The following is a 461373-nucleotide window of genomic DNA, read 5'->3' on the forward strand; positions in this document are numbered from 1 at the left end:
TCCATAGGCATAGAAAGGCAGCGCCCAGCTTTCGGCCAGCCCACAGATCCACAGTAGAGATGAACCCTGTGTAGCCCGTATGCATTCAGCCATGCGCAGCGGGTCAGGGACTGCGTATTTGATGGCCACTACGTTGTCGATATCGGCCAGCGTCGCGAAGTCGTCAGGCGTCAACCCTGGATTGCGGGCATAGGCGATGATGGGCAGGTCGGTTTCATCAGCAATACCGCGGATGTAGGAAGTCAGCATGCGCGGTGATGCGAACGGATCCGGTGGCTGATGAACCATGATGGCATCGACCCCAGCCGCCTGAGCCGCGTGCGTGAGATGAATGGCATCGGCCTGGCTGCGGCCAACCCCGGCGGTGACGACGCTTCTTCCCTTGTTGCTGTCCACCGCCAGGCGATAGATGGTCTCGATCTCATCGAGGGTCAGGGCATAGAACTCTCCGGTGTTTCCACCGGTGACGATATTGTGAACGCCTGACTGCGCGATATCGTCAACGACCTTGCTCAGTAGTGGGTGATTGATCTGCCCGTTTTCCTGATACGGGGTTACATGCACGCCAGACACTCCTGCCAGGGCCTGTTCAACTCGCGAGCGTGATTCTTGCTTGGACATCGGAACCCTCCTTCGGGATAAGGGCTGAGCATTGTCAACCTCCAGAGGTTTCGAAGATTAGGTGTCAATATGATAACTTGTCAAACAAATTGGTATATGGGTGATTGTTATTTTATTTAGATAAAACAATGTATTGTGTGTTTTTTGGGTGTGGTTTCTACACCTAAAGTATTATTACAACATGACAAGTGATGTCATTTTAAGGAAGATCCACGCGTGTTGCATCGGCTGCCTGTGGCTGCTGACTGGATGGAAAGGCATGGAGAGGCATGGAGAGGCATGGAGAGGCATGGAGAGGGATGCACGGAAGAGAAAGGGAGCGGGCAGAAAAAAGCGACCCATGGCAGAGGCCGGAATGGAGAGTGTTCCGGCCATGGAAGAAGGGGGCCTGGCTTGTCTGTCCGAATTACGGGAGTGCGTTGGTCATGCTTGTCGCAATGGATGGGCGAGTGACGATCAAGGCCGTAATGCCTCCAGCGTCTGCTCCAGCCTTGTCAGTCCTTCCTTGAGCACTTCCGGTTCGATGGTGAGTGGTGGAAGCAGCCGCAGGATATTGCGCTTGCGACCGCTGGGCATCAGCAGTAGTCCGTGCTCGCGGGCGGTTTTCAGCAAGGCAGACAAGTGCTCGGCACCGGTGGCGTGGGTGGTATCTTCGAGGACGATGCCGCGCATGGCGCCAACGCCGGTGAGCTGGCCGAGCATCGGGTAGCGCTCCGAGGCATGCCATTGGCGGTGTGCGTTGATGATGGTGGATTCCAGATGTTCTCCCCACTGCCCCAGGTGCTCGTCTGTCATCAGGTCGATCACCGTCTTTGCTGCTGCGCAGGCGACTGCGTTGCCGGAGTAGGTGCCTCCCAGTCCTCCGGTCGGCACACTGTTCATGATTTCTGCCTTGCCAGCGACGGCGGCCAGCGGTAGCCCGGCGGCCATGCTCTTGCCCATCAGTAGCAGATCCGGCTCCACGTTCAGATGGGAAAAGGCGAAGCGACTACCGGTGCGTCCGAAACCTGACTGGATCTCATCGAAGATCAGTACGATGCCGAGTTGGTCGCAGAGTGTCCTCAGGTGGGCGGCGAAGTCGGCATCGAGCTGACGAAAGCCACCTTCGCCCTGGACGGGCTCGACGATGATAGCCGCGACTTCATCTGCGGAAATCTCTACTTCGAAGAGGCGTGACAGCGCCGCCATGGACTCTGCTGAACTGATGCCATTGTCCCGACTCGGGAAGGGTAGGTGATGCACTGGTCCGGGTAGGTTCCCCAGGCGGTTCTTGTACGGCTTTACCTTGCCGTTGAGATTGAGGGTGGCCAGAGTGCGGCCATGAAAGCCGTCATCGAAGGCAATCACTCCCTGCCGGCCGGTGTGGGCACGGGCCACCTTCATTGCGTTTTCTGCGGCCTCGGCACCGCTATTGGTCAGCATGCAGCTCAACGGGAAGGATACAGGGACGAAGGTGCTCAGTGCCTCAGCGACTTCCAGGTAGCCACGGTGGGGCACCGCATTGAAGGCACTGTGCATCAGCTTATCCACCTGCGCCTTGACCGCCTCGACCACGGTCGGGTGCCCGTGTCCGAGATTGAGAACGCCGATCCCGCCAATGAAGTCGATGTAACGGTTGCCACTCTCATCCCAGACCTCGGCATTGCGACCGCGCTCGATACAGATGGGATGGATGATACCCAGAGATTCGCTGATATGAGGGAAGGCCATGCAGAGGTCCTGTCGGTTCATCGGGAATGATGAAGCGATCAAAGCAGACCTGCGGGTGAGGCAACAAACGAAAAAAACTGGCTAACGTATTCCAAAAATGACTGACAAGTGGAGGTGGGTATCACGTGCTCCGGATTCAGGCTGGGTACATCAGACATCTTCCGTTGCTGGCACACAGGGGCGCTGGAGACCGGTGGCCTGCGTCGGACTCTCGAGGTGCTCGAGTATCCACTCGATGAATCCCTTGACCTTACTGACTTCTCCCTTGTGTTCGGGATAGGCCAGGTAATACGAACTGTTGCTGACCAGCGAGAACGACCAGGGAATCACCAATTGGCCGGTCTGCAACTCTTCCTCGGCAAGGAAGCGGGGAACCAGCGCTACACCACAGCCCGCTCGGGCCGCTTGCATCGCCATATAGAAGGTGTCGAAGCGGGGTCCATGATAGCTGTGCGGTGTGTAGCAACCCTGAGCCTCGAACCAGTCATGCCATGCTTCTGGTCGTGTTGCGTTCTGCAGCAACACCAGTCCTGTCATATCCAGTGGAGTTCTTACACCTTCGGGCGGTAGCGCGGATGGTGCGCATACTGCCACGACTTCTTCATCGAGCAGCTTGACGCATTCGGCTCTGGGCCAGACGCCATGTCCGAAGAAGAACGCCACATCGACACGCTCCTCCTCAAGGTCAAAAGGCTCCACTCGGTTGCTGATGTTCAGATAGACATTGGGATGGCGGAAGCGGAAACCGTTGAGTCGCGGAATCAGCCAACGGGCGCCAAAAGTGGGAAGGGTAGTGACATTGAGCACTTCACTCTGGCCACCGTAGGACTGCATGTACCGTGTCGACATCTCGACCTGGGCGAGAACCTTGCGTACTTCAGTGAGATAGAGAGAACCCTCGGGAGTGACCTGCAGTCGCTTGCGCACACGACGAAAGAGCGGGTGTTCGAGGATCGACTCGAGTTGGGCAACCTGTTTGCTGACCGCGCTCTGCGTCAGGCTCAACTCATCCGCTGCTCGGGTGAAACTCAGATGCCGGGCCGATGCTTCGAAGCATTGCATGGCGGCCAGAGTGGGGAGGTGTCGGCGGTTCATGGAGTGCTCTGAATAAGAAAAAAAGGAATGATGTTGGTATAAAACGTCGTTTGAGACGGGTCAAGCCTGAGGGCAATACTGCGGGTGTTGCGTATTCAAGCCGAGTCACCCTCAGGAGAAGATAATGATCGATACCATCATGCAGCGTCTGGGCGTTGCTGAGTCTCTGTACCGGGGCGGAAGCTATGCCGTCACCTCACCGACCGATGGCGGTGAGATCGGTCGTGTTCAGTTGGAGGGCCGTGAACAGGTTCAGGATCGTATCGACCGCGCCCAGGCGGCCTTCGAGAGCTGGCGCGAGATACCTGCGCCGCGGCGTGGTGAGTTGGTCCGGCTGTTCGGTGAACAACTGCGTCGTCACAAGGAAGATCTCGGAACTCTGGTGACACTGGAATGCGGCAAGATCTACCAGGAAGGTCTGGGCGAAGTGCAGGAGATGATCGATATCTGTGACCTCGCCGTGGGTCAGTCTCGGCAGCTCTATGGCTTGACGATTGCGTCCGAGCGCCCGGGGCATCATATGCGGGAGAGCTGGCATCCGCTGGGGCCGATCGGTTTGATTACCGCCTTCAACTTCCCGGTTGCTCCCTGGGCATGGAATGCTGCGCTGGCTCTGGTGTGTGGCAACAGTCTGCTGTGGAAACCTTCCGAGAAGACCCCGTTGTGTGCACTGGCTTGTCAGGCGCTGCTCGAACGCGCCATGCAGGAGTTTGGTGATGATGCGCCTCAGGCGCTCAGCCAGGTCATCATCGGTGATCACGAGGCCGGTGAGACTCTCACCGACGACCCTCGTGTTCCGCTGATCAGTGCCACTGGCAGTACACGAATGGGGCGAGAGGTCGCTCCCCGCGTTGCCGCCCGTTTCGGTCGCAGCATCCTCGAACTCGGTGGTAACAATGCCATGGTGCTGGCGCCGAGTGCGGATCTGGATATGGCGGTACGCGCCATCCTGTTCTCGGCGGTGGGCACTGCAGGGCAGCGTTGTACTACCTTGCGTCGTTTGATCGTACATGAGTCGGTGCGTGACGAAGTGGTCGAGCGTATCAAGAAGGCTTATGCCAACGTCAGCATCGGTGATCCGATGAAGGGCAATCTGGTCGGCCCGCTGATTGATGCGCAAGCGTTCGATCAGATGCAATCAGTGCTGCAAAGTGCTCGTCAGCAGGGGGCGAAAGTATTTGGCGGCGAGCGACAACTGGTGGATTCATGTCCTCAGGGATATTACGTGTCTCCGGCCATCGTTGAGCTCGAATCCCAGAACGATCTGGTCAGGAACGAGACCTTTGCCCCGATCCTGTACGTATTGAGTTATAGCGATTTCGAGCAAGCGCTGGCGCTCAACAATGATGTTCCCCAAGGCCTGTCTTCCTGCGTCTTCACCACGGATGTGCGTGAAGCAGAGGCCTTCATCTCCGATCTGGGCAGTGACTGCGGTATCGCCAACGTCAATATCGGACCCAGTGGCGCCGAAATTGGTGGCGCCTTCGGTGGTGAGAAGGAAACCGGTGGTGGTCGAGAGTCTGGCTCGGATGTCTGGAAGAGCTATATGCGGCGCCAGACCAACACCGTCAACTATTCTCGTGAGCTGCCTCTGGCTCAAGGAATCAAGTTCGACTGAGCGTAGCGTCTGCCCGGCGCTGTTGATGCGCTGGGCAGGCGTGAGAGTGCTCTCTGCAACCTGTCATGGAGCCATGCAATGACAACAACAATTGCTCGAGAACAGTGGGGTAGTCGTTTTGGCTACCTGATGGCCGTCATCGGCGCAATGGTCGGTGCTGGCAATATCTGGCGCATGCCTTATGTCACCGGAGAAAACGGCGGTGGCGCCTTTCTTATTGCTTACTTTGTATTGCTCTACCTGATTGCAGTGCCAGGACTGATGGGAGAAACCAGCCTTGGTCGCTATACCCGTCAGGGGCTGATCGGAACATTCCGACGGATCTATGGCAACAATCGTCTCGTTGGTTTGGGTCTGGTGATCCTGATCTTCAACATTGTGCTGATGTCGTACTACTCCTCGATCGTGGGGTGGTCGATCTACTACGCCTATCACGCCTTGATTGGCACCTTCACTCAGACGGCTTTTGACACTGCGGCCCTATGGCAGTCATTCAGTCAGAATACGGCGCTCAATGTTGGCATGCACAGCATCGCCATGCTGATGGTGACTGGCATCCTGCTCTTCGGTATCAAGGGCGGCATCGAGCGGTTGGCCAAGTGGATGATGCCGACTCTGACCGTAGCACTGATTGCGATTGCCATCCGAGGTCTGACCTTGCCGGGTGCCCTGGCAGGGCTTGAGTTCAGTTTTTCTCCCAACTGGGAATATCTCGCTCGTGGTGAAACCTGGTTGGCTGCCCTCGGCCAGGCGTTGTTTTCCACTGGCCTCGGCTGGGGGATCGCCCTGACTTATGGCAGCTATCTGGGCCGTAACGACGATATTCCCCTCGGTGGAGGTGTCTTTACCGCCATCGGTAATACCAGCTTCGGTCTGTTGGCCGTCTTTGCAGTCTTTCCCATCGTGTTTGCCTTTGGCATTTCTCCAACATCCGGCCCTGAGCTGGCCTTTGTCGCACTGGCCAGTGCTTTCGGCAGTATGACTGGTGGCTATGTCTGGGCGTTGCTGTTCTTTATGGGATTCTTCTTTGCCAATCTAACTACGGCGCTGGCCATCACTGAGGTAGGGGTAACGACCTATCGCGAGGAGCGCAAGACACCGCGTACGCGTGCGGTGCTGGCGATCTGTGGCCTCATCTGGTTGTTGGGGATCCCGAGTGCCATGAATGCCGATATCCTGGGCTACCTGGATTTCGTGTTGGGCAATTGGGGATTACCTCTGGCCACCTTCATCATCATGGTGACCATCGGCTGGAAGTTTGATGCCAACAGATTGCGCGTTCTGAGCCTCAACCGAGGTGCGGATCTCTATGTGCCGAGCATCTGGGAAGCGACAGTACGCTACCAGATTCCGCTCATCATGCTGGGCATCATGGCGTACTTTCTCTACAGCAATCTTGGCGATGCACCGCTCAAGACAGTCAGTGGGTTAGTGGTGCTTACCCTGATGATCCCATTGTGCATGGCAATCATGGGCCGCTATGAGGAGCGTCAGGCTACCGGCAAGGTTGTGGGAGGGCAGGTTTCATGAGTACTTCAGCTATCGTCGTCATGGTGGCATCCATCATCGCGCTGTGGGGCGTTGCCATACTGGCGCTGGTCTATTCGATGCGTCAGGAGGATCGCAAGTTGGTATTGCTGCAGGAGCAGGGGGATTTCGAGCCCTTCTCTCCCGCAGCACAACGTGACATCGAGGATTGGATAAGGCGGCACCCGGAGGGGCAGGATGCCGATGAGATGCGTGAGCTCCTTGATGCTCAACAGCGCTCCTTGCAGCGAAATTCCCGCCAGTTCTATCTCTGGCCGGACGCCTGAGTCAGGTATTGAAGTGAGCCGTGAATACCGTTCAACAGCTGCGGCTGTTGAACGGTAAATACAATAATGCAGTACCAATACTGGGCGGGAGGTTCCATGCAGGACCGTTGTCTGTGGTATGACACCTCTCCTGAGGCCGCGCTGACACTGGCAGCGCTGAGCGAGGAGTGTGCAGCTGAGGTTGTGGTGATCGGAGGCGGTATTACCGGGCTCAGCACAGCACTTCACCTTGCCGAGGCAGGAGTTGACGTGGCCTTGATCGAGGCTGGTGAGATTCCCTCCGGAGGTTCGGGGCGTAATGTCGGACTGGTCAATGCCGGTTTGTGGATTCCTCCCGACGATATCCTCGAAACGCTGGGGCAGGAGGACGGGGAGCGTGCCAACACGCTCCTTGGTGGCGCGCCGGCGGAGGTGTTCTCACTGATCGAGCGGCATGCCATTGACTGCCATGCGACGCATACCGGCACCCTGCATCTGGCCCACAACATCAAGGGCGAAGAGGAACTGGCGAGGCGGGCGGAGCAGTTTGTGCGCCGTGGTGCTCCCGTAGAGCTTGTCGAGGATGACGAGTGTCGTCAAAGAGTCGGAACACAACGCATCCGGCGGGCATTGCTGGATCGCAGAGCCGGAACGATCAACCCGGCAGCCTATACGCGTGGCCTTGCACGAGCCGCTGTGAAAGCGGGCGCACGTCTGTTCACGCATAGCCCGGCGCGAGGCGTTACGCGCCAGGCAGATGATTGGCTGGTTTCCTCAACGGTTGGCAGCATTCGAGCCCCGCGTGTCGTGTTTGCCACCAATGCCTACACCGAAGATCACTGGAATCAGGTGCGTGAGCACTTCTTCCCGGGCCACTTCTTTCAGGTCGCTTCACCACCTCTTCCGGACGAGCTCGCCGGCGATATTCTGCCCGAGGGGCAGGGGGCTTGGGATACCCGCATGGTATTGAGCAGCATGCGTCGCGATGCCGAGGGTAGGCTGATCCTGGGCAGTCTGGGACGTGGTGATGGGCGACCGAAGCCGTGGATTCGTTGTTGGGCGGATCGCATTCAGCAGCATTATTTTCCGCAGTTGGGCAAGGTCGACTGGGAATGTACCTGGACGGGAAGAATTGCCTTCACCCCGGAGCACACCCTGCGTCTTTTCGAGCCTGCACCGGGAATTCTGGGCGTGGCAGGTTACAACGGCCGCGGTGTCACCACAGGAACCGTCGTCGGTAAGGGCTTCGCTCACTACCTGGTCAGCGGAAACGATGACCTGTTGCCATTGCCGATTCGCTCCTACCGACCAGTACGCGCAAGACCGGCATGGAGTTGCGGCTATGAGAGCGGCTTCACGCTTTATCACACTGGGCAGTGCTTGCGTGTGGTGACGTGATGCCTCTGCTTTGTGATGGTTCCCCATGTGCCATGTCGGGGCATCTCGCCTATACCCGCGTCCAGTGCCCCTCTACATGGGAGGCCTCGATGGCATCGATCATGCGGTTGACCCGCCAGGCTGCGTGGAAATCCGGGTAGAGGGGCTTGCCGGAGACAATGCCCTCCACCAGATCACGGATCTCGATGATCTTCTGGTCGTTGTAGCCGAGTCCGTGACCAGCAGCAGGGCTGAATGCCGCATAGTCGGGGTGCTCGGGGCCGACCAGCAGGGTACGAAAGCCACGGCGTCCTTCGGGGCCTTCACTTGTATAAAGCTGTAGCTCGCTCATGCGCTCTTGATCGAAGACGAGGCTTCCGCGGGTCCCGGTCACCGTATAGGCCAGGCCCATCTTGCGTCCGGTAGCAATGCGTGAGGTTTCGATGTTGCCGATCAGGCCTCCATCGAAGCGCAGCAGTGCCTGGGCATGATCATCGTTCTCCACTTCACCGAAACCGCCACTATTGCCGGGCAGTGGGCGTCTCGCCGTCACCGTCTGCAACTGACCGAAGACTTCCACGATGTGCTGGCCGGTGAGGAATTCGGCCATGTTGAGTATGTGCGAGCCGAGATCCCCTAGAGCACCCGCCCCTGCGGTCGCGCGGCAGGTGTGCCAATCCAGAGGGCTGGTGGGATCAGACAGATAGTCTTCATTGTGGCGGCCACGAAAGTGAACCAGCTCACCGATCTCGCCGCTGGCGATGATCTCTCGGGCTAGTTGAGTGGCGGAATTGCGAATGTAGTTGAAGCCCACCAGAGTCTTGACCCCGGATGACTCGGCGGCCTCAACCATTGCGGCGGCATCGGCGGCGCTGAGTGCCAGTGGCTTCTCGGCATAAACGTGCTTGCCGGCCGCGATGGCGGCCAGTGCCATCTCCTTGTGCAGGAAGTTGGGTGCGCAGATATCGACCACATCGACCTTGGGGTCCTCCACCAATGCTCTCCAGTCGCCGGTCGAGCGAGTGAAGCCCAGTTCCGTGGCCTTGTGTGCAGCGAGTTCATCATTCACCTCGGCCAACAATTCGCAGACCGGGAATGCCGGCAGGGAAAAGACCGTGGGCGCGGCTTTCAGGGCGATGGCGTGGGCCTTGCCCATGAAGCCAGTACCGATCAAGCCGATATTCAGTGTCTTCATTCCAGCCTCGTTGTGTTCGATGTCAGTCCTGAGAGGTGTGTCACGTCATGCGCTCATTCGTTGATGGCGAAGCCAGCCTGCTCAGCGAGCGATCGCAGATTGTGGTGACCCAGGCGGGCATATGTCAGCGGATGCGCCACCTTGGGATCCTGCTCTGCTTCAACGATTAACCAGCCCTGATAGCCGCTCTCGCGGAGCTGTGTCAGGGTGGGCAGAAAGACGATGTCACCGTCACCGGGTACGGTGAACAAACCATCAAGCACGCCATCCAGAAAGCTCTTGTCGCGGTTGCGCAGTTCGTCTCGCACGGAAAAGCGCATATCCTTGCAGTGCACGTGCTGGATGCGAGGGGCGTAGCGCCTGGCGATTGCCAGCGGATCGCCACCGGCGCCCACCAGATGGCCGAAGTCTAGTAGTAGACCCACCGAGTCACGGGTGCTGTCCATCAGCCGCTCGATGTCTGCCTGGCTTTCCACCACGCTGCCCAGATGATGGTGATAGGCCATATGCACGCCTTGTTTCCTGAGATAGTCGCCGACCACCTCCAGTCCTTCACAGAGGCGCTGCCACTCGCTATCGCTGAGATGTGGTCGCCGGGACAGCGGGGTGCGTTGGTCAGTGTGGATGCAGCGGGAGACTTCGCAGAACACCATCACCGTGGCACCGCATTGCTTGAGCAACTGTAGATGTGCTTCGACCGCGGCAATCTCTTCCTCTGGGCTGCGTTCCAGCAGGCGACCGGAGTACCAGCCGGAAACCAGCGACAGATCATGATGATCCAACACCGCGGACAGCGCAGCGGGAGTACGGGGAAACTTGTGGCCCAGCTCGAAGCCAGAGAAACCGGCTTGGCGTCCCTCCTCAAGGCAGACTTCCAGTGGAGTATCGCCGCCGAGACTCGGTAGATCGTCGTTGGTCCAGGTCAGAGGATTGATTCCCAGGCGTACGCTGGTCATGGGTGTGCTCCGGGGTTGGGGAAACGATGGGGCCATCTGGCCCGCTCCAGGGAAATCAGCGATGCTGACGGCGCTTGGCCTCGTTATATCCTTGATAGGCCTTCTGTACCTGCTCTCGCTGCGACACCTCGGGTACAGCAACCTCCCACCAGGCACCGCCCTCAGCAGTGCTGGGCAGTGGGTCGGTGTCCAGTGCGATCACGTAGGTGGTTCTGGCTTGACGGGCACGCTGTAGCGCCTGCTCGAGCCCGGCGATGTCATGGACATGTTCGGCCTCACACCCCAGGGCGCGAGCGTGGGCAGCGAAGTCAACCTTGGGAGCGCCTTCGGGGCCGGTTTGGCAGTCCTCAAGCAGATTATTGAAGCCACTGCCACCGGTGGCCTGTTGCAGCCGGTTGATACAGCCGAAGCCTCGATTGTCGAGGACCACTACGATGAGTTTGTGACCCAGCATCACCGAAGTGGCGAGTTCCGAGTTGTGCATGAGGTAGGATCCGTCGCCCACCATGACGAATACCTCCCGTTGCGGGTGGGCCATCTTGACGCCCAGGCCACCTGCGATCTCGTAGCCCATGCAGGAATAGCCGTACTCCACGTGGTAGCTGCCGGGGCCGGAGCATTGCCATAGTTTGTGAAGTTCACCCGGCAGACCGCCAGCAGCGCACACCACCGTGCCATCTTCTCCGGCCTGACGGTTCACGGCACCGATCACCTGAGCATCGCTGGGCAGGGTGCCCCCCTCGTCCGCTGTGACCCTGGCGACTACATCGCACCAGCTGTGCTTGAGATGCTGGGCCTGTTCGTGCCATTGGGCAGAAGCTCGCCAGTTCCCGAGCCCTGCATCGAGTAACGCCAGGCCATCGAAGGCATCGCCGATCAACGCCTGGGCATGATGCTTCTGGCTATCGAAGCGCCCCACATTAAGGGCTACCAGCGTCAGGTCATCGCGTTCAAACAGTGTCCTGGATCCGGTAGTGAAGTCCTGAAGGCGGGAGCCGACGGCGAGAATCACATCGGCCTGCTCGGCGAGATGGTTGGCGGCTTCGCTGCCGGTAACGCCGATCGCACCAACCGCACAGGGATGAGAATCCGGGAGGGCACCTTTACCGGCCTGAGTTTCGGCAACCGGTACGTCATGGGTGACTGCGAAGTCAGCGAGGCGTTGGCAGGCGCCGGCGTAATGTACTCCGCCGCCAGCGATGATCAGCGGACGTTCGGCGCGGCTGAGCACAGCAATGGCTTCTTCGAGTTCGCGAGGGTCCGGCTGGGGACGGCGGATGTGGTGTACCCGGCGTTCAAAGAAGCTTCGAGGATAATCGTATGCGAACGTCTGTACATCCTGAGGCAGTGCCAGGGTCGCCGGGCCACAGTTCTCCGGATCGAGCAGCGTGGCCAGTGCCTGGGGAAGGCTGGTCAATAGCTGCTCCGGCCTCATGATACGGTCGAAGTAGCGCGATACGGGGCGGAAGCAATCATTGACCGTGGTTGAAGGGTCACCAAAGTGTTCCACTTGCTGCAGCACTGGGTCAGGGGCACGGGTCGCAAAGGTATCGCCTGGCAACAGCAGAATCGGCAGGCGATTGGCATGGGCGAGGCCCGCGGCAGTGACCATATTGGTGGCTCCGGGGCCAATCGAGCTGGTGGCTGCCATCATTCGGCGCCGACCGTTGGCTTTGGCAAAGGCGATGGCTGCATGGGCCATGGTCTGTTCGTTGTGAGCACGCCAGGTGGGTAACTTGTCCCGCTCGTGGTACAACGCCTCGCCGAGACCGGCGACGTTACCGTGACCGAAGATGGCGAAAACGCCTTCAAACAAGGCCACCTCGGCGCCATCATGTTCGATGTGCTGGGCCGCCAGGTATTTGACCAGCGCCTGAGCCATGGTGAGTCGGATGGTGTTCATGAGAGGGCCTCCTGGAGAATGCTCATGACAGGGTTTCCTCGATAGCGGACTGGGTGGCGCGCAGACGACGCCAGGACTCGATGAGCTCGGCGTAGTTGCTCGCCACCTGGTCGATCAGGCGAGTGTCATCGATGTCACCGGCGAGCCACTCACGGCAAGGGCCAGCGAAGAGGGTGCGGCCGACGGTGAAGCCCTTGCACCAGCCATGGCGGGCGGCGTCGGCGAAGCCGCGCTTCATGTCTTCCATCGGCGCGTCCAGGCCCAGCAGTACTACACCGCGGCAGTGTGGATCCTGTTCCTCGATGGTCTGGCTGACCTCTTGCCAGGCGGTGTCTGGCATCGCTGGAAGTTTCCACCAATCGGGACGGATGCCCAGGTTGTAGAGACGATGCAGTGATCGCGCCAGGGTATGGTCGTCGACTTTGCTGTTACTAGGCGGAATTATCTCAATCAGCAGCTCGAGTTCGTTGTCACAGGCCGCCTGGTAGAGCTGGCGCAGGTGGGCCTCCTGGTCGAGTCGCATGGCCACCGGGTCATCGGGGTGATAGAACACCAGACACTTGATGATGTGTTCACGTGGCCAGTGACGCAGGCGGCTGCCGAGATCATCGCCATGTTGGAAGCGCAGCGGACGCGAGCTCGGTAGCTCTACTGGGCGACCGATCCACCAGCCCTTGCCAGTGGCGTCGTTGAGGGCATCCTGGCCAAAGACGTCATCGACCAGGATGGCTGGTTTGGAGAGTCCTGTACGTCTGGCTCCCTCCTCGGCGGCCTGCACGAGCAGTTGTTTCAGGGCCGGAATATAAGCCGGATCGGTATGTACCTCGCGCGCCATATCGGTGAGCTGACGACGGTGGTCGAAGGCCAGCCCACAGACTTCGGGCCAGTTTGTTGGCATGCGGGTAGTGACCCGATGCAGATGGTTGAGGCGGGCGTCCTGGTCAGGACGTGGCACTTCGGTGCGCCGTGCCAGGTAGTCGAACAGTTCCTCCTCAGTGGGCATGGCCGGGGCGCAGCCATGGCGCGAGACCACCAGCGCGCCGCAGGCGTTGGCATAGGTGGCGCTGGTTCTCCAGTCTTCACCACGTAGCCATCCTCTCAGCAGCCCGCTCATGAAGGCATCGCCAGCGCCCAACACATTGAGTACCTCGACTTCGACACCCTCAACCAGAATACCGTCCTCGATGTGGTCGGGGATTTCGCCCTCGAAAATCACGCAGCCCAATGCACCGAGTTTGCACACCAGGGTAGCCTCGCTGATCCGGCGCACCTCACGCAGAGCCGTCAGCGTGTCGGTACTGCCTCCGGCAATATGAAACTCTTCCTCGGTGCCGACGATGAGGTCGAAGTCACCGAGCCAAACCTGTAGGTCTGCCGTTACCCTGGCATCGGCGATGAAGCGGGTCTCGCCGTCTCCGGGGGCGGTCAGGCCCCAGAGCACCGGGCGATAGTCGATATCCAGTACACGCTTGAGGCCATGCTCGGCGGCGGCATCCAGCGCCTTGCGGCATGCCTTGGCGGTGGTCTCGGTAGAGAGATGGGTGCCGGTAATGGCCAGAGCTCGGGCTCGGGCCATGAAGTCGGTATCGATGGCATCGGCGTCGATTGCCATGTCGGCGCAATCGTGGCGGTAGAACAATAGCGGAAAACTGCTACGGTCCTTGAGTGCCAGCAGCACCAGGCCGGTATGGCGGTGAGGATCGGTTTGCAGAGCACTGGTATCAACACCGACACGCTGCAGCTCTTCGCGCACGAAGTTGCCCATCTGTTCGTTGCCGACCCGCGATAACATGGCTGACTTTAGGCCCAGGCGGGCAGTGCCGTAGGCCATATTGCCCGAGCTACCCCCCAGGTACCTGGCGAAACTCGAAACATCTTCCAGACGGCTGCCGATCTGTTCGGCATAGAGGTCTACGGCGACGCGACCCAGACAGATCAGATCCAGCGTGCCGTTGTTCCTGGTGGTTTCTTGCATAGCGTCTCTCCGCGTCGCATGTCGCACCGCGCGTTGTTATGAGCAATAAGCTCCGAGCAATGAGTCCTGAGCAATAAGTTCTGAGCAATGAATTCTGAGAAACAGTTACAGGGTGAAGGCATCCTTGAACCGTTGCAGGGCCGGTTCAACTTCACCGGACGCCCAGCCCTCCATTCCCACGGTGCCCCGGTAGCCGATATCGTCAAGTGCGCGAGCTATGGCGGGGTAGTGAATCTCGCCACTGCCGGGCTCACAGCGTCCCGGTACGTCGGCGACCTGAACTTCACCGATCCAGGGCGCGCAGCGATGCACCAGGTCGATCAGATTGCCCTCGCCGATCTGGGCGTGATACAGATCCAGCATCATCCTTATCTGCGGGCGGTTGACGCTGGCCACCAGCTCCAACACCTCATCAGCGCGGGCGAAGGGCACGCCGGGATGGTCGACCTGGGTATTGAGGTTCTCCACCACGAAGGTGACGTCATGTTCCTGGGCCAGATCCGCCAGGCGATTGAGCGTGTCGTGGGCACGAATCCACATCGTTCCTGTCAACTGGCTGACGGGCTTGAACGGCATCCCCCTTTCATCAAGACCGGTACCATGCAGGTTGAGCCGTGGAATGTTCAGGCGCCGAGCGATGGTGATCGATTCCCGGGCCGTCTGGACCAGACGCTCGGCGCCGTCCCTGTCCGCCAGGCTGCCCTCGATATAGCCGGTCATCGAGGAAAAGGTTGCCCCTGTGTTTGCCAAGGCCTGGATGTCATGGCGACCCCAACTCCAGATTTCCACCAGGAATCCCAGACCATCGATCCGGCGTACCCGCTCGTCCATCGGCAAATCCAAAAAGACCATTTCGGCGCAGACGGCCAGGGTAAACGGAGAGGTTCTGCTGTTCTCGCTCATGAAGAATTCCCTCTGTATACGCTGTCATGATCGTCGATGAAGTCTGTTGTGATCATGCGTTCGATGTCTGGCTCATGGGTGGCGCGTTGTCACCGGATGGCGGCGGGTTCTGCTGGTCACTGTGCTGGAACTCGGCCAGCTCGGCATCCAGACTCTCCAGTTCGGCACCACCTGCCATCATATTCAGCACTTCCTCGCGGCTGATATCTTCCTTGCGGAAGGTGCCGAGGCTGCCACCGCGTTTCAGCAGGGTGAAGGCATCAGCGACGGGGTAGGCATGGTGCACGTTGTGGGTGATGAAGATTACCGCCAGGCCATCGGCGCGTGCCTTGGCGATGTAGCGCAGCACCACAGAGGCCTGCTTGACCCCCAGTGCTGAGGTCGGCTCATCGAGGATCAGCACCCTGGCACCGAAGTAGACTGCCCGGGCGATGGCTACACACTGACGCTCACCACCGGATAGTGTGCCCACCGGCTGACCGGGATCTCGGACGTCGATACCGATCCTGGACATTTCCTGCATGGCGATGCGATCGGCACGCTTCCAGTCGATGCGTTTCAAGGGGCCCCAGCCCACTGTCGGCTCGCGTCCCATGAAAAAGTTGCGGGTGATCGACATCAGGGGAATCATCGCCAGATCCTGGAAAACGGTGGCGATACCGGCATCCAGGGCATAGGCCGGGGACTTGAAGCGAACCGACTCACCATCCAGCAGCAGTTCACCCTCGGTGGGGCGATGTACTCCGGAGAGGGTCTTGATCAGCGTCGACTTACCGGCGCCGTTGTCACCCAACAGGCACATGACCTCGCCGCTGTGGACTTGCATTGATATGTCGCTCAAGGCGATGACACTGCCGAAATGCTTGCTGACGTTGCGCATTTCGATCATGGGGGTATGGTCGCTCATCTCACCTGGCCTCCATTGCCTTCTTGCGCATGAAATTGTTGAACAGCACAGCCACCAGCAGCATTGCGCCGAGGAACACCTGGAACCAGTCGGTGTTTACACCGGTGTAGAAGATGCCCATCTGCACCAGACCGAAGATCAGGGCTCCCAGTGCTGCACCGATAGCGGAGCCATAACCACCGGTCAGCAGGGCACCACCGATGACCACGGCTATGATCGCCTCCAGTTCCTTGAGAAGCCCGCGAATGGTGTCTGCAGAGCCGGTATCCATCACCTGAAGACAGGCGAAGACGGTGGCCGAGAGGGCCGTGAACATGAACAGGGATATCTTGACGCGATGTACGGGAACGCCGGAATTGCGGGCCGCATTGGCATCGCCGCCGCTGGCGAAGATCCAGTTCCCATAAGGGGTGCAGAGCAGTACCCAGGTGGCGACGGCGGTAAGCCCCAGCCACCAGACAATGGACACCGGAATTCCGGTGACCACTGGGTTGTTGGCGAAGTTGGTGGCGATCCATCCTTGTTCGGCCATCCAGGAGAAGAGCCCGGTGGCTACTTCTCCGGAGAACAGCGCGGCAAACCAGTCGCCGGGAATGTGGTTGTGAATACCGCCGATCTGGGTACGACCGGTCAGCAGACGGCTGATACCGATGGCCATGCCACGTAGGATGAACAGGAAACCGAGAGTCACGATGAAGGAGGGCAGCCCGGTTCGATTGACCAGATTGCCGTTGATCCAGCCCACCAGCGCGGCGCAGGCGAACGCCAGTAGCATTGCCGCCCACAGCGGCCAACCATATTCCACTGCGGGAATAGCGATCAGGATACCTGACAGTCCGATCATGGAGCCGATGGAAAGGTCGAATTCGCCCCCGATCATCAGCAGTGCGGCGGCGGTGGCTATGATCCCTAACTGGGCAGACACCTCGAGAAAATTGACGATGCCTGCCGGGGTGAACATGCCCGTTCCGCGGGCGGACACGATGAAGAAAGCCAGCACCAACACGGTGCCTGCGAGGGCGCCCAGTTCGGGACGGCTCAGAGCCTTCTTCCAGAACGGAACGCGCTGGATACGTTCATCCTGCTTCTCGATCACTGGAGGAGTGGTTTGGGGAGGTGGATTGGACGGCATGATGGTCGACTCCGGGGCCCGCGCATGAAGTATACGGGGCCCGATGGGAAGTGAATGACTAACGGATACCCTGTTTGCTCAGCTCGATGACCTGGGCAGCGTTCTCCTGCGTCACGAAGCCCGGGCCCGTCGGTACATCACCGGCAGGTAGCAGGCCGTTCCTGGCGTACTGGTCGAGGAACATCACTGGAAGGTAGCCCTGGAGGTACTGCTGCTGGTCGATGGCGAAATCCAGATCACCGGCATCCAGGGCTTCGAGGATGCTGGGGGAAAGGTCGAAAGTACCGAGAGTGAACATCTCGGTGGCACCTTGTTCGCGCATGGCCCGCAGCATGGGTTCAGAGGCCAGGGTGCCAAGAGTCAGAATCCCACGCACATCACTGTTCTGATTGAGGTACGCGACGATGGCGTTGCGGATCTCGACCGGGTCATGAGTGGTGGCCAGTTGTTCGGCGTTCCCGTCGAAGCCTTCGATGAAGCCATCACAGCGCTGGTCCAGACCCTGATTGCCCTGTTCGTGATTGACACAGAGTCCCTTCTCGACGCCCATCTCCTGCATCCGTTCTGCAGCCTGCTTGCCGGCTTCGTATTCGCTCTGGCCAATATGCAGTCGGGCACCATAGTTGTGGGCCACGTCTCCGCCGGAGTTGATGGTGATCACGGGAATGCCGTTGTTGGCAGCTTTCTGGACGATACCGCCAAGGGCGTCCTCGTCGGTAAAGGAAATGATCAGCCCATCGGGATCCGAGGCGACAGCTGCCTCGACCAGTTGCTGCATCCTGGCCATGTCGAAGGTTGAGGGGGCGCGATATTCCAGTTCGGCGCCAACCAGTTCGGCGGCATCCTCGGCCCCATTCTTGACGACCGACCAGAAGGGGTCGGAGGGAACGCCGTGGGTGACCATGACGAAGCGGTTGCTACTGTCCTGAGCTTGAACTGAACCGGCCATCAGGGCTGCGGCGGTAGACGCGAGCAACCAGTGGGTGAGACGTGCCATGAGTAGAATCCTCGTGATTATCGTTGTGATATCGAGTGCGCGAAGCGCGCTGGCAAATGAAATATAGATTCCATCTGATGAAAATAACAAATTAAATGTTCTATACTTTTGTATAAATGGAACATTTGTTCCAGCGTGTCTAGACTGCTCGTCAGCAGATGAGAGACGGCTGGTGTGGTAGTGGTCAGACATGGCAATGATGAGGAGCTTCCCATGAATCAGACGCCCCAGAGCTTTCAAGAGCTTGAAGCGCGTATCACAGCCGATTACCCATCAATGAGTCGTCGCTTGCAGCAGACGGCCCGCTTTCTGCTTGATCATCCTCAGGACGTTGCCTTTGCTACGGTGGCCCGGTTGGCGCAAGACGCTGAGGTAACACCGTCGACCCTGATCCGTTTCGCCAACAGCTGTGGCTTCAAGGGGTTCTCCGAGATGCAACAGCTGTTTCGCTCACGATTGGTGGATGAGCTGCCTAACTACACCGAGCGAATCCGTGCCGTGCGCTCGGCCACCGGAGAAACGCCGGATAGTACTCAGTTGCTCTGGGAGTTTGCGGACGCCAATCGCGATGCCCTGGAACAGTTGCCGGGGCGTATCGATCCGAAGGGGCTGGAGCAGGCGCTGGATATCCTCGATAAGGCAGCCGCCATTCATGTACTGGGCGCCAGGCGCAGTTTCGTTGTTGCGAATTACATGACCTATGTACTGCATCACATCGAAAAGCCGGCCTTTCTGGTCAACGGACTGGGCGGGATGTATGGCGAACAGATTCGGGCCATCGGGCCCCGGGATGCCTTGATCGCGGTGAGCTTCTCACCCTATGCCGAGGAAAGCCTTCACGCCGCCGAGCAGGCCAGAAGTCGTGGCGTGCCGACAGTAGTGATCACCGACTCGAGCCTCAGTCCGTTGGCACGACTCGCTGATGTTGTACTGGTCGTTCATGAGGCTGAGGTCAAGAGTTTTCGAGGGCTGGCCGCGTCACTTTGCCTATCTCAGACGCTGGCTATTGCCTTGGGGATGCGTAAGGACCGGGAAAAGGAACAAGCTTCCCGGCCCGGAGATGAAGAGCGCGCCTGATACCGGCTACCACATCAACAATGACCGCAATAACAACCCCAATCACAGCGGATGGAGACACAGCCATGAGACTCGCCCTGATCGGTGCTGGACGCATCGGTAAGGTTCATGCTCGAACCATTGACCTCAACCCTGAGGTGACCCTAGCCGCGGTTGCCGACGTCCATGTCGAGGCCGCCGAGGCGCTTGCCCAGCAGTACGGTGTGAGAGCCATCAGCGCCGAGGACATGTTCGAGGACGATCAGATTGATGGCGTGTTGATTGCCTCCAGCACGCCGACCCATGCCGACTATCTTGAACGGGCTGCACGGTCCGGCAAGGCGGTGTTGTGTGAGAAGCCGATCGCGCTTGATCTCGCGCGCACTCGTGAGGCGCTGAGGGTATTGGGAACGCATCCAGTAACCTGCGCGTTGGGCTTCAACCGCCGCCACGACCCTCAGTTTGCGGCGCTGAAACGGGCCATTGTTGATGGACGAATCGGTGACCTGGAGACGCTGACCATCATCAGCCGAGATCCGTCTCCGCCGCCTGCAGAGTATGTCGGGGCATCCGGGGGGCTGTTCCGCGACATGATGATTCATGACTTCGACATGGCTCGCTGGTTGCTCGACGAACCGATCGTTCAGGTGCAGGCACAGGGCAGTTGCCTGATTGATCCGGCGATTGGCGAGGCCGGTGACGTGGATACCGCCATGGTCATTCTTGTAACCGCCAGTGGTCGGCTTTGCCACATCAACAACTCGCGTCGTGCCTGTTATGGCTACGACCAACGCATAGAGGCCTTTGGTAGTGCCGGTATGCTCCAGGCGAGCAACGAAACCGAGACTCGATTGCGCTTCACCGGTGAGCCCGGCCAGGTGGAGGAGAAGCCGAAATGGTTCTTCCTCGAACGCTACGCCGAGGCCTACAGCGCCGAGATCCACGACTTCGTCGATGCCTGGCAGCAGCAGCGCGCTCCTCTGGCTGGTGCAGAAGATGGCCTGGAGGCTCTGCGTCTGGCTGAGGCAGCGCAGCAGTCGCTGCAGCATAGACGCTCGGTGAGTCTCGATGAGATTGACTGAGCGGCATCACAGCGTCGACTTGAGCAAAGGAGAACAGCAATGACGTCATTACTGGTTCGTCCCTCATCACCCGATATGCAAGGCAAGGTTCTTGAGGTAACCCCGGAAACTGCTGGTTGGGAGCATGTCGGTTTTCGCGTTCACACACTGGCCCGTGGTCAGCATCTTGAAGCCAGCACCGCCGGTCGCGAGCACTGTCTGGTGTTGCTTTCCGGCCGTGCCACGGTGAGCTGTGGTGAACATCGCTGGGAAGATATTGGCGAGCGCATGAATATCTTCGAGAGGATGCCACCCTATGCCATCTATCTGCCGGATGGGGTGAGCTATAGCGTGGAGGCTACCACCGACCTCGAGTTGGCGGTGTGCAGTGCGCCCGGCTACGGCAACCATGAACCGCGGCTGATTGCCCCCGAGCAGATCAAATGCAGTACCAGGGGCAGTGGCACCAACACGCGCCATATTCAGGATATTCTGCCGGAAACCGAACCTGCCGACAGTCTTCTGGTCGTCGAGGTCTACACCCCGGCCGGTAATTGGTCGAGCTACCCGCCACACAAGCATGATGTGGACAATCTGCCCGAGGAGTCGATTCTCGAAGAAACCTATTACCATCGCCTTGATCCGTCTCAGGGTTTCGCCTTCCAGAGGGTCTACACCGATGATCGCTCGTTGGACGAGACCATGGCAGTGGAAGATGGTTGCTGCGTGATGGTCCCACGAGGCTACCATCCCGTCGGCGCTCCTCACGGCTATGAACTCTACTACCTCAACGTGATGGCGGGCCCCAAGCGCCAATGGAAATTCCAGAACGACCCAGCTCACGAGTGGATCGTCAATAAATAGCCCGTTGTTTAACCCGTTGTGATAGATAGCCCGGTGCCCTGGTTGGTGCGACGCTACCGGCCAATGTGGTGGGCGGGTTTCAAGCTAGGGTTGTGTGCGTGGCTTCATGTGTCAGGAGGACGAATAGTCGATTATCAGCACGCCCCAAGACGGGGCGGGTCAAAAGCTGGATAATGGCGGGCCACGTCACCCCCGGCACACATGCCGGAGTGTCTCAGCGATGCTTTTCCTCTGACGTTCAGTTTCCCTGACGCTCAGCCAGGCCCAAATCTACAGATCCGGTGCACCCATGGAAATCAAGGTCAACTTTCTCGACAACCTCCGGCTTGAAGCGAGTTTTGATGACTTTACTGTCATCACGGATCAGCCTATCCGCTACAAGGGTGATGGCTCTGCGCCGAGTCCGTTCGACTACTTCCTGGCGTCTTCGGCGTTGTGCGCAGCCTATTTCGTCAAGGTCTACTGCGTGGCTCGCGATATTCCTACCGAGAATATTCGGCTGTCGCAGAACAACATTGTCGATCCGGAGAATCGCTACAACCAGATCTTCCGTATCCAGGTAGAGTTGCCTGAGGATCTGTCCGACAAGGATCGCCAGGGGATTCTGCGCTCCATCGAACGCTGCACGGTCAAAAAGGTAGTGCAGACGGGGCCGGAGTTTCAGATCGAGACCGTCGATAATCTCGATGAAGATGCCCAGGCGCTACTGATGGCGACGCCAGAGGAGAGTGCCAGCACCTGGATTGAGGGCAAGGATCTGCCGCTGGAGCAGACGATTTCCAACATGACCGGCATGCTTGAGAAGCTGGGCATGAAGGTCGAGATTGCTTCATGGCGCAACATCGTGCCGCATGTCTGGTCACTGCATATTCGTGATGCAGCATCGCCGATGTGCTTTACCAACGGCAAGGGCTCGACCAAGGAGAGTGCTCTGTGCTCGGCGTTGGGCGAGTTCATCGAACGCCTGAGCTGCAACTTCTTCTACAACGATCAGTTTTTTGGCGAAGAGATCGCCAACAGTGAGTTCGTTCATTATCCGAATGAGAAGTGGTTCAAGCCAGGGCCGGATGATGAACTGCCGGAAGGGCTGCTGGATGACTACTGTCTGGCGATCTACAACCCGGACGGTGAGCTGTGTGGCTCGAACCTGATTGATACCAACTCCGGCAATGTCGAGCGTGGCATCGTTTCCCTGCCGTTCGTGCGTCAGTCGGATGGTGAAGAAGTCTACTTCCCGTCCAACCTGATCGAGAACCTCTATCTCAGCAACGGAATGAGTGCCGGTAACACCCTGGTTGAAGCTCAGGTGCAGTGCCTGTCGGAAATCTTCGAACGCGCGGTGAAACGCGAGATCATCGAACAGGAAATTTCTCTGCCAGACGTGCCGCTGGAAGTGCTGAAACGCTATCCCGATATTCTGGAAGGGGTCGAGGCGCTTGAGGCGCAAGGCTTCCCGATCCTGGTCAAGGATGCGTCACTCGGTGGACGCTTCCCGGTGGCCTGCGTCACGCTGATGAACCCGAAGACCGGCGGTGTATTTGCTTCCTTCGGTGCGCATCCAAGTTTTCAGGTCGCGCTGGAGCGCAGCCTGACTGAGCTGATGCAAGGTCGTAGCTTCGAGGGCCTGAACGACTTTCTGCCACCAACCTTCAACTCGCTGGCGGTCACCGAGCCGAACAACTTCGTCGAGCACTTCATTGACTCGTCTGGTGTTGTCTCCTGGCGCTTCTTCAGCTCCAAAGCCGATATCGAGTTCTGCGAGTGGGACTTCTCGGGTACCAATGAACAGGAAGTGGCCAGCCTGATGGGGATTCTCGAAGAGCTGGACAAGGAGGTCTACATGGCCGTCCATACTGACCTGGGCGCGCCGGTGTGCCGTATTCTGGTGCCTGGCTACTCCGAGGTCTATCCGGTGGAGGATCTGATCTGGGACAACACCAACATGGCGCTCGATTATCGTGAGGATATCCTCAATATCCATGCCCTGAGTGACGAGCAGCTTGCTGATCTGCTGGAGCGTCTGGAAGAGAGCCAGATCGATGAGCACATGGATATCATCACGCTGATCGGCATCGAGTTCGACGAGAACACGGTGTGGGGCCAGCTGACGATTCTTGAACTGAAGCTACTGATCCAACTGGCGCTGCAGCAGCATGAAGAAGCGTTGGAACGGGTCGCGATGTTCCTGCAGTACAACGACAATACCATCGTGCGTGGTCTGTTCTATCAGGCGATGCAGGCGGCGCTCGAGATCGTGCTCGATGACGAGCTGGAACTGGGCGACTATCTCTACAACCTTGAGCGCATGTTCGGCAAGGAGACCATGCAAGCAGTGGTGGGCTCGGTGAACGGCGAAGTTCGTTTCCATGGTCTGACACCCACCAGCATGCAGTTGGAAGGGCTGGAGAAGCACCAGCGGCTGATCGAGAGTTACCGCAAGCTGCACGCCGCGCGTGCGGCTCTGGCTGGCATGTAGCTAGCCGTCTACTCTGGTTGACCTGAGGCCCCCGTATATCGGGGGCCTTTCTTTTCTGTGGTGGCCATCATTGCCTTCTTTCAGGCGGCAGCGATGGTGACGTGATCCTTTGAGTCAGGTAGCCACGCTCATGGAGCGGCGAGTTGCCAGACTCACGCCGATATAGCAGGCCGCCGAAGCGAGACAACCATAGAGCGGTCCCTGGACCCAGCCAAGGTCTGTACCCAGCAGTAGGTAGGCACTGACGCAGAATCCCGCCGCAATGGAAGCGAAAGCCCCGAGGCTATTGCCTTGCCACAGGGTTGAGCACAAGGTCACGCCAAACAACGACGCCATCAGCGTGCCGTTGCCCAGGATGCCCAGCCACAGGATCATTACCGGCGGTAGATAGGCCATACCGACAAAGCTGCAGATACCGACAATCATGACCATCAACCGGTTGAAGGTCATGGTGGTCGTGAATCCTTCATGGCGGCCCAGCGCTGAACGCAGGTCATAGGATAATGCCGTCGAGACGGTGTGCATCAGCGAGTTGGCGGTCGACTTCATGGCAAAGAGAATGAAGAGAGTGATCACGCTCGACATCAAGGGACCAACACCGTGTTCGAGGAAGGTCGGCATGGCGAGATCAGGACTGGCGAGCTCCGGGAAATAGGCTCTGGCATACAGCCCCGCCAGTGGTGTGAAGTTCAACAGCAACCCGAGAACGGCCACCCAGATACCGACTTTCGCCATGCTCACGTCCTTCTTGATCGCCAGAAAGCGTACCGACATGAATGGCAGAGCCGCTGCCCACAGGAATGCATAGGGCAACAACAGCAGTGCCGATGCCGGACTGTCACCGTAAGGGGCGCCAGTGGTGGGATTGGCGAGCTGTGGATCCTGACTATTGAGCTGGCCGATCAACTCGCCCAGCCCTATCTCGACGAACACCACGTAAGCGATGACACAGGAGCCGAGGACCATACCCAGCACCATGACGGCGTCGGTCCAGGCGACCGCTCGCAGGCCACCAAACATCGTGTAGCAGATGACCAGCAGGGTAATCAGCAGGGCGCCCTGGGTAGGGGCGATGCCGAGCCATCCCGATACCAGCAGGCCGATGGCCTTGATCTGGGACACAAGGAAGACACTCAACAACAGGATGATGATCAGCGCGACAATGCCCTGCAGCCAACGTCCCGCGAGGCCATCGGAATGGGTCTGGGCGATGTACTCGGGAATGGTACGGCTGCCCAATGTTGCAGCCTTGCGGCGTAGGTAGTTGGCGAAGAACAGCGTGGCGATCAGAAACGCCGGGGTATAGAAGGTGTTCGAGAACAGTTCTAGTGAACCATATTCGTAGGCCACGCCAGGCGAGCCGATGAATACGAAGCCACTATAGCCAGTGGCAACCAGCGTGGCGGCGGCGACGAAAGGACCGAGCGAGTTGTTGGCGACAAGGAAACCGGATTCATCCTTGTCGCCTGCGGCACGCATGGAGTGGAGCGACAGGCCGATCAGGATCAGAGCCGAGCAGCTTAACAGCAACCAATTCAACATCAGAGGAAACTCCTTGAGATCATTGTTCTAGTTCTGGCTGCGAAGGTGTCAGTGCTTGCGTGAGAGCAGCAGTGCTGCCACCGCTAACGCCAGAGTTGCAGCCGAGGCAATACCGAAGGCGAGAAAGGTCCAGGATTCCATGTCTTCTCCTGCTGGTTGTACGTTGTGGCTCTTGGTGTGAAGCAAGTTGGTGTGAAGCAAGTTGGTGTGAATCGAGCTGAGGTGAGTTGGAGACACACCGCCCCTGGGCCACGTGAAATCACGCAGCGGATCATGTCTCAACAGAGGTGGAGCGCCGTCTCAGTGGTGACTGTGTCAGTTTCGTGGCGACGACTTTTGATCAGTGCCGACGATGCCTGATTGATCCGTTGGGCAGCATCAAGAGGGGCAGGCTTCGCCAGCTGGAAAGGGGGTGTGTCGTCATGGGTAATGACTCCGTTGCCGGGTGTTATTGTAAGTGGGTCGTGCCGGCATCCATCACGACCTGAAAATGACGATAGCGTCGACACCCTGGTTAATTAAAATATTATTATGTGAACGGCAGCTTCAGCTTTTTCTATGCAAGTCATGCCAAAGCCCCTTTGCTGAGGAGAGCTGGTGTTTCAGAGGCTTCCAATGCGATCACGAGGCGCCTGAGAAAGGTCTCGCAGCGTGCCAACTGCTCGTGCGTCACGAATTCATCGGGTTGATGACCCTGATCCATGCTGCCGGGGCCGCAGATCAGAGTCGGGATTCCCAATTCCTGCTGAAAGAGTCCACCTTCGGTGCCGTAGCCGATGCGTTCTCGAGTGCAGTCGTCGAGCAGGGCAACAATGAACCCCACCAGCGCTTCATCGTCAGCCATCGACAATCCGGGATAAGCACTGAGGCGTTCCATCTGGATACCGGCTTCAGGGTGTATCCTGCGCATCTCGGCTTCCAGCAACGACGCTTCTGACATCAGCTCCGCAAGCAGCATGTCGACATCGTCTGCCGGAACGTTGCGGATCTCGAGGTCGATGCGACAATCCTGAGGCACGATGTTGAGTGCAGTCCCGCCCTGAACAACGCCTACCTGCAGCGTGGTATGGGGAATCGCGAAGCGCTCGTCGAAGGGACCGGTTTGAGCTTTCTCTATTGCCTTTCTCTCCACCCAGGTGATCAGTCGAGCAGCGGCATGGATGGCATTGACTCCCTCGGGGGCCATCCCGGAGTGACAGGCCTTGCCGCGTAGCTTCAGGCATACGGCGAGCTTGCCCTTGTGGGCGGTGGCCAGACGCATGGACGTCGGTTCACCGACCACACATGCCGCCGGGCGTTGTGGGTGGTGGGCAAGGTCGTTGATCAGGGTACGGACACCCAGGCAACCCACTTCTTCATCGTGAGAAAAAGCCAGATGGATGGGCACATTGAGATCCGCCTTGACCATGGCGGGCACCGCGGCCAACACGCAGGCGAGGAAGCCTTTCATATCGGCGGTGCCTCGTCCGTATAGCCGTTCGTTCTCGGCGGTCAATTGGAATGGTTCGACTCGCCAGGTCTGGCCGGTGACCGGCACGGTATCCGTGTGTCCTGAGAGCATGATTCCTGAACGATCATCGGGGCCAATGGTGGCATAGAGGTTGGCCTTTGCTCCGCTGTCGTCGAGGACACGTCGTGAGGCCACTCCGTAATCAGCCAGATATGCCTCGATGAATTCGATCAGCGGCAGGTTGGAGCGGTGGCTGGTGGTATCGAAGGCCACCAGCTCGGCGAGCAGGTCGGTGACAGACATCTGGGACATGGGAGCTTCCCGTAGGGACAGTAGTAAGTAACGGATCTACCGGGCAGGGAAGGGAGATAGCAACCCTTCCACTGCCTGGCCAGTGTGGCATGGAGCAGGCTCGGGCCTCAGCGCGAGTCTCCCGGTACGCCATAGGAAGGGGACTGGTCGGGACGACTTGCGCGACAGACGTAGGCATCGCGCTGCGGAAGATAGTTCGCCCACACCATGCGCAATTCGGTCAGCGGCGAAATATGCCAGTCCACTCGTAGATCAACCACTGGCCAACTGGCCTGATCGGTGACCTTGAGTCCCGCTGAATATACCGGTCCCATTTCGCCGCCTGCCGCCAGGCCAGCTTCCAGAGCTGACAGTAATCGCTCGGCAAGTTCACCCTCGTGGGTCTCGAAGGTCGCTATCATGGCCTGGATGACTGCGGTATCTGCCAGCATGTTGCCGCCCGCGACGCAATCGCGACCCTGATGTGTGGCGTGCAGTCCGAGCGTCTCCATACCGCTATGGACGGCGCTGTGGCCCTGCCCATCAAGCACCTGGAGCTGACGCCATTCCGGGTACTCCTCGTTTTCGATGATCCGCGCCAACACCTGTTCGGCGTTGAGCCCCTGCTGCAACAGTGACACGCCCAACTGGCCCAGTCCTGGGTTGGTGACGTTCTGGGTCAGTACCACCCCCTTGCCCGGGGCAACGAAGGGACAGCGGCTGGCGACACAGATGCTGGAAGAACTGATGGCGGTACCGAACTGCCCAGTCTCCCGGCAGAAACCGGCGATGGAAAAGGTCATTGGGTGTCCTCCTCTGGAATCACGGCGATGACGTCGATTTCCATCAGCCATTCGGGCTGGGCGAGTCCGGCGACCACCAGACCTGTGGAGATCGGAAAGACTCCCTTGAGCCATTTGCCGACTTCGCGATAAACCGGCTCACGAAAGCGGGGGTCGGTGATATAGGTAGTGGTCTTGACGATATGGCTGAGGTCGGAGCCGGCCTCCTCGAGTAGCTGCTTGACGTTCTTCATGGCTTGTTCGGCCTGAGAACCAGGGTCGCCCAGGCCGATGAGGTTGCCATTGAAGTCAGTACCGACCTGACCGCGCACATAAACCGTATTTCCCGCCCGAACTGCCTGGCAGAGATCATTGTCCAGACTCTGGTTGGGGTACGTCTGCTGGGTATTGAACATGCGGATTCGTGTATGAGTCGGCATCAATCTTCCCTCGCTATACGGACTTCCTGAGTCTGTGATTGGGCATATGCTGCATTGTTGCGACCGCTGTGATCAGCGCTCCCTGTTCGGTATTGCAAGGCATCCTGGTAAGCCAGGTATTTACGCTGTGTCGCGATATGGTCGGCAATATGTCTGGCATCGTGCCAGACGCCCCAGATGAAGCTGGAGCCGCGGCGTGACAGCCATGGCAAACCGAGGAAATAGATGCCGGGTTCGCTGGAAACACCACGTTGATGCTGCGGCTTGCCGTGCTCATCAAAGGCATTGACCTTCAGCCAGCGGTAATCGACGGCAAAGCCTGTGGCCCAGATGATCGAGCCAATGCCGGCTTCCGCCATATCGAGTTCCAGAAGCGGATCGGTGATGCATTCCGGACTGGGCGGAATGATCCGAGCTTCCGGCTCCTGGGGAAGATCGAGACCATTGCGTGCAATATAGGCATCGGCGGCATCGAGTAATGACAGATAGTTCTCGTCACCGCGTGCAATGTTCTCGGCCAAGTCTGTCTCGAAGGATACCTTGCCGTTGTCGAAAGCTTTTGTTCTGCCGACGAGAGTGACGCCTTGGCGTGCCAGGTGACGAAAATCAACGGTATGGCCGCCTCGTGCACCGCTGACGGCAATCGTGACGTGCTCCGTACCTGGTGCCATGGCTTCAGCATCCCACTCACCGAGAACACCCAACCACCAGCAGAAGTCTCGACCGCGATAGGCGCGTGGCGGGCGGTGGTGAGGGCCAACCGAAAGGTGAACATTGCGGCCGGAACGTTGTAGCTCATCGGCTATCTGGACCCCTGAGGAACCCGCCCCGACCACGAGTACCGCTCCTTCCGGTAGCTGCTCCGGGTTGCGGTACTCGGAGGAGTGTAGTTGCGTGAGATTGGCATCTTCGGGAGCGATCGGCGGGATGACCGGACGCTGAAAGGGACCTGTTGCCGCGACCACGCGGTTGGCCTTGATCACGCCTTCCGAAGTCTCGATCGTGAAGCCGGGCTGACCAATATTGCGCTCGACGCTCAGTACATCAACACCAGTGTGGACGGGGGCGTTGAACTTTCTGGCGTAGTCCTCGAAGTAGGCGGCAATTCGCTCCTTCGATGGGAAGCCATCGGAATCGACATCGTCGAATTCCAGCCCCGGGAATCGGTCATGCCACGCTGGGCCGTTGGCGACCAGGGAATCCCAGCGCTCGGTCCGCCAGCGTTCTGCAATGCGATGACGCTCCAGAACAAGGTGTGGGATATCAAGGTGACTCAGGTGTTCGCTCATTGCCACGCCGGCCTGGCCGGCGCCGACGATAAGGGTATCGATTTCCTTGTTTTCTATTGTCATGTTCATGTCCTTGCTGTCTAACCTGTTGAGCTGGCGCTCGAAAAATCACGGTGCGCAGGCGAGTGTCTTCCACCGTTATCGTGTTGTTGTGCGTGTGTTGCTGGGCCCGTGTGATGGTGTGCAGGTAGATTAGGAGCCAGGTTGGTATCAGTTAAAATATAGTTATTCGAGCTTTTGAATCGGTTTTACTGATGCAGGTAGGATGACCATACCGCCAGGCGGTTCTGACCCAAGGGCTGGTGCTGCTGATCAACAGGCAAGAAGCGTTATTTCACCGGCAGTGGAAAAGCTGGCGATCAGGAAACAGGAAACAGGCAAAACAGTTACGAAAGCGCCTTCCATCAGCGCTTCTGCTAGGCTGGCGAGACCTCGATGGCCGGTAACTACAACCGGCGGATCGACTCCTTGAGTCATGACAACGGTATCCATGTATGCGCCATTTCACCCTCAAGCAGTTGCGCTACTTCACGGTGGCTGGCGACCTATCCAGTGTTACCCTGGCGGCTAGACAGCTGCATGTTTCTCAGCCATCGATCTCCGCAGCCATTCAGCAGATCGAGGAAGTGACAGGGCTGCAGTTGTTCGTTCGTCACCATGCCCAGGGACTATCGCTGACGCCGGCTGGTAAGCAGCTCCTTGCACGTGCCAAGCAGCTGTTGCGTGACGCGGATGGCCTGGAGCAGTTTGCCGTATCATTGGGAGAGGATGTCGCGGGTGAGCTGCGTCTGGTGGCTTTTCCGACCTTTGCTCCGGTTTTTCTGCCGCAGTTGCTGCGGCGTTATGCCGATGCCTATCCGGCGGTTAGCCTGGCGTGTCACGAGGAAAATCAGGTCGACATCATCAGAGGGCTGAATCAGGGCGAGTATGAGCTGGCTTTCACCTATGACCTCCAGGTGCCCGCCAATATTGATTTCACTCCGCTACACCGTTTTCCACCCTATGCCGTAGTGGCCGAAGATCATCCCTTGAGCCAGCGAGAGCAGGTGAGTCTTGCAGAGTTGGTCGAATTCCCGATGGTGTTGCTGGATTGGCCACAGAGCCGTGAATACTTCCTGTCGATCTTCGACATTCATGGCTTGAAGCCCCAGGTCGCCTATCGTGCCAAGTCGCTGGATATGATTCGCGGTCTGGTGGCCAATGGTTTTGGCTTTTCGCTGTTCAACACTCCACTGACAACCGTCGAGGCATTCGATGGGCGTCGTTTGACGGCGCTGCGGATTGAGGATGAAGCTCGACCACTCTCCATGGGGCTGGCTTCTCTGAAGGGGTTGCGCCTGAGCCCCGCCGCGGAAGCCATGCGTGAGCTGGCAATGCGCACTGATGTCACCGCAATGGTGGTTGGTCGCAAAAGCGCCGTCTGAACTCACTTCATCCGGACAGGACGTGCTGTTTACCTGCTGACGCGCTGGCGCCAGCAGGTAGCGCTGCGTTCGAATCCTTGCATCATAAAAAACTATTCAATAGCTCACATAATTATATTTTAACGATTCAAAGGCTCTGCCTAGTGTGACAGCAACGGGACGGCTGGTTTTATGCTGAGCCGCGATCACAACGACATTCGACATCATCGTGGTATTTGAAATCACAACGGCATTTGAAATCACAACGGCATTCGACATCACAACAACATTGGATAATGGAGTCTCTCTGATGGCTATGCATGATCTTGCATACTGGCGCGACCTTCGCGCTGGCCTTTGTATTCCCACCTCCGCTTTCATCAACGGCCAGGCCACTGACGCCGCCGATCGCAGTACTCTGACAACCTGGAATCCCGCTACGGGGGAGGCATTGGGCGAAGTGTCGGCCTGTGGCACAGAAGATATTGAACGTGCCGTATTGGCGGCTCGTCGCAGCTTCGATGATGGAGAGTGGTCTCGGGCAGCACCGGCAACACGTAAATCCGTGTTGCAGCGGTTGGCAACGCTGATGATGGAGCATCGCGATGAGTTGGCGTTGCTCGAGACGCTGGATACCGGTAAACCGATCCGTGATGCCTACCAGCTCGATATCCCCGGTGCCGCTGGGTGTTTTGGTTGGTATGCCGAGGCTGTCGACAAGCTCTATGGAGAAGTGGCGCCTACGGATGGCGAGAACCTTGCGACCATTACCCGTGAGGCACTGGGAGTGGTAGCCGCAGTAATCCCGTGGAACTTTCCGCTGGACATCACCGCATGGAAAGTGGCCCCGGCATTGGCCGCGGGCAATAGTGTGATTCTCAAACCTGCGGAGCAGTCGCCCTTGACGGCATTGCGCCTGGCACAGCTGGCCAGTGAGGCAGGAATTCCGGATGGGGTCTTCAATGTCGTACCGGGCCTTGGGCATGTCGCTGGCCAGGCGTTGGGATTGCATCCGGATGTGGATTGCCTGGCATTTACTGGATCCACGGCAACTGGCAAGCGCTTTCTTGAGTACTCATCGCGTTCGAACATGAAGCAGGTATGGCTGGAGTGTGGCGGCAAGAGTCCCAATCTGGTTTTTGCCGACAGTGACCTTGATGCCGCGGCGAGTGCGGCGGTGCAGGGGATCTACTTCAACCAGGGAGAGGTCTGTTCGGCGAATTCGAGAATTCTGGTCCAGCGAGAGATCAAGGATGCCTTCGTTGAGCGCTTTGTCGCCATCGCGTCGCAACTGGTGGTGGGAGATCCGCTGGACCCAGCCACCGATGTGGGGTCGCTGATTGATGCAGATCATGCCAGCAAGGTGCGGGGCTATATCGCCCTGGGAGTGGAAGAGGGCGCGCATCTTGCGCTGGGGCAGTTGCCTGGTGATGACGTGCAGGGAGCATTTGTCGTGCCCACGTTATTCGACAGTGTGACTCCCCAGATGACCATCGCACGGGAAGAGATATTCGGCCCGGTGGCGGCATTGATCGAGTTTACGGATGAGAACGAGGCTGTGGCTATTGCCAATGACTCCATCTATGGGCTGGCTGCCTCGGTCTGGACGCGCGACCTGTCCCGCGCTCACCGAGTCTCGAGACGTTTGCGGGCCGGCACTGTGTCGGTGAATACCGTCGATGCCATTGATTTTACGACGCCGTTTGGCGGCTACAAGCAGTCCGGGTTCGGTCGTGACCTGTCGCTGCATGCGCTGGACAAGTTCACTCAGCTCAAGACGACCTGGATTCGCCTCTGACTCATATTTCCAATCCTCCCGCTGACGCGATGTCAGCGGGCAATAACCCCCTACAACAACAAGAGGGTCAAGACCATGCAAGATGTCGCATCCAAACCGGCGTCAGCTACGGCTGTCACTGGCAAGCGGGCCAGGCGTGGCCTGGGGCTCAAGTCTCTGATGGCCGTTGCCGTCGGTCTGGTGGTATCCCAGGGCGTGATGGTAGTGATGCTCCAGGGCGTTGGCATCGCGGGCGCAGCGTTCGTCGTACCTCTGGCCATCGCCTGGGTTCTGGCATTGTGCTACGCAGCGTCGTTCTCCGAGCTGGCACTGATGGTGCCAAGAGCAGGTAGCCTGAGTGCTTATACCGAAGTGGCTCTGGGGCACTTTCCGGCAATTCTGTCGGTGTTCTCCGGTTATGTCGTGGTGGCCATGTTTGCGCTTTCCGCTGAATTGATGCTGGTCAACTATCTGCTCGGTGTCCTGTACCCGGCTATTGAAGGCTCCCAGTACATCGCTTTCGGTATTCTCGCGGTCTTCACCATGCTCAACCTGTTGGGCATTGATGTGTTCGCCAGGCTGCAGAACGTCCTGGCGTTCGTCATGGTGGTTGCGCTGACGTTGCTCGGTGTCAGTGCACTGAGTGGTGGATTTGCGCCGCACAGCGTTGAATCCTCCGAGCTGATCGCAGGCTTCAGTCTAGGGGATGGAGCCTTGACGCTGATTGCGCTGGCCATCTGGGGCTATGTCGGAGCTGAGTTCGTCTGCCCGCTGGTAGGGGAGGCACGCGATCCCGAGCGCAATATCCCACGCTCGATGTATCTGGGACTGACGGTAATTCTTGCGGTCTTTACGCTCTATTGTCTGGGGGCGCTCTTTTATGTCCCGCGTGACGTGCTGGTTTCGGCTGAATTGCCACACCTGGAATATGCCAGAGCTGCTTTCGGTGGGTCGGGAACCTTCCTGCTGGCAGTAGCGGCAGTGACCGCAACCTGCAGCACCGTCAACACCTCATTGGCTGCGGTGCCTCGCATGCTGCAAGGGATGGCCGAGCAAGGCCAGGCCTTTCCCATGCTGGGATGGCTGACCCGTGCCACCCGCGTGCCTTGGGTTGCGGTGCTGTTTGTCGCCGGTGTGACGGGACTCCCCTTGCTGATCTGGGGCAACGATCCGAGCACAGTGGGCCTGTTGCTGATCTCAGCGGCCATTGCCTGGTTGATCGCCTATGTCATTGCGCACGTCAATGTCATTGCGCTGCGTTTCCGTTATCCCGACGCCAGGCGCCCCTATCGCGCTCCTTTCTATCCGCTGCCACAACTGATCGGCATCGCCGGCATGGTCTACGCCATCGTCTATGCCTCTCCAGCGCCGGAATTGACCCACAAGATATTCCTCAACGCTGGAGTGGTGCTGGGCCTGGTCAGTGTTGTTGCTGTGGTCTGGATCAAGCTGGTCATGCGTAAGCCACTGTTCCGGCCTGAACCTCTCAATGAAATCACCAACCCTTGATGTCGGCACCTCGAGGCCGGCCTCGCGGTGTGTCTCACAACCTGAAGGAGAATCACAATGACCAGTCAGAACGTTGGCACCAATCTCGAGAAGCAGGAAATCTGGCAGAAGGATCGGGATCATTTCGTGCACCCCTGGACCGACTTTTCCACGTTCAAGGAGAGTGGCTCCATGGTCTTGCGCCAGGCCGACGGTGTGTCCGTACAGGATGCTGATGGCAAACGCTATCTGGATGGCATTGGTGGACTGTGGTGCGTGAACATTGGCTATGGCCGTGAGGAGATTGCTGAGGCGGTAGCCGAGCAGATTCGTGATATTCCCTACTTCTCGACGTTTGGTCACCACACTACCGCACCCGCCGCTCGCCTGGCGGCTAAACTCGCGGATCTGGCGCCGGGGGATCTCAATCACGTCTTTTATGGTTGCGGCGGGTCCGTGGCCAACGATACGGCTGTGCGCTTGATTCATTTCTATTTCAATCAGCTTGGCAAGACCAGCAAGAAGCAGATCATCTCGCGCATCGATGGTTATCACGGCAGTACTTACATGGCGATGTCGATTACCGGGGTCGAGTTCGACCATATCGGCTTCGATATCGATCGCCAGTTGGTCCATCACATTTCCTGCCCCAACCCCTATCGTCGCCAGGAAGGACAGAGCCTGGAGGCATTCTGTGACGAGAAGGTGCAGGAGCTTGAGGAGAAGATTCTCGAGTTGGGTCCGGACAATGTCGCAGCATTCTTCGCTGAACCGATCATGGGTGCCGGCGGGGTCATCGTGCCGCCCGAGGGATATCACCGCAAGACGCTGGCAGTGTGCCGCAAGTATGACGTTCTCTACGTCTCCGATGAGGTGGTCACCGCCTTCGGACGGCTTGGGCACATGTTTGCGTCGCAGGATGAGTTCGGGATTGTTCCGGATATCATCACCTGTGCCAAGGGACTGACGTCCGGCTACCTGCCCCTGGGGGCAACGATCTTCTCCGATCGTATCTATGAGGTGATCAGCCGGCCCCAGGCGGAAGGCGCGCTCTTCACCCATGGATTTACCTACTCGGGGCATCCCGTCAGCTGTGCCGCAGGGCTCAAGAACATCGAGATCATGGAGCGAGAGGCTATCTGCGATCACGTCAAGGATGTGGGAGACTACTTTGAACGACGTCTCCATGAGCTGGAAGATCTGCAGATTGTCGGCGATGTGCGTGGTCGAAAATTCATGATGTGTCTGGAGAATGTGGCCGACAAGGCGACCCGGAAGTTGATCGATCCCGAGGCGAAGATCGGCAACCGGATCGCGGATGAGTGCCAGAAGCGTGGTTTGATCGTGCGTCCTCTGGCGCACATGAACATTCTCTCGCCGACGTTGATCCTCTCACGAGACGATGTCGACTTCGTGGTGCAGACATTGCGCGACAGCATCGAGGCAGCCACCGAGTCGCTCAAGGTGGACGGCTATCTGCCACGCTAAGGCCATGCCCCCGACTCGAGGAGTCGGGGGCATGCTTCTCGCCTCGGTAAATGGCGGCACTGGGGTTAATGAAACCGATCCATGAAATGGGTTTCTGAAACAATCATTGAATAGCCAAGGCAGCTTTAGGCAACGGTAGCGCGACGGCCTTGTGGTTTATCACCCCGGCATCCTTCTGAACGACTACTGACGTTCAACCCTCAGTATCTCCACGCCTTGATCTTCGATACCGCCTTGCTGACGGAGCGGTCGATGAGGTTTGGTTGCTTTCTATTCGATACAGCATCCTTTCTGCACAGGCACGTCTGCCTTGCCTGATCTTGTCCTCGCTGGCGTTCCTCCTGGACCTAGGTATAGGTAACGTCACTTGGCCTATGTATATATAGTGTCTATCTGTTGTATATAACAGGTGAGCAGAAGTATTCTCGTGCTTGAGGGGGCAGGGACGGCAGAAAGATGCCCCGGACAGGTTGCCGTTGCGATGACTCTGCGAGGTGTAACTCCATGAACATGAATATGAAGTTTCTTCAGGACCTGCTGTCGCGAGTATCCAGCAGGGCTCGAGATCACGATGTCGGGGGGAGGGGCCGTACCAGCAAGAGTGGCAGCTCACCATTATTCCAACTGAGTGCCGCCTGCCATGCCTTGATGAATAGTGGTGGCGAAGCGTCGCGTATTCTCGTCGCGCAACGGGCACTCGAGCATTATGCCCAGTTGGATGCGCAGGATCGGGTAGCGTTCTTCACCTTGTTGGCCGAGGAATATGCCGCGGACTCCGAGGCTGTACACCTCGCCTATGCCGCGTATCGGGATGAGGAAAGCAATGCCAACCTGGAACGGCTGTTCACGGCATGTGAGCCCGCTCGCCAGAATCTGTTGCGGCGTCTCAACCTATGCCCAGGTGGGACTTTTGAGCTGGTCAAGATGCGCGCCGATCTGTTGGGACTGCTCAAGGAACATCCCGAACTGGCGCCGTTGGATGCCGATTTCGCCCACTTGTTTTCCTCCTGGTTCAATCGTGGCTTTCTGGTGCTGGAGAGTATCGACTGGAATACCCCGGCTGCAGTGTTGGAGAAGGTTATTCAGTACGAGGCGGTACACGAGATTCATGACTGGGAAGACTTGCGTCGTCGCCTCGGGCCTCAGGACCGACGCTGCTATGCCTTCTTTCATCCCGCAACCGGCGATGAGCCGCTGATCTTTGTCGAAGTTGCCTTGTGCCGCGGGATTCCCGACAACATCCAGAGCATTCTGGCGTCGACGGAGGAGCTGGATGCCAATGATGCAGACACGGCGGTGTTCTACAGCATCAGCAATTGTCAGCGTGGTCTGAAAGGCGTCTCTTTCGGTAACTTCCTGATCAAGCAGGTGGTGCAGGAACTGAAACGTGAACTGCCCAACCTCCGGGAATTCGTCACTCTATCTCCGGTGCCGGGCTTCGCGGCCTGGCTTTCCAGTGCGCGCAGTGCAGGGCAGGTCAAGCTGTCCCCACATGCCGAGTCAGCACTCGAGGAGGGTGCCTGGCAGGAAAACGAGGAAAGCCGTAAGACCCTTGCTGGGGAGCTGATGCCATTGGCGGCCCATTACTTCCTCGAAGCGAAGCATCGCAGTGGTCAGCCACTCGACCCGGTGGCGCGCTTTCATCTTGGCAATGGTGCCAGTCTGCACCGCATGAACTGGCCTGGAGACACCTCCACCAAGGGGCTGAAGCAGGCGCATGGCCTGATGGTCAATTACCGCTACCAGATCGACCAGATCGAACAGAACCATGAAGCCTACAGCCGTGAAAGCAGCATCATCTGCTCCTCCGAAATTCGCCGTATGGCGGCAAAACAGAAACCACGTAGCCAGCAGAAGGCGGATGCCTGAGGGCGGCGTATTCCTTGTTCACTTCCACCAGAGAGAACGTCATGAATCATAATCTCTATCTGCAGTTTCTTCCGCATTTTGAGCGACAGCCGGACAAGGTACTGATCGACACTCCTGAAGGTGCTGAATATCGCTATGCGGATGTATTGACAACATCACAGCGGCTGGCGTCCGTGCTGTCCGAATTGGGAGTGCAGCCGGGTGACCGGGTGGCGGTACAGGTCGACAAGAGTCCGCAGGTGGTGATGCTGTATCTCGCCTGCCTGCAGGTAGGCGCGGTATATCTGCCGCTGAATACCGGTTACACCGACGCCGAAATCGACTATTTCCTTGGTGATGCCGAGCCGCAGCTTTATGTCTGCACGCCGGAAAACCTCGCCCATGCCCAGCGTTTCAGTCAGCAGGGCAGAGTCGTTCATGTGGAGAGCCTTGGTACTGCCAGTGATGGCACGCTGATGGATCAGGCTCAGTCGTTGGCGGCGACCTCTGATGTCGCACAGGTCGAGGCCAATGACCTGGCGGCGATTCTCTATACCTCCGGGACCACTGGACGTGCCAAGGGGGCGATGCTCAGCCACGCCAACCTGGCGTCGAACAGCCGCTCGCTGGTTGAGGCCTGGCATTACACTGCTGATGACCACCTGCTGCATGCCTTGCCGATCTTCCACACCCATGGGCTTTTCGTCGCTTGTAACGTCACGCTGACGGCTGGCGCCTCGATGACTTTCCTGTCGCGCCTGGATGTCGACAAGCTGCTGGATGGCATGCCGAGCGCCACAGTGTTGATGGGCGTGCCGACCTTCTATACCCGTCTATTGCAGTCGCCACAGCTGGATCGTGATGCGGTGCACAACATGCGTCTGTTTGTGTCCGGCTCTGCACCGCTGCTGGCCGAAACTCATGATGAGTTCCACCAGCGTACTGGTCACGCCATTCTTGAGCGTTACGGCATGACCGAAACCAACATGAACACTTCCAACCCCTACGAAGGCGCGCGTTGTCCGGGCACTGTCGGTATGCCGCTGCCTGGAGTGGAAGTGCGTATCTCGGATCGTGAGACCGGCGTGGCGTTGTCCCAGGGTGAAACGGGAATGGTCGAGGTGCGTGGCCCCAATGTCTTCCAGGGCTATTGGCGCATGCCGGAAAAGACCAAATCCGAGTTTCGTGATGATGGCTTCTTCATTACCGGAGACCTTGGACGCATTGATGAACAGGGTTACCTGCAGATTGTCGGGCGTGACAAGGACCTGGTGATTTCTGGTGGTTACAACGTCTACCCCAAGGAAATCGAGCAACTGATCGATGATCTGCCTCAGGTACTGGAATCTGCGGTCATCGGCGTGACTCATCCCGATCTGGGGGAGGGCGTCACGGCGGTGGTGGTACTGAAGAGCGGTGAGAGCCTCAGCGGTGACGAGATCATTGCCGGCCTTCAAGGCCATCTGGCGCGCTACAAGCAACCGCGCCGGGTGTTCTTCGTCGACAGCCTGCCGCGGAATGTGATGGGCAAGGTGCAGAAGAATCAACTGCGTGCCACCTACGCCGATATCTATCAACACAAGGAAGCCACCGACGCCTGATCTGGAACACCCGTAGAGGGCATATCCATAACAAGCACGCCAGCGCGCTTCTACAGCAGACATGTCTACAGAAAACATGTCTACAGCAAACATGGCCGCGCGCAATGTATCAACACGAAGCTTGATCACGATATTTCCAACACAATGATAATAGCGAGAAGTGACCATGGTGATTTACGGAGTAGCCCTGTTGGCAGGGTGCATGATGGTTGGCCTGATCATCGGCGACCTGCTCGGACAGGTTCTGGGTATCGATTCCAACCTCGGTGGCGTGGGTATTGCCATGCTGCTGTTGATCTTCACTACCAGTTGGCTGAAGGACCGCAATAAATTGCCGGAACCTACGGTTTCCGGGATCAATTTCTGGAATGCCATGTACATTCCAATTGTGGTGGCGATGGCGGCATCCCAGAATGTCGCCGCCGCCTTCAGTGGTGGTCTGGTTGCCCTGTTGGCGGGTGTTCTGGCCGTGGTACTTGGGCTGGCTCTGGTGCCTGTGATCGCTGGCAAGGCACCGGACAGAAGTACCGATCGTGGTGCTGATGGCCGCTTGTCCTCGACTACCCGGTCGGGCTACTGAAGGAGGAGTGAACGATGTTGGAATCATTGACTGAGCTGTTCGATAAGTATCACCTCATTGCTGCCTTCGCGGTCATCGGTCTTACCATGTACCTGGCCTATTGGGTCAGTGCCCGTTTTACCCGGGGCAAGTTACATGGCTCGGCAATCGCCATCATGATTGGTCTGGCGCTGGCCTGGTTTGGTGGGGTGGTCACCGGTGGTGAGGATGGACTCGCTGATATCAGCCTGTTTTCCGGTTTGGGCCTGATGGGTGGTGGCATGTTGCGCGATCTGGCGATCATTGCCACGGCCTATGGAGTGCAGTTCAGTGAAATCCGTCAGGCTGGAGTGCGCGGAGTGATAGCACTGTTCGCCGGAGTGATTGTGTCATTCGTCGCTGGTGGTGTGGTGGCGGTAGGCTTTGGCTATACCGATCCGGTAGATATCACCACCATCGGTGCGGGAGCCGTTACCTATATCGTCGGGCCTGTGACCGGGGCGACCCTGGGGGCAAGTTCCGAAGTAATCGCGCTGTCGATTGCCGCTGGTCTGGTCAAATCGATACTGACCATGGTCGCGACACCGATGACCGCGCGGCTGATCGGGTTGGACAACCCGCGTTCAGCGATGATCTTCGGCGGCATGATTGGTACTACCAGCGGTGTCGCAGCAGGCCTCGCTGCCACTGACGCGCGTCTGGTGCCCTATGGAGCCATGACCGCGACCTTCTATACCGGGTTGGGAATTCTGTTGGCGCCGACCTTGCTGTTCCTCGTGGTGCGAGCCATTGCCGGATAGCAGCAAGTCCCCCAGATGGTGTGTGCTGCCTATTTCGATCCAGCCAACAGTGGTCGCCTGATTCAGTAACGGCGCAAGGCTGCCTTGCCGGTAAAGCGAGTATCCTGACGCCGGCTTATCCATTACTCCGGTATAGCCACAGCCCCCGCTTCGGCGGGGGCTGTGGCGTTTCTGGCTACCCATCCGAATACACCCGCCTCTGGATTGTATGGATTGGTCAACAAATATTGCGTGTGACGAGTCTATGCTTCTTCCAGCCATCATGGCTTCAGTTTCATTGAATTAATTTGTTTAAAAACAATAGGTAATATCGATGTTAAAAAATAGACCAAAGTTGTATTTCTAATTGGTCGACCAATCTCTACTTTTGAATGGTCAACCAATTGTGAGGTCCATGATGGGAACACCAGCACAGAGTGTCGTCTCCGACGACATCGAAAACCTCAGGCACCATGCGTATCGCATTCGACGCAATGCGTTGCTGATGGGCGAAGTTCAGGGTCAGGGATACGTTGGCCAGGCACTGGGGATCGCTGATGTGCTGGCGGTTGCCTATTGCCGCCAATTGAACATGCGTGCCGATGATCCTGAGTGGGAAGGGCGCGACCGCTTTCTGCTCTCGATCGGCCACTACGCTATCGCACTGTATGCTGCGCTGATCGAGGCGGGAGTGATCAGCGCCGATGAAATCGATAACTATGGCAGTGATGACAGCATGCTGCCGATGTCCGGTATGGCGGCCTATACGCCGGGCATGGAGATCACCGGTGGGTCTCTGGGGCATGGCCTGGGCATCGGTGTCGGTATGGCACTGGGCCTCAAGCGCAAGAACAGTGGTTCGCGTATCTATAACCTGCTCTCCGACGGTGAGTTGAACGAAGGCTCGACCTGGGAAGCCGTCGCATCGGCTGCGCACTGGAAGCTCGACAATCTGATCGCCATCGTCGACGTCAATGACCAGCAGGCCGATGACCGTTCCTCCACCGTGCTCAACTACGAGCCAGTTGCCGACAAGTGGCAGGCCTTCGGCTGGGAAACCTGGCGCGTCGATGGCAATGATCTTACCGCGCTGGTCGAAGCCTTCGATCAGGCCGTCAACAGCACCTCCGACAAGCCGCGCGTACTGATCTGCGACACCTTGATGGGGCGTGGTGTGCCGTTTCTGGAAAGTCGCGACAAGACTCATTTCATTCGTGTCGATGAGAACGAGTGGAGTCTGGCGCTGCAGCAACTCGATGAGGTTTACGGTATCAGTGCGGAGGAACAGTCATGACAGCTCGGCCCAGGCTCAAGACATCGGCGATGATTGCATCGATCGCCGCGGAAGGTCAGGCGACCACCAGCGCGCCGTTCGGCCATGCTCTAGTTGAGGCGGCGAAGCGTGATGAACGCATCGTTGGCATGACCGCGGATCTCGGCAAGTACACGGATCTGCATATCTTCGGCCAGCAATTCCCCGAGCGTTACTACCAGATGGGCATGGCTGAGCAGTTGCTGATGAGCGCTGGTGCGGGTATGGCGCGAGAGGGATTCGTTCCCTTCCTGACCACTTACAGCGTCTTTGCCTCGCGCAGAGCCTACGACTTCATCTGCATGGCGATTGCCGAAGAGCGGCTCAACGTCAAGATCGTCAGCGCCTTGCCTGGCTTGACCACCGGCTATGGCCCCAGTCACCAGGCGACGGAAGATATCGCCATTTTCCGTGGTATGCCCAACCTGACCATCATCGATCCGTGCGATGCACTGGATATCGAACAGGCGGTTGACGCCATGGTCGAGTTCGATGGCCCCGTCTACATGCGTCTGCTGCGTGGCAAGGTGCCGCGTGTCCTCGATCGTTTCCCGGATTATCAGTTCAAGATCGGCAAGGCGCAGCGCCTGATGGCTGGTGAAGATGCGCTGATCATTGCCTCAGGGTTGATGACCATGCGTGCCGTTGAAGCGGCCGACGAGCTCGCAGAGCAGGGTATCAAGGTCAGTGTTCTGCACTGCCCGACCATCAAACCACTGGACACACAGACGATTGTCGATGAGGTCCGCCAGCACACCGGCAAACCGGTGTTTGTCGCCGAGAACCATACCGTGGTCGGTGGCCTTGGTGAGGCAGTCGGTGCGCTGTTGATGCGTGAAGGCGTCTGCGCGGAGTTCCACCAGATTGGCCTTCCCGACGAATTTCTCGATGCGGGGGCATTGCCCACGCTGCATGACCGTTATGGAATCTCCACCAGGGAAGTGGTGAGCAAGGTGGCCGGTATCGTGGCTCGCAAGAGCTGATTCGGTCGACAACGTCAGTTCACTAGACAGAACAAGAGAGCGTGAAACCATGAAAAATATAATCACAGGTTCAATCATCGCCGGTTCAATGCTGATGAGTGCTTCGGCATTTTCGGCGCAGACGCTGCAGCTCGCGCACAACGCCGCAGAAGGTAACCCCAAGTGGGATGCCTCGGAATTGTTTGCCGATCTGGTTGAAGAGAAGACCAACGGCGAGATCAACGTGGATGTCGGTGGCAATGCGCAATACGGCGATGATGTCGAAGCGTTGACGCTGATGCGTATCGGTAACCTGGCCTTCAGTGCCAACTCTCAGGGCACTACTTCTGGCGTTATTCCCGAGTTTGCCGTGCTCGGCTTGCCGTTCCTGTTCGATTCGCTGCCCTCTGCCTGGCGAGTGATGGATGGTGAAGTTGGAGATGAACTGAAGCGTCTAGCGGAGCAGCAGGGGCTGGTGTTGCTGGCGTTGTGGGACAACGGCATTCGTAACGTCAGCAACAATGTGCGTCCGATCGAGACACCAGAAGATCTGGAAGGTATCAAGATTCGCACACCGCCGGACCCGGTCACCGTGGAGATTTTCGAGGCACTGGGCGCCAACCCGACGCCGATGAACTTCTCCGAACTGTACATCGCCTTGCAGCAGGGGGTGGTCGATGGCCAGGAAAACCCGCTGATGAACATCTACTCGTCGAAACTGCACGAGGTTCAGAAGTACGTCTCGATGACAGGCCACAAGTACGAGTCAACGCCAGTGCTGATGAGCAAGGTGATCTGGGACACGATGTCGCCGGAAAACCAGCAGGCCGTTCAGGAAGCTGCGCTCGAGGCGGGAGAGTTCAATCGTCAGGCGTCGCTGGCGGCCGATGAGGACCTGCGTAAGCGCATGGAAGAGGCGGGTGTGGAGTTCAATGACGTCGACAAGGCTCCGTTCATCGAGGCGACTCAGTCTGTTTATGACAGCTGGCGTGAGCGTTATCCCGAGCTGGTCGAGATGGTCGTGACTGCCGCACAGGAAAGCCCCTGAACTGGAGGTGCTGTCATGAAGCACTCTGAGGAGAGCCAAATCAGTGAGGCAGGGCAGCCTGCCTCACTGATGCTGAGCTTGAAAGCCGCGATCTATCACACCTTCAGGTGGGCGGCGATCCTGTCGATTGTCACCATGTTTGTCGCCTTGATGTTCGGCGTCATTGTCCGCTACGTACTGTCATCCAGCCTCGGCTGGGTGGCAGAGGTACCTAACCTGTTCTTCCCGTGGCTGACCATGTGCGCGATTGTTGCGGCGGCGGCTCGCAATGAGCACATCGGTATCGAAGTGCTGGTGGCGAAAATGCCCAGTCCATTGCGCCGCCTGGTGTTGTTTGCGGTGAATCTGGCGGCAATGGTGGCGTTTGGCGTAATGGCCTGGTATGGCCTTGAAGTCATCAGTATTGCCGGTAGCCAGACATTGCCGATTACCGGAATTGCGATGTCCTGGGCCTACTGGTCGGTGGTGATCGGGTTTGCTGCGGTGGCATTGGTGTCGTTGATCAACATCGTTCTGGTGCTGGCCGGTAATGACTTGAGCGTAGATTCCGCGGCTCAGGAACACGTTGGGGAGGAAGTCGCATGACGGTCCATATGTTGCTTGGCTTCGTGATGCTGATGCTGTTGGCCATGCCGGTAGGATACTCGCTGGTGATCAGTGGTTGGGCAGCGCTTTCGGTATTCGGCTCGATGCCTTCGAGCATGGCGGTGCTGAAGATCTTTCAGCCGACCCAGAGCTTTCCGCTGTTGGCGATCCCGTTCTTTATCCTTTCCGGCAGCTTGATGATGTCGGGCAAGCTCGGCCAGAAGCTGGTAGGCATGGCATCGATGCTGGTCGGCAAGTATCCCGGCGGGCTGGGGCAGGTCAGTGTGGTGGGTTCCACGGTGTTCGGCGGTGTTTCCGGTTCATCCGTCGCTGAAGCCTCGGCGTTGGGCTCGATGCTGATTCCATGGCAGAAGAGAGAAGGGTACCCTGGTGCGTTCGGCGCAGCGGTTACCGCTTCCTCGTCAGTCATCGCCGGCCTGATGCCGCCTTCCATTGCCTTGATCCTGTTCGCCACGGTTTCCAACACGTCCATTGCCTCGCTATTCATTGCCGGAGTCGTTCCTGCACTGATGCTGGCTGGCGGCATGATGCTGGCCTGCTACATCACCGGTCGTCGGCGTGGCTTTCCGATAATCGAACTGAGCTACACCCGCAGAGAAGTTGTGCAGACGGTGCTCAATGCTCTGCCGGCGTTGTTGATGCCGGTGTTCATTCTGGTTCTCCTGCGGGCGGGAATTGCCACACCCACGGAAGTCAGCATCATCGCCGTTGCCTACGCGCTGGTGGTCAGTGGCGTGTTCTATCGTGACCTCAATGGCACGCGAATCATGGCGGCGCTGACCAATACCGTGATTACTACTGGCGTGGTGATGTTGATCATCGCGGCGGCCAATATCATCGGCTATATCCTGACGTCGGGAGGCGTTCCCCAGGCCGTGGCCCAATGGGCCGTGGAGCATCTCAAGGATCCCTTGCTGATCATCCTCGCCATCAACCTTCTTCTACTGTTCATCGGCATGTTCCTTGACCTGCCCGCCGCCATTCTACTGCTCGGACCGACGCTGGTGTCGATTGCCAATGCCATCGGTCTGGACCTGGTTCAGCTTGGCATCATGATGTGCGTCAACCTGAGCATTGGTCTGTTCACGCCACCGATCGGTACCACGTTGTTCGTTGCTGCGGCCATCGCCCGCGAGCCCATCGGCAGGGTGGTCAAGGAGCTGGTGCCATTCTACCTGGTTGCGTTGTTGGTGCTGCTGTTGGTGTCCTTCGTACCGGCACTGATCATCTACTGAGGAGGACTCGATGAAGCGTATTGTATTTGCTGGTCTGGGTTCCATGGGTATGCCCATGGCGGAGAATCTGCGCCACCATGGTATTGAGGTATTCGGTTTCGATGTCGATGCTGCTCGCGCCGATGCATTCAACCGCGAGGCCGTCCACCAGGACAGCCTCGAGGACGCTTTGGCCAATGCCGATGGATTGGTGATCATGGTCGTCAATGCCGATCAGGTGCGCGATCTGCTGGTGACGCGCCAATGGCTCGATCACCTCAAGCCGGGAGCCTGCATTCTACAGATGTCTACCGTGGCACCGGCAGACTCGGCGGACATCAGCCGCACCGTCGCAGCTCGTCGGGCGGACCTGCATTATGTTGATGCACCGGTATCGGGTGGTGTTGCAGGAGCGCAGGCGGGCAGCCTGACCATCATGACTGCTGCAAGCGATGAGGCGCTGGAAGCCTGCCAGCCGGCCTTTTCCGCCATGGGCAAGGCGATCTTCCGTGCCGGTGGTGAGGCCGGGCAAGGCTCGACCATGAAGGCCGTCAATCAATTGCTGTGTGGCGTGCACATCGCGGCGGCGGCGGAAGCCTTCGCGCTTGCCGAGAAGAACGGTCTGGACCTTGCGGTGATGCTGGAGATGTTGAGTGGCTCCTCAGCCTCCAGTTGGATGATCAAGGATCGTGGACCGCGCATGATCGCGGCTCCAGGGGACCTCACCAGCGCCGTGGATATCTTCTGCAAGGATCTTGGCATCGTCTGTGATTCGGCGAAGCAGTCGCGGGCTTACGCGCCGCTGGCGCAGGCCGCCTATCAGTTGTTTGTCGCGTCCTCGGAGCGCGGTGAGGGCCGCCTCGATGACAGTCAGGTGATTCGTACCTATCGTCTGCTCAATGGTGGGCTGCCGGAAGGGGAGCAGTGATGTCTCTGGTATCGGTCAGCACTGCTGCCTACGACGGGTATGGTTTCGATGTCATTCTGGCATCGCTGGCTCGCTGTGGTGTGAGAAATGTGGAAATCGCCTTCATCGAAGGCTACGTGGAAGCCTTCACCGATGAAGACCTGAGCAAGCGCTACGCTGCAGAGCTACGAGAGGAGATGCAGCGTCACGGCCAACAATGTCATTACTTCTCGGGACATATCGATCTCGGTCAGCAGGATGCACCGCAACGCCTCGAGGCTCGCTGTCGTTTCGCCGCAGAACTGGGGGCGAAGCATGTCATCACCAATGCCGCCAGCCTCACCGTCAGTGAGCAGTTTCTGGCACACGCTGGAGAGCTGGCCGCGATCGCTGGTCACCACGGTGTGAGGATATTGCTGGAGAACCCCGGCAACCGCGATCCCAATCTGCTGGATCGAGCGGCGCACATCGAACCATTGTTGGCGCAGTTGGATAGCGATGTATTCGGCATCAATTTCGATGTCGGCAATCTGCTCTCGCACTGCCCTGATCTCGACCCTTTGGCCGACGGGCTTCAGGCACTGTCGCAGGCGGATCACTTTCACATCAAGCCCTGCCGAGTAGTACCCGACGGCTATGATTTCACTCCTCTGGGTGAGGGCGATATCGATGATGCGTGCCTGGTGCGTCATCTTGACGCCCGGAACGTACCTTTCTCGCTGGAGCTTCCGTTTCGTCTTCACCGCGACCTTGATGCACAACCCTGGCGGGATAACTCCCCGCTGACCCTTGACCATATAGAGCGGCAACTCAAGCAATCGCTCGCGTGGATGTCTGACATCCTTTCCTGATCGGAGAATGAAAAATGCAAGTGGATAATCTGCTTTTGAAAGACAAGGTATGCATCGTGACCGGGGCGGCGGGGATCAATGGTATTGGCCTGAGAACGGCACGCATGTTCTATGAACAGGGTGCTACCATCGTCATCTCCGATGTCAATGCTGATGCCTGTAACCAGGTTCGCTCAATGTTTGATGCAGAGCGATCGATGGTGGAAGTCAGCAACGTTACCAATCGAGATGATTGTGTTGAATTGGCGAAAAAAGTCGTCGAACGTTTTGGGCGTATCGATGTTCTTGTCAATAACGCTGGTATCACACAGCCGGTCAAATTTGATGAAATAACTGGCGAAGATTACGACCGCATCATGGACGTTAACCTGCGTGGCATGCTGTATATGTCTCAAGCGGTATCGCCGCAAATGAAAGCGCAGAAAAGTGGCTCCATCATCAATACCTCATCGGTATCTGCCCAGCGTGGCGGTGGAATTTTCGGTGGCCCGCACTACAGTGCTGCAAAGGCAGGAATGCTGGGGCTTGGCAAGGCCATGGCTCGTGAGCTTGGCGCACATGGGATTCGTGTCAATGCCGTGACTCCGGGGCTGATCGCCACGGATATCACCGGTGGTAAACTGACTGAAGAAATGAAGGAAAGAATCCTTGAAGGCATCCCGTTGGCAAGATTGGGTAAGCCTGAAGATGTGGCAAAGGCATTTCTATTCCTCGCCAGCGATCTTTCCGACTATATTACGGGTGCTACGTTAGACGTTAATGGCGGTATGCACATTCACTGACTGGTGCTATCCTGCCCCTGTTCATGGTTGACAGGGGCAGTAATGGATATTCGTATGGGCGCAATTGATCCAGGCCTCCTGGATAGACTCAAGGAATTCGTCTCTGTATCGGAGCTTTCGAAGGATGGGCGTCTCAAGCTTCCTCCCGAACGCGCCCTTTGCGAGCATTTTGATATGCATCGCACTTCCGTACGAAACGTGCTTTCCGTTCTTCACAGCCTGGGCTTTATCGAGCGTATACAGGGGAGTGGTACTTTCCTCAAGATGCCCGAACCTGTCTTTATACAACTGTATTTCGAGTTGGCGCTGAAACTCAACTATATCTCTGTCGACCATCTGGAGCATGCTCGTGAGATGTTTGAGCGTGAAATCGTCCAGGCCGCCGCCATTAATCATAACGCTCAAGAGTTGAAAAGGCTGGAAGAGCTTTGTGATCTTATTATCAAATCAACTGATGTTAATGAAGGGCTTCAGGCAGATTACGATTTCCATGAACAGCTAGCCATCATGGCAAGAAATCCTGCCATTCTAGTGATATTTCAGGGGCTGTCTTCGGTGTTGAAGACCGTGCTCCATCAGCGTCGTGTTCTGGCCCGCCAGTCCAGTGTTTCATTGGAAAAAACCAATGAAACACACATTGCCATTGTTGCTGCCATCAAGACGCGTGATAGAGAGATGGCGCGACAGGCCATGGACGAACATTTCGAGACCTGGAATCGCCAGACCATGCGTTCCTATCCGGGGACTGCGCCATCTCTGGTGGATGATATCGAAGGTTCGACTTGAATGGGGTCAGGCTTTCATCTCGACTTCGATGAACGAGAAGCTCTCGCTGCCGGCGTTGATCACATTGTGCTCCACGCCAACCGGGCGTCGGTAGGATACGCCGGGGGTCAGGGTGGCTTGCTGTTCCCCATCCGGTGTCTCCAGCTGCATGGTGCCCGAAGTCAGCGGGATCACAACATAGTCATGACCATGGCGATGCCAGCCCGTTTCTGCGCCTGGCGGGAAGTCCCAACGCGTAACGATGCAGCGCTCATCATCGATCTGAACAGTGGGGGTGGCAGCAGGGCGAGTTGAGTTCATGGCTTGTCGTGTCCGTAGCAATGGATAATTGTGTTTATTGGCGGTGGATGATCGATACGATAAGTGAGCTTCGCCCTGTGGGCAAACAACAACTGTGACAAGGAATTCCCCCAATGCTCGAGTTTCTGCTGTGGTCGGTGGTGATCGGTGGCTGTGGTACCGCGGTGCTGGACCTATGGAACCTGTTGCTCAACCGCACCATAGGCCTGCCGTTGCCGCCGTGGCATCTGGTCGGTCGCTGGTTTGCTGGATTGCCGAGCGGGCGCTTCGTTCACTCACATGGAATCAACGACTCGAAACCGGTGGCCAATGAACTGGCTATCGGTTGGGTCATGCATTACGCGGTAGGGATCCTGTTCGCCATCATTCTGCTGGCGATCTGGGGGCTTGGTTGGGTACAGGCACCGACCTTCCTGCCGGCGTTGATCGTCGGATTGGTCACCGTAGGTGCAGGCTGGTTCATCCTGCAGCCAGGCATGGGCGTCGGCATCGCCTGCTCGGGAGCACCCAACCCCAACGCCGCTCGGCTCAACAATATCGTCGGCCATGTGGTATTTGCCATTGGCATGTATCTGGCGGCAGTGGTGGTTGGGTAGCGGTTTCAACAATATGGGTCACACGGACGCCCCTTTCTCCACGTCGCTCCAAAAAGGCCTCCGGTACGCTCTGCGTGGTGCCGGAACCTGTGGTCATGGTCGAGGAGGTTGACGGTTCGCCTCCGATGTCCGCATAACGGAAGTGCGGTGGTATTGTCGATTTTGACCAGTGACGAACGACTACTCTATGCCAAGCTGCGTTATTCCGGTGGTGTAACCCGGAGCAAGGCTGACGCTACTGAGGAGGTCCGTCATGAGCCAGAATGAATCACCGCGAGTCGTGTCCAGAGAGGAGTGGACCCAGGCACGTAAAGCCCATTTGAAGAACGAGAAGGCGCTTACCCGCATGCGCGACCTGGTCGCCCGCGAGCGGCGTGAGCTGCCATGGGTGAAGGTGGAGAAGGAATACGTCTTCGACACGCCGGAAGGGAATAAGACACTCGCCGAGCTGTTTGGAACCAACAGTCAGCTGATCGTTCATCACTTCATGTTTGGCCCGGACTGGGATGCGGGCTGCCCGAGCTGTTCGCTGGAGGCGGATCATGCCGAGGGTGCCATCGTCCATCTTGCCAATCACGATGTGAGTTACGTTCGAGTATCCCGCGCCCCGCTGGAAAAACTGCAAGCCTACCGAAAGCGTATGGGGTGGAGAGCCTGCTGGGTGTCCTCCGAGGGCAGCGATTTCAATTTCGACTTTCGAGTCTCTTTCGCCCGGGAGGACCTGGAGGCTGGCCGGCTCTACTACAATTACCAGCCTATCGAGGACCCGAAATACTTCAGCGAAGAGCTGCCAGGCCTCAGCGTTTTCTACAAGGACGAGCGTGGGGATCTGTTCCACACCTACTCCAGCTACGCCCGTGGTAATGAAGAGGTTATTGGGGCCTTTGTTTATCTCGACATCACGCCAAGGGGCCGCAACGAAAAGGAGATCATGGACTGGGTGAGGCGCCATGATGAGTACGATGCGAGCCCGGCAGGCTCCTCGTGTCACTCCAGCTGATTGCAGCTGTCGCGTGCACTCCACTTGGCAGCCGACCAAGGAAAAAATGCGCAACAATCCATTCCAGCGGGCGTTGCGCTGGCAGCACACCGCTGCTGCTCGCGACGTTATGCACTACGTTCGTTTTTATGCACGTGCTAAAAAGCGTACATCTGGTGAAAAGTTGCACGCACAAGAAGGGAGCCATGCTGACGATCTAGACCTTTATCGCGCTATGAGCCTCTTCGTTCCAGGATACTGCTGGCGACCGGGCTCCAGGTCCAGGAGGGTGCGCTCTTCCATGTTGGTTGGAATACAGCGGTAGCGGCGGTTCACGTACAGTTCATCGATGCCCAGACAACCGTGCGTCCTGGAGCGTTGCCATGCCGCCAGAGAACCAACCTTTTTCTTGAAGACAGTCGCGTATCGTGTCTCGCCCAAGCTGCTCTGTGCTGCCCAAGGTGTAGAGGTGTTTGAATGACTCCTTTTCCACGTATTCATACAGCTGCTGCAAGACGTCGACCATCTTTGGTAGTTGGAGAGGGGGCGGTCTTGCAGACGATGGGGGCGGGCGCGTTTTCTTTGAAGTACATTCCGTTATCGTTGTTTCTATAAACCAGTAATTTGTATGTCGCTAAGTTAAATATATTGGAAGAGCCAATAAAAGTTAGCCCTTTTTTCGTGTTGCATTGAGGAGAGTTTCTCGTATCATTCCTGTGTTTGGTAGGTTTATGTCAGACAATACTGCCATCCATAATCCATCGACAGTCAGTCTGGTTATAGCCAGGTGCTCGTCACCATCTGTCTGAAAATGTTTCTTTTGCATCTCATTGAACCAGGATGCCCAAATAGAACGAAGTTCAGAATCACTAATGGAAAGTACTGCTAAAGCCGTCCTTATGTCATACGTTCCATTCCATGCTGAGGCTAATGAAAACTCGATGTATGCGCGTGTGAATGACCCATACTTTTCAGGGTCTTTCTTCATGTGTTCATCCAGTTCACTTTCAATCGAAGAAATCAAGTCATTGAATATTGTTAGTATCAGGTCTCGCTTACAGGGGAAGTGATGTAAAAAACCTCCCTTTGTAACACCTGCTTCTTCAGACACGGCCTGGACTGTCACAGCGGCCAGACCACGACTGATTGCAATGGAAATGCCTGCTTCCAAAAGCTGCTTTCTCACTAACTCTGGCTGCTTTTTTCGGTGCTGTGGTTTCATTTGTTTATGACCCTTTGTTTTATGTAAATATTAGTTGATTATTTGGTTCGGTGCTAGGGTTAAAGATGGAAGTGACCGCTCTTCGACGAAGCTTGCAAGTCCCATGTCAGCTAGTATCGCAAATACTATCGAGAAAATTAATATAGAAGCCGAGAACCAGAAAACAATATCTCGTTTGTTGGAGCCTGAAGCTATAGCAAAAGCTGAAGCTGCGTGAACACCAATCAAGAAAGGCCCAAGAAAAGCCAGACCGGGTAGACCTAGTCGATCAAAAATCACTCGCTTGCGAGATTTCTCCATAGTGGAATTTTTTATACCTTCAGTTGGTGGTTTTTTATACCAGCGTTTAATCCATAAATTAATTTTATCTCCAGCATAAATTACTGGAAGTAAGGTAATAAAGTTGCCCAAAAATCCCACTAACGCAGTAGGCAACCAAGGTAAGCCAGCTAGTACACCTAGCGGGACAGCTAGCCATACCTCAAGCACAGGTGTCGCAGAACCTATGAATACGGCCGAGTACAACATTAACTGATTCATACCCAATCTCCCTCGTCAACAAAACGTATCATACCGTACGGTAGGTATCTTTCAAGAGGATGGCTTGCTACCCACCAGATCTTCCGATGTAGGGGCGAGATCGCTGCGATGTACAGGGTAGATCAACCAGAGATTCCGATTGCCCATCGGCTGATGACGACACAGCCGAGTCCCACCAGCCCATCGTTATCATGGGTAAGTGGAACAAGGCTGTGCTGCTGGCTGGAGAAGATTGTTCGGCAACCCTGGCAACGTTTTACCTACTAACGTTTTACCTACTCCGTGCTACGGGGTCTCCGATGGTCCTGCTCGACAATCTTCGGGATTCATGGAGGGGACGGGGTCCGATATCGATATATTCAGCCAGGGTTAGGCGCAGCGATACTCGGGCTCTGTCCTGATTGGTGCAAGGCCTCGTGAATCAGACCACTCTCACGGGCTTCACGCAGAAAGGTTTCCAGAGCTTCAAGGACATCGGCATGCTCTCTGGGCACCGCCATGGCCTGTTCAATCGTTGTGAAGCGTCCTTCCAGCACTCGGTATCCAGGGTTTTCCCGACAGTAGCGCTCCAGGGGCTGGCGGACGCCTGCTGCTGCATCCAGTTGCTGGTCAACCATCCAGGTCACTGCGTCGGCGGATGTCGGGGCGCGGACGACACTAGCGTGCTTGAGAGTGCGGGATAGAAAGAGGTCATAGGCTGCGCCCTTGCCGACGGCAATACTGACGCCCGGCGCATCAAGTTGCTGGACGCCCGAGAACCCTGAGTTCTGTGACACCAGGTAGGTGCCTTCGATGATCACATAGGGCGAGGTGAAGGCGATTGACTCCGCCCGTTTGGGATCACGGGCCAGAAATGCCAGATCCCAGCTATCCTCTTCTTCGCGGGCAGCGACGACTTTGCCTGCGGCGTCATATTCACTGATTGCCAGCGTTACCTGAAGCTGTTCGGCTAGAGTTCTGGCAAGAGCTACAGAGACTCCACCCAACTCTCCCTTGTCGCTGCGTTGGGCAAGTACCGGATTACCGAGGTTGATGGCAACACGTAATCGTCCATTTCGCGTTAAAGCGTCGCGTAGCTGCTCCAGATGGCCAGTCACTTTTACCTCCATGAATGTGAAAGAGAATGAGAAAAGCGCCCGGGGCCCGGGCGCATTTTCATGTCAGTCCGAACCAGCAGATTCGATATTGGCGGCTCGCATGCGTCGCCGCAACACCGGGCCAACAATATAGGGCAGGATCAAACCGACAGCAGCAAAGATCCACAGGCCTATCGCCAGACCACTGTTCCATAGAATAGTCCAGTCACCGTCGGATATATCCAGCGCATGGCGCAGGTTCTTTTCCATTTCCGGGCCCAGCAACAGACCGAGAATGATCGGTACCAGTGGAATTTCGAGTTTGCGAAGGATATAGCCAGCTACACCGAAGGCGGTCATGAAGTAGAGGTCGAAGGTGGTATTGCTGATCGAATAGATCCCGACGAAAGCGATCATGGTGACGATCGGCAGTAGATACATCGGTGGTACCGACAGCAGTTTGACGAAGATTCCCACCAGCGGAATGTTGAGGATCAGCAGCAGGAAGTTGCCGATCAACAGTGCCGCGATGACACCCCAGACAATATCGGCGTTCTGAGTGAACATCAGCGGCCCTGGAGTGACGTTCAAGGAGATCAGCAGCGCCAGTAGCACGGCGGTCGTGCCGCTGCCCGGTACGCCCAGTGTCAACATCGGTACCAGGGCGCCGCTGGAGGCACCGTTGTTACCGGCTTCTGGCGCCGCAACGCCGCGTGGATCTCCTTCGCCGAAGGAGCCCTTGCTACCGATCACCTTCTTTTCCATGGTGTAGCCGATAAAGCTACCGAGAGAGGCTCCAGCACCGGGCAGGACGCCAGCAATGAAGCCGAGGATGCCTCCTCTGATACTCGAAGGCAGGACGGCGCGAATATCCGACCATTTGAGGGAAAGCTTGTTGACCTTGATGGTTTCGTGGCCCTTGCCGGCACGGTTTTCGATGAAAGTCAGCAACTCGGATATTGCGAACAGCCCGACGATGGCGATGATGAAATCGACACCTTCATACAGCTCGAGAACGCCGAAGGTGTAGCGCTGAACTCCGGTGTTGTCGATGCCCATGGTAGCAATCATCAGGCCGAGACTAGCTGCAACCACAGTCTTGATCGGATTCTTGCCCGTAATACCGCCCAACGTGGCAAAGGCCAGCAGAAACAGAGCAAAGTACTCCGCCGGACCAAAGGTGAGGGCGAAGTCTGCGAGGATCGGGGCGAGAAGAATCAAGCCGATGGTGGCGATCAGACTGCCGACGAATGACGCAATCGCAGAGATCGCCAGGGCTTCGGCGGCCTTGCCGTTGCGCGCCATGGGGTAGCCGTCGAGACACGTCATCATCGCTGGCTCGTCGCCAGGAATATTGAGCAGGATCGACGAGATGCGGCCGCCATACATTGCCCCGGCGTACACTGCCGTCAGCATGATCAGTGCTGTTTCAGGCCGCAGCCCCAGGGTGAAGGCCAGTGGGATCAGTATCGCCACGCCGTTGGCCGGACCCAGACCAGGCAGTGCCCCGATCAGTGTGCCGAGGATCGCGCCAAGCAGGCCGAATATCAGATTCTCGGGTGCCAGTGCCACGGCAAAGCCGTCAATGAGAAATCCCAATGTTTCCATCAGCTTGTCTCCAGTAGCTCAAGGAGCCCCAGCGGCAACGCCAGGTCGAGAGCGTAGGTAAACAGGGTGAAGACCACCACGGCGGCGATGGCACCAGTCAGGAACGATCTGGTGACGGGAGCTCCCATACGCCAGCACAGCGTACCGACCGCCAGGGTCGTGCTGAGAATGAAACCGAGTGGCTCCAGCAGCCCGGCGTAGAGAATCAACACGACGATGGCGATAATCAGTTCAATACCGGTACGGCTCCAGGGCCAGGCATTGTCGGGGTCTGGACGCACGATCATGTATAGGCTCGATAGTCCAAGTGTCACGCTAAGGATATAGGGAAAGGTCTCAGGGCCAATGGCCTCTGAGCCCCCTCCAAAAGGTTCGGGGAACTGGCTGGCGCCCCAGCCGTATGCAACGGCCAGGACGATCAGTAGTACTCCCGCAAAGCGGTCGTTGTAAGTCATGGTGAGCGTGTTCCTGTTACTGTGCGGTCATGCCGAGCTCGGCGGACAGCTCAGCGATATCCTTGACTTGTTGGGCCATGAACTCCTTGAACTCTTCTCCGCTGTAGTGGAAGGGCATCAGTCCATTGTTGGCCATGACTTCCTTCCACTCTTCACTCTCGTAAAGAGTGTCAATAGCGTTCACCCAGTATTCGTAGGCCTCATCACTGATATCTGCTGGCATGTAGAAGCCGCGCCAGTTGGGGCCAATGGCATCAATGCCTTGTTCACGAGCGGTAGGAATGGTGTCGAATTCACCGGGAAGTCGCTCTGGAGCGAGCACGGCTAGGATGCGCAGGTCACCGGATTCCCAGAAGCCACGAGCCTCGGAGATATCGCCAGTGAAGGCATCGAGATGGCCGCCGACGACCTGGGTCAGGGCTTCACCGCCGTTGTTGTAGGACAGGTAAGGAATCTCGCGCAGAGTATCAACGCCTGCTGCTCGCGCCGCAATCAGCGCCTTGAGATGGTCCCAACCGCCTTTGGCGCTGGCACCTGCGAACTTGACGGCGCGCGGATCGTCCTTGATGGCATCCATCAGTTCCCCGAGGGTCTGATAGGACGAGTCTTCAGTGACCGCAATCACGCCATAGTCCGAGCCCACGGTTCCGATCCAGCGCACCATGTCCATATCCATGCCAGGAAACTGACCCTGAGCGAGGCGAGTGGGCACGGCTGTTGAGGCAGCGATGATCAGGTTGTCATCGCCGGACCGCTTGGCCACCACGTGAGCGTAGGCAACACCGCCACCGGCGCCAGCCATATTGACGGTTTGAACATTACCAGGCACTAGATCGAGTTTGGACAGTACTTGACCGCCGCTGCGGCAAGTAAAGTCCCAGCCACCGCCGGGGTCCGAGGGAGCAATACACTCCACGCCTGATCCGGGTTCAAACGCCTGGACGGCAAAAGGTACAGAGGCAAGGGCGGCCACCATGGCGGCCATCGAGATGGAATTGCGCATTGAGGAATTCCTCATTGTTGTGCTGGTGAGTGCGTATATTGCTATTGTTGTTGGCCTTCCCTGGCGCTTGAATGCTCCTGCTGGCATTAACCTATCCAGCAAGCTGCTGAGCTGCTGGATAGGCTAGATCGCTGTGGTCGTGGCGGGAATTGACTATCGGGCAAGGCAACCTTTCTCTATCGAGTAAGGTTCTATGTTGTTGAAAACAAAATAATATATTTTTATTTTCAAGGTGACGTATGACCTTTGTCCAAGGCCGTGGATAGAGGGGAGGCATCAGATACGAAAAAGGGCCACCTTGTGGTAGCCCTGAACGGTCTCTGGTTGGACAGTTACTGTGATTGACTTGTCGAACCATCATTGAGTCCGGCGAAGATCGGCCATGGTATTTTCCAGTGAGGCAATCTGTTCATGAAGGAATGTCTTGAACTCCTCTCCACTGAGCTGGAAGGGTGTCATACCATTGCGAGTCATGATTTCCTGCCATTGGGCACTTTCGTATACTTGATGAATAGCATCAGTCCAGAACGCCTTGTCGTCGTCACTCAATCCAGCAGGAGCGTAGAAGCCACGCCAGTTGGGCGCTACAACATCTACCCCTTGCTCCCGTGCCGTCGGGAACCCATCCAATGGCTCCGGTAGCCGCTCTTCCGATAGCACCGCCAGCACTCGGAGGTCTCCGCTATCGACGAAACTCTTGACCTCCGAGATGTCACCGACGACTACATCCAGATGATGGCCCAGCACTTGAGTGATGGCGCTGGCACCATTGTTGAAGTCGAGATAGGTCACCTTGTTCAGTGAAGTGATTCCTGCATTGGAAAGCACCCGTAGCATATTCAGTTGGTCCCACCCGAGTGGGCCACTGCCCCCGGAGAAGCTGACGGCTTTGATATCTTCGCGCAAGGCTTCAGTAAGGTCATCGAGCCCCTGATACGGAGAGTCACTGGATACCGCCAGTGCCGCATAGTCGGCGCCTAGCGTACCGAGCCAGGTAACATCATCGGCACCTAATCCCGGGTACTGTTGCTGCGCCAGGCGTGTGGCGTTGGAAGAGGAGGCGGCGACGATCAGGCCGTCATTGCCCTCACGCTTGCTGGCGACATGTGCATAGGCCACACCACCCGCAGCTCCGGCCATATTGATGGTCTGCATGCTGCCATTCGTAATGTTCAGCTGTTGCAGGGTGGCCGCAAACTGCCGACAGGTGAAATCCCAACCACCACCTGGGTCGGCAGGAGCAATACATTCCAGTCGCGAGGTTGGCGGTTCCGCGTTGACGTTGGCCGAGACGAGGGGGAGTGCGGTTAGCGAGAGGGCGAATAGAGTGAGTTGGCGCATGATGTTGACTCCATTTTGATTGTTTTGGGTAACTTTTGATTGTTGTGAGTGGATTTAGAATGTTGTGCGTGGCTATCGATTGTTGGAGATAGCGGCCAAAGCGCATCCATGCGCCCCATGCGGGGCACAGTCGTCCATGGGCCGCCGGGTTCGCCCGGCAGCATTGGATTCAACCTGGTGAGTGGCTCAGTCCTCGCGGAACGCCACACACACCGGACTGGGAGTTGAAATGCGTTGAGTCGGGTTGCTCAACGACTCAGGTGATGAAGTTGTATAAAGACAGAGAGTGTCATCATCTTCATTGGCGATATGCAGCCGGCCTAGTGGATCGAAGCCCATGAAACGCGGAGTCTTGCCTCCCGAGGGGAGTGTATGGCTGTACTGTAGGTGGTCGTTGCGAGGATCAATACGGTACACGCTGATGCTGTCCTCTCCGCGGTTTGTCACCAGCACATGGCTTCCCGAGGGTGACACTACGATTCCTGCTGCACGATTATCGCCGGTATGGAAGGGCGATACGCTGGGGCTCACCTGATACGGAGTCAGCTGCCCACTGTCTGGATCAAAGCGGTAGGCGGTAAGCGTTGAGTCCAACTCATTGACGACAAAAGCGAGGCGGCCTGAAGGATGGAAGTCAATGTGTCGAGGGCCTGCGCCTTCACGTGTCGCTACCGTCAGTTCGGGGCATGGGATCAGTCGACCATGCCGGCTGTCGAATTTCATGACAAACAGGCAATCCAGCCCCTTGTCAGGGATCACCACAAAGCGGCCATCCGCAGTGAACGGGTTGGCATGTGGCTTGGGAAAGGGCTGTTCGATGCGGTGTGGGCCAACCTTGCCGGATAGCTCGATCAGGTCCACGACACCCTTCAGGCTGCCGTCGTCCTCCACCGCGACTACCGCCAGTGAGCTGGAAATATGATTGGAGATCACGATGAAGCGCTCATCCGCGGAGAGCGCCATATGCACCGGATTGGCACCACCGGTGCTGACCTGGTTGAGCAAGCGTAGTTCGCCGCTTACCGGGTGTACGGCAAAGGCACTGATATCGCTGCGATCACCATGAATACAGTAGAGCCGGTCGCCACGCCGGTTGATGACCAGCCAGGAGGGATTGATCAGGCCTTCGTAGCACTGCAGCTGTTCCCAACTGCTGCCATCGTCGCTGACATGGTAGACGCTGATCCCCTTGCCACGCGCCTGTCTGCGCTGAGTTGTTCGGCAACCAATGAAAGCCAGCATGATCAAACTCCTGAAGTAGACGACGGTGGTGTGGAGGGTGGCGCCTGCACGGTGGCTAACTGCTTGCGCAATACGTAGGGCAGGATGCCACCGTTCCACAGATAACGGAGCTCCTGGTCTGAATCAATCGGCAATTCCAGAGCGATACTCTGGGTCGTCTCGCCACGGCGGATTGTCAGACTGACGGGGTTGGTGCCGAGCTGAAGGTGTTCGGGGAGGTGTATGTCGAACCGCTCATTGCCCGAGAGTTTCAGCGCCTCTGGAGTCTGGCCGCCAGTCAAACGCAGGGGCAGAATGCCCATCCCGATCAGGTTGCTGCGATGGATGCGTTCGAAACTGATGGCAATGACTGCACGTACTCCCAATAGCGCTTGCGCCTTGGCCGCCCAATCGCGACTTGAGCCAGCGCCATAGTTGTTTCCGGCGAACACCACCAGTGGGACATCGGCTTTGACGTAGCTCTGAGCCGCTTCATAGAGAGGTTGAGGGGCGGACTCGTCCAGCGGCCTCGCCCAGACCCCCTTGCCACCGCTGCTGGTACCCGGCAGGAGATTATCCACGCGGGAATTGGTGAAAGCACCTCGCAGCATGACTTCATGGTTGCTGCGCCTGGTGGAGTACTGGTTGAGGTCCTGGGCAGACTCGCCGTGTTCGATCAGGTAGCGACCTGCAAGACTCTCTGCCGGGATCGCGCCTGCTGGAGACATGTGATCGGTCGTCACATTGTCACCGAGTTGCATGATGACTCTGGCCTCTCGGATCGCCAGGCTATCGCGCGCAGTGCGTGGTACTGCCTCCAGGTAGCGGGGGCGACGAAGGTAGGTGGAGTCGGCAGCCCAATCGAAGCGCAGGCTGCCTTCGGCTTGTAGCTGCTGCCAATGCTCGGTTCCGTCCCACAGCGTAGCGTTGCGTCGCGAAAAGGCTTCCGGTACTACAACCTCATGGACGAGCGCATCTACCTCTTCGTCACTTGGCATCAATTCATGAAGGTAGACAGGATCGCCGTTGTCATCGTGACACAAGGGGTCGCGAGTGATGTCTCGAGTGACATCGCCTGCCAACGCATAGGCCACCACCAGCGCGGGAGACATCAGGTAGCCGGACGATAGCATGGGATTGACGCGTCCCTGGAAGTTGCGGTTGCCGGATAGGATGGCAACACCGTCCAGACCGTTGCGCACCAACTGGTGGACTTCCGGAATCAGGCCTCCGGAATTACCGATGCAGGTCATGCAGCCGAAGCCCGCGACCGCAAAGCCGAGCGCATCGAAGTCGTCCTGCAGGTTTGCCGCCTCAAGGTAGTCGCCGACAATCCGCGAGCCGGGTGACAGCGATGTTTTCACCCAGGGGCGGCGTTTTAGACCACGGGCTCTTGCACGGCGAGCCAGCAGGCCGGCCTGAATCATCTCGGCTGGGTTGGCAGTGTTGGTGCAACTGGTGATGGCCGCGATGGCGACTGTGCCATGATCCAGCTCCATCACCCAATCGGGAGTATCGTCCGGTAGTTCCGAGTGTCGGCTGGTAGCCAGCAACTCCACGGAAGGACGTCCTGTTTGACGGTAGGAATCCGCGAGTTGGGCCAATGGGTGGCGTTCATGGGGTTGGTGCGGTCCGGCAACGCTAGGTTCGATGGCACTCAGGTCCAGCGTCAAACGCTTGTGAAAGCGCGGTTCGGGAGCGTCGTCTCGGCGCCACAGTTGTTGCTGCTCCAGATAGGTACCGACTTGTTCACGCAATTCCACGGAGCGACCACTAAGCGTGAGGTAATCCATGGTCACGTCATCGAAGGGGAAGAACATCACGGTAGCGCCGTATTCCGGAGCCATATTGGCGACAGTGCCGCGCGCTGCCCAACCAAGAGTCGATAATCCGGGGCCACAGAATTCCACAAACTTGCCGACCACGCCCTCGGAACGCAACAGCTCGGCAATGTTCAGTGCCAGATCCATGGCCGTGACACCGGGCGACAGGCCTCCCGTCAGATGTATGCCAACCACTTCAGGTAGCGTCAGAGTGACGGGCTCGCCCAGCACGGCAGCCTGTCCCTCCAGTCCACCTACGCCCCAGGCCAGAATACCCAGGGCATTGATCATCGGCGTGTGGCTGTCAGTGGCGACCATGTTGTCCGGGTGAATCCATTGGCGTCCCTGATCATCCTCTTCAGTCCACACCACACGAGCCAGCGACTCCATGTTGACCTGGTGGATGATACCGGTACCCGGAGGCACGACACTGAAGTTATCGAGACTCCGCTCTGCCCATTTGATGAATCGATAGCGCTCGGCGTTGCGCCGGAAATCAATATCAAGGTTGCGTGCGAGGGCATCGGGATGGTCGAACTCCTCGACAATCACGGAGTGATCGATAGCCAGCACCGCGGGAATCGACGGATTGATCGCGCGGGCATCACCGCCCAGTTCGTGGACTGCGTCGCGCAGACCTGCAAAGTCGGCGAGAGCAGGCAGGCAGGTCGTGTCATGGAACATCAGACGATTGGGATAGTAATTGACTTCGCCGCCGCTGGAACTGCCGTCGAGAAATGCCAGCAGGTCGGGCAGATTATGTGGGGAACAGCGCGCGACATTTTCCAGCAGGATACGCAGTGAATAGGGCATTCGCTGCAATTGCTCCTGACTGACAAGGTCGCACAGGTCGATGTAGTGATAGTCCTGGTCGGCGATATGCAGCTTACGCGGTGATGGTTGTTGTGTTGTCACTGGCATTTGGCCCTCGAGCATCGTGATGGCGGCTTGATGGCACGATACCCCTAAGGGGGAACATCGAAAATTGAGGCTTGGGCAAGGACGAGTTCGTCGCTGGAGAACGCGAAGGTCCGAGAGGGCGAAAATAGGCGGTTGGGCTGAGGGAACTACAGAGCTCAGGACGCGCGAAGGTGCTCGACAAAGGCCCGTGCAGTGGGGGATAGCTGACGGAAGTCCCTTACTCCGATTCTCAGGTTACGAATCGCCCAGGGTTCATCCAGCGGAACGTCGGTAATACCGATGGAGTTGGCATAGATTCTGATTACGTGCCGAGGCAGCAGAGCAATTCCCAGTTCGCCAGCCACCAACTGGCACATGCAGTCAAAGCTGCTGACTCTTATCTTGATCGTAGGAGTCATACCGAGCTTTTCCGCCTCTTGAGTAATCTGCGCATAAAGAGCGCTTTCGGCATGAGAGGCGATCAACTCGTGTCGCAGCACTTCCGGGAAGCGCACCGTCTCGCGATCGCTCAAGGGGTGATTCACCGATACTGCCAGGCAAATCTCATCGCTACGGTAGGCAAAGGTCTCAAGATCCGGGGCCGGAGTGTGGCTGGCGAATACCCCCACATCAGCGCGGCCGTCACTGAGTGCTCTGACGATGGCGGCTCCTACGCGTTCCTCGATATCCAGCCGGACACCGGGAAACTGGGTGGTGAAGGTCTTTATCTCTGCGGGTAGAAACTGCGCCAATGCCGAAGTGGTGGCATGTAGCTGAACCTGCCCCTTGATACCATCGGAGTAGTCACCCAACTCGTCTTCCAGGCGATAGAGAGCCTCGAACACCTGGCGAGTGTGGGCAAGCATGGATTGCCCCGCAGGGGTCAACTCCACACCGCGCGGATAACGTGTAAACAGCGGGGAGCCAACACGATGCTCCAGCTCGGCTATACGCTTGCTGATCGCCGACAGTGCCAGGTGAGCGCGCTTCGACGCTCGAGTCAGGCTTTTTTCCTCAGCCACACACAGGAATATCTGCAGGGAAGTCAGGTCGAAGCGCATGAGGGGTGGCCCGGGTGGTCAATGACCTTGCAAGGGATAACACTTTGATATGGCTGAAGCAATGACCGTTGGTCCTTTATTGCCCGTATATACGTCTGGTCGTTACGGTACCCGCAGAGGGCTCAAGGCCGGTCAAGAATGCATAACGGCCCCTTTGGTAATCTTGTCGACTTGTTTTCTGTCGGCCCGTAATCCGATACCGACCACGTTGTTGCGTTCCAGGTCGCTTTCTGAGAACACTGCACGGTTGGCTTCATCGTGGCCGGTGGTGAACATTTCCTCGATGTAGGTGGCCGTTATTACCTCGCGCTCGCGGGCGCGCTGTCGGATGCGGCTCAGTGTTTCGGGGGAGGCACTGAGCACGATGACCGGCTGGCCGCAAAGGGGGAGGTGAGGGTAGCCATGGGCATCCTGGTAGCTGGCGCCAATGATGTCATCGTATCGTGCGGTGATCCCACTCATCAGAAACGCCGTTACGTTGAGCTTCTGCCATACGGCGAGATCTTCCCGGACCACGATGGCGATCTTGCTGGTAAACATTCATGAGCTCCTTTGCTGTCTGGGGGGGGATGGTTGTTGCCGGCGGGTCCAGAAGACTCAGCTCAGTACGCTCCACCAGGCCATTCCGACCAGCGCACTGGCCATCAGGCAATTGAATATCCTCGTGCGCCGTGGCGTGGTCAGCATATGTCGACTGCCGGTGCCCATCAGCGCCCAACTGGTGCTGCCGATCAGTGCGAGGATCAAAAACAGCACTGCCATACCGGTAATGGTGGTGGGAGTGGGTTCGGAACCGGCGAACACCGTTACCGCGGTCAGCGCCATCATCCATCCCTTGGGATTGATCAGTTGCAGGCCGACGGCCTTCGTGCCGCTCAGCATGACGGTCTGTCCATTGGTCTTCGTGTCAGTGGCGGGGCTGGAAGTGGCCAGTTGCCAGGCCATCCAGCTCAGCCAGATTACGCCGACCCATGACAGGACGATGGGGATCAAAGGCGCCTTCACCAGCAAGCTGGCCAGACCCAGGCCTGCCAGTACGATGGTCAGCGCAGCAGTGGTGCAGGCCGCGATGATCGCCGGCAGCGTCGCGCGCCAACCGGCCTGACCCGCCATGGCCATCACCAGCAGATTGATGGGTCCCGGGCTGAAGGTGATCGCCAGGGTGAAGAATGTGTAGGGAAGCCACTGTGGCATGCTGAGGTCCTCGTCATAGCTCGTGACATCGAGTGTCTGGATATAACGAGTGTCCCTGCTGGGAGTAGAGGAGTCTGGAAGGTTTGAGCAGCTCCGGCGGGAGAGAGTTCTCGGTTTGTGCAGGAGCCCTCAGCGTTTGCAGGAGCCTTCAGCGTTTGTAAAAAGCCTTCAGCGCGTGATCGGTCCAGGACGCAAGCATTGGCGTCGATATTGCGCTGGAGTCAGACCATAGGCGCGACGGAACCAGCGACCCAGGTGACTTTGATCGGCGAAGCCCAATTGATGCGAGACATCCACGGGCAGTCGACCAGCAGCCAACTGCTTGCGAGCCTGGTTGAGGCGTAGCTGCACCAGGTAGGCGTGAGGTGCCAGCCCGTAGGCGTCCTTGAAGGCTCGCGACAGTCTAAAGCGATCCACGTCGCAGGCAGTGGCGAGCTCATGCAGGCTGATGTCCTGCTCGATATGGGCATGAAGGTATTCGCGTGCACGAACGGCAATGGCTGGATGTTGAGGTTGCCCGAGGTGGCGAGGCTTCCAGCCGATGTGCGGCAGTAGCTTCTGCACCATGGTGTCCAGCGCTGTATCGCGCATGATGCGCCAGGGCTGGTGACGTAGGGCGTCGAAAGCCTGATGGATATGGCTCGCCAGTTCGGGATCATCAGCAAGAGTGCTGTTGAAGCCTGGGTAGAGTGTGTTCGGTGCAGAGTCGCTTTGATGGCGTAATTCGTTATCCAACCACTGAGGGGAGATATAGAACATCGAGTAGGTAAAGCCAGCATCTGTTGCCGCATGGCCATCGTGCACTTCCCCGGGCTCGACCAGTACAAGGCGCCCTGGTGTGCTGCTGTGCCGGGAATGGCGGCAATGGAATTGCTGCACCCCCTGTTCGGTGACCCCAACAAGATAGCTGTCGTGCCAATGCGGATCATAGGCATGACCATCGAAGTGCGCACGGATGGTCTCTATGCCCGTGTCACTGTCCTGGTGAAGGTCGACCCAATCGGATGTTGCCATGGCGGAAGTGAGCTCCTGTGGCGATGGCAGAAGCGGGATTGCATCAGGATAACGAAGCCGAGCCAGTGATGTTTGTACACTGGCTCGGTCAGCATGGCATTCAGGGACAGTACAAACTAGAAGATTTGTGACTGTCTCGCGTATCAACCTTCCGCGATATTTCAGTGGCCTCTTTGCAGGGGTGAAAATTCCTAACTCAGCATCCTCTTGACGATACTGGCCTTTTCTCTCCTTGCTTTGCCGAGATGGTCTTGCAGAAAATCTGCTGCTTCCAGGTATGCACCCTCTTCAAGCAGCATGATGATATGCAAGTGGTCTTCGCACTCGTGTTGCGGGGCAACTCGGGCAGAGTGAACGCTGTATTCGAGTAAACGGCGCAAGCGGTTGGCTTTCTGAAGGCCCTCCAGCAGGAAAGCGTTTCCAGAGAAGCCCACGATGGCTTCATGGAACTCCACACCAGTATTGAACATCCGACTCGCGGAACAGCTATCTGCGGATTCGAGCAACGCCTGCTGCTTCTGCTTCAGGGTGGTCAGTACCTGTTTGTCAGGGGAGTACGTTGGTTCACGTAATGCGGCGGGTTCAATCAAGGCTCGAAATCGATAGCACTGTTCGTACGAAAGTGAAGATGTGAGGAAGCTGCCGAATTCCCAGCCATAGCCGAGCAAGCGCTGAAGCCAGCCTTCCTTCTCCATCTCGATGAGAGCCTGCTGTACGGTTGCGCGACTTTCCTCGTACTGCCTGACGATATCGGACTCCGTGAAGTGGCCCGGCAGTTCGTGATGGAGATAATCCCGAGCCAGTTTGTAGCACAACGGATGAAGATCGACACCTTGGGAGGAGGGCGCATCCTGAAGCTGCTCACGTATGCTGTCCATGTCCCGCAGGAAAAAGCCACGATTTGGGCGGCGCTCCAGTACCCCCTGTTCTTCAAGCAGCTTGAATGCGGACCTGGTGAGTGTCCGAGACACTTTGAGCCTGTCGGAAAAGTGAATTTCCCTGAGATGATCTCCAGTGGTCAACCCTTCCTGAACTACCAGGGAGCAGATATTTTTCGCCAACACCTCGGAAGAGCTGGTTTTTTTATTATTCGGACTGCTGATTGTCGTTTCCATGTCCATAAAAGGGAGGGCTCGATACTTATCGTTTCTGGATTTTTTGATTTTATTGCCTGGCCCTCTAGAGGGCAAACACGGTGGGCTCTTGCCCACATCGTCATTCAGTGACTCCTGAGTCCACATGGAAGGCGGGCCTTCCAGGGCCCGCCCATAGATTCAGATCGCCTTGACTCGGTGTTGACTGAGACGTCGCCAGATCTTGACCACATAGGGGGACAATACAACGACGGCGACTGCACAGGCCAATATCAGCGAGATGGGACGTTCCACGAACACCATGAGACTGCCATCCGATGCAATCAGTGATTGCAATAGGGTATTTTCCGCCATGGAGCCCAGCACCAATGCGAGTACCGTGGCGGCAGGGGAGTATCCGTACAACTTCATACCAAAGCCGAGTAGTCCACCAGCCACGAGCATCCATGTCTCGATGATGCTGGAATGCAGGGCGTAGCTACCCACCACACACAATACGATGATGATGGGGATCACCAATCGATAGGGAATATCAAGAAACTTGACGAACAATGGAATCGCCGCGATACAGAGGAAAATCAGCACCATATTACCCAGATACATGCTGGCGATCAGGCCCCACACAAACTCAGGGTCGTTGACGATCATCATCGGCCCGGGGCGCAGGCCCCACATCATGAAGGCACCAAGGAGTACCGCCGTAGCTCCGGATCCGGGAATACCCAGTGACAGCAGTGGAACCATTGATCCAGCAGAAGCCGCATTATTGGCACACTCCGGGGCGACGAGCCCACGCATCTCGCCACGCCCGAACTTTTCGGGATCCCTGGCGATCTTCTTCTCGATCGAGTAGCCCATGATCGAGCCGAGGGTGCCCCCGGAGCCAGGTAGCAAGCCGGCCAGGAAGCCGATCACCGAACCTCGGAAGAAAGTGAACCTGGATTCGGAGAAATCCTTGCGCGTCGGCCAGAAGTTCTCACTGCGAAAGGACAGACGAAGTTTCTTGACTTCAATCCTGTGCTGGCCGGTATAGATGCAATACAGCAGTTCACCGATGCCGAAGAGGCCGATGGCCACAGGCACAAAGTAGATACCACCGATCAATTCGGAGGACCCGAAGGTGAAGCGCTGAGCACCGCTTATGACATCGACACCAACCATGGCGATCGCGAATCCGATCAAGGCTGATACGATGCCATTGATCTTGTTGTCTCCCATAACGGTAGCCAACAGCAGCAACCCGAATAGAATGATCAGGAAGTATTCGGAGGGGCCAAAAGAGGCGGCCAGGCTAGACAAGTAGGGAATCAGAGCGCAGATCAGGATGACACCAGAAGTCCCTCCCACGAAGGATGCGACAGCTTGCATCACCAGGGCTGGTCCGGCGCGCCCCTGCTGAGCCAGGGGGTAACCATCCAGCGTTGAGGCAACTGTGGCTGACTCCCCAGGAGTGTTGATGAGAATGGAGGTGATGGTACCGCCATACATTGCCCCATAATAGATTCCCGCCAACATGATGATAGCGGTGGTTGGGTCAAGACCAAACGTCAAGGGAAGCAATATGGCGATACCTGCGGCCGGTCCGAAGCCGGGGAACAATCCGACGATCATTCCCACGAAGGCGCCGACAAACAGGAAAAGAAGGTTGATGGGGCTGACCGCAACCGATAGGCCCAGGCCCAGGTTGCTGAATATATCTGCGATCATTGATGAACTCTCCTGTACAGGCCTAGTAACCGAGGATGCCGTCGGGTAACCCCGCGCGGAGCCACACTTCGAAAAGCAGATAAATACCCAATGGAAACAGGGCGCTATAGAGGATGTTGAACCTGGTTTGGTGAGGGTTGAACTTCCATAGCAGTATCAGCATGAAGAGCACCATGGATACGATGGCACCAAGAGGTTTCAGGAAGCCAATGAACAGTATCAGCAGAGCAACGGCCCACAGCACATCCCTGGGATATTTCTCATTCGGTACTTCATCCGCCGCCTCCAGGGATTTGCCTTGGGTCTCACTGCTGCCCTTTAGCTGGGAGGGTTCCACTCCCATAGCTGACTGATGCTGGCCAAGAGCTTTTTCTTTACGATCTCTATTATCCTTGTAAATGTTTATCGCCGTAAAAATAACCAACCCCGCACCCACGAAAACAGGAAAGAATCCTGGGCCAGGGCGGCCCGTAGGTGTGAGTATTGTCAATGTCTGTAGTCCATATATTAAATATAATAAGGACAGTAGGAATAGGGTCAGTGAAAACCAGATTCGCATAGGTGAGCCCCGGGTGTTATATAGGCAAGGGTTCTCCCCTTGCCTATATTGTTTACTTGATTGCCCCGATGTCTTTCAGGGTTTCTTCAAACTGAGAGTTGGTTCTTTCCAGATAAGCTTCGAAATCATCACCCCAGATAGTGTTTCCAGACATGCTGTTGGTCTTCAGGTAGTCTTCCCACTCGGGTGTTTCAACCACTTTCTGAAGAGTAGCGACCCACCAATCCTGAATCTCTGTGTTGACTCCGCCGGGCAGGACGACACCGCGGGGCAAGGAGAAGGAAAGGTCGTAACCTTGTTCCATGAAGGTCGGGATGTCCGGGTAGATATCACTACGCTCGGGTTCTGAATAGGCGAGGGCCTTGAAGTTGCCAGCATCAAGCTGCCCGGAAACCTCGGAAGGATTCGAAATGATGGCATCGACACTACCGGACGTCAGGGAGGTAACGACCTGGCCTCCATCCTGGGAGGGGACATATTCGAAGGTAATATCCGCGGCATCCATCAGCAGGCCTGCCACGACACGGTCGGGACCAGCGGCACCGATGCCACCCACCGTCAAGCGACGGGATTTCGCTGCATCGACGAAGTCATCCATTGACTCGAATTCGGAATCCTTCGGGACAACCAGGAACATGGCATCATTAGCCAACAATCCAATCGGCGTAAAGTCTGAGTAGTTCCAATCTGTATTGGAAATCAATGGAGTGGAAATGAAGTTTCCACTGGTTGATGTGGCAAAATAAGGGTTGCCTTCCTGGTTCTTGACGAAACTGAAGCCTACGGCACCGCTTCCGCCTTCGCGATTTTCCACGACGATATTTTCATCACCGTAAAGGTCGTACTTGTTGATGATCTCAACAACGGTGCGAGACATCAGGTCATTGCCACCACCGGGGCCAAAGGCGATGATGTAATTCAGTGTATCTTCTGGATAGGCGTTTGCGTCGCTATCTTGCTGGTTGGCAGTAGCATAGGTGGCAAAAGACAGCGCAGCGACGGCAGCAACTGGAGTGATCATGTTGAACTTTTTCATAATAGTTCTTCCTTTATGTTGTCTTTATGGTATTGCAGAGCTTGGAGAGTCGTGCTCTTTAAGTTCTCGATCTCGTACTACACACCTCCTGTATTACGCCTTTATTGGATATTTATCTCTGAGCTCTTTCACTTCATCTGAAGTCAGAGATTTGTATCGGTGGTGATATACCGACAAGAATAACTTCGCCGTGGCCTCAAGCTCTTCTGTCGCATCGACGGCGGCACTCAGTGAGCTACCGGCAACGACTGGCCCGTGGTGGGCCAACAACATCGCATGATGCTTGCCTGAAAATCGTCTTACCGTCTCCGCTAATGCCTTGTCCCCCGGAGCGAAATATGGGACGAGAGGCAGCTTGCCGACGCGCATGGCGTAATAGGCCGTCAGTGGTGGAATAAGGTCGTGTTCATCAAGATCTTCGATCAGAGAAAGGGCGACGGAACAGCTCGAGTGCAGATGCACTATTGCATTGCTGGAGGGCCTTTCTTCATAGACCGCAAGGTGCAGTGGTGCCTCCTTCGAGGGAGCATTGCCTGAGAGCAGGTTTCCTTCCCAGTCGAGCTTCGAGATCTGTTCGGGCTCCAGTGTGCCCATGGACGAGCCCGTGGGTGTCACGAGCCAGCCATCGCTGAGCTTGAGGCTGATATTTCCAGTACTGCCATGCGTCAGTCCTCGATCGAAAATCGATTTGGCGATGGTAGCGATCTCTTTTCTTGCCTGGCCCTCATTCATGACGGTACTCAATAGCCGTGGTGAAAAAGTCCTCGTCTCCGAAGTTTCCGGACTTCAAGGCAAGGGATAGCTGCGGACCGGTCGTCGATACTGTCCAGGGAACACCTGTGGCTATCTCGGGACCGATTCTCAGCGCTTCTACCCCTAGCGCCTGCAGGACGGCCCCAGAGGTTTCCCCGCCAGCGATCACGTATTTATCTATGCCGTGTGCCTTGACTGCTTCGGCGATTCGAGCCAGCGCTGACTCGACGATTTCACCGGCAACCTCCTTACCCAGAATGCGCTGAGCTTCTGTCACGGATTCGGGATCCGCACTGGCATAAACAAGAGCAGACTGTGTCGAGAGCTTGTCGATTGCCCAGGCAATGGCATCCTTGATCTGAGCATCACTTTTCGCCAGCGCTAGTGGGTCGAGCCGATAGCCAGGCTTGCTCCGAAGCCAGTGTGCGACTTGCTTGTTGGTCATGGCTGAGCAACTGCCTGCCAATACAAGGGCGTTACCTTGACTCAAGGAGATCCTGCTCGACTCTTCGGGCGTCTCGAGTTTTCCTCTCTTGACGAAGTTCAATGGCAAACCCTGAGCCACGCCGGATGCCCCGGTGATGAGCTTCAGGTCGGCCGCCGCATCGCCAATGATGTACAGCTGCTTGTCCGTAATCGCATCTACGACGGCGTAGCCATCGGCATCCTGAGACAATGATGAGAACAGGTCCTTCAAGCGACTGGCTCCCTTGTCCACCATCTCGTGACTGCAGAGATAGACGCCTCGATCTGTTTGCCTCTCCAGTACGCGCACGAGGTTGGCGTCCCTCATCGGAGTAAGGGGGTGATCTCGCATACTGGAATCGCTGAGCAGAGAATCGCCGACGAAAAGGTGTCCCTTGAACACCGTTCGCTGGTTTCCGGGAAATGCCGGGCAGACAATGGTGAACCTGGTATCGAGTTCATCCATCAGAGCATCTGCGACTGGACCGATATTGCCTGCGTCGGTGGAGTCGAAGGTCGAACAGTACTTGAAGAAGAATTGCTCGCAACCGGCGTCACGAAGGAATTCAAGTGCCTTCAATGATTCCTCTATTGCCAGGGCCTGACTGCAGGTCCTTGTCTTGAGGGCTACAACTATGGCATCCGCGTCGACCGGTGTAGAGGGGACCCCAAGACACTGTATGGTGCGCATCCCACCTTTAACCAAGGTGCTTGCGAGATCGGTTCCTCCAGTGAAGTCGTCTGCGATACAACCCAATAAAGGCTTCTTCATCGTATTCTCCGTTCCACTAGCGCTATCCCGTACATTCACGAGTCGCCGGGTTAGCGCTTGGCTTCCAGCTGCTTTGCAACCTCTTCGGCAAACTCCTTGCAGCCCATGGTTCCCCCAAGATCCGCTGTACGCGTCTCCGGGTTTTCCAACACCGAGTCGACAGCATTGGTCATGGCTTCAGCAGCTTCGAGAAGCTTGTCGTCATGATGCTTCTCACCCAGCCAATGGATCAGCATGGCAACGGACAGAATCATTGAGGTTGGGTTGGCCTTGTTCTGGCCCTGAAGGTCGGGAGCTGAACCATGTTGTGCCTGAGCACAGCAGGCAACATCACTTGCCATCATCGAGCCGGCCAGGCCGAGGCTACCGCTCAACTCACTGGCCAGATCGCTGATGATGTCTCCATAAAAGTTGGTGGCGACGATTACGTCGAACTGCTCGGGGTTCCTCACCAGGTGAGCAGTAGATGCATCGATCAGCAGGTCGTCGACCGCCACCTCGGGAAATTCCCTGGCGACATCATTCACGGCCTCCAGGAAAAGCCCGTCGGTCATATGGAAGCTATTGGCCTTATGGATTGCCGTGACTTTCTTGCGGCGCTGCATGGCGAGCTCGAACGCTCTACGGGCAATTCGTTCACTGCAATGGCGAGTAATCTTGCGTGTTGATAGCGCCATGTCTGGAGATGTCATTACCTCTCCCCAGCCTTTGGTCATGTTCCGGTCGGGATAGAACCCTTCAGTCGCCTCGCGCATTATTACCAAGTCCATGCTCTTGCCAGGTTTCATGTTTGACTCGAGGAAATAACGTGTGCGTGCAGGCCTTACATTGGCATACAGGTCCAGGCCGATGCGGAACCCAGCGGAGACATTTCGGCCTCCATTTTCAGGAGATGGATAATCGGCATGCGACTGAGTTCCCAGGATTATGCCATCGTATTTTCTAGCTTTTTCCAGGACATCTTCACGTAAAGTGGTGCCATACTTCTCCAAGCTTGAGAAGCCAACCTCATCATATTCGTACTCCAACCCCAGAGATAACAGGTTGTTTGCTTTTTCCAGAACGCTGATCGAGGCGGCGACGATTTCAGGACCAATCCCGTCGCAAGGTAGAACTAGAAGCTTCATGTAAATTGTCCTTTGCCAGATATTGATATGTGAAACCTGCCATCATCCGCGCTTTCCATCACGGTCGATGGTGATTACTCATAAATTGTATTTTTCGTTAAACAAGTACAAATTATGCTCACAATGGTGTGATGTCAATGCAAGGACTGCTCTGGAAACGCGTTATTTTGTTATTCTTTAGTCGTATCTCTGTTGCCGAAACGCGCTGATAGGACAGTCTCTGATTACGATTTCTAAAGATAAATCGGATAGATAAATGGGCTGACTACGGCTCTATCGAATGTATACGATGGGGGGGATGAGAGAGGGTGATGTGAGGACGGAGTGCCATTGGCACCAGAGGATCATGTCTGTGGCCTGGTTCTGGATCAGGGAAAGGAAAGTCCATTAACGTTGAGGATGTAAAGGACCCCTGAGTCAAGATAGGTTGTGATATTGGAAAAGGGGGGGGGATAGCATCCATGCTCATGGATGCTGTGAAAGAATCTCTGTTGGATGCTTTTTTACCTTTGATACCTTTGCGATACTTTAAGTTTCTTCGGCTAAAGGTATCGAAGGGGGAAGTGAGCTTCCTGCTGTTGGTTCATTCTTGAGAAAAATGTTTCTTCAAGAGTGATACGGCACCTTCAGGGCTGGAAAGCACCATCTTGTTGGTCTTTTTTTCGACGGTATCCTTGGCGCAGGAAGTTGAAAAGTGTGCCAGCATATAGGCATCGCATGCAGGCATATTGGCCACGGCTTCTGCCACAAGCTGATTATGTGCTTCGACATTTCCTTCCGCCAATGCCTGTCGGCCATCTTCCACCAGTACAGTCTCAAGTGTGGCCTCCGGGATTCCCAGTTCATGCTTCATCATCTCGAACTCATCAACCATGCCCTTCACGGCAGGCTTGAAGGTGGCCACCATACCGATCTTGCGACCCTGCTCTAGCGCTAGTCTGAACATACCCTCATTGGGTTTCAGTATCGGTATGTGCTGCGCATTGGCGACTTTATCGATGGCATCACCGAAGGCCGAGCAGGTGAAGAGGATGCCATCCGCTCGGCACTTCATGGCGTAATGTGCAAGTGCTGCAATTCTCTTTTCGAAGAAGATCTCGTCATCATGAATGCGGTTTCTGTCTTTGGACAGGGAGTCGTCCAGTAGATTCATCAGCTCCGCATCCGGCCAGCTTTCAGAAAAGGCATGATGAATAGGTTCGATGGCAAGGGGGGTTGCGTGAACCAGCGCGATCTTTTTCATCGGAACCTCATGGCATATTTTCTATGTATGGGGGTAGGAGCTCGCAAGCGAAAACCTTCTTGATCCGTGTATTGCCGCTGATGCAGTGTACTGCTCTGACGTGGTCGCTGGAGATTGTCATGCTCCGAATAGGCGACCTGCAGCATACAATTGGTGGCATGGGACATGCAGATCAAAAGTCGACAGTAGTGATGTTTATTGTATATTTAATGTCAAACATACATTTCGGAGCCTACCTTAGCGCCTGTGCATGTGCAAGAAGGTGCTGCACGTACTGGTTGAGCTTGAAACATCATGACGCAGGCCCAGTGGGCGTTTCACTTGGGGAAACGCCCACTGTAGTTCGATGGAGTTACGTTGCGTCGCGTGTGGTGTGTAGTGCTGAGACTACGGTTGGGTTTCCTGCTCACCAAACATGCCTTCGAACAAGGCTGTGCTCAGATAGCGTTCGGCGCTGTCCGGCAGAATGACCACGATGTTCTTCGAGCGGAATTCCGGTTGCTGGGAGAGGCGCACGGCAGCGACCACAGCGGCTCCGCAGGAGATACCGCCGAGGATGCCTTCTTCGCGCATCAGGCGGTGAGCCATCTCTATCGCATCTTCGTTTGATACCTGTTCGACACGATCGACCAGTGACAGATCAAGGTTGTCGGGAACGAAGCCTGCGCCGATGCCCTGGATCTTGTGCGGCGAGGGTTTCAGTTCTTCTCCGGCCATGGCCTGAGTGATGATCGGCGAGGCGGTGGGTTCCACGGCTACTGTGGTGATCGCCTTGCCCTGGGTGTGCTTGATGTAGCGCGAAACCCCTGTCAGCGTACCGCCAGTGCCGACACCCGAGACGAAGACTTCGACTTCACCGTCGGTGTCTTCCCAGATTTCCGGACCGGTGGTGGTTTCGTGGATCTTCGGGTTGGCCGGGTTGTTGAACTGCTGAGGAAGGAAATACTTGTCTGGGTCGGACTGGGCAAGAGCCTCGGCCTCGGCGATGGCACCGGGCATGCCCTTCGCGGGCTCGGTCAAGATCAACTGCGCTCCCAATGCCTTGAGCACCTTGCGCCGCTCCAGACTCATCGACGAGGGCATGGTCAACACCAACGGATAACCACGAGCTGCTGCCACATAGGCGAGGGCGATGCCGGTGTTGCCGCTGGTCGGTTCAATGATGGTCATGCCGGGCTTGAGTTTACCGCTCTGTTCGGCGTCCCAGATCATTGCCGCACCGATCCGACACTTCACCGAGTAGGCGGGGTTGCGCCCCTCTATCTTGGCCCAGATCGTGGCGCCGTTGTTGACACGGTTGAGGCGGACCAGCGGCGTGTTGCCGATGGAACGGGAGTTGTCATCGTGAATGCGCGCCATATCATGCTCCTTTCCGAAAACGGCTCGCCGCACATGCTCCAGGCAGAGGTGCGGGAGTACATAGGAATCCGGCGGTTATCATGCCTGAGTATGAGTGAGATATCCGCATTGAATCCTTGCCGGGTCGAAGGATAGAGAGTAACGGATATAGCCTGGCATACCACTCGAAAGTCGGCATGCCAGGCTTGGTGATTCAGGCTGGGATTTCGACCGGCCTGGTCGCGTGGCGACGCCGTTCCACCAGGCGCCGGACTCCGACGTAGAACAGTGGCGTCAGCAGCAGGCCAAACACAGTGACGCCGATCATGCCATAGAACACCGCAACCCCCATCGCCTGTCGCATCTCGCTGCCAGCGCCGGTAGCCAGCATCAGCGGTATTACCCCGGCGGAGAAGGCGACAGAGGTCATCAGGATCGGCCGCAGGCGCAACCGGCAAGCCGTGAGCACAGCCTGTACGCGGGACTCTCCTGCGTTCTGGCGCTCGCGAGCGAACTCGACCAGCAGGATGGCGTTCTTGCATGCCAGCGCCACCAGCACGATCAGGCCGATACGGGTGAAGATGTTGTTGTCGCCCTGGCTCAACCATACACCAGCCATCGCCGACAGCAGCGTCATGGGCACGATCAGGATGATCGAGAACGGCAGAGACCAACTTTCGTACTGTGCTGCCAACACCAGGAACACCAGCATTACCACCAGCGGGAAGATGTAGATCATGGTGTTGCCTGCCAACTCCTGCTGGTAGGTAACCTCTGTCCACTCATAGCCGATACCCTCGGGAAGCTGAGCGGCGAGAATTTCCTCGATGGCCTGTTTGGCCTGATCGCTGGAGACGCCCGGCGCCGGGGAGCCATTGATGTCGGCACTGACAAAGGTGTTGTAGTGCATGACTCGGTCAGGTCCCGTGGTTGGCATGATCGAGACAAAGCTGCCCAGCGGTATCATGCGCCCGTCACTACTGTTCACCTTGAGCTGGCGAATCGCTTCCGGATCGAGCCGCCAGTCCGCATCTGCCTGGGCGCGGACCTGGTAGGTGCGACCAAAACGGTTGATGTCATTGACATACAGCGAGCCAAGATAGATCTGCAGGGTATCGAACACGTTATCCAACGGTACACCCATCAACATCGCCTGTTCCCGGTCGACATCGATATCGAACTGGGGAACCTGGATGCGGAAGCTCGAATAGACACTCGCCAGACGCGGGTCCTGCTGGCCGGCATCCACCACCTTCTGCACGGCGCCGAACAAGCCCTCGAAGCCCAGGTTGGCACGGTCCTGAAGTTGCAGTTTGAAGCCACCGGTGGTGCCCAGCCCTAATATCGGCGGCGGTGGGAAGACCGCGACAAAGGCTTCGTCAATGGCGGAGAGGCGGCCATTGAGCTCCGCGGCAATGGCATCGGCGGAGAGCTCTGGAGATTGTCGGTCCTCGAAGTCATCCAGGGTAGTGAAGACGATACCGGAGTTCGAGGCATTGACGAAGCCATTCACCGATAGCCCGGGAAAGGCCACCGTGTGCTCCACGCCGGGCGTATCCAGAGCAATACGTTGCACTTCATCGATGACATCGCTGGTGCGATCGAGACTGGCAGCATCGGGAAGCTGTGCCATCGCTACCAGGTATTGCTTGTCCTGGGAAGGGATAAAGCCTCCCGGCACAGCATCGAAGACCTTGACGGTCAACAGCAGTAGCCCGAGATACACCACGCCGACGATCACGCCGAGGCGCAACAGGCGCTTGATCAGGCTGGTATAGCCGTGTGACATCGCGGAGAACATGCGGTTGAATGGTCTGAACAGCCATTTTCCAAACAGCGCGTTGATGATGCGAGTGAACCGATCAGGCGGCGCATCATGAGCCTTGAGCAACAGCGCTGACAATGCCGGCGACAGGGTCAGAGAGTTAAAGGCGGAGATCAGCGTCGAGATGGTGATGGTCAGCGCAAACTGCTGATAGAACTGGCCGCTCAACCCGCTGATGAAGGCAGTGGGAACGAATACCGCGGTCAGCACCAGTGCAATGGCAATGATCGGGCCGGTGACCTCGGACATTGCGATACGTGTCGCGTCGAACGGTGAGTGGCCGAGTTCGATATTGCGTTCGACGTTTTCCACCACCACGATCGCATCATCGACCACGATACCTATTGCCAGTACCAGACCGAATAGTGACAGGGTATTGATCGATACCCCCAATAACTGCATGACCGCGAAGGTGCCGATCAGCGACACCGGTACCGCGATCAGCGGAATCAGTGATGCACGCCAGGTCTGCAGGAAGATCACTACGACCACTACAACCAGCATGATGGCTTCCAGCAGGGTATGGACTACCGCTTCGATGGAGCCACGTACGAACACCGTGGGGTCATAGACGATGTCATAGCTGACGCCATCGGGGAACTGCTGTTGAGCCTCGGCCATATAGCTGCGCACAGCATCCGATAGCGCAATGGCGTTTGACCCCGGCCGCTGGAAGATCGGCATTGCCACGGCATCGAAGCCATCCAGTTGCGCACGCAGCGCGTACTGATCCGCGCCCAGTTCAACGCGTGCCACATCGCCCAGCCGAGTCACACGGCCGTTTGGGTCGACACGAATCACGATGTCACGGAACTCCTCCGGTGTCTCGAGGCGGCCCTTGACGTTCAACAGCTGCTGGAACTGGCTGTGGTCGGCACTCGGTTGCGCCCCGAGGCTACCCGCGGCCACCTGCTGGTTCTGGGAGCGGAGTGCACTGACGACATCCGCGGCACTCAAGCCACGAGCCGCTACGGCATCAGGGTCCAGCCATACACGCATCGCGTATTCGCCTGCACCAAACAACTGCACATCACCCACGCCGTCCAGACGAGCAATATCGTCCTGTAGGTTCAGGCGCGCGAAGTTGGACAACCACAACTGATCATAGCGCCCATCAGGTGAGGTCAGGTGGACGACCATGCTCAGATTGGGCGAGGATTTTTCCGTAGTGACCCCCAGCGCCTGAACCTCCTGTGGTAGACGCGGCGTGGCTCTGGCAACACGGTTCTGAACATTGACCTGAGCCTGGTCCAGGTCAGTACCAAGACCAAAGGTCACGGTCAGAGTCAGGTTGCCGTCTGCTGTGGCCTGGGAGTCGAGATACAGCATACCTTCGACCCCCGTAATCTCCTGCTCCAGCGGGGTTGCCACCGTCCGCGCGATGACATCGGGGTTGGCACCGGGGTAGGTGGCACGCACCACGACCGTGGGAGGCACCACTTCGGGGTACTCGGATACTGGCAGCTTGATCAGTGCAAGGCTGCCGGCAACCACGATCAGGATGGAAAGGACCGCGGCGAATACCGGTCTCCGTATGAAGAAGCCCGACAGATTCATGAACGTCCCCCATGGCTTGTCGCCGCAACCGCCTCATCCTGTGCCAGCGATGGAGCATCACGCAGTTGGGAAGCCAGGCGCTGGGTACGCTCTGCCAACTGGCTCAAGCTTTCACTGTCAGGTCCGGGCACTTCGCTGGCGTCAACGGTCATGCCGGGGCGTAGCTTGGCAGGCCCTGCCGCCACGACTTGCTCACCACCCTGAAGGCCGGAGGTGATTTCACGCCAGGCGCCAAAGCGGCTCCCCACGGTGACCGGGGAGTAGTTGACCAATCCATTGTCGTCGACAGTCAGCACGAAGCGGCTATCGAGATCGGTACCTACGGCGCGATCCGGCACCAACACACCGGGTTTCTGGCGTGCAGCGGCGATGCGAAGGCGCGCGAAAGCTCCGGGACGCAACGAAGCATGATCGGCCGAGAAGCGGGCGCGAACGCGCAGGGTTCCTGTGTCGGCATCAACGCGGTTGTCGATGAAGTCCAGGCGGCCATCGAAGGCAAAGTCATCCTGTCCGGCGAGTTGCAATTCCACTGGCCAACCGGTTGTCGCGCTGAGCTGTGCAAAATCACGGTTCCAGGTGCGTTCATCGATATCGAAATAGGCATCGACCGCTGAGGTGCTGACCAGAGTGGTCAAGATGCTCTCGCCGCTGGTCACCAGATTGCCTTCGGTCAACTGGGCATTGGAAATCTGTCCACTGATCGGCGCACGCAATCGAGAGTGGTCGAGGTCGAGTCTGGCGCTATCCAACTGTGCCTCAAGGGCCAAGAGTTGAGCGCCCAGCGCACGAGAATTGCTGTGCCGTGCCTCGGCTTCCTCCCGCGACATCAAATTACGACCGACCAGTTGCGAGGCGCGGTTGGCCTCGCCCTGAGCCTGAGCCAATTCGGCACGACCGCGTTCCAGTTGGGCCTCGAGCTCGCGGATATTGGCCTCGAAGGGAGCCGGATCAAGTACGACCAGCAGGTCTCCGGCGTCGACGCTGGCGCCCTCGGTGAACATGATCTCATCGATCTGGCCACTGACGCGGGGACGAACGGTAACGCGCTCGGGAGCCTCCAGGCGAGTGGTGTACTGATGCCAGGTGGCGATGGGCTGGCGCACGGCGTCGACCACTTCAATAACGGGAAGAGGGGCGTTGGAAGCCTGTGAGTCGTCCGCAGGGGCGCGCTGACACGCACTCAGCGCCATACCAAGCAGGGCGACGGTAGCGGCCAGTCCCCAGACTCGCCAGCGTTTGTGATGGGCTCGGCGTGATGGTGGCTGCGGTGATTGAGCTAATTGCGGTGATTGAGAAAAGGGCAATAACGATTCTGAGGGCTGCGAACTTGCCGCAGCCGCGATGATGTCTATGCTTGGCATGGCTGCAAAGGGTCCTGATGAAGGTTGCCTGCCAGTGTAAGAGTTAAAACAAGGTTGTATTAGACCAGTCGGTCGCACATTATTGTTGCTGAAATTGCACGCAAGCTGGCGGTCGTATTGGTAGCCAGTCAGTCGCTTGAATGATGAGGACTGGCTTGTTGCTCGGGAGTGCGGCTTGCTGGAAACCACACTGGAGCCGTATATGGATACTCCGAGCCGTATTCTGATGCTGGTGGAAGTCGCGGAGCTGGGGAGCTTTTCTGAAGTTGCCAAGCGCCGCGAGATGGACCGATCCGTTGTTTCGAAGCACATTGCTCGGCTGGAGCAGGATCTGGGTGTCAGGCTGATCAATCGTTCCACGCGCTCGCTATCGCTGACCGAGGCCGGACAGACCATGGTCGAGCAGGGGCGAGTATTGCGCGAGTGGATACACGACACGGAAACTCTGGCCGAAAGTCTCGGGCAGGGATTGAGCGGGCGCCTGAAAATCAGTGCTCCGGGGGTATTGGGGCGCTGCATAGGCTTCAATGCCATGCGCAGCTTTCATGCTCAGTACCCGGATGTAGAGTTTGACCTACAGCTTGAGGAGCGGCGCGTTGACTTGATCGCCGAGGGCTATGACCTGGCGTTGAGGGTAGGGGATCTGGAGGATTCCAATCTGATTGCCCAGCCGTTGGCGCTCAACCATCTGTTGATTGGTGCCAGTCCGGAATTCATTGACCGCTGTGGCGAGCCTCGAGACCTCAAGCAGTTGGCATCGCTGCCGGCGCTGACCTGGTCATCGCGTGACCTGCAGGTTGATTTCCTGCGTTATCGGGATGCCAATGGCGTCGCACAGCAACTGCGACTCAACAGTCTGGTACGCACCAGTGAAGTGGAAGTGATTCGTCGTGGCGTGCGCGCGGGCATGGGGATTGGGGTGCTGCCGGCTTTTGCCGTTGGCAACGACGTGCTCGATGGTTCGATCATACCCGTGATGACTGATCTGCCGCTGGAACCCTTTGGCGTCATCAATATGATCTATCCCCACCGTCAGGTACCGCTGCGCACGCGTCTGCTCATGGACATCATGCGCGAGATGGTGGGGTCTCCACCGATGTGGGAGCAGCGCATTCCGGGGTTCGACAGAATGTACGGCAAACACCGTGAAGCGTTTGCCGCAGCGGGCGGACCGGCCTCCGGCAGTGTGCTGGATCCGGTGCCATCAAGCCTGGTCGAAAACCTTGCGTAGATGATCACGATAGGCGGCGCAGTGAGCGTCGATGTCCGGGGCCTTGATCACATCGTTGGCGAGGAAGGTCGGCAGAGGGCTCATGCCCAGAAATTGATGGGCCTTGTGCATCGGGAAATAGACACCATCGACGCCTTGGCCCTCGAAGAAATTGCCGGGTTCATCGAAGGCCTCAAGGGGCGCATTCCATGTCAGTGACAGCATGTAGCTGCGGCCCTGCAGCAGGCCGCCACTGCCGTAGTGGCGTTGCGGATCGTGGCGTGACCGGCCATCGCTGGCATACAGGCGACCATGGCCTGTTGTCAGTACTTCGTCGAGATAGCGCTTGACCGTCCAGGGCGCACCCATCCACCAGCCGGGCATCTGGTGAATGATCACATCGGCCCACAGCCATTTCTCGACTTCGGTTTCCAGGTCATAGCCGTCATCGATACGGGTTTCCCGCACCTGGTGGCCCAGTTCTGCCAGTTCTCCCCGTGCAATGTCATGCAGGGTGTCGTTGTAGCGTCCGTTGGAGTGGGCATAGGCCTTGGCGCCATTCAGCAGCAATATGTTCATTCAGGTTCCTCGAGCATTCGAAAATGTGGCACGCAGTAGTGGCGCCCTGGCTTCAGGCCTGTGGGTCGAGCAGACGCACATCGCGCTCGACAATGACGCCCTCTACCTGACGATGGAATTCCTGCATGTGCGCTGTTTCCAGGTGACGGTGCAACGCGCCTTCGGAGGCCCAGGTTTCGAACACGGTAATGGTGTTCGGACGCGGAAGGACGTCAGCAGTGAGGCCCTGCGCGCTATCCACACAAGGGTGATAGGTAATGCAGCCGGGCTCGTCCTGTACGGTAGGTGTGACCTGTTGCAATGCCTTGAGTACCTGGTCGGTGTGTTCCGGATCAATCTTCAGCGTGGCAACGACGCACAGCATGATTAGGCTCCCTGCGAATGATGGATCATTCGCTAGCTGGCTAATGAATGCGGCGAGTGTGAGGGATGCAGGAGCGGCGAAAAACCCGCCAAAGTGAAAAACACTTTTACGCTGTTGGGGGGTAACTGCTGAGGGTAACTGCTGAAGGTGGCTGCTGCGGCACCGCAATACCCGTGACCGACCGGGGCGGCCGGTCACGGGAGAGAGGGTCAAGCAGTCTGCACGCTGCGATGACGGCGGTGGTGACGAATGGCGAGAACAATCGAGACAGCTGCCAGCACCAACAGAGCCAGCGATATGGGCCGAGTGAGGAACAGCATCCAGTTGTCGTCCGACATCAGCGCCCGGCGCAGGTTGGATTCGGCAATCGGACCAAGGATCACACCGAGTACCAAGGGTGCCAGTGGATAGCTGAGTTTGCTGAGGATGTAGCCGAAAATGCCGACGCCCAACAGTAGGTAGATGTCGGTAATGCGGTTGTTCAGCGCGAAGGCACCGATCACGCAGCACACCAGTACCACCGGCACGATGATCGACTTCGGAATGGCGGTCACGCGCAGGAACAGTCGCATGCTGAATAGACATACCACCAGCACCATTGCGGCGGCCACCAGCATGGCCATGAACATGCCATAGACCAGATCGCCATGATCGAGTATCAATCTTGGCCCCACGCCGATGCCATGCACCATCAGCGAGGCCATCAGTACTGCATCCACGGCACTGCCGGGAATGCCCAGCGCGATCATCGGTATCAGGCCGCCGCCTGAAGTCGCCGAGTTGCCTGATTCAGAAGCAATCACGCCTTCCGGGGTACCGGTACCGAATTTCTCGGGAGTTTTCGACGCGCGTTTGGCCTGATCATAGGCCAGCAGGTTGGCGATGCTGCCACCTGCGCCGGGTACCGCACCGATGAACACCCCGACAAACGATGAACGTACCAGGTTGACCGGGTAGCTGAGAGTCTCACGCATGCCGTCCAGCGGACGAAAGGAGACCTCTGTGGGCAGCAGGGGCTTGTTGTTTGCGACCTGGTCGGCGTCTTCGACTTCCGACAGCAACTGACTGACCGCAAAGATCCCGATCAGCACCACCAGAAAGGGGAAACCATTGGCCAGTAGGTCGCTGTCGAAGGTGAAGCGGGGCACCCCCATCATCGGGTCGGAGCCCACCGTGGCAATCAACAGCCCCAGTAATCCGCTCAACAGGCCCTTGAGCATTGATTTGCCGACCAGGCTGGCGACCACCGTCATGGCGAAGATGATCAGCGAGAAGTATTCCCAGGAGCCTAGTTTGACTGCCACCAGCGCTAGCGGGGGCGCAGCCACCATCAACACGATGGCACTGATCAAGGCGCCGAAGAATGACGCCCAGATGCCCAGTGCCAAGGCGCGTCCCGGTTGTCCTGCGCGAGCCATGGGAAAGGCATCAAAGGTGGTAGCGACCGAGGACGGCGTGCCAGGGATGCCCAGCAGCGCCGCCGAAATCAGGCCGCCGGAATAGCCGCCGACGTAAACCGCCAGCATGGTGGCGACACCTTGCAGCGGTGGCATGGAGAACGTCAGTGGCAGTGTCAGCACGATCGCCATGGTGATGGTAAAACCGGGAATCGCTGACGCGATCACACCGGCCACCACTCCCAACAGCATGGTAGCCATCGTGGAAAGGGTGAATAGCTGGTCCATGCCGGACAGCAGCGCATCCATCATGTTGGCATTCCTCTGTGATGATGGGTTCTGCAATGACTGGTTTTGTCGCTATTGGCCGTGTTGCTGGTGAGTATGTCGCGATTGAGCATGTCAGCCGAGCAGACCCCGCGGCAGGCTGATGACAAAGACCTCGCGGAACAGCAGGTCAATACCGAAGGAGAAACACAGCGCGATGACCAGCGCGATTGCCAGGCTGCGGGGAGTGCGCGCACCGAGCAGCCATTGCCCTGCGAGTACAAAACCCAGTGACGCCAGCGCAAATCCCAACCAGGGCACACAAAGGATGTAGACGGCCAATAGAGCCAGTACACCGAAGGCCAGACGATGGCGCTTGATCCACTCGCTGACCATTCCCGGTTTGCCCGCAGGTAGAGCGCGAAAGCGACGCAGCTCCTTGACCATGATGGCCAGGTTGATGACCACCAGGATGGCCAGTACCAGGCGCGGAAAACTGCCGGAACCCAGCGGTTCCCACATCGAGGAGGGCAGGTTACCCGCCTGCAGGAATAGCGCGGTGAACAGCAGCGCAAGGCAGCCATTCAAGATCAGATGAGCCAGTGGTTCACCGCGGTTCATCTCTCTGCGCTGTGGCGATGGAACGGGCCGCTCCTCCGAGGAGGAGCGGGATGAGGATGGAGCGTTCATCGTGCCAACTTCCCAGCGAGGCGCTCGATGGTGGCATTGGTCTGCTCGAGGTATTCAGCGAAGGCCTCGGGCCCTTCATAGACTACGCTGGCACCAGCATTGTGGACTTCCCTGGCGTACTGTTCGTCGCCACTCATGGCTTCGAAGGCGGCAGCCAGGGTGTCGACCTGTGCCTGAGGAGTCCCCTTGGGGGCAAGAATGCCGCGAACGATATTCAGCTTGAGTTCGGGGTGGCCCAACTCGGCGAAGGTCGGCACATCCGGCGTTTCCTGCTGGCGCTCTTCACTGCCAACCGCGAGGAAGCGCAGATCCCCATTCTTGACGAACTCACCACTGGATGAGATATCGCCGATGGCGGCATCGATATGGCCACCGACCAGCGCGCGAATGCGCTCACCGGTACCCTCGAAACCGACATAGCGGAACTGGAGATCCTCGGCCTCTTCCATCATCGCAGCATGAAGGTGGGGCACTCCGCCGAGGGTAACGCCGAAGCGGATCTCACCCGGGTGTTCGCTGGCGTACTCGACGAATTCCTCATAGGTGGTATAGGGCGCATCGCCCGGCACCGTCAGGTACTGAGGCGATTGAGTGACGGCAGCAACCGGCGTGAAGTCATCCCAGTTCTGCTGAGTCAGACCGGTGTGGTGCGCCACCATCAAGCCCTCGTGCACCTGACCGATGGTGTAGCCATCGGCATCGCGGCGCGCGAGGTCCTTGAGTCCGGTGGTGCCGCTGACACCAGGCATGTTGATGACCGGCAGCGCCTGGCCGAGATGCTCCTCGGCATGGTGCGACACCAGTCGCATCAGGGTGTCGCTACCGCCACCCGGCGACCAGGGGACGATGAATTCCACTGGCTTGTCGGGATAGCTATCATCCTGGGCCAGACTCACCGAGGCCGTGCCCATTGCCAGGCTGGCAGCCAATATCGCGGTGGTCATAGTAAAAGTTCGCTTGCCCATCGGAGGAGTCCTCTTGTTGTTGATATGAGAGATTGTTGATATGAGAGATTGTTGATATGAGCGATTGTTGAAATGAGCGGTTGTTAATATGAGCGGTTGTCGATATGAACTGCTCTTACTCTTACTCTTGCTCTTGCTCTGGTTCTGAATGGAAGCGTGAGCGGCGCCGAATCGATATCGGCGCGACTTGCCCATTCCAGTATCAGCCCAGCAACAGCGCGCCGTAGCCGAGGCCGAAGCACACCACCAGTGCCGGATGAATGCGTGTCTTCAGCAGCAGTGCCGCCGCGACGGCTGCGATGATCAGGGTGTGCAACCAGCCGGAGGCATCAACGCCTTCCTGTAGAAAGCTCCAGGTCAAGCCGGCCATCAACACCATGACCACCGGGCGTACCCACTGACTCATCGACTTGACCTTGATCGAGTCGCGGTAGCGGTACAGGGTGCCCAGCGCTACCAGCATCAACAGGAGCGAAGGGCCGACGGTGGCGAACAGTGCGACGAAGGCGCCGCCGATACCGGCAACGTCATAACCGATATAGCCGGCCATCTTGGTGGCGATGGGGCTGGGCAGAGCGTTGCCGAGGGCCAGGGTTTCGGCGAACTGCTGGTGCGTCATCCAGCCGTAGGTGCCGACTACCTCGTTCTCGACCAATGGAATGATCGCCGGGCCACCGCCGTAACCAACGATGTTGGGGATGAAGAAGGCGAGAAACAGCTCCCAGTAGATCATGGCGCAGACTCCTCATTCTTCTGGAGGTCTGACTTGCGGCGTTGAGGGTCCGGGCGCAGCAGAGCCGCGATCAGAATGCCGCCGATCACCAGCCCCGGGTGTACGCCGAGCACGAGAATCAGCACTCCCGCCACAACGCCCATCGCCAGGGTCGCAATCAAGCCCATTCCGGCGCGGGACTTGGCGAAGAAGTCCCAGGTCAGTTGCGCCATCATCACCATCACCACCGGCACCACACCAAGGCCCATGCCATGCACCCAGCGCTGGTCGCCGAACAGCGCATAGATACCCAGCAGGCCGATCATGGCGATGACCAATGGCACCGTCACCGCGACCACGGCATTGATCGCACCGAAGGCACCGCCAACGCGATAACCAATATAACCAGCCATCTTGGTGGCTATCGGGCCGGGCAGCGTATTACCGATGGCCAGCACGTCAGCGAAGGCTTCGTCATCCATCCATGCGTAGCGTTTGACGACTTCCTGGTGGACCAGCGGGATCATCGAAGGACCGCCGCCGAAGCCGAAGATGCCGATACGGAAGAAGGCCATGAACAAGTGGCCCTGTCCGCGGACAGAATGTGGCGTGTCGGGAGAGGAATCGACCATGGTCACAGCACCGCAATGGCGGCATCGGTGCGTGGCTCAGTGCCGCCACAGTAAATACCGGTGTCGGGGTCGCGCAGGATCACCTGGCCGCGGCCATAGCTGCGGCTGTCATGGGCGACCTGCATATCGTGCCCACGTGCCGACATGGCACGCACCAGCGCCGGGGTGTAACCGTGCTCGATGCCGATGGTGCGTTCGCCCAGCCACTGCCAACGTGGAGCGTCCAGCGCGGACTGCGGGTTGAGCCCGAAATCGACCAGGTTCATCACTACCTGAACATGACCCTGAGGCTGCATGAATCCCCCCATCACACCAAAGGGGCCCAGCGCTTTACCGCCACGGGTCAGGAAGCCGGGAATGATGGTGTGAAAGGTCTTCTTGCCGGGTTGCAGGCAGTTATCGTGGGTCTTGTCGAGGCTGAAATCATGACCACGGTTCTGCAGCGCGATGCCGGTATCCGGGACCACGATCCCCGAGCCGAAGCCGTGATAGTTGCTCTGGATGAACGACACCATGTTGCCGTCTGCATCGGCAGTGGCCAGGTAGACGGTACCACCGGCATTGGGCTTACCCGGTTGCGGGTCGATGGCCTGTTCGCCGATCAGTGAGCGGCGCTGTTCGGTATAGGCATCCGACAACAGTTGTTCGACCGACCAGCTCATATGGTCGGGCTGAGAGATGTGCGCCTTGCCGTCGGTGTAGGCCAGCTTCATGGCCTCGAGCTGGCGGTGCAGCAGTTGCGGATCATCGCGGTGAGAAGGGGGGAAACCATCCAGAATGCGCAATGCCATGAGCGCCACCAGGCCCTGGCCATTGGGCGGGATTTCCCAGACATCGACGTCGCGATAGCGTGCCGAAATCGGCTCGACCCATTCAGGGTGATAGCCCGCCAGGTCTTCCTTGCGCAGCAAGCCGCCGGTGTCGCGCGAGAAGGCATCGATCTGGTCCGCCAGTTCGCCGCGATAGAAGCTTTCCGCTTGAGTGCTGGCAATGCTCTCGAGGGTGCGGGCCTGGGCTTCGCAGCGCCACCAATCACCTGTCTGGGGCGCCTCGCCATCAACGGTAAAGGTCTCGAACCAGGGGCGGGTTGCGGCGCCTTTTTCCAGTTTGCGCTTGAAGTTGGCAGTATCACGCTGCCACAGGCTGGCAATGATCGGAGACACCGGAAAGCCATCGCGCGCCAGGCGAATCGCGGGCTCAAGCAAGCTGGCGAAGTCGAGCTTGCCGAAGCGGCGTGACAGTTCCGCCCAGGCAGAAGGCGTGCCGGGTACCGTGACCGGCGTCCAGCCGTAGAGCGGCATGCTGTCGTGTCCGGCCTCGCGTACGGCCTCTCGAGTCAGCGCCGCCGGCGCTGTGCCACTGGCATTCAGGCCGTGGAGCTGGCCATTGCCCTGCTGATCGCTGGCGATCCACACCAGCGCGAAGGCATCGCCGCCGATACCGCAGCCGGTAGGCTCGACCACCGTCAAGGCTGCCGCTGTGGCGATTGCCGCATCTACCGCATTGCCGCCCTGAGCCAGAATATCGCGACCGACCTGAGCGGCCTGTGGCTGTGATGCCGCCACCATGCCATTGCGCGAATAGGTCGGGCTGCGGCGAGAGGGATAGGGCGTCGCATCGGGATAGCCCTTGGCGTCAGTATCGTTCGGGACCAGCGTAGTCATGGCGGCTCCTGTCATGGCTATTGAAGGTGGTTGTTGAAAATGGCTAGCGAGTCGACTGAGAAGTACTCAGGCGCTGTGTCGCGTGCTGATGACCGAGACCAATACCGGTCAGTACGTAGAACAGCGAGAACAGAATCGTTGCGTAGCAGAGAATCGCGTAGATGAAGAAGTCCGCCGTCGAGACGCCCAGCGTGGCGGCAGTAAAGGCGCCTGTGACACCCCAGGGCACCAGCGGGGAAAGGGTGGTGCCGGTATCTTCCATGATGCGCGACAGATTCTTCGTCGGTGTGCCGCTGTTGGCCACCAATGGGCGCAGCAGCGGCCCCAGCAATGAAAAGGTCACGTAATAGCTGCCAGTCAGCAGGAAGGCCAGACTGTGTAGGCCCATGGATCCGCCGAGCACCTGACGGCGTCCGGCCTGGCGCTTGTTGAGCATGGTGATCGCGGCATCCAGGGTACCGGCACTCTTGAACGGTGTGCCCAGCACGGAGGCGGCGATCAGCACCGCGACGGTCGACATCATGCTTTGTAGGCCGCCACGCGAGAGCATGTCGTCAATCATTTCGATGCCAGTGTTGGCGGCGTAGCCACCATTCATTGCCTGGCCGATCTCGGAGAGGCTGGCGTGTTGCAATAGCAGCGCAATGCAGGCACCACTCGCGATACCGATGGCAAAGGACGGCAGTACCGGCTTCTTCAACAGGATGCAGCCGAATACCACCAGCGGTGGAATCAGGGTGATCAGGTTGGTGTTGAACAGCGTGTGAAGTGTCGAGATGATCTCGGAGGTCTGCTCGGCAGTGCCGATTTCCGCAACACTGATACTGCTGCCCAACCAGGCGTAGACGCCTAACGCGATCAGGTAAGCGGGGAGGGTGGAATACAGCATATGACGAATGTGGCTGACGATATTGACCTCGCACACCGCTGCGGCCATGACGGTGGTGTCCGACAGCGGCGAAAGCTTATCGCCGAAGAAGGTACCGGTGATGATCGCGCCGGCGGCCCAGGCGGGCGGGATATCGAGGCCGATCGCAACTCCCATCAGGGCCACACCAATGGTGCTCAGCGTACCCCAGGACGTGCCAGCCATGATCGACATCATCGAGCATGACAGGCAAGCCACCACCAGAAACAACGCAGGGGTCAGCAGCTCCAGACCGAGGGTTACCATCGCTGGAATGGTGCCAGACAGCATCCACACGCCAACCATCATGCCGACGCAGATCAGAATCAGGATAGGCACCAGCATGGCCTGAATGCCCTTGAGCAGATCGGCTTCCAGGCGTGCCCAGGGAATCCCCCACAACAGGCACAGGCCCATGGCCAGGCTACCGGCAACGATCAGCGACACCGCCGTGGGGATACCCAACAGCATGATGGAGACAAGCAGGGTGCCGATAGCAATGCACAGTAGCATCAGGTGACGAAAGCCGCTGAGTGATGGCGAGACGATAGTCTCAGCGGTAGTGCTGGAGTCGGACATGATCGTTTCTCTAAGCTGGGGTTTTATCGTTGTTGTGGTGCGTTCTGTACTGCTTGATCGCGTGCTTGTTGGTCGTGATGACCTGTGCCAATAATTCGATTGTTGTGTTAAAAATCGCTCTAAGTTGAAATAATCGATTTTTTTCGACTATGCCCTGGCGCTTGGCGAACGTCAATCCAGCACGTAACCTGCATTCTCATTGGCAAGCGCGCAGCGGGCGAAGTGGGCGACGAGGGTGGCCAGGATGACAGGAGTGACAAGAGTGACAGGAGTGGCGAGAGAGATGAGAATGACGGTATGACTACCCCCCATTCGCTGTATTCCAGTCCCGTCACCGGTGCAGCCGGCGAGACGGCCGCAAGCCAGGCCTTCGAGGCCATCAAGCGCGACCTGATTCGCGGCCGTTTCGCGGCGGGCGAGAAGCTCGCCATCAGCGCCTTGAAATCGGAATACCAGATAGGGTTGAGTCCTCTGCGCGAGGCCCTCAATCGTCTCTCGGCCTATGGCCTGTTGGAACAGCATAATCAGCGTGGTTTCCGCGTCCCGCCTCTGTCGGCGCAGGAACTGGAAGACATCGCCGGACTGCGCATTCAACTCGAGTGCATGGCGCTGACCCAAGCCATGCAACAGGGTGATGCCGAATGGGAATCACAACTGCTGGCGGCGCATCATCGCCTGATGCGCGCAGACCAGGCGCCTGCCGAGCTGGAACAATGGGAGCAGGCGCACCTGCGTTTTCATAGCACGTTGCTGGCACCCTGTGGCTCACATTGGCTGTTGCGCTTCATCAGTCAGTTACATGATCAATTCGATCGCTATCGGCGTCTGGCTCCCCCCAACCCGGCGATTCGCGCACAGCTTGACGCCCAACACAGCGAACTGGTGGAGATGGCTCTGGAACGACGTATCCAGGACGCACGCCATCTGCTGGAAAAGCATATCCAGTTGTCATGGCAGGTGGCGAAGGGCGCTACCGAGTCCTGATAGCGGGCTGGCGTCAGTTGAAGGCGCGCCTGTAGAGACTCAGATAACGCTCCTTCGAGGGCAGCAGATGTTCTCGGCAGAGTTGGCGTAACCGGGAGCGGTCCTGGTCGCGGATGGCATCCAGCATCGCTTGATGTTCACGACGCGCCTGGGAAAGGCTTTCCGTATCGGCTATCGCGATAAAGCGAATACCATGGGCGCGTTGCGCAAATTCATTGATGGTCTGGTACAGGTAGGGGTTGCCGGTTGCCGCAAACAGGGTGCGATGGAAGGCAATATTGAGGTGAAACACCTCACGCAGATCGTGCTTGTCGACCGCCGTGCTGTAGGCCTGGTGCACACTTTCCAATTGTTGCAGCCATTCGCTGGGGGCCGGCAGTGGTAGTGCATCGACGCCCGCTAGCTCGAGAATTTCGCGCATCGCGTAGAGGTTCTCGACTTCCTCCGGTGTCCACGCCTTGACGAAGGCGCCACGATTCTTGATGCGTTCAACCAGGCCGATACTTTCGAGTTGAAACAGCGCCTGACGCACCACATGACGTTTGCCGCTGAAGCGCTCGATAAGGTCTTCCTCGACCAGGCGCTCACGAGGGTGCAGCCGGCCCAGGACGATATCTTCCTCAACTGCGGCGACGATATCCTCGACCCCGGAGCTTGCATCCGCTGCTGGTGTGGAGCGGACAGTTGAAGACGGATTTCCCATACTCGCTTCCCCTGCGATGAGTGCTGTTTCGTATATGCGGCGCTTCAGAGCAGGCGATGCTGGTGGTGCATCGCCGTGCTGTCAGTCTACCAGGAATGGCCTCTCATGAGCGAGGCACACGGCAATGTGGCTCAGGACGGCAAGCGCGGAAATCGCAGCCTTCCTCGGCTTGCAGAATCTGCTCCATGAACAGGCGCCGGTAGCCAAGCAGCTTCGCATCCTCCTTGCGTGCCGGCTGTTGCTGGCGCCGGGCTTCAAGGGCCTCGTCCTCGACTTCCAGTTCCAGCACTCGAGCCTCGACATCGAGACGAATCATGTCGCCATTGCGAATCAAGCCCAACGGGCCTCCCTCTGCTGATTCCGGCGAGACATGCAGCACAATGGTGCCTGCCGCAGTACCGCTCATGCGGCCGTCGGAAATCCGCACCATGTCCTTCACTCCCTGGGCGGCGAGCTTCTTCGGGATCGGAATATAGCCGGCTTCCGGCATGCCCGGTGCGCCACGCGGGCCGATATTCTGCAGCACCAGTACGTCATCGGCGTGTACATCGAGGTCCGGATCATCGATGCGCTGAGCAAGATCCTCCAATGAGGTAAACACGACCGCACGGCCTAGATGACGCATCAACTCGGGGCTGGCGGCGGACTGTTTGATGATCGCACCGGATGGTGCGAGATTGCCGCGCAGCACCGCGATACCGCCACGCGCGTAGATGGGGTTGTTGAAGGGACGTACCACAGGTTGATCGATCAGTTGGGTAGCGGCATCGATATTCTCCCCCAGTGTGCGGCCATTGATGGTCATGGCGTCGAGGTGCAGCAACGGCTTGAGCTCGCGTAGCAGGGTGGGCAGGCCGCCAGCACGATGCAGGTCCTCCATGTAGTGTTCGCCGGAGGGTTTCAGGTCGACCAGCACTGGAGTCTCGTGACTCATGCGATCGAAGGCGTCGAGGTCGATATCGATACCCAGACGTCCGGCAATCGCGGTCAGATGGATCAGGCCATTGGTCGAGCCGCCCAGTGCCAGTAGTACGCGCAGGGCATTCTCGAAGGCGGCGGGGGTCAGGATCTGATCCGGCGTGATGCCGTCTCTTGCCATGGCGACAGCCAGACTCCCGGAATCTTCGGCCACGCGTAGCCGGTCAGCATATACCGCGGGAGCGGTGGCACTGCCCGGCAGCATGATGCCCAGCGTCTCGGCGATGCAGGCCATGGTACTGGCGGTACCCATCACCGAGCAGGTGCCCACGGTGGGTACCAACTTGTCATTGACCTCGGCGATTTCGTTGTCGTCGATATCCTGTCCGCGATACATGGCCCAGTAACGACGGCAGTCGGTACAGGCACCGACACGGGTACCGCGATGTGAGCCGGTCAACATCGGGCCTGTCACTACCTGCACGGTAGGAATTCCGGCGCTGGCCGCGGCCATCAATTGGGCGGGTACGGTCTTGTCACAGCCGCCGATCAATACCACCGCATCCATCGGCTGAGCGCGAATCATCTCCTCGGTGTCCAGCGCCATCAGGTTGCGCAGGTACATGCTGGTGGGGTGGGCGAAAGACTCATGCAGCGTGATGGTCGGGAAGTCCACGGGCAAACCGCCGGCCAGCATGACACCGCGTTTGATGCTCTCCACCAACCCTGGAACGTTGCCGTGACAGGCGTTGTAGCCGCTGTAGGTGTTGGCAATACCGATTACCGGGCGTGATAGCGCGTCATCGGTGTAGCCCATGCCCTTGATGAAGGCCTTGCGCAGAAACAGGGAGAAGTCTGCATCGCCATAGTTGGTCAAGCGGTTCGACATGCCGCGGGGCGCGCTGCCTTTATTGTCGTTGCGCTGATCATGGTCATCGGTCATCGCGACTTCCTCATTGTTGTTGATGCTTGTTGTTGATGCTTGTGGCTGGAGCTTTTCATTGAATGCTAGGCGCGGATATTATTGTTGGCAAGATTATTGACAATTTTATTGGCGATCTACTAGCTTGAATCTGGCAAGTGCGAACCACTGCCCACAACGCGTGTTGTGGCGCGGCACAATGACAACAGCACTGGAGGTACTTTCGCATGACCAAGCTCGCGAAGAACAAGCTCCCCATGAACAAGCTCCCCATGAACAAGCGTGGAGCACGCGTCGCCATTCTCATGCCTGGCCTACTGGCAGCGGGTCTGTTGAGCGCAGGTCTGGCGCAGGCCGAGTACTCAGCTGGAGACGAAATACAGGTCCTTCAAGGATTCAAGGCAGGGGGTGGGAGTGATGCTCTGGCCCAACTGACACAGCCATTCCTCAGCGAGGAGCTGGGTGTCGACTTCGTCAATCAGTATCTGCCTGGCGCCACGGGAGCCATCGCCTGGACGCGACTGGCCAAACAGTCTCAGGCCGATGGAACGGTGATCAGCATCACCAATACCCCGATGCTGATGACCAACTACATCATGAATGACTCCATCACCTACTCGGTTGACGAGCTGACACCGATCGCCAATGTGGTGACGGATCCCGGCATCATCGTGGTCCCTGCCGAGAGCCCCTACCAGACCGTGGAAGACTTCCTCGCCGCTGCCGAAGAGAGTCCCGGTGCCATCACCGTGGGCAATTCCGGTGTCGGTGGCGATGATTTCTTCTCCACCATTCTGATCGAGCAGGCCACCGGCCTGACTTTCCAGAAAGTGCCGTTCCAGGGCGACGGGCCTTCAGCGACGGCGGCCATGGGCGGTCAGATTGATGCCAGCTTCAACAACCTCGGTAATGTCTATGGCCACATCGAAGCAGGCAGCCTGCGTGCTCTGGCAGTGTTCTCGGCGGAGCGCCTGGAGATGCTGCCCGATGTTCCGACCATGAAGGAGAAGGGCGTTGACGTCGTCGCGGGGTCATCGCGTGGTTACAGCGCTCCTGCAGATATTCCGGAGGAAGCTCGTGAGCAGCTGATCGCCGCATTTGAATCACTGAAGGACAACGATGAGTTCAAGCAGACCGCGCAAGACCGGGCGCTCAACCTCGATATCCAGACGGGCGATGACTACACCCAGATGATCAAGGACATGGAAGCGCAGTACGAGAAGATCTGGGAGGAGGTAAAGGATCAGGTCAACGAATGAATACCAATGGTCTCGCGTAGCCTGGAAGGGGCACAGCAATGAACATCAGTCGTCTGACGCTGGCACTGTTCAGCATCGTGGTTGCCGGGGTGTTCTATATCGATGCGCTGGGCTACCCATCCCGCGCCGCAAGTATGCCTCTGATCTATTCGGTAGCAGTCGCGTTGCTTGGCTTTGCGATGCTGGCTCAGGAAGTGATTGGAGCACGGCGACAGGGGATGTCGCCGGTCACGTCGGGTGACGCTGATACACCCGATGACACCGCCTCCAGTGCCGCCGGGCAGCGCTGGAAGGCGATGCTGGTTCTCGTACTGGCAGCGGTCTACGTCTACAGCATCATGTGGTTGGGCTATGTGCTGGCCACAGTACTGTTCATGTTGGTGGCACTTGCCATCGTTCGTCATGTCAGCCTGCGTTTTCGCATGATTGGCATTGCGGTGCTGGTGGCAATGGTGTGCGTGGTGTTCATCGGCTTTCTCGGGTTGCCGGTGCCGTTACTGCCTGCTGTTCCCGGCGTATTCTGATATCTCCTGATACCGCGGTATGCCATGACGAGGTCGGCAGGCGGCGGTAGATGGAGAGGAGTCTCGAGTAATGGATAATTCTCTGATCATGACCGGACTGGTCAATGTTCTGAGCTTCACCAATGTTGCGCTGGTGGTTGGTGGCACCCTGTTGGGGCTGTTCGTTGGTGCCATGCCGGGTTTGTCGGCAACCATGGCGCTGGCGTTGTTGCTGCCACTGACCTTTTCGATGGATCCGGCCAGCGGCTTGAGCATGCTGGCGTCGCTGTATGTCGGCGCATCCTATGGCGGCTCGATTGCAGCCATTCTGCTGCGTACTCCGGGGACTCCCTCCGCCGCGGCAACGGTACTGGATGGCTTTCCGCTGTCACAACAGGGCAAGGCGGGGCAGGCGCTGGGTGTCTCACTGTTTGCATCGTTCTTTGGCGGGCTGCTCAGTGGGCTGGCGTTGCTGACAGCCGCCCCGCTATTGGGTGTGATGGTACTCAAGTTCGGCCCGGTAGAGTTGTTCGCCATCGCCGTGCTGGGGATCACCATCATCGGCTCGTTGTCGCAGGGTTCGGTAATCAGCGGCCTGCTATCCGGTGCACTGGGGTTGCTGCTGAGCACGGTAGGCATGGATCTGATTACCGGTACGCCACGCATGGCCTTCGGCAACATCAATCTGTTCTCCGGTATCGAGTTTACCGTGGCCCTGATCGGGCTGTTCTCGATTCCTCAGGCACTGCTGTTGATCGAGAAGGCGCATGGTTCCCAAAAGGTCGCCAGCCGCATTACCGATCGACTGATTCCGCGTATCTCAGAACTGCGCCGACTGATGCCCAATATCCTGCGCTCCAGTGGTATCGGCATTGTCACCGGCCTGATTCCAGGCACCGGCGGCGATACGGCCAGCTGGTTCGCCTATAACGAAGCCAAGCGCTTCTCCCGCGACAAGAGCCGTTTCGGCAAGGGAGAGCTTGCCGGCGTGGCCGCCCCCGAAGCCGCCAATAATGCGGTGGTTGGTGGTGCGCTGATTCCGACCATTGCGTTGGGGATTCCCGGCAGCTCCTCGACCGCCATTCTGCTCGGTGCGCTGATGGTGCAGGGCATTCTGCCCGGCCCGAATCTGCTGACTGACTACGGTGATGTCACCTACACCCTGATCTGGGCGGTGATCATGGCCAACATCGGTCTGCTGGTTGTCGGTCTGATGTTCACTCGTATGTGTGTCGCCGTGACCAGGGTGCCGGACAGCTTCGTGGCCTGCGCGATCATCACCCTCTGCGTTATCGGCTCCTTCGCCATCAACAACAGTTTGTTCGATGTCGGACTGATGCTCGGCTTCGGTCTGTTCGGCTATTGGATGCAGAAGGCGGGCGTGTCGCCCGCGCCGATGGTGATCGGCTTGATTCTGGGGCCGGTGATGGAGACCAGCTTCCAGCAATCGATGCTGATCGGCCAGGGACGCATGGGTATCTTCCTCGATAGCCCGATTGCCGTGGTGTTGTTGAGTATCGCTGCGCTGTCGATTCTGCAAGCCACTCCGCTGTTTGGCTGGTTGCGTACGGCGATCCGTGGTCGACATCAAGCTCAATAGCCATCACATCAAACCCAAGAGCCATCACATCAAACCCAAGAGCCATCACATCAAACTCAATAACCGCCTCAGTGAGGACTCCCCATGACAACCATAAAAGCCGTGCGTGCTCGAACCGTCAGCGTGCCGCTGGATCATCCGACCAGTTTCTCCAATCGCCAGGTGTTCAAGCGCGACTACGCGCTGGTGGAGGTTGAAGGTGAGGACGGCCACAAGGGCATTGGTTTCTGCTATGGCGGCAACAATGCCGGTTCGCTGGTGACGCATGCGGTACGCGAGCTGTTTGCACCGTTGCTGGTCGGAGCTGATTGCCACGCCACCGAGGCGTTGTGGCAGTCAATGTATCAGGAAGCCTTGCTGCATGGTCGCTGTGGGGCGGTGATGCGTGCGATCAGCATCATCGACACCGCCTTGTGGGACAGGAATGCACGAGCGGCGAATCTGCCGCTGTACAAGTATCTCGGCGCCAGTGACCTTGAGTCGGTTCCGGCCTACGCCAGTGGCGGCTATTACCTCGACGGCAAGACCCCGGATCATCTGGCGCAGGAAATGCTCAACCATGTCGAGCAGGGTTTTACCGCCGTCAAGATGAAGGTCGGGCGTGGAGATCTCGCTAGCGAGGAGGCTCGCCTCGCTGCGGTGAGGGAAGCCATTGGTCCGGACGTCCAATTGATGATGGATGCCAACAACGCCTGGCAGGACCTGCCCAGCGCGCTGGCATTCATGCGCATGGCCGAGCCCTATTCGCCGTTCTGGATCGAGGAACCGTTCAGTCCGGACGATATCGACAATCATCGACGTCTTGCCGAGCGCACGCCGATTCCGGTGGCAACCGGTGAGATCGAAGCGGGGCGCTGGCGCTTCCGTGAACTGCTCGACAAGGAAGCGGCGATGATTCTTCAGACCGACGCCGCAGTCTGTGGTGGCATCACCGAGTTCCGCCGCATCGCCGCCACGGCAGCCAGTTTCGGTGTCGAAGTCTACCCGCACTGGTTCCACGACTTGCATACCCACCTCGTGGCGTCGGCCCCCAATGTGCGCATGGTCGAATTCTTTGCCGATGATCAGGTGCTCAATTTCCGCCGCCTGGTCGATACCCAGCTCGAATGTCGCGATGGTCGCCTGTTGTTGCCGAAGAGGCCGGGGCTTGGCTTCGACTTCGACGCCGAGACCGTGGATCGCTATGCCAGTGATGCCTGGCAATAGGCCGCGTAACCACTGTTAAAGGGGGACATCATGTCTCAAGTAACAGGCAAGGTCTGGGCGCCGGTGATTACGCCCTTCGATAGTAATCTGGAACCACTGGTGTCACGGCTGGTGGCCCATGGTCACTGGCTGGTGTCGCATGGCGTCGGCCTGGCGGTGTTCGGCACCAACTCCGAAGCCAACTCGATGAGCGTCGCCGAAAAGCAGCGACTGTTGAGTGCGCTGGTGGAGGGTGGCATTGATGGTGACCGGCTGATGCCTGGCACAGGGCATTGTGCGATTCCCGATACCGTCACGTTGTCGCGCCACGCGCTCGATTGCGGTTGTGCGGGGGTGTTGATGCTACCGCCGTTCTATTACAAGGGCGTCAGCGATGAAGGCATCTTCCGCTATTACGCCGAAGTGATCGAGCGGATCGGTGATGATCGCTTGCGCCTGTATCTCTATCACATTCCTCAGGTAGCGCAGGTTCCTCTGTCGTTGTCGCTGATTGCACGCCTGCGTGCGGCCTTTCCGAACATCATCGCCGGAATCAAGGACAGCGGTGGTGACTGGGCCCATACCCAGGCGCTGATTGAGCGCTTCTCTGACGACGACTTTGCAGTCTACGCCGGTAGCGAACGCTTTCTGCTCGATACGCTGAGAGCGGGAGGCGCGGGCTGTATCAGCGCCACGGCCAACGTCAATCCACAGGCAATCGTCGCGCTGGCCGCCAGTTGGCAGGCCGATGATGCCGACGATCAGCAGCAGCGGTTGAACGCGGTTCGAGACTGTTTCGAAGGCTATCCGGTCATTCCGGCGATGAAGGTGGCCACGGCGCACTTCTCCGGGCAGCAAACATGGCGCTCGGTACGTCCACCGCTGATCGATCTTGATGATGACAAGAGCCAACAGTTGATCAAGCAGCTTGAGGCGCTGAGCTTTGTCATGCCGGGAATGGAGAGCAGCCATGCCTAGCCAGCAATACATGGGAGAGCGACGTATCGTTGCGCTACGTCGCCTCGACGAAGCGCAGCTCGAGAGACTGCGGCAGGTGGCTGTCGTTGATGCCTTTGATGACTTGACCGATGACAATCGCGGCGCCTTCATGGCGTCATTGTCCCGAGCTCACGGACTGGTCGGCGGTAAACTCGAACTCGATGAGGCAATGCTGGAACAGGCACCGTTGCTGGAAGCCGTCTCAACCATCTCGGTCGGCTACGACCATCTGCCATTGGCGGCGATGAATGAGCGCGGCATCCTGTTGTGCAATACGCCGGATGTGTTGACCGAGACCACCGCAGATACCGCGTTTGCCTTGATCATGGCGACCCAGCGTCGGCTGGTGGAGCTATCGGTGATGGTGCGCGAAGGGCGTTGGCAGGCACATATTGATCGGCCCCATTTCGGTACAGATGTGTATGGCAAGACGCTTGGCATTGTCGGTGCTGGAAGGATCGGTGCAGCCATCGCCAGGCGTGGCGCGTTGGGCTTCAATATGCCGATTCTTTATACCGCCAACTCGCCGAAGCCCGAGCTCGAGACGGAACTTGGAGCACAGTATTGTGACCTGGAGGAGTTGCTGGGGCGTGCGGATATCGTCTGCCTGGTGGTGCCGTGGAATGCCGATACCCACCATTTGATTGATGCCGAGGCGTTGGCGAGAATGCAGCCGCATGCAGCATTGATCAATGTGGCGCGTGGCAAGGTTGTCGATGAACCTGCGCTGATCGATGCCCTTGAGCGCGGAGTGATTCGTGCCGCCGGGCTCGATGTGTTCACCGAGGAACCCGTGTCGGCGTACTCACCATTGGTGACGATGGATAACGTTGTGGTATTACCGCATATTGGCTCAGCCACCCATGAGACTCGCGATGCCATGGCGCAACGCGCCGTGGACAATATCATTGGTGCACTGGCGGGTGATGGGCCGGTCAGTGCAGTCAATGAGTCGCAATGGCGACGATGTCATCGATCAATTGAAGGCAGTACAGAGGATAATGCATGACCGCAAGGCTGGAACGGATTCTGAACCTGGACGATTTCGAGCACGCTGCTCGTCGACACCTGCCACGGCCATTGATGGGCTATGTGTCGAGTGTCGCGGAAGATGGGATGACTGCCCGCGCCAGCCGCGACGCATTCGAGGATTATCAGTTCCTGCCACGAGCATTGGTCAACGTCTCGACGATAGATACCCGCACAGAACTGTTTGGGCGCCGCTATGCCTTGCCGTTCGGCATTGCCCCGATGGGCATCAGCGCGCTGAGCGCCTGGCGTGGAGACCAGGTGCTGGCGCAATCGGCGGCGAGTGCCGAGATTCCGATGATCGTCAGTGGCTCCTCGCTGATTGCGATGGAAGAGTTGGCGGGCGAGAACGGAACGGACTGGTTTCAGGCCTACCTGCCGGGCACACACGAGGATATCGAAGCGCTGCTGGCGAGGGTCGAGCGCGCCGGTTTCCGTAATCTGGTGATCACCGTGGATTTCGCCGTGCCACCCAACCCCGAAACCCATCGTCGTCACGGTTTCTCCAGCCCGTTGCGTCCCAGCCCGCGTCTGGCGTGGGATGGCCTGGTGCGCCCACGCTGGTTGTTCGGCACCTTTCTGCGCACCCTGATCCAACACGGCATGCCGCACTTCGAGAACAATGCGGCAACTCGTGGTGTGGCGGTGATGGCGCGTAACGTCAACCGTGACTTTTCCGGACGCCGCCACCTCGACTGGTCAACGCTGGCCCATGTGCGCAAGCACTGGCCGGGCAAGCTGGTGGTCAAGGGCATTCTGCATCCCGATGACGCGCGCAAGGCCGTGGCAACGGGGGCCGATGGTTTGATTGTTTCCAATCATGGGGGGCGCCAGTTGGACTCCACCGTGGCCCCGCTGCGCATGCTGCCCGAGGTATTGCAGGCGGTCGATGGCAGTGTGCCGGTGATGATCGATGGTGGCTTCCGGCGCGGCAGTCATGTGCTCAAGGCGTTGGCCCTGGGTGCCGACTTCGTGTTCCTCGGCCGGCCCTTCAACTATGCGGCCAGTGTTGGCGGGCATCAGGGCGTGGCCCGCGCGATTCATCTGCTGGCGGAGGAGCTGGAGCGTGATATGGCATTGCTCGGTGTCACCGACCTCGCTGAGTTGGGCATGCAGCAACTACGCCCGGCAAGGGCAGGGGATTGATGGCTAGGCTATGGCAAGATAAATGCTGAAACAGTGGAAATGGAGTGAAGTATGAATATTCGTCCGATTCGTACCGAGATGGACTACAGGTTCGCTCTGCGGGAAGTGTCTGCATACTTTGACGACGAGCCTGAGCTCGGCTCCGAGGATGGTGATCGCTTCGAGATTCTACTGACATTGATCGAGGCCTATGAAGCCAGGCACTTTCCTGTGGACCTGCCTGGTCCCATCGAGGCGATAAAATTCCGCATGGAGCAAGAGGGCCTGACCGCCAAGGATCTTGAGCCAGCCATTGGCAAGCGTAACCGGGTTTACGAAGTTCTCAATGGCAAGCGTAATCTGACTCTGGCGATGATCTGGAAACTCCACGAAATGTTCGGAATCCCGGCTGAGAGCCTGATCAAGCCACCGCGTCAGACCGATAAAGCTACCGTATCAGCCTGATATTCTGGCCCTGCTCGGCATCACCAACCTCGCGGAGTTGGGCATGCAGCAACTGCGCCCGGCAGCGGCGGGGTCTTGAAGCAGGGAGCCGATGTCTGCAGCCTGAAAGGTGTCAGGCGCCGTGGTAGCCGTCGTCCTCTGGGTCTTCATTCTCACCACGCGGTAACTCGGAGACCCAGGCGATGGCTGCGTTGCGCTCGGCGGTGGTGAAGGATTTGATCTCGATGGCCTTGAACAGTTTCTCCTCAAGGTGCGCCATGTGCTTGATCCACTCCTGGTCGGTGACCACCGCAGCGCGGTGGTAGCGCTTGAGTTCGCCGAACTGGGTCAGGCCATATCCGATATCCTTGAGGACCGCGGTCGCTGTCATCCAACGCAGGTTGTCGATCTCGGCAAGCATGCTGATTCTGCCGTGATCCTTCTTTGCTGCTTCCACGGCGTCAATGGCATGTTGCAGTTCCCTGGCGGTGACGGTACCGCCTACCTTGAGCGCTACGACATGGGGAGCGGGGGAAGGGAGTTTTTCCAGCATGAGCGTGCTCCTGAGAAGTCCATGGAAGAGGAGATACCCTAAGGACACTCTGAATAACTGCCTGCACAGTCGAATCACTGCGTCGTGTGGTGCTCACAATCCTCACATATCACCCATATGCTGCGGTTGATGCGCTCCAGACTTCTTGTGCTTCATCCTGTTCGGCGACTTCTTCAGAGCATCCTTCCAAGTCCAGCGGTACCTCCATGCTCCTTTTTACGGTTTGCCGATACGGCTTGCCGACTCATTCAGCATAGCTGTATTGCGCCATGGCGAAAGCGGCGCGATATGACGTTGCTGGTCAGACGGGTGGTGTCCAGACCAGCACCTTGTCGCGATTGAGCAGGCCGTGGGGGTCCAGGGCTTGCTTGAGTGTCGTCATCAAGGCCATTTCGGCCGGGCTGCGTGAGAGGTGTAGCCAATCGCGCTTTTCCAGCCCGATACCATGTTCGGCAGAAATCGAACCATTGAGTTCCGCGAGCGGTTGGTAGAGACACTGCTCGATCTGGTGTCTTGCGCCTTCGGTGTCGTCACCATCATTACCCATGCCGACCGAGAGATGCAGGTTGCCGTCGCCGAGGTGCCCAAAGACCACCAGTCGGGCTTGTGGGTAGTGCGTATGCAGTTCGTGTTCGACACGGGTGACGTAATCCTGCATATGCTCGATCGGCAAGCTGACATCGAAGGCGAGTAGTGGTGCCAGTGATTCCACAAGCCCTTCAATATCGTCACGGATGGCCCACAGCGCGTCACGTTGGTTGCTTGACTGGGCGATGACTGCATCCTCGATCAGCGCCTGTTCGAAGGCCTGCTCCAGGGCGTGATCGAAGCCCTGTTGGTGGCCCTCAGCATCGATTGCCAGTGATTCCACCAGTGCGTAGTAGGGCGCATCGGTGGCGAGCGGGGGATTGTGGCGACCACTGTGTTCGGCGATCAGTGCGAAGTGGCTTTGCCACATGACCTCAAAGGCCGACAGGCTGCCGCCGAGCGATTGACGAAGGTGGGGCAGCAGCGCCGTCAGAGCCTCGAAGTTCGGGCAGGCGAGCAGTGCTGTGCGTACATCCGGCATGGCGGGCTGCAAGCGCAGTACCGCACGGGTGACGATGCCCAGAGTGCCCTCGCTGCCGATGAACAACTGCTTGAGGTCGTAACCGGCATTGTTCTTGAGCATCGGACTCATCGAACTGACGATATCGCCATTGGCCAGTACCGCCTCCAGCCCCAGCACCTGCTGGCGCATCATGCCGAAGCGAATAACGCGATTCCCACCGGCGTTGGTGGCGATATTGCCGCCGATGGTACAGCTACCGCGAGCGCCAAGGTCGACAGGGAACTGCATATCGACTGCCGCGGCAGCTTCCTGCACCTGTTGTAGTGGGACCCCGGCCTGGACGTGAATGGTTCCGGCCACCGGGTCGATATGCTCAATGGCATTCATGCGTTCGAGCGATACCACCAACTCATCAGGGCCAGCTTCGGCACCATGTACCAATCCAGTCAGTCCGCCGTGAGTGACCACGGGCTGTCGAGCTTCATGGCACAACTGCATGATCTGCTGCACCTGCTGAGGAGTAGCAGGACGCAGGATGGCGGCGGCGCGGCAATGGCTCTTGCTCAGCCAATCGACTTCACGACGACTGGCGTCGCTACCGGTCAGAACAGCATTGTCACCCAACATCTGGCGCAGGCGCTCCAGCAGAATGCTCAGTTTCTCGTTCTGCTGGGAGGATGGAGCGGAACAGGAAATGCTCATGTGATCGTGGTCGCCTCGTCGTGATGGGCATGATGGCGTCCCGGAATGGCCTCCAGTAGCTGCCGGGTATAGGCGTCCTGCGGATTGAGGAACACATCGCGGGCCAGGCCCTGCTCAACGATGCGTCCCTTTTGCATCACGATGATGCGGTCGCAGATCTGAGCGGCAACGCGCAGGTCGTGGGTAATGAACAGCAGTGACAGTGAGAAGCGTTGCTTGAGGTCCTCCAGCAGTTCGAGCACCTGCGCCTGAATTGAGACATCGAGTGCCGAGACGGCCTCGTCGGCGACGATCAACTCCGGGTTCAGAGCCAGTGCTCGGGCAATACCGATGCGTTGGCGTTGGCCACCGGAGAACTCGTGAGGGAACCGGTCAGCGCTGCCTTCCAGTCCGACAGTGGCGAGTAATTCATCGGCCCTGGCCAGAGCTTCGGCACGCGCTACGCCGTTGGCAATGGGCCCCTGAGCAATGGCCATGCCGACGCGTGTGCGAGGATTCAGTGAGGCGTAGGGGTCCTGGAATACCATCTGCACCTGATGGCGTTGGCGACGTAGCTCCTGTCCACTGAGTGAGGACAGCGGTACACCGTTGAGTACGATCTGGCCGCTATCGGGGCGCTCCAGGCGCACGATACAGCGACCCAGAGTGGACTTTCCGGAACCGGATTCGCCGACGATGCCGATGGTTTCGCCGCGTGACAGCGTGAAGCTGACATCATCCAGTGCCTGGACGGAACGCGCTGGCTTGAACAGGCTGCGTCCAGAACGAAACACACGGTTGAGCTGCGACACTTCCAGTAGCGGGCTGGGGGCCAACGGCGAGCGTTGCGGTGGCGCAGCATCGCTGGGGATCGCTTCCAGCAGCGCACGTGTATAAGCATGACGAGGGTTATCGAGCACGTCGTCACGGCTACCCAGCTCCAGAATCCTGCCATGGCGCATCACGCAGACCCGTGTGGCGATTTCTGCGACCACACCGAAATCATGGGTGATGAACATCACTGCCATCTGACGATGGCGCTGAAGGTCGCGGATCAGCTCAAGAATCTGCGCCTGAGTAGTGACATCCAGTGCGGTGGTCGGCTCATCGGCGATCAGCAGTTTTGGCTCCAGGGCCAGCGCCATGGCGATCATGACGCGCTGACGCTGGCCACCGGACAGCTCGAAAGGGTAGGCGCGAATCGCACGCTCGGGCTGTGGGATGCCGACTTCCTTGAGCAATTCCAGCGCGCGGGCCTGGCGCTCGGAACTCGGCAGAGCGCGGTGCGCCTCGAACACCTCAGCGATCTGGTCCCCGACTCGCATCAGTGGGTTGAGTGCGGTCATCGGCTCCTGAAAGATCATACCGATTTCCTTGCCGCGCAGTGCACGATGCTTGCGCTCCTTGAGCTGCAGCAGGTCCTGACCGGCAAACATGACCTCACCGCTGACTGGCCGCACCCCTCGAGGCAACAAGCCCATTACCGCACTGGCGGTGATCGACTTTCCGGAACCGGATTCCCCCACCACACACAGGATCTCCCCGGGGAAGACCTCATAGCTGATGTCTTCCACCGCATACTCGCGATCGGCGCCGGGGGGCAGGGCTACCGTAAGATCGCTGATGCGCAATAGTGCATCGGTCATGGTATCTCTCCTGGCGTCAGCGACGTTCGCGGGCAAGTTTGGGGTTCAGGGCGTCATCGAGTCCTTCGCCAACCAGGTTCAAGGCCAGCACGGTCAACAGGATTGCCACCCCGGGAATGAACGACAGCCACCAGGCTTGACGAATCACCGTGCGCGCAGCGCCGATCATGTATCCCCAGGACATGGTGTTGGGATCGCCAAGGCCGAGGAACGATAGCGAGGATTCGAGCAGAATCGCCGTTGCGACCATCAATGATGCCAGCACGATGATTGGCGACAGCGTGTTGGGCAGAATCTGGCGCAGAATGATCTGAGTGTTGGTCTGGCCGACCAGCCTGGCGGCTTCGACATATTCGCGATGGCGCAACGTCATGAACTCGGCGCGCACCAGACGTGCCACCGGTGGCCAGCTGACGATGGCAATGGCCAGCACGATCGAGGTCACACTGGGTTGCATGATGGCGACCAGCACAATCGCCAGCGCAAAGTTGGGAATGGTCTGGAAGAACTCGGTGAAGCGCATCAGCGCATCGTCCAGCCAACCGCCATAGAAGCCTGCGATGGCACCCAGCGGAACGCCGATCAGCAGCGCGACCGAGGTCGAGATCAGACCGATCAGCAATGAGACCCAGGCACCATGCATCAGCCCAGCAGCTACGTTGCGTCCCATGGTGTCGGTGCCCAGCCAGAATCCGTCCACCTCAAAGGGTGGCAGGAAGGGGCGCTGCACCATACGCCATGGAGATTCGGGAAACACGATCGGCGCCAGAATCGCCATGCCGATGATGACCCACAGAATGACCAGACCGAACAGGGCTCCACGATTGCGGGCAAAACGAGCAGCGAATGTCATGCGCTGGCCTCCTTGATGCGTGGATCGGCGAGGCGATAGACCAGATCGGTAATGATGTTGAACACAATCACCAGAGCGGCGGAAAAGAAGAAAATGCCCAACAACAGGTTGTAGTCACGTTGCACCAGCGCCTCATGCATCAGGCGCCCGATACCCGGCCAGGCAAAGACCGTTTCGGTCAGAATCGCACCGCCAACCATCTGGCCTGCCTGTAGGCCGGCCAGGGTGATGATCGGCAGCAGCGCGTTGCGCAGAATGTGTCGTCGTTGTATTACCCCCGGCGACAGCCCCTTGGCACGCGCGGTCTTGACGTAATCCTGCTGGGCCGCCTCAAGCATCGAGGTGCGCGTCATGCGGGTATAGATCGCCATGAAGAACAAACCGAGGGTCGTGGCGGGCAGGATCAGATGCTTGGCCACGTCGACGGCCAGCGCCAGGCCTTCCAGGTTGGCACCGACGGTGAACATGCCGTAGGCGGGCAGCCAATCGAGATAGACCGAAAACAGCACCACCGCCATCAGCGCCACCCAGAACAGCGGGGTGGCGTAGAACAGCAGTGCCAGTGCCATGATCAGCGAGCCGGAAGGCTTGCGCGCTCTCATCGCCGCCATGGAACCGGCGATGATGCCGAGGACCAGCGACAGCACGAAGGCGGTGCCGGTCAGCAATAGCGTGGCGGGTAGACGTTCAAGAATCAGATCGAGTACTGGCATCTGTTGGCGGTAGGAGTAGCCAAAATCCAGAGTCAGGATGCCGGAGAGGTACTTCCACAGCTGGACGTACAAGGGTTGATCCAGCCCGAACTGTTCGCGTAGCTGGGCGATGAAGGCTTCATCGGCAGCACCTGCTTCACCCGCCATGATCGCGGCGGGGTCACCGGGAGCCAGTTGGATCAGCACGAAGTTGAAGATGATGATCATCATCAACACGATCGCAGCCTTGAAGAGGCGTAACAGGATCAAGCGCGCGTAGACCATGTTTACTCCTGGCGGTATGGGCCGTAGTCGTCCTGCGGCCTCAAGAAGGAAATCTACCGAGTGGGCTGTCGATTGGCAGCCCGCTCGGCAACGATCATTCGGCGATCCAGGCGTCGCGGAAGCCTTCGTTCACACCCACCGATGAGTTGACCAGGTTCTTGACGTTGCAGCGATAGATGGTGGGGAAGCCCAATTCCAGCAGCCAACCCAACGGCACGTCTTCCTGGAGGATTTCCTGTACCTCGTGGTAGCGCTTTTCGCGCTCGCTATCGGGATGCGCTGTCGCCGCAGCATTGAACAGTTCATCGACCTTGGGATTGGCGTAGCCTTCGACGTTGTTCCACGGCGAGCCCGCTTCAGCATTGGTCGACAGATAGGTGCGCGAGATACCCAGTGCTGGGTCGCCGTACTGATACAGATAGGTGAAGGCGAGATCGTAATCGCGCTCGGCCAGGCGCTGGTTCCAGCCACCGACATCAGTGGCTACGGTGCGCACGTTGATGCCGACTTCCTTGAGGTTCTGCTGCACTGCTTCTGTCCAGCGGGTCCAGGTTTCACCATAAGGTATCCCCAGAAGAGTCACTTCCTCGCCGTCGTAGCCCATCTCGTCGAGCAACTCCTCGGCTCGGCCCGGGTCGTATTCATAAGGTGTCAGATCCTCATTCTGGAAGCGGGCATTGGAGCCGAACGCCCCCAGCGGTACCTCGCCCATGCCGTTCCACAGCACATCACGGGCAAACTCACGATCCATGGCGTACATCACTGCCTGGCGGAAGCGTTTGTCCGCCATCGGCCCCTGACGGTTGTTCATCCACAGCATGGCGAAGGGGCTGAAGTACTCATGGCCCTTCTGCGTGGAGCAGGTGTTGTCGAGCTCCGTCAAGCGTGGCACATCGAAGTTCTCGACGGTGCCATAGGGCAGCACATCGACGGTGCCGTTTTCGTAGGCGATGGCACGCGAGGCGCCATCGGGAATGATGTGCCAGTTGACGCCATCCAGGTACGGCAGGCCTTCCTCGTAATAGTCGTCATTGCGGGTCAGCTTGATGACGGTACCGCGATCCCAGCTATCGAACTTGAAGGGGCCAGTGCCGATGGGATGGTTGTTGGCTTCGTTGTTGCGGAAGTCGGTACCTTCATAGATATGGCGCGGCACCATGGTGAAGGTCCCGGCCTCGAACGACAGCAGGAATGGCCCGAATGGCTGTTTCAGGGTGAACACCACCGTATGCTCGTCAGTGGCTTCGATACTTTCGACATGGTCCAGCACTGCTCGAGCGCTGGGGTTGAGCTCGCGGTGGAAGACATCTGCAGAGAACACCACGTCCGCGGCGGTGAAAGGCTCGCCGTCGTGCCACAGTACGCCTTCATGCAGATGGAAGGTGTAGACCTTGCCATCTTCACTGACATCCCAGCTTTCGGCCAATTGTGGAATGGGTTCCAGATCCGTTGTGTAGCGCAACAACCCTTCGTAGATATTGCCGGCAACTGTCCGCGTGGGCGCATTCTGGATCATGCCGAGAATCAAGCTGGGAGGCTCGGGCTGGATAATGGTATCGATGGTGCCACCACGTTGAGGCTCCTGCGGTGACTCCTCGGCATGAGCCGAGAGGGGAAGAGCAACCAGTAGCGCCAGGCCGAGACCACTGAACATATTGCGCAGACTGACTGTATTGCGAACGCAGCCGGCTGTCGGACGGAGGTTGGCGAGGCTACTGCACGACAGTCCGGACGGTGAAGTCGGGAGAGGTTTTTTCATGGGGCACCTTGTGTTGCCGGGGTTGCGTTACACAAGGTGTGTAGCGGTGTCTCGAGGCTCGGATTTCAAGTATCCGGGGCGAGTACTCGTGCCTTGTGTGCAACCTGGCAAATTGTTGTTGTAGAACAGGCGAACAATGTATCGGTCTCTTGAAGTTAGCAGCGACTTCACAAACTGTCGACAGTCGACTGTCGTCGCCAGTAAAAGTCTTCCATACTCAAATACACGAAACCGGATGGATAGCTGCTGGAGATGACAGGTAAAGCAGGTAGGTAGAGATAGCAGGTAGAGATGGAAGGTAGAGATGGAAGGTAGAGATGGAAGGCGGAAAGCGACATCCAGGGCGGAGCTGACAACTGGAATCGAGGTGGCTGACGCGCAATGCCCGGGCGTGAAGTTCTGGGGTGTGAAATGCAGTGCTGGGTTGTGAAATACAGTGCTGGTTTATGAAATACATCGACGCAAGGTGGGATGCCATGAAGTCAACAGGCTCTGCAACAGCGCCATTTTTCCCTCAGCGCAACCTGGTCGATCAGGTAGCCGACTATCTGACTGAGGCTATTCTGTCATCGCGATTTGCGCCGGGAGAGAGGCTGTCGGAAGTGGCGCTGGCCACCGAGCTTGGTATCAGCCGTGCCCCCGTACGCGAGGCTGCGCGGCTGCTCGAGAGTCGTGGTCTGGTTATTTCTCGGCCTCGGCGTGGTTTTTTCGTACGCTCGTTGGATGCAGAGGAGTTGGGCGATGTCTTCGACCTGCGTATTTGTCTCGAGCGTCACGCCTTCGAGCGGCTTCAACAGCGTTTCACGCCTGCCATCGACGCCCAATTGAGTCGCGTGATCGAAAATCTGTGTGATGTGACGCGAGGTAAGGATAAGGGCAGCAAGATCGAGGACGACCTGGCTTTCCATCGTCTGGTGTTCGAGCTGGCCGGTAATGCCCGTCTATTGCGGGCTTTCGATGATCTTTCCTTCGAGTTGCGGCTGTGTATTGCCTTGATCAGCAAGACCCACAAGGCGCCCGCCACCATCGCTGAGTCACACTGGATGCTGCTGGAAGGGCTGCGCAGTGGTGATGCCGAGCGATGCCGTGCCGAGGTGGATAACCATATCGGCGTGGCACGAGACTCGGTGCTGGCCCACCTCGCCGAGGTTGGTGTTTGATCCTGTTTGAGCTGGCCCTCCCGAGTAATATTGTGCCCAGCCCGACTGAGGCCTGTTCAATGTGCATCGCTATGCAAGGGTGGCTCGAGAATGAGCTCGACGTATCATCCTGAGTGCGCGTTTGGCATAGTAGTGCCATTCGTTTGACACAGCAGTAACATTCGTTTGGTACAGTAGTACCACTCGTTTGATACGACTTATGCTCCACGGCTGAGTACGCAAGGCCCATCAACCCGATTGCAGCGCGCTGCAATCGGGATAAGTTGATTGTGTACCAGACATGACCACACTGCGGGACCCACCTCATACGGAAATGAGGCCAGACTCATGGACCAGACTGACGCACTGCTTTCTTACCTTGGTACCGACCCCTTGTCGCAACACGAGCGCCTGCTTCAGTTGCAGCTTGGGTCCGTAGATCTCATTCCTCATCGATTGATCGGTAAGGAACGCATCTCGCGGCCTTTCGCCTATACCCTCGACTGTATTTCCCAGAACGGCGACATCGAACTCAAGACACTGATGGCTCAACCGGCCGAACTGTCGATACGGCAGGCCGACGGCAGCTACCGCCAGCTCTCCGGGTTGGTCGAGTCCGCTGCGTTGCTGGGAGAGGATGGCGGAGTCTTTTATTACCAGCTGACCCTGGTGCCGTGGCTGGCGATGCTCAAGCTGGGGCACGACAGCCGCATCTTTCAGGACCGCAGTGTGGTCGATATCCTCGAAGAGGTCTTCGAGCAGCACGCCATTTCCCAGGGGCGCTGGCGCTTTGATCTACGCCGCGAGTATCCGGCGCGTAGCTATTGCGTGCAGTACCGTGAGAGCGACTTCAACTTCGTCAACCGGCTCATGGAACAGGAAGGACTGTTCTACTACTTCGAACATGCCGGCAATGAGGATGATCAAAGCGAGAGTAGAGCGGAGAGTAGCGCAGGGAGTGTCGATGGTCATCGCCTGGTAATCACCGATGACGTCGAAACCTGTCTGGCGGTATCGCCGCAGACCATTCGTTTCCACCGCCAGGATGCCACCGAGACCGAGGATACCATCACTCAATGGAGTGGGGTACGGCAGCAGCAGGCAACCCGCGTCAGCCTCGGCACTTTCGACTACAAGCAGCCCAGCCTCGCAAAACGCACGGGCATGGATACCGTCCGTGATCAGGGCAACCTGCCGGACATGGAAGTCTATGATTACCCCGGTGAGTATTACTATCACGGCTATGAGCGTGGCGAGCGTTTGACCGTCAATCGCCTCGAGGCCCTGGAGTCTCAGGCCAAGCGCTTCCGCGGCGCTGGCGGTGCTCGTCAGCTACGGGTTGGCCAATGGTTCGAACTCAGCCAGCATGCCCGTCACGACTCGGGAGCCAACCGGCGGGGCGATGAGAGCGAGCGCCAGTTCCTGGTGTTGGGCCTCAATATCCATGCCGAGAACGCGTTGCCGGTCTCCGCGCATCTCAAGACCCTTCCCGGCAGCTTACAACCCCAACTGGAAGCGGCGCGTCAGGCACACGGCGTAGTTGATGACCAGCAAGATAACGATGCTCGCCATGGGGACTATCAGCAGGCAGGCACAGGTCACTATCTGGTCGACTTCGAGTCTCAGCGCCTCAGTCAGCCCTATCGTTCCTTCCTCGATCACCCGCGTCCGGTGATTGGTGGCCCGCAGACGGCTACCGTTGTCGGCCCCGAAGGCGAGGAAATTCACACCGATCGCCTCAACCGGGTCAAGGTTCAGTTCCACTGGGACCGCGATGGTCAGCGTGACGCCAATTCAAGCTGCTGGGTACGTGTCGGAGAACCCAATGCCAGTGGCCGCTGGGGTGGCGTATTCGTGCCGAGAATCGGTCAGGAAGTCATCGTCGACTTCCTCGAAGGCGATGCCGATCGCCCGCTGATTACCGGCCGTGTCTACAACGGCGACCAGACCCCTGAATGGCACAGCAATGGCCTGCTTTCTGGCTTCAAGACCAAAACCTACCGCGGTGGCAAGTTCAACGAACTGGTGTTTGATGACGCCACCGACCAGGAACGCGTCAAGCTCAACTCCGAGCACAGCAAGACCCAGCTCAACCTCGGTTATCTGATTCATCAGCAGGGCAACACCCGCGGCGGCTTCCGTGGCACCGGGTTCGAACTGCGCACGGATGCCCATGGCGCGCTGCGCGCCAACCAGGGGTTGTTGCTGAGCAGTTGGGGGCAGATTGGTGCCAACGGTGAGCAGCTCGACATGACGCAGGCTCAGCAGCAGCTCGATAGCGCATGGCAGCTCTCCGACAGCTTGAGCGAGAGCGCCACCAGCCACAACGCCGACCCCCTCGACGCCCGGCGCGATATCAAGCAGGCCAGCGAAGACGCTCAGGGGCGTTATGGTTTTTCGCAAAACGGTGGTTCTGCGAGCAGTACGGGCAAGGTCGATTTCAGTACCGCGGAAGGTGCCGTACAGGGCGGGCGTGGCGAAGCCGCTCGCCTGGAGGCCCCGTGGCTGCATGTGACGTCACCCGCCGGCATCGCCATGAGCACTCCGGAATCCACCCACCTCACGCAGAAGAAATCACTGAGCGTGACCAGTGGCAAGGATATCAACTTCGCCGCCGGCAGAAGCCTGGTCGCCGTTATGCGCGATAAGCTATCGATGTTCGTGCAGCGTGCCGGCATCAAGCTGTTTGCCGCCCAGGGCAAGGTTGAAGTCCAGGCGCAGAGCGACAACATGGAGTTGACCGCCGAGAAGGACATGAAGGTCTCCGCCACCGAAGGCAAGGTCCACCTCGATGCCGTCGATGGCATTCTGATGGCCAGTGGCGGCGGCTATATCCGCATCAAGGGCGGTGATATCGAACTCCACGGCCCCGGTAAAGTCGACCTCAAGGGCGCACAGCACCAGTTTGCCGGGCCGACGAGCCTGAATGCATCGCCAGTGGAATTGCCGGAGTTCAAGGATAGGCTCTGCGCCTTCAAACGAGGTGAAGCAGAGAGTAGTGGTGGTGGAATCGTGGAGAGCTGACATGGACCGTGCAGTATCCCCTGAGCCATTGCTGGCGTGGCTGGACCGCCGAGAGCGTGCGGACAGCCTCTATTGCCTGATCAACCCGGCGAATGGATCTGATCGAGCGCTGACTACTGCACAATTGGAACAGTGCGGTGTGATTGGTAATCCTTTTTTTGATGATCCGCTGGCAAAGCGTATGTACCTTAAGCCAGTGCCGATGACCGCCAGTGAGTTGCGTGCCTCGGTGTCTCGGGAGTTCAAGTCCCTGCCTGACAGCCGGATACAGCCTGTAGCCTTCTGTGGCTGGATTGCAACACGAGCGGACCTACGGAGTGTTGTCTCCTACATGCAGAGGCAGCTCACCGTGATGAGTCCACAGGGTAAGGCGTGCCTATTGCGGTTCCATGACCCACGGGTGCTGGAACGCCTCGAGTATATTCTCGACCCATTGCAACTCTCGCGTTTGCTGGGGCCAATCGATAGTTGGTGGTATTTCAACCATCGTCAGCAGTTGAAGGAACTGTCTCCGCATCAGGAGCAGCGGGGGCTCGGCAGGCTGAGATTAACAGAAGAGCAATGGTTTGCGATCAAGAGAATCGCTGATATCAATCACATCCTTGAGTTGTGGAACTCAATGGGCGTCGAGAATGGGTATTTCGCATCACCGGCAGATATTGATCAATTGATGGGTGCCGCTGAAGGCTATGGTCTTCATGAATATGATGATATTTCCCTCTTTGCCATCCATGGGCTGCTGACAGGTAAGGAGTTTCATCAGCACCCGAGGATTCAACGGCTGCTCAGGTCGATGAGTGGTGAGCGAGATTACTCGATGGTCACCGAATGTCTGGAAGATGAGGATTGGGAACTGATTGCCAGGGAATGCAGGGAGAACGTCCATGTCCGACACATATAAGAATGCACGCGAACAGATAAGATCTCAGAGCAACTCGAGGAGGGCTGGTTCGAAGTGTCCTCTCTGCGAGAGAAAAGGGTTACCAATACTTCCCGTTCGCCTCGCGATATGTGAGCGGACAGGAATAAACAAGGATATCCCGGAAGTTCCTGCCTCACGTGTGCGAGAATTCACCGACGTCATGCTCGACAAGTCGTTGGTCGATGGACAGGAAAGCTCCAGATCCCTACTCGGTGATGAAAGCGGTAGCAGGATAAAGCAATATTATCCCGACGCAACAGACTCCAGTGTCACTAAATATGTACTTCGTCAGCTTCGGCCGGGATATTTTTATATTCTCGATGATGCCGCCACTGCTCCCTTCAATTGGTTTGCCTATGTCGTGAAGGCAGATGGCATGTTCTATCAATTCAGCATCAATGATGTGCCCCCCACACCGGAGAATGCTGAATTTGATTGCGGTGGTGCCCCCGAGGAAGAGAAAAGCTTCAAGGCACTGAACGCCTCTCTGATTGCACTTCCTACTGTCGAGAATGAAGGAAAACTCTACTATGCGTTCACCGAGCACCCATGGTCTGAAGCGCACCTGAACAAGTTGCGTACCACGCCTGAGCTGCGTGATCGAGTGATGCAGGAAATCGATCTCAAAAGCTGGGTGGATGGTAATGATCTTCCCTACGCCTATGGCGTGGAAGACCTCTCGCTGGTTGCGGAATACAGTGATGGGGCGGCAGGCATGGAGTTGCAGTTCTGGCCGACACAGCCTGATCGGCGCCTGTTCAGCCGCGAGGATATGCAGCAGGCCATGGATACCCGGTTGTCACGTGCGAGTGACCGCTATCAGGGTCGAGGGCTGATTCTGGCAGTGAAGGATGAGCTGGGCATCATCGAGGAACTGAACGGCTATCGCCAGCAGCCGCTGGAAATCATGAAGGAGTTCCTTGGTGAAGACGGCTCGGATAACCGACGCCAGTTGACGGTCATGCATGCGGTCGACGCTTTCAAGGAAAATTTCAGAAATAGCTATCTGGACAGTACAGCCCCTAGTGAAGATACCGTGGAGTATCTGGAAAACCAGGATGCCGCGTATGAGTCGGGGCTGGCCAACATAGAAGAGAAGATCAACGAGGCGCGTGCCAGTGGCGATGAAAATGCGCTGGCTAGATATCAACGAGAGAAAGAGTGGTATCTCGAGCAGAACGCCTGGTTGAACAATAGGCTCGAGAGGCAAACCGAGGCCCGGACATCGCATGCGGATGTCAAGCTGGCCGACTTCGTCAGGGAGATGGGAGACCATTACGATCAAGAGAGGTTGGCGCTTTTCCGTAATGGAGGCCCCGATGATGACTGGGGAGGCTATAACGGAAGAGCGGACGTCATCCAGAAGTTGATAACGGCTCTGGATGAAGACTACGCCTTCTGGGTTCTGGAGCACCTTGCCAGTGCGGCGGAGCGCTATAGCCAGCAAGACGCGGATTACTATTATGGCCTCGGGCTCAGTGGCCTTGTTTCCAGCGCGTTGTCGGGAGGGATCTATTCTTCAGCGAGTGTCTATCTATGGTCAGAACTGGCCAAGGCTCTTGACACTGAGACATCGCCGCTGGGGCGCGCGCTTTTTGGCAATATGAGCAACTTGCATGCACACGCCTTGCAGGATCGTCAGTCTCTGTCGGACAAGGCATTTTTCGATGAAGCCAAGCTGAAGGAGTGGCAGAGCGAGTTCATTTCGCTGCGTTCCAGTGTGGAAAATGTCTCGGAAAATTCGCTGGAGGAGCGTTACCAGGAGTCGGTATCGTCGCTGATTGAGACATTGGCTGGGTCATTCTCGGCACTGGCGATGGGCGAGACGGCGTTGGAGGCCATGAAGGCTACCTCTGAAGGCGGTGAGGCGTCAGCAAGCTCTCGCAAAAACGGTGAGGTGGCGTTGCAGTCCCTCACCCGCTACCTGCAGCTGATGACAATGGGCCAGGCAGATATGTTCACTGATGGCGCTGAGCTGCCAATCATCGAACGGCTGACCTTGAAGAAGCAGGACTACTACACGTGGCTGGAGAGTCTGCCAAGGCAGATAGATGCGGTGCGTCGTGGCCATCCCCGGCCTGATGAAAGCGGGGCGATGCACTATTCCGACGGGTCCGGCGGAAACTTCTCCCTCAATACGCTCGATGGCGATGGCACCCTGGAGGTTATTGTTCCGGCGTCGATGTCTCTGGGCTTCCTGGACGTCAACAGGAGCAGTGACGACGACGCAGATAGCAATCAGAGTAACAAGTATCTGGGTATCACCAAGTCAGGGACGAAGCTCGCCAGTGATGTGCTGGATGCCATGAAGGTTCGCGCCGTCACGGCAAGCAGCCTGGCGCTTGTCAGCGCAGTTATTGCACTTGGTCAGGAGTGGAGCAAGACCGGCGATAACAACGATAACCTCAAGATATTTGGTGCGTTTATCGCTTTTTCGGGGGCTAGCATGGGGCTCACCAAAGCGATCGTCGAGCGGAGGAATCAGGCCGTTGCCGGCAGCGGAGCGGCGGCATGGGGCTTTACCAGTAGCCGACAATGGGTCGTCACTGCACAAGGCGCCAAGTACGCAGGGGTGTTCTTTTCCCTATATGAAGCCGGCAACAAGCTCTCCGCCGCAGAAACCGCCAGAAAGCGCGGTGTTCCCATCGAGGTAACCGGCAGCTATATACAAGCATCCTTCTCCCTCATTGGCATCGCCGTAGGCTTCCTCGCCACCTGGCCTGCGTTGTTGGGTGGGCTCGCTCTGGCACTGCTGGGGGGATACTTCGCCAATGCCTACAAGGCGTTGGTGCCGCTGGCGTGCAGTACCTGGTTGAACCGTTGCTTCCTGAGACTGGTGGTGGGCAACTCAGGAAGAGGTTTGGGGCAGATCGAGCCATTTGATGACTCCAACCACGAAGTGCGGTCACTGGATATGGTGTTTGCTGGACTCACCGTTAGCCTGTTGTGGGAAGACACCGTGATGGGAGAAGACAGCAATCTTATGCCGCACATGCGGCCCAATACGGGAACGGGCAGCATTGCGAGTGGTTACCCTGTAATAGCCATTCAAGAGCAGGGTGGAAATTTCAATGCCAAGAAAATCAAGATCGAAGTCACTGTGCCAGACTTGGAAAGTATGGAGTTGGATATAGCGCTAACTACTGGCGGCGGACTCGGTGGTGGTGAGCTGTTTAGTTACTCCTATAAGAAAGATGATGGTGAGCGCGAACTTGTGCCAGATAGGAATTCTACGTCTAATCGAAGTGAAATGGGACGTATATCAAGAAATAGTGAGGGGTATAAACTCTCTATGGAAAAGTCCTATGGCTATGGAGATATTATAGACTTTGCCAGTTTTGAGGTGAGGTTTAGAAGTGTTTTTTATGGCCATGAAGAAAAAAATGATGCTTTTATTTTGAGGCTTGAGAAATGAGAAGGTTCTGTTCTTTATTTGTTTTTTTTCTTTTCTTTTTATTGCTTCACGGTTGTGGGGAGCAGGAAGGAAACTCTGGGGTAAATGGTGGTGGGAAAGTTGTTGAAATGGATGTTGAGGGTTCTGTATATAATGTGAATCCTAATTCTTCAATATATGGGGATGTTTACGGGAACTCTTCAATAGATGCTGTTTTCAGTGACATGGAAAATGGTGATGCATATGCAACATATGTTATCGGGGTTCTATATTTTAATGACTACCCAGAGTATGATATTGATCAAGATTTTTCTAAAGGACTAGAGCTTTTGAAAAAATCTTGGGAGATGGGAGTTGTAGATGCAGGGTACGACCTCTTCGAAGTGTATAGTCAAGGAAATGGCGTAGAAAAGAATTCGGAAATAGCTCTCTATTATCTTCAGGAGTCAGCAGAGAAAGGATACCTGAAGTCACAACGTGAGTTGGCTAGGGATTATTTTGGTCGAGGTCTATTTCATTACTTGGACACCGACTATGAAAAAGCTAGAGAATGGTATGCTAAAGCAGCATCTCAAGGTGATCGAGAATCTGCTGTTGCTTTAGCAAAAATATATGATGAAGGGCTTGGTGTGGAAAAAAATGAAGAGACTGCATTTGAATGGGCATCAAGATCAGAGGATATGCCATATGGTGCGAATTCAATAGTTTTTAATGCGTTGGCTTATTGTTATGAAGAGGGGGTGGGGACAGATGTGGATCTCGTTAATGCATATAAATATTATGATCTTCTAGGAACGGCTGGGGGAAGTTATAAGAGTAAAATAGCGGAAAAAATGACCCCAGAGCAAATCGACCAAGCTGTACGCCTCTCTGGCGAATGGCAGAGAGAGCATAATATCTCCATGCCCAATTCCGAAGGCTATCGTTATAGGTAAAATAGACAGCCATGAACTGGCATCCATCATCGCTGGAATGTGTTGTTGTTCAGCGGTGATGGAACGGGCTTGACCATAACTACCTGATAAAAAGCTGTATTTTCGACTCAACTGATATATCTCTTCAATGGACTTGGCGCATAGATGCTGGATTATCAGTGCTATGCGCTGAGCTGGCGGTAGCGTTGCAGCCCAATACCTGATTCGATACTGCTCCCAGAGGGCATCACCTTCCTTTGATATAGCGCAGGGTAGACTGCTCTTCCGTGGGCAACTCAGGACGAGGGCTGGGACAGATCGAGCCATTTGATGACTCCAACCACGAAGTGCGGTCACTGGATATGGTGTTTGGCGGACTGACCGTCGATTTCACCTGGCAGCCGACTATGATGGAAGATACTCGTGCCCATGACGAAAACTCCAGTTCTGCAGATCCACAAGGGGCTGTGGTCGCTCATGGTGCCATGGATGTGATGTATTCCCTCGAGGGAAAAGTGCATGGCAAGAAAATCATGATTAATGTCACCGTACCGGATCTGGACCATATGGAACTGGGATTGACTTTAGCTACTGTAGGGAGTTTCGATAGTCGAGACTTGTTTGATTACACTTATAGAAAAGAGTCTGAAGGTGAGGGGCTAGTTCAAGATAATCACCGTGGAGGAAACGGGGACAGGCAAGGGGAGCGCGTTTCAAAGAGTGATGGGAAATACAAGATATCCATAGAAAAATATTTTTCAAATGATGTTGCTAATGAACTTGTCGTTCTCGAAGTTGTTCTTTCTCTTCTTCATGATGTGAAGAGTGATGAGTTTTCTATGAGCTTGGGTGGTTGAGGGTGGTTATATGCGTTATAAGTTAATTTTTTATATATTTCTTTTGTTCTTTGTCTATGGGTGTAATGAGAGCTCAAATGGGGATGAGCTTGATAAAGAAAATAACTCTATAGTAGAAATGTCTGTGGAAGGTAGGGTCTATGAAAATGACCCTAAGGCAAGGGTTTATGAAGATAAGTATGGGGATTCTCCGGTTGAAGTGGTAGTTGAAGATGCTGAGGGTGGAGATCCATATGCAACATACCTCCTCGGGTATCTCCACTATGCAAATTTTCCTCGCGATGGAATTGACGTAGATGCTTCTAAATCTCGAGAGCTTTTAGAGAAAGCGTGGGGAATGGGGGTTGTGGATGCTGGATATTCACTATATATATTGTATGGTGAAGGTAAAGGAGGGGATGAAGATATTAGTCTTTCCGTTGAGTATCTCACTGCATCAGCTGAGATGGGGTTTCTCCTTTCTCAGATTGAGTTAGCAGAAGATTACTTTGGCAGAAGTGATAGAGATTATTTGGCGACTGATTACGATCTAGCTAGAAAGTGGTTTTTAAAATCTGCTGAACAAGGGGGTAGAGGTTCAGCAATAGCGCTAGCAAAAATATATCACGAAGGACTTGGTGTTGATGTGGATGATGATGTTTCTTTTGAGTGGGTGAAGAAATCGGAAGAAATGCCTTATGGGAGCGATGCAATAGTTTTCCATGCGCTGGTTTCATGCTATGAGAATGGTATTGGAACAATGGTTGACTTGGTGCAAGCCTACAAATACTACGACCTAATGGGAACTGCTGGCATTTCCGACAAACAGCGTTTATCGGAACAGATGTCCCCAGAGAAAATCGACCAAGCCGTACGCCTATCCGGCGAATGGCAGAGAGAACACGGTATTTCCATGCCCAATTCCCAAGGCTATCGTTATAGGTAAAGTAGACAGCCTTGGACTAGAATCCATCATCGCTGGAATGTGCCGTTGCTCAGCGGTGATGGAGTGGACTCGATCATACCTACCTAGTGAAAAGCTGTATTTTCGAATCAATTGATATACCTCTTCAATAGGCCTGGCGCATAGATACTGCATTATCAGTGCTATGCGCTGAGCTGGCGGTAGCGTTGCCACCCAATATCTGATTCGATACTGCTGCCGGAGGGCATCGCCTTCCTTTGATATAGCGGAGAGTGGAAGGTTCAATGCCAAGAAAATCAAGATCGAAGTCACTGTGCCAGATTTGAATATTATGGAGTTGGGGCTTGAGTTGAGTGCATGAAGCGAGTTGAGGACAGTGTCTCTAATTGATGAACTCTATGAAAAATTCAATAAAAGTGGTGATTTTAAATCTTCAACGTCCGAGGAAGTTTCCGGCTCGGTGGGGTAGGTGTCGAAAGATGGTGGCGGATATAGAGTTAAAATCTATAAAATGTGTAAAATGAAAGCTTGGGTCGGTGTCGAGTTGACTGTTACTTTTGATTCGTTAGGAGTGCATGGTGGCCCCTTGATAGAGATATTTTCAATGAGGTTTAGGGATGAGTATTCTTGGGAAGGTAGTTTTGATTGTTTTTGTTTTCATGACTTTTCTAGGGTGTGAGAAGGATGGTGGAGATGCATTAAATGACAGTAGTAGCTTTGTTGAAATGGAGGTGCCGGGAAAGGTTTATAATAACGATCCAAGGGCGACAGTAGAAGATGTATATGGTGATTCTTTAGTTTCCAAAATAGAGAGTGATGCAGATAACGGCGATGCATATGCGGCCATGCTATTAGGGATGCTTTATTTTTCAGAGAATTCTCGATATGAAATTTCGCCTGATCATGAAAAAGGACTGTCACTTTTGAAAAAAGCGTGGCGCTTGGGAGTTGTTGATGCAGGCTATCCTCTATTTCAAGTGTATAGCAAATGGGGTGGGGAAGAAAACCGTGAAGTTGCGATAGAGTACTTGGAGTCATCAGCAGGAATGGGGTATATAAAATCCCAAAGTGCACTGGCTGAAGACTATTTTGGCCGAGGAAGTTGGGACTTCTTTCCGACGAACTATGGACTTGCCCGAGAGTGGTATGAAAGGTCTGCATCACTAGGTGATGTGGAGTCTGGAGTTGCACTAGCTCTGATATATCATGAAGGGTTAGGTGTACAAAAGAATGATGACGTTGCTTTTAGTTGGATATCTCGAGTGGAAAATATGAGATATGGGAACGTTAGCTTGGGATTGAGCGGGCTAGCCAAAATGCATGAAGAAGGCTTTGGTACTGACGTAGATCTCGTCCAAGCATATAAGTATTATGACCTTCGCGGTACTGCGGGAACTCCCGATAAGCAACGGTTATCTGATCAGATGTCCCCAGAGCAAATCGACCAAGCCGTACGCCTCTCTGGCGAATGGCAGAGAGAACACGGTATTTCCATGCCAAATTCCCAAGGCTATCGTTATAGGTAATGTAGATAGTCTTGAACTAGCATCCATTATCGCTGGAATGAGTTGTTGCTTCGCGGTAAAGGGGGGGCGAGGTTGTTCAAGACCCTGTGTCAGATGAGGCGGCTTGGATGGATATGGCCGTCCTGGCGGTTCGGGAAATGTATCGCTGTTGTCCTGTGTTTCTCTAATGGGGTATTTCCTCCATAATGTGGGTGGAAATCTTTTTATGATAAGGAATGTCATGTCATACCAAAGCAAACTGGAAGCTGCTCATCAGGAGCTTAAAGACAAAGGCGTATGGAAGTTTACGTATGACCCTCCGATTCTTCGGATATGCAGGGGGTTAGGGATTAAGGTAATTCCCTTTCATTATCAGGGATTTGTTAAGAATACGATTATTTACTTCTTTATTATGCTTGCCATAGTCACCTGCTTCGGAATTTCTGCTGGCTTTAATGTGAGTTGGGGAACGTCGTTTTTCATCAGGATGATGATTATCGAGGGTGCTGCTGGTGCCATCTTTATGGCGTCATTTTATTATATTCGTAAAAAGCAATTATCTCTTACGGATTGGGATGATCTTCCGTAGGCAATTCAACGGTTAGCGATGTTCTGAGAAAGCCGTCGAGTAGGGGAAGCGCCACGCATATTGCTCGCGGATCATCCTGCCGGGAGTTTCTCGGAGTATCTCCATGGCCAAAGGCAAAACTTGTTGCTGAACCCCGAGGGCGCCTTGGGCGCCCTTGGGGTGGGAGTTCAACTCTCACTGCGCGTCAGGTGAGGTCTCCAGTTTGCGGGTGACATCTCCTGGCGAGCCGAGCGGGTATATCTCGTCACTTACATTTTCGGCAGCAGTACCGTGTCAATCACGTGAATGACGCCGTTTGACTGGTCGACATCGGGGATCTGCACGGTGGCTACATTGCCGTTTTCGTCGGTGACGAGAAGCTCGCCGTTGTCACCCAGCGATGCGCTGAGCTTGCAGCCGCCGAGCGTTGTAATCGGGTGTTCGCCGCCATCGTCGTAGATCATCTGGCCAATGGCAGGCGAATGAGCGTCCACGCCCACAACGTGGCAGGTCAGAATATTGACCAACGTGTCCTTGTTTTCCGGTTTCAAGAGGTCATCAACCGTACCAGCCGGGAGCTTTTCGAACGCTTCGTTGGTCGGCGCAAACACGGTGAACGGCCCTTCTCCCATCAGGGTGTCTGCGAGGCCTGCAGCTTGCACGGCTGCTACAAGGGTGGTGTGGTCTGCTGAGTTCAAGGCATTCTCGACAATGTTCTTGTCCGGGAACATTTCTGCCCCCCCGACCATGGGGTTTTCGCTATTCGCGGCGAGTGCTGCAGTCGGCATTGTGGCCAGAAGGAAGCCAGCCCCTACTATGGTTGTCAGTTTCATGAGCTTTTCTCCACCTCGATAGGGGTTGTGGTAGTCGCAACCCGTACTTCCCAGCTACGTAGGTGGTTGGGGGAAAGTTGCAGAAGGTGGCAAAAAAACTTCATGCATCAGGTCTGGCCAATGCTTGTGGCGATATCGCCCCCAGCCAAATAAGGCTGGGGGCTCTGGCAATCAATGCGCGTCCGGTGAGTTCTCCAGTTCCCTTTCCAGTTTGCGAGCCACGTCGCCGGGCGATCCGGTGCGGCGGGCGAGGATTTCGTAGGCAACGGGGACCACGAACAGGGTAAAGAAGGTCGCGGCGGCAACGCCGGTGAAGATCACTGTGCCGATGACCATGCGGGTTTCGGCACCGGCACCGCTGGACAGGATCAGCGGGATGCTGCCGGCGATGGTGGTCACTGAGGTCATCACGATCGGACGCAGGCGGGTGAGGGAGGCGCGAATCAGGGCTTCGCGGAACTCGATACCTTCATCACGCAACTGATTGGCGAACTCCACGATCAGGATACCGTTCTTGGTCGCCAGTCCTACCAGCATCACCAGCCCCACCTGACTATAGATATTCAAGGTCTGCCCGGTGGCCCACAGGCCAAGCAGTGCGCCGCCGATCGCCAATGGAACGGTCAGCATGATCACCAGCGGGTGCACAAAGCTCTCGAACTGTGCGGCCAGTACCAGGAATACGACGACGGCGCCGAGCACCAACAGGAAGGTTGTTGCACCTGTGGATTCCCGGTAATCGCGAGCCGCGCCCTTGACGTCGGTCTGCACGCCGCTGGGCAGAATGTCGCTGACGGCCTGGTCGAGATAATCGAGCGCCTCGCCCATCGAGTAGCCATCGGCGAGGTCTGCCTGGAGCGTGATCGCACGCAGGCGGTTGTAGCGGTTGAGCGTACTGGGGCCGGCGTAGGACTCGATATCGACAAGACTCGACAGGGGCACCAACTCGCCGGTCCTGTTCGAGCGCACGCGAACACTGTCGAGGGCTGCCGGGGTGGGGTTGGCGCCACGCTCGGCTTCGAGGATCACATCGTACTCCTCGCCCTGATCGGTGAAGCGGGTCACGGTGCGTCCGCCCAGCAGTGTCTCCAGGGTGCGGCCAATCTCGGTGACCGTTACGCCGAGATCCGCGGCGCGAGTGTAGTCGATATTGACGCTCAACTGTGGCTGGCTCTCCTCGTAGTCGCTCTCGAGGTTGATCAGTTTAGGGTTGGTCTGGCGGATATAGTCCATCAGCGCATCGCGCCAGGTCACCAACTGCTCATAGCTACCACCGCCGAGCACGAATTGCAGCCCCTGTTCACTGCCGCCGCCGAAGCCCTGAGACATGATCGGGAAGGCGGAGATGCCGGGGAGTTGGCTCAGCGACTGACGGACTTCATTCATGATCGGCCAGGCAGGGCGACGCTCCTCCCAGTCGGAAAGCCCGACGATGGCGAAACCAGAATTGAAGGTTTCGACATTGCCACGCCCCATGGGGGAGATCACCAGCACTCGCTCGACCTCACCTTTCTCGGTCAGCGGCATGATCCTGGCTTCGACCTCATCCATGTAGTCTTCCATCCATGAGAAGGTCGCGCCGGGCGGGCCGTTGACGAGCACGAAGAAGGTGCCGCGATCCTCGCGTGGGGTGTATTCCGCTGGTAGCTGCGGATACAGCCAGGCGATGCCACCGAGCATGGCGCAGAACGCGACCACCACCAGCCAGCGTAGCTTGAGTACTCTTTCCAGCAGACCGCGATAGACGCCCTGGGCGTGCTTGAGGCCGGAGTCGACCCAATGGGCGAGGCGACCTTCATGCATGCTGGGGGTCAGGATGCGCGAGGCCATCATCGGCGTCAGGGTCAGAGCGAGCAGGGTGGAGATGGCCACCGCCGTCGACAGCGTCAGCGCGAACTCGGTGAACAGTTTGCCGACATCTCCCTGTACGAAGCTCAAGGGGACGAATACCGCGACCAACACCATGCTGGTGGCAAGCACCGCGAAGGCTAGCTGGCGGGCGCCACGGTAGGCCGCAACCAGCGGTGTCTCGCCATACAGCTGCATGCGTCGATGAATGTTCTCCAACATGATGATCGCATCATCGACCACCAGACCGATGGCCAGCACCAGCGCCAATAGCGTCAGCAGGTTGATGGAGAAGCCCAGTGCGGCGAGGCCGGCAAAGGTACCGACCAGAGTGATGGGCACGGTAATCGCGGGAATCAGCGTGGTGCGGATATTGCCGAGGAAGACGAAGATCGAGACCACCACCAGGCCGATGGCGATGATCAGCGTCGAGACCACCTCCTGGATCGACTTGGCAACGAAGGTTGAGGAGTCGTGGTTGAGCGTCAGCGTCATGCCTTCGGGAAGGCGTGGCGACACACGCTCCATCTCTGCACGCACGGCCTTGGAGAGCGCCATGACGTTGGCATTGGACTGCTTGATGATGCCCAGGCCGACCACAGTCTTGCCGTTACCGCGGAACAATGAGCGTTCCTCGACCGTGCCCAGCTCTACACGGGCGACATCGGCAAGGCGTACCAGATAGTCGTTCTCGCCGCGGTCGAGTACCAACTCGCGGAAGTCTTCCGGTGAGCTGAAGCTGCGCGGTAAGCGCACTACGAACTGCCGGTCCTGAGACTCTACCGAGCCGCCAGGTAGCTCAACGTTCTCGGCGCGCAGTACGTCCTCGACATCGCCAACCGTCAGCCCTCGCGCCGCTAACTCATCACTGTCCAGCCATACCCGCATCGCATACTCACGCGAGCCGCCCACGCGCACGCTGGAAACCCCTTCCTGTACCGAGAAGCTGTCGACCAGGTAGCGTTCGGCATAATCGGTCAGCTCGGCCGTGGTGTAGCCATCACCGGCAAGCATCAGCCACATCACCGTTTCGGAGTTGGCGTCTTCCTTGCGCACCTCGGGTGGGTCGGCTTCGTCGGGCAGGTTATCTGCGGCACCGGAAATCCGGTCGCGCACGTCATTGGCAGCAGCATCGATATCGGAGGACAGACTGAACTCGATATTGATGTTGGAACTGCCGTCCTGGCTGGTCGAGGAGATCACCTCGATACCGGCAATGCCGGCGATGCGCTCTTCCAGTACCTGGGTGATGCGAGTTTCGACGACATCAGCCGAGGCGCCGGGGTAGCTGGTACGAATACTGACCACCGGGGGTTCGATGGTGGGGTATTCCTGCAATGGCAGACGGGTAAGGGCCAGCAAGCCAAAGGCCACAATCAGTGACGCGATAACCATCGCCAGCACGGGGCGCTGAACGGAGACATCCGATAACCGCATCAGTTGCCTTCCCCGCTGCGTTGGCTCTGCAGGATATCGCTGACACTGGTGTCTTCGTCTTCCATGCCGAGCAGTTGAATGGTCGCGGCAGAATGCAGGCGATCAGCACCATGCGTCACTACCAATTCACCTGCTTCGAGACCGGCGGTGACTTCGACTTCACCTTCGCGACGTGAACCGACTTCGATATCGCGCTGTTCGATGGTGCCTTGCTCGGTGTCGGTAATCACCCAGACACGCTTGCGTTGGCCCTGGGGGACAACGGCAGACTCGGGAATCACCAATGCCTCACGCGGTGAGCGAGCGATGGTGACGCGCATCAGCATGCCCGGCTTGAGGACGCCAGCGGAGTTGTCCAGCACGGCGCGGACCTGAATGCTGCGGCTGACCGGGTCAACACGAGAGTCGATAGTGGCGATCTCGCCTTCGAAGACCTGATCGGGGTAGGCGGTAGTGGTGGCGTTCAGTGGCAAGCCTTGTGAGAGTACACCGAGCCTTACCTCCGGTACCTGAAAGTCGAGCTTCATGCTTGAGACATCGTCGAGAGTGGCCAGCTCGGTGCCAGGCGTGATCAAGGTGCCGACACTGACCCGACGTACCCCGACCACGCCATCGAACGGCGCTCGTATGGTGTAGTTGGCCAGAAGTGCTTCGAGCGATTGAATATCCGCTTCGACCTGCTGCAACTGAGCGCGGCTGTCTTCCACATCAGCGCGCGGTGCCAGGTTGCGTGACTGTAGTTGGGTGAGGCGATTGACGGCATTCTGACGCTCCTGACGCAATGCCTGAGCGGAACGCAGGTCGGCTTCTTCCTGGGTGTCATCCAGTCGGACCAGTACATCACCTTGTTTGACTTGCTCGCCACCCTCGAAATTGATCGTGCTGATGATCTCGGTCACGGTCGCCGAAAGGATCACGCTCTCGTTGGCCTTCAGGGTGCCAAGAGACTCCAGCGGGTCGGACCAGGGTTGGCGTACTACTTCGGCGCCGATCGCTGGTGTCGGGGGCAGGGTAGTCGGCATTTCCTGCGCCAGAGCAGGCAGTGTGGTAGACAGCGCAGAGGCGAACAGCAGCATCGCCGCGACACACCATCGGTGGTGACGCAGGAGGGACTTGCCGCTGCGAGGCAGGCGCGAAATGTAGACTACAGTCATGACATTTGACTTCCGAGCGTATGATATTGGGCTTTCTACGTGCCCAGTTCGTCGAGCTTGAACAGCGTAAAGGCATTGAGCGAGCGTAGCAGTATAGAAGTAGCATGCCTTAATAGAAGGTGGCTGCGGGTGATCTTTGCCGACTTGCACAGTTTTTTCGCAACATGTTCGAGCTCCCGCAACGCAGCGTTGTCGCGGTGGTGTAGGGGGATTCCTACATGCTGTGTTTGAAGCAGTAATTGTCTCCGAACGACCGGCCGCGGGCTGTCGCTGATGCGGTCTGCTACCATGGCGCCTTTCATTGGCGCGGGTGGTGGGTAGCAGCATGGCGATGCAGTACGACGTGGTAATCATTGGCGCGGGGGCCGCGGGCCTGATGTGTGCGCTGACGGCAGGCTATGCCGGGCGCTCGGTGCTGGTGATCGACCATGCCAACAAGCCGGGCAAGAAGATTCTGATGTCTGGCGGAGGACGTTGCAACTTCACCAATATGGCCACCACGCCAGCCAACTTCTTTTCCGCCAATCCGCATTTCTGTATCTCGGCGCTCAAGCGCTATCGGCCGGAGCACTTCGTCGAACTGGTCGAGCGTCATGGCCTGGAGTACGTCGAGAAGGCCCCGGGTCAGTTGTTCTGCGCCGATTCGGCGAAGGACTTGCTGAACGTGTTGCTGACAGAGTGCGACTGGGCGGGTGTTGATATTCGCCTCAAGACTTCGGTCGAGCGCCTCGTTGAGCACGGCGAGGGTATGCGTCTTGCCACCTCTCTAGGCACCATCGAGGCTGGCGCAGTGGTGGTCGCAACCGGCGGCTTGTCGATTCCGTCAATGGGTGCGACTGGCTTCGGCTATGACATTGCCCGTCAGTTCGGCCTCGAGGTGACGGATACCCGCGCAGCACTGGTGCCGTTTACTCTGACCTCGCACTGGAAGGATCGCTCCGAAGCGCTGGCGGGTGTCAGCACCGACATTCAGGTGCGTTGTCGTGATGGCCAGTACCGCGAGCCGATGCTGTTTACGCACCGAGGACTGTCGGGGCCTGCCATGTTGCAGATATCGAGCTACTGGCTGCCTGGTGACGAGTTGGACATCAATCTATTGCCCGATGAAGACGCTCTCGAAGCGTTGGTTCGCGCACGGACGGACAGCCCGAAACGGCGGGTATCGACCTGGCTGGGTGAGCGCTTTCCCAAGCGCCTGGCGCAGTCACTGGTCGAGTGGCAGGGCCACGATAGTGTGCTGGCGGAATGCTCCAACGCGGCCCTGACGGAATGGGCGGACACCCTTAACCATTGGCGGCTCAAGCCCGCCGGTACCGAAGGCTGGCGTACTGCCGAGGTCACCATGGGCGGAGTGAGTACCTCGGCGATTTCATCGAAGACCTTCGAGGTTCAGGGCCTGCCGCAACTACGTTTCATCGGCGAAGTACTCGATGTGACCGGAGAACTTGGCGGCTACAACTTTCAGTGGGCATGGGCGTCGGCAGTGGCTTGCGGTCAGTCGCTGTAAAAAGTCAGTCGCTGTAAAAGGAGTGACGTCCAACTATCTGCGACTGGATTGCCATGGCCTGGCGACTTCGGCGAATGATGACGGCAATGGGTCTATAGTCAGGGAAGATTCGCAATGCAATGGAGGACACATGGCTCGACCGCTGGCTGGACGCCGCCTTGGTGCGGCGCTGGAGTCGATAGTTGTCGACCTGCTTGACAATGCACGCCTCGCGTATCCGCGTATTCAGAATCCAGATGATCCCGAAGGTCTGCATGACTTTCGTGTCGCATTGCGTCGTCTGCGTTCCTGTCTAAAGGACTTCGACAGCTTTCCCGGTGCTTCCCTCGACAAGGCCCTGAAGCGAGAGTTGCGCGATCTCACTCGCTCCACCAATGCGGCCCGTGATGGGGAAGTCATGCAGGCCTGGTTGGAGGATCAGTATCAGTTGTTGTCGGGTAGCGAGCGCTCGGCGGTGGTCTGGTGGCATGAACGGTTGGTCCCGCAGGTGGCGGAGGAGTATCGCCTGGTTGAGTGCCGAGTGGCGGCGTTTCCGTTGCTGGATGCTCACCTACGTGGAGCCATGAAGGAGATTCGCAGCAAGAAGGCTCGCAAGGCACCACGTTTTGGCCCCGCGAGTGCCGAGGTGCTGGAGCGCCTGTTGGGGCAGTGGAGCGCGGAGCTGGATGAGCTGAATAAGCTGGATGCGCTCAAGGGACCTGAGGATGAGCAAGCCCTGCATCGGCCACGGATTACCGGCAAGCGCTTGCGCTACCTACTGAAAGCATGGGGCGGGGAAGGCGAGATATTCAGTGCCACTGAATCGGCCATGAAGTCGTTCCAGGATGCCTTTGGCCATCTGCATGATGACCTGGTGCGTGCCGAGGCACTACATGCCAGTGTTCACCAGCATGTGCTGGAGGAAACGGATGCGCGTCTGGCTGCTGTTGTGCGTGATCCGACGGCACGCGCTACGGCACCGCGCCACCTGCGTGGATTCATGGGGTTGGTGGCTCATCATGAGCAACGCATGCAAGCGAATCTTGCCGAGGTCATGCGGCTTGCACGCGGCAAGCCGCGGCGTGAGCTCGAGAAACAACTGTCGGAAGCCGCGACTGCCATGCGTGTTTGAGTTTGGATCCTGGGCCTGGGCCTGGACGTGAAACTTCAGCCTGGGCGGGAAGCTTCGGCTACGGTCGCAAGCGTTGCTCGACTTCCTGCCACAGCGCTGCATAGGCCTTGCTGGCGGGGGTGCTGGGAGCGAATTCACACAATGGCGCGCGCTCGAGTCCCATTCGCTCCACGACACTGGCCGCGGGAATCACCGTTGATAGCCGTAACGGCCAGTCGTTGCCAAGTTCCTCCATGACCTCAAGGTGCATGCTGCGGCGTCGATCGGCGAGGGTAACAAAGGGCCACAGCGGACAGGCAAGGTCCTGATCATCGAGAAACTGCTGCAGTTGCTCCAGGGTGCGTAACGACAGGGTGGTAGGTACCACTGGAACCAGCAGTGCATCGACGCTGGTGAACATGTTCTCGGATAGGTGTGACAGTGTCGGCGGGCAGTCCAGCACGACCAGATCGTATTCCTTGCGTACTTCCTTGAGCATCTGGCGCAGATGGCTGGTGCCACGTTTCTCCAGCAAGTGGTCCATCTCTCGGGAGGCGAGGGAGGCCGGAAGTAGGTCGAGATTGTCGAGCGCAGTGGTGCGGATCACTTTTTCCCAGGCAGACTTGCCCTTGACCAGCTTTTCGACTCCACCACGAATTCGTGGTTTGACCTGCAGATAGAACGTTGTGGCAGCCTGTGGATCAAGATCCCAAAGCAGTACCCTCAGCCCCATATTCGCCGCTTCTGCAGCAAGGTTGACGGCTGAAGCGGTCTTTCCAACGCCGCCCTTGATGCTGTAGAGGGATACCATACGCATCCGGTCATATCCTTTTTAATGTAGTCACCGGGTTATTCTAAATTACCATAGCCATGCAACAGGCGCGGGAGAGGCGCCCGGTCAGCTATCATGCACCTTCATGAATGTAATTATCTATCATGAATGCATAAAATCTGAGCGATGCGGACAGTTAGCGATGCGGACAGTTAGTGATACGGACAGTTAGCGATGAGCTACTGGCAGCTTGAAGCGCATGGCGCCCACGGGCGGGTTTTCCGCGGGCGCAGTGTGATGTCCAGGCTGGCTGGCGTGGTGACTCAGATATTGAACAGGCTGCGCAGGCGCTTTACGGCGATGGCAGTGGTCAGTGCCTTGCTGGCAAACCGGGTGACGGGACCGCGGTGGCGAAGAGCTGGCAGCAGGACAATGGTGCCAGCTGCCAGCAGAGCGAGGCGATAAGGCTTTAGAGCATGCCAGCGTCGGTCGAGCCGACGGCTGGCATTGGCCCATTCTGAAGTGGTCGTGATCAGTGAAAGGCGCTGATGGTCGATATTGGCTTCGAGCTCGGCTTTGCGCTGAGCCCGCAGAAGACGTTTGTTCATGCGTCCTCCCGAGCGCTGTCTTCGGCCAGTTGCCTATCCAGTGCCAGGTGCTTGAGAGTGCTGGCCAACAGTGTACGCCGCCGCGCAAGCCGCATGACCCACAGTGCCACACCGATACCCGAACCCAGCAGGACCAGAGCGCTGACGGCAATGGCAGTAATGCGCCATGTGTCCCAGAACAGCACGATGATCAGGGCGGTCAGGGTGGCGATGCCCAGCAACAGCAGTATCAGGCTAAGGCCGAGCAGCAATGCCAGTGTGGCCAGCCGAGCGCGCTCTTCCTCGAGTTCAAGCACTGCCAGCCGCAGGCGAGTTTCACCTGTGGCCAGCAGTGTTGTCAGTATGCGTTTGCCTGTGTTCAACAACCGTTGAACAGGTCCGAGGCTTTCCGCCATCAGCGCTTTCCAATCAGCAGACCTACGATCACGCCCACCGCGGCACCAATGCCGACACTCTTCCACGGGTTCTCATGAACGTAGCGATCGCAACACTCAACCTGGCTGTCCATGGTCTGGCGTGCCTGACGATACTTACGTTCGCCTTGTTCGCTGAGGTGGGCACGAGTTTCCTGCAGTCGGGCCTCTGCCTTTTCGCGCCACTGCTTGATGTTCTGGCGAGAATCATCGGCGGTGGCACTCAGCAGTTCCTCAAGGGTACCGGACAGGTGCTTGAGCTCGTCCTTCAACTGCTGGGCAGAAGCGCTGGTGTTGGGAGCTACCTGTTCGGCGGCTGATTCATCAGAAGTGGATTCATTGCGCTTGCTGGTGGTAGTGCTGCTGCGTGTAGCCATTGGATCTTCCTTGTTCAAATGAAAACGCAACATGGCTGTTCTGGATCTGTGCCCGTTGTCACGCTTTCTGGTGGACAATCAGCAGGGAGCGACGGTTGATACTGCCACTCCCTTTCACCAGCCAGGACCCGCATTACTCCCTTCAGTAACTACTGGTGATGCTGCTACTGTCGGTGCTGCCGCTTCCCGAGGGAAACAGCGGGTTCAGGCTGAAACCAATGCCGAGGCGGTTGGTCTTGGCGTTGTAGTCAATCAGACTCTCACCGTAGCCATTGTAGTACTGTACATGGCCACGAACCTTGCCGAAAAGGGGCCAGGAGTAATCGAGCTGACCACCATAGTGACCGTCATCGGGATTACCGCGCAGCAACAGCGAGGCTTCGTGATTCTTGAACAACTGATGGGCAATGGTGAAGTCTGCGTAACCGACGTATTCCTCGATGTCCGGATTGTCGTCGGAGTTGTCGTCTTCCGGTACGCGCCAGTGCGGTGTCGCCACGAAGGCCCAGTCGTCGTTGACCCAGGTCGAGGTCAGGATGACCCGGTTCCAACTACGGGACAGTTCCCCGGAGCGTCCGTTGGACTGATGGTTGAACGCTACGCGATTGCCGATATTGGTCCAGCCCCACAGTTCGTAGTCGTTCTGAAAGTCGACGAAGACTTCCGGCTCATAGTTGGTTTCACGGAAGGGCGCAGACTCCTCACCGTTATAGGCCTGCCACCAGCTGCGCTGAGTATAGGCGAAGAACACATCGCCATTATCGAACAACAGGTCTTCGGCAATGTTGAACTTGGCACTGAACTGGAACTTCACCTCAGTGTTGTCCATCTCCCTCCCTTCCTCGCCGACAAACGAGGCCTCGTTGGGCTTCTGATTGTAGCTGATCGGAAGAATATAGTTACGATGGTGCGTGGTGATGGCGAAGGGGTTGCTTTCCGACTCCTCCTCCAATTGGCGCCGTTCCTGAGCAAGTTCGTCAGCCCCGGACTCCGCGACCGCGGCGATGGTACCGTTGGTGACAAGTTCATTCGACACGGAAACGTCAGATGAACTTGAGGCAGAATTGCTGCTCAACGCCGTGCTGGTGGTTGCGGGGGACTCGCCCAACTGGGATTGTAGCTTCGCCAGTTCGCTCTGAAGTTCCTGGACACGAGCCTCCATGGCCTCGCGCTCGCTCGGGCTGAGAGTCGATTGGGCGTTGACCTGTCCAATAATGCCAAGAGCCAGCAAGGGGGTGGCCAGCAAACCGAGGGCTGCGGGGCGTTTCATCATGTGACTACCTGAAAGGGAATATAGGAAACGGTTTCTATCATGACTCGGCAATAAGTCAAACTTACGTCAACACACTTGCACCAGATTGCCATACTGACACAGTGTGTTGAAAATCTCGTCACCCACCTTCGTTGCGACAGGAATTTGTTGCTCATGGCTCGTTCTTCAATCATTGAACCCCGCCGCTGGATTACCTCATCAGTGCTGGTCCTGTTGCTTCTGTTATGCGGAGTCAGTTGGGCTCAGAGCGTTACCGAAGATGAGTCTCTACCCACGGTCGAGGAGTTGCAGCAGCGCCTCGAGGAGCGCACCGCCAGCGCCGGAGATCCTCCCAGTTCGACAGCCACTCAGGAGATCGATCACCTGAAGCAGGCAATCACTGCAGTGGAGAGTCTGGCTGATACCCGACGTCAGCTCGACGACCTGCAAACGCGTATCGAGCAGGCACCCCAGGAACTTGAGCAGCTTGAGCATGAGTTGCGTGAGAAGCAGGATAGCCAGGATTTCGATATCAGCGAGCTGGAAGGACTGTCTTCGCAGGAACTGGAGCGACGTCTACGTGACGCTACGACTTCTCTGCAACGTATTCAGAGCTCTCTGACACGCGTCCAGAGCCAGGTCCTGGGGGCGCAAACCTTACCGGAGCGTGCCCAGAAATCCATTGCCGATGCAATGCAGCGCATGGATACCGTTAGTCAGAACATCGAAGAACTTTCGCGACGTGATGTCCCTGAGGATTCTCCACAGCGCATAGCCGCGTTGGCGGAGCGGCAACTGGCTGAAGCAGAGCTCCATCTCTATCAGCAACAGTTGAACTCCAATACTCGGCTACGAGAGCTTCTGCAGCAACGTTCCGAGTTACTGCAGTTGGAAGCCGCTCGTGAGGAAGCCTGGGTATCGGCGCTACAGAGCCAGTTTGATCAGTTGCGACGCGAGCAGTCGGAACAGGCGATTGCCGACGCCGTTCAGAATGAGCCGCAAGCGATAGCCGAGCACCCGGTGATCAAGAAGGAGCAGGAGGCCAATCGTGAGATGTCGCAGCAACTGCTCAATGCGACCAGCCATGCCAACGAGCTCGTTCGTGAGGGCCTGCAGACGCGACGTCAGTTGGAGCGTGTGCGACAAATGCAGCAAGGCCTCAACGACAATATCGAATCGGTGCGCGGAAGTGTGTTGTTGTCACGGATCCTGCGTGAGCAACGGGAATCCCTGCCGAAGATCGAGGCGCGCAGTGGACTACCCGATGAGATAGCCGATGTCCGCCTGGCGCAATTCGAACTGGATAGTTATCACGAGCGGCTGCGCTTTCCAGAGCGTCTGGCACGACAGGCGCTCGAGGAAGCGGCTGCTGCAGATGAGGAATTCAATGAACAAACCGCCGAGGCGCTGGTTGAACCACTGATCCAGCTGTATCGCTCCAGGCGAGACTTGATTGACCAGTTGGACCCCATCTATGGCGAGATCCTCACGTCTGCCATTGACCTGCAGCTCAATCAGCAGCAACTGGTCAAGGTGGTGCGCGATCTACGCAGTACCATTGATGAGCAGCTGTTCTGGGTAGCCAACGCGCGGCCTCTCGACCTCAACTGGCTCAGCGACCTGCCGGAGAACCTGGCGACTGAATGGGCTGAAGGCAGTTGGCGCAAGGCTCTGCCCGCTAACTGGACGAAGCCGGACTCCGGAGCCTGGTTGGCGCTTCCGGTATTGCTGATGGCGGCTCTTCTGGTGCTGCTGCGTCGTCGGATAAAGGCGCGGCTATTGGGTATCCACGAGCAGATTGGACGCTTGCGTCACGACACTCAGTTGCATACTCCGCGTGCGATCCTGCTCAACCTACTGTTGGCGGCACCAGCACCGCTGATGGTGGCAACCTTCGGAATGGTGCTGTATTTCGGCGGGAGCGGGGTTGCGGAGGGAGTGGGTATTTCGCTACTGCAACTGGCGGCCGCCTGGTTGATGGTCGCCTGGGCCCGTCGATTGCTTGTCAGCGATGGAGTGGCGCGGCGCCATTTTCATTGGCCGGAAGGCTATGTGCGGACGCTGCGCGGCTGGATGCTGTGGTTGGGTATCAGTCTGGCACCGGTGTTGTTGATTGCTCCATTGGCGAGGGACGCCGCGCTCACGTTCAATCAGCGCCCGATTGGCCTTGGCATTCTTCTGGTTGGACTGATTGGCATGTCGATCAGCATGGCCAAGCTGATTCTGGCTCATGTACCGTTCTTCGGGGTCAAGCTGTTTCGTCTGATTCTTGGCCTGGCCATGGCCATGATTCCGATCGCATTGGCGGGGGCAGTGCTCTATGGCTACGTCTATTCGGCGCTGAGCCTGATCAGTCGTTTTGTCTTTACGCTGTATCTGTTTTCCTTCTGGATACTTGTCGAGGCTTCGGTGGTCCGCGGGCTGGCAGTGGCTGCCAGGCGCCTGGCATACCGCCGCGCACTTGCGCGACGTCGGGCGCTGAACAAGGACGACAACGACCGTGGCCTGGATATCGTCGAAGAGCCTCCGCTGGACATGGAGCAGGTCAATCAACAGTCGCTGCGGCTGTCCAAACTGATTCTGACCATTGGCTTTGTAGCCTTGATGTATCTGGTCTGGGCCGACTTCCTCGGGGTTCTCGGTTATCTGGATCATGTCGTGTTGGTGGAAGGCGCGATGGGAGAAGGTGGCGAGGCGCTGGACGGCAATCTCAGCATTGCCGACCTGGTGGTCGCGTTGTTCACGGTTGGCATGACGATGATGCTGGCACGTAACCTGCCGGGGTTGCTGGAAGTCATGGTGCTGTCACGGCTGGTGCTCAAGCAGGGCAGTGCCTATGCGATCAGCTCGCTACTGTCTTACGTGATCGTGGGGGTTGGTACGGTCATGGCCCTGTCGACCATGGGCGTCTCCTGGGACAAGTTGCAATGGCTGGTTGCAGCGCTCGGTGTGGGCCTGGGTTTCGGTCTGCAGGAGATCTTTGCCAACTTCATTTCCGGCTTGATCATCCTCTTCGAGCGTCCGGTGCGCATCGGCGACACCATCACGCTTGGTAACCTGACCGGCACCGTGAGCCGGATCCGCATTCGTGCCACGACGGTGACGGATTTCGATCGCAAGGAAATCATCATCCCCAACAAGACCTTTGTGACTGATCAACTGATCAACTGGTCGCTATCCGATAGTGTGACCCGGGTGACGCTCAAGTACGGTGTCAGTCATGATGCAGACCGTCGTGTGGTGCATCGCCTACTGGAACAGGCAGCAGCGGATAACAGTCGTGTGTTGTCCGACCCGCCTCCTGAAATCTTCTTCATGGCCTATACCTCCAGCACCATGGAGTACGAGCTGCGTATCTACGTCAACGCGCTGGGGGATCGTCTGCTGGCGACCGATGAGTTGAACGGGCAGGTTGGAGACCTGTTTGCCGAACATGGCATTCGCATCGCCTTTGAAAAGCTCGACGTGCACATTCAACGTGCCGGTCGCGAAAGCTGGGGGACTCCAGTGGGCGCCGCCCGAGAGCTGGACGGGAGCCATCCGCCGCCGGGGGCAGATGGTGACCCCGGCGATGTGGGTATCGGTGATGGCGGTGGTGATGGAGGAGGAGACGCAGGCGGCCGCTGAGCGGCGGCCTGCGTAGATACTGCGCAAGCCGTGAGTGTCAGCGACGCTGGGCGTGGAGCAGGAACTCGCGGTTGCCGTCTCCGCCGAGAATCGGACTGTCCTGCCAGTGCTGGATATCCAGTTGGAACTCCGCGCAGCACTGACGGATGCGTTGTTCCACCTCTGAGTAGCGGCGAGGGTCGGTGACCAGTCCACGGTCATCGACTCCTCCCGGCCCCACTTCGAACTGCGGCTTGACCAGTGAAATCAACGGAGCACCGCTCGGCAGCAGGGCGGCGATCTCCGGCAGGATCAAGGTCTGAGAAATGAACGAGACGTCCATGACTGCCGCGCCCAATGGGCCCTGTTCGGCGATGGCGGTAATCAACCGGGGATCTTCGCTCATGGCGCGGGCATTGAGACCTTCCAGACAGGTGATGCGTGGGTCGTCGACAAGTCCGGCATCCAACTGGCCGTGTCCGACTTCAATGCCGATCACATGGTTGGCGCCGAAGCTTAGCGCGCAGTCGCTGAAGCCGCCGGTGGACTGACCGACATCCAGTACAGTCAGATCCTTTAGATCGAGACTCAGGGTATGCAGCACGGCCTCGAGTTTGAGACCGGCGCGCGAGACATAACGCTCTTCTGGATCCTCTTCGACCAGCAGCTCCAGTTCTTCGGGACACTTCTCACCAGGGCGCGTCAGTACCTTGCCATCGATGGCGCGGCGCACACGGCCATGGCGAATCAGTCGTTGGGCGCGAGTACGCGAACGGGCGTGTCCCTGACTGACAAGTAATTGGTCGAGGCGCGGCATGACAACATCCTGGGCAGCTGATGGCGGCGCCAGTATGCCATAATGACCAGCCTGCTCGGGTAATCGAAAGGAAGGACATGGATCGTCAGCGCTGTTTGTCACTGATACGTTCTCTGGCGCTCGGTGCTGTGGGCGGCGCGTTGTTCTCGCTGACCGGCCTGCCTCTGGCATGGATGCTCGGGCCACTGGTCGCCAATCTGATCGCCGCCAATCGTGGTATTCCTGTTGAGATTCCTGAGCGAGTGCGCAGTGGGTTTCTCGGTGTCATGGGATTGGTGCTCGGCAGCCAGGTCACACCGGAACTGGCCGATCAGGTCACTGATTGGGGGCTATCGGCACTGATTCTGATACTCGGTGTGGCGGCCTCGACCTTCGCCGCTGCCTTCTGGTATCGCAAGCGGGGCTTCGATAGCACCAGTGCGCTGTTTGCTTCTGCTCCTGGTGCCATGACTGCGATGATCATCATGGGTGAGGAGAGTGGTGGCGATCCTGCTCGTATTGCCATCGCGCAGTCATTGCGTGTGGTGCTGGTGATTCTGCTGTTGCCACCATTATTCTGGGCTATGGAGGACCCGGTAACCGCTGTGGGGCAGACGGCGACACAGTTTGCCGGGCTATGGCTGTTGCTGGGGATTGCACCGGCGATCTGGCTGGGAACACTGGTGCGTTTGCCGACACCGGCACTGCTTGCACCGCTGCTGTTGGCTGCCGTGTTGTCGGGTTTCGATCTTGCTCACTTCGCCTTGACCGACCATGCCATGAACGTGGTGTTGTGGGTGTTGGGTAGCTCCATCGGCGCGCGCTTTCGCGGTTTGACCGGCGCAGTCTTTACGCGATACCTGGTCGACGCCAGTGTTGCCACCGTGATTGCGCTGGCAGTGTTGGCGGTATTCGCCGAGGCGATCCATCAACTGGTGGGAGTGCCACGGGATGTGGCGATGTTGGCGCTGGCGCCGGGGGGAATTGGCGAGATGGCCATTGTCGCGTTGGCATTGGACCTGGATCCGGTCTTTGTCGCCTTTCACCATCTGCTGCGCATGGTGCTGTTGATGTTCGCTGCGCCCTTTATGGCGCGCTGGATTCAGCGACGCAAGGCCGCTGAATAGCGCTCGGTTCTCAGCTTCTTGCTTCCAGCTTTCAGCCGCCGGTGGGGTTTTCGGCCTGAAGATCGGTCGGTGGAATCCGGCTGGCGCCCCAACTGTTGTGCAGTAGGTTGATCACCTCTTCCAGTTCCCGCTCGGTGACTTCGGCGAGTTCGCCATGCTCGAGAGGGTCGTGGTGGAAGATATACAGGCGTGAAGCGAACTGGGCGAAGGGCAGAGAAGCCTCTCCGAAGCGTTCGCCGTTGCCGGCCGTACTGACCTTGACCCCATCACCCCAATCCTGCCCGCTATCGTTGTTGGGGTTGAAGAAGTACACCCTCATTACGCCACTCGGGTCCAGAGCCGAACGCAGAATGGTGATGGCATGCCAGCCGATGAAGCGCGCGGCGCTATCGGTGATGGCGATCCCGGCGGGCTGCGGATGAATCAGGGGCTGATTGCCGTTGTAGACGGGATGGTAGCTGGCATAGAAGTGACGCAGAAAGGTGTCCAGATCGCTGAGCTGGCCAGTGGCGACATCCACGTTGATACGAAAGCCGCGCCCGGCCCACCAGCCATGAAATTCAGGATTGATCCAGCGATGTGGGTCACCTTCTCGGCCGATACAGCGGCGTCCCATCTCGGCGTAGATACGGTCGAGGTGCGGTACCACCAGCAACGATACCGGGTCGAGGTCGAGGGGGAGCGTCTTCGCGACGCCGCCGAGGCTTTCCTGTGAGGAGATCGGCTGACCCTCGAAGTGCATGATGAGCTCATCGTCCCGTGCCGCCCAGGTGACCATCTGCAGCAGATAGTCCGGGTCATTGAAGGACCACATCGATAGCGCGCGGGCCGACTGACAAGTCGGGTTATTGCCCTGGCCGATACCCAGCGGCAAGCCCAGCACGCAAAGCACTCCCTCCATCAGGCGAGCGCGATGCGAAACACTGTCGCCAAAGGCGGCGAACAACCGTGCTTCAGACCATTCGGAGAGGGGCAGGCCCAACTGCCGCCATAGACTGGGAGCAATGGGGGGTTGATAGAGGATGCCCCGTTCCAGAGTCAACGCGAGTCCGTAGGCGGCCTGTGCGGTCTGGGGATGAACCGAGGTACGAATGATGGTGTGGACCAGCTCGTGGTAGCAGAACAGGCAGTCGCGGCCGGTGGCCGACAGACCCAGGGCTTCGGCCAGCAACTGGTCGCCGTAGTCGAGTAGGTGACGCAGTAGCACCGGGTGATAGGGCGATACCAGCCCTGTGTCGTGCATAGCACGAGCGAAGCCAGTAGCCTCGTACTGCAGTGCTCCGGCGTCCATACCGGCCAGTCGTTCACGGTAGACGTCAACTCCCGGGTCTTCGCGGCAGGCCTGAGTAGGGCCGTACAGCGAACTGACCAGGCGGTCGGCACCCTGACCACTGGTGGCCAGGTCGATGTCGGGGTCGGCCTGACACAAGGCGATCTGAGTGATCATCTGCTTGACGGGTTCGACCTGAATCGGGCGTTGTTGCAGGATGCGCCAGATTTCCTGGATAAGCTTGTCGATGACGTGCTCATAACCGATGCGTGAGGCGATGTGTTGGACCAGAAGACGCGGTAACTGCGCAAGGCGCCCCTGTGTCTCTCGCTCTGCTTCGGAGGGAGCTGTAAATAGCAATGACAGATTGAGAGCCATCACCTGGGTAAGAAAGTGGTGGGCACTTTCATCACTGATCAAGGTATGGCGATACAGCCCCTTGGCGACGGCCAGCATGCGGAGCTGGCTGAGTGCTTCAATAACTACCAGGGTGGCGTCAGCACTCTGCAATGAGCTGTGGCTGAGAGATGGAACCAGAATCTGTGGCAGGGCCCAGTCCGATCCAGCGAAGATTTGCGCTGACTCGAGCCATTCGGCTCGCTCTTCGATAGCCGCGCATCCACCTTCCTGCATCATCGCGCGTCTGGCGAGGTCGAGTACCTGAGGCACTTTCGCCGGTTTGGCGAAGTCGGGCGACTCGCTGAGTTGTGTGATGCTGGCATCCAGCTTCTCCAGCAGGCTCTGCAGTCTGTCATTGCCCGCTGTATGCGGGGGATTGGGGGGAGTCACGCAGGCTCCTTGATCATCAGTTCAATGTCACGACTGTATACGAAGTGCGCAATGCCCGACACTTTCATCTGCTGTTGTCAGGTATTCAGCGAATCAAGTGCTCAGTACCAGGTATCAGTAACAAGTGCTCAGGAGCACAGGGGCTGAAGCCCCTGTGTGACCAGTTTTGAAACCTCAAATACGTATTTGGACCTCTATACGTATTTGAACCTCTATACGTAGTAGTCGAGCTCTTCCTGTTCTTTCAGCAGGTCACGCAGGGTAACCGCATCATCGCCACGGAAGTACACCAGTCCCCAGTGTGTACCGAAGGCCGTACGCTTGGTAACGGTCTCTTCAACCGGTGGGGTCAGCTCATGGGATTCAAAGTAGGGGTGGTCCTCCACCTGCTCGGGAATCTCCAGACGGCTGACGACGCGACGGCGTGGATACACCCCGAAGCAGCCAGCAAAGCCATTGGCATCCACGACTTCACGAGGGAAGAACTCTGCGACTTCTTCGGCCGTGGCCTTGGGGTCGAAGACCAGCATGCTGGCCTGATAGGCGCTGAACCCATAGACACGCTCCAGCAGTTCGAAGACCTTGAAGCCCGGTGGACGGTAGGCGACCTCGCCGAAGTACATTTCGCCGTCGCTGGTGACAAAATATTCCGGATGGATCAGGCCGAACTCGATATCAAACGCCTTGATCAGCTTTTCGATCTGTTCGCGTATCTTGTCGCGGTACCGCTCCAGTTCAGGAGAAGCCGGCACGAACACCGAGTAACCCAGCGACACATATTCGGAGATGTTGAGGAAGGCGATCTTGCCGTTATGAATCCATGCCTCAACGGCAAATTCCCAGCCATCAAGGTGAGACTCCATCAGTACCGGAAATTCCTCGTCCGGAATGGCGTCGATCTCGTCGGGGGTGCGAATGACCCGGTGTCCGAGGCAGCCTGCCTTGTCGAAAGCTTTCAGGTGGATGGGATCATTGGGGTCACCGTCCAGCTTGAGCAGTGTCTGGTTGACGCGCTTGAGGAAACGAATCACATCATCCTTGTCGTGTGCTTCCTCGAAGATACCCACGCGAATGCCGCCCAACTGGGCTCGGCGCTTCATCAACGCCTTGTCGCGCAGCAGCAGGGACTGGCCGTAAAGGCGAGGGTGATCCAGCAGCACCGAGTTGATGGCACCGGCCCATTCGACGGTTTCCTCGAACAGCGGAATCGACACGTCGACGCCCATGTCCTTGAGCGTTTCGGCAATTTCCATGGAGCGGTCATTGAGACGCTCGAAGTTCCAGGAAACAAAGGGAATATTGTGCTGAGTACAGTATTCCTCAGCCCAGTCGGGGGCTACCACTACATAGCGGCGGTCGAATTTCTCGGCGGCCTCTACGGCATTCAGGCTCCAGCCCAGTAGGGCGATGTAGCCCTTGTTGGGATCCTTTTTCATGGTGGTACCTCCGGTGGGTAAGGGATGTGGGTCGTGATCTCTCTTTATCGTCTGTACTTGATGTGAGGGGGACGGCAGCCCCGGTCTTGCTTGTTGCCGAGCCAGGAAGAAGAACGCCTGGCGAGTAATGAGCGACAGGCGAATGCTCTCTCTACCCTACACAACTGCTCAAGGAAACGCATGATTGACCCAGTGTATGCGTGATAGAGCAAAGTATGGAGGCCAAGGGTTGAGGTCGTGGTGCGACCTTGGTATAGTGCCCGCCGGCTTGGACAAATCTCTGATTTTCAAGCCGTTCAACAGGCTTCGTCAGCCAATAGCTGGCATGATGTGATAGCCTTGCTGTGGTGGCCCCGTCGGTCCTCCCGCAACGCGAAACTGCGAACCCCGCCAGGCCCGGAAGGGAGCAACGGTAGTGGTGGATGCGTGTGCCGGGATGTGGCTGTCGGGGCCGCCTCCTTTCTGTAGTATCTCTTTGATTTAGCTGGAAATTTCGCCCCTTTAGCCCGCAAGTGGTACAAGGTGGTGGTACGGTTGTGTCTATTTCCTCCCTCGTTTCACCGCCATGAGTGCCTTTCTCTCTGGCCTCTGCCGACAACATCACCTCTGCTGAGGAGAGGGAGACCAATAGTCAGGCTATTCTCTGAGCGACTACAGAGTAGATATGCCATTGCTTTTTCTTTCCCAGCAAGGTCATGCCCTCTGAATTCCTTTCCTGCATATCGATGAGTTTGAAGGCGTGGTTGAAAAGATTTTCTACCTCGTTGCGTGTGTGGATAGTCAGATCATCGCGTCTCATCCTGGCCCAGCAGTCATCTGGCCCCATGAAATGGCCGCAGAAACTGCATCGGTATCAGCCCCAGGCATTTCGTGATTGCCGAACTGGTCCACATCAGAATGGTTGGCGACAGCCGCTAATGGCAGTGCTATCGCAATGATTGCGATGGCACTTGTTTTCATGATGTTCTTTCGCCCTTGGCGAGGGGCGGACGCCTGTGGCGCCCGCCGGTGAGTCTTTACGTTTTATGGCTCGACCTTGACGAGGTCGTCCGGTTTCCAGGTCTGGTCGTAGAAGGCGTCCTCGGCGCCATAGAGCCGCAGAACGGCGACGAAGTTCCGTCCCGGTACTGTCTTGATGAAGGCGGCATCTTCCACCCCTTCGGGTTGTTCCGGTCCGAAATAGAGATCGATGGATCCGTCGTCGTTCTTCGGAATGTCGTAATACCCATTGGTCGAGGGCAGAAGCTGGTCGGTCTCGGGCATCGTACCGTCGGTGACATTGTAAGCGGTCACCGCCCAGAAGAGCGCCGCCGGAATGTCTGCTGGCAGGTGCAGCTTGTAGGTCTGGCCTCCTTCAAGCAGGTCGCCGTCGGCATCGCGGATCGTGAAGGGGTATTTCGAACCCGCGCCGGTCGTGCGCATCACCATCGCCGGGGCCGAGGAATAGGCATACTGGAAGAAGCGTGACCGTGCGCCGAGATCGAGGTAGCTTTCCTGCATCCATTCGGCCGTGCCTGCCGCCCAGGCGCGCTCCCACTGACGGTCCTCGTAATACTTGCTGCGTCCGTCCTCGCGGCCAAGCTGTGCCGAGGCGAGGATCATCTTCGGTGCGTCGACGACTGCCTTTCCCAGCGCCTCGCGCTGCCAGTCGTTTGGCTCGAAGGGCTGGCCCTTGATGATGCCGATCGAGGCCAGAACACCGCGCAATTCGGGAGTGATCGCTTCGACAGGTTCGTAATCGACGAACTCCTTGAGCTTGGTCCAGTATTCCATATCCGTCGGATACATCATGTCGAGGCGCTGGCCGCTGGCGTTCGGAAACTCCATCGCGGGGATGTTCTTTTCCTCGGCCCAGAGGGGGTAGATCCGCGTTTGTTCGGCGGTCTCGACGGCGGGTGCCGGATCTGGCTCACCATCGCCCTGGCCCATGATGGTGCGGAAGAACAGGAACACGTTGTAGGTCGAGGACTCGAACGCCATGTAGCTGGACGGTACGTGGCCTTCATAGCCCGGTGGCAGCAGCAGGTAGAGCCCGCCACGTGCCCGGTCTGGACCGATCGCGCCGACATCGGTGATCGTACGCTGGAAGAAGTCGGTGAACATGCCAATGACATTCGGCGGTGCCTTCACGACCAGCGGACCGGTCTCCTTCAGGTCGAGATAGGTCATCGAATAGATCACGTCGGCATTGGGCGTTGGCACCCAGGCGCGGCTGTCCATCCGGTCCTTCCAGATCGGAAGGACGTTGTAGCCTTCGCCAAAGGTTTCCTGGGATCCGTCGCGCATGCCGATCACGTTCAATGCGGGCAGCATCGTCATGTAGGCATAGACCGCGCGCTGGTAGTAGACCTCGGCCAACAGCGACTGCGCTTCGTCCTCAGCCAGCCAATTGCCGTCGTTGATCTGCCCTACAAGGGGAGACATGTCAGTTGAGCCAGTATCCTGTGCGAAGAGGGGAGATCCCATTATCGACAGTGAGGCGATCAAGCTGGCAGCAGAAATATTCCGAAGGTGAGAGCCAGGCATACGAGTCTCCTGAAATCATGGATGTCTCATTGCCAGGCTGGTGAGGGTCGCTCGCCAGCCTGGCAGGCTGCTGGGTGTGACGTTATTCAGCAACTTCAATGGCAGGCGGCTGCCATGATCCATCAAGAATGGCGTCCTTGCCCCAGTAAGCGCGGATGTAGAGCGAGAAATTCTCCTCGGGAGCAGGTAGCCAGTTGCTTTCGGGAGCATCTTCAGGCTTCGTCGCGCCAACATGAATGGTCAGTGACCCGTCGTCGTTCATCTGGAGGTCAGTGTTCTTGGTCCCCAGCGAATAGCGGCCCAGGTCGTTATCGGCAAAGAAATGCGCCTCGTCATACATGGTCATTGACCAGAAGCCGTTGACCGGCGGCAGAGCGTCTGCCGGGAAGGTGACTGTGTAGCTGTTCGAGCCCACGAGCTGTTCGCCCGAGGCGTCGTAATCGGTGTAGAAGTACTGCGTCTCGTTCGGACGGTTGTCGAACATGTTGGACCGCGCTGTGCCGGTGCGGTCGTAATAATCAACTCCCCATTCGGCGTTGTTCGTCGAGCGGTTCCAGCCGTTGCCGGCAGGTCTGCCGTTGTGTTCCCAGCGCAGGAAGGGCTTGATAACCTCCTCGTCGGTGGCGATGGCCTCGTCGACGAGCACCTGCTTGATGTCAGGATCGCGCTCCGCAAGGTCGAGCAGCCAGCGGAACTGGGCATACATCGCTTCTTCGCCAGGCAGTGGTGCCACGGCATCGAGGACTCCGCCCAACTGGTCGAAGTAGTTCTCGGGCACGACCCACTGGGTTTCGCCGCCACCGCCGCTGTCACTGGGGTTCGGGATCGCCGGTGCTTCGCTCCAGTCGATGGTCTTCATCTCACCGTCGAAGTCGGCCAGCGGATAGACGACGACCTGATCGATCAGGTCCTGTATGGCGGCTCGGTCCTCGTCGGTGTCGTTCATGAAGACGCGCGGGACGATGTTGGCCAGCGAGGTCGAGGATTGGATGACACCAGTGATGCCTTCAGGTGTTTCGCCATCCCAGTTCGGCCCAACCATCAGGTAGAAGCCAGGCTTGGTGTCATAGGGTTTGCCCAGTTCACCAAACTGGTCCGTACGCTGGTCATAAGCCGCATAGACCCAGAAGCGATCTCCGAAATCGGGTACTTGCACAACCACCGGTTCTTCGTCGAGGTCGAAGAAGCCGAGACCGTAGACGACGTCCTGGTTCGGGCAGGCGATAAACCGCTGGCTGGGCTCAATATAGTCTGCGAGCATGCCGATCTGACCGCGCGGTGCCACCGGAAGAACACCGCCCAGGCGGCCCGGCTCCGGCGCCTGAGTGATCTGGTCATGCCGGTTCTGCATGTTCACCATCGGCCAGCCCCAGAGATAGGCGGTGCGGGCCAGTGCCTTGATGTATTCGGGGTGCGGCGTGACCTCGGCCGACGGCATATTGAGGTCAGAGAAGCTTTGCGCGGGGGGCTGCTGGGCCAGTGCTGCTGATGTTCCCAATAGACACGTGCTGAGCAGCGCCACCTTGAAAAGTGAAGCTGTTGGTTTCATCGTCATTCTCCCTTTGAATCATCGCGAAATGCGTGGGACTTCCTTTTACTGGACACACCTGGCATCTAGCTTAGTACAACATAGTTAATATGCTGTTTTATTAAAAAAAATAGACAGCTGGTGCGAGCTGTCTACGTCGTTTGTGCCAAATCCTCGGTGTGCGTGACTTCAGGAATGGTCGCGTCAATCGCCTTGGCCTGCGTTTCGCAGAGCAGTTCGCCGAACAAACGCTGGCTGGCGCAGTAGCGGGTCGTCCAGATGTGTTGACCCAGACGACCATCGCGATTTAATGGGCAGGGCCTGACGTGATGAGTGTATCCCTACAGATGCCACTCCAGGTTGAAGGTCACGGCATCGGTATCGACGCCAGGCTTGTCGTGGTTACCGTACTTGTTGCGCCAGAATTCATATCCTGCACCGATCCAGACTTGATTGCTCTCTCCCCAGACCATTTCACCGACGTCCATCATCAGCGATGAACGGATCAGACGCTCGGGCTTGGTCTCGGTGCCGAAATAGTCTTCGCCCTTGGGGCCGTTGTAGTTGAAGAAACCCTGGAACTTCAGCGGCATGGGTCCAGCATTGAAAGGGACACCCCAGGCGACGTTGAATTGGTAGTAGGGATCGAACGAGACATCGTTTTCGTTGCCGGGCAAGCTGCAAGCTTCGAGCCCACAGTGATTCCACTCGCGAGCGTAGTACAGGCTGACATCAAGAAAGCCGACGGGAATGTCGAACTTCAAGGTTGGACCTACGGCAACGAAGCGTTTGCGTGGTGCAAAGGCGCTGTTCTTGGTGTTGAGATCAAAGCCGGCGGTCAGCGCGACATCCTTTATCGGGCCGAATGCCAGCGGTTCGCCGAAGACCTTGCCGTAATGCAATTGGTGACGGTAGGCCAGGTAGGCTTCGGTGGCTCCGCTGTCACTATTGTTCGCGGGATCTTCATCACCTGATTGCAGCACGTCCAGGTTGAAGTAGTTCTGGCCATAGGTGTAACCGCTGGCGTGGGAGACCTGAAGGATGTTCTTGGTGACGTCTTCAGAGTTGCCTGGTTCGCTGAACTGTGTGCCATAACGATAGCCGATGAAGGTATCGCTCCATGTCATGGCCTGAGCGCTGGAAGCACATACAAGGGTCAAGCTGCCAATGGCAGCAACTGCTGAGGCGGTCTTTTTCATTGTGATTATCCTGATGAATTATTATGTAGAGCCAGTTTGATTTAGCGGTTTCTTATGTAGTGCAGTGCACGGTTGATGGCGCAGACCATGGCTGGCCTGCGGTGTGGGGAATGGAGGATGCGTTGATCAGACTGATCAATAGAGCTTCTTCTGGGGAGGGCCAGAGAACTCGAGCGGCCCGACGTTATTCATGTCGACTTCGACGACAGCGGGACCGTCATATCCCACGGCTTCAGCGATTACCGACTGAAAGTCATCGCCATGACTGACTTTCCAATGGGGTAGGTCAAGGGCCGCCGCCATGGCCTGAAAGTCAGGTGTGTGCAGGTCGTTGTAATATTGACGACCATCGAAGTACTTTTTCTGTATGCCGCGCATCACGCCGTAACCACCGTCGTTCATGACCACCAGCGTCATGTCGAGGGATTCCTGGGCGAGTGTGGCGAGTTCGCCGACCATCAGCATCAGCCCGCCATCACCGACGATGGTCACGACCTTGCGTCCCTCTGCACCCACGGCACAGCCGATACCGGTGGCCAGGCCCTGGCCGATGGCGCCGGCCAGAGAATGGATGTTGGTCAGCGGGAGTTCGATCGGCAGCAGACGGCTTCCCCAGGTGCTGCCGGAAACGGTGATGTCGCGGACGAACACGCCATCTTCGGGCAGGGCATCACGAATGGCATCGCTCAGCCTGGCGTATTCACCGACCTGCTTGCGCAGTGCCTTCTCGGCATCCTGTACGGCTCGCGCAACAGCGTTGTCGAAGTCGGCATCAGGGGTGAACTTGCCTTCGAGCCGCTCGGCCAGGCGAGCCAGCACATCGCCACACTCGCCGCACAGGAAGGTGTCGGCAGTGTAGTTGCGCTGTGCTGCGGCAGGGTCGACATCGATCTGCACCAGCGGATGGGGGAGTTCCACGGAGTAAGTACGGGTTTCATTGCTGCGCAGGCGTGAGCCGGCCACCAGCATCAGATCGCTCTGCGCGTAAAGCTCCTCCACCGCCGGGGCACTGTGGAAGGCGCGCAGGCTGCGCGGATGGCTGTCAGCCAGTACGCCACGGGCATGAGTGCTGGACACCACCGGCAGGCCAATATCCGCCAGGCGGCGCACGGCATCGCCTGCCTCGAGGCAGCCACCGCCAATCCACAGCATGGGGCGCCTGGCGGCCAATACCTGCTCGGCCAGGCGCTCGATCTCGGCATCGGTCACCGGTGCTGGCGCAGCAGCTTGTACCGGCGTTGACTCTACCCAATCCACTTCACTGGCCTGGATATCGATGGGGATCTCGATGCTGACCGGACCACGCGGCAGGGTCATGGCTTCCTGAATGGCGCGATGCAGCAAGGGCACCACCTGCTCGGCGGTGTTGGCCCGGTAGGCACGTTTGGAGCAGGCCTGGAGGAAGCCCATCTGGTCGCGGGTCTCGTGAATGAAGCCGGCGTCGCGATCCAGGTAGGCCTGTTCGACCTGGCCGGTGATATGCAGTAGTGGAGTGCCGGCATTCAGGGCTTCGAGCATGGCGCCCACCGCATTACCGGCTCCGGCGCCGGTGCTGGTCAGGGCAACGCCGAGTCCGCCCATGCGGGTATGCCCGTCGGCCATGGTCACTGCGCCTGCCTCGCCACGCGAGGGAACGAAGCGCACGCGCTGGCGCTGGCCAATGGCATCGGCAATCGGCAGGTTATGGATGGAGATGACGCCGTAGACGGCCGAGACCGAATAGGCTTCCAGAGTACGAGCGACGGCTTCGCCCACGGTAATGGTTGTCATGGTGATTCCTCTATGGCGATGAGCGCTTAGTCGCACCAGTTCATGGGAGTGGCATCGAGGCCCAGATACAGGCTCTTCTGCTGCATGTAGGCGTGGATGCCCTGGCGTCCTTTTTCACGCCCGAGGCCGCTGTCCTTGTAGCCGCCGAAGGGTGTCGAGATGGAGAATTTCTTGTAGGTGTTGATCCACACCGTGCCGGCCTCGAGTTTGCTGGCCAGGCGCAAGGCACGTTGGTAGTCGCGGCTCCAGATGCCGGCGGCCAGACCATAGGCATTGTCGTTGGCCAGGCCGACCAGCTCGTCTTCGTCGTCATAGGGCAGGGCGACCAGCACCGGGCCGAAGATTTCCTCCTGGCAAACCGTGCTGTCGTGGGCCAGGCCGTCGATCAGGGTCGGCAGGTAGAAGCTGCCATTGCTCAGTTCGGGCGAGTCAGGAATCCTGCCACCGGCGCGAATATTGCCGCCTTCCTCGCGGGCTCGCTCGACGTAGGCTGCGACACTGTCACGATGCCTTTCACTGATAAGTGGGCCGAGGTGAATGCCTGGTGTCTCGGGGTGGCCAACGCGCAGGTTGCGGGTAATGGCGGTCAGGCGCTCGATAGCTTCGTCGTAGAGGCGACGCTGGATGAACAGCCGAGAACCGGCAATGCAGGCCTGTCCTGCGGAGCTGAAAATGCCGTAGGCCACGCCTTTGATGGCCTGCTCCAGATCGGCGTCCTCGCAGATGATCGTCGGTGACTTGCCACCCAGTTCCAGCGAAGTACCAATCAGCTTGTCAGCGGCAATATGCGCCAGGTGACGGCCGGTATTAGTGCCTCCGGTGAAGGAGATCTTGCGTACCTTGGGGTGACGCACGATGGCTTCGCCGATCACGCTGCCACGTCCAGGCAACACGCTGAGCAGGCCCTTGGGCAAGCCCGCTTCCTCGAAGAGTTCAGCGAGCTTGAGTGCCAGCAGCGGAGTGGCCTCGGCGGGCTTGAGCACCACAGCGTTGCCGCCGGCCAGCGCGGGGGCAATCTTCTGCATTTCGCTGGCAATCGGCGAATTCCATGGGGTGATCGCGGCAATGACACCCAGAGGCTCGTACTGGCTGAGGGTCATGAAGTCGCTGTTACGCTGGGTCGGCAGTTCACCTTCCAGGGTTTCACAGGCGGCGGCGAAGTAGCGGGCCGTGGCGGCGGCACTGGCCACCAGGCCACGCGCTTCGGCCAACGGCTTGCCATTGTCGCGGGTCTGCAGCGCTGCCAGGTCGTCCACGCGTGCCTTGATCAGGTCACTGACGCGGTACAGCACCTCGGCCCGCTCATGGGGCTGGCGGCCACGCCAGCAAGGCACACGCCAGGCGGCATCGGCGGCTTGCACCGCATCCTCGACATCCTCGAGGCTGGCGGCATTGAGTTCGGCATTGATCGAGCCATCGGCAGGGAAGCGCGACACCATGAGGTCGCCGCGGCCTTCACGCCATTCGCCGGCGACGAAAATCTTGTCGGTCATGTCAGAACCTCCGCTTAGAACGAGACCGGCTCAAGCACCTGACGGCAGGCGCGAACCACCGACAGGGCGGCGAGGGTCGAGGTCTTGGGATTGCTTTCCAGTGGGTGGCCGTTGAGCTCGATACTGAACTCACCAAAGCGCCCGCTGGCATGGATTCGATGGGTGTTGCGGCTAGTGGCCGGGTCAACTGCGAGCTGCACTCGGGTGTTGCGCATACCGAGTCCGGCCAGCGCGATAGTGGCGGCCACGTTGGAGTTGGCCGGGAACAGGCGCGCAGCTTCACCGGCGTCGCCCTCGAAGAACACCGTGCGCTCACTGACGGCATCCAGGTCGATCAGCGTTTCGGCATGGCTGCCTTGCCAACTGCGTGGGGCCTTGCAGGCTTCATAGACAACCTCGTCCAGCCCCCCTTCGCGAGCCGCCGCCAGGCCATCCATGCCGGCCACGGCGCCTGACAGTAACTGCATACGGCCACCGCCTTCCCGGGCGGCAGTAGCCAGGCGCTGATAGAGGGCTTCGTCAGCCAACGCTCCGGTAGCCACCACGGCCATGGTCAGGCCACGATGCAGCACGGCTTCGCCATGCTCGGCCAGGCCGGGCTGGCCGGCGCATTCGACCACCAGGTCCGGGGCTTCGCTGCACTGATCAATGCGGGTCAGTACGCTGACCTTGTCGGCCAGACGGTCGCGGACCTGGGTGGCAAAGGCTTCCGGTACCACTACCCAGGCCAGTTCCATGCCGTCGGGAAGCAGGCGGTGTACTTCGGCGCCCATTGCGCCATAGCCGATCATCAGGAGTCGCTTTGTCATTGAGGATTCTCCGGTGGGTCCCGCATCCAGGGTCATAGGTGACGGTTGAAGCCACCGGAGACATCCAGGGCGGCGCCGGTGGTGAAAGAGGCCATGGGGGAGGCGAGAAAGACCAGTGCGCGTGCCGGCTCCTGAGGATATCCAAGGCGGCCCATGGGAATGCCACGCTTGCTGGCGATGGCAGCGATCCACTCTTCCCAGCTCTGCGATGGGTCATCGCGTTGCTCGAAGCGACGTCGCCATTGGCCGGATTCGACCATGCCCAGCAGGATGGAGTTGACGCGAATTCCTTCCTTGATCAGCTCGTGAGACAGCGAATGCGTCATGTTGAGCAGGGCCGCGCGTGCAGCGGAGGTGGCAATCATGTGGGTCTCGGGCTGCAACGCCAGCAGTGAGTTGACGCAGGTCAGCGAACCGATATCGGAAGCTGCCAGTTGGCGGCGAAAGGCGTTCATTGGATTGAGCACGCCGAACAGCTTGAGGTTGGTCTCGGACAACCAGGCTTCTTTGGGGGTGTCGTCGAGATGGGCAACATAGCCCTGGCCAGCGTTGGCGATCAGCATGTCGGCAGCACCGAAGCGCTCGGATACTGCGGCAGCGAACGCCTCGCAGGAATCGGAATCGAGCACATCGCATGTCGCGGTCAGCAACTCGGCCTGGGGAAATTCCCGAGTCAGTTCGGTCCGCGCGGTTTCGAGGCGCTCGTGGTTGCGGCCACACATGGCCACTTTGGCACCATGGGCCAGCAGCAGGCGTACTGTTTCCAGGCCAATACCTGAGGAGCCCCCGGTGACGACGGCTACCCGCTCTTCGATCATGAAACTCATGGCTGGGTCCTCATTGCGTCTTGAGCAGTGGGCGAGAGAATGTGTCGACGACGTCGGCAAAGGCCTGCGGTGCATCGATATAGCTGGCGTGTCCAGCGCGAGGGATCGCGTGATAGGGCAGCCCGAGTCGTTCGGCCAGGGCCCGTGAAGCCTGCGGCGTGGTGATGCGATCCTCATCGCCACACAGCACGGTTGCGGGAACGTTCAGGCCGCCGCTCAGATAGCCCTCCAGAGCATCGTTGGCCAGCATCCAACTGGCCTGGGCGAAGCCTTCGACATGCAGGCGTTGCATGCCTTCGCGTACCCGGGCGATGTCCTCCGGGTTGGCGTCGTCACGCAGCAGTCGCGGAGCGCGGGCTGCTGCGTAGGCCTCGTGACCTTGCTCGGCGAGCATCGTCCAGCGACTGCGATAGACCTCATCACGCTTGTCGGCATCGGCATCGCGATATCCCAGAGCGGGATCGGCCAGGATTACCCCTGCCAGCCTCTCGGGTCTGAGGGCCATGTAGGCACTGGCCATCATGGCGCCGAGTGAGTGGCCGACCAGTACGCAGCGCTTGACGTCCAGCGCATCGAGCCAGGCATCGAGACGTGCGGCATAGTCGCCCGCAGTCGGTTGAGGGCTGCTGAGTGCCTGGCTATCGGCGTAGCCGGGAGCATCCCAGGCCAGCAACCGGTAACCGCCCAGGTGCTCTACCACTGGTGCCCAGGAAGCCGAGCCGGAGCTGATGCCATGCAGCAGCACGATGGCGGGGCCCTCGCCGCTATCCCGCCAGGACTGACGGCCATCAGCCAATGCCAGGCTGCTGGGTGTTGCGTACTGAGATGTCATGGTCTGGGATGTCATGGTCTGGGGTGTCATGGCCGCTTCACTTATCCGTTACGCTTGACGCTCGCCAGCGGGTGATCGTCCGGGTAGGTCGGGATCTGCGGCTTGGGCGTGCCCAGCATCACGCACATCAGGGCTTCCTCTTCGCTCTCGTTGAGCAGGCCGCGATAGATACCCGGTGGCACGGAGATCACATCGCGCTCTTCGAGCACGGTCTCGGTGTAGTTGTCGCCGTCCTTGATGAACAGGCGAATGCTGCCCTTGAGCACGAAGAAGACTTCTTCGACGTCATCGTGGACATGCAGCGGCCCTTCACACTTGGAAGGCAGCACCATGGTCGAGAAGGTGAAGTGTTCGGCCGGAATGGTGTTGGTGTCGTTGGCCACGCCGGTGGCTCCGGTGCCGATATAGCGCATCTGGGCGCGGCGGTATTTGGGGTCGAAGTCAGCCTGAAACTTCAGGGCATTCCAGTCATACTTGCGGCCCTTGAAGCGAGCGATACGTGACTCGATCCAGGTGTCGAAAGGCAGGTCGTCTGGCTTCTTCCAGGTAGCGAACTGTTCGGACATGATCTGTTTCCTCGAAATCGCGCTGATGATGATGAAAGAGGTGCCTTGTTGCGCGTAACCCGTTGGCCTCGGTAGTGATGGAATGGCCAGATTCGGGACAAGAGCTCCCCTTGCCAGCCCCATGTGAGGCTGGCCGATAGGCTTCTGTTGTGTTGCTCTGCTTAGGCCGCTGCTGGCTGCGTTCCCAGCCTTTCAGGCTGTGTTCCAGCGTTCAGACTTCGCTTCAGGCGCTGGCTTTCTTCTGGCGCCGGGTCTCGGCGTCGATGCCTCCCTCGATGGCCCATTCGGTGAAGGACTCCAACGAGTGCTGCATTTCACGCGGTACCCAGGCTTCGGTGAGGTAATCCTCGTTGGTGTAGTACTCGAAGGCGCCGCCCAGAGGGCTGTTGACGTACCAGAAGTAGGCGGAGGAAATCGGGTGACGTCCTGGGCCAAGGAAAGTACTCCACTGGCGCCGGTTCATCGCCAGGCCACCGCCGATCACTTCGTGGATGTCGCGCACGGTGAAGGCGACATGGTTGAGGCCCGCGCCACGATGCGGCAGCTTCAACAGGAACAGGTTGTGGTGGCCGCCACGTACCTGCATGCGCAGGAAAACGGCGCGGTCCGTGTAGCGATCGGAGACCGAGAAGCCCAGTAGCTCACGATAGAAGGTCTCGCTGGCTTCCAGGTCATCGACGAAGAACACCGCATGGCCAATACCCACAGGGGTCGCCTGGTCGTAGACCGGACTCGGCTGGTCGACGCGACGCATATCGCCATATTGGTTGATGGGTGTGACGTCCAGTTCCACTTCACGCAGTTGGGTGGGGCGAATGCACACCGTGAGCCCATTGGGGTCGCGGCACTCGAGGCTGTCGCCATGATCGATATAGCCGGGCTGGTCGCGCAGTCGTTCGCGTAGTTCGTCCAGATCGTCAGGTGATGCCACTCCCCAGGTCATGCGGCGCAGGGTGGAGCCCTCTTCGAAAGCCTCAGGCAGTTCCGGGGCGTTGATGGAGCGGACTGTCAAACGAGCTCCGTTGAGTGTTTCGAAGGTGGCGGTCTGATCGTCGTCCGCCACCTTGCGCAGGCCAAAGTCCTCGGCGAACTGCTTGCCGACGGTAATGTCTTCAGCACCGAACTCCAGTGCTTCGATGCCTACAATATTAGTGTTTTCATTTATCGTATTGGTGTTCATTGGACTCTCCCGCTGGCCAGTACCTGGTGGTTTGTCGGCTGTCGGTATAAACGGTTTCAGGCTTTTTCAGGGCACATCAGTCCCCGCGCGCTGCGTGTTGCAGCGCGATAACCTCGTTACGTATGTCGATTTTGAGCCGGGTGACGACAGGAGTTGTTCAGCCTCCCGGTCAATGGTCACGAATGTGTTGTCATCCCATCTGGCGCTTTCCTCCCCGGGTGCCTTGATGACCCAGCAGGTTGGAGATGGAACTGGCCGCTTCGGCCACGTCGTGGCGCAGGCGTTCCCGGTCGTTCTCCGGAATTTCGTGCACCGGCACCATGATGCTGACGACGCCTTCCACTTCGCCGTCATGATTGAACAACGGATAGACAATGGAAGAGATGCCGAACTGGAAGAACGACTCGCCAATCACGTAACCACGTTCACGGTCCTGCTGAACCATGGCCCATAGGGCTTCACGGTTCTCCGGGGAGCCCGGCTCGTTGTCAGGCAGCTGTTCGTCGGGGTAGAGGGATTCGAAAGTCTGCCGACTCACTCCGGTCAACAGCATTCTTCCCAGTGAGGTGCGGTGTACCGGCAAACGCGTGCCGACACTGACGCGGCGAATGGTGGCGTTGGCGGCACTGACGCGAGCGACGTAAATGACATCGCGTCCATCACGGATGGCGATATGGCTGGAGCAACCTGTTGTGTCGCGTAGAGACTCGATGACGGGCTGACCCACCTGAACAATATCCAGCGAGGCGACGTACTCGAAGCCAAGGCGTAGCACATTGACACCGAGTGAATAGAGTCCACTGGATGGGTGGCGCCGGACAAAACCCATGTACTCCAGAGTCTGGATGGCACGGTAGGCAGTAGCCTTGGGGATATCCACGAGCTTGAGGATCTCCGCGAAGCTCATCTCCCGGTTGTTGCGGCTCAACTCCATCAGAATGAGCAGGCCGCGCTCCAGTCCGGGGATCAGGTATTTTCGTGAATCCTTTTCCATGTCGCTCATCGCGTCATCGTCTCCTGATGTCGGTCGACTCTTGTGTCCGTTCTCAAGATACCGGATCACAATCGGGTAGCCGACACGGGCGTCGCTCAAGTATTTGATGGTTTATATATGAAACTTGATTTCTTATATGACACTCATTGAAGATTAGTCCTGGTCATCGTTTGCGTCAAGGTTTTTCAGTGATATTTTTTCTATTTAAGTCTATGAAAATAAAAGAAAAAACTGCGAATCATCATCCCTTCGGCACATGGTCGTAAGCCATGTGCCGGAGAGCATCATAGGGGGGCTAGAGTCCCCTGGAACCGGCGTGACAATTCAGTAGCGACGCACCAGCGGAAGCAAGACACCAGCGCCCAGGAAGGCCATGGCCATCATGAACATCAAGCCCGCGGTCATGTTCCCAGTGGCAACGATGAGGCTGCCGATCAACACAGGAACCAGTGCACCGGAAAAATTCCCCAGGCCATTGAAGATTCCGCCAGCAGTCGCGCTGACATCGGATGGTGTGGCCTTGGCCAATAGTGCGAAGACATTGGGTGCGCCGACTCCCCACATGGCGGCACTGAAGGACATGGCGGCAATCATTGCCCAGTTGGAACCTTCGATGGACAGCACCAGTGCGAGCCCTAGTCCTGCGCCGAGCATGGAAATCGAGCACATCAGAGCGCGTCGATCGAAACGGTCGGAAATGATCGCTCCCAGCACTTCTCCGACCAGCATGGCGAGGAAGGGCAGTGAGGAGAACATTCCAGCCTGATCGAGATCGATGCCCTTGTCCTGCACCAGGTAGGTCGGTAGCCAGCTGTTGAGGCCCCATAGGTAGGCCAGAAAGGCAACGTTGAACAGGCAGATCGACCAGAACGACCAGCGCTTCAGCAGCGTGGTGGTTGCAGAACGGTGGGTTGAGAGTGGGACATGGGATTGATCGCTATGCTGCAGCGCTGGAGAGCGGGTGGTAACGTCCAGGTTGCGGAACACCAGGTAGACAATCAGGACAACCGGTATCGTCAGCAGGGCGATGGCGAAGAAGCTGGCGCGCCAGCCGAACTGATCGACTACCCAGATGGTGAAGGGGAAGCCGAGCGTGGCACCGATCGGTGTGCCAAGCAGCCACAGCATGGTGGCACGGGCCTGTTCCTTTGGTGGGAACAGGCGTTTGACGATGGTATAGGCGACGGCGAACATCGGGCCTTCAGCGATACCCAGCAGCACTCGCAACCCCAGCAGTACGCCGAAATCGTCGACGAATCCCATGATCGCCATGATGGCAGCGGTGAGAAACATCATGGCGTACAGGCAGCTTCTGGGGCTGAAGATGTCGCCGAGAAAGCCGAGGAACATTGACGAGGCGCCATAGGACAGCAGGAAGCCCGTCATCAGCAAGCCAAGTTTGGTTGATTCGCCCGTCAGGCCCAGGTCCGCCTGGAAGGCCGGGCTGGAAATCAGCACCGCAATACTGATCTTGTCGAAGAAGGAAAGAATAACGCAAGCCAGGAGTGCCAGAGGCACCAGCCAGCGGCGTAGTCCCGGCATTTGCCCAGCATCTTGCCGGGCTCCGGTCGCATGGGACGGAGCAGCGGTATGAGACATTTCATCACCTTGTTGTTGTATCGGTGTCAGGTCTGTGTCGTCGGTCTGTGTTGTCAGGGAGCTAGTCGTTCGGTCGGATCTCGGGTATCAGCGCAGTTGCATCAAGTTGAAGCCAGGATCAGCCAGCGCTTCCGGGTCTAGTACCCGTGCGGCTGCCAGCCAGCGTTTACCGAGCTTGATGGCGCGTGGCTGATCAAAGGCCACCATCTGCACCAGACGGTTATCGCGATTCAGGTAGAAGTACACTGAGCCTTGAGGCTCCTGACGAATCACGCATCGGGTCTCACCGGTGGGAACTCCCAGAATCTGGATGTTGACGCCGTGCTGATCCGACCACAGCCAGGCGGGCTCGTCGTAGTGGGCTTGCTTGCCAAGCATGGCGTCAGCTACCACTCGTGCCTGGTTCTGGGCGTAGGCCCAGGATTGCAGGCACAGGCCCAACTGAGGGTGTTGAGCGACATCACCCGCGGCGAAAATATTCGGGTCGGAGGTGTGTCCGGCGGTGTCGATGACAATACCCCGGGCGGTTTCGAGGCCTGCCTCGCGTGCCAGTTCCAGATTGATCGCCACGCCAGTACCCACCACAACCAGGTCGTAGGGCTCATGAGTTCGGCCGTCGGCCTGGATGGTCACGCGACCGTCCTGTTCTGCATCAAGCTGGATATTCTGACGCTCGAGCTCCAGGCCTACGCGATGTTGCTGATGGAGTTCACGGATGGCCTCAGCGACTTCGGGACCTACGCTGCGGCCGCAGAGTGCCGGAGCGCGCTCGAAGACATCCACCTCGACGCCCAGTTTGCGCGCACTGGAAGCGACCTCGAGGCCGATCCAGCCACCGCCGATAATGCCGATGCGGCGACCGCTTGCCAGTTGTTTCCTGAGGCGGCAGGCGTCGTCCCAGGAGCGTAGCGTCATGACGTTGTCGATACTTGACCACTCTTCCACCGGTAGCTGAGGCCGACTGCCCGTGGCAATCAATAGTCGGTCATAGCTCAACCGGGTGCCGTCATCGAGCTCCACCTGGCGGGCGTCGCGGTCAATGCGAGTGGCACGATGAGGACGACGCCAGTCGATATCGAGCGCCGCCAGACTATCCTCGGGAAACAGTTTCGGCAGAGGTTCCTCGGCAGTGATAACTCCCTTGGACAACGGTGGGCGTTCGTAGAAGTCGTGAGGCTCGTCGGCCACTACTACCAATTGGCCCATGAAACCTTCACTGCGCAGTGCCTTGCAGGCATGGCCGCCAGCCTGGCCACCGCCAATCACGACGATGCGCTGAATGTCACTTGTCATGTCCGTCAGTCCTCAGTTGAAGACGAAGCCGCCATTGACCGGGATGAGCTGCCCGGTGACGAATTTCGACCAGTCCGACAAGAGGTAGAGAATGGTGCCGTCCACATCGTCGGGCTGCTGTTCGCGTTTCAGGGCACGTCCCTCGGCGTAGAAGTCGTAGCGCTCCTGGGGTACATACTCGGTGGCTTCACAATGCGTAAGTCCTGGGGCAACGGCGTTGACACAGATGCTGCGCTCTCCCAGTTCTCGCGCCATGGAGCGGGTCATGGAGACCACTGCGCCCTTGCTGGCCACATATGCCATCAGCTTCGGGGCGCCCCACAGAGCGGTATCCGACGCGAGGTTGACAATCCGGCCGCTGCCACTGGCCGCGAGTAGGGGCACGGCGGCACGTGTCATCAGCCACGAGCCACGCACATTGACGGTCATGACCCGGTCCCACAGATCGAGGTCGTAGTCCATGAGGGTCTCGCCGCCGACACCGGTGGCGATGGCGGCGTTATTGACCAGCCCGTGCAGGGGGCCATTTTCGGCGATCTGCACCATGCCCGCCTCGATGGAGGCGGGGTCGGCCTGATCGATGACCAGCGCTTCTACCTGGGTACCGTCCTGACGTAGTGCCTCTGCGGTGGCATTCAACTCTTCGTCAAGAATGTCGCTGATCACCAGTTGCGCTCCCTCAGCCGCAGCAGCTACGGCGATGCTACGGCCCAGACCACGGGCGGCTCCCGTCACCAGGATGCGCTTGTCTGCGAGCATCCGAGGCATGTCAGGCTGCCTGCTGGCGTTGCGCCAGCTGTTGTTTGGCCATTTTCAGCATCACCCGGCGCAGGCGGGCCAGGCCGACATCATGCTGATAGAGGTTCTCGTGGTTGCGGGCGTCAGGGGCCAGGTTCTCGAGAATGATGCGGTCCTGTTCCAGTACGTCCCAGTGCAACTGCTCGAGCCTGGTGCGGTAGAAGAAACGCCATACCTGGCGCTGCCAGCCACTGACCTTGCGGATCCGCCAGAAGAATACTCGAGTGTTGTCCTTGTCCTCCGGCACGGCCATGCCGACGATCCAGAAGGGGCCGCCCGGACCGAAGCGTTGCTGATAGGGGATCGACAGACGCAGCCACAGGGCACCGGTATTGCCGTATTCCACCCAGTCGAAGTTGACGCCGGACTGCCCGGTCTTCTTGAAGATAAAGCCGCTGTCGGTGGGTTCCAGCTCCATCTCGGCCTGACGATCACCTTCCGCCATGGAGTGCGAGTCGGAGTGCAGATAGGTGCCGTGCATGGGGTCCATGACGTTGTCGATGGCGTACTGGTAGTTGCACTTCCAGGTAGCAGTGCAGAGGAAATGTCCGTAGCTCTCTTCGTCGGTCAACTGCTCGGGGAGCACCAGCTCGCATGGCTGTTCGTCGGGTGTGGTGGCGAAATAGATAAAGATGGCGCCATGTGCCTCCTGGACTGGATAGCGGCGCACGCAGCCTTGTCCGACCAACGGGCTGTTGCTGATGGCTGGGACATCGCAGACTTCACCTTCACCGTTGACTTCGACGCCGTGGTACCAGCAGGCCAGGCGATTGCCCAGGTTCCAGCCCTTGGACAGTCGAGCACCGCGGTGCGGGCAACGATCTTCAATGGCATGCAGTGTGCCATCGTGATCACGCCATAGCGCCAGATTCTCACCCAGGCGGGTGATGCCTACGGGATTGCTGCCGACTTCCCAACTGGCAGCGACGGGATACCACATGGAACGCAGACCACTATCCAGATAATCCTGAACGGAAGTGTCAGTGGAAGATGCACTGGTCATGACTCGACCTCGTTATTGGATTGTGCGATTGGGGTGAGTGCAGGGAAATGTTGAAGACGATGGCTAACTAACCAAGAACCGCCATTTCCTGAAGGAAGCTCTCCTGAGTCCAGACCTGACCATGGCGATCATGGTGCTCCCGGGCATTGAGGCCTTCTACCAGCGAATCAAGCTCTGTCACACCATCGGAAAACACTTCCTGGAGAGCGTCGATGAGGGACATTTCGAATGCACCAGGCACACTGGAACGGGTCTGCCAGACAGGGTTGGCAAAGCCTCCGGGGGCTTCGATGTAGCCCTGGCCGGGTTCGCTGGAAGGGATGATGCGTTGCCAGTCTTTCAACTGAGGGTTGTAGTCTTGATGAGCCATGGTTCAGTTCTCCTCACTGGTCTGAAGTTGCACTTCATCGTCGATGATGCGCACCGGGTAGACATGAAGGTCGCGGTCCGCCGGCTCGCGTAGGCACTTACCGGTGCGGATATCGAAGGTGGCTTCATGAAGGGGGCATTCGACTTGACCATCCTCGACGAAGCCCTGCGACAACAGCGCATAGGCATGGGGGCAGACGTCTTCGAGGGCGTAGTACTCGCCATCGAGGACATAGACTCCGATTTCCTTGTCGTCGAGCTTGGCGGAGTAGGGGAAGTCCTCCTGAACCTGTCCGGTCTTGCAGACGGTTATCCAACTCATGATGCGGTCCTCATCGGTCGGGGATGGGGTGTTGTTGTATCAATTATGAAACTACGTTTTTTATATGATCCGATGAGGGCTCAGTATAGGGACGATAATGTATCTGTCAATACTATATAGTAATGCTTGTATAGGCACACCACTCCATCGCCTGATGGCATGTAGCCTCAGGCTGGGTAGAGGTAGAGGTAGAGGGAGAAACAGAGAAGCAGGAAGGGTGAGCTATCTAACGCAGTCCGGTACTCAGCGAGAGGCTGTAATCATTGGAAGGGATATGCATGACCTGCCAGGCGACAGTGGTGCCGTCCTCCAGGCGATAGAAGGTCTCCAGCCTCAGGCCGAAGAGGGTGGAGGTGTCCTGGCTCGAGAGCATCACTTTGGCTACTGCCTTGGGCAAACGCACCATGCGGAGATGGTTCTCGGCGTGGCTGAGCGTCACGCGACCCTGGGTTTCGAGCAACGGCAGTATGCTTTCATGCTCCAGAGCTTCGGTTTCTGCTTCGAGTAGAGCGGAGGCCATGTCGGTGCGCAGGTATATCTCGGTGTGGCAATCGAAAGCGCCGTCGATACGATCCTGGCGCACCAGGTGAACATAGCCGCTTGTACACTCCCCGAGAATCCGACTCCAGGCGCCGGGACGAAGCACTCGCTCCCGCTTCAACAGGTGGATGAAGACCATCCTCACGCGCGCGCCATCAGGGCGGATGAAGTGGAAGGCTGGAGTGGTAATTTCGCGACGATGATCGCCTCCCGCCACGAAGGTGCCGAGCCGTCGTCGGCGGTGAAGCTCACCGCTCTCCACCAACTCGCGCAGCGCTTTTTGAATGGTGCCAAGGCTCACCGGCAGAGTTTCCGCCAGAGCCTGCTCGGTGGGCAAGCGCGTCCCTTCGCCAAGATGGCCCTCCACGATCAGCTCGATGATCGCATCGCGCAGGCAAAGATATTTGGGGGACTTGGGAGAACGTTCGAGATGTCGCGAGGTGCGCTCGGCCAGCAGAGGTAGCACGGCACTGCCTTCAGTTGAGGTGGATGGGATGAGGAAAGTCTATCAGGGATAGGCTCCGCCCATAAGGTGGCTCCCGCCGGAAGCCGTTGTTTCTCAACCGTGCACAGTGGATGGCTGCAAAACCAGGTCGGCGCCTTTTTCGCCGATCATCATCGTCGCCGCGCAGATGTTGGCCGAAGGAATCTCGGGCATGATCGAGGAGTCGATGACTCTCAAGTTCTCGAGGCCATGGACGCGTAGCTGATCATCGACCACCGCCATCGAGTCACTGGCTGGTCCCATTCGTGCGGTGCCGTTGAGGTGGTAGGACGACACACCATAGCGGCGGGCATACGCCAGCAGATCCTCATCGCTCTGGTGATCGGCACCAGGCAGTGCCTCCGTATCCATATAGGGGGATAGAGCCTTGCTGGCGAGCAGACGGCGCGCCAGACGAATGCCTTTGACGAGAACTTCACGATCTTCTGACTCTTTCAGGTAGTTGGGTTGCACGATCGGGGCGGCTAGAGGATCTGCGCTGGTGATATGCACGTGACCGCTACTGCGCGGCCGGTGCTGCCAGAAGCCACAGGTCATGCCGGGATAGTCGTCGAGCATGCCGACGTAGCCCTGCCGATAGCTGGCCGGAGTGAAGACGCCCTGCAGGTCCGGGCGCTCAAGCTCCTCCGTGGATTTCCAGAAGATATGCACCAGTGATGGGCTGAGCGCGAGGATGCTGGGGCGACGGCATAGCCAGTTGGCAATCTGGCGTACCAGTCGTAGACCCCGAGCTTGCTCATTGAGCGTGGTGCTGTTGCGGACTCGTCCCACAATACGTACCGAGTAGTGGTCCTTGAGGTTGGCGCCCACGCCGGGCAGGTCATGGACGATAGGAATGTTGATTGAGTCGAGCAACTCGCGCGGCCCGACCCCGGATAGCTGCAGCAGCTTCGGGGTATTGACTGCCCCCGCGCTGACGATGATTTCGCGCCTGGCCGTCAGACGAGTGAGCGCGCGAGTCTTGAGATCAAGGTATTCCACGCCGGTTGCCCGCTTGCCGTCGAACAGCACACGAGTGGCCAGGGAGTTGCAGAGGAGAGTGAGGTTGGGGCGTCGCATTGCAGGCCGGAGGTAGGCGCGGGCAGTACTCATGCGTAGGCCGTGATGGATGGTGCGTTGGAAATAACCTACGCCTTGTTGATACGCGCCGTTGTAGTCCGGGTTGCGAGGGATTCCCTGTTGTTCAGCGCCCTCGATGAAGGCTTCACAAATCGGGTGGGTCCAGTCGATATCGCTGACGGGGAGAAGGCCGTCGCGACCGCGTAGCTGCTCATCTCCCTCCTTGCGATGCTCGATCTTTCTGAAGTAAGGCAGCACACTTTGATAGTCCCAGCCGCTGTTGCCGAGATTCGCCCAGTGATCGTAATCAGCCTGTTGGCCTCGGTTGAACACCAGTCCATTGATCGAGGTCGAGCCACCTAGCGTTCGTCCCTGGGGAATGGGAATTTCGCGTTCACAGGTTTGCGCATTGGGTGCGGTCTTGAACTGCCATGCGAAGCGTGGATTGAAGATCATCTTGATGAAGCCTGCTGGCACATGAAGGAACGGATGATGATCCTTTGGGCCAGCTTCCAGCAGGCAGACATTGAATCTACCATCGGCACTCAGGCGATGGGCGAGTATGGCGCCCGCTGCGCCGCTGCCGATAATGATGTAATCGAAGTCTGCCTGTCTGGTCATGGCGGCGGTGTTTCCCGGTTGTAATTGTTGTTTATCAACCAGGGAGCTGTGGTGGGCATCCCGGGCGGGCGCAGAGAGGTCGTACCCACGAGACGTTGTCCGTTGCGACGTCAAATGGGACCAATACCGAATTGCTGTAGGTGGGGCGCTGCGCCATCCTGCAACCATACATGACAACAGGACTGGAGACGCAAGATGTCGGATCAGGCAACAGGTGGTATGGCACTGGAGGGGCTTAAAGTACTGGAGCTTGGGCAACTGATCGCCGGGCCTTTTGCGACCAGGTTGCTGGGTGAATTTGGTGCCGATGTGATCAAGGTCGAGCCGCCGGGCGTAGGAGATCCGCTACGTCGCTGGCGCAAGCTGCAGGACGGCACCTCGCTGTGGTGGCATGTGCAGTCACGCAACAAGCGCTCGCTGACGCTCAACCTGCGTGACCCCGAGGGCCAGGATATCGTACGTCGCCTGGTGACCGAGTGTGATGTGGTGGTCGAGAACTTTCGGCCGGGCACGCTGGAGTCCTGGGGCCTGGGATGGGGCGAGCTTTCGGCGCTGAACCCGCGTTTGATCATGGTCCGTGTCTCGGGTTATGGGCAGACCGGCCCCTATCGTGACAAACCGGGTTTTGGGGTAGTCGGTGAGGCCATGGGCGGGTTGCGTTACCTGACTGGTCAGCCTGGAGAACCTTCGGTGAGAGTTGGCGTCAGCATCGGCGATTCCCTGTCGGCGCTGTATGCGGTAATCGGCACCTTGCTGGCACTGCAGGAGCGTCAACGTAGTGGCAAGGGGCAGTTTATCGATGTGGCACTGTATGAGTCGGTGTTCGGCATGATGGAGAGCCTGCTGCCCGAATACGATGCGACCGGGGAGATTCGCCAGCCTGGTGGTAGTGCACTGCCGGGCATCACCCCCTCCAATGCCTATGCCTGTCGTGGTGGTGATTACGTGCTGATTGCCGGCAATGGCGACAGCATCTTCAAGCGCCTGATGGTCGCCATTGGGCGTGATGATCTCGCCGAGGATTCGCGTCTGACGCACAACGACGGACGCACGGCGCATGCCGAGCGGATCGATGGTGCCATCGGCCAGTGGACCGCCGAGCATCCCCGCGAGCATGTTCTTGAGGTGCTGGAAGCGGCACGAGTACCGGTGGGCTTCCCCTATACCGCTGAGGACATTGTCAGTGACCCGCACTATCAGGCCCGCGAGATGATCCAGAGCATCCAACTGGCTTCCGGGTCGTCGCTGAAGGTGCCGGGTGTATTGCCCCGGCTCAGCCGCACACCGGGACGGATCAGTGGTGGAGGGCCGGAGCTCGGTCAGCATACGCGTGAGGTGTTGGACGAACTGGGCATTGATGAGCAGACCCAACACAAGCTGCGCGAGAGGGGCATTCTGTAATGCACGATGAGAGGAATGGTGCGGACGTGAAGAAACAGGCGGGCGTGAAGAATCAGGAGCGAAGCATGTCTCATCGTGGTGAGCGGGTTTATATCAATGATGTGGCGCCGCGAGATGGGCTGCAGATCGAGAAGCAGTGGGTCACTACCGAGGACAAGATTCGTCTGATCGATGGCCTGAGTACGACCGGGCTGGACAAGATCGAAGCCACGTCCTTCGTGTCTCCGAAGGCGATCCCCAACCTGGCCGATGCAGCGAAAGTGGTAGAAGGCATCCGCCGGGTCCCGGGCGTGGATATCGTGGTACTGGTGCCCAACGTCAAGGGCTGCGAGAGAGCGCTGGCGAGCGGCGTCGATGAGATCAATCTGGTGATGTCGGCTAGTGATTCCCACAGCCGGGCCAATCTACGCATGACTCCTGAGCAGTCGTTGCAGCAGTTTGCCGAGATCATCCGCCTCGCGCAGGGCAGTGGGGTGTTCATCAATGCCTCGCTGTCGACGACCTTCGGCTGCCCGTTTGACGGTGATGTGTCGGAGGCTCGCGTAGTGGGATTTGTCGAGCGGCTGCTGGAGCTCGGCGTACAGGGCGTGTCGTTGTGCGATACCACTGGCATGGCCAATCCGGCTCAGGTGGCACGGTTGTGTGAATCGGTGGTGACCCGCTGGTCCCGGACACCCTTTACCTTGCATGTGCACAATACTAGAGGCATGGGGCTGGCCAACTGTCTGGCGGCCTGGCAGTCGGGCATCCAGCATTTCGATGCGGCGCTGGGCGGCCTCGGCGGATGTCCGTTCGCGCCAGGTGCCACCGGCAATGTCTGTACCGAGGATCTGGTGCACATGTTCGAGCAGATGGGCGTCGACACCGGTGTTGATCTGGAAGCGCTAATCGCACTGTCGGCAACGCTTCCTGAACTGGTCGGTCATGATGTCCCGGGGCAAGTGGTCAAGGCCGGCACCTCTGATCGTCGCTATCCTTGTCCGGCGGGTTTGTGACGTAGCCATGTAGGACATTTCCTGAATATCGGAGGGTATGTTCCCGGTGTCGTGACGGTGGCTGTGATATCCCCTCGCCTGGCGTCATCATGGTCGATACCGTGCCATGTGCGCCGGGTTGGTATCGTTGTCGACGATCTTCCCTGGCTGGAATTATCGACGCTCAACCACGCGTAAGCGCAGCTTAATCTTCTGCTGATACCGTGACTCCATTGGGGCCATGGCCGGACAGCCGTGACCACTGTCACGCTTGATTCGTCAGGGGAGAGAGATGAAAGGCATTGACCATCTAGTAGAGTCCGAGGGTCTCTGCTGGCTGCTGAGCTGGCAGGAAACCTATGAGCACGAATACGACAACAGGGTACGTCGCCTGCTGCTCAGGGCGAGTGTTGTGATCGCGATACTGATGCTGCTTCATGGTTCCGGGGTGATTGCTGCGGGAGCGGGGTATGCGCTGATCATGGCCACTTTCCTGAGCTTTCATGCCACCGTGAATACCTTCTTCGACGACTTCTTTGCCAATGGGGCCTTCAGTGAAGACAACAAGCGTCTTGTGGATTTTTCGCAGGTGATCGTACTAGCCGTTGCGGCTCCGGGCATTCTCTGGTGGTGACCCTGCAGTGATCTGAAGCCTCTCCCTGTTGAACCGATTGATCCGATCTGGTGGTAGTGACGTGCTGCCAGGTTGCCTATGTTTGTCCAGTGTGTTGAATTGACCTGCCCAGTGTGTTGAATTGAAAAGGAAAGCCTGGAAGTCTTCGCTGACTGCTCCATGGCGTCAGGGCGGCGCAATGCTGCCGATTTCCGCTATCTGCCGTGGAGAGCATCAATGACTCGCTCGCATCACTCCTTTAGTGAGGACTTCAGTGAGGAAGAGCGCCGTGGGCTTTACCGAGCCATTTACGAGCGTCGTGATGTGCGTTCCCAATTCCTGCCCGATCCGATTCCCTCTGATGTGCTGGGGCGGCTGTTGGAGGCCGCTCACCATGCACCTTCAGTCGGCTTCATGCAGCCCTGGGACTTCCTGGTGATCGATAGCATCGAGGTGCGGCGCCGGGTGCTGGAGAATTTCGAGCACGAAAATACCCGAGCGGCCGACAACTACGATGGTGAACGACGTTCCTCCTATCTCGCCCTCAAGTTGCAGGGCATCCTCGATAGCCCGCTGAATATCTGCATCACCTGCGATCGCAGTCGGGGCGGTCCCACGGTGCTGGGTCGTAACACCATCGTCGAGACGGACCTGTTCAGTACCTGCCTGGCGGTACAGAACCTATGGCTGGCCGCACGCGCAGAGGGGATCGGCGTCGGTTGGGTCAGCATCCTCGATCAGCAACGCCTGGCCCAGGTACTGGAACTGCCGGAATCGGTATATCCGCTGGCCTATCTGTGTGTCGGTTATGTCAGTGAATTCCTCGAGCAGCCGGAGCTGGAAGCCAGGGGATGGCGCTCGCGGCTGCCTCTGCAACAGCTGGTGCATCACAACGGCTGGCAGCAGACATTGGACGCTGAACACCCGCTGGCCGAGTGGCTATCCGAGAGATCCAGCGGCATCTCTTCTCGGGATACTTGAGCATGCAGATTGCACCTGTCTGGAAAATTGCTTTACGATAATCGAATCGAGACAGGTGCCCCTGCCATTCAGGGGATAATCGAGAAGTATGGTACGGCCGTGTTTTGGCCAATCCCATCGCTGCCCCCGCAACGGTAATGAATGAGTAGCTTGCAGAGACCACTGGCCCCGGCCGGGAAGGTGCAGGCGACTGCGTTTCTCCACTGGAAACGCGCTCATCGAGCCCGGAGACCGGCCTGTCACACTGATCCATCCAATGGCGGTGCGGCGGGCACCCAGGGGTACAAGATGTCTTCCATTTCCACGCTTTCCTCCCAGCGTTCTGCGCGTTCCCATTCCCGATTGACGGCTCTCCAGCAGGGCGCCGTGGTGCTGTTTGGCGCGCTGATTCTCTATGCCGTCGGCTTCCTGCCGATGAATGTGGCCCATAACGCGGCCCACGATACCCGACACGTCTTCGTCTTTCCCTGCCACTGAGCGGGACTTGATGGTCATTGCCGCCGTGTAGTCGTCATGACTGCACCGGCGGCGTAGGTATTGAATGCATTCTGGAGGATTCGCGATGTTCCGTTCCCTGATACTGCGTGCCTGCCTGATCGGTATTGTCCTTGGGCTGGCGATGACGACCATGCAGGTGATAGGCGTGACGCCCATTCTGCTGGCGGCAGAGCAATTTGAAGGACAGTCTGACGTTCAGGTTGAAGAACAACTCAACGTCGGTGGTGCTGATATGGCCCTGGGCCATGATCATAGCCATAACCACGAGCAGGCGCATGGTGATCATGACCACCACCATGGGGGAGAGGCCTGGGCACCGGCCGATGGTGGCGAGCGGCTGTTCTACACCATGGTCTCCAATATCGGTGCCGGCATCGGCTTTGCCGCCATCCTGCTGGTATTGCTCAATCAACTCCATGATCGGGGACGCCTGACGCTGACGCCCCTCGCGGGTCTGACGGTCGGGGTGCTGGGTTATCTCGCCATCTTCGTCGCTCCGTCACTGGGATTGCCGCCGGAGATTCCCGGTGCCTCGGCGGCAGCGCTCGAAGCCCGCCAGACATGGTGGATCACCACTGTGGTGGCTGCTGCCGCTGGCTTGGCGCTGCTGATTCTGGCCACTGGCTGGAAGCGTCTGCTCGGGTTGCCGCTACTGCTGGTGCCCTATAGCTGGGTGCCGAGTCATGAAGGGCCGATGTTCAGCCACCCTGACCCTCAAGTGGTGCAGGCGTTGAACGAGTTGCATCGAGAGTTCATCTGGGCCACTGGCATCACCAATCTGCTGTTCTGGTTGTTGGCCGGTCTGCTGTGCACGCTTGTCCTCAGGCGCCTGACCCAGGCACCGCTGCTGGTGGCTCATGACACTTCCGCCTGAGTTTCCGTTTGTCGCCATCGTCGGTCAGCAGGCGCTCAAGACCGCATTGCTGATCAATGCCATCGATCCCCGAGTGGGGGGCGTGTTGATCAGTGGCCCAAGGGGCAGTGCCAAGTCGACTCTGGCTCGTGCCTTGGCCGACGTCCTGCCGCAGGATGCCGAGGGCAAGCGCCCGCCATTCGTCAATCTGCCGCTGGGAGCCAGTGAAGATCGCCTGATTGGCAGCCTCGACTTGCAACAGGTGCTGTCGGAGCGCGAGGCGAGGTTGCAGCCGGGATTATTGGCGCGAGCCGATGGTGGCGTGCTCTACGTCGATGAAGTCAATCTGCTGCCGGACAGCCTGGTGGATGTGATGCTCGACGTCGCCGCGCGAGGCATCAATACCGTCGAGCGTGACGGCATCAGCCACGCCCATTCGGCACGCTTCAGCCTGATCGGCACCATGAACCCGGACGAGGGCGAACTACGCCCGCAGCTGCTGGATCGCTTCGGCCTGTGTCTGCAACTGCAGGCGACGCCGAGCGTCGAGGAGCGGGTCGCCATCGTGCAGCAACGCGAGGCGTTCGAACGTGACCCCGAGGCTTGCCTGGCGGCCCATCGTGCCGAGCAACTGGCGCTGACAGAGCGCATCGAGGCCGCACGTGAAGCCCTGGCAGATATTGCCGTATCCGATGGCTGCTATGAGCAGATTGCCACTCGTTGTGATGCGGCGGGTGTTGAAGGGATGCGTGCCGATGTGAGCTGGCACCGCGCTGCGCGGGCCCATGCTGCCTGGCGTGGAAGCGATGTAGTGACGCGAGAGGACATCGACATCGTCGAACCCTGGGTACTGGCCCATCGCCGCACCCGCGACGCCGAAGCTAGCCAGTCTCCCGATTCTCCGCCTTCTGATTCAATGCCTCCCGGCTCTCCACCTGATGAGCCGTCAGGTGGCGGTGGCTCTGGTGCTGGAGAGCCGCCTGGTGAAGCACCTGCTTCCACGATGGGGGAGCGCTCGGCGGAGCATGCAAGTGAGTCAAGCACACCAGGCGAACAGGGGCAGTGGGGTGCCATGCCACCGGTGCAGCAGCAGGCCCGTGCGACATCATTACCCGAATTCCAGGAAATCAACACACCGCATATCAAGGCGGACATCTCCCATCAGCCACCCGGCATTCGCCGCAACCGCAAGGGGCGGCAGACCGGGCAGCGACGGACACGCGCCGATACGCAATCGCCGGACTGGTTCAACACCCTGCTGGCCAACCATGGCCAGTGGCCGCCACAGCGACTGCGTTATCGCAAAGCGCGGAGTGGACAGACGGTGCTGCACTTCGTGTTGCTGGATACCTCCGGCTCTACGCTGGGTCAGCAACTGCTGGGCCGTGCCAAGGGGCTGGTCGAGGCTCTGGCGCGCCAGGCCTATGCCGCCCGCGAGCAGATGGCGGTGCTGGGCTTCGGTAACGATGATGTCAGCACCTTGATGACGCGCCGCCGTGCTCCTGCGCAACTCGTCAAGCGACTCGATACCCTTCGGGCAGGTGGAGGAACACCTTTGCGCGCGGCTGTTCAGCGTGCCGTGAACATGATTCAGCAATGGCGGCGCCAGCAGCCCGGTCTGCATGTGCGCACCTACCTGATTACCGATGGCCGCACTCGAGAGTCTGTCGGTGACCTGCCGCCATTGGGCGACTGCATCGTGGTGGATACCGAACAGTCCAGCGTCAAGCGCGGCCAGGCGGAGAGGATTGCCAGGCAGCTGGATGCTTGCTATCGCCCCTTGTCTGGCGAGGTACTGGCATGACCACTGATACGATCAGCTCTCACATCGAACAGCGCGAGCATTTGCCGGTTACTACCGCAGCCTGTCCGGCGATGTTTATCGCTGCGCCATCATCGGGGCAGGGCAAGACCACGGTCACCGCAGCACTGGCGCGGATGCTGCGCAATCAGGGCAAGCGGGTGCGGGTGTTCAAGACCGGCCCGGATTATCTCGACCCTCAGGTGTTGGCTCAGGCATCCGGTCAGCCAGTCGAACAGTTGGATCTGTGGATGGCGGGTGAGGCCTGGTGTCGCCAGCGACTGTACGAAGCAGCGCTGGACGCGGACCTGATTCTGGTCGAAGGCGCCATGGGGTTGTATGACGGTGAGCCTTCCAGTGCCGACCTCGCCGCCAGCTTCGGCCTGCCGCTGGTGATCGTTATGGACGTCAAGGGCATGGCCCAGACGGTGGCAGCACTGGTTTCCGGTCTGGCTGGGTTTCGTGATGACATCCAGGTGGTCGGGCTGATCGCCAATGCCTGTGCCTCGCAACGCCACCGTGAATTGATTGAAGCGGCAATGCCGGACTCGATTCCACTACTGGCGGCGGTGCCGCGTGACGCCGGGCTGGCATTACCCGAGCGGCACCTGGGGCTGGTGCAGGCCGAGGAGATTCGCGACGACCTGGAAGCCCGCTTCGAGGCCGGAGCCAGTGCCTTGCTGACAGAGCCTTCAGCGCGTTCGCTGGGCGAGGCGCTGCTCGCCATGCCAGCGGTCGAATTTGCTCCTGCTCTTGACACCGTGACAGGCGATGCCCGTCCCGAGGCCAGCATCCCTCCCATGCTCGAGGGGCTCGTTGTCGCAGTGGCTCGTGATGCGGCCTTCAGCTTCATCTATCAGGCCAATCTCGATCTGCTGGAACAGATGGGAGCGGAGCTGCGTTTCTTCTCGCCGCTGAATGACGCGCGGTTGCCGGTCTGTGACGCGCTGTGGTTGCCGGGTGGCTATCCCGAGTTGCATGGCGCTCGACTGGCGGCCAACACTTCGCTGGCAGACGATATCCGGCATTTCTTCGCTGCGGATAAACCGATTCTCGCCGAATGCGGCGGCATGCTCTATTGCCTGGAGACGCTGACGGATCACGCTGAACAGACCCACGGCATGCTGGGGCTGATGGCTGGCCACGGCTGGATGCGTGGCCGCAATGGCTGCCAGGGCATGCAGACCGCCGAGCTGCCCGAGGGCGCGATTCGCGGCCATGCCCATCACCGTTCGGTCAGTGAAGGCACCCCAGAGCCTATCGCCCATGGCCGACGCCAGCGTCATCCCGCGCCTGGCGAGGCCATCTATCGCGTGCGCCGTCTCACGGCATCCTATCTGCACCTGTTCTTTCCCAACAATCCCATCGCCGTGGCGCGCCTGTTGCGCGGCGATACGCTGAACGACTGTTCTCCTGAGGAGTTTCCCGCATGCAACTGAACAAGATTCCCGCCACGGTAGTGACCGGATTTCTCGGCAGTGGCAAGACCACGCTGCTGGCGAGTCTGCTACGCGGTGTGACCGGCAAGCGTATCGCCGTCATCGTCAATGAGTTTGGCGAGCAGGATATCGACTCCGATCTGCTACGTAGCTGTGCGCTGGATTGCGACGATGAACGTCCGTCATCCGAGGCGGATGACGGCATCTATGAGCTGGCCAATGGCTGTATCTGCTGCACCGTGGAGGAGGAATTCCTGCCGGTGATGAAGAAGCTGGTGGCACGCCGTGACGACATTGACCATATCCTGATCGAGACCAGTGGTCTCGCACTGCCCAAGCCGTTGGTGCAGGCCTTCAACTGGCCGGAGGTCCGTCAGCATTGCACGGTCGATGCCATCATTACCCTGGTCGACGGGCCGGCGGTCGCCGCCGGACGCTATGCCGCTGATGTCGAGCGGGTCGAGGCGCAGCGCCGTGCCGATGAGAGTCTTGATCATGACCCCAGCCTGCGCGAGTTGCTGGACGACCAACTAAGCGCCGCAGACCTGGTGTTGGTCAGCAAGACCGATCTGCTGGAAGCCGGGGAGCGCGAGCGGGTCGAGGCGCTGATCCAAAAGCGTGTGCCGGACTCGGTCAAGACGCTGTTCATCGATCAGACGCTGGCAGGCGACAGCACGCGACTGGAGGCGTTGATGGGGATCGGTGCGGCGAGCGAGGAGCATATCGATCACATCGATAACCATCATGATCGCCATCATGCCGAAGGCGCCCATCACGACCATGCCCACGATCATTTCGACTCCTGCGTCATCCGGCTGGGAGACGTCGATGGCGAGGCGCTGGCTGGTGCCCTGCGGCAGTTGCTGAAGGACCAGGAGATCTATCGCGCCAAGGGCTTTGCCTCGATTCCCGGCAAGGCCATGCGTCAGGTGGTCCAGGCCGTGGGCGAGCGTCTGGAAAGCTATTTCGATCGCCTGTGGCGTCAGGACGAAGTGCGCCACACGCAACTGGTGATCATCGGCAGGTCACTGGATGAAGCGGCACTGCGCAAGGCGTTATCCGCCGCACAGATCGACGATGTTACCGAGATTGATGTGAGCGCCTGATGCATCTGTTTGCCGCCAGGCCCGGTGGGTTCGTCGACGATGAAGGTATCGTCGATCTGCAGCAGGAGCCTGCCGAGGTCGTCATCCTGTCCGCTGCCGACAGCAGCCTGTCGGCGCTGGCCCAGGCGGTCGAGCGGCTGGCCGATGACTATCCGACACTGCGGCTTGCCAACTGGATGCACCTGGTCAAGCCAGCGGCCTACGATCTCTATGAGGATCGCGTGCTGGAAAAGGCCCGCCTGGTGATCGTGTCGCTGCTTGGTGGTCGCGGCTATTGGCGCTATGGGTATGAGCGGTTGCTGGCATGGGCTGCAGATGACCCGCAGCGTCAGTTGATCGTGGTGCCGGGCTGCGATGCGCCGGATGAGGCACTGTTCAAGGATTCCAGCGTACCTCTGGAGCTGGCGCATCGGGTCTGGCGCTACCTGCGCGAAGGCGGCACCGACAACGCCGAGCAATTGCTGCGTTGTGTCGGTGAGCAGTGTCTGGGGCTGGAGCTGAACTGGCGCGAGCCCCGGCGCATGCCCGATGCCCTGCTGTACCTTCCGGCCACCGCTGATCGCGAGGGACGGGAAGCCACCCTGAGTGAGTGGCGAGAGCAGCGTATTGCCGGGCGTCCGGTGTGTCTACTGTTGTTCTATCGCAGCCATCTGCAAGGGGCCAATACTCAGGCGCTGGATGGCCTGAGTGAAGCGCTGCGCCGTCGTGGCCTGGAGCCATTGGCGGTGGCGGTGACCTCGCTGAAGGAAGAGCGTTGTCTGGCCTTCGTCAATCATCTGCTCGAACACAGTGGGGCGATGCTGGTCGTCAATACCACCGGGTTCTCCATCAACCGCAGCCCTGACGATGAGGGGGATACGGAGGATGGCGTGCTGCTGACGGGACGGCCGGTGGTGCTGCAGGCGGTGTTGTCGAGCAGCACACAGGAGGACTGGAGCGAAGGCAGCAATGGCCTGCGCAGTCGCGACATGGCGATGCAGGTGGTGCTGCCGGAAATGGACGGGCGAATCATCACCCGTGCCGTGGCTTTCAAGACACAAGCGCTGTACAGCGAGCGCTGCCAGTTGCCGATCATTCGCCATGCGCTGCACCCCGAGCGCGCGGCCTTTGTGGCCGAGCTGGCCCGGCGTTATTGCGTACTACGACAGCAGCCGAACGCACGCAAGCGGCTGGCCCTGATCCTCGCCAACTATCCCAACCGCGATGGTCGCATCGGTAACGGTGTCGGGCTGGATACGCCGGAGTCGACGCTGCGGATTCTGCAGGCGCTGGAGGCGGCAGGCTATCCAGTGAACGGCGTGCCAGCCAATGGTGATGCGCTGATCGAGCTGTTGCAGGGTGCGGTCACCAATCAGCACGCCGAACTGGACCTGCGACCCTGTTGGCAGAGCATCGCGCTGGAGGACTACCAGGCGTGGTTCGAGACCTTGCCGGAGGCATTGCGCCACACCGTGCTACAACGCTGGGGCGTGCCGGAGGACGATCCCAAGTGTCGCCAGCGACGGCTGATGATCGCCGGTATTCGCCTCGGCGACACCTTCGTCGGTATCCAGCCCGAACGCGACTTCATCGATGACCTGACCCAGTCCTATCACGATACCGAACTGGCACCTCCGCACAGCTATCTGGCGTTCTACCTCTGGCTGCGTGATCACTATCAGGTGGATGCGGTCATCCATGTCGGCAAGCATGGCAATCTTGAATGGCTGCCGGGCAAGAGCGTAGCGCTGTCCGCCGAATGCTGGCCGGATATCGCACTGGGGCCGCTGCCGCACTTCTATCCGTTTATCGTCAACGACCCCGGTGAGGGCGCCCAGGCCAAGCGTCGCAGCCAGGCGGTGATCATCGATCACCTGATGCCGCCGCTGGCGCGAGCCGAGCTATACGGTCCCATGGCGGAGCTGGAGTCATTGGCCGATGAGTATTACCAGGCACTGGGCATGGACCCACGGCGCGAGGCATTGCTGCGCGAGCGCATTGTCGAGCATCTGCGTGAGTCCGGCATCGACCAGGAGCTGGCCCATGGCATGGATCGTGACGACGATGACGCGCTGCTCAACGAACTGGACACCTGGCTGTGCGATATCAAGGAAGCCCAGATTCGCCATGGCCTGCATGTGCTCGGTAGCCTGCCGAAGCACGACAAGCTGGCGGCCACACTGGTCGCCATCCTGCGCCTGCCACGCGGCGAGTCGGTCACACAGCGCGGCCTGCTGCATAACCTGGCAGACGACCTTGATCTGGCCGACTTCGACCCGCTGAAGGCTGGAGCCGAGGCCTGGCAAGGCCCCAGGCCTAAAGTGCTGAAAGAGTTGGATACGTCGCTGTGGCGCACGGCGGCGGATACGCGTGAACGACTGGAGTTGCTGGCCCATCGGTTGGTAGCCGGCTATGTACTGGCTGAGAACGTACTGGCTGAGAACGTACTGGCCGAGAACGCTCCGGCCGAGGGCTCGCTCGACGAACTGGCGCGGGAGTATCCGACCACTGCAGAATTGCTGCGCTATGCCCGCAACACGGTATGGGCGGCGATGCAGCGCGGGGCCGAGATGGAAATCCAGTCGCTGCTGGATGGCTTGAGCGGTTACTTTGTTCCGCCGGGGCCAAGTGGCGCACCCAGTCGCGGGCGTCTGGATACGTTGCCCACCGGGCGTAACTTCTTCACCGTCGATAACCGCTCGATTCCATCGCCTGCCGCCTGGGCGCTGGGCGAGAAATCGGCCCAGGCCTTCGTCGAGCGCTACCTGCAGGACAACGGTGACTTCCCGCGTCGCCTGGGGCTGTCGATCTGGGGCACGGCAACCATGCGTACCGGCGGTGATGATATTGCCCAGGCACTGGCGCTGATGGGGGTGCGGCCAGTGTGGTCGCTGGGCTCGCAGCGCGTGGTCGATATCGAGGTGATTCCCGCCATGTTGCTGGGACGTCCGCGGGTGGATGTCACGCTGCGGGTGTCGGGTTTCTTCCGCGATGCCTTCCCCAATGTGATTCGCCTGTTCGATAGCGCCGTTCAGGCAGTAGCCGCCTATGCCGAGCCGGGGGACAGCAACAGCATTCGCAACAGTATCGTCGCGCGTCAGCAGCAGCTTGAGTCACAGGGACTGAGCGCCGATGCCGCCGCGCGTGAGGCAAGTTATCGCGTCTTCGGCAGTCGCCCCGGCGACTATGGCGTCGGTCTCGATCGACTGATCGACAACCGTGCCTGGCAGGGCGCGGATGATCTGGCCGAGGAATATCTACGCGCAAGCGCCTACGCCTATGGTCAGTTTCCCGAGTCCGGCACCGCCGCCCGAGCGGCCTTCGAGCAGCAGCTCGCGGGCCTGGATGCGGTCATGCACAACCAGGACAACCGCGAACACGACATCCTCGATTCGAGTACCTATTACGCCTTCCAGGGCGGCATGAGCAATGCCGCAAGAATGCTCGGTGGCACAACACCGGCGATCTACCACGCCGATCATGCCGACCCCGCACGGCCGCGAATCCGGACCCTCAAGGAAGAGCTGAACCGGGTGATCCGTTCGCGGGTACTCAATCCCAAATGGATTCATGCCATGCGCGAGCACGGCTACAAGGGCGCCTTCGAAATGGCAGACACGGTGGATTACCTGTTTGCCTACGATGCCACCACCGAACTGGTGGCCGACTATCAGTATGCCCAGGTCACCGAGGCGCTGGTGCTTGACCCGGCCAATCAGCGCTTTCTGCGCCAACACAATGCCGCCGCCCTGGAGGAAATGGCCGAACGCCTGCTGGAAGCCGCCCAGCGCGGGCTGTGGCAGGAACCCGGCGAGCATGGTGCGGCGCTGCAGGACCTGTTGTTGGAGCTCGATGAGGGCCGCGAAGTCGGCATGTCGAGCGCAGAAGGCACGTCGATATGAGTCGCGGCGCAAGCACGGCTCCGCTGGTCAAGGGCTGGTGCCCCGGTGCCTGGCAGCCGATGGCCTCCGGCGATGGCTTGCTGGTGCGCGTTCGTCCGTTCCATGGCCGTCTGACGCGACAGCAGATGCTGGCGCTGTGTCAGGCGGCGCAGACCTTCGGCAGCGGTCTGATCGAAGTCACCAATCGCGCCAATCTGCAGTTGCGTGGCGTTACCCGGCAGCACTGGCCCGAGCTGCTGGCCTGTCTCGCGGAACAGGGACTGCTTGACCCGGACCCCGAGGCCGAACGCCGCCGCAATCTGCTGGTGGCCCCGGACTGGCAGCCGGGGGATGACACGCAACGCCTGGCCGAGCAGTTGACGGCGCGTCTGGACGAACTGCCGGCGCTGCCGGGCAAGGTCGGCTTTGCCATCGATGCCGGAGTGGCGCCGATGTTGAGCGAGGTCTCGGCGGATTTTCGCATCGAGCGTGCGGCCAGCAGCAGCTTGCTGGTGCGTGCCGATGGCCGCGCACAGGGGCTGGCCGTGGCCTCACCCGATGAGGCGATCAGCGCTCTGCTGCGCCTTGCGCAATGGTTTATCGACAGCGGGGGTAATGCGGCGGGGCGCATGCGTCGCCACCGTGTGCCGTTGCCGGACTGGGCAGAGGGGCGCGTATCGCCAGCGCCCATTCGCAAGCCGCTGGCGTTGGGGCAGTATCCATTGGGCATGGTCGTCGGCATTCCCTTTGGGCGCGTGGCCGCCTCAACCCTCGCCGAGGCCCTGCAACCAACCACGATCAGTGCGGTGCGCGTGACGGCCTGGCGGCGTCTGCTGATCGAGGGTGTCGAAACTGATACGAGCCATGGGCTGCCGATGGATGAGCGCGACCCGCGGCTGGCTGTGGATGCCTGTCCCGGAGCGCCGTATTGCGCCCAGGCGAGTGTTGCGACTCAGGCGCTGGCGGAGCACCTGGGTGGGCGAGTGGCGGGGTCGGTTCATGTCTCCGGCTGTGCCAAGGGCTGTGCACGTCAGTGCCCTGCGACGCTGTGCCTTGTGGGCAACGACGGACGCTTCGATCTGGTTGTCGACGGTCGAGCGGATGACCGCCCGCTGGTGTCTGGCCTGAGTGCGCCCGAAGTACTCGATTACCTCGACAATTTCGACAACCCCATAAAGAGACGAAGCGCTGAGTAAATCGACGAACGTGCTCAAGTACGTCGTGCAATAAAACGATTGAGCTGTACAAGCATTCAAGGACGCTCTGAAGAATTCGCCTGTTTCAGGCTGTCCTCCATTTCATCAGGAGAGTAACGGTGCCCTTCATCTACGAGACCGATGGACCGGCCATCTATCGCGAGTCCTTCGCCACCATTCGCCGAGAGGCCGAGCTGGCTCGCTTTACAGTGGACGAAGAGCCGGTGGCGGTGCGCATGATTCATGCCGCCGGCCTGGTGGAGCTGGCCGAGCATATTCACTTTGCCGGTGACGTGGTTCGCCGGGCACGCACGGCCCTGGAGCAGGGTGCACCGATCCTGTGTGATGCGCGCATGGTGGCCGAGGGCATCACTCGCAAGCGGTTGCCGGCGGACAACCCGATCATCTGCACATTGCATGACGAGCGGGTGCCCGATCTGGCCCGTGAGCTGGCCAATACCCGCTCGGCGGCGGCGCTGGAGCTGTGGCGGCCTTATCTGGAGGGCGCGGTGGTGGCAATCGGTAACGCGCCAACGGCGCTGTTCCATCTGTTGAACATGCTTGAGGACGCGGATTGCCCACGACCGGCGGCGATCATCGGTTGCCCGGTAGGCTTCGTCGGTGCCGCAGAGTCCAAGCAGGCGCTGTGGGACACCGCTCCGGTGCCTTGCTGCATCGTGCGCGGGCGACTCGGTGGCAGCGCGGTCACGGTCGCCGCCCTCAATGCCATGGCGGATCGTAACGAATGACGACGGGAACCATTTATGGCGTCGGGCTGGGGCCTGGCTGCCAGGACCTGATGAGCGTACGCGCCGACCGCCTGATCCGTCAGGCCACACATATCGCTTATTTCCGCAAGCGAGGTCGCCGAGGGCATGCGCGCGGCATCGTCGAAGGCATGCTGAACAGACAGGTCATCGAGCTGGCCATGGAGTATCCGGTCACCACCGAGATTCCCTTCGAGGACCCGCGCTACAACCAGTGTCTGGCGAAGTTCTACGCCGATTGTGTCGCCCAGCTCAGCGAGATCAGCGCTGCCGGTGAGGATGTGGTGGTGCTGTGTGAAGGCGATCCGTTCTTCTACGGTTCCTTCATGCATCTCTACCAGCGTCTGAGGGACAAGGTGCCGGTGGCAGTGGTGCCCGGTATCACCGGCATGTCTGCCGCCTGGACCGCGACCCGGCAGCCGATGACCTGGGGCGATGATGTGATGACGGTATTGATGGGCACGCTGCCCGAGGAAGCCCTGGTGCAGCGTATCGCCGAGACCGATGCGCTGGTGGTGATGAAGATCGGTCGTAACCTCGCCAAGCTGCGTCGTGCGCTGCAACGCGCCGGACGTGAGGATCAGGCCTGGTTGGTCGAGTATGCGGCTATGGCCGAGGAGCGGGTAATGCCCTTCAGCGAGGCAGGTGACAGCGCGCCATACTTCTCGATCCTGTTGATTCATGGCAACGGGAGGCGCCCATGAGCGGTTGGCTGTCCATCGTCGGGCTGGGGCCTGGTGCCGAGAGCATGCTGACCCCGGAGGTTGCCGCGAGCCTGGCCGAGGCCACGGATATCGTCGGCTATCAGCCCTATGTCGAGCGAGTGCCCGCTCGGCCAGGCCTGGTGCGTCATGCCTCGGACAATCGTGAGGAATTGCAGCGCGCACAAGCGGCACTGCGCATGGCCGCCGAGGGGCGCCGGGTCGCGGTGGTGTCATCGGGTGATCCGGGCGTGTTTGCCATGGCATCGGCAATCTTCGAGGCGCTGGAAGCCGGTGATCCGGCGTGGCGAACGCTCGACATTCGTGTGTTGCCGGGCATCTCGGCAATGCTTGCCGCCAGTGCCCGAGTGGGCGCGCCGCTGGGCCACGACTTCTGCTGCATCAATCTGTCCGACAACCTCAAGCCCTGGGCATTGATCGAGCGCCGCTTGCGTCTGGCCGCCGAGGCCGATTTTGCCATGGCCTTCTACAACCCCCGCTCCCGAGCGCGCCCCGAAGGCTTTGCACGTGCTCTGGAGCTTTTGCGTGAGGCCTGTGGCGAGCAGCGGTTGATCGTCTTCGCTCGTGCTGTATCGACGCCACAGGAAGCCATCAAGGTGACCAGCCTGGGCGCGGCGACGCCGGAGATGGCCGATATGCGCACCCTGGTGATCGTCGGATCGAGCCTTACGCGGCTGATCGAGCGGAGCAGCGGTGAGCCGCTGGTCTACACGCCGAGGTCGGTGCCATGAGCCAGCCACGCCATCACCGCATCAACGCCATGCACTTCGCGGCGTGGCGGCGGTTCGGGGCGCTCGATCATCAGTACCGGCAATCCCAGTTGGCGGGCGGCGATGAGCTTGGAGCTGGCGCCGACGCCACCGGCGTTCTTGCACACCAGACGTTGGATGCGATGTTCACGCAGCAGCGCCAGGTCACCCTCAACACTGAATGGCCCTCGGTCAACGGTGACGGTGTGGTGAGGCAGTGGGGGAGGCGTCTGCGGAGTATCGACCAGCCGCAGCAGATAGTGGTGCTGCGGTTGAGCGGCAAACGCGGCCAGATGCATGCGTCCGATGGCCAGCAGCACGCGCTCGGCAGGCCCCGACAATGTATCCACTGCTGTCTCGATACTGGCGACACTCTGCCAGCAGTCACCGGCCTCCGGCTGCCAGCCAGCACGGGTCAGGGCGATGTGCTCGACGCCTGTGTCAGCCGCGGCCTGCACTGCATGTCGGCTCATCTGCACGGCAAAGGGGTGGGTGGCATCGACCAGATGGGTAAAGGCGTGCTCGCTCAGATAGGCGCTCAGACCCTCGATACCGCCGAAGCCACCGACGCGGGTCGGCAGCGGCTGGGCCTTGGGGGTGGTGACACGTCCGGCATAGCTGAACACGGCGGGAATCTGCTGGCGGGCGCAGGCGTTGGCCAGTGCACTGGCCTCGCTGGTGCCACCCAGAATCAGGACTTTGCTCATGGTTGATCTCGAAGGCACTTCAGGCTGGGGCGAAACGCCCTGGCTGACGCTACTGGGCTGGACGGAGAGTGGCACAGCGGCCCTGACTCCGGCAAGCCATGCGGCACTCGAAGCGGCGGAGCTGGTGTTTGGTGCACGGCGTCACCTGCGCCTGTTGCCACTGCTGGCAGCAGAGATTCGTGAGTGGCCGGTGCCCTTTGCCGAAGGCATTCCCCAACTGCTGGCCGAGCGTGGTCGGCGGGTGGTGATGCTGGTCTCCGGCGATCCCTTCTGGTTCGGTGCCGGTACCCGCTTGGCCCGCCATCTGCCACGCAGTGAATGGCAGGCCCTGCCATCACCATCGACGTTCAGCCTGGCCGCTTCACGGCTGGCATGGCCGCTGGAAGGCTGTGTTTGTCTCGGGCTACATGCCAGGCCGTTGACGCGTGTTCGTCCCCATCTGCAGCCTGGCCGACGACTGCTGGTGCTGTTGCGTGACGGTGGCGCAGTTGCCGAGTTGGTTGTGTTGCTCAGGCAGTGGGGTTTTGGCGAATCGCAGCTGTCTATCCTCGAAGCGCTGGGCGGCGATCAAGAGCGCCTGCGTAGCGTGGCGCTGACCGATGAGCTGCCGGAGGATATCCAGCATCCGGTGGCGGTGGGGCTGGAGGTCGCCGGAGAAGGGCCTTCGCTGCCGCTGACTCCCGGACTGGCGGATGGGTTTTTCGAGCATGACGGACAGATCACTCGGCAGAGTGTGCGGGCCATGACCCTGGCGGCACTGGCTCCAGCTGCGGGCGAGCGGCTCTGGGATATCGGCACCGGCTCCGGCTCGGTGGCCATCGAATGGCTGCTGGCTCACCCGGATAACCAGGCGCTGGCGTTCGAGCGTCACCCGCAGCGTGCCGCCCGAGCCAGGCACAATGCCGAGCAGTTGGGCGTTGATTGGCTGGAGGTCGTCGAAGGCGCCGTCCCCGACGTGTTGGAAGACCATGTGCTGGAAGGCCAGGCACAGCCCGATGCGGTCTTTATCGGCGGCGGACTCTCGGCGGAACTGCTGGAGCAACTCTGGCAACGGCTGCCGAGTGGCGTGCGGTTGGTCGCCAATGCGGTCACCCTGGAGTCTGAGGCATTGTTGATCGACTGGCAGCAGCGGGTCGGTGGGGAGTTGCTGCGCCTGGAAATGGCCACCGTGACCGCGATTGGCAGTCGGCGGGGCTGGAAGTCGGCCTATCCCATTGTGCAGTGGCGGGTGCGGCGATGAAGGTCGTCGGTTTCGGCTTTCGCTCCGGGGCGTCGCTGTCGGCACTTGACGCGTTGCTGGACCGTCTTGTGGAGCAATACGGCGCCATCGACCGACTCGCCGTGGCCGACAGCATGTGGCCGCTGGTCGCCAGGTTGGGCGAGGCACGAGGCGTGGCGGTAATTCCGGTGGCAGAAGCCGCACTGCCACAGGCGGCCACCATTACCCATTCTCGACATAGCCTCAAGGCACGCGGCACTGGCAGTGTCGCCGAAGCGGTGGCGTTGATCGCCGCTGGTGACGGAGCTGAGTTACTCGGCCCGCGCATGATCTCCGCAGACCGCAAGGCTACCGCAGCGCTGGCAAGAGGACGTATTGCATGACCGTACATTTCATCGGCGCCGGACCTGGTGCCCCCGATCTGCTCACCCTGCGCGGGCGCGACCTTATCGCCAGTTGCCCGGTGTGCCTGTATGCGGGCTCGCTGGTGCCCGAGCAGATACTTGAACACTGCCCGCCAGCGGCGAAGATCATCAATACCGCACCGCTGTCGCTGGACGAGATCATCGAACATATCGCTGCCGCTCATGCCGAGGGGCAGGATGTGGCAAGGCTGCATTCAGGGGACCTGTCGCTGTGGTCGGCGATGGGTGAGCAACTGCGCCGACTTCGTGAGCTGGATATTCCCTATGCGATTACGCCTGGCGTGCCATCCTTTGCTGCAGCGGCAGCCAGCCTGGGCCAGGAATTGACCCTACCGGGAGTGGCGCAATCTGTAGTGCTGACACGTACCTCAGGACGGGCCAGCTCCATGCCGGATGGCGAAACCCTCGCCAATTTCGCCCGCAGCGGCACGACCCTGGCACTGCATCTATCCATCCATGCACTGGGCCACGTTGTCGCCGAGCTGACACCGTTCTATGGCGCGGATTGCCCGGTGGCCATCGTCTGGCGAGCGAGCTGGCCGGATGAGCACATTATCCGCGCGCAATTGGCCACGGTAGAGGCCAAACTCGACCCCGAAATGAATCGCACCGCACTGATCATTGTCGGCCCGGTGCTGGCAGCAGAAGACTTCGACGAAAGCTGCCTGTACGCACTGGGTTATGACCGACGCTTCCGCCCTCAATCGGCGGATTCTCCCTTCGCGGAGACGAGGCTTTTGGCTGAACAGGGCGTATGCAGTGACGAAGATAAGGGCAAAGAGTCATGATTCAGTTATCGCTGATCGGCATCGGCACCGGCAATCCCGAGCATGTCACGCTTGCCGGAGTAAAGGCACTGCGCGAGGCCGACCTGATCCTGCTGCCGCGCAAGGGCGAAGGCAAGACGCAACTGGTGGACCTGCGCCGGCTGTTGTGTCGACAGATTCTCGGCACCGAAGGCGAGCAGCCAAAAGTGGTGGAGTTCGACCTGCCCACTCGTGATAGTGACGGCGATTACCTGGCGGCGGTGGAGAACTGGCATACAGCGATTGCTGCCATCTGGGGCGGGCTGATGGAAGTTCATCTGCCACAGGGTGGGCGTGTCGGCATGTTGATCTGGGGCGACCCATCGCTGTACGACAGCAGCCTGCGTATCGCCGAGCGATTGAGCGTCGCCGGAAGCAAGGTCGCCGTGAACGTGGTACCCGGCATAACCAGCCTGCAGGTGCTGACCGCCGAACACCGCATTCCCCTCAATGCCCTGGCCGAGCCGGTGCAGATCACCACCGGACGCCGCCTGCGCGAACGCGGCTGGCCCGCTGATGCAACAAGCGTTGCGGTAATGCTCGACAGCGGAGGAGCCTTCGAGACGCTGGACAGCGACGGCATCCATATCTGGTGGGGCGCCTACCTGGGCATGGACCAGCAATGTCTGATCGACGGCGCACTCAAGGACATCGGCGCAACCATCCTCAAGCGCCGAGCCGAACTCCGCGAGCAGCATGGTTGGATAATGGATACCTATCTATTGGCGAGGCAGAATTGAGCCTCGCTCCGTGGCGTGCGGTGACAACTATCGATAAAGCTGGCTATGATCCTCGCTGACATGCACAGATTGCATAGCTGCCAGGGGAAAGGAATCATGAGTCAGGCCATTCTTGTCGGAGGCTGCGAGAGCGGCAAGGTAAGTCTCGATCCGCGCTATGCCAATCGCCACGGCTTGATTGCCGGGGCCACCGGCACCGGCAAGACGGTGACCATGCAATGTCTGGCGGAAGGCTTCTCCGATCTCGGCGTTCCGGTATTCATGGCTGATGTAAAGGGCGATATCTCCGGAATCAGCCAGCCAGGCACCGCGCATCCCAAGGTCGAAGAGCGGGTGAGCAGCATCGGCATTGAGGACTATCGCTTCTGTGGCTATCCGGTCGCCTATTGGGACCTGTTTGGTGACAAGGGTACTCCGGTTCGCTCGACGATTTCCGAGATGGGGCCCCAACTGCTGTCGCGTCTGCTGGACCTCAACGAGACTCAACAGAGCGTCATGACCCTGGTCTTCGAGTTTGCCGATCAGGAGGGCATGTTGCTGGTCGACCTGGCGGACCTGCGCTCGACGCTGGAATACCTGGGCAACAACAGCAAGGAGCTGGGCAGCGGTTATGGCGTGTCCAGGGCATCGGTCAACGCCATTCTGCGGCGCCTACTGATGCTGGAGCGCGAGGGCGGCAAGGCGTTCTTCGGTGAGCCGGCATTGCAGCTGGAAGATCTGATGCAGACCACCCGTGAGGGTCGCGGTGTGATCAATCTGCTGGCCGCGGATACTCTGATTCGCAGCCCACGGGTCTATTCCACCTTCCTGTTGTGGCTGTTGTCGGAGCTGTTCGAGACCCTGCCCGAGCTTGGCGACCCGGAAAAGCCGGTGATGGTGTTCTTCTTCGACGAGGCCCATCTGCTGTTCAAGGAAGCCCCGAAAGCGCTGCTGGAGAAGATCGAACAGGTGGTACGGCTGATTCGCTCCAAGGGCGTGGGGGTGTATTTCGTCAGCCAGAGCCCGGCGGATATTCCCGATGCGGTGCTGGCCCAGCTCGGCAATCGAGTGCAGCATGCGCTGCGCGCCTACACCCCCAAGGAGCGCAAGGCAGTCAGGGTCGCTGCGCAATCGTTCCGCGAGACCCCCGGTCTCGATACCGAAACCGTGATCAGTGAACTGGGTGTCGGTGAAGCCCTGGTATCGACGCTGATGGACAAGGGCATCCCGGCTCCGGTGGAGCGGGTGATGATACGCCCACCCCAGTCACGTATCGGCCCGGCCAGCGAGGAGGAGCGCGCAGCCGTGCTCGCCCATGATCCCAATCAGCGGCGTTATCGTGATGCGGTAGACCCACGCTCGGCCCACGAGATACTCGCCGAGCGCACCGCCCGACAAGCGGCAGAGGAAGAGAGCGTCACTGCCGCAAAGGCTGCCGAGAAAAGGCAGACCAGCAGCAAGTCGCGTAGCGGCTCATCGAGTCGTCAGAGCAGCACCGAAGCCTTCCTCAAGAGCATGGCAAGAGCGGCGGGCAGCAGCCTGGGACGCCAGTTGTTACGTGGTGTGCTGGGGTCGTTGCTGAAGAGGTAGGGGCGACGCAAGAGGTTGCGGGATCAGGGCTTCAACGCATCCCGCAGCCTGCGGACCTGCTCGAGGTTGAGTCCAGACAGTTCAGAGATTAACTGGTCATCCATGGAGGTGCGTTCGATCATATTGCGGGCGACCAATTGTGCGTGGCTTTGTTCGCCTTCCTTGCGACCTTCCTCACGGCCTTCTTGACGCCCCTCTTCAAGCCCTTGCTGTTTCCACTGCTCCGGCCAGCGTTTTGCACGTTCAGCCATCATGTTATGCACCTCGTTCAAATCGTTCAGCGCCTGCCACTCGTTCTCGTCATTATCGGGCACCCAGCTCGGCAGCAGGACTCGCTTGATCCAGAGGACAAAGTGCCGACGCAACTGGGTCTGCTCCGGCGCTTGCAACCATTGTACCAGTAATCCGATCAGATCAACGGCATCCTGCTGGCTGTGGTGATGTTCCAGGCGGAAGATGGCCGATACCACATTGCGGGTTTCCTCGGGCCATTCCCCGTTGGCAACAATCTCTCCTTCATCCAGCAGCAGGTAGGGCAAGTCGGGTCGATAGTGTTCCAGATGACCCGGTACCGATTGGACCAGTTCCGAGACATTGAGTGCCGCATTCCAGCGCTTTTCGCTGTTATACAGCACGATCGGCAGCACGGGAGGCAACCTGTTGTCCTGGGTCAGTTTCTTCTGTTTGACAAGGTCCTGATACAACAGGCCGACGTAGGTCATGATGCGCAGTGCCATGAACGGGTCGATGGTGCTCTGGAACTCGATCAGCAGGTAGACATAGAGCCATTCGTCGCCAAAGCGCACTCGCCAGATCACATCGTCTTCGCGGTCGCGCAGGTCGTCGGTGACGAAGGTGCTACTGACCTTCTCCAGTGAATCGAGATCCAGCCGCTCGATCCAATCTTCCTTGACGAACCCCGTCAGCAAGTCGCGAACCACCCTTGGTTCACTGAACAGCAATTTGTAACTGTGGTCATGCGGGTGATTCATGACGCTCCCATTATCTCGACCTGGACAGCCCTAACCATGCTGAGGAGCGTCTATATCATCAAGAGAAGCGGCTGGGTGAGGGCGGGAAGAGCGAAATATCGTCGCTCCCTTGCTTGAGCAAGCACATGATCAGGTCGTGTCACTAGCCTCGGTGGTCATATCGACACCAGATGAAAGTAATTCGGGTCAGCGTGGTCTTCGAGGTTGGATTTTATAGAATGTTGCTGGATGGGAGAAAAATTTACTCTGCAATGTCTCCGGCTGTACCAGTTTTTGAAAACTTCTTCCCGAGCGCTGGGGCTAAACTGCTCGGGTACATAATCCATGTGGAGTCTCCCATGCGTGACTGGGTTCGTCAGGCCATCCATCGTATCGACAGTGATCGTCGTCGCTGGGCGGATACCCATCTCTACAAGCTGGATATTCCATCGCTGGAGCAGGTGGGGATCGATATCTATCTCAAGGATGAAAGCTCGCATCCCACCGGCAGTCTCAAGCATCGTCTGGCGCGTTCGCTGTTCCTGCATGCCATCTGTAGCGGCAGGATTCTCGAGGGCACGCCGGTCATCGAGGCGTCGTCCGGCAGCACGGCGGTATCCGAGGCCTATTTCGCGCGCCTGCTGGGATTACCGTTTCATGCGGTGATGCCGGCTTCCACCGCGCGCAGCAAGATTGCGCAGATTGAATATCTTGGCGGGCAATGCTGGTTCGTCGAACGCGGCTGCGAGATGTACGCCCGCGCTGAACGACTGGCCGAGGAGCTGAACGGTCATTACATGGACCAGTTTACCTTTGCCGAGTGCGCCACCGATTGGCGCGGCAACAACAATATTGCCGAGAGCATCTTCCAGCAGATGGCCATGGAGCGGCACAGCATTCCGCATACCATCGTCATGGGCGCCGGCACCGGTGGCACGTCGGCGACCATTGGGCGCTATATCCGTTACTCCGGTCATGACACCAGGTTGATGGTGGTCGACCCGGAAAACTCGGTATTCCATGACAGCTTCCAGCAGGGCGACCCCAGTCTGACCAGCGAGGTCGGCAGTCGTATCGAAGGCATCGGCAGGCCGAGGGTGGAAGCATCCTTTGTCGCGGAAGTCATCGACGAGATGCTCAAGGTGCCGGATGCGGCCTCGGTTGCTGCCATTCATTGGTTGGAGCAGCATCTGGGGCGCAAGGCCGGTGGCTCGACCGGCACCAATCTATGGGGCGTGCTGACAGTTGCCGAACGCATGCGCGAGGCCGGTGAGCAGGGCTCCATCGTGACCCTGATGTGCGATGGCGGTGAGCGCTATCTGGACAGTTACTATGATGCCGAGTGGGTTGCAGCGCAGCTCGGTTCGCTGACCCCCTCGAGAGAGTGGCTGGCGCGCTTCGATGGTTGCTCGGATCAATAGTCGATAGGCAGGGCGGTGGTGTTCTTGATCTGCTCCATGGCGAAGTTGGAGCTGATATCGCTGAGCCCGTCGACACTGGCGATCAGTCGCTTGTAGAAAGCATCGTAGGCGGCGATGTCCCGCACCACCACGCGTAGCATGTAGTCCCACTCACCGGACATACGATAGAACTCCACCACTTCCTCGAAACTCATCACCTTGCGGGCGAAGTCCTCCAGCCAGGCATTGTTGTGGCGCTGAGTCTTCACCTGCACGAACACCGACAGGCCCAGCCCCAGCTTCTCGGGATCGAGCAGAGCGACCCGCGCACGAATATAGCCTTCATCTGCCAGCCGCTTGAGGCGTTTCCAGCAGGGGGTGGTCGAGAGATTGACGGCCTCGGCCAATTGCTTGACCGACTGCGAGGCATCCTGCTGCAGCAGTCGCAGTAGCTGGCGGTCATAACGGTCCAGTGATGGCACGATTGTCAATCTCTCCATTCGCCGATGTGATGAGAATCAAATTCTACCTTTGAGCCTGCGAGTGAGTAAATTCTTCTCTATGTGGTCGGCCCGGGAGCGGTGATGGTTCGTGGCATTTGCGATAGGCTTGGATGCCTTGCATGTTTACTCCCTGTTCGAGGACAACTCCCATGGCGCCTGTTACCCATCTGTTGAATACCTCCAGCGATCCGACGATTGGCCTTGGGTGCATGAATCTCTGCCATGCCTATGGCACGCCTCTGACTGACGCCGAAGCACTGCACGCCCTGCGCGAGGCGTTCGAGATGGGCTATCGCCATTTCGACACGGCGACGTTATATGGCGCGACACTCAATGAAAAGCTGGTGGGTGAAGCGCTGGCGCCGTACCGCAATCAGCTATTCCTCGCCAGTAAATGCGGTATGGCACGTGACCCAGAGCTTCAGCGCAAGGTGATCGATGGCCGCCCGGAAGTGCTGAGACGCCAGTGTGAGGAAAGCCTGGTACGCCTGAAGACCGATCACCTCGATCTCTATTATCTACATCGTCTCGATTTTCAGATTCCCATCGAGGAGAGCGTCGGTGAACTCGGGCGGCTGGTCGAGGAGGGCAAGATTCGTGGTATCGGGTTGTCCGAGGTATCAGCGTCAACATTGCGCCGAGCTGCCTCTGAGCATCCGATCACCGCACTTCAGTCCGAGTATTCGTTGTGGACCCGTAATCCTGAGGTGGCCACCCTGGCGGCCTGTCGTGAGCTGGGCACGGCCTTTGTGGCGTTCAGCCCGGTGGGGCGCGGCTTTCTCGGCGGCAAGCTCAAGGATGTCTCGACGCTGGTCGAGGGCGATGTGCGGCTGGGCATGCCGCGCTTCAGTGCCGAGAACTATCCGCGCAATCTGGAGCGCCTGCAGGACGTGCTGGCACTGGCGGAGCAGCTTGACTGCACTCCCGCACAGTTGGCGCTGGCCTGGTTGCGCTCTCAGGGCGATGACATTCTGCCGATTCCCGGGACACGCAGCATTGCGCATATGCAGGAGAATCTCGCAGCGTCGGATATCCTGTTGGCGCCGGAGGTCGTTGCGCGCCTCGATGACATGCTGCGTGATGTCGATGGCGACCGCTACAGCGAAGCGCAGCTCAAGGAAATCGATACCGAGTCGGTGCCGGCAGCCGAGCGCTAGAGAGAGGCATTCCATCAGTAGAAGTTGCCGCCAGAGAGAATGTCGCCTTCTCGGCGTCAGGAACGAGTCTCAGCTGGTGTCGGGATGGGTGAGTCAGCGCCGAGGTCAGCCTCGGCGCTGGTGAGATATCGTGAGCTATCAGGAGTCGACTTGATCCGGGTAGCGCAACGCCATGTTGACGAACAGTTCCGTGCCCGTTTTCAGCGCGGCTTCATCGACGAAGAAGTGTGGTGAGTGGTTCGGTGCGGCATCGGCGACATTTTCATCGGGTGGGGTAACACCGAGGTTGATGAACATGCCGGGAACCTCCTGAGCGTAGTAGGAGAAGTCCTCTGCCGCAGTGGTCATCGGCACTTCAACCAGGTCTTCCTCACCCACCAATTCCCGCGCTACCGGCAGCATGGCATTCACCAACTCTGGATCGTTGACCGTCACCGGGTAGCCTTCATGCAGGTGAGCCTCGGCGTGTGCGCCATTGGCCTCAGCGGTGGAGGTCGCCATGCGATCAAGGCTGGCAAAGACCTGGTCGCGGATATCCATATCGAAATTGCGCAGGGTTCCCTTGAGAGTAACGTTCTCGGGAATGATGTTCTCGCGCACACCGCCTTCGAAGATGCCGAAGGTCAGCACCGAGGGCGTGCGGATATCGACCTGACGACTGACGATGGATTGGGCGTTGGTGACGATCTGAGAGGCTGTAACGATCGGGTCGACACCATTCCAGGGCGAGGCACCATGTGTCTGGCTGCCGGTCACATCGATCTCGAAGGTATCGCTGGAGGCCAGCATCGGCCCGGCGCGATAGCCCAGCTGTCCGGTATGCAGAGATGACACTACGTGGATGCCGAACACCGCTTCAGGCGGGTGTTCGTCGAAGGCGCCTTCGGCCAGCATCTGTTCGGCACCCCAGCTCTCGGCTTCATAGACGCCTTCCTCTGCTGGCTGGAACACGAACAGCACATTGCCACGCAATTGATCCTTCATTTCCGCGAGGGCATCTGCCGCGCCAAGCAGCATGGCGACGTGGGTATCGTGGCCGCAAGCATGCATGACCGGGACTTGTTTGCCGTTGTAGGTTGCTGTGGCCTGAGAGGCGAAGGGCAGATCATTCTTTTCTTCCACCGGCAGGGCATCCATATCGGCGCGCAGTGCGATGGTCGGCCCTGGCTTGCCGCCTTCCAGAAAAGCAACGACACCGGTTTCGGCAACGCCGGTGCGGACTTCCAGTCCCAGCGACTCGAGGTGTTCGGCGATCAGCGCTGCGGTGCGCGTTTCCTGATTCCCGAGTTCGGGATGCTGGTGAATATCGCGACGCCAGTCGATGACCTGCTGTTCCAGCGCATCGTCGATGGTAAAGGCCGGGGCGCTGGCCTGGGCGATGCTGCTGGCGATGGGAAGGGTGGTAAGCAGGGTCGCGGTGCTGATCGCGGTGGCAAGTGTTGAAACACTGGCTGAGAGTTTCATGATGGTTATTGTCCTTGAATGTCTTCCTGATCTGGAAACTTCCTGCTCCCCGGGCCTTGCCGGTGATAGTCCAGAGGCCTGACGAGAAGCCGCAGTCCGTATACGCTAGACTTGTATACAATGGCGACCACGCTCAAGACTCTGGCGCAATATCAGATAGATAACTGTGTTCTTTGGTTGCGGTACGGTGACATGACGTTTCCGGGGCCGCGGACAAGCCCGCTATCTCTGGTGTTGAGGGCATGTCTGGTGTTGCGGGCATGTCACCTATCAGTCCCGCTGGCCAGGGCGACCCGATGGACGGGACGGCCGCCAGGCTAGTGAACGTTCTGTCAGTTGGTCGTCACTCTCGAATCGGGCCGAACTCCACCGGCAGCCAGCGATAACCATCACCGTCCTCGATGACATGGCCGATGCCGGGGAAGGGCATGTGCGCGCCGGCGACCCACCAGGCTTCCTGGGCAGCGGCACCCATAGTGTTCCGACGCGCTTCGGTCGCCTGTTGCTGGTCACTGTCGAATTCTATTGCCACATCGGGATTGGCGAACTGCACACCGTGGCTATGTACGATATCGCCCCATACCAATAGCTCGTTGTCGCCGTTATGGAACTGGAAACTGGCGTGTCCCGGAGTGTGTCCAGCGGTGTCCAGCGCATCGATGCCCTCCATTAGCTCATCGCCCGGCTGGAAGGTAGCCATCTGCTCCGCCTGCTGATAGGGGGCTACCGCATCGCGGGCCATGGCGAAGAAGGGCTGCATGTCCTCGGGAGCTGCTGCTGCCTGCTCCTCGCTCAACCAGTAATCCGCGTCCGTCTGGCTGACACGTAGCTCGGCGTTGGGGTAGACGACGTTGCCGTCGCTGTCCGTCAGGCCACAGACATGATCCGGATGCAGGTGGGTCATCAGTACGGTATCGACATCCTCCGGTGTGTACCCGGAAGCCCGCAGGTTGTCGGCTACATGGCCGAGCGTGGGGCCGAAGCACGCCGCGGAACCTGCATCGACCAGTACCAGGTGGTCGCCGGTGTGCACCAGGAAAGCATTGACCGCGGTTTGTACTCCGTTCTCGCTATCGATAAACAGGCTGTCGAGGCGTTCGCGAATCTGCTCGGCATTCATTCCGGACAGCAGCTGGGTATCGAGGTCGACGTAACCATCGTAGAGCGCCGTGACTTCGTGCTGGCCGAGCAGCATACGAAACCAGCCGTCTACCTGGTTATGGCGCTGTTCGGGTGGGGCGGCGTGGGCCGTTGATGCCAGTAGGGTACCGATAGTAGCGCCGACCAGAGACCATGACAGTTTGTGTTGGGATACGATCATGACAAGGTTTTCCGTTTGCTGGAATCGAGAGTGTAGGAATTGAGAGCGCTGGAACCGAGTGCGCTGGAATCGAGAGTACTGATCGGTATCAGCGTGCGGTTTACGTGTTTGCCTGCGAAGGAATAGCACACCGCGGGCCGTCCTGCCTGGCAGACGGAAGCAGGGAAAGCTGCATATACCGTTCAAAGGGTATGTGTTCTGCAATATCCTCACTGGTATAACTGCTCGATACTTGAACGAGTCCGGCGTAATGTGCGGAGATGACAATAATCCCTTTCCCCCTTCAAGAGAGGCACGAATGATCAGCTATCAGGTGACCAATCCCGCTACCGGCGAAGTGGAAGCAAGGTATGACACGGCCAGCGATGCTGCGATCAGCGAGGCACTGGAAAGTGCTCATCAGGCATGGAGAAGCTGGCGGACTGTCGCTGCCGATGAGCGAGCGGCACTGTTGACTCGAGTGGCTGACCTGCACCATCAACGTCGCAACGAACTGGCGGATATCATTGTGCGCGAGATGGGCAAGCCCAAGGCCCAGGCACTGGGTGAGCTGTCGATCGTGGTCGATATCTATCGTTACTACGCCGACAATGGCCCGGGTTGGTTGGCTCCCGAGTCGATCACTACCGCTGGCGCGACTGCTCAGGTCCGCAAGCAGGGGCTGGGTGTTCTGCTTGGCATCATGCCTTGGAACTTCCCTTACTATCAGGTGGCGCGTTTTGCGGCTCCGAACCTGCTCAACGGCAACACCATTCTGCTCAAGCACGCGCCACAGTGTCCCGAGTCGGCGCTGGCCATCGAGCAGATCTTCCGTGATGCGGGAGCAGATGAAGGGCTCTATACCAACATCTTTGCCAGCAACGAACAGGTCAGCAGCCTGATCGAGGACCCGCGTGTGCTGGGTGTGTCGTTGACCGGGTCCGAGCGTGCTGGAGCTGCGGTGGCCGAGCAGGCCGGTCGTCATCTGAAGAAGGTGGTGCTGGAACTGGGCGGTTCCGATCCTTACCTGGTGCTCGCCGATGCCGATCTCGAGCAGGCGGTGACCCATGCCATCCTGGGGCGCTTTGGTAACTGCGGCCAGGCCTGTAACGCCGCCAAGCGCATCATTGTCGAAGACAGTGTCTACGACGCCTTCCTGGCGGCCTTCGAGCAAGGTATCGGAACGATCAAGGTTGGCGACCCCATGGCCGACGACACCGTGATGGGGCCTATGTCGTCCGAGCAGGCGCTAGTCAATCTCGATGCCCAGGTGCAGGATGCCATCTCCCAGGGAGCGCGTCTGGTCACCGGCGGTAAGCGACTCGAGCGTGCTGGTGCATGGTATGCGCCGACACTGCTGGTCGATGTGACGCCGGATATGCGTGTGTTCCATGAAGAGCTGTTCGGTCCCGTGGCAGTGGTGTACCGAGCTGCCGACCTTGAACAGGCCATCGCGCTGGCCAACGACAGTCAGTATGGCCTTGGAGCCGTGATTCAAACCACTGACCCAGTGCGTGCTCAGGCGCTTGCTGATCGGCTTGACGTGGGGATGGTACATATCAACGAGCCACCCGGAAGCGAAGCGGAATTGCCTTTTGGCGGCGTCAAACGTTCCGGTTTCGGCCGTGAGCTTGGCAAGGCCGGGATGGATGAGTTCGTCAACCGCCAGATGGTGAAGGTGGCTCAGAAGCGCTGATGCGCGGTTTCTCATAACCTGGTTTTACGGAGCTTGGTTTCTCGGAGCCAGGTTTCTCGGAGCCAGGTTTCCTGGACTTGGTTTTTCGGAACTCGGTTGCCTGGAACCCTGCATCGTACTGACAGCAGCCTCGGTGATTGTCTCGCCGGGGCTGTTTGTTTTTCAGAACCTGGCTTTTCTGAGTCCGCTTTGCGGAGTCTTCCGCTTCTCGGGCATGATTGGCGTTGATCGCGCTATGCTGGGTGAGCGGTCCCACTCTCAACAGGAGATATCGATGAACGCCAAACACCTGCTTGACCAGATCATGAAACAGGCTTCGGGCTCCAGCAGCAGCGGCAGTCGGAGTAGTGGTGGTGGTCTCGATGTAAAGGGCCTGATCAACAGTGTTTCGTCGCAGCTATCCGGTGGCAACCAGAGCGGACGCTCCTCATCGTCTTCGTCATCCGGTGGTTTCGACGTCAAGAGTCTGCTGGGTGGCGGTGCACTGGGAATGCTGATGGGTTCGAGCCGGGGACGCAGCATGGGCGGCAAGGCGGCCAAATACGCCGCTATCGCCGGTGTCGGCATGATGGCCTGGAAGGCCTGGCAGAAGCATCAGGGTGGTGCGTCTCCTGCGGACGCACCGGCGAGCGAGGGTCGTCCACTGGAGGAGCTTCAGGGGCAGGAACAGGAGCAACGTAGTCTGGAAGTGCTGCAGGCGGTGATCATGGCGGCGCGTGCCGATGGGCATATCGATGCTGATGAGCGTGCCCTGATCGTCGAGCAGATGCAGCAACTGGGGGCGGATGATGAGATGCACGCCTGGGTGCAACAGCAGCTCGAAGCACCGCTGGATGCCCAGGCGTTGGCGCGCCAGGCGGACTCTCCCCAGGCAGCACGCGAGATCTACCTCGCCAGCGCGGCAGTGATCGATGAGCAGAACGCCATGGAGCGTGCCTGGCTGGATGAGTTGGCGTCGGCGCTGGGTCTGGAGGAAGGTGTGTGTCGCGAGCTTGAACGACAACTGCCCTCTGCCTGATTCTACCAACTGTCTGGCGCTACCAACTGCCGGAGACTATTGGCTGCGAGGCCCGCCTCACGGAGAGCTGATTCCGTGGGGCGGTTGTGTCACCGATGTAGGTATATCGCCAGTAACCAATGCTCAGTGGCTCGGAGGTGGAAGTCGATCGGGTCGCTGAATGATCGGTGGGCGAATGCCATAGATTGCCCGGAACAGTTTCAGTCCCAACCACAGTAGTATCAGCGGCGCGACCAGAGTTCGCATCACGAATAGCGCCATTAGATTGAGGATGGCGCGAGTCCCCGATTCCACTCGTGCCTGAATGGCCTCGACACTGAAGCTCTCGGTCAGTCCCGCCAGGCGTCGGCTCAAGCTGTCGGCCAGGCTTTCCTCTTCACCGGCCAGGCGGCGCCGGATCTGCTCGCGACGTGCGTCGGTCCGGGAAAGCTCCTGCAGAAGTTGCTCGCGTTGTTCGACCTGCCCCTCAAGGCTGGCGCGCTGGTCGGCGAGGATGCCTTCGAGACGTTCCAGTTCGGGATTCTCGTGGAAAGGGTTGAGGATCTCGGCGAGGCTCATGCGTGCCTTGATAATGGCCGCGCGGCCGCGCGTCTGATCCATGCTGCTTTCAGCCTGAGCGACGTGACGATTGGCTTCCACCAGCCGTGTGTGTAGCTCGTTGCGGCGTGTCTGCAACTCGTCGCGCTCCGTTTCCAGGCTCTCGCGTTCTGCTGTATCAAGGTGATCGTTGCTGGTGCCGGCATTGGTCGCCTGCACATCGCTGGCGAGCACCCGGACTTCGGTCATGTTCTGTTCGGTCGGTTCATCGAGGAATGCCTGATCGATCATGATGTTGACCAGTAGTGCGAGCAGCACCAGGAAGCGTACCAGTGCTACCGAGGCAAATAGCTTCCATGCACGGGAGGCGGCATCGGGACGCCACCATAGACAAACCAGGAATATTGCTGCGCTCAGCGTCAATGCCAGTTTGAAGACCAGGCTGGAGGAGATTTCCAGCAGCAGTGTCTGGCCAATCAGTGACCCGATCGCCAGCTTCATGATGCTCGAGTAATCCTCAACCAGGTCGTTGAAGGGGTCGAGGGCCTCGAAGGGGTGGGTCGTGACACCAACACCCACCTCGGTCGATTGCAGCACCGAGATTCCCGCGTTCAAACCGCGCGCAGCGGCAAAGGCGACCAGGGCTTGAGTGGTCGCACTCTCCACCTGCCGTTGGGTGGCGCGATCGAGTACTGACAGCCAGCACAGGGTGACCAGGGCGGCAATCAGCAGGGTGAGCCACACCTGCATGCGGCGGTGTGGTGTCCTGCCCGACGGTGCGGGTGGCGAATATGGAGTAGGCTCTTGATTGGGGTCGTATTGCATTGGGGGTGTATCCAGATATGCCACTGATGAACGTCGGTTGCTCCGAAACAGATATATCGCGGAGGACCCTCGGGGGCTGTGGCCCCGGCACTCAGACGTTTACACGCCTGTATGGTTTTACGCTTATACGCTTATACGCTTATACGTTTATACGCTTTTATGGTTTTACGCTTTTACGCTTTTACGGCCAACCGGTAGAATGCCACGACTACGCAAAAGAATACTGCCCAGAAAAATACTGTCGAGTGAACGAGCAATGCTTTGCCGGAGCGTTCGCAGCCTGCATCTGCTTCAGGTCCAGCAGCAAGGAAACCACGCCTCATGAGCTATCAGGTCCTGGCCCGCAAATGGCGGCCACGTACCTTCCACGAACTGGTCGGACAGGAGCACGTCCAACGCGCGTTGGTCAATGCGCTGGATCAGGGTCGTCTGCATCACGCTTACCTGTTCACCGGTACGCGTGGCGTGGGCAAGACCACCCTGGCGCGAATTCTTGCCAAGTGCCTCAACTGCACCGAGAAGGGCGATGGTGATGAAGGTATCACCTCGACTCCCTGCGGGACCTGTGATGCCTGCCAGTCCATCGATCAAGGTCGCTTTGTGGACCTTATCGAGGTTGATGCAGCTTCTCGAACCAAGGTTGAAGACACGCGCGAGCTGCTCGACAACGTGCAGTATGCCCCCACTCAGGGCCGCTACAAGGTGTACCTCATCGATGAGGTACACATGCTTTCCACCAGCAGTTTCAATGCGCTGCTGAAGACGCTGGAAGAGCCGCCTCCCCACGTGAAGTTCCTGCTGGCGACCACTGATCCGCAGAAGCTACCTGCCACCGTGCTGTCGCGCTGCCTGCAGTTTACGCTCAAGCATATGCCGCCGGAACGCGTCGTCGGTCACCTATCGAAGGTGCTGGAGGCTGAGCAGGTTCCCTTCGAGGAGTCGGCATTGTGGCTGCTGGGCAAGGCGGCTGCAGGCTCGATGCGTGATGCAATGAGCCTCACCGATCAAGCGATTGCATTTGGTCAGGGTGAGGTGCGACATGCCGATGTCGCGGCGATGCTCGGTACTCTCGATCACCGTCATGTTCTGGAACTCGTCGAGGCGTTGGCCGACGTGGATGCCCAACGACTGTTGCAGGCCGTGGCAAACCTGGCCGAACAGGGGCCGGATTTTGCCGCCGTACTCGATGATATGAGTGCGGTATTGCACCGACTGGCCATCGGCCAGATGGTGCCTCAGGCATTGGATAATGGGCAGGGTGATCGTGAGGCGCTGATAGCGCTGGCGGGACGCTTTACCGCTGAGGATGTGCAGCTCTACTACCAGATTGGAATCCAGGGACGAGCCGATATGGCGCACGCCCCGGATTTACGTACCGCACTGGAAATGACGCTGCTGCGCATGCTGGCATTCCGCCCGCAGGGCGTTCCGAAGCCGGCGCGTACACCCTTGCCGATGCGTGGTGAAGAGGCTGGAAGTGCTGCCAATGCCTCGGCTCCTGGCAGTGGGCAGAGCATACCTGCCGAGGCCCCGGTGAGTCCTGCGGCAAGCGACACCGTGGCAGCGGCGCCTCAGTCCTCCGAACCACCACCGGCGACCAGCGAGGCGATACCTGCTGCGAGCGAAAGCGTAGAACCTCCTCCGCCCTGGGAGGGCGGCGAACCCGAGGACCCTTCGCAGGGCGCTGAGGCGCCCCTATCCGAACATGACTCGATGGCCGCCGGCCAGGGGCAGGCAGTTGCTGGGCCTTCCTCGATAGAGGCGGAGGCAGTACGTCAGAGCCCTCAGCAGATTGAGAGCCCTCAGCCAGTAGAGAGCCCTCAGCAGGCTGAGCATGCAGCCCCGGTGACGTCAGATGTGGGCGTTGAACGGCCTGCCGTTGCTCAACAGCAAGCCGCTGAGCTGTCGGTGCCCAGGCAACCGGATTCTGGCGATGAGCCACAGGAATCTCCAACTGATGCTGGTGACCAGGCCGAGCCTCTTCAGGTTCAGTCTCACCAGCTTCAGTCAGAGCCCATGCTTGCTGAACCCCAGCATGTCTCACAGGAACAGGAACAGGAACAGGAACAGGAACAGGAACAGGAACAGGAACAGGAACAGCAACCAGCCACTGTCGCGCCTGAGCCACCGCCACCAGCGCCGGAAGGAGTCCTGAACCATGCTGGGTGGTTGGCGTGCTTCGATCAGTTGGGGCTTTCCGGACTGACGCGAAACCTGGCAGCACACTGCATTGTCGCCGAAGATGATGGTCGGCGAGTGGTATTGCATCTTGATCCGTCACAGGCGGCAATGCATGCAGAAGTCCACGTCACGAGGATTCGAGATGGCCTCGAGGCGGCGGGTTTTCCTCGCAAGCTGGACATCGAAGTGACCGAGCCTGACAGTCGTGTAGAAACGCCACGACAGATGTTTGATCGTCTGGCAGCAGAACGTCACGCCAAAGCGGTTGAGGCTTTGAAGCGTGATCCCCATATACAGAAATTACAGCAGACATTCGGCGCCCGCTTGATTGAGTCAACAGTGACTCCGGTAGAGGCGGAAAGTGGCGCTTGAATGTACGGATTTCGAGAGGCGTCAGTGACGGCTCTCCATGCAAATGAGGACAGAACCATGATGAAGGGTGGAATGGGCAACCTGATGAAGCAAGCTCAGGAAATGCAGGAGAAGATGCAGCGTGTGCAGGAAGAAGTCGCGCGCGCTGAAGTCCTGGGTGAGTCTGGTGCCGGTATGGTCAAGGTCACCATGAACGGCCGTCATGACGTCAGCAAGGTCGAGATCGACCCGAGCGTCATGGAAGAGGACAAGGAACTGCTGGAAGATCTGTTGGCAGCGGCGGTCAACGATGCCGTGCGCAAGGTGGAAAGCAGCTCGAAAGAAAAGATGGAAGAAGCGACAGCTGGGCTCAATCTGCCGGCAGGCTTCAAGATGCCGTTCTAGGCGTCGTCTGGCTATCGCTCGCCAACTTTTGAGATAGGCCACGGGGCAACCTGCTCTTGCCAAAAGGCTCTTGCCGAAAGACTCTTGCCGAAAGACAGGGCATCCCGCATTGACGTGCTTTTCACGCATGACATCACGAAGTGCCATCCCTGTGATGGCACTTTTCTGCTGAGTCGAGACAACGATGAGTTTTTCCCCGCTGGTCGAGCAGTTGATGGAAGCCCTGAGAGTATTGCCAGGTGTCGGACCGCGGACGGCGCAGCGCATGGCGATGCATCTGCTGGAACGCAACCGCGAAGGCGGTGATCGCCTGGCAGGAGTGCTGCGGGAAGCGGTGGAACGTGTGGGATACTGCCAGCGCTGCCGTACGTTGACCGAAGAGCCGCTGTGCTCGCTATGCGAGAGTCCGAGGCGTGATGACCGGCTACTGTGCGTGGTGGAGTCTCCCGCCGACATGCTGGCCATGGAGGAAGCCGGTGGCTATCAGGGTCGATACTTCGTGCTGCATGGGCATCTCTCGCCGCTGGATGGTATCGGTCCCGAGGACATCGGGCTTGATCAGCTTGAGGCCATCATCGCGGAAGGCAAGGTCGAGGAAGTCATACTCGCTACCAACCCTACCGTCGAGGGTGAAGCGACCGCACATTATATCGCGACCCAGATCGAGGCACAGGGTGCGCGCCTGTCACGCCTCGCCTATGGTGTTCCCATGGGCGGTGAGCTCGAGTACGTCGATGGCGGCACGCTGAGTCGCGCCTTTTCCGGTCGCTTGCCCTTTGCCGGCGAGTGAGACCTTTCCCTGAGCTGGACGCTTGAATGCCTGTTTCCCCTGATATCCGTTGGATCGATAATGGCGACGCCCTTGATGAGGCCTGCGTCGCACTGCAAGATGCGCCGGTACTGGCGTTGGACACCGAGTTCTTTCGCGAGAAGACCTTTCACCCAGTGCCTGCTCTGATCCAGATCTGTGCGGGCGGCCCGGCATACCTGATTGATCCATTGGCGGTGGAATGCACGGATGCGTTACGTGCATTGCTGACCAATGATGCTCTCAAGCTGCTGCACGCCAGTAGTGAAGACCTGGAGGTCTTTGCCCATTGGGCTGGAGTACTGCCTTCTCCCTTGGTGGATACGCAAGTGGCCCAGAGCCTGCTTGGCGAGGATGCTGCCATGGGCTATCAGCGTCTGGTGGAGCACTGGGTGGGCGAGACGTTGCCCAAGGAAGAGACGCGCTCGAACTGGCTGGAGCGCCCGCTGTCCGATTCGCAGTTGAGCTATGCGGCGCTGGATGTGGTCTATTTGCTGGAGGTTTGGCAGCGCCAGGAACCCGCACTGGTTGACCTGCGGCGGATCGATTGGGTCATGCAGGACTGTGCCGAGATTCTGGAGCAGTCCGAGCGCAGTACCGCAAGCGATGGCCAGTGGTATCTGCGTCATCGCCAGCTATGGCGGCTCAATCCCCGTCAGGTCGATGCCTATCGACTGATGACCACCTGGCGTGAAGGGGAAGCCCGTCAGCGCAATCTTCCGCGTGGCTGGGTGATGCAGGACAAGCTTCTCTATGCCATTGCTGAGCGTATGCCGGAAAATCGCTATGAGTTGGCTGAGGTGGACGGTGTCAAACCGACCATGATCAAGCGAGATGGTGATTCGTTGCTCGCTATGGTCAAGCAGGCACAGCACCAGGATGCGGCCAACCTACTGCCTGCGCCACTCTCGCCGGCATTGCCGCCGTTCAAGAAGCGCCTCAAGGCGCTCAAGCAGGTCGTCAATGGTGAGGCACAACAACTCGGTATTGCTCCCGAAGTACTGATGCGCCGCCGTGACCTCGAAGCTCTGGTGACAGCTGATATGCGTAATGAACCGCTGTCACTGCCGGAGGGCTGGCGAGGTGAGTTACTGAATACCGGACTCGAAGATGCACTGAAGGCCTTTTCATGATGACGAGACAGCAATGACCCACACCACCATGCAAGGCAAGTTACTTTGCGAAATCTTCAAGAGCTCGCGCAAGGAGGAGATGTACCTCTATGTTGATAAGCTCAAGGGGCTCGAAGAGGTTCCCGAGGCACTGCTGGAACGCTTTGGTAAGCCAGTGTCAGCGATGACGATGATCCTCACCGCCGACAAGGCATTGGCACGCACTACTGGCGCCGACGTGATGAAGGCCATCGAGGAGAAGGGGTTCTACCTGCAGATGCCGCCAGCCAAGGATGAGTATCTTCTGGACCTCTATCGGACCCCGACTGAAGCTAGGTACTGAACGAGCTACGAGCTACGAGCTACGAGCTACGAGCTACGAGCTACGAGCTACGAGCTACGAGCTACGAGCTATCCCATGGGCCGCAGCAAGAACTGAGTTCAGACTAGAGCGACGTATGCTCGTCGGCTTGACAACAGAATGACCGTGAAAATGAGAGAACGATTCTGGGAGCGCTATACGCTCGAGGAACTGACTGACGAGGAGTGGGAAGCGCTCTGCGACGGTTGTGGGCAGTGCTGTCTACTCAAGTTCGAGGATGAGGATAGCGGGGATCTGGCCGTGCTGAATGTGGCCTGTGAACTGCTGGATATCCACGGCTGTCGCTGCAGTGACTATCCGCATCGTTTCGACAAGGTGCCGGACTGCACCCAACTGACTCCGGAGCTGGCTGGGCGCTTCAAGTGGCTGCCGCACTCCTGTGCCTATCGACGCCTCGCAGAGGGGCGCAAGCTGGCGGGTTGGCATCATCTGATCAGCGGTGATCCTGAGCGCGTGCATCGCAAGGGTATCAGCGTTCGCTCGTTCGCTGTCTCGCAGACCGAAGTTGCCGAAGAGCACTATGAAGACCATATCATCGCGGTCATTCCCGTTGATGATTGAAAGCCTTGCCACGGATAGTTCGTGTTGGATGGGGCGTACTTTCCCATTGCTCAATAACTGACTTCACGGTTGCCTGGTGATCATGACCAGAAAAGGGAGCTCTCCCGCTGGAGAGCCCTCTCCTGTTTCGAGATATTGCCCAGGTCAATATTGACCGGAAGACCGCTCGGCTTGGTGCTGTCGAGAATTCAGTTATTGTTCGAGTTTTCCTCGGAGGCTTCTCCAGCATCGTCGCCGGCTGCACCCTGATCAGTGGCGTTCTGCTCGGTACCTTCCTCAGGACTTTCCTGTTCGGCACCATCCTGTTCACTACCCTCTGTAGCCTCGTCACTCTGGTCCTGCGGTTCGGCAGCAGTTGCGGCTTCCTCTTCGTCCACCAGCGAGGCTCCTTCGTAGCTTCCGGATACTTCTCCATGGAACAGCGCTTCCGCGTCTTCCATGCTGTCGAAGGGCTCGATCAACGTCCTGGTAGCCTCGGCATCCGCAACACCTTCTTCGGCTTCGATATAGCTCTGGCCGTCAAAGCTCAGGCGTACGACTTCGTTGGGCTCGCCGGCATCCACATGACGTTGGACCAGAAGGTCCTGCCAGCCTTCATGAGAGCTGCTGGCAATTTGCACAGGCGGCTCAGTGGTCGGTTGTGCACTGATTACCTGCCAGGCATTGTCCTGGGCTTGCAGTATCAGGGTGTCACAGCCACCAGTGCCACATACCATGGGGCCAACGACGTGAACTACGGCTTCTTCCTGATCGTCGCCGTTGAGGTCAGCCCAACCTATGAGATAGCGCACTTCACCCAGTTGGGGGTCGAAGTTGGCACGTAGTGAGTCTTCCAGCTTAGCTTGACGATCAGATTCCGACATCGGCTCGCTGGTAGTGGATGGGGTTTCCTCTGTGTCTTCGGCAGCCACTTCGGTCGTGTCGTCGGAAGACTGGTTCTGTGTGGTGGTTTCACTCTGCTCCGTGCTCTCATCGTCACCGTCGGAGCAGCCCCCGAGGCCGATGCCAAGCCATAGTGCGGCGGTGAGGGCGAGCATGGGTTTTGCATTCATGAGAAACATCCTTTTCCTACCGGTATTGATTCCGGAGACTGCGCAGACCCGGCTTTGATGCGCGTCTCAGCATGACCAATTTCAGTTGCTGGTGCTGGTTGTGCTGGCCTCACCATCGTCTTCCGCGAGATCGTCATTCGCGAGACCGAGAGCCCAGAGAATGAAGGCATCCTGGCGGGCACCATCACGCCAGGCCTTGAAGCGACCAGAGGCACCACCGTGGCCTGCCTCCATATCGGTTCGCAGTAGTACAGGTCGATTGGACAATGCTGTGTCGGCTGCGTTCGCCAGTGCCAGGCGTGCATAGAGCTTGGCGGGTTCCCAGTAGGGCACACGAGTATCGTGCCAACTTCCCTGTAGAAACACCGCTGGCCAGTCGCTGGCGACCAGGTTGTCGATCGGTGAATAGCCTCGAATATACCGTGCATCGCGTGGGTTGTCTGGATTTCCCCATTCGGTGTATTCCGCGGTGGTCAACGGTAGGTCGGGGTTCTCCATGGTTCGAAGTACGTCGACGAACGGGACATCGAGAACGGCGGCGCAAAAGGCGTCCGGTTGCATGTTGAGGCTGGCTCCGACCAACAGCCCACCGGCGCTGGCACCATAGGCAACGATATGTTCGGGCTCGGCCAGGCCCTGGTCGACCAGCGTGTTCCGAGCGGCCAGAAAGTCGTGGAAACTGTTGGACTTGTGCTCCAGCTTGCCGGCCAGATACCAGGGCTCGCCACGATCACCACCACCACGAACATGAGCAACAGCGAAGGCGACGCCGCGTGCCATCAGTTCCAGGCGTGATGTCGAGAACCATGGATCAAGGGCCTCGCCATAGGCGCCATAACCGTAGAGCAGAGTAGGCAGCGGTTGACCGGCCAGGCGTGCCAGACGTACCACCGAGACCGGAATTCGCTCGCCATCATGAGACTCTGCCCAGAGGCGTTCACAGATCAGGTCGTCTGGGCCGATATCCCCATGCAGCGGCTGGCGCTTGAGCAATTCGCGTTGGCCAGTATCGAGATCGAGAGACCACCAACTGGCAGGTGTGGTAAATGATTCCTCACGCAGGCGCAGGATTCGCGCATCGAAGTGTGGTGTATCTCCCAGCCCTACGCTGACCGGTGGTGCCGAGGCGGGGAGGATTTCATCGCGCTGCAGTGCGTCGTCAGTGGTGAACTCCAGACAACGCAATTGGACTTGAGCGGTGTTGTGGTCCCGCTCGGTGATGATCAAGCCCCAGTGATAGGCATCGATGCCTTCGAGAGTAACGTGCTCACGATGAGCAATGACGGAGTGACGTTGAGCGGCCGACGCAGGTTCCCTGCTGCGGGGTCGGCGGGTAATGGTGTGTTCGGCAACTGCGTCGAGTTGAAAGTGTACGGCGTCCTGGTTGTGCAGCACATAGAAGCTGCCGGGGCGGTGATCCACAGCGTACTCAACACCACGCTGGCGAGGCTGAAAGCACTGCGGTGGTGTTGCGGGCGCATCGGCCGGGATCAGCCAGGTCTCACTGGTGTCCTTGGAGGCGCTGTCGATCATCAGCCAGCGACGTGAACGAGTCTTGCCGAGTCCAATCCAGAACTCCGGGTCTTCCTCGCGCAGAATCATCTCTGGCGCGTGGCTATGGCATTCGCCGTCGGCACCCAGCGCAAGCGGTAGACGCCATACGCTATCGGGGCGCTGTGTGGCGTCGTAGCGGGTGAAAAGCAGTGTCGAACCGTCCTCTGCCCAGCATAATTCGGCACCGATCTGCTCAAGTAATGTGATCGGATCACCATCGGGAAGGAACTTGAGGTGCAGAGTGTAGGTCTCGTCTCCCTGAGGATCTTCTGTCCAGGCCAACCATTGCTCGTCGGGTGACAGTGCCATATCGCCAAGTTCAAGAAAGGATTGTTGAGCTGCGCGTGCCTCCAGGTCGAGGAAGCACTCGCGCTGATCGGGCTTGTCGTTGGGATGTCGCCACCACAGAGGATACTCGGCATCGGCCGCGGTTTCGCTCCATACCGTGAAGTGGTCAAGGCGTGTGGCGAGCCCGGTGACACTGAGTTCCCGGCGTGCTAGATGGCCGTCATAGAGGCGCTCGGCGAGCCCTTCCAGAGGGGCGAACCAGCTATCTGATGCCTGGTTGGCAGCATCGAGAAACGCGATTACCTGGTCGTCGTCGCGGGATTCCAGCCAGTGCCAGTCAGGGTCACCCTGGCGCAGGAACTGCCTGGCAGGAAGAGAGGTAGCAGAGTTGTCATACGCATTTGGCGGCTGTGCTTTCATGTGGCGAGATGTACCATACTCAAGAAAATTTTTGTCATGCACCTGGCTGACCCAGGCGCACCTGCAAGTGAGGAACCCATGTTGATCTCGGATTCAATGTCATTGCTTTGGATGATTTACGCAGCATTGTCGCTGTTGGTACTACTGACTGGCTACCTCGGCCTGAGTTTTCTGCCGCGTTTGCCGCGTATCGTGTTGACCTGGACAATTGCTGGGGTGATGTGGATGCCGGCGACATTCGAGTTGCCGCTGGTCGAGGAGGGCAAGGTTTATGTCGGCAAGGCTCCGGGGATCATGGTCGCCGCCGTGTCCTTCTTCGAACATGGCAGCAACTTTGCCGGTGCGGCTGCATTGGTGGTAGTCGGAGCCGTTATCGGTGCACTCTTCGGGCTGGTGTTGTGGTGGTTCGGCCGCAAGCGTATTCAGCAGAGAGCGGCGGCGACGCGCCAACAAGCGCAGCGCGATCAGGATGATGAGGGTGGTCGTCCAGGGCCTGGTAACGATGGACAGCGCCGCGAACCGGTGTTGGGATAGAACGAGGCGACCACAATGGATTCTATCGACAACATGAGATTGTGATGCGAATACCTATGGTTGCCATGGTGCACGGGTTGGGGCGCACCTTCATCCTGCTGGTAATGAGCGTGGCATTGTTGTGTGTGAAAGGCCCCAGTACTGCTCATGCCCAGAGCGTCACCGACACCGCGGTGCAGGAGCGTCCGGATGTACGAGTGGTGGTGGACGTTTCCGGTAGCATGAAAGCCAACGATCCCAACCAGCTTTCCGGAAGTGCGCTGAATATGCTGGTGGCATTGTTGCCTGATGGGGTCTCAGCAGGTATCTGGACCTTTGGTGAGCGGGTCGATAATCCTCTACCGTTGGCTCCGGTGACAGACGACTGGCGTCAGAGTGCGTTGCGACTGCCGCCTGTGTTGGAGAACTATCAGCAATACACCGATATCGAAGCAGCGCTGCGTATGGCTTCGGCGGAGGAAGCCAATGGCTGGCGCCATGTGGTGTTGTTGACCGACGGCGTAGTTGACCTACCGCCACGACGAGGCACCAAGCCTGCTGCTGATGTTGAATCACGCAAGCGGGTATTGGATGCCCTGGCTCCGGACCTTGCCAGACAGGGCGTGGCAGTGCATGCCATCGCCTTTTCTGAAGGTGCTGATGTGGCGTTGGTCGAGAGGCTGGGACAGCAGACGGGTGGACTGGCCGCGGTCGTGGAAACCCCGGAGCAGCTGCTGGGAGCGTTTCTGGATATCGTCGAGCGTATCTTCCCGGCGGATCAGGTGCCGCTCGACAATGGGCGCTTTGTTATAGATGACAGTGTCAATGACTTCTCTGCGCTGGTTTTTCATCCTCCCGGGGGCGATGAAGTGACCTTGGTGGCGCCAGATGGCACCCGCTATTCTGCAGACAATGTGCCTCCCGAGGTGAGCTGGCAGCACCAGCCACGCTTCGATCTGATTCGTATACCCGATGCACAGCATGGTGAATGGCGTATTGAAGGAGCGGTCGGACCCCAGAGTCGGGTTACGGTCTCTGGCGATACACGGTTGGCGACCAGCTCCTTGCCATCGACGTTGTATGCGGGGTTTGATCTGCCGTTGGAAGCATGGCTGGAGTCAGGCGATGACGCTCCGGCTCCCGATGGTTTGACGGTTACCGCAAGTCTCAATGGTGAGGATTTCGAGACACCTGTCGAGACCCGCCTGGAGCGTCAGGGTGAGCACTTTGTCGGTGTGCTGCCGGCACCTACGGCTACCGGTAATGCGCGGCTGGTGATCGATGCAGTCGGTGATGGCTTTCATCGCCAACGGGTACAGGCGGTGAATATTCTCCCGGCTATCGGTGCGGTGGTGAGTAGTGATCGCCGTAGTATTGAGCTGGTGGCCGAGCACCCACGTCTCAATCGTGGCAATACGATACTCTCTGGTGACCTCCTCGGAACACCGTTGACAGCAGAAGCGATCGGTCGTCAACGCTGGGAAATAATGCTGCCGGAAACCAATGATCAGTTGCGCCAGCCGCTGGTGATCGACGCCCAGGCGACTCTCGATGGTCGTCAGTTGAACTGGAGGCTGCCGACCGTCTGGCTCAATACTGATGGCAGTGTTGGCATCGACCGGGCGGCAGCAGGGCCGACCCTGGTGGGTGAACGTTTCGCCGAGGAAGTGACGGATGCCGCCGATCAGCAGCGTTCGGCGGACGCATTGGCAGACCGCTTTGTTGAGTTGGTCAACAACCCTCAACTGATCATCGACTGGGGACGCAATGTGTGGCCGACAGTCGAGTCACAGCTCAAGGAACGCTCACGCGACCTTCGAGTCTGGATCGGACTGGCGGTGTTGGTGGTTTTGCTAGTGGTATGGCGTGTCTGGCGCAGGCGTCGGGCGACTGAGCCGGCGAGGGAGGAACCGCATGTGTGAGCTACAGGGGTTCCTCTTTTAACCATGTAAGTCAATTACACAGATGGCATCAGGTGTCTCACGCTTTCATCGCGGTAGCACTCATAAGTACTTGTTTTATAGAAGTCATGAGGGATAGCGTGAGACGCCATATCGGCACTGCCCAGGTGTTATGGCAGTTTATCTATCGCCAGAAGCCCTGGTGAGGTCTCCTGGCTTCAGAGCTCGATATCTGAGCGCCATAGGGTTCTAATGCGACTTATGATCGTAGTTGCAAGGAAGAGCTTCCTACCACTCAACAATCGATCAATTGTAATGACATAACATTGGGGTTGGTGTCTACGATTCAGATTCATGAGGCAAACATGGGAGAATCATCATGAATCAGGAGTCTCAGAAAACGTGTGGGTGCCCCAATTGCAAATGCACAGTGGACAGTCAATCCATCGAGAAGGATGGAGTCCTGTATTGCTGCGAAGCCTGTGCTACTGGTCATGCGGATGGTTCGAAGGATTGTGGTCATAACTGCGAATGCGGGTGATGATTTCCTGATAGGGGCCTCCAGGGCCCCTTTTCTTTGATGAATTCATCGTTCTTATCAATTTTGACCACCTCTGTATGGTGTATGTTTGGCTCTCTGCTCCGCACTTTCACCATGCAGATGGCACAGCGGTGCAACCTTGGTGGACTTGATATATCCGAATGTAAGGTTTTCTGCTCCAGAGATGTTCATTGTTGGTTAGTGTCTTTCTCGTGATTTCATTGACATCCAGGTCAAGGACATTTTGCGTGGATGTTATTTGGGTAACCGGGATGCCGTGCAGGATGACTGGATCTCGCCAGTGAAATGGAAACGCGTGAAGAGACCTGATGAGGAATGTTGCTCAGGTGGGGAGGGGCGACAAGCTGGTGACTGGGGCAGAATGTCCGGGGTATTGGCGAAAAAAATGCCCCGGGAAACGACCGGGGCATGGGCAATATTTACAACTACGAGAGATGTGTTACGGAGATTATCACTCCCATTTCATCCAGCAGTACTGACACCGACGTCTCTATGTCCTGCTGCGACTTGGGGCACAAGATGAAATTACCATGACGATGTGTTGGCGCCGAGTGGGGCGTGCAAGCCCAAGGCGCGACGCCCCTTCTTCCCAACCATTGAAGAAAACTATACGCCAACGACCAGAGCATGACTCAGTCATGGGATGGGCAATGGTAGGGCATGACGCAAGACACGCTGGACAAGACCAGTCTGGAGATGAGCTTCACACGTAACGGTCGAGGACCAAGGTGGGAAGTGAGGTAGAGAGCGAAGCGAGGGCTCTGGTGCTTCGGGATCACACAAGTGTTGCAGTGATCCGCCAGCGCTGGAGCCAAAGGCGGCAGGCGATAAGGTCGGTCAAGTAGTCAATTTTGTGAGACACTTAGGTTATCGTGAGACAGTTAGTGAAGAAATACCTTTTGCATCAACATCATATGCGAGGGCATCTGTTCCATGTGTGAATTGCTGGGCATGAGTGCCAATGTTCCCACTGACATCTGTTTCAGCTTCACTGGTTTTCTGAATCGGGGAGGCGGTACCGGGCCGCATCGCGATGGCTGGGGTATCGCTTTCTACGAGGAAGGCGGTTATCGTGACTTTCGTGATCCGCATCCTTCGGTTCGTTCGCCGATTGCCCGCCTGATCTGCGATTACCCGATCAAATCACACATCGTCATCAGTCATATTCGTCAGGCCAATGTCGGTAAGGTGACGCTGGCCAATACCCATCCCTTTACTCGCGAGATGTGGGGGCGCCCCTGGTGCTATGCACACAACGGCCAGTTGAGTGGGTGGGAGGCGCTGCCGCTGAGCTTCTACCGGCCCGTTGGTTCCACTGACAGTGAGCATGCCTTCTGCTGGCTGATGGGAGAGCTTCGTCAGCGTTTTCCCGACCCGGTCGATGACTGCCAGAGGTTATGGCAGACAGTGCATTCTCTCTGTGAGCGATTGCGCAGTTTGGGAGTGTTCAATCTGCTGCTTGCCGATGGTCAGTATCTCTATACCTATTGCTCGACGAAGCTGGCGCATATCACTCGCAAGGCTCCATTCGGAGAAGCCAACCTGTCCGATGCAGAGGTGCTGGTCAATTTTGCTGAGCATACGACACCGAATGATGTTGTCTCGGTGGTCGCCACGGAGCCCTTGACCGACAATGAGTCCTGGGTCCGGATGTTGCCGGGCGAGCTGCTGGTCTGGCATGACGGACACATCGTGGCGCGGTATCTGGCACCGGATGCAGAAGTTGTGTCGAGCTGACCGGCAGTAATTGGCGGTCTTCAGTGGAGTGGAAGTTGCCGGATCTGAAAGAATTTAAACAAAAGTTTTAATCGAGCGTATTACAGTCTTGTCATCAACAGGCTAAGGTAACCGGGGAGTACTCCGGGGTCATGTAGTGGTCGCCACTGGAGCGTCTGGATCTATAGAATCCTGAATTCATAGAATAACAAGGGGGCTCATGTGGCCTCCGATGATGGAGAACGCCGATGAATGAGCATGACAGCGAGACAATTGTCACGGGAGCCGCGCTGGAAGGGTTGGATGATTACCACTCAGTGATGGATATCTTCCATCGCTCGGTGGAACGTTATCCCGGCAATACTGCCTTTTCGTGCATGGGCAAGCTACTCAGCTACCGTGACCTCGACCGCTTGTCGGCTGACTTCGCGGCATGGCTGCAGCATGAGACTGACCTCAAGCCGGGGGACCGAATTGCCATTCAGCTGCCCAATCTGCTGCAGTTCCCGGTCGCTGTATTTGGTGCGATTCGCGCCGGCCTGGTGGTGGTCAATACCAATCCGCTCTATACCGAGCGCGAAATGGCGCACCAGTTCAAGGATTCCGGCGCCAGGGCGATTCTGATTCTGGCCAATATGGCCAGCAAGCTTGAGAAGATTCTCGACCAGACCGAGATCGAAAACGTACTGATAACCGAGATTGGTGATCTGCATGATTTTCCCAAGCGCCCGCTGATCAATCTTGCGGTCAAGTACATCAAGAAGATGGTGCCGCGTTATTCTCTGCCGAAGGCAGTGTCATTCCGTCAGGCGCTCAAGAAAGGAGCAGGGCTCCAGCATCAGGAGGTCACCCGCCAGCCGGATGATATCCTCGCGTTGCAGTACACCGGCGGTACCACAGGCCTTGCGAAGGGCACCATGCTGACCCATCGCAACCTGGTGGCGAATATGCTGCAGGCCAAAGCCGCCATCGGTTCCGGGCTCAAGAGTGGCTCAGAGGTCGTGGTGGCACCTTTGCCGGTCTACCATATCTACACCTTTACGGTGAATTGTCTGTTCATGCTGGAGGGCGGTAATCATTCGGTGTTGATTACCAATCCGCGAGACCTCGACAACTTCGTCAAGGAATTGCGTACGACACCCTTCACCGGGTTTGTGGGACTCAACACGCTGTTCAACGCATTGTGCAACCGAGACGATTTCAAGTCGTTGGATTTCTCGCGCCTGCATCTGACCATCTCTGGTGGTATGGCCTTGACCCGCGCGGTGGCCAAACGCTGGGAGGAGGTGACCGGCTGTCCGGTTGCCGAGGGTTACGGTCTCACCGAAACATCGCCGATTGTCAGCTTCAATCCAGTTGATGCCATTCAGCTCGGCACCATCGGGCGCCCAGTGGCGGGTACCGAGCTCAGGCTGTGTGACGCCGAAGGCAAGGCACCGCCCGTAGGTGAACCCGGAGAACTCTGTGTGCGAGGCCCGCAGGTGATGAAGGGTTACTGGAATCGTGATGATGAGACAGCCAGAGCCATTGATGAGGATGGTTTCTTCCACACCGGCGATATCGCGGTGATTCAGGATGATGGTTATGTGCGCATTGTCGACCGCAAGAAGGACATGATTCTGGTCTCCGGATTCAATGTATATCCAAATGAGATCGAGGATGTGGTGGCGACCCATCCGGGCGTCGTTGAATCCTGTGCGGTTGGGGTGCCGGACGATACCAACGGTGAAGTGATCAAGCTGTTTGTCGTGGTCAAGGATACTTCTCTGACTGCTGAGGACCTGCGCAGCTGGTGCAAGAAGGAGCTGACGGCCTACAAGGTGCCCAGGGTGGTGGAGTTCCGCGATGAACTGCCCAAGACCAATGTCGGCAAGGTATTGCGCCGCCAACTGCGTGATGAGTCGACCCAGACTGAGGGTGATAGCGCTGACTGAGGGCCGATTGGCTCCGGAGTGACGGTCGGCGTTACAATACCCGCTTTGTCTTGACGCTTCGCTTTCGCAAGAGAGCGAAGCGTCCTTTGCTGTGGAGCCAGCTTTTCCATCGTGAGTTTTCTATCTTGAGCACCGAGACTTCGACTCCGCCCCAACGCCTTGATGCTGAGACGCAACTGAAGCATTTCGAAGCGGCACTGGACGACCTGATGTTGCGTGATCGCCCCGGTCTGGCCAAACGCCTGGCCGGGCTGCGTCGTCGTGTCCGCGAGGGCAAGCCGATTGATCGCGCCCTTGCCGAAGTGGCCAGTCAGGTTCAACGCTCTCAGCAGTTACTGGCGGCACGTCGCGGGCGGTCAGTAACGCTGGAATATCCTGAGGCACTCCCGGTTGCAGCCAGGCGCGACGACATTCTCGCGGCACTGGCTGAGCATCAGGTAGTGGTGGTGGCTGGTGAAACAGGCTCGGGCAAGACTACGCAGCTGCCCAAGCTGTGTCTCGAACTGGGGTTGGGACGTCGTGGCTTGATTGGCCATACCCAACCAAGGCGCCTGGCAGCACGCTCGGTGGCGTCGCGTCTTGCAGAGGAAATGCAGGTCAGTCTCGGTGACCAGGTCGGTTATCAGGTGCGTTTTACCGACCAGACCAGTGATGACACCCTGGTCAAACTGATGACCGACGGCATTCTGCTGGCCGAGACCCGCAATGATCCCGATCTGCTGCGTTACGAAACATTGATCATCGATGAGGCGCACGAACGTAGCCTCAACATCGACTTTCTGCTCGGTTATCTCAAGCGGCTGCTGGAGCGGCGCCGCGATCTCAAGATCATTATCACCTCGGCGACCATCGACGTTGAGCGCTTCAGCCAGCATTTCAGCCTCCCGGGTGACGATGGAAAGCCAAAGCCCGCGCCGGTGGTGGAAGTTTCCGGGCGCACCTTTCCGGTGGACGTGCTCTATCGTCCGTTGGTGCGCGATGCCGAAGACGAGGAAGACCGCACGCTGAGCGAAGGTATTCTCCACGCCGTCGAGGAGATCGAGTCCATTGAGCGTGAACGGCGCTGGTCCGCAGGCCCTCGCGATATTCTGGTGTTCCTGCCCGGTGAACGCGAGATCCGAGAAACCGCCGACGTGCTGCGGCGTGCCGATTTGCGCCACACCGAGATTCTGCCGCTCTACGCGCGGCTGTCCAATGCCGAGCAGAACCGTGTCTTTGCATCGCACAGCGGCCGACGTATCGTGCTGGCAACCAATGTTGCCGAAACCTCGCTGACGGTACCTGGCATTCGCTACGTAATCGATCCGGGATTGGTGCGCATCAGTCGCTACAGTTACCGCGCCAAGATACAGCGTCTACCCGTGGAAGCGGTCAGTCAGGCCAGCGCCAATCAGCGTAAGGGACGTTGTGGCCGAGTGGCCGAAGGGGTCTGTATCCGGCTGTACGACGAGGAGGACTTTCTCGGTCGCCCGGAGTTTACCGATCCGGAAATCCGTCGTACCAATCTGGCCTCGGTGATTCTGTCGATGTTGTCGCTCAAGCTCGGCAGCATCGAAGCCTTTCCCTTTGTCGATCCGCCCGACTCGCGCTTTGTGACAGACGGCTTCCGCCTATTGCATGAGCTGGGCGCGGTGGATGACCAGCAACGACTGACTGCTGATGGCCGTCGCCTGGCGCGTTTTCCCATTGACCCTCGATTGGCACGTATGCTGTTGGCGGGTGATGAGCAGCAGTGTCTACGTGATGTGTTGGTGGTGGTTTCGGCGCTTGCCGTGCAGGACCCTCGTGACCGCCCGGCGGACAAGCGCGAGGCAGCCGACCAGGCGCACCGTCGTTGGCGAGACCCTGATTCGGACTTCGTCGCCATACTCAACCTGTGGCACGGCTTCGAGCAGGCACGCGAGGAGTTGTCCGGTAATCGCCTGCGGCGCTGGTGCCGTGAACACTATCTGAATTATCTGCGTCTACGCGAGTGGCACGATACGTTCCGTCAGTTGCGACAGTTGTTGCGCGACCAGGATATCCAGGTACCCGCTCCAGCAGTGATTGATGAGGAGCATGAGCAGGCCGGTGAGTTGCGTCGTCAGGCCAGCGCTTCGATGCATCGCGCGCTGTTGACCGGCTTGTTGTCGAATCTCGGTACGCTGACCGAGAACCGTGATTATCTGGGCGCGCGTAATCGCAAGTTCATGATCCACCCTTCATCCGGGTTGTCGAAGAAGACACCGAAGTGGGTCATGGCCATGGAATTGATCGAGACATCACGGCTGTTTGCACGCACCGTGGCGCGTATCGATCCACAGTGGATCGAGCCGCTGGCCGGGCATCTGGTCAAACGTAATTACAGTGAGCCGCACTGGGAGATGAAGCGCGCCCAGGTGGTGGCGTTCGAGCAGGTAACGCTGTTCGGCCTGCCGATCGTGGCTCGCCGCAAGGTGCATTACGGACCTGTTGCACCGCGTGAGTCATGGGAACTGTTCATCCGGCGTGCGCTGGTGGAAGGGGAGTTCCGTACCCGAGGTGAGTTTCTGGCGCATAACCGCGAGTTGATCGAAGAGGTCACGGATCTGGAGGATCGCGCGCGCCGACGTGACATCCTCGTTGACGAGGAGACGTTGTTCGACTTCTACGCCGAGCGGGTGCCGCAGGATATCGTCAATGGCAAGGGCTTTGAGGCTTGGCGGCGCAAGGCGGAACGCGATAATCCGAAATTGCTGATGTTTGATCGCGAGGCCTTGTTGGCCCGCGCTACCGATGATGTCACCGAACAGCAGTATCCGGATGAGCTGAGCCTTGATGGGGTGCGCTACCCGCTGGCCTACCATTTTGCGCCTGGCGCCGAGGATGATGGGGTGACCATGACGGTACCAGCGGCGATGTTGTCACAGTTGTCGGCGTCCAGGTTGGAGTGGTTGGTTCCCGGACTGCTGCGTGACAAGTGCATTGCGCTGCTGAAATCCCTGCCCAAGTCGATGCGCCGACAGGTAGTGCCGATTCCCGATTGGGTCGATGCAGCTCTGGCATCTCTGACGCCCGGTGAAGGTGGGCTGTGCGAGGCGCTGGGTGAGTTTCTGCGGATCAAGACCGGGGTGCGAATGCATCCTGATGACTGGCGAGTGGAGCAGCTGGATCCGCACTTGATCATGAATCTCAAGGTCGTTGATCACAACGGTAAGGTGCTGGGACAGGGACGTGATCTGCGTGAGTTGGTTCGACGCTTCGAGTCGGCCGCCGGAGAGGGTGCGCGTGCTCTGGCGCGCTCGGTGGAAGCCACCGAGCAGTTGGATGGCTTCCCTGAGCAACCATTACCGGAGTCTCGCGTAACCCATCAGGCCGGGATTCGCGTCGAGGCTTTCCCCGCTCTGGTGGCGGATGGCAATGGGCTCAAACTCGAACTTTATGACCATCCTGACAAGGCCCGTGAGGCGCATCGCAGTGGTGTGGTCAAGGCCGCCATGGCGCGCTTGCCGGATCAGGTACGCACCATTGAGCGATTATCAGGATTGGACAAGTGTGCACTGTTGTTCACCAAGGTGGGCAGCAAGCGTGCATTGAGCGACGATCTGGTGCGCGCGGTCTTCACGCAGGTGGTTGCCGTCGATCCGCTGCCACGTGATGCGGAGGCGCTTGAGGCACGCCTTGCAGAGGTTGGCGCAGATCTGGTGCCGCATGCCGAGAAACTCATGGCCACGCTCCAGCAGGCGTTGGAAGGGCACCTGCAGGTGACTCAGGCGTTGAAGGGGAATCTGAGCCTGGCGCTGGCGTTGGTATACAGTGATCTCAAGGCACAGATGAAGCGTCTGGTGCACCCGGGCTTCATAACCCAGGCAGGTCCTTGGCTGGAGGCGTATCCTCGTTATATGGAAGCGGCATTGATCCGTCTCGAAAAGGCTCCGCGTGAACGTATGCGTGACCAGATGCACATGCAGGAAGTCCAGGACTTTGAGGCACGCCTGGCGGCACGCCGCGAGGCGGAACGCAAGGGAGCGGTGGAAGACCCGGCGCTGGTTGAGTTCAGTTGGTGGATCGAAGAGTTGCGTGTATCACTTTTCGCGCAACAACTGGGGACGGCAATGCCGGTCTCGACCAAGCGTCTCGAAAAGCGCTGGGCAGAATTGACTGGGCGTGGTTAGTTGATGCTACGCCGATCGCAACACGGTGCGGTGCCACGACTGCAGGCTTGCAGTTGCGCCAACGCCGAGAGGAGAAGGGCATGACCCAAGTGGTGATCAGCGGTAGTGGGCTCTTTACCCCCGCAGAAGCAATCGACAATGATGCACTGGTGGCGTCGTTCAATGCCTGGGTAGATGCCGAGAATGCGCGCAACCATGCGGCGATCGATGCAGGGGAAGCAGCACCGCTGGAGCACTCGAGCAGTGAATTCATCGTCAAGGCGTCTGGTATTCACAGCCGCTATGTCATGGATGCCGAGGGTATTCTCGATATCGAGCGTATGCGGCCGCGCTTGAACGCTCGTAACAACGAACAACCCGGCGTGCAGTGTGAAATGGGCATGGTCGCAGCGAATGAAGCGCTGGACAATGCCGGTATCAAGGCCGAGGACATCGACCTGTTGATCGTTGCCTGCTCCAATCTTGAGCGTGCCTATCCTGCCGTGGCAGTAGAGCTTCAGGCGCGACTCGGAGCGGGTGGTTATGCCTTCGACATGAATGTGGCCTGCAGTTCGGCGACCTTCGCCATCGAGATGGCAGCTAATGCGATTCGGACAGGGGCCGCGCGTCGTGCGTTGGTCGTCAATCCGGAAATCTGCTCGGCGCATCTCAATTTCCGTGATCGAGATAGTCACTTCATCTTCGGTGATGCCTGTACCGCGCTGGTACTTGAAGATGCGGAGCTGGCGACCAGTGATACGTGTTTTGATGTCGTCGGCACCCAGCTGGTGACGCAGTTCTCCAATGCCATTCGCAATAACGCCGGATTCCTCAATCGTGTCACCGACTCGGATCCCATGGCGCTGGACAAGCTGTTCATTCAGGAAGGGCGTCGGGTCTTCAAGGAAGTCTGTCCGCTGGTTGCTCAATTGATTCTCGAGCAGCTTGAGACGCTGAAAATTGTGCCCCAGCAGCTATCACGTCTCTGGCTGCATCAGGCCAATCGGCATATGAATGACTTGATTGCGCGTCGTGTTCTTGGTGAGGCGCCAGGCGAAGCGCAGGCGCCGATTATCCTGGATCGATACGCCAACACCAGTTCAGCGGGCTCGATCATTGCCTTTCATCTGCATCACCGTGATCTTGAATCCGGTGACATCGGGGTGGTGTGTTCGTTCGGAGCGGGATACAGTGCCGGCAGCGTGGTCCTGCGGCGTAGATAACACGCGCAGTTAACAATAGTGTCGCGCCATGGGTAATGACCGCCTTTGATACAATCGGTAGTCGGCGCTAACCATGACGGTGACATGGATAGGCAAGGGAGGCAGTCGTAAGATGGAAACGACAAGAGGCGCAAGTCTGAGCAAACGGAACCGCCGTGGCATCATCGTGATGGCCACTGCCGCGGCAATCGGGATCAGTGGCTGTGCCTCCACCGGTGTGTCGAGTGAACCGAACCCGGCTGACCCTTGGGAAGGTTTCAACCGTAAGGTATTTGCCTTCAATGATGTGCTGGATCGATACGCGCTAAGGCCAGCGGCCCAAGGCTATCATTTCGTAACACCGGATCCTCTGGAGCGTGGTGTTACCAACTTCTTCAATAACCTTGGCGAGATTCGTACGGCGTTCAACAGCTTGCTGCAGGGCAAGCCGAGTAACGCTGGAGTGGCCTCAACCCGTTTCCTGATGAACTCGACCTTCGGGCTGGCCGGTTTGCTTGATCCGGCTACCCATGCTGGATTCGTCGCCAATGACGAGGATTTTGGTCAGACTCTGGGAGTGTGGGGCGTTCCAGAAGGGCCTTATGTGGTTCTGCCGTTCTATGGCCCGAGTACCGTACGTACTGCTACAGGCTTGCCGGTGGACTTCTACACCTACCCGTTGACCTATGTCGAGAATGATACCGTACGTTATTCGTTGCGTGCTCTGGAGCTGCTCGATGCGCGAGCGCAGTTGCTGAGTCAGGAAGACCTGTTGCGCGGTGATCGTTATAGCTTCATTCGTGATGCCTGGTTGCAGCGGATGCGCTTTGAGGTCAATGACGGTGAGATCGGGGATGACACTTTCATCGACGATGATTTCGACTACGACGAAGATGCCTTCGCCGAATAAAGGCATGCCCATGTGCGCGGCTAGATCTCTGATCGGTGTGATTGACCAGCCTGGTGAGCATCGCGATGCGTTGGTTGATGCGATTGCCCGGGATGGTCTTGCTGTCTTTGCAGTTGATGAGGCTGGCGAACTACCGGACAACATTGTGCTGGTGGTAGCCCACGCGCGAGCGGTTCCCAGTAGTGACTGGAAGGCGCTGGCTGATCGCTGGCCGACTCTGGTGGTTACGGGGGATCGCCGTGATGACGATCTGCTCAAGGCGGTGGATGCCGGATTGGTCGATTATGTTATCGATCCGTTGCGTCACGCGCATTTGCTGCGACGCATGATTCGCCGGGTGGTAGAGGTCAACCGTCTGGCCGATGAGCGTAAGCGGGATCATCAGCGCCTGGCCGAGCTGAACGAGAGTCTGGAGACCCACCTTGCCATGTTGCGTCTCGACCAGCAGGCCGGCGGGCAGATCCAGCGTCGGCTGCTGCCGCCTCGTCCACAGCGGCTCAACGGGATCGAGTGTGACTACTGGTTGGCGCCGTCGCTGTATTTGTCCGGCGATTTTCTGGATATTCAAGCCTTCGACGAGCGCTATACGCTTTTCTATTTCGCCGATGTCTCTGGTCATGGGGCTTCGTCGGCTTTTGTCACAGTATTGCTCAAGTACTTGTTCAATCGCTGGCAGAATGAGTGGGATGGTCAGGCACCTGAGCTGGTGGCGCCGCGCTGGCTCGATAACTTGAATCGCGAATTGCTGGATACCGGCATCGGCAAGCACGCCACGGTATTCGTCGGTGTCATTGACCAGCAGCGCAAGTACCTTCACTATTCGCTCGGCGCGCAGTTGCCGATGCCACTGCTGAAAACAGCGCAAGGCGCGACGCCATTGTCTGGCCAGGGAATGCCGGTAGGGTTGTTCCCGGAGGTGGAATATCCTCAACTTGGCTGTACACTACCCGACGACTTCACTCTATGGCTGTGTTCCGATGGCGTGCTTGAATGTCTTCCGGGCGCTGGCCTGGACGCGCGCCTGGCCGAACTGCAGGCTAGAGTGGAAAGCAGCAACTCATTGGATGAGATGCGCCAGAGCTTCGACCTGGGAACCCTGTCGAGCGATGAAGAGGCACTCGATGACCCGACAACGGGGCGTGAAGAGTTGCCTGATGACCTGACTATCATGATGGTTAGCGGATTTCGCCATGAAAGTGTATGAAGGCCGCCTGAAAGCGGCGGTCGACTCCGGTGTGTTCATCCTCAAGTTGTGTGGTGATGTACGCCTGACGTTGTGTGCCACTCTTGATCATCAGGCGCAATTGCTGGCCGAAACACCTGGCCTGCGTGCGGTGATGATTGACTTGCGTGATACCACCAATGTGGACTCTACGGCCCTGGGCTTCCTCGCCAAGGTGGCCATGGCGTTGCGTGGCCGTCTGGAACAGCCACCGACCATTGTCGCCGATAACCCGGACGTCAAGCGCATGCTTGAGGTCATGGGCTTTGCTTCCTTCTTCACGCTGGTGGAACAGCCGATTGCGGAGATCGAGGAGCTGGAGGAATTGCCTGAGTTGCAGGCTGATGAGGCAGGGCTGCGTGAGCGCATTCTCGAGGCCCACCGTATTCTGATGCGTATGAACGAGCACAATCGCGAGGAATTTCAGCCGCTGGTCGAGATGCTGGAGTCTCAGCAGGCGAACGGCCACGAAGTCTAACTCGTCTCTGGTACGTCTACGAGCTACGAGCGGCATATTGAGGTGGTGCCGCGCGTAGCTCGTAGCTTCTCTTACCGCCTTATACCGCCTTACTGATTGCGCAGCTCGCTCAGAAGCGTCTCCAACTTGCGCTGGTCGGCCATGAACTTGCGGATACCCTCGCTGAGTTTCTCTGTCGCCATGGCGTCTTCGTTGAACGCCCAACGGAATTCCTCTTCACTCTGCGGCTCGGGAGTCTGTGTCTCGGCATCGCAAGGTGATAGACGACGTTCCAGGGTCCCGGTTTGTTGTTCCAGCTCTTCAAGTAGTCCAGGCGAGATAGTCAGACGATCACAACCGGCAAGGGCGGTGACTTCACCAATGTTGCGGAAGCTGGCGCCCATCACGATGGTGCCATAGCCATGGCCCTTGTAGTGGTCGTAGATCTGTTTGACTGATTGCACGCCAGGATCACGATCACCAGAGAAATCGGCATCTGGATTCTGGGCCTTGTGCCAGTCGAGGATGCGGCCGACGAAGGGGGAGATCAGGGTAACACCGGCATCGGCACAGGCCTGTGCCTGGGCAAAGCTGAACAGCAGCGTCAGGTTGGTCCGAATGCCTTCACGCTCAAGTGTTCTGGCGGCACGAATTCCTTCCCAGGTCGAGGCGACCTTGATAAGAATGCGCTCGGCAGGCACGCCATGGCGGGCATAGCGCTCGAGTAACGAGTGAGCACGGGATAGGGTGGCTTCGGTATTGAACGACAGTCGGGCACTGACCTCGGTGGAAACATAACCGGGCACCAGCGCACTGATCTCCGTGCCGATCTCTACTGCAACGGCATCCAGTGCATCGTCGATATCGTTGGCTTCACGGGCGATAGCGGCAAGACGTGCACGACGCTCACCGTGCTGGGCTGCCTGCAGAATCAATGAGGGATTGGTGGTTGCGTCGGTTGGGGCAAAGCGGCGAATGGCATCCAGGTCACCGGTATCGGCAACCACTGTCGTCATGGCTTTCAGTTGGGAAAGTAGATCTGCTGCCATCGAGAGAGTCCTCCGTGGTTGGGCTTCCCATACTCTAACAAGGCACTGTGACCGGCGACAGTCGGCCAAAGGCTACTATCGCCAATTCTGGACGCTTGACGGTATCTGATCAGACTGGCGTCACATATACCTGTTGTCATGAGCTGACGCAGGTTTTTCCTGAAGATGAGGGGGAGCGTGGCGGTAGCGCTGTCCTGAGTTATCATTAGTTGCCTAAGTGTGGTGTTTCACAAGATTGTTGATGCTGGCGTTTCCTCAGGGAGAGCCTGGGCAGGAGCATTCTCTTGTGTGGATCACACTACCATTCGTTATCTGGAGGTTGCGTGTCTCTGAATGCTCGGCGTGTTTCGCTGCTGGTAGCAGCCAATACTGCTCTGGCGCCTTTTGCCATTGATGCTTATCTTCCCGCGATGAAGTCGCTGGCGGACTCGGTGGGCGCCAGTGTTCATCATACTGAACTATCGCTGAGCAGCTTCCTTGTCGGCTTTGCACTGGGACAACTGGTGTGCGGTCCATTGTCAGACCGTCTGGGTCGTAAGCCTGTACTGCTTGGCGGTCAGGTAGTGTTCATGTTGGCCAGTTTGGCGATTATCTTCGTCAATACCTTGCCGGAACTATTGGTGCTGCGTTTCATTCAAGCGTTGGGAGGAGGGGCCTGTGTGGTCAACTCGGCGGCTATTGTGCGCGATTGTTTCAGTGGTCGTGAGGCGGCGAAGGTGATGTCGACCATGGCGATGATTCTGATGCTGGCGCCTCTGGCTGCCCCAGCAGTCGGCAGCATGTTGCTGTATGTGGCCGACTGGTGGCTGATCTTCCTGTTCCTCGCTGTTTATGCGTTATTCCTGATGTGGTTGCTGAGTGTCCATTTGCCGGAAACGCGAGCTCCAGGTCTGCCAGTGGCGTCGCCACGTCAGGTGTTGCGTAACTATGTCAGCGTGTTGGTAGACCGGCGAGCCATGGGCTATATCCTCGCGACCTCGATGGCGTTCGCCGGGATCTTCGCCTTCGTCACCTCATCGCCGTTCCTTTACATGGAGTATTACGGACTGAGCCCAGCGGTGTATCCAGTGGTGTTCGGTGCCAACGTGCTGGTCATGGTGCTGTCCAATCGCGTCAATATTCATCTGCTGCGCAAGCGCAGTCCTCAGCAGAACCTGCGCCTGGGGTTGGCGATTCAATGGTGTGCCGGCGTGGCGCTGGTGGTGTTGGTGCTCAGTGGCAATGATTCGATCTATACCGTGGTGCCGCTGGTGATGATGTTCCTCGGTGTGATGGGCCTGATCTCGCCGAACGCCATTTCCTCACTTCTGGACCGGTTCAGCCATATGAGTGCTACTGCCACGGCATTGCAGGGCTGTATTCAGTTCAGTTGTGGCGCTTTGGTCGGAGTTCTTGTCACTGCCTTTGAAATCGACTCTGCCTGGCCGATGGTTGTGGCAATGCTCAGCGTAGCAACGATCGGTAACCTGAGTCTGAGGGTACTGGCGCGCAACGATGGCATCCCGGAGCGCAGTGCCAATGCTTGAGTGGCTATGTGATTTTTGGCAGGGCTGGTGGGTGTGGAGCGAATTAACGCCGCTGAACTGGCTGGGAGTGGGGCTGGCGTTGGCGTTGGGAGCCTTCGTTCAGCGCACCACCGGATTCGGCATGGCGGTGGTGGGAGCGCCGCTGATTCTGTTGGTCGCGCCACGCCTGGTGCCGGTGGTGCTGGTCTTCTACGGCTTGTTGGTGTCTTGCCTGGTGGTGAGGCGCTATTGGCAGCAGGTCGAGATGCGCGATATCTCCACGGCACTTATCGGCAAGGTTCCGGGAACGATACTCGGTGTCTGGTTGCTGGTGATCGCGCCCATGGCAATACTCGAGTTGCTGATTGCAGGCATCGTGCTCTTCGCCGTTGTCGTGACCCTGTTTCGCTGGCGTCTGCCGGTCAATCGCGTATCGATGTTCGGTGCTGGTTTCGTATCGGGTATCTTCGGCAGTGTGGCCGCGATTGGTGGGCCACCGATGGTATTGCTGATGCATGGCATGCCTATGGAGCGCTTGCGTGGTAACCTGGCGGCCTTCTTTCTGATCTCATCCATCATGACCCTCGCTGCGCTGGCCACCATGGCCGGTCAGGTCCACTTCTGGACGCTGGGCGTCAGTTTGAGCTTCTTGCCATTGGTGGTGGCAGGGCATGCGTTGGGGGCGGTGCTGGCCCCTTATATTCCGCGTGGGCTGTTGCAGGCAGGCTCGCTCGGGCTCTGCGCGTTGGCTGCGTTCAGTTTGCTGGTAAAGGCGTTGGGGTGAGGCTGCTGGCCAGCAGTGGCCAGCAGTGGCCAGCAGTGGCCAGCAGTGGCCAGCAGTGGCCAGCGACGAGCGACGAGCAACCCGAAGCTCTTTGCGGACGAAAAAATGCGGTTCCCGGGTAGTTGTCATGAGTCTGTCATCTTTCTGCGGCAATGTTGGCGTCGCGAAGGTTGACCACTTCTACCTTACAGGGAGCTACCTATAATGAATCGCATCCTCAAGACTACCGCCATTGCTGCTGCCGTGATCGGCGTGGTTGGTGTTGCTCAGGCTCGTGATCAGGTCCGTATCGTCGGTTCGAGCACGGTTTATCCGTTCGCCAGCTATGTTGCGGAAGAGTTCGGTGCCACTACCGAGTTCGCGACTCCTGTCATCGAATCCACCGGCTCCGGTGGCGGTATCAAACTGTTCTGCGCCGGTGTAGGTGAAGGGACTCCCGATATCACCAATGCTTCACGTCGCATGAAGCCGACAGAGTTCGAGACCTGTGAAGCTAACGGTGTGACCGATATCACCGAAGCCTTCATTGGTTATGACGGCATCGCTTTTGCACAGTCCGCGGACAACGAGCCGATGGATGTAACTCGTGAGCAGTTGTTCCTGGCGCTGGCTGCCAAGGTGCCGGTCGATGGTGAGCTGGTCGACAATCCCTACCAGAAGTGGAGCGATGTCGATTCTTCACTGCCGGATCGCAAGATCTCCGTCTATGGTCCGCCCACCACGTCCGGTACCCGTGATGCGTTCGGTGAGCTGGTCATGGAAGCCGCCTCTGAAGGCATGGAAGCCTATGCTGGTGAAGGCTATACCGATATCCGTGCCGATGGCGCCTTTATCGATGCCGGAGAGAATGACAACCTGATTGTTCAGCGTCTCGCTGAGAACCGTGATGCCTTCGGTATCTTCGGCTACTCCTTCCTCGAGGAAAATGCAGACACCCTGATCGGCTCCAATGTCGATGGTGTGGCACCGACGCCCGACGCCATTGGTTCCGGTGAGTATCCGGTGTCTCGTTCGCTGTTCTTCTACGTCAAGAACCAGCATGCAGAAGATGTGCCGGCCATGAGCGAGTACGCCAATCTGTTCATGAGCGAACAGATGATTGGTGATATCGGCTATCTGAAGGGAATTGGCCTGATTCCGGCGCCAGAAGATACGCGTGGCGAAGCGCGTGCCGCGGTAGAAGGGCATGACCAGCTTGAGCTGGCCGATCTGAGTGAGTAAGGCGTAAGCCTCAACCACACCGGCCGGCAGCCTCACAGGTTGTCGGCCGGAACACGTTCTGGCGAGCCGATGCTCGACAGGGCATAGAACACCGAGAGACACCAATGCAGACCAATCAACTGCTGGCCATGTTCTGTGGCGCACTCCTGGTGCTGGGTCTGGTCGCTTACCTGCTGGGACGTTCGAAGGCGACGCGAGTACGCGCCTCGGGCACCGCGATGTATGCCCAGCCTGATCAGTATGCCTGGTTTACCGTACTGTCGACTGCTGGTCCCGCACTCGCGATAGGCGCGATTGCCTCCTTTATCATGCTGCTGTTGGGTGCCGATATCCCGCCGATGCTGTTATTGGCGAGTTGCCTGGCCATTGCCTGTGTCGGTCTGGTAATCGGCATCAATATGGTGCGCCCCGATTTTCATGCGCGTCAGGCTATTGAAAGGGTGATTCGCTTTATCCTTGCTGGCGCAGCGATGATTTCCATCTTCACCACCCTGGGCATTCTGCTGTCGATCGTCTTCGAGGCGGTGCGCTTCTTCAACATGCAGAACTTCTGGGACTTCATCACCGGTACCGTCTGGAATCCCGGTGCCAGCTTCCTGGAAGCGGCTGGACGTGCGGAGGAGGGCGCTACAGCAGCCCAGTTCGGTTCTGTTCCGTTATTCGCCGGTACCTTCATGATCACCTTCATCGCCATGTTGGTGGCGATTCCGGTCGGTCTGTTGTCGGCCATTTACATGTCCGAGTTTGCACCTCAGCGAGTACGCACCGTATTCAAGCCGGTACTGGAAGTTCTGGCGGGTATCCCCACCGTTGTGTATGGCTTCTTTGCAGCGATTACCGTGGCTCCGATCATCGTCGCCGTCGCTGGTTTCTTTGGTCTGGAAGCATCCTTCAACAACGCGCTCGCGCCAGGCATCGTGATGGGGATCATGATCATCCCGTTCATCTCCTCGTTGTCCGATGACGTCATCAACTCGGTGCCGGACAGCATGCGTCAGGGCTCCCTGGCGTTGGGCCTGACCCGCGGAGAGATGATTCGTGACATCGTGATTCCGGCGGCCTTGCCCGGCATCATCTCTGCATCACTGCTGGCGGTATCCCGCGCGCTGGGTGAGACCATGATTGTGGTAATGGCGGCGGGTATGCGCCCAAACCTGAGCTTCAACCCGTTGGAAGACATGACCACAGTGACGGTGCGTATCGTAGCGGCGCTGACCGGTGACCAGGAGTTCGGTAGTGCAGAGACGCTGTCGGCCTTTGCCCTGGGGCTGGTGTTGTTTGCCGTGACTCTGACGCTCAACCTGGTGTCAGTGATCATGATTCGTCGCTTCCGCGAAAAGTATCGCGTCAACAACCTCTAAGGTCGTGGAGCCAAGCCAATGAGACAATCTTTCGACGATATAAGCGCCCAGCTCCGCGCTCGCCATCGCAGGTCCACGCGTTTGAAGTGGACTTCCATGGGTGCCCTTGGACTGGCGGTACTATTTCTGGTGCTGTTCTTTGCCGATATGACCGTCAAGGGCCTGCCGGCGTTTCAGCAGGCCCAGATTCAGGTTGAAATCGACTATTCGGAGCAGGCCAGCCAGTTGCCACTGGCGGCAGTCAATGAGGATGTACGGCGCCTTGTCAGCCGTGGATATCTGCGGCTGATTCCGGGACGTATGCGAGATAACCCTGAGCTGCTCGGTACCAGGCACATGGAGTGGGTACTGGCGGATGGCCAGGTTGATCAGTACCTCAAGGGACATCACACGCGCCTCTCCGCCAATGAGCAGGCGACTGTCGAAGCACTGAAGCAGGAAGGGCGTGCGGAACTGCGCTTCAACACCACCTTCTTCACCAATGGAGATTCGAAGATGCCCGAACTGGCCGGTATTGCGTCGGCCGCAATGGGCACGGTCTTCACGCTGCTGGTGACTATCGCGGTGGCCTTCCCGATTGGGGTAATGACGGCGGTCTATCTGGAAGAATTTGCCCCGGACAACCGCTTTACTCAGCTTATCGAGATCAACATCAACAATCTCGCGGCCATTCCGTCGATCCTGTTTGGTCTGTTGGGGCTGGCGGTCTTCATCAGCTTCTTTGGTGTGCCGCGTTCCTCGCCAGTTGTCGGTGGTCTGACATTGGCACTGATGACGCTGCCGGTGATCATCATCGCCACTCGCACCGCTCTGCGTAGCGTTCCAGACTCGATCCGTCATGCAGCGTTTGGCGTTGGCTGCTCTCGCTGGCAGGTGGTGCGCGATCATGTGCTGCCACTGGCGATGCCCGGGATCATGACCGGCTCGATCATTGGTCTGGCACAGGCGATGGGTGAGACTGCGCCGCTGATCATCGTCGGTATGGTGGCCTTCATCCCTGATGTCACCAACTCCTTTACCGAAGCAGCAACGGTGCTGCCGGCACAGATATTTACCTGGGCCGGGGAGCCGGATCGTGCCTTTATCGAGAAGACCTCGGGCGGCATTCTGGTGCTGTTGGCCGTACTGGTGACGCTGAACGCGACCGCTGTGGTGCTGCGCAAGAAATTTGAGCGTCGTTGGTAGCGGCGTCATCACACAGGATAAACTGCTATGAATATCAAGGTTGCCCAGCGCGGAGAGAACGTGATGAAGCAGGATCAACCGGGCCAGCCAGTCACGCGCAATGACGATGCCAACCACGAGCTGAGCATTCGCGTACGTGATCTGGACCTGTGGTACAGCGATTTTCACGCGCTCAAGTCCATCGATATGGATTTGTATCAGAAGAACGTTACCGCGCTGATTGGCCCTTCTGGGTGCGGTAAATCCACCTTCCTGCGTTGTCTCAATCGCATGAATGATCTGATACCGAGTGTCAGGATCAAGGGCTTGATCGAGATGGATGGCCGCGATGTCAATGAGGCCAGAATGGATGAGGTGGCACTGCGTCGCCGTGTGGGAATGGTATTCCAGAAGCCCAACCCCTTTCCCAAGTCGATCTATGACAATGTTGTCTATGCGCCACGCATGCATGATCTGGTCAGCCGCAAGGCCGATCAGGACGAGCTGGTCGAGCGGGCGCTGCGTGATGCTGGGCTTTGGGAAGAGGTCAAGGACAAGCTGCATCAGCCGGGCACCTCGCTGTCTGGTGGTCAGCAGCAGCGTCTATGCATAGCGCGGGCGATTGCGGTACAGCCGGATGTGATCTTGATGGACGAGCCGACTTCGGCACTGGATCCAATCTCCACCGCGACCATTGAAGACCTGATGGACAAGCTCAAGCAGCAGTTCACCATCATCACCGTGACGCATAACATGCAGCAAGCGGCACGCGTGGCGGATTACACCGCGTTCTTTCACCTCGGTGAAGTGGTGGAGTACAACGACACCAAGACCATGTTCTCCAACCCGAATACCAAGAAGGCCGAGGACTACATTACCGGCCGCTATGGTTGATGCGATTGGTGCTGTGGATGAAGTGAACAGGGGGAAGCTTCGGCTTCCCCCTGCTGCGTGTGAGCCCTGTTATTTGTAAGTTCTGTTATTTGTAAGTTCTGTTACTTGTGAGTCCTTTACTTATAAGTACTTTACTTACAAATACTAGGAACTCGCAGCATCATGGCCGGCACTTTGCCGACGGAGTCCTCGCATGGCCCACAGACCCAGTATCGGCCCAGGTAACAGCAGCCAGCTGACCGATAGTTCGATGCTGGTCCATAGCTGGCTACCCAGCCAGATGCCGGGCAGGGTGCAGGCAAAGCCGATGGCATTCATGACCGCCAGCGTAGCGCCGACACGCTCACGTGGCGCCGCTGCCGAGGCCAGCGCCGAGAACTGTGCGGAGTCAGCAACGACGCTGAAGCCCCATAGCCCGAGCAGGGCAAGCAAAAGCCATGGAGAAAGGTTGCCCAGCAATGGGTAGACAAGACACAGGCAGCCGGACGTTGCCAGTGCCAGACTGGCCATGCGCCGACTACCGTAGCGCCGACTGAAATACCCGGCAATGATGGAGCCGGGCATGCCGAGCGCGATCACCGTGAAGGACAGCCAGGCAATCCAGCCCGTCCCCAGTTCCAGACGGGTGATCTCTCGGGATACCAGCAACGGTACCAACAGCCAGAAGGCATACAGTTCCCAGCAGTGGCCGAAGTAACCACCGGCGGCACCACGAAAATTGCGATCTTTCCAGGCGGACAAGCCCTCGGCAAGACTAACTCTTGATGAGGATGATGGTAGGTGCGGACCATCACCCAACCAGCGCACCGCGACACCGCCGGCAACGGCCAATAGGGAAGTCAGCGCCAATGTCCATGCCCAGGGAAGTGCCAGCGTCAGGCCGCGAACCAGATGGGGCATGGCGGTGCCGAGCGTCAACATACCGACTAGCCAGGCGAGCGCAGCACCCGTATGGCGAGGTGTCCAGCCGATGACCAGTTTCATGCCCAGCGGATAGATACCTGCGAGGCAGAAGCCAGTAAGCCAACGGAAGATCAGGGCAAGGACGGGCTGCTCGATCACCGCCACCATTGCCAGATTACAGGCGGCGCCCAGCAGACTGGAAAACAGAAATACTCGACTGGCGCGGAAGCGATCGGAGAGCCCGGTGGTGGCAATGAACAGGGTGCCGAGGATAAATCCCAGCTGTACGGCGATGGTCAACTGACCGAGAGTGGCCTCGCTGAGCCCGACTTGCGTCGTGAGAGTATTGGCTACGCCATTGATGCTGAACCACAGTGACGTACCGCACCACTGAGCAACGACGATAACCGGTAACGCAAGGCGGTGGCGTGGCAGCATGGGACCTCGGCAGACAGACTTGGGAGCCGGCAGGGAAAACCCTGCCGGGAACTCATCATACCTGGAAGGCTATTGGATCGGGAGAAGAGATCAGTCGATCAGCTCGACCGCCACTGCGGTCGCTTCACCACCACCAATGCAAAGGCTTGCGATGCCACGTTTGCCGCCGCGTAGACGCAGTGCGTGGATCAGAGTCGCGATGATACGTGAGCCGGTCGAACCCACCGGATGTCCCTGAGCGCAGGCGCCGCCGAAGACGTTGACCTTGTCGTGGGGCAGGCCGAGGTCATCCATCGCCATCAGCGTGACCACTGCGAAGGCTTCGTTGATCTCGAACAGATCGACATCTTCCGCCTTCCAGTCGAGTTGCTTGAGCAGCTTGTCGATGGCTCCCACCGGAGCAATGGTGAATTCGCTGGGATGACGCGAATGGGTCGCATGACCCAACATGCGGGCCAACGGCTGGGCACCAAGGCGCTGAGCAGCCTCGCCGGAGGCGAGAATCAGCGCCGAGGCACCATCGGAGATGGAACTGGCGTTGGCCGCGGTGATGGTGCCATCACGCGAGAAGGCGGGGCGTAGGCTACGGATACGGTCGAGTTTGGCCTGGAAGGGTTGTTCGTCGTGTTCGACAATCGTCTCGCCCTGACGAGTACTGATCGTGACCGGAGCCATTTCGGCATTCAGATGTCCGGCCTCAGTGGCCTGCATGGCGCGCTCCAGAGAGGCAATGGCGAAATCGTCCATGCGTTCGCGACTGTACCGCCGATCATCGGCAACCTGCTGGGCAAAGCTACCCATCAGTTTGCCGGTTTCGGCATCTTCCAGCCCATCGTAGAACATGTGATCCTTCAACTCTCCATGTCCCAGTCGGTAGCCGCTGCGTGCTTTGGTCAGGATGTGCGGAGCGTTGGACATCGACTCCATGCCTCCCGCCAGCATGACCTCGCCGCTGCCGGCTCTGATCAGGTCGTGTGCGAACATGGCCGCCTTCATGCCCGAGCCGCACAGTTTGTTGATGGTCGTGGCACCTATGCTATCGGGAATGCCTGCCTGGCGCATGGCCTGACGCGCGGGGCCCTGCTTGATACCGGCGGGCAATACACAACCCATGATGCCTTCGTCGATGTTGTCTGCGGTAATACCGGCGTTCTCGACGGCGGCGCGAATCGCGGTGGCGGCCAGCTCTGGTGCCGTCAGTGAGGCGAGTGAACCCAGCATTCCTCCCATGGGGGTGCGGGTGGCGGATAGAAAGACAATGTCGCGTTGGCTCATGGCGGGATCTCCTCGCGGCTCTGGATTCTCCCGATGTTGCGTGGGGGAATGGCCGAATTGTGCTTGTGGTCTATGCCTGGCTGAGGCTGTGACAGAGCAATGGCAGGCAAGATCCAGATGTCTTTCAGTGTGGTTCAGTGCCGCTGAAAGTGCTCGTTGGCTGCTGCTTCATTGACCCTGGCGGTACGCTATGCTTTGCTCATCAAAACCAAGCAAGCGCTAGTGTAACTGCGGATGAATGTAATGAATGACTCGCCCCGCCGCAAGGAACTCACCCGTCTCGCCGCTCAGCTTTTCGTCCAGGAAGGTTTTGATCGCACCACTGTGCGGATGCTGGCGCAGGAAATGGGTATCAAGTCCGGCAGCCTTTTCCATCATTTCCGCGACAAGCAGGAAATTCTGGCCGTTGTGATCGAGGAGGGCACGCAGAACGCATTGCTGCTTGCTCGGCAGGCACTCGGACGTAGTGACTCCGATCCGTTGGCGCGGCTTCATGCGCTGGCCAGGGCCCACCTCGAAACACTACTGACCGATCGCAATGCTCACGTGGTGGCACTGTACGAATGGCGGCGCCTCGATGGCGAAGCCCGTGAGCACCTTACTCATCTGCGTGATGCTTATGAACAGCTGTGGAACGAGGTCATTGATGACGCGATCCAGGCTGGATTGGTCAAGGGAGATGGACCCCTGGTCGCACGGTTTGTTCTCGGAGCTCTCAATTGGACAGTGCGTTGGTATGACCCGGATGGGCCACGTCAGCCGGATCAACTGGCCGACGAACTGGTGTCCATGATCACTCAGGGCCACTGATTCGCTGTAACCTTCATACACTGGTCATGCCTGGTCTCCGACCATGGTCCAGGCGAGGCGTCCTTGTGTGCTGGTTCGGAAGGTTCTAGCTTGTAATCGGCGCTTGCAAAGTTAACGTTTACGTCAACGGAATATGCGGCGCGAGAGCGCTGAAGCTATCCGACAATTACAGCACCGGCCCAGCAATCGTAGAACCAGTCCAACAATTACTATTCATGAGGACATCACATGACCAGCCAAACCAGCCCGAGCGGCGCAGCCGACTATGCCGAATATCTGACCGATTTCCGTATCGAGGACGTGATTGCACGCCTCGATGACCATGCGGATGGATGCTTCAACGCTTATGAGTCCTGTTGTGGCAAGCATGTGCGCGCGGGAAGAGGGAATGTCGAGGCGCTTGTCCATGAAGCGATGGATGGGACCGTCACTCGGCTGACCTACGCTGAGCTCGATTCAAGCAGTGCTCGATTGGCAGGCTGGTTGGCGCAGCGGGGTATCGGGCGCGGTGATCGCGTGGCCTGCATGTTGCCGCGCTCACCACAGTTGCTGATCGCAGTTCTGGCCAGCTGGCGATTGGGGGCGGTGTATCAACCGTTGTTCACTGCGTTTGGATCGGATGCGGTGGAATTCCGTCTGGCGCGAGCCGATACGAAGTTGGTGATCACCGATACTGCCAACCGCAGCAAGTTTGATACGCTCTCCACTTGCCCTCCGGTGTTGTCTGTCGACGGCCCCGATAGCACTCATCAGGAGGATCTGGACTGGTCTGTGGCGATGGCGAGCCCTGCACTCGCGACGCCACCACCACGCTTACCGAGCGACGCTCCCTTTCTGCAGATGTTCACTTCCGGTACCGTCGGCAAGCCCAAGGGTGTCGCGGTTCCATTGTCGGCTCTGGTGGCGTTTCATCTCTACATGGAACTGGCCATTGACCTGCGTGAGGATGATTGCTTCTGGAACATGGCCGATCCCGGCTGGGCCTACGGGCTCTACTATGCGATTACCGGCCCCTTGCTGCTGGGCGTTACTACCCATTTCTGTGAAGCCGGCTTCTCCGCCGAAGGCGCTCTGGCCTTCATGCAGCGCCACGCGATCACCAACTTTGCCGCCGCTCCTACCGCCTACCGCCTGATGAAAGCCTCCGGAATCTTCGAGCAGGCCGAAGCCGGACTGTGTCTGCGGGTCGCCAGTTCTGCGGGGGAGTCCCTCAATCCCGAGGTCGTCAACTGGGTGGCGAAAGCACTGGGTTGTCCCGTCATGGACCATTATGGTCAGACCGAAACCGGCATGGTCTGCAACAACCATCACCGATTGGAGCATGTGCGCGAGCATGGTGGTATGGGAGTGCCGATGCCGGGATATCGGCTGGTGGTGCTGGATGCCGAGTATCGAGAGTTGCCTGCGGGTGAGCCGGGCGTACTGGCGGTGGATGTGGCGCGCTCACCGGTGATGTTCTTTTGCGGATATACCTGGCAGGAGAAGGATCCCTTCGTGGACGGCTATTATCTGACCGGTGATGTGGTGGTGGGTAACGAAGACGGTAGCTTCCAGTTTGCTGGACGCGATGACGATATCATCACCACGGCGGGGTATCGCGTGGGCCCCACCGATGTCGAGAACTCGGTGTTGACGCATCCTGCAGTCGCGGAGTCGGCTGCGGTGGGCCAGCCGGATGAGATTCGTGGCGAGATCATCAAGTCCTATGTTGTTCTGCGCGACGGTTTCGAGAGCAGCGATGCACTGGCGGAAGAGATTCGCCAGCAGGTACGAGAGCGGCTTTCGAGCCATGCCTATCCCCGCATTATCGAATTCGTCGATGCCCTACCCAAGACCCCGAGCGGCAAGATTCAGCGCTTCAAACTACGGGCAGATGCCGCCTCGGGAGCATGAATTGTGCTGTCTCGGCGAGAGTGGTCGTCGGGAAGCAGTTCCAAGGAGTGAATAACGATGTACATAGCGTCTAGAACCTTCCTGATTACCGGTGCTGCTTCAGGGCTCGGTGCAGCCTGTGCCGAGCGACTGGTTGAGGAAGGGGGGCGGGTAGTGCTCTGCGACCTCAGTGATGCCATCGAGGATCTTTCCGCGCGACTGGGAGCGGCGGCGATTGCCGTGCGTACCGATGTCACTTCGGCTGAAGACATGCAGGCGGCGGTTGACGCGGCAGTAGCTCATGGCGGTGAGAAGGGGCTGGCGGGTGTGATTCACTGCGCCGGAGTGGTCAGTGTCGCCAAACTGCTGGATCGGCAGGGACAACCGGCGGACCTCGAGGCATACGCGCGCACGGTACAGATCAATCTGGTCGGGACCTTCAATGTCATGCGACTGGCAGCGGCTGCCATGGCGGCCAACTCATCTGGAGAAGACGGTGAGCGCGGGGTAATCATCAATACCGCTTCGGTGGCTGCCTTCGATGGGCAGGTCGGACAGTGCGCCTATAGCGCCTCCAAGGCAGGAGTCGTCGGCATGAGCTTGCCGGCGGCACGTGAGTTGTCGCGCCATGGTATTCGGGTGATGGCAATTGCACCCGGGGTATTCGAGACGCCGATGATGGGCGATATCCCGGATGATGCGGTAGCCGCGCTGGAGCAGGCAGTGCCTTTCCCCAAGCGTCTTGGCAGACCCGAGGAATTTGCTCGTCTGGCGGAACAGATCATCACCAACCCGATGTTGAATGGTGAGGTGATTCGTCTGGATGGTGGAATCCGCATGCAGTAGTGGCGGATTATTGATGAATTTGAAACGAACGCTTGACCAGGGCTCGTTGGACCCGCTATTTTCAAACGAATGTTTGAATGGCGACATCGAGTGACGGCAATGCCCCAGCTCGCCGCCAGCTTTCGGCTACGTTGGTCGCTTTGACCGCACAGGAGTACAACAATGCCCGACTATCAGGCCCCGCTACGTGATTTGCGCTTCGTCATGGACGAGATGCTCGACTACCCTGGTCACTATGCTCGGTTGCCGGGGCTTGAGCAGGCCTCCCCGGACATTGTTGCGGCAATCCTCGAGGAAGGCGCGCGTTTCTGCCGCGAGGAGCTGCTGCCTCTGAACCAGGTGGGAGACCGTCAGGGATGTCGGCTGGAGAATGGCGAGGTCAAGGCGCCGGAGGGCTTCCGCGATGCCTATCAGCGCTATGTTGAAGGTGGCTGGCCGGGATTGGCCGGGGATCCTGAGTACGGTGGTCAGGGCCTGCCCCAGTCATTGGCGATGGTGCTCTCGGAAATGGTCTGTGCTACCAATCTGGCCTGGGGAATGTATCCCGGGCTCTCGCACGGTGCCGCTGATGCATTGCGGGCACACGGGACCGAAGAGCAGAAGACCACTTACCTGGCCCCGTTGGTCGAAGGAATCTGGACGGGCACCATGTGCCTGACGGAACCGCATTGTGGTACCGACCTCGGCTTGATCAAGACACGTGCTCAAGCCAATGCTGACGGCAGCTATGTAATCAGTGGCACCAAGATCTTCATTTCTGCTGGCGACCATGATCTAGCCGACAACATTGTGCACCTGGTGCTGGCCAGGTTGCCGGACGCTCCTCAAGGCTCGAAGGGCATCTCGCTGTTCATTGTTCCGAAATACCTGCCGAATGCCGAAGGCCAGCCGGGTGAACGTAATTCGGTCGCCTGTGGTTCGCTGGAACACAAGATGGGCATTCATGGTAATGCCACTTGCGTGATGAACTTCGATCAGGCCACTGGTTTCCTCGTCGGGCAGCCCAACAAGGGGCTGTCGTGTATGTTCACGATGATGAATGCAGCACGTATCGGCGTCGGTATTCAGGGGCTGGGTGTGGCCGAAATGAGTTTCCAGAATGCCCTGAGCTACGCACGTGACCGTTTGCAGATGCGGGCGCTGTCCGGGCCGAAGGCCGCCGATAAACCCGCGGACCCGATCATCGTGCATCCTGATGTTCGCCGTATGTTGTTGACCCAGAAGGCCTTTGCCGAGGGCGGTCGCATGTTGGTGCTGTACGCGGCGCAATTGGTGGATGTTACCGAGCATAGTGATGATGCGGCTGAACGTGAGCATGCAGAGACACTGTTGGGATTGCTGACGCCGATCGTCAAGGCCTTCCTCACCGAGGTGGGGTTCGAGGCCGCCAATGAAGGTGTGCAGATATTCGGTGGTCACGGCTTCATTCAGGAATGGGGAATGGAGCAACTGGTGCGCGATGCGCGTATCACGCGTCTCTACGAAGGTACCACCGGTATCCAGGCGCTGGACCTGCTGGGTCGCAAGGTGTTGATGAGCCAAGGAGAAAGCCTCAAGTTGTTCACCCGTGAGATTCACCGTTTCTGCAAGTCAGCGGCAGACGATGAGTCGCTGAAGGGCCTTGTCGAGCCGTTGTCGCGCCTCAATGCCGAGTGGGGAGAACTGACCCTCGATGTTGGCATGCGCGCCATGCAGGATCGCGAGGAAGTGGGGGCAGCCAGTGTGGATTACCTGATGTACTCCGGTTATGTGACCCTTGCGTATCTGTTTGCTCGCTCGGCACAGGTGGCGCAGCAGGCGTTGGCCTCCGAGCCCTCGGATGCCGCCTTCTATCGTGCGCGCCTCGATACCGCGCACTTCTACTTCCAGCGTCTGCTGCCACGCACTCGTGCTCATGCACAGATGATCAAGGCTGGCGCCGAGTCGCTGATGGCCATGGATGCCGATGATTTCGGTTTGGGGTTTGAGATATAAGTGCCTGGCTCACCTTGAAATAATTACTCTCTCGGCCGGGTCTGGCCAGTGGTTTGGCGGCAGGTTTCTCCTGCCGCCTTTTTTATGCTTCGCTCCCGGCTGTGACTCGGTACCGGGATGATGGCAGCCGGTTATCGTTTACAGCCTTCCTCCGGCGCAGGATCATGGTGGCTGGACTCCGAGTATTGCGAGGCAGGACGATGACATCTCCTTCTGCACTTTCCCTCAAGATTCGCCCCGAGCGTGCTGCTGATGCGGCCGATATCCGCCATCTTGTCGACCAGGCCTTTGCCGGTGCTGCTCATGCCAGTGGCCATGAGGCACGGATCGTCGAGAGCCTGCGTGATGTCGGAGTATTGACGTCCTGGGTGGCCGAGATCATCGAACAGCGAGGGAGCCGCCTTGTCGGCCAGCTATCGCTGTCGCCTGTGAGTATCGGGGCTGTCGATGCCGGATGGTTTGGCCTGGGGCCGATAGCGGTGGCGCCTGCGCATCAACGGCAGGGGATCGGCGCCCGCATGGTCGATACGGCGCTCGAGCACCTGCGCCATATCGGCGCATCAGGGTGTGTGCTGGTCGGAGATCCCGGCTGGTATCAACGCTTCGGGTTTCGTACCGCGACCGGGATGCTCTTCGCCGATGTGCCCGCCGAATATCTTCTGGTGTGGCCGCGGAGGGAGGAGTGGCCGCATGGACAGCTGAATTATCATCCCGCGTTCATGGCCGCTTTGGGTTGAGTTCTCGCTGATGCCACGGATATCTGTGACAAGGGCCATGGAGGGCTATGCATGATTCACCGGATTACCCCTGATCTACACATCGAAACCCTGGACCAGAAGCATGTCCGCACATTGTGGTTGGCGGTGGATGATAGCCGCAGTAGCTTGTGCACCTGGTTACCCTGGGTGGACAGCACGCTCAGTCGCGATGACACCGAAGTCTTTGTTACGGCAGCTCGAACGGAGCGACGACTGGGCACTGCCTGGCATTTTGCGATCATCGAGTCGCAGACGTTGATCGGTACCTGTTCCTTCAACCGTATTGTCAAGGAGCATCGTTGGGCATCGTTGGGTTACTGGCTACATCAGCAGCACGTCGGCAAGGGAGTGATGACGCGGTGTGTCGCTGCGCTGGTGGACATCGGCTTCAGCGAACTGAGCCTACATCGACTGGAAATTCGTTGTGCCGTGGGTAACCGGCGCAGTCGCGCTGTTGCTGAACGGCTCGGATTCGAGTTCGAGGGGTGTCTACGCGAGTGCGAGTGGGTCAACGGTCAGCCGCTGGATCATAGGGTCTATTCACGTTTACGCCAGTGATGCCCTGTGCTGGAAGAACGGGGGTGTGAAGAGCGGGGGTGTGAAGAGCGGGACGGCTGTCAGGCCCAGCGTTCCTCGGAAGTGAAGGCCACCGTGAACCAGCGCCGTTGAGGAGGAATCGATAGCCGTGAGGATATCTCCTCGCGGATCTCATCCATCTCGATCACGCCGCGTCCGGCGGAGAAATCCGGGCAAGTGACGATATGGATCTCGATGAAGTGCCCACGACCACTCTTGGCTACATGGCTGTAGTAGTACAGTACTCCATCGCGTTGCATTACGCCTTCCATGGCAGCCTGGACCTCACGGTCGACAGCGCTGGGGGCGATCAGGAAGACCTCTTTCATTGCACGGCGAATGATGCCGATCGGTACCGGGATGAAGCATAGTGTCAGTACTGCCAACAGCGCGGAGTCGACATAGGGTGTCCAGTGAGCGAGTTGTGTATCCTGGAGCAGCATGGCGATGATGAATGCCAGCAGAAGCGCTGCGGTGATCATCGCGGCCATCAACCAGTTCTTGTGATCAATGCGCAGAAACTCGGAGTCGGCGCGACGATTGATTCTCTTGAGATAGCCTGCCATGGCACTACAGATGATCACCACGACCAGTGCATAGAGCATGGCTGCGCCGATCTCCAATGGATGCCCGCCGGACAGTAGCCCACGAATGGCATTGAGAAACGCATAGAAGCACAGCAGTAACAGAATCGAGCCGTTGAGAGCAGCCACCATCGGTTCGAAGTGCCAATAACCATGCTGGAAGCGTCGTGAGGCCTCTTTTACCGCCAGCCGCGAGACGAGTAGCGCTAATCCCGACATGGCCGCATCAATGGTCGAGAAGACACCGTCGAACAGAATCGACTGCGAGCCCGCGTAAAGACCGACCGCAACACCTAGACCGGCGACCAATAAGGTCATGACAATAGAAATCAACAGGGCGCGCTGTTCCAGTTTGGCTTGCATGGCTGGTTCTCGAATTCCTCGTCAGGCAAGCTACTTACTATACATGAGAGTCTGCTTGAGAGAGGCCTGGTGTGGGAATGCCCGGGCGGAAAGATGCCCAGCATGTGTGCCTGGGTGAGGGCGCACCGGATAGATGAGGAGCATGGCATGAGCAATGGCCCCTACTACCGTGGTGAGTGCTGTTGTGGCGAAGTCGCACTGTTGGCAACAGGTACTGCTCTGGCTATCGATTCGCAGTCGGGGCAGGTGCGTTGGCGTCAGGAGGACCTGCAACTGGCCCAGGGGCTGCTCGATGAGCGAGATATGAATGGGCAAAAGCTTGCCTGGTGCACGGAGTGTGGTCAGCAGATATGGCGGATATTGCCCGAGAGGGGCGATGTCGAAACACCACTATCGCTTTGGCCATTCGACTGATGGCCGTTCACACCGAGTCGATCGGCGGATAATCGAGCGCCTCGCGTAGCTGGTGGGCATGATCGCCGACCCACTGTGGATCGATTGGTCCCCAGTTTTCGATGGCATAGTGGCCGATATTGTGACGTTGACCTGGTTCGGCAATGAATCGGCACTCAATATGTAATTCTTCCAGCGCTGTCAGCGTGTCCTGAGCAGTGCGCCGTGGCATGCCAGTGGCCTTCACCAACGCGGGAATGCTGGTGATGCCCTGGTCGATGAGATGAGCCACATATAGACGCCGATAGAAGCTGCTGCGTGTCTTGCTGAGGGCTGTCATGGTTACCTTCCGAGGGGTATTTCGGCGTTGCAGCCAGATTGACCGGGGACGGCTATATCAGGGGAGCACATATGGGAGCCGTTGCTGGCCGTCATCCGTCGTGATCCTTTCATCTCCATTGTATCAGCGCACTATGCGTACGGTCCGGGGGTAATACTGTCTCCAGGGCTAATACTGCGCATCGCCGTGCAGTTCGATCATCGCGGTGACGGCGTAGATACTGGAGGGGCAGTACCTACGCCAACATATGCCTTGTTACTGTGTGAAGGAGTTTATCCGGTAAAGGGCTCCTTCATGGCATGGATGATGCGCTGCATCTCTTCTTCATTGGTGATGTAAGCTGGCATGGTGTAGAGCCAGCGGCCGAACGGACGCAGCCAGACCCCTCTCCGACGAGCCTGTGCAGCAACCCCGGCGAGGCGTGATTCATCATGAACCTCGATCACTCCCGTGGCTCCTAGAGTCCGCACATCAGCGACATCAGGGTGATGGCGCAATTCGTCATCGCCGGCAAGGTGTTCACGCAGAATGCCGTTGAGTCGGGCAATGCGAGCGAGGTAATCGTCATCCTCGAAAACCTTCAGGCTCTCCAGCGCAACGCGGCAGGCCAGAGGATTGCCCATGAACGTTGGGCCGTGCATGAAAGCATGCAGTGGACTATCGCCTATGAAAGTATCGTGTACCGCATCTGTGGCCAGGGTCGCCGCGTGCCCCAGGTAGCCGCCGGTCAGTCCCTTGGACAAGACCATGATATCGGGACACACATCGGCGTGATCGGCGGCGAAAAGGCTGCCGGTGCGACCGAAACCCGTGGCGACTTCATCGAAGATCAGCAGGATATCGAACTCATCGCATAGCTTGCGGGCGCCACGCAAGTAATCCGGGGAGGTCATGTTGAGGCCGCCGGCAGCTTGCAACAGCGGCTCCATCAGTAACGCACCAATCTGCTCATGGTGTTGTTCCAACACGGCACGCAGTGCTGCCAGGTCGCGGGCGACAGCCTCACCTGGGGCGTTAAAGCCGGCTTCGGGAGCCGGCGCGAAGTGATGACGGGGCAGGTAGCCGGAGAACAGCGAGTGCATGCCTTCCTCGGGATCACACACTGCCATGCATCCCGCAGTGTCACCGTGATAGGCCTTCATCAACGAGAGCATGCGGTGCTTTTCCGGTCGACCCCGCAGATGGTGATACTGCACAGCCATCTTCATCGCCACTTCCATACCGACCGAGCCACTATCGGAAAAGAACACATGATTCAGGCCATCCGGAGTGATGCGCACCAGTTCACTGGCCAGTTGATCTGCCGGCTCGTGGGTTAGACCACCGAGCATCACGTGGCACAGAGTATCTGCCTGTTGCTGGATGGCACGCACCAGACGAGGGTGGCTGTAACCATGAATCATGCACCACCAGGAGCAGGTCGCGTCGAGTAACTCTTCCCCAGTGGACAGGTGGAAATGTGTGCCCTTGCCGCCAACGACGAAGGGGGCTGGAGACTGGGTGGCGAGATGGGCGTAGGGGTGCCAGACAGCAGAGGACATCACGGCTCCTGGGAGTATGGGGGGTGGTAAGCTTTCTTCTCTCTGGTGAGTTTACCATTCTCGCTGCCGGATGTACCTGCTGTGCTGGCGTTGCTGAATCAGGATTGTCAGCGATCCTGACTCCTGTCGAGGCGTTTGAGGAAGTTCTGGAACAGAAAGGCTTCCTTGCCCTTGAGCGAGCGGCTCAGGCAGTCGATGAATTCCTGGCGAGAGTAGTGGAAGAAACGCGGCGCCTTGTAGGCGTCCAGGTCGATGGCGATGATATCGCCTTCACTGACCAGAAAATTGTTGGTATGCAACCCTCGGCAGTGGATGCGGTGTTCGAAGAGAGTGACAAGTATCTCGACAAACTGCGTCTGCAGCTGCGGGTCATTGCAGATCTCGTCATGCAGGGGAGTGCCGTGAATATTCGCGGTAACCAGTCGATAGCGCTCTACAGAGAGGATTTCCGGTGTGGAGATGCCCAGCGCCTCGAGGCGTCTGGCGACATGACGGAAGTTGTAGCCTGGATAGCGGCGAATGCCCAGGCGATAGCGCCATCTGTCTCGGGTGTTGGGGGTAAAGGTCTTGATGAAAGCATCCTGGTCCGGGTCGTAGTCGACACGGGAGTACTTTCCGGTCTGGATCAATTGCAATGACATGGAAGTTCCTGATCTACGCCTGACCCATAGGGTGATCAGGCATCTTCATCAAAGCGTGCGTCAAACAGGGCTTCCAGCGCGTCGAGTACGGCTTCGGCATCGTCGCCTTCTGCTTCGATGGTGAGTTCGGTGCCACAGGGAGCGGCCAGCATCAATAAAGACATGATGTTGCTGGCATCACCGCAAAGTGTGCCGTGACGGACTGTGACACTGGATTGATAGGGTTGGCAACATTGTACCAGTCGAGTGGCGGCTCTGGCATGCAGGCCACGCTTGTTGGTCAGCGTGAGCTGGCGACTCGGCATGCATTAGTCTCCGGTTGAGTCGAGGAGGCGTTGTTGACCGAGTTCCCGGTGGCGCAGACGTACACGAGACTGTTGGGCAGCGAGTGCCCTGGCGATGCGTTCGGCGAGATACACCGAGCGATGCTGGCCTCCGGTGCAGCCAACGGCAACGGTCAGATAGCTGCGCTGGCTGGATTCATACTGCGGCAACCACTTCTGTACCCAGGCAAGTATATCCGTCTGCATTTCAGCGACGATTGGATAGTCTTCAAGAAAGTCGATGATGACCTGGTCGCATCCGGTGGAGTCCCTCAATGTAGGGTCCCAGTAAGGATTGGGCAGGCAGCGCGCATCGAAGACGATGTCGGCGTCCGGTGGTACACCACGCTTGAAGCCGAAGGATTCCACTGTCAGCGTCAGACGGCCTGCAGTATGTCCAGCAACCTGTTCGGCGATTCTGGCTCGGAGCTCATGCACCGATAGCCGTGTGGTGTCGATCACCAGGTCCGCGACGTCACGGATACCGGACAGTGCCTGCTCTTCACTATCGATGGCTTCGGCCAGCGTCATGTCGCTGTAGCGTGTCAGCGGATGGCGGCGTCGAGTGTGGGAGTAGCGTTCGAGCAGTATCCTTGCATCACTGGTCAGGTACACCACCTGGCAGTGCAGAGTTCCTTGCCTGAATTCCTCGAGCATCGCTGGGAAGCGCTGCAGAGCTTCCGGAAGATTGCGAGCATCAATGCTGACAGCGATGCGCTTCGAATGTCCGTTTTCGAGTTCGCCGACCAGCGAGCCCAGCAACATGGCCGGGAGATTGTCGATGGCATAGAAACCCAGATCCTCAAGCGCCTGCAATGCAACGGATTTGCCTGAACCAGATCGGCCACTGATGATCACGAGTTGCATTTACAGTCTCCCGCTCAAGGGTCGCCAGGGCGATGCCTGGCAATGAGTGACAAAATGACGGTGACGGAAGGGCGCAGCGGCAGCCGGTACTCAGCCGTCGCTATCCCGGGCGGAGGCACTGCGAAGAATAGCCTCCTGCAACCTTTCGTGCAGTTCGCGCTGTGAGCCAGCCTGGCGCAACCGCTGGCGAGTCTCCGCGTCGTTCATCACGCCGGCGACCTGGCCGAGTAGGGCGAGGTGAGCCTCGTCGGCTTCCTCGGGCACCAGCAACACGAAGATCAGATCAACGGGTTCTCCGTCGATCGCATCGAAATCAATGGGGTCCGCCAGCTTTAGAAACCCGGAGATCGGTGCCTTGCAATGCGGATTACGCGCATGCGGAATGGCAACTCCGTTACCGATCCCGGTACTGCCGAGGCGTTCTCGGCCAATCAGGCGGCTGAATACTTCCTGGCTATCCAGGCTAGGCGTGTTTTGGGCGATGAAGGTGCTGAAGAACTCCAGCACCCTCTTCTTGCTACCTCCCGGCACATCGAACAGCGTGCGCTCGGGAGGGAGAATGGCATCCAATGTCATGAGGAATCAGCGAAGTCCAGCGCCCTGGGCACGGGCTTGAGATTTTTCCTTGTGCTTGACCAATTGGCGGTCAAGCTTGTCGGCTAGTGCATCTATGGCAGCGTACATGTCGCCATCCTGGGCGTCGGCATGCAGGTCAGCACCGGCAGCATGGAGTGTACAGGCAGCAAGTTGGCGCTCCTTTTCTACAGATAACGTCACCTGAACATTGGTGATGTTGTCATAGTGACGCTCCACTCGAGCGAGCTTTTCTTGTACATAGTCACGCAGCGGGTCGGTCAGTTCGACGTGATGGCCGGTGATATTGACTTGCATGACAGGCTCCTTGCTCTAGCAATGGTAGATCGATTGTAACCCTTTTTGCCGCCTTGCAAACCCCCTGAGCACAAGTCCTTATCAAGCCTTGACAGATGAGGTTCTGGTGGTCATGGGGAATAGGTAGAGAACTGCTCGATCTGGGGCAGTGGGCGATGATCAGCGCAGACGTTTACGCTCACTGGATGATGGTATGTGCATGGCCTCACGGTACTTGGCAATGGTCCGTCGCGCGACATGAACACCATCTTCGGCCAGCAGCTCCACCAGTTTGCTGTCAGAGAGCGGCTTGCGTGGAGGTTCGTCCTGAACCAGCTTCTTGATTCTGGCTCGGATGGCAGTGCTTGAATGGGCATCGCCGTCGTTGCCGACCTGGCTGGAGAAGAAGTACTTGAGTTCGTACACGCCGCGCGGAGTATGTACGAACTTCTGGGTGGTTACGCGAGAGATGGTTGATTCATGCATCTCAACCTTCTCCGCTATGTCAGCGAGAATCAGAGGCTTCATGGCGGCTTCGCCCTGCTCAAGGAAGTCCAGTTGGCGCAGCATGATCTCACGGCCCACCTTGAGCAGTGTGTCATTACGGCTGGAGAGGCTCTTGAGCAACCAGCGTGCTTCCTGAAGATGATCCTTGAGGAACTGGTTGTCCTGGCTGCGGTCCGCACGACGAATCAGAGCTGCATAGTCGGGCTGAATGCGCAGGCGCGGCATGGCTTCTGGATTGAGCTCAACCTGCCAGCCTTCACTGCCATGGCGCACGATCAGGTCGGGTACCACATAGTCGACGTTGCTGTCGCCGAAGCTGCTGCCTGGTCGAGGATCAAGGCTGCGGATCAGTTCAATGACACTGTCCAGCCCGTCATCGTCGAGTCCCAGACGTCGCTTGAGCAGGCGCCGCTCGCCACTGGCCAATGCTTCGAGAAACTGACGTACCAGACGTCCGGCCTGGGGCAGTAGTGGAGTCTCTCGGGGCAGAGTGTCGAGTTGCAGCAACAGGCACTCACGCAAGTCGCGAGCGAAGACACCTGTTGGCTCAAACAGCTGGAGCCGCTTGAGAACGGCTTCAACTTCTTTCAGCGAAAGCTTGTCGAATCCTTGTTGCTGAAGGCCCTGGTGGATTTCTTCGAGCGGTTGGTTGAGATAGCCGTCGATGTTTACTGCATCGATCAGTGATTCGGCGATGCGCATGTCGTCAGCATCGATGTCGAGCATTGCCAATTGCCAGCTCAAGTGACCCTGCAATGACTGTGAGGATGCCTGACGTTCGAAGTCGGGGCCTTCGCCACTGCCGGCAGAGGAACTGCCGGAGTCCTGGTAGGTATCCGACCAGTCGCTATCGATCGAAAGTTCGCTCGGTATCTCGTCGGCCCAGTCATCTTCCGGTGTTTCGCTGGCGGTCTGCTCGCCGAAGTCGTCTTCCAGCTCCAGCATGGGGTTGGCCTCAAGGGCCTGTTGAATCTCCTGGCGAAGATCCAGCGTAGACAGCTGCAGCAGGGCGATTGCCTGCTGCAGTTGCGGGGTCATGGTGAGCTGCGTACCCAACCGCAGTTGCAGTGACGCCTTCAGGGCCATGCGAGAGGTCCGTTGCTGATGACAGAAGGCTTTACCCTACTCATCAGAAGTATGCCATGCAAGTCCCTTGCCAACATGGCGATAAAGCGTTGACTTTTTTGAGCAAGGCTGGTGGGGATGCCTGGTCCAAGCTAAAAGCCAGGAGCGGAGGGTAGCTATAAGCTGTAAGCCATAAGCGGTAAGTAACCTCGCAAGTGGTGAGCTTTCGACTACGCTCGATCTTGAATCCCGAAGGGCTTCTGTCTGTGCTCTATGCGGCGGTGTTGAATAGCTCGTTACTCGACGCTCACAGGCTCGGTGCTTATAGCCTGAAATTCTCGCCCAGATACACTTCGCGGACCCGTTTGTTGGCGAGAATGTCGTCGGCATTGCCTTCAGCAATGATCTGGCCATCACCGACAATATAGGCGTGATCACAGATATCGAGGGTTTCACGGACGTTGTGGTCGGTGATCAACACCCCGATATTGCGTTCCTTGAGCTGGCGGATGATTGACTTGATATCGCCGACCGAGATCGGATCGACCCCAGCAAAGGGCTCATCGAGCAGGATGAAGGCCGGTTCGGTGGCGAGGGCGCGGGCAATTTCGACGCGGCGTCGCTCACCACCAGACAGACTCATGCCGGGGTTGTCGCGAATGTGTGTGATGTGGAAGTCCTCGAGCAGGCCCTCAAGGTTCTTTTCACGGCCTTTACGGTCCAGATCCTTGCGTGTCTCAAGAATCGCCATGATGTTGTCGGCTACCGACAGCTTGCGGAAGATCGAGGCTTCCTGGGGTAGGTAGCCGATGCCCGCCAGGGCGCGCTCATGCATCGCCGAGCGGCTGAGGTCATGATCGTCGATGGCAATCTCGCCAGCATCGGCGCGCACAAGTCCGACAATCATGTAGAAGGATGTCGTCTTGCCGGCCCCATTGGGGCCGAGAAGACCAACAATCGATCCCTGGGAAATCGATAGGCTGATGTCGTGGACGACGCGACGACGCTTGTAGCTCTTGGCCAGATTGCGGGCGTGAAGAGTCTTCATTGGTTGCTCTGATTCTCCGGCTCGAGGGTCATGCGAATGCGCTGGGTGCCATCGACACCGTCAGCACTCGAACGTGCCTGAACCACACGGCGATCCAGAAAGTACTCGAGGTAGGCACCATCAAAGGTGTCGTTGGCCTTGTGCAGTTCAGCCTGATCAATCAGTTCGATACGGCGCTCGGCGACATGATAGACCACCTTGCGTCCCCAGCCCTTGACCACGGGTTCTTCCGGAGAAGGCTTCTGTTCCAGGTAGGCACGCTCACCGGTAGCTGTAGCCATCGATAATTCGCCCTGGTCATTGCGTTGGATCTCGACACGGTTGCCGGTCAATATCATGCTGCCTTGCTGGATGCGCACGTCACCGGTATAGACGGCGGTGCCGGCCCTGTCATCGAGATCCAGACGGTCGGCCTCGACCTGGATCGGGGCGTTACGGTCGCTGTCGAGCGCTGATACGGCAGAGCTGGTCAGGCCAGCGGCCAGTGCGAGACAGATGGCGAGCAGCGGGGCGGGGCTCGGACGCATCATTGAGCAGGCTCCTTGTTGGTTTCGGGCGGGTGGTGGCCGGTCACATTGTCGGTCAGTCGGGCCTGCCTGTCATTGATCCAGGCATCGAAGCGGTCGCCGCGCATTTCCTGCGGCGGTTGGCGCAGCACTGCCGGCGTCTCGCTCCAGGCGTGGCCGGTGGTGCTGTCGTAGTGCAGGATCTCGGTATCCATCTGCCATCTCTCGGCAGGGGCTTCAAGATGGGCATCACCTTTCAGGGTGATGGGGTTACCATCGGGGCCGAGAATGCCTCTGTCTGCGTGGCCTACCCAGTTACGACCGCTGTCATCAATCAGTGCAAGGTCGGGAGTCATCAGCCGTGTAACATCATCCAGCGGTGTATGCACCAGGCGTGGCGTCGTCACGCGCTGATGGAGCTGCCCCTGAGCATTGAAACGCGTAAGGGTAGCGTCAGTCAGATAATAGTCCGGCTCGCCTGCCTGGTCGTTGGGGATCTCGCTGGGGATCTGGTTGTCGCGCGGGTTGATCAGCGCCAGGCCGAAGCCCAGCAGCAGCAACAGCAGCAGCAGCCAGAAGCGAAAACCGGGGCGCAACGCACGCAGGTTCATGACTTATTGTCCCATGTGGAGATAAGTGTCCAGCACACTCTGCCAGTGCCCCTGACTCACCAGTAGCTGGTCGCAGATTTCGCGTACCGCGCCGTGGCCGCCCGCTGATTCGGTGACCCAATCCGCCTGTTCACGGATATATGCCGGGGCGCCAGGTACGCTGATGCCGACTCCTGCGTAGCGAATGCAGGGCAGGTCCGGCAGGTCGTCACCACAATAGGCGACCTGGTCGAGGTCAATACCCAGCTGCTCGCAGAGTTGCTTGAGTGCAGGCAGCTTGCGTTCGACGCCTTGCTGGACATGTTCGATGCCCAGAGCACTAGTGCGCATGCTGACCATGGGTGAGCTGCGGCCGGTGATCACTGCCACCGCGATGCCGGCGCGCTTGAGCAATTTCAGGCCATGACCATCCAGGGTATTGAAGACCTTGGTTTCCTGGCCATCCGCCTGGAAATACAGGCTGCCATCCGTCATGACACCATCCACGTCCAGCGCCAGAAGGCGCACACGACGCAGCTTGTCGGACAGAGCAGAGAGGTTATCTTGTGGCATTGACTGAATCCTTGTAGCAAACCGAGCCGGGGGTCAGATTACACCGGCAGCCAATAGGTCGTGCATATGCAGTGCACCGACCGGGCGACTATCGTTATCGACCACTGCCAGCGCAGTAATGCGGTTGTCTTCCATGATACGCACGGCCTCCGCGGCCAGAATGTCGGCCTGGATACGCAGGCCTGGACGTGTCATGACGTCATCGACGCTCAGGTTGGTGAAGTCCTGGTAACGATCCAGAGTCCGGCGTAGATCACCGTCGGTATAGACCCCAGCAAGAGTACCATCACTGGCAATGACGCAGGTGAAGCCGAGCCCCTGACGAGTGATCTCGAGTAGGGCGTCACGCAAGGGGCAGCCTTCCTGCACTCGAGGCAGTCGCTTGCCGGTATGCATCAGGTCGCCGACGGTGAGTAACAGGCGTTTGCCAAGACTGCCGCCGGGATGGGACCGGGCGAAGTCTTCCGCGGTAAATCCACGCGCTTCGAGTAGAGCGACAGCCAGAGCATCACCCAGCGCCAGGGCCGCAGTCGTGGAGGAGGTCGGCGCCAGGTCGAGGGGGCAGGCTTCGCGCTCGACGCCAGCATAGAGGTGGGCATCTGCATGGCGTGCCAGCATTGAAGCCGGACGTCCGGTCATGCTGATCAAGGGTGTGCCCATGCGCTTGAGCAGTGGTAGCAGGGCGGTGACCTCGGCGGTTTCACCGGAATTTGACAGTGCGAGAACGATATCACCGGGAGTGATCATGCCGAGATCACCGTGACTGGCTTCCCCCGGATGGACAAAAAATGCCGGAGTGCCGGTGCTGGCTAGCGTGGCGGCTATCTTGCTGCCGATATGGCCGGATTTGCCCATGCCGGTGACCACCACGCGTCCACGACAGTCGAGAATCAGCTCGCAGGCGCGAGCGAAGTCGGCATTGAGGTGTGCGATCAATGCGTCAATGGCATCGCGTTCCAGGCCGAGCGTACGTCGAGCGCTGTCGCGCAGTGCAGCAGCGTCGATGGCTGGTGTAGTGCTGGAGTGGTCATTCATGGACTTGATTGTTGCCGTTTGTGTTGAATCCCACAAGGGCTGAGGCACTATCCGTGCCAGAGCCTGAAAGGGTGTGTCTGGCCTCGAGAGGTCCGGAGTATCGTCATCTGTACAGTGGAAGTGAATGCGTGAGCATTTGCGATGCTGGACATGACGTGCGATTTTCCGAACTCGATCAAGGATGAGAAGGACCGCTAATTGAACCTGCAGAACGTCTGGGGCGCAAGCTGCGCGGTACGGCACTGGCATACCGCCAATGAGTTAAGATACGATGTTCGATAACCCGGTGTATCGAGTTTTGTTCCGATCTCCGGCTCATAATCCGATTTTCGGCCTATTCAAATAGCATCAGGCTGAACAACGATAGGGCTTGCGATGATGGCTCCCCCCTTGGTGGAGGTTGAGAATCTATGCTTCTCCCGCGGAGGTCGTGAGATCTTTCGTGGTGTTGACCTGTCCATCCCTCGTGGCGCCATTACCGCAATCATGGGGCCGAGTGGCACCGGCAAGACGACGTTGCTCAAGTTGATCGGCGGACAGCTTGCCCCCGATGCCGGGCGTGTGGTGATTGATGGCAAGGACGTGCATGCCTTGTCGCGTAAGTCGCTCTTCAAGTTGCGTCGGCGAATGGGGATGCTGTTTCAAAGTGGGGCATTGTTCTCTGATTTGAGCGTTTTCGAGAACGTCGCCTTTCCCTTGCGAGTACATACCGACCTGCCTGAGAGCATGGTTCGTGATGTGGTGCTGATGAAGCTTGAGGCGGTGGGCTTGCGTGGCGCCAGAGATCTGATGCCATCGGAGCTGTCCGGAGGCATGACTCGCCGAGTTGCTCTGGCGCGTGCGGTGGCGCTTGACCCTGAGTTGATTCTGTACGACGAGCCTTTTGTTGGCCAGGACCCGATTTCCATGGGCGTGCTGGTGCAGCTGATAAAGCGGCTCAACCAGGCGCTGGGGCTGACTTCTGTGGTGGTCTCCCACGATATCCGTGAAACCCTGACGATAGCCGATTATGTCTATGTCGTTGCCGATGGACGGGTGATGGCGCATGGCACTCCAGCGACTCTTGAAAGTGTTCAGGATCCGCGTGTCCGGCAGTTCATTCATGGTGAACCCGATGGTCCTGTGCCTTTCCACTATCAGGCGGGTGATTTCATCGACGACATCCTCAGTAGCGGAGAGGCGCAATGATCGAATGGATTACCTTGATCGGGCGTCGTGGGTGCGATCTGCTCGAGTCACTGGGGCGGGCGGGTATCTTCCTGATGCAATCGATGTTCGCACGTCCGTCCCGAGAGGGGGTGGGACTGTGGTTGGCACAGATGCACATGGTCGGAGTCATGTCACTGGCGATCGTGCTGGTATCAGGGCTGTTCATCGGCATGGTGCTGGCGCTGCAGGGCTATACCATTCTTGTGGGCTTCGGGGCAGAGCAGGCATTGGGCCAGATGGTCTCGCTGTCCTTGCTGCGTGAATTGGCCCCTGTGGTGGCGGCGCTGCTGTTTGCCGGGCGTGCCGGTTCGGCACTGACGGCAGAGATTGGGTTGATGAAGGCCACCGAGCAGTTGAGCAGTATGGAAATGATTGGTGTCGATCCGTTACGCCGCATTGTCGCGCCGCGGCTGTGGGCGGGTTTCGTCTCGCTGCCTCTGTTGACCATTGGCTTCAGCGTGGTCGGTGTTTGGGGTGGCCACCTGGTGGGTGTCGAATGGTTGGGTGTTTTCGAAGGCTCGTACTGGGGCAATATGCAGGAAAGTGTTGGTTTTATTGATGATATCGGTAATGGCCTCGTCAAGAGTCTGGTATTTGCCCTGGTGATCACCTGGATCGCGGTTTTCCAGGGCTATGACCTGATTCCCACCTCGGAAGGCATTTCCCGCGCCACCACGCGTACGGTGGTCTATTCGTCCCTGGCCGTGCTGGGCCTGGATTTTGTGCTTACCGCCGTGATGTTCGGTGGACTTTCCTGATTGTGCGGAGACTGTGATGAAGCGCAGCAAGACGATGGAGTTTGGTGTGGGCCTGTTCATGCTGGCTGGCATTCTGGGGCTGATTTTCCTGGGGCTGAAGGTCAGCGGTCTGGACCTTACCAGAGCTGATGATACGTTCCAGCTGAAGGCCAACTTCGCCAATATCGGTGGGCTGAAGCCTCGCGCTCGGGTGACCATGGCGGGTGTCACTGTGGGGCGGGTTGATAGTATTGATCTTGACACCGAGTGGTACGATGCCCAGGTCGTGATGTCGCTGGATAATGATCTGCTCGGTAAGCTGCCCGATGACAGCACGGCAGCCATTCTGACGTCGGGGCTGCTGGGAGAACAGTACATCGGCCTATCGGTGGGAGGCTCGCCAGAAACCCTCGAGGATGGCGCTACCGTCCGCGATACTCAGTCAGCGCTGGTGCTGGAAGAGCTGATTCAGCAGTTCGTATCCAATATGGTCAATGAGTAAGTCGCTCACGAAGCGAACAAGGAGAATCCCATGACAATCGCCAAGCCTGTTCATGTTCGGTTCGGTCAGTGGCTGGCCATGACTCTGCTGGTACTGATGAGCCTGCCAGTCATGGCTCAGCAGTCCCCGGAGGAAATGATCCGTAGCAGCATTACTGAGCTGATGGGCCAGATCGAGGGGCGTAAAAGCTATTTCAGCAGCAACCCCCAGGAGCTCAATCGGGTTGTCGACGAGAGCCTCAGTGATGTGGCGGACTTTCGTTATATTGGTGCCAGTGTGATGGGGCGTTATTTCAGTAATGCCACGCCGGAACAACGCACGCGCTTTGTGAATGTGTTCAAGCAAACCCTGCTTGATACCTACGCCAAGGGGCTGATTACCTTCGACTACCGCGAGATCAGAGTGCTCGATAACCAATCCGCTGGACGTTATGAGGATCAGTCCAGTGTGGCAATGGAAATCGTTGGTACCGATGGAACGGTCTATCCGGTCAGCTATACCCTGCGTCAGGATGGTGGGCAGTGGAAAGTGGTCAATGTCATCGTCAATGGTATCAACCTGGGGCTGACCTTCCGTAATCAGTTCGACCAGAGTATGCGTCAGCACAACCGGGATTATGACTCAGTGATCAATAACTGGTCGCCGGACGTGGGAGCAGAAGAACTGGAGCGCGGTGGTTCATGAAGGAACTGATGACCCTCGGTCATGCGCGTCTTTGTGCTGAAGGTAGCACCCTGCGCATCACAGGCAGGGTGGGGTTCGAAGGCGCTGCCACCATGGCCGAAGCTGGCTGTGACTGGTTGCGTTCCCGCTCAAGGGGCGAAGCGATAGTGCTCGATCTGGAGGGCGTCGAAGAAGTTTCCAGCGCTGCTCTGAGTATGATGCTCGAATGGCAGCGCGCGCTTCGCCACGCTGGCCTGGTGTTGAGTGAGGTTCGCCTGTCTTCTGTGCTGGCTCAGCTCACAAGCCTATCCGGACTGGAAGCACTGGTCGCGCCAACGCCTTCCTGATCCGCATTCGCCCTTGTCCTGTTATCTGCCAGGTGAGCGAGCGTGTCGATCTTGCTTGGCAATCGCTATCTTCCACGGTTTTCTTTACCATATGGCCCCAATGTCATTACTGCGCGCTGCTATTGGCGGCGCCCCATGAAAACCTTGAGGAGAGCGGTTGCATGCAACCCAGTGACGTCAAGGCGCTGCTCGAAAGCCGCGTCGATGGCTGTGAATTCCACATTCAGGGCGAAGGCTGTAATTTTCAGGTCGTCGCCGTAGGCGAGATGTTCGCCGACCTTGGCCCAGTCAAACGCCAGCAGGTCATCTACGCGGCGTTGTCCGAAGAAATCGCCTCTGGTGCTCTACACGCCATCAGCATCAAGACCTATACGCCTGCCCAATGGCAGGCTGCGGCCGAGAACTCGGAGGCCTGACGGTAAGTCGCATGGACAAGTTGATGATCACCGGTAACGGGCCGGCTGAGGGCGAAGTCTGGGCAAGTGGTGCCAAGAATGCGGCATTGCCGATTCTGTGTGCCACGCTGCTTTCTGAAGAGCCCGTTACCATCGGCAATCTGCCGCACCTGCAGGACATCACCACCACACTGGAGCTGCTCGGTCATATGGGCGTGCAGGCGGTGATGGGCGAGAAGATGTGTATCCAGCTCAATGGCGCTCAGGTCAATGACTGCCACGCGCCCTATGAACTGGTAAAGAAGATGCGTGCTTCGATTCTGGTGTTGGGGCCGCTGCTGGCGCACTTCGGCAAGGCAGATGTCTCATTGCCCGGCGGTTGTGCCATTGGCTCACGTCCTGTGGACCTGCATATTCGTGGACTCGAGGCGATGGGCGCCGATATTCGTGTCGAGGGTGGCTACATTCGTGCGCGCACCGATGGTCGTTTGAAAGGTGCCACGATTTTCCTCGATACGGTGACGGTCACGGGTACCGAAAACCTGTTGATGGCGGCAACTCTGGCCGACGGCGTTACGGTGCTTGAGAATGCCGCACGCGAACCAGAAGTTGTTGATCTCGCCGAGTGCCTGATCAAGATGGGTGCCGATATTCGTGGTCACGGTACTGACACCATCACCATTCATGGTGTCGAGCGCCTGCATGGTGCTGAGCATGATGTGATGCCGGACCGTATCGAGACGGGCACGTTCCTGATTGCCGGTGCCCTGAGTCGTGGTCGGGTGCGCGTGCGTCGTACGCGTGCCGATATTCTCGAGGCAGTGCTGGCCAAGCTCGAGGAGGCTGGAGCGAAGATCACCTCTGGTGATGACTGGATCGAGCTCGATATGGAAGGGCGTCGTCCCAGGGCGGTCAATATCCGCACTGCGCCATACCCAGCGTTTCCCACCGATATGCAGGCCCAGTTCGTGGCAATGAATGCGGTGGCAGAAGGTACGGGGCGGGTGGTGGAGACCATCTTCGAGAACCGCTTCATGCACGTTCAAGAGCTCAATCGTATGGGCGCCAACATTGCCCTGGAAGGCAATACGGCGGTCATTACCGGTGTCGAGTGCTTGTCTGGTGCACCGGTCATGGCGACCGACCTGCGAGCGTCTGCATCTCTAGTAGTGGCGGCGATGATGGCGGAAGGCGAAACTCTTGTTGATCGCATCTATCACATCGATCGTGGTTACGAGTGTATCGAGGAGAAACTGCAACTTCTCGGAGCGCGCATCAAGCGTATACCGGGCTAGATTCTGCTGGCCACCAGGTTCTCCACCGAAATAGACACCCCGCTCGGGCACCCCAGGCCCGGGCGGTGACTCGACAATCAGGCGAGACCATGAACAAGCAATTGATACTGGCGTTGTCGAAAGGGCGCATTCTTGACGAAACGCTGCCGCTACTGGCCGATGCTGGCATTCACCCCGCCGAAGATCTTGGCAGCAGCCGTAAGTTGTTGTTCGATACCAACCTTCCCAATGTCAAGCTGGTGGTGATCCGAGCGACTGACGTACCGACCTATGTTCAGCTGGGTGCCGCGGATCTCGGGGTGGCCGGTAAGGATGTGCTACTCGAGCATGGTGCAGAAGGGCTTTATGAACCTCTGGATCTGGAAATTGCCTACTGCAAGCTGATGACCGCTGGTATTACTGGCAGTCAGCCGGCACTGGCACGGCGCCGGGTGGCGACCAAGTTCGTTAATGTCGCGCGCCGCTATTACGCCGAACAAGGCATTCAAGCCGAAGTCATCAAGCTGTATGGCGCCATGGAATTGGCGCCATTGATGAATCTTGCTGACGAGATCGTCGATATTGTCGATACCGGCAACACTTTGCGGGCCAATGGTATGGAGCCGCGTGAGTTGATTGGCCATATCAGCACTCGATTGGTCGTCAACCAGGCTGCGATGACCATGAAGCATGACCAGCTCAAGCCGCTGCTCCAGCGTTTAAGTGATGCGGTTGCATCACGTCGCATGGCCGAGAGTTGAACCGTACGTCAGTGGAAAAACAACAGGGGTGATCCTGACATGAGCACAGAATTCGAGGTCGCTCGTCTGTCGAGCGCTGATGCTGATTTCGAGGAGCGTCTCGACGCTCTGCTGGCCTGGGAGAGTGTTTCGGATACGCGTGTTCAGCATAGTGTCGACGAGATCATTGCCGCTGTGCGTCAGCAGGGCGATGCGGCGTTGCTGGAATATACGCGACGCTTTGATCGCCTGGATGCTGGCTCCATGGCAGAGCTGTCGTTGGGCAGCCAGCGCCTTGCCGAAGCATTCGAACGAATCGACTCACAGCAACGTGAGGCGCTGGAAGTCGCCGCACAGCGCGTGCGTGAGTATCACCAGCGGCAGAAGCCGACCTCCTGGCAGTATGCCGAGGCAGATGGCACCGTGCTCGGCCAACAGGTCACACCGCTGGATCGCGCGGGTATCTATGTGCCGGGGGGCAAGGCTGCCTACCCGTCCTCGGTGCTGATGAATGCGTTGCCGGCTCATGTCGCAGGAGTAGGCGAGATCGTGATGACGGTGCCGACTCCGGGTGGTGTCATCAATGACCTGGTATTGGCTGCAGCCCATGTCGCAGGTGTCGAGCGTGTGTTCACCATCGGTGGTGCTCAAGCGGTGGCAGCCATGGCGTACGGTACTGAGAGCGTGCCACGCGTAGACAAGATCGTCGGGCCGGGCAATATCTTCGTGGCCACAGCCAAGCGGGCTGTATTTGGGCAGGTGGGTATCGATATGATTGCAGGTCCTTCGGAGATTCTTGTCGTCTCTGATGGCAGTACCGACCCGGACTGGTTGGCCATGGACCTGTTCTCCCAGGCAGAGCATGACGAAGATGCTCAAGCCATTCTGGTTAGTTGGGATGAGGCGCACCTCGACGCGGTGCAGGATGCCATGCAGCGATTGTTGCCGACGCTCGAGCGTGAACCCATCGCACGAGCCTCGATTGCAGCGCGGGGCGCGCTGATCGCCTGTCGTGATCAGGCTGAGGCTATCGAGCTGGTCAACCGCATTGCCCCCGAGCATCTTGAGCTGTCGGTGGGCAATCCCGAAGAATTATTGCCAATGGTTCGTCATGCCGGCGCCATCTTCATGGGTCGTTATACGTCCGAGGCGCTGGGAGACTACTGCGCGGGCCCCAACCACGTTCTGCCGACGTCAGGTACGGCACGTTTTTCCTCGCCGCTGGGGGTCTATGATTTCCAGAAGCGCTCGTCGATTATCCATTGTACGGCCGAGAGTGCATCGCAGTTGGGTAAGACCGCCTCGGTGCTGGCGCGTGGTGAGTCGCTTACTGCTCATGCGCGTTCTGCGGAGTATCGCATGCGCGACTGATACCACCGTCGGTAACTTCGTATGGTGGTCTCTCTGCAACGCAAGACCCCCGTTTACCGAAAGGTAAGCGGGGGTCTTTCATCAGTACCGGGTCATGAGTAGAAGAGGGGGTTATTCGGCCTCTGGTTGCTGCGTTTCCTGGCTGCTTGGAGTGGGGCGCTCGCCGACAACCAGTTCCACCCGTTGTGGTTTGCCGTTGCGAGCCACTGTGACATTCAGTGTGGTTCCGGGATCTACCGCAGCGATATCGCTCATGGTGCGGCGAGGGTCGATAACTGCGCTGCCATCGACCTCCAGCAGCACGTCGCCCGGTTCAAGTCCTGCCTGGTCTGCCGGGCCGCCGGAGATGACGCCAGCAATGATCACGCCAGCTGGTACCTTGAGACCAAAGGAGGTCGCCAGTTCCTGGTTGAGCTCCTGGGCCTCGATGCCTAGCCAGCCACGAATGACGCGACCGTGTGCCACCAGTTGTTCGAGAATGTTGCGCGCCAGGTTTGCAGGGATGGCGAAGCCAATGCCCTGAGAGCCACCGGAGCGCGAGAAGATGGCCGTGTTGATGCCGACCAGGGCGCCTTCCGGGTTGATCAGGGCACCACCGGAGTTGCCGGGGTTGATTGCGGCATCTGTCTGAATGAAGTCCTCATAGGCGTTGAGTCCAAGGTGGCTACGACCAGTGGCACTGATGATGCCCATGGTGACCGTCTGGCCAACGCCGAACGGGTTGCCGATGGCTAGCGATACATCGCCTACCGCCACCTGGCGAGAATCGGTCAATTCGATTACCGGCAGGTCTTCAAGATCAATCTTCAGTACGGCAAGGTCGCTTTCAGGGTCTGTGCCAATCACTTGAGCCAGGGTTTCACGGCCATCGCGTAGGGCGACCTGGATTTCATCGGCGCCGCTGATGACATGGTGATTGGTCAGCACATAACCGTCGTGGCTGATGATGACTCCCGAGCCGAGGCTGGACAGCATGCGTTGACGGGAAGGGGCATCATTGCCGAAGAACTGGCGGAAGAATGGGTCGGACATCAACGGATGAGTATCGCGTTCGATGACTCTTGAGGAATAGATATTGACCACGGCGGGAGCGGCGCGCTCCACGGCTTCAGAGTAACTCACCGGGCCCTCCTGGCGATCCAGGGGTTCCGCTTCCTTGATGTCTGGAGCTGGACGCTGGGGGGACTCTTCGGTCTGAGCATTGGCATTGGTCGCACCGGGTGGTTGCGGCTCGATGATCGCCGGGGGCGGCTGTGGTGATAGTCGACCAAGTCGTTCAGGAAATGCATTGATCAGAACGATGGCGAGCAGCACGCCAATAATGATCGGCCAGAGATATGGCAAGAGAGTGCGTCGCATGCGGCGAGGTCCTGTTCGCGAGGGCGGCTTGCGGTCGCGGCGTACCAGAGCGCCGCGTACAATGGCGAGCATTGTAGCATTGCTGGCCTTTTGCGGGTCGCGATGTTGGTACTCAAAAGAGGTGAAGACCATGGAGCGCAATGAACTGATTTTTGCCTGTGATGCATTGCTGGGCTCGCGTAGCTTCAAGGATTACACCGAAAATGGCCTGCAGGTGCAGGGCCGCCCCTCGGTGACCCGCGTGCTGAGCGGTGTGACCGCGAATCAGGCGCTGCTGAATGAGGCCGTGGCCTGGCAGGCGGACATGGTGTTGGTGCACCACGGCTACTTCTGGAAAAACGAGCCGGTCGCAATCACAGGCATGAAACGCCAGCGGATTGCCACGTTGCTGCAGCATGATATTAATCTGGTGGCTTACCATTTACCGTTGGATGCTCACCCGAGTATTGGCAACAATGCCTGCCTGGCGCAGCGTCTCGGACTGGAGGTGGTGGGGGCTTTGGATGCGCCGTTGGGGGAAGGATTGCTGTGGCATGGGCATCTTCCGGAGCCGATGGAGGCTTCGATGTTCAGTGATCATGTTGGTGAGAAACTGGCGCGTCAGCCATTGTTGATCGAGGCGCCGGGAGGTGGGCCGATATCACGCGTGGCCTGGTGTACCGGAGGGGCTCAGGACATGATTGGTGCCGCAGCGGATGCCGGGATGGATGCTTTCATTTCCGGGGAGATATCCGAGCGGACGACGCATATCGCGCGCGAGATGGGCATCCATTATCTTGCCGCAGGCCATCATGCTACCGAACGCTACGGCGTTCAGGCGCTTGGTGAGTGGCTCAAGGAGCAGTTTGGCGTCGAGCATCGCTTTGTCGATATCGATAATCCAGCTTGATCGCAGCAGAGAGATATCGGATATACCACCATGCCTGCTGCCACATATCCGTGACGAACTGTCGTTACGGGTATGTGGCGGCAGGGTTCAATAGCGCGGTGCGGCGAGTTGTTCCTGCTGCTCATCGCGTTGCTGACGCAGGCCAAAATCCTCGGACAGAGTGCCGCGGTTGCCGTCTGCGTAGTCACGGGGAGCGCTGACACCGTCTTCGGCCTCGGTATTTGGGGGGGCGGGTGTTGTAGGTGTCTGCATGCCGGTGGCGACAACGTTACTGCCGAGTTGGCGCACGGATTCCTCAAGTTGCTGCTGAAGACTCTGGCTGTCCTCGACCAGGCGCTCGACCTTGTCGCTCATCTGCTGTAGATGGTCATCGACACCGGATTTCCATTCGCTCAGCTGGCGTTCACGCTCGGTGAGTTTGAGGCGCAGGCGCTGTGCGCTGCGTGCGCCAGAGTTGAGCAGGTGATAGCCCAGTGCACCTATGCCTGTGCCGGCCACGAGGCAGGCCACGGCCAGCATCACGTTGATATTGCTTGCTTCCACTAGTATCTCCCTGAGCACATCGAGGCGGCTCGATAGAAATAGCGAGCCCCGGTGTCTATTAACCTGGCACTCAGCGCTGCGTTGAGCGGGCGCTGTAGCGAATGATGTAGGCAAATTACCACAACCCACAGCCGAGCGTTGGGGAAGTAGGTATGACCACCAACACTGTTCATTCACGTATTCAGTATCTGTCCAACGGCGCGCTCCATTATAGAGGCTATCGCCAATCAGGCGTCAAACTGGATAAGCAACGACTTGCGCGGTTTCCATGAAATGGGATGTGCCCCAGGCGCTTCTCGGCACAATATCTCGCGCTGTCGGGCGCGATGGATATGCGTATAATCGGCGCTTTCGTTAGTTGCTTCCCTATCAGGACGATTCATGTCTGCGACCTCACAAGCGCCGAGTCAGCCTCGCGCGGAGACGCCTCTGGAGCGTTATCGCCGCGATCTCCAGCGCGACAACTTCACCCCGGACTCTGCACAGGCCAATGCTGTTGAGCACCTGCAGCGGTTGTATGATCAGTTGTTGAAAACGCCGGATACGCGGCCGACGAGCACTGTGGCTGGTGGCTGGACATCCAGGGTCAAGGGCTGGTTGGGGCGTCGTGATGAAATGAAGGAGCCTGAGATTCCTGCCATTTCAGGACTGTATTTCTGGGGAGGTGTCGGTCGCGGAAAGACCTACCTGGTCGATACCTTTTATGAGAGCCTGCCGTTTCCACACAAGATGCGAACTCACTTTCACCGGTTCATGCAGCGTGTGCACAATGAGTTGACGCATTGCAAGGGCGAGAAAGACCCGCTGAAGCTGATTGCCGGCAAGTTCGCAGACGAGGCTCGGGTGATCTGTTTCGACGAGTTCTTCGTCAAGGACATCACCGATGCCATGATTCTTGCCAATCTGCTCGAAGCGTTGTTCGAGCGTGGTGTAGTGCTGGTAGCGACATCGAATATCGTGCCGGACGACCTGTATCGTGATGGGTTGCAGCGGGCGCGCTTTCTGCCGGCGATTGACCTGCTCAAACGTCACTGCGAGGTGGTCAATGTCGACTCCGGAGTGGATTATCGTCTACGGGCGCTGGAGAGAGCCGAGATATTCCATTCGCCGCTTGATGACGAGGCTGACCGGGAGCTGGAACGCAGCTTTCGGGAAGTGGCGGGTCATGAGGGCGAGCGCAATGTGCCGATCGAGGTCAATCATCGTGTCCTCAGTGCCGAGCGTCTGCATGAGGACGTGGTGTGGTTTGACTTCCTTGAACTCTGCGATGGGCCGCGTAGCCAGAACGACTATATTGAACTGGCTCGTGAATACCACACGGTGTTGGTTTCAGGCGTGAAGCGTATGAGCGGCGCCACCGATGATCAAGCACGTCGCTTCATCAATATGGTCGATGAATTCTATGATCGTGGTGTCAAGTTGCTGATGTCCGCGGAAGTTCCAGCGGAAGAACTGTATAGCGGTGGCAAACTGGAGTTTGAGTATCAGCGCACATTGTCGCGTCTGCAGGAGATGCAATCGAGGGAATACCTCTCGCTCCCGCATAAGCCATGATGGTGTGAGCTACGAGTACGAATGAAGCGTGCTTGAGGCTCGTAGCTGAATGGGTGGTATTGTTTTTTCACGTCATGTAGAATGCGCGCTCGCTCGACCGTTGCGTCCGAATGTCGGCTCCCGGGCTGATGGGGCGCAACCAAGAAAAATAGGGATGATCCCATGTCGGCAAGGCTTGTAGCTGCCGACGGCAGGATCCAATACATCGAATTGGTGATTTCATCCATGAAGACGTTCACTGCTAAGCCGCAGTCCGTCCAGCGCGACTGGTATATTGTCGATGCCGCGGACAAGACGCTCGGTCGTCTGGCCACTGAAATTGCTCGTCGCCTGCGCGGCAAGCACAAGCCTGAGTACACTCCTCACGTTGATACCGGCGATTACATCGTCGTCATCAATGCCGAGAAGGTAAAGGTCACTGGCAACAAGTCCAGCGACAAGATGTACTACCGTCACACCGGTTATCCGGGCGGCCTGCGTTCCATGAGCTTCAATCAGCTCATCGACCATGCTCCCGAGCGTGTTATCGAAGGCGCCGTCAAGGGCATGCTGCCGAAGGGCCCGCTGGGTCGTGCCATGCACTCCAAGCTGAAGGTCTATGCCGGCACCGAACATCCGCACACTGCGCAGCAGCCGCAAGAACTGAACATCTGAGGGAATCTTCGCCATGACACAGCAGTATTACGGTACCGGGCGCCGCAAGACCTCTACCGCGCGCGTCTTCCTCAAGCCGGGCACCGGCAAGATCACTGTCAACAGCCGTGAGCTGAACGAATACTTCGGCCGCGTGACTGGTCGTATGGTGGTTCGTCAGCCTCTCGAACTGACCGACACTCTTGAGCAGTTCGACGTTTATGTCACTGTCCAGGGTGGTGGTGGTAGTGCCCAGGCGGGTGCTATTCGTCACGGCATCACTCGTGCCCTGATGCAATACAATGAAGACTTCCGCCAGCCGCTGCGTGCCGCTGGTTACGTCACTCGTGATGCTCGTGAAGTCGAGCGTAAGAAGGTCGGTCTGCGCAAGGCGCGTCGTCGTCCGCAGTTCTCCAAGCGCTGATACTCTCACCGCTTGTCGATCTTCAATGCCCGGGCCAATGGCCCGGGCATTGTCGTTTCCGGGGAGCGCCCTGGTCGACATTGGTCTTGCTTCACTTGATGGAAGTTGTTCTGCTTCAACGCGCTGGCGATTGTGCGTAGCCTGCTGTCAGGCGCTATCCTTGTGCCAATGTTGGGTATTTCTTAACATTGAAACCACTTGTCTCCGTCTTTCAGCAATGTCGAGGGACCGTGCAACAACAACAACGGAAAGGCTTGATGGGAGAAATCAGATCATGGCAGATAGCGGCGTGAACAAGGGGCGGCGCCGTTTCCTCGTGGGCGCGACCTCCGTTCTGGGAGCGGTTGGTGCCGTCGGGGTGGCGATACCCTTCGTAGCTTCCTGGCAGCCGAGCGCCAGGGCCCGAGCAGCTGGGGCACCCGTCCAGGCGGACATTTCCAAGCTTGAGGCGGGGCAGCGGATGACCGTCGAGTGGCGTGGCCGTCCGGTGTGGTTGGTCAACCGAACTCCGGAGATGATCGAACGTACCGAGGACCTCACCGCAGATATCCTTGCGGACCCGGAATCCGAAAGGCCGCAGCAGCCGGAATATGTGACAGGGCCGTTGCGCTCCATTCGCCCTGAGATCGGAGTGCTGGTCGGAATCTGTACCCACCTGGGTTGCTCTCCTCTCTACAAACCTGAGCCCAATGCGCAGGATGTCGGTGCAGAAGACTGGCCAGGTGGCTTCTTCTGTCCTTGTCATGGCTCACGCTTTGACCTTGCTGGAAGGGTCTTCCGTAATGTGCCGGCGCCGACCAACCTGGAAGTGCCGCCGTACCATTTCATCAGTGACACGGTGATCGTGATCGGTGAAGACGGGGAGAGCGCATAATGGCTAATCCGAACAAGGCAAAGGCCGAGCGCGGTCTGATGCGGTGGGTCGATGATCGTTTTCCGGCGACACAGCTGTGGCGGGATCACCTGTCAGAGTATTACGCGCCGAAGAACTTCAATTTCTGGTACTTCTTCGGCTCTCTGGCATTGCTGGTACTGGTCAACCAGATTCTGACCGGTGTTTGGTTGACCATGAGCTTCAACCCCAGTGCCGAGGGTGCCTTCGCGTCCGTCGAGTACATCATGCGCGATGTCGAGTACGGCTGGTTGATTCGCTACATGCATTCCACCGGCGCCTCGGCGTTCTTCGTGGTCGTCTATCTGCATATGTTCCGCGGCTTGCTGTATGGCTCCTACAAGGCGCCGCGCGAGCTGGTGTGGATCTTCGGCATGGCCATTTACCTTGCGCTGATGGCTGAGGCTTTCATGGGCTATCTGTTGCCCTGGGGGCAGATGTCCTACTGGGGGGCGCAAGTCATCATTTCACTGTTCTCGGCAATTCCGGGGATCGGGCCGGGACTGGCCGAGTGGGTGCGGGGGGATTACCTGATATCGGGTATTACTCTCAACCGCTTCTTTGCGCTGCACGTTGTTGCCTTGCCGATCGTGATCCTGGCACTGGTGGTGCTGCATATCATTGCATTGCACGAGGTGGGCTCCAACAATCCCGACGGCATCGAGATCAAGGACCGCAAGGATGAGGCTGGGAAGCCGATTGATGGTATACCGTTCCATCCCTATTACACGGTGAAGGATATCGTCGGGGTGGCAGTCTTCCTGTTTGTATTCTGTGTGGTCATCTTCTATTTCCCTGAGGGGGGAGGTTACTTCCTCGAGACGCCCAATTTCGAGCCGGCCAATCAGCTCAAGACGCCGGATCATATTGCTCCTGTGTGGTACTTCACGCCGTTCTACGCGATTCTGCGGGCTATCACCTTCAGTGTCTTTGGGCTCGATGCGAAGTTTCTCGGCGTGGTCTTCATGGGAGCTGCCATCGGCTTGTTGTTCGTGCTGCCGTGGCTGGACCGTTCGCCGGTTCGTTCGATCCGCTATAAAGGCTGGATCTCCAAGGTAATGTTGGCGCTGCTTGCGATCAGTTTCGTGACGCTGGGTGTGTTGGGGGTGTTGCCTCCCACTGCTTCGCGCACGCTGGTCGCTCAGGTCTGTGCGGTGATCTATTTCGCCTACTTCCTGCTGATGCCGATATATACGCGTCTGGAGAAGACTAAACCCGTTCCGGAAAGGGTGACTGGCTCATGAAAAAGCAACTGTTCGCACTGCTCTTTGCGCTGGTACCCATAGGCTCTTTCGCTGCGGGTGGGGAGGAAGTACATCTCCAGCATATGTCACCGAACCTCTCCGACCAGCCATCTCTGCAGCGGGGCATGCAGCTCTATGTCAATTACTGCATGGGCTGTCATTCTCTGGAATACCAACGCTTTTCCCGTGCAGCTGAAGACCTGGCGATGCCTGAGGATCTGGTGGTCGACAACCTGATCTTTTCGCCGGAGTTGGGATTCAATGACCAGATGCACAAGGCGATGTCGGATGAAGACGCGGCAACCTGGTTTGGTCAGTCGCCACCCGATCTGACTCTCGAGTCACGTTTGCGTGGGACCGATTGGATCTATACGTATCTGCTGAGCTTTTATCGCGACGCGGAGCGCCCCACAGGCACCAATAATCTGGTGTTCCCGGCGGTGGGTATGCCCAATGTGCTGGAGTCGCTGCAGGGGGTGCAGGAGAAGGTTTGTACTGCCGAGAATGAAGGCAAGGGAAATGCACAGGTGGATTCCTTGAGTGGCAAGCACCAATCCTGCGACAGTCTGGAGCTTGTCTCGCCTGGCGAGATGGAGCCTGCCGAGTTCGAGGAGGCTGTCTACGACCTGACCAACTTCCTCGCTTACGTAGGTGAGCCATCCAGGCTTCAGGCTCAAGCACTAGCGCCCAAGGTGTTGATCTTTATCTTCATCTTTGGAGTCATTGCCTATCTTCTCAAGCGTGAGTATTGGCGCGACGTTCACTGACAGAGCCAAGGTAGGCCGGGCGCATGGTTGCGAAGCCATGCGCCTTTTGCTTTATGCGGGTATCATTCGGTTTCCGGTTGTGTGCCCGGAGGCTGGAGGGCATGCCGTCGGGAGGCCCCAAAGGTCGGTCTGTCGTGTTATCATCCCGGCTTGAACTGATGCGAGGATTGTTTCATGGGTGTAGTGGCCAAGCGGTCGTCGATGATCTTCTACTCCGGTGGCGATGATCATTACAGTCATCGTGTGCGGATTGTGTTGGCCGAGAAGGGAGTTGCCGTCGATATCGTTGAGGTTGGTGAGGATAGCCACCCCGAGGAGCTGGCGGATCTGAATCCTTACAACAGTGTTCCCACGCTGCTTGATCGTGATCTGGTGCTTTATGAATCCAAGGTCATGATGGAATATCTGGATGAGCGCTTCCCGCATCCTCCGTTGTTGCCGGTTTATCCTGTGGCGCGCGCCCAGAGCCGTCTGTGGATGCATCGCATCGAGCGGGAGTGGTGCCCGATGGTCGAGCGCATTCAGGCAGGCAGCAAGAAGGAAGCCGACAAGGCGCGCAAGGAACTGCGTGAGAGTCTGATTGGCATCTCGCCGATTTTCGAGGACATGCCGTTCTTCATGAGTGAGGAGTTTACGCTGGTCGATTGCTGTCTGGCACCGGTCCTCTGGCGCTTGCCAGCGCTGGGTATCGAGTTGCCGGAGAAGCAGGTGCGCCCGCTGCTCAACTACATGGAGCGTGTGTTTGCTCGCGAAGGTTTCAAGGCCGCTTTGTCAGAGGCTGAACGCGAGATGCGTATCTGACGGATAGCCCTCTGCATGCCGGTTGCTGGCACATGGCATCCGGCGTGATTTTCTTCCATGCCAATCGAGAGAGCCGATTCATGAAGTCTAGTCGCCCCTACCTGGCCAGGGCCCTCTACGAGTGGTTGCTGGACAACGAACTGACCCCTTATATCGTCGTCGACGCTGAGCAGGAGTTGGTGGAAGTACCGCGCCAATTCGTTCAGAACGGGCAGATTGTGCTTAACCTGGGTCCGACGGCGGTGCGTGACTTGCACATGGACAATGAGCAGATCCGCTTTTCTGCTCGTTTCAGTGGCAAGTCGGAAAACCTGTTCGTACCGATGTCGGCACTGATCGCGCTTTATGCGCGAGAGAATGGTGTCGGGATGGTGTTCGGCCACGAGCCGGTACTGCCTTCTGATGAGGCGGAAGGTGCCGAGAATGATGAGTCGGTGTCATTGGAAGTCGTGGATACCGAAAACGATGACGAACTGGTGACCTCTGAGGCGGATGAGAATGAGCATCCTCCACGCAAGAAAGGGCGTCCATCGTTGCGCGTCATCAAGTGAACCACTGCTGACGCGTTATTTCGATGATGTGGTTGGGTGGATAACGCAAGAAGGCAGGCCATTTTGGCCTGCCTTCTTGCGTTATTCTCGTTAGCCAGGAGTTTGGCTGGCGTGGTCTCAGTCGATGTAATCGAATACCTTGACGATGCGCTCCATGCCTCCTGCACTTGCTGCGATCTGGACGGCTTGCTCGCCTTCGGCGTGGCTGACCATGCCCATCAGGTAGACGGTGGCGTTCTCGGTAACCACTTTTATATGGCTGGAGTTGATTTCATTGCTGGTGGCCAGCACGGTGTTGACCTTGGTAGTCAGCCAGGCATCCTGCATGACGCGGCTGCCCGGTAGGTTGCCGGAGATCGTCAGCTCGTTATGGACGCGTCGCACATTGCGTACTTGAGAGGTGATATCCTCAGCACTCGTGCGCAATTCCTCGCTGGGGACCTGGCCGGTCAGCAGTACTACACCGTTGTAGCTGTCGACATTGATTCGGGAGTCATTGAGTCGAGCATCGACGCGGCCCATGTTGTGCTTGGCCTTGTTTTCGATGTTCCCGTCCTCGACTTCCATGCCGATGGTGCGCTCATGGTAATCTTCGTCGATCGTGCCTGGATTGGTTACAGACGTGACTGCCGAGCAGCCGCCAAGCAGCACAACAGACAGCGCCAGAATGGCGCCAAGTGAACGTTGATTCATAGGGTTACTCACTCGTCCCGAAAAGTTGTTCATCGATCAGGTCGCAGAGACAGTGGATCGCCAATAGGTGAACTTCCTGGATCCGGGCAGTGGAGGTCGCGGGGACGCGAATCTCACAATCATCCTGGCCCAGCAGTGAGGCCATATTGCCACCGTCGCGGCCGGTCAGGGCAACTACAGTCATGTCGCGATCATGTGCCGCTTGAATGGCCTGGATGACATTGCCTGAGTTACCGCTGGTGGAGATCGCCAGCAGGATATCGCCTGGTTGGCCGAGCGCACGAATCTGCTTCGAAAAGACTTCGTTGTAGCTGTAGTCATTGGCAATTGACGTCAATGTCGAGGTGTCGGTAGTCAATGCCAGGGCTGGTAGGCTCGGGCGTTCTCGCTCGAAGCGGTTAAGTAGCTCCGAGGAGAAGTGCTGGCTGTCACCGGCGCTGCCGCCATTGCCGCAAGCAAGAATCTTGCCCTCGTTGACAAGACACTGGACCATCATCTGGCTTGCCACCTCAATGAATGGGGGAAGCACTTCGCTGGCATAGGTCTTGGTGTCGATGCTGTCGTTGAAGTGTCCGAGAATTCGACTCTGGAAATCCATGCTGCCGTCCTGGTCCATGGGGAAACACATGCCTTTCAGAGGATTGGAGTGTTTCCGGTGTATTCAGTTCGCTTCGATGGCATTTTTCAGCCATTGGTATTCAAGGTCAGGCGGAGCGCCGGTGACCGCCAGTACGTCGAAGCGGCAAGGACATGATAGCCCGTTGCGATGAAGATAAAAACGCGCCGCTTTGATCAGGCGACGCTGCTTGGTTTGGGTGATGGTCTCTGCGGGGGAGCCAAAGCGTGAATCAGAACGGTGGCGCACCTCGACGAAGACCAGTATCTCACCGTCGCGCATCACCAGATCCAGCTCGCCGCCGCGGATCTGTACATTACGCTCGACAATCGCCAGTCCGCGCTGACAGAGCCACTCGCCAGCGGCGCGCTCAATCAGCGCGCCGCGGTGGCGAGAGAATATCGCGCGCGGATTGAGCATCAGGGTTGGGTATTTTCTTCGTTGTCGGAAGATCCTGCTTCGTCATCCGCGTCCGTCAAGGATTGGCCGATCAGGATTGGCGCTGGAACGCCGTTCGAGAACACTGCCCAGGGAAGCTCGCGATAGATGCGCCCGGCATCGTTGCCGAGCATCCCGGTGGCGCCCTGCATCTGGGTTTGGGGAAGAGCTTCGAACTGAGGGATGCGACGCGCCAGTTCGTAGGCGTCGACACCCATGGCCATCAGGCGGAACAGGGCGGGGTTGCCTTCCTCGCGGAGTTCCTGGTAGCTGGCGTGGAACGGCAGTGCGTCGGCACCGCCTACGGCTGCGTCCGGGATCTGCCATGGGATATCGAGGAACTGCACGCCGTTCAGATCAGCGTCGAGGCGTGGCTGGGGGCGGCCCTCATACAAGTGTGAAGTAGCATAGACCGGCAGGTCGCTGGCCGAATAGTACTCCAGAGTGGGTTTGACCTGGCGGGCATACTCCGGCAATGCCAGCAGGAACAGCATGTCCGGGCGTGGGTCGGCGATAGCCCGACGAGTGCTTTCCGTGGCTGGTGCGCCGGGGTTGTAGCGCACAGCATTGGCAGTGTTGCCGCCCAGTGAGCGCCACTCGTTCCAGAAGGCTTCGCCGACACGCTGTCCCCAACCATTGTTGGGGACCAGCATCGAGGCGGTGCGATGACCATCCTGCCAGGCGCGATCGGCAGCCTGACGCGCTTCATCTTCGGCGGAGAGACCATATTCGAATAGTCCCTCGGTGTTGTTGCTGGCGCCTTCGCCATAGTTCAGAGCCAGAGTTGGAATGGGTACGTTGGCGCGATTCTCCAGCTGAGTCACCACTGCCTTGTCGAGCGGGCCGACTACGACCTGAGCGCCGTTGCTCTGAGCTTGCTGATAGAGCATGTCGATATTGCCGCTAGAGGAGTCGATGAAGGTCAGTTGGGGGCCGCCAGTCTGATTGTCCTGATGAGTGCGAATGCCGCGCTCGATAGCATCAGCAACATCGGCCAGTGGGCCGGATTCCGGCAGCATGACGGCGATGTTCTCGACATGCTGACCTTCCAGATCTCGCAATCCGGTAATCTGGCTTGGCATGCGGCGGTTGGCAGGGTGGTCGGAGTAGTTGACCCGCCAGTCATCAAGCTGGTTGAACAAGCGCTGTATGTCGCCTCCGCTATCGCGAACGAGAGTGGCAAGTTCCAGCCAGCCGGTAACAATTGAATTGTCCGGTTGTGCCAGGGCATTGGCCTGGCGTGCATTCAGGACGGAAAGCTGTTCCCAGATGGCATCGTTGATATCTTCGCGACCGGTGTCACTCTGAACCTGCATCAATAACTGTGCCGCTTGCTGGGGCTTGCCGGTTTGACCCAATGCAAGTCCCTGACGCAGGCGCAGTAAGTTGGCCTCGTCGCTGGGGAACTGCATATCATCGAGTACTTCGGCTGCGCGCAGTACTGCTCGAGGATCACCTTCACTATCGCCCAGTTCCGACAGCAGCATCGCCCATTCGCGACGGTCATCGCCCTGCAACAGACTGTCATCGAGATTGTTGGCTACTTCCAGGGCCTGGGGGCGGCGTCCCGAGCGTGCCAGAATGTCTGCCGCATGCAGGCGTGTCTGTGCTGCCTCGGTGGGTTGCTGCTGTTCTGCCTGGGCCAGCAGTTGATCAGGGTCGCCGTCGAACGCCTGTTGTACAATGCTCGGGGTGAAACTACACCCCGCCAGTGAAATTGCGATCAGCGCGGCGGCCATCGGGCCGCGGGTCGAAATCATCATCAATTCTTCCTTGTCCTGGATACGGATAGCAGCCCTGGGAGCCAGAATGCCAGACACGAATGTAGGGTCATTGTACGTGGTCGCAACGCCGATTGGGAATCTGGACGATCTCAGTATCAGAGCTACAAAGGTGCTTGCAAAGGTGAAGCTGGTGGCAGCGGAAGACACACGTCACAGTGCACGTCTGATGCGTCATCTCGGTATAGCACCAAAAATGGTGTCCTTGCATGACCATAATGAGGGGGCTCGAGTTGCGCAGTTGGTCAGGCATCTGGAAGCAGGAGATGACATAGCGCTTATCAGTGACGCTGGAACCCCATTGATCAGTGACCCCGGGTATGTGTTGGTTCGAGAGTTGCGGGCTGCTGGCTTTCGTATCGTGCCCGTACCGGGTGCCTGTGCGCTGATCACGGCGCTCTGCGCTGCTGGACTGCCTACGGATCGTTTTACCTTTCATGGTTTCTTGCCGGCGAAGGGGAGCGCACGCCGTGGCGACCTGGAGCAGTGGATCAAGGTGCCGGAGACGTTGGTGTTCTATGAGTCTCCACACCGTATTCGCGATACGTTGACCGATATTGCCACATTGTTCGGGAAGCGTCGTGTGGTTCTGGGGCGTGAGTTGACCAAGACCTTCGAGACGTTTCTCGATGGCGATGCCAATACTCTTCTGGAACTGATGTCGGCGGACCCCGATCAGGCACGAGGTGAGTTTGTGATCATGGTCGAAGGGGCTCCGCAGGTCGCGGAATCGGCCTCCGAAATCGACGCAAACGCTCTGCTGGCGGCGCTGCTCGCCGAGGGTGCTGGGGTCAAGCAGAGTGCTGCGGTAGCGGCCCGTGTGCTGGGTGGCGGGAGAAAAACATGGTACGCCAGGGCTCAGGCGCTGAAGGACGGGGATTGAGGGGGCTGCGGGGCACTGGTATGCTTGCCGGCGGGAGTTGGCCAGACAGTCGCCGCTGCCAGGGTTCTTTCGGGAGCGCTGGTGGGGGAGGAAAGTCCGGGCTCCATAGGGCAGAGTGCCAGGTAACGCCTGGGCGGCGTGAGTCGACGGAAAGTGCAGCAGAGAGTAGACCGCCTAAGCATCCTTCGGGAGGCCGGTAAGGGTGAAAGGGTGCGGTAAGAGCGCACCGCGCGCCTGGCAACAGTGCGTGGCACGGTAAACCCCACTCGGAGCAAGACCAAATAGGAACCCCATGGCGTGGCCCGCGCTGGGTTCGGGTAGGTTGCTTGAAGCCAATGGTGACGTTGGCTCTAGAGGAATGACTGTCCACGACAGAACCCGGCTTATCGGCCGACTCCCCCTTTTTTCATACGGACGCGCGTTGCGCTGAGTCTGATGGCCGACAGGCCAGAGCAGACGGCGCAGAGGGCGTCCGATTGTCGTCCGTCGAATGAGATTGTTATGCCGTCACCTTCTTCAGAAAGCTCCGTGCGCGGCCATGCTCATACCAGTGTCTTGCTCGACGGTGCCGTGGATACTCTGATCCACGATGCCAGTGGCTGTTATCTGGATGGCACCTTCGGTCGCGGTGGCCATTCGCGCGCCATTCTGTCGCAACTTGCCCCGCAAGGGCGTCTGATTGCGCTGGACCGCGACCCTGAGGCGATTGCCGAAGCGCAACGCATTGATGACGCTCGCTTTTCCATTATCCGTGCTGAATTCGCTCGTCTGGCAGAGGTCGCTCGCGAGCAGGGCGTGCACGGTCAGTTGTCCGGTGTTCTGCTGGACATCGGTGTTTCTTCTCCCCAACTGGACGATGCAGAGCGTGGCTTCAGCTTTCTGCGCGACGGCCCACTGGATATGCGTATGGACCCCAGTCAAGGGGAAAGTGCCGCACAGTGGCTGGCCCGCGTCGGCGAAGCCGAGATGGCGTCGGTTTTCAAGCGTCATGGAGAGGAGCGTTATGCGCGCCGCCTCTCACGAGCCATCATCGAGCGTCGCGCCGAGCAACCTTTCACGCGTACTGCGGACCTTGCTGCTGTGGTCAAGGCCGCCCATCCCGCCTGGGAGAAGGGCAAGCATCCTGCAACCCGGGTATTTCAGGCGATTCGTATCGAGATCAACGGCGAACTTGATCAGCTTGACGCGGCGCTTGATGCAGCGCTGGAGGCGTTGGCTCCAGGCGGGCGCCTCGTGGTCATCAGCTTCCATTCGTTGGAAGACCGCCGGGTCAAGCGCTTCATTCGCGACCATGTACGTGGCGATACCAATGTGCCGAGAGGCATTCCGCTCCGGGATGATCAGTTGCAGCGTCGGCTCGAGCCGCTCGGTAAGGCGATGCGCGCCAGTGACGCGGAGGTCGCCGATAATCCGCGAGCACGCAGTGCGGTAATGCGCATGGCCCGCAAGCGTTATTGAGGAAATTCCATGGCTCAAGGACGGCTGGATATCAATGCCTTTGGATGGCCGCTCAAAAAGACCTTTGCTCCACGTCTGCTGCTGGTGCTGGCACTACTGAGTGCCTGCCTCGTGACGGCGCTGGCAGTGATCAGCGTTAGCCACCAGACTCGCGTTCAGTACGCCCAGCTTCAGCAACTGGAGCGTGAACAGCAGCAGTTGCAGACCGAGTGGGGGCAATTGCTGCTCGAGGAAAGCGCCTGGTCGGCGCCGTCGCGTATCGAACGCCTGGCAATCGAACGCCTGGAAATGCATCTGCCGGATATTCACGATATCGAGGTCATTGCGCCATGAGTCGTGAGCAGACACGTGGCGGCGTGACGCCGCGCCGCCCGCCACCCATGGATCCCATGGGCAAGGTACGTTATGTGGTGATGTTGTTGCTGGTGCTGATAGCCATGGGACTATTGGCTGGCCGTATCGTCGACCTGCATGTCATCGATCGCAACTTCCTGCAGGTGCAGGGCAATGCACGTATTCTGCGTACCGACCCGATTCCCGCGCATCGCGGCATGATTACCGATCGCCATGGTGACCCGTTGGCGGTATCGACTCCCGTAGTCACGGTATGGGCCAACCCCCAGGATTTGCCTGAGGATGATGTGCAACTGGTATTGCTGGCTCAGGCGCTTGGTCAGGATCTTGGTCAGCTCAAGAGCCGTATCGAGAAATACAGTGATCATGAATTCATGTACCTGCGTAGGCGGATGACGCCGGAAGCTGCTCAGGAGATTCTCGATCTGCGTGTACCTGGGGTGCATGCTCGAGAAGAGTACAAGCGTTATTACCCGGCGGGTGAAGTTGTGGCTCAGCTGCTTGGCGTGACCAACGTTGATGACCAGGGGCAGGAAGGCCTGGAACTGGCCTATCAGTCCTGGTTGGCAGGACAGCCGGGCAAGCGCCGCGTGATCAAGGATCGCCGTGGTCGTCTGGTGCGTGATCTGGAAGTGGTTCAGGAAGCGCAGCCTGGTGGCGACCTGGTACTGTCCATTGATCAGCGCCTGCAATACATCGCTTACCGTGAGCTCAAGGTGGCGGTGGACGAGAATGATGCTGACGGCGGCACGGTGGTAATGATGGACGCTCGCACCGGTGAGGTGTTGGCGATGGCTAACCAGCCGTCCTACAACCCCAATAACCGCGCCGGTCTCGATCCTGCGGGGCTGCGTAATCAGGCGATGGTCGATGTCTTCGAGCCGGGGTCGGTAATCAAACCGCTGGCGATGTCGGCGCTGCTCGAGACGGGGCGCTTTCCTCCCGGTACCGTCGTGGATACGTCTCCGGGTTGGATGCGTATCGACAGCTATACCATTCGCGATGTCTCCAACAACGGTCAATTGACGCTGGCCGGCATCCTGCGTAAATCGTCCAATATCGGCATGGCCAAGCTGACACTGCAGCTGGATGAGCCCCTCGTGCCGCAGCGCTATCGTGAGCTGGGCTTCGGTCAGGCACCGGGGACAGGTTTCCCCGGCGAGGCGGTTGGCGAGGTACCTTCCCCGCAGGTCTGGTCGAGCAGTCAGTGGGCCGCATTGTCCTATGGCTACGGCCTGTCGGTGTCAGCCTTGCAACTGGCCAGTGCCTACACTGCGATTGCCAATCACGGCGAGCGGATGCCGACTTCGTTGCTGCGCCTCAATCAACCGCCTCAAGGACAGCAGGTCATTCGCCCGGATGTGGCTGACCGCGTGTTGGCGATGATGGATGAGGTGGTTGAGCCGGGCACCGGTGCGCGTCGCGCTGAGGTGCCAGGCTATACCGTAGCGGGCAAGACCGGTACCGTGCGCAAGATCGGCGATGCCGGCTATGCGCAGAACGCCTATCGAGGATTGTTTGTCGGCATCACGCCGGTCTCCGATCCGCGTATCATCACGGTGGTAATGATTGATCATCCGCGTGGTGATGCCTATTACGGCGGTGCCATTGCTGCTCCGGTATTCTCGCGTATTGCCGGTAGCGCCCTGCGTATTCTGGATGTGCCGCCGGACCAGCCCGCTGGTGATGAGGGGCATTGATGCTTTCGCCAACTTTTTACTGCTGCTGGACACTGTGCTGATATGAGCGTATCTACGCTGCGGCTCACTGCCGCTTTGAATCGACTCTGGCCTGGCTGTGACGCGCCCGATGGGTTGCCGTCAAGCCTGCATGCGCTGACGACAGACAGCCGTGAAGTCATACCCGGCAGTGTGTTCGTGGCCATTCCGGGCGTCGGAGCCGATGGTCGTGATTACATTGACCAGGCACTCGCAGCTGGTGCGGTATTGGTCCTTGCTGAGCGTGGCGAGGCGCCGCTGACGCATGCCGGAGAGCCTGTAATGTGGCTTGAGCATCTGCGCGCACAGGTCGGTGAGTTGTCCCGCGAGGTGCACCAGGTGCCGGATGAACTCGAATTGATTGGAGTGACTGGCACCAACGGCAAAAGCTCCGTGACCCATTACATCGCTGAGCTGTCGCGTGAGATCGGTGTCGATACGGGTCTGATTGGTACTCTAGGCCACGGCCGTCCCGGCGCGCTGGTCCAGGGGATGTTGACCACTCCGGAACCACTGGCATTGCAGCGTCAGTTGGGAGAACTGGCCGGTCAGGGTATCAAGCGTATCGCCATGGAAGTTTCCTCTCATGCGCTGGATCAGCAGCGCGTTGCAGGTTGTCGTTTCTCGGCAGCGGTGTTTACCAACCTCAGCCGCGATCATCTCGATTACCACGGCAGCATGATCGCCTATGCCGCAGCCAAGGCGTTACTGTTCAAGCGCCCTGAGCTGAGGCTGGCGGTGGTCAACGGCGATGACTCTCTCTCACGGCTGATGCTGGCTGGAATAGGGCGAGACGTACGCGTCCTCGCCAGTGGTGAAGATGAAAGCGTTTCGTTGCGGGTGGTTGAGTGGCTGCCTGGTCCTGATGGTCAGCGTGCCTTGATTGGCACGCCTGAAGGCGAGCATGTGCTGGTTCTGCCGTTGATGGGGCGCTTCAATCTCGACAATGTTCTGCTGGCGATGGCAACGCTTTACGGCCTGGGCGCGTCGATGGATGAGTTGGTCGCCGCCGCAGAGCACCTGACGCCGGTGCCGGGGCGTATGCAGCCGCTGGTGCAGGAAGGTGCGCCGACGGTGGTAATTGATTATGCCCATACGCCCGATGCACTCGTCAATGCCTTGCAGGCACTCAAGGCACACCTGCCAGGTGAAGGGCAGCTCTGGTGCCTGGTGGGGTGTGGTGGAGACCGCGATGTCGGTAAGCGCCCGTTGATGGCGCAAGCAGCGGCACGTCATGCTGACCGAGTGGTGATCACCGACGACAATCCGCGCAGTGAAAACCCTGAGTCGATTCGCGACGCCATGCTCTCGGGTCTTGGGCCGGCGGATCGTCAGCATGGTTGTAATATCGCTGGGCGTGGCGAGGCGATTGCCCGCACGATCCGTGAAGCGGGTCCTGAGGATGTGATCCTGATTGCCGGCAAGGGCCATGAAACCTACCAGGAAGTCATGGGTGTGCGTCACGACTTTTCCGACCTCGATGAGGCTCAACGGGCGCTGCATGCTCGGTCTGTCGGAGGTAAGGTCTGATGAGTGCCTGTGGACTGACCAGCCTTGCTGAAGTGGCTACGGCGCTGGGGCTTGATGTGGTTGGTAACGGCGCGGCTGGTGTAGAGACAATCGTCACTGATACACGGAAGTTGGCGACGGGGGCATTGTTTATCGCCATTCGTGGTGACCGTTTTGATGGTCATGATTTTGTCGCCCAGGCGCGAGAGGCCGGGGCGGTCGCCGCAGTCGTGGAGCAGGCCCAGGATGATCCATTACCACAATTGGTGGTCGGTGATACACGCCTGGCTCTGGGGCTGCTGGCACGCGAACGACGTAGGGAGTGGGGTGGTTCACTGGTGGCCGTGACTGGCAATAGTGGCAAGACAACCGTCAAGCAGATGCTGGCGACCTTGTTGTCCCGCGCTGGTGAGACGCTCGCTACTCAGGGCAATCTCAACAACGATATCGGTGCTCCATTGACGCTGCTCTCGCTGCAACCCCAGCACCAGCGAGCAGTGGTCGAGTTGGGTGCCAATCACCTCGGCGAGATCGCCTGGACCACAGCGCTTGCTGAGCCTCAGGTTGCGGTGATCACCAATGTCACTGGCGCTCATATCGGTGAGTTCGGGGGCATGGGGCGCATCGCCCAGGCAAAGGGAGAGATCCTGGCCGGTCTTTCTGGCGATGGAATTGCGGTGCTCAACCGCGATGATAAATTCTTTCCGATCTGGGAGCGTTTGGCCTACCCGCGTGAAATCATCGATTTCTCTATCGAGTCGCCAGCGAGGATGATGGCATCTGATCTGGCCTGTGACGAGCTCGGGCGCTATGCTTTCACGCTGACTTTCGACGCTCGGCCACTCGGGCGCATCCGACTGCCGTTGATGGGGCGCCACAATGTGGCCAATGCGCTGGCAGCCGCGGGGGCAGGCATGGCGATGGGGCTGGCTGCGGAAGACATTGTCGCAGGGCTGGCCGAGGTGATGCCGGCGGCGGGACGCCTGACGGTAGAGCCAGGCGTACGCGGTGCGCGCTTGCTTGATGACACTTATAACGCCAACCCCGGGGCAATGAAGGCGGCCATTGATACACTGCTGTGCCTGCCGGGGCCTCGTTGGTGTCTGCTGGGGGCTATGGGCGAGCTCGGCGAGAAGACCGAGCAGTTACATGCAGAGATCGGGTTATATGCGCGACAGCGCGGCATCGACTTTCTCGGTACTCTTGGTGAAGCTGCGCGAGCAGCCTACCAGGCCTTCGGTGAAGGCGGGTACCATTTTTCAGATCGAGCGGCAATGACTGACTACGTGCTGCACCACCTGCCGGATAATGCGAGCGTGCTGGTAAAAGGCTCGCGAGCGGCAGGCATGGAGCGAATCGTGGCGGCTCTGCGGCCTGATGGTTCAAGGTGATACTGATACATGTTGCTTCTTCTGGCGGAATTTCTGGCGCGCTACCAGAGCGCTTTCAATGTTTTTGGTTACCTGACGTTACGCATGATCCTGGCGACGATTACCGCGCTGGTATTGTGCCTGTGGTGTGGTCCGATCGTTATCCGCCGTCTGGTAGAGGGGCAGATTGGCCAGGCTGTTCGCGACGATGGCCCTCAGTCGCACCTGTCCAAGGCTGGTACGCCGACCATGGGGGGCGCGATGATCCTGCTTGCCATGGCCATCAGTACCCTGCTGTGGGCCGACCTCAGTAACCATTACGTATGGGTGGTATTGCTGGTGACCCTCGGCTTTGGAGCCATTGGTTGGGTTGATGACTATCGCAAGGTGGTCGAGAAGAACCCGCGCGGTCTGCCGGCGCGCTGGAAGTATTTGTGGCAATCGGTGATCGGTCTGGCAGCGGCACTCGAACTTTATCTGACGGCGGCCACTCCGGTGGAAACCAGTCTGCTGCTACCGCTGTTCAAGGACTTCATGCTACCGCTCGGCGTGTTTTACGTCCTGCTGGCTTATCTGGTGATTGTCGGTAGCTCCAATGCCGTCAATCTTACCGATGGTCTCGATGGTCTAGCGATCATGCCGACGGTCATGGTTGCCATGGGCCTCGCGGTGTTCGCCTACGCCAGCGGCCACTCAGTGTTCTCCGAATATCTACAGATTCCGATGATTGCTGGTGCCGGTGAGCTGGCGGTGTTCTGTGCCACCATTGCCGGAGCTGGGTTGGGCTTTCTGTGGTTCAACACCTATCCGGCTCAGGTGTTCATGGGCGACGTTGGTGCGTTGGCGTTGGGGGCAGCACTGGGCGTTGTTGCAGTGATCGTACGCCAGGAAATAGTGCTGTTCATCATGGGAGGGGTCTTTGTCATGGAGACCGTATCGGTGATCCTGCAGGTTGGCTCATACAAGCTGACCGGGCGGCGTATCTTCCGCATGGCTCCGTTGCACCACCATTTCGAGCTCAAGGGCTGGCCTGAGCCAAGAGTCATCGTGCGCTTCTGGATCATCACCGTGGTGCTGGTGCTGATGGGGCTGGCCACACTCAAGATTCGCTGAGGACCGCATGACTGCCAGTCACGATGCCAGGGAGTACATGCTTCCCAAGCAGTATCAGGTGCCCCCCGGCACTACCGTTGCGGTGGGGCTGGGGGTTTCGGGGATGGCGATCTGTCGTCATCTCCAGCGACTGGGACGACGCTTTGTGGTTGTGGATACCCGTGAGGCGCCCGCTGGACTGGAGGTGTTTCGCGAGCAGTTTCCCACGTTGCCGCTGCGCCTCGGTCCACTGGATGGCCTCGACCTGAGTGCCGCCGAGGAGGTTGTGCTGAGTCCGGGTGTCGATCCGCACCAGATGCCATTTTCAGCGCTGTTCAATGAGCGTCATTCGCAGACCGGGGAACCGCGTCTGATCGGTGAAATCGCACTGTTCCGACGTGCTTGTCATGGACGTATTGCCGCCATTACTGGCGCCAATGCCAAGTCCACTGTCACCACTCTGGTCGGGGAAATGGCGCACGAGGCCGGAGTTCGGGTCGCCATTGGCGGTAACCTCGGGACCGCAGCGCTGGATCTATTGGCCGGTGATTCGCAGGCCGAGCTGTTCGTGCTCGAGCTGTCCAGCTTCCAGATCGAGACAACTCCCTGGCTGGCGGCAGATAGCGCCGCCTTTCTCAATCTCAGCGAAGATCATCTCGACCGTCACGGTGACATGTCCGGCTATCGCCGCGCCAAGCAGGGAATATTTCGTGGCGCCCGCCAGGTAGTGTTCAATGCCGATGACACCATGACCTGGCCTGAAACGCAGCCACCCGTCCAGGCGCGCTTCACGCTTGAGGCACCGCAGGCGGAGAGTGATGACTGGGGGGTTGTCGAGCATCAGGGGGAGGCGTGGTTTGCTCGCGGCAACCGCGTACTGTTCCCGGTCTCGGCGATGCGACTCAAGGGCCGTCATCATCAGGCCAACGCCCTGGCGGCCATGGCCATGGCCGATCAGTTGCGGCTGCCCGTTACGGCGATGCGCACCGTGCTGGAGCGCTTCGGCGGTCTGCCGCATCGCAGCGAGCTGGTGGCCGAGCTCGACGGTGTCGCGTGGATCAATGACTCCAAGGGCACCAACGTCGGCGCAACCCTGGCGGCGATTGAAGGATTGGGGCCGACGTTGGGCGGGCGTCTGGTGTTACTCGCCGGTGGCGTCGGCAAAGGCGCAGATTTTCGCCCGCTGGCCGAGCCGTTGGCGCGTTATGCTCGTGAAGCCATCCTGTTTGGCGCCGACGCCGATAAGCTCGAGGCGGCATGGACCGGAAAAGTGGACATCACTCGAGTGGCCGATCTCGATGCTGCGATGGCGCGCGCACGAGAAATCACCCGGAATGGGGATGCGGTCCTGTTGTCGCCCGCCTGCGCTAGTCTCGATCAGTTTGCCAACTATCTGGCGCGTGGCGAAGCCTTCCGGGCATGGGTTGAGCGTCATGCCGGCCGGCCCATCTCTGACAAGGAGTCGTCATGAGTCGAGCGACCAACACCGTTAACCGTCTGGTTACGCTTCGTCAGCGTTTGTCTACTCGTGACGAGGCCTTCGATGGCTGGTTGCTGGTGGCGACGTTTTCTCTGCTGTTGATTGGCTGGGTAATGGTGACCTCGGCTTCTACCGAAGTTGCCTCCAGTCTGACCGGTAACGCATGGTATTTCAGTATTCGTCACGGCATCTTCGTGCTGGGTGGCATTACTGTCGGGGCATTGGTCCTGCGCGTCCCACTGGCTTGGTGGAAGGCCAATGGTCCCTTACTGCTGCTGATTGGCCTTGCCTTGTTGGCATTGGTGCTGGTTGTGGGACGCGAAGTCAACGGTAGTCGTCGCTGGCTGTCGCTGCCGGGGGTGCCGTTCAACCTACAGGCCTCTGAAGTGGCCAAGCTATGCTTGATCACCTACATGGCAGGCTATCTGGAGCGTTTCCTACCCCAGGTTCGACGCCAGTGGGGTGCGTTTCTCCGCCCGCTGATGGTGGTTGGTGCGTTCGCGGTACTGCTGATCTTCGAGCCTGATTACGGTGGCGTGGTGGTCATGACGGGTTGCGTCATGGGCATGTTGCTGATGGCTGGTGCACCCTGGGGGCGTTTCCTGCTGCTGTTCCTGTTGGTCGGCCTTCTCGGCGCCATAGTGGCTGTCGCCGAACCTTATCGCATGGCACGCCTGACCAGCTTCATCGATCCCTGGGCGGATCAGTTTGCCAGTGGCTATCAGCTCACACAGGCCTTGATCGCTTTCGGCCGCGGTCATGTGTTTGGCATGGGGTTGGGCAATAGCGTACAGAAGCTGTTTTACCTTCCCGAAGCGCATACCGACTTCGTGTTCGCAGTGCTGGCAGAGGAACTCGGCATGATCGGCGCTATCGCAGTTGTCGGGCTGTTTGCGCTGCTGGTGTGGCGCGCGATGGCCATTGGCCGTCGCGCTGAGTTGGCACGACAGCCGTTCGCCGCCTATATGAGCTATGGTATCGCGCTGGTCATCGGTGCTCAGGCTTTCATCAATATTGCGGTCAGTACCGGTATGCTGCCGACCAAAGGGTTGACGTTGCCGCTGCTGTCCTATGGTGGTTCCAGCCTGGTGATAAGTTGTGTCATGGTCGCACTGTTGTTGAGAGCCGATATTGAAACACGTGAGCGCAAGCGCCAGTCGACGCCGACTGCGCGTCGTGAGACCGCACGCAAGCGAAGTAATGCACAAGGAGTCAAGCCGTGAGCAAGCATCAAGGACGGCGTGTGCTGGTCATGGCCGGTGGTACGGGGGGGCACGTCATCCCCGCCTTGTCTCTGGCTCGCGCGTTGGGCGAGCAAGGCGTGGACGTCGAGTGGCTGGGCAGTCCACGTGGCATAGAAAATCATCTGGTGCCGGAAGCCGGCCTGCCGCTCAATCAGGTGGCAATCAGTGGTCTGCGTGGCAACGGTCTGGCGGGGTGGCTAATGGCGCCGGTACGCCTTGCGCGCGCCGTATGCCAGGCACGTGCTGTGATCAAGCGCTTTGACCCTCAGTTGGTGGTAGGAATGGGTGGCTTCGCCAGCGGGCCGGGAGGCCTGGCCGCATGGTTGACTCGCCGTCCTCTGGTGATTCATGAGCAGAATGCCGTTGCGGGGCTGACCAACCGCGTACTGGCGCGTCTGGCCACGCGAACCTACGCGGCCTTCCCTCAAGCATTTGGCGATGCTGCCGAGGTAGTGGGAAATCCCGTACGAGAGGATATTGCTGCGCTGGGCGAGCAGCCGAGACAGCTCGAGGATATGCAAGGGCGGCGCCTGCGTATCCTGGTCGTGGGCGGCTCGCTTGGCGCGGTGGCGCTCAATCAACGTCTGCCTGAGGCTCTGGCTCTGTTGCCCGAGGAACAGCGCCCGGAAGTGCTCCATCAGGCGGGAAGAGACAAGGACACTGAGACACGAGCGTCTTATGTCGAGCATGACGTTGCCGCTGAGGTGACCGATTTCATCAGTGATATGGCAGCAGCCTACGCCTGGGCCGACCTGGTTGTGTGCCGTTCCGGCGCACTGACCGTGGCGGAACTGGCGGCTGCTGCAAAGGCTGCGCTATTTGTGCCGTTTCCGCATGCCGTGGATGATCATCAAACTGTCAACGCTCAGGCGTTGGTGGATGCCGGTGCGGCGGCACTGATTCAGCAGAAAGACATGACTGCAGCGTTGTTGGCCGAGCGCCTGACAACGCTGCTCAACCCTGCAACGCTGGCCGGCATGGCAAGCAAGGCTCGAGCCGAGGCTCATCTCGATGCTGTGGAGCGGCTGGTTGCAGGCTGTATGGAGACAGGTCTTGAGTAATCAATCCAACGGACCGGTTCCCGGTCAGATGGCGCCCGGTCGTGGGCTGGGCATGCGTCGTATTCGTCGCATTCATTTCGTCGGTGTCGGTGGGGCTGGTATGTGTGGCATTGCCGAGGTGCTTGCCAACCAGGGGTACCAGGTGTCCGGTAGCGATCTGAGGGCGTCTCCTGTGGTGGCGCGTCTGGAGAGTTGCGGCGTGCGGGTTTCCATCGGTCATTCTGCGGAGAATGCCGAGGGTACCGACGTGGTGGTGGTATCCACTGCGGTCAGCGAAGACAACCCCGAGCTGCTGTGGGCACATGAGCATCGGATACCCGTGGTGCGTCGTGCCGAGATGCTGGCTGAGTTGATGCGCTTCCGTCACGGCATAGCGGTGGCCGGTACTCATGGCAAGACAACCACTACCAGTCTTACAGCGACGCTGTTGGGCGAAGGCGGTCTGGACCCGACCTTTGTCATTGGTGGCAAGCTGACCAGTGCTGGTACCAACGCTCAGTTGGGGCAGGGTGACTATCTGGTCGCGGAAGCAGATGAGTCGGATGCATCCTTCCTGCATCTGCAGCCGATGGTCAGTATCGTCACCAATATTGATGCCGATCACATGAGCACCTATGGAGGCGACTTCGGGCGCCTCAAGACCACCTTCATCGAGTTTCTGCATAACCTGCCGTTTTATGGACTGGCAGTGATGTGCATCGATGACGACAACGTGCGTGAGTTGCTCGAGTCGATCAACCGCCAGTTTGTTACCTACGGCTTCTCCGAGGATGCCGATTATCGCATTGATGACTTTGTGCAGACGGCTGGTGACGTACGTTTTACCGCGGTACGCCCAGGGGGGCTGCAGCCTCTGGACGTGAAACTGGCGATGCCCGGCCGCCACAATGCGCTGAATGCGCTGGCGGCGATCGCGGTAGCCACCGATGCCGGAGTCGACGATGCTGCCATCTGCCGGGGGCTGGCCGGTTTTGCTGGTGTCGGTCGGCGGTTCCAGGTGCACGGCGAGTTCCCTGTGCCCCAGGGAGAAGGACAAGTCATGCTGGTGGATGACTACGGTCACCACCCGCGAGAAGTGGAAATGGTCATCAAGGCTGTGCGTGATGGTTGGCCGCAACGACGCCTGGTGATGGTCTATCAACCGCATCGTTATTCCCGTACTCGAGACCTCTACGAGGACTTTGTTCGCGTGCTGGCCGGTGTAGATACCCTCTTGCTGCTGGACGTATATAGCGCTGGTGAGTCGCCGCTGCCGGGTGCTGATGGTCGCAGTCTGGCGGGTTCCATTCGCCAACGTGGCGAAGTTGATCCGATTTTCGTGCAGGAAAAGTCGGAGTTGCCTGCGTTGCTGGCTAATGTACTGCGTGCTGACGATATATTGATTACCCAGGGAGCAGGGGATGTCGGGGGGATTTCCCAGCGCCTTGCTGACGCCGGTTTGAAGCTTGATGAGGTGGCAATGTGAGTGCGCAAGACAATAATTTCGGTCGAGTTGTGGTGGTGTTCGGCGGCGATAGTGCGGAGCGTGATGTGTCGCTCAATAGCGGCGCAGCAGTGCTGTCTGGTCTACAGCGTAGTGGCGTCGATGCTATCGGCTATGACCTCGCGGAAGCAGGCGTCGCCGGGCTCGAGGCACTCAAGCCGGATATGGTATTCATCGCAGTGCATGGCAGGGGAGGTGAGGACGGTTGTCTGCAGGGTGCCCTGGAGCTGGCCGGCATTCCCTATACCGGTAGCGGTGTGATGGCATCGGCGTTGGGCATGGACAAGCTGCGCACCAAGGCGCTGTGGCAATCGGCGGGTTTGCCAACGCCGGAAAGCATCCTGATGACCAGCGAAACCAGTCACGCCGAGTTGATTGAGCGACTGGGACTGCCGCTGATCATCAAGCCGGTTCATGAAGGGTCGACTATCGGTATCACCATCGTGCGCCACGCTGAGGAGTTGGAAAAGGCCTGGCAGGATGCCGCAGGATTTGACGCACGAGTCATGGCTGAGCGTTTTGTTGCTGGAGGCGAATTTACCTTGTCGGTTCTTGGAGACAGGGCGTTACCGGCTATTCGTGTCGAGGTTCCCAGTGGATTCTATGACTATGAAGCCAAGTATCTTTCCAATGACACGCTCTACCACATTCCCTGTGGACTCGAGCCTGAGGAGGAGGCTGAGCTGGCCGAACTCTGTCTCTCGGCCTTCGACGCCGTGGGCTGTTGCGGGTGGGGCCGTGTCGATGTAATGCGCGATGCCGAAGGGCGTTTCTGGTTGCTCGAAGTCAACACGGTTCCGGGGATGACGGACCACAGCCTCGTACCTCAAGCGGCTGCGCACGCTGGCATCGATTTTGATCAACTGGTTGTGCGGATTCTCGCCACTGCCCTGGAGCGTCGCTGATCATGGCACGTCGGAGCACCCTGTTCGGCATATTGTTGCTTGGCCTACTACTGGCGGCAGGAGGCAATGCTCTGTGGCTATGGCTGGATAAACCCATCCAGCGAGTGTCGATTCGTGGCGAGTTGCAATACGCTGATTCCAGCTATCTCAAGAACCAGTTGACTCCATTGGTGCGTGGCCAGACATGGTTGTCTGTCGACCTCGAGGAACTTCGTGAGCGGGCGATGAAGGTTGGCTGGCTCCACGAAGTGCGCATTCGTCGTGAGTGGCCCAATGCCCTTATGTTCGAGTTGACCGAGCAGGTTCCGGTGGCGTACTGGAATGATGACCAGTTGCTGAATAGCGACGGTACTCCTTTTGACTTTGGTCCGGTAACACCGCCCGATGATATGCCGGTTCTAGCGGGTCCCAAAGGCTCTGGTCAGGAAGTTCTGGATTATTATGCTGACCTATCCAGCCGCTTTGGCTCCATGGGTGTTGGCCTGGAGCAGTTGCGTCTAGAGGCTCGTGGAGCCTGGCGTTTTCAGCTCGATGATGGAGTTTGGGTAATGCTCGGTCGCAATGACAGGGTCGGTCGTCTTGGTCGTTTAGAGGCTGCCTGGCAGCGTGAGCTTGGCAGTGTTGCGTCGCATATTCGCTACATTGATCTGCGTTATCCAAATGGTGTCGCGGTGGCTTGGCATGGTGAGACCGAACCGGTCGCGGAAGATGGTTCCAGGCAAGGCTAAAAGTTAGCCGTTACCACTTGGGGATTTGTTATTGGCAAGATTCGGGTATTTCTTTTGAAAGAAACAACCCGTATCGTGAAATAAGTATAGGTTCTGGGGTGGTATAACAAGCGTACTTGTTTCTATAATCGTCTCAGGTTTTTTATTTCAGTGGCAGGTTCCCAATCAGGGGGATCGATTCGAGGAGAACTCCCGACTCATGGCAGGTGCATCCAACGTCTCCAATATGGTAGTCGGGCTGGATATCGGAACATCCAAGGTCGTTGCGATCGTGGGTCAACCCACCGACGATGGTGGTATCGAAATTGCCGGTATCGGCTCTCACCCTTCGCGCGGAATGAAGAAGGGTGTGGTGATCAATATCGAGTCTACCGTGCAATCGATACAACGCGCCGTGGAAGAGGCGGAGTTGATGGCTGGCTGTGATATTCACTCGGTGTATGTCGGCATCGCAGGAAGCCATATCAGTTCCATGAATTCTGACGGTGTAGTGGCCATCAAGGAGCGGGAAGTTGCGCCCTCTGATATCGACCGAGTGATTGACTCGGCTCGCGCGCGCGCAATTTCCGAGGGTCAGCGTGTACTGCATGTCTTGCCGCAGGAGTTCGCCATTGACACTCAGGGTGGTATCCGTGAACCACTGGGGATGTCTGGCGTGCGTCTGGAAGCGAGAGTGCACCTGGTGACAGCGGCCATGAACGCGGTTCAGAACATCGAGAAGTGTGTTCGGCGCTGTGGTCTTGAAGTGGATGCCATCATTCTTGAGCAACTGGCATCGAGCCATGCAGTTCTCACCGAGGACGAGCGTGAGCTTGGTGTTTGCATGGTTGATATAGGTGGTGGAACAACCGATATTGCAGTCTTTACCGAAGGTGCTATTCGTCATACTGCTGTGATTCCCATCGCCGGCGATCAGGTTACCAATGACATCGCCATGGCATTGCGGACACCGACTCAGTATGCCGAGGAGATCAAGGTCAAGTATGCCTGTGCGTTGACGCAGCTTGCGTCCAGCGATGAGATGATCAAGGTGCCCAGCGTAGGTGATCGGCCGGCTCGAGACCTTTCACGGCAGTCATTGGCCGAGGTTGTCGAGCCGCGTTACGAGGAACTGTTCACACTGGTTCGGGATGAACTGCGTCGCAGCGGCTATGAGGACCTGGTTGCCGCGGGCGTTGTGCTGACCGGCGGCACCTCGCGCATGGAAGGTGTTGTTGAATTGGCTGAAGAGATCTTCCATATGCCGGTTCGAATCGCCTGTCCCCAGAATGTGCGTGGATTGGCGGATGTAGTGAGAAACCCGATTTATTCGACGGGTGTCGGTTTATTACATTACGCTTTACATGAAGCTCGACAGGGCCATGGCCGCCAAGGGCAGGGTGGCATGATCTCGGCGCAACCGAGGCGCGAGGACGTCTCCCGGCGTGGACCAGAAGAAGGGATTCCTGCGCTGGAAAAGATCAAAGGCTGGTTCAAAGGAAATTTCTGAGAGGGCCGCAATAGCGGCTCAGGAGACGGGGCAAATGTTTGAACTCGTAGACAGCGCACCCTCAAGTAGTGCGGTCATAAAGGTCATCGGCGTAGGTGGTGGCGGTGGTAACGCAGTCAACCACATGGTCGAGAGCAACATCGAAGGCGTTGAATTCATCTGCGCCAATACCGATGCTCAGGCCCTCAAGCGTGTCTCCGCCAGGACAGTGCTGCAACTCGGCACGGAGATTACCAAGGGGCTCGGTGCCGGGGCTAACCCCGACGTCGGTCGTCAGGCGGCAATGGAAGATCGCGAGCGTATCGCGGAGTTGCTGGAAGGCGCCGACATGGTGTTCATCACCGCTGGTATGGGTGGTGGTACTGGTACCGGTGGTGCTCCTGTCGTCGCACAGGTCGCCAAGGAGCTGGGTATCCTGACGGTGGCGGTGGTGACACGTCCTTTCCCCTTCGAAGGCCCCAAGCGTATGCGTGCGGCCGAGGAGGGCATGAAGGAATTGTCCGAGCACGTCGACTCGCTGATCACCATTCCCAACGAGAAGCTGCTCTCGGTGCTCGGCAAGAGCGCTACACTGCTGACGGCTTTCAGTGCGGCAAACGACGTATTGCTGGGTGCGGTTCAAGGTATCGCCGAACTGATCACCAGCCCGGGTATCATCAACGTCGACTTTGCCGACGTGCGTACGGTCATGTCCGAGATGGGCATGGCAATGATGGGGACTGGTGGGGCAACTGGTGAGAACCGTGCCCGTGAGGCGGCCGAAAAGGCGATTCGCAGTCCGTTGTTGGAAGATATCGATCTGCACGGTGCACGCGGTATCCTGGTCAACATCACTGCTGGTCCTGACCTGTCGATTGGCGAGTTCAACGATGTTGGTGCAACCGTCCAGGAGTTTGCCTCCCAGGACGCCACTATTGTGGTCGGCACCTCCATCGATATGGACATGACCGACGAACTGCGGGTCACCGTGGTTGCTGCTGGTCTGGATAGTCAGGCGAACCAGCGCGCCAAGCAGGCAGCGGCTTCTCAGCAGCAGGCTCGGACGCGTCCAGAGATGCGTCAGCGTCCACAGCAGCCGGCCATGAACCGTGCGCCGCAACAGGCCGCGAGCAAGCCGGAAGCTCAGGAGAATCCGCGGCCTCAGAGCGAGTCGCGCAAGTCTCAGGATCTCGACGACTATCTCGATATCCCTGCGTTCCTGCGTCGTCAGGCCGACTGATCGCGATGCGCCTCTGTCTCTCGGGGGCGTTGTCGCGCAGAGGCGAGGTTTTTTTGTTGAAACGTTCGTTTGGTGTTATAGTGAACGGTGTTTGATAATCAACGACTGCCTGGCGACTGCAAAATGATCAGACAACGTACCCTGAAAAACGTGATCCGCGCCACTGGCGTAGGACTACATTCCGGCAAGAAGGTCTACCTGACCTTGCGGCCGGCCCCGGTAGATACCGGCATCGTGTTCGTCCGTACCGACCTTGAGCCGGAAGTACAGATTCCTGCTCAGGCGACCAACGTCACCGATACCACGCTGTGTACTGCCCTGTCGCGCAATGGTGAGAAGGTGGCGACCGTCGAACACCTGATGTCGGCTTTCGCTGGCCTCGGTATCGATAATGCCTATGTTGACCTCAGCGCTCCTGAAGTGCCGATCATGGATGGTAGTGCGGGACCTTTTGTGTTCCTGATCCAGTCGGCGGGTATTCTCGAGCAGAACGCGCCCAAGAAGTTCATTCGCATCAAGCGCGAGATCGCCGTGCGTGAAGATGACAAGGAAGCTCTGTTCCTGCCTCATCAGGGCTTCAAGGTCTCCTTCTCCATCGACTTCGATCATCCCGTGTTCGAGGACCAGAAGCAGACTGCGGTAGTGGACTTCTCGACGACGTCCTTCGTGCGTGAAGTTTCCCGTGCGCGTACCTTCGGCTTCATGCGTGATCTCGAATATCTGCGTTCCAACAATCTGGCGTTGGGTGGCAGCCTCGATAACGCGATCGTGGTTGACGACTACCGTATCGTCAACGATGGTGGTCTGCGTTACGACGATGAGTTCGTCAAGCACAAGGTATTGGATGCCATTGGCGACCTCTATCAGCTTGGCTACAGCTTGATTGGTGAGTTCCGCGGTGTGAAGTCCGGCCATGCTCTGAACAATCAGTTGTGTCGTGCACTGCTTGAACAGCCGGAATCATGGGAAATCGTCACTTTCGAGGATGACGAGGAGATGGCTCCGATCTCTTACGCGGCGCCGGCCATGGCCTGACGTCTCGCCCCCGTCAGGAAAAACCAGTCGTTGTGAGAACGCCGCCCATTGGGCGGCGTTCTTGTATTTGAGTTGTTCGCAGCTTACTGCTTCTTCTCGGCATGCGAGGCTAGTCGCTCAAGGGCTCGCTTGAGTTCCGGGTCATCGACGTCTGCGGCACAGCTTGATACCTCGTTGCCGGCGTTGGCGGACAGGTGTCGCGATTGACGTGGGGGGATCCGGGCCGGACGTACTGGGCGAACTTTGAGATGGAAGCCGGTTACTGCCTGAAACTCCGGCAACTGATGCAGCAGTTGCAGTAGGCGCGGTTGTTCGTAGCGCAGGCGTGTCAACCAGGCTGCGCCATCCGTGATCAATGTCAATCTTCCGCTCTCATAGCCACCAACGAACAGGTGTTCAGCGAGCTCAGCTGAAAGTTGCTCACGCAGGTGGTTCTGCGCCTTCTCGATCAGGTGTGCCATACGCATCAGATCACCGAGCTCACCACGGCCGTTCAGTAGGCGAGACATGGGCTGGGCGCGGAACCGCTTAACCTTTATACTCATACGCTTGTGTCCGGATAGTCGACCGGTCTCTATTTCCCCGACAGTCTGTCGCTTTATTTCGCGAGACGTCTGAGCCTAGCATGCCAGGGAGTTGCTCAACAGCATGTCTGCTGCCCATTCTGACAACCCGTATCACACCGATTGCCGCCCGCGTCGTGTCAACACGCGTTGGTGGCTTGCTGGTCTGTTGGTTGGTTGTCTGCTGCCGGCAGGCCTGATTCAGGCAGAATCCCCGCGTGCGACTCAACGCCTGGTGCAGATCTGTATCATGGCGCCGGCGATGATTCGCGCACGTACCGTGCTCAAGGCATGCCGCCGACAGCTGACCAGTCACCCGGCCATCACCGCCTTGCGACATCCCGCAACCGCTCCAGCGGTTCTTTCCCCCGTGCTGCGCGCCGTTGCAGCACTCGATGTCGTTTCGCGTCGGGGGCCCCCATCACCAGCGTAATCTCGATGCCAGCAACGGAGACACGTGGATACGTGCTTCCGCGGATCTTTACGTCAATGATGGACCCAATATGATCAACTCGTTGTTACGCAAGGTAGTCGGCTCCAAGAATGACCGTGAGGTCAAACGCATGACGCGTCAGGTGCGCGCCATCAATGTCCTGGAATCTCAACTGGAAGAGCTCGACGACGCAGCACTCAAGGCCCGCACGGCGGAGCTTCGTGAGCGTCTTGCCGCAGGTGAGAGTCTGGATGCGATCATGCCGGAAGCCTTTGCTACGGTGCGTGAAGCCAGCAGGCGTGTCATGGGGATGCGCCACTTCGATGTGCAGATGGTGGGCGGCATGACGCTTCACCGCGGCAGAATTGCCGAGATGAAGACAGGTGAGGGCAAGACGCTGGTCGGAACCCTGGCGGTCTATCTCAATGCTCTACCAGGTCGTGGCGTGCACGTTGTGACCGTCAACGACTATCTGGCGCGTCGTGATGCCAACTGGATGCGCCCGCTGTATGAATTTCTCGGTCTTACCGTCGGTATCATCTACTCCGGTCAGCCTCCGGCCGATAAGCGCGATGCCTATGCCTGTGATATTACCTACGGCACCAACAATGAGTATGGCTTCGACTATCTGCGCGACAACATGGTGTTCTCGCTGGAGGAGAAGGTACAGCGCGACCTGTACTTCGCCGTCATCGATGAAGTTGACTCCATTCTCATTGATGAAGCGCGTACGCCGCTGATCATTTCCGGCGCGGTGGACGAGAATACTGAGCTGTACAAGGTCATCGATCGTCTGGCACTGAAGCTCGACAAGTGCACCGACGAAGAAGATCCGGAAAGTGGACATTTCCTGCTCGACGAAAAGCAGAAGCAGGTCGAGCTGACCGAGAGTGGTCATCACCAGGTTGAGGAGTTGATGCGTGAAGAGGGTCTGCTTGGCGCAGAAGACTCTCTGTATGCAGCACAGAACCTCAATCTGCTACAACATATGCAGTCGGCACTACGCGCTCGTCACCTCTATCACGTCGACGTGGACTATATCATCAGCGATGATCAGGTGGTGATTGTTGATGAACACACTGGGCGTACCATGCCGGGGCGTCGTTGGTCCGAGGGGCTGCACCAGGCCGTCGAGGCCAAGGAAGGGGTGACCGTGCAGCGTGAGAGTCAGACGCTGGCTTCGACCACCTTCCAGAAGTACTTCCGCCTGTACGAGAAGCTGTCCGGCATGACCGGTACGGCGGATACCGAAGCCTTCGAATTCCGTCAGATCTATGGCCTCGATGTCATCGTCATTCCCACCAATCGCCCGTTGGTGCGCAAGGATATGAATGACCTCGTGTACCTCAGCGCCGAGGAGAAGTACGAGGCGATCATCGAGGACGTCAAGGCGCAGGTCGAAGCAGGGCGGCCTGTGCTGGTGGGTACTGCGTCGATCGAGACCTCCGAGTACATCGCCGCGCTGATGAAAACGTCAGGAATAAAGTTCGACGTGCTCAATGCCAAGCAGCACCAGCGTGAAGCGGACATTATCGCCCAGGCGGGGCGCCCAGGTTCAGTCACCATTGCCACCAACATGGCCGGTCGTGGTACCGATATCGTACTCGGCGGCAACTGGGAAGCGGAGGTGGCGAAGCTCGAGTCACCGAATGAGCAGCAGATCGCTGAGCTGAAGGCGGCATGGCAGCAGCGGCATGAGGCCGTGCTCGCGGCGGGTGGTCTGCATGTGGTTGGTTCCGAGCGCCATGAGTCTCGTCGTATCGATAACCAGCTGCGCGGCCGCGCTGGCCGTCAGGGGGATCCGGGCTCGACGCGTTTCTTCCTGTCCCTCGAGGACAGCCTCATGCGCCTGTTTGGCTCGGATCGTGTGCAGCGCCTGATGCAGGCGTTGGGTCTCGAGCGTGGTGAGGCAATTGAGCATAAGATGGTCTCCAACGCTGTCGAGCGTGCTCAGAAAAAGGTCGAGGGTCGCAACTTCGATATTCGCAAGCAGTTGCTCGAATATGACGATGTGGCAAATGATCAGCGCTCAGTCATCTATGAGCAGCGCAACGAGATTCTCGCCGCCTCGGATGTCTCCGAGAATGTCATGGGGATCCGTGAGGAGGTGCTCGATCAGGGCATCAGTGAGTTCGTGCCGCCGCAGAGTTTGCCTGAGCAGTGGGATCTCTCGGGGCTCGAGAGCCACCTCAAGAGCGAATTCAACCTCGAGGCGCCGGTGGTGCAGTGGTCCGAGGAAGATGACCATTTCCACGAGGAGCAGCTCCGTGAGCGCCTGCAGACCCAGCATCGACAGGCGTATGAGGCCAAGGTGGCAATTGCTGGCCAGGAGTTGATGCGCCGCTTCGAGAAGCAGGTCATGCTCCAGGTACTCGATACGCGTTGGAAGGAACACCTGCAGTCCATGGATCACCTGCGTCGCGGTATCCACCTGCGCGGCTACGCGCAGAAGAATCCCAAGCAGGAATACAAGCGCGAGTCGTTCGAGCTGTTCCAGAATCTGTTGACCAACATCAAGTCCGACGTGACGCGTATTCTCAGTCACGTTCAGGTGCGCGCACCTGAAGAGGTTGATGCTCTTGAGCGTCAGCGCCGCGAAGCACTGGAACGTGAATCCGCCCAGGCCGCCAGTCGTCATGATGAGCCGGAACTGGCCGAGGGCGAGGAGCGCCAGGCCAGTGAAGCTGTCGACACGAAGCCGGTACGCCGTGATGCGCCCAAGGTCGGGCGTAACGATCCGTGTCCATGTGGCTCGGGCAAGAAATACAAGCAGTGCTGCGGTCAGTTGAACTAATCGCATAACTTATCGCATAGCAAGGTGGCGTAACCTACCCCTGACAACTGTCAGACACCCTATCCACAACCCCGGGCCCAGACTCGGGGTTGTGCCCAGTGAAGGAGACAACAGATGGCTGTGGGTGAGAGTAACTTTCCGTTCATGCCGCGTATTGAAGGGGTGCGCCTGGGTACCGCGATGGCAGCGATCAAGAAGCCGGGCCGTCGCGACCTGGTGGTGATCGAGGTGGTCGAGGGCGCCAGTGTGGCCGGAACCTTCACTCGCAATGCATTCTGCGCCGCGCCCGTTCATGTGGCGAAGCGCCACCTGGGCGAAGGCAATGGTGTGCGTTACCTGGTCATCAACACCGGCAACGCCAATGCTGGTACCGGCGAGGTGGGGATGCGCGATGCGCATGATACCTGTGCTGAACTGGCGAAGCTGACAGATGTTACGACCGAGGCCGTGCTGCCTTTTTCCACCGGTGTCATTGGTGAGCCGTTGCCGATGGAGCGCCTGTTGGCTGGGCTGCCCGAGGCACTGGAGTCCATGGGGGATGATCAGCAGGCCTGGCAACTGGCCGCAGAGGGCATCCTCACTACCGACACTCGCGCCAAGGGTGTGAGCCGCCAACTGGAGTTGGCGGGAGGTACGGTGACGATCAATGGCATCGCCAAGGGCTCGGGCATGATCTGCCCCAATATGGCAACCATGCTGGGTTTCGTTGCAACGGACGCGGGTATCACGCAGAGCGCCCTGGAGAAGATGCTCCAGCAAGGGGTGCGTAAGTCGTTCAATAGCATCACTGTCGATAGTGATACTTCCACCAACGATGCCTGCATGCTGATGGCAACCGGTAGCGGCGTGTCATTGACGGCTGCTGATGATCTCGCTGCTTTCCGCGAAGCGCTGGATGAGGTGCTGGTGGAGTTGGCTCAGTCGATCATTCGTGATGGCGAAGGTGCTACCAAGTTCGTCACTCTCGATGTTCAGGGGGCCAATAGCGAGGACGAAGCCCGTGAGGTCGCCTTTACCGTGGCGCATTCGCCACTGGTCAAGACCGCACTCTATGCCAGTGATGCCAATTGGGGGCGGATTCTTGCCGCAGTCGGCCGTGCAAGGGTCGAAGACTTCGATGTGGATCGCGTGGTCATTGATCTGGGTGAGGTGCGTCTGGTCGAGAACGGCGGGCGCGCGGCCGGCTATACCGAGGAAGCCGGTAGCGCGGTTATGGCCCGTGAAGAGATCGTTATCCGTATTGATCTCGGAAGAGGTGATGCAGGGGCGATGATATGGACGTCGGACCTGTCGCATGACTATGTATCGATCAATGCTGATTATCGTAGCTGATTGACGTGTCAGACTCTGTTCATATTATCTCCAGAAGCCCTTTGGCTGGCTCGAAGGCTTTTGGCTCGGCTTCAGAGATTACGAGCTTCAGAGATTACGAGCTTCAGAGATTATAGTGGGATGAAACCTGGCGCCGGTGTCGGTATCCTGTGTCGATTCCGAACAGGCCGATTCCGAAAAGGCTCCCTTGACAGAGAACTACGCGGGATAGCTCCGCGACTCCAGGCTGGTATTGTTGAATGAACACTATGGTGAAAAGAAGGGTGCATGTGGCGGCGGCCGCCATCATCAGCGCCGATGGTAAGGATGTCCTGTTGGCGCGGCGTCCGTCGAATGTCGATCAGGGCGGTCTATGGGAGTTTCCGGGCGGCAAGTTGGCGCCTTACGAGACTGGCCTCGAAGCACTCAAGCGCGAGTTGCACGAGGAGCTGGGCATCGAGATTCGGCGCGCTCAACCACTGATCCGCATTCATCACGAATATCCGGACAAGCACATCCTGTTGGATGTGTGGCAGGTCAAGGACTTCCTTGGCGAGCCCTTCGGACGTGAAGGTCAGGCGGTGCGTTGGGTGCCTATGGATGAGCTGTTCAGCTATCCGTTCCCGGCGGCAAACCTGCCGATCCTGCGTGCAGTGAAGCTGCCCTCGGAGTATCTGATTACTGATGAGGAAAGCGACGAAGCGCTCTTCGACAGTCGGCTCGAGCGCGCGTTGAAGGAAGACGGTATTCGTCTTGTTCAATTGCGTGCCAAACAGCTTGATGATGATGCGTATGTTGCACGCGCCAGGCGTGCGTTGGAGCTTTGCCGTAAGTATGGTGCTCGCCTGGTTCTCAATTCCGAGCCGGAGCTGCTCGAGCGGGTCGAGGCTGATGGAGTGCACCTTACCAGTGCGCGCCTGATGACTCTCGAGCGTCGTCCGATCAGTGAAGACAAGTGGCTTTCCGCTTCAACTCACGACAAGGCGCAGCTCGATCAGGCCGCACGTATCGGCTGTGATTTCGTGACGCTGTCACCACTGCGCACCACGCCCTCCCATCCGGAAGTACCGCCGATCGGTTGGCACGACTTCCAGCAGTTGGTTGAGCGTGCAGGAATGCCGGTCTACGCTCTCGGCGGCATGACCCGTCACGATGCCAGCCATGCACGTGCAGTCGGTGCCCAGGGAATTGCCTCGATTCGCGATTTCTGGCAGTAAACCGTCGCGGGAGATATTCTGGCAAGGCTGTTCAGCAGGGCGACGAGTCGATGACTCGTCGCCCTGCTGGCTTTCGCCTCGTACAGAGCTTCAAGCCGATTCTTCAGCGCCGTCTGAAGGCGCGCAGCCACTTTTCAGACAAGGCTTAATCGCGGAAGCGACGCGTCAGCTCGCCATAGGCGTCAATCCGGCGGTCGCGCAGATAAGGCCAGATGCGCCGCACATCCTCACCATGATCCAGGTCCAGTGTCACCAATAGTCGCTCGGCTTCGGTGCCGGCCTGCGCCAGTATTTCTCCCTGTGGACCGCAGACGAAGCTGCCGCCCCAGAAGTCGATACCGGGGCTGATGTTGGAGAGGTCAGCCTCGTGCCCAACACGGTTGGCGACCATCACCGGTATGCCATTGGCTACGCCATGGCTGCGCTGGATAATCGTCCAGGCATCCTTCTGGCGTTGCTTTTCGCTGTCGTCATCCGGCGGGCACCAGCCGATGGCCGTCGGATAGAGCAGGATCTCGGCTCCGGCCAGTGCCATCAGGCGGGCGGCCTCTGGGTACCACTGGTCCCAGCATACCAGCACGCCGAGTCGGCCTACCGAGGTCTCTATAGGGGTAAAGCCCTGTCGACGCTCGGCATCATGGTCGCCAGGCGTGAAGTAGAACTTCTCGTAGAAGCCAGGATCATCCGGAATGTGCATCTTGCGATAGTGGCCGACGAGGCCACGCTTGCCGTCATAGACAACCGCGGTGTTGTGGTAGATTCCTGCGGTACGGCGTTCAAACAGCGAGCCCATCAGCACGATATCGAGCTCGGCGGCCAATTCGCTGAGCCTGGTTCCGGTCGGGCCGTCGAGTGGCTCGGCAAGATCGAACAGCTCGGTATCTTCGTACTGGCAGAAGTAGTGCGTAGCGTGCAGCTCCTGGAGCATGACGAGCCTGGCTCCATTGCCCGCAAGCTCGCGGATACCCGCTTCGCTTTCGGCGAGGCTGCGTTGCTTGTCCGGCCAGGCAGGTTGTTGCACCAGGCCAACCTTGAGCTGTCGGGTCATGAGAGTGCTCCTTGATGCGTTGAGATCGATGGCGTCAGGCTGCCGCGAGGCCATTGCATGGTGAGGCAGTGCAGGCTGCCATGCTGGCGAATGGCGGCGCTGGCATCCACCGCCAGGATGTCGTGTCGGGGGAAGGCTTCAGCTAATGCGTTCAGAGCGTCACGGTCCTTGCGGTCACCGTAGATCGGGACCAGTACTGCGCCATTGATGATCAGGAAATTGGCGTAGGTCGCTGGCAAGCGGTGTCCATCGTCGGCATCCGTACAGGCTCCGGGCCAGGGAAGGGCGATCAGGCGATAGGGTGAGCCGTCGGCCTGGGTCAGTGCTTCAAGCTCCCGCTCCATGGCTTGCAGTTCCGCGTAATGGGCATCAGTGGGGTCGTCACAGCGCACGTAGGCGATGGTATCCGGGCTGCAGAAGCGTGCGAGGGTATCGATGTGGCTATCGGTGTCGTCGCCTTCCAGGTGGCCATGACGCAGCCACAGCACCCGCTCGATCCCCAGACGGTCGTGAAGTTGTTGCTCGACCTCGGCGCGACTCAATTGCGCATTGCGGTTGGGGTTGAGCAGGCAGGCCTCGGTGGTCAACAGTGTGCCCAGTCCATCGGTTTCCAGCGCGCCGCCTTCAAGAATCAGGTCGTGACCTTCGAGTGGGCAGGCCATGATACCGATATCTTCGAGTTGGCGGCTGATGGTGTTGTCTCGCTCAGCAGGAAACTTGCTACCCCAGCCGGTGAATACGAAGTCATGCAGGCGGAGCTGGTCACCTTGCTGGGTCGCCAGCGGCCCGTGGTCGCGCGCCCAGGTATCGTCACTGCTGATGACTGTGCCATGCAGCCGCTCGGAGGGCATGCCGCGCATGTACAGCCGTCTGGTGACGCGCTCCAGAGTATCAGCGTCCGGAAAGCCAATGATCACGGCCTGATAGCGGCCGGTGATCAGCGCGATCTGCTCAAGCATCTGCTCGATGGCATCGAGCATGTGGGCCCAATCCCCATCGGGGCGTGGCCAGGTCAGTTGAATGGCGTCCTGAGGGTGCCACTCGGGAAGTAATCGGTGCATGACGATCTCGATGGACAAGGGATACGAACCAGGTGAACCATTTTCGCACGGCCAGGCGCAGATGTGATCCTCTTGGATAGCCCTGTGATGGGGATTGCGTTTGGCCAGAGAGAGGGTCGGGAACGGGAAAGGTGCAACGATCTCGCAAATACTGCTTCCCGGCGATGAAGTCAGCGCAAAAAAACTTTACCATGACCGCCCGCCGACAAGGAAAGAGTCCATGCTTGATCGACTGCCATTTCTGATCGGGCTGCGCTATGTGCGCGCCAAACGACGTAATCATTTTATCTCCTTCATCTCGCTGACCTCGATGCTGGGCCTGACCCTGGGCGTTGCGGTGCTGATACTCGTGCTATCGGTGATGAACGGCTTTGACCGGGAACTGCGCGAACGTGTGCTGGGCATGGTGCCCCACGTACAGATCGAGCAGGCTGGTGGCATGAGTGACTGGGAGTCACTGGCAGAGGAAGTCGAGCAGCATCCGCATGTCATCGGCGCCGCGCCCTATATCCAGCAGCAAGGCATGTTCTCGGTGGCCGGGCGCAACCATGGGGCGATGGTCAACGGCATCAATCCCGAGTGGGAAAGCAAGGTGTCGATTGTCGATGAGCATATGCAGCAAGGTACGCTCGAGGAGCTTACTGCGGGCTCCTGGCATATCGTGCTGGGGTCCATTCTTGCCCAGAACCTCGGTGTGGGTGTGGGGGATAGCGTTACGCTGCTGGTGCCTGAAGCCTCGATTACGCCAGCGGGTGTCTTCCCGCGTCTCAAGCGCTTCACAGTCAGTGGCATCTTCAGTGTAGGTGCGGATCTCGATGCCAATCTCGCCTATGCCAACATCGGCGACATGCAGACCCTTGCGCGCCTGGGCGATGATATTGGCGGCTTGCGTCTTGAACTTGATGACCTCTTTCTGTCCGGTAGTGTGACTCGCGAGATCGTCGATTCGCTGGGGCAGGGCTATCGGGGTTATGACTGGACCTATACCCGCGGCAACCTCTTCCAGGCAATCCAGATGGAGAAGCGCATGATCGCGCTGTTGCTCACGGTGATTGTCGCAGTCGCCGCGTTCAATATCGTCTCGACTCTGGTCATGGTGGTGACCGACAAGCGTGCGGATATCGCCATACTACGGACCATCGGCGCCACGCCGCGCTCGATCATGGGTATCTTCATCGTGCAGGGTCTGGCGATTGGCGTGATCGGGATCCTGATCGGCGTGGTGCTCGGTATTCTGCTGGCACTGACGGTGTCCGACATCATCATGTTTGTCGAGAATGTCTTCGGCATCCATTTCCTTGATGCCGGTGTCTACTTCGTGAGCGAACTGCCATCGCAACTGATCTGGAGCGATGTGACCCAGATCGTTTCAGCCGCTTTCGTGCTGACCTTCCTGTCTACTCTTTATCCGGCCTGGCGTGCAGCCCGGGTTCAGCCTGCCGAGGTGTTGCGTTATGAGTGATTTCGTCAAGCATGAGCCGGTGGCCGGGGAAGTGATGCTGGAATGCCGTGGGTTGTCGCGTGTCTACAGCGAAGGCCCTCAGGATCTGGTGGTTCTTGACCAGTTGGAGCTGAGCGTCAGAGCGGGTGAGCGGGTGGCTGTGGTTGGTAGCTCCGGCTCCGGCAAGACCACCTTGTTGAACCTGTTGGGCGGCCTTGATCTGCCCAGCTCAGGTGAGGTGCGAGTGGCGAACACCGCGCTGCATGAGTTGGGAGATGCCGATATCGGCCGCTTCCGTAACCGTCACATCGGTTTCGTCTACCAGTTCCATCATCTGCTTGCCGAGTTCTCGGCAGTGGAGAATGTGGCTCTGCCGTTGATCGTTCGTGGCCAGCGCAAGAAGGACGCGGAACAGCAGGCACTCCAATTGCTGGCGCGAGTCGGTATGGAACCGCGGGCCGAACACAAGCCGGGCGAGCTGTCCGGTGGTGAACGTCAGCGCGTTGCCATTGCCAGGGCGTTGGTCACTGATCCCAGCTTGATGCTGATGGACGAGCCGACTGGCAACCTCGATCAGCACACGGCAGCCAGTATCCTCGAGTTGATGGACGAACTGGCGGCGAGTGCTCGCTGCGCGTTTGTCATCGTTACCCATGACTCGGGACTGGCCGCTCATCAGGATCGCGTCATGCGCCTGACAGATGGGCGCTTGAACGCCGAGTGAGATGAGTCGCTGTAGATAAGACACTTTGCGTTCCGATGCCTTTGCGTTCCGATGCCTTTGCGTTCCGATGCATTGCAGAATGGCCACCTAAGGGTGGCCATTCTGCTTTCTGTGCTCGCTTGCATGAACTCGGTGTGAGGAGTCGGGCATCGAGATGCTGCGATATTGCTGTCGATGAGCAGAGCGTTGGAGTCGAAGAAGGGGGCGTACTGGAGCAAACCGCTAGTTGGCGCACTCATTTCTTGCGCGGCGCCGGCGCGCTCGAGCTCGCCAGCTGCGTGACACCTGCCAGCGCCACAGTAGGCGAATGACCAGATAGCCACACAATGCCAGGGCGATTGCTGACACCAGCGAGCCGAGTATCAGGCTGGGTAGAATCTCCATGATCTGGGCCCGCAACCACTCGATAGTAATCTGATCTGGCGCATGTAGCGCATGTGTCTGCAGCAGCCAGGCGCCAACGCAGTAGTTGGCGTAGTAGATGATCGGCATCGTCAGGGGGTTGGTGATCCACACCAGGGCAACGGACAACGGTAGATTGCAGCGCACGGCGCGCGCGGCGAAAGCGGCAATGACCATCTGGAAGGGAATCGGCAGTAGAGCGCTGAAAAGGCCAATGGCAAAGGCATTGGCGACGCTGCGCCTCGATAGCACCCACAACGCTGGGTCGGCTATCAGATGTGCCATGAAACGCAGCGAACGATGCTGTTTCAGGGTATCTGGCCTGGGCAAGTAGCGCTGCAGTAATCGACGCGGCATGGTCAGGTGGCTCGCGGCTGCGGATGCGAGGCTATTATCCATACATGCTTGGGTGGTTACCAATGACATTGACCAACGTTCTATCGAGAGGTGTTCTGAATATCGCGTGAACTCGTGCGGTATCTCTCGGGGTTGGTGAATTTCGTCACCTGCAGGCACGTTGATTCACTGCGCCAGGGAGAGGTGCATGAAATTGCCACTGACCTTTGCCATAGCGCTGGGAGCGTTGGGCGGGGGGATTGCATTTCGCGCTGCTGAGCTTGGTCTGCCCGCTCTTGGCATACTGTTGCTGGCATCGTTGGCCTTACGCCGGATGGAGCTTGTGGCCGGCTGCATGGCCGGATTGTGGTTGCTCATCAGCCTGCTTGAGGTGGCTGCTGGTCGCCTACCCGAGGGGCTGGTGAGCGAGCCGTTACTGGTCGAGGGGCGAGTCGAGGAGGTCCTTGGCTCCTCACAACGTGGCTCCTCACAACGTGGCCTCCCGGACCTGCAGCGCATGACGCTTGACGTTGAAGATTGTCGTCCGTTGCAGGAAGGGCTGCGGGACTGTCGTCGTTTGTCTCGCCTGCGTGTCTCCTGGTATTCAGCGAAAGACGTTGCGGAAGTCCGTGAGGGCGAGCGCTGGCAATTTGTCGTGAGGGTGCGTCCCGTCAGCGGGATGGCCAACGTTCCGGGGTTCGACTATGAGCGCTGGTTGTGGCGACGAGGTATTCAGGCCACGGGGTCGGTAGTTGCCAGTGAGAACGCGGTGCGCCTTGCACGCGCTCCGGTCGATGTTCGTGGTGCGCTGCTGGACTATCTCCTGCAGCTATCTCTCGACGATCAAGCGAGGCGCTGGTTGGCTGCGCTTACCCTGGGAGCGGGAGAGCAGCTAAGCGATGACGACTGGGCACTGTTGCGTGCCACCGGGACTGCTCACCTGGCAGTGGTGTCGGGGCTGCACGTCGGTATGGTCGCGGTGTTGATGCTGGGCGCCGCACGTCTACTGGCACGTCTGCTTTATCCACGCAGTTGGCGCTTGCAGGTCTGGCCATGGTGGCTTGCCGCTTTGATGATCAGCAGCTATGTATGGCTGGTGGGGGCCGAGCCACCAGCGTTGCGTGCGTTGATCATGTGTCTGGTGGGATTATGGGTTGCCAGTGGTTGGCATTCTCCATCGCCGTGGCAAGGGCTGGCACTGGCCTTCGATGTGGTAGTGATTCTTGACCCATTGGCACTGTGGCAACCCGGTCTGTGGTTATCGTTCGCGGCAGTTATGTTGTTGGTAGTGATCTGGCATGGTCGTCAGCCAGGCATGGGGGTTGTGGGAGCTATCCTGGGGCTGGTGCGCACTCAGTGGCTGTTGACGCCACTGGTGGCAGGGCTGGTCCTGATGGCCTTTGGTCAGGTTGCCTGGTTGGCACCATTGGTCAATCTGCTGGCAGTTCCCTGGTTGACATTAGTGATAGTCCCTCTGGGAATGCTCGGTTGGCTGGCGAGCGTGGTGATCCCTTCGGTGGGGCTGGTGGTATGGCAGATCACCGGCTACGCCATTGAAGCCTTGCTGTGGTTGCTGACCGTGTTTGCCGATATGGCAAGTGTCTGGTATCCACAATTCCCGCTCGACCAATGGTTGGCATTACTGCTGTTGTCCATGGCGGTGGTGCTGGCGATGCCGGGCCTGATGTGGCGTTTGAGGTTGATGCTCCTACTGGTGTTACTGGTGGCCGGGTTGCTGATCAGGAGCTCGATGCCTGCAGATGATGAGGTCGAACTGATCGTCTGGGATGTGGGTCAGGGCCTGATGGTGGAGGTGCGTACGTCGCGACATCGCCTACTGTTCGATAGCGGGCCACGCTTCCGTTCTGGATTCGTGCCGTTGTCAACTTTCTGGCCTTCCGCTCAACACTTTGATGCGGTGGTGATCAGTCATGCCGACCTCGATCACGCCGGGGGCGTCTCAAGGCTGGTTGATGATCACCGTGTGGACCGCTGGTACCGGCCAGGAACCGAGCCTCTCGAGCTTCCACCGTGGGTGTTGGTCAGTGATTGTCATCGAGGTCTTGAATGGCAATGGGATGGCATCGACTTCCGTTTTCTGTGGCCTCCGACGGACGCCGACCAGTGGAAACTCTCCTCCAATGATGGTTCCTGTGTGCTGGAGGTGAAGGTTGCCGGACGTCGTATCGTGATTCCCGGAGATGCCGGCAAGCGTACCGAGCGCTTCTGGATGGGCGAGATTGATGGTGCGCTGGATGTGCTGGTGGCCGGGCACCATGGCAGCGCCACCAGCACTGGTGCGGCGATGATTGAGGCTAAACCACCGGCATTGACGATTATATCGGCAGGACGCTACAACGTTGTGGGGCACCCGGCGGACGCAGTGATTCGTCGCTTGCGTCAGGCCGGTAGCTGCCTACTGAGCACGGCATTGGATGGGCAGGTCCGGCTGCGCGTCGATGCTTCCGGGGCTATCAAGTGGCATACCCGGCGTAACCAGCCCACCGGAGGCGCTGTCGAAGGGTCTTGCCATGGGGTAGAATCAGGCCACTGACGTCGGTGGTCGAAAGGCCCATCCGCACAAGAGACTGCGTCACCATCGTTTTCCGGCGGCAAGGCCAGAGGAACAACCATGTGGCACCCGTGGTCAACCGACATCCCTCGCAAGTGGAGCCAACGTGACTGAATATTCCGGCTGGGCGCTCTACAAGCGTCTCCTAGGCTATGTGAAACCTTTCTGGAAATCCTTTCTCGTAGCAGTCATCGGGTACGGCATCTACGCCGCTTCAAGCACCGCGTTGGCGGAAATGATGAAGCGTCTGATTGATGGTATCCAGAACCCCGATGCCGATTTCCGATTCTTTCTGCCACTGTTTGTGGTTGGAATGTTTGGTGCGCGTGGCGTTGGGACCTTCCTGGGCAGTTACTTCATGAGTAATGTGGCGCGGAATCTTGTGCATGCGCTGCGCTGTGACGTTTTCAACCATATGTTGCACCTGCCCGGACGTTACTTCGACAACCACTCCTCCGGTCATCTGGTGTCCCGAGTGACCTACCAGGTCGAGCAGGTAACCGGAGCTGGCACCAAGGCAGTTACCGTGGTGCTTCAGGAAGGTCTGTTCGTGATTGGTCTGCTCGGCTATCTGATGTGGACCAACTGGGCGCTGACCCTGCTGTTTCTGGCCGTGACCCCTTTGATTGGTGGCGTTGTCGCTTATGCCAGCAGGCGCTTCCGTCTCATCTCCCAGCGTATTCAGCGCTCCATGGGCGATGTCACCCACGTCGCTTCAGAAGCCTTGATCGGCTACCGAGTGGTGCGTACCCATGGCGCCGAGCGCTTCGAGAAGGAGCGCTTTCGCAAGGCCAGTGAGGTCAACCGTCAGCAGAGCATGAAGGAGGCTCTCACCAAGGCGACCAGTACGCCAGTCATCCAGTTGCTGGTGGCGATTTCGTTGGCGATTCTGGTCTGGCTGGCGATGGCGCCGGCGTTGATGGACAACATGACTCCGGGGGAGTTCGTGGCATTCATTACCGCTGCCTCGTTACTGGCCAAGCCGATCCGCTCGCTGAGTGAAATCAACAGTATTATCCAGAAAGGGATCGCGGCCTCTTCTGAGTTATTCGGACTACTGGACGAGCCTCTGGAGACTGACAATGGCACAGTGGTGCCGGAGCGTCTCGAAGGCCGAGTACAGCTCGAGGACGTGCATTTTGCCTATGCTCCGGACAAGCCGGAGGTGCTCAAGGGCATCGACCTGGATATCCGCGCTGGCGAGATGGTGGCCATCGTCGGGCGTTCCGGCAGCGGCAAGTCGACTCTGGCCAGCCTGTTGCCGCGTTTCTATCATCCCACCTCCGGTCGCATTCTGATCGATGGCGTGCCGATAGATGATTATGCGCTGACGCCGTTGCGTCAGCAGATTGCGTTGGTGACCCAACAGGTGACGCTATTCAATGCCACCATTGCCCAGAACATCGCCTACGGTGAGGACGACACCGATCTCGAGGCAATTGAGGCGGCGGCCAAAGCGGCCTATGCCGATGAGTTCATTCAGAGCATGCCGGGCGGTTATGATGCCCTGGTGGGTGACAACGGCGTCATGCTTTCAGGCGGCCAGCGTCAGCGTATGGCCATCGCCAGGGCGATCTTCAAGGATGCGCCGATTCTGATTCTCGATGAGGCGACCTCGGCGCTGGATACCGAGTCGGAGCGTTATATTCAGAAGGCTCTCGAGGAAGTCTGCAAGGGCCGTACCACCCTGGTTATCGCCCACCGTCTGTCGACCATCGAACGTGCAGACCGAATTCTGGTCATGGAGCAGGGGCGGGTCGTCGAGCAGGGAACCCACCAGCAACTGCTGGAGCGTGAAGGCGCCTACGCTGCGCTGTATCAGATGCAGTTTCAGGAGGCGTAATGAGCGTTGCCGAGCGTTGGTTGCGGGCTGCTTATCAGGGAGCTTCATGGCTCAAGTTGATGCGGCCGCTCGAGGCGCTCTATGTCCGTGAAGTGGAACGCCGGGCGCAGGCTTATGTCAGCGGTCGGCGCTCACGTTGGCGCGCCCCGGTGCCGGTGATAGTGGTGGGCAATCTAACACTCGGTGGTACCGGCAAGTCCCCTCTGGTGGCCTGGCTGGGTCGATACCTTGCAGAGCAGGGCTTTCGACCGGGCCTGCTGTCTCGTGGTTATGGCGGCAATGCCGAGTACCCGTTGTGGGTGACCTCCGATACCCGCGTCGAGGAGTGTGGTGATGAACCTCGTATGCTCAAGGATCAGACTGGGCTGTCGGTCGTGGTTGATCCCGAGCGATCCCGTGGTGCTCAGCGCCTTATCGAGGCCGGCTGTACGGTGATCATCACTGATGATGGTCTACAGCATCATCGTCTGGCGCGGGATCTGGAGATCGTGGTGGTGGATGGTGGCCGCGGTTTTGGTAATGGCCGCTGCCTGCCGGCAGGGCCTTTACGCGAGCCACTGTCGAGGCTGGATAGCGTGGATGCAGTGGTGATCAATGGTGAGCCGCGTCACGAATTCTCTTCTGGTGCCTTCCGCATGGTGCTGGAGCCTTCCCGGTGGCGGAGAGTAGTGGGCGATGACGGTCCGCATCCACTTGCACCGCTGCCGTTTACCCCGCCGGTCAAGGCGGTCGCGGGAATCGGCAACCCTCAGCGATTCTTTGCCACTCTGAATGAGATGGGCATCGAGCATCAAGCCGCGCCCTTTGCCGACCATCATCGCTTTGTTGCCGAGGACCTGGCAGCCGAAGAGGGCATGGCAGTGATCATGACTGCCAAGGATGCGGTCAAATGTCGAGATATCGCGCCCCCTGACAGTTGGGCTCTGGACGTCGAGGCCGCACCCTGTGCGGAGTTTGTGTCCTGGTTGGAGCGTCAGGTGGCGAACTGGCCCGTCGAGGCGACGATCAAACCCGATTGTGTGGAGACGAACGATGGATAAGGAACTGTTGGCGATGCTGGTTTGCCCCGAATGTCAGGGCAAGCTCAAGTATGATCGCGAAAGTGCAGAATTGCGTTGCCTGTTTGATGGCCTGGCCTACCCGATTCGTGACGATATTCCGGTAATGCTGGTTGAAGAGGCCCGGCGGATGGATGTTGAGGAGACGCTCAAGCGTTCTCCCGGAGCGACGGGTGATCAGGCGGGCACATGAAACAGGAGTTTATTGTCGTTATTCCGGCGCGTTATGCGTCGACACGCCTACCTGGCAAGCCGCTGGCGGATATTGCCGGCAAGCCGATGGTTGCTCGGGTCTGGGAGCAGGCTCGCCGTTCCAGTGCCTCGAGAGTGGTGGTCGCGACGGATGATCCACGCATCGAGGCGGCGCTGCAGCCGCTGGGGGCCGAAGTCATCCTGACTCGTGATGATCATCCCACCGGCACTGACCGACTCGCCGAAGTCGTTGAGCAACTGGCGCTTGCCGATGACGCAGTGCTGGTCAACGTGCAGGGCGATGAGCCGCTGTTGCCACCGGAACTGATTGACCAGGTTGCCGCGCGGCTGATGCAGGATGACGGCGCTTCAGTGGCGACATTGGCCGAGCCGATCAACGATGTCGAGACCCTGTTCAACGCCAATGTGGTCAAGGTGACTCGGGCGATGTCCGGTCGGGCGCTGACCTTCTCGCGGGCACCGATGCCCTGGGATCGTGACGGCTTTCGCGAGCCCCCGCAGCTATTGTCCACCGACGCCTGGTTGCGCCATATCGGGCTGTATGCCTACCGTGCCGGGTTCCTGCGTGATTTCAGTCAGTGGATGCCGGCGCCGATTGAACAGCTTGAGCAATTGGAGCAGTTGCGTGCGCTCTATCATGGGCATGTGATCCAGGTGGCGCTGGCAGAGACTACACCTCCCGGTGGAGTGGATACCGAAGAAGACCTTGCGCGAGTCAGGGCCTGGTTTGCTGCTCAGGAAGGTAATAGGGAGTAACCAATGCGGGTACTGTTTGTGTGCCTCGGCAATATCTGTCGCTCGCCTACTGCGGAAGGCATTGTGCGTGCCAGGTTGTTGGCTGCTGGCCTGGATGGACTGGTTGAAGTCGATTCCTGCGGCACAGGGGCCTGGCATATCGGTGAGGCGCCGGATACCCGTGCCCAGCAGGCGGCTGCACAGCGCGGTATCGATCTGTCGGCATTACGCGGTCGACAACTGCAGGACGATGACTTTCTGCGTTTCGACTATCTGCTGGCCATGGATCACCACAACCTGGCGGTGCTCGAGTCGCGGCGGCCGGTTGGGGGTGAGGCGCATGTTGGCCTGTTGATGGCCTTTGCCGAGGACGCCGGAGCTGAAGTACCGGATCCTTACTATGAGGGTGGCTTTGATCGTGTCTATGCCATGATCGAACGTGCAGCCGATGGCCTCGTGGCAGAGTTGCGCCAACAGCTGGAGGCGCGTGAGTGAAGTTCGAGATGCACGCTGACGTCGACCTGGGGGCGGCGAATACCCTTGGACTCCCGTGCCGCGCCGAGCACGTGGTGGAGGCCCGCCATCGAGACCAGGTTCGTGCCCTTGCGCGCTCCGGTATCTGGCGCGATGGGCTGACACTACTGTCCGGTGGTAGCAACCTGATTCTTCCGCCGCGCCTTGGTGGCATCACGCTACGGCCACGCTTGACGCACTGGTGGCTGGAAACGCGTGGAGAGGATGCATTGGTACACGTCGGCGCCGGCGTCAATTGGCACCAGTTGGTGATGGCTATGGCCGAGCAGGGCTGGTGGGGAATCGAAAACCTGGCGCTTATCCCCGGCCAATGTGGCGCGGCGCCTGTGCAGAATATCGGCGCCTACGGTGTCGAGCTGGCCGATGTTCTGGAGTGGGTGACGCTGGTTGATCTCGACAGCGGTGAGCTGGAGCGCCTGTCGGTTGGCGAGTGCGGCTTCGGTTATCGTGAAAGCTGTTTCAAGTCTGAGTTGGATGGGCGAGTGGTGATCACCGAGCTGACCCTGCGAGTAACGCGTCGGCCTCGTCCCAGGCTCGATTATGGGGATCTTGCCCAACGAGTGCCGGTCAATCCCTCGCCGCTGGATGTCGCCAGCGCCGTAGTTGCCGTGCGCCAGGAAAAACTGCCTGATCCGGCGGAGTTGGGCAATGCCGGCAGTTTCTTCAAGAATCCGGTCGTGGACGCGAGTCTTGCCCGCTCCCTCATCGAGGCTCACCCCAATATGCCGCACTTCCCGCTGACTGATGGTGCTGTCAAACTGGCCGCCGGTTGGTTGATCGATCAGTGTGGTCTCAAGGGCTGGCGCCAGGGGCATTTCGCCGTGCACGATCGTCAGGCGTTGGTACTGGTGCACCTGGGAGGGGGGAGCGCAGAGGAGCTACTCGACTTTGCGGCGTGGGTAGCTGATCGAGTCGATCAGCATTTCGGCGTTGTATTGGAGCGAGAGCCTCGAGTCGCTGGTAGCCTGGTGAACTGACCGGGGTGAGCTGACAGGGGCGAACTGCTGGACCCAGTGGAAAAGATACACCTGTCGGAAACAAGAACGCCCGCAGCCATAAGGCTGCGGGCGTTCTCGTTCAGGGAGGGGCGTGTTACTGGCTTTCGCCGGTACGCGCTTCCTGTGGTTCACGCTTACCCTGCTCACGCGGATCGTTGTGAGCGCGGCGACGGCGACGACGAGGCGAGGCTGTGCTGGCAGCGGTTTGCCCCGGGTCACTGGCTTCCTCTGTCTTCGACTGCTCGGCTTTTGCCGCGGATTTCTCTTCTACCTTCGGCTGCTCCACCTGGGTATCGGCCTTGGCTTGCGGCTTGTCGGCCTGTTGCAGAGCCTTGGGCTGCTCGGCTTTTGCCGCGGATGTTTCCTCTACCTTCGGCTGTTCCGTCTGGGTATCGGCCTTGGCTTGCGGCTTGTCGGCCTGTTGCGGAGCCTTGGGCTGCTCGGCTTTTGCCGCGGATGTTTCCTCTACCTTCGGCTGTTCCGCCTGGGTGTCGGCCTTGGCTTGCGGCTTGTCGGCCTGTTGCGGAGCCCCGGGCTGCTCGGCCTTTGCCGCGGATGTTTCCGCTACCTTCGGCTGCTCCGCCTGGCTATCGGCCTTGGCTTGCGGCTTGTCGGCTTGTTGCGGAGCCTTGGGCTGTTCGGCTTTTGCCGCGGATGTTTCCGCTACCTTCGGCTGTTCCGCCTGGGTATCGGCCTTGGCTTGCGGCTTATCGGCTTGTTGCGGAGCCTTGGGCTGCTCGGCTTTTGCCGCGGATGTTTCCGCTACCTTCGGCTGTTCCGCCTGGCTATCGGCCTTGGCTTGCGGCTTATCGGCTTGTTGCGGAGCCTTGGGCTGCTCGGCCTTTGCCGCGGATGTTTCCGCTACCTTCGGCTGTTCCGCCTGGGTGTCGGCCTTGGCTTGCGGCTTATCGGCCTGTTGCGGAGCCTTGGGCTGCTCGGCCTTTGCCTCGGATTTCTCCTCTACCTTCGGCTGCTCCGCTTTGACGTCGCTTTCCTTGCGCTCTGCTTCAGCCTGCAGACGTTGCTGCTCGGCGATAGCATCCGGCTTCACCGCATGAGTGCGGGTGCGGTTACGCGGGTTGTTGCGCGTACGCTTTGGCTTGCCATTATCTGCAGTTTCGCTGGCCGGGCTGTCGGTGCGACGGTTGTCGTTCCGGCTCTCAGCGCTCTTGCGGCTGTCCTGGTTGCGACTATCCTGACTGCGTGAATCCTTGTCCTGGCCGCGGTTGTCCTGACTACGTGAATCCTTGTCCTGACCGCGGCTGTCTTGATGGCGAGTGTCTTGACTACGAGAGTCCTTATCCTGCTGGTTACCGCCACGGCGCGAGCGATTGCCGCGATTATCGTTGGCGTCCTGTGCAGAAGACGCGCCAGTGTCCTGGCTCGACTTGCCACGATTGTCCTGTTGGCGACGATCCTGAGACGGGCGACGATCCTGTTGACGGTCTTCCTGGCGAGCCTCGCTGGACTGGGTGTTGCTGCGGTTATCCTGTTGACGGGACCGGTCATTACGCTGATTGTTGCGACGATTGCGCTGACGGCCATCGCTGGACTGATTGCTGCTACGTTCGCTGGGACGCTCCGTGGATGTGGAACGGTCTTTGGTCGAGCGCTGTGAGGGCTGCTGCTGGCTGGTGTTGTCGTTGGCCTGTTCCTGTTCCTCGCCACCGAGGAAGCGAGCAAAGCCTTTTACCAGACGACCAAACAGGCCGGCATTCTGCAGCTCGGGCGTAGTCTGGGGGGAGGCGGAGGCAGCGGAGGCAGTGGCTCGGGGCGCAGAAGAGGCTCGAGCCGCCACGGGAGCCGGCTCTTTCTGCAGTGAGGCAGGCGCCGGTTCATTGTGAACCACGCTTTTGACAGCGGCTTCTGCGCGCTGGATGGGCTTGCCGAATGAGGCCTCGGGCTCCTTGCCGACTTCGGTGTCCATGGACAGCTCGAAGCTGGAGGTGTGTGCGGTGCCTTCGTCGTCGACATGGTCGTCACGCAGACGCTGAACGTCGTAGTGCGGCGTATCCATTTCGGGATTGGGCAGTACCACTACGCGCACACCCTGACGGCGCTCCACGTCGGCGAGGATAGTGCGCTTCTCATTGAGCAGGTAGGTGGCTACCGGCACTGGAAGGATGGCGCGAATCTGAGCGCTACGCTCCTTCATCGCTTCTTCCTCGATCAGGCGCAGTACCGACAGTGACAGTGAACGCACGTCACGAATGGTACCTTGTCCGTCACAGCGAGGGCAGACGGCACCACTGGTTTCGCCGAGAGAAGGGCGCAGACGTTGGCGCGACATTTCCATCAGGCCGAAGCGTGAGATGCGTCCGATCTGGACACGGGCGCGGTCGAGCTTGAGGGCGTCGCGTGCACGGTTTTCAACTTCGCGCTGGTTGCGTGCCGGGCCCATGTCGATGAAGTCGATCACCACCAGGCCACCGATATCACGCAGGCGCAATTGGCGGGCAATCTCGTCGGCCGCCTCGAGGTTTGTCTGCAGCGCAGTCTCTTCGATGTCACTGCCACGCGTGGCGCGGGCTGAGTTGATATCGATGGAGACCAGGGCTTCCGTATGATCGATGACAATGGAGCCGCCCGAAGGCAGTTTGACTTCACGCTCGTAAGCCGTCTCGATCTGGGACTCGATCTGGTAGCGCGAGAACAGCGGCACCTCGTCAGAATACAGTTTGATCTTCTGCTGATAGGACGGCATCACCTGGCGAATGAAGGCCAGTGCTTCCTGGTGGACCTCCGGGCTATCAATCAAGACTTCGCCGATGTCCTGGCGAAGGTAATCGCGCATTGCGCGAATGATGACATTGGATTCGCGATAGATCAGGAAAGGGGCAGGGTGCTTGGCCGCCTCCTCAGTGATCGATTCCCAGACCTGTACCAGGTAGTCGAGATCCCACTGCAGCTCTTCAGGGCTGCGACCGATGCCGGCAGTGCGGACGATCAGGCCCATCTTGTCCGGCACGGTCAGTTGGCCCATGGCTTCCTTGAGCTGACTGCGTTCTTCGCCTTCAATACGACGAGAGATGCCACCGGCACGAGCATTGTTGGGCATCAGGACGAGAAAGCGGCCTGCCAGACTGATGAAGGTCGTCAGTGCGGCGCCTTTGTTGCCACGCTCTTCCTTGTCGACCTGGACAATGACTTCCTGGCCTTCCTTGAGGACTTCCTTGATGCTGGGGCGGCCTGAAGTTTCCTTGAGAAAATATTCGCGGGCCACTTCCTTGAGCGGCAGGAAACCGTGACGTTCGGCGCCGAAATCGACGAAGGCAGCTTCGAGGGAGGGCTCTACGCGAGTAATCTTGCCGCGATAGATATTGGCTTTCTTCTGTTCCCGGGCACCGGATTCGATGTCCAGATCGTAAAGGCGTTGTCCATCTACCAGTGCGACGCGCAGCTCTTCCGGCTGGGTCGCGTTGATGAGCATCCGTTTCATGTTGTCTCGCAATATGGACGCGCCGGAGAGCGCCCACAGGCATCGACGAAGGCGAACCGCTGGGTGCTGCGTGCTTGTGCTCAGCGCATGTCGCGGAAGCTGCGCCCGGCCGAGTCGCGATATCGTTCATTACGCGGCTCGACATGATCATGTTGAGTACGGGGCGGAGGGAGGACATGTCTCGGTGGGAACTGCGCCCATCCGGTCCTGCCATCACCGCCAACACCTGGCATTCATCGATTCACCGACGCCGGCTTCCGGCACGGTGTTGTACGTATCCCGTCGCTAGACTCGCCAGAAACAGCAGAGGGAAGCGGCGGGCGTGTTGTCGTGGAATCATCGCGCAGTCATGTAGAGGTCGGGCGGTGGTTCCGTTTCGGCGTTGTCGGTGAAGAGCGCATCTCGAACTTCGAGGGAATATCTGCGATAGCCACGGCAAACGCCATATCAATCAAGGTCTTCGCTCAGGCCTGCGTGTCTGTCGTGCAGGCGCCTCTGGTGGGCCAGACGGACCCTTGGAGCGAATAGGCAATATAACAGTAATACTAGAACGCGGCAATTGAGCGGCTGCATTGCATATTTATGGTGCAGGGGTGTGTACTGGATTGGTGCCCGGTGATCTGGTCAGTCGTCGAAGCCCGCCAGGTTGGATGCTATCCGGACAGTCGTTGCTCGACGGCATCCGGCGTAGGCCATAGAATATCGCCTTGCCCGCGGGATTGTCAGTGGAGTGTTGTTGTGGCCGAAGGTCAGGAAGTGCAGTGGATTGAAGTAACGGAAGGCCAGGTCGGACAACGCGTCGACAACTTTCTGATGACGCGCCTCAAGGGCGTGCCGCGTTCGCTGGTCTATCGCATCGTGCGCAAGGGTGAAGTACGCGTCAACAAGAAACGGGTCAAGGCAGAACATCGCCTTGAACTGGGCGATATGGTGCGTATTCCGCCACTCAGAGTGGCGCCTCGGGAGGCGGTTCGGGAAGTCAGCGACAATCTGCGCAACCTGCTGGCAGGGAGCGTGCTGCTCGAAGGGCCTGATTGGATGGTGCTGAACAAGCCGTCGGGGCTGGCGGTGCACGGAGGTAGTGGGGTCAAGATAGGACTGATTGAGGCGTTGCGTCAGGTGCGTGAGGACCTCGATTTTCTGGAGTTGGTGCATCGTCTCGATCGAGATACCTCGGGCTGCCTGTTGCTGGCCAAGTCACGTCCAGCGCTGCTGGCGCTTAATACTTCCCTCAAGCAGCATCAGATGAACAAGCAATATCTGGCACTGGTTGCCGGTCGTTGGCCTGCGCGGCGTGACTTCGTCAGTGCACGGCTGGATCGATACGACGCCGGTAACGGCGAGCGGCGTGTGCGTGTCGATCCGGCAGGAAAGGTATCGCGAACGCGTTTTGCCGTGCGAGAGACCTTCGCGGGTGCCACGTTGGTTGAGGCGGAACCCATCACTGGGCGTACACACCAGATTCGGGTGCATGCTGCGCATGCCGGTCATGCGCTGTTGGGTGATGACAAGTATGGCACCCGTGAGGGTCTTCAGCTCGGGCGTCGGCTAGGGCTCAGTCGCCTGTTTCTTCACGCGGCGTCCTTGTCGTTCCCGGAGCCTTCGAATGGCCGAACTGTGCAAATTCGAGCTCCTCTTGGTCCCGATCTGGAAGCGGTGCTGACAAGGGCGCGCCGCTGAGCTTGCAACCGTAGCCGCCTTTCTTCCCTCTTGCGCTCCTGTGCTGGATTGAACAAGTATTCGTGATCGTTGCATGGCGTGAATACTGACGAATCGCGCCAAGGCGAATTCGCAAGGGATAGGGAGGGCGTGTATATGATCAGCGAACGGCAGGAATTTGCTGGGCACGATGGACAATGGCTTGCCGCTCGGTTCGACAGGCCCGAGGGGGATGATCCCCAGGCTATTGCCATCTTTGCTCACTGTTTTACCTGTTCAAAGGATCTGCTGGCCGTCAGGCGCATTGCCCAACGCCTGGTGGCTCGAGGCATTGCGGTATTGCGCTTCGACTTTACTGGTCTGGGGCATTCCGATGGCGAGTTCGCCAATACGCATTTCACTTCGAATATCGAGGACCTGGTGGCGGCGGCGCGCTTTCTCGAGCAGCGGGGGCAGCCTGCAACGCTGCTGATCGGGCATTCATTGGGTGGCGCTGCGGTGCTGGCCGCTGCCGAAAGCCTTCCTGAAGTGAAGGCAATCGCGACCATCGGTGCGCCTTTTGAGCCGGCGCATGTGCTGCACAACCTCGGTTCAAGTCTGGCCGCCATCGAGCGTGATGGTGAAGCTCAAGTCACCCTTTCGGGGCGCGAGTTCCTGATTCGTCAATCCTTTGTCGATGACCTGCAACAGCAGCGACAGCAGCAGCGTGTTGCCGCCTTGAGGCGGCCGTTGCTGGTGATGCATGCGCCAGGCGATGAAGTGGTGAGCGTAGATAACGCCGCGCAGATTTTCATGGCTGCCCGTCATCCACGTAGTTTCGTATCTCTGGATGATGCGGATCACCTGCTTTCCCGGCCGCAGGATGCGGAATATGCGGCGGAGGTGATTGCCGGCTGGGCATCGCGTTATCTGCAGCTGGCGCCACCCGTTGTTCATGCCTCGGCACCTGAAGGCGTAACGCGGACCCTCGAGGCTGATCCGGCAGGGTTCCGTCAGGATGTCGTCGCGGGGTCGCATCATCTGCTGGCCGATGAACCGCTCTCGTATGGCGGCACCGACCTTGGTTTTACTCCGTACCAATTGTTGTCGGCAGCCTTGGGTGCCTGTACATCCATGACAGTGCGAAGTTATGCGCGACGCAAGAATATGGCACTGGACGACGTGGTCGTGGACGTATCTCACGATAAAGTGCATGCCGAAGATTGCAGTGAATGTGAATCGAGTCGTGGCAGGATCGATCATTTTCAGCGGGTCCTGCACATTACCGGAGACCTGAGCGAGGAGCAGAGAGCGGCTTTGCTGGCGATTGCCGATCGCTGCCCTGTGCACAAGACGTTGGAGGCCAGCGCCAGAGTTTCGACTCGGCTGGCTGAGTAGAGGAATGGGTTCACAAGGGAGTATCTCAATTGCGCTATGAGCTGGTGATCTTCGACTGGGATGGGACCTTGATGGATTCCATCGCGCGTATCGTATTCAGCATGCAGTCAGCGGCACGCGATATAGAGTGGGGCGAGCTCGAGGCGCAGGCGGTTCGCAATATCATCGGTCTGGGGTTGCCGGAAGCGATCGCCGAGCTTTGTCCGGGTATCTCTCCAGCGCAGGCTGAGCAGTTGAAGCAACGCTATGCCTGGTACTTTGTCGACGGCAGCGAGGTGGCATTGAACTGGTATCCCGGGGTGGAGGACGGGTTGGCAAGGCTTGCTTCTACGCCAGGCATGCGTCTAGCGGTAGCGACAGGGAAGAGTCGCAAGGGATTGGATCGCGCTTTCCGCGAGCACGGTATCGAGCATCTGTTTGCCGCCAGTCGTACCGCAGATGAAACACGTTCCAAGCCACACCCTCAGATGTTGGTAGAGTTGCTTGAAGAGCTGGCAGTGCCGGCACGGCGTGCGGTGATGGTAGGGGATACCGAGTACGATCTGGCCATGGCGCGAGCGCTGGGGATGGATGGTATAGCGGTGGGCTATGGTGTGCATGCTCGCGAGCGCTTGCTGGCTTGTCAGCCGGTGGTCATCGCGGATGATTTTGCGGCAGTGATGGATGCGCTGTTGAATGGTCAGGCCCGCTGAGGGTTTGGTTAACCAGATTGGTCGGGAGTTGAAGGAAAATGAGTGATAGGCCAAAGGATGACCCATGGACGCAAGGGACTGCTCCGGACGCAGCGGCCAGCAGCGCTGCTGCGCCGACAGAAGGTGCCGAGGCGCTGCGTGAGCAGCAGCGTCTCAAGCAGATCGAGTTGATGGATCGATGGATCGGTGGAGTGCTGGTGGAGCAGCGGCGTACGCGGCGCTGGAAGTTGTTCTTCCGCTTTGCCTGGTTGTTGCTGTTTATGGCGCTGATCGGCTCGCTGGCATATGCCGTAATGCGGGCCCCGGTGGATGGCATGGTTCAGGGACAGCATATCGGTGTTGTTGAAATCAACGGTGTTATCGATTCGGAGGCGCCGGCCAATGCTGATCGCATCATCGACGGCGTCAAGGCGGCATGGGAGGCGCCGAACAGCGTTGCCGTGGTGTTGCATATCAATAGTCCCGGAGGTAGTCCGGTGCAGTCGCAGCGCGTTTACGATGCGGTCCGTCAACTGCGGGAAAGTGGCGATAAGCCGATCATCGCAGTGGTCGAAGATATTGCCGCTAGTGGCGCCTATTATATGGCAGCGGCATCAGACGAGATTGTTGCTGCGCCAGCGAGTCTGGTGGGCTCCATCGGTGTGATCTACTCCGGCTTCGGTCTTGGTGAAGCGATTGGCCGCCTCGGGGTCGAGCGTCGTGTGTTCACGGCCGGTGACAACAAGGCATTTCTTGACCCCTTCAGCGAGATTCGCCCCGAGCAGCGCGACTTCTGGCAAGAGGTGCTAGATACCACCCATCGTCAGTTCATTGATGACGTCAAGGCGGGGCGTGGGGAGCGGCTGAGCGATGATCCCGATGTGTTCAGTGGCTTGATCTGGACCGGTGAGCAGGCCAGAGAGCTGGGGCTGGTGGATCGTATCGGTAGTATCGAGGATGAGGCGCGTGAGCAACTCGAGGAGCCTGCGCTTCACGACTATACACCGCCGGAAGCGCCGTTTGACCGTATTTCGCGCGAACTGGGCTTGATGGCCACCCAGTTGCTGGGGCTGTCGGATTCGGCATCTCCGATGCGTTATCAGCTGCCCTGAGCTGGCGTTGTGTTGAAAGAGTCGGTGTTGAAAGAGTCGGTGTTGACCGAGTCTGTGTTGGCAGCGCCGGTCTGGGCCCCGAGTAGTGGGTCGAGGCCGGCTTCGCGCAACCATTGGCATAGACGGATCAGCGGTAGGCCAATAAGTGTGTTGGGATCATCACCCTCGAGTCGTTCGAAGAGGGTGATACCCAGCCCCTCCATGCGAAAGCTGCCGGCACTGTCGAGCGGTTGTTCGCGAGCGATATAGGCATCGATTTCTGCGTCACTGAGTTGGCGAAAGACGACGTCATAGTGTTCATGGCTGACCCGGTGGCTTCCCGAGAGAGTGTCGATCAACGCCAGACCAGTCAGAAAGCGTACACGCTGGCCGGAGAAGGTCCTGAGCTGGGCGCGAGCACGCTCTTCTGTATGTGGCTTGCCGAGCACCCTGCCAGCGAATACGGCGACCTGGTCGGAGCCGATGATCAAATGCTGAGGGAAGTCGTCGGCGAGACGTTGAGCCTTGGCGAGTGCCAGACGATGCACTAGAGCGTCGGGAGTTTCGTCGGGGCGAGGGCTCTCATCGATTTCCGGGCTGGCACAGGTGAAGGGCTGGCCGAGGCGCGACAATAGATCGCGGCGCCAGGGCGAGCTTGAGGCCAGGACAATACGGGGCATCAGGTGGCTCCTGGTAAGCGCTTCGGGCGCTGGTGGCGGATTCTTTTGATAGTGTCAACGTTGACTGGAGAGTGACACTGGACCAATAAATTCCAGCATATTGTAACCCATTGAGAACATGGCTTTGACAGGGGGGCAGCGAGTGCCTATCATTGCGCGCCTATGTTGACCTCACGATTGCCCGGCAGGGTCGAGCCGTACAAGCTCGCCGCCCATGCCGAACACCTTGATGGCCTGGTGGCACTGGCCGATATGGGACGTCTGACTGATGAAGTCGGCGCCCAACAGGGCGATGCCAGCGTCTGGCTGGAGTTCGCCATTGACGCTCAGGGGCGTCGGGTGATCCGGGGGCGCCTGGAGGCCGATCTGCAGCTGCCGTGCCGGCGCTGTCTCGAGCCCATGGCCCAACATGTTGCGAGTGACTTTCTGCTTGGGCTCGTCTCCAGTGACGACCTGGCCGCCGACTTGCCCAGTACCCATGAACCGGTGCTGGTCGAAAATGAACAGCTGGACCTGCTGGGGGTGGTTGAGGACGAATTGATCCTCAGCCTTCCTCAGGTGGTCTACCACGACGAGTCAGCATGTCCTGTCTCGCGCGAGCAGCTGAGCAGCGGGGCGGATGCCGAAGCCTCGGAAGCGCCTTCTGGCAGCCCCTTTGATGTGCTCAAGCGCCTCAAGGGCAACACCGAATCCTGATCGATACTTGTGGAGTGAATTCCCATGGCAGTTCAACAGAACCGTAAGACCCGTTCCAAGCGCGGCATGCGTCGTAGCCACGATGCACTGAGTGCACCGACCCTGTCCCAGGACAAGGAAACCGGTACGACTCATCTGCGTCACCACGTCTCTCCTGACGGCTTCTATCGTGGTCGCAAGGTCGTCGACGCCTGAGGCGACGACGTACCTGATACCGTCTGGCCGCTGAGATGCGGATTGCCGTTGACGCCATGGGTGGGGACAAGGGGCCCCGTGCGACCGTGGTAGGGGCGGCCAGTGCGGTAATCGAAGACCCGAGTCTCGAAATTCAACTGTTTGGTCCCCTGCAACAGCTGAAGGACGAGATTTCACGTCTGCCGCGGCCTCTGGTCGCGGCGACGTCGCATATGCACCTGTGGGATGCCCCTGAGGTTATCTCTCAGTCCATGCGTCCCTCGGAGGCTCTGCGTAATGGCGAAGCCTCCAGTATGGCGCGCATGCTCGAGTGCGTCGCCTCTGGTGATGCCGCTGTCGGTGTCAGTTCCGGGAATACCGGGGCGCTGATGGCGCTGTCGCGTCGTGCGCTGGGTATGGTCGCAGGTATTCCGCGGCCTGCCATCAGTACCGCTATTCCCACTCGAAATGACGGACGTTGCTACCTGCTGGATCTCGGAGCCAACGTCGATGTTTCTGCTGCTCGGTTGACGGATTTCGCGCTGATGGGCGAGATCATGGCGCGTCACGTCGATGGTATCGCCGCACCGCGTATCGCACTGCTTAATGTGGGTGCCGAGTCGACCAAGGGTGCAGCCAGCGTGCTGCAGGCCGATGTGGAATTAAGACGCATTTCGGGTGTCAATTACTGCGGCTTCATCGAGGGTGATGGCATCTTTGCCGGTGAAGCTGATGTGGTAGTGTGCGACGGATTTGTCGGCAATGCCGTGCTCAAGGCCAGTGAAGGTCTGGCAAGGATGTTGGTGCAGCGTGTGCAGGCGACCTTCGAGGCCCACTGGGGTAGCCGTCTGGTGGGGTTGCTGGCGCGTCCTGCACTCAAGCGCCTGAAGAATGAGCTGGATCCGGTGCGTTACAACGGCGCCAGTCTTCTGGGGCTGGCGGGAATTGTTATCAAGAGTCACGGCAGCTGCGATGCAGCGGGCTTCCACTATGCGCTCAAGCGTGCTGTTCAGGAAGTCAGTCGGGACTTGCCGAGCCGGCTGGAGGCCGAGCTCGTTCATCGTCGATCAGTGTCGTCCCTGGCTGGAGGACAGTCGCTGCCAGGGCAGGCAGCTGATCGGTGACCAACAAGAGCATAGGTGATCGACATGACACAACCGCTTGCCCTTATCTTTCCTGGGCAGGGCTCGCAGCAGGTAGGGATGCTGCGTGAACTGGCGGAACGCTATAGTGTGGTGAGAACCACCTTCGAAGAAGCAGCTGACGCACTTGGCTATGATCTGTGGAAGGTCGTGCAGGAAGGGCCGGAAACTGCGCTCAATGCCACAGCTTGCACACAACCCGCGCTGCTGGCCTCGAGTGTGGCTATCTGGCGTGTGTGGCAGGAGCTGGAGGGGCCGCGCCCCGGTGCCATGGCGGGCCATAGCCTGGGGGAATACAGTGCTATGGTCTGTGCTGGAGTGATGACTTTCGCCGAAGGTGTGCGTCTGGTACGCCTGCGTGGTGAGGCCATGCAGGAAGCAGTGCCGGCGGGAGAGGGCGCCATGGCAGCGATTCTCGGTCTGGATGATGTCGCGGTCGAAACGGCCTGTGCTGAAGCGGCTCAGGGGGACGTTGTCTCCGCGGTCAACTACAATGCCCCGGGACAGGTGGTGATTGCTGGCTCCTGTGAAGCGGTAGAGCGTGCAATTGCGGCTTGTCAGGCGGCAGGCGCCAAGCGTGCCATGCCGCTGCCGGTTTCGGTGCCGTCTCACTGTGCTCTGATGCGTCCGGCAGCAGAGCGCCTGGCAGAGGCACTGAATGACATCGAGCTGCGTGCACCGCGCTACACAGTGGTACAGAATGTCGATGCTTGTGCTCATGCGGATGTCGAGACGCTGCGTACGCGTCTGGTCGAGCAGCTTTATCGGCCGGTGCGCTGGGTCTCGTGTGTTGAGTCCATGGCGGCAGGTGGTGCCGAGGTGTTTATCGAATGTGGCCCGGGTAAAGTGCTGACGGGCCTCAACAAGCGTATTGCTCGAGGTAGCCGTGGCTTGGCAGTCAATGACCCCGACAGCCTATCCGCGGCGCTGGAGCTGGCAAGAGAAGTGCTTTAGGAATCTGTGCTCGATCGAGCATTCGGCCGAGCTGTTTTGACGACACGGTTGTTTTGACGACACAGTTGTTTTGACGACGCAGCTGTTTTGTCGATGCTGGCGTTTTGTTGAAGCCAACAGTTTGGCGAACCAATGTTGACGAACCAACGGAAGTGATCATGACAACCGAGCGTAGAGTCGCCCTTATCACCGGAGCCAGTCGCGGTATTGGTCGTGCCATCGCGCACGAGCTGGGCCGTCAAGGCTGTGTTGTTATCGGCACGGCGACATCGGATAGCGGTGCCGAGCGTATTGATGCGGATCTCAAGGCCAATGGCATTGAAGGTGCCGGTCGTCGCCTCGATGTTACCGATCAGCAAAGCGTTGATACGCTGGTCAAGGCGATTGGTGAAGAATTTGGCGCGCCGACGATTCTTGTCAACAATGCGGGCATCACTCGCGATAATCTGCTGATGCGGATGAAGGAAGATGAGTGGGATAGCGTGGTCGACACCAATCTCAAGTCCATCTATCGCGTCAGCAAGGCTTGCCTGCGAGGCATGACCAGGGCGCGCTGGGGCCGTATCGTGTCGATTAGTTCCGTGGTGGCAACCATGGGCAATCTCGGGCAGACCAACTATGCTGCGGCGAAGGCAGGTATGGAAGGTTTCTCCCGTGCACTGGCTCGTGAGGTTGCATCGAGAGACATTACCGTCAATGCTGTGGCACCGGGGTTCATTGCTACCGACATGACGGATGCCTTGTCCGAAGAGCAGCATACGCAGCTCAAGGGGCAGGTCCCGCTGGCACGTCTCGGCAAGCCGGAAGAGATCGCTGCCGCAGTAGGATTTCTTGTCAGTGAAGGCGCGGGATATATCACTGGCGAGACGCTACATGTCAATGGTGGCATGAATATGCGTTGAGCGCGCACCCTGCGTGTGTTGCGTCGACCCCGAGGGGTCTATAAACTACCCCGCAGTTTAGTTGCGGATTAAACAGCTGGTCATCAGAACGGCTAACGTGAACGACTGGAGTACGATTAAATGAGCACCATCGAAGAGCGCGTGAAGAAAGTTGTAGCTGAGCGCCTGAACGTCAAGGAAGAGGATATTCAGAACTCATCTTCCTTCACCGAGGACCTGGGCGCTGATTCCCTGGATACCGTCGAGCTGGTGATGGCGCTGGAAGAGGAATTCGATACCGAAATTCCTGACGAAGAAGCTGAAAAGATCACCACCGTTCAGGAAGCTATCGACTACGTCAACGCTAACCAGTAAGTTCATATCAGCGTTTGCTGATCGAGCTTTCGGTGGTGGTCGATGCCGCTTGCTGAAATGAGGGAGTCTGACTCCCGGGAAGCCGCCCTTCGAACGAGGGCGGCTTTTGCATTTCCGGGATGACTGTTGTGCTCGAACCGTAGCCGTTGGATCGCTACGAAAAGCCCGCTGGTACAGGTCGAAAGGCGTGGTGGAGTCGGGGGAGCACAGCGAAGGCCACTCGGGTATAATGCGCGCAACATGACGACCCTCTGGAAGCGGGTCGTGATCAATTGGATGTCTGGAGGAAAGCTGATGTCTCGCAGAAGGGTAGTGGTGACTGGCCTGGGACTGGTCACGCCGGTTGGCAACACCGTCAAGGAGAGCTGGGATAGCATCCTGGCCGGCAAGAGCGGTGTGTCGCCCATCGAGCACTTCGATGTCAGCGGCTTCAATACGCGCTTCGGGGGCTCGATCAAGGATTTCGACATCAGCTCTTACCTGAATCCCAAGGACGCGCGCAAGATGGATCTGTTCATCCAGTACGGCGTTGCCGCTGGGGCTCAGGCCATCGCCGACGCAGGTATTGAGTGTAGTGACGAGAATGCTGATCGTATCGGCGTCGCCATCGGCTCGGGTATCGGCGGGCTGCCGATGATCGAGCACAATCACCATGCGTTGCTCAAGAGTGGTGCGCGCCGGATCTCACCGTTCTTTGTGCCAGGGTCGATCATCAACATGATTTCCGGCAACCTGGCAATTCAGCATGGTTTCCGTGGTCCCAACATTGCGATCACCACGGCTTGTACCACCGGTACTCACAATATTGGCTACAGTGCGCGAACCATTGCCTACGGAGATGCCGATGTGATGGTCTGCGGTGGTGCCGAAATGGCGACCACTCCGCTGGGGCTCGGTGGCTTCTCGGCGGCACGAGCGCTATCGACGCGCAACGACGACCCACAGGCTGCCAGCCGCCCCTGGGATCGCGATCGTGATGGCTTCGTGCTTTCCGACGGTGCTGGTGTGCTGGTGCTTGAAGAATACGAACACGCAAAGGCACGTGGCGCGAACATCTATGCCGAGCTGATCGGCTTCGGCATGAGTGATGATGCCTACCACATGACTCTGCCGCCAGAAGACGGTCGTGGCGCGTCGACCTCCATGGCTAATGCGATCAAGGATGCGTCTATTGATCCGTCCGAGATCGACTACATCAATGCTCACGGCACTTCGACAGCTGCTGGTGATCTGGCGGAAAGTCGTGCCGTGGAGAAGGTCATGGGTAGCGCCGCCAGCAAGGTTGCGGTCAGCTCCACCAAGTCGATGATCGGCCATCTGCTGGGGGCTGCGGGCGCAGTGGAAGCGGTATTCAGCATTCTCGCCATTCGCGATAACGTCCTGCCGCCGACCATCAACCTCGATAACCCGCAGGAAGGCTGTGTACTCGATTATGTGCCGCACACTGCACGGGAATCGAAGGTTGATGTCTCGCTGTCCAACTCGTTCGGCTTCGGTGGCACCAACGGTACCCTGGTGTTCAAGCGGGTCTGATGAGGACGTGAGTCCTGTGAATCAGACACAACTGCCTCTCGACGACCGTGGTCTGGCCTACGGCGACGGTCTGTTCGAAACAGTGCTGGTGCGGGATGGTCAACCACAACTGTGGGAATATCATCTGGCACGGCTGCGGCGTGGTTGTCAGGTGCTGGGCATGGTGCCTCCGCCGGAAGCCGAGTTGAATCACCTTCCTGCACAATTGAGTGACGGTCTCCGGGTTCTCAAACTCATCTATACCCGCGGCAGCGGCGGACGCGGGTATGCACCGCCGGTATCGGCGGAACCGCGTCTGGTGTGGCAATCCTCTGATTTTGCTCCCGACAGACAGCGTTGGCAGGGTGTCAGCGTGCGGCTGTGCCGTACACGGCTGGCACGCCAGCCGCTGCTGGCCGGGATCAAGCATATGGCGCGACTGGAGAATGTGCTCGCTCGCGGTGAATGGCAGGACTCCCGTGTTGCTGAAGGCCTGATGATGGACATTGAGGGCCTGGTCGTCGAGGCAACCAGCATGAATGTGTTCTGGTCTCCGCAGGCATCTACCGCCTTGCCGGTTTTTACGCCGCCGTTGGATCAGTGCGGGGTGGCCGGGACATTGCGTCAGGCGCTGATGGATTCGGCCATGGTCGAGGAACACAGCCTGACGGCGGGCCGGTTGGCACATTGTGCGGCTCTCTGGGTCGGTAACAGCGTCCAGGGTATCTGGCCTGTTACTCGGCTCGAAGATGCGGATGGTAGGGAACTTGGCCGCTGGCAAGTCGGTCAGCTACATCGTGACTTCCAACATCAGGCACACCTGGCGCTTGGGTATAGCGACCGCTGAGTGCTGTCGAATATGCCAACCGTTGGCAGGTGCTCGAATACGTCAATCGCTGAAGGTAGTGGCGAGAATGCCTTCCGCTGGCAATTAAGGGAAAACTCATGCGCATAGCGCTCAAGGCTCTGGTAGTGCTGTTGGTGCTTGGTTTGACAGCAGCCTTTGCTGGATATCGATACTGGCAATTGCAGCTCACCGCACCGATTGCGGTGGACGAGCCTGTTCTCTATGAAGTGCCCCAGGGGGCCGGCTTCCATAGCGTTATAGACCAGCTGGAGCAGCAGGGTGTGTTGACCTCTGGTTGGGCATTCAAACTGTTGACTCGCATCGAGCCCGATCGTGTGCCGGCGCTGAAAGTTGGTGAGTACCGCCTCGAGCCGGGTATGAGTGGCCTCGATGTTCTGGATCGGCTGGCCAGCGCGGACGTAGTGACCTACAGCGTGACTATTCCCGAGGGCTGGACCTTTGAGCAGATGCGCAAGGCACTGGACTCCGCCGAGAAGCTCTCCCATCGGACTGCCGAGCTTTCCAATGACGAGTTGATGACGCTGCTTGGACGCGATGGCGACAATCCCGAAGGTAGATTCTTCCCCGATACATACACCTACCACAAGGGTGTCAGTGATGAGGCAATTCTACGTCAGGCGCTGACTCGGATGGATCGTCTGCTGGCCGATCTCTGGCAGAAGCGTGACAAGGACCTTCCCTATGATACGCCTTATGAAGCGCTGATCATGGCCTCTTTGGTAGAGCGTGAGACCGGTGCGCCGCAGGAGCGTGGTGAGATTGCCGGGGTATTCAAGCGGCGTCTCGAACGTGGTATGCGTCTGCAGACCGATCCCACCGTTATCTACGGCATGGGCGATCGTTACCAGGGCAACATTACGCGTTCGGATCTGCGTGAAGAGACTCCGTACAACACCTATGTGATCGATGGGTTGCCACCGACCCCAATAGCCTTGCCGGGCCAGGCGGCACTCGAGGCTGCGGTGCATCCCGCCGAAGGCGATACGCTGTATTTTGTGTCACGCGGTGATGGGACTCATCACTTCTCGCGCACATTGCGTGAGCACAACAATGCAGTAAACAAGTACATCCTCAACCGTTGAGGTCGGGTGCTCAGTCGTTGAGATCGGACGCTCAAGCATTGAGGCAAGACAGAATGCGGGCACAGGAGCTGCTATGTCCCCGGAAGTGACATCAGGACGAGGTCGTTTCATTACCCTCGAAGGTGGTGAAGGAGTCGGCAAGTCGACCAACCTGGGCTTCGTTGTCGACTTCTTGCGTGGCCAGGGTATCGAGGTCGTCCAGACTCGCGAGCCCGGCGGTACACCGCGCGCAGAGGCGATTCGCGAGCAGTTGTTGGCGCATCATCAAGAACCGCTGGATAGCGATGCTGAACTGTTACTGGTGTTTGCGGCTCGGGCCCAGCACCTTGCTCGGCGGATCGTTCCGGCATTGGAGCGTGGTGCCTGGGTCGTATCCGATCGTTTCACCGATGCTACTTTCGCCTATCAAGGCGGCGGACGTGGGATTGATGTTCAGCGGATTGCCCAGCTTGAAAAGTTCGTGCAACGCGGCCTGACCCCGGACCTGACGTTGTTGCTGGATATGCCGCTGGATGCTGCCGAGCAACGTCTCGCCGGTCGTCTGGATCGTAAGGGTGAGACCCGAGACCGTTTCGAGCAGGAGCAGCGCGATTTTTTCGAACGGGTGCGTGATGCCTATCTGGCGCGTGCTGCTGATGACCCTCAGCGCATGGCGATCATCGACGCCAGTGGCAGCCTCGACGACGTTCAGGCACGGATCACACAGCAATTGCACATGCGGATGACGCAATGGGCCTGAGTGCTGTCGAGACGAGAGCGCCATTACCCTGGCTGTTGCCTCGTTGGCGCGAGTTGGTACGTTTGATGGATGCCGGGCGTTTGCCTCACGCATTGCTGATTTCCGGACCTCACGGTACTGGCAAGCAGACGCTTGCAGAGGCCCTGACGGCTCGGGCGCTTTGTGCACAGCCTGCAGAGATCGCATGTGGCAATTGTCATTCCTGCCATATGCTGGCCTCGGGATATCATCCGGATCTGCTGCGTGTGGCGCCGGAGGAAGGCAAGCGGATGATCCGTATCGACCCGATCCGCCAGGTCAATACGTTTGTCTCCCAGACTGCTCAACAGGGTGGTTACCGGGTAATCGAGATCAAACCGGCCGAAGCCATGAATATCGCCGCCGCCAACGCCCTGCTCAAGAGTCTGGAAGAGCCGGGGGCTCGTACACTGTTCATCCTGCAATCCGATATGCCATCTCGATTGCTGCCCACTATACGCTCTCGCTGTCAGCACTGGAGCCTGGCGATACCTGAACTGGATAGTTGTCTCGGTTGGCTGGTAGAACAGCTGGGTAGTGACGAAGAGGCGCGATTCTGGTGGCGTGCCGCAGGTGGTCTGCCGCTACTGGCCACTGAAATGGCCGCACCTACCTCCCGGGCGTTGAGGCAACAACTCCATGAGACCTTCGATGCACTGGTGCGTGGTGCCGAGCCGGTAGCTGAAGCGGCGCGGCTCGATCGTCAGTCGGTAGACAACATCCTGTGGTACGGTATCGCCTGGCTGGAAGACCTGATTCGTTTTGGTCTCTCCGGGGAGTCCGGGGATGTGCGCAATCCGGATCTGATGCCGTTGTATCGCCAGGCGGTCAAGAATGCGCGGGTCCAGGACTGGTTCCGTCTGCTCGACTATGCCCGTGAACAACGGCGGTTGCTGGGCGAGGGCGGTAACCCCAATGCGCAGTTGGTGCTTGAAGCCTGGCTGGTACGCTGGGCGGCGCTGTTGCGCTCCTGAGTCCTTCTGTCAGGTTCTGTTGTGGCCAGGCCACCAATTCGCTACATCATCACGTAAACTGATTCATTACATAAACTGATTTAATACATAAAGAGTTTGGCATGTTTGTCGATTCCCACTGCCATCTTGATCGCTTGTCCCCGGATACCTGTGACGGCGATCTCGACAAGGCCCTGAACGCCGCGCGTGCCCGTGGCGTCAAACAATTCCTCGCCATCAGCGTGACCCTCGACGGGGCGTCGGAATTGGCGGAGATTCGCTCACGCCATGATGATGTAGTGATCTCGGCAGGCGTTCATCCTCTGCAGGAGCTTGAACAAGAGCCCAGCATCGATGACATCGTTCGCTGTGCCGAGGAGCATGACGCGGTCGCTATTGGTGAGTCGGGGCTCGACTACCATTACGACAGCGTCCCACGCGAAGTGCAGCATGAGCGCTTTGCGCGTCATCTGCAGGCGGCGACCCGTCTCGGTTTACCGATTGTTGTGCACACTCGTGAAGCGCGTGAGGATACGCTGGCGCTGATCCGTGAGCACAGCGATCCTGATATTGGTGGTGTATTGCACTGCTTTACCGAAGATATCGATATGGCTCGCGCGGCCGTAGCACAGGGTTTCTATATCTCGTTGTCTGGAATCGTGACCTTCCGCAACGCCGAGTCACTTCGCGAACTGGCACGTTGTATCCCGCTGGATCGCTTGCTGATCGAAACCGACAGCCCTTACCTGGCACCGGTACCTTATCGTGGCAGACCCAATCAGCCTGCCTGGGTGGTGGAAGTCGCCGAGTGTATCGCACAGCAGCGTGGTATCAGTGTTGAGGAAGTCGGTATGCAGACCACGGCAAACTTTCACCAGCTATTTCGTCGTGCGGCACCGTCGGTAGATGATGAGCTTCGCCAGCAACTGATCAATGCCGGCATGTCGCACTGAGCGTGCTGGCCGAGGAGGGGCGTGATGCAACTTGAGCGTATTCTGAGCGGCATCGCTCCGCTGGCGGAGCGTCCCCCCATTGCCCAGTGGGCGCCAGAGCTGAGCGGTGACATGGATCTGGTGATCCAACGTGATGGTCAGTGGGTTCACGAAGGCACAGCCTTCTCTCGCTATGAGTTGGTGCAACTTTTTGCACGAATTCTGCGTCGGGAGGCCGATGGCGACCATTACCTGGTCACACCGGTCGAGAAGTGGCGCATCCGCGTCGAGGATTGTGCCTTCCTGGTGGTGGCTGCCGAGTTCAAGGGCGGCGCCTGGATCTTGACCACCAATGTTGGTGAGCAGGTGACTCTTGGGGCGGAGCACCAGCTTTCGGTGACGCCGACGCCTGCAGGTGAGTGGGTTCCGGAGGTTGATCTGCCCCATGGCGTGGCGGCGCGCCTTGGGCGTAATGTCTTCTACCAACTGGCGGAGCAGGGAGAAGTACGCCATCAGCCGGATGGCAACTGGCTGGGATTGGAAAGCGATGGTCACTGGCAACCACTGGGCCGCGTGGATGAGGGGCAGGAATGCAGTTGACCCCGGAGCAGCAGTCGGTTGTTGGGCATGCGGCGGGGCACGCGCGTGTGGCCGCGGTGGCCGGCTCCGGCAAGACCACCACCATGGTCGCCAGGGTGCTGCATCTGCTGGCACAAGGGGTGGCGCCGACGCGGATCATGGTACTGATGTTCAATCGCAGTGCGCGGGAGGATTTCCAGCACCGACTGGCTCGGATGGCACCTGCAGGACAGCGTCTGCCGGACGTGCGTACCTTCCACTCGTTGGGCTTGCGTCTGACCCAGAGTTTGACCCGTTGGGGGGCTCTGGAAGCACGCCAGTTGTTGACAGCCGACTGGCAACTGGAACGCTTGCTGCGTCAGGCGACACTGGACGTACTTACCGACCCCGATGCGGACCGTGATAGTGCTCTGGAGCAGGATCGTCTGGAAGCGTTGGCGCACTTCTGTGGTCTGGTCAAGGCTGAAGTCGTGGATCCCCAGTTGCTTTATGAGCGTCTGGACCTGGGGGAAGGCACCAGCCACTTCGTGGATGCATGGCATCGTGCTGAGGAGCTACTGGCTGATCAGCGGCTGATGACCTATTCCGATCTACTGTATCGCCCGCTGCTGACGCTGGAGACACAACCTGTGTTGCAGCAACGGGTTCAGGGGTTTCTCGACCACGTTATTATCGATGAGTACCAGGATATCAATGCTGCTCAGCAGCGCCTGCTGGCCATGCTGGCGGGACGCGACGCGGCGGTGATGGCGGTAGGCGATGCCAACCAGTGCATCTATGAATGGCGAGGTGCCCATCCCGACGCCATGCTGGATACCTTTACTCGTGTCTTCGGCCCTGGCACCGATTATCCACTCTCCACGACGTTCCGTTACGGCCATGCGCTGGCACTGGCTGCCAATCAGGCGATCGCCGCCAATCGTCGGCGTGCGGACCAATTGTGTGTTGCTGCGCCATCCAATCCTGATACGACCATTGACGTTCGCAAGGGCCAGGCAGCGTTTCTGGATTCGTTGAAGCATTGGCAGCAACAGGGGAGGAGGCTGAACGAGGCTTGCCTTCTGGTGCGTAGCTGGACACTGTCGGTGCCGATGCAACTGACCATGCTCCGTGAGGGCATTCCTTTCCGCCTGGCGCGGGAGGATCGCTTTGTCTTCCGCCTGCCTTTGGTAGAGGCGTTGGCTGGCTATCTGTGTCTGGTATTGCAGCCCCAGTTGCTTCGCGACCCCGCACACCTGCTGCTGGTATTCTCCCAGCCGACCTGCTTTGTCCCACGTGAGGCGTTGGCCGCGCTGGTGACACGACTGGCCGAGACTCAGCGCTGGCCGAGCCGAGATGATCCGTTGCTGGCAAGACTCAAGCCTCATCAGCGGCGTACGCTCAAGAAACGCTGGGAACTGCTGTGCGAGCTGCCACGCCTGAGCCGCCTGCGGCCGGAGGCGTTGCTCGAACACGTGATCGCCGAGGTCGAGGCCGAGAAGGTGCTCAAGCGCGCGGCGGCCAGTCGCAACAAGGGCGAAGAGGATGTGCGTCTGCTCGACGTGCTGATCGAGCAGGCCCGTGAGGTCAGCGATCTGGCAACCTTTATCGAGTTGCTGCGCCGGCCGGTGGAGAGTCGCGACGACGGTATTCTGATTACTACCGTGCATGGCGCCAAGGGCCTGGAATGGCCACTGGTGTTGGTCGGTGCGGTCAATGAAGAGGACTTTCCTCACTATACCCGTGATAACCCGCTGGATGCCGGGCGACTCGAAGAGGAGCGGCGGCTCTATTATGTCGCTATTACTCGTGCCATCGAGAAGCTGGTGCTGCTGCATGATGTCGGAGATCATCGACCCAGCCGTTTCATTGCCGAGACTGGCTGTGAAGATGCCTGCCGCCTTGCTGTCGCTCTGGCTGCGACGGATGTCCCGCAGTCACCGCTGGAGTTGGCTGCAGCCCCCTTGGCAACCCGCTACCTGACGGCGATCGGCAGTGATCTATCAGTCGCTCAGGCGGCTGGTGCCAGGTCCGCAATGGGCACAGGCTACGTCGCTGGAGAGCGTATTCGTCATGCGGTATTCGGTGACGGCGAGGTCAGTGTTGTCGAAGGCGATCCTGCCAATCCGGTCATCGAGGTTCGTTTTGATCAAGCCGGCAAACGCCGCCTGATCGCTCAACGAGCGCCGATTGAGCGACTTTCTTCCTGCTGATCCTGCTTTGACACACCTGGTTATCCTGTTTTAATCAAGAGATACGTGTGTTCAGAATGGCTGGATTGGAAAGAGGAGACTTTCATGTATCATCCGCTGATTCAGGCCGACGAGTTGCGCCTGGCGCTGACGAGTGTTGAGCCTCCGCTGGTATTTGACTGTCGCTTCCGGCTCGGCCAGCCCGATGCTGGTTTTCAGCTGTGGCGCGAAGGGCATATCCCCGGTAGCCAGCATCTTGATCTAGATCGTCATCTCTCGGCAATCAGTCAGGGAGGTGGTCGTCATCCACTGCCCAGTGAGGCGGATTTCAGCGCAACCCTCCAGTATTTCGGCGTGCATCCGCAGCGCCCTGTGGTGGTGCTTGATGATATGGGCGGGCAGTTGGCGGCAGCTCGCGCCTGGTGGATGCTGAAGCACTGGGCTGGACACCCTCGAGTGCAGCTGTTGGATGGGGGGTTGTCGGCCTGGCAGGCGATGGAGGGTGAACTGGAGTCCGGGGATAGCGAGACGCCCTCAGCCTCTGATTGGAAGCCGGCATTCTCGCGCGATGTCCTACGCGAGATCGATGCGGTGGCGGCGAGTCCTGCACTCAAGATAGATGCTCGGCCAGGTGAGCGTTTCCGGGGCGAACAGGAGACCATGGATCCACGTCCGGGACATATTCCGGGTGCGGTCAATCGCCCCTGTGCCGATAACCTGGATGCCAGTGGACGATTCAAGGACGCGACACAGCTGGACGTGGAGTTGCCACGAACCGACGAGGTCATCGCCTACTGTGGGTCTGGTGTCACCGCTTGCCACAATATTCTCGCCTGGCAACTCGCCGGTCGGCCTCTGCCCAGGCTGTATGTAGGGTCCTGGAGTGAGTGGAGTCAGGATCCCGCGCGACCAGCGGAGTTGGGCTGACTGACCCCGCTGGTGGAGATGCCCGCTCTCAACCGTGGTTGCTTTGTTCGGTTTGCGTCTCTGGCTCGCGGCGAACGCGGGACAACAGCATGGCGTTGGTGGTGTTGCCCATCACATTGAGAGCGGTACGGAAGCCATCAGTGAAGCGGTCAACACCAGCGACTACCGCGACGCCCTCCAGCGGTAATCCAGCAGCAGAAAGCACGGTACTCATCGCCACCAGACCCGCACCGGGAACCCCCGCGGTGGAGAACGACACCAACAGGCCGGTGGCAAAGATGGTGATGGCCAGCGACAAGGTCACGTCGACGCCAAACAGTTGTGCCACGAACAGTGCGTTGAAGCCTTGCACGACTGCCGCGCCATCGCGTTTCAGGGCGGTGCCGAAGGGTAGGGCAAAGGCCGTCAACTGGTGTGGCGCGCCGTAGGCTCGAGCATTCTCCAGCGCAATGGGCAGCGTGGCGTTGGAACTTGCCGTGCCGAGCGCGAAACTCAAGGATTCGCCGAAGTGCTTGAGGTAGTCCATGGGCCGTGCGCCGGCGACGGCCATCAGTGCCAGGTAGAACAGTGCCATTGCGGCGATGGCCAGCAGTAGGCCGACCACATAGAGCCCCAGCTTGATCAAGAGATCCAGTCCCTGAGTGGCAACCACTGACGCGATCAGCGCAAACACGCCCACTGGTGCCAGTTTCAATACCATCGACAGAATCTTCAGGGTGATTTCGTAGCCGCTCTCAAGCACTTTGATGAACGGGCGGCTTTGTTCCGGAAGCTGGCGGGCGGCAAGCCCCGTCAGTGCTGCGGCGACAATGATCTGCAGCAGGTTCGCCTCCGCCAGGGCCTCGAAGGGATTGCGTGGTACCAGACCCACCAGCCATTGCGCCAGAGGTACGGGGTCATGTGCCTTTACGCTGGCCGGCGCCGTATCTTCGATGCCGCTACCCGGAGTCAGCCATGCGGCCACGCCCATGCCGATGGCCAGGGCCACGGCACTGGTAACCACATACAGGCCCAGCAGTTGGCCGGCGTAGCGACCGACATGCTCATCGCGATTGACCTGAGTGAAGCTGAGTACCAGCGCACAGAACACCATCGGCACCACAATGAATTGCAGCAGGCGCAGGAAAACCTGCCCCAATGGGGTGAGCAGTTGGCGGTCCAGGGTCGGAGCCAGTTCCGGGATCAGCAGGTTGATCGCGCCGCCAGCCAGGATTCCCAGAACCAGTGCCAGCAGGATCTGACGAGTGTGAGCCATGTAGTGCTTCCGATGATTGCCTGAGAGAGGGATGCGGGAGGACTGAGGCATCGCCAGGGCATGACCTGTCTGGGCATTGGAGATTGGAGATGACTCGTTGCCAGCAGCACCCACTCGATGAATAAGGCAGGATGACAGTGAGGGTGCACACTATTAGGGTGAGAGTGGTATGACTCAAGGAGATTTATAGATCGATCTGTTATCGAAGTAGAAGGCTAGCGCTGAGCCAAGAGCCAAGAGAACGCTGTGCCCGAGCTTGAAACCTGGGCCCCAGGCTCTTGTTCGAGAACCGTGGGGCAGCACTGGACCGCTCGGAGCTAGGCACTTATCTCTTGACTCTTACCTCTTACGACTTATGACTTTTACATATTCGGATAGTTGGGGCCGCCACCGCCCTCCGGTGCCACCCAGGTGATGTTCTGCGCCGGGTCCTTGATGTCGCAGGTCTTGCAGTGCACACAGTTCTGGAAGTTGATCTGGAACTTCGGTTTCCCTTGCTCATCCTCGACGACTTCATAGACACCGGCCGGGCAGTAGCGCTGGGCTGGCTCGGCAAACTCCGGCAGGTTGTCGCGAACGGGGAGTTCGGGGTCGGCAAGCTTCAGGTGGCAGGGCTGGTCTTCCTCGTGATTGGTATTCGACAGGAATACCGAGGAGGACTTGTCGAAGGACAGTTTGCCATCTGGCTTGGGGTAGTCGATCGGCTGGAACTCAGCGGCAGGCTTGAGCGCAGCATGATCCGGTGTGGTGTCATGGACATTGGGCAGTTTGCCGCCCAGCAGCTGATTGACGAAGTTGTACGCGCCGCCACCCACCGTACCGTACTTGTGCATTGCTGGCCCAAAGCTGGCGCTTTCCTTGAGTTCTCGGTATGCCCAACTGGATTCCCAGTTATTGGTGAATGAGTCCAGCTGCTGGCCACCTTCATCGCCTGATTTGAGGGCTTCGAATACCGTCTCTGCGGCAATAAGGCCGGATTTCATCGCGGTGTGAATGCCTTTTATCTTGGCAAAGTTCAAGGTGCCAGCGTCGCAGCCGATCAGTAGACCACCGGGAAAGGTCATTTTCGGCAGACAATTGAGGCCGCCCTTGGTAATGGCTCGCGCACCGTAGGCGACACGCTTGCCTCCTTCAAGGTGCTGCTTGAGTACAGGGTGATGTTTCATGCCCTGGAACTCATCGAAGGGCGACAGGTACGGGTTCCTGTAGGACAGGTCCATGATAAGGCCGACCACGACCTGCTGGTTTTCCGCATGATAGAGAAACCAGCCGCCATTGGCGCCCTTGCTGTCCAGCGGCCAACCTGAGCCGTGCACGATCAGGCCGGGCTGGTGCTGTTCGGCCGGTACATCCCATAGCTCCTTCAGGCCGATACCGTAATGCTGGGGATCTCTACCTTCATCCAGTTTGAACTCTCGAATCAGGCGCTTGCCCAGGTGGCCGCGTGAGCCTTCAGCGAACAGTGTGTAGCGGGCACGCAACTCCATGCCTGGCATATGACCGCTTTTCGGGCTGCCATCGGCGGCCACACCCATATCGCCGATCAGGATGCCTCGTACTACACCATCTTCAACGATGGGTTCCTGGGCAGCGAAGCCCGGGAAGATCTCGACGCCCAGCCCCTCGGCCTGCTCTGCCAGCCAACGGCACAGGTTGCCGGCAGAGATCACATAGCGCGTAATATCGCCGCCGGTGTTATGCATGGATTTCGGTACCATGGCATTGGGCAGCTTCTGGGCCTTCTCGGCATCCTTGAGCAGATAGACTTCATCGCGCAGGGCAGGAGTGGTCAGCGGCGCTCCACGTTTCTCCCAGTCGGGGAACAGCTCGAACAGTGAGCGCGGTTCGAGAATGGCACCGGAAAGAATGTGGGCACCAACCTCAGAGCCCTTTTCCACCACGCAGACGGTCAGCTCCTGTTCTGCTTCATTGGCCTGTTGCATCAGGCGGCAGGCCGCAGCCAGTCCTGAGGGGCCTGCACCGACGATGACAACATCGAATTCCATGGTGTCGCGTTCTATTTGTTCTGTCATCGAGAGCTCCTCCTCCTCGGGGATGTATATGCTGAGGTAGACGCTATTGGTCGGTCCGTACCACTAACGTCGAACAGATTTTAAACGGTCGTTTGCTTCTAGATATGCCCCATGATAGGCATAATAGCGCTGCTGGGTCACCCTTTCGATGGTTGACCCTGTCTGATCAGGTTTCAAAACGGCTTCTGGGCGTGGCGGGATTGTTGTCGAAGACCGGATTGTGGCACATTGAAAGTGATTCTCATGTCCCGATCAAACGCTCGAATGAAAATCCAGACACCTACACGAGAGTCCAGGCGTTTGCATGAGAATCCAGGTGTTTGTATGAGAATCTAAGTTCATAGCAGATTGTTCCACATCAATAGCTGATCGCACCGACCGGCTCTGGAATAATCTGGCGACTCATTTCTGCAGGTCGTGTTTTCTGTAGGTCGCAGTTGGCATCAGGCTCAGAGATACTGCTGCACGGCAACGGCCGTTGTGTTCTTTCATCCAGGGTTCCGGGGTGAACCAAGCGAGGACAATATGAAGGTACTCGTCGCGGTTAAACGCGTCATCGACTACAACGTCAAGATCCGGGTCAAGCCCGACAACTCCGACGTTGATCTTACCAACGTCAAGATGGCCATGAACCCATTCTGTGAGATCGCCGTGGAAGAAGCGGTGCGTCTCAAGGAAAAAGGCGTTGCCACCGAGGTAGTGGTGGTTACCGTGGGGCCGAAGGCGGCACAGGAGCAGCTGCGTACTGCACTGGCGCTGGGTGCCGATCGTGCTATCCATGTCGAGACCGACGAACGCGTCGAGTCCCTCGGGGCGGCAAAGGCAATGGCGAAAGTGGTGGAGCAGGAAAGCCCGCAACTGGTCATCCTTGGTAAGCAGGCCATCGACAGCGACAACAATCAGACTGGCCAGATGTTGGCTGCGCTGACCGGTATGTCTCAGGGCACCTTTGCCTCGGAAGTGACGGTCAACGGCGACAAGCTGCAGGTCATTCGTGAGATCGATGGTGGTCTGCAGACCGTTGAACTGGCATTGCCGGCAGTGGTGACCACTGACCTGCGCCTCAATGAGCCGCGCTATGCCAAGTTGCCGGACATCATGAAGGCCAAGAAGAAACCGCTGGATGTGACCACTCCTGCTGATCTAGGTGTTGAAGTGGCGTCGCGCGTCAAGCTGCTCAAGGTCGAGCCGCCCGCCGAGCGTCAGGGTGGCGTCAAGGTGGGCTCGGTGGATGAGCTGGTCGACAAACTCAAGAATGAAGCCAAGGTAATCTGAGAGGGGATGATCTGATGAGTGTACTGGTTCTGGCAGAACATCATGATGGTCAGCTCGCGGATGCCACTGCGCATATCGTAGCCGCGGCACAGGCTATCGGCGGTGATATCGATGTGTTGGTCGCAGGGCAGGATGTAGGCGCGATCGCCGAAGCGGCTGCCAGGCTTGATGGTGTAGGCCGGGTACGTGTGGCCGATAGTGCTGCTTTCGCCCATCAACTGGCTGAGCCGATGGCCGATCTGCTGGTCGCGTTGGCCGATGATTACAGCCACGTGCTGGCGCCGGCCTCGACCACCGGCAAGAATGTGCTGCCGCGGCTGGCTGCGCTCAAGGGTGTGGCGCAGATATCCGAGATCATTGCGGTAGAAAGCGCTGATACCTTCAAGCGCCCGATCTATGCCGGTAATGCCATCGCCACGGTGCAGAGCGAGGATGATCTCAAGGTCATCACGGTACGTGCGACCTCGTTCGATGCGGTGGGCCAGGGTGGTTCTGCCAGCGTGGTGCCGGTCGAAGCGACAGTAGACAACTCCCTGTCGAGCTTTGTCGGCGAGGAACTGGCCAGCAGCGACCGTCCAGAACTGGGCGCGGCGCGCGTGGTGATCTCCGGTGGTCGCGGCATGGGTAACGGTGACAACTTCAAGCTGCTGGAGGGTGTCGCCGACAAGCTGGGAGCCGCCATCGGTGCTTCTCGCGCGGCGGTTGATGCAGGCTTTGTGCCCAACGATATGCAGGTCGGTCAGACCGGCAAGATCGTTGCGCCCGAACTGTATATCGCCGTGGGGATCAGCGGTGCCATTCAGCACCTGGCGGGGATGAAGGACTCAAAGGTCATTGTTGCCATCAACAAGGACGAAGAAGCGCCGATCTTCCAGGTCGCGGACTATGGCCTGGTAGCCGATCTGTTCGAAGCGGTGCCTGAACTGGACAGCAAGCTGTAGTCATAGTCAGTGCGGTACCAGCGCCCTCGTTGGAGTGATCCGGCGGGGGCGTTGTTTTTACTGAGCTCGCCCTTGTCTAGTGTGTGCATTGATAATAATTCGTGTTTAGGGTAACGTTTCGGCCATTTCGTAGCGCCGCCAGCAACTCCTGTCGGGCCGGTTCAAGGCCTCAAGGGCGGCGCCTGATGGCATTCTGGAGAGCTTTGAATGGCGATGTATCGGGGATATCGTTCCAGCACCGCGGGGGCAATGTTGGCTCTGACGCGAGTGGGTTCGGCGGTAGGTGCTCTGGCGGTGGGCCTGACGTTGTCCACCTCGGCCCTGGCTCAGAGCGAACTGGAGCAGGAGGCGCTGGCGGCACAGCAATCCCAGGCGGAATTGCAGGAGAAGATCGATGCCGCTGATGAGAGCGTGCGTGAGCGTATTGAGCAGTTACGCCAGGCCGAACAGACGTCACGTCGCCTGAGTGGTTACAACGATGCCCTTGCGCCTCAGGTCGAAGAACTGGAAGCGACGCTGGCCGAGCGTCAAGACGGGGTCGCCACGCTGAGCGAGACCCGTGAAGCCTTGCCGGGCCTGCTCTCCGATATGACCGAGCGGCTTGGTCGGTGGGTCGAGCAGGATATGCCGTTCTTGAAGGACGAACGTCTGGCACGAGTGTCGGCACTCGAATCACAGTTGGCCAGTTCCCGGCTCAGCAATAGCGAGAAGCTTGAGCACGTGCTGGCGGCCTGGCGTGTCGAGTTGAATTACGGGCGTGAACTGGATGCCTGGCGCGGTACCCTGGAGGCAGAGAATCCCCGAGAAGTGGATTATCTGCGCATGGGGCGTGTCGGCTGGTATTACCTGACACCCGATGGTCAGCAGGGTGCGGTATGGAAGGCCGCTGATCAGCAATGGCAATCACTTTCCGCCAGCCAGCGTGAGGAAGTGGCCAGAGGGCTGAGCATCGTACGCGATCAACGTGCACCGGAACTGTTGAATCTCCCCCTTTCCCAGCCCGAGGAGAGCCGCTCATGATCAGGCGAATGATTCCGAATGTGCTGGGCGGTGGTCTGGTGGGACTGATGCTGATGGCGATCACCGCTAATGTGTCTGCCCAGGACACTGAGCAGGCTGCTCAGGCCCTGGAGACGGAAGCGCTGACCACCCTGAGAGAGGCGCGCCAGACTGCCGAGGCACGTGACCGTCAACGCCTCACGGATCTGGTTGAAGACAGTGACGCGCTGGATGCAGCACTGACACAGGCCCAGGCTGAGCTCTCCGAGCAACAGCAGCGACGGGAAGTGCTGGAAGCCAGGCGGCAAGAGCTGAAAAGTGCACTCGATGAACTCAACGCGCAGCGTAATGCTGAAGGCAGCGACCTCGACGGAGTCTTCTCCACGGTTGTTGGCGAGAGCGGAGAGCTCCGCGATGAACTCGGCCACAGTTGGTTGACGCTGGGGCAGGAAGGCGCGCTTCCCGCGCGCCTGGACAATGATGACATTCTGACCGTGCAGCAGATCGAATCTGTTGCCGATAGTCTGATGCAGCTCACCACAGCTACCGCGCGTGTCGAGAGGCTGGAGGCACCGGTTGCTGGCAGCGATGGTGTAGTTGAGCAGCAAACGGTAATTCGAGTGGGCGACATGCTTGCCTTCAGTCAGGGCAAGTTGCTCGAACGCGTCGGGGAAGACGGCCAGTTGGCCGTCATCGATCACACTCCATCTGAAGTCAGCAAGACGCTTACTGATTTTGCGGATGGCAATGGAGTGGTGGTACCGGTAGATCCTGCCGACGGTCGTGTACTCGAGGCACTCGGACAGCAACCGACGCTTTGGGAACGCTTCCAGCAAGGTGGTGCGGTCGGCTGGGTGATCGTGGCATTGGGTGCAGTTGGCCTGCTGATTGCGGTTATCCAGTACTTCTACCTTGCTCGGGTCAGCATTACCTTGCGCCGCCAGATGGCAAATATTGATGAGCTGCGCAATGACAATCCGCTGGGGCGTGTACTGCAGCGCTTCAACGCGCTTGGTGAGGGCCACGTGCCGGAAGCTCTGGAAGCACGCCTTGATGAGGCAATGTTGGCTGAGCAACCACGTATCGAACGTGGTCAGGCGTTGGTCAAGATGGTTGCTGCAGTGGCACCGCTACTCGGGCTGCTGGGGACAGTCACCGGCATGATCGTGACGTTCCAGTCGATTACTGTATTCGGCACTGGCGATCCCCAACTGATGGCAGGTGGTATCAGTCAGGCATTGGTGACCACTGTACTGGGTCTGATCGTTGCGGTACCGCTGCTGTTTGCACATACGGCACTATCGTCACGTTCGCGCTCGCTGATTGGCACCATGGAAGGGCGTGCCAGCGCAGTACTGGCGGACCGTCTCGAGCAGGACCGTCTGGCCAGGCAGAATCGTGAAACGGCCGGGAATGCGTCTCATGATGCCCTGGCTTGAACCTCTGCGCTGGCTGGTCGATGCCGGAGGCCCGGTATTGGTGGTGATTGCCATCGTGGCGATGCTGCTGTTCTCGGTCGGGTTGGAGCGCTGGTGGTTCTTTCGTTTCCATTACCGTCCAGCTCGAACGGCGCTGATCCAGCGCTGGATCGCCCGACACGACCATACCAGTTGGACAGCGATGACCCTGCGTGAAGTCTGGGTCCAGGAACTGATTCGTGGCCTGCGTGGCCCATTGCCCTGGTTGAAACTACTGGTGGTGATCTGCCCGCTGCTGGGATTGCTGGGTACCGTCACCGGCATGATCACGGTATTCGACAGTCTCTCGCTGGCAGCGGTCAATCAGGCCCGGGCGATGGCCGATGGCGTGGCGCGGGCTACGCTGCCGACACTGACTGGCATGGCAGTATCGGTGGTTGGCCTGCTGTTCATCACTCGATTGGAACATATCATTCGGCGCGAGGATCAGCGGTTGCATGATCGCCTGGCTCGTGCCGTGGAGGACGCTCATGCGTAGGCGCCGTTTGTCTCATGGTGCGGAAGACGCCAGTGAGATCAACCTGACACCCATGTTGGATGTGGTGTTCATCATGTTGATCTTCTTTATCGTCACCACCAGCTTCATCAAGGAAAGCGGCGTCGAGATCGAGCGTCCGGAGTCGTCGAGTGCCACACCGCGTCCCAGCGTTCAAGTGTTGGTGGCGATTACCCCGGAAGGCGCCGTCTGGGTAGATGGTCAGCCGGTGGATATCCATCGTGTTGGCACCACCGTGGCTGGCATGGTCAGTGACGAAGGTTCTGTCGTGGTGCAGGCGGATCGCAACGCGACCACTGGCGTGCTGCTCGAAGTCATGGATCGTCTACGCGATGCGGATGTCGATAAGGTGGCCGTGGCCGCCGAGAGGAGCGCCAACGGATGAGGCGGGTGTTTGCGCTGATTGCCGGAAGCCTCCTGACGCTGGCACTGTTCGTGCTGCTGGCGCTATTGGTAGCTCCACCGGATGCCCTGGTTGAGCCACGAGAGGAAATCGTACTGGAGCTTTCCGAGGCCCCCGCGCCTGAGGCGGAAACGCCCAGTGAGTCCACTCCGGCCGCAACGGCTCCGCCACCTCCGCCTCCAGCGGCGGCAGCACCGCCGCCGCCGGCCCCGGTGACCAATGTCGAAAGTGCCATTGAGCTGCCGGACCCCGAGGTGCCGCCGCTTGAGCAGGATGTCCGTGAATTGGACAGTTCCTTGCCGGAGCTGGTGGAAACACCGCCCGAGCCTGAGCCGGAACCGCAGCCTGAGCCCGAGCCGCAACCGAGGCCCACGCCGCAGCCTACGCCAGCACCGGCGCCCACTCCCTCACCTGCGCCATCTCCGCAGCCGGCACCGGCGGCAGCAGAGGTTGCCAGTAGTGCACCGTCGGCACCGGCATCCAATGAGCCGGTGGATGTAGGAAGCTCGGCACGAGCGACCCACAAGGAGCCGCCGCAGTATCCGACACGTGCACAGCGTCGTGGCCTGGAAGGGTATGTGGTGGTGCAGTTCATCATCCGCGCAGACGGTAGCGTCGATCGCAGCAGTATCCAGGTAGTGGATTCCAGTCCGCGCAGAACCTTTGAGCGTGCGGCAACCGATGCGATTGCCGGTTGGCGCTTCGAGCCAGGGCAAGGTCTGCGCCGAGCCAATCAACGGCTTGAATTCGAGCTCAACTAGGAGGGCGACCCATGCACGTAGTCAATTCGTGGCGCTCTCCGCTGCGCCTGACATTGCTGCTGCTCGGCAGCGGTGTGGCACTTCCCGCGCTGGCGGCTCCGACGCTATCCGGTGGGACCATCCGTGATCTTCGAGCGCTCGAACAGCAGATGGATTCCGCACCGGCGGTGGTGGAAGGCAAGGCGGCTGACCAGGCGCAGCGCCTGGCGGGGGGCAATGCTTCTGACCGCTGGGCGCAAGCGCTGTATCTACAACTGGCGGCGGGGGCCGAGGCGTCCCAGCAGAAATATGCCGAGGCAGCGGATCATCTGGCCGAGGCGCGAAGTGTGGACGGTGTCGATGCCGCTCAGCGCAATCGTTGGCTGGGCCAGGAAGCGGATCTGCGCCTGAAGGCCGGCCAGAAGGAACAGGGCAGGGAATTGCTTGGCGAATGGCTGACCAGTAACGACGGGGATGCCTCGTCGTTATGGCAGATGGCTCAATTGGAGGCGGAGCGCGAAAGTTGGGAATCTGCTGCAGACTGGGTAGAAAAGGCGCGTCGTGCGAGCGACTCGCCGAGTGCCGATCAGTTGGCCTTCGCCGCCGCGGTCATGCAGCGCAGTGGTCGCCTCGACGAAGCGTTGGTGGCGTTGCAGCAGCGTCTGGATCAAGCCGCGGACGACCCTGAAGCCTGGCGCAGGGCGGCAGGGTTGGCGCAGAAGCTTGGTGAGCCGGTGCGTGCGGCAGCGATCTGGGAAGCTGGCTGGCGGCAAGGGCTGCTTGATGGGGCCGAGGATCTGAATCGACGTATTCACCTGCAACTGGCGGCGGGGACTCCTGCACGAGCGGCCGAGATACTTGACGATGCCCTGGCACAAGGTGCTCTACCAGAAGATGAGGAGCATTTGCGCCTGCTGGCCGAGAGTTGGCATCTGGCGCGCGACCGTGAACAGGCCATGCAGGCATGGCAGCGGCTCGCCGAGAAGACGGGGTCGGGGGCTGACTGGTTACATCTTGGGCAATTGGCCAGCGCCTGGGGCAACGCATCGCTGGCTCGTGAAGCGCTGAAGAACGCGAAGCAGCAAGGCGTGGCGCAGGCAGAGGAATGGCAAGCGCTGCTTGATGAGGCGGGAGCCGCCGAAGTGCTGCCGGTGATGGAAGAGACAGGCCGCGCTGTAGAGCCGAACGAGCCTGAGTTGCAGGAGCCTGGGCAGCAGGAGTCAGAGTAGCCCGAGTTAGAGCTGCACGATTCAGAACAGTAGAGAAGGAGTGGTATTGGCGAGACATGGCCCTGAGCGCTTCGGCGGTCAGGGCCATGTCTTGCCGGTCTTACGTATTGAAGCCAGCTCTGAAATCAGCCCTGAGGCTAGTCCTGAAGTTCGGTCCACACCGGTGCGTGGTCCGAGGGACGCTCCATTCCGCGCAGCTCATAGTCGACACCGGCATCGACGATGCGCTGGCTGAGGGGGGCGGTGGTCAGGATGTAATCGATGCGCAGACCACGCCTGGGTTCGCGATCGAATCCTTTCGAACGGTAGTCAAACCAGCTGTAGAACTCCGTGGAGTCCGGGTAGCGCAGGCGATAGCTGTCACTGAGTCCCCAGGCCTTGATGCCACTCAGCCACTCACGCTCTTCCGGCTGGAAGCTGGTCTTGCCTTCACGCAACCAGCGCTTGCGGTTGTCCTCGCCGATACCGATGTCGATATCTTCCGGAGAGATGTTGAAGTCACCCATGATCGCAAGATGCTCGTCCGGAGTGTGGCGCTCCTCCAGTAACTGCTTGAGCTGGGCATAGAAGGCCCGCTTGTGTGGGTACTTGGTTGGATGGCTGATGTTCTCGCCCTGGGGAAAGTAGCCATTGTAGATCCACAGCGGTTGACCATCGGCCTGCGTCAAGCGCACGCCAATCATGCGGCGTTGAGCATCCTCAGCATCTCCGGGAAGGCCCCGCACGACTTCCTGTGGTTCCTGCAGCGTCATGATCGCAACGCCGTAGTGTCCCTTCTGGCCGTGGTAATGGACGTGATAGCCCATGGCCTCGAGGGCCTCGCGTGGGAATTCGCTGTCCTGGACCTTGGTTTCCTGCAGACCGATCAGCGCGGGGCGGTGGGCCGCTATCAGAGCCTCCAACTGGTGAAGGCGTGCTCGCAGACCATTGATGTTGAACGATACCAGACGCATCAATCCTGCCCTCCGCTGGGCGTTTCGTTGTTGTCCTTGTGGATGGCAATGTTTGGCGCAGCCTGCTGGCGTTCGAGTCGCCGCGCCGCCTGTAGCTTGCGCTGCTGGCTTTTCTTCTGGGAAAACCGCTGCGATGAGGCGACCTCACCGGGGTTTTCCTGACGCCACTGGCGGTAATCCTTGCGGCGTCCGGTGCGAATGGTCACCTTGTCCGCCAATGAGCGGCTCTTCTTGCGGCGTGTCATGGCACGACTCCTCTTTCGATGTGCACATTCTACCAGTATCGGGCTACAGGCGACGAGCCATGACAGGCCAGTAACGCAGCAGTTTCAGGTCGCGGAGGATCGTGTAATTCTGCCATAAGTAGGCAGCAATCTTGTGCCAGGGGTGTGAAACTCGCCGCACATGATGTCCACAAGCCGCATGGTTGCGGGGATTGCTGTGCATTATGCGCTGTCCACCAACAACCTGGGGGACTTGAAGGGGGGTGGGCTGATATAATAGCCCGCTTGTATGATTCACCTTCTTTCGGTAACGGACAAACTGCACAGCCTATGAGCGAGTCGGATCAGACCACCGCACCGGCCCAGAGCCACAAGCCCAAGCGTCGTCGTCGCAAGCCGAGGCGCCGCCAGTCGAGCTGGGATCTTCGCCAGTTTCAGGTGCCTGCCGTTGCAGGCAAGTGGCGGTTCCACGACTTCGATCTGCCACTGCCGTTGATGCGGGCCATCCACGCGCTGGGTTTCGAATACTGTACGCCGATTCAGGCTGAAGCCCTGACACATACCCTGCTGGGTGGGGATGTTGTCGGCAAGGCGCAGACCGGTACCGGCAAGACCGCTGCCTTCCTGATCTCGATGTTGGCCTACTTCCTCGAGGAAGAAGCGCCGGACGGTCAGAAATCGGGCGCTCCACGAGGCTTGATTGTGGCGCCGACCCGCGAGTTGGCGCTGCAGATCGAGAAGGATGCCAAGGCACTGGCACGCTTTACCTCGCTGAACGTGACCAGCGTGGTTGGCGGTATGGACTACCAGAAACAGCGCGACGGCCTCAACGGTAACGTCGATATCCTCGTGGCCACACCAGGTCGCCTGCTGGACTTCCAGCAGAAGCGCGATATCGACCTCAGTCAGGTGGAAGTGCTGGTGCTCGACGAAGCCGATCGCATGTTGTCGATGGGCTTCATTCCTGACGTCAAGCGTATCATTCGCTATACGCCGAAGCCGGTGGAGCGTCAGACCTTCCTGTTCTCGGCGACGTTTACCGAGGATATCCTCAATCTTGCCAGCCTGTGGACGCATGAGGCTTCGCATGTAGAGATCGCGGTGACCGTCGATAATGCCGCGGATATCGATCAGCGTGTGTATATGGTCGGTGATGAGGACAAGCAGCGCCTGCTGGTCAAGCTGTTGCAGCAGGAAGCCTTCGATCGCGTCATGGTGTTCGGCAATCGTCGCGATCTGGTGCGCAGCCTGCTTGCGCTGCTCAAGAAGGCCGATATCAACGTCGCCATGCTGTCTGGTGATGTGCCGCAGAATCAGCGCATTCGCACGCTCGAGCAATTTCGCGAGGGCGAGGTGCAGGTGCTGGTGGCCACGGACGTTGCTGGGCGTGGTATCCACATCGAAGATGTCAGTCACGTGATCAATTACACGCTGCCTGAAGATCCCGAGGATTATGTGCACCGAATCGGTCGTACCGGTCGTGCCGGCGCCAAGGGTGTGTCGATCAGCTTCGTCGGTGAGGAAGATGCCTTCTCGCTGCCCGAGATCGAGCGCTTTATCGGCGACAAGCTGCCCTGCGAACATCCCCCCGAAGGTCTTCTCTGACACCTTGTCGATCATGATAAGCCGGCTTTATGCCGGCTTGTTCATCTGGATTTGCCTCCATGCTGGATGAATCGCTCAAGAGCGAGATACAGGTCGCCTACCGGCGTGTTCTTGATAGCCTCGAGCTGACTCCGCGCTACGGTCAGCGCTTGATGATTGCCGAGATTTCTCGCACCCTGGCCAATATCGAGACCGATGAGTCAGGCAAGCGCACCAGCAATGAGCATGTCTGTGTACTTGAGGCGGGTACCGGTACCGGCAAGACGCTCGCATATCTGCTTTCCGCCCTGCCGATCGCCAAGGCAAGGGGCAAGCGGCTGGTGTTGGCAACCGCTACCGTCGCGCTTCAGGAGCAGGTGCTTTATCAGGATCTGCCCGCGCTCAAGGCCCATAGTGGTCTGGCTTTCGACTATGCGCTGGCCAAGGGGCGTGGTCGCTATATCTGTGTGGCCAAGCTGGATCAGGCCATGGACGGTGGCGGGGAGGATAACCCAACGCTGTCGTTGTTCGAGCAGGCACTGGATGCCGAGCATGGCGATGACTTCAAGGCGTTGGTGCGCGAGTTGGGCGATGCCTACGGTAACGGCCGTTGGGAGGGGGATCGCGATAGCTGGGGTGATGCGATTGACGATGCTGACTGGCGTCGCTTGACCGTGGATCACCGCCAGTGCACCAATCGCCGCTGTGGCCATTTCGGTGCCTGTGCCTTCTTTCGTGCGCGGCGCCATCTCGATAGTGCCGACATCATTGTTGCCAACCATGACCTGGTGCTGGCGGATCTGGCGCTGGGCGGTGGTCTGGTGCTGCCGGATCCTGCCGATTGCGTGTATGTGTTCGATGAGGGGCATCACCTTCCGGACAAGGCGATCTCACACTTTACCCATCGTTTCAGCGTCGGCGGTGGTCTGCGTTGGTTGAGAAACCTGCGTAGTTCACTATCCGAGCTCAACAAGGGGCTTGGTGGGCAGGCGACTCTGGCCCGCCTGCTGGGGGCGTTGCCGGTCATCATTGAAGGTGTTGAGCCGCGTCTTGGTGAGGTCTTCGCCATGGGCCACCAGTTGGCACAGCGCGGCGAGGGATTGGAGGAGGGCGAGGATAGTCTCTATCACCGCTTTGCCATGGGCGTAGTGCCGGATGCGCTACGTGAGCAGGCTCGGGAACTGGTCACCGTATTTGCGGAGCTGTGCCGTAACCTGGAGTCGATGACCGATATTCTCCGCGAGAGTCTCGATCCGGAGAAATCGACAGGGTTGCCGAAGGAGCAGGCCGAAGCCTGGTTGCCGTTGCTGGCATTGCTGCATGGTCGTGCGCTCGAAGCCCACGCGTTATGGCAGGCCTTTGCTGAGCAGGATCCGCAGGATGAGCCGCCACGTGCACGTTGGTTGACTCTTGAGCGGTTTCAGGGAGAGCCGGAGTTATCTTTCTCGGCCAGTCCGGTATCCGCGGCACATACATTGGCGAAATCATTGTGGGGGCGCTGTTTTGGTGCGGTGGTGACCTCGGCGACGCTTACTGCGCTGGGTCGCTTCGAGCGTCTGCAGGAGCGCGCTGGTCTGGCCAACCGCTATCGTTACCAGATTCTACCCAGCCCCTTCGATTATTCTCGCGCGATATTGAGCGTGCCTCCCGAGGCTTGCGATCCCAGTAACCGCGAGGCTCACGAGAAGGCGATCGTCGATTTCGTCGAGGCACTCGACGAGCAGCAGGCGGTGTTGGTGTTGTTCTCGTCACGCGCCCAGCTCCGTGGTGTGGAGCGCGCCCTCGGCAAGGAGCGTCGCCAGCGAGTGTTGGCCCAGGATCGCCTGCCCAAGCGTGAACTGGTGGAGCGCCATCGTGCGCAGGTTGATGCCGGGAAGGGCAGTATCCTTTTTGGGCTTGCCAGCTTTGCGGAAGGCATCGACCTGCCTGGCAAGTACCTGACGCATGTGGTAATCACTCGACTGCCGTTCTCTGTTCCGGATGATCCAGTAGGTGCGACCCTCGCCGAGTGGATCGAAAGCCAGGGCGGTAATCCGTTCATGCGTATCAGCGTGCCCGACGCCTCGATCAAACTGGTTCAGGCCTGTGGGCGCTTGATTCGCAAGGAAGCCGATGAGGGGCGCATCACGCTACTCGATCGTCGCGTGTTGACGCGGCGTTATGGTCGGGCATTGCTTGATGCGTTACCGCCGTTCGTGCGTGAGATCGATGGGGTCGTACATCGTCCGACAGCTTGATGGTTGTTGTCTTCGTTCTTGCATTCGGACAGGAACAGAGCGCCCGCCGCTGGAGTTGATCCAGGGCGGGCGCGGTCTTTTCTGTCTTTTTCTATTGCTACAGCGTCGTCTGAATCAGGACAGGCGCTTGCTGAGGGCCGGGCCGAGGCGCTCGTTCATGCTGCGCAGGGCCTCGACAGTGGTGTCCCAGTCGATGCAGGCATCAGTTACCGAGACGCCATATGCCATCTGTGAATGGTCGTCGAGAATCTTCTGGTTGCCCCAGCCGATATTTGATTCGACCATCAGCCCGGTGATCGAACGATTGCCGTCGAGGATCTGGTGAGTAACGTTCTCCAGCACCAGTGGTTGCAGGGCGGCATCCTTGTTGGAGTTGGCGTGGGAGCAGTCGATCATGATATTGGGCTTGATCCCGGCTTTCTTGAGCTCCTGCTCGGCAAGGGCCACGCTGACGCTGTCATAGTTGGGCTTGCCGTTGCCGCCACGCAGCACTACATGGGCGTATGCATTGCCACGCGTGCGGATGATCGCCACCTGGCCTTGCTGATCGATGCCAAGGAAGTTGTGTGGATGCGAGACGGACTGCAGGGCGTTGACGGCGACGTCGAGGCTGCCGTCGGTACCATTCTTGAAGCCGACTGGGCACGACAGTCCCGAGGACATCTCGCGATGGGTCTGGGATTCGGTGGTACGTGCACCGATCGCGGACCAGCTGATGCAGTCCTGCATATATTGGGGCGAGATCGGGTCGAGGGCTTCGGTGGCCAGCGGCAGGCCCAGCTCTGACAGCTCGACCAGTAAACGGCGGGAGATATGCAGACCTTCCTCGATCTGGAAGGAGCCGTTCAGGTGGGGATCATTGATCAAGCCTTTCCAGCCCACGGTGGTGCGCGGTTTTTCGAAATAGACGCGCATAACGATATACAGAGTGTCTTTCACCTCATCGGCCAGCCGACGCAGGCGGCGAGCATAGTCGAGTGCGGCATCGACATCGTGGATCGAACAGGGGCCAACCACCATCAGCAGGCGCGAATCCTTGCCGTCGAGGATGTTCTGTATGGTGCGGCGGCCCTCGAGTACTGTGGCTTCGGCTTCCGGCGTGAGCGGAATTTCCTGCTTGAGCTGCTCCGGAGTGACGAGGACATCCTGGGCGAGAACGTTGAGATTATTGACCTGCTGGTCGGACATGAGGGCTACCTGTGTGTATCGTGTCAGCGCTGGAGGGTGCGGTATCGCGTTCCCCATTGTATCGTAAGGCGTCTACTATCTCTTGGGCACCAGGCAAATTCAATTGTGTGTTCAGGAACCCTGACGTTTTTATGCTGTCACAGCCCCTCAACGGTTCCACGTAAAGGATGCTTGATGCGAGGCTGCGAAACAGGAACACTTGTGCCTTTTAGCGTGACGAATCTCATGATCCTATTTCAGCCACCAGGCTTCAGGTGGACCCTTGCTGACGAAGACGAGGTCTCTGCCACCCGCTTTGCGACGCCGTCCCGACGTGTTCGGGGAGGAGACGCATGACGAGCAGGGAAACTGATCAGCAGCTAGTCGAGAGAGCACAGAAAGGCGATACCCGAGCCTTCGATCTGTTGGTAAAAAAATATCAGCACAAGATTCTTGGCTTGATCGGACGCTATATCAATGATCATGCAGAAGTGCAGGATGTTGCCCAGGAAGCCTTCATCAAGGCTTATCGCGCGCTTGGAAAGTTTCGCGCGGAAAGCGCGTTCTACACCTGGATGTATCGCATAGCGATCAATACGGCCAAGAACCACCTTGTCTCGCGAGGGCGGCGTCCACCAGGCAGTGATCTCGATATCAATGACGCCGAGATCGTTGACATGAGCGGACGTCTGGCCGATATCGAAACGCCGGAAGCGGCTATCGCCAGGGATCAGCTCGAGGCTGCGGTATTTGAAGCTATCGAAAATCTTCCTGACGATCTGCGGACTGCCATTACTCTGCGCGAGCTTGATGGGATGTCCTATGAGGATATTGCCCAGATCATGCAGTGTCCGGTAGGAACCGTGCGTTCGCGAATCTTCCGAGCTCGTGAGGCTGTGGATCAACATATCCAGCCGCTGGTGACGACCTCGCGTAACAACGAGTCGTTAGTGGATTGACACTGTTGGTCTGCTGCGTGGAATCAGGGCTGACAAGGCTGCTGAGGAGGTGGGTTGAAGATGTCTTCCTCATTTTTTTCAAATTGGGATGAACTGTTCAGAAAAATGGGCGTCATACCCAGTGACCGTATCTGGAAAGACGAGAATATGGACGGTCGCGCTTCTGTTACCCCGGGAGTGAAACTCCTGGCAGGTTTGGGGATCAATGACAGTGGGGCGCAACGCTTCGTCGATATGAGGTGTGGAGAATGACTCTGAACGCACGGGAATCGCTTTCAGCTTTGATGGATAATGAAGGTGATGAGCTCGAGTTGCGCCGAGTGTTGAAATCGCTGGACAGCGATGAAGACGCGGCGATGAGCTGGCGACGCTATCACCTGATGCGCTCTATTATGCGGCGCGAGACTGATAGTGATCCCAGCGTGGATCTTTCGGTCGGTATCATGGCTCAGCTTGAACATGAGCCAGCGCCGGTGACGCAATCCGGGATGGATGATATTCAGGAGCGTCGTGGTGGCATAAGTCTGGCGCGAGGTGCTGGAATCGCTGCAACGGTATCACTGATGATGATCGGTGGTGTGCAGTTCTACAACGGTTCGCTGAGCGACCCGAGTGGCGCTGGTACTGCAGCTCCAGGTCTGGCTTCCAGTAGTGGCTCTGGCTCTGCGGGTATTGATTCCGGACGAGTGTCGGGTTCGGGGCTGGCCACAGTGTCAGCGGGACAGCCTTCACTGATGGATCTGCCGATGTTCCAGGCCGGCCAGAACTCTGGTGATGGCAAAGGGCTGATGACCGTTGGTGCTCAGGTGGCATCGCCAATGTTCCTCGCGCCGTCTGCCTCGGCATCGTCCCGGCAGGCTGATCAGGAGCAGGCATATCTGTTGCAATCCTACCTGGATCGCCATGCTCAAGGTGCTGCATTCAGCACAGCCGATAACTGGATGCCGATGCTGCGTGAGACGTCTGTAAGCTCTGCCAGCAACTGACAGCTCTTCCATCTCATGCCTTGAAACGCTGATCAGTCAATGTTGGTGATTGATTGGCGTTTACCATTCCTGCCTTTGTCCTCGGTTCGGGATACCCTGATATGCCTCACTTGAGAACCGCACATCACCTGGCTCGCCTGATGGCGATTGGTCTGGGGTTCTTGGCGCTTCCCGCATTTGGTGAAGGTTCCGCTTCGGTGCCGTCCGGCATTGCTGCAAGCCACGACAGAGTCCAGACAGTCTATGATTGTCGTCAGCTGGAGTCGGCTCCTCCGGCGATAGCACCGGACCAATGGTTCGAGCGCAGCATCTGGGCTACCCATTGTTACCGTTACCAGGCTCGGGCTGTACGCGTTGTCGATGATGATGTCGTCACGTTGTCGCTGGTGCGCGATATCAACAATGGTGTCGAAAGCGACCGCATGTTCTTTCTCAACGGTCCCAGTCGTTCGTTGCGGCGTGAGGGCGGCTCGATGCGCTTTCAGTTGAGTACTGATGGCGAACTGGCAGCTCCTGCATCTCCTGATGCCTTGCTTCAACACCTCAGCGAACTCTATCGTTTGCGTTTTCGCGGTGAGGAGCGGATTGCCAACCGTGCTGCGGTTGCCGTCGAGTTCGTGCCGCTGGATAGTCTGCGTTATGGCTATCGCCTCTGGCTTGATCGAGCGACAGGAATTCCCCTCAAGCGTGCGTTGCTTGATAACCAGGGAGGAGTGCTTGAATCCTTCGAACTGGTTGAGCTGACCCCGCCCGACCTATATGACGGTGAAGTCGAGTTGCTGGAGCCACCGTCCAGTGCTGCTCTCGAGTGGAAGGCGGGTTGGTTGCCGGCTGGCTTTATTTCCCAGCCATTGATGGCGTTGGCTTCACCTGAGGATAATCCTCGTCGTCACAAGCTCTACAGTGACGGCCTCGCGACTATCAGTCTATTTGTTGAGCCGTTGGTGGCGGAGGGTGCATTACGTCCAGGTTTGCATCGTCTTGGCGCCAATCATGCTGCCGTGCGACGTATTGAGCGTGGTGATGAAACCTTGCAGGCAGTGGCTGTCGGGGAGTTGCCGCCAAACGTGTTGATGCGTGTTGTCGAGATGCTGCAATTTTCTGATACCGATAGTGCTACCGACTCTGCGTCATGACGTTCTGGCTTCATAACGTCCTGGTTTCGTGGCGCTCTTGCTTCGTGGTGATGCCAAAGCCATCATGCCTTTCCAGGTTCCTGCTGTCTGATATTGAAAGTTTGTCAGCTAAGTAGTGAACCTTTTCCAATACCGACGGTAGATAAATTGGCAGTCTTGCACTGCTGACGATAATCCAATCGCATTCATCGCATATAGCTTTCCAATAGGAGCCTTGCATGAAGCCAATGACACGTACTCTGGCCCTATGGGCAACACTCGCTGCAGGGCTGGTGTTTGCTCAAACCTCCATGGCCAGGGAGTTGCCTGATTTTACGCAGTTGGTTGAAGACGCCGCGCCAGGCGTGGTCAATATTTCGACGACTCGTGTGACTGAAGGCTATTCGGCTCCCTTCGGAGCCTTTAGTGGTCCGGAAGTCCCCGAGATATTCCGTCACTTCTTTGGTGATCGATTCCCCGCTCCTCCCGGCGGTGGTGGTCATGCCGAGGAGCGTCAGTCTCTAGGTTCCGGTTTTGTCATCGACGCCGATGGTTACATCATGACCAATGCCCATGTGGTCAATGGTGCTGATGAGATCATGGTTCGCCTCAACGACCGACGTGATCTCAAGGCCGAATTGGTGGGTGCCGATGAGAAGACCGACGTGGCTGTCCTCAAGGTCGATGCCGACAATCTTCCCACATTGCAGTTGGGAGATTCTGATGACCTCAAGGTGGGTGAATGGGTAGCCGCCATCGGCTCTCCATTCGGGTTCGATCACTCAGTGACGGCGGGCATTATCTCGGCGATAAACCGTACTTTGCCACGTGATGCCTATGTGCCATTCATTCAAACTGATGTGGCCATCAATCCGGGTAATTCCGGTGGCCCTCTGTTCAATCTGGATGGTGAAGTCGTAGGCATCAACTCGCAGATATTCACGCGCAGTGGTGGTTTCATGGGGCTGTCATTTGCGATCCCCATCAACGTTGCCATGGATGTGGCCAGTCAGTTGCGCGACTCGGGTCATGTTACCCGTGGTTGGTTGGGTGTAATGATTCAGCCGGTGTCGCGTGACCTGGCGGAATCTTTCGGCATGGATCAACCGGAAGGTGCTCTGATTGCCGATGTGGCTCCGGATAGCCCAGCAGCCCGTGATGGCATTGAAGCTGGCGACATCATTCTCGAGGTCAATGGTGAGAAGGTGGAGCGTTCCGATACGCTGCCACGGCTGATTGGTCGGGTGAATCCCGACTCTGACGTGGAACTGACACTGTTGCGCAACGGTGAGCAGCAGACTGTCAGCGTCACGGTGGGTGACTGGCCTGAGGACATGGCCGGAAACGCCAACGGTTCTGATAGTGGCAACTCACCGACTCGCCTGGGCGTCGCGGTTCAAACCTTGAGCGATAGCGAGGCGACCCAGATGGGTGTCGACAGCGGTGTGCGTGTGGTCGAGATTGATCCGCGCGGTATCGCGGCCAGTACGGGGATAAGGGCCGGTGATGTTCTGGTGAGTATCGATCACCAGGCCGTCGAGAGTGCTCGCCAGTTGAGTGACCTGGTGGCAGATCTGCCGAGTGATCGGGCAGTACCGGTGCGAATCTACCGCGATGGCCGTTCGTTGTTCATTGCCCTGCGTATGGGCGCGGACGACAAATAGTCACGCCAAGGCAATATGCTTCATGGACGCCCGGGTCAGCCCGGGCGTCTGCTTTTCCGGCATTGATAATGGCTGTTGTGGTGGCGGTGCTCTGGATAGCGGGGTGCGCCGCAAGAGGGATGCCGGTACAATGTTGCCAACTTTTCTCACGCGTCGCCGATTTCCGGCGAGCTGCTCGTCGCCGAGCGCGTCCTTCAGACGGAAACACGTTTCATGTCAGATACTGATAACCGAAAGGTAATCAATAATATACGTAACTTCTCGATCATCGCGCACATCGACCACGGCAAGTCGACCCTGGCTGATCGCTTGATCCAGAATTGCGGTGGCCTGACCGAACGCGAGCTCAAGGAGCAGGTCCTCGACTCCATGGATCTGGAGCGCGAACGGGGTATTACCATCAAGGCGCAGTCGGTAACTCTCGACTACGTTGCGGCCGATGGCGAGACCTATCAGCTCAATTTCATCGATACTCCAGGACACGTCGATTTCTCCTACGAGGTGTCGCGCTCACTGTATGCCTGTGAAGGTGCGTTGTTGGTGGTGGATGCCGCCCAGGGGGTCGAGGCGCAGTCGGTTGCCAACTGCTACACCGCGATTGAGCAGGGACTTGAAGTCCTGCCGGTGCTCAACAAGATGGATTTGCCTCAGGCCGATCCTGAAAAGGTGGCGCACGAGATCGAAGAGATCATCGGGCTGGATGCCACCGATGCCTGCCAGGTATCTGCCAAGAGTGGCCTCGGTATCGATGGCCTGCTCGAGCGCCTGGTGCGTGATATTCCGCCGCCCAGGGGAGATCGTGAAGCGCCATTGCAGGCTCTGATCATTGATTCCTGGTTCGATAATTATCTCGGCGTCGTGTCGCTGGTGAGAATCTTCGATGGCACCCTGAAGAAGGGCGAGAAGATTCGGATCCTGTCCACCGGCCGTGACTGGCAAGCCAACGAGATTGGTATCTTCACTCCTCTGCGCAAGGCAACCACTATGCTGCGTGCCGGTGAGGTAGGCTTCGTGGTAGCCGGTATCAAGGATATCCATGGAGCGCCAGTGGGTGACACCATCACTCATGCGAAGACGGCCGAGGTCAAACGTCTGCCGGGCTTCCAGAAGGTCAAGCCGCAGGTTTATGCGGGCATGTTCCCGGTCAGTGCCGATGATTATGAGGACTTCCGCGATGCCCTCGCCAAGTTGGCGCTGAACGACGCTTCGCTTGAGTATGAGCCAGAAAACTCCGATGCACTGGGCTTTGGTTTCCGTGTCGGTTTCCTCGGCACTCTGCATATGGAGATCGTCCAGGAGCGGCTCGAGCGGGAATACGATCTCGATCTGCTGACTACTGCACCGACGGTGGTTTATGAGTTGGCGATGAAGGATGGGAGCGTCAACTACGTTTCCAACCCCTCCAAACTGCCGGATATGGCGGATGTCGACGAGATGCGTGAGCCGATCGTACGCGCCAGTATTCTCGTGCCTCAGGAGTTCGTCGGTAACGTCATCGCCGAGTGCGAGAATCGTCGTGGTTCCCAGAAGGACATGCAGTTTCTCGGTAGCCAGATCCAGTTGACCTATGAGTTGCCAATGAGCGAAGTGGTCATGGATTTCTTCGACCGCCTCAAGTCAATCTCCAAAGGTTACGCCTCTCTCGACTACAACTTTGAACGCTTCGAGGCCGCTAAGCTGGTGCGTCTCGACGTACTGATCAACGGTGATCGTGTCGATGCATTGGCGGTGATTATCCACCGTGATCATGCCCACACCCGCGGTCGGCTGTTGGTCGAGAAGATGAAAGAGCTGATTCCGCGTCAGATGTTCGATGTAGCCATCCAGGCTGCGATCGGTGGTCAGGTAGTGGCACGCTCCACGGTCAAGGCACTGCGCAAGAACGTAACCGCTAAGTGTTACGGCGGTGATGTGTCCCGCAAGAAGAAGCTGCTCGAGAAACAGAAAGCGGGCAAGAAACGCATGAAGCAGGTCGGCCGAGTGGAAATTCCCCAGGATGCCTTCCTTGCCGTGCTCAAGGTGAACGATTAGGAAGGACGTACATGGATTTTTCCCTGATGTTGGTGATCGCGGTTGCGGTCACGGGGCTGATTGCGTTGCTCGATATGATCTGGTGGAGGCCCCGTCGACGTGCTGCGGCAGGAGGGGGCGCGGATGGTACAGTTGCTGTCTCTACTGGCGTCAAGGATCCCTGGCCAGTCGATTACGCGCGCTCCTTCTTCCCGGTGTTGTTGGTGGTACTGGTACTGCGCAGCTTCGTAGTCGAGCCTTTCCAGATTCCATCCGGATCCATGCGGCCGACCCTTGAGGTTGGCGACTTTATCCTGGTCAACAAGTTTTCCTATGGACTGCGCTTGCCGGTGCTGGACACCAAGGTGATAGAGGTTGGAGAGCCGGAACGTGGTGATGTCATGGTCTTCCGTTATCCGCGGGATCCGTCGGTCAACTTCATCAAGCGTGTGGTTGGCCTGCCGGGAGATCGTGTCGCATATCTCAACAAGCAGCTGTACGTCAACGGCGAACCGGTGAGAAAGACCGTGGTCGATTCCAACCCGGAAAGTGCGCCTGGCGAGGAGATGTTTGTCGAGCAGTTGGGCGAACATGAGCACCATATCTACAATAGTCGAGGAGAGCCCGGTGTATTGAGGCATGAACGAGTCGTGCCTGAGGGCATGTATTTCGTTATGGGAGATAACCGTGATCACTCCGATGACAGTCGCTACTGGGGCTTCGTTCCTGAAGAAAACATTGTCGGCAAGGCATTTGCCGTGTGGATGCATTGGGATGGTGGTCTACCGAGTTTCACCAGTGTGAGGTTGATTCCCTGAGCCCGGAAACTACCGCGTTCTCGGTAGCTGGCGGAGGCTCTTGCAAGCCTTCGCTGGCCTCCAGACCACCAGCCCCATCATTATCTAGAGTCAGCAGGAGTGTCGTGAGTAATCCCCTGATCACCTTCAGTTACCGAATCGGCCACGAGTTCAAGGACCCTGCGCTCCTTGAACTGGCCATGACGCACCGAAGTTTCGGTGGTCGCAACAACGAACGACTCGAGTTTCTCGGAGACTCGATCGTCAACTTCGTCATTGCCGAGGCGCTTTTTCAGCGCTTTCCGGAGGCGCGTGAAGGCCAGCTTTCCCGTCTGCGCGCACGCCTGGTCAAGGGACAGACACTGGCCGAGTTGGCACGCGAGATGAGCGTTGGTGAATGCCTGCGTCTGGGCTCAGGTGAGATGAAGAGCGGCGGGCATCGTCGTGAGTCGATTCTTGCCGATGCGGTGGAAGCGGTGATTGGTGCGATTTACCTGGACGCGGGAATGGATGTTGTCCGTCAGCGAGTATTGAGCTGGTTCGCCGAGCGGCTGGAGAACATCAATCTCAAGGAATCCCAGAAGGATCCCAAGACACGCCTGCAGGAGTTTCTTCAGTCGCGGCAGTCACCCTTGCCTCGCTACGAGGTGACCACTGTGGAAGGCGAGGCGCATGCGCAAGTCTTTACCGTAGAGTGCCACATACAGATGCTCGAACAGCATACGGTAGGTACCGGCTCCAGCCGCCGTCACGCCGAACAGGAGGCCGCCGAGCGTGCCCTCGCTCTATTGGACCCCAAGGGAGTCAGTTTATGACCCAGACCTGCGGCTTTGTTGCCATCGTCGGTCGTCCCAACGTCGGCAAGTCAACGCTGATGAATCGTATCCTTGGCCAGAAGATTTCCATCACATCGCGGCGTCCACAGACGACTCGCCATCAGGTGATGGGTATCAAGACCGAGGATGATGTCCAGTTCATCTATGTCGACACACCGGGGATCCATATTCTGGCGAAGGATCGCAACAAGGCGATCAATCGCTTCATGAATCATGCGGCAGTGCAGGCCTTGCATGATGTCGATTGTGTGGTGTTCCTGATCGACCGTACTCGTTGGTCTGACGAGGATCAAGTCGTGTTGCAGCGTCTCGAACATGTCGATGCACCGGTAATTCTGGCGGTAAACAAGGTCGACCGTCTCAATGACAAGGCGAGCCTCTTGCCTTGGCTGGCAGAGGTGGGAGCCCGTCGTGAGTTTGCTGCGGTGGTGCCGATCTCGGCAAAGCATGGCAGCAATGTCCCTGAGTTGGAGACGGAGATCGCGCGCCATCTGCCGGAAGGGATTCATCACTTCCCGGAAGATCAGGTCACTGATCGCAGCCAACGTTTTCTGGCTTCGGAACTGGTTCGTGAAAAAGTCATGCGCCAGTTGGGCGATGAGTTGCCGTATCAGATGGCAGTGGAGATCGAAGAGTTTCGTGAGGAGCCGCGTGTCACCCATATCAGTGCGCTGATTCTGGTCGAACGTCAGGGACAGAAGAAGATCCTGATCGGTGAGAATGGCGAGCGCATCAAGAGCATCGGCCGCGAGGCACGGCTTGATATGGAGCGCGCATTCGGCACCAAGGTCATGCTTAATCTGTGGGTCAAGGTCAAGCGCGGCTGGTCCGATGATGAGCGTGCGTTGAAGAGTCTCGGTTACGACCTCGACTGACGAGCATGGCATCACCTCCCGTCTCTTGATCAGCTGATTGTCGATCGTTGCCGAGTCTCAGTGATGCAGCCACAACCCGCTTTTCTGCTACACAAACGTCCCTACCGCGAAACCAGTGCGCTGGTAGAGCTGCTGACCCTGGACCATGGCCGAGTGCGTGCCGTGGCTCAGGGCGTTCAGCGTCCTGGCAGTCGTTCCCGCAGTCAGATGCAACCCTTTGCGCCCCTGCATATCACCTGGCAGGGTGAGCGTGAGCTGAAGCGTCTACGCCTGGTAGAGTCACGTGGCACTGCTGCAATGCTGGTCGGTGAGGGGTTGCTGTGTGGTCTCTACGCCAATGAACTACTGACGCGCCTGTTGCCGGTGGAGTTTGCGGTACCGGAAGTATTCGCCTTCTACACTTCGCTGCTTGCTGATCTGGTGCGTCCAGCCGGGCGGGCGCCGGGGTTGCGGCGCCTGGAAGTGGCTCTGCTTGATGCATTGGACGCTGCCCCACGCTTCTGTGGGCCAGCTGGTGAAGCACTGGATCCACAGGCCCGTTATCAGTATGACGCGAACAGCCGCGGCTTTGTGTCGGCCGCTCGGGGTATTGATGGCCGCACACTGCGGCTGCTGTCCCACTCTGACTGGAGCGAGCCTGGGTTGGCCGGGGTTGCCAAGGCGGTGAATCGTGCGGCACTGGCAGCGTTGTTGGGAGATCGGCCCTTACGCTCTCGCGAACTGATGCAAACCATGGCGCAACGTCGCCGAGCGCAGTGATACCATGCGCAGATTCCCTTGTTCTGCATCCTCATCAGAGGGTGTTTGCAAACACCGCGAGTAAGATCGTCAATGTACATGGTTCAATGATCCTCATTCCCTGAAGGCCATTTTTTCCACAAACTGCTTGATGACTTTGCCTGGTGCTATTTTTCCCCAGTGCTATTTTTTCCCAGTGATATTTTTTTCCCTGTGCTATGGAGCCCGTGATGTATCCGCCTCGACTGTTACTCGGTGTCAATATCGACCACATCGCCACCCTGCGCCAGGCGCGAGGGACACGCTATCCCGATCCGGTTCAGGCGGCGCTGCTTGCCGAGGAGGCTGGAGCAGATGGCATTACCGTACATCTGCGTGAGGATCGCCGGCATATTCAGGATCGTGATGTCCGGCTGCTGGCAGAGGTGCTCAACACACGTATGAACCTCGAGATGGCTGTCACCGAGCCGATGCTGGCATTAGCCGAGGAAGTGCGTCCGGCGCATGTCTGTCTGGTACCGGAGAAGCGCGAAGAGCTGACCACCGAAGGAGGGCTGGATGTGGTCGGGCACTTCGAGACGGTGCGCGATGCCTGCCAACGGCTGGCAGCTGCGGGGTGTGACGTATCCCTGTTCATCGATCCCGACCCCGACCAGATTGCCGCAGCACACCGTGCTGGCGCACCGACCATCGAACTGCATACCGGCGCCTTCGCCGAGGCCGATCCGGTGCAGGCGGAAACCGAGTATCAGCGTTTGGTGGCTGCAGCGGAAATGGCGGTGGAACTTGGCCTGGTGGTCAATGCCGGACATGGTTTGCACTATCACAACGTTGAGGTCATCGCCGCCATTCCTGGTTTGCATGAACTCAACATCGGCCATGCCATCATTGCTCGGGCGCTGTTTGTTGGCCTCAAGGATGCCGTCGCCGAGATGAAGCGTCTGATGATTGCCGGTTACGAGGCGGGGTTGGTCGCGGCGATTGATGGGATGGAGCACGAGCACGAGCATGACCATGAACACTGAGTTGCTGCGCCCAGGGCATGTAGCTAGAGAAGTGGCATGATCCTCGGAATTGGCACCGATATCGCCCGTATCGAGCGTTTTGCTGTCGCTATGGAGCGTCATGGTGATCGGTTCGCGAATCGTATACTCGGTGAGCAGGAGCAGCAGCGCTTCGCAGAGTCCGCTCAACCTGCGGCATGGCTGGCCAAGCGCTTTGCCGCCAAGGAAGCGTTCCTCAAGGCACTGGGTACCGGGTTGCGGCTAGGCATGAACTGGGGGGAAATTCAGGTCGTGCATAATGCTCTCGGGCAGCCACAGTTGGCTCTGTCCGGCACTGCGGCTCGGCTGACTGCCGAGCGCGGGATCACTCGCAGTCACTTGAGTATCAGTGACGAGTCGGATATGGCGGTCGCCTTCGTGGTACTTGAAGGCGACTGAGCTCATTGTTCTGATGAAAGGCTGGAGTCGTTGGCATTGGCACCCAGGGCCTCGACTTCGCTGGAATGTTGCTGTTGCCACTGTCGTAGCTGCTCCATGGCGTTGGTGAGGTCGGGAAGCATGGTCAGCGTTTCCTGCATACCGCGTGACCGCAGGCGTGTCTCGATGGTTTCCGCCAGCAGCGCCAGACGTGGCACCCCGCAATAGCGGCAGGCGCCATTGAGCGCATGGATGGCATCAAGCAGGGCTTCTTCATCGTCTTGTTCGATGGCGCTGTCGATGTCCTGTTCGGTGGCTTCCAGCGACGCTGCCAACGAGGCAATCAGTTGCTTCGCCAGAGCTTCTCTCCCGCCGGCAACCCTCGTGCCAAGACCGATATCTACGGTGGGCAACTCCTCATCGATGCTCGCTGGCGGTAACTGGGGAGCCGGTTCTCCGCGGGTGTTGAGCGAAATTCCCAGCCAGGTCTGCAGCAGTTCATCAAGGTGCGCCGGGTCAAGGGGCTTGATCAATACATCATCCATGCCTTTCAGCAGCAGTTCGCGGCGTTGGGATTCCAGAACATGAGCGGTGACGGCGATGACCGGGCGTTCGCGCCACTTATCGCTCATGCGGCGCAGTGCCTGAGTGGTTTCCACACCGTCGATGCCTGTCATGCGAATGTCCATCAGCACCATATCGAAATCCTGTTGCTGAGCCAGCGCTAATGCCTCCTCGCCACTGGCTGCGAGGGTCAATGCGCGTCCGGGACCCTCGATCAGCTCCTTGAGCAGAAGGCGGTTTGTCTCGCTGTCATCGACGATGAGTAGACGGGCATCGGGTGTGCCGCTATCAATCGCGGAGGTCGAAGTTGGTGCGGAGTTACTCACTTCCGTGAGCGGGTTGTTGAGATGGCGCTCGATAGCCTGGGCCAGCACCTTGCGTGATATTGGTTTGGCGAGGATCTCGGCATGTAGCGGCAGGGTGAGGCTGGCCGGATCCGGAAGCCCTGCGTTGAGCATCAACAGCGTTGGGCAGGTGCGAGTGGCAAGGCGTTGGCGCAGTAGTATCAGTCGTTCGCCTTCAATATCGTCCGCGCTGATGGCTTCCAGCGCCAGACTGGCCTGGTCAGGATCATCGGTAGTGGTGGCGTGCCACAGAGTCACAAAATGCAGTAGCGCGCGGCGCGAGGGACCATGTGGCTCCTCAATGTAAAGATGGTGCTGATGAAGGTCCAGCTCGGGATTGCGTTCCAGATGCGGGTTGCCGGTCAGGGAGATGGTGAAATGGAAGGTGGAGCCATGTTCTGGCGTGCTGTCGACGCCGATGGAGCCTCCCATCTGTTCCACCAGCTGGCGCGAAATGGCCAGCCCCAGACCGGTGCCGCCGAACTGACGCGAATGACTGGGTGTTGCCTGTCGGAAGGCCTGGAACAGTCTGCGTTGCTGAATATCGCTCAGCCCGATGCCAGTATCACTGACACTCAGGCGCAGTGTTATGCGCTCGTTTTGCGCTTCCTCGACCATCACGCGCACAATAACCTCGCCGTGATCGGTGAACTTGATCGCATTGTTGATCAAGTTGGTCAGTACCTGGCGAATTCGTAGGGGGTCGCCACTTAGTTGCGGAGGCACATCGTCGTATACCAGGCTCAACAGCTGCAGGCCTTTCTGGTGGGCCAGCGGCGCCTGAAGACCAAGGACTTCATCAACCAGTGACTGGATATCGACAGGCACTTGCTCCAGCACCAGACGACCGGCTTCCAGCTTGGAGAAGTCGAGGACGTCATTGACCAGTGACAGTAGGTTGCTGCAGGCACGTTGTACCTGGTCCAGCCATTCCTGCTGGCGCTGATCCAGCGAAGAACGACGCAGTAGCCGGCAAAAGCCGACGATGCCGTTGAGTGGAGTGCGGATCTCGTGGCTCATATTGGCGAGAAATTCCGACTTCACGCGGTTGGCTTCCACCGCTTGACGGTGCGAGATATCCAGCTCGATATTCTGGACCTCGATAGTCTCCATCGACTCCTGTAGCTCGCGAGTGGCGCTTTCGATCTGATGCTGTAGGTCATCACGGGCTTTGGCCATGTGATCAGCCAATAGATTGATTCGTACTGCCATCTGGGCCAACTCAGCCGGTTGGTTCAGGTTGAGATGTGGAGGCTGGCGCCCGTTGGCCAGTTGATCAATCAGCTGGCTCATATCGTCGATGGATTGGGTGACGCGCTTGGAGATCGAGAAGGCAACCAGAAACAGCAGTAGACCGCAGACCAGTAATATCAAGGCCCCTCGAGCAAGATTGCTGTAGTTGGCAAGCAGTAGCAGCGAGGCATCGATGTCGAGAATCAACCAGGCGTCAGGCGATTGCTCGAGGGGGACGACCATTACCCATTGACGATAATACTGGGTCAGGCGGTGCTCACTGGATGGCGTGGTGGTCGACAGCGCATGGCCACGCAGACGACCGAATTCGAGTATCCGTTGTGTACCCCGTTGCAGGCGCAACGCGCGAATCGTGGGCGAGTCCATCAACTGGTTGGCGGTGGCTTGCAGCGCCGAGCTGTCATTCATTGCCAGCGCTTCACCGAGTTGCGGTGCCATCAGATTGACGGCACCTTCGATCTGGTTCTGCATGGCGGTGCGCCGCAGGGCATTTTCCTGATACATCGAGAGCCCTGCCAGCAGCGTAAGCAGCAGCATTGGTAGACCAAGTAGAGCAAGCATCAGGCGGGATTTGAGCGACATGTACTGCTGTCCGTGCAGGTGGATTGCTCTATGTCAACGCATGGGCCTTCGCCTGTCCAGTATCCCACGCCTGTCCAGTATCAATAGGCACCGATATAATGCACAGCAGACCACTCCACAAGGAAGGTTGCATGGAATTTCCGACCCTCGAACAGGTGGTGGGCCATACCCCGCTGGTCCGCCTGAAGCGAATCACTGCCGGTCGCAATAATGTCTTGCTGGCCAAGCTGGAGGGAAACAACCCTGCCGGCTCGGTCAAGGATCGTCCCGCGTTGTCGATGTTCAGCGAAGCAGAGGCGCGCGGCGAAATCTCCCCCGGAGACACGCTGATCGAGGCGACATCCGGTAATACCGGTATTGCATTGGCCATGGTGGCGGCGATGAAGGGTTATCGCATGCTGCTGATCATGCCCGAGAGCGCCTCGGTGGAGCGCAAGCAGGCCATGGCCGCCTATGGCGCTGAACTCATCGAGGTCAGCCGCGAAGGAGGCATGGAAGAGGCTCGTGATCTCGCCGACACCATGATAGCTCAGGGCAAGGGCAAGGCCCTCGACCAATTCTCCAACCCGGATAACCCGCTTGGGCACTATCGCACCACCGGGCCGGAACTTTGGGATCAGACCGGTGGCAGTATTACGCATTTTGTCAGCTCGATGGGCACCACCGGCACGATCATGGGGGTGTCGCGATACCTGAAAGAACAGCGCAGTGACATTCAGGTGATTGGCCTGCAGCCGGAGGACGGTGCCAGCATTGCCGGTATTCGCCGCTGGCCAAGTGAGTATCTGCCGCGGATTTTCGAGCCCTCACGTGTCGATCAGATACTGGATATCGGTCAGTACGAGGCGGAGCATCATATGCGGCGCCTCGCGCGTGAAGAGGGCATCCTCGCGGGTATCTCGTCCGGTGGTGCGCTGGCCGGTGCATTGCGTGTCGCTGAGCAAGTGGAGAATGCCGTGATCGTGTTCATCGTCTGTGACCGCGGTGATCGTTATCTGTCGACCGGCCTGTTGGCCCCGGAGCTCTAGCGTGTCTTCACTCGGCAAACGCCGCCCCGCACGCTCCGCATCCGGGATGTCGGGGCTATCGCGTGGTGCGCCAACACCTCGAGGTGAGGTGCGTAGCAATCGCTCGGCACCTACTGCTCCAGGGCAAGTCGAGATCGAATCGCTGGCGCACGATGGTCGTGGCATCGCGCATAGGGCAGACGGAAAGGCCGTGTTCGTGGATGGTGCACTGCCCGGTGAGGTTGTTGCCATTGCGGTGCATCGTTCGCGCAAGCGCTATGACGAAGCCCATATCAGCGAGGTGGTGACGCCATCGGGCCAGCGGGTGACTCCTCCCTGTCCTTATGTAGAGCGTTGTGGCGGCTGCGACCTTCAGCATATGGACATCCCAGCACAACGTCATCACAAGGCGAGCGTACTGGCGGAGCTGCTTGATCGGCAGGGTATCCAGATCCGCGGTGAGGTGGAGGTGTTGGCAACTGCTGATCAGCATTATCGGCGTCGCGCCCGACTGGGGGTCAGAGTTGATGCCGAGGGTGGTATCCATCTGGGCTTCCGGGCGCGGCGTAGCCAGAGGCTAGTCTCGGTGGAGCATTGCACGATTCTGGTGCCGGCACTGTCTGAACTGCTACCGACACTCAAGCAATTGCTTGCGACTCTGGAAGCGCCTCGTCATGTCGGCCATATCGAGTTGCTGTACAGTGATCAGGGCGCGAGCGTCGTGGTCAGGCAGCTGCGGCGCCACCCGACTGACCAGCAGCGTTGGCAACGTTGGGCCCAGCAGCGGCAGCTGCATCTGGCGCAATGGATTGGCCGGGAGCAGCCCGCTCTCGAGTGGTTATGGCCGCAGCAGGAGCCGCGGTTGACGGTCACGGTTCCCAGCCTGGCGGGTGATCTGGCTCTGGCGTATGAGCCTCATGATTTCCTGCAGGCCAATAATGGTGTCAACCGGATGATGATCGGTAGCGTGCTTGAATGGTTGGGCCCTGCCGCTGGTGATACTACTCTGCTCGATCTGTTTGCCGGTCTGGGTAACTTCAGCCTACCGTTGGCCAGTGCGGGCTACCGCGTTACCGCGTTTGAGGGACAGGCCGAAATGGTGGAACGCCTGGCCCTCAATGCCGAGAACTGTGGGCTGCACGTAGCTTCGCACCAGCGTAATCTGCATGACAGCGCAGTCGTTGCGGCGTTGTTTGCGGAGCATGCAGCGGACGTTGTGGTTCTGGATCCACCGCGTGACGGGGCAGAGGCTGTGTGCCGCACCCTGGCAGGCCAGGCCTCTGTAACTCGCATACTCTATATTGCCTGCGATCCTGCAACGCTGGCCCGTGATGCGGCATATTTGTTGCAAGGGGGCTTTGCTGTGAGACGTGTCGCGATGGCAGACCTGTTTGTGCATACTTCTCACCTCGAATCCATGCTGCTGTTCGAACGCGAGCAGTAGTCACCAAGGAGTCACCTGAAATGGTAAAGGTGCGTGAAGACCAACCACTGACTGCGGAAGGGCGGGTCGATATTGCTCAGTGGGTCACACGCCTGCAGGATGATGTCAAGCTGACGAATCCCGATGATCTGGTTGCCGCCTGTGATCTGGCCGAGACGCTGGAGCTTGATGCGCAACGCCCACATCGAAGCTGGTTGGTTGATGGCTCCAGTTTTCGGATGGGCCTGGAAATGGCCGACATTCTGAGTGAGTTACGTCTCGACCAGGGAGCCATTGTCGCCGCGGTTCTGTATCGCGCAGTGCGCGAGGACCTGTTGTCGCTGGAGAAGGTGGCAAAGCGTTTCGGTGACGAAGTCGCGCAGCTGATCGCTGGTGTATTGCAGATGGCTGCCATCAGCAACACCCAGACGACTACGCACGGGCTGCAGCAGGACCAACAGGACAATCTGCGCAAGATGTTGGTCAATATGATCGACGATGTGCGAGTGGCGCTGATCAAGATTGCGGAACGTACCTGTGCCTTGCGTCAGGTGCGTGATGCACCACGCGAGAAGCGTCTACGTGTAGCGCGCGAGGTGTTCGACATTTATGCGCCGTTGGCCCACCGTCTGGGCATCGGTCAGTTGAAGTGGGAACTTGAGGATCTGTCCTTCCGCTACCTGCATGAGGATGACTACAAGCAGATTGCCCGTCAGTTGGCCGAGAAACGTCTCGATCGTGACCGCTATATCCATGACGTAGTCGAAACACTCAAGTCACTGATGGCCGCTCAGGGAATCGAGCGTTATCAGGTCGATGGCCGGGCAAAGCATATCTATTCGATCTGGCGCAAGATGAAGCGCAAGCGAATCGATTTCTCTCAGGTGCACGATATTCGTGCAGTGCGCATTCTGGTGCCAACCGTCAATGATTGCTACACCATGCTTGGCATCGTTCATTCACGCTGGCATCACGTGCCTGACGAGTTTGACGATTACATCGCCAATCCCAAGAAGAACGGTTACCAGTCGTTGCATACCGCAGTCATCGGTCCTGAAAGCAAGGTACTCGAGATCCAGATTCGTACCTTTGCCATGCATGAGGAGGCCGAGCTGGGCGTCTGCGCTCACTGGCGCTACAAGGGCCACGATACCAACGCCAGAAGTGCCGGTTACGAGGAGAAGATTGCCTGGTTGCGTCAGGTACTCGAATGGCATGAGGAAGTCGGAGATCTTGGGGATCTGCGTGAAGGGCTGTCCAGCGATGTTGCTCCCGATCGCATCTACGTTTTCACTCCCGACGGTCACGTGATTGACCTGCCGCGAGTGGCGACCCCCATCGACTTCGCCTATCGGGTGCATACCGAGGTTGGACATCGCTGTCGTGGTGCCAAGGTCAACGGCCGTATCGTGCCGCTGACATACCGGCTCAAGACGGGACAGCAGGTGGAAATCCTCACCGGCAGTCAAAGTGCTCCGAGTCGCGACTGGCTCAACCCCAGTCTCGGGTTTGTGCGAACCTCCCGGGCGCGAGCCAAGATCCAATCATGGTTCAAACACCAGGCGCGAGATCGCAATCTCGACGAAGGGCGTGCGCTGTTCGAGCGTGAGATGAAGCGGCTCGACATCGAGGACATGAACCTCGATCAGTTGGCGCGCAAGGTCAACTACACCAACGCCGATGATATGTATGCCGCACTGGGTGCCGGTGATCTGCGCATTGGTCAGGTGTTGCATCAGGCCCAGCAGTTGTTTGGCGAACATGATGATCAGGAACACCTCGATCGTCTGCTCGCCAAGCCGCGCCGACAAGGGACACGAGACCTCGATACCGATATCACGGTACTTGGGGTAGGCAACCTCAAGACCAGCATGGCCAATTGCTGCAACCCGGTGCCGGGTGATTCGATCATCGGCTTCATTACCCAGGGGCGTGGCGTTACGGTGCATCGCCAGGACTGCTCCAATATCCTGCAGTTGCGTATGGATGAGCCTCAGCGAGTGATCGAGGTGGAGTGGGGCGAGCGGGCACAGACCCAGTATCCGGTGGATGTCGAGATCCTTGCCTGGGACCGTTCCGGCCTACTGCGTGACGTCACTGCGCTGCTCGGCCAGGACAAGGTCAATGTGCTGTCGATCAATACTCGCAGCAATACCGACGACGGGATTGCTCGCATGGCGATTACTCTCGAAGTGGATGGGCTGGAAACGCTCGGACGACTGTTCTCGCGCATCCAGCAATTGCCCAACATCATCGAGGTCAAACGACTGCGTAACGCTGCGCGAGGCAAGCCTCGGGATAGCGGTAGAAAAGGACGTAATGGATGAGTGGTGCTCGATATACTCTGGATGACCTTCTGATGTTGATGGCGGTGCTGCGCGATCCTCAGCAAGGGTGTCCCTGGGATGTCAAACAGGATTGGGACAGCATTGTTCCCCACACCATCGAGGAAGCTTACGAAGTCGCCGATGCCATTGAGCGGCGGGCGTTCGATGAACTGCCCGGGGAGTTGGGCGATCTGCTGTTTCAGGTGATCTACTACAGCCAGTTCGGCAGTGAAGAAGGGCGCTTCGGTTTCCACGATATCGTGCATGTGTTGACCGAAAAGATGTTACGTCGCCATCCGCATGTATTTCCCGACGGCCATCTGCAATCACGGCGTGAAGGAGTCAGTGCTGCCGACGTAGAAACCCACCAGGTCAACTCGCGTTGGGAGAGCCTCAAGCAGCGAGAGCGTGAAGCACGTGTGGACACGGGACATGGATATCCATCAGCATTGGATGATGTGCCTCGGGCGCTGCCGGCGATGACTCGTGCCATGAAACTCTCGAAGCGCACTGCGCGGGTGGGGTTCGATTGGCCGGATACGCGTGGCGTGATGGCCAAGCTCGAGGAAGAGCTCGGCGAGATTCAGCAGGCGCTGGATGCCGGCGATAAAGCGCACGCCGCGGAGGAACTGGGTGATCTGCTGTTTGCTGCTGTCAACCTCGCGCGCCGTTTGGGAGTAGACCCTGAACGCTGTCTGCGTGGTACCAACCAGCGTTTCGAGCAGCGTTTCCGCTATCTCGAGTCGGCGTTGGCCGATGAAGGAATACGTCTCGAGGACGCCGAGCTGGAACAGATGGAACATTACTGGCAGGCTGCCAAGCGCGCCAGCAAATGAAGGCCTACCAGAATATCAACAAGGCCTGGCTCACCAGCGACTGAACAAGGCCACCGCGCAGCATAGCGCGGGGCAGGAGAGAGAATAAGGGCAGAGAGCATAAGTTCCATGGGAACAGGGCGTAGAGCCCCGCAGGCTGGTTTGTAACAGGACCAGGTGCCGGAATGTTGATCATCCGGGAATGCCTGCCGAATGCTACTGATACTTCACCTGACAGAATAAGGGAGTCTCCGAATGAGTCATGACCTTCACGAATCGCTGCGCGACAATGTGCGCGTCCTTGGCGATTGCCTCGGACGCACCATTGCCGATGACTTGGGCCCAGGATTTGTTGCGCGCATCGAAACGATTCGTGGCCTGGCCAAGAGGGGGCGTACCGGTGAGCAGGCGGGACAGCAGGAGCTTATCGATTATCTGCGGCGCCTGCCGGAAACCGATCTGCTGCCGGTGACTCGTGCTTTCAACCAGTTTCTCAATCTTGCCAACATTGCTGAGCAGCATTATCGCGCACGCTTCCGTCGTGTGGAGGACTACAAGCCGGGTGTGCAGCCGGTACTTGGCGAGCTGCTGGAACGCGCACGCAATGAAGGACACTCGCCACGCAAACTGGTCGAGACGCTAGCCAACATGCGCGTGGAACTGGTGCTGACGGCACACCCCACCGAGGTTATTCGCCGCACTCTGATCCAGAAGTACGACGCCATTGACGATTGCCTCACCGCAATTGAGTCATCGAGTGAGTACCCCGAGCGTGCTGCGCGCGCCAGGGGACGTCTTGAGGAACTGATCAGTCAGGCCTGGCACACCGATGAAATCCGTCATGACCGGCCCACGCCGGTGGACGAGGCCAAATGGGGCTTCGCGGTGATCGAGAATTCACTATGGCAGGCAGTGCCCGACTTCCACCGTGATCTCGACAACCTGCTGCTCGAGACTGCGGGTGAACGCCTGCCGCTGGATGCTGCACCGATTCGCTATGCCTCCTGGATGGGCGGCGACCGAGACGGCAACCCCAATGTTACCGCGAAGGTGACGCGCGAAGTGTTGCTGCTGGGGCGCTGGATGGCAGCAGATCTGTATCTACGTGATCTCGAACAGCTCAAGACCGAGTTGTCGATGTGGAGCACCAACAGTGCCTTGCGCGCTGAAGTCGGCAACGTCGCAGAGCCGTATCGAGAGCTGCTCAAGCGGCTGGTGGCCAAGGTTGAGGCGACACGCGACTGGGCCAAGGCACAGCTCGACGGACGTAGTTTCGAAGGGGGTCCCGTCATTGAGACGCGTGATCAACTTTATGCACCTCTGCTGGCCTGTTATCGGTCACTGTGTGATGTTGGCCTGGACACCATTGCCAATGGTGTGTTGCTCGATACGCTGCGTCGAGTGGCGGTGTTCGGTGTCACACTGACCAAGCTTGATCTGCGCCAGGAAGCCGGTCGCCACGCCCTGGTCATGGAAGAATTGACCCATGATCTGAAGCTTGGCAACTATCGTGAGTGGAGTGAAGAACAGCGTCAGGCCTTTCTGCTCGCTGAACTGGAATCGGCGCGTCCGCTGATTCCACGCCGCTGGGAGTGCTCGGCGGAAACCCGAGAGACGCTTGACACCTTTGCAGTGGTCGCTTCCGAGTACGGTGAGGCGCTGGGCACTTACATCATCTCGATGGCGGGGCAGCCATCGGATGTGTTGACGGTGGCGTTACTGATGAAGGAGGTCGGGGGCCGAGTCGGAATGCCGATCGCGCCGTTGTTCGAAACCCTTGATGACCTCAACCGGGCGGGCGATGTCATCGAACGTTTGCTGGCACTGCCTGGTTATCGGCAGTTGGTCGGAAAGCGCCAGGAAGTCATGATCGGCTACTCGGATTCTGCCAAGGATGCCGGTCAGTTGGCTGCCGCCTGGGCACAATATCGTGCTCAGGAAGCGCTGGTAGAGGTTTGTGAGCGTCATGGAGTCAACCTGACACTGTTTCATGGACGTGGCGGTACTGTGGGCCGTGGCGGTGGTCCGTCGCATGCGGCGATTCTGTCTCAGCCCCCGGGCTCGGTGAATGGCAGTCTGCGGGTGACCGAGCAGGGCGAGATGATTCGCTTCAAATTCGGTCAGCCGGATATTGCCTTGCGTTCGATGGAAATCTACGCCTGCGCCGTGCTCGAGGCATCACTGTTGCCTCCGCCCAAGCCCAAGGCGGAATGGCGTGGGGAAATGGATCGATTGGCGGACACTGCTCACAATGCTTACGTCGGCGTGGTGCGCCAGGATCCGGATTTCGTGCCTTACTTCCGTGCGGTTACCCCGGAGGGGGCTCTTGGGCGCTTGCCCCTGGGGTCGCGTCCCACTAAGCGCCGTCAGGACGGCGGTGTAGAAACCTTGCGTGCTATTCCGTGGATCTTTGCCTGGACGCAGATCAGGCTGATGTTGCCGGCCTGGCTGGGAACCGGTGAAGCTTTTGCGGGGCGTATCGAGGAGCCTGGTGGTCTCGAAGTGATTCAGGAGATGCGTGACCAGTGGCCGTTCTTTGGCACCTATCTCGATATGCTGGAGATGTTGCTCGCCAAGGCGGATGTCGAGATTGCCACCTATTACGAGCATCGGTTGGTGGATGAGCCAAGCCTCGAGGCACTGGGAGGTCGTCTGCGCGAACGCTTCCGCCGCCTGCACTCCGTCCTGCTCGAAGTTCTCGAGCAGGAGGAACTGCTGGAGAAGACACCACTGATTCGTCAGGCCATTGAAGTGCGCAACCCCTATATCGACCCGCTGCACGGCCTCCAGGCCGAGTTGTTGCAGCGTAATCGCGATGCTGACGGCGCCATCAGCGCTGATCTATCACGCGCACTGATGGTCACCATGGCAGGCATTGCGGCAGGCTTGCGTAATACCGGCTGATACGTGCCTTGATGGGGATCTGTACCGCCCATCCAGAGGGCCATCCATAAACGCTTATTCATCAATGTTGATCCAGAAACGTTGATCCAGAAACGTTAATCCAGAAACGCCCGGCACCTGACCTTGCCGGGCGTTTCCGTATCCAATGGTTCTGAGCTTGATGATTCTGAGCTTGATGATTCTGAGCCTGATGATCCTCGGGGCGAGCACGCGCGTCACTCACGCAAGATGGAAGTGAGCAAGGAAGTGGAATGTACGTAGAAGTGGAATGTACGTAGAAGTGGAATGTACGTAGAAGGAGAGTGACTCAGAAGGAGAGTGACTCAGAAGGGGACGTGAACCGAGGCCGTGACCATATTCAGATGTTCGAGGAGAGGATGGTCAACTTCCTCCATCTCCAGTTGGCCGATCCAGCCGGTGGTCGCCAACCAGCGGGCGCCAAAGCCCTGAACACGAGCTAGACCGCTGTTGGCGTCGTTCTGCAGGGCACCCGTCACAGGATCGCTCGACCACTGGGTGTAGCCGGCCTTGCCATAAAGGCCAAAGGCACCGACACGTAGCCCGGCAATCAGACTGCCGCCGAGACTGATGACATCCTGAACATGTGCGCCGCCAACGTTGGTCGGCACGTTGTCGCTCTCGCGATAACGTAGTTCGGCACCGAGATCGAGGCCGTCGCTGAGTGCGGGTGTAAAGCCCGCCGTGAGACGAAATCCAGAGGTGTGCCCATCCGGGGTATGTACCTCATCTCCCTGCAGTAGCACACCATTATCAAGGCGCACGATTTCCTGAGAGAGAGTGGAGAAGGAGGGGGCGGGGTGTTCGGTAGAGGGCTTGAAGCCCGAGCTGTTGGGTTGCGCGCTTTCGGTTTCCAGCGCGGGGCCCTCGGCGGGAGCCTCTGTCTCCGTTTCTGTGGCTGCCAGAACTCTCCCGGCCAGGCTGGCCAGCAGCAGGGCGGCAACGACAATCCTTTTCACGATGAGTGATGACGACAACATACTGACATCCTGTGGGTCCATGCCCTTGTCGTGCTGGCTGCATCGCAGCGGCTCGACATCACATCCCTTGCGGTGCCTGAGTGGCATTGCATGACCAATGAAATACGAACACCCTCGCAATGTCACATCTTGGCCACCGGCGCATGGCCGTTGTCCGAATGACAGGATTATTGCGAGGAGCGTTCGCACACCTCATGTCAAATTAGCATTAGCTGACCAGGTCTGCCAGATCAGCCCTGGTTGTTTCGTACTTCCAACTCCTGCCAGCGGCTGTCCAGTTGCGGTGTTGCTATGCCTGCTGTCTGTGCGGCTTCACGCAGTGGGCCGAGAATGGCGTCGTACTCGGTAGGTCGGTTGGCTTCGAGATCCTGCAGCATCGAGGCGCGATTGGCCGCTGTGCGTTCAATCACCTGCCAGACCAGATCATGCCAGGGGTACAGCGAGGTACTGGGAGGCGCTGGAACCTTCAAGGCTTGCATCAGAGTGCTGAGCTCATCGAGGGTTGCCTCGACCAGAGAGGAGTAAGGAGTGTCACGCAGTTGCCCATTGGTGATGCGAAAGCGTGCGACCAGAGGGTTGATGACGGCATTGACCACCAGCTTGTGCCACAGGCGAACTTCGATGTCATCAACCGCAGTGGCTGCGAGGCCAGCGTGGCTCAATTGCTCGGCGAGCTGCACGGCCACTTCACGATAGTGGCCGTTCAAATGGCCAATCACGGTATGACCGCGTCCGGCATGAACAACGTGACTATCGTCAACAACATAGGCGCCTTCGGTAGTCGAGGCACAGAGTACCGGGCCCATCCAGCGGTTGGAGATAGGGTGCTGAACGCGAAATCCGTTCTGCCACAGCACCAGAGGTATATCCACTGGCAGGTGTGGTGCGAGCGTTTCAAAAGCGTTCATGGTCGCCCAGGATTTGGTGGTCAGGTGTACGACCATGTCCGGGCGAATCGGGGCATGGCTCGGTTCCATCAGAGTGGTGATGCGCAGTGGTATCCGCTTTCCATCCGGAGTCTCCAGACATTGCTGCTCAGGCAGAGTGCGGCGGCCCAACAGACTCACCGCGGCACTATCCTGCACCGTTCTCTGTAGAGACAGTGCCAGCAGACGACCAATGGCACCGGGGCCGACGACCATATGTGCAGGTGCCGGTAGATCTGGAGACTCCAGACGTTCAGCCGTTGGGGTTCTGGAAGCATTCATCAGGAGTCCTTCGGAGAGCGACGCTGGCGTCGAGCAGGGGCGCTGCTGGAGCGAGACTTGCGCTGGCTGGAGCTGGACTTTGAACGGCCGCTCTTGCCAGTGCGTTGCGTGGTCGTCGAGCGACGCCGCTTGCGCGGGGCGGCAGCATCGGGAATGCCCTGATGGCGGCGAGCCTCGCCCAGGGCTTGTGCCAGCCGCTGAGTGTCGGCGGCCGCCACCAGTTGATGCAGGTCGGTAACGAGGGCATCGAGGAACGGCGCCGGGTCGCCCTGGTTGGCGATGTCTTCCAGACGTTGCTCCCAGACAGCGGTGCGCTCAGGGCGGCCTACGGCCGGAGGCACGGAGTGGATCAACGCTACTCCCAACTGCGTGGCACGCAGGGCCTTGCCCTCACGTACCAGGTAGCAGCGATCGATCAGGGTCTCGATGATGTTGGCTCGAGTGGCCTCGGTGCCGAGTCCGTCGGTGTCGCGCAGAGTGCGACGTACCTCGCTGTTCTCGACATAGCGGGCGATATTCATCATCGCCTTGATCAGACTGGCATCGGTGAAGTGTTCTGGTGGACGCGTCTGCTTGTCCTCGACTTCGGTATCCAGAACCCGGCAGCTTTCTCCCTGGCGCAGGCTGGGCAGCGGCGGTGTTTCCTCACGGGTAGTAAATAGCGGCTTCCAGCCAGCAGCGATGATTTCCTGGCCAGAGGCGCGGAAACGCTCGTCGAGGATATGGAACTCTGCCTTGACCTCACATGTTTCCAGCGGTGGGTAGAACTGGGCCAGTACGTTACGTGTGATCAGTCGATAGACGTCAGCTTCCTGTTTTGACAGACGCGCTGGGTCAAAGGGCTTTCCGGTCGGTGAAAGAGCATGGTGAGCCCCGACTTTGCTGTCATCCCAGGCCCTGGATCGCAGGCTCATATCGGCGTTGTTCAGCCAACTGCTAAGGACTGTGTCCCTGGCGCAGGCGCTGGCCAGCAGGGCCGGCATCCCGCCAAGGTGCTCTCGAGGCAGGTAACGGCAGTCGGAGCGTGGATAGGTAATCAGTTGATGACGTTCATAGAGTCGTTGACAGATATCCAGCACGGCCTTGGCCGATAGGCCGTGGCGGCGCGCTGCATCGACCTGGAGTGCCGATAGTGAGTAAGGCAGAGGTGGCGGTTGGCGACGCTGACGACGGTCCAGCTCCGCGAGTCGTCCCTCGGCGCCTTTCAGGCGGGCCGCCAGCTCGTCCGCTGGGGGGCGTTCCAGTAGACGGCCACGGTCATCGAGACGATGATGCTCGCCGGGTACCCACCAGGCTTTCAATTGCCCGGCGGACACCGCGAGCTGTGCCCACAGGACGTAAAACGGGTAGGGCGTGAAGTCGCGGATCTCCTCGTCACGCTTGACCACCAGGCCCAGTACCGGGGTCTGCACTCGCCCGATGGAAAGCACGCCATCATGGCCGGCCTGGCGACCAATCAGGGTCCATGCGCGGGTCAGATTGATACCGTACAGCCAGTCGGCACGGGAACGAGCTTCTGCCGCCCGATAGAGCGGCAGGTAACGGGCATTGTCCTCGATGCGTGCCAGTGCTCGCGTCACCGCTGGTCGGTTGAGGTCACTGATCAGCAGGCGCGAAATCGGGCCTTTCCAGCCAAGATACTCGATCACTTCCTGGACCAGCAGTTGGCCTTCGCGATCCGGATCTCCGGCGTGTACCACGCTGGAAGCACGCTTGAGCAGACCGCGCAGCACGCTGAGTTGCCCACGCGCCTTGGGGCGTGGCACCAGCTTCCATCGTTGCGGCACAATGGGGAGATGGTCTCGTCGCCAGGTCTTGAAGGAGGCATCGTAGGCATCCGGAGGGGCCTGCTCTAGAAGATGGCCGACACACCAGCTGACGATAGTATCTCCGGCTTCGAGGTAGCCCTCACGACGTTGTGCAGATGCAGGCAATGCCTCGGCGATGGCGCGAGCCAGGCTGGGTTTTTCCGCAATGATCAAACGCATGGAAACGAGATATCCATAAAGAGATATGTATATTCTTCCAGTATGTTGCAAGCGATGCCAGATTTACCATTACACTTGCTGTGTACAAGTATCATATCGGTTTTTATGGCACCCTTTGTGAGCTCTGGTCGGCAGCTTGTTGAGCTCTGGTCAAAAGCTTGTTGAGTTCTGGTCGGAAGCTTGTGTAGTGCATGGTCTTGCGGTTTGTAGGCGATGGAGATTTTTCCGTGCTGCCATTTTCTCCAGGTGGCGACCAGACTGGACCGAGCTCGAAAGGAATGGGCTGGTGTCACTGAATAATGCCACGGATGGAATTATTCAGAGGATCCCTGGTGCTTTCCGAGTTATCAGCGCTCTGCTGCTGATATCATGGGCATCGATGAATCACGACGGGAACCTGGAAGGCTCCGGGTTGGTTAAGTTAGATACAAGTATGCAGGAACTGCTGCATGTCAGGCATCGTAGGGCGGAACTGCCCATGATGGCCTGGTGCTGGTAGACTGTGTCGCTTTTTGAGTTTGGAGAAGGCAATGCTGGCAGTATGGGTGGATCAACTGCTGGGCTTTGCCTCGGGCGCCCTCGCAGCCATTCGACAGGACGAACGTTATCCGACCTTGATGCGTTGGGCGAGGGAGCAAGGCCCGGGGCGAGTAGGTGGAGACAAGGCGTTGGCGCAAGCGCTGGCGCCGGAACTGTGGTCGCAGACGCCACTGGAGCGCCTCGGATTTGCCTGCGAGATGCTCGCGCGTCCGGGGCGTAATGAGCCCTGCTGGTGCGATTCGGGCCGCAAGATGAAGCAGTGCTGTGGCGCTGTCAGTCTACCGGGGCATCTGCCGCCACACCTGATGTGGATGCTGTCGCTGCGCGAATGGAAGGGCAACACCCTCAAGGCAGCGCTGGCCAGTGGTAGAGCACCGGCTCAGGCGCTACTGGAAGCGGGTCTGATCGCTGCGGAATCAGGGCAACGTGGTCGCGCTCAGCAGATACTCGAGTCGTTGTTCGACAATGCTGACTGGGACCGACTACCTGAACAGGCGGAACCAGCCTTCGAAATTCTTCTCGACCTGTTCCAGGAGCGTGGCTTCTACCGCAAGCGCGAGGCATTACTCGACGAAGTGCTTGATCGTGGGCCGATGTTCCTGCGTGGTGTAGCGCTGGAACGTCTGTGCCTGATGCATCTGGACAATGACGACCTGGACAGTGCGCGCTCAGCCTTTGTGCGTGCCCAGCAGGCGCTTCCGGATTCGCCGACGCTGGCGTATATCGAGGCCATGCTGTTGCTGCATGAGGGGCATGAGGAGGAGGCCGTCGAGCGTTCCCGCTTCTGGCTGCGTCGTTTGACTCGCAGTGGTGAGCTCGACGCCGATCAGTTGCAGTTTCTTGCCGATCTTGCCGACAATCCCGGTGCCACACTGGCGGATCAATTGCTGAGTGCCGAGGAGGACCTTGGCGAGCCGTTGGTAGGGCTTCAGACCCTGCTGGCGGAGTTGACGCCACCACCTCCGCTGCATGTTGAGCAGAAGGACGGAGAGCTGGTTTATCACTCCTCTGCGCGTGAGGACACCTTCTACGCAGCCTTCCATGAGGGCTTCCAGGTGGAGGTCGACCCTGACGCCGCCATGGGCTTTCTCGGCGACCCCTGGGTCAATGCCGGTCAGTGGCTGCCGGTTCTGTGCTCCAGCCCGGAGCAACTGGACTCACCGGCCGTACTGCAGTCCCTGGCGCTGGCGCTGACCAGTCGCTTCGGTAGCTTGCCGTGGATGGCGCCGAGTCTTTTCGAACCGCTGGCTGAGCGTCTGGAACGCTGGTTGATCCAGATCCGTCAGGCCGGTGAAGGACCTTTCTCCTGGGATCGTGGTGACAATGCTCAGCTACTGCGTGCCGGCCTGGCATTGGTAGTGGGAATGGAGCGTGGCTCCCGTCAACACTCACGTGAGCTGGCTGAACTGCTGCTGTCGCTGGACAATGGCGATAGCCTGGGGCTGCGTGAGCTGGTACTGGATCAGCTGTTGCGCGAAGGTCGCAATGATGAAGCGCTGGAAATCAGTCGAGAGGCGCTGGCCAGTACCGCGGAAGATGAGCCGGTGGCCCTGTTGGGTATGTACATGGGGCAGGTGCTGGCGTTGTATCGCCTTGGTGAACTGGACGAAGCTGCCAGTGCGCTGGAGCGTGCGAGACGCCACAACGGCCATGCTGTCATGTTGCTGTGTGCCGATAATCCCAGGCCAGCCAATGTGGCATCCAATATCACTGGCGCCGAAGTTGAGCCCGGTACCAGAGCCGAGGCCTGGCAGTACCGCACCCTGATGCGGGATCAGTGGCGCAGCACGCCAGGTGCGCTCGATTGGCTCAATAGTGTCGTGTCTCGCAGTTAACCTTGTTGCGTCTGCTCGGTGGTGCCTTCCTCAGTGGTGGGCACCAACTGATGACGCCAGATGTTCCATGCCATCAGGATCGCCGGAATGCCCATTATCGAGGCAATCACGAAGAAGCTGGTGTAGCCGAAGTCAGTGACCACCAGACCGCCGAAACCAGACAGGAATTTGCCCGGCAGAGTCATCAGCGACGAGAAGATGGCGTATTGGGTGGCGGTATAGCCGCGTGATGTCAGGCTCGATAGAAAGGCCACGAAGACCGCACTGGCGAGCCCGTTGCTGAGGTTGTCGCCAGTGATGGTGATCACCAGCATGGCAATGTTGTCGCCACTATTGGCGAGTACTGCAAACACCAGATTGGTAGCGGCAGTCATGATCGCCCCGAGCACCAGAATGCGGCCGATGCCGTAGCGAGCCACCAGCAGTCCACCCAGCAAGCCCCCCAATAGACTCATGATCACGCCGAACACCTTGGTGACATCGGCGATGGTCTTCAGGTCGAAACCCAGGTCGATGTACAGCGGGTAAGCCATGGATGCCATCGCCAGGTCGCTGATGCGGTACATTGCGATAAAAGCCAGCAGGTAGAAGCCGAATCGGCCATAGCGTTGCCACAGGTCGACAAAGGGGCTGCGGAATAGCACCAGCCAGGCGCCGACACGCTTGGCGGCACGTCCTCTATGGCGGTGAACGCGAAGGTAGTGGCGCAATTGCGGGTCACTGCGGAAGGTGGATGAGCGTGAACGGCGTGTTGGCTCGGGACGCAACAGTACCGTCAGCATCCCGATCCCCACCAGAACGGCCATGGTCAGGTAGGCGAAGTGCCAGGACCAGTCCTGAGCGAGGTGCAGGGCGCCGGCGCCGGCCATGATCAGGCCGCCGCGATAGCCGATGATATAGGTGGAAGCCATCGCCGCCTGCAGATTCTCTTCGGCGGACTCAATGCGGAACGCATCGATGGCGATATCCTGGGTGGCCGAACCGAAGGCGACCATCAAGGCAAAGCCTGCCACCAGCCATAGCTGATTGACTTCGCTTCCGGCGGCGATGCTCGACATGCCGACCAGCCCTATCATCATCAGTGCCTGCCCACAGAGCATCCAGCTGCGTCGCTGCCCCAGCCAGCGAGTCAGCAGGGGGATGGCCACGCCATCGACGACCGGTGCCCAGATGACCTTGACCGAGTAGATCAGGCCGATCCAGGAGAAGAAGCCGATGGCAGCGACTTCCACGCCGCTGGAGCGCAACCAGGTTGTCAGGGTAGAGAAGACCAGCAGGAAGGGAAGACCAGCAGAAAAGCCCAGAAACAGCATGGTGACGACGGGAGCCTTGAGGTAGATCGCCAGGCTGTCGCGCCAGTTGCGCTGTCGTAAGGTGTCGGGCATGTAGAAGACTCCGGGCTGTTCATGAAGAAGGTCAACAGGATCAGTGAGGCCGCAGCTCACGATCCATAGATGTTAGAATGTTCGTTTAACGGACGTTGCTCGACAGTGTCACCGATCACACTCTGACGTTTGGCTATCGGAAACGATGCAGGCGTCGCTCATTGCTGTTCGGTGACAGCGTCGTGCGGCTGTCATCACGGAATTGTTACAGAGCCGCGTTGGCGATACCACCCACCCGGGCCTCGTCCTTGGCGATGCCCGGCCTGGCAATGGTACACCGCCTGCGGCGGGATTGATGGGAGAAGCATGAGTCATACCGATCAAACCACTGACACGCCAGACGATGAACCACCGCGCTGGTATGTCGTTCAGTGCAAGGGGGGCGAGTCATTCCGTGCGGCCGAGCATCTGGCCAACCAGAACTATGAATTGTTCCACCCCGTGCTGGAAGTACAGAAGAAGCGCCGCGGGCGTCTTGAATGGGTGCAGGAACCACTGTTTCCCCACTACCTGTTTCTGCGCCTCGATCGCGTGGCCAGCAACTGGCGTCCGATACGCTCGACGCGCGGTGTTCTGCGTATCGTGACATTCGGCAAGGCCATGCCCGTCCCGGTCAGCGATGAGTTGGTCGATCTACTACGCCAACACGGTGTCACGCGTAGCGAGGATCCGCGACAACTGTATTTCCGGCAGGGTGAATCTGTAGATATCACCGAAGGCCCCTTCAAGGACCTGCAGGCAGTTTTCGAGAGTCACAAGGGTGAAGAAAGGGCGATCGTGCTGCTCAACCTGTTGCATCGTCAGCAGCGTCTTGAAATGCCAGTTTCGCAGCTCAAGCGCCACGATTGAGCAGGCTCCCCGACACTCATACAGCACTTCAGGTCAGACTTTTGGCCAGATTTCTGGCCAAGATATCCTGGCCGTCACACTTGATTCGGAGTTGAAGATGAAGATTGCCTCACAGCAGGTCGTGAGCTTGCATTTCGTGCTGACCAATACGCTCAATGACGTACTGGATGACTCGCGCCAACGTGAGGAGCCGCTGGAGTACCTGCATGGTCATGACAACCTGTTGGCAGGCCTGGAGCGCGCTCTTGAAGGCCACGAGGCGGGAGATCAACTCAACGTCACCCTGGCGGCAGCCGAGGCATATGGTGAGCGTGATGAGTCGCTGGTACGCAAGGTGGGACGACAATCCTTTCCGGTATCCGAGCTGAAACCGGGAATGTGTTTTCAGACGCCCGGCGATGCCGGTCCTCAAATCGTCACGGTGGTCGAGGTTGAGGGAGATAGTGTGACCATTGATACCAACCATCCATTGGCGGGCCAGCCCCTCAACTGGCAGCTCGAGGTGCTGGAAGTACGTCCCGCGACACGCGCAGAACTGGCAAAGGGGCATCCATTGCCGCCGGGAACCGAGGCTTCTGCCGTTGAAGATCGCAAGGTGCTCTAGGGCTATAAGCTATAAGCTATAAGCTATAAGCCACGAGCCACGAGCCACGAGCTACGAGCTACGAGCTACGAGCTACGAGCTACGAGCTACGAACCATTAGCCATGAACCTGGTTGCCCATCCCTATGATGAATTGACGGGCGGTGACTGTGAATTTGATGCAGATCATTATCGCTGGTTGGCGAAGCAAGTAGGATAGCGACATCGACATCACGCAGAGATTGCCGTGTTGAGGCAGCTCTCTCGATGACCGTCATGGTCAGTTCGGTCGCCATCGCCATTGGGATACATGGTCACTTGCGACGTTCATCTTCGCAGATACCGAACTGTCGTCCTTCGTCAGGGGAGGGGGACTCAGAACCCCCCTTTTTTCAACCGACCCTTATTGGGTCGGTTTTTTTTGGTGATGATTTTTTCTGGCGGGATGTTTGGCAGCAAGCTCTGCACTGCTCTCATTGCTTGAGAGCAGCGACTGATGTCGTGGAGTAGGCTGTGGAGTGGACCGTGGAGTAGAGAGAAGCGTCGGCGCGCGGGGCCCGCCGACGCAGCAGATCAACGCTGAATGGTATTGCGCAGGAAGTCGACAATTCCGTCGAGGGCTACCATGGTCGCCTCGCTGTCGCGGCGACCCTTGTACTCCAGTTCACCGTTGTCGAGGCTGCGGTCTCCCACCACCACACGGTGCGGAATGCCCATCAGCTCCTGGTCGGCAAAACGCACGCCAGGTCGCAGGTCGCGGTCATCGAGCAGGACGTCGTAGCCAGCTCCGACGAGAGCATCGTGCAGGCGTTCAGACTCCTCGCGTACACGCTGTGACTTGTGCGCGTTCATCGGTACGATCGCCACCTGGAAAGGCGCCAGGGCATCCGGCCAGGTGATGCCATTGTCGTCATGGTTCTGCTCGATGGCAGCGGCAACCACACGGGTCACACCAATACCGTAGCACCCCATCCACGGATGGATAGCACGGCCTTCATCGCCAAGAACCGTCGCATTCATGGCTTCGCTGTACTTGCGTCCCAACTGGAAGACATGGCCGACTTCGATGCCGCGCTTGATCGCCAGCACGCCCTTGCCGTCCGGAGACGGGTCGCCTTCGACGACATTGCGGATATCGGCGACCTTGGGCAGAGGCGCGTCGCGCTCCCAGTTGATACCGAAGTAATGCTTGCCATCGGTATTGGCACCGGCACCGAAGTCGCTCATCAATGCCACGCTGCGGTCGATGATGATCGGCATTTCGAGGCCGACCGGTCCCAGCGAGCCGGGACCTGCGCCAACCGCGGCACGGATCTCGTCCTCTGTTGCCATGGTCAGCGGGGTCGCGACTTCCTCGAGATGCTCCGCCTTGACCTCATTGAGCTCGTGATCACCACGAACCAGTAGTGCCACCAGACCGCCCTGTTCACCACGTACCATCAGCGTCTTGATGGTCTTCTCGATGGGCAGACCATGCTGCTCGACCAGGGTGGCGATGGTTCTGGCGTTGGGGGTATCGACCAGTTCCATATCCTGCTGGGGGGGCGGGCGTTGGGCGTCGCTGCCCAGTGGGGCCGCCAGTGCTTCGGCCTTCTCCATATTCGCGGCGTAGTCGGACTCGGTGGAGAAGACGATATCATCCTCGCCGGAGTCGGCCAGCACGTGGAATTCATGGGACCCGGTGCCACCGATGGAGCCGTTGTCGGCGATCACCGGGCGGAAGTCGAGGCCCAGTCGCGTGAAGATGCGCGTATAGGCGTCGTACATCTTCTGGTAGGTTTCCTGCAGCGATTCCTCATCCACATGGAAGGAGTAGGCGTCCTTCATGATGAACTCGCGGGAACGCATGACACCGAAGCGCGGGCGGATCTCGTCACGGAACTTGGTCTGGATCTGGTAGAAGTTGGCCGGCAACTGCTTGTAGCTGGAAACCTCACGGCGCACCAGATCAGTGATCACTTCTTCGTGGGTCGGGCCGACGCAGTAATCGCGCTCATGGCGATCCTTGAGGCGCAGCAGCTCCGGACCATACTGTTCCCAGCGGCCAGATTCCTGCCACAGCTCGGCTGGCTGAATCGCAGGCATCAATACTTCCTGCGCCCCAGCGCGATCCATTTCCTCGCGCACTACGCGTTCCACCTTGCGCAAGGTCTTCAGGCCAAGCGGCAACCAGCTATAGAGGCCTGACGTCAGGCGACGAATCATGCCGGAGCGCAGCATCAACTGGTGGCTGATGACTTCAGCGTCGGCAGGGGTTTCCTTCATGGTGGCGATGAGAAGCTCGGTGGCACGCATGGGTCCGGAATTTCCTTCAATACGTAAAGACAGGTCGCCCCTGTTCACAACGGCGACGGAATGAACCGCATTGTACGGTGATCATGAGGTGGCGGCAAAAGTCATGAGTTCGGGCCAGCGTTGATATTTTGACGTTCGATCGCCTCGGAACCGGTGGTAATATCCATCCACTTGAATTGAGTGGCAGATTGCTCACGGTTTCGCGACCTCGATGGTCGTGTGCGAGCGGCAGTATCGTCATCCAGAAACATGGTTATCGAGTGCTTTGGTTATCCAGTGCTTTTGTTATCCAGTGCTTTGGTTATCGAGTGCTTTGGTGATCCAGCACGATAGTCATCCAACGTATAGAGGAGTTGGTTCGAATGGTTCGTCCTCCACGCATTGTCACCGGTCTGTTGCTGACCATTGCGCTGTCGTCGCTGGTGGGCTGTGGCACGGTCTTTCATCCTGAGCGCAAGGGTCAGGCCGGCGGCCGTATCGACCCGGTAGTGGCGCTGGCCAACGGTGTAGGCTTGTTGTTCTACATCGTACCGGGTGTGATTGCCTATGCCGTGGACTTTTCCAACGGTACGATCTATTTACCGAGCGCCGATAACGCCAGTATTGAGCGTTTACCGCTGGATCGGGACATGGATACCGAGGAGCTCGAGCAGCTACTCAGTGAAAGGGTTGGCGTCCCCGTTGAGTTGGAGGATGAGCTGGTGCGTGTCGACGCGGTGGAAAGCCTCGAGGAGGCGCTCGCCATGTTGCGCATGTCGGGCTATCGGGATTCAGCTCGTCTGGCGGAGGCTAGAAGCTCTGGTTAGAAGTTCTGGTTAGAAGTTCTGGTTAGAAGTTCTGGTTAGAAGTTCTGGTTAGAAGTTCTGGTTAGAAGTTCTGGCTGGAAACTTGTGGCTAGACCTCCGAACTGCAACCTCTCTGAGCCGCCTTATGGGCGGCTCTTGCGTATCAGGTGCACCACGAGGCCGGCGATCAATCCCCAGAACGCCGAGCCGATGCCCAGCAGGGTGATGGAAGACGCCGTGATCAGGAAGGTCACCAACGGCGCATCAAGATCTGTGTCGCCCTGAAAGGCACTGCGCAGACCACCACCAAGGGTGCCCATCAGCGCCAGTCCCGCGAAGGACATCACCAGGGTATCGGGCAGGGCGGTGAATAACGCGGTAACGGTGGAGCCGAGCAGGCCCAGAACGAGATAGACAACGCCGGCTGACATGCCGGCGATATAGCGGCGTCGAAGATCCGGGTGAGACTCTTCGCCAACACAGGGTGCAGCGCTGATCGCAGCCAGATTGATGCCATGGCCGCCAAAAGGGGCCATCAATAGCGAGGCGATACCGGTCCAGCGTAATGCCGACCCGACGGGTGGCTGAAATCCTGCGGTACGAATGATGGCGACTCCCGGCAGGTTTTGCGTGGCCATGGTCACCAGGAATAGCGGCACGCCGACGCCGAGGCAGACATTCAAGGAGAACTCGGGTGTCGTCCATTGCGGGGTGGTCAACGCCAGTTCGATATGCGAAGTGTCCAATTGACCAGACACCAGGCTGAGCGCCAGACCGGCGATCAGCACCAGCGGGATGGCCAGACTCGGTAGCCAGCGCCGGGCGGCGATCCAGCAGGCCAGCAGCGTCAATGGCAACAACGGCTCGGCCTCCATGGCCAAGAAGATATCAAGGCCGAAAGGCAGCAGGATACCGGCCAGCATGGCGGCGGCCAGTGACGCCGGCACGGCATTCATCAGGCGCGTCATCAGGTCGCTGACGCCTACGATCATCAGCAGCAATGAACAGACCACAAAGGCGCCCAATGCCTGCTCGAACGGTACGCCGGGTAATTGGGTGATCAGCAGCGCGGCACCGGGAGTCGACCAGGCAGTAAGCAGTGGTGTGCGATGGCACCAGGATAATCCCAGCGAGGTCAGCCCCATGCCGATACCCAACGCCCACATCCAGGATCCAATCTGCGCCTGGTCTGCGCCTGCAGCCGCGGCAGCCTGAAAGATGATGGCGGCGGAACTCGAGTAGCCAATGAGCACAGCCACACAACCCGCCAGTACCGCGGAAAGGCTGAAGTCATGGCGCAGCGTCTGGCCAGCACCCGTTTGGCCAGCTGCATAGGGCTCGGAGGTGTGGGATTTGATGACGGAAGGTCTGTTATCAGGCATGAGGCGTTCGCGCTGTGTCATGGTTGTGCGTTATAACGGTCGCTGCAAAGGCAAAGATAGCACTGTGCGTTATAGCGCACAACGATTCTCGGGCCGAATCCGTAGGCGTCGAGCCTGGAGAAGAAAGCGCTTCGAACCTGGAGAAAAAGAGGCCGACATTTCGAGGAGGAACGCATGCAGGATATCGCGGCACATATTGCCGCCACGCTGAAGAAACTGAGGCAGCAACAGGGCTGGAGTCTGGATCATTCGGCGCGCATCACCGGAGTGAGCAAGGCCATGCTGGGGCAGATCGAGCGTGGCGAGTCGAGCCCAACGGTATCGACGCTATGGAAGATTGCCAGCGGCTTTCGCGTCAGTCTCTCAGAGCTGTTGGAGGGGCCAGACCTGACGGTAGGACTGCGTCAGCGTGACAGTCATGAGCGTGTGTGGGGCGAGGACAGCGCCGGTATGCAGGCGCGAGTGCTGTTCCCATTTGATCCGCAACTAGGGTTCGAGATGTTTGAGGTGGAGCTGGCGGCAGGTGCCGAGAGTTGTTCCAGCCCCCATGCACCAGGAGTGATCGAACATATTGTGGTTCTGGAGGGATGTCTGGCGTTGAAGGTGGGTAGTGACGAGGACGCGCCGAAGTGGCAGCAATTGGCGGTGGGCCAGGGAATACGCTTTCAAGCCGATCAGCCCCACGTGATGCGCAACGTCGGTGAGGGGCGCCTGCGTTTTCATGATGTCATTCACTATCGGCCGGTCAGAGTGGGGGATAGTTCAGCGAGTTGATCCGGGTGATAGCGTTCCAGAAGCGCCCAGAGGATGGCGGCGGTTTCGGCATCAGGCTGGCCACGATAATTGCTGGGACGGAAGTGCATCTGGAAAGCGCGCAGAGTACGAGTGGTATCGTCGTCGAGGACACCATTTGCGGTCAGCTCGTACCCCCAGGCGGCCAGTGCCTGCTGTAACTGCTCCAGGCCGGGGGGCGTGGCACTGAACCGTGCCAGCCACACAGCCACGCGCTGTTCTTGCGGCCAGGCGCCGATACCGGCTTCATGTAACTGTTGCCAGGGAAAGGCCGGGCCGGGGTCCAGTTTGCGGTGTGGGGCGATATCGGAGTGGGCAAGAATATCCTCGGGGTCGAGGTCATGACGACGTATCAGGTCATGCAGCAGGCTGATGAGGGCGTCGGTCTGGTTCTCGGGATAAGGCGCCCAGTCGGCCTGACGCGGCTCGGGACTGCCTCCTTGCCAAGGGCCATCCGGTCCGGCGTTGACAATCTCGATGCCGATCGAGGTGTCGTTGAGGTAGCGATGGCCGCGCCAGTAACTGGATCCGGCGTGCCAGGCGCGTCGCGACTCATCGACCAACTGATGGATCACCGGTTGCCCTTGCATCTGCCGCAATGGCAGCGGTACCAGGTAATGACTGCTGACGTGGGGGCCGGTCAGTATACGCAGCGAGTCATTCAGGTTCTCGTCGGTGTAGTGCAGCACCACGTAGCGGATTCGACTCTCTTGTGAGCGCGCCGGTTGGCGATGATCGACGACGTAGCCATCGCGAGCCTCCAGCGCTGGGCGTAGCGTAGAGGCATGCCGGGAGCCTTGAGGAGAGGAATCACAGGCGGTAAGGAGCGGGAATAGCAAGGCGGCCAGCACCAGCCGGGTAGCAACCCACGGATAGCGTGATACGGGGTAAGGTTGCCCCTTCATGCGAGACTCATCACCTGACGGATCACCAGTCCCAGCAGTAGGGTCGAGGCGACGCTGGTCAGGGTGCCCAGCAGCACGTATTCGGTCAGCTTGCGGTCAGGATTCTTCTTGAGATCGCCATAGCGTAATACCGACTTGGCAGTGAGTACGAAGCCGACCGCAGTCAACTGGTCGAGCAGCGTCAACGAGAGTACCAGCAAGCGCTCGACAATGCCGATTCTGGCGCCGGCGGCGCTGAGTGTGCCGGGGTCTTGCAGTTGCTCGGCCATCGGCTTCATCAACATGGCAATCATGATCGACATTGGCCGGGTCACGATCAGATAGGCGATCACCACGCACAGGGTGTCGCTGGATGTCACCAACGCCAGCCCCTGTTGCAGAGGCGCCAGGCTGCTGGCAAGAATCAGCCACAGCACCCCGATGACGACCAGATGCAATAGTTGATCGACCAGGAAAGCCAGTAAGGGGCGAGAAGGGCGACGCTTTTCCAGGTGAACCTTGCCAAGATCGATCAGCCAGTGGCTGGCGCCTAGCATGGCAGCAACAGGAAGTGCGGCAATGCCGGTATCGGTCAGCAACCACAGTGCGGCCAGTGCGAGCAGAGCATGGAGCAAGGCATGCTGCATCAGGCGCCGAGAGCGCACTCCGTGCTGCTGCCGATCGACAATCCAGCTACTGGGCTGCAGCAGAAAATCACCGATCAGGTGGGCAAGCAGTAGCGCGAGCGGAAGCGTTGGGTCCACGGCTGTCATCCTTGAGTCTCCGTCTCGGTAGAGGGCCCGCGATCAGCACCGGCGTCGCGGTTGAGAAGCGTGTCCTGACAGTGGCGACGAAAGTACGTCAGAGTCGCGTTGAGCAACTCCCAGCGCGCGACCTGCAAGCGTTTGTGGACACTGGGTTGGCGGATGCCCAGTAGTGTCGCAAGGCGAGCTTGGGTAATCCCCGGTTCATCCAGACACAGTGCCACACTTTCTGCGGAGTTTGTCGACCAGCCATTGAGCATTTCGTCGAGGTAACGAACCAGTAGCTGCTGGGCATCATCGGAGCCGGCCAGCAGCAGATGTTCATCGCTGTCTGACAAATGGTCGAGTGCCTTGCCTGAGGCGATAAACGGGGCGTCGTTGGCATCTTCGAGAGCGTGTTCTGGGGTCCAGTGTGACTCTCCCGTGGCGATTGCGATGCGCGCGTCCCAGCGTTGATCATCAGGGCTTGAGCCAATCAGGTTGGCGCGTAGTGCCACCGCGGCGTCCATTCCGGCATCGGCCTGTTGCAGGACCATCTGGAAGCCATCGCCGCGGAAGCGTGACCAGGCACCGTTATAGCGCGTCGCGAGTGTTTCCAGACGGGCATCCAGCTGTTCATACAACGCACGAGTGGTGCTGCGCTGGGAATCGATCAGGTCTCCCGTCAGAACCACAACTCTGGTCTTCGGCATTCTGGTCGTCGACATTCTGGTCGTCGGCATCGGCAGTTCCGCGCGGTTGGTATATGGATTGATTATAGCCTTAAGGGGCTATTTTTCCATGTTATAGCCTTTTTGGGCTATTACGGTGTCCGTATCGCTAATCTCCGGGGCCGGGTCGTCCCGAGACCAATGAGCGCATGGCAGCATCGAGGCCTTCCAGGGTCATGCAGAACATACGCTCACCGATCAACTGTCGGATCAGCTGTGTGGAATGCGTGAATTCCCAGAAACGCGGAGGATTCGGGTTAAGCCAGACCAACTGAGGAAAGTGGTCAATCAGACGCTTCAGCCACACCGCACCGGCCTCTTCATTGAAGTGCTCGACACTACCGCCGGGGTGGGTGATCTCGTAGGGCGACATCGCGGCATCGCCGACAATCACTACCTGGTAGTCGCTGCCGAAGGTGCGTAATAACTCCAGGGTCGAAAAACGCTGCTGATGACGACGGTTGTTGTCGCGCCAGACACCCTCATAGAGGCAATTATGGAAATAGAAATGCTCGAGGTGCTTGAACTCGGCACGCGCTGCCGAGAATAGCTCTTCGCAGGTCCGCACATGATCATCCATCGAACCGCCGACATCGAGAAACAGCAGCACCTTGACCGCGTTGTGGCGGGGTGGGCGCATGCGGACGTTGAGTAGACCGGCGTCTCGCGCCGTATCGCGAATCGTCGCGTCGATATCGAATTCGTCCGCTGCGCCCTGGCGCGCGAAGCGCCGCAGGCGACGCAAGGCGAGCTTGATGTTGCGTGGGCCCAGTGCCTGGTCATCGTCATAGTCGCGAAAGCGGCGTTCGTCCCAGACCTTGACCGCGCGCCGATGGCGTGAATCTTGCTGGCCGATGCGGATACCTTCGGGGTTGTAGCCGTAAGCACCGAACGGGCTGGTGCCACCGGTCCCGATCCACTTGTTGCCACCGGCGTGGCGTTCCTTCTGCTCGGCGAGGCGCTCCTTGAAGGTCTCGATCAACTTCTCGAGCCCACCAAGGGACTCGATGGTCGACTTTTCCTCGTCACTGAGCTGCTTCTCGAACTCACGTCTGAGCCAGTCCTCGGGAATCAGTGCGTCAATGGCTGCATCAAGACTCTCCACCGCACCGAGCCATGCCGAGAAGGCCCGATCAAAGCGGTCGAAATGACGCTCGTCCTTGACCATCACGGTACGGGCCAACTGATAGAATTCCTCGACATCGGCAAAAGCCAGCCCCTGCTCAACCGCCGCGTGGAGATCCAGCAACTCGCGCAGCGATACCGGCACCTGATGGCGCTGTAACGTGTCGAAGAGATCAAGGAACATGGCTCAACGCTCCCTGCGCCGGGCCATGAATGCGAGCCGCTCCAGCAGGGATGTGTCCTGTTCGTTCTTGACCAGCGCTCCTGCCAGTGGAGGGATCGCCTTGGCTGGGTCGCGCTGATACAACGCCTCACGAGATATCTCGTCAGCCATCAGTAATTTGAGCCAGTCGACCAGCTCGGAAGTGGAAGGCTTTTTCTTTAGTCCTGGTGCCTGACGCAATTCGAAGAACACTTCCAGAGCCTCGCTGACCAACCGAGGAGCGATATCCGGGAAATGCACATCGACGATGCGCTCCATGGTCGTGCGGTCGGGAAAGTCGATGTAATGGAAGAAGCAGCGACGCAGAAAGGCGTCGGGAAGCTCCTTCTCGTTGTTCGAGGTGATCACCACGATTGGTCGGTGCCGGGCACGGATGGTCTCTCCAGTCTCGTAGACATGGAACTCCATGCGGTCGAGTTCCTGCAGTAGGTCATTGGGAAACTCGATATCAGCCTTGTCGATCTCGTCGATCAACAGCACTACACGTCTGTCAGTGGTAAAGGCCTCCCACAGTTTGCCGGGACGTAGGTAGTTGGCCACATCCTCGACTCCCTCGACACCCAACTGGGAGTCACGCAGACGGCTTACCGCATCATATTCATAGAGCCCCTGAGCGGCCTTGGTCGTCGACTTGATATGCCAGGTGATCAGCTGTGTATCCAGGGATGCAGCCAGCTCCTCCGCCAGCAGAGTCTTGCCGGTACCGGGCTCCCCCTTGATCAGCAGTGGGCGTTCGAGAATCACCGCGGCATTGACCGCCTGCTTGAGTGCATCGGTGGCTACATAGGTGGACGTGGAATCAAACGCCATGGGAGAGAAGTCCTTGTCGGCTGTTCACAGGAATTCAAACGAGTGTACGGAATTCAGCTGTAAGCTGTAAGTTGAAAGAAGTGAGAGATGAGAGGTAAGAGGTAAGATTCTTCCTTCTTACGCCTTTCCATATCCCTCAATCAGAATCGCTGGGTCGCGTTCTCCGTTCCCCCTTGCCACCTGCTGGCGCATGACCTGGGCTGCGAGCCCGGACATGGGGACCGCTGAGGTTGAGCGCTGGGCCTGCGCAACTGCCATGTCGAGGTCCTTGAGCAGGGTGCGCAGATGCCATTTTGGAGCATCGAAGTCGCGGTCGGCCATTCGTGGTGTCAGCATGCGAAAGGGAGTGGAGTCGGCGAACCCTCCGGTGAGTGCGTCACAGAGACGAGTGGCATCCACACCACTGGCCTCAGCCATGGCAACCATTTCGGCGATTGCCGCAGCGGCACAACCAACCAGCATCTGGTTGCAGATCTTGGTGACCTGACCCGCGCCAACCTCGCCCATATGGGTGATACGGGCGGCCATGGGCTCGAGGATTGGGCGCGCGGCCTCGACATCCTCGGCACTGCCGCCACACATGATCGCCAGGCTACCCGATTCGGCACCTGCTACGCCGCCGGAAACAGGCGCGTCGACCCAACTGACACCGTTGTCGTGACGCAATAGCGCAGCCAGCTCGCGGGTAACGGCGGGGTCACTGCTCGACAGGTCGATCAGACGCTGACCGGGACGTGCGTGACGGGCAATGCCGTCATCACCCATGACGACTTCTTGGACCACGTCGGTGTTGGCCAGACATAGCATGATCACATCGACGCTCTGTACCAGTTCGGCAATGCTGGTCGCGAGTTGTGCACCGGTGGCATCGGCGGCATGACGCGCCTTGTCCGGTGAGCGATTCCACACCACCAATGGATAGCCGGCAGCGGCCAGTCGTCGCGTCATGGGGTCGCCCATCAGGCCGATGCCGATAAAGCCGAGGCGGGGTAGGGACATGAAGTCCTCCTTTGGTTGTCGATGTTGTTGTTGATGTTGTTGATGTTGTTGATGTTGTTGATGTTGTTGATGTTGTTGATGCGAGCGGGAAGTCGCTGCCGCGCTGCCTGGTGCAGTACGGCATTCGCATATTGTGTCGAGGTCAGTCGATGTCCTGAAGGTCCTTGAGACTATCGACATCGATATGAATGCCGGCGTCGTCAACCGGCACTTCATGATACTGATTCTGGTGACGCCGAATAACGTGCTTGCCTCCCTCATCTCCTCTCAGTGACGCCAGCTCCGGCCAGAAATCACGCCCCATGATCACCGGATGACCGGGACGCCCCGCATACGACGGCCGAATGATATGTGAACGTCCCGCCTCCCTCTGCATGGCTCGCAAGGTCTCTGACCGGATGCAGGGCATGTCGCCGAGCAGGATCGCAACCGCCGAGACATGCTGTAGAGACTCATCCTGCTCAAGGTGTGTGATGGCTTCTCCCAAACTGGCGCCCAGACCGGATTCGGCGTGACGCACACGCAGGATTGGCGTTGTTCCGGAGAGGCCAAGTACGCGGATATCATCTTCCTCGCGCACCACCACCCGCAGTAGCGGAAAGGCTTCGTTGGCTTGCGCCACTGTACTTTCCAGCAATGTCCGGCCATCCGGCAGTCGACAACAGCGTTTGTCATCCTCGCCAAAGCGCCGCGAGTAACCAGCGGCCAGTATCATTCCCAGTACAGTTTCGGCGCTCATTATGTGGTCTCTCTGAGTGGGTGTTCCCGAGGTTGAGGCTCCTGTCGCGGATCATGATAGCGAAGCGCTTCAACCAATAACGAGAAGGCCGGAGAGGATTGGCGGCGGTGGGGATAATAGAGATGGAAGCCCGGAAAGGTCGGGCACCAGTCCTTCAGCACCTGCATAAGGCGTCCAGCATCAAGGTGAGGGCGAGCCATGTCTTCCGGGATGAATGCGACGCCAAGCCCGGCCAGTGCCGCGGTCAGAATGGGTTGGGTATCGTTGATGATGAGCTGGCCCGTCGTGTGAACGTTTATTTCACGACTGTTGCGCTCGAACTCCCATGCGTATAGCGATCCGGATGTCGGAAAGCGGAATCCAATGCAGTTGTGCTGGGTAAGGTCGCCGGGAGCTTCCGGCAGCGGTTGGCGAGTGAAATAGGTCGGAGCAGCAACGACCACCAGGCGCATGTCCGGTCCGATGCGGGTCGCGATCATGTCTTGCGCCACGCGTTCGCCGATGCGTACCCCAGCATCGAATCGTTCGGAGACAATATCGGTCAGTCCATTATCGATGCTGATCTCGACGTTGATGTCCGGGTATCTGTCGAGAAGCGGCGCCAACCGGGGCAGGAGAATACTGTCTGTGGCGTGGCCGCTACTCGAGATGCGTATGGTGCCGGCTGGTTTGTCACGTAGTTCACTCAACGCAGCCAGGCCTGACTGGATTTCCGTGAAGCAAGGATCAAGCGTTCGCAGCAGGCGTTCCCCCGCCTCGGTTGGAGACACGCTACGCGTGGTGCGTGTCAGTAACCGAATGCCAACCCTTTCTTCCAGTCCGCGGATGGTGTGACTCAGCGCCGATTGGGATACACCGAGTTCAGTGGCTGCTCGGGTGAAGCTTCCTTTCTCCGCCACCATCAGAAATGCGTGGAGGTCATTGAAGTTCTCTCGAGACATTGATGAGCCTCCCTCATTGGTCCGTAGAGTTTTTATGGTATCCAATCATGAAAACTTCGGCTCACTGAAGCCCGCCGTACCGTGACATGCGGTTTGAGGGTCTTGCACTCGGAAGGAGTTCAAGACACATGGACCGCAGCTTGAGCTAGTCAGACCGGCGTGGAGCAATGCCGAACTTCAGTCTGTCATCCTGTTATTGGATATGGCGACTATCCTTTCATAAGAACTAAGTGACATACGCATTATTCATGAGTGGCGTTCATGAGGGTATGTCCATTTCGAGCAGTAATCCTCTGCGGGAGAGACTGCTAAGGTAGTTGACGTCCTTGTGTGATAGCGAAGCACGGAGCTGGCCTGGCGTCGGCTCCGGTTTGTTGTTGTCACCGGATTTCGCATCGTGAGGAGGGGAGGATGGTCACACTCAATGTCAACGGTCAGGTGGTTGAGGCCGATGTCGAGGCGGATACACCCTTGCTGTGGGTGCTGCGCGACACACTCAAGCTCACCGGCACCAAGTTCGGTTGTGGTATGTCGCTCTGCGGGGCCTGTACGGTCCATCTCGATGGCCAGGCCGTGCGTACCTGTACGCTGCCTGTATCGGCAGCGGTGGATGGAGAAATCGTCACCATCGAGAGCGTCGGAGACAGCTCTGTTGGTGAGGCGGTACAGGCGGCCTGGCAGAATCTGGATGTCGTGCAGTGCGGGTACTGCCAGTCCGGACAGATCATGAGCGCCGTCGCGCTGCTGGAAGAGAATCGCACACCCTCGGATGAGGATATCGACAGCGCCATGGGCGGTAATGTCTGCCGCTGCGCCACCTATGTGCGTATCCGTGCTGCCATCCATGCCGCCGCCGAGTCGCTGGCCTGAGGAGGAATCATGACGCGATATATCGAGAATGCCAGCCGCCGCCGGTTTCTCAAGGGTTCCACGGGGCTGACTCTGGCGCTGTATTTTCCCTGGAGTCTGGCGCAGGCGGCAAGCGAGTCCAGTGACTCGGCTGCGGTGGAGGATAGCCAACCCTTCGAGCCCAATGCTTTCCTGCGTATTGGTGAAGACAACAAGGTTACCGTGATCGCCAAGCACCTGGAAATGGGGCAGGGGACCTACACCGGGTTGGCGACCATCGTCGCGGAAGAGCTCGATGCGGACTGGTCGCAGGTCGATGTCGAGAGCGCCCCGGCCGACGCCAGTCGCTACAACAACCTTTTCTGGGGGCCGTCACAGGGCACCGGTGGTAGTACCGCCATTGCCAACTCCTGGGAGCAGCTACGCCAGGCCGGGGCCTCCGCTCGTGCCATGCTGGTGGCCGCTGCCGCACAGCAGTGGGGTGTGCCTGGCGAAGAAATTGTGGTCGAGAAGGGCATGGTCAAGCATTCGGCGTCAGACAATGAGGCCAGCTTCGGCGAGCTTGCAGCAGCGGCTGCCGAGTTGCCGGTTCCCTCTGATGTGCCACTCAAGGACCCTGCCGACTTCACCTTGATTGGCCAGCACATTCGTCGTCAGGACAGCGCCGACAAGAGCACCGGACGTGCGATATTCACGCAGGATATCCATCTGCCTGACATGCTGACGGCCATGGTAGCTCACCCGCCGCGTTTCGGAGCCAAAGTGAGCAGCTTCGATGCCACTGAGGCCAGTAAGGTGCGAGGGGTCGTCGAAGTGGTGGAGATTCCCTCTGGAGTCGCGGTGCTGGCTACCGATACCTGGAGCGCCAGGCAGGGACGCGAGGCTCTGACGGTGGAGTGGGACGAGAGCGAAGCCTTCAAGCTGGGCACCGAGGAAATCTTCGAACGCTATCGCGAGCTTGCCGAGTCACCGGGGACGGTGGCAGAGCAGCGTGGTGACACCGATACCGTGCTGGCGGATACCGAGCACACGCTGGAAGCGTCATACGACCTGCCCTACCTGGCGCATGCGGCCATGGAGCCGCTCAACTGTGTCATCCAGCTCTCTGATGAAGGCTGCGAGGTATGGAATGGCGCCCAGATGCATACCTATGACCAGAGTGTACTGGCCGAACTGTTTGATCTGACGCCGGAGCAAGTGAAGATCAACACCCTCTACGCCGGAGGCAGTTTTGGACGTCGGGCTGCCAAGGGGGCCGACTATGTCCTCGAGGCGGCCAACATCGTCAAGGCCATTGATGGCCGGGCACCGGTCAAACTGGTCTGGTTCCGCGAGGATGATATGCGTGCCGGCAACTATCGCCCGCTGTTCCATCACCGCCTCTGGGCAGGGTTGGATGACGAAGGGCAACTGGTGGCATGGCGTCACCGGCTGGTGGGTCAGTCCATCGCGTTGGGCTCACCCTTCGAGGAAGGGATGATTCAGGATGGTATTGATATCACCTCGGTGGAAGGCGCAGCCAACCTTCCCTACGCCATTCCCAATCTACAGGTGGAACTGCACACACCAACGGATATCGGAGTGCCCATCCAGTGGTGGCGTTCGGTAGGTTCGTCGCACACGGCATTCTCGACGGAGTGCTTCATCGATGAGCTGGCAGCCGAGTCCGAAAAGGACCCTGTGGCATGGCGTCTGGAGATGCTCGGTGATCATCCGCGCCACGCAGGCGTACTGGAGCTGGTTGCCGAGAAGGCGGGGTGGGGCTCACCGTTGGCTGAAGGAGAAAGTGAGGGCGTGCGTCGCGGACGAGGCATCGCGGTGCATGAGTCGTTCAGTTCCTATGTTGCCCAGGTGGCCGAGGTCAGCGTCGAGAGCAATGGCAGTGTGCGTGTGGATCGAGTGGTCTGTGCCGTGGATTGTGGCATTGCAGTCAACCCTGATGTGGTCCGAGCTCAGGTCGAGGGTAGCATCGGCTTCGCCCTGACTGCGGCGCTGTACGGCGAAATCCGTCTGACCGAGGGGCGAGTGGAGCAGTCCAACTTTCATGATTATCAACCGCTGAGAATCGATGCGATGCCGGAAGTCGAGGTACATATTGTGCCTTCGGCGGAGGCCCCCACCGGGATCGGAGAGCCTCCGGTACCGCCACTGGCTCCTGCGGTAGTGAATGCGATCTTCGCCGCGACTGGTCAGCGAATCCGGCGTCTACCGATCGGCAATCAGTTGGCGAGTTGAGCATGCAGCATCTGGATCTGCGTGTTATCGAGCAGACACTGGCCTGGTCGCGCGAGGGCGAAACGTTGTGGTTATGCACGGTTCTGGCCACCTACGGATCTTCGCCCCGTGCGCCGGGCTCATTGCTGGTGGTTCGTGGTGATGGGCGTCATCTTGGCTCGTTGTCGGGGGGCTGTGTGGAGGATGACTTCCTCGTACGGCTGGCCAACGGCGAGTTCTCCGCTCCTGTCACCACATTACGCTACGGCGCGAGCGGTGCCGATGGTGCGGGGATCACCCTGCCCTGTGGCGGCATTCTCGATGTGTTGATCGAACGCCTGACGCCGGACACCGATACCAGAGTCCATCTGGAAGTGTTGCTGGATACCTTGAAGGGGCATCAGCCGCTGGCGCGTCGTGTTGACCTGAGCAACGGTGACCGTCACTTCGTTGAGGATACCGGTATTGGGCCCCGGGTGATGGTGGATACCGAACGCGGCGCGGCTCAGATTCGCATGGCGCCCGTGGCACGCCTGGTGATTGCCGGCATCTCGCCTGTCGCGGAGGCCTGTGCCCAGTTTGCCGTGGGGTTGGGGTTCGAGGTGATTGTCTGTGATCCGCGCGAGGAGGAACTGCGAGGATTCGAGGTTGAAGGAGTACAGGTCCGTCCTGAATTGCCATCGGCTTTCATTGCCGCTGGGCATTGCCACGCAGCCACAGCCATAGTGGCGCTGACCCATGACCCACGAATCGATGACCTGGCGATGATCGAGGCCGTGCGCACCCCGGCTTTCTATATCGGTGTGATGGGATCGATGCGCACCTCTCGAGCGCGTGCCGATCGCTTGCGTCGCTCTGGTGGCCTGAGTGAGCACGAGGTGGCGCGCTTGCATATGCCGATCGGCCTGGATCTGGGCAGCAGAACACCCGCTGAGATTGCGTTGTCGGTGATGGCCGATATCCTGCGTGTCCAGCGAGGTAAGCCGCGCGATTCGCTTTGATTCAAGTCCGGTGAATACAGGCTTCGTCGCCGCTGGACTTCCGCCGAGAGCGGTCATAGTCTGGACGGACGCTTTCTCTTCACTCCACCAGGACACAGGACGATGTTCGAGTATTCTCTGGCTCACTGGACGACGTTTGCCACCGCTGCTGTGCTGCTGAATCTTTCTCCGGGCCCGGATATGGCATTTATTCTCGGACAGACCGCACGCTATGGAAAACGCGGTGGCTATGCGGCGATGTTCGGTGTCTGGAGTGGTGCGACCGTGCATGTTGCCATGGCGGCGTTGGGCCTGTCGGCGATATTGATGACCTCGGCTGTGGCGTTTTCCGTCGTCAAGTGGATCGGTGCTGCGTATCTGGTCTGGTTGGGCATTCAGGCGTTGCGCGCACGTCCGTCATCAGCGGAACAAGTCCCACCTGAGGTGGCCCAGTGTCGCCAACGGGATATCTATCGTCAGGGCATCATGATCTCGTTGCTCAATCCCAAGGTGGCGATTTTCTTTCTTGCCTTCCTGCCCCAGTTTGTCGTGCCCGGTGCCGGTCCGGTCAGTCTGCAGTTGGCGCTGCATGGCATGCTGATCATTGCTGTGGCCGCGATTATCGAACCTCCGCTGGTGCTGGCCGGTGCGCGTATTGCTACGGCATTGCGGGGTAGCTCACGCCTCGGACTATGGTGCGAGCGTGGACTGGGAGCGCTGTTTGTGGCGCTGGGCGTCAAGTTGGCGATGAGTTCACGCATTGCGTGACACCATAAGCGGAGACCATCATGCGTCTGCATGTGTTGTCCGACCTGCACCTCGAGCACTTCGCCGAGGGGCGTGAGATTCCCGAGGTTGATTGTGATGTGGTTGTGCTCGCGGGCGACATCCATGTCGGGCTCACTGGACTGGAGTGGGCTGCCCAGCGTTTTGCCGATACCCCGGTGATCTATGTGCCGGGCAATCATGAGTTCTACCAGCATCGCATGGATGCACTACGCGGAGAGATGCGTCAGCGCGCCGATGAACTGCGCATTCATCTGCTCGATAACAACAGTGTGGAACTCCAGGGCGTACGTTTTCTCGGCAGTACACTATGGACCGACTATGCGCTCTACGATGAGCGCCCCGAGGGAGATCGCACCGATATTCCGTTTGCCAACCTCTCGGCGGCGCTGCGCCTGATGCCGGATTACGCGGTGATCGAGCAGCCGCAAGGCGAGGTGTTTTCTCCGGAGGAAAGCGTACGCCTGCATCGCGAATCGCTCAGTTGGTTGCGCCACGAGTTGGCTCAACCGCATGACGGGCCCTGTGTGGTGGTTACCCATCATGCGCCACTGCCGCTCAGTATCCCGCCGCGTTACCGAGGTGATGTGTTGTCACCGGCCTTCGCCTCCGATCTGGAACAGCTGATGGGGCGGGCAGCATTGTGGATTCATGGTCATGTCCATGATCCGGTGGATTGCGATGTGCATGGGACTCGAGTGTTATGCAATCCGGCGGGCTACCCGGGAGAGCGCCCGCCGGAGGAACTACAGCTCGGCCTGGTGGTAGAGGTGGGCTGAGTCTCGGGCGGTTTCTACTGGCTTGGTTTCTACTGGCTTGGTTTCTACTGGCTTGGTTTCTACTGACATGGCTGCTACTGACTCAGTTACTACTTACTCTGCAACTGTTCCTTCAGCTTGTTGGGCAGTTTCTTGATGATCAGGCGGTCGCGTTCGGCATCGTATTCGATGCTGTTGCCCAGTAGATGAGAATCAAAACTGATCGAGACGCCCTCGGCGCGGCCGGTAAAGCGGCGGAACTGGTTGAGGGTACGCTTGTCTGGTGGGATTTCCGGCGACAGTCCATAGTCGGCATTGCGGATATGATCGAAGAAGGCGCGCGGGTTGTCATCGTCGACCAACGCCGAGAGGTCCTCAAGGGTCATGGCTTCGCCGCGGCTGGCCTGATCATTGGCATAGTCGATCAGTGCATCGGTCTTCTCACGTGAAGCTTCCTCGGCCATGTCCTCGCTTTCGACATAATCGCTGAACGCCTTGAGCAGGGTACGGGTCTCGCTCTTTGGATCGACGCCATCCGAGGCGCCCAGCAGTGCCTGCATATCATCGGCCAGTTTGCGCCCACCGCGGTCCGCCAGCAGTGATAGATACTGGCTGGATTCACCGCCTTGTTGCCATTGGGTCAGGTTGATTCGCGCCGCCAACGACATCTGACTGTGGTTGATCTGGCCGCTGATCGCCACGCGTTGGTCGCCGTCGATCACGAAGCCATCACGATGATGCACCAGCACCATGAACAGGGTGCGTGTCTCGCCCTGTTGTTGGTCGACCATGATGAAGTGACCGCCCAGTGGAAGGTGGGCATCGATCACTCGCGCCAGTTGTTCAGCGAAGCCATTGGCCAGGCTGAGCAGGTCGCCGTTGCCGGCAACGAAGGCTTCCAGGTCGGTGGGAAAACGACTGTTGATCACCAGTTTAGGGGCTTCGCCGGAGGCGTCGTTCTCGCCATCTTCATCCTGCCACGGTGGCGTATCGTCATCGCTACTGGCTTGCTCGACTGGGGTGGCCGATGCATCCCTGAAGCGCCCCCAGCGCTTCGATTTACCGTGGTAGGCATCAGCGAGGCGTTGAATCAGGCCTTCCAGCGCCTCACTGGGGGGATGGAGTTCCGTGGCGGGAATCTGACGCGCTGGCGTGTCGCTATCGGACTTGTCGAGACGCTGGATGACACAGGCGTTGATCGGCATGGAACCCTCTCGGTGAAGCGGTGGAAACGGCCGCCGATGATAGCATAGCGATCGAGCTGACTGCTGTGCAGTCAGCTCGAACTCACGGTCTCAAAAGATCAGGATTGCTGGCGATCAGGGTTTGAGGCGATAGCCGCTGCGGAATATCGCCTGAACGATCACCAGTGATATCACCATGAACAGCACAATCATGCCGAGGCTGACCCAGATGCTGACATCGCCGACGCCGTAGAAGCTCCAGCGAAAGCCGGATACCAGATAGACCACCGGATTGAACAGGGTCACGGTCTGCCATACCGGCGGCAGCATATCGATGGAGTAGAAGGTGCCGCCAAGGAAAGTCAGCGGGGTGATGATCAGTAGCGGGACCAGCTGCAGTTTTTCGAAGCCGTCCGCCCAGATGCCGATGATGAAGCCGAGCAGACTGAAGGTCAGTGCGGTCAACACCAGGAACAGGATCATCATCAGCGGGTGAGCAATGCTGAAGGGCACGAACAGGCTGGCGGTGGCCAGCACGATCAGGCCGAGGATGATCGATTTACTGGCCGCCGCACCGACATAGCCGATAACGATCTCCAGCGGCGTAATCGGCGCCGAGAGAATCTCGTAGATCGAGCCGGTGAAGCGCGGAAAGAAGATACCGAAGGACGCGTTGGATACGCTCTGGGTCAACAGCATCAGCATGATCAGGCCCGGCACGATAAAGGAGCCGTATTCGATGCCGCCGACCTGGCTGATGCGCGAACCGATGGCGGAACCGAACACCACAAAGTAGAGCGAGGTCGACAATACTGGCGATACGATACTCTGCGCTACGGTACGCATGGCTCGAGCCATCTCGGCGACGTAGATGGACTTGATGGCGATGAGATTCATGCGCGCTCCCTGACCAGATTGACGAAGATTTCCTCGAGCGAGCTCTGGCGAGTGTGAAGATCCTTGAAGCTCAGACCAGCAGACTCCACGCTGGCCAGCAGGTCGGCAATGCTTCCCTGATGGTCGCTGTCCTCTCGCGATGCATCGTAGCTGTAGACCAGTGCATGACCGTCTTCTGCCAGGCGCAGGTCGAATCTCTCCAACGCTGTCGGCACCGCCGAGACGGGTTCATGCAGATGCAGTGTCAGTTCCTTGCTGCCCAGGCTGCGCATCAACTGATGCTTGTCCTCGACCAACACCAGTTCACCATTGCGGATGACGCCGATGCGGTCGGCCATCTCCTCGGCTTCCTCGATGTAGTGGGTGGTCAGGATAATGGTCACACCGTTATCGCGTAGTCCACGCACCACTTCCCACATATCGCGGCGTAGCTCTACATCGACGCCTGCAGTTGGCTCATCGAGAAACAGCACTTCAGGTTCGTGTGCCAGTGCCTTGGCGATAAGCACTCGACGCTTCATGCCTCCGGAGAGCGTAATCAAGCGATTCTTGCGCTTGTCCCATAGGCTCAGGGAGCGCAGTACCTTCTCGATATGGCCGGGATTCTTCGGTTTGCCGAACAGCCCACGACTGAAGCTGACGGTATCCCATACGGTGGAGAAGGCTTCATTGGTCAGTTCCTGTGGCACCAGACCGATGCGTGAGCGGGCTTCGCGAAACTCCTCGAGGATATCGTGGCTGCCGACGCGCACATGGCCTGCGCTGGGGTTGACCAGTCCACAGACCACGCTGATCAGGGTGGTCTTGCCGGCGCCATTGGGTCCGAGCAGCGCGAAGATCTCGCCGCGACGAATGCTCAGGTCGACTCCCTTGAGCGCTTCAAATCCGCTGGCATAGACCTTGCGCAGCCCTTCGATCTCGATCATTGCTTCCTGCACGATACATGACTCCAGAGGATACAAGAGGCACCAGCTTGCTTGTGATCGGCGAGGTGGTGATCTTCAGTGGCGTGGTGGTACGTCCAGCATACGTGGCAATACATCTTCGGCCTTGCGACTGAAGCGGCGATGGAATGCCATCAATACGTGTACCAGTGCCAGCACGAAAAGGGTCCAGCCCAACCAGCCGTGCAACAGGTTGGCCGGCGCCATCAGCCATTCGATCTTGCCGCTTTCGAAGCCGGACATCAGTGGTAATCCAAAGGGCTCGAAGCTACGCCCCGAGCCATACTGGCGCAGCAGGGCGATGCTCGGAATCACCAACAGCAGCGCGTAGAGAACAATATGCCCCAGTCTGGCCAGTGCGCTGACGCTGGCAGGGCGTCGTGCATGATTGACCAGTGCCCAGCCGAGGCGCAATACCATCAGCACAAGAATGCTGAAGCCGGTTGGTTTATGGGTGGCCCAGAGTAGCTCGTCCAGCCAGGAATCTTCTGCCAGCGAGGTGACTGTTGCGGTTGTCAGTTGCCAGACTACCAGTGCGGCAACGCCCCAATGCAAGGCTCGGGTAAGGGTACCGTAGCGTTGAGGGGTATCCATTGCGGGCATGGTGTGCTCCCTGGTTGCGCTGTAATCGGTTCCAGCATAGCCGCTTGATGGGAAACTTCTACGTTATAAACGAGGAGACGAGTCGATCTGAAAAAAAGAAGGAAGTGGGAGGAGGAAAGAGAGAGAAAGAAAGAGGGGAATGACGATGGCCCCGCGCAGACGCGGGGCCGGAGGGCACTGGCGTGGACTCAGCCGCGGCTGGTGATTTCCAGCAGGTGATAGCCGAACTGGGTCTTCACCGGGCCGTGAACCTTGTTCAGGTCACCGGAGAAAACCACTTCATCAAACTCGCGTACCATCTGACCGGGACCGAAGCTGCCGAGGTCTCCGCCCTGACGGCCGGAAGGGCAGTTGGAGTTGTTGCGAGCCACATCAGCGAAGTCGCGACCGCCTTCGATCTCGGACTTGAGCGCGAGGCACTGTTCTTCGGTGTCGACGAGGATATGACGGGCAGTGGCCTGTACCATGGGGAAGCTCCTGGGGAAAATGAAACGGCAAGGCTAGCATGAGCGCTCTTGTGAGGCACCCCCGATGAGCCACTGTTATCGGTGAAAGGGATGGAAGAAGGACGAAATCGTGCAGAGTAACCATGAGCACAATGATGGCATCAGGCTGGCTCGGATACTGGTCAGCGCTTGCCTGATGGGCGATCCAGTGCGCTATGACGCCGGGCACAAGTGGCTGGCCGATGAGCGTCTGCGGCACTGGCAACAACAGCGGCGTCTGGTGGTGGTCTGTCCCGAAGTAGCTGGCGGCCTGCCGACTCCCAGACCTGCCGCCGAGATTCAGCAAGCCAGCGGGGCAGATGTGTTGGCCGGCGAGGCACGCATTCTCGATGCCGATCACAATGACCCGACCGAAGCTTTCGTGCGTGGTGCTCATCTGGCACTGGAGGCGGCCAACCGACATGGCTGCCGTCTGGCGTTGTTGACTGAAGGCAGCCCATCCTGCGGAAGTGGCAGTATCTACAGCGGTGACTTCAGTGGTGTCCGGCAGCAGGGCGAAGGCGTTACCGCGGCACTGTTGCGAGCCCATGGCATTGAAGTCTTCAGTCAGCAGCAGCTCGATGCACTGGAACGTCGATTGGCCGAGCTCGACCGTGCCAGCCAGTGACTACGCATCCAGTAACTACGCAGCCAGTGACTACGGCGTCACCGGTAAAGTCACCAGTTGCTGACGCCATTGACCATCGCGCAGGACCTCCACCGGTATCAGGCTACCCGGCAGAGCGCGGTCCATCATGGCGCGGACTTCCGCCGGCTCGCTGACCTCGTGACCGGCTATACGCAGTACCTGATCCCTGGCTTGCAGGCCGGCATATTGTGCGGGGCTGTTTTCTGCGACTTCGGCAATGACCAGTGAGTCTGTCTCTTGCTCAAGGTCGATACCGAGTGTCGGAGTTGCTGTGGGGGAGCTGTGCGGTTCGGTGACGAATACTGCATCGGCGAGCTCATGAGGCGCGCTACAGGCTTCGTTGGCTTCAAGGGGAATCAGTCCACTGACAGCAGTGATGCCATGGCCTGCCAGTTGATGGGCAATACCGTCAGCGTACTCGACATGACCCCGTCCAACGATGCCGATCACCAGCGGGTGCTGGTGACTGGCGTTGGCCAGGCTAGCGGCCATGGCACTGTCCCAGACCAGTTGCGCACGGATAAAGGCATCACTGACGCTGTCACTCAGTTGCTCCGTAGTGTGTTGCTGGAAGCTTTCCAGCAAACGGCTACGGTAATGAGCACTCGGCGGCAGGGGAACCGGTACGCCATGGCGTTGCTCGAGCGACCACTGCTCGCTGCTCGGTTCCGTCAGCTCACGGCGTTGCTGAGCAGTGACGTTGAGTGCCACCAGTGGCAGGCGGTGATCGCGGGCGAAATGCATGATCGGAAGGTAGAGATCGGCATCGCGGCCCCAGTAGCGATACCAGTGGGTTTTATCCAGTAATTGCCGCTCATTCAGCTCGCCAGCGACCCATTGGTCCAGAGCGGGCTGAGCGTCACGCGGCAGCATCTCGAGGCCGATGGCCATATCCGCCTGCCGTGAGTGAAGTGCCGCAATGGTGTTCAACTGCCAACGGTGGTGGGCCGATTGATCATGCTGTTCACCGAGCAGCACGACCTGTTGGCTGGCCAGGGTTTGCCAGCCCATGGACGGTTGAGGTCCCGCGGCACCGGTACCTGGTGTCAGCCATTGGCCGGGTGTGGCGCAGGGGCTTGCCGCAGCGGACAGGTTAGCGGTCAGCAGCAGGGCCGTTGTCAGGCACGTCAATATCAGGTCTCGCCGGTAGCGAGCGGAAAAACCGGCCTGCTGATTGGCCTGTGCCCCGAGTCTAACCATGGTGGTGCTCCCTTTCCTGATTGAAACCCCTGAAATCCATATCGGTTGCCCCTTTGAGGGCATCGCGTTCTCGTTACGCCGAAGGCTATACATGGCCCAGCACGGTCACATTCCTTCAGTGGCCGGGGTACCATAGCTTCTGGTTGTGTGCAGAAAGAATGAGTGTTCGCAGGGCTTGTCACATGGCGAGTGCCCATGAGCAGGATGCGACACACTGCGGCAGAGCGACCCTTCATTCAGCAAATACCCCGGAGCAGTAGAGAGTATGCCTCTTGATCACGCCCAGCGCTTTGCCCATCTGACCGAACTGTTGGTGCGCTGGCAGTGGTTATGGGCGCCGGCGCCCTTTGTGCACCGTCATTCGCCTTGGCTTGGAGCATCATCGGACCAGATCGAGGCCGCGCAGGCAATCGGTGCCTGTCTGACGGCTCTGGAGGACGATGATTGTCAGCGCCTGCAGCATGAGCCCTACACAGGCACGCCTCTAGCGCAATGGCTGCCGGTGACGGAACTGCGGGAGCTGGCTCAAGTGAGCCCGGCCCAGGGCATTATGAGCTCTTTTCCCGACAGTTGGGCGCAGCACGTGAGTGGGCGCAAGTGGCAGCAGATGCAAGCTTTCGCACCCCATGTGATGATGCCTGGCGAGGGGCGGTTGGTGGAGTGGTGCGCCGGCAAGGGGCATCTCGGACGGCTGATGGCTCGCTGGCAACAGCAGCCGGTGGTGGGACTGGAGTGGCAGCCGGCCTTGTGTGTTGACGGTCAACATCTGGCCGATCATCAACAACTCGCTGTCGAGATGGTCTGCCACGATGTCATGCAGCCAGAGGTGGAACAGTGGCTCACCGAAGGCGGTGCGGTGGCGGCGCTACATGCCTGTGGCGATCTGCATGTGCGGCTGGTGGAGTTGGTGCGGGAGCGCGGGACCTCGCTGACGTTGGCACCCTGTTGTTATCAGCGGACCAGCGCTGAACACTATCGGCCACTATCGCGCGAGGGGCAGGCGCTGAGCCGTAATCTGGGGCTGGAGCTGACCCGGGAACATCTGGCAATGGCCGTGCAGGAAACCGTAACCGCATCACGCGGAGAGCAACGCAAGCGCGAGCGCGGCAATGCCTGGCGGCTGGGCTTCGATGAGTTGCAGCGTGAACAACGCGGGCGTGATGAGTACCTTCCGGTACCGAGCCTTGCCTATGGACGCATGCCGGATCAATTCGCGGATTTCTGCCGTTGGGCGGCGCACCGGAAGGGTATCGAACTGGCCGGTGAGATCGACTGGGCGCATTACGAAAGCAGAGGGTGGCTGCGCCTGCGGGACACCAATCGCTACGAATTGGTGCGGCACCTGTTTCGCCGCCCGCTGGAAGTCTGGTTGGTCCTCGATCGAGTCTTGTGGCTGGAGGAGGCCGGCTTCGATGTCGAGCTGTCCGAATTCTGTGCTCGTGAGCTGACACCTCGCAATCTGCTGATCAAGGCTGTACCACCGCGGTAGGCTCCAGTGCCTTGAACGGAACGGCCCGGGCATAAAAAGCCCGGGCCGTGGTTTCTTGCGACAGCTGGAATCGTCGGTTGCTAACGCTTGGGCTTGCGGAAGTTGTCCTGCTCCCAGACCTTGGCGCGCTTGATCATGGGAGTGATGCTGGAGCCCTGAACCAGAATCGAGAACACTGCCACCGAATAGGTCATCACCAGAATGATCTCACGCACATCGATGCCCTTGTCGGGAACCACCATGATGCCGGCGGGAACTGACATCGCCATCGCCAGCGAGAGGCCGCCACGCAGGCCACCCCAGGTAAGAATCGGCACCGACCAGGGGTTGTAGGTGCGGAACCGATTGAAGCCGAAATAGACGGTGCGTACGCTGACGAAACGACCGGCCAGCGCCAGTGGAATGGCGGCCAACGCCAGTACCCAGTCTTCGGGATGGAACGAGAATGCCAACATGACCATGCCGATCAGCAGGAACAGCACACCATTGAGGAATTCGTCGACCAGTTCCCAGAAATGGTCGAGCTGCTGTCGGCTTTCCTCGGAGAACCCCTTGCTGCGGGTGCGGTTGCCGATGATCAGACCCGCTACGACCATTGCCAACGGCCCGGATACGTGGAGGACCTCGGCAAACACATAGCCCGATGTTGGCACCAGCATGGTCAGCATCAGTTCTATCGAGTGCTGATTGGTCTGCTTGATCAGGAAGTGGAACACCCGCCCCAGCACAAAACCGTAGACAATGCCGCCGACCGCTTCCTGCAGGAACAGATGTGAGACGCTGAGGAATGTAGGCTGTGTGTCACCGAACGCAATGGCAAAAATGGTCACGAAGACCACCAGGCCAAAGCCATCATTGAACAGTGACTCACCCTCCACCTGAGTCGAAATACGACGTGGGGCGTTCATCTTCTTGACGATGGCCAGCACCGCAATCGGATCGGTAGGCGAGATCAAGGCCCCGAATAACAGGCAGTAGATCAAGTCGAAATCAATGCCCAGCAGTGACACGACCCCCCACAGCGCGAAGCCGATGAAGAAGGTGGATATCAGTGTACTGCCCATGGCCAGTACAGCGATTTCCCATTTCTGGTCACGCAGATGAGGAAGTTTGGTGCCAAGTGCGCCGGCAAACAGCAAAAATCCGAGCATTCCCTTTAAAAGGAAATCCTCGAAATTCAACTGGTTGATGGCATCTGCAGCCTGGTTATCAATGGTAACCCAACTGACATGGCCGGCAATCGCAATGATCAGAGAAAGCACCAGTGCACCGGCTGTAATGGCGATCGTCGTCTGAAACTTGAGGAACCTTTCGTTGATCAATGAGATTACCATCGCCATCACGGCGAGTAGGCATAGAGTGGCGTACACCGACATTAGTGGGAGCCTCTGGGGTCAATGGATGAGCTGGGAGTGTCCGGCCGAGATGCGGCGGAGCACTGAAATTCGGGAGGGGAGTATGTATCGCCCGGCAATGGCAGGGGCTGACATCACCTGACTCGAGAGCTGATCGGCGCGAGGCGATCAGGGCGGTCGAGGTGAGCGATACAGAGATGTCCATCGAAGCATCTAATCCTGAGGATGACGCCTGCCCGGCGGCACAGGATCGGGCAGGGGAAAGTGCTTGCCGGTGTTTCTTGTCTACTGGCTGGCAGAGGCAGCAGCGCCGGCGGGCTCAACGCAATGCGGAGCGCTTCGCAACAACGCGGATTCCGAGGCCAGCCAGGTACCAGATCGGGACCGGCTGTGCAGCGCAGCAAAGTATACGCCTGTCGTTACCCCGGTGCAGCTGGTGTGGCGCATTTTTTAAAGGTTTGTGTGCAATTATTGTTGTTGTTGAAAAGATACTCTGCGCGACAGTCGCAGGCTGCATCAGTGTATCCTCGAGAAATATACCGATGGCGAGGTAGGCAATGACGCAACAAGGTGATCGTGACCGTCCTGTGGCGATCCCGGCCGAGAGCGGCGCGTTGCAACTGGTCGAGTTGCCGCCGCTGGTGCTGCCTGATCTGAGTGTACGACGATGGTTGCCGTCACCGGAGTTGCGGCCCTGGGTCGACCTGTACTGGTTGGCTGAAGGCCAGGCACCGTCGGTCATTCAAGCGCATGGCTATGCTGACGGCGGAACTACCTTGCTCTTCGAGGGGCTGGATTCCACACAGCCGGAGGGATACTGGGAAGCGCGGCCGTACCATGGGGTTCGGCGTTTTGCGGTCAGTCATCGAGCCATGGGAGTGAGATTGTGTCCCGGTGGCGCCTGGCAATTGGCCGGAGGCCGACGACGAGGACGCTACCTGGCAGAAGTGCTCGATGGTGAACCGTCATGGCTTACCCCGTTGGCCGAAGAACTCGCCGAGTTGCTGACGCTGGGGCAGCGCCTGGTGCATCTGGATGCCTTCCTGTGTCGACTGGCGCATGATGCTGGACTCGCCATCGATACGGTGCAACGTGTCCTGCCGATCCTGACCCAGAGCGAGGTACCGGTTGCTGCGTGGCAGAGTCGCATTGGCATCACCAGACGTGGGCTGGAGCGTATCTTCGAGCGTCAGGTCGGAATGTCACCTGGCCAATTGGCGTTGGCCTGGCGCATCAAGGCCGCGCGTCAGGCGCTGACCGATAGCACGGCGGCGATTGCCGAGATTGCCGTGGATACCGGGTTCCATGACCAGGCGCATCTCACTCACGCCTTCAGGCGTATCGTTGGTGAACCCCCCGGAGCATATCGGCGGCGAAAATGGTCGCAAATCTACAATCGTCGCTGAGGACATCTCGCGATCATGGCAGGGTCAAACTGTCAGGAGACGTGACCATGTCTGTACAACTTACCCGTGAGCAGTTCTACGCACAGCAGCCCCAGATTACCCGCTCGTTGCGCGAACTCTATGAGGCCAGTACTCAGCAGTTGGACGAGCGCCTGGTGTGTCTGGTGTTGCTGCGTAGTTCTCAGCTCAACGGCTGTGCCTTCTGTCTGCACATGCATGATGAGCACGCTCGCCGCGTGGGGGAAACTCCAGACCGCCTCGCGCAGATCGCCGCCTGGCACGAGGCGCGCTGTTTCAGTGAGCGTGAGCGGGCCGCGCTGGCCTGGACCGATGCGCTGACGCAACTGGCCATCCATGCCCCCAGTGAGGCCCAGCGTGCGCAGCTTGCAGAGCACTTCAGCGTCGAGGAACGTGTCAATCTGAGTGCCTTGATCGTGACCATCAACAGCTGGAACCGGTTCGCGGTTGGCTTCTCGTTCACACCGGGCGAATAAGCGTCAAGAGTGGTTAGCGCACCCGGTAGGGATCGGGTGCTCCGCTTTCCGGACGCCAGCGGCTGCGCTCGCCATGCAGCGTCAATACCAGTTGGCGGGCGCCACCCTGGTCGCGGTGCTCACATAGATAAATACCTTGCCAGGTACCCAGCGCCAGGCGTCCTTCTGTTACCGGGACGCTGACACTCGAACCCAGCAGGCTGGCCTTGAGATGGGCCGGCATATCGTCACTGCCTTCATAGGTATGACGATAGTAGGGGGCATCTTCCGGCACCATCGCATTGAAGTGGCTCTCGAAGTCCTGACGCACCGTCGGGTCGGCGTTCTCGTTGATGGTCAGAGAGGCCGAGCTGTGCTGGATGAAGACATGCAGCAGACCGGCTCGAGCCTCGGCCAGCGCTGGCATGGCCTTGACGATCTCATCGGTGATCAAATGAAAGCCGCGCTGACGCGGCGCAAGGCGCAGGGTTGTCTGATGCCACATGGTGCGGAAATTTCTCTTGCGGGATATGTCTTATCGTAGCGCATTGCGTCGCAAGAGTTCGAACATCAAGCCCCCTGGCGGTCGAGCAGGTCTGGTATCTATCAGCGATACATGCTGGCCGCTACTGGTGGATGACTTCTTGCTGCGCTTCTGATTGGGCTTGTGGCTGAGTGCGGACACGTGTTGCGATCAGCAGCGCCACAGCCACCAGCAGAGCGCCGCTGAAGGCGAAGGTTCCCAACACGCCACTGGTATCGAACAGTACACCACCGACGGCAGCACCGGTTGCGATGGCCAGCTGAATGGAGGCGCCGAGCAGACCACCGGCGCTTTCCGCTTCATCAGCGACAACACGCGTGAGCCAGGTGGACCATGCTACCGGCACCGCACCGAAAGCCAGCCCCCACAGTGTGATCATCAGGGCGTCTGTCCACAGCGATAGACCTCCCAGCGTTACCAGCAGCCAGGCAATGGCACCCATCGCCAGCGGCATGCTCAGCAGCGTCAATCGCAAGTGGTGTTCCAGCCATCTACCGGCCAGCAGCGTACCGGTGAGGTTGGCCAGCCCGAAGGCCAGCAGTGTGCTGGAGATGCTGTGAATACCAGCACTGGAAATCTGCTCGAGGAACGGGCGCAGGTAGGTGAAGAACGCGAAATGTCCGCAGAATACCAGCATCGCCGCGAGGATCCCTACGCCAATTCCCGGCCTGACCATCACATCGACCAGAGTACGTAGCGGAGTAGGGCGTTGCGGCGGCATCGAGGGCAGCGTCAGGATCTGCACCAACAACGTGATAACGGCAACAGCGGTGGCGATCAGAAACACATTGCGCCAGCCGAGCAGGTCGCCGAGAAAGCTGCCGAGTGCCGCAGCGCTGATGGTGGCAATCGGTACGCCGGTAAAGATCAGCGATAGGGCCCTTGGCACATCGTGCTCACGTACCAGACGCATGGCGGTCGCCGTGGATAGTGCCCAGAAGCCGCCCAGGGCGATACCCAGTAGAATGCGGCCGAACAGCAGCCAGCCGAGGTTGGGCGAGAAATACACCGTCAAGTTGGCAACGATCAGAATAACCGAGAAGCCCTGCAGTACCTGGCGACGGTCGAGGCCACGAGTCATCGAGGTTACCAGCAGACCGGAAACCAGTGCGACCAGGGCGGTGGTGGTCACGGCCTGACCTGCCTGTCCTTCGCTGATTGATAACGAGTGAGCCATCGGTGTCAGCAGGCTGGCCGGTAGAAATTCGGACATCACCAGACTGAACACGCCCAGTGCCAGTGACACCACCGCCCCCCATGCTGATGCGGCCTGTTGTGGGGGCGCATCCTGTGTAGGTGACGCCATGCAGAGCTCGTGGTTCATTATCTTTCCTTCCGTGACTTGGGATCGGGATGGAAAGCAGGGTAAAGTAGCTGGCTCATACTAACTATCATTGAAAGTCTCGAATGTTTGATCAATCGTCCGGATTGGCGAATCCAATATCGCCTCCCGGTGCGTCGAGTGAGTGGATCAGCGAGCTGTTGCTGGGTATGCGTCTCGCCGGACTCGAGTACCGTCGAATACAGATGGCGCCACCTTTTGGGGTCCGTTTCGATACCCTGAGCAGTTGTGCGCAGTTTCATTTTGTCGCCCAGGGGCCAGTCTTCTTGAGTACGGCAGGCACGGATGACCTGAGGCTGGACAGCGGTGATGCGGTGTTATTGCCTCGAGGAGGCGGTCACCAGTTGCTGTCGTCGCAGGATGTGGCGAGTCGCGATATAGACGCCATCGAGGCCATTCCGGTATGCGATGCGTTCAGCTGTGTCACGGAATGTCCGCAGGACTCCTGCCGTAGCCAGGATGTACGTATCTTCAGTGGACGGATGAAATTTGACCTGGGCGGAATGCATCCCTTGATCTCGCTGATGCCGAGAGTCATGCACGTCGGTACGCTGCTGTCGCGTTACCCCGAGGTACTGCCGATGCTGGAGGCGATGGAGCGTGAGTCTCGTCTGGAACGGGTTGGCGCGGCGGCCATCCTGTCGCGCCTGGCCGATGTGGTAGCGGCCTGCATCGTTCGTGCCTGGGTGGAGTGCGGCTGTGGCGATGTTGGCGGCTGGGTAGAAGCGCTGCGAGACCCGCGATTGGGCGGTGTTATCGCCGCCGTGCATCGTGAGCCTGGTCGTGACTGGAGTGTGGCCAGTATGGCTGTGGAGATGGGTAGCTCGCGTTCAGTGTTCGCCGAGCGCTTCCGCGATGCACTGGGTGTCTCGCCTTTACATTACGTGACGCAGTTGCGTATGCGCCTCGCCAGGCAGTGGATCACCGAGAAGAGCATGTCGATCGACCAGGTGGCCTGGCGGTTGGGCTACGGTTCTCAGGCCGCGTTCAGTCGTGCCTTCAAGCGTGCGACGGGGCAGACACCGGGATCATTGCGCCACATGGAGTGATGTGCGAGTTCCGGTGCTCGAGCTGTGGTGGCTGAAGGCTCTAGAGCGTATTCCACGGGCTGGTATCGCCGCTCTCCAGGACCTCCAGAATGATATCCAGTGCCCGGTCGAGTTGTTCGCGGGTGCGCGGTGCGCCGACGCACAATCGAATGGCCTGGGGTGCGGGCTCGCTTCCTGTGCAGAAGGGTTCGGGGGTGGACACGCGTACCCCGGCACTGTCGAGCAGCGCGTGGACTTCGCTGGAGCGTCGCCCCTCCGGCAATGGTAGCCAGACGTTGGAGCCGCGTAGTTGCCCCTGGGGGTGATAGCGAGCGAGGCGCTCGAAGGCACGCTGCTGGCGGTATTGCTGCTCACTGGTCTGCCAGGCAATCAGTTCATCGGCATTCGGCGAAGTGATCCAGCGGCAGGTTGCTTCGACCATCAGTGGAGGGGCCATCCAGGTTTCGGCACGCAGGGAGCTGGCGATTCGCTGGCTCACCCTGTCGGGTACCTGCAGCGTACCGGTGCGCAGACCCCCGGACAGCACCTTGGAGGTGCTGAACACGTGCAGGGTACGCTCCGGAGCCAATTCCAGCAGTGATGTGCCCCGGTCCTCGCGTGGCAGATACTGGACATGATCCTCGAGCAACCAGAAATCGTGTTGTCTGGCGAGGGCAGTGAGCTGTTCACGACGCTCCTCGCTCATGCTGATACTGGTCGGGTTGTTCTGATCCGGCGTCACATATACCAGGCGTGGGACCTGGCGCTGACATAGGCGGGCGAGGGCATCGACATCCATGCCCTCGGTATCAAGAGGAATGCCGACCGGTTTGAGGTAGGCATGGCGGACAGCCGCATTGAACCCGGGGTAGGTCAGCGCATCAGCGGCGACCAGCTCTCCGGGGCGTGTCAGGGTACGCAGACACAGGTCCAGACCATGTTGCCCGCCCTGGGTGACGACAAGGCTGCCGCTGGTGGGGAAGCCCAGATGCTCGAGCCAGGCTCCCAACGCCTGGCGGTGGGCGAGGTTGCCGATATCCGCCTGATAGCTGCTGGCCATGGCAATCGCTGCCGGGTCATGGCAGATCGACTGCAGAGCTTCGCGCAGGCTGTCATGCCGCCAGCTGTGGTAAGGAGCGAAACTCAGGCTCATATCAATCATGCCACTCGGATTGTCACCATCGGCACTTTCATGCGTGAGCAGAGTGAAATCGGAGCCGGAGGTTTCATCACCATGCACATAGGTGCCGCTGCCGACACGGGATTGTACCCAGCCACGTTGCTGGGCCTCGTTATAGGCACGGGTGATGGTGCCGACGGTGACGCCCAGGGCATCGGCAAGGTGCCGCTGAGGGGGTAGTCGTTCACCGGCCTTGAGCTGGCCAGCGGTGATGGCGTTGCCGATGCCCTCTGCGATCTGGCGATAGCGAGGCATTGGGCTGGCGGCTGAGTCGAGTTCCGGTATCCAGATTGTCATGGTGACAATAAAACCTTTGACGTCAGAATTGGCCCTATTATGCTGCTTGTGTGCCACAGATTGTAGCGCAATATCTGAATATTGTAGGGGTTCAATTTCCATGGTTGCAGAAGAAAAGGTGGAAGGCCATGTCTGACTTGTCCTTTGTTGTCCCGGTGACCTTGTTCATGATGTCGATGACGTTGACGCCAGGACCCAACAACGTGATGTTGACGGCTTCCGGGGCCAACTATGGATTTCGGCGTACCATCCCACATCTACTGGGGATCATTGCCGGATGTTTTGTACTGTTCTGCAGCGTGGCGATGGGCCTCGGGATGATTTTTGAGCGGTTCCCGGTCGTGCAGACGGCGCTCAAGATCGTCGGCAGCGTTTACCTGCTGTACCTGGCGTGGAAGATTGCCACGGCACCGCCGCCGCAGTTTCGCCAGGAGGGCGCGCGCCCGTTGACCTTCCTTCAGGCGGCAACGTTCCAGTTCGCCAATCCCAAGGCCTGGGTGATGGGCATCGCCTTGATGGCCAGTTTTCTGCCGGAGACCGGTAATCCGTGGCTCAATGCCTTGATCGTTGCGGCATTTGCCGAGTTGGTGGCATTTCCCTGCATTTCACTATGGGCGGGTTTTGGTACTGCGGTAGGACGTACGCTCAAGTCGCCGACCAGTTGGCGCTGGTTCAACGGCACCATGGGCGCCATGACAGCTGCCTGTGTGTTTCTGATATTGGGCTAGATGTGTCCTGTGATGGTGTGGCCCGGTGCTCAGGCTTGTTTCACAGGAGTCTGTCGGAAGGAGCTACTGGAAGGGAGGGCCGACGCCTGCGGGAGGCGTCGGCCCTTTGCATATCTGCCTGGCTGTCGCTCAGCCTTGTTGCTCGGCGCTCCGCAGTGTCTGCTCACGGTGATGGTGGCGCTCATTGACGGGACGCAGCATTAGGTTGGCGAAGAATGCGATCACCAGTAGCGCAGCCATGCAGTACATGGTCGTGTTGTACAGGCTGGAGGTTGGGTCCGGGGTGCCGGGCGGGACGATTTCCATCAGCTTCGAGACGGTCACGGTCTTCGCGGCGACCAATTGTTCCAGTTGATCGATCGAGGCACCGAATTTCTGCGCAAATACCGCCGGGTCGACTTTGCTGGCCAGGTTTGAAATGGCCTTGCCCACCGATACCTCACGCAGTGACGTGATGACCAGCGGGCCGAGTACCCCGGCAGCCGACCAGGCAGTCAGCAGTCTGCCGTGTATGCCGCCGACATGCATGGTACCGAACATGTCCGCCAGATAGGCGGGAATGGTGGCAAAGCCACCGCCATACATCGAGAAGATGATCATGGTGGCGATATAGAAGCCGATCAGATAGATCACATTGGCACTCTCGGCTCCGGCCGTGGCAAGGAACGGCAGCGAGAGGTACAGCAGGGTGCCGAGTACGAAGAAGCAATGATAGGTGTTCTTGCGCCCGATATAGTCCGAGGTGGAGGCCCAGAAGAAGCGACCGCACATATTGAAGACCGATATCATCAACACATAGGTCGAGGCGAAGGCGGCAGTCACGATCATCGGCATGGTGGTGCCATAGATCTCGCTCATCATCGTCTTGGCGACGCCGATGACGCCAATGCCGGCGGTAACGTTGAAGCACAGCATCAACCACATCTGCCAGAACTGCGGTGTCTTCAATGCCTGGTCGATCTGTACGTTCTCGGAGGTGACCATGCGATTGGTCTTCTGCTCCGGTTCCCATCCCTCCGGCTTCCAATCCGCAGGTGGTACCCGATACATGAAGGACGCGATCAACATCACGCAGAGGTAGACGATGCCCAGCGTCAGAAAGGTTGCCGCAGCACCGGTGTTGCCGGTGCCGACCACATAGACACCGGCATCACCACCGTAGGCTGCTGCCTGTTCCAGCGACGCGATCACAACCTCGACCTGACCTGTGGCGGTCTCGGCGAAGCGGCGGCCGCCTTCGGTGATGACGTTCACCGACGACTCGGTACCCAGGTACACCGGGGCGCTGGAGTAGAGCGACAGCAGCCAATCCTTGACGGGAGCGGCAATCATTGCACCGCCACCAAAACCCATGATCGCCATTCCAGTTGCCATGCCACGGCGGTCCGGGAACCAGCGCAGCAGTGTCGACACTGGCGAGACGTACCCCAGGCCAAGTCCACAGCCGCCGAGCACACCGTATCCCAGGTAGATCAGCCACAGTTGGTGTAGTGATATACCCAGCGAGCCGATGATGAACCCTCCGCCCCACAGAATCGCTGCCACTACGCCAACCATGCGTGGCCCGACTTCTTCCAGCCATTTGCCCGCAAAGGCCGCCGCCAGGCCGAGAAAGACAATCGCCACCGAGAAGATCCAGACCACCGATGACAGGCTCCAGTCGTCGGCGGCGGGAGTGACGACGCCCATTTCACTCGCCAGCGGCAGATTGAAGACCGACCACGCATAGACCGAGCCGATGCAAAGGTGAATGGCGATCGAGGCGGGGGGTACCTTCCAGCGATTGAATCCGGGTTTGGCGACGATGTTTTCCTTGCGCAGGAAGGCCAGGCGGCCGCCGGGTGACTTGTTGTTGTTCATGCATCCTCCTTCTTGAGCGTCGTTGATCAAGACGCTGCAGGTCACGGTTGTCCGAGAGGAAGTCTGATAGTCGTTGGTAGGTGTCGCCAGCTATCTTTAGTATTAATATCAATAGGTTATTGTCATTATGTCCGCCGGAGACGGCATTCATCAAAGTCTTTGGGACATTTTGTCCATCGGAGAAGGGCGCGAGTCGAAAATCGGGACATCTTGTCCCTTTCAGCTGATATCGGCGGCAGGCAGCACGATATCAAAACGGCTGCCTGCGCCGGGAGTGGAGGTGGCCAGGATTCGTCCACCGGCTTGTGCGGCGAGCTGCTGGCTGATCGACAGTCCCAGCCCCGTGCCCTGGGCCTGCTTGGTAGTGAAGAAGGGGTCGAATATGCGCCGCAGCACCTCGGGAGAGATGCCGACACCCGTATCTTCGAGACGAATCACCACATCGTTACCCTCGTCGATGACACTGAGCGTCAGCGTTCCACCTTCGGGCATGGCATGAATGGCGTTGAGTGCGAGATTGATGATGACCTGTTGCAATTCGGTCTGCTCCATCAGCACGGCGCGCTCAGAGCATAGGTTTGTCTTGACCGTGACTCGAGCCTTGTCGAACTGCCTCTGGATCAGTACCAGACAATCACGTGCTACCTGCGCAGGCACGATCAGATGGGTGGCGCCGGAATACTCGGTTGGGCTCGAGAATTGCAATAGTTTCGAGACAATCACCCCGATTCGGTAGATCTGATCATCAATCAGCCTAAGCTCGGTATCGACCTTTTCGGTCTCGGCGCCGAGTAGTTCGCGGGCGACATCGAGATTGCCCTGGATCACTGCCACTGGATTGTTGATCTCATGGGCGATACCGGCGCTGATCTCGCCAACCGCGGCGAGTTTTTCGGACATGATCAGGCGCTCGGTGGCATGCTCCAGCTTGCGATTGGCCTCCTGGAGGTCCTGGGTGCGTGCTTCGACCTTGTGCTCCAGGCTTTCGGCCCAGCCACGCAGTTGGCGATCGCGCTCCTGAACGGCATCCAGCAGCCCATCGAGGTGGCCTGCCACCTGGGTGATCTCGCCGCTACCTCTCTGGGGGCCATTGCGGGCATCCAGATTACCTGCCTCAACACGGGAAATGGTCTGGGTCATGCGCTCCAGTGGGCGAAAGATGCGTCCCGCCCAGCGCAGGAATATAGGTACCGAGATAGCGGCGACAAACAGAAAGATCACCGACAGAACCACGATGCTGGTGATCTTCTCGTGTCGGAACGGGGCCTCGAGAAAACCGACGTACAGCATGCCGACATGTTTGCCTTTACTGTCGGTCACGGGTTGGTAGGCGGAGACATACCAGTCATTGACCACGAAGGCGCGGTCAAGCCAGGTCTTTCCTTCGTCCAGCACACGCTGGCGAACTTCTGTGGACACACGGGTCCCCAGGGCGCGCACATCCTCGAACAGCCGAACATTGGTGGAGATGCGTACGTCGTCGAGAAACAGTGTCGCCGTCCCCTGACTACCCTCGGGTAGCGAGCGGTCTCGATAGACCAGTGCGTTGATGGTGTCGATGAAGCCGAGGTTGCGATTGAGCAGCAATCCGCCGACCAGCGCCTGACGCTTGCCGTTGACCGATGGAACGGGAGCCGCAGAGTGAATGATCATGCCACGCTGTTCGATACTGCGGTCCGTCGGCTGGGCGGCCTCGGTGGGCACCAGTGGAATGGAGGCACGCTCTGCGAGACCAGGAGCAAGGGCATCGAGTTGCCGCGAGTCGAGGATATCGATGGCGCTGCGCGGGCGGCCGGAAAGCGCGTCGTTGATCACTGGCCACTGGTCGGGAATGAAGCCGGAGGCCAGCGGGCGACCATCGGCAAGATACAGGAAGTCCAGGCCGAGTCGGTGCTTTTGCTGTTCCAGCCAGGCATCCGCCGCGTTCGATTCCAGAGCGACGGAGAAGGTTTCCGATGCAGCCAGGGCATCGAGCTGCCTGGCTGAGTTGTCCAGTAGGTGCTGGAGGTATTGCTCGGCGATGGTCAGGTCACTGTTCACCTTGACGATCAACAGATTATCGAGCTTGGTTGACCAGCGCAGCATGGTGCCGCCCAGTAATAGCGGAAACAGCACCAGCATCGGCAATAGCGCGATCACCAGCAGGCGTACCCGCACCGAGTGCAGCAATGGTCGTGACCTTGCCATCCGCTACAGCCCCCAGGCCGTGCACTTGCGATCAATGGTCTTGCGTGAGACGCCGAGCAGACGCGCCGCTTTGGAGCGGTTACCGGCGGTGGCCTCGAGAGCGCGCAGGATCTCGCGTCGTTCGACCTGACTCAGGGGGGCGATACTCTGCGTTGAGGTCGTCGGCAGGGCGAGGGTCTCCAGAGGAAAACGGCCAAAGATCAGTGAGCGTTCGATGAAGTTGCGTAGTTCTCGGATGTTACCGGGCCAGTCATGGCGCAGCAGCGCTGCGCGAGTGGTGGTGTCGATCTGCAGTGGAGGCAACCCGAGGCGGGCGGCAATCTCGCGCAGAAACCGCTCTGCCAGCTCGATGATATCGCCGTCTCGCTCGGTCAGGGCCGGCATGCGTAGCTCGATGATATTGATGCGGAAGAACAGGTCTTCACGAAAACGACCTTCCACCACCTCTCTATCCAGCGCATGGCTGGTGGCCAGCACAAAACGTAGATCGAGTGGAATCTCGCGCTCTGCGCCGACGGGACGCACTGTGCCATCTTCCAGCACTCGCAGCAGTGCGGATTGGGCGGACGAACTCAGCCCGGCGACGTCATCAAGGAATACCGTACCGCCCCGAGCGGAAGGCAACAGCCCTTCGCGAGCGCTGTTGGCGCCCGGGAAGGCACCTGCGACATGACCGAACAGTTCACTTTCCATCATATCGGCAGGAATGGCCGAGCAGTTGATCGGCACAAAGGGGTAAGCCGCTCGCTGGGAGGTGGTGTGCAGGTGTCGAGCAGCGACTTCCTTGCCGGTTCCCGAGGCCCCTGTGATCAGGACTGGTGTGGTGACATCACGAATACGTGCCAGCAGGTCGCGGGTGGCCGTGATGGCGGATGATGAACCGACCAGTTCGCGTCGTTGCTGACCGAGGTCCTTGCTGTCCAGTTCGCGCAGCAGCAGCATGTTCTCGCGTCGCAACTGAGCCATCTGGAGACAGCGGCCAACTGCATTCAGGAGTTGATTGGAGCGAAAGGGCTTGAGAATGAAGTCAGCAGCCCCTGCGCGCATGGCCTCGATCGCGGTTTCCAGGTCGGCATAGGCGGTGATCATGATGGTGTCGGTAAACCCGCCACGCCCGCGTTGTTCTGCCAACCACTCGATCCCGCGTTGTCCCGGCATCATGTTGTCGAGGATCATCACATCGAAATGACGATGATTGAGTTGCGCCTCGGCCTGCACCGCGTCTTCAGCCTCGGCGACAACCAGGCAGTGTGGGGCGAGCATCTTGACCAGGAAATTGCGCATTCCCGGCTCGTCATCGACGATCAGAACACTGGCGTGCTGCAGGCGCTGGGTCAGCTGCTTATCACCGACATTCATATCCATTTCCGTGCCATCTTGTTGTTTTCCGGCTCCAGCATATCGGAAAGCGCTGCCAATTCGGCGCGGGTGCTTCACACTTCGATCAACGCTGCTGAGGACGTCGTGCCATCAGGGTAACCTCGACACTGGCGCCTCCCGCCAGTTGGGGAGAGACGGTACAGGTTCGAGTGGGGTAGAACGGTGCAGAAAACCATCGCGCATATACCGCATCGAAGTCCGCTTGCAGTGCGAGGTCCGTCAGGTGCACATCGACACGCACGCTATCGTCGAGTGTGCACTCAGCATGGGCCAGCAGCCGTGACAGATATTCCATTATCTGGTGAGTCTCTGCCCTGATATCGCCGAGTAGCGCCGCTCCATCCGGCAGGTCGGCGGCGGTCAGGCCGGACAGATAGATGTAGTGATCGTCCATGACCAGATGGCTACCGGGAAAGCTCGGTATGCCCAGAGTCGGCTCATTGTAGTGTCGCAGCATGTTGCCTCCTGCGGGTTAGCCATCCGGCTGAGGTGAACCCTGCTCGTCATCGCTCGCGGAGGGCCTTGTGTCGGCTTGGCGTGCCTCGTATCGGCGAGCCTTGTCGGCACTGGTGTCATCCGGAACCAGCGCCAGCAGCGTCTCGTCGCTGTCGGCCTCGAAACGAGTATCGCGCGTCATCACGCGTACGTTGCCGCCTTCAGAATAGGCGGAGATGACTCGGGCCTCCGGGTTATCGCGACGATAATCCTCGAAGGTATAGCTTTTGCTCAGGCGAGTCAGGCGTAGACACCAACCCGCGTTGATACGCTCGATGGCAGTGTCGTAGTCGAGACCATTACCGAAATAATAGCCACCGAGAGTCTCCGGTGCCTTGTGAGCGCTGTCGCCGATATCGCCTCGGGACGGAGCGAACTGGAAGACGCGATGGCGGCCAAACTCAGGGCCATAGTTGACGCACACCAGCGCGTTGTAATCGTCGTTGTCGGTCAATGCCACCACCGAGTCGAACTGGTTCATCTCGATATCCAGCTCGGCTTCCTCGGAGAGAATTTCACCGAAGTAGCAGGGGATATCATGGCCACGCACCGAACGGATTCGCTTCCAGTTGCGATCGGCAATCATCACCGGCCGGCCCGTGGATTGAATGGCCTCTGCCAGTTTGCGACTGAAGGGATTGGCACCGACGATCAGTAGTCCCTTGACCGCGGTCGATTTGAGATTGAAATGGCGCGACAGCGGCTCGAGGGAGAAGCCGTGCAGCACCACGGTAACGGCCACAATCGCGAACGCCAGTGGCGGGAGTATCGCGGCATCTTCTACGCCCAGGTCCACCAGGCGTCCACCGAACAGCCCAGCGATGGCAACCGCCACCACACCACGTGGACCAATCCAGCCGACGATCAGCTTCTCGGATAGCGGCAGCCCGGTACCGATCAGTGACAGGAACACGGCCAGCGGACGCACCACGAACAGCACCATCAGGACGAACAACACCTCACGCCAGCCCAGCGATGCCAGGGTGGCGAAGTCGACATCTGCCGCCAGCAGAATGAACACCGCGGATACCAGCAGTACCGTGATGTTTTCCTTGAAGCGGCGGATCTCGTCCAGCGATGCGACGGAAGAATTGCCCAGCACCATGCCCATCACGGTGACTGCCAGCAGGCCACTTTCGTGGAGCAGGGCGTTGGGAATGGTGTAGATGACCAGTACGGAGACGATCATCACCGGAACCTTGAGGTATTCGGGGATATGGCCCTTACGCAGCGCGAGAATCAACAACCAGGCGCCGAGATAGCCGATGGCGGTGGCAATGGCAATGCCGAGCAGCATGTGGCCGAGGGTGATGGATAGCGAGTGGGAGGAATAGGAGACAATCGCCAGCTCGAACGCGAGTACCGCAGCAAGCGCGCCGACCGGGTCGTTGACGATGGCTTCCCAGCGCAGGATTTCTGCCGGCCTACGCTTGAGACTGGCCTGGCGTAGCAACGGCATGATTACCGTGGGGCCAGTGACGATCAGAATGCCGCCCAAAACTGATGCTGAGGCCCAGCTCAGCCCGCCGATATAGTGACCGGAGAGGGTGGCCAGTACCCACACAAGAGGGCCGCCGATGATCACCAGGCGCTTCACGGCAGCCTCTGCATCGGCCAGACGGGCCAGATGCAGGGTCAAGCCCCCTTCGAACAGAATCATCGCCACCGCGGCGGCGATCAACGGTTCGAGTAGATTGCCGAACACCGCGTGCGGTTGCAGAACACCGGTGGTCGGCCCGATCAGCAGGCCGACGACCAGCATGACCACGATTGCAGGGATCTTCCAGCGCCATGCCAGCCATTGAGCGCCGATGCCGCAAGCGCCTATCAGACAGAAGATAAAAAGCGTGGTCATTGGTGGGCTTGCCTCCCTGGCGGTCGGAAATACGTGCTGGATACGTTACGCCAGAGAATAGGGCATGACCGATGTAGGGTCGACTCAGAGCAGGGCTCTACACCGGTTGAACAGGTGATAGGCAAGTGGTTGGCAAGTGAGGTGACGAGCAGTGTGTGTATCCATCTCGAGCACTGAGCGTGTGCTACATCTTCATGACTGCCACTACCATCGTCGTTTTGCCCTTGCCAACGTGGTTGAGTAAGCTCGAATTCAAGGCGACCGAGAGCGCCGTAATAACGACATAATCAAGATACGCCGGGAACTGCCGCAGGGTAATCGAAACCTGCAGGGTGGGAGGCGGTAGCGTGCCTCAAGCCCCGACCGACTCTACGAATACCTGCCAACTCGCTGCGCAACACGTGCGTATAGAGCTGGGGTGTCTTGACTCTCTTGTGGCTCAGCAATTCCCGTGCCTTACGGTTATCCGTACCCTGGCTCAGCAACTGCATCGCGAAGCTATGCCGTAGTGTATGGCAGGAGCCGGGACGAGGCAGTGTGGCTGCCTTCATTGCCTGCTTGACCGTTCGTTGTACGGACGAAGTGCGAATATGATGAAGCACCGACTGTAGCGCTTCACCCGCATGATCGCCTTGTCCCTAGCCATCTGCTTCGGCGATCTGCTGTGCATGTCCATACTCATATTCGTTGATCTTTGTACGTATATAAAGCTTTAATGGATTGAGAAAAACTCGCGTGCTCGTTCAGGTTAACAAAAAACCTTGCTATCTAATACTTGTTAGCAATTTAAGTATTTCTAACCAAATGTGAGGTAAAGTATATTGATCTCCATAGCAATGTTTAACAATAAAGGTGGAGTTGGTAAAACGACACTAACTTGCAACCTTGCTGCATTTTCCGCGTCGGTAAAAAGGCAGAGGGTTCTAGTTGTGGATTGCGACCCCCAATGTAATGCCAGTCAATTGATTATGGGGGAAGAGTTTGCAACGGACTTCTATTGGAACTCAGATCATAAAACGTCAATTACAACGATTAGAGATATTCTGAGGCCAATAGAAGATGGGGACTCTGAAATATCAAAGGAAATAAATCCTATACTCAGTTCAAAAAACAGATTCGAAGTGGATCTTTTGCCAGGGCACCCTGGATTCTCTATTGTCGAAGATAGATTGGGCGCTGCATGGCATGATCTTTTAGGAGGCGATATTGGAGGGATTCGGAAGAACAATTGGAATACCGAATTCTGCGCAAATGTTGAAGAATATTATGACATAGTGTTCTTCGATTTAGGGCCCAGCTTGGGGTCTATAAATCGCAGTGTTTTAATTGGTTGCGATTATTTTATTACGCCAATGGGTGCTGATATTTTCAGTATTCTAGGCGTTAGAAATATTGCAAGCTGGGTAGAGCATTGGGCTGATCTTTATGAAAATAGCATAGGATTGTCGCAACAAAGAAACCCGGGGCGACTAGATAATTACAATATTAAAGAAAGGCCAAGTGTCCTGAATGGGTACCTCGGTTACACCATGCAGCAGTATATTACCAAATCGAAACAAGGTGTCCGAAGGCCTACTAAAGCCTACGAGCAAATTATTAATTCAGTCCCAAGTATTATTGAAGAATCTATGGGGCCTTTCTTTGGTGAAAATACATCCACGGAATCAGCGAAGCTGGGTGATATTCCACACCTTTACAGTTTGATTCCGCTAGCACAGTCAGTTGCAACGCCGATTCTCGATTTGAAGTCTAGCGATGGTCTAGTCGGTGCACAATACAAGCAAAGGGAGGATTATGAAGAAATAATTAAAAAGATTGCGAAAAATCTTTATGCAAATCTTGGAGAGTCTGCATAATGGATTGGCCAATTTCTCTTGTCGAAGAACTGGCGGCACGACGCTGTATTGTTTTTTTGGGTGCAGGGGCTTCTGCTGGATGTTTGTCCGCAATGGATGGAAATAGCCCACCGACATGGCCAAGATTTCTTGAAAATCTAAAAGATAGAATACCCGCTCCTGATAGAACAGAAACTATCGATTCTCTGATACAGAGAGAAAAATATTTGGATGCGGCTGAAGTGATTCTTAACAAGCTGCCGGCTGCGGATTTTACTCGCGCTATTAGGGAACTGTTTGTTCAACCTAGATATGAAAAGTCTAGTATCCATGAGTCTACGTTGGAAATTGATCCAAAGGTTGTAGTCACTACCAACTATGATGATATTTACGATGCATACTGCAGGACAGGCATTGCTCAAGATGGATACAATGTTTGTAAGTACTACGAGCAACACCTAGCTACAGACCTGAGGTCTCCTGTAAGGGTAATCGTTAAGGCACATGGATGCGTAAATGATATTTCAAAGATTGTTCTTAGTAGATCGCAATATTTTAGGGCTAAGCAAGAAAATCATGAGTTCTATGCAATCCTTAACTCCCTTTTTATGACCAATACATTGCTGTTTCTCGGCTACAGTATGTCGGACCCGGATATTCAGCTTATATTAGAAAATTCAAATATATTTTCAAAGAGTACTCATCCTCATTATGCGTTGGTTGGTGATGATATTATTCCAGATATAGAGGAGTCGATGCGAAAGGCATATAACATTGAGTTTTTGAAATATCGTGCTGGTCAATACGATGAGGCAAACAGGTGTGTACAAGACTTGGCTGAACAAGTTGAAGCAATGCGAGCGTCTCGTCTGACATGAAAACCAACAAATTGCTGCACTCGGGAAGTTTTTCGCTACGCACCCAGTTTTCTGGTGGCCAAGGCGTTACACGTATAGTAGCAACGTGTAACAAACGCATGTTGTCGGACTGGTTCTCAGCTTCGCTCCAAACCAGCCGTAAATGCGGGCGTTAGAGGGCACTATGGATCTCACCCCGATCATGAACAGTACAAAGTGGAATGAGCTTCGTCTTGCGATGTATAACCTAGGCGATTTTTCACCGCGCTTTCGTACGCGCTGCATTGAAAATGGCTATCTAGCTCCTTGGGATGGAGAATGGTTTTGTCACTTTCGTGAATGCGGGTATGAAATAATCGAGTGGGTAGAGATAGAGACCACATCGCTAGAGCAAGATCGAGCTGTTTTAGCGGAGCTTTCAGCGATACATGTTCCAGGGGAAAAGATACAAAACGGGTACAAGATTTATGGGTATGCGCGCGTTGGTCAATTTATCGATTACATCTAGGTCTCTAACAAGGCCATCAAAATCGTTCCGACCTTCGGCCTCCACCGGACGCCCCTGTCGGGCCGCCGTTTATGGCTGGCGTTATAAGGAACCATCTTGCTCATGATGAAAACGGAAAGATTAGTACTTCGACAATGGAATGGTGACGACCTCCAAGATTTTTCAAAGATGTGTGGGGATCGAGAAGTTATGGAGTTTTTTCCGAAGCTATTAACGCAAGATGAAAGCCGCCGCATGGGTGAAAAGATCAAATCCCTGATTGCTGAACGAGGCTGGGGGCTCTGGGCTGTAGAGGCTCCTAGTCAAAGAAAATTTATGGGATTTGTCGGGTTGAACATACCCACAGATTGTATGCCATTCTCACCATGTGTCGAAGTTGGCTGGCGCTTGGCGAGACGATATTGGGGTATGGGTTACGCGACAGAAGCTGCCGCCGAGTCACTGCGGTATGCTTTTAATCATCTGGGTTTAGACGAGGTGGTCTCTTTTACGACTGTGAGCAACATTCGCTCTCAGGCCGTCATGAAGAAACTCGGAATGACCTATGCCAGCAATTTTATGCATCCAGAACTAGATCCTTCTAACCCGCTTTGTGAGCATGTTTTGTACAAGATAAACAGAAGTCAGTGGGAGAATCATGCCTTATAACCAGGCTAGGCACAGCGACGGATTTTTCGTTGCGGCTTCGCCTCCACTACAAAGCCGCGTGCTGGCGGGATGGCGCACCCCGTGGAACCGTATGAAGAAGCGAATCCAGTAGCAGTAAGTCTTATCGGTGCAGGGACTGTAGCGCTTTACCCGCATGCCTTGAGCAAAACGTGTAAGCACGCGAATTTTTGATAGACGGTAGGGGTGATTATATTTCCTTTAAATATCATATAGTCATACATGATGCAAGGAAGTGGATAAGTTTGTTAAACGCGCGTGCTCGTTCAAGCTGGTAAACGAGTTCGCTATCTAATACCTGGTATGTTTAGAGGAGAGTTCTGTGTCGGTTGGAATAAAAGTTGAAGGCGGTAAGGAAATTAAAATAATAGATTGCGGCTTTTCTGGCCTTGAAACTGGCATTGATGTTTCTGACAGCGTTGATGTTGATATCGCTGGTGCAAGATTTTTTAATGTTAATACAGGTGTAAAGGCGAGAAGAGTCAGAGGGTTAAAAGCCTCCAATTGCACCGATGACGATAGTTATATGAGCACATCTTTCCGTCTGTCTACTGCTGCACAAATAGTCAGATGGTATACTGAATACTTGAGAGGAAGAGGGTAGCGTATGCCAATGTTCGACATAGAAGACTCAAAAGATATTGATTTAGAGAACAACAAGACCTCAAAAGAAACTCTAGCCAAGATTAAAGGTGTTGAAGGTCTTAAAGCTAAAGGTAATGAGGCGGGAGTTAATCCCGAAGTACAAAATTCCGAGGAAGAAATAGTGGAATTGAAACCGAACTTCGTGGGATTCGGTATCAATCTTAGGGCTTTGTGGAAAAAAATAATATGCAAAAAAACATAAAAAAAACAAGGCAACGCGAACCGCACGCTTGCTTTGAGCGTTAATTGTATGATGGATCATGATAAGTTTCGTGCTTTGATCAAGCAACTCTACGCCACCGTCAACGAATTGGAGGCGATGTTTCCGGGCCGGAACTTTACCCCGGACGGTCATATGGTTGGCAGCTTGGGTGAGTGTCTTGTGGCTGACGCATACAATCTTGAGTTGAAGACAGCATCCAATAAAGGCTATGACGCTGTCACCGAGACCGGCCTGGAAGTTGAGGTCAAAGCCACGCAATCCAATTCTGTTGCATTCCGGAGTCAGCCGCAGCATACGATCATCATCAAGATCCTGCGCGACGGTACATTTGAGGAGATATACAACGGGCCAGGAGCCCTTGTTTGGGAGCAAATCGAAGGTAAGCGGCTACCAAGTAATGGCCAATTTCAAGTATCTCTCAACAAACTCCGGCGACTCAACCAAACTGTGGCTCAAGCAGACCGTGTGCCTAGAGCCATTTAACAAGTTGTAGAAGAGTAAGCGGACTGCGGTCTCCGGACGGCTTTCAGACGCCGCTGTCGATGCCGAGTCCATTGAGCAGATAGACCACGTCTTCACTGGCGACGTTGCCGACGGCGCCTTTGGCATCGGGGTAGCCGGCGTAGGCGCCTGACGCGCGAGAGATTACCAATCTTGCCCAAGGGTTGTTCCAGCACATGGCGATAAAGGAAGACAAGGGCACTCAATGCCTGGGTTTACGTCGTCGCCGCGATATGGCGCTGGATCGCCAGGTGCACCAGGAAAGCGTGGGCCTCAGGTTCCCCCATGCTGGCGGGATGGCGCATCCCGTGAACCGTATGAAGAAGCGAATCCAGTAGCAGTAAGTCTTCTCGGTGCGAGGGCTGTAGCGCTTCATCCGCATGGCTTGAGAAAAACGCGCAAGTATGCGAGTTTTGGATAAACTGTAGGGGTGACTATTTTTTTTAATGTTAGATGGTTATGCAAAATATAAAGAAATGAATAAGCTTGTGAAGCGCGGGTGTTCGTTTAAATTGATAAACTATTTTTCTATTTAATGCTTGTTATACGCTTTAATTAGTACAAGGGAGTTGTCATGAGTGATAAGCCTACAATATTTATTGCTTCATCATCAGAAGCCATATCAGTTGCCGAGGCAGTGCATATAAAGCTAGAGCAAGAAATGAGAGTAAAGTTTTGGGAAAATGCTTTTGATTTGTCGTCTATTACCATCACGACTCTGATAGGAAAAACAAAAGAAGCTGATTATGCTGTTTTTGTTTTTCATTCCGACGACAAAACTATAATTAGAGAAAAGGAATATAGCTCGGTAAGGGATAATGTTGTACTAGAGTTGGGTATGTTTATTGGTGCGTTGGGATTAGAGAAGTGCTTTATTCTGGTCCCCAAGTCTGCCGAGAAAACTTTTCGTCTACCCACTGATCTTGCAGGGGTTACTGCCAGTTTTTACGATGACCAAGAATTTGATTTAACAGATGCGGTAACGGGGTGTTGTGCAAAGATAAAGCAGTCTGTTAAAAGGATTGAGGCTGTTAAAACCAAGACAGAAACTACTAGCGAAACTGAAACTCTCAGGATGCAGCTTCATAGTACGCAGTCGCAAATATGGAGTATGAATCATGATATACAGCGCGCGAATGAGCAATCTCAGTCTCTTTTAGAGTCAATAAAGCTTCATTTTTTTTCTATCGCAAAACCAGCTACGCCAGCGGAGATAAAATCTTGGGAAGATGGTGCGGCAGCCAGTTACCTAAAAGAAGTAAAAATAAGGGATCATGGCGTGTACTACGTGGATCGAGAAGTGATTATTCCGCCGCTCCACGGGGCGGAGTCAATATCAATAATTGTGGCGCCTAGTGTGAATGTATACGGGATTGATAAATGGAGTCATAACAGCATCTACTATATGGATGGATTCAGAACTGATGCTCGCGTATAACGAGGCCATTAATTTCGATCCCTACGGTCACTGGACGCTCGCAAGATCGCGCCATTTTTTGCGGGCGTTATGTGCTTGTCAGAAGGACAGCCTGATTGTTCGCCGAAGAAACCCAATATTTAATCATCGAAATGATAAAAATGGATATTTGCTCTATTGAGGAAAAGTCGAATGAAGGTTCTTTTTCTATATATCGTAAAGAAGGTGTCAATCTTATAGAGTCGATGGCGAGAGAAAGTGCTAAGCGCAAGGCGGCAAGGGTAAGTTAAATATACTCGAACAAAGTTATGTAGAAACGATAGCCGTAGCTGAAGTGGCTGAAGAGTTTGATAGCCTGAGAAACGCTTTTTAACTTCTTCTTGTTGTGGATTACACTTTCTCTATACAAGTAAATAAAATATAGCTTGGTACTCAAAGATAGAAATAACTGAAAAGTTCTGTCCAAATGATATTTGCGCTCTAGATGAAAAAGTCGCTATTTGTAGAGGGTTTAATATTGATGAATATATAGAAGAAGAATATGGCCAAGCTTGGTCGGTATCTTTAGATGCGGAAAAAAATTGCCTTTGACCACTATGCTGGACAACCTTGGTTTACTCTTGGCGATAGGGTTGTTATAAAAACAGTCTGTTCAAGGGGAAAGATATTTTTTTGACCAAAAAATTGATAAAGAGGTGGTCGTTAGACCATGTTTTATAAGGGAGGTTCAGGTTTTAATATGGTGATTGCTTTCGCGCGGACAGTCTGTTCTGCACTTCGTATGTCGGTGATATAAAGTTTTAGAAACCAAAGGAGTGGGTTTTGTGTGAGGATGTTTTCGATTTAATTTCTACTGGGGAAAGCCAGACTCTGGAAATCAAAGAATCGGTTCGAAACCCCTTGGACTTGTCACGGCTAATCTGTGCCTTTGCAAATGCTGATGGCGGCAAGATATTGGTTGGGTTTAAAGAGAGTTGAGATGAGGTTGTTGGTGTAGAAGAAATCTCGCTCACGAGAATTTATGATAAGGCTATCCAAAAGATTACACCCCAAGTCCAAACGAATCTTAATTTTTTTGATGTGCGGATCATATTCAAGGTAGCAATCATTGAAGTTAAATCAACTCAAGACGTTGTTCTCGCTGATGGCGGCGCATATGTACGAACAGGAAGCATGACGCAACCAATGGCTTGGAGCCAGATCATGTCGAGGCTTCCCGAGGTCCCATCTCCGAAACACATGGAGTCTCTTACACACTCCATTGAGAGCCAAACAAAAATAATTGAGTCTTTACACGAAAAAATTGATGAAGCTAATAGCTGGCAGGCTAAATGGAAAAGTTACCTTATGTCAAGTGTCGTAGGTTTTGTATTTAGCATGGTGCTTTCACTTATGGCGGGCTAATTAAGAAACTGGTGTTGTAATAAATAGTTTTAATTATTTTCTGGGGATAACTCAGATCCATCGGGCGCCATTTTCTCCGCGCTGCTGCGTAAAGGTTGCTGCTGAAAATGCATTGTACATGTTTTAATATCCTAGGGCCTGAGCTTGTATATGAATGTTCTGTCAAGGATCGATATTGCTTCTTGCTTTGTTTCTTCCGCTTGTTGGCTGCGGGAAAACGTCATAAATATTAGCCCAGAGAAGGAGGTTGTGCGGCGTAAATTGAAAGCCAAGAGAAAGGGAGGAACTCCGAACTTATCTGGTGCTTATTTAGTTGATTAGGATATGTCCGTAACGTTTCATGCGTAGTCATTCTGGAACTCTATAGCGGCCGTTTCAGCAGCAATCTCAATTTCGACGCAGACCATATCTCAGGTTCTGCAAAATGCATAACCAAGCGAAGCACTACACAGCCTTCGGCTGTCGGACGCTCGCAAGCTCGCGCCTCTTCTGGCAGCGTTATAAGGGAAACGAATGAGTAGATCTCCCAAGATATCACAAGCCGTAATTACTCTATTTGGTATAGGGCTGATCATTGGTGCAGGTTACCTTTCCTGGATAATATTGGCTAGATTGCTGGCGTTTTTGGAAAGCGCAAACCCATCTGTGTCTGCAGCGGTTGTTGGATCAATGGCTACTGTCCTGGTAGGTGTCGGCGGTGCTCTCTATACACAGGCACAAATCAAGAAAAGAGAAATCGAAGAAGCCCACCGAGCAAGAAAAGTGGAACTTTATAAAGGTTTCCTAGACATGGTTGCAAAAATGACGGCTGAGAATAATGAGGATGTCTCGTTAGAACCCCCATCTCCACAGGAGCTCGTTGATTTTATGCTAGAGTTAAAAACAAATATTGTATTGTGGGGCTCTCCGAAGGTAATAAACGCTCAGCTCAACTTTCAGAAGGTGTCTGAGTCTGGTGGAAATGTACTATTTGCTGTAGATGAATTGTATAAAGCTATCCGTGAGGATATAGGGCTTAGCAACAGAGGGCTTAATAAACGCCAACTGGTAAAAATGTATTTGCGTGATCCCAGTGAGTTGGATGCGATGAGCGCTTCTAACAAGGCATTGCAGCAGACAAGCCGCTGAATTCGACGTTAGGGCGAAAGAAATTCTGAGATAGATGGTAGAGCCAGAGATTCCAGAAGAACAAAAGCATGCCCTGTACGAAAAGTTTCTACGTTTGTTCAAGAGGTGTTCGGATCAATCTAAAAATGCTCATTTACACCGCGAAAACTGCGCTTTTTCGATTGGTTCCGCCTTGCCTGATCATCGCTCGCCGACTTTTCGCACAATGCCTAAAGCGTGACAGCGACGTTGACATCCTGGTCGTGGTCTCTCATTCGCCTACCTCGCTGCAAAGGACGTCCTTGGTTGCCCGGCTTCCGGTGCGATCGGGAACCCGAAGTGCACCAAACCGGCAGTGCGGACAGTGGTGGCGTGTATGCCTCCGTCGAGCTCAACCTTTGTGCAGAGAGCGGGCAGCCGCTGTTCAGCGGCTGGTTAGTGCTACTCCCGCCTTGGAGCGATTGGGCCGTCCAATGGTTTGGGTGATCCAGTCGCCGGTGGCAGCGAGCTTGTCGAGATCGACGCCGCTGTCGATGCCGAGGCCATTGAGCAGGTAGACGACATCTTCGCTGGCGACGTTGCCGGCGGCACCTTTGGCATATGGGCAGCCACCCAGGCCGGCCACGGAGCTGTCGATCACGGAGATGCCTTCCTCGAGCACGGCGTAGAGGTTGGCGAGTGCCTGGCCGTAGGTGTCGTGGAAGTGGGCGGCGAGCTTGTCGATGGGGATGTCGCGGGCCACGGTCTCAAGCATGCGTTTGGCCTTGAGCGGGGTGCCGGTGCCGATGGTGTCACCCAGCGAGACTTCGTAGCAGCCCATGGCATACAGCGCGCGGCTGACGCTGGCCACCTGGCCGGGATCGATATCGCCTTCATAGGGGCAGCCCAGTACGCAGGACACATAGCCGCGCACGCGCACGCCTTCGGCCAGGGCTCTTTCGACCACCGGCGTGAAGCGCTCCAGCGATTCGGCAATGCTGCAGTTGATGTTCTTCTGCGAGAAGCTTTCCGAGGCCGCGCCGAACACCGCCACTTCCTGAATGCCGCACTCCAGTGCGGCCTCCAGCCCCTTGAGGTTTGGCGTCAGCGCCGAGTAGGTCACGCCGGGCCGAGCCTGTCCCCCTTGCATCAGTGCCTGAACCACCTCGCGGTGATCCGCCATCTGCGGCACCCACTTCGGCGAGACGAAGCTCGCCGCTTCGATGTAGCGATGTCCCGCTGCGGCTAGACGCTCGATGAGCTCCAGCTTGGTGGCGGTGGTAATCGGCTGTGATTCGTTCTGTAGACCATCGCGCGGGCCGACTTCAACGAGACGCACATGTTTCGGGAAGCTCATCGCTGCGATTCTCCTCTATCCGTTGGCGTCGTTGGCGCTGAAGTTCAGCAGCACATCGCCCTGGCCGACATTGTCTCCGGCGCTGAAATGGAAGCTGTCGACGCTGCCGTCGGCAGGGGCGCTCAGCGTGTGTTCCATCTTCATGGCTTCCATCACCATCAGTGCATCGCCCTTGCTGACACTCTGACCGGGTTCGACCAGCAGTGCCACCACGGTGCCATGCATCGGTGCGGTCAGCGAGGCTTCCGACTCACGAGCGCCGGCATCGATGGCGTCGATACGCCGCCACAGCAGGCGGGTTTCTCCCTGAGCGGCGGTCATGACGATCACATTGCCATCGCGACGTGCCTGCAGGCGACGACGATGGCCGTCGAGGGTGACCGCCAGCGCATCGCCGGGCAGATCGGTCAGGCTGGCGGTGAAGTGGATGGCCTCGCGCTGACGCCCCTTGATACTCAACTGCCAGGCATCGGCATCGGCCGCATGGCGTCCTTCGACGATCGTCAGGCTGTCGGGGTCGGGTTCACTGGCGTCGCCAGGATCGCTCAGGGCAATACGAATCTGGCGCGGACCATTGAGGCGAAAGCCATCATGGCGATCCCAGGGAGACTGGCTTTCGCGCTCGGCAGCCAACTGGTGCAGGGCAATCAGCGCGGCACTGGCCAGTTGCTCGGCGCTGGTTTGCTGCTGGGCGAACAAGGTGTCGGCATGGCGCTCGATAAAGCGTGTGTCTAGCTCGGCTGCCTTGAAGGCGGGATGACTGGCGAGGCGCTGCAGAAAGCCGCGATTGGTGACCACGCCCTGGATGTCGAGGGCGGCGAGTGCACGGTTGAGCGTGGCAAGGGCGGCGTCGCGATCCGCGCCGTGCACGATCAGCTTGGCCAGCATCGGATCGTAGTGCATCGACACGCTATCACCGCTTTCCACGCCGCTGTCGAGGCGCACCTGGTGGGAACTCAGGGCCGCACCCTGCATATCCAGCGCAAAGCGTGTCAGTTGACCGGTGGCGGGCAGGAAGTCGTTGTCGGCATCTTCGGCGTACAGCCGTGCCTCGAAGCTGTGGCCGTCGATGCGCAGTGCCGATTGCTCCTTCGGCAGCGGCTCGCCCATGGCCACGCGTAGCTGCCACTCCACCAGGTCCTCGCCGGTGATCATCTCGGTTACCGGATGCTCGACCTGCAGGCGGGTATTCATCTCCATGAAGTAGAAGCGCTGCTGGGCTTCAGATTGATCCTGAGGAGCGTCGAGCAGGAATTCCACGGTACCGGCGCCGACATAGCCGATCTCGCGTGCGGCACGTACCGCTGCTTCGCCCATCTCGCGACGCAGTTCTTCGCTCATACCCGGCGCCGGCGCTTCCTCCAGCACCTTCTGATGACGCCGCTGGACACTGCAATCGCGCTCGAACAGATAGACGCCGTTGCCGTGGCTGTCGCAGAACACCTGGACTTCCACATGGCGCGGTTGGGTCAGGTACTTCTCGATCAGCATGCGGTCGTCGCCGAACGCGGCTCGGGATTCGCGGCGACAGCCGTCCAGTGCGGCCTGGAACTCATCGCCGGACTCGACCACGCGCATACCCTTGCCGCCGCCACCAGCGCTGGCCTTGAGCAGTACCGGATAGCCGATGCTATCGGCTTCGCGGCGCAATACGTCATCCGCCTGATCTTGGCCATGATAGCCGGGGACCAGCGGCACCCCCGCATCGGTCATGCGTGCCTTGGCCGCCGACTTGTCGCCCATCGCGGCAATCGCCGAGGCAGGCGGGCCGACGAAGACGATACCGGCCTTTTGGCAGGCATCGACGAACTCGCCATTTTCCGACAGGAAGCCGTAGCCGGGGTGGATGGCTCCAGCGCCACTGCGCCGTGCGGCGTCGAGTACCCGCTGGATATCCAGATAGCTCTCGCGGGCCGGGGCCGGGCCAAGGCGGATGGCCTCATCGGCCTCACGGACATGGCGAGCATCGGCATCGGCATCGGAATAGACCGCCACGGTACGCAGCCCCATCTGGCGTGCGGTGCGCATCACGCGACAGGCGATCTCACCACGGTTGGCGACCAGCAGGGTATCGAAGGGAGTCGTTCTGATAGGCATGTCAGTCACACTCATGAGCGTGGCTCCGAGGGGGTGGTCGGTGTCCCGGAGGCGGGCGTTTGAGAAATAGCGTCCTGCCAGCTTGGTGGGCGCTTGTCGAGGAAGCTGGCGAGACCTTCCTGACCTTCGTCGCTGACCCGCAGCTCACTGATCACGCGGCAGGTATGCTCGCGGGTGGCGTCACTGTCCGGCGCACTTGCCACCTCTGCGAGCAAGGCCTTGGTGGCGCGACTGGCCTGGGGCGAGGTGCCGAGCAGCGTGTCGAGCATATTGTCGATAGCGGCATTGAGCTGATCACTGGCGACCACCTGGTGGGCCAGGCCCAACTGCTGGGCGGTATCGGCATCCATGACCTCGGCGCTCAGCGCATAGCGGCGCATCTGTCGAGTGCCGATGGCGCGCTGGACGTAGGGGCTGATCACTGCGGGTGACAGGCCGATGCGGACTTCCGACAGGCAGAATTTTGCGCGCTCGGCGGCAATCACAATATCGCAGCAGGCGGCGAGGCCCACCGCGCCACCGAAGGCCGCGCCCTGGACACGGGCGATGGTCGGGCAGGGTAGGGTGTCGAGGCCATGCATCATCGCCGACAGCTTGCGGGAGTCGGCGAGGTTGTCATCGAGGCTGTAGTCGACCATGCGCTTCATCCAGTTGAGGTCGGCACCGGCGGAAAAGCTCTTGCCCTCGGAACCCAGCACCAGCACGCGAACCTGGTTGCGCTCGGCCTGCTGGCGCAGCTCATCCAGGTACTGATTGATCTGCTCGATCAGCGCGTCATCGAAGGCATTGTGAATCTCGGGGCGGTTCAGGGTCAGCCAGGCAACGCCGCGGGAGTCGATCTGAAGCTTTGCAAAGCTTGTTGTGTCTGTCATATACAGCGACCTCATCGGTAAAGCTGTAAGCCGTAAGTTTCAAGCTGTAAGTTTCAAGCTGAAAGAACCCCAGCCAGACCTTCGAAGCGTGCCGCGAACTTCCCGCTTACAGCTTCAGGCTTATAGCTCCCCTTGCGCAGCAAGGGGCTTACATACGGAACACGCCGAAGCGCGTGTCTTCAATCTCGGCATTCATCGCCGCGGCCAGTGACAGGCCAAGTACGTCGCGGGTCTGCGCCGGGTCGATCACGCCGTCATCCCACAGCCGTGCGCTGGCGTAGTAGGGATGCCCCTGGTGTTCGTACTGCTCGCGGGTGGGTTGCTTGAAGGCTTCCTCGTCCTCGGCGGACCATTGCTCTCCGCTCCGTTCGATCTGCTCACGCTTGACCTGGGCCAACACACCTGCGGCCTGTTCGCCGCCCATTACCGAGATGCGTGCGTTGGGCCACATGAACAGCAGGTTGGGATCGTAGGCGCGGCCACACATGCCATAGTTACCGGCACCGAAGCTACCGCCGATCAGTACCGTGAACTTGGGCACCTTGGCGCAGGCTACCGCGGTGACCAGCTTGGCACCGTGCTTGGCGATGCCTTCGTGTTCGTACTTGGAGCCGACCATGAAGCCGGTGATGTTCTGCAGAAACACCAGTGGAATGCCGCGCTGGGCGCAGAGTTCGATGAAATGCGCGCCCTTGACCGCGCTTTCCGAGAACAACACCCCATTGTTGGCGACGATGCCGACCGGGTGGCCATGGATATGCGCGAAGCCAGTGACCAGTGTATCGCCGTAGTAGCGCTTGAATTCGTCGAAGTCGGAGCCATCGACGATACGCGCGATGACCTCACGTACATCGAAGGGCTTGCGCAGGTCGGTGCCGACAATGCCGTACAGCTCCTCGGGGGCATGTTTCGGCGCCCGCGGCTCAACCATCGCCAGGCTGCCGCGTTTCTGCCAGTTGAGGCGGGCCACGCAACGCCGTGCCAGCATCAGCGCATGGGCATCGTTGTCGGCGTAGTGATCGGCCACACCGCTGATACGGGTATGCACATCGGCGCCGCCGAGATCCTCGGCACTGATGCTTTCCCCGGTGGCGGCCTTGACCAGCGGCGGGCCACCGAGAAAGATCGTGCCCTGTTCGCGAACGATGATCGACTCGTCGGCCATCGCCGGGACATAGGCGCCGCCTGCGGTGCAGGAACCCATGACCACAGCGATCTGCGGAATGCCCTCGGCGGACATGGTCGCCTGGTTGTAGAAGATGCGTCCGAAGTGATCGCGGTCCGGGAAGACTTCGTCCTGGCGTGGCAGAAAGGCACCGCCGGAATCGACCAGGTAGATACATGGCAGACGATGCTTGCGGGCAATCTCCTGGGCACGCAGATGTTTCTTCACTGTCAGCGGGAAGTAGGTGCCGCCCTTGACCGTGGCGTCGTTGGCGACGACCACGCACTCGACGCCGCTGACGCGGCCAATGCCGGTAATCACCCCGGCGGCGGGGACATCGCTGTCGTAAACCTCATGCGCGGCCAGTGCCGAGAACTCGAGGAACGGTGAACCTTCGTCGAGCAGGTGATCGATGCGATCACGAACAAACAGTTTGCCCCGCGACTCGTGGCGCTCGCGGGCCTTGTCGCCGCCGCCTTGCTGCACGCTGGCGGTCAGCTCGAACAGGCGCTCGACCTGCTCACGCATCGCCGATTCGCGGGCCTGGAAGTCCTCGGAGCGCGGGTTGATTCTGGTATCGAGAATTGCCATGTATCTCTCCGAGATAAGAGATAAATAAGAGGTAAATAAGAGCTCAGAGATAAGAGGTCAGAGATAAGCAACAACAGAAACTCTGTGACCTGTGACTCCCTGAAGGCTCATATCCGTTATCTGGATTCGTTGAAGATTTCCCGGCCGATCAGCATGCGGCGAATCTCGCTGGTACCGGCGCCGATCTCGTAGAGTTTGGCATCGCGTAGCAGGCGCCCGGTGGGGTATTCATTGATGTAGCCGTTACCGCCCAGCAACTGAATGGCGTCAAGGGCGACCTGGGTGGCCTTCTCGGCGCAGTAGAGAATCACCCCAGCGGCATCCTTGCGCGACGCCCGGCCGCGGTCACAGGCAGCCGCCACCGCGTATAGATAGGCGCGGCAGGCATTGAGCGTGGTGTACATGTCGGCGATCTTGCCCTGCACCAGCTGGAATTCGCCAATCGCCTGATCGAACTGCTTGCGCTCGTGGATATAGGGCACCACCACGTCCATGGCAGCCTGCATGATGCCGATGGGGCCAGCGGCGAGCACGGTGCGCTCGAAATCGAGTCCTCTCATCAGGACTCGTACGCCTTTTCCGACCTCACCGAGGACATTCTCCTCGGGGACTTCGCAGTCCTCGAAGACCAGCTCGCAGGTGTTCGAGCCGCGCATGCCGAGCTTGTCGAGCTTCTGTGCGGTCGAAAAGCCCTTGAAGCCCTTCTCGATAATAAAGGCGGTGATGCCTTTCGAACCGGCATCGGGATCGGTCTTGGCATAGACCACCAGCACATCGGCATCCGGACCGTTGGTGATCCACATCTTGTTGCCGTTGAGGATATAGCGGTCGCCATCCTTGCGAGCGCGTAGCTTCATCGACACCACATCGGAACCGGCACCCGGCTCCGACATCGCCAAGGCACCGACGTGTTCACCACTGATCAGCTTCGGTAGGTATTTGGCCTTTTGCTCGGGGCTGGCGTTGAGCTTGATCTGGTTGACGCACAGATTGGAATGCGCGCCGTAGGAGAGGGCGACAGAGGCACTGGCACGCGAGATTTCTTCCATGGCGATGCAGTGGGCCAGATAGCCCATGCCGCTACCCCCGTCCTCCTCGGGCACGGTGACGCCGAGCAGGCCCATGTCACCGAACTTCTGCCATAGATCGTTGGGGAATTCGTTATTGGCATCGATCTCGGCGGCACGCGGTGCAATCTCGTCACGAGCAAAGGCGTTGACCTGGTCGCGGAGCATGACAAGGGTCTCATCGAGACCGAAATCCAGAGGGGTGTAAGGGTTATGCATGATGAGCTCCCGGTTTCTGGCGCAAGTGCGGGCAATGGAATGAGATGTCGATAGCGCTGCCACACGATAGTGATTACAGGCTATGCAAGGTTTACGTTTACGTAAAGTGTAACTTGGTGGTGTTGCTACCAAAGTCGATGGAGAGACGCACGATGCTGGTGAGGGAGCCGCACGCGGACGGCTTTCAAGTGGGTACTGCAAGGCGGGGCTGTGTCAGCCCCGCTTTGGAGTGGGTGTCGAGTTCTGCCTTGGGTAGGGTGGCTTGCTTCCCTTCAGGCGTTGCCGATCACCTTGAGCAGGTCGCTGCAATCGATCATCGGGTCGTCCTGGTCGATATTGATGCTGGTCTGGTTGAGCACATGGCTGCGGCCGCTGATGGTGTTCTCCACGACGCGATGCAGGCCCAGCTGGCTGCTGCTGTGCATGGTGCCGGTGAAGCGGGTATTGCGCAGCGATACCGTTTCCAGGCTGTCGCCGGGTTTGAGATCACCCTGCAGGTTCATCAATGCCAGCCGCGCAGAGGTGCCGGTGCCGGTGGTACTGCGACAGATCACGCCGGGGTGCACGTAGGTGGCGGACGGTGAGCGGTAGCGGCCTGGGCCGATGGTTTCCACAGGCCCCATGAAATGCAGGAAGGGCAGTGGGCCGACATCGCCGAGATGGTAATGGCTATAGCTGTGCTTGAGCTGAATGGCGGTGACGATGGCATGAGCGCAGGCGGCCAACCGTTCCTGCTCCTCCAGTACCAGTTTGAAGCCAAGCTCGGTGGCATCGACCATGGCGTAGAAGCCGCCGCTGTAGGCCACGCTGTAGGTGATTTCGCCGAGGCCGGGGACTTCGATGAGGGCACGGTGGGTGTCGATATAGCTGGGTAGACCCTCGCAGGTCACCGATTGCACGATGTTGTTGCGGACCTCGGCCTCGACCTGGACCAGTCCGGCAGGCGCTTCGAGGTTGAAGCTCTGGCGGCCCTCACGTTTTTCCACGATACCTGTCTCGAGTACCGCGGTGGCGGTGCACAGCGTGTTGGAGCCGGAATAGATGGGGTAGCCCATCACTTCCATGATGATGTAGCCAGCAGCAGCCCTGGGGTCGCAGGGGGGCACCAGCAGGTCGACTGACATCTCGGGGATACCATGGGGCTCGGTCAGCAGCAGGCGGCGCAGGCCGTCGGCTTCGTCACGCAGGTATTCCATCTGTGCACGTACGGTGTTGCCGGGTAGCGGTTTGATACCGCCCGTGACGATGCGGCTGACATCACCACCAGCATGAGTGTCCATCAGCGAGAAGCTGGGCATGGCGTTGCATTTCCTTGTAGGGAGAGCCTCCGCACGGGAAGGCTCTCGGGTTGGCCGGTAGCTGAGGTCAGTTGGGAGTGATGGCGAAGGGCGCGCCATGTTCCTGCCACTGAGAATCGGGAACGATGACGATCTTGCCGAGAAAGCCCTTGCTGCGTTCGACGAAGTAGCGCTCGGCCTGATGCAGATCGGAGAGTCGGAAGGCGCCATGCAGCACCGGGTGTAGTTGGCCGTTGCGAATCCACTCCACCAGTTGTGCGGCTTCTTCACGGGTGCCGTGGGAGACGCCGAAGATCTGCACCTGGTACAGATAGATGCGCGTCCACATGATCTCGCTGAGGTTGCCGCCGCTGGCGCCGGCAATCGACAGGCGGGGATAGCTGTCGCGGGCCTGCATGTCGAAGATCATGGTGTCGATGAAGCGGTCGGTCATCTCGCCACCCACCAGGTCCATGACCGCATCGATGGGACGATCGCCGGTGGCCTTGCGCACCAGCGCTTCCAGCTTATCGATATGATGGCGGTCGAATACCGCCTCGGCGCCGAGTTTCAGCAGCGCTTCCGCCTTGTCGGGCTGGCTCAGGGCGTAAGGGATGGCGCCGACGGTGCGGCAGAGCTGAATCAGCGCGGTGCCCACGCCGCCGCTGGCACCGGTGACCAGCACGCGCTCGCCGGCGCGAATGCCCGCCGAGGTCATCATGTGGTAGGCGGTCTGGTAGGAGCACATGCCCATGGAAGCCAGCTCAGCATCGGCAAGCTCAGCATTGGCGACATGATGGAACTGAGCGGCCGGGACCACCACATACTCAGCAAAACCACCATCTGCACCGTGGCCATAGTAGTCCGGTGTCAGGTTGATATCGGGACGCTGGTCGGCATAGATATTGAAGTCCAGCAGGCCGCGTTCACCGATGCGAGCGCTGTCGACGCCTTCCCCCACTGCAGCGACGCGGCCGACGATATCGGCGCCCTGAATCCTCGGAAAGGTCAGCGTCGGTTCACCGCCCATGGCGAAGGACGTCACATCCAGCTTGTCGCGTGTCGGGTAGAGCCCCTCGCGTGCCTTGCGGTCGGTGTTGTTCTTGGCGGTAGCGGTGACCTGTACCAATACTTCGCCTGGTCCCGGCTGGGGGATCGGCACGTCGTCGTGATAGACAAGTTTGTCCACGTCGCCATGGGCGGTGAGCAGCATGGCATGCATGCTGGCGGGGATATGGGTCATGTAGGTCCTTTTCCGTTTGGCGTGTAGGGTCAGTGGCGTGTGTCCACAGGCCTTCGGTGGCAGCATTCTGCCCCCGTCTGTGCTGTGCCCCTGATGGGAGCCGTCAGCAGACAGAGCCTGATGGTAACCTGGATACAAGTTGACACTAGCATTGCCTGGAGAGGGATTGAAAGAGGTAATGCATCGCCTGGCAAAGCAGGCTTTGTGCCATTACATTTCGCGTATCGGGCGCATGGAAACGACACCCACCGTCGAACGGAGGGTGTCGTTATCTGCAACTCAGGTTGGATCGGGGCTCGGAATCAACCGACTCGATAGGAAGAGGGCATCTCGGCCAGTAGGCCGCGGCCACCGGCCAGGGTCAGGGCAAGGTCCTGCAATCCCTGATGCAGCGGCAGGTCGCTGGCACCCTTGATGGACAGGTCGAGGCGTTGGGCAAACATCAACAGCTTGTGGAGGCGACGCAGAGGAAGGCGGCGAATGGCCTCCTGGTACAAGGGGCGGCGTTTGTCGAAGATCGGCGGTTTCTGGGCCTTGCAGGCGTGCTCGAAGCTCTGGCCCTGATCGAGGTGCTGATGCAGCGACAACAGAATGCGGATTTCCCTTGTCAGCGCCCACAGTACGATGGGGGCTTCGGTGCCCTCGGCCTGGAGGCCCGCGAGAATGCGAATCAGGCGTTCGCGCTCTCCCTTGAGGCAGGCTTCGACCAGCGTAAAGACGTCGTAGCGCGCGCTGCTTTCGACATCACCCGCCACCTGACGAGGTGCGACCTGACTGCCTGGTGGCAGCATCAGCGCAAGTTTCTGCAGTTCCTGATCGGCGGCGAGCAGGTTGCCCTCGGTGCGCTCGCCGAGCAGGCGTGCGGCGTCGAGCGGTAGATTGAGACCATGAACCTGAGCCCGGTCGCGTAACCAGAAGCCGAGGCGCGAGGCATCGACCGGCCATACCGGGACGAACAGGCCAGCCTTGTCGAGCGCCTTGAACCAGGCGCTCTTCTGCTCGCGAGCATCGAGGCGACCGCAACTGACCAGCAGCATATTGTCACTGCCTGCTGCGGTATTCTCCGCGTACTCCTTGAGCGCCTTGCCGCCTTCCTGGCCGGGTTTGGACTTGCCGAGCCGGAGTTCGATCAACTTGCGTGAGGCAAACAACGACATGCTCGCGGCCGACTCGGTCAGCCGACCCCAGGCGAAGTTGGCTTCAACATCGAGAACGTCTCGCTCCTCGACGCCAGCCTCCCGTGCCTTGCGACGTACCAGGTCACAGGCTTCCATGTGCTGTAGCGGCTCGTCACCGGCAACAATCACCACGGTGGGCAGTGATTTGGCCAGAGCGTCAGGCAGTTTGTCGGCGAAAACCTTCATTCGGTGGCGCGGCTCTCGAGCGGAGTGCTGGCTTCAGCTTGACCGGGGGCGGCAGCCGTGGGCGTAACAGCGGCAGCATCCCCCGACAGCGGCAGAGCACGCAGACGATCGATCATCTGGCGCACGGCCTCACGGCGGGCCCGATCCTGTGCCTCTTCGCGCAGGTCATCTCGTGACAACAGGTTACCGTCCTGGAGGGTGTAGGTATCTGTTGTCTCAAGCGTCTCGCGACTGACGAGATAGGCGCTGTCTGCGGTGCGTTGGATCGAGTAGGGGATATTCAGTACCACTGTTTCATCCTGTCCACCAGAGTTCAGGATGCCGCCGGCGCGGATAAAACTGTCCTCGGGGTTCAGGTTCAGGCGCAACGGGGCATTGTCAGTGACTTGAGTGCCATGAGCCTCGAGTTGTTCAATGAGTTGCTCGGCAAAGGGACTTTCCGCCCCCGGGCCAGCGATGGCAAGCTGGTCGAGCGACAGGACGTCACCGTCGAGGCCGCGAAGATGGAAGCCGCAGCCGGCCAACGCCAGCGCGAGACCCGCGGAAAGGGTGAAGCCGAGGAATTGGCGGCGCTGCAGCATGGGAACTCCTTATCCAGGCGAAGCATCTATTATCCGAGCGAAACGTCAGTTGTTCGGGCGAAAGCGTCAGTACGAGACCAGCCCCAGTCATTACGAGACTAGCCCCAGTCAGTACGCCGTACGAGGCTAACCCCCGGTCAGTGCGAAACAAGCCATAGTGCCCTGATCGAGCGCGATAAGCACCCGACCGGGGCAGTTGAGCTGGCTATTCCGACGGCGACTATCGGTTGGTAGCTTGCTCAGTTGGCCACCACGTTGACCAGCTTGCCCGGTACGACAATAACCTTGCGAACTGTCTTGCCGTCGATGTGGCGCTGGACGTTCTCTTCACCCATGGCCTGGGCTTCGATGGCGTCCTTGGCAGCATCGGCGGGCACTTCGATACGTGCGCGCAGCTTGCCATTGACCTGAACCACGATTTCGACGCTGTCACGTGTCAGGGCCGATTCATCGACCTGCGGCCAGTCGGCATCGATAACCGCCTCGGCATGGCCGAGCTCACGCCACAGAGCATGACAGGCATGTGGGGTAATCGGTGCCAGCAGCAGCACACAGGCTTCCACCGCTTCGCGGGTAACCGCCAGTCCCTGAGGGCTGGTGTCGGTAAAGCGACCAATGGCGTTGCTCAGCTCCATCACTGCGGCGATGGCAGTGTTGAAGGTGGTGCGGCGACCGATGTCGTCACCGGCCTTGGCGATGGTCTCGTGGGTCTTGCGGCGTAGCTCGCGCTGAGCATCGTCCAGGTTCGCAGCGTCCAGTTCACCCGGCTGGCCAGCCTCAACATGCTCGGCGACCAGGCGCCACAGGCGCTTGAGGAAGCGGTTGGCACCCTCGACACCCGAGTCGGACCATTCGAGAGATTGCTCGGGCGGAGCGGCGAACATCATGAACAGGCGCACGGTGTCGGCGCCGAAGCGGTCGATCATCGATTGCGGATCGACACCGTTGTTCTTGGACTTGGACATCTTTTCGATGCCGCCCATTTCCACCGGTTTGCCATCACTGCTCAGTATGGCGCGCAGCGGACGACCCTTGTCATCGCGTTCGACCTCGACATCGGCCGGGTTGAACCACTCGCGGCCGCCGTTATCCAGCGGACGATAGAAGGTTTCAGCGATAACCATGCCTTGCGTCAGCAGACGTTTGAACGGCTCGTCAGACTCGACCAGGCCGAAATCACGCATCAGCTTGTGGAAGAAGCGCGCGTACAGCAGGTGAAGAATGGCGTGTTCGATGCCGCCGATATACAGATCCACCGGCAGCCAGTAATTGGCGCGGTCATCCAGCATCGCCTGGTCATTATCGGCACAGCAGAAACGTGCGTAATACCAGGAGGACTCCATGAAGGTGTCGAAGGTATCGGTCTCACGGGTCCAGCCGTCGCCCAGGTCGGAGAACTCCGGCATCTTCTTGAGCGGTGACCCGGAGGCATCGACAGTGACTTCCAGCGGCAGAGCCACCGGCAGCTCGTCGTCGGTGAGCGGTACGGTCTGGCCTTCGGGGCCGTATTTGACCGGAATCGGCGCACCCCAGTAGCGCTGGCGAGCGACACCCCAGTCACGCAGACGGTAGTTGGTCTTGACGGTGCCGCAACCCTGCTGCTCGAGGCGCGCGGCGATGGCATCGAAAGCCGCCTGGAATTCGAGACCGTCGAATTCGCCGGAATTGATCAACTTGCCGTGTTCGACCCAGGCCGCTTCACTCAGATCGGGGCTGTTGCCTTCGGCATCGGCGATGACTGGCTCGATCGGCAGGTTGTAGCGGGTGGCGAATTCCCAGTCACGCTGGTCGTGACCCGGCACGGCCATGACGGCACCGGTGCCGTATTCCATCAGCACGAAGTTGGCAACATAGACGGGTACACGGCGACCTGTCAGCGGATGCACCGCCTCGAAGCCGGTATCCATGCCGCGCTTTTCCATGGTGGCCAGTGCGGCTTCGGAGGTGCCGCCCTGAGCGCATTCCTCGACGAAACCGGCCAGCTCCGGGTTACCCTGGGCGGCCTTGCGGGCCAGCGGATGGCCTGCGGCCACGGCGACATAGGTCACACCCATCAGGGTATCGGGCCGGGTGGTGTAGACCTCGAGCGGCTCATCACCCTCAACCTCGAACGACAGTTCGACACCGCGTGACTTGCCGATCCAGTTGCGCTGCATGGTCTTGACCTGCTCGGGCCACTCGACATTGTCGAGATCGGCCAGCAGCTCATCGGCGTAATCGGTGATCTTGAGGAACCACAACGGGATTTCCTTGCGCTCGACGGGAGCGCCGGATCGCCAGCCACAACCGTCGATGACCTGCTCGTTGGCGAGTACCGTCTGATCGACAGGGTCCCAGTTGACCGTGGACATCTTCTTGTACACCAGCCCCTTGTCGACGAGGCGGGCGAAGAACCACTGCTCCCAGCGGTAATAGTCGACATCGCAGGTCGCAAATTCGCGATCCCAGTCGTAGGCGAAACCAAGCGCCTTCAACTGGTTGCGCATGTAATCAATGTTCTCGTAGGTCCACTTGCCCGGTGGTACCTGATTCTTGATCGCGGCGTTCTCCGCCGGCATGCCAAAGGCATCCCAGCCCATCGGCTGCAGTACATTGCGGCCCTGCATGCGCTGGAAACGCGTGACGACATCGCCGATGGTGTAGTTGCGAACATGCCCCATATGCAGCTTGCCGCTGGGATACGGAAACATCGATAGGCAATAGAACTTTTCGCGATTGGCGTCCTCAATTGCCTTGAAGCACTGGTTCTCGGTCCAGAATGTCTGGGCGTTGTGTTCAATGTCGTGTGGCTTGTATTGAGCGTCCATCGCGGTCTTCAGGTACCTTGAAGTCAGGCGTGCGTTGAAGCAGAGGCACGCGGGTAGTGGCTGAACGTCCAGCCAGGGGCGTTGTCGACATGTGACAACACGGCAAGCCCTGCTGGAGCGGTAGAGATGCTGGTCATCTTACGCCAAAGCGTGAGGTAGAATTTATGTCGAGCAATTCTACAGTTAACGGGCAATTCTACAGTCAAGTAGAGTGAAGCAACAGGGTGAAGAAGTCGTCTGTTGAACCAGCGCAGAATCCACTCAGGGAGAATTCGCCATGAACAGTGATCAGGAACACAAGGATCAAGGGCACCAGGCAAGCGGCAACCGGGACCATCATCTGCGCGAAGGCTATGAGCGGATGCTGGCACGGCTGCGTGAGGGTGCGGATGAGCTGACCTGGGAAAACCTGCAGCGCGATCTGGATGATGCCGTCCAGTTCGAGGCGGAGTTGGCCGAGTACACCCGCGATGAACTGGCGTTGCTCAGAGCCTGGGTGGAACGTGACCTCAAGGATATGCGGCGCTACCTGGCTGCGGGCAGCGGTAGCGTCGCCACCTGGCTGGGTATCGACCTCGACGTACTGTCGCGCAAGGTCACTGAGTCACTGCTGTCGATAGCGGATCGTAGCGTGGTTGAGCGCGAGCAGCTCGAGGATGCCCTGGAAGCCTCGCGTGCGGACTATACCGCTGGCGAGATCGCCGCCCCCGGGCGCATGGCCTGTGTGCATTGCGACTCAGTGGTGGTTCTCGAGGGCGTGCAACGCATCGAGCCTTGCCATCAGTGTGGGCACCGTTACTTCACTCGCGCCTGACAAGTGGTGAATGGCCACGAGTTGGTGTCGGGCGCAGGCGTTGTTCAGCGCAGCATCGGACACCAACTCGGCCTCTCCGGTCCCTGTCTCTCCGGTCTCTGTATCTCTGTCTCTCCCGGGTCTCTGTATCTCCGCGGGCTCGGGTTATACATCGAGGCCACGAGCGAGCCAGGCGATACCGGCCAGCACCAGACCCGACATGATCAGCGCATAGAGCAGGTTGTAGCGCATCATGCGGTAGCCACTCACGCCGTAACGTCCTTGCAAGGACAGATTGATGCCGGAGAGTGGGCCGACACTGGTACCCACTGCCCATGAGGACAGGGCGACAAAGCCGAACAGGGTCTGGTGTGTACCATCCAACTGCAGCATGGAAGCAAGGATCGACACGCCGATGATTGGATGAAGGCCGGCGATGGCGCTGATCACGATCGCCACATAACTGGCCATGGCCGGCACGGTGCCGAAATCAGGAAATAGGGTCCAGTCACCCTGGGTTGCGGCGTCGACCAGATCAGACAGCCCTTTGGTCAACAGCCCGGCGCACAGAAATAACGTGATCTCGCCACGCATGGCCGGTAGGCGGTAGTGAACGTGCCGGGTGATCCGCGTTCGTGCCAGCTCCACTCCACCGCGTGTCAGGTTCGCCAACAGGGCGATGCTCGGCATCAACAGCGTGATGATACTGACGATGGTCAAACCCGGAGTCAGCACATAGTGAAACAGCATGACCATCGCGGCCATGGAAACAGGCATCAGCAGGCTGCGCGGAGCCAGCGAGAAACCGGGCACCTGCTGTACGTCGAAGCGCCGTGACAGCTCCACTACTGTGAACAGGCCGCTGAACAGTGCCAGCGGCAGGCCTAGAGACACCAGGTCGGTATAGTCGAGTCCCGGCGCCAGAGTAATCACCACACCCATCGAGGCAAAGAACGGTGACCATAGTGCCGCGCTGGACAGGCCACGATTGAGGCCAAGCAATTGTGGGTCGCTCAGTGGTCCGCGGCGCTCGAGGCGATCGCCGATCATGAATACCGTCGACAGGTTGAGAATGGCACCAAGCAGGTGGACACCCAGCCAGGTACCGGCGATACCACGACGGCCTGTGATCGGGCGAGTTGTCGGCGTGACCTGCTCCGTAGGGCGGCCGATCAGGGCGATGAAGCTGACGCCTACCAGCATGGCGGCTACGAAAACATTGCCGTCGAGTACGTGCAGGATATCGATCGATGCGCCGTACACCCAGCGAGCCACCACCAGCATGAGTATCCCGAACGCTGCCAGGCTACCGGCCTGAAGTTGGTTTCGGCGAGGAATGTCACGCCACATCAGCGCAACAGAAGACCACAGCAGTACGCTGACAATCGGAGTGGGCACTGAAGGCATCGCGAAGGATAGAATCTGGATGATCAATCCGGCCAGCGTGAATATCCCGGCAAGGCGATGGCGTAAGGGCGGCTGAGGCTTGGGCGTGGTGGTCATGAATTCTGTGCCTTCTCCCTGGCTGGCGGATACTTAGCGATAATAGGCGCACCAGGACTTAACGCGATAACGACCACTCGATAGCAGCGGCCTCACGTTCGTCGTCGAGTCGGGTGAGCATGGCTTTGGCAGCATTCGATAGAGTACGGTCGCGATGCACCAGGTACCCTAGCGGTCGCTGAATGGAGATGCCGCCGACATCGAGCGCGGCCAGCTTGCCGGCCTCGATGTCGGCGCTGACCAGCCGCTCCGGCAGCAGACTCCAGCCGAGTCCGGCGATAACCATCATCTTGAGGGTTTCCAGGTAGTTCGTCGACTGGGTAACACGCAGATTCAAGTGGTGTTCGGCAAGACGCTGCTCAATCAGTTGGTGAGTAAAGGTCAGTGGGCCGGGCATCAAGGCATCGTGCTCACTGAGAGCTTGTGGCGAAGAGTGCTGCTGCTGGGCCAGCGGGTGTTCGGGGCTGGCTACCAGCAGCATCTGATCGACCCATACCGGCACCACACGCAGCTGCGGGTCGGGGTCAGTGGTCAGTGTCACCAGCGCCACCTCGATATGGCCATCGAGGACACCCTGATAGGCCTGCTCGGAATCGAGGAAGCGTAGGTCGAGGCGCACTTCGGGGTGATGATGGACATAGTCACCGAGAATCGGTGGCAGGCGGTGCAGGCCAATATGATGGCTGGTGGCGAGAATCAGCTCACCGCCGATGGCACCGTCGAGGTTGCCCAGTGCCCGGCGACTGTCATCGACCATCACCAGAATCTGCCGTGCCCGCGGCAGCAGCACGCGACCGGCCTCGGTGAGGCTTACCCGACGACCGATGCGATCAAAGAGTCGGGCACGGGTCTGGCTCTCGAGAACGGCGATGCGCTTGCTGACGGCAGGCTGCGTAAGGTGCAGTTGTTCAGCCGCTCGCGAGAAACTGCCGCAATCGGCCACCGCCAGAAAGGCCTGTAGGCTTTGGGTGTCCATGAGTAAGGTCCAGAGCTACCAGGTTAAGAGTTAAGAGCTGAGAGCTGTAAGTTGTAAGCCGTAAGTCGTAAGTCGTAAGTCGTAAGTCACCCCCGCAGTGGCGGGCCTGGAGCTATTGAGTACACTTTTGCTGGTTACTATTCCTTTCAGGAATCGATTTCATAAATAACATGAATTGCTTTTATTTGGGAAGGGCGTGAGACTTGTCCCATAAACCGAGTATCCAGTACAGGCGCTACGCACAGGCGCTGAACTTTCTACCGGACCGATGACAGCAACAGAGAGGCGTACGACCAAGCCTCCGAGGAGAACCCATGGCAGGCCAGACACTTTACGACAAGTTGTGGCAGCAGCATCTCGTCAAGGAACGTGATGATGGCACGGCGCTGATCTATATCGACCGTCAGTTGCTGCACGAAGTCACTTCACCTCAGGCATTCGAGGGGCTGCGTCTCGCCAGCCGCAAGCCCTGGCGTCTCGATGCCAACCTTGCAACTCCTGATCACAACGTGCCGACCACGCTCAAGGAGCGTGCCGAAGGCAACAGCGGTATCAAGGACCCGGTGTCGTTGATTCAGGTGCAGACTCTTGACGATAACTGCGATGCCTTTGGCATCGAGGAATTCCGGATCAATGATCCACGTCAGGGCATCGTGCACGTGGTCGGCCCCGAGCAGGGCGCAACACTGCCCGGCATGACGGTGGTGTGCGGTGATTCGCATACCGCTACCCACGGCGCCTTCGCTGCGCTTGCGCATGGCATCGGTACTTCTGAAGTCGAGCACGTGCTGGCGACCCAGTGCCTGTTGGCCCAGAAGATGAAGAACATGCAGGTGCGTGTCGAAGGCCAGCTCGGCACCGGCGTCACCGCCAAGGACGTGGTGTTGGCAGTGATTGGCCGAATCGGCACCGCTGGTGGTACCGGCTACGCCATCGAATTTGCCGGCAGCGCCATCCAGAGCCTGAGCATGGAAGGCCGCATGACGGTGTGCAACATGGCCATCGAGGCCGGCGCACGCGTTGGTCTGATCGCCGTGGATGACACCACCATCGATTATCTCAAGGGGCGGCCCTTTGCGCCTCAGGCGGGCGATTGGGAAGCGGCAGTTGCCGACTGGCGTAGTCTTGTATCCGACGACGACGCGGCCTTCGACAAGGTGGTACACCTTGATGCGGCGGATATCGAGCCACAGGTCAGCTGGGGCACCAGCCCGGAAATGGTGACCGGAATTGGTGGCGAAGTGCCGGACCCTGCGGGGGCCGATGACGATACCGTGCGTGGCAGCATCAGCCGTGCGCTGGAATACATGGGCTTGTCGCCGCGTCAGAAGATTACCGATATTCGCCTCGACAAGGTGTTCATCGGCTCCTGTACCAACTCGCGGATTGAAGACCTGCGCGAGGCGGCGAAGGTGGCTCAGGGTCGCAAGGTTGCCAACACCATCCAACTGGCGATGGTGGTGCCGGGCTCCGGTCTGGTGAAGCGTCAGGCCGAGCAGGAAGGGCTCGACAGGATCTTCATCGAGGCGGGTTTCGAATGGCGTGAGCCGGGCTGCTCCATGTGCCTGGCGATGAATGCCGACAAGCTGGGCGCCGGGGAGCATTGCGCCTCGACCTCCAACCGCAACTTCGAAGGGCGTCAGGGCTATGGTGGCCGTACGCACCTGGTCAGCCCGGCGATGGCCGCCGCGGCAGCGATTGCCGGTCATTTTGTCGATGTCCGCAGCTTTGACGCCAGCAGCGCAACAGGGGAGGCCTGAGCCATGGACAAGTTCGAACGTATTCAGGGACTGGTCGCACCGTTGGATCGCGCCAATGTCGATACCGACCTGATCATTCCCAAGCAGTTTCTCAAGTCGATCAAGCGTACCGGTTTCGGCGTCAATCTTTTCGATGAACTGCGTTACCTTGATGAAGGTCAGCCCGGTCAGGATGTCACCAATCGGCCGCTGAACAAGGACTTCGTACTCAACCAGCCGCGCTACCAGGGTGCCCGGGTGTTGCTGGCACGGCGCAACTTTGGTTGCGGCAGTTCGCGGGAGCACGCCCCCTGGGCGCTGGAAGACTTCGGCTTTCGTGTGGTTATCGCGCCGAGCTTTGCCGATATCTTCTACAACAATGCCTTCAAGAACGGCATTCTGCTGATCACTCTCGCCGAGGAGCAGGTGGATCGTCTGTTCTGCGAAGTCGAGGCCGCAGAAGGCTACTGCCTCGATGTGGATCTCGAGAATCAGCGGGTCACTACGCCGGGCGGGGAAGTTCTCGAGTTCGAGGTTGATGCTTTCCGCAAGCATTGCCTGCTAGAAGGCCTCGATGATATCGGCATCACGCTGCAGGATGAGCCAGCAATTCGCGACTTCGAGGCTCGCCATCGCGTCGCGCGCCCCTGGTTGTTTCGCGGTGACTCGACTTCGGCCTGATGATGTTGTCGGTATAGAGATTCAATCGGTACCGAGCTTCAACCGGTACCGAGCTTCAGCCGGTATAGAGATTCAGCCGGTATAGAGATTCAACGGGGGCTCGCTGTAGCCCCCTTCGAACGCAAGGATAGAACGATATGACTCGCAGGATTCTGGTACTGCCCGGTGATGGCATCGGGCCGGAAATCACCGCTCAGGCAGTGCGTGTGCTTGAGGCCTGTCAGAAGCTGGGGCTCGACGCCGAGATCGAGCAGAGCCTGGTAGGCGGTAGTGCCTATGATGTGCATGGCGTACCGCTGCCGGATGAAACCCTCGACAAGGCGCGTAACGCCGATGCGATTCTGCTCGGTGCCGTTGGCGGTCCCAAGTGGGATCGTATCGAGGATCTTTCGAAGCGTCCCGAGAAGGGGTTGCTGGGTCTGCGCAAGGAACTGGGACTGTTCGGTAACCTGCGTCCGGCGATTCTCTATCCGCAGCTGGCCGATGCCTCGTCGCTCAAGCCGGAAATCGTCTCCGGGCTGGATATCATGATCGTTCGTGAGCTGACCGGCGGCATCTACTTCGGTCAACCGCGTGGCATCGAAGAGCGTGATGGTCAGCGCGTTGGCTTCAACACCTATGTCTACAGCGAAAGCGAGATCGAGCGTATCGGCCGCGTGGCGTTCGAGATGGCCCGGAAGCGCAACAAGAAGCTGTGCAGCGTGGATAAGGCCAACGTACTGGAAGTGACCATCCTGTGGCGCGAGGTCATGGACCGACTGGCTGCTGAGTACCCGGATGTCGAGCTGTCGCACATGTACGTCGACAATGCCGCCATGCAGTTGGTACGAGCTCCCAAGCAGTTCGATGTGGTGGTCACCGGCAACATGTTCGGCGATATCCTGTCGGATGCTGCGGCGATGTTGACCGGTTCCATCGGTATGCTGCCATCTGCCTCGCTCAACGAGCGTGGTCAGGGTATGTATGAGCCTTGTCATGGCAGTGCTCCGGACATCGCCGGCCAGAATCTGGCGAACCCCTTGGCGACGATCCTCTCGGTGGCCATGATGCTACGCTATTCGCTCAACGAGCCACAGCTTGCCGAGCGTATCGAAGCAGCGGTAGGCAAGGTACTGGACGACGGCCTGAGAACCGCGGATATTGCATCTGAGGGTAAGCGTCGCGTCTCCACCGTGGAAATGGGAGATGCGGTGCTGGCGGCGCTTTCCTGATGCCTGAAGGCAAAATCTGCTGAATGATTCGACAGACTATTCTCTTGATTCCGCCGGCAGCGTCTGAAAGGCGCTGCCGGTTTCTGTATAATATAGCCCTCACTCGATATCTGGAGGACTTCACATGTTGAAAGTCGGTTTTGTTGGATGGCGCGGTATGGTGGGCTCTGTGCTCATGCAGCGCATGGTGGAAGATGGCGATTTCAAGGGTATCGAGCCGATCTTCTTCACCACATCCCAGGTCGGCCAGCCAGGTCCCGACATCGGCGTGGACGTGCCTCCGCTGAAGGATGCCTTCGATATTGAGGCACTCAAGGCGCTGGATGTTGTAGTGACCTGTCAAGGTGGCGACTACACCAAGCCGGTGTATCAGGACCTGCGCGGCGGTGGCTGGAAGGGCTACTGGATCGACGCGGCCAGCACACTGCGCATGGCCGATGATGCAACCATCGTGCTGGATCCGGTCAACCGCCGTGTCATCGACGCCCAACTTGCGGCAGGAAGCAAGACCTTTGTTGGTGGCAACTGTACCGTCAGCCTGATGCTGATGGGTCTCGGTGGTCTGTTCGAGGCCGATATGGTCGAGTGGATGACTTCCATGACCTACCAGGCCGCATCCGGTTCCGGCGCACGCCATATGCGTGAGTTGCTCAACCAGATGGGTTCGCTGCGTGATAGTGTCGCCGGCGAACTGCAGGATCCAGCCAGCGCGATTCTCGACATCGATCGCAAGGTCACCGCGGCGATGCGTTCCGGCGATTTCCCGACCGAGAACTTTGCCGCGCCTCTGGCGGGCAGCCTGTTGCCGTGGATCGATACCAAACTCGATAACGGCCAGAGCCGTGAAGAGTGGAAGGGTGGCGTGGAGTCCAACAAGATCCTTGGTCGCCAGGTCAGCCCGATCCCCATCGATGGCCTCTGCGTGCGCATCGGCGCCATGCGTAGCCATAGCCAGGCATTCACCATCAAGCTGCGCCAGGATGTACCGCTCGACGAGATCGAGGAGCGCATCGCGACGCACAATGACTGGGTCAAGGTGATTCCGAATGACAAGGATGCCACCGTGGCAGGCCTGACACCGGCCGCAGCTACTGGCACTTTGAGCGTTCCGGTCGGTCGTCTGCGCAAGATGGCCATGGGCGGTGAATACCTGACAGCCTTCAGCGTGGGTGATCAGCTACTGTGGGGGGCCGCCGAGCCACTCAAGCGCATGCTGAAGATTCTGCGCGAGCAGTAAATCACCTGGGCCGTTCAGGCTCTGGTGTCTGAGTGACCTGGTACCTGAGTGACCTGGTACCTGAATGACCTGGTACCTGAATGACCTGGTACCTGAATGACCTGGTACCTGAGTGATAAAGTACCTGAGTAATAAAGTGCCCGTCGGCTTTGCCGATGGGCACTTTGCCGTTCAGTTGCCGGTTCTTGGGTCTCGGTCATCGCAGAGAGTGTCATCGTGGCGCGGTTGCTGCCGGGATCGAGGTGGTCATGGCCGCGGGGAAAGGCGATAATGCGCGGCTCATCTTTTATGCGTCCCGCAGCCAACTTCGAAGGTAGTGCAATCGGCATGTCCCTGTTTCATTTTCTCGATGAACGTACGCCACTGAAGGGCCGCCTGGCCTTGAGTGTCGAGTATGATGGCACTTCGTACTGTGGCTGGCAGCGTCTCAAGCACGCACCCTCGGTTCAGGGGGCGCTGGAGAAAGCGCTTGGCAAGATCGCCGGGACGGATATCACGGTACATTGCAGCGGGCGTACTGATTCCGGAGTGCATGCTACGCGCCAGATCGCGCATTTTGATCCCCCAGTGGCTCGTTCCGAGAAGGCCTGGGTGTTCGGTGGTAATGCCAACTTACCGCGTGACATCGCGATTCGCTGGATTCGAGAAGTGCCCGATGACTTCCACTCTCGTTTCAAGGCCCTGGCTCGCCGCTATCGCTATGTGATTCTCAATCAGCCCAGCCGGCCAGTATTGGAGCGGGCCAATGCCACCTGGTGTCGAGATCCACTCGATGCCGATGCCATGCATCAGGCCGCCCAGGTACTGGTGGGTGAGCATGACTTCTCGAGTTTCCGCGCCGCGGGCTGTCAGTCGAAGACGCCCTGGCGCCATCTGCATTTCATTGAAGTGCATCGCCACGGCCCACTGGTGGTGGTGGATCTGCAGGCCAATGCCTTTCTGCATCATATGGTACGTAATATCGTCGGTGCGTTGGTGACGGTAGGACGGGGTGAGCAGGGCACCGACCATATTGCTCGATTGCTGGCGCTCAAGGATCGCACCCTTGGTGATGTCACCGCGCCTGGCTGTGGGCTGCATTTTGTCGATACCGTTTATGACGAGGTATGGCAGTTGCCGAAGGAACCTCTGGGGCCCAATCTATTGGCGTTTCTCGGCGAGTGGACTGGTGAGCGCCCACTGCCCGACTGTCCGATGGTTGCGTATCGGCGCGGACAACCGATCGCCGCCGATGTGGAAGAACAGATGCGCCGCCGCCTGGGGCGGTGCTGATGGAGGGAGAGCCTATGTCGCTGAACGCTACCTCGATGCCTCGCCTGGCGCGCACTCGCGTCAAGTTCTGCGGGTTTACCCGCTCGCAGGATGTCACCGACGCGGTTGCCCTGGGGGCCGATGCACTGGGATTCGTGATGTGGCCCGGCAGCAAGCGGGCCATCGATGTGTCGACACTGGCGTCTCTTGCCACCTTGGTGCCGGCGTTCGTCACGCGGGTAGGGCTGTTCGTCAACCCCACGCCGGAAGAAGTGCAGGCCTGTCTTCCCTGGTTGGATCTGTTGCAGTTTCACGGTGATGAGTCTCCAGAATTCTGTGCTCAATTCGGCCGTGCCTGGATCAAGGCTCTGCGGATGCGAGATGACATCGATCTTTCCGCGGCCCAGCAGGACTATGCCGGGGCAAACGCGTTGCTGCTGGACGCGTGGCGACCGGGGGTGCCGGGCGGCACTGGTGAGACATTCGACTGGTCGCGAATCCCCGACGATCTCGTAAAACCTGTTATCCTCGCCGGTGGTCTTGATGCCGAAATCGTAGGCCAGGCGATTACCGCTGTTGCGCCTTATGCGGTCGATGTCTCTGGTGGTATCGAGGTAAGTGCGGGGTGCAAGGGCGTGGAGCATATGCAAGCCTTCATGGCAGCGGTGCGTGCGGCTGACCATGGTTGAAGGTCGCTGCTTGCGCTGAACTATCTCGCTCGTTCTATCTCGTTGCCGCTACCACTTCGCCGGGGCGAGCCGCTACAATATGCGCCAATGCGTCTGGGTATCTGTATTGGGTCTCATTGCTGCGCATCCGAATCGACTCCGTCATCGGCTGGTAGGCCGGTGGCTGCAACAAACGGAAGACATCTGACATGAGCTGGTTAGACAAGATTGTACCTTCGGTGGGCCGTATTCAGCGCAAGGATCGTCGTGCGAGCGTCCCCGATGGCCTGTGGCGAAAGTGTCCCAAATGTGAAGCCGTGCTCTACCTCCCGGAGCTCGAGAAGAACCACAACGTCTGCCCCAAGTGCGACCATCACCTGCGCCTGACAGCTCGCAAGCGGCTGAGCTGGTTCCTGGACGAAGAAGGGCGTGAAGAGCTGTCGGCGGATCTCGAGCCGGTGGACCGCCTGAAATTCCGTGATTCCAAGAAGTATCGTGATCGTCTCGCGGCAGCTCAGAAGGATACCGGTGAGAAGGATGCCCTGGTGGCCATGCGTGGCCAGTTGGACGGCGTTCCGGTGGTGGCTGTCGCATTCGAGTTCACCTTCATGGGCGGTTCCATGGGCGCCGTGGTGGGTGAGAAATTCGTGCGTGCCGCGACCGTAGCCCTGGAAGAGCGCGTTCCGCTGGTGTGCTTTGCCGCATCCGGTGGCGCACGCATGCAGGAAGCGCTGTTCTCGCTGATGCAGATGGCCAAGACCTCTGCAGCGCTGGAGAAGCTCAAGCAGGCCGGAGTGCCTTATATTTCGGTATTGACCGATCCGGTATTCGGCGGCGTCTCTGCGTCACTGGCGATGCTGGGCGACCTGAACATCGCCGAACCTTATGCATTGATTGGTTTTGCTGGGCCGCGTGTCATTGAGCAGACGGTGCGCGAGAAGTTGCCCGAGGGCTTCCAGCGTAGTGAATTCCTGCTTGAACACGGTACCGTCGACATGATCGTGCATCGCCACGAGATGCGTGACCGCGTCGGCAGCGTGCTGCGCAAGTTGACTCATCAGCCTGCAGCCGGTGGAACAGTCGCCACCGAGCCTGATCTGGTCGATGCTGCCGAAGCAGCGGAACTGGAGCAGGCGAGTACCGAAGAGCAATCGCTGCAACAGGACGCTCCGCTATCTGGTGATCACACTGCTGACGATGCAAGGCAGAATGATGACAAGCCGCCCGCACCATCTTCAGAGGCACCGCGCTGATCGCTTGCTCATGACCGACTCCAGTCTGCCTGTAACCCTCGATGCCTGGCTGACCAGGCTCGAGGCGGCGCACCCTGTAGGGATTGATCTTGGCCTCGAGCGGGTTGCGGTCGTGGCTCGGCGCATGGGGTTGTTCGATACTCCCATCGCCGAGCGTGTGATTACGGTCGCCGGAACCAATGGCAAAGGCTCAACCGTGGCGATGCTCGAATCGCTGGCACAGGCCCATGGCTTGAGCGTTTCCTGTTATACCTCCCCACATCTGCTGCGCTACAACGAGCGCCTGCGTCTCGACGGTATCGAGGCCGAGGACGAACTGCTGGTGGCAGGCTTTGTGGCGGTGGAGCAGGCGCGACTCGCCCCTGAGCCGGTGAGCCTGACCTACTTCGAGGTCGGCACTCTTGCAGCCCTCTGGGCCATTGCCCGCCAGCACCCTCAGTTGGCAGTGCTTGAGGTCGGGCTGGGAGGGCGTCTCGATGCCGTTAATATCATTGATGCCGATGTGGCTGTGGTCACCACTGTCGCTCAGGACCATGCGGCTTTCCTCGGCACTGATATCAATGTGATCGGCCGTGAGAAGGCTGGCATCATGCGAGCGCAACGACCTGTGGTGCTTGGCAGCACCTCGCTACCGCCCTCGGTATCTGAGTATGCCGCTGATATCGGTGCCCGGGCCTATCACCTCGATAGCGAGTTCAGCCACAGCTCGACGTTCAGCGATAGCCCAGAGTTCGTTGATGGCGATAGTCGTGACGTTGCCCTCTGGAACTGGGCAGGAAAGGCTGCATCAGGACAGGCTCTGTGCCTTGAAGCATTGCCCGATCCGAAACTCCCGCGTGACAATGCCGCCGCCGCGTTGCAGGCCCTTGCACTCAGTGGCGTGATGCTTGATGTGGAGGCCTGTCGACGTGCTCTGTCCAGTGTGCGTATCAATGGGCGTATGCAATGGCGTGGCCAGTGGTGTCTGGATGTCGGGCACAATCCTCACGCGGCGGCCTGGGTGGCTGAGCAGTTGAGTACGACCAGCTCTCCCGGGGCGCGCACACTGTGTCTGTTGGGTATGCTGGAAGACAAGGATGCCGACGGCGTCATTGAGGCCCTTGCACCGGCCATCGATGCCTGGCTACCGGTGAGTCTCGAAGGAGACCGTGCACGCAAGGCCAGCGACCTTGCCCAACGCCTTGAACTGAATGGCCAGCAGGTCATGCACCAGGCTGATAGCCCAGTAGAGGCTGCCATATGGCTCCAGACACGCCTCGAACCGGGGGATCGTGTGCTGGTGACCGGGTCGTTCCTGACGGTCAGTGCCATAATGGGCATGTGGCACCAGGCATCCAGCGATGACGAGAACGGATCGAGGGAGCAAGATGAAATACGGAATGCGTGAAAGAATCAGCGGAGTCGTCATTGTCGTGGCACTAGCCGTTATCTTCGTGCCGATGTTGTTTGATGAGCCAGATAATGCCGACCAGCGCCCCGACCCTGTGTTGACCATTGAGCCGCCGGTTGACGTCGAACGGCGTGACGTTCCGGCTCCCGAGGCGCCCGATGGCCTGGGAGAAATCGTGGGGCCGCAGAGTCACGAGCAGCGAGAGCAGGTACTGGACGAGGCGCAACAGCAAACCCAGTCACGGGATGCTGAAAGCGAACAGCAGCGGCCGGAGCAGGAACCGGACACGGCGAGCGAAGCGCCGCGCGAGGATCCGATTGCGGCTATTGCTCAAGCAGCGGATCAGCGTCTAACGGATTCCAGCTCCAACTCCAGTTCCTCGACGCCTGCTGCTTCAGGCTCCGGTGAATGGTCGGTGCAGATCGGTAGCTTTGGCAAGGTCGCCAATGCCGACGGCGCACTGCAGAGGCTGCGCAACAAGGGCTATCCCGCCTGGAAGCAACAGCGTAGCGATGGCCTCACTGCGGTGTATGCCGGTCCTTACACCACGACCAGTGAAGCCGAGAATGTCATGGGTAGAATCAAGGGCGATGCCGAGCTGGGCTTCAACGGCTTCCTCAAGAGGGCGGCACCTTGATGCTGGTGACCTGGGTCGATTGGGTCTTTGTTGCTCTGCTGGCACTGGCCGTAGCAGCGGGCTTTGTCCGCGGCCTGGTGCGAGAGGCATTAGGTCTGGCGACCTGGATCGTAGCGTTGCTGGCGGCTCGGGTGTTCTGTCAGCCGGTGGCGGATTTTCTTGCCACCTGGATCGACAATGACGATGGTCGCTTGATTGTCGCCTTTGTCGCGATCATCATCGCCACCATTCTGGTGGGGGGCATACTCATTCGCATGCTTCAGGCAGCGATCGAGTGGGCCGGGGCAGGTTTCCTGAATCGAATGACGGGAGCCATGTTTGGTGGAGCCAAGGCGGTAGCGGCACTGACGTTGGTGACGTTGCTGATCGGTTTCACGCCACTGGTGCAATTGAGTGCCTGGCAAGACGCCTCGGTGCGTCCTTGGTTCGAGCAGTCTCGTGACTGGGCGCTTGCTCACCTGGATAGCATCGAGGGCGGCATGTCGGCATTGCCTGAGGCGCTACAGCACGTGCCGCAGTCTGAAGAGCCCCAGCCACTGGCTGAGCCGGTGGAGCAGGCCGAGCAGATGGAACAGATTGATCAGCAGTTGCCGCAAACGGAGCAGGCGGCCGGACAGTCATCAACCACGCAGCAGGACCCGAGCGTGAACGGTGTCTCCACGATCAGTGACAGTTGACTTCAGCGCCGCCTGATCGGGCGGCGCATCATGGCAAATGAGGTAAGGTGAATGTGCGGTATCGTCGGCCTGATGGCCAAGCAGGCGGTAAACCAGGCAATCTACGACGCCCTGACAGTGCTCCAGCATCGTGGTCAGGATGCCGCGGGGATGATGACCTGGAATGAAGGCCGATTCCTGCTGCGCAAGAGCAATGGCCTGGTTCGCGATGTCTTTCATACCCGCCACATGGCGCGACTGAAAGGCAACCTTGGCATTGGGCACGTGCGCTATCCCACCGCTGGATCTTCCAGCGAGGCGGAGTCGCAGCCGTTCTACGTCAACTCCCCCTACGGTATCACCCTGGCCCACAACGGCAACCTGACCAACTCCGAACAGATCAAGAAGGAGCTGTTCTCCTCGGATCTGCGCCACATCAACACCAGCTCTGATTCCGAAGTGCTGCTCAATGTCTTTGCACATGAACTGGGCAAGCAGGGACCGCATCTGAAGCCTGGCGATATTTTCGACGCTGTGCGTCGTGTACATCGTCGTTGCCTCGGTGGTTATGCCGCGGTATCCATTATCAATGGTGTTGGCCTGGTCGCTTTCCGTGACCCTCATGGTATCCGTCCGGTGGTCTTCGGTTCTCGTGATGAAGGTCAGGGTCAGGAGGTCATGATCGCCTCCGAGTCGGTAGCACTGGATGTTGGCGGTTTCGAACTACACCGCGACCTGGCACCGGGCGAGGCAATCTTCGTCGACATGCAGGGCGAGATTCATACTCAGCTTTGTGCCGACCGCCCTGAACTGGCGCCCTGCATCTTCGAGCATGTCTATCTGGCGCGTCCCGACTCGATGCTCGATGGTGCCTATGTCTACGGCACGCGTTTGCAGATGGGGCGTAAGCTGGCCGATCGCGTCAAACGCGAGTGGCCCGATCACGATATCGACGTGGTTATTCCGATTCCCGATACCTCGCGTACCGCGGCACTGGAAATGGCTCAGCATCTTGGTGTGACCTACCGCGAAGGCTTCATGAAGAACCGTTACATCGGACGAACCTTCATCATGCCGGGGCAGACTCAGCGCAAGAAGTCCGTACGCCAGAAGCTCAATGCCATCGACGTCGAGTTCCGTGGC

At 58.6% G+C, this 461373-nt stretch carries 411 protein-coding genes, 2 other RNA genes, 1 pseudogene and 1 riboswitch (2 of these 415 cut by a window edge); of the genes and pseudogenes, 236 read left to right on the forward strand and 178 right to left on the reverse strand.

The window, feature by feature from the left end:
• The 3 genes from AR456_RS06260 to AR456_RS06270 form a co-directional block, all read right to left on the reverse strand.
• A protein-coding gene (locus tag AR456_RS06260) for a dihydrodipicolinate synthase family protein (protein ID WP_021820508.1) crosses the window boundary here: on the reverse strand, positions 1 to 621 show its 5' portion. Its footprint begins 300 nt before the window's first position; the window shows 621 of its 921 coding nt (coding positions 1-621); its start codon is at positions 619 to 621; its stop codon lies beyond the left edge, outside the window.
• A 456-nt stretch (positions 622 to 1077) separates the two neighbouring features.
• Complete coding sequence (locus tag AR456_RS06265; protein WP_021820509.1) at positions 1078 to 2331, reverse strand: 2-aminoadipate transaminase; 1254 nt, start codon at positions 2329 to 2331, stop codon at positions 1078 to 1080.
• Positions 2332 to 2481: 150 nt separating this feature from the next.
• Entirely contained in the window at positions 2482 to 3426 is a 945-nt protein-coding gene (locus tag AR456_RS06270) for a LysR family transcriptional regulator (protein WP_051995774.1), read from the reverse strand.
• A gap of 124 nt (positions 3427 to 3550) precedes the next feature.
• Between AR456_RS06270 and amaB the strand changes: the two genes are divergently transcribed.
• From amaB to amaA, 4 genes are all read left to right on the forward strand, one after another.
• Entirely contained in the window at positions 3551 to 5044 is a 1494-nt protein-coding gene (amaB, locus tag AR456_RS06275) for an L-piperidine-6-carboxylate dehydrogenase (RefSeq protein ID WP_021820511.1), read from the forward strand.
• A 78-nt stretch (positions 5045 to 5122) separates the two neighbouring features.
• Entirely contained in the window at positions 5123 to 6574 is a 1452-nt protein-coding gene (locus AR456_RS06280) for a sodium-dependent transporter (RefSeq protein WP_021820512.1), read from the forward strand.
• Entirely contained in the window at positions 6571 to 6858 is a 288-nt protein-coding gene (locus AR456_RS06285; RefSeq protein ID WP_021820513.1) for a DUF8026 family protein, read from the forward strand. The genes AR456_RS06280 and AR456_RS06285 overlap by 4 nt, the downstream gene beginning before the upstream one ends.
• A 96-nt stretch (positions 6859 to 6954) precedes the next feature.
• Positions 6955 to 8235: an L-pipecolate oxidase gene (gene amaA / locus AR456_RS06290; protein ID WP_021820514.1), complete on the forward strand. Its 1281-nt coding sequence runs from the start codon at positions 6955 to 6957 to the stop codon at positions 8233 to 8235.
• A 49-nt stretch (positions 8236 to 8284) separates the two neighbouring features.
• Here the strand turns inward: amaA and AR456_RS06295 are convergent, their stop codons facing one another.
• From AR456_RS06295 to AR456_RS06330, 8 genes are all read right to left on the reverse strand, one after another.
• Entirely contained in the window at positions 8285 to 9409 is a 1125-nt protein-coding gene (locus AR456_RS06295) for a Gfo/Idh/MocA family protein (protein ID WP_021820515.1), read from the reverse strand.
• Between the two features lie 53 nt (positions 9410 to 9462).
• Positions 9463 to 10365 (reverse strand): myo-inosose-2 dehydratase, encoded by a 903-nt coding sequence (iolE, locus tag AR456_RS06300; protein WP_021820516.1) that lies wholly within the window; start codon positions 10363 to 10365, stop codon positions 9463 to 9465.
• A gap of 55 nt (positions 10366 to 10420) precedes the next feature.
• On the reverse strand, positions 10421 to 12268 hold the full coding sequence (gene iolD / locus AR456_RS06305) for a 3D-(3,5/4)-trihydroxycyclohexane-1,2-dione acylhydrolase (decyclizing) (RefSeq protein WP_021820517.1): 1848 nt from the start codon (positions 12266 to 12268) through the stop codon (positions 10421 to 10423).
• Positions 12269 to 12290: 22 nt separating this feature from the next.
• On the reverse strand, positions 12291 to 14243 hold the full coding sequence (locus tag AR456_RS06310) for a bifunctional 5-dehydro-2-deoxygluconokinase/5-dehydro-2-deoxyphosphogluconate aldolase (RefSeq protein ID WP_021820518.1): 1953 nt from the start codon (positions 14241 to 14243) through the stop codon (positions 12291 to 12293).
• Between the two features lie 105 nt (positions 14244 to 14348).
• Positions 14349 to 15146 (reverse strand): TIM barrel protein, encoded by a 798-nt coding sequence (locus AR456_RS06315; protein ID WP_021820519.1) that lies wholly within the window; start codon positions 15144 to 15146, stop codon positions 14349 to 14351.
• A gap of 52 nt (positions 15147 to 15198) precedes the next feature.
• On the reverse strand, positions 15199 to 16053 hold the full coding sequence (locus AR456_RS06320; RefSeq protein WP_021820520.1) for an ATP-binding cassette domain-containing protein: 855 nt from the start codon (positions 16051 to 16053) through the stop codon (positions 15199 to 15201).
• A 1-nt stretch (position 16054) separates the two neighbouring features.
• Entirely contained in the window at positions 16055 to 17185 is a 1131-nt protein-coding gene (locus AR456_RS06325) for an ABC transporter permease (RefSeq protein ID WP_021820521.1), read from the reverse strand.
• A gap of 58 nt (positions 17186 to 17243) precedes the next feature.
• A complete protein-coding gene (locus tag AR456_RS06330) occupies positions 17244 to 18182 on the reverse strand; it encodes a sugar ABC transporter substrate-binding protein (RefSeq protein WP_021820522.1) in 939 nt (312 codons plus the stop codon).
• A gap of 213 nt (positions 18183 to 18395) precedes the next feature.
• On the opposite strand from AR456_RS06330, the gene AR456_RS06335 reads away from it, so the two are divergent.
• The 4 genes from AR456_RS06335 (at position 18396) to AR456_RS06350 (ending at position 23639) form a co-directional block, all read left to right on the forward strand.
• Positions 18396 to 19259: a MurR/RpiR family transcriptional regulator gene (locus AR456_RS06335; RefSeq protein ID WP_021820523.1), complete on the forward strand. Its 864-nt coding sequence runs from the start codon at positions 18396 to 18398 to the stop codon at positions 19257 to 19259.
• Between the two features lie 65 nt (positions 19260 to 19324).
• Positions 19325 to 20320, forward strand: coding sequence for an inositol 2-dehydrogenase (gene iolG / locus AR456_RS06340; RefSeq protein WP_021820524.1), 996 nt, complete (start codon positions 19325 to 19327; stop codon positions 20318 to 20320).
• A gap of 39 nt (positions 20321 to 20359) precedes the next feature.
• Complete coding sequence (iolB, locus tag AR456_RS06345) at positions 20360 to 21163, forward strand: 5-deoxy-glucuronate isomerase (RefSeq protein WP_021820525.1); 804 nt, start codon at positions 20360 to 20362, stop codon at positions 21161 to 21163.
• 289 nt (positions 21164 to 21452) lie between these two features.
• Positions 21453 to 23639, forward strand: a complete 2187-nt coding sequence (locus AR456_RS06350) for an OsmC domain/YcaO domain-containing protein (protein WP_021820526.1) — start codon at positions 21453 to 21455, stop codon at positions 23637 to 23639.
• A 114-nt stretch (positions 23640 to 23753) separates the two neighbouring features.
• Here the strand turns inward: AR456_RS06350 and AR456_RS06355 are convergent, their stop codons facing one another.
• The 6 genes from AR456_RS06355 to AR456_RS21215 all read right to left on the reverse strand — a co-directional run bounded on the left by AR456_RS06355 (position 23754) and on the right by AR456_RS21215 (position 29910).
• Positions 23754 to 25181 carry a sodium:solute symporter family protein gene (locus AR456_RS06355; protein WP_021820527.1) on the reverse strand — a complete coding sequence of 476 codons (1428 nt, stop codon included), beginning with the start codon at positions 25179 to 25181 and terminating at the stop codon, positions 23754 to 23756.
• Between the two features lie 565 nt (positions 25182 to 25746).
• Positions 25747 to 26943 carry an acetylornithine deacetylase gene (gene argE / locus AR456_RS06360; RefSeq protein ID WP_021820529.1) on the reverse strand — a complete coding sequence of 399 codons (1197 nt, stop codon included), beginning with the start codon at positions 26941 to 26943 and terminating at the stop codon, positions 25747 to 25749.
• Positions 26944 to 27050: 107 nt separating this feature from the next.
• Positions 27051 to 27725, reverse strand: a complete 675-nt coding sequence (locus tag AR456_RS06365) for a DUF1028 domain-containing protein (RefSeq protein ID WP_021820530.1) — start codon at positions 27723 to 27725, stop codon at positions 27051 to 27053.
• The gene (locus tag AR456_RS06370; protein WP_021820531.1) at positions 27722 to 28144 is read right to left on the reverse strand and encodes a RidA family protein; all 423 of its coding nucleotides are present in this window, start codon (positions 28142 to 28144) and stop codon (positions 27722 to 27724) included. Before AR456_RS06370 ends, AR456_RS06365 begins: the two co-directional genes overlap by 4 nt.
• On the reverse strand, positions 28144 to 29496 hold the full coding sequence (locus AR456_RS06375; RefSeq protein WP_021820532.1) for a flavin-containing monooxygenase: 1353 nt from the start codon (positions 29494 to 29496) through the stop codon (positions 28144 to 28146). The genes AR456_RS06370 and AR456_RS06375 overlap by 1 nt, the downstream gene beginning before the upstream one ends.
• 249 nt (positions 29497 to 29745) lie before the next feature.
• The gene (locus tag AR456_RS21215) at positions 29746 to 29910 is read right to left on the reverse strand and encodes a hypothetical protein (RefSeq protein WP_155829335.1); all 165 of its coding nucleotides are present in this window, start codon (positions 29908 to 29910) and stop codon (positions 29746 to 29748) included.
• 17 nt (positions 29911 to 29927) lie between these two features.
• Here AR456_RS21215 and AR456_RS06380 point away from each other — a divergent pair, with 17 nt between their 5' ends.
• The 17 genes from AR456_RS06380 (at position 29928) to AR456_RS06460 (ending at position 48844) form a co-directional block, all read left to right on the forward strand.
• Positions 29928 to 30857 carry a LysR family transcriptional regulator gene (locus AR456_RS06380; protein WP_021820533.1) on the forward strand — a complete coding sequence of 310 codons (930 nt, stop codon included), beginning with the start codon at positions 29928 to 29930 and terminating at the stop codon, positions 30855 to 30857.
• Positions 30858 to 31146: 289 nt separating this feature from the next.
• A complete protein-coding gene (locus AR456_RS06385) occupies positions 31147 to 32634 on the forward strand; it encodes an aldehyde dehydrogenase (protein ID WP_021820534.1) in 1488 nt (495 codons plus the stop codon).
• A 75-nt stretch (positions 32635 to 32709) separates the two neighbouring features.
• Entirely contained in the window at positions 32710 to 34122 is a 1413-nt protein-coding gene (locus AR456_RS06390) for an APC family permease (protein WP_021820535.1), read from the forward strand.
• 57 nt (positions 34123 to 34179) lie between these two features.
• On the forward strand, positions 34180 to 35589 hold the full coding sequence (locus AR456_RS06395) for an aminotransferase (RefSeq protein WP_021820536.1): 1410 nt from the start codon (positions 34180 to 34182) through the stop codon (positions 35587 to 35589).
• A 504-nt stretch (positions 35590 to 36093) separates the two neighbouring features.
• A complete protein-coding gene (locus tag AR456_RS06400) occupies positions 36094 to 37458 on the forward strand; it encodes a malonyl-CoA decarboxylase (RefSeq protein WP_021820537.1) in 1365 nt (454 codons plus the stop codon).
• A 41-nt stretch (positions 37459 to 37499) separates the two neighbouring features.
• Positions 37500 to 39038, forward strand: coding sequence for a malonate--CoA ligase (locus tag AR456_RS06405; RefSeq protein ID WP_021820538.1), 1539 nt, complete (start codon positions 37500 to 37502; stop codon positions 39036 to 39038).
• Positions 39039 to 39204: 166 nt separating this feature from the next.
• The gene (gene madL / locus AR456_RS06410; RefSeq protein WP_021820539.1) at positions 39205 to 39618 is read left to right on the forward strand and encodes a malonate transporter subunit MadL; all 414 of its coding nucleotides are present in this window, start codon (positions 39205 to 39207) and stop codon (positions 39616 to 39618) included.
• Between the two features lie 14 nt (positions 39619 to 39632).
• Positions 39633 to 40397 carry a malonate transporter subunit MadM gene (madM, locus tag AR456_RS06415; RefSeq protein WP_021820540.1) on the forward strand — a complete coding sequence of 255 codons (765 nt, stop codon included), beginning with the start codon at positions 39633 to 39635 and terminating at the stop codon, positions 40395 to 40397.
• 394 nt (positions 40398 to 40791) lie between these two features.
• Complete coding sequence (locus AR456_RS06420; RefSeq protein ID WP_021820541.1) at positions 40792 to 41670, forward strand: transketolase; 879 nt, start codon at positions 40792 to 40794, stop codon at positions 41668 to 41670.
• Complete coding sequence (locus AR456_RS06425) at positions 41667 to 42671, forward strand: transketolase family protein (protein ID WP_021820542.1); 1005 nt, start codon at positions 41667 to 41669, stop codon at positions 42669 to 42671. The genes AR456_RS06420 and AR456_RS06425 overlap by 4 nt, the downstream gene beginning before the upstream one ends.
• A gap of 49 nt (positions 42672 to 42720) precedes the next feature.
• The gene (locus AR456_RS06430) at positions 42721 to 43698 is read left to right on the forward strand and encodes a TRAP transporter substrate-binding protein (protein WP_031208637.1); all 978 of its coding nucleotides are present in this window, start codon (positions 42721 to 42723) and stop codon (positions 43696 to 43698) included.
• Between the two features lie 15 nt (positions 43699 to 43713).
• Positions 43714 to 44283 (forward strand): TRAP transporter small permease, encoded by a 570-nt coding sequence (locus AR456_RS06435; RefSeq protein ID WP_021820544.1) that lies wholly within the window; start codon positions 43714 to 43716, stop codon positions 44281 to 44283.
• A complete protein-coding gene (locus tag AR456_RS06440) occupies positions 44280 to 45539 on the forward strand; it encodes a TRAP transporter large permease (protein WP_021820545.1) in 1260 nt (419 codons plus the stop codon). Before AR456_RS06435 ends, AR456_RS06440 begins: the two co-directional genes overlap by 4 nt.
• 10 nt (positions 45540 to 45549) lie before the next feature.
• The gene (locus AR456_RS06445; RefSeq protein WP_021820546.1) at positions 45550 to 46446 is read left to right on the forward strand and encodes an NAD(P)-dependent oxidoreductase; all 897 of its coding nucleotides are present in this window, start codon (positions 45550 to 45552) and stop codon (positions 46444 to 46446) included.
• Entirely contained in the window at positions 46446 to 47276 is an 831-nt protein-coding gene (locus tag AR456_RS06450) for a sugar phosphate isomerase/epimerase family protein (RefSeq protein WP_021820547.1), read from the forward strand. The genes AR456_RS06445 and AR456_RS06450 overlap by 1 nt, the downstream gene beginning before the upstream one ends.
• Before the next feature lie 14 nt (positions 47277 to 47290).
• A complete protein-coding gene (locus AR456_RS06455) occupies positions 47291 to 48058 on the forward strand; it encodes an SDR family NAD(P)-dependent oxidoreductase (RefSeq protein ID WP_021820548.1) in 768 nt (255 codons plus the stop codon).
• A gap of 42 nt (positions 48059 to 48100) precedes the next feature.
• Positions 48101 to 48844 (forward strand): FadR/GntR family transcriptional regulator, encoded by a 744-nt coding sequence (locus AR456_RS06460; protein ID WP_081694708.1) that lies wholly within the window; start codon positions 48101 to 48103, stop codon positions 48842 to 48844.
• A gap of 6 nt (positions 48845 to 48850) precedes the next feature.
• On the opposite strand, the gene AR456_RS06465 is transcribed toward AR456_RS06460, so the two are convergent.
• On the reverse strand, positions 48851 to 49144 hold the full coding sequence (locus tag AR456_RS06465) for a cupin domain-containing protein (protein ID WP_021820550.1): 294 nt from the start codon (positions 49142 to 49144) through the stop codon (positions 48851 to 48853).
• 113 nt (positions 49145 to 49257) lie between these two features.
• Here AR456_RS06465 and AR456_RS06470 point away from each other — a divergent pair, with 113 nt between their 5' ends.
• Both AR456_RS06470 and AR456_RS06475 read left to right on the forward strand, forming a co-directional pair.
• A complete protein-coding gene (locus AR456_RS06470) occupies positions 49258 to 49740 on the forward strand; it encodes a DUF2938 domain-containing protein (protein WP_021820551.1) in 483 nt (160 codons plus the stop codon).
• A 253-nt stretch (positions 49741 to 49993) separates the two neighbouring features.
• Positions 49994 to 50740, forward strand: a complete 747-nt coding sequence (locus tag AR456_RS06475) for a DUF899 domain-containing protein (protein ID WP_021820552.1) — start codon at positions 49994 to 49996, stop codon at positions 50738 to 50740.
• A 646-nt stretch (positions 50741 to 51386) separates the two neighbouring features.
• On the opposite strand, the gene AR456_RS06485 is transcribed toward AR456_RS06475, so the two are convergent.
• The 24 genes from AR456_RS06485 to AR456_RS06595 form a co-directional block, all read right to left on the reverse strand.
• Positions 51387 to 51941, reverse strand: coding sequence for a TetR/AcrR family transcriptional regulator (locus AR456_RS06485; protein ID WP_021820554.1), 555 nt, complete (start codon positions 51939 to 51941; stop codon positions 51387 to 51389).
• 30 nt (positions 51942 to 51971) lie between these two features.
• Positions 51972 to 52481, reverse strand: coding sequence for a small multi-drug export protein (locus AR456_RS20855; protein WP_081694709.1), 510 nt, complete (start codon positions 52479 to 52481; stop codon positions 51972 to 51974).
• A gap of 359 nt (positions 52482 to 52840) precedes the next feature.
• Entirely contained in the window at positions 52841 to 53578 is a 738-nt protein-coding gene (locus AR456_RS06490; protein WP_021820555.1) for a transporter substrate-binding domain-containing protein, read from the reverse strand.
• Positions 53579 to 53641: 63 nt separating this feature from the next.
• Complete coding sequence (locus tag AR456_RS06495) at positions 53642 to 55165, reverse strand: tripartite tricarboxylate transporter permease (protein WP_021820556.1); 1524 nt, start codon at positions 55163 to 55165, stop codon at positions 53642 to 53644.
• On the reverse strand, positions 55165 to 55620 hold the full coding sequence (locus AR456_RS06500) for a tripartite tricarboxylate transporter TctB family protein (protein WP_021820557.1): 456 nt from the start codon (positions 55618 to 55620) through the stop codon (positions 55165 to 55167). The genes AR456_RS06495 and AR456_RS06500 overlap by 1 nt, the downstream gene beginning before the upstream one ends.
• Before the next feature lie 16 nt (positions 55621 to 55636).
• Positions 55637 to 56623, reverse strand: a complete 987-nt coding sequence (locus AR456_RS06505) for a Bug family tripartite tricarboxylate transporter substrate binding protein (protein ID WP_031208645.1) — start codon at positions 56621 to 56623, stop codon at positions 55637 to 55639.
• A gap of 357 nt (positions 56624 to 56980) precedes the next feature.
• Positions 56981 to 57964, reverse strand: coding sequence for a Bug family tripartite tricarboxylate transporter substrate binding protein (locus AR456_RS06510; RefSeq protein ID WP_021820560.1), 984 nt, complete (start codon positions 57962 to 57964; stop codon positions 56981 to 56983).
• 186 nt (positions 57965 to 58150) lie between these two features.
• Positions 58151 to 59206 carry a lactonase family protein gene (locus AR456_RS06515; protein ID WP_021820561.1) on the reverse strand — a complete coding sequence of 352 codons (1056 nt, stop codon included), beginning with the start codon at positions 59204 to 59206 and terminating at the stop codon, positions 58151 to 58153.
• Positions 59207 to 59208: 2 nt separating this feature from the next.
• On the reverse strand, positions 59209 to 61929 hold the full coding sequence (gene acnA / locus AR456_RS06520) for an aconitate hydratase AcnA (protein ID WP_021820562.1): 2721 nt from the start codon (positions 61927 to 61929) through the stop codon (positions 59209 to 59211).
• Positions 61930 to 62084: 155 nt separating this feature from the next.
• Positions 62085 to 62969, reverse strand: coding sequence for a LysR family transcriptional regulator (locus tag AR456_RS06525; protein WP_021820563.1), 885 nt, complete (start codon positions 62967 to 62969; stop codon positions 62085 to 62087).
• A gap of 132 nt (positions 62970 to 63101) precedes the next feature.
• Positions 63102 to 63509: a DUF2000 family protein gene (locus AR456_RS06530; protein WP_021820564.1), complete on the reverse strand. Its 408-nt coding sequence runs from the start codon at positions 63507 to 63509 to the stop codon at positions 63102 to 63104.
• A 57-nt stretch (positions 63510 to 63566) separates the two neighbouring features.
• Entirely contained in the window at positions 63567 to 64163 is a 597-nt protein-coding gene (locus AR456_RS06535; RefSeq protein ID WP_021820565.1) for a LysE family translocator, read from the reverse strand.
• Positions 64164 to 64331: 168 nt separating this feature from the next.
• Positions 64332 to 65177 (reverse strand): AraC family transcriptional regulator, encoded by an 846-nt coding sequence (locus AR456_RS06540; RefSeq protein WP_021820566.1) that lies wholly within the window; start codon positions 65175 to 65177, stop codon positions 64332 to 64334.
• Positions 65178 to 65368: 191 nt separating this feature from the next.
• A complete protein-coding gene (locus AR456_RS06545) occupies positions 65369 to 66298 on the reverse strand; it encodes a GntR family transcriptional regulator (RefSeq protein ID WP_162148485.1) in 930 nt (309 codons plus the stop codon).
• Positions 66299 to 66451: 153 nt separating this feature from the next.
• Positions 66452 to 67978, reverse strand: coding sequence for a tripartite tricarboxylate transporter permease (locus tag AR456_RS06550; RefSeq protein WP_021820569.1), 1527 nt, complete (start codon positions 67976 to 67978; stop codon positions 66452 to 66454).
• A gap of 22 nt (positions 67979 to 68000) precedes the next feature.
• Positions 68001 to 68537: a tripartite tricarboxylate transporter TctB family protein gene (locus tag AR456_RS06555; RefSeq protein WP_081694710.1), complete on the reverse strand. Its 537-nt coding sequence runs from the start codon at positions 68535 to 68537 to the stop codon at positions 68001 to 68003.
• A 52-nt stretch (positions 68538 to 68589) separates the two neighbouring features.
• A complete protein-coding gene (locus AR456_RS06560; RefSeq protein WP_021820571.1) occupies positions 68590 to 69573 on the reverse strand; it encodes a Bug family tripartite tricarboxylate transporter substrate binding protein in 984 nt (327 codons plus the stop codon).
• A gap of 93 nt (positions 69574 to 69666) precedes the next feature.
• Positions 69667 to 70305, reverse strand: a complete 639-nt coding sequence (gene otnC, locus AR456_RS06565) for a 3-oxo-tetronate 4-phosphate decarboxylase (protein ID WP_021820572.1) — start codon at positions 70303 to 70305, stop codon at positions 69667 to 69669.
• Positions 70298 to 71563 (reverse strand): 3-oxo-tetronate kinase, encoded by a 1266-nt coding sequence (gene otnK / locus AR456_RS06570; protein ID WP_021820573.1) that lies wholly within the window; start codon positions 71561 to 71563, stop codon positions 70298 to 70300. The genes otnC and otnK overlap by 8 nt, the downstream gene beginning before the upstream one ends.
• 50 nt (positions 71564 to 71613) lie before the next feature.
• The gene (locus AR456_RS06575; protein ID WP_021820574.1) at positions 71614 to 72690 is read right to left on the reverse strand and encodes an isocitrate/isopropylmalate dehydrogenase family protein; all 1077 of its coding nucleotides are present in this window, start codon (positions 72688 to 72690) and stop codon (positions 71614 to 71616) included.
• A gap of 583 nt (positions 72691 to 73273) precedes the next feature.
• On the reverse strand, positions 73274 to 73933 hold the full coding sequence (locus tag AR456_RS06580; protein ID WP_021820575.1) for an aspartate/glutamate racemase family protein: 660 nt from the start codon (positions 73931 to 73933) through the stop codon (positions 73274 to 73276).
• Positions 73934 to 74320: 387 nt separating this feature from the next.
• Positions 74321 to 75292 carry a cysteine synthase A gene (cysK, locus tag AR456_RS06585; protein WP_021820576.1) on the reverse strand — a complete coding sequence of 324 codons (972 nt, stop codon included), beginning with the start codon at positions 75290 to 75292 and terminating at the stop codon, positions 74321 to 74323.
• Positions 75293 to 75485: 193 nt separating this feature from the next.
• Positions 75486 to 78653 (reverse strand): efflux RND transporter permease subunit, encoded by a 3168-nt coding sequence (locus AR456_RS06590; protein WP_021820577.1) that lies wholly within the window; start codon positions 78651 to 78653, stop codon positions 75486 to 75488.
• A complete protein-coding gene (locus AR456_RS06595) occupies positions 78650 to 80014 on the reverse strand; it encodes an efflux RND transporter periplasmic adaptor subunit (RefSeq protein ID WP_162148486.1) in 1365 nt (454 codons plus the stop codon). Before AR456_RS06595 ends, AR456_RS06590 begins: the two co-directional genes overlap by 4 nt.
• Positions 80015 to 80216: 202 nt before the next feature.
• Here AR456_RS06595 and AR456_RS06600 point away from each other — a divergent pair, with 202 nt between their 5' ends.
• On the forward strand, positions 80217 to 81245 hold the full coding sequence (locus tag AR456_RS06600) for a LysR family transcriptional regulator (RefSeq protein ID WP_021820579.1): 1029 nt from the start codon (positions 80217 to 80219) through the stop codon (positions 81243 to 81245).
• Here AR456_RS06600 and AR456_RS06605 read toward each other — a convergent pair.
• The 9 genes from AR456_RS06605 to AR456_RS06645 all read right to left on the reverse strand — a co-directional run bounded on the left by AR456_RS06605 (position 81219) and on the right by AR456_RS06645 (position 89980).
• Entirely contained in the window at positions 81219 to 81803 is a 585-nt protein-coding gene (locus tag AR456_RS06605; RefSeq protein WP_021820580.1) for an NAD(P)H-dependent oxidoreductase, read from the reverse strand. The two genes, AR456_RS06600 and AR456_RS06605, sit on opposite strands and share 27 nt — an antisense overlap.
• A gap of 52 nt (positions 81804 to 81855) precedes the next feature.
• The gene (locus AR456_RS06610; protein WP_021820581.1) at positions 81856 to 82167 is read right to left on the reverse strand and encodes a putative quinol monooxygenase; all 312 of its coding nucleotides are present in this window, start codon (positions 82165 to 82167) and stop codon (positions 81856 to 81858) included.
• 209 nt (positions 82168 to 82376) lie between these two features.
• A complete protein-coding gene (locus AR456_RS06615) occupies positions 82377 to 83876 on the reverse strand; it encodes a tripartite tricarboxylate transporter permease (protein ID WP_021820582.1) in 1500 nt (499 codons plus the stop codon).
• 90 nt (positions 83877 to 83966) lie between these two features.
• Positions 83967 to 84521: a tripartite tricarboxylate transporter TctB family protein gene (locus AR456_RS06620; protein ID WP_081694711.1), complete on the reverse strand. Its 555-nt coding sequence runs from the start codon at positions 84519 to 84521 to the stop codon at positions 83967 to 83969.
• Positions 84518 to 85486, reverse strand: a complete 969-nt coding sequence (locus tag AR456_RS06625) for a Bug family tripartite tricarboxylate transporter substrate binding protein (RefSeq protein ID WP_021820584.1) — start codon at positions 85484 to 85486, stop codon at positions 84518 to 84520. Before AR456_RS06625 ends, AR456_RS06620 begins: the two co-directional genes overlap by 4 nt.
• 202 nt (positions 85487 to 85688) lie before the next feature.
• Positions 85689 to 86219, reverse strand: coding sequence for a chromate transporter (locus tag AR456_RS06630; protein ID WP_021820585.1), 531 nt, complete (start codon positions 86217 to 86219; stop codon positions 85689 to 85691).
• Positions 86216 to 86830, reverse strand: a complete 615-nt coding sequence (locus AR456_RS06635; protein WP_021820586.1) for a chromate transporter — start codon at positions 86828 to 86830, stop codon at positions 86216 to 86218. Before AR456_RS06635 ends, AR456_RS06630 begins: the two co-directional genes overlap by 4 nt.
• A gap of 2 nt (positions 86831 to 86832) precedes the next feature.
• Positions 86833 to 88494, reverse strand: a complete 1662-nt coding sequence (locus tag AR456_RS06640; RefSeq protein WP_021820587.1) for a gamma-glutamyltransferase family protein — start codon at positions 88492 to 88494, stop codon at positions 86833 to 86835.
• A gap of 43 nt (positions 88495 to 88537) precedes the next feature.
• On the reverse strand, positions 88538 to 89980 hold the full coding sequence (locus tag AR456_RS06645) for a Na+/H+ antiporter NhaC family protein (RefSeq protein WP_021820588.1): 1443 nt from the start codon (positions 89978 to 89980) through the stop codon (positions 88538 to 88540).
• Positions 89981 to 90277: 297 nt separating this feature from the next.
• Between AR456_RS06645 and AR456_RS06650 the strand changes: the two genes are divergently transcribed.
• The gene (locus tag AR456_RS06650) at positions 90278 to 90964 is read left to right on the forward strand and encodes a GntR family transcriptional regulator (protein WP_021820591.1); all 687 of its coding nucleotides are present in this window, start codon (positions 90278 to 90280) and stop codon (positions 90962 to 90964) included.
• A gap of 13 nt (positions 90965 to 90977) precedes the next feature.
• Here the strand turns inward: AR456_RS06650 and AR456_RS06655 are convergent, their stop codons facing one another.
• A complete protein-coding gene (locus AR456_RS06655) occupies positions 90978 to 91667 on the reverse strand; it encodes a GntR family transcriptional regulator (protein ID WP_021820592.1) in 690 nt (229 codons plus the stop codon).
• Between the two features lie 103 nt (positions 91668 to 91770).
• Entirely contained in the window at positions 91771 to 93528 is a 1758-nt protein-coding gene (locus AR456_RS06660; RefSeq protein ID WP_021820593.1) for an IlvD/Edd family dehydratase, read from the reverse strand.
• A 206-nt stretch (positions 93529 to 93734) separates the two neighbouring features.
• Here AR456_RS06660 and AR456_RS06665 point away from each other — a divergent pair, with 206 nt between their 5' ends.
• From AR456_RS06665 to AR456_RS06700, 8 genes are all read left to right on the forward strand, one after another.
• Positions 93735 to 94766, forward strand: a complete 1032-nt coding sequence (locus AR456_RS06665; RefSeq protein WP_021820594.1) for a Bug family tripartite tricarboxylate transporter substrate binding protein — start codon at positions 93735 to 93737, stop codon at positions 94764 to 94766.
• A gap of 38 nt (positions 94767 to 94804) precedes the next feature.
• Complete coding sequence (locus AR456_RS06670; protein ID WP_021820595.1) at positions 94805 to 95290, forward strand: tripartite tricarboxylate transporter TctB family protein; 486 nt, start codon at positions 94805 to 94807, stop codon at positions 95288 to 95290.
• A 70-nt stretch (positions 95291 to 95360) separates the two neighbouring features.
• Complete coding sequence (locus AR456_RS06675; protein WP_021820596.1) at positions 95361 to 96869, forward strand: tripartite tricarboxylate transporter permease; 1509 nt, start codon at positions 95361 to 95363, stop codon at positions 96867 to 96869.
• 84 nt (positions 96870 to 96953) lie between these two features.
• On the forward strand, positions 96954 to 98075 hold the full coding sequence (locus AR456_RS06680; protein WP_021820597.1) for a mandelate racemase/muconate lactonizing enzyme family protein: 1122 nt from the start codon (positions 96954 to 96956) through the stop codon (positions 98073 to 98075).
• A 30-nt stretch (positions 98076 to 98105) separates the two neighbouring features.
• Positions 98106 to 99032 carry a dihydrodipicolinate synthase family protein gene (locus AR456_RS06685; protein WP_021820598.1) on the forward strand — a complete coding sequence of 309 codons (927 nt, stop codon included), beginning with the start codon at positions 98106 to 98108 and terminating at the stop codon, positions 99030 to 99032.
• Positions 99025 to 100062: a 2-hydroxyacid dehydrogenase gene (locus tag AR456_RS06690; RefSeq protein WP_021820599.1), complete on the forward strand. Its 1038-nt coding sequence runs from the start codon at positions 99025 to 99027 to the stop codon at positions 100060 to 100062. The genes AR456_RS06685 and AR456_RS06690 overlap by 8 nt, the downstream gene beginning before the upstream one ends.
• Entirely contained in the window at positions 100059 to 101228 is a 1170-nt protein-coding gene (locus AR456_RS06695; protein WP_021820600.1) for an alpha-hydroxy acid oxidase, read from the forward strand. Before AR456_RS06690 ends, AR456_RS06695 begins: the two co-directional genes overlap by 4 nt.
• Before the next feature lie 51 nt (positions 101229 to 101279).
• Complete coding sequence (locus tag AR456_RS06700) at positions 101280 to 101672, forward strand: helix-turn-helix domain-containing protein (protein WP_021820601.1); 393 nt, start codon at positions 101280 to 101282, stop codon at positions 101670 to 101672.
• A gap of 112 nt (positions 101673 to 101784) precedes the next feature.
• Here AR456_RS06700 and AR456_RS06705 read toward each other — a convergent pair whose 3' ends face one another.
• From AR456_RS06705 to AR456_RS06730, 6 genes are all read right to left on the reverse strand, one after another.
• Positions 101785 to 102204, reverse strand: a complete 420-nt coding sequence (locus AR456_RS06705; protein WP_021820602.1) for a SpoIIAA family protein — start codon at positions 102202 to 102204, stop codon at positions 101785 to 101787.
• Between the two features lie 301 nt (positions 102205 to 102505).
• Positions 102506 to 103912: an FAD-binding oxidoreductase gene (locus AR456_RS06710; protein WP_031208671.1), complete on the reverse strand. Its 1407-nt coding sequence runs from the start codon at positions 103910 to 103912 to the stop codon at positions 102506 to 102508.
• Between the two features lie 41 nt (positions 103913 to 103953).
• Positions 103954 to 105582, reverse strand: coding sequence for an ABC transporter ATP-binding protein (locus AR456_RS06715; protein WP_021820605.1), 1629 nt, complete (start codon positions 105580 to 105582; stop codon positions 103954 to 103956).
• Between the two features lie 16 nt (positions 105583 to 105598).
• Positions 105599 to 106435: an ABC transporter permease gene (locus AR456_RS06720; protein ID WP_021820606.1), complete on the reverse strand. Its 837-nt coding sequence runs from the start codon at positions 106433 to 106435 to the stop codon at positions 105599 to 105601.
• Positions 106432 to 107412: an ABC transporter permease gene (locus AR456_RS06725; protein ID WP_021820607.1), complete on the reverse strand. Its 981-nt coding sequence runs from the start codon at positions 107410 to 107412 to the stop codon at positions 106432 to 106434. The genes AR456_RS06720 and AR456_RS06725 overlap by 4 nt, the downstream gene beginning before the upstream one ends.
• A 94-nt stretch (positions 107413 to 107506) precedes the next feature.
• The gene (locus AR456_RS06730; RefSeq protein ID WP_031208673.1) at positions 107507 to 109066 is read right to left on the reverse strand and encodes an ABC transporter substrate-binding protein; all 1560 of its coding nucleotides are present in this window, start codon (positions 109064 to 109066) and stop codon (positions 107507 to 107509) included.
• Positions 109067 to 109647: 581 nt separating this feature from the next.
• Between AR456_RS06730 and AR456_RS06735 the strand changes: the two genes are divergently transcribed.
• From AR456_RS06735 to AR456_RS06770, 9 genes are all read left to right on the forward strand, one after another.
• Positions 109648 to 110331 (forward strand): GntR family transcriptional regulator, encoded by a 684-nt coding sequence (locus AR456_RS06735; protein WP_021820609.1) that lies wholly within the window; start codon positions 109648 to 109650, stop codon positions 110329 to 110331.
• A 327-nt stretch (positions 110332 to 110658) separates the two neighbouring features.
• Positions 110659 to 113334 (forward strand): type VI secretion system Vgr family protein, encoded by a 2676-nt coding sequence (locus tag AR456_RS06740; protein ID WP_021820610.1) that lies wholly within the window; start codon positions 110659 to 110661, stop codon positions 113332 to 113334.
• A gap of 1 nt (position 113335) precedes the next feature.
• Positions 113336 to 114235, forward strand: coding sequence for a DUF4123 domain-containing protein (locus tag AR456_RS06745; RefSeq protein WP_021820611.1), 900 nt, complete (start codon positions 113336 to 113338; stop codon positions 114233 to 114235).
• Entirely contained in the window at positions 114219 to 117671 is a 3453-nt protein-coding gene (locus AR456_RS06750; protein ID WP_021820612.1) for a T6SS effector BTH_I2691 family protein, read from the forward strand. Before AR456_RS06745 ends, AR456_RS06750 begins: the two co-directional genes overlap by 17 nt.
• Positions 117668 to 118585: a tetratricopeptide repeat protein gene (locus AR456_RS20865; RefSeq protein ID WP_081694713.1), complete on the forward strand. Its 918-nt coding sequence runs from the start codon at positions 117668 to 117670 to the stop codon at positions 118583 to 118585. The genes AR456_RS06750 and AR456_RS20865 overlap by 4 nt, the downstream gene beginning before the upstream one ends.
• A 266-nt stretch (positions 118586 to 118851) precedes the next feature.
• Positions 118852 to 119421, forward strand: coding sequence for a hypothetical protein (locus AR456_RS06755; protein WP_155829340.1), 570 nt, complete (start codon positions 118852 to 118854; stop codon positions 119419 to 119421).
• A 10-nt stretch (positions 119422 to 119431) separates the two neighbouring features.
• On the forward strand, positions 119432 to 120346 hold the full coding sequence (locus tag AR456_RS06760) for a tetratricopeptide repeat protein (protein WP_021820615.1): 915 nt from the start codon (positions 119432 to 119434) through the stop codon (positions 120344 to 120346).
• A 596-nt stretch (positions 120347 to 120942) separates the two neighbouring features.
• Positions 120943 to 121851, forward strand: a complete 909-nt coding sequence (locus tag AR456_RS06765) for a tetratricopeptide repeat protein (protein ID WP_021820616.1) — start codon at positions 120943 to 120945, stop codon at positions 121849 to 121851.
• 220 nt (positions 121852 to 122071) lie between these two features.
• On the forward strand, positions 122072 to 122419 hold the full coding sequence (locus tag AR456_RS06770) for a DUF6404 family protein (protein WP_021820617.1): 348 nt from the start codon (positions 122072 to 122074) through the stop codon (positions 122417 to 122419).
• A 248-nt stretch (positions 122420 to 122667) separates the two neighbouring features.
• Here AR456_RS06770 and AR456_RS06775 read toward each other — a convergent pair whose 3' ends face one another.
• The 3 genes from AR456_RS06775 to AR456_RS06785 form a co-directional block, all read right to left on the reverse strand.
• Positions 122668 to 123231, reverse strand: coding sequence for a fasciclin domain-containing protein (locus AR456_RS06775; protein ID WP_021820618.1), 564 nt, complete (start codon positions 123229 to 123231; stop codon positions 122668 to 122670).
• A 171-nt stretch (positions 123232 to 123402) separates the two neighbouring features.
• On the reverse strand, positions 123403 to 126516 hold the full coding sequence (locus tag AR456_RS06780; RefSeq protein WP_021820619.1) for an efflux RND transporter permease subunit: 3114 nt from the start codon (positions 126514 to 126516) through the stop codon (positions 123403 to 123405).
• On the reverse strand, positions 126516 to 127670 hold the full coding sequence (locus AR456_RS06785; protein WP_236995548.1) for an efflux RND transporter periplasmic adaptor subunit: 1155 nt from the start codon (positions 127668 to 127670) through the stop codon (positions 126516 to 126518). The genes AR456_RS06780 and AR456_RS06785 overlap by 1 nt, the downstream gene beginning before the upstream one ends.
• Before the next feature lie 331 nt (positions 127671 to 128001).
• Between AR456_RS06785 and AR456_RS06795 the strand changes: the two genes are divergently transcribed.
• Both AR456_RS06795 and AR456_RS06800 read left to right on the forward strand, forming a co-directional pair.
• Positions 128002 to 129177, forward strand: coding sequence for a BaiN/RdsA family NAD(P)/FAD-dependent oxidoreductase (locus AR456_RS06795; RefSeq protein ID WP_031208678.1), 1176 nt, complete (start codon positions 128002 to 128004; stop codon positions 129175 to 129177).
• Positions 129178 to 129307: 130 nt separating this feature from the next.
• A complete protein-coding gene (locus AR456_RS06800; RefSeq protein WP_021820623.1) occupies positions 129308 to 130288 on the forward strand; it encodes a CHAD domain-containing protein in 981 nt (326 codons plus the stop codon).
• 58 nt (positions 130289 to 130346) lie between these two features.
• Here the strand turns inward: AR456_RS06800 and AR456_RS06805 are convergent, their stop codons facing one another.
• From AR456_RS06805 to AR456_RS06825, 5 genes are all read right to left on the reverse strand, one after another.
• Positions 130347 to 131084 carry a ParA family protein gene (locus AR456_RS06805; RefSeq protein ID WP_021820624.1) on the reverse strand — a complete coding sequence of 246 codons (738 nt, stop codon included), beginning with the start codon at positions 131082 to 131084 and terminating at the stop codon, positions 130347 to 130349.
• 278 nt (positions 131085 to 131362) lie between these two features.
• Positions 131363 to 131647, reverse strand: a complete 285-nt coding sequence (locus AR456_RS06810) for a YqjK-like family protein (protein WP_021820625.1) — start codon at positions 131645 to 131647, stop codon at positions 131363 to 131365.
• A complete protein-coding gene (locus AR456_RS06815; RefSeq protein WP_021820626.1) occupies positions 131644 to 132042 on the reverse strand; it encodes a phage holin family protein in 399 nt (132 codons plus the stop codon). The genes AR456_RS06810 and AR456_RS06815 overlap by 4 nt, the downstream gene beginning before the upstream one ends.
• Complete coding sequence (locus AR456_RS06820; RefSeq protein ID WP_021820627.1) at positions 132042 to 132437, reverse strand: ElaB/YgaM/YqjD family protein; 396 nt, start codon at positions 132435 to 132437, stop codon at positions 132042 to 132044. Before AR456_RS06820 ends, AR456_RS06815 begins: the two co-directional genes overlap by 1 nt.
• A gap of 142 nt (positions 132438 to 132579) precedes the next feature.
• Positions 132580 to 133710 (reverse strand): phospholipase A, encoded by a 1131-nt coding sequence (locus tag AR456_RS06825; protein ID WP_021820628.1) that lies wholly within the window; start codon positions 133708 to 133710, stop codon positions 132580 to 132582.
• A gap of 153 nt (positions 133711 to 133863) precedes the next feature.
• On the opposite strand from AR456_RS06825, the gene mscK reads away from it, so the two are divergent.
• Entirely contained in the window at positions 133864 to 137316 is a 3453-nt protein-coding gene (mscK, locus tag AR456_RS06830) for a mechanosensitive channel MscK (protein WP_021820629.1), read from the forward strand.
• A gap of 37 nt (positions 137317 to 137353) precedes the next feature.
• Here the strand turns inward: mscK and AR456_RS06835 are convergent, their stop codons facing one another.
• Positions 137354 to 138112 (reverse strand): TlyA family RNA methyltransferase, encoded by a 759-nt coding sequence (locus AR456_RS06835; RefSeq protein ID WP_021820630.1) that lies wholly within the window; start codon positions 138110 to 138112, stop codon positions 137354 to 137356.
• A gap of 77 nt (positions 138113 to 138189) precedes the next feature.
• On the opposite strand from AR456_RS06835, the gene AR456_RS06840 reads away from it, so the two are divergent.
• Positions 138190 to 139218 (forward strand): AbrB family transcriptional regulator, encoded by a 1029-nt coding sequence (locus AR456_RS06840; protein ID WP_021820631.1) that lies wholly within the window; start codon positions 138190 to 138192, stop codon positions 139216 to 139218.
• A 31-nt stretch (positions 139219 to 139249) separates the two neighbouring features.
• Here the strand turns inward: AR456_RS06840 and AR456_RS06845 are convergent, their stop codons facing one another.
• Together AR456_RS06845 and AR456_RS06850 are read right to left on the reverse strand one after the other, a co-directional pair.
• Positions 139250 to 141277 carry a hypothetical protein gene (locus AR456_RS06845; RefSeq protein ID WP_021820632.1) on the reverse strand — a complete coding sequence of 676 codons (2028 nt, stop codon included), beginning with the start codon at positions 141275 to 141277 and terminating at the stop codon, positions 139250 to 139252.
• A 212-nt stretch (positions 141278 to 141489) separates the two neighbouring features.
• Positions 141490 to 142713 (reverse strand): ATP-grasp domain-containing protein, encoded by a 1224-nt coding sequence (locus AR456_RS06850; RefSeq protein WP_021820633.1) that lies wholly within the window; start codon positions 142711 to 142713, stop codon positions 141490 to 141492.
• A 354-nt stretch (positions 142714 to 143067) separates the two neighbouring features.
• Between AR456_RS06850 and ffs the strand changes: the two genes are divergently transcribed.
• An RNA gene (gene ffs, locus AR456_RS20870) (signal recognition particle sRNA small type) lies at positions 143068 to 143164 on the forward strand.
• A 344-nt stretch (positions 143165 to 143508) separates the two neighbouring features.
• Here the strand turns inward: ffs and AR456_RS21220 are convergent.
• The 3 genes from AR456_RS21220 to AR456_RS06860 form a co-directional block, all read right to left on the reverse strand.
• The gene (locus AR456_RS21220) at positions 143509 to 143673 is read right to left on the reverse strand and encodes a hypothetical protein (RefSeq protein ID WP_021820635.1); all 165 of its coding nucleotides are present in this window, start codon (positions 143671 to 143673) and stop codon (positions 143509 to 143511) included.
• 63 nt (positions 143674 to 143736) lie between these two features.
• Complete coding sequence (locus tag AR456_RS06855; protein WP_202903957.1) at positions 143737 to 145137, reverse strand: DUF1254 domain-containing protein; 1401 nt, start codon at positions 145135 to 145137, stop codon at positions 143737 to 143739.
• 184 nt (positions 145138 to 145321) lie between these two features.
• Positions 145322 to 146788: a DUF1254 domain-containing protein gene (locus tag AR456_RS06860; protein WP_021820637.1), complete on the reverse strand. Its 1467-nt coding sequence runs from the start codon at positions 146786 to 146788 to the stop codon at positions 145322 to 145324.
• A 158-nt stretch (positions 146789 to 146946) separates the two neighbouring features.
• Between AR456_RS06860 and AR456_RS21675 the strand changes: the two genes are divergently transcribed.
• Entirely contained in the window at positions 146947 to 147078 is a 132-nt protein-coding gene (locus AR456_RS21675; protein WP_257721111.1) for a hypothetical protein, read from the forward strand.
• 30 nt (positions 147079 to 147108) lie between these two features.
• Here the strand turns inward: AR456_RS21675 and AR456_RS06865 are convergent, their stop codons facing one another.
• The 17 genes from AR456_RS06865 to AR456_RS06945 form a co-directional block, all read right to left on the reverse strand.
• Complete coding sequence (locus AR456_RS06865) at positions 147109 to 147966, reverse strand: hypothetical protein (protein ID WP_021820639.1); 858 nt, start codon at positions 147964 to 147966, stop codon at positions 147109 to 147111.
• A 135-nt stretch (positions 147967 to 148101) separates the two neighbouring features.
• Positions 148102 to 149736 carry a thiamine pyrophosphate-binding protein gene (locus AR456_RS06870; protein WP_021820640.1) on the reverse strand — a complete coding sequence of 545 codons (1635 nt, stop codon included), beginning with the start codon at positions 149734 to 149736 and terminating at the stop codon, positions 148102 to 148104.
• 26 nt (positions 149737 to 149762) lie between these two features.
• Positions 149763 to 151229 (reverse strand): aldehyde dehydrogenase, encoded by a 1467-nt coding sequence (locus AR456_RS06875; RefSeq protein WP_021820641.1) that lies wholly within the window; start codon positions 151227 to 151229, stop codon positions 149763 to 149765.
• A 14-nt stretch (positions 151230 to 151243) separates the two neighbouring features.
• Positions 151244 to 152038 carry an aspartate dehydrogenase gene (locus tag AR456_RS06880; RefSeq protein WP_021820642.1) on the reverse strand — a complete coding sequence of 265 codons (795 nt, stop codon included), beginning with the start codon at positions 152036 to 152038 and terminating at the stop codon, positions 151244 to 151246.
• Between the two features lie 32 nt (positions 152039 to 152070).
• Positions 152071 to 152865 (reverse strand): SDR family oxidoreductase, encoded by a 795-nt coding sequence (locus AR456_RS06885; protein ID WP_021820643.1) that lies wholly within the window; start codon positions 152863 to 152865, stop codon positions 152071 to 152073.
• A 10-nt stretch (positions 152866 to 152875) separates the two neighbouring features.
• The gene (locus tag AR456_RS06890; RefSeq protein ID WP_021820644.1) at positions 152876 to 153727 is read right to left on the reverse strand and encodes an alpha/beta fold hydrolase; all 852 of its coding nucleotides are present in this window, start codon (positions 153725 to 153727) and stop codon (positions 152876 to 152878) included.
• Between the two features lie 11 nt (positions 153728 to 153738).
• Positions 153739 to 154263: a cupin domain-containing protein gene (locus tag AR456_RS06895; protein ID WP_021820645.1), complete on the reverse strand. Its 525-nt coding sequence runs from the start codon at positions 154261 to 154263 to the stop codon at positions 153739 to 153741.
• 223 nt (positions 154264 to 154486) lie between these two features.
• Positions 154487 to 155443: a VOC family protein gene (locus AR456_RS06900; RefSeq protein WP_021820646.1), complete on the reverse strand. Its 957-nt coding sequence runs from the start codon at positions 155441 to 155443 to the stop codon at positions 154487 to 154489.
• Positions 155444 to 155633: 190 nt separating this feature from the next.
• On the reverse strand, positions 155634 to 156446 hold the full coding sequence (locus AR456_RS06905; protein WP_021820647.1) for an IclR family transcriptional regulator: 813 nt from the start codon (positions 156444 to 156446) through the stop codon (positions 155634 to 155636).
• Positions 156447 to 156761: 315 nt separating this feature from the next.
• Positions 156762 to 158036, reverse strand: a complete 1275-nt coding sequence (locus AR456_RS06910) for an MFS transporter (RefSeq protein ID WP_031208688.1) — start codon at positions 158034 to 158036, stop codon at positions 156762 to 156764.
• Positions 158037 to 158123: 87 nt separating this feature from the next.
• Positions 158124 to 159329, reverse strand: a complete 1206-nt coding sequence (locus AR456_RS06915) for an NAD(P)/FAD-dependent oxidoreductase (protein ID WP_021820649.1) — start codon at positions 159327 to 159329, stop codon at positions 158124 to 158126.
• 12 nt (positions 159330 to 159341) lie between these two features.
• A complete protein-coding gene (locus AR456_RS06920; protein ID WP_021820650.1) occupies positions 159342 to 160097 on the reverse strand; it encodes an SDR family oxidoreductase in 756 nt (251 codons plus the stop codon).
• A gap of 1 nt (position 160098) precedes the next feature.
• Entirely contained in the window at positions 160099 to 161130 is a 1032-nt protein-coding gene (locus tag AR456_RS06925) for an aromatic ring-hydroxylating oxygenase subunit alpha (RefSeq protein ID WP_021820651.1), read from the reverse strand.
• Positions 161131 to 161197: 67 nt separating this feature from the next.
• The gene (locus tag AR456_RS06930; protein ID WP_021820652.1) at positions 161198 to 161500 is read right to left on the reverse strand and encodes a recombinase-like helix-turn-helix domain-containing protein; all 303 of its coding nucleotides are present in this window, start codon (positions 161498 to 161500) and stop codon (positions 161198 to 161200) included.
• A 3-nt stretch (positions 161501 to 161503) separates the two neighbouring features.
• Positions 161504 to 161821 (reverse strand): nitrite reductase small subunit NirD, encoded by a 318-nt coding sequence (gene nirD, locus AR456_RS06935; protein ID WP_021820653.1) that lies wholly within the window; start codon positions 161819 to 161821, stop codon positions 161504 to 161506.
• Between the two features lie 226 nt (positions 161822 to 162047).
• Positions 162048 to 162827 carry a GntR family transcriptional regulator gene (locus AR456_RS06940; RefSeq protein ID WP_021820654.1) on the reverse strand — a complete coding sequence of 260 codons (780 nt, stop codon included), beginning with the start codon at positions 162825 to 162827 and terminating at the stop codon, positions 162048 to 162050.
• 93 nt (positions 162828 to 162920) lie between these two features.
• Positions 162921 to 164546, reverse strand: a complete 1626-nt coding sequence (locus AR456_RS06945) for a GMC family oxidoreductase (protein WP_021820655.1) — start codon at positions 164544 to 164546, stop codon at positions 162921 to 162923.
• A gap of 195 nt (positions 164547 to 164741) precedes the next feature.
• Between AR456_RS06945 and AR456_RS06950 the strand changes: the two genes are divergently transcribed.
• From AR456_RS06950 to cobJ, 14 genes are all read left to right on the forward strand, one after another.
• Positions 164742 to 165947 carry a CaiB/BaiF CoA transferase family protein gene (locus tag AR456_RS06950; RefSeq protein WP_021820656.1) on the forward strand — a complete coding sequence of 402 codons (1206 nt, stop codon included), beginning with the start codon at positions 164742 to 164744 and terminating at the stop codon, positions 165945 to 165947.
• A 65-nt stretch (positions 165948 to 166012) separates the two neighbouring features.
• Positions 166013 to 166942, forward strand: a complete 930-nt coding sequence (locus AR456_RS06955) for a hydroxymethylglutaryl-CoA lyase (RefSeq protein ID WP_021820657.1) — start codon at positions 166013 to 166015, stop codon at positions 166940 to 166942.
• A gap of 271 nt (positions 166943 to 167213) precedes the next feature.
• Entirely contained in the window at positions 167214 to 167555 is a 342-nt protein-coding gene (locus tag AR456_RS06960) for a hypothetical protein (protein WP_021820658.1), read from the forward strand.
• A gap of 216 nt (positions 167556 to 167771) precedes the next feature.
• Positions 167772 to 168515, forward strand: a complete 744-nt coding sequence (gene bluB, locus AR456_RS06965) for a 5,6-dimethylbenzimidazole synthase (protein ID WP_021820659.1) — start codon at positions 167772 to 167774, stop codon at positions 168513 to 168515.
• 36 nt (positions 168516 to 168551) lie between these two features.
• A riboswitch (cobalamin riboswitch) is annotated at positions 168552 to 168769 on the forward strand.
• A 34-nt stretch (positions 168770 to 168803) separates the two neighbouring features.
• The gene (locus tag AR456_RS20875; protein WP_081694725.1) at positions 168804 to 168992 is read left to right on the forward strand and encodes a CbtB domain-containing protein; all 189 of its coding nucleotides are present in this window, start codon (positions 168804 to 168806) and stop codon (positions 168990 to 168992) included.
• A gap of 85 nt (positions 168993 to 169077) precedes the next feature.
• Positions 169078 to 169887, forward strand: a complete 810-nt coding sequence (locus AR456_RS06970; RefSeq protein ID WP_021820660.1) for a CbtA family protein — start codon at positions 169078 to 169080, stop codon at positions 169885 to 169887.
• Positions 169871 to 171670, forward strand: coding sequence for an AAA family ATPase (locus AR456_RS06975; RefSeq protein WP_021820661.1), 1800 nt, complete (start codon positions 169871 to 169873; stop codon positions 171668 to 171670). Before AR456_RS06970 ends, AR456_RS06975 begins: the two co-directional genes overlap by 17 nt.
• A complete protein-coding gene (locus AR456_RS06980) occupies positions 171667 to 173106 on the forward strand; it encodes a cobyrinate a,c-diamide synthase (protein ID WP_021820662.1) in 1440 nt (479 codons plus the stop codon). Before AR456_RS06975 ends, AR456_RS06980 begins: the two co-directional genes overlap by 4 nt.
• On the forward strand, positions 173097 to 174212 hold the full coding sequence (gene cobW / locus AR456_RS06985) for a cobalamin biosynthesis protein CobW (protein WP_021820663.1): 1116 nt from the start codon (positions 173097 to 173099) through the stop codon (positions 174210 to 174212). Before AR456_RS06980 ends, cobW begins: the two co-directional genes overlap by 10 nt.
• Positions 174212 to 178093, forward strand: coding sequence for a cobaltochelatase subunit CobN (gene cobN / locus AR456_RS06990; protein WP_021820664.1), 3882 nt, complete (start codon positions 174212 to 174214; stop codon positions 178091 to 178093). The genes cobW and cobN overlap by 1 nt, the downstream gene beginning before the upstream one ends.
• Positions 178090 to 179268, forward strand: a complete 1179-nt coding sequence (gene cobG, locus AR456_RS06995; protein ID WP_021820665.1) for a precorrin-3B synthase — start codon at positions 178090 to 178092, stop codon at positions 179266 to 179268. The genes cobN and cobG overlap by 4 nt, the downstream gene beginning before the upstream one ends.
• Positions 179269 to 179387: 119 nt before the next feature.
• On the forward strand, positions 179388 to 180017 hold the full coding sequence (locus tag AR456_RS07000; protein WP_021820666.1) for a precorrin-8X methylmutase: 630 nt from the start codon (positions 179388 to 179390) through the stop codon (positions 180015 to 180017).
• Complete coding sequence (gene cobI, locus AR456_RS07005; protein WP_021820667.1) at positions 180014 to 180739, forward strand: precorrin-2 C(20)-methyltransferase; 726 nt, start codon at positions 180014 to 180016, stop codon at positions 180737 to 180739. The genes AR456_RS07000 and cobI overlap by 4 nt, the downstream gene beginning before the upstream one ends.
• The gene (gene cobJ, locus AR456_RS07010) at positions 180736 to 181488 is read left to right on the forward strand and encodes a precorrin-3B C(17)-methyltransferase (RefSeq protein ID WP_021820668.1); all 753 of its coding nucleotides are present in this window, start codon (positions 180736 to 180738) and stop codon (positions 181486 to 181488) included. Before cobI ends, cobJ begins: the two co-directional genes overlap by 4 nt.
• Here cobJ and AR456_RS07015 read toward each other — a convergent pair.
• Positions 181464 to 182213 carry a cobalt-precorrin-6A reductase gene (locus AR456_RS07015; RefSeq protein ID WP_021820669.1) on the reverse strand — a complete coding sequence of 250 codons (750 nt, stop codon included), beginning with the start codon at positions 182211 to 182213 and terminating at the stop codon, positions 181464 to 181466. The genes cobJ and AR456_RS07015 overlap by 25 nt on opposite strands.
• On the opposite strand from AR456_RS07015, the gene cbiE reads away from it, so the two are divergent.
• The 5 genes from cbiE to AR456_RS07040 all read left to right on the forward strand — a co-directional run bounded on the left by cbiE (position 182212) and on the right by AR456_RS07040 (position 186972).
• Positions 182212 to 183453 (forward strand): precorrin-6y C5,15-methyltransferase (decarboxylating) subunit CbiE, encoded by a 1242-nt coding sequence (gene cbiE, locus AR456_RS07020; RefSeq protein WP_021820670.1) that lies wholly within the window; start codon positions 182212 to 182214, stop codon positions 183451 to 183453. The genes AR456_RS07015 and cbiE overlap by 2 nt on opposite strands.
• Positions 183450 to 183815 carry a cobalamin biosynthesis protein gene (locus AR456_RS07025; RefSeq protein WP_021820671.1) on the forward strand — a complete coding sequence of 122 codons (366 nt, stop codon included), beginning with the start codon at positions 183450 to 183452 and terminating at the stop codon, positions 183813 to 183815. Before cbiE ends, AR456_RS07025 begins: the two co-directional genes overlap by 4 nt.
• On the forward strand, positions 183812 to 184645 hold the full coding sequence (gene cobM / locus AR456_RS07030) for a precorrin-4 C(11)-methyltransferase (protein WP_021820672.1): 834 nt from the start codon (positions 183812 to 183814) through the stop codon (positions 184643 to 184645). The genes AR456_RS07025 and cobM overlap by 4 nt, the downstream gene beginning before the upstream one ends.
• The gene (gene cobF / locus AR456_RS07035; RefSeq protein WP_021820673.1) at positions 184642 to 185403 is read left to right on the forward strand and encodes a precorrin-6A synthase (deacetylating); all 762 of its coding nucleotides are present in this window, start codon (positions 184642 to 184644) and stop codon (positions 185401 to 185403) included. The genes cobM and cobF overlap by 4 nt, the downstream gene beginning before the upstream one ends.
• A gap of 96 nt (positions 185404 to 185499) precedes the next feature.
• Positions 185500 to 186972 carry a helicase HerA-like domain-containing protein gene (locus tag AR456_RS07040; RefSeq protein ID WP_021820674.1) on the forward strand — a complete coding sequence of 491 codons (1473 nt, stop codon included), beginning with the start codon at positions 185500 to 185502 and terminating at the stop codon, positions 186970 to 186972.
• Positions 186973 to 186995: 23 nt separating this feature from the next.
• On the opposite strand, the gene AR456_RS07045 is transcribed toward AR456_RS07040, so the two are convergent.
• Entirely contained in the window at positions 186996 to 187964 is a 969-nt protein-coding gene (locus AR456_RS07045) for an Rpn family recombination-promoting nuclease/putative transposase (protein WP_021820675.1), read from the reverse strand.
• A 338-nt stretch (positions 187965 to 188302) separates the two neighbouring features.
• Between AR456_RS07045 and AR456_RS07050 the strand changes: the two genes are divergently transcribed.
• Complete coding sequence (locus tag AR456_RS07050; protein ID WP_021820676.1) at positions 188303 to 189364, forward strand: PLP-dependent cysteine synthase family protein; 1062 nt, start codon at positions 188303 to 188305, stop codon at positions 189362 to 189364.
• Here the strand turns inward: AR456_RS07050 and AR456_RS07055 are convergent.
• Positions 189358 to 189825, reverse strand: a complete 468-nt coding sequence (locus AR456_RS07055) for an Lrp/AsnC family transcriptional regulator (RefSeq protein WP_021820677.1) — start codon at positions 189823 to 189825, stop codon at positions 189358 to 189360. The two genes, AR456_RS07050 and AR456_RS07055, sit on opposite strands and share 7 nt — an antisense overlap.
• A 170-nt stretch (positions 189826 to 189995) precedes the next feature.
• Between AR456_RS07055 and AR456_RS07060 the strand changes: the two genes are divergently transcribed.
• Positions 189996 to 191003 carry an aldo/keto reductase gene (locus AR456_RS07060; protein WP_021820678.1) on the forward strand — a complete coding sequence of 336 codons (1008 nt, stop codon included), beginning with the start codon at positions 189996 to 189998 and terminating at the stop codon, positions 191001 to 191003.
• 138 nt (positions 191004 to 191141) lie between these two features.
• Here the strand turns inward: AR456_RS07060 and AR456_RS07065 are convergent, their stop codons facing one another.
• Together AR456_RS07065 and AR456_RS07070 are read right to left on the reverse strand one after the other, a co-directional pair.
• Positions 191142 to 192467 (reverse strand): amidohydrolase, encoded by a 1326-nt coding sequence (locus AR456_RS07065; RefSeq protein ID WP_021820679.1) that lies wholly within the window; start codon positions 192465 to 192467, stop codon positions 191142 to 191144.
• Between the two features lie 343 nt (positions 192468 to 192810).
• Complete coding sequence (locus tag AR456_RS07070; RefSeq protein WP_021820680.1) at positions 192811 to 193788, reverse strand: MBL fold metallo-hydrolase; 978 nt, start codon at positions 193786 to 193788, stop codon at positions 192811 to 192813.
• 298 nt (positions 193789 to 194086) lie between these two features.
• On the opposite strand from AR456_RS07070, the gene AR456_RS07075 reads away from it, so the two are divergent.
• Positions 194087 to 195463, forward strand: a complete 1377-nt coding sequence (locus AR456_RS07075) for an NAD-dependent succinate-semialdehyde dehydrogenase (RefSeq protein ID WP_021820681.1) — start codon at positions 194087 to 194089, stop codon at positions 195461 to 195463.
• 274 nt (positions 195464 to 195737) lie between these two features.
• Positions 195738 to 196481, forward strand: a complete 744-nt coding sequence (locus AR456_RS07080) for a tellurite resistance TerB family protein (RefSeq protein WP_021820682.1) — start codon at positions 195738 to 195740, stop codon at positions 196479 to 196481.
• Between the two features lie 123 nt (positions 196482 to 196604).
• On the opposite strand, the gene AR456_RS07085 is transcribed toward AR456_RS07080, so the two are convergent.
• Positions 196605 to 197768 (reverse strand): hypothetical protein, encoded by a 1164-nt coding sequence (locus AR456_RS07085; protein ID WP_021820683.1) that lies wholly within the window; start codon positions 197766 to 197768, stop codon positions 196605 to 196607.
• Between the two features lie 396 nt (positions 197769 to 198164).
• Here AR456_RS07085 and dnaX point away from each other — a divergent pair, with 396 nt between their 5' ends.
• The 6 genes from dnaX to AR456_RS07115 all read left to right on the forward strand — a co-directional run bounded on the left by dnaX (position 198165) and on the right by AR456_RS07115 (position 203643).
• Positions 198165 to 200396 (forward strand): DNA polymerase III subunit gamma/tau, encoded by a 2232-nt coding sequence (gene dnaX / locus AR456_RS07090; RefSeq protein ID WP_021820684.1) that lies wholly within the window; start codon positions 198165 to 198167, stop codon positions 200394 to 200396.
• 57 nt (positions 200397 to 200453) lie between these two features.
• Positions 200454 to 200780: a YbaB/EbfC family nucleoid-associated protein gene (locus AR456_RS07095; protein ID WP_021820685.1), complete on the forward strand. Its 327-nt coding sequence runs from the start codon at positions 200454 to 200456 to the stop codon at positions 200778 to 200780.
• 184 nt (positions 200781 to 200964) lie between these two features.
• Positions 200965 to 201570, forward strand: a complete 606-nt coding sequence (gene recR, locus AR456_RS07100) for a recombination mediator RecR (protein WP_021820686.1) — start codon at positions 200965 to 200967, stop codon at positions 201568 to 201570.
• Between the two features lie 26 nt (positions 201571 to 201596).
• Positions 201597 to 202721 carry a ribonuclease D gene (gene rnd / locus AR456_RS07105; protein ID WP_021820687.1) on the forward strand — a complete coding sequence of 375 codons (1125 nt, stop codon included), beginning with the start codon at positions 201597 to 201599 and terminating at the stop codon, positions 202719 to 202721.
• Between the two features lie 13 nt (positions 202722 to 202734).
• On the forward strand, positions 202735 to 203043 hold the full coding sequence (locus AR456_RS07110) for a YcgL domain-containing protein (RefSeq protein WP_021820688.1): 309 nt from the start codon (positions 202735 to 202737) through the stop codon (positions 203041 to 203043).
• A 138-nt stretch (positions 203044 to 203181) separates the two neighbouring features.
• Positions 203182 to 203643 carry a YcgN family cysteine cluster protein gene (locus AR456_RS07115; protein ID WP_031208697.1) on the forward strand — a complete coding sequence of 154 codons (462 nt, stop codon included), beginning with the start codon at positions 203182 to 203184 and terminating at the stop codon, positions 203641 to 203643.
• A 188-nt stretch (positions 203644 to 203831) separates the two neighbouring features.
• Here AR456_RS07115 and AR456_RS07120 read toward each other — a convergent pair whose 3' ends face one another.
• Together AR456_RS07120 and AR456_RS07125 are read right to left on the reverse strand one after the other, a co-directional pair.
• Positions 203832 to 204695 carry a hypothetical protein gene (locus AR456_RS07120; RefSeq protein WP_021820690.1) on the reverse strand — a complete coding sequence of 288 codons (864 nt, stop codon included), beginning with the start codon at positions 204693 to 204695 and terminating at the stop codon, positions 203832 to 203834.
• An 81-nt stretch (positions 204696 to 204776) separates the two neighbouring features.
• Positions 204777 to 206957, reverse strand: a complete 2181-nt coding sequence (locus AR456_RS07125) for a S9 family peptidase (protein WP_021820691.1) — start codon at positions 206955 to 206957, stop codon at positions 204777 to 204779.
• A 78-nt stretch (positions 206958 to 207035) separates the two neighbouring features.
• On the opposite strand from AR456_RS07125, the gene AR456_RS07130 reads away from it, so the two are divergent.
• The 10 genes from AR456_RS07130 (at position 207036) to AR456_RS07170 (ending at position 221507) form a co-directional block, all read left to right on the forward strand.
• Positions 207036 to 207491: a hypothetical protein gene (locus tag AR456_RS07130; protein WP_031208698.1), complete on the forward strand. Its 456-nt coding sequence runs from the start codon at positions 207036 to 207038 to the stop codon at positions 207489 to 207491.
• Positions 207492 to 207535: 44 nt separating this feature from the next.
• A complete protein-coding gene (locus tag AR456_RS07135) occupies positions 207536 to 209392 on the forward strand; it encodes a VWA domain-containing protein (protein ID WP_236995549.1) in 1857 nt (618 codons plus the stop codon).
• Between the two features lie 358 nt (positions 209393 to 209750).
• Positions 209751 to 209912 carry a metallothionein gene (locus AR456_RS20880; protein WP_081694714.1) on the forward strand — a complete coding sequence of 54 codons (162 nt, stop codon included), beginning with the start codon at positions 209751 to 209753 and terminating at the stop codon, positions 209910 to 209912.
• 954 nt (positions 209913 to 210866) lie between these two features.
• Positions 210867 to 211670, forward strand: coding sequence for a class II glutamine amidotransferase (locus AR456_RS07140; protein ID WP_021820694.1), 804 nt, complete (start codon positions 210867 to 210869; stop codon positions 211668 to 211670).
• 227 nt (positions 211671 to 211897) lie between these two features.
• On the forward strand, positions 211898 to 213583 hold the full coding sequence (locus tag AR456_RS07145) for an AMP-binding protein (RefSeq protein WP_021820695.1): 1686 nt from the start codon (positions 211898 to 211900) through the stop codon (positions 213581 to 213583).
• A 176-nt stretch (positions 213584 to 213759) separates the two neighbouring features.
• A complete protein-coding gene (hrpA, locus tag AR456_RS07150) occupies positions 213760 to 217716 on the forward strand; it encodes an ATP-dependent RNA helicase HrpA (RefSeq protein ID WP_236995569.1) in 3957 nt (1318 codons plus the stop codon).
• An 80-nt stretch (positions 217717 to 217796) separates the two neighbouring features.
• Complete coding sequence (locus tag AR456_RS07155) at positions 217797 to 218918, forward strand: beta-ketoacyl-ACP synthase III (protein ID WP_021820697.1); 1122 nt, start codon at positions 217797 to 217799, stop codon at positions 218916 to 218918.
• A 112-nt stretch (positions 218919 to 219030) separates the two neighbouring features.
• Positions 219031 to 219807 (forward strand): MlaA family lipoprotein, encoded by a 777-nt coding sequence (locus tag AR456_RS07160; protein WP_021820698.1) that lies wholly within the window; start codon positions 219031 to 219033, stop codon positions 219805 to 219807.
• Positions 219808 to 219817: 10 nt separating this feature from the next.
• Positions 219818 to 221011: a PP2C family protein-serine/threonine phosphatase gene (locus AR456_RS07165; protein WP_021820699.1), complete on the forward strand. Its 1194-nt coding sequence runs from the start codon at positions 219818 to 219820 to the stop codon at positions 221009 to 221011.
• The gene (locus AR456_RS07170) at positions 220998 to 221507 is read left to right on the forward strand and encodes an STAS domain-containing protein (RefSeq protein WP_021820700.1); all 510 of its coding nucleotides are present in this window, start codon (positions 220998 to 221000) and stop codon (positions 221505 to 221507) included. Before AR456_RS07165 ends, AR456_RS07170 begins: the two co-directional genes overlap by 14 nt.
• 89 nt (positions 221508 to 221596) lie before the next feature.
• Here AR456_RS07170 and tal read toward each other — a convergent pair whose 3' ends face one another.
• A complete protein-coding gene (gene tal / locus AR456_RS07175) occupies positions 221597 to 222535 on the reverse strand; it encodes a transaldolase (RefSeq protein WP_021820701.1) in 939 nt (312 codons plus the stop codon).
• Between the two features lie 323 nt (positions 222536 to 222858).
• On the opposite strand from tal, the gene AR456_RS07180 reads away from it, so the two are divergent.
• The 6 genes from AR456_RS07180 to pstB all read left to right on the forward strand — a co-directional run bounded on the left by AR456_RS07180 (position 222859) and on the right by pstB (position 229464).
• A complete protein-coding gene (locus AR456_RS07180; RefSeq protein WP_021820702.1) occupies positions 222859 to 224061 on the forward strand; it encodes a Bcr/CflA family multidrug efflux MFS transporter in 1203 nt (400 codons plus the stop codon).
• A complete protein-coding gene (locus AR456_RS07185) occupies positions 224054 to 224824 on the forward strand; it encodes a sulfite exporter TauE/SafE family protein (RefSeq protein WP_021820703.1) in 771 nt (256 codons plus the stop codon). Before AR456_RS07180 ends, AR456_RS07185 begins: the two co-directional genes overlap by 8 nt.
• Positions 224825 to 225028: 204 nt before the next feature.
• Positions 225029 to 226045 carry a PstS family phosphate ABC transporter substrate-binding protein gene (locus tag AR456_RS07190; protein ID WP_021820704.1) on the forward strand — a complete coding sequence of 339 codons (1017 nt, stop codon included), beginning with the start codon at positions 225029 to 225031 and terminating at the stop codon, positions 226043 to 226045.
• A 104-nt stretch (positions 226046 to 226149) separates the two neighbouring features.
• A complete protein-coding gene (pstC, locus tag AR456_RS07195; RefSeq protein ID WP_021820705.1) occupies positions 226150 to 227406 on the forward strand; it encodes a phosphate ABC transporter permease subunit PstC in 1257 nt (418 codons plus the stop codon).
• A gap of 18 nt (positions 227407 to 227424) precedes the next feature.
• On the forward strand, positions 227425 to 228591 hold the full coding sequence (gene pstA, locus AR456_RS07200; protein ID WP_031208701.1) for a phosphate ABC transporter permease PstA: 1167 nt from the start codon (positions 227425 to 227427) through the stop codon (positions 228589 to 228591).
• A 63-nt stretch (positions 228592 to 228654) separates the two neighbouring features.
• Positions 228655 to 229464 carry a phosphate ABC transporter ATP-binding protein PstB gene (gene pstB, locus AR456_RS07205; RefSeq protein WP_031208702.1) on the forward strand — a complete coding sequence of 270 codons (810 nt, stop codon included), beginning with the start codon at positions 228655 to 228657 and terminating at the stop codon, positions 229462 to 229464.
• A 144-nt stretch (positions 229465 to 229608) separates the two neighbouring features.
• Here the strand turns inward: pstB and AR456_RS07210 are convergent, their stop codons facing one another.
• A complete protein-coding gene (locus tag AR456_RS07210) occupies positions 229609 to 230805 on the reverse strand; it encodes an MFS transporter (RefSeq protein ID WP_021820708.1) in 1197 nt (398 codons plus the stop codon).
• A gap of 90 nt (positions 230806 to 230895) precedes the next feature.
• Complete coding sequence (locus tag AR456_RS07215) at positions 230896 to 232080, reverse strand: acetyl-CoA C-acyltransferase (RefSeq protein ID WP_021820709.1); 1185 nt, start codon at positions 232078 to 232080, stop codon at positions 230896 to 230898.
• Positions 232081 to 232323: 243 nt separating this feature from the next.
• Here AR456_RS07215 and AR456_RS07220 point away from each other — a divergent pair, with 243 nt between their 5' ends.
• The 6 genes from AR456_RS07220 (at position 232324) to AR456_RS07245 (ending at position 238898) form a co-directional block, all read left to right on the forward strand.
• Positions 232324 to 232890, forward strand: coding sequence for a TetR/AcrR family transcriptional regulator (locus AR456_RS07220; RefSeq protein WP_021820710.1), 567 nt, complete (start codon positions 232324 to 232326; stop codon positions 232888 to 232890).
• Positions 232891 to 233118: 228 nt separating this feature from the next.
• A complete protein-coding gene (locus AR456_RS07225; RefSeq protein ID WP_021820711.1) occupies positions 233119 to 234783 on the forward strand; it encodes an AMP-binding protein in 1665 nt (554 codons plus the stop codon).
• Between the two features lie 57 nt (positions 234784 to 234840).
• A complete protein-coding gene (locus AR456_RS07230; RefSeq protein ID WP_021820712.1) occupies positions 234841 to 235608 on the forward strand; it encodes an SDR family NAD(P)-dependent oxidoreductase in 768 nt (255 codons plus the stop codon).
• A gap of 162 nt (positions 235609 to 235770) precedes the next feature.
• On the forward strand, positions 235771 to 237582 hold the full coding sequence (locus AR456_RS07235; RefSeq protein WP_021820713.1) for an acyl-CoA dehydrogenase C-terminal domain-containing protein: 1812 nt from the start codon (positions 235771 to 235773) through the stop codon (positions 237580 to 237582).
• Between the two features lie 200 nt (positions 237583 to 237782).
• Positions 237783 to 238319, forward strand: coding sequence for a GNAT family N-acetyltransferase (locus AR456_RS07240; RefSeq protein ID WP_021820714.1), 537 nt, complete (start codon positions 237783 to 237785; stop codon positions 238317 to 238319).
• A 51-nt stretch (positions 238320 to 238370) separates the two neighbouring features.
• Entirely contained in the window at positions 238371 to 238898 is a 528-nt protein-coding gene (locus tag AR456_RS07245; RefSeq protein WP_021820715.1) for a GNAT family N-acetyltransferase, read from the forward strand.
• 59 nt (positions 238899 to 238957) lie between these two features.
• On the opposite strand, the gene AR456_RS07250 is transcribed toward AR456_RS07245, so the two are convergent.
• Positions 238958 to 239863, reverse strand: coding sequence for a cation diffusion facilitator family transporter (locus AR456_RS07250; RefSeq protein ID WP_021820716.1), 906 nt, complete (start codon positions 239861 to 239863; stop codon positions 238958 to 238960).
• Positions 239864 to 240010: 147 nt separating this feature from the next.
• Between AR456_RS07250 and AR456_RS07255 the strand changes: the two genes are divergently transcribed.
• Positions 240011 to 240277, forward strand: a complete 267-nt coding sequence (locus tag AR456_RS07255) for a hypothetical protein (protein ID WP_021820717.1) — start codon at positions 240011 to 240013, stop codon at positions 240275 to 240277.
• Positions 240278 to 240284: 7 nt separating this feature from the next.
• Here the strand turns inward: AR456_RS07255 and AR456_RS07260 are convergent, their stop codons facing one another.
• The 13 genes from AR456_RS07260 to AR456_RS07320 form a co-directional block, all read right to left on the reverse strand.
• Positions 240285 to 240596, reverse strand: a complete 312-nt coding sequence (locus tag AR456_RS07260) for a winged helix-turn-helix domain-containing protein (protein ID WP_021820718.1) — start codon at positions 240594 to 240596, stop codon at positions 240285 to 240287.
• Between the two features lie 272 nt (positions 240597 to 240868).
• Positions 240869 to 242137 carry an adenosylmethionine--8-amino-7-oxononanoate transaminase gene (gene bioA, locus AR456_RS07265; RefSeq protein WP_021820719.1) on the reverse strand — a complete coding sequence of 423 codons (1269 nt, stop codon included), beginning with the start codon at positions 242135 to 242137 and terminating at the stop codon, positions 240869 to 240871.
• A gap of 107 nt (positions 242138 to 242244) precedes the next feature.
• Positions 242245 to 242778: a BUD32 family EKC/KEOPS complex subunit gene (locus AR456_RS07270; protein ID WP_021820720.1), complete on the reverse strand. Its 534-nt coding sequence runs from the start codon at positions 242776 to 242778 to the stop codon at positions 242245 to 242247.
• A 35-nt stretch (positions 242779 to 242813) separates the two neighbouring features.
• On the reverse strand, positions 242814 to 243083 hold the full coding sequence (locus AR456_RS07275) for an HPr family phosphocarrier protein (protein WP_021820721.1): 270 nt from the start codon (positions 243081 to 243083) through the stop codon (positions 242814 to 242816).
• A gap of 3 nt (positions 243084 to 243086) precedes the next feature.
• Positions 243087 to 243968, reverse strand: coding sequence for an RNase adapter RapZ (gene rapZ, locus AR456_RS07280; RefSeq protein ID WP_021820722.1), 882 nt, complete (start codon positions 243966 to 243968; stop codon positions 243087 to 243089).
• Positions 243969 to 244058: 90 nt separating this feature from the next.
• On the reverse strand, positions 244059 to 244544 hold the full coding sequence (gene ptsN, locus AR456_RS07285; protein ID WP_021820723.1) for a PTS IIA-like nitrogen regulatory protein PtsN: 486 nt from the start codon (positions 244542 to 244544) through the stop codon (positions 244059 to 244061).
• A gap of 6 nt (positions 244545 to 244550) precedes the next feature.
• Positions 244551 to 244859 (reverse strand): ribosome hibernation-promoting factor, HPF/YfiA family, encoded by a 309-nt coding sequence (gene hpf, locus AR456_RS07290; protein WP_021820724.1) that lies wholly within the window; start codon positions 244857 to 244859, stop codon positions 244551 to 244553.
• Between the two features lie 159 nt (positions 244860 to 245018).
• Positions 245019 to 246431, reverse strand: a complete 1413-nt coding sequence (locus AR456_RS07295) for an RNA polymerase factor sigma-54 (protein ID WP_021820725.1) — start codon at positions 246429 to 246431, stop codon at positions 245019 to 245021.
• Positions 246432 to 246732: 301 nt separating this feature from the next.
• Complete coding sequence (gene lptB / locus AR456_RS07300) at positions 246733 to 247458, reverse strand: LPS export ABC transporter ATP-binding protein (RefSeq protein WP_021820726.1); 726 nt, start codon at positions 247456 to 247458, stop codon at positions 246733 to 246735.
• Positions 247455 to 247988 (reverse strand): lipopolysaccharide transport periplasmic protein LptA, encoded by a 534-nt coding sequence (lptA, locus tag AR456_RS07305; RefSeq protein WP_021820727.1) that lies wholly within the window; start codon positions 247986 to 247988, stop codon positions 247455 to 247457. The genes lptB and lptA overlap by 4 nt, the downstream gene beginning before the upstream one ends.
• Positions 247985 to 248575 (reverse strand): LPS export ABC transporter periplasmic protein LptC, encoded by a 591-nt coding sequence (gene lptC / locus AR456_RS07310; protein ID WP_021820728.1) that lies wholly within the window; start codon positions 248573 to 248575, stop codon positions 247985 to 247987. Before lptC ends, lptA begins: the two co-directional genes overlap by 4 nt.
• Before the next feature lie 3 nt (positions 248576 to 248578).
• The gene (locus tag AR456_RS07315) at positions 248579 to 249127 is read right to left on the reverse strand and encodes a KdsC family phosphatase (RefSeq protein ID WP_021820729.1); all 549 of its coding nucleotides are present in this window, start codon (positions 249125 to 249127) and stop codon (positions 248579 to 248581) included.
• 33 nt (positions 249128 to 249160) lie between these two features.
• The gene (locus AR456_RS07320) at positions 249161 to 250162 is read right to left on the reverse strand and encodes a KpsF/GutQ family sugar-phosphate isomerase (RefSeq protein ID WP_021820730.1); all 1002 of its coding nucleotides are present in this window, start codon (positions 250160 to 250162) and stop codon (positions 249161 to 249163) included.
• Between the two features lie 375 nt (positions 250163 to 250537).
• Here AR456_RS07320 and AR456_RS07325 point away from each other — a divergent pair, with 375 nt between their 5' ends.
• The 9 genes from AR456_RS07325 (at position 250538) to hisD (ending at position 257400) form a co-directional block, all read left to right on the forward strand.
• Positions 250538 to 251350: an ABC transporter ATP-binding protein gene (locus AR456_RS07325; RefSeq protein ID WP_021820731.1), complete on the forward strand. Its 813-nt coding sequence runs from the start codon at positions 250538 to 250540 to the stop codon at positions 251348 to 251350.
• Entirely contained in the window at positions 251347 to 252129 is a 783-nt protein-coding gene (mlaE, locus tag AR456_RS07330) for a lipid asymmetry maintenance ABC transporter permease subunit MlaE (protein WP_021820732.1), read from the forward strand. The genes AR456_RS07325 and mlaE overlap by 4 nt, the downstream gene beginning before the upstream one ends.
• Before the next feature lie 16 nt (positions 252130 to 252145).
• Complete coding sequence (gene mlaD / locus AR456_RS07335) at positions 252146 to 252610, forward strand: outer membrane lipid asymmetry maintenance protein MlaD (RefSeq protein ID WP_021820733.1); 465 nt, start codon at positions 252146 to 252148, stop codon at positions 252608 to 252610.
• Positions 252611 to 252640: 30 nt separating this feature from the next.
• Positions 252641 to 253294 carry an MlaC/ttg2D family ABC transporter substrate-binding protein gene (locus AR456_RS07340; RefSeq protein ID WP_021820734.1) on the forward strand — a complete coding sequence of 218 codons (654 nt, stop codon included), beginning with the start codon at positions 252641 to 252643 and terminating at the stop codon, positions 253292 to 253294.
• Positions 253291 to 253620 carry an STAS domain-containing protein gene (locus AR456_RS07345; protein ID WP_021820735.1) on the forward strand — a complete coding sequence of 110 codons (330 nt, stop codon included), beginning with the start codon at positions 253291 to 253293 and terminating at the stop codon, positions 253618 to 253620. Before AR456_RS07340 ends, AR456_RS07345 begins: the two co-directional genes overlap by 4 nt.
• Before the next feature lie 161 nt (positions 253621 to 253781).
• Positions 253782 to 254036, forward strand: coding sequence for a BolA family protein (locus tag AR456_RS07350; protein ID WP_021820736.1), 255 nt, complete (start codon positions 253782 to 253784; stop codon positions 254034 to 254036).
• Between the two features lie 11 nt (positions 254037 to 254047).
• A complete protein-coding gene (murA, locus tag AR456_RS07355) occupies positions 254048 to 255310 on the forward strand; it encodes a UDP-N-acetylglucosamine 1-carboxyvinyltransferase (RefSeq protein WP_021820737.1) in 1263 nt (420 codons plus the stop codon).
• Between the two features lie 89 nt (positions 255311 to 255399).
• Positions 255400 to 256050 (forward strand): ATP phosphoribosyltransferase, encoded by a 651-nt coding sequence (gene hisG / locus AR456_RS07360; RefSeq protein WP_021820738.1) that lies wholly within the window; start codon positions 255400 to 255402, stop codon positions 256048 to 256050.
• A gap of 39 nt (positions 256051 to 256089) precedes the next feature.
• Positions 256090 to 257400: a histidinol dehydrogenase gene (hisD, locus tag AR456_RS07365; RefSeq protein ID WP_021820739.1), complete on the forward strand. Its 1311-nt coding sequence runs from the start codon at positions 256090 to 256092 to the stop codon at positions 257398 to 257400.
• 111 nt (positions 257401 to 257511) lie between these two features.
• On the opposite strand, the gene AR456_RS07370 is transcribed toward hisD, so the two are convergent.
• Positions 257512 to 258759, reverse strand: a complete 1248-nt coding sequence (locus AR456_RS07370) for a Do family serine endopeptidase (RefSeq protein ID WP_031208705.1) — start codon at positions 258757 to 258759, stop codon at positions 257512 to 257514.
• Positions 258760 to 258889: 130 nt separating this feature from the next.
• On the opposite strand from AR456_RS07370, the gene AR456_RS07375 reads away from it, so the two are divergent.
• Positions 258890 to 259648: a Nif3-like dinuclear metal center hexameric protein gene (locus AR456_RS07375; protein ID WP_021820741.1), complete on the forward strand. Its 759-nt coding sequence runs from the start codon at positions 258890 to 258892 to the stop codon at positions 259646 to 259648.
• Between the two features lie 87 nt (positions 259649 to 259735).
• On the opposite strand, the gene AR456_RS07380 is transcribed toward AR456_RS07375, so the two are convergent.
• A complete protein-coding gene (locus AR456_RS07380) occupies positions 259736 to 260191 on the reverse strand; it encodes a Z-ring associated ZapG family protein (RefSeq protein WP_021820742.1) in 456 nt (151 codons plus the stop codon).
• Between the two features lie 381 nt (positions 260192 to 260572).
• On the opposite strand from AR456_RS07380, the gene zapE reads away from it, so the two are divergent.
• The 8 genes from zapE (at position 260573) to AR456_RS07420 (ending at position 267057) form a co-directional block, all read left to right on the forward strand.
• On the forward strand, positions 260573 to 261745 hold the full coding sequence (zapE, locus tag AR456_RS07385; RefSeq protein WP_021820743.1) for a cell division protein ZapE: 1173 nt from the start codon (positions 260573 to 260575) through the stop codon (positions 261743 to 261745).
• Between the two features lie 225 nt (positions 261746 to 261970).
• Positions 261971 to 262399, forward strand: a complete 429-nt coding sequence (rplM, locus tag AR456_RS07390; RefSeq protein ID WP_031208709.1) for a 50S ribosomal protein L13 — start codon at positions 261971 to 261973, stop codon at positions 262397 to 262399.
• Positions 262400 to 262412: 13 nt separating this feature from the next.
• The gene (gene rpsI, locus AR456_RS07395) at positions 262413 to 262802 is read left to right on the forward strand and encodes a 30S ribosomal protein S9 (protein WP_021820745.1); all 390 of its coding nucleotides are present in this window, start codon (positions 262413 to 262415) and stop codon (positions 262800 to 262802) included.
• 274 nt (positions 262803 to 263076) lie between these two features.
• Positions 263077 to 263676, forward strand: a complete 600-nt coding sequence (petA, locus tag AR456_RS07400) for a ubiquinol-cytochrome c reductase iron-sulfur subunit (RefSeq protein ID WP_021820746.1) — start codon at positions 263077 to 263079, stop codon at positions 263674 to 263676.
• Positions 263676 to 264938 carry a cytochrome b gene (locus AR456_RS07405; protein WP_021820747.1) on the forward strand — a complete coding sequence of 421 codons (1263 nt, stop codon included), beginning with the start codon at positions 263676 to 263678 and terminating at the stop codon, positions 264936 to 264938. Before petA ends, AR456_RS07405 begins: the two co-directional genes overlap by 1 nt.
• Positions 264935 to 265705: a cytochrome c1 gene (locus tag AR456_RS07410; RefSeq protein ID WP_021820748.1), complete on the forward strand. Its 771-nt coding sequence runs from the start codon at positions 264935 to 264937 to the stop codon at positions 265703 to 265705. The genes AR456_RS07405 and AR456_RS07410 overlap by 4 nt, the downstream gene beginning before the upstream one ends.
• A 174-nt stretch (positions 265706 to 265879) precedes the next feature.
• Positions 265880 to 266506 (forward strand): stringent starvation protein SspA, encoded by a 627-nt coding sequence (gene sspA / locus AR456_RS07415; RefSeq protein WP_021820749.1) that lies wholly within the window; start codon positions 265880 to 265882, stop codon positions 266504 to 266506.
• Positions 266507 to 266586: 80 nt separating this feature from the next.
• Positions 266587 to 267057, forward strand: coding sequence for a ClpXP protease specificity-enhancing factor (locus tag AR456_RS07420; RefSeq protein ID WP_031208711.1), 471 nt, complete (start codon positions 266587 to 266589; stop codon positions 267055 to 267057).
• 117 nt (positions 267058 to 267174) lie between these two features.
• On the opposite strand, the gene AR456_RS07425 is transcribed toward AR456_RS07420, so the two are convergent.
• The 4 genes from AR456_RS07425 to AR456_RS07440 all read right to left on the reverse strand — a co-directional run bounded on the left by AR456_RS07425 (position 267175) and on the right by AR456_RS07440 (position 270567).
• A complete protein-coding gene (locus AR456_RS07425; RefSeq protein WP_021820751.1) occupies positions 267175 to 267750 on the reverse strand; it encodes a BON domain-containing protein in 576 nt (191 codons plus the stop codon).
• Positions 267751 to 267754: 4 nt separating this feature from the next.
• Positions 267755 to 268348, reverse strand: coding sequence for a phosphoheptose isomerase (locus AR456_RS07430; RefSeq protein WP_031208713.1), 594 nt, complete (start codon positions 268346 to 268348; stop codon positions 267755 to 267757).
• Positions 268349 to 268411: 63 nt separating this feature from the next.
• Positions 268412 to 268786 (reverse strand): YraN family protein, encoded by a 375-nt coding sequence (locus tag AR456_RS07435; RefSeq protein ID WP_021820753.1) that lies wholly within the window; start codon positions 268784 to 268786, stop codon positions 268412 to 268414.
• Positions 268786 to 270567, reverse strand: coding sequence for a penicillin-binding protein activator (locus AR456_RS07440; RefSeq protein ID WP_021820754.1), 1782 nt, complete (start codon positions 270565 to 270567; stop codon positions 268786 to 268788). Before AR456_RS07440 ends, AR456_RS07435 begins: the two co-directional genes overlap by 1 nt.
• A 46-nt stretch (positions 270568 to 270613) precedes the next feature.
• On the opposite strand from AR456_RS07440, the gene rsmI reads away from it, so the two are divergent.
• The 17 genes from rsmI (at position 270614) to lpxC (ending at position 289613) form a co-directional block, all read left to right on the forward strand.
• A complete protein-coding gene (gene rsmI / locus AR456_RS07445; RefSeq protein WP_031208717.1) occupies positions 270614 to 271468 on the forward strand; it encodes a 16S rRNA (cytidine(1402)-2'-O)-methyltransferase in 855 nt (284 codons plus the stop codon).
• 33 nt (positions 271469 to 271501) lie between these two features.
• An RNA gene (gene rnpB, locus AR456_RS20740) (RNase P RNA component class A) lies at positions 271502 to 271870 on the forward strand.
• 99 nt (positions 271871 to 271969) lie between these two features.
• Positions 271970 to 272926, forward strand: a complete 957-nt coding sequence (gene rsmH, locus AR456_RS07450; RefSeq protein ID WP_021820756.1) for a 16S rRNA (cytosine(1402)-N(4))-methyltransferase RsmH — start codon at positions 271970 to 271972, stop codon at positions 272924 to 272926.
• Positions 272927 to 272935: 9 nt separating this feature from the next.
• On the forward strand, positions 272936 to 273259 hold the full coding sequence (gene ftsL / locus AR456_RS07455) for a cell division protein FtsL (protein ID WP_021820757.1): 324 nt from the start codon (positions 272936 to 272938) through the stop codon (positions 273257 to 273259).
• Positions 273256 to 274980, forward strand: coding sequence for a peptidoglycan D,D-transpeptidase FtsI family protein (locus tag AR456_RS07460; RefSeq protein ID WP_021820758.1), 1725 nt, complete (start codon positions 273256 to 273258; stop codon positions 274978 to 274980). Before ftsL ends, AR456_RS07460 begins: the two co-directional genes overlap by 4 nt.
• A 42-nt stretch (positions 274981 to 275022) precedes the next feature.
• On the forward strand, positions 275023 to 276528 hold the full coding sequence (locus AR456_RS07465) for a UDP-N-acetylmuramoyl-L-alanyl-D-glutamate--2,6-diaminopimelate ligase (protein WP_021820759.1): 1506 nt from the start codon (positions 275023 to 275025) through the stop codon (positions 276526 to 276528).
• Positions 276528 to 277898: a UDP-N-acetylmuramoyl-tripeptide--D-alanyl-D-alanine ligase gene (locus AR456_RS07470; RefSeq protein WP_021820760.1), complete on the forward strand. Its 1371-nt coding sequence runs from the start codon at positions 276528 to 276530 to the stop codon at positions 277896 to 277898. The genes AR456_RS07465 and AR456_RS07470 overlap by 1 nt, the downstream gene beginning before the upstream one ends.
• A 9-nt stretch (positions 277899 to 277907) precedes the next feature.
• Positions 277908 to 278990: a phospho-N-acetylmuramoyl-pentapeptide-transferase gene (gene mraY, locus AR456_RS07475; RefSeq protein WP_021820761.1), complete on the forward strand. Its 1083-nt coding sequence runs from the start codon at positions 277908 to 277910 to the stop codon at positions 278988 to 278990.
• 7 nt (positions 278991 to 278997) lie between these two features.
• Positions 278998 to 280440 carry a UDP-N-acetylmuramoyl-L-alanine--D-glutamate ligase gene (gene murD / locus AR456_RS07480; protein WP_021820762.1) on the forward strand — a complete coding sequence of 481 codons (1443 nt, stop codon included), beginning with the start codon at positions 278998 to 279000 and terminating at the stop codon, positions 280438 to 280440.
• Positions 280437 to 281672: a putative lipid II flippase FtsW gene (gene ftsW, locus AR456_RS07485; protein ID WP_021820763.1), complete on the forward strand. Its 1236-nt coding sequence runs from the start codon at positions 280437 to 280439 to the stop codon at positions 281670 to 281672. Before murD ends, ftsW begins: the two co-directional genes overlap by 4 nt.
• On the forward strand, positions 281669 to 282754 hold the full coding sequence (murG, locus tag AR456_RS07490; protein WP_021820764.1) for an undecaprenyldiphospho-muramoylpentapeptide beta-N-acetylglucosaminyltransferase: 1086 nt from the start codon (positions 281669 to 281671) through the stop codon (positions 282752 to 282754). The genes ftsW and murG overlap by 4 nt, the downstream gene beginning before the upstream one ends.
• 28 nt (positions 282755 to 282782) lie before the next feature.
• Positions 282783 to 284219 (forward strand): UDP-N-acetylmuramate--L-alanine ligase, encoded by a 1437-nt coding sequence (murC, locus tag AR456_RS07495; RefSeq protein ID WP_051995805.1) that lies wholly within the window; start codon positions 282783 to 282785, stop codon positions 284217 to 284219.
• Entirely contained in the window at positions 284216 to 285142 is a 927-nt protein-coding gene (locus AR456_RS07500) for a D-alanine--D-alanine ligase (RefSeq protein ID WP_021820766.1), read from the forward strand. Before murC ends, AR456_RS07500 begins: the two co-directional genes overlap by 4 nt.
• A gap of 2 nt (positions 285143 to 285144) precedes the next feature.
• Positions 285145 to 285870, forward strand: coding sequence for a cell division protein FtsQ/DivIB (locus AR456_RS07505; RefSeq protein ID WP_021820767.1), 726 nt, complete (start codon positions 285145 to 285147; stop codon positions 285868 to 285870).
• Between the two features lie 199 nt (positions 285871 to 286069).
• On the forward strand, positions 286070 to 287359 hold the full coding sequence (ftsA, locus tag AR456_RS07510) for a cell division protein FtsA (protein WP_021820768.1): 1290 nt from the start codon (positions 286070 to 286072) through the stop codon (positions 287357 to 287359).
• Between the two features lie 34 nt (positions 287360 to 287393).
• On the forward strand, positions 287394 to 288578 hold the full coding sequence (gene ftsZ / locus AR456_RS07515) for a cell division protein FtsZ (protein WP_021820769.1): 1185 nt from the start codon (positions 287394 to 287396) through the stop codon (positions 288576 to 288578).
• Positions 288579 to 288701: 123 nt separating this feature from the next.
• Complete coding sequence (lpxC, locus tag AR456_RS07520) at positions 288702 to 289613, forward strand: UDP-3-O-acyl-N-acetylglucosamine deacetylase (protein ID WP_021820770.1); 912 nt, start codon at positions 288702 to 288704, stop codon at positions 289611 to 289613.
• 83 nt (positions 289614 to 289696) lie between these two features.
• Here the strand turns inward: lpxC and AR456_RS07525 are convergent, their stop codons facing one another.
• Positions 289697 to 290158, reverse strand: coding sequence for a DUF721 domain-containing protein (locus tag AR456_RS07525; RefSeq protein WP_031208721.1), 462 nt, complete (start codon positions 290156 to 290158; stop codon positions 289697 to 289699).
• A 103-nt stretch (positions 290159 to 290261) separates the two neighbouring features.
• Between AR456_RS07525 and AR456_RS21455 the strand changes: the two genes are divergently transcribed.
• The 4 genes from AR456_RS21455 to AR456_RS07545 all read left to right on the forward strand — a co-directional run bounded on the left by AR456_RS21455 (position 290262) and on the right by AR456_RS07545 (position 295931).
• Positions 290262 to 290609: a hypothetical protein gene (locus AR456_RS21455; RefSeq protein ID WP_021820772.1), complete on the forward strand. Its 348-nt coding sequence runs from the start codon at positions 290262 to 290264 to the stop codon at positions 290607 to 290609.
• A gap of 70 nt (positions 290610 to 290679) precedes the next feature.
• A complete protein-coding gene (gene secA, locus AR456_RS07535) occupies positions 290680 to 293403 on the forward strand; it encodes a preprotein translocase subunit SecA (RefSeq protein ID WP_021820773.1) in 2724 nt (907 codons plus the stop codon).
• 114 nt (positions 293404 to 293517) lie between these two features.
• A complete protein-coding gene (gene argJ, locus AR456_RS07540) occupies positions 293518 to 294735 on the forward strand; it encodes a bifunctional glutamate N-acetyltransferase/amino-acid acetyltransferase ArgJ (RefSeq protein ID WP_021820774.1) in 1218 nt (405 codons plus the stop codon).
• A 248-nt stretch (positions 294736 to 294983) separates the two neighbouring features.
• Complete coding sequence (locus tag AR456_RS07545; RefSeq protein WP_035588803.1) at positions 294984 to 295931, forward strand: Nudix family hydrolase; 948 nt, start codon at positions 294984 to 294986, stop codon at positions 295929 to 295931.
• A 145-nt stretch (positions 295932 to 296076) separates the two neighbouring features.
• Here AR456_RS07545 and AR456_RS07550 read toward each other — a convergent pair whose 3' ends face one another.
• Together AR456_RS07550 and AR456_RS07555 are read right to left on the reverse strand one after the other, a co-directional pair.
• A complete protein-coding gene (locus AR456_RS07550; RefSeq protein ID WP_021820776.1) occupies positions 296077 to 296979 on the reverse strand; it encodes a carbon-nitrogen hydrolase in 903 nt (300 codons plus the stop codon).
• Positions 296976 to 298040: an agmatine deiminase family protein gene (locus AR456_RS07555; RefSeq protein ID WP_021820777.1), complete on the reverse strand. Its 1065-nt coding sequence runs from the start codon at positions 298038 to 298040 to the stop codon at positions 296976 to 296978. Before AR456_RS07555 ends, AR456_RS07550 begins: the two co-directional genes overlap by 4 nt.
• A 220-nt stretch (positions 298041 to 298260) precedes the next feature.
• On the opposite strand from AR456_RS07555, the gene AR456_RS07560 reads away from it, so the two are divergent.
• A complete protein-coding gene (locus AR456_RS07560; protein WP_021820778.1) occupies positions 298261 to 299502 on the forward strand; it encodes a lipoprotein-releasing ABC transporter permease subunit in 1242 nt (413 codons plus the stop codon).
• Positions 299495 to 300205, forward strand: coding sequence for an ABC transporter ATP-binding protein (locus tag AR456_RS07565; RefSeq protein WP_021820779.1), 711 nt, complete (start codon positions 299495 to 299497; stop codon positions 300203 to 300205). Before AR456_RS07560 ends, AR456_RS07565 begins: the two co-directional genes overlap by 8 nt.
• Positions 300206 to 300427: 222 nt before the next feature.
• Here AR456_RS07565 and AR456_RS07570 read toward each other — a convergent pair whose 3' ends face one another.
• A complete protein-coding gene (locus AR456_RS07570) occupies positions 300428 to 300964 on the reverse strand; it encodes a DUF2062 domain-containing protein (RefSeq protein ID WP_031208726.1) in 537 nt (178 codons plus the stop codon).
• A 187-nt stretch (positions 300965 to 301151) separates the two neighbouring features.
• On the opposite strand from AR456_RS07570, the gene AR456_RS07575 reads away from it, so the two are divergent.
• The 7 genes from AR456_RS07575 to murB all read left to right on the forward strand — a co-directional run bounded on the left by AR456_RS07575 (position 301152) and on the right by murB (position 308875).
• Complete coding sequence (locus AR456_RS07575; protein WP_021820781.1) at positions 301152 to 303497, forward strand: DNA internalization-related competence protein ComEC/Rec2; 2346 nt, start codon at positions 301152 to 301154, stop codon at positions 303495 to 303497.
• Between the two features lie 124 nt (positions 303498 to 303621).
• A complete protein-coding gene (msbA, locus tag AR456_RS07580) occupies positions 303622 to 305358 on the forward strand; it encodes a lipid A export permease/ATP-binding protein MsbA (RefSeq protein ID WP_021820782.1) in 1737 nt (578 codons plus the stop codon).
• Entirely contained in the window at positions 305358 to 306398 is a 1041-nt protein-coding gene (gene lpxK / locus AR456_RS07585; RefSeq protein ID WP_021820783.1) for a tetraacyldisaccharide 4'-kinase, read from the forward strand. Before msbA ends, lpxK begins: the two co-directional genes overlap by 1 nt.
• Positions 306391 to 306609 (forward strand): Trm112 family protein, encoded by a 219-nt coding sequence (locus AR456_RS07590; protein ID WP_021820784.1) that lies wholly within the window; start codon positions 306391 to 306393, stop codon positions 306607 to 306609. The genes lpxK and AR456_RS07590 overlap by 8 nt, the downstream gene beginning before the upstream one ends.
• Positions 306606 to 307385, forward strand: coding sequence for a 3-deoxy-manno-octulosonate cytidylyltransferase (kdsB, locus tag AR456_RS07595; protein ID WP_021820785.1), 780 nt, complete (start codon positions 306606 to 306608; stop codon positions 307383 to 307385). The genes AR456_RS07590 and kdsB overlap by 4 nt, the downstream gene beginning before the upstream one ends.
• A gap of 3 nt (positions 307386 to 307388) precedes the next feature.
• Positions 307389 to 307859 carry a low molecular weight protein-tyrosine-phosphatase gene (locus AR456_RS07600; RefSeq protein WP_021820786.1) on the forward strand — a complete coding sequence of 157 codons (471 nt, stop codon included), beginning with the start codon at positions 307389 to 307391 and terminating at the stop codon, positions 307857 to 307859.
• Positions 307856 to 308875: a UDP-N-acetylmuramate dehydrogenase gene (gene murB / locus AR456_RS07605; protein WP_021820787.1), complete on the forward strand. Its 1020-nt coding sequence runs from the start codon at positions 307856 to 307858 to the stop codon at positions 308873 to 308875. The genes AR456_RS07600 and murB overlap by 4 nt, the downstream gene beginning before the upstream one ends.
• 115 nt (positions 308876 to 308990) lie before the next feature.
• Here the strand turns inward: murB and rne are convergent, their stop codons facing one another.
• Positions 308991 to 312335, reverse strand: coding sequence for a ribonuclease E (gene rne / locus AR456_RS07610; protein WP_056932994.1), 3345 nt, complete (start codon positions 312333 to 312335; stop codon positions 308991 to 308993).
• 738 nt (positions 312336 to 313073) lie between these two features.
• Here rne and AR456_RS07615 point away from each other — a divergent pair.
• From AR456_RS07615 to sppA, 4 genes are all read left to right on the forward strand, one after another.
• Complete coding sequence (locus tag AR456_RS07615; protein WP_021820789.1) at positions 313074 to 314015, forward strand: RluA family pseudouridine synthase; 942 nt, start codon at positions 313074 to 313076, stop codon at positions 314013 to 314015.
• A 135-nt stretch (positions 314016 to 314150) separates the two neighbouring features.
• The gene (locus tag AR456_RS07620; protein ID WP_021820790.1) at positions 314151 to 315371 is read left to right on the forward strand and encodes a bifunctional alpha/beta hydrolase/OsmC family protein; all 1221 of its coding nucleotides are present in this window, start codon (positions 314151 to 314153) and stop codon (positions 315369 to 315371) included.
• A 29-nt stretch (positions 315372 to 315400) separates the two neighbouring features.
• On the forward strand, positions 315401 to 316063 hold the full coding sequence (locus tag AR456_RS07625; protein WP_021820791.1) for an HAD-IA family hydrolase: 663 nt from the start codon (positions 315401 to 315403) through the stop codon (positions 316061 to 316063).
• Positions 316064 to 316101: 38 nt separating this feature from the next.
• Entirely contained in the window at positions 316102 to 317154 is a 1053-nt protein-coding gene (gene sppA / locus AR456_RS07630; RefSeq protein ID WP_021820792.1) for a signal peptide peptidase SppA, read from the forward strand.
• Here sppA and AR456_RS07635 read toward each other — a convergent pair.
• On the reverse strand, positions 317142 to 317813 hold the full coding sequence (locus tag AR456_RS07635) for a Maf family protein (RefSeq protein WP_021820793.1): 672 nt from the start codon (positions 317811 to 317813) through the stop codon (positions 317142 to 317144). The two genes, sppA and AR456_RS07635, sit on opposite strands and share 13 nt — an antisense overlap.
• A 162-nt stretch (positions 317814 to 317975) precedes the next feature.
• On the opposite strand from AR456_RS07635, the gene AR456_RS07640 reads away from it, so the two are divergent.
• The 15 genes from AR456_RS07640 to AR456_RS07710 all read left to right on the forward strand — a co-directional run bounded on the left by AR456_RS07640 (position 317976) and on the right by AR456_RS07710 (position 331816).
• Complete coding sequence (locus AR456_RS07640; protein WP_021820794.1) at positions 317976 to 318509, forward strand: YceD family protein; 534 nt, start codon at positions 317976 to 317978, stop codon at positions 318507 to 318509.
• A 24-nt stretch (positions 318510 to 318533) separates the two neighbouring features.
• Positions 318534 to 318704: a 50S ribosomal protein L32 gene (gene rpmF, locus AR456_RS07645; protein ID WP_021820795.1), complete on the forward strand. Its 171-nt coding sequence runs from the start codon at positions 318534 to 318536 to the stop codon at positions 318702 to 318704.
• A gap of 35 nt (positions 318705 to 318739) precedes the next feature.
• Positions 318740 to 319807: a phosphate acyltransferase PlsX gene (plsX, locus tag AR456_RS07650; protein ID WP_021820796.1), complete on the forward strand. Its 1068-nt coding sequence runs from the start codon at positions 318740 to 318742 to the stop codon at positions 319805 to 319807.
• Between the two features lie 24 nt (positions 319808 to 319831).
• Positions 319832 to 320779 (forward strand): ACP S-malonyltransferase, encoded by a 948-nt coding sequence (gene fabD / locus AR456_RS07655; RefSeq protein ID WP_031208766.1) that lies wholly within the window; start codon positions 319832 to 319834, stop codon positions 320777 to 320779.
• Between the two features lie 158 nt (positions 320780 to 320937).
• Positions 320938 to 321681 carry a 3-oxoacyl-ACP reductase FabG gene (fabG, locus tag AR456_RS07660; RefSeq protein WP_021820798.1) on the forward strand — a complete coding sequence of 248 codons (744 nt, stop codon included), beginning with the start codon at positions 320938 to 320940 and terminating at the stop codon, positions 321679 to 321681.
• Between the two features lie 120 nt (positions 321682 to 321801).
• Positions 321802 to 322035, forward strand: coding sequence for an acyl carrier protein (gene acpP / locus AR456_RS07665; RefSeq protein WP_021820799.1), 234 nt, complete (start codon positions 321802 to 321804; stop codon positions 322033 to 322035).
• A gap of 294 nt (positions 322036 to 322329) precedes the next feature.
• Positions 322330 to 323568 carry a beta-ketoacyl-ACP synthase II gene (fabF, locus tag AR456_RS07670; protein WP_021820800.1) on the forward strand — a complete coding sequence of 413 codons (1239 nt, stop codon included), beginning with the start codon at positions 322330 to 322332 and terminating at the stop codon, positions 323566 to 323568.
• 16 nt (positions 323569 to 323584) lie between these two features.
• Positions 323585 to 324394 (forward strand): aminodeoxychorismate lyase, encoded by an 810-nt coding sequence (gene pabC, locus AR456_RS07675; protein WP_021820801.1) that lies wholly within the window; start codon positions 323585 to 323587, stop codon positions 324392 to 324394.
• Positions 324395 to 324492: 98 nt separating this feature from the next.
• Positions 324493 to 325497, forward strand: coding sequence for an endolytic transglycosylase MltG (gene mltG, locus AR456_RS07680; RefSeq protein WP_021820802.1), 1005 nt, complete (start codon positions 324493 to 324495; stop codon positions 325495 to 325497).
• A gap of 73 nt (positions 325498 to 325570) precedes the next feature.
• A complete protein-coding gene (tmk, locus tag AR456_RS07685; protein WP_021820803.1) occupies positions 325571 to 326236 on the forward strand; it encodes a dTMP kinase in 666 nt (221 codons plus the stop codon).
• The gene (locus AR456_RS07690) at positions 326227 to 327228 is read left to right on the forward strand and encodes a DNA polymerase III subunit delta' (protein ID WP_021820804.1); all 1002 of its coding nucleotides are present in this window, start codon (positions 326227 to 326229) and stop codon (positions 327226 to 327228) included. The genes tmk and AR456_RS07690 overlap by 10 nt, the downstream gene beginning before the upstream one ends.
• 101 nt (positions 327229 to 327329) lie before the next feature.
• Positions 327330 to 328160: a TatD family hydrolase gene (locus AR456_RS07695; protein ID WP_021820805.1), complete on the forward strand. Its 831-nt coding sequence runs from the start codon at positions 327330 to 327332 to the stop codon at positions 328158 to 328160.
• A gap of 24 nt (positions 328161 to 328184) precedes the next feature.
• Complete coding sequence (locus tag AR456_RS07700; RefSeq protein ID WP_021820806.1) at positions 328185 to 328739, forward strand: DUF1285 domain-containing protein; 555 nt, start codon at positions 328185 to 328187, stop codon at positions 328737 to 328739.
• The gene (locus AR456_RS07705) at positions 328730 to 330910 is read left to right on the forward strand and encodes an ATP-dependent helicase (RefSeq protein ID WP_021820807.1); all 2181 of its coding nucleotides are present in this window, start codon (positions 328730 to 328732) and stop codon (positions 330908 to 330910) included. The genes AR456_RS07700 and AR456_RS07705 overlap by 10 nt, the downstream gene beginning before the upstream one ends.
• Positions 330911 to 330994: 84 nt before the next feature.
• The gene (locus AR456_RS07710; protein ID WP_021820808.1) at positions 330995 to 331816 is read left to right on the forward strand and encodes a sulfurtransferase; all 822 of its coding nucleotides are present in this window, start codon (positions 330995 to 330997) and stop codon (positions 331814 to 331816) included.
• A 28-nt stretch (positions 331817 to 331844) separates the two neighbouring features.
• Here AR456_RS07710 and AR456_RS07715 read toward each other — a convergent pair whose 3' ends face one another.
• Together AR456_RS07715 and AR456_RS07720 are read right to left on the reverse strand one after the other, a co-directional pair.
• On the reverse strand, positions 331845 to 333071 hold the full coding sequence (locus AR456_RS07715) for a dicarboxylate/amino acid:cation symporter (protein ID WP_021820809.1): 1227 nt from the start codon (positions 333069 to 333071) through the stop codon (positions 331845 to 331847).
• A gap of 362 nt (positions 333072 to 333433) precedes the next feature.
• Positions 333434 to 335104, reverse strand: coding sequence for an electron transfer flavoprotein-ubiquinone oxidoreductase (locus tag AR456_RS07720; RefSeq protein ID WP_021820810.1), 1671 nt, complete (start codon positions 335102 to 335104; stop codon positions 333434 to 333436).
• A gap of 525 nt (positions 335105 to 335629) precedes the next feature.
• On the opposite strand from AR456_RS07720, the gene AR456_RS07725 reads away from it, so the two are divergent.
• The 8 genes from AR456_RS07725 to AR456_RS07760 all read left to right on the forward strand — a co-directional run bounded on the left by AR456_RS07725 (position 335630) and on the right by AR456_RS07760 (position 342665).
• On the forward strand, positions 335630 to 336379 hold the full coding sequence (locus AR456_RS07725; protein WP_021820811.1) for an electron transfer flavoprotein subunit beta/FixA family protein: 750 nt from the start codon (positions 335630 to 335632) through the stop codon (positions 336377 to 336379).
• Between the two features lie 14 nt (positions 336380 to 336393).
• Positions 336394 to 337320: an electron transfer flavoprotein subunit alpha/FixB family protein gene (locus AR456_RS07730; protein ID WP_021820812.1), complete on the forward strand. Its 927-nt coding sequence runs from the start codon at positions 336394 to 336396 to the stop codon at positions 337318 to 337320.
• Between the two features lie 207 nt (positions 337321 to 337527).
• Positions 337528 to 338340: a DUF3450 domain-containing protein gene (locus AR456_RS07735; protein ID WP_021820813.1), complete on the forward strand. Its 813-nt coding sequence runs from the start codon at positions 337528 to 337530 to the stop codon at positions 338338 to 338340.
• Positions 338337 to 339758 carry a MotA/TolQ/ExbB proton channel family protein gene (locus tag AR456_RS07740; protein WP_021820814.1) on the forward strand — a complete coding sequence of 474 codons (1422 nt, stop codon included), beginning with the start codon at positions 338337 to 338339 and terminating at the stop codon, positions 339756 to 339758. Before AR456_RS07735 ends, AR456_RS07740 begins: the two co-directional genes overlap by 4 nt.
• Positions 339745 to 340275, forward strand: coding sequence for a MotA/TolQ/ExbB proton channel family protein (locus AR456_RS07745; protein ID WP_155829379.1), 531 nt, complete (start codon positions 339745 to 339747; stop codon positions 340273 to 340275). The genes AR456_RS07740 and AR456_RS07745 overlap by 14 nt, the downstream gene beginning before the upstream one ends.
• Positions 340268 to 340678 carry an ExbD/TolR family protein gene (locus tag AR456_RS07750; RefSeq protein WP_021820816.1) on the forward strand — a complete coding sequence of 137 codons (411 nt, stop codon included), beginning with the start codon at positions 340268 to 340270 and terminating at the stop codon, positions 340676 to 340678. The genes AR456_RS07745 and AR456_RS07750 overlap by 8 nt, the downstream gene beginning before the upstream one ends.
• Positions 340675 to 341457 carry an energy transducer TonB gene (locus AR456_RS07755; RefSeq protein WP_021820817.1) on the forward strand — a complete coding sequence of 261 codons (783 nt, stop codon included), beginning with the start codon at positions 340675 to 340677 and terminating at the stop codon, positions 341455 to 341457. The genes AR456_RS07750 and AR456_RS07755 overlap by 4 nt, the downstream gene beginning before the upstream one ends.
• 11 nt (positions 341458 to 341468) lie before the next feature.
• Positions 341469 to 342665 carry a tetratricopeptide repeat protein gene (locus AR456_RS07760; protein WP_021820818.1) on the forward strand — a complete coding sequence of 399 codons (1197 nt, stop codon included), beginning with the start codon at positions 341469 to 341471 and terminating at the stop codon, positions 342663 to 342665.
• Positions 342666 to 342802: 137 nt separating this feature from the next.
• Here the strand turns inward: AR456_RS07760 and xthA are convergent, their stop codons facing one another.
• A complete protein-coding gene (xthA, locus tag AR456_RS07765) occupies positions 342803 to 343618 on the reverse strand; it encodes an exodeoxyribonuclease III (RefSeq protein WP_021820819.1) in 816 nt (271 codons plus the stop codon).
• Positions 343618 to 343863: a hypothetical protein gene (locus AR456_RS07770; protein WP_021820820.1), complete on the reverse strand. Its 246-nt coding sequence runs from the start codon at positions 343861 to 343863 to the stop codon at positions 343618 to 343620. Before AR456_RS07770 ends, xthA begins: the two co-directional genes overlap by 1 nt.
• 309 nt (positions 343864 to 344172) lie before the next feature.
• Here AR456_RS07770 and AR456_RS07775 point away from each other — a divergent pair, with 309 nt between their 5' ends.
• Positions 344173 to 345447: a DEAD/DEAH box helicase gene (locus AR456_RS07775; protein ID WP_021820821.1), complete on the forward strand. Its 1275-nt coding sequence runs from the start codon at positions 344173 to 344175 to the stop codon at positions 345445 to 345447.
• 59 nt (positions 345448 to 345506) lie between these two features.
• Positions 345507 to 347663 carry an ATP-dependent DNA helicase DinG gene (gene dinG / locus AR456_RS07780; RefSeq protein ID WP_021820822.1) on the forward strand — a complete coding sequence of 719 codons (2157 nt, stop codon included), beginning with the start codon at positions 345507 to 345509 and terminating at the stop codon, positions 347661 to 347663.
• Positions 347664 to 347777: 114 nt separating this feature from the next.
• Here dinG and AR456_RS07785 read toward each other — a convergent pair whose 3' ends face one another.
• Positions 347778 to 348851 carry a 3-deoxy-7-phosphoheptulonate synthase gene (locus AR456_RS07785; protein ID WP_021820823.1) on the reverse strand — a complete coding sequence of 358 codons (1074 nt, stop codon included), beginning with the start codon at positions 348849 to 348851 and terminating at the stop codon, positions 347778 to 347780.
• A gap of 332 nt (positions 348852 to 349183) precedes the next feature.
• Between AR456_RS07785 and rpoE the strand changes: the two genes are divergently transcribed.
• The 12 genes from rpoE to AR456_RS07845 all read left to right on the forward strand — a co-directional run bounded on the left by rpoE (position 349184) and on the right by AR456_RS07845 (position 360252).
• Complete coding sequence (rpoE, locus tag AR456_RS07790) at positions 349184 to 349789, forward strand: RNA polymerase sigma factor RpoE (protein ID WP_021820824.1); 606 nt, start codon at positions 349184 to 349186, stop codon at positions 349787 to 349789.
• 60 nt (positions 349790 to 349849) lie between these two features.
• A complete protein-coding gene (locus tag AR456_RS07795) occupies positions 349850 to 350041 on the forward strand; it encodes a hypothetical protein (RefSeq protein WP_021820825.1) in 192 nt (63 codons plus the stop codon).
• The gene (locus AR456_RS07800; RefSeq protein WP_021820826.1) at positions 350038 to 350775 is read left to right on the forward strand and encodes a sigma-E factor negative regulatory protein; all 738 of its coding nucleotides are present in this window, start codon (positions 350038 to 350040) and stop codon (positions 350773 to 350775) included. The genes AR456_RS07795 and AR456_RS07800 overlap by 4 nt, the downstream gene beginning before the upstream one ends.
• A 101-nt stretch (positions 350776 to 350876) precedes the next feature.
• The gene (locus tag AR456_RS07805; protein WP_021820827.1) at positions 350877 to 351911 is read left to right on the forward strand and encodes a MucB/RseB C-terminal domain-containing protein; all 1035 of its coding nucleotides are present in this window, start codon (positions 350877 to 350879) and stop codon (positions 351909 to 351911) included.
• A gap of 218 nt (positions 351912 to 352129) precedes the next feature.
• Complete coding sequence (locus AR456_RS07810) at positions 352130 to 353554, forward strand: DegQ family serine endoprotease (RefSeq protein ID WP_021820828.1); 1425 nt, start codon at positions 352130 to 352132, stop codon at positions 353552 to 353554.
• Positions 353555 to 353767: 213 nt separating this feature from the next.
• Positions 353768 to 355585: a translation elongation factor 4 gene (gene lepA, locus AR456_RS07815; protein WP_021820829.1), complete on the forward strand. Its 1818-nt coding sequence runs from the start codon at positions 353768 to 353770 to the stop codon at positions 355583 to 355585.
• An 11-nt stretch (positions 355586 to 355596) separates the two neighbouring features.
• Positions 355597 to 356382: a signal peptidase I gene (gene lepB, locus AR456_RS07820; RefSeq protein ID WP_021820830.1), complete on the forward strand. Its 786-nt coding sequence runs from the start codon at positions 355597 to 355599 to the stop codon at positions 356380 to 356382.
• A 104-nt stretch (positions 356383 to 356486) separates the two neighbouring features.
• A complete protein-coding gene (gene rnc, locus AR456_RS07825) occupies positions 356487 to 357176 on the forward strand; it encodes a ribonuclease III (RefSeq protein WP_021820831.1) in 690 nt (229 codons plus the stop codon).
• Positions 357173 to 358072 carry a GTPase Era gene (gene era, locus AR456_RS07830; protein WP_021820832.1) on the forward strand — a complete coding sequence of 300 codons (900 nt, stop codon included), beginning with the start codon at positions 357173 to 357175 and terminating at the stop codon, positions 358070 to 358072. Before rnc ends, era begins: the two co-directional genes overlap by 4 nt.
• Before the next feature lie 63 nt (positions 358073 to 358135).
• A complete protein-coding gene (gene recO, locus AR456_RS07835; RefSeq protein ID WP_021820833.1) occupies positions 358136 to 358831 on the forward strand; it encodes a DNA repair protein RecO in 696 nt (231 codons plus the stop codon).
• 209 nt (positions 358832 to 359040) lie between these two features.
• The gene (pdxJ, locus tag AR456_RS07840) at positions 359041 to 359835 is read left to right on the forward strand and encodes a pyridoxine 5'-phosphate synthase (protein ID WP_021820834.1); all 795 of its coding nucleotides are present in this window, start codon (positions 359041 to 359043) and stop codon (positions 359833 to 359835) included.
• A 36-nt stretch (positions 359836 to 359871) separates the two neighbouring features.
• The gene (locus tag AR456_RS07845) at positions 359872 to 360252 is read left to right on the forward strand and encodes a holo-ACP synthase (protein WP_021820835.1); all 381 of its coding nucleotides are present in this window, start codon (positions 359872 to 359874) and stop codon (positions 360250 to 360252) included.
• A gap of 2 nt (positions 360253 to 360254) precedes the next feature.
• Here AR456_RS07845 and AR456_RS07850 read toward each other — a convergent pair whose 3' ends face one another.
• Positions 360255 to 362975, reverse strand: coding sequence for an ATP-binding protein (locus tag AR456_RS07850; RefSeq protein WP_021820836.1), 2721 nt, complete (start codon positions 362973 to 362975; stop codon positions 360255 to 360257).
• Between the two features lie 131 nt (positions 362976 to 363106).
• On the opposite strand from AR456_RS07850, the gene cysM reads away from it, so the two are divergent.
• The 5 genes from cysM to ppc all read left to right on the forward strand — a co-directional run bounded on the left by cysM (position 363107) and on the right by ppc (position 371451).
• Positions 363107 to 364003, forward strand: a complete 897-nt coding sequence (gene cysM / locus AR456_RS07855; RefSeq protein ID WP_021820837.1) for a cysteine synthase CysM — start codon at positions 363107 to 363109, stop codon at positions 364001 to 364003.
• Position 364004: 1 nt separating this feature from the next.
• Positions 364005 to 365426 (forward strand): TRAM domain-containing protein, encoded by a 1422-nt coding sequence (locus AR456_RS07860; protein ID WP_031208779.1) that lies wholly within the window; start codon positions 364005 to 364007, stop codon positions 365424 to 365426.
• Positions 365427 to 365446: 20 nt separating this feature from the next.
• Positions 365447 to 367732 carry a GTP diphosphokinase gene (gene relA / locus AR456_RS07865; protein ID WP_021820839.1) on the forward strand — a complete coding sequence of 762 codons (2286 nt, stop codon included), beginning with the start codon at positions 365447 to 365449 and terminating at the stop codon, positions 367730 to 367732.
• Entirely contained in the window at positions 367729 to 368568 is an 840-nt protein-coding gene (gene mazG, locus AR456_RS07870; RefSeq protein WP_021820840.1) for a nucleoside triphosphate pyrophosphohydrolase, read from the forward strand. The genes relA and mazG overlap by 4 nt, the downstream gene beginning before the upstream one ends.
• Before the next feature lie 234 nt (positions 368569 to 368802).
• Entirely contained in the window at positions 368803 to 371451 is a 2649-nt protein-coding gene (gene ppc, locus AR456_RS07875; RefSeq protein ID WP_021820841.1) for a phosphoenolpyruvate carboxylase, read from the forward strand.
• Positions 371452 to 371774: 323 nt separating this feature from the next.
• Here the strand turns inward: ppc and AR456_RS07880 are convergent, their stop codons facing one another.
• The 3 genes from AR456_RS07880 to AR456_RS07890 form a co-directional block, all read right to left on the reverse strand.
• A complete protein-coding gene (locus tag AR456_RS07880) occupies positions 371775 to 372536 on the reverse strand; it encodes a hypothetical protein (RefSeq protein WP_155829371.1) in 762 nt (253 codons plus the stop codon).
• A gap of 143 nt (positions 372537 to 372679) precedes the next feature.
• On the reverse strand, positions 372680 to 373657 hold the full coding sequence (locus tag AR456_RS07885) for a ketopantoate reductase family protein (protein WP_021820844.1): 978 nt from the start codon (positions 373655 to 373657) through the stop codon (positions 372680 to 372682).
• Positions 373657 to 375645, reverse strand: a complete 1989-nt coding sequence (locus tag AR456_RS07890; RefSeq protein ID WP_021820845.1) for a DNA topoisomerase III — start codon at positions 375643 to 375645, stop codon at positions 373657 to 373659. Before AR456_RS07890 ends, AR456_RS07885 begins: the two co-directional genes overlap by 1 nt.
• 530 nt (positions 375646 to 376175) lie before the next feature.
• Between AR456_RS07890 and AR456_RS07900 the strand changes: the two genes are divergently transcribed.
• Complete coding sequence (locus AR456_RS07900) at positions 376176 to 378020, forward strand: SEC-C metal-binding domain-containing protein (protein ID WP_021820847.1); 1845 nt, start codon at positions 376176 to 376178, stop codon at positions 378018 to 378020.
• Here the strand turns inward: AR456_RS07900 and AR456_RS07905 are convergent.
• Positions 378017 to 379405 carry an AmpG family muropeptide MFS transporter gene (locus AR456_RS07905; protein ID WP_021820848.1) on the reverse strand — a complete coding sequence of 463 codons (1389 nt, stop codon included), beginning with the start codon at positions 379403 to 379405 and terminating at the stop codon, positions 378017 to 378019. The genes AR456_RS07900 and AR456_RS07905 overlap by 4 nt on opposite strands.
• Positions 379406 to 379711: 306 nt before the next feature.
• On the opposite strand from AR456_RS07905, the gene rfaH reads away from it, so the two are divergent.
• Together rfaH and AR456_RS07915 are read left to right on the forward strand one after the other, a co-directional pair.
• Entirely contained in the window at positions 379712 to 380254 is a 543-nt protein-coding gene (gene rfaH / locus AR456_RS07910; protein ID WP_021820849.1) for a transcription/translation regulatory transformer protein RfaH, read from the forward strand.
• 97 nt (positions 380255 to 380351) lie between these two features.
• Positions 380352 to 380858, forward strand: a complete 507-nt coding sequence (locus tag AR456_RS07915; RefSeq protein ID WP_021820850.1) for an FKBP-type peptidyl-prolyl cis-trans isomerase — start codon at positions 380352 to 380354, stop codon at positions 380856 to 380858.
• Between the two features lie 551 nt (positions 380859 to 381409).
• Here the strand turns inward: AR456_RS07915 and AR456_RS07920 are convergent.
• Positions 381410 to 383131 (reverse strand): proline--tRNA ligase, encoded by a 1722-nt coding sequence (locus tag AR456_RS07920; protein ID WP_021820851.1) that lies wholly within the window; start codon positions 383129 to 383131, stop codon positions 381410 to 381412.
• Between the two features lie 362 nt (positions 383132 to 383493).
• Here AR456_RS07920 and AR456_RS07925 point away from each other — a divergent pair, with 362 nt between their 5' ends.
• Positions 383494 to 383937 carry a hypothetical protein gene (locus tag AR456_RS07925; protein WP_021820853.1) on the forward strand — a complete coding sequence of 148 codons (444 nt, stop codon included), beginning with the start codon at positions 383494 to 383496 and terminating at the stop codon, positions 383935 to 383937.
• 122 nt (positions 383938 to 384059) lie between these two features.
• Here the strand turns inward: AR456_RS07925 and AR456_RS07930 are convergent, their stop codons facing one another.
• Positions 384060 to 385298, reverse strand: a complete 1239-nt coding sequence (locus AR456_RS07930) for a benzoate/H(+) symporter BenE family transporter (protein WP_081694737.1) — start codon at positions 385296 to 385298, stop codon at positions 384060 to 384062.
• Between the two features lie 174 nt (positions 385299 to 385472).
• Between AR456_RS07930 and AR456_RS07935 the strand changes: the two genes are divergently transcribed.
• A complete protein-coding gene (locus AR456_RS07935) occupies positions 385473 to 386072 on the forward strand; it encodes a helix-turn-helix domain-containing protein (RefSeq protein WP_021820855.1) in 600 nt (199 codons plus the stop codon).
• Here the strand turns inward: AR456_RS07935 and AR456_RS07940 are convergent.
• From AR456_RS07940 to AR456_RS07975, 8 genes are all read right to left on the reverse strand, one after another.
• Positions 386033 to 386995: an N-acetylmuramoyl-L-alanine amidase gene (locus tag AR456_RS07940; protein WP_021820856.1), complete on the reverse strand. Its 963-nt coding sequence runs from the start codon at positions 386993 to 386995 to the stop codon at positions 386033 to 386035. The genes AR456_RS07935 and AR456_RS07940 overlap by 40 nt on opposite strands.
• Complete coding sequence (locus AR456_RS07945) at positions 386992 to 387747, reverse strand: DUF3307 domain-containing protein (protein WP_021820857.1); 756 nt, start codon at positions 387745 to 387747, stop codon at positions 386992 to 386994. The genes AR456_RS07940 and AR456_RS07945 overlap by 4 nt, the downstream gene beginning before the upstream one ends.
• Positions 387744 to 388460 (reverse strand): hypothetical protein, encoded by a 717-nt coding sequence (locus tag AR456_RS07950; protein ID WP_236995550.1) that lies wholly within the window; start codon positions 388458 to 388460, stop codon positions 387744 to 387746. Before AR456_RS07950 ends, AR456_RS07945 begins: the two co-directional genes overlap by 4 nt.
• Positions 388461 to 388557: 97 nt before the next feature.
• Positions 388558 to 389757 carry a vWA domain-containing protein gene (locus tag AR456_RS07955; RefSeq protein WP_021820859.1) on the reverse strand — a complete coding sequence of 400 codons (1200 nt, stop codon included), beginning with the start codon at positions 389755 to 389757 and terminating at the stop codon, positions 388558 to 388560.
• Positions 389758 to 389760: 3 nt separating this feature from the next.
• Positions 389761 to 390606: an AAA family ATPase gene (locus tag AR456_RS07960; protein ID WP_021820860.1), complete on the reverse strand. Its 846-nt coding sequence runs from the start codon at positions 390604 to 390606 to the stop codon at positions 389761 to 389763.
• 117 nt (positions 390607 to 390723) lie between these two features.
• A complete protein-coding gene (locus tag AR456_RS07965) occupies positions 390724 to 391866 on the reverse strand; it encodes an NAD(P)-dependent oxidoreductase (RefSeq protein WP_335337928.1) in 1143 nt (380 codons plus the stop codon).
• Positions 391748 to 392344, reverse strand: a complete 597-nt coding sequence (locus tag AR456_RS07970) for a nucleotidyltransferase family protein (RefSeq protein WP_021820862.1) — start codon at positions 392342 to 392344, stop codon at positions 391748 to 391750. Before AR456_RS07970 ends, AR456_RS07965 begins: the two co-directional genes overlap by 119 nt.
• Positions 392344 to 393285 (reverse strand): LysR family transcriptional regulator, encoded by a 942-nt coding sequence (locus AR456_RS07975; RefSeq protein WP_021820863.1) that lies wholly within the window; start codon positions 393283 to 393285, stop codon positions 392344 to 392346. The genes AR456_RS07970 and AR456_RS07975 overlap by 1 nt, the downstream gene beginning before the upstream one ends.
• A gap of 411 nt (positions 393286 to 393696) precedes the next feature.
• Between AR456_RS07975 and AR456_RS07980 the strand changes: the two genes are divergently transcribed.
• From AR456_RS07980 to AR456_RS08000, 5 genes are all read left to right on the forward strand, one after another.
• Positions 393697 to 394155 (forward strand): (2Fe-2S)-binding protein, encoded by a 459-nt coding sequence (locus AR456_RS07980; RefSeq protein ID WP_021820864.1) that lies wholly within the window; start codon positions 393697 to 393699, stop codon positions 394153 to 394155.
• Positions 394156 to 394164: 9 nt separating this feature from the next.
• Positions 394165 to 396369, forward strand: a complete 2205-nt coding sequence (locus AR456_RS07985) for a xanthine dehydrogenase family protein molybdopterin-binding subunit (protein WP_021820865.1) — start codon at positions 394165 to 394167, stop codon at positions 396367 to 396369.
• Positions 396370 to 396371: 2 nt separating this feature from the next.
• On the forward strand, positions 396372 to 397349 hold the full coding sequence (locus tag AR456_RS07990) for an XdhC family protein (protein WP_021820866.1): 978 nt from the start codon (positions 396372 to 396374) through the stop codon (positions 397347 to 397349).
• 102 nt (positions 397350 to 397451) lie between these two features.
• Positions 397452 to 398096: a LysE family translocator gene (locus AR456_RS07995; protein WP_021820867.1), complete on the forward strand. Its 645-nt coding sequence runs from the start codon at positions 397452 to 397454 to the stop codon at positions 398094 to 398096.
• Positions 398097 to 398116: 20 nt separating this feature from the next.
• The gene (locus AR456_RS08000) at positions 398117 to 398893 is read left to right on the forward strand and encodes a metallophosphoesterase (protein WP_021820868.1); all 777 of its coding nucleotides are present in this window, start codon (positions 398117 to 398119) and stop codon (positions 398891 to 398893) included.
• Positions 398894 to 398982: 89 nt separating this feature from the next.
• Here the strand turns inward: AR456_RS08000 and AR456_RS08005 are convergent, their stop codons facing one another.
• The 5 genes from AR456_RS08005 to AR456_RS08025 all read right to left on the reverse strand — a co-directional run bounded on the left by AR456_RS08005 (position 398983) and on the right by AR456_RS08025 (position 402967).
• Positions 398983 to 400077 carry a nucleoid-associated protein gene (locus AR456_RS08005; protein ID WP_021820869.1) on the reverse strand — a complete coding sequence of 365 codons (1095 nt, stop codon included), beginning with the start codon at positions 400075 to 400077 and terminating at the stop codon, positions 398983 to 398985.
• A gap of 114 nt (positions 400078 to 400191) precedes the next feature.
• A complete protein-coding gene (locus tag AR456_RS08010; protein WP_021820870.1) occupies positions 400192 to 400953 on the reverse strand; it encodes an ABC transporter permease in 762 nt (253 codons plus the stop codon).
• Positions 400950 to 401879, reverse strand: a complete 930-nt coding sequence (locus AR456_RS08015) for an ABC transporter ATP-binding protein (protein ID WP_155829381.1) — start codon at positions 401877 to 401879, stop codon at positions 400950 to 400952. The genes AR456_RS08010 and AR456_RS08015 overlap by 4 nt, the downstream gene beginning before the upstream one ends.
• A 75-nt stretch (positions 401880 to 401954) precedes the next feature.
• Positions 401955 to 402500 (reverse strand): cytochrome b, encoded by a 546-nt coding sequence (locus AR456_RS08020; protein ID WP_021820872.1) that lies wholly within the window; start codon positions 402498 to 402500, stop codon positions 401955 to 401957.
• Positions 402501 to 402688: 188 nt separating this feature from the next.
• Positions 402689 to 402967: a peptidylprolyl isomerase gene (locus AR456_RS08025; protein ID WP_021820873.1), complete on the reverse strand. Its 279-nt coding sequence runs from the start codon at positions 402965 to 402967 to the stop codon at positions 402689 to 402691.
• Between the two features lie 109 nt (positions 402968 to 403076).
• Here AR456_RS08025 and AR456_RS08030 point away from each other — a divergent pair, with 109 nt between their 5' ends.
• Positions 403077 to 403613 carry a 2-thiouracil desulfurase family protein gene (locus AR456_RS08030; RefSeq protein ID WP_021820874.1) on the forward strand — a complete coding sequence of 179 codons (537 nt, stop codon included), beginning with the start codon at positions 403077 to 403079 and terminating at the stop codon, positions 403611 to 403613.
• Positions 403614 to 403643: 30 nt separating this feature from the next.
• Here AR456_RS08030 and AR456_RS08035 read toward each other — a convergent pair whose 3' ends face one another.
• On the reverse strand, positions 403644 to 404834 hold the full coding sequence (locus AR456_RS08035) for a ChaN family lipoprotein (protein ID WP_021820875.1): 1191 nt from the start codon (positions 404832 to 404834) through the stop codon (positions 403644 to 403646).
• Between the two features lie 265 nt (positions 404835 to 405099).
• Here AR456_RS08035 and AR456_RS08040 point away from each other — a divergent pair, with 265 nt between their 5' ends.
• Complete coding sequence (locus AR456_RS08040; RefSeq protein ID WP_021820876.1) at positions 405100 to 406323, forward strand: methyltransferase; 1224 nt, start codon at positions 405100 to 405102, stop codon at positions 406321 to 406323.
• Positions 406324 to 406403: 80 nt separating this feature from the next.
• Here the strand turns inward: AR456_RS08040 and AR456_RS08045 are convergent, their stop codons facing one another.
• Positions 406404 to 407699: a cation:proton antiporter gene (locus AR456_RS08045; protein ID WP_021820877.1), complete on the reverse strand. Its 1296-nt coding sequence runs from the start codon at positions 407697 to 407699 to the stop codon at positions 406404 to 406406.
• A gap of 536 nt (positions 407700 to 408235) precedes the next feature.
• Between AR456_RS08045 and AR456_RS08050 the strand changes: the two genes are divergently transcribed.
• Together AR456_RS08050 and AR456_RS08055 are read left to right on the forward strand one after the other, a co-directional pair.
• Entirely contained in the window at positions 408236 to 409084 is an 849-nt protein-coding gene (locus tag AR456_RS08050; RefSeq protein ID WP_021820878.1) for an AraC family transcriptional regulator, read from the forward strand.
• Between the two features lie 47 nt (positions 409085 to 409131).
• Positions 409132 to 409578, forward strand: a complete 447-nt coding sequence (locus AR456_RS08055; protein ID WP_021820879.1) for a carboxymuconolactone decarboxylase family protein — start codon at positions 409132 to 409134, stop codon at positions 409576 to 409578.
• Positions 409579 to 409591: 13 nt separating this feature from the next.
• On the opposite strand, the gene AR456_RS08060 is transcribed toward AR456_RS08055, so the two are convergent.
• Positions 409592 to 410062 (reverse strand): secondary thiamine-phosphate synthase enzyme YjbQ, encoded by a 471-nt coding sequence (locus AR456_RS08060; RefSeq protein ID WP_021820880.1) that lies wholly within the window; start codon positions 410060 to 410062, stop codon positions 409592 to 409594.
• A 121-nt stretch (positions 410063 to 410183) separates the two neighbouring features.
• Positions 410184 to 411407, reverse strand: coding sequence for an MFS transporter (locus tag AR456_RS08065; protein ID WP_031208799.1), 1224 nt, complete (start codon positions 411405 to 411407; stop codon positions 410184 to 410186).
• Between the two features lie 101 nt (positions 411408 to 411508).
• Here AR456_RS08065 and AR456_RS08070 point away from each other — a divergent pair, with 101 nt between their 5' ends.
• Complete coding sequence (locus AR456_RS08070; protein ID WP_021820882.1) at positions 411509 to 412492, forward strand: AraC family transcriptional regulator; 984 nt, start codon at positions 411509 to 411511, stop codon at positions 412490 to 412492.
• 40 nt (positions 412493 to 412532) lie between these two features.
• Here AR456_RS08070 and AR456_RS08075 read toward each other — a convergent pair whose 3' ends face one another.
• Positions 412533 to 413948 (reverse strand): aminotransferase-like domain-containing protein, encoded by a 1416-nt coding sequence (locus AR456_RS08075; protein WP_031208801.1) that lies wholly within the window; start codon positions 413946 to 413948, stop codon positions 412533 to 412535.
• A gap of 128 nt (positions 413949 to 414076) precedes the next feature.
• Between AR456_RS08075 and AR456_RS08080 the strand changes: the two genes are divergently transcribed.
• Positions 414077 to 414676, forward strand: coding sequence for a LysE family translocator (locus AR456_RS08080; RefSeq protein ID WP_021820884.1), 600 nt, complete (start codon positions 414077 to 414079; stop codon positions 414674 to 414676).
• A gap of 129 nt (positions 414677 to 414805) precedes the next feature.
• Here AR456_RS08080 and AR456_RS08085 read toward each other — a convergent pair whose 3' ends face one another.
• From AR456_RS08085 to AR456_RS20885, 6 genes are all read right to left on the reverse strand, one after another.
• Entirely contained in the window at positions 414806 to 416536 is a 1731-nt protein-coding gene (locus AR456_RS08085; RefSeq protein ID WP_021820885.1) for an OFA family MFS transporter, read from the reverse strand.
• 219 nt (positions 416537 to 416755) lie between these two features.
• Positions 416756 to 418723, reverse strand: coding sequence for a sensor histidine kinase (locus AR456_RS08090; RefSeq protein ID WP_031208802.1), 1968 nt, complete (start codon positions 418721 to 418723; stop codon positions 416756 to 416758).
• Positions 418724 to 418726: 3 nt separating this feature from the next.
• The gene (locus tag AR456_RS08095) at positions 418727 to 420082 is read right to left on the reverse strand and encodes a sigma-54-dependent transcriptional regulator (RefSeq protein ID WP_155829373.1); all 1356 of its coding nucleotides are present in this window, start codon (positions 420080 to 420082) and stop codon (positions 418727 to 418729) included.
• A gap of 85 nt (positions 420083 to 420167) precedes the next feature.
• Entirely contained in the window at positions 420168 to 420560 is a 393-nt protein-coding gene (locus AR456_RS08100) for a RidA family protein (RefSeq protein ID WP_021820888.1), read from the reverse strand.
• Positions 420561 to 420575: 15 nt separating this feature from the next.
• Positions 420576 to 422453 (reverse strand): cation:proton antiporter, encoded by a 1878-nt coding sequence (locus AR456_RS08105; RefSeq protein WP_021820889.1) that lies wholly within the window; start codon positions 422451 to 422453, stop codon positions 420576 to 420578.
• Positions 422454 to 422740: 287 nt separating this feature from the next.
• Positions 422741 to 423055 (reverse strand): tyrosine-type recombinase/integrase, encoded by a 315-nt coding sequence (locus AR456_RS20885; RefSeq protein ID WP_257721114.1) that lies wholly within the window; start codon positions 423053 to 423055, stop codon positions 422741 to 422743.
• Between the two features lie 219 nt (positions 423056 to 423274).
• Between AR456_RS20885 and AR456_RS08110 the strand changes: the two genes are divergently transcribed.
• The 4 genes from AR456_RS08110 (at position 423275) to AR456_RS08125 (ending at position 426301) form a co-directional block, all read left to right on the forward strand.
• On the forward strand, positions 423275 to 424309 hold the full coding sequence (locus AR456_RS08110; RefSeq protein ID WP_031208805.1) for a ParA family protein: 1035 nt from the start codon (positions 423275 to 423277) through the stop codon (positions 424307 to 424309).
• Positions 424309 to 425166 carry an SIR2 family NAD-dependent protein deacylase gene (locus AR456_RS08115; protein ID WP_081694733.1) on the forward strand — a complete coding sequence of 286 codons (858 nt, stop codon included), beginning with the start codon at positions 424309 to 424311 and terminating at the stop codon, positions 425164 to 425166. Before AR456_RS08110 ends, AR456_RS08115 begins: the two co-directional genes overlap by 1 nt.
• A 163-nt stretch (positions 425167 to 425329) precedes the next feature.
• On the forward strand, positions 425330 to 425653 hold the full coding sequence (locus AR456_RS08120) for a DUF6678 family protein (protein WP_236995551.1): 324 nt from the start codon (positions 425330 to 425332) through the stop codon (positions 425651 to 425653).
• Between the two features lie 102 nt (positions 425654 to 425755).
• The gene (locus AR456_RS08125; protein ID WP_021820894.1) at positions 425756 to 426301 is read left to right on the forward strand and encodes a GNAT family N-acetyltransferase; all 546 of its coding nucleotides are present in this window, start codon (positions 425756 to 425758) and stop codon (positions 426299 to 426301) included.
• Here AR456_RS08125 and AR456_RS21775 read toward each other — a convergent pair.
• A complete protein-coding gene (locus AR456_RS21775) occupies positions 426296 to 426481 on the reverse strand; it encodes a phage integrase N-terminal SAM-like domain-containing protein (RefSeq protein WP_081694734.1) in 186 nt (61 codons plus the stop codon). The genes AR456_RS08125 and AR456_RS21775 overlap by 6 nt on opposite strands.
• Positions 426482 to 426641: 160 nt before the next feature.
• Between AR456_RS21775 and AR456_RS21230 the strand changes: the two genes are divergently transcribed.
• Genes AR456_RS21230 through AR456_RS08135 form a run of 3 tightly spaced genes read left to right on the forward strand, consistent with a single transcriptional unit; the run spans position 426642 to position 427670 of the window.
• Positions 426642 to 426923 (forward strand): hypothetical protein, encoded by a 282-nt coding sequence (locus AR456_RS21230; protein WP_155829375.1) that lies wholly within the window; start codon positions 426642 to 426644, stop codon positions 426921 to 426923.
• Positions 426924 to 426926: 3 nt separating this feature from the next.
• Positions 426927 to 427166, forward strand: coding sequence for a hypothetical protein (locus AR456_RS08130; protein WP_021820895.1), 240 nt, complete (start codon positions 426927 to 426929; stop codon positions 427164 to 427166).
• Between the two features lie 48 nt (positions 427167 to 427214).
• Positions 427215 to 427670 carry a DUF6998 domain-containing protein gene (locus AR456_RS08135; RefSeq protein WP_021820896.1) on the forward strand — a complete coding sequence of 152 codons (456 nt, stop codon included), beginning with the start codon at positions 427215 to 427217 and terminating at the stop codon, positions 427668 to 427670.
• 46 nt (positions 427671 to 427716) lie between these two features.
• On the opposite strand, the pseudogene AR456_RS21235 reads toward AR456_RS08135, so the two are convergent.
• Together AR456_RS21235 and AR456_RS21780 are read right to left on the reverse strand one after the other, a co-directional pair.
• Positions 427717 to 427806 (reverse strand): annotated as a pseudogene (locus AR456_RS21235) (hydroxymethylglutaryl-CoA lyase); the annotation flags it as partial.
• 84 nt (positions 427807 to 427890) lie between these two features.
• The gene (locus tag AR456_RS21780) at positions 427891 to 428136 is read right to left on the reverse strand and encodes a phage integrase N-terminal SAM-like domain-containing protein (RefSeq protein ID WP_417935335.1); all 246 of its coding nucleotides are present in this window, start codon (positions 428134 to 428136) and stop codon (positions 427891 to 427893) included.
• A gap of 126 nt (positions 428137 to 428262) precedes the next feature.
• Here AR456_RS21780 and AR456_RS08140 point away from each other — a divergent pair, with 126 nt between their 5' ends.
• The 3 genes from AR456_RS08140 (at position 428263) to AR456_RS08150 (ending at position 431637) form a co-directional block, all read left to right on the forward strand.
• Positions 428263 to 429126 (forward strand): TIR domain-containing protein, encoded by an 864-nt coding sequence (locus AR456_RS08140; RefSeq protein ID WP_021820899.1) that lies wholly within the window; start codon positions 428263 to 428265, stop codon positions 429124 to 429126.
• 801 nt (positions 429127 to 429927) lie between these two features.
• Positions 429928 to 430083 carry an AlbA family DNA-binding domain-containing protein gene (locus AR456_RS21785; RefSeq protein ID WP_081694735.1) on the forward strand — a complete coding sequence of 52 codons (156 nt, stop codon included), beginning with the start codon at positions 429928 to 429930 and terminating at the stop codon, positions 430081 to 430083.
• A 939-nt stretch (positions 430084 to 431022) separates the two neighbouring features.
• Positions 431023 to 431637 (forward strand): hypothetical protein, encoded by a 615-nt coding sequence (locus tag AR456_RS08150; RefSeq protein ID WP_021820902.1) that lies wholly within the window; start codon positions 431023 to 431025, stop codon positions 431635 to 431637.
• A 403-nt stretch (positions 431638 to 432040) separates the two neighbouring features.
• Here AR456_RS08150 and AR456_RS08155 read toward each other — a convergent pair whose 3' ends face one another.
• From AR456_RS08155 to leuS, 10 genes are all read right to left on the reverse strand, one after another.
• Entirely contained in the window at positions 432041 to 432952 is a 912-nt protein-coding gene (locus AR456_RS08155) for a hydroxymethylglutaryl-CoA lyase (RefSeq protein ID WP_021820903.1), read from the reverse strand.
• A gap of 15 nt (positions 432953 to 432967) precedes the next feature.
• The gene (locus AR456_RS08160) at positions 432968 to 435049 is read right to left on the reverse strand and encodes an acetyl/propionyl/methylcrotonyl-CoA carboxylase subunit alpha (protein WP_021820904.1); all 2082 of its coding nucleotides are present in this window, start codon (positions 435047 to 435049) and stop codon (positions 432968 to 432970) included.
• Positions 435050 to 435060: 11 nt separating this feature from the next.
• Entirely contained in the window at positions 435061 to 435921 is an 861-nt protein-coding gene (locus AR456_RS08165) for an enoyl-CoA hydratase/isomerase family protein (protein ID WP_021820905.1), read from the reverse strand.
• 148 nt (positions 435922 to 436069) lie between these two features.
• Positions 436070 to 437677, reverse strand: a complete 1608-nt coding sequence (locus AR456_RS08170) for a carboxyl transferase domain-containing protein (RefSeq protein ID WP_021820906.1) — start codon at positions 437675 to 437677, stop codon at positions 436070 to 436072.
• A gap of 116 nt (positions 437678 to 437793) precedes the next feature.
• The gene (locus AR456_RS08175; protein ID WP_021820907.1) at positions 437794 to 438963 is read right to left on the reverse strand and encodes an isovaleryl-CoA dehydrogenase; all 1170 of its coding nucleotides are present in this window, start codon (positions 438961 to 438963) and stop codon (positions 437794 to 437796) included.
• Between the two features lie 272 nt (positions 438964 to 439235).
• A complete protein-coding gene (locus AR456_RS08180; RefSeq protein WP_021820908.1) occupies positions 439236 to 440261 on the reverse strand; it encodes a proline racemase family protein in 1026 nt (341 codons plus the stop codon).
• A 67-nt stretch (positions 440262 to 440328) separates the two neighbouring features.
• Positions 440329 to 441483: an alcohol dehydrogenase catalytic domain-containing protein gene (locus AR456_RS08185; RefSeq protein ID WP_021820909.1), complete on the reverse strand. Its 1155-nt coding sequence runs from the start codon at positions 441481 to 441483 to the stop codon at positions 440329 to 440331.
• Positions 441484 to 441785: 302 nt separating this feature from the next.
• Positions 441786 to 442847: a DNA polymerase III subunit delta gene (gene holA, locus AR456_RS08190; protein WP_021820910.1), complete on the reverse strand. Its 1062-nt coding sequence runs from the start codon at positions 442845 to 442847 to the stop codon at positions 441786 to 441788.
• A complete protein-coding gene (locus AR456_RS08195) occupies positions 442844 to 443428 on the reverse strand; it encodes an LPS-assembly lipoprotein LptE (RefSeq protein ID WP_021820911.1) in 585 nt (194 codons plus the stop codon). Before AR456_RS08195 ends, holA begins: the two co-directional genes overlap by 4 nt.
• A 239-nt stretch (positions 443429 to 443667) precedes the next feature.
• Positions 443668 to 446235, reverse strand: coding sequence for a leucine--tRNA ligase (leuS, locus tag AR456_RS08200; protein ID WP_021820912.1), 2568 nt, complete (start codon positions 446233 to 446235; stop codon positions 443668 to 443670).
• A 277-nt stretch (positions 446236 to 446512) separates the two neighbouring features.
• On the opposite strand from leuS, the gene AR456_RS08205 reads away from it, so the two are divergent.
• Positions 446513 to 447049 carry a zinc ribbon-containing protein gene (locus AR456_RS08205; protein WP_021820913.1) on the forward strand — a complete coding sequence of 179 codons (537 nt, stop codon included), beginning with the start codon at positions 446513 to 446515 and terminating at the stop codon, positions 447047 to 447049.
• A 144-nt stretch (positions 447050 to 447193) separates the two neighbouring features.
• Here the strand turns inward: AR456_RS08205 and AR456_RS08210 are convergent, their stop codons facing one another.
• Positions 447194 to 448531 carry a hypothetical protein gene (locus AR456_RS08210; RefSeq protein WP_021820914.1) on the reverse strand — a complete coding sequence of 446 codons (1338 nt, stop codon included), beginning with the start codon at positions 448529 to 448531 and terminating at the stop codon, positions 447194 to 447196.
• A gap of 58 nt (positions 448532 to 448589) precedes the next feature.
• Complete coding sequence (locus AR456_RS08215; protein WP_021820915.1) at positions 448590 to 449507, reverse strand: LysR family transcriptional regulator; 918 nt, start codon at positions 449505 to 449507, stop codon at positions 448590 to 448592.
• 314 nt (positions 449508 to 449821) lie between these two features.
• Between AR456_RS08215 and leuC the strand changes: the two genes are divergently transcribed.
• From leuC to purF, 11 genes are all read left to right on the forward strand, one after another.
• Positions 449822 to 451267 (forward strand): 3-isopropylmalate dehydratase large subunit, encoded by a 1446-nt coding sequence (gene leuC, locus AR456_RS08220; protein ID WP_021820916.1) that lies wholly within the window; start codon positions 449822 to 449824, stop codon positions 451265 to 451267.
• Positions 451268 to 451270: 3 nt separating this feature from the next.
• Positions 451271 to 451927: a 3-isopropylmalate dehydratase small subunit gene (gene leuD, locus AR456_RS08225; RefSeq protein WP_021820917.1), complete on the forward strand. Its 657-nt coding sequence runs from the start codon at positions 451271 to 451273 to the stop codon at positions 451925 to 451927.
• A 137-nt stretch (positions 451928 to 452064) separates the two neighbouring features.
• Positions 452065 to 453138 (forward strand): 3-isopropylmalate dehydrogenase, encoded by a 1074-nt coding sequence (gene leuB, locus AR456_RS08230; RefSeq protein WP_021820918.1) that lies wholly within the window; start codon positions 452065 to 452067, stop codon positions 453136 to 453138.
• Positions 453139 to 453262: 124 nt separating this feature from the next.
• On the forward strand, positions 453263 to 454375 hold the full coding sequence (gene asd / locus AR456_RS08235) for an aspartate-semialdehyde dehydrogenase (protein ID WP_021820919.1): 1113 nt from the start codon (positions 453263 to 453265) through the stop codon (positions 454373 to 454375).
• A 327-nt stretch (positions 454376 to 454702) separates the two neighbouring features.
• Positions 454703 to 455647 carry a tRNA pseudouridine(38-40) synthase TruA gene (truA, locus tag AR456_RS08240; protein WP_031208819.1) on the forward strand — a complete coding sequence of 315 codons (945 nt, stop codon included), beginning with the start codon at positions 454703 to 454705 and terminating at the stop codon, positions 455645 to 455647.
• Positions 455648 to 455661: 14 nt separating this feature from the next.
• On the forward strand, positions 455662 to 456315 hold the full coding sequence (locus tag AR456_RS08245; protein WP_021820921.1) for a phosphoribosylanthranilate isomerase: 654 nt from the start codon (positions 455662 to 455664) through the stop codon (positions 456313 to 456315).
• A gap of 188 nt (positions 456316 to 456503) precedes the next feature.
• Positions 456504 to 457547, forward strand: a complete 1044-nt coding sequence (gene accD, locus AR456_RS08250) for an acetyl-CoA carboxylase, carboxyltransferase subunit beta (RefSeq protein ID WP_021820922.1) — start codon at positions 456504 to 456506, stop codon at positions 457545 to 457547.
• A 10-nt stretch (positions 457548 to 457557) separates the two neighbouring features.
• On the forward strand, positions 457558 to 458934 hold the full coding sequence (locus AR456_RS08255) for a bifunctional folylpolyglutamate synthase/dihydrofolate synthase (RefSeq protein WP_021820923.1): 1377 nt from the start codon (positions 457558 to 457560) through the stop codon (positions 458932 to 458934).
• The gene (locus AR456_RS08260; protein WP_021820924.1) at positions 458927 to 459574 is read left to right on the forward strand and encodes an SPOR domain-containing protein; all 648 of its coding nucleotides are present in this window, start codon (positions 458927 to 458929) and stop codon (positions 459572 to 459574) included. The genes AR456_RS08255 and AR456_RS08260 overlap by 8 nt, the downstream gene beginning before the upstream one ends.
• The gene (locus AR456_RS08265; RefSeq protein WP_021820925.1) at positions 459574 to 460251 is read left to right on the forward strand and encodes a CvpA family protein; all 678 of its coding nucleotides are present in this window, start codon (positions 459574 to 459576) and stop codon (positions 460249 to 460251) included. The genes AR456_RS08260 and AR456_RS08265 overlap by 1 nt, the downstream gene beginning before the upstream one ends.
• A gap of 51 nt (positions 460252 to 460302) precedes the next feature.
• Positions 460303 to 461373, forward strand: partial view of an amidophosphoribosyltransferase gene (gene purF, locus AR456_RS08270; protein ID WP_021820926.1) — the 5' portion only. It continues 450 nt past the right edge of the window; only the first 1071 of its 1521 coding nucleotides appear in the window; it begins with the start codon at positions 460303 to 460305; the stop codon falls past the right edge of the window.

Origin of the sequence: Halomonas huangheensis (genome assembly GCF_001431725.1) — a bacterium.
Taxonomy (GTDB): Bacteria; Pseudomonadota; Gammaproteobacteria; order Pseudomonadales; family Halomonadaceae; genus Halomonas; species Halomonas huangheensis.

Excerpts from the sequence above, each read along its gene's own strand:
- AR456_RS07220 (WP_021820710.1), top strand. The coding sequence starts at position 232,324 with ATGAATGACTCGCCCCGCCGCAAGGAACTCACCCGTCTCGCCGCTCAG.
- AR456_RS08060 (WP_021820880.1), bottom strand. The coding sequence starts at position 410,062 with ATGTGGCATCAGACAACCCTGCGCCTTGCGCCGCGTCAGCGCGGCTTT.
- AR456_RS08245 (WP_021820921.1), top strand. The coding sequence starts at position 455,662 with ATGTCGCTGAACGCTACCTCGATGCCTCGCCTGGCGCGCACTCGCGTC.
- AR456_RS07960 (WP_021820860.1), bottom strand. The coding sequence starts at position 390,606 with ATGGCGTTTGATTCCACGTCCACCTATGTAGCCACCGATGCACTCAAG.
- AR456_RS06315 (WP_021820519.1), bottom strand. The coding sequence starts at position 15,146 with ATGAGCGAGAACAGCAGAACCTCTCCGTTTACCCTGGCCGTCTGCGCC.
- AR456_RS07705 (WP_021820807.1), top strand. The coding sequence starts at position 328,730 with ATGCAGTTGACCCCGGAGCAGCAGTCGGTTGTTGGGCATGCGGCGGGG.
- AR456_RS07215 (WP_021820709.1), bottom strand. The coding sequence starts at position 232,080 with ATGAGCCAACGCGACATTGTCTTTCTATCCGCCACCCGCACCCCCATG.
- AR456_RS08080 (WP_021820884.1), top strand. The coding sequence starts at position 414,077 with ATGTCTGACTTGTCCTTTGTTGTCCCGGTGACCTTGTTCATGATGTCG.
- AR456_RS07075 (WP_021820681.1), top strand. The coding sequence starts at position 194,087 with ATGATCAGCTATCAGGTGACCAATCCCGCTACCGGCGAAGTGGAAGCA.
- relA (WP_021820839.1), top strand. The coding sequence starts at position 365,447 with ATGGTAAAGGTGCGTGAAGACCAACCACTGACTGCGGAAGGGCGGGTC.
- AR456_RS07155 (WP_021820697.1), top strand. The coding sequence starts at position 217,797 with ATGACCCAAGTGGTGATCAGCGGTAGTGGGCTCTTTACCCCCGCAGAA.
- AR456_RS06515 (WP_021820561.1), bottom strand. The coding sequence starts at position 59,206 with ATGCTGGCTTTCATTGGTTGCCGAACAACTCAGCGCAGACAGGCGCGT.
- AR456_RS06735 (WP_021820609.1), top strand. The coding sequence starts at position 109,648 with ATGAAGTCAACAGGCTCTGCAACAGCGCCATTTTTCCCTCAGCGCAAC.
- AR456_RS07750 (WP_021820816.1), top strand. The coding sequence starts at position 340,268 with ATGCGTAGGCGCCGTTTGTCTCATGGTGCGGAAGACGCCAGTGAGATC.
- AR456_RS07635 (WP_021820793.1), bottom strand. The coding sequence starts at position 317,813 with ATGCCCCGTATTGTCCTGGCCTCAAGCTCGCCCTGGCGCCGCGATCTA.
- AR456_RS08130 (WP_021820895.1), top strand. The coding sequence starts at position 426,927 with ATGCCAATGTTCGACATAGAAGACTCAAAAGATATTGATTTAGAGAAC.
- AR456_RS07190 (WP_021820704.1), top strand. The coding sequence starts at position 225,029 with ATGAATCGCATCCTCAAGACTACCGCCATTGCTGCTGCCGTGATCGGC.
- tal (WP_021820701.1), bottom strand. The coding sequence starts at position 222,535 with ATGGCAGCAGATCTACTTTCCCAACTGAAAGCCATGACGACAGTGGTT.
- xthA (WP_021820819.1), bottom strand. The coding sequence starts at position 343,618 with ATGCGTCTGGTATCGTTCAACATCAATGGTCTGCGAGCACGCCTTCAC.
- AR456_RS06655 (WP_021820592.1), bottom strand. The coding sequence starts at position 91,667 with ATGGGAAATCCGTCTTCAACTGTCCGCTCCACACCAGCAGCGGATGCA.
- AR456_RS07565 (WP_021820779.1), top strand. The coding sequence starts at position 299,495 with ATGAGTGATTTCGTCAAGCATGAGCCGGTGGCCGGGGAAGTGATGCTG.
- otnK (WP_021820573.1), bottom strand. The coding sequence starts at position 71,563 with ATGAAGAAGCCTTTATTGGGTTGTATCGCAGACGACTTCACTGGAGGA.
- AR456_RS08115 (WP_081694733.1), top strand. The coding sequence starts at position 424,309 with ATGGATTGGCCAATTTCTCTTGTCGAAGAACTGGCGGCACGACGCTGT.
- AR456_RS07040 (WP_021820674.1), top strand. The coding sequence starts at position 185,500 with ATGAGTCAGGCCATTCTTGTCGGAGGCTGCGAGAGCGGCAAGGTAAGT.
- AR456_RS07025 (WP_021820671.1), top strand. The coding sequence starts at position 183,450 with ATGAAGGTCGTCGGTTTCGGCTTTCGCTCCGGGGCGTCGCTGTCGGCA.
- AR456_RS06605 (WP_021820580.1), bottom strand. The coding sequence starts at position 81,803 with ATGAACATATTGCTGCTGAATGGCGCCAAGGCCTATGCCCACTCCAAC.
- AR456_RS07725 (WP_021820811.1), top strand. The coding sequence starts at position 335,630 with ATGAAGGTACTCGTCGCGGTTAAACGCGTCATCGACTACAACGTCAAG.
- fabF (WP_021820800.1), top strand. The coding sequence starts at position 322,330 with ATGTCTCGCAGAAGGGTAGTGGTGACTGGCCTGGGACTGGTCACGCCG.
- AR456_RS08170 (WP_021820906.1), bottom strand. The coding sequence starts at position 437,677 with ATGGCAATTCTCGATACCAGAATCAACCCGCGCTCCGAGGACTTCCAG.
- AR456_RS07045 (WP_021820675.1), bottom strand. The coding sequence starts at position 187,964 with ATGAATCACCCGCATGACCACAGTTACAAATTGCTGTTCAGTGAACCA.
- hisG (WP_021820738.1), top strand. The coding sequence starts at position 255,400 with ATGAACAAGCAATTGATACTGGCGTTGTCGAAAGGGCGCATTCTTGAC.
- AR456_RS07880 (WP_155829371.1), bottom strand. The coding sequence starts at position 372,536 with ATGCCACTCAGGCACCGCAAGGGATGTGATGTCGAGCCGCTGCGATGC.
- asd (WP_021820919.1), top strand. The coding sequence starts at position 453,263 with ATGTTGAAAGTCGGTTTTGTTGGATGGCGCGGTATGGTGGGCTCTGTG.
- AR456_RS06690 (WP_021820599.1), top strand. The coding sequence starts at position 99,025 with ATGCCTAGCCAGCAATACATGGGAGAGCGACGTATCGTTGCGCTACGT.
- AR456_RS07340 (WP_021820734.1), top strand. The coding sequence starts at position 252,641 with ATGACAATCGCCAAGCCTGTTCATGTTCGGTTCGGTCAGTGGCTGGCC.
- plsX (WP_021820796.1), top strand. The coding sequence starts at position 318,740 with ATGCGGATTGCCGTTGACGCCATGGGTGGGGACAAGGGGCCCCGTGCG.
- AR456_RS07715 (WP_021820809.1), bottom strand. The coding sequence starts at position 333,071 with ATGGCTCACACTCGTCAGATCCTGCTGGCACTGGTTCTGGGAATCCTG.
- leuB (WP_021820918.1), top strand. The coding sequence starts at position 452,065 with ATGACTCGCAGGATTCTGGTACTGCCCGGTGATGGCATCGGGCCGGAA.
- amaA (WP_021820514.1), top strand. The coding sequence starts at position 6,955 with ATGCAGGACCGTTGTCTGTGGTATGACACCTCTCCTGAGGCCGCGCTG.
- AR456_RS08180 (WP_021820908.1), bottom strand. The coding sequence starts at position 440,261 with ATGCCCAGCTTCTCGCTGATGGACACTCATGCTGGTGGTGATGTCAGC.
- AR456_RS06355 (WP_021820527.1), bottom strand. The coding sequence starts at position 25,181 with ATGTTGAATTGGTTGCTGTTAAGCTGCTCGGCTCTGATCCTGATCGGC.
- AR456_RS06435 (WP_021820544.1), top strand. The coding sequence starts at position 43,714 with ATGAAGCACTCTGAGGAGAGCCAAATCAGTGAGGCAGGGCAGCCTGCC.
- AR456_RS06405 (WP_021820538.1), top strand. The coding sequence starts at position 37,500 with ATGAATCATAATCTCTATCTGCAGTTTCTTCCGCATTTTGAGCGACAG.
- AR456_RS06590 (WP_021820577.1), bottom strand. The coding sequence starts at position 78,653 with ATGAATCTGTCGGGCTTCTTCATACGGAGACCGGTATTCGCCGCGGTC.
- AR456_RS07120 (WP_021820690.1), bottom strand. The coding sequence starts at position 204,695 with ATGAATGCAAAACCCATGCTCGCCCTCACCGCCGCACTATGGCTTGGC.
- AR456_RS20855 (WP_081694709.1), bottom strand. The coding sequence starts at position 52,481 with ATGAATCAGTTAATGTTGTACTCGGCCGTATTCATAGGTTCTGCGACA.
- AR456_RS07425 (WP_021820751.1), bottom strand. The coding sequence starts at position 267,750 with ATGAATCAACGTTCACTTGGCGCCATTCTGGCGCTGTCTGTTGTGCTG.
- AR456_RS06740 (WP_021820610.1), top strand. The coding sequence starts at position 110,659 with ATGGACCAGACTGACGCACTGCTTTCTTACCTTGGTACCGACCCCTTG.
- AR456_RS07135 (WP_236995549.1), top strand. The coding sequence starts at position 207,536 with ATGCGAATACCTATGGTTGCCATGGTGCACGGGTTGGGGCGCACCTTC.
- AR456_RS06720 (WP_021820606.1), bottom strand. The coding sequence starts at position 106,435 with ATGACATTCGCTGCTCGTTTTGCCCGCAATCGTGGAGCCCTGTTCGGT.
- AR456_RS07920 (WP_021820851.1), bottom strand. The coding sequence starts at position 383,131 with ATGCGTGCCACCGAGCTTCTCATCGCCACCATGAAGGAAACCCCTGCC.
- AR456_RS06270 (WP_051995774.1), bottom strand. The coding sequence starts at position 3,426 with ATGAACCGCCGACACCTCCCCACTCTGGCCGCCATGCAATGCTTCGAA.
- AR456_RS06745 (WP_021820611.1), top strand. The coding sequence starts at position 113,336 with ATGGACCGTGCAGTATCCCCTGAGCCATTGCTGGCGTGGCTGGACCGC.
- cobG (WP_021820665.1), top strand. The coding sequence starts at position 178,090 with ATGAGTCGCGGCGCAAGCACGGCTCCGCTGGTCAAGGGCTGGTGCCCC.
- AR456_RS06595 (WP_162148486.1), bottom strand. The coding sequence starts at position 80,014 with ATGCCAAGCATAGACATCATCGCGGCTGCGGCAAGTTCGCAGCCCTCA.
- AR456_RS07905 (WP_021820848.1), bottom strand. The coding sequence starts at position 379,405 with ATGCCCGACACCTTACGACAGCGCAACTGGCGCGACAGCCTGGCGATC.
- AR456_RS07435 (WP_021820753.1), bottom strand. The coding sequence starts at position 268,786 with ATGCTCAATCCGCGCGCGATATTCTCTCGCCACCGCGGCGCGCTGATT.
- AR456_RS06460 (WP_081694708.1), top strand. The coding sequence starts at position 48,101 with ATGGATATTCGTATGGGCGCAATTGATCCAGGCCTCCTGGATAGACTC.
- murC (WP_051995805.1), top strand. The coding sequence starts at position 282,783 with ATGGCGCCCGGTCGTGGGCTGGGCATGCGTCGTATTCGTCGCATTCAT.
- AR456_RS06945 (WP_021820655.1), bottom strand. The coding sequence starts at position 164,546 with ATGACCAGACAGGCAGACTTCGATTACATCATTATCGGCAGCGGCGCA.
- AR456_RS07990 (WP_021820866.1), top strand. The coding sequence starts at position 396,372 with ATGCAGCATCTGGATCTGCGTGTTATCGAGCAGACACTGGCCTGGTCG.
- AR456_RS06325 (WP_021820521.1), bottom strand. The coding sequence starts at position 17,185 with ATGCCGTCCAATCCACCTCCCCAAACCACTCCTCCAGTGATCGAGAAG.
- AR456_RS08260 (WP_021820924.1), top strand. The coding sequence starts at position 458,927 with ATGCGTGAAAGAATCAGCGGAGTCGTCATTGTCGTGGCACTAGCCGTT.
- AR456_RS06475 (WP_021820552.1), top strand. The coding sequence starts at position 49,994 with ATGAGCCAGAATGAATCACCGCGAGTCGTGTCCAGAGAGGAGTGGACC.
- AR456_RS07345 (WP_021820735.1), top strand. The coding sequence starts at position 253,291 with ATGAAGGAACTGATGACCCTCGGTCATGCGCGTCTTTGTGCTGAAGGT.
- argJ (WP_021820774.1), top strand. The coding sequence starts at position 293,518 with ATGGCTGTGGGTGAGAGTAACTTTCCGTTCATGCCGCGTATTGAAGGG.
- AR456_RS06910 (WP_031208688.1), bottom strand. The coding sequence starts at position 158,036 with ATGTCTCATACCGCTGCTCCGTCCCATGCGACCGGAGCCCGGCAAGAT.
- AR456_RS06780 (WP_021820619.1), bottom strand. The coding sequence starts at position 126,516 with ATGCGGTTATCGGATGTCTCCGTTCAGCGCCCCGTGCTGGCGATGGTT.
- AR456_RS06825 (WP_021820628.1), bottom strand. The coding sequence starts at position 133,710 with ATGATGAAACGCCCCGCAGCCCTCGGTTTGCTGGCCACCCCCTTGCTG.
- AR456_RS07925 (WP_021820853.1), top strand. The coding sequence starts at position 383,494 with ATGGTTCGTCCTCCACGCATTGTCACCGGTCTGTTGCTGACCATTGCG.
- AR456_RS06495 (WP_021820556.1), bottom strand. The coding sequence starts at position 55,165 with ATGGAAACATTGGGATTTCTCATTGACGGCTTTGCCGTGGCACTGGCA.
- rne (WP_056932994.1), bottom strand. The coding sequence starts at position 312,335 with ATGAAACGGATGCTCATCAACGCGACCCAGCCGGAAGAGCTGCGCGTC.
- cobJ (WP_021820668.1), top strand. The coding sequence starts at position 180,736 with ATGAGCGGTTGGCTGTCCATCGTCGGGCTGGGGCCTGGTGCCGAGAGC.
- AR456_RS08150 (WP_021820902.1), top strand. The coding sequence starts at position 431,023 with ATGAGTAGATCTCCCAAGATATCACAAGCCGTAATTACTCTATTTGGT.
- ppc (WP_021820841.1), top strand. The coding sequence starts at position 368,803 with ATGAGTCATGACCTTCACGAATCGCTGCGCGACAATGTGCGCGTCCTT.
- AR456_RS06310 (WP_021820518.1), bottom strand. The coding sequence starts at position 14,243 with ATGCAAGAAACCACCAGGAACAACGGCACGCTGGATCTGATCTGTCTG.
- fabD (WP_031208766.1), top strand. The coding sequence starts at position 319,832 with ATGACACAACCGCTTGCCCTTATCTTTCCTGGGCAGGGCTCGCAGCAG.
- sspA (WP_021820749.1), top strand. The coding sequence starts at position 265,880 with ATGGGTGTAGTGGCCAAGCGGTCGTCGATGATCTTCTACTCCGGTGGC.
- pstB (WP_031208702.1), top strand. The coding sequence starts at position 228,655 with ATGAAGCAGGATCAACCGGGCCAGCCAGTCACGCGCAATGACGATGCC.
- AR456_RS07810 (WP_021820828.1), top strand. The coding sequence starts at position 352,130 with ATGAAGCCAATGACACGTACTCTGGCCCTATGGGCAACACTCGCTGCA.
- AR456_RS07640 (WP_021820794.1), top strand. The coding sequence starts at position 317,976 with ATGTTGACCTCACGATTGCCCGGCAGGGTCGAGCCGTACAAGCTCGCC.
- AR456_RS08025 (WP_021820873.1), bottom strand. The coding sequence starts at position 402,967 with ATGGTACAGGCCACTGCCCGTCATATCCTCGTCGACACCGAAGAACAG.
- AR456_RS08005 (WP_021820869.1), bottom strand. The coding sequence starts at position 400,077 with ATGCCGATCAACGCCTGTGTCATCCAGCGTCTCGACAAGTCCGATAGC.
- AR456_RS06425 (WP_021820542.1), top strand. The coding sequence starts at position 41,667 with ATGACAGCTCGGCCCAGGCTCAAGACATCGGCGATGATTGCATCGATC.
- AR456_RS06860 (WP_021820637.1), bottom strand. The coding sequence starts at position 146,788 with ATGAAACCAACAGCTTCACTTTTCAAGGTGGCGCTGCTCAGCACGTGT.
- AR456_RS07915 (WP_021820850.1), top strand. The coding sequence starts at position 380,352 with ATGAAGATTGCCTCACAGCAGGTCGTGAGCTTGCATTTCGTGCTGACC.
- AR456_RS06970 (WP_021820660.1), top strand. The coding sequence starts at position 169,078 with ATGTTCCGTTCCCTGATACTGCGTGCCTGCCTGATCGGTATTGTCCTT.
- AR456_RS07430 (WP_031208713.1), bottom strand. The coding sequence starts at position 268,348 with ATGGATTTCCAGAGTCGAATTCTCGGACACTTCAACGACAGCATCGAC.
- AR456_RS06395 (WP_021820536.1), top strand. The coding sequence starts at position 34,180 with ATGACCAGTCAGAACGTTGGCACCAATCTCGAGAAGCAGGAAATCTGG.
- sppA (WP_021820792.1), top strand. The coding sequence starts at position 316,102 with ATGAGTGATAGGCCAAAGGATGACCCATGGACGCAAGGGACTGCTCCG.
- AR456_RS07885 (WP_021820844.1), bottom strand. The coding sequence starts at position 373,657 with ATGAATGCTTCCAGAACCCCAACGGCTGAACGTCTGGAGTCTCCAGAT.
- AR456_RS07370 (WP_031208705.1), bottom strand. The coding sequence starts at position 258,759 with ATGCGACGCACTCTCTTGCCATATCTCTGGCCGATCATTATTGGCGTG.
- AR456_RS08160 (WP_021820904.1), bottom strand. The coding sequence starts at position 435,049 with ATGCCTATCAGAACGACTCCCTTCGATACCCTGCTGGTCGCCAACCGT.
- AR456_RS06705 (WP_021820602.1), bottom strand. The coding sequence starts at position 102,204 with ATGCTGGAAAAACTCCCTTCCCCCGCTCCCCATGTCGTAGCGCTCAAG.
- AR456_RS06510 (WP_021820560.1), bottom strand. The coding sequence starts at position 57,964 with ATGCGCCAACTCACTCTATTCGCCCTCTCGCTAACCGCACTCCCCCTC.
- AR456_RS07980 (WP_021820864.1), top strand. The coding sequence starts at position 393,697 with ATGGTCACACTCAATGTCAACGGTCAGGTGGTTGAGGCCGATGTCGAG.
- AR456_RS07240 (WP_021820714.1), top strand. The coding sequence starts at position 237,783 with ATGACATCTCCTTCTGCACTTTCCCTCAAGATTCGCCCCGAGCGTGCT.
- lptB (WP_021820726.1), bottom strand. The coding sequence starts at position 247,458 with ATGAAGACTCTTCACGCCCGCAATCTGGCCAAGAGCTACAAGCGTCGT.
- AR456_RS08065 (WP_031208799.1), bottom strand. The coding sequence starts at position 411,407 with ATGGCGTCACCTACACAGGATGCGCCCCCACAACAGGCCGCATCAGCA.
- AR456_RS06375 (WP_021820532.1), bottom strand. The coding sequence starts at position 29,496 with ATGACAATAGAAAACAAGGAAATCGATACCCTTATCGTCGGCGCCGGC.
- AR456_RS06545 (WP_162148485.1), bottom strand. The coding sequence starts at position 66,298 with ATGGACATGGAAACGACAATCAGCAGTCCGAATAATAAAAAAACCAGC.
- AR456_RS07295 (WP_021820725.1), bottom strand. The coding sequence starts at position 246,431 with ATGGCCCTGAAGGCGTCACTGCAACTGCGGTTGGGTACGCAGCTCACC.
- lptA (WP_021820727.1), bottom strand. The coding sequence starts at position 247,988 with ATGATGCGTCCGAGCCCCGCCCCGCTGCTCGCCATCTGTCTCGCACTG.
- ptsN (WP_021820723.1), bottom strand. The coding sequence starts at position 244,544 with ATGACATTGGATGCCATTCTCCCTCCCGAGCGCACGCTGTTCGATGTG.
- AR456_RS06775 (WP_021820618.1), bottom strand. The coding sequence starts at position 123,231 with ATGAAACTGACAACCATAGTAGGGGCTGGCTTCCTTCTGGCCACAATG.
- AR456_RS06770 (WP_021820617.1), top strand. The coding sequence starts at position 122,072 with ATGTCATACCAAAGCAAACTGGAAGCTGCTCATCAGGAGCTTAAAGAC.
- rpoE (WP_021820824.1), top strand. The coding sequence starts at position 349,184 with ATGACGAGCAGGGAAACTGATCAGCAGCTAGTCGAGAGAGCACAGAAA.
- AR456_RS07850 (WP_021820836.1), bottom strand. The coding sequence starts at position 362,975 with ATGTCGCTCAAATCCCGCCTGATGCTTGCTCTACTTGGTCTACCAATG.
- AR456_RS06615 (WP_021820582.1), bottom strand. The coding sequence starts at position 83,876 with ATGATGGATGCGCTGCTGTCCGGCATGGACCAGCTATTCACCCTTTCC.
- lpxK (WP_021820783.1), top strand. The coding sequence starts at position 305,358 with ATGAGCGTTGCCGAGCGTTGGTTGCGGGCTGCTTATCAGGGAGCTTCA.
- AR456_RS08105 (WP_021820889.1), bottom strand. The coding sequence starts at position 422,453 with ATGACCACGCTTTTTATCTTCTGTCTGATAGGCGCTTGCGGCATCGGC.
- iolD (WP_021820517.1), bottom strand. The coding sequence starts at position 12,268 with ATGAACACCATCCGACTCACCATGGCTCAGGCGCTGGTCAAATACCTG.
- AR456_RS07700 (WP_021820806.1), top strand. The coding sequence starts at position 328,185 with ATGCAACTTGAGCGTATTCTGAGCGGCATCGCTCCGCTGGCGGAGCGT.
- AR456_RS06535 (WP_021820565.1), bottom strand. The coding sequence starts at position 64,163 with ATGCCACAGTGGCTTCCCTACACATTCTTCACCCTGGCGATCACCTTC.
- AR456_RS06635 (WP_021820586.1), bottom strand. The coding sequence starts at position 86,830 with ATGGTCGATTCCTCTCCCGACACGCCACATTCTGTCCGCGGACAGGGC.
- AR456_RS08185 (WP_021820909.1), bottom strand. The coding sequence starts at position 441,483 with ATGACCCATATCCCCGCCAGCATGCATGCCATGCTGCTCACCGCCCAT.
- AR456_RS06295 (WP_021820515.1), bottom strand. The coding sequence starts at position 9,409 with ATGAAGACACTGAATATCGGCTTGATCGGTACTGGCTTCATGGGCAAG.
- AR456_RS06575 (WP_021820574.1), bottom strand. The coding sequence starts at position 72,690 with ATGAAGCTTCTAGTTCTACCTTGCGACGGGATTGGTCCTGAAATCGTC.
- AR456_RS07995 (WP_021820867.1), top strand. The coding sequence starts at position 397,452 with ATGTTCGAGTATTCTCTGGCTCACTGGACGACGTTTGCCACCGCTGCT.
- lepA (WP_021820829.1), top strand. The coding sequence starts at position 353,768 with ATGTCAGATACTGATAACCGAAAGGTAATCAATAATATACGTAACTTC.
- AR456_RS06540 (WP_021820566.1), bottom strand. The coding sequence starts at position 65,177 with ATGGCAACATCCGATTGGGTCGACCTTCACCAGGACAGTGACACGGGC.
- AR456_RS06730 (WP_031208673.1), bottom strand. The coding sequence starts at position 109,066 with ATGTTCAGTGGTCTCGGCCTGGCGCTACTGGTTGCTCTTCCCCTCTCG.
- AR456_RS07695 (WP_021820805.1), top strand. The coding sequence starts at position 327,330 with ATGTTTGTCGATTCCCACTGCCATCTTGATCGCTTGTCCCCGGATACC.
- AR456_RS07965 (WP_335337928.1), bottom strand. The coding sequence starts at position 391,866 with ATGAGGGAGGCAAGCACGTTATTCGGCGTCACCAGAATCAGTATCATG.
- era (WP_021820832.1), top strand. The coding sequence starts at position 357,173 with ATGACCCAGACCTGCGGCTTTGTTGCCATCGTCGGTCGTCCCAACGTC.
- AR456_RS07550 (WP_021820776.1), bottom strand. The coding sequence starts at position 296,979 with ATGACCCGACAGCTCAAGGTTGGCCTGGTGCAACAACCTGCCTGGCCG.
- AR456_RS07940 (WP_021820856.1), bottom strand. The coding sequence starts at position 386,995 with ATGAAGGGGCAACCTTACCCCGTATCACGCTATCCGTGGGTTGCTACC.
- tmk (WP_021820803.1), top strand. The coding sequence starts at position 325,571 with ATGTCCCCGGAAGTGACATCAGGACGAGGTCGTTTCATTACCCTCGAA.
- AR456_RS06580 (WP_021820575.1), bottom strand. The coding sequence starts at position 73,933 with ATGAAAAAGATCGCGCTGGTTCACGCAACCCCCCTTGCCATCGAACCT.
- AR456_RS07570 (WP_031208726.1), bottom strand. The coding sequence starts at position 300,964 with ATGCCGCGTCGATTACTGCAGCGCTACTTGCCCAGGCCAGATACCCTG.
- AR456_RS07270 (WP_021820720.1), bottom strand. The coding sequence starts at position 242,778 with ATGTCATTGCAATTGATCCAGACCGGAAAGTACTCCCGTGTCGACTAC.
- AR456_RS06450 (WP_021820547.1), top strand. The coding sequence starts at position 46,446 with ATGTCTCTGGTATCGGTCAGCACTGCTGCCTACGACGGGTATGGTTTC.
- AR456_RS07555 (WP_021820777.1), bottom strand. The coding sequence starts at position 298,040 with ATGCACCGATTACTTCCCGAGTGGCACCCTCAGGACGCCATTCAACTG.
- truA (WP_031208819.1), top strand. The coding sequence starts at position 454,703 with ATGTCCCTGTTTCATTTTCTCGATGAACGTACGCCACTGAAGGGCCGC.
- AR456_RS21455 (WP_021820772.1), top strand. The coding sequence starts at position 290,262 with ATGTCTGCTGCCCATTCTGACAACCCGTATCACACCGATTGCCGCCCG.
- pstA (WP_031208701.1), top strand. The coding sequence starts at position 227,425 with ATGAGACAATCTTTCGACGATATAAGCGCCCAGCTCCGCGCTCGCCAT.
- AR456_RS07130 (WP_031208698.1), top strand. The coding sequence starts at position 207,036 with ATGTTGATCTCGGATTCAATGTCATTGCTTTGGATGATTTACGCAGCA.
- AR456_RS06795 (WP_031208678.1), top strand. The coding sequence starts at position 128,002 with ATGCAGTACGACGTGGTAATCATTGGCGCGGGGGCCGCGGGCCTGATG.
- AR456_RS06430 (WP_031208637.1), top strand. The coding sequence starts at position 42,721 with ATGAAAAATATAATCACAGGTTCAATCATCGCCGGTTCAATGCTGATG.
- hpf (WP_021820724.1), bottom strand. The coding sequence starts at position 244,859 with ATGCAAGTCAATATCACCGGCCATCACGTCGAACTGACCGACCCGCTG.
- madM (WP_021820540.1), top strand. The coding sequence starts at position 39,633 with ATGTTGGAATCATTGACTGAGCTGTTCGATAAGTATCACCTCATTGCT.
- AR456_RS06900 (WP_021820646.1), bottom strand. The coding sequence starts at position 155,443 with ATGAACACCAATACGATAAATGAAAACACTAATATTGTAGGCATCGAA.
- leuS (WP_021820912.1), bottom strand. The coding sequence starts at position 446,235 with ATGGACGCTCAATACAAGCCACACGACATTGAACACAACGCCCAGACA.
- AR456_RS07255 (WP_021820717.1), top strand. The coding sequence starts at position 240,011 with ATGAGCAATGGCCCCTACTACCGTGGTGAGTGCTGTTGTGGCGAAGTC.
- lptC (WP_021820728.1), bottom strand. The coding sequence starts at position 248,575 with ATGAACCTGCGTGCGTTGCGCCCCGGTTTTCGCTTCTGGCTGCTGCTG.
- petA (WP_021820746.1), top strand. The coding sequence starts at position 263,077 with ATGGCAGATAGCGGCGTGAACAAGGGGCGGCGCCGTTTCCTCGTGGGC.
- AR456_RS06390 (WP_021820535.1), top strand. The coding sequence starts at position 32,710 with ATGCAAGATGTCGCATCCAAACCGGCGTCAGCTACGGCTGTCACTGGC.
- cobM (WP_021820672.1), top strand. The coding sequence starts at position 183,812 with ATGACCGTACATTTCATCGGCGCCGGACCTGGTGCCCCCGATCTGCTC.
- AR456_RS07060 (WP_021820678.1), top strand. The coding sequence starts at position 189,996 with ATGGCGCCTGTTACCCATCTGTTGAATACCTCCAGCGATCCGACGATT.
- iolG (WP_021820524.1), top strand. The coding sequence starts at position 19,325 with ATGAGACTCGCCCTGATCGGTGCTGGACGCATCGGTAAGGTTCATGCT.
- AR456_RS07600 (WP_021820786.1), top strand. The coding sequence starts at position 307,389 with ATGCGGGTACTGTTTGTGTGCCTCGGCAATATCTGTCGCTCGCCTACT.
- AR456_RS07440 (WP_021820754.1), bottom strand. The coding sequence starts at position 270,567 with ATGATGATTTCGACCCGCGGCCCGATGGCCGCCGCGCTGATCGCAATT.
- ftsL (WP_021820757.1), top strand. The coding sequence starts at position 272,936 with ATGGCTCAAGGACGGCTGGATATCAATGCCTTTGGATGGCCGCTCAAA.
- AR456_RS08000 (WP_021820868.1), top strand. The coding sequence starts at position 398,117 with ATGCGTCTGCATGTGTTGTCCGACCTGCACCTCGAGCACTTCGCCGAG.
- hisD (WP_021820739.1), top strand. The coding sequence starts at position 256,090 with ATGAGCACAGAATTCGAGGTCGCTCGTCTGTCGAGCGCTGATGCTGAT.
- AR456_RS07260 (WP_021820718.1), bottom strand. The coding sequence starts at position 240,596 with ATGACAGCCCTCAGCAAGACACGCAGCAGCTTCTATCGGCGTCTATAT.
- AR456_RS06685 (WP_021820598.1), top strand. The coding sequence starts at position 98,106 with ATGTCTCAAGTAACAGGCAAGGTCTGGGCGCCGGTGATTACGCCCTTC.
- AR456_RS07970 (WP_021820862.1), bottom strand. The coding sequence starts at position 392,344 with ATGAGCGCCGAAACTGTACTGGGAATGATACTGGCCGCTGGTTACTCG.
- AR456_RS06670 (WP_021820595.1), top strand. The coding sequence starts at position 94,805 with ATGAACATCAGTCGTCTGACGCTGGCACTGTTCAGCATCGTGGTTGCC.
- AR456_RS07170 (WP_021820700.1), top strand. The coding sequence starts at position 220,998 with ATGAAAGTGTATGAAGGCCGCCTGAAAGCGGCGGTCGACTCCGGTGTG.
- cysM (WP_021820837.1), top strand. The coding sequence starts at position 363,107 with ATGGAATTTCCGACCCTCGAACAGGTGGTGGGCCATACCCCGCTGGTC.
- AR456_RS07080 (WP_021820682.1), top strand. The coding sequence starts at position 195,738 with ATGAACGCCAAACACCTGCTTGACCAGATCATGAAACAGGCTTCGGGC.
- AR456_RS07735 (WP_021820813.1), top strand. The coding sequence starts at position 337,528 with ATGGCGATGTATCGGGGATATCGTTCCAGCACCGCGGGGGCAATGTTG.
- AR456_RS06715 (WP_021820605.1), bottom strand. The coding sequence starts at position 105,582 with ATGACCGATGCACTATTGCGCATCAGCGATCTTACGGTAGCCCTGCCC.
- AR456_RS06440 (WP_021820545.1), top strand. The coding sequence starts at position 44,280 with ATGACGGTCCATATGTTGCTTGGCTTCGTGATGCTGATGCTGTTGGCC.
- AR456_RS07115 (WP_031208697.1), top strand. The coding sequence starts at position 203,182 with ATGACCGTGAAAATGAGAGAACGATTCTGGGAGCGCTATACGCTCGAG.
- AR456_RS06810 (WP_021820625.1), bottom strand. The coding sequence starts at position 131,647 with ATGAACAAACGTCTTCTGCGGGCTCAGCGCAAAGCCGAGCTCGAAGCC.
- AR456_RS06665 (WP_021820594.1), top strand. The coding sequence starts at position 93,735 with ATGACCAAGCTCGCGAAGAACAAGCTCCCCATGAACAAGCTCCCCATG.
- mlaE (WP_021820732.1), top strand. The coding sequence starts at position 251,347 with ATGATCGAATGGATTACCTTGATCGGGCGTCGTGGGTGCGATCTGCTC.
- AR456_RS07690 (WP_021820804.1), top strand. The coding sequence starts at position 326,227 with ATGGGCCTGAGTGCTGTCGAGACGAGAGCGCCATTACCCTGGCTGTTG.
- holA (WP_021820910.1), bottom strand. The coding sequence starts at position 442,847 with ATGAAGGTTTTCGCCGACAAACTGCCTGACGCTCTGGCCAAATCACTG.
- AR456_RS07740 (WP_021820814.1), top strand. The coding sequence starts at position 338,337 with ATGATCAGGCGAATGATTCCGAATGTGCTGGGCGGTGGTCTGGTGGGA.
- AR456_RS06420 (WP_021820541.1), top strand. The coding sequence starts at position 40,792 with ATGATGGGAACACCAGCACAGAGTGTCGTCTCCGACGACATCGAAAAC.
- AR456_RS06750 (WP_021820612.1), top strand. The coding sequence starts at position 114,219 with ATGTCCGACACATATAAGAATGCACGCGAACAGATAAGATCTCAGAGC.
- AR456_RS06785 (WP_236995548.1), bottom strand. The coding sequence starts at position 127,670 with ATGACTGTAGTCTACATTTCGCGCCTGCCTCGCAGCGGCAAGTCCCTC.
- AR456_RS06640 (WP_021820587.1), bottom strand. The coding sequence starts at position 88,494 with ATGACTACGCTGGTCCCGAACGATACTGACGCCAAGGGCTATCCCGAT.
- AR456_RS06560 (WP_021820571.1), bottom strand. The coding sequence starts at position 69,573 with ATGAAAAAGTTCAACATGATCACTCCAGTTGCTGCCGTCGCTGCGCTG.
- AR456_RS08175 (WP_021820907.1), bottom strand. The coding sequence starts at position 438,963 with ATGCATAACCCTTACACCCCTCTGGATTTCGGTCTCGATGAGACCCTT.
- AR456_RS06980 (WP_021820662.1), top strand. The coding sequence starts at position 171,667 with ATGACCACTGATACGATCAGCTCTCACATCGAACAGCGCGAGCATTTG.
- fabG (WP_021820798.1), top strand. The coding sequence starts at position 320,938 with ATGACAACCGAGCGTAGAGTCGCCCTTATCACCGGAGCCAGTCGCGGT.
- AR456_RS07890 (WP_021820845.1), bottom strand. The coding sequence starts at position 375,645 with ATGCGTTTGATCATTGCGGAAAAACCCAGCCTGGCTCGCGCCATCGCC.
- AR456_RS08015 (WP_155829381.1), bottom strand. The coding sequence starts at position 401,879 with ATGATCGAGATCGAAGGGCTGCGCAAGGTCTATGCCAGCGGATTTGAA.
- AR456_RS07165 (WP_021820699.1), top strand. The coding sequence starts at position 219,818 with ATGTGCGCGGCTAGATCTCTGATCGGTGTGATTGACCAGCCTGGTGAG.
- argE (WP_021820529.1), bottom strand. The coding sequence starts at position 26,943 with ATGTCCCAGATGTCTGTCACCGACCTGCTCGCCGAGCTGGTGGCCTTC.
- AR456_RS06765 (WP_021820616.1), top strand. The coding sequence starts at position 120,943 with ATGAGTATTCTTGGGAAGGTAGTTTTGATTGTTTTTGTTTTCATGACT.
- rpsI (WP_021820745.1), top strand. The coding sequence starts at position 262,413 with ATGACACAGCAGTATTACGGTACCGGGCGCCGCAAGACCTCTACCGCG.
- AR456_RS06645 (WP_021820588.1), bottom strand. The coding sequence starts at position 89,980 with ATGTCCGACTCCAGCACTACCGCTGAGACTATCGTCTCGCCATCACTC.
- AR456_RS07590 (WP_021820784.1), top strand. The coding sequence starts at position 306,391 with ATGGATAAGGAACTGTTGGCGATGCTGGTTTGCCCCGAATGTCAGGGC.
- AR456_RS06930 (WP_021820652.1), bottom strand. The coding sequence starts at position 161,500 with ATGGCTCATCAAGACTACAACCCTCAGTTGAAAGACTGGCAACGCATC.
- AR456_RS06350 (WP_021820526.1), top strand. The coding sequence starts at position 21,453 with ATGGAAATCAAGGTCAACTTTCTCGACAACCTCCGGCTTGAAGCGAGT.
- AR456_RS07505 (WP_021820767.1), top strand. The coding sequence starts at position 285,145 with ATGGCACGTCGGAGCACCCTGTTCGGCATATTGTTGCTTGGCCTACTA.
- AR456_RS06905 (WP_021820647.1), bottom strand. The coding sequence starts at position 156,446 with ATGAGCGACATGGAAAAGGATTCACGAAAATACCTGATCCCCGGACTG.
- AR456_RS07785 (WP_021820823.1), bottom strand. The coding sequence starts at position 348,851 with ATGTCCGACCAGCAGGTCAATAATCTCAACGTTCTCGCCCAGGATGTC.
- AR456_RS08165 (WP_021820905.1), bottom strand. The coding sequence starts at position 435,921 with ATGACAGACACAACAAGCTTTGCAAAGCTTCAGATCGACTCCCGCGGC.
- AR456_RS07275 (WP_021820721.1), bottom strand. The coding sequence starts at position 243,083 with ATGCCGAGTCGCCAGCTCACGCTGACCAACAAGCGTGGCCTGCATGCC.
- AR456_RS06820 (WP_021820627.1), bottom strand. The coding sequence starts at position 132,437 with ATGGCTACACGCAGCAGCACTACCACCAGCAAGCGCAATGAATCCACT.
- AR456_RS06285 (WP_021820513.1), top strand. The coding sequence starts at position 6,571 with ATGAGTACTTCAGCTATCGTCGTCATGGTGGCATCCATCATCGCGCTG.
- AR456_RS06445 (WP_021820546.1), top strand. The coding sequence starts at position 45,550 with ATGAAGCGTATTGTATTTGCTGGTCTGGGTTCCATGGGTATGCCCATG.
- AR456_RS07620 (WP_021820790.1), top strand. The coding sequence starts at position 314,151 with ATGATCAGCGAACGGCAGGAATTTGCTGGGCACGATGGACAATGGCTT.
- AR456_RS06880 (WP_021820642.1), bottom strand. The coding sequence starts at position 152,038 with ATGACAAAGCGACTCCTGATGATCGGCTATGGCGCAATGGGCGCCGAA.
- AR456_RS07065 (WP_021820679.1), bottom strand. The coding sequence starts at position 192,467 with ATGAAACTCTCAGCCAGTGTTTCAACACTTGCCACCGCGATCAGCACC.
- AR456_RS06525 (WP_021820563.1), bottom strand. The coding sequence starts at position 62,969 with ATGCGCTTCGACCTGACTTCCCTGCAGATATTCCTGTGTGTGGCTGAG.
- AR456_RS07730 (WP_021820812.1), top strand. The coding sequence starts at position 336,394 with ATGAGTGTACTGGTTCTGGCAGAACATCATGATGGTCAGCTCGCGGAT.
- AR456_RS07845 (WP_021820835.1), top strand. The coding sequence starts at position 359,872 with ATGATCCTCGGAATTGGCACCGATATCGCCCGTATCGAGCGTTTTGCT.
- AR456_RS06850 (WP_021820633.1), bottom strand. The coding sequence starts at position 142,713 with ATGAAAAAGGATCCCAACAAGGGCTACATCGCCCTACTGGGCTGGAGC.
- AR456_RS06950 (WP_021820656.1), top strand. The coding sequence starts at position 164,742 with ATGTCGGATCAGGCAACAGGTGGTATGGCACTGGAGGGGCTTAAAGTA.
- AR456_RS07420 (WP_031208711.1), top strand. The coding sequence starts at position 266,587 with ATGAAGTCTAGTCGCCCCTACCTGGCCAGGGCCCTCTACGAGTGGTTG.
- AR456_RS06500 (WP_021820557.1), bottom strand. The coding sequence starts at position 55,620 with ATGACTTACAACGACCGCTTTGCGGGAGTACTACTGATCGTCCTGGCC.
- AR456_RS06870 (WP_021820640.1), bottom strand. The coding sequence starts at position 149,736 with ATGACAACCATTACCGTGGGCGAAGCCGTCGCTCGTACTCTGGAAGCC.
- AR456_RS06835 (WP_021820630.1), bottom strand. The coding sequence starts at position 138,112 with ATGCCGCGCCTCGACCAATTACTTGTCAGTCAGGGACACGCCCGTTCG.
- AR456_RS06960 (WP_021820658.1), top strand. The coding sequence starts at position 167,214 with ATGAAAGGCATTGACCATCTAGTAGAGTCCGAGGGTCTCTGCTGGCTG.
- acnA (WP_021820562.1), bottom strand. The coding sequence starts at position 61,929 with ATGCCAGTGACAACACAACAACCATCACCGCGTAAGCTGCATATCGCC.
- AR456_RS07755 (WP_021820817.1), top strand. The coding sequence starts at position 340,675 with ATGAGGCGGGTGTTTGCGCTGATTGCCGGAAGCCTCCTGACGCTGGCA.
- cobN (WP_021820664.1), top strand. The coding sequence starts at position 174,212 with ATGCATCTGTTTGCCGCCAGGCCCGGTGGGTTCGTCGACGATGAAGGT.
- AR456_RS06550 (WP_021820569.1), bottom strand. The coding sequence starts at position 67,978 with ATGATCGCAGATATATTCAGCAACCTGGGCCTGGGCCTATCGGTTGCG.
- pdxJ (WP_021820834.1), top strand. The coding sequence starts at position 359,041 with ATGTATCCGCCTCGACTGTTACTCGGTGTCAATATCGACCACATCGCC.
- AR456_RS06320 (WP_021820520.1), bottom strand. The coding sequence starts at position 16,053 with ATGAGCGACCATACCCCCATGATCGAAATGCGCAACGTCAGCAAGCAT.
- AR456_RS08210 (WP_021820914.1), bottom strand. The coding sequence starts at position 448,531 with ATGACCACCACGCCCAAGCCTCAGCCGCCCTTACGCCATCGCCTTGCC.
- AR456_RS08075 (WP_031208801.1), bottom strand. The coding sequence starts at position 413,948 with ATGACAATCTGGATACCGGAACTCGACTCAGCCGCCAGCCCAATGCCT.
- AR456_RS07110 (WP_021820688.1), top strand. The coding sequence starts at position 202,735 with ATGACCCACACCACCATGCAAGGCAAGTTACTTTGCGAAATCTTCAAG.
- AR456_RS08045 (WP_021820877.1), bottom strand. The coding sequence starts at position 407,699 with ATGTCGGTGTACGCCACTCTATGCCTACTCGCCGTGATGGCGATGGTA.
- AR456_RS07795 (WP_021820825.1), top strand. The coding sequence starts at position 349,850 with ATGTCTTCCTCATTTTTTTCAAATTGGGATGAACTGTTCAGAAAAATG.
- AR456_RS06895 (WP_021820645.1), bottom strand. The coding sequence starts at position 154,263 with ATGTCCGAACAGTTCGCTACCTGGAAGAAGCCAGACGACCTGCCTTTC.
- leuD (WP_021820917.1), top strand. The coding sequence starts at position 451,271 with ATGGACAAGTTCGAACGTATTCAGGGACTGGTCGCACCGTTGGATCGC.
- AR456_RS07985 (WP_021820865.1), top strand. The coding sequence starts at position 394,165 with ATGACGCGATATATCGAGAATGCCAGCCGCCGCCGGTTTCTCAAGGGT.
- AR456_RS07050 (WP_021820676.1), top strand. The coding sequence starts at position 188,303 with ATGCGTGACTGGGTTCGTCAGGCCATCCATCGTATCGACAGTGATCGT.
- AR456_RS08020 (WP_021820872.1), bottom strand. The coding sequence starts at position 402,500 with ATGCCCGCAATGGATACCCCTCAACGCTACGGTACCCTTACCCGAGCC.
- AR456_RS07955 (WP_021820859.1), bottom strand. The coding sequence starts at position 389,757 with ATGTTCCTTGATCTCTTCGACACGTTACAGCGCCATCAGGTGCCGGTA.
- AR456_RS07230 (WP_021820712.1), top strand. The coding sequence starts at position 234,841 with ATGTACATAGCGTCTAGAACCTTCCTGATTACCGGTGCTGCTTCAGGG.
- AR456_RS07950 (WP_236995550.1), bottom strand. The coding sequence starts at position 388,460 with ATGCCGACGACCAGAATGTCGACGACCAGAATGCCGAAGACCAGAGTT.
- nirD (WP_021820653.1), bottom strand. The coding sequence starts at position 161,821 with ATGAGTTGGATAACCGTCTGCAAGACCGGACAGGTTCAGGAGGACTTC.
- recR (WP_021820686.1), top strand. The coding sequence starts at position 200,965 with ATGAGTTTTTCCCCGCTGGTCGAGCAGTTGATGGAAGCCCTGAGAGTA.
- AR456_RS21220 (WP_021820635.1), bottom strand. The coding sequence starts at position 143,673 with ATGAAAACAAGTGCCATCGCAATCATTGCGATAGCACTGCCATTAGCG.
- AR456_RS06675 (WP_021820596.1), top strand. The coding sequence starts at position 95,361 with ATGGATAATTCTCTGATCATGACCGGACTGGTCAATGTTCTGAGCTTC.
- AR456_RS07325 (WP_021820731.1), top strand. The coding sequence starts at position 250,538 with ATGATGGCTCCCCCCTTGGTGGAGGTTGAGAATCTATGCTTCTCCCGC.
- AR456_RS06630 (WP_021820585.1), bottom strand. The coding sequence starts at position 86,219 with ATGATCTACTGGGAGCTGTTTCTCGCCTTCTTCATCCCCAACATCGTT.
- AR456_RS08195 (WP_021820911.1), bottom strand. The coding sequence starts at position 443,428 with ATGCTGCAGCGCCGCCAATTCCTCGGCTTCACCCTTTCCGCGGGTCTC.
- AR456_RS06885 (WP_021820643.1), bottom strand. The coding sequence starts at position 152,865 with ATGAGTTTCATGATCGAAGAGCGGGTAGCCGTCGTCACCGGGGGCTCC.
- AR456_RS06865 (WP_021820639.1), bottom strand. The coding sequence starts at position 147,966 with ATGAAAAAGACCGCCTCAGCAGTTGCTGCCATTGGCAGCTTGACCCTT.
- zapE (WP_021820743.1), top strand. The coding sequence starts at position 260,573 with ATGTCTGCGACCTCACAAGCGCCGAGTCAGCCTCGCGCGGAGACGCCT.
- AR456_RS08085 (WP_021820885.1), bottom strand. The coding sequence starts at position 416,536 with ATGAACAACAACAAGTCACCCGGCGGCCGCCTGGCCTTCCTGCGCAAG.
- AR456_RS07805 (WP_021820827.1), top strand. The coding sequence starts at position 350,877 with ATGCCTCACTTGAGAACCGCACATCACCTGGCTCGCCTGATGGCGATT.
- mlaD (WP_021820733.1), top strand. The coding sequence starts at position 252,146 with ATGAAGCGCAGCAAGACGATGGAGTTTGGTGTGGGCCTGTTCATGCTG.
- AR456_RS06610 (WP_021820581.1), bottom strand. The coding sequence starts at position 82,167 with ATGCTGTGCGTCGTTGCCACGCTGAAGATTGATCCGGAACACACCGAC.
- acpP (WP_021820799.1), top strand. The coding sequence starts at position 321,802 with ATGAGCACCATCGAAGAGCGCGTGAAGAAAGTTGTAGCTGAGCGCCTG.
- rsmI (WP_031208717.1), top strand. The coding sequence starts at position 270,614 with ATGCCAGACACGAATGTAGGGTCATTGTACGTGGTCGCAACGCCGATT.
- AR456_RS06470 (WP_021820551.1), top strand. The coding sequence starts at position 49,258 with ATGCTCGAGTTTCTGCTGTGGTCGGTGGTGATCGGTGGCTGTGGTACC.
- AR456_RS20875 (WP_081694725.1), top strand. The coding sequence starts at position 168,804 with ATGTCTTCCATTTCCACGCTTTCCTCCCAGCGTTCTGCGCGTTCCCAT.
- AR456_RS06760 (WP_021820615.1), top strand. The coding sequence starts at position 119,432 with ATGCGTTATAAGTTAATTTTTTATATATTTCTTTTGTTCTTTGTCTAT.
- rsmH (WP_021820756.1), top strand. The coding sequence starts at position 271,970 with ATGCCGTCACCTTCTTCAGAAAGCTCCGTGCGCGGCCATGCTCATACC.
- bluB (WP_021820659.1), top strand. The coding sequence starts at position 167,772 with ATGACTCGCTCGCATCACTCCTTTAGTGAGGACTTCAGTGAGGAAGAG.
- AR456_RS07545 (WP_035588803.1), top strand. The coding sequence starts at position 294,984 with ATGGTGAAAAGAAGGGTGCATGTGGCGGCGGCCGCCATCATCAGCGCC.
- AR456_RS08215 (WP_021820915.1), bottom strand. The coding sequence starts at position 449,507 with ATGGACACCCAAAGCCTACAGGCCTTTCTGGCGGTGGCCGATTGCGGC.
- AR456_RS07710 (WP_021820808.1), top strand. The coding sequence starts at position 330,995 with ATGTATCATCCGCTGATTCAGGCCGACGAGTTGCGCCTGGCGCTGACG.
- AR456_RS07560 (WP_021820778.1), top strand. The coding sequence starts at position 298,261 with ATGCTTGATCGACTGCCATTTCTGATCGGGCTGCGCTATGTGCGCGCC.
- AR456_RS08135 (WP_021820896.1), top strand. The coding sequence starts at position 427,215 with ATGATGGATCATGATAAGTTTCGTGCTTTGATCAAGCAACTCTACGCC.
- AR456_RS06925 (WP_021820651.1), bottom strand. The coding sequence starts at position 161,130 with ATGACCAGTGCATCTTCCACTGACACTTCCGTTCAGGATTATCTGGAT.
- AR456_RS07235 (WP_021820713.1), top strand. The coding sequence starts at position 235,771 with ATGCCCGACTATCAGGCCCCGCTACGTGATTTGCGCTTCGTCATGGAC.
- AR456_RS06975 (WP_021820661.1), top strand. The coding sequence starts at position 169,871 with ATGACACTTCCGCCTGAGTTTCCGTTTGTCGCCATCGTCGGTCAGCAG.
- AR456_RS06955 (WP_021820657.1), top strand. The coding sequence starts at position 166,013 with ATGTCTCATCGTGGTGAGCGGGTTTATATCAATGATGTGGCGCCGCGA.
- cysK (WP_021820576.1), bottom strand. The coding sequence starts at position 75,292 with ATGGCGCGCATTCACGATGACAACTCCCGTTCCATCGGCAACACGCCG.
- rpmF (WP_021820795.1), top strand. The coding sequence starts at position 318,534 with ATGGCAGTTCAACAGAACCGTAAGACCCGTTCCAAGCGCGGCATGCGT.
- AR456_RS07125 (WP_021820691.1), bottom strand. The coding sequence starts at position 206,957 with ATGAAAGCACAGCCGCCAAATGCGTATGACAACTCTGCTACCTCTCTT.
- AR456_RS08125 (WP_021820894.1), top strand. The coding sequence starts at position 425,756 with ATGATGAAAACGGAAAGATTAGTACTTCGACAATGGAATGGTGACGAC.
- bioA (WP_021820719.1), bottom strand. The coding sequence starts at position 242,137 with ATGTCCTCTGCTGTCTGGCACCCCTACGCCCATCTCGCCACCCAGTCT.
- AR456_RS08090 (WP_031208802.1), bottom strand. The coding sequence starts at position 418,723 with ATGGCAAGGTCACGACCATTGCTGCACTCGGTGCGGGTACGCCTGCTG.
- AR456_RS07015 (WP_021820669.1), bottom strand. The coding sequence starts at position 182,213 with ATGAGCAAAGTCCTGATTCTGGGTGGCACCAGCGAGGCCAGTGCACTG.
- AR456_RS07760 (WP_021820818.1), top strand. The coding sequence starts at position 341,469 with ATGCACGTAGTCAATTCGTGGCGCTCTCCGCTGCGCCTGACATTGCTG.
- AR456_RS06400 (WP_021820537.1), top strand. The coding sequence starts at position 36,094 with ATGAACATGAATATGAAGTTTCTTCAGGACCTGCTGTCGCGAGTATCC.
- AR456_RS06385 (WP_021820534.1), top strand. The coding sequence starts at position 31,147 with ATGGCTATGCATGATCTTGCATACTGGCGCGACCTTCGCGCTGGCCTT.
- AR456_RS08055 (WP_021820879.1), top strand. The coding sequence starts at position 409,132 with ATGTCTGTACAACTTACCCGTGAGCAGTTCTACGCACAGCAGCCCCAG.
- AR456_RS06335 (WP_021820523.1), top strand. The coding sequence starts at position 18,396 with ATGAATCAGACGCCCCAGAGCTTTCAAGAGCTTGAAGCGCGTATCACA.
- AR456_RS08140 (WP_021820899.1), top strand. The coding sequence starts at position 428,263 with ATGAGTGATAAGCCTACAATATTTATTGCTTCATCATCAGAAGCCATA.
- AR456_RS07140 (WP_021820694.1), top strand. The coding sequence starts at position 210,867 with ATGTGTGAATTGCTGGGCATGAGTGCCAATGTTCCCACTGACATCTGT.
- AR456_RS08155 (WP_021820903.1), bottom strand. The coding sequence starts at position 432,952 with ATGAGCTTCCCGAAACATGTGCGTCTCGTTGAAGTCGGCCCGCGCGAT.
- AR456_RS07575 (WP_021820781.1), top strand. The coding sequence starts at position 301,152 with ATGAAATTGCCACTGACCTTTGCCATAGCGCTGGGAGCGTTGGGCGGG.
- AR456_RS08040 (WP_021820876.1), top strand. The coding sequence starts at position 405,100 with ATGCCTCTTGATCACGCCCAGCGCTTTGCCCATCTGACCGAACTGTTG.
- AR456_RS07460 (WP_021820758.1), top strand. The coding sequence starts at position 273,256 with ATGAGTCGTGAGCAGACACGTGGCGGCGTGACGCCGCGCCGCCCGCCA.
- cobI (WP_021820667.1), top strand. The coding sequence starts at position 180,014 with ATGACGACGGGAACCATTTATGGCGTCGGGCTGGGGCCTGGCTGCCAG.
- AR456_RS06330 (WP_021820522.1), bottom strand. The coding sequence starts at position 18,182 with ATGGCACGTCTCACCCACTGGTTGCTCGCGTCTACCGCCGCAGCCCTG.
- AR456_RS07465 (WP_021820759.1), top strand. The coding sequence starts at position 275,023 with ATGAGCGTATCTACGCTGCGGCTCACTGCCGCTTTGAATCGACTCTGG.
- AR456_RS07320 (WP_021820730.1), bottom strand. The coding sequence starts at position 250,162 with ATGAATGACCACTCCAGCACTACACCAGCCATCGACGCTGCTGCACTG.
- AR456_RS20880 (WP_081694714.1), top strand. The coding sequence starts at position 209,751 with ATGAATCAGGAGTCTCAGAAAACGTGTGGGTGCCCCAATTGCAAATGC.
- ftsA (WP_021820768.1), top strand. The coding sequence starts at position 286,070 with ATGGCAGGTGCATCCAACGTCTCCAATATGGTAGTCGGGCTGGATATC.
- AR456_RS07770 (WP_021820820.1), bottom strand. The coding sequence starts at position 343,863 with ATGACACGCCGCAAGAAGAGCCGCTCATTGGCGGACAAGGTGACCATT.
- mltG (WP_021820802.1), top strand. The coding sequence starts at position 324,493 with ATGCGCATAGCGCTCAAGGCTCTGGTAGTGCTGTTGGTGCTTGGTTTG.
- mscK (WP_021820629.1), top strand. The coding sequence starts at position 133,864 with ATGGCTCGTTCTTCAATCATTGAACCCCGCCGCTGGATTACCTCATCA.
- dinG (WP_021820822.1), top strand. The coding sequence starts at position 345,507 with ATGCTGGATGAATCGCTCAAGAGCGAGATACAGGTCGCCTACCGGCGT.
- madL (WP_021820539.1), top strand. The coding sequence starts at position 39,205 with ATGGTGATTTACGGAGTAGCCCTGTTGGCAGGGTGCATGATGGTTGGC.
- AR456_RS06800 (WP_021820623.1), top strand. The coding sequence starts at position 129,308 with ATGGCTCGACCGCTGGCTGGACGCCGCCTTGGTGCGGCGCTGGAGTCG.
- AR456_RS07250 (WP_021820716.1), bottom strand. The coding sequence starts at position 239,863 with ATGCAAGCCAAACTGGAACAGCGCGCCCTGTTGATTTCTATTGTCATG.
- AR456_RS07900 (WP_021820847.1), top strand. The coding sequence starts at position 376,176 with ATGCTGGCAGTATGGGTGGATCAACTGCTGGGCTTTGCCTCGGGCGCC.
- AR456_RS08010 (WP_021820870.1), bottom strand. The coding sequence starts at position 400,953 with ATGAATCTCATCGCCATCAAGTCCATCTACGTCGCCGAGATGGCTCGA.
- AR456_RS07315 (WP_021820729.1), bottom strand. The coding sequence starts at position 249,127 with ATGCCACAAGATAACCTCTCTGCTCTGTCCGACAAGCTGCGTCGTGTG.
- AR456_RS07375 (WP_021820741.1), top strand. The coding sequence starts at position 258,890 with ATGGAGCGCAATGAACTGATTTTTGCCTGTGATGCATTGCTGGGCTCG.
- lpxC (WP_021820770.1), top strand. The coding sequence starts at position 288,702 with ATGATCAGACAACGTACCCTGAAAAACGTGATCCGCGCCACTGGCGTA.
- AR456_RS08205 (WP_021820913.1), top strand. The coding sequence starts at position 446,513 with ATGAACAGTGATCAGGAACACAAGGATCAAGGGCACCAGGCAAGCGGC.
- AR456_RS06815 (WP_021820626.1), bottom strand. The coding sequence starts at position 132,042 with ATGGCGGAAAGCCTCGGACCTGTTCAACGGTTGTTGAACACAGGCAAA.
- AR456_RS07350 (WP_021820736.1), top strand. The coding sequence starts at position 253,782 with ATGCAACCCAGTGACGTCAAGGCGCTGCTCGAAAGCCGCGTCGATGGC.
- AR456_RS06650 (WP_021820591.1), top strand. The coding sequence starts at position 90,278 with ATGACTACCCCCCATTCGCTGTATTCCAGTCCCGTCACCGGTGCAGCC.
- AR456_RS07095 (WP_021820685.1), top strand. The coding sequence starts at position 200,454 with ATGATGAAGGGTGGAATGGGCAACCTGATGAAGCAAGCTCAGGAAATG.
- murA (WP_021820737.1), top strand. The coding sequence starts at position 254,048 with ATGGACAAGTTGATGATCACCGGTAACGGGCCGGCTGAGGGCGAAGTC.
- AR456_RS06700 (WP_021820601.1), top strand. The coding sequence starts at position 101,280 with ATGAATATTCGTCCGATTCGTACCGAGATGGACTACAGGTTCGCTCTG.
- AR456_RS06805 (WP_021820624.1), bottom strand. The coding sequence starts at position 131,084 with ATGCGTATGGTATCCCTCTACAGCATCAAGGGCGGCGTTGGAAAGACC.
- AR456_RS07745 (WP_155829379.1), top strand. The coding sequence starts at position 339,745 with ATGCCCTGGCTTGAACCTCTGCGCTGGCTGGTCGATGCCGGAGGCCCG.
- AR456_RS08255 (WP_021820923.1), top strand. The coding sequence starts at position 457,558 with ATGACCGACTCCAGTCTGCCTGTAACCCTCGATGCCTGGCTGACCAGG.
- AR456_RS06505 (WP_031208645.1), bottom strand. The coding sequence starts at position 56,623 with ATGCGCAATTCCATCTCGATGGCCGCCATGGTGGCCGCCCTTGCCTCT.
- AR456_RS07975 (WP_021820863.1), bottom strand. The coding sequence starts at position 393,285 with ATGTCTCGAGAGAACTTCAATGACCTCCACGCATTTCTGATGGTGGCG.
- rplM (WP_031208709.1), top strand. The coding sequence starts at position 261,971 with ATGAAGACGTTCACTGCTAAGCCGCAGTCCGTCCAGCGCGACTGGTAT.
- AR456_RS07085 (WP_021820683.1), bottom strand. The coding sequence starts at position 197,768 with ATGCAGGTGTGGCTCACCCTGCTGATTGCCGCCCTGGTCACCCTGTGC.
- AR456_RS06280 (WP_021820512.1), top strand. The coding sequence starts at position 5,123 with ATGACAACAACAATTGCTCGAGAACAGTGGGGTAGTCGTTTTGGCTAC.
- cbiE (WP_021820670.1), top strand. The coding sequence starts at position 182,212 with ATGGTTGATCTCGAAGGCACTTCAGGCTGGGGCGAAACGCCCTGGCTG.
- rnd (WP_021820687.1), top strand. The coding sequence starts at position 201,597 with ATGCCTGTTTCCCCTGATATCCGTTGGATCGATAATGGCGACGCCCTT.
- ftsZ (WP_021820769.1), top strand. The coding sequence starts at position 287,394 with ATGTTTGAACTCGTAGACAGCGCACCCTCAAGTAGTGCGGTCATAAAG.
- AR456_RS06365 (WP_021820530.1), bottom strand. The coding sequence starts at position 27,725 with ATGACCTTTTCCATCGCCGGTTTCTGCCGGGAGACTGGGCAGTTCGGT.
- AR456_RS07405 (WP_021820747.1), top strand. The coding sequence starts at position 263,676 with ATGGCTAATCCGAACAAGGCAAAGGCCGAGCGCGGTCTGATGCGGTGG.
- mraY (WP_021820761.1), top strand. The coding sequence starts at position 277,908 with ATGTTGCTTCTTCTGGCGGAATTTCTGGCGCGCTACCAGAGCGCTTTC.
- AR456_RS06695 (WP_021820600.1), top strand. The coding sequence starts at position 100,059 with ATGACCGCAAGGCTGGAACGGATTCTGAACCTGGACGATTTCGAGCAC.
- AR456_RS07210 (WP_021820708.1), bottom strand. The coding sequence starts at position 230,805 with ATGCTGCCACGCCACCGCCTTGCGTTACCGGTTATCGTCGTTGCTCAG.
- AR456_RS07800 (WP_021820826.1), top strand. The coding sequence starts at position 350,038 with ATGACTCTGAACGCACGGGAATCGCTTTCAGCTTTGATGGATAATGAA.
- AR456_RS06855 (WP_202903957.1), bottom strand. The coding sequence starts at position 145,137 with ATGTCTCCCCTTGTAGGGCAGATCAACGACGGCAATTGGCTGGCTGAG.
- AR456_RS07225 (WP_021820711.1), top strand. The coding sequence starts at position 233,119 with ATGACCAGCCAAACCAGCCCGAGCGGCGCAGCCGACTATGCCGAATAT.
- AR456_RS07720 (WP_021820810.1), bottom strand. The coding sequence starts at position 335,104 with ATGACAGAACAAATAGAACGCGACACCATGGAATTCGATGTTGTCATC.
- AR456_RS06660 (WP_021820593.1), bottom strand. The coding sequence starts at position 93,528 with ATGACCGATGACCATGATCAGCGCAACGACAATAAAGGCAGCGCGCCC.
- AR456_RS06600 (WP_021820579.1), top strand. The coding sequence starts at position 80,217 with ATGGATACTCCGAGCCGTATTCTGATGCTGGTGGAAGTCGCGGAGCTG.
- AR456_RS07470 (WP_021820760.1), top strand. The coding sequence starts at position 276,528 with ATGAGTGCCTGTGGACTGACCAGCCTTGCTGAAGTGGCTACGGCGCTG.
- mazG (WP_021820840.1), top strand. The coding sequence starts at position 367,729 with ATGAGTGGTGCTCGATATACTCTGGATGACCTTCTGATGTTGATGGCG.
- AR456_RS08100 (WP_021820888.1), bottom strand. The coding sequence starts at position 420,560 with ATGCTGCGACACTACAATGAGCCGACTCTGGGCATACCGAGCTTTCCC.
- amaB (WP_021820511.1), top strand. The coding sequence starts at position 3,551 with ATGATCGATACCATCATGCAGCGTCTGGGCGTTGCTGAGTCTCTGTAC.
- AR456_RS06485 (WP_021820554.1), bottom strand. The coding sequence starts at position 51,941 with ATGAAACCACAGCACCGAAAAAAGCAGCCAGAGTTAGTGAGAAAGCAG.
- AR456_RS07410 (WP_021820748.1), top strand. The coding sequence starts at position 264,935 with ATGAAAAAGCAACTGTTCGCACTGCTCTTTGCGCTGGTACCCATAGGC.
- AR456_RS08095 (WP_155829373.1), bottom strand. The coding sequence starts at position 420,082 with ATGAATGTCGGTGATAAGCAGCTGACCCAGCGCCTGCAGCACGCCAGT.
- AR456_RS06625 (WP_021820584.1), bottom strand. The coding sequence starts at position 85,486 with ATGGGCAAGCGAACTTTTACTATGACCACCGCGATATTGGCTGCCAGC.
- AR456_RS07160 (WP_021820698.1), top strand. The coding sequence starts at position 219,031 with ATGGAAACGACAAGAGGCGCAAGTCTGAGCAAACGGAACCGCCGTGGC.
- cobF (WP_021820673.1), top strand. The coding sequence starts at position 184,642 with ATGATTCAGTTATCGCTGATCGGCATCGGCACCGGCAATCCCGAGCAT.
- rfaH (WP_021820849.1), top strand. The coding sequence starts at position 379,712 with ATGAGTCATACCGATCAAACCACTGACACGCCAGACGATGAACCACCG.
- AR456_RS08050 (WP_021820878.1), top strand. The coding sequence starts at position 408,236 with ATGACGCAACAAGGTGATCGTGACCGTCCTGTGGCGATCCCGGCCGAG.
- AR456_RS06915 (WP_021820649.1), bottom strand. The coding sequence starts at position 159,329 with ATGACAAGTGACATTCAGCGCATCGTCGTGATTGGCGGTGGCCAGGCT.
- AR456_RS07185 (WP_021820703.1), top strand. The coding sequence starts at position 224,054 with ATGCTTGAGTGGCTATGTGATTTTTGGCAGGGCTGGTGGGTGTGGAGC.
- AR456_RS07930 (WP_081694737.1), bottom strand. The coding sequence starts at position 385,298 with ATGCCTGATAACAGACCTTCCGTCATCAAATCCCACACCTCCGAGCCC.
- AR456_RS06620 (WP_081694711.1), bottom strand. The coding sequence starts at position 84,521 with ATGAACGCTCCATCCTCATCCCGCTCCTCCTCGGAGGAGCGGCCCGTT.
- dnaX (WP_021820684.1), top strand. The coding sequence starts at position 198,165 with ATGAGCTATCAGGTCCTGGCCCGCAAATGGCGGCCACGTACCTTCCAC.
- AR456_RS06465 (WP_021820550.1), bottom strand. The coding sequence starts at position 49,144 with ATGAACTCAACTCGCCCTGCTGCCACCCCCACTGTTCAGATCGATGAT.
- AR456_RS07525 (WP_031208721.1), bottom strand. The coding sequence starts at position 290,158 with ATGAGTATAAAGGTTAAGCGGTTCCGCGCCCAGCCCATGTCTCGCCTA.
- leuC (WP_021820916.1), top strand. The coding sequence starts at position 449,822 with ATGGCAGGCCAGACACTTTACGACAAGTTGTGGCAGCAGCATCTCGTC.
- secA (WP_021820773.1), top strand. The coding sequence starts at position 290,680 with ATGATCAACTCGTTGTTACGCAAGGTAGTCGGCTCCAAGAATGACCGT.
- AR456_RS06530 (WP_021820564.1), bottom strand. The coding sequence starts at position 63,509 with ATGTTTACCAGCAAGATCGCCATCGTGGTCCGGGAAGATCTCGCCGTA.
- AR456_RS06840 (WP_021820631.1), top strand. The coding sequence starts at position 138,190 with ATGGATCGTCAGCGCTGTTTGTCACTGATACGTTCTCTGGCGCTCGGT.
- AR456_RS06680 (WP_021820597.1), top strand. The coding sequence starts at position 96,954 with ATGACAACCATAAAAGCCGTGCGTGCTCGAACCGTCAGCGTGCCGCTG.
- iolE (WP_021820516.1), bottom strand. The coding sequence starts at position 10,365 with ATGACCAGCGTACGCCTGGGAATCAATCCTCTGACCTGGACCAACGAC.
- AR456_RS08265 (WP_021820925.1), top strand. The coding sequence starts at position 459,574 with ATGCTGGTGACCTGGGTCGATTGGGTCTTTGTTGCTCTGCTGGCACTG.
- kdsB (WP_021820785.1), top strand. The coding sequence starts at position 306,606 with ATGAAACAGGAGTTTATTGTCGTTATTCCGGCGCGTTATGCGTCGACA.
- AR456_RS07070 (WP_021820680.1), bottom strand. The coding sequence starts at position 193,788 with ATGATCGTATCCCAACACAAACTGTCATGGTCTCTGGTCGGCGCTACT.
- AR456_RS06380 (WP_021820533.1), top strand. The coding sequence starts at position 29,928 with ATGCGCCATTTCACCCTCAAGCAGTTGCGCTACTTCACGGTGGCTGGC.
- otnC (WP_021820572.1), bottom strand. The coding sequence starts at position 70,305 with ATGAATGAGGGCCAGGCAAGAAAAGAGATCGCTACCATCGCCAAATCG.
- AR456_RS20865 (WP_081694713.1), top strand. The coding sequence starts at position 117,668 with ATGAGAAGGTTCTGTTCTTTATTTGTTTTTTTTCTTTTCTTTTTATTG.
- pstC (WP_021820705.1), top strand. The coding sequence starts at position 226,150 with ATGCAGACCAATCAACTGCTGGCCATGTTCTGTGGCGCACTCCTGGTG.
- ftsW (WP_021820763.1), top strand. The coding sequence starts at position 280,437 with ATGAGTCGAGCGACCAACACCGTTAACCGTCTGGTTACGCTTCGTCAG.
- AR456_RS21215 (WP_155829335.1), bottom strand. The coding sequence starts at position 29,910 with ATGACTCAAGGAGTCGATCCGCCGGTTGTAGTTACCGGCCATCGAGGT.
- iolB (WP_021820525.1), top strand. The coding sequence starts at position 20,360 with ATGACGTCATTACTGGTTCGTCCCTCATCACCCGATATGCAAGGCAAG.
- AR456_RS07935 (WP_021820855.1), top strand. The coding sequence starts at position 385,473 with ATGCAGGATATCGCGGCACATATTGCCGCCACGCTGAAGAAACTGAGG.
- accD (WP_021820922.1), top strand. The coding sequence starts at position 456,504 with ATGAGCTGGTTAGACAAGATTGTACCTTCGGTGGGCCGTATTCAGCGC.
- AR456_RS06455 (WP_021820548.1), top strand. The coding sequence starts at position 47,291 with ATGCAAGTGGATAATCTGCTTTTGAAAGACAAGGTATGCATCGTGACC.
- AR456_RS06555 (WP_081694710.1), bottom strand. The coding sequence starts at position 68,537 with ATGCGAATCTGGTTTTCACTGACCCTATTCCTACTGTCCTTATTATAT.
- AR456_RS08035 (WP_021820875.1), bottom strand. The coding sequence starts at position 404,834 with ATGGTTAGACTCGGGGCACAGGCCAATCAGCAGGCCGGTTTTTCCGCT.
- AR456_RS07775 (WP_021820821.1), top strand. The coding sequence starts at position 344,173 with ATGAGCGAGTCGGATCAGACCACCGCACCGGCCCAGAGCCACAAGCCC.
- recO (WP_021820833.1), top strand. The coding sequence starts at position 358,136 with ATGCAGCCACAACCCGCTTTTCTGCTACACAAACGTCCCTACCGCGAA.
- AR456_RS07145 (WP_021820695.1), top strand. The coding sequence starts at position 211,898 with ATGAATGAGCATGACAGCGAGACAATTGTCACGGGAGCCGCGCTGGAA.
- AR456_RS06725 (WP_021820607.1), bottom strand. The coding sequence starts at position 107,412 with ATGGTCTACGCGCGCTTGATCCTGTTACGCCTCTTCAAGGCTGCGATC.
- AR456_RS07945 (WP_021820857.1), bottom strand. The coding sequence starts at position 387,747 with ATGACAGCCGTGGACCCAACGCTTCCGCTCGCGCTACTGCTTGCCCAC.
- murD (WP_021820762.1), top strand. The coding sequence starts at position 278,998 with ATGACTGCCAGTCACGATGCCAGGGAGTACATGCTTCCCAAGCAGTAT.
- lepB (WP_021820830.1), top strand. The coding sequence starts at position 355,597 with ATGGATTTTTCCCTGATGTTGGTGATCGCGGTTGCGGTCACGGGGCTG.
- AR456_RS06370 (WP_021820531.1), bottom strand. The coding sequence starts at position 28,144 with ATGCCGACTCATACACGAATCCGCATGTTCAATACCCAGCAGACGTAC.
- cobW (WP_021820663.1), top strand. The coding sequence starts at position 173,097 with ATGCAACTGAACAAGATTCCCGCCACGGTAGTGACCGGATTTCTCGGC.
- AR456_RS07245 (WP_021820715.1), top strand. The coding sequence starts at position 238,371 with ATGATTCACCGGATTACCCCTGATCTACACATCGAAACCCTGGACCAG.
- rapZ (WP_021820722.1), bottom strand. The coding sequence starts at position 243,968 with ATGCAACTCGTGATCATCAGTGGCCGATCTGGTTCAGGCAAATCCGTT.
- AR456_RS08120 (WP_236995551.1), top strand. The coding sequence starts at position 425,330 with ATGGATCTCACCCCGATCATGAACAGTACAAAGTGGAATGAGCTTCGT.
- AR456_RS06890 (WP_021820644.1), bottom strand. The coding sequence starts at position 153,727 with ATGACACCCCAGACCATGACATCCCAGACCATGACATCTCAGTACGCA.
- AR456_RS08070 (WP_021820882.1), top strand. The coding sequence starts at position 411,509 with ATGTTTGATCAATCGTCCGGATTGGCGAATCCAATATCGCCTCCCGGT.
- AR456_RS06920 (WP_021820650.1), bottom strand. The coding sequence starts at position 160,097 with ATGCCTCGGATGCTCGCAGACAAGCGCATCCTGGTGACGGGAGCCGCC.
- AR456_RS06265 (WP_021820509.1), bottom strand. The coding sequence starts at position 2,331 with ATGGCCTTCCCTCATATCAGCGAATCTCTGGGTATCATCCATCCCATC.
- AR456_RS06875 (WP_021820641.1), bottom strand. The coding sequence starts at position 151,229 with ATGACCGACAAGATTTTCGTCGCCGGCGAATGGCGTGAAGGCCGCGGC.